Here is a 461,373-nt window from a genome sequence, read left to right on the forward strand (position 1 = left end):
CGCTTCTCTTATATCAGTAAATAATTGTTTATAAAAAGACTTCCCTTCTACATATAATTGAAAGTCACTATAATGAGGCGCATACTCTGTCGGCATGTTTTTCCCAGCTTCCATTTTCCTACCTAAGGTAACATCGATATGCATCCATATTAAAATAAAAACGAAAATAGCAATAACAATAGAAGTAACTCGCAATATTTTTTTAATCATTTTGATTTCCTTCCGATCATTTTCTTTCCACCTTTCTATTTTGTCATTCAAGTTTAGATTTCATGCTTCATACAAAAAAGGATGTGACTTAACGTCACATCCTTTTCACATTAAACAAAATTCCTCGCATCATTATTTCTTCCAAACTTATAAATCGCAATTAAGAAGAATGCAATCGCGAAAGCGAATAAAATTAAAATGTTTAAATACAACTCAGAGAATGGAATTCCTTGCTGTAGTTTCGATACTGTGTCTAACAACCAGCGCTGTGGAAGAAAATTAGCTACTTTTTGTACTGCACTTGGCATAATGTCATATGGGAAATAACAACCCGCTAGTAAGCATGTTGGTACAATGACCATGTTTTGCATCGCATTTGCCGATGATGAGTTTTTTGAAAAAGCAACAATTACTAACGACATTCCAATCGCTATTAAAGCAAATATCATCAGTACACCAACCATAACGATGAAGGGCATATTGATATTCGTATGAAAAACATTCGTTAAGAATAGGATTGTAATCATAATTTGTACTGTTAATATAATCATATTTACCCCGACGTTAGATAATATAAATTTCTTTCCATCTATCGGCGTGGATAATAATCTAAAGTACGTTCTATTCTCTTTTTCTTTTAAAATATAGCCTGATAAGTTCACTGCTGAAAATAACATAAACATAATAAGATAACCCATCGTTTGGTTCGTCATATCTTTATTTTTCGAAGTATCTTCTAACGTCTCAGTCTTCACTTTAAATGAACTTTTTTGATATCCTGCGTACATCGTATCAAATGCACTTTGATCTGTTCCTGCTACTTTACTTATCGCTGCTACATTATTAATATAATTGTACAAATATGACTTAATAAACGCTGTTACTTGATCACCTTTAATCGATGAAATTTCAATATTGCTTGGTTTTCCTTCTCGGACACTTTCTGAAAAACCAGACTGTAACGTAATCACTCCATCAAGTTTTTTTGAAGTGAGTTTATCTTCTACTTCAGATTCTTTCACTTTACTTACTTTTACATGATTGATTTCTTCTAAAAATTTCACCGTATCCTTTGCTATCGACTCATTTTCTTTATTTATAACTCCGATATTTAACGTCCCTTGCCCCGCATTTCCATATATTGAAAAGGAGATTAACGTTCCTATTATCGGCAAGCTAATAATAATGAGTAACCCTTTTTTATTTTTCAAAAGGACTGATAATGTTTTTTGCATAAGCCATAAAATATCTTTCATACTATAGCCCCTCCCGTCTGCGTAATGCGATAATCGATATGAATAAAAAGAGTGCTGAGATTCCGATATTTAAAGAGATGACTGGTAGTGCCGCCCCTACATCATTTGCATAAATAATTTTCATAACGGCAGTGTTTGCCCACGTTAATGGTGATAAATTCGTAACGAAATTTTCTTCTACTACGAAGTATGCCCCGCCAAAAATAGAAGCTAGTTGTACGATAACTAAAATAATTGCTCTAGATGCTTCACCTGTTTTTGTAATATATCCGATGCCGAGGCCGAAGCTAGTTGCTAAAAGGACTTCTGTTAGTAAAATAAGTAAGACAACTCCAAGATGATCGCCCCAGTTAGCTTGAAAAACAAATTTACTAAATAAAACGACAAGTAGTATGCACAGTGCATTCGCCACCATATTACCCAATATTTTCCCGATAAAAATTTCCGCTTTCGTTATAGGTGCAGCAATGAGACGATCTCCTGTTTTACGTATTCGTTCGCCTCTAATTAAATTACTTGCTCCCATCGCACCATACAAAGCAACCATCGTTGTCATTACAATTGCATAGTAATCCATAGAACCTGGTTTTTTAGCCGCTTGTAATGCCGTTTCTTTAATATACTCATTACGTTCTCCATTCGGAATTATTGTGCTAATTTTACTAGGGTCTACTTTCTCAATCTCAACTACTACATTGTACTTATCAACAAATGTAGTCATCATTCCTTCAACTATGCTACTTTCAATACTACTTCTATCACTTCCGTAAAACTTTACCCCGTCCTTATTCAATTCTACATACGCAGCGTATTTGTTTTGTTTTACTTTTTCTTTTCCATCTATCTCTTCAGAAACTTTCTTAAAGTGAATACCAGATTTACTTACTTCTTTTGCAAATGCTTCAAATGATTGAGAAAACGTACCATTTGCTTCATCTTTGTATATCACTTGTATATCTTTAATAGTATGACTATCGCTATTAAATGCATTACTTAACGCTGTTCCTAACACAAGCATAAGTACAATCGGAAATGCTAACATAAAAACTAAAGTTCTTACGTCTCTAAATTCTCTTTTAATGTGCATAATTGCAATATTGAAGATGTTCAATTGATGAACCTCCCTTTACCTTTTCTTCATTTACCTTTTATTTATCTCGTAAGTTTCTTCCGGTTAAGGTAAGAAATACTGTTTCTAAGTTGGGAGCCTGCTCCTCTAATGAACGAATTTCAATATCATGATTGATACAGTGTTGAATGATTTTATTTAAATTATTTAATCCCGCATCAGAATTCACTTTAATTACGTTTTCTTCAATTTGAACTGCTTTCACACCGTTTATCTCTTTTAATTTTTCTACATCTAAATTCTCTACCGATTTCACTTCAATCCAAATATCTTTCGTGTCAGTAATAATTGCTTTTAACTGTTCTTTCGTACCTTCTGCAATTACTTTACCGTGATCTACTATCGCTATTTTCGTACAAATCTCTTCTACCTCTTCCATGTAGTGACTCGTATAAATAATTGTACTTCCCATTTCATTTAATTTACGTACTGACTGCAAAATGTAGTTTCTTGACTGTGGATCAATTCCAACTGTCGGCTCATCCATAATAATTAACTTCGGTCTATGAGCAATTGCACAAGCGATATTCAGTCTTCGCTTCATCCCACCAGAAAAGTTCTTCGGATAGCTTTTCTGTTTATCACTAAGTCCTACAAATTTAAGAGCTTCCTCTACCCTAGCTTTTAATTCGGCTCCTCGTAACCCGTACAATCCAGCAAAGAATTTCACATTTTCATAGGCAGTTAACTCTTCATAAATCGCAATATCTTGCGGAACAATACCGATATTCATTTTCGCAAATCGATTATGTTTCTTTATATTTTTTCCTAGTATGCTAATCTCACCTTCATTACTTCTTAACAAACCAGCAATCATATTTATCGTTGTACTCTTACCAGCACCATTTGATCCTAAAAAGCCAAATATTTCTCCTTCTTTAATAGATAAAGACATATTATCAACTGCGATGAAATCACCAAATTTTTTCGTTAAATTTTTAATTTCTAATGTATTCATCATTTTCACCCCTATTTCGGTTTCTCTGCTTTTAGTATAAACAAAAAGAATGAACCTGCTCAGTGCAGAAGTTCATTCTTTTCACATGAGAATATTCACTTTTTTCATATGAGATGGTTCATCCTCGTACCATTCTCTTTATATTGGCAACAACATCGTTACTGAAAAACCACTTGTCCCATCTACAATAATTTTTCCGTTTACAGACGCCGTTCGCTCCTCCATCCCCATAATACCGAGACCTTTTTTAACAAGAGCTACCCCTTTTCCGTTATCCTTCACTTGCACCTTAACCATCTTGTTAAGTACATGAATATCTATAGAAATAACTGTCGCATCAGCATATTTCATTGCATTTGTTAGTGCTTCTGTAACATTCTCACCGATAATTTTCCACTGAATGGGAGAAATCATATCTAAGTTCCCTTTGTATACAAAAGGAATATTCACATCATTCTTACCGGCAAATTCCTCTATGAATAATTTGATACGATGAATGCCAATTTGCTCAGTTGGAGGCTTCATATTTTTTAATGTAATGCGAATACTTTCAATTCCATCTTTTGAAATGTGAATTGCATTTTGTAATAACTCCGCAGATTTTTCTTTATCTATTTCCATTAACCTTTTTGCTGCTTCCATTTGAATAAGTGCACCCGTCATCGAGTGACCAATTTTATCATGAATTTCTTGCGATAACCGATTTCTCTCTTCTAGCTTAAATGTGTATTCAGATTGTCTTATGTACTCTTTATTTTCATGTAAGCTTTTCGTAAGTCGTTGCATATCTTTTCGCATCTTATCATTTTGCGATTCAAGCTTTACTACACGCGATATATATCGATCTGCTATAGTTAAAACGAGAAAAGAAAATGCAACAATTAATCCATAAGTCATTCGAATACTTTCATCTGCAATCGTAATTGGGAGCATCATAACAACAAAGCGTGGCCAATTCTTTTCTATGTAATGGAATGTAATTTCGTATAAGTTCAAAGGTAAAAACAAAATAAAAAATGGATGAACCCTCCATGTAAATAACATAATTATGCCAATTGACATACAGATTAATAATTTTTATACGTATCTTTTTAAATATAGAAATCATTACGTTTACAGAGAGGTAAATAAGTAAAGTAAATATAACCCAAGGTAAATTTACTACATTTGCGTAAATATAACTAAACACAATATATAAAAAGACAATTAATTTACTTACAGTTAGCCAAAATTCCATATCACTAATCTACTTTCCCTGTTAAGTAATAAATCGCAATTTGTGTGCGATGTTCAAGTCCAGTTTTCCCTAAAACTGACGTAATATAATTTGCAATTGTTCCTTCAGATATAAAAAGCTGTTTCGAAATTTCTTTATTCGAGAAACCTTTTGCAATTAATGCGATAATACTAAGCTCCCTTTCTGTGAAAAGGCTCTTATCAATTTTACATTCTTCCTCTTTACTTTCCATTAAATTAGACTTAATTTTATCGAGGACAACATCTTGCATAACAGTTTGACCGTTATATACTCCTTTTATCGCATCACGAATACGCTCCGGATCGTTATTTTTTAACAAATAACCTTTCGCTCCGTTTTTTACTGCATCCAAAATATATTCATCATCATCAAACGTCGTTAAAATAAGCGGTTTTGTTTTCGTCTCTTCACAAATGAACTTCGTCGCCTCTACCCCGTTCATATTTGGCATGCGAACATCTAAAAGAGCAATATCAACTTCATGCTTTTTACAATATGCTACAGCTTCTTCCCCATCATTTACAGTATCTACTACTTCGAACTCTTCGTATGTATTTAAAATAATTTTCATGCCCTCTCTAATAAAAGAGTTATCATCCGCTATTAATATTTTAATTTTCATGTTTGTTAGTATGGCCCTTCCCCTACTAACATTCACATCCTTTCTCCGTGTAACATTTCCTACTTGCTCATTATATACTTCTCTTTACCATTTTTTCACACCTTTTTTCATCTAGCTCTCCTGCAAAAAATATATTATTCTTTTTTTACAATATGTGTAGGGTGACTTATCATTCTTTACGTCTATATAATAGAATGCGTCAAAAAGGAGGGAGAGACCCATTGAGGAAAAACAATTAATTGAAAAAGCACAGCAAGGAAGCGAGCATGCTTTTCGTATCCTTGTACAAACATATCGTCATTATATTTTTCAAGTTATCTTTTCTATTTTAAGACATGAAGAAGATGCGAAAGATGTTACACAAGAAGTATTCGTAAAAATTCACACCTCTCTCCCAAATTATCAATTTCGCGGATTAAAAACGTGGATGGCGCGTATTGCCACCAATCACGCTATTGATTATAAGAGGAAGAAAGCTAGAGAAAGTGAAGAACTCTCCTTATGTAAAGAAGCTGAGGAAAATATAAAGTCCTCTCATAATATTGAGGCTTTATTATTGACGAAAGAGCAGAAATTACTCATTGCTCAAAAACTGAGAGAACTTCCCGAAAATTACCGTGACGTCGTTCTCGCACATTACTTAGAAGAAAAAAGTTATCAAGAAATTGCTTTACAGGAAAACATCGAAGTAAAAACAGTCGAAATGAAACTGTATCGGGCACGAAAATGGATTAAAAAACATTGGAAGGAGGAAGAGTTTCTATGATGCATTATTCAAAAGAAGATTGGCGCAATTATACATTAGATTTTATAGAAAACAATAAACGTGAATCTATGGAAGAACATCTTTACGAATGTGATCATTGTTTAACACTTTATATGGAAAGTATTGATGAACAACATGAAAACCTTCCAATGATAAATGATGATTCATTTACGAACGAAGTTATGACGCAAATTAATTTTGAAACGCTACAACCTAATGAAAATATAAAAACAAACTCACTAAAGCGCACAATTATTCACTACATAATTGCGACTGCAGCTACAATTATTTTTATGGTAAGTGGTTTATTCCAATATATTTTTACAGCGACATCAAATTTCGAGAAATCTTCAAAACATAACGAGTCTTCTATCTCACAACAAATTGTAAACAAATCGGTAGACACACCAAAAAAGGACGGAGGTTCAAAGCATGAATAAAAACCCCTTTTTAGCACTTGTATTAGGGCTAATTCCTGGGCTTGGACATTTATACTTAAAAAAGCTAGGACGGTTTATTTTATATAGCGGAGGATCTTTATTTCTATTCTCCTTTGCAGTATTTTGTACCATAGTAGTAAGAGAACGTGATATTGCTTTTCTTTCTCTATTTTTACTAGCTGTTCTATGGGTAATTAACTTACTAGATTTAGTTATCACCATTATAAAACAAACGAAAAAACAAGAAGCTGGAGAATTGATAAATTCCTCTAAAGAGAGCGAACGATTTTATATCATTCTCCTATCCATCATCCCTGGACTTGGCCATTTCCAATTAGGACTTATGCAACGCGGTCTTACGTTTTTAGTCGCTTGCGCTGGCTTAGGCAGCATGATTATATTTGTAACATTATTAACATCTCAAGGAAGTTTCCTTATCTTTCTTATTACGTTACCTGTTTTATGGATTTATAATTTCTTTGACGTTGTTCAGCAACTACAGAAAAAAGAACGCGACGAGCAATTAATTGACCGTACTATTTTCGAAGATTTTGAAGAACATCGAGAGCAAGGAAAGAAAAGTAAAACATTTGCTTCTATTTTAGCGATGTTCCCTGGAGCAGGTCATATGTATTTAGGTTTACAACGCCGTGGTCTTCAGCTTATGGCAGCCTTTTTACTATCTATTTATTTACTCGACTTATTAAGACTTTCTGCGTTTTTATTTTTAGTACCAATCATTTGGTTCTATAGCTTTTTTGATGCGTTACAGCAAACAGCAAAATACGGAAAAGAACGAGTACAAGACGAACCCATTATCGATTATTTTATAAATCATCAAAGATGGATCGGTATCGGATTAATTACACTCGGTGGTTATTATTTATTAAATCAAACAGTCCTTCCTATTTTGAATGATTATTTTGTAACTATATTTAATATTCATCTTAGTGAACTATATTATCGCTATTTCCAGACATCTATCGTTGCGCTCCTTTTAATTGGCGGCGGCTTTAAATTGTTACTTGGAAATAAAGAAAACAAAGGTGGGACAAGCGAATGAGGACTTGGCGTGTTGGAACATTCTCAATGGGGCTTTCTATTATATCGTTAGGGTGCTTTTTACTATTTTCAGTCGTAAAAGGAATTCAAGTATTAGATACACTAACTGCATGGTGGCCAGTTTTACTTATCATACTTGGAGCTGAAGTTTTACTATACCTTCTATTTTCTAAGAAGGAACAATCATTTATTAAATATGATATTTTTAGTATTTTCTTTATCGGTGTTTTAGGAAGCGTCGGAATTGCTTTTTACTGTTTATTATCAACTGGATTACTAGAAGAAGTTCGTCACTCTATTAACACAACGAGGCAAACGAGTAATATTCCAGACGGACAATTTGATATACCTGAATCTATTAAAAAAATCGTAGTAGATGCGGGACATCAACCTCTAACGATAGAGGGAAATAATACAAATCAAATTCATCTTTTGGGAACTTATGAAATGACAACGAAAGCAAATGAAAAACTCAATTTAAAACAAGATGATTTCCTTTCAGTTCAAACGGCTGGAGAAACGATGTATATCACTTTAAAATCATTACCTGTTCAGCATACGTTATTTAATTCAGCACCACAGGTGAAACCAACGCTTGTTCTTCCGCAAAATAAAAATGTGGAAATCCGTGCTTCAAATAACGAACTATCTCTTTATCCAGGTCAATTACAAAATAATTGGTTTGTACAGGAAAGCTCAAGAGTATCTGTCCATCTTGCAAAAGAGAGTGATGTATCTTTAACAGCAGTAACAAATCAAAAAGAAACACACGGAAGCACACCTTGGGAACAAGTAGAAGATTTAACGAAAAACGAAAATACTTCTTCAGAAGAACATCCAGAATTAAACAACCAAGAACATTGGTATAAAAATTCGATTAAAACTGGAAATGGCACGTACAAGTTAAATATTGAGAAAGCTTATAATTTGAATATGAGTGTTCTCGAAAAATAAAAAACCTTCCGCAATTGCGGAAGGTTTTTCTCATATAATCGCTTTAATTCCTTCTAACACTAATCCAATCATAAATCCGCAAACCGCCCCGTTCACTCGGATCCACTGCAAATCTTTACCGACATTATTTTCAATCATTTCGATTAACGTTTTATCATCTAACTTATCAAGATTTTCTTGTACAAGCTTACCGATTTTCGAATGGTTTTTTTCCACAAGTGTAACAACTTGCTTTTGTAACCACTCCTCTATTTTTTGAACAGTTTGTTCATCTTCTTTTATTTTGTTCATTTGTTTTTGTAAAAATGGAATAACATATTTATCAGCAAATTCTTCATTATTTACAAAAGCAACTGCTCTTTGTTGTACTTGCTCTAGCATCTCTTTTATTTTGTCAGTAGCATTCCAACTGGCAATCCATTTTTCTTTCCAATTTTCTAATTCTTGTAGTAACGCTTCATTTTCTTTTACATTTATAATTTCTTGACGAATTTTCGCTAATATAAGTTGTCTCGTGCTATTATCTGCATCTTGTAAGCTGTTAATATTGCTAATAATAAACTTCTGCAAAATGCCGCCAATTTTATCTTCATCTACAATATTCATAAACGATTTCAATGTAAACTGTAAGAATCCATCTACTTTTATATTTTCCATCGCCTTCATACCTAAACTTCCAAGCTGGTAGCGTGCTTCATCTTGCGCTGTCCAATCTTTCACTTTTACTAAAATGTAATCAAGTGTCTTCTCATCATATTCTTGCACAACTAATTGATCAACAAGCACTTGTAAAATGTTACTTGTATTAATTGTATGCAAATATGTTTTTAATTCTTTTTCAATAATAACAGCTAACTTTTCTGTATCTATTGTAACAATTGCTTTCTCTGCAATCGTTACAATCCCCTTTTTCACAGCATCAGACTGCATTTCTCTCTCAGCAATTTGCAGTACCATTTGTGCTAACTGCATCTCTTTTACTTTATTCGTAATACTTTCTTTCGTCAGCCATTCATTTTCTAACGTATTGATGAGCCCTTTCGTTACTCGTTTACGATTTTTAGGTAACAAAGCTGTATGCGGAATTGGTATTCCCATCGGGTGACGGAATAATGCTGTAACTGCGAACCAATCTGCAAGCCCGCCAACTAACCCAGCTTCAAATCCCCCTTGTATAATCTCTCCAGCTATCGTTCCTTGAAAAGGGATAGAAGCCGCAAAGCCGACACCCATAACCCCAAGTGAAATACCCGCTATATATTTAGTCTGTAATGACATCGTATACACATCCTCTTATTATGTAAAATAAAGCTTTTTGTTGTATTTATTCAATATTAGTTATCCTTTATATATACTATAAAGAACTATTGTGAAAATAACAAAGATTTTTATGTACATGAAAAAATGAGGCTACAACTAGCCTCATTTTTCTTATATCGTTAATTCCAAACCTTTCCTATAATATTCATCCATTGTATCGTTTGGAACCATACTTCCACCCGTTCCCCACACAATATGAGTACCTTTTTTCACCTTCTCTGTTAACTGTAGCTTTTGTAAATACTCATCTTCTTTACATACTTTCACTGGCCCTATCATACCTGCTAGTGCAGAAGGCTCTAAATAAATATTCTCCGTATCAGCTAGCTCTTTTAACAATCTATATAACTCTTCATCGCTTACTGTGTAATTCCCACTCAAAAATGGTTCCATCGTTTTACCGACAAATCCAGATGGCCTTCCTACCGCAAGTCCATCCGCATCTGTTACATTATCAATTCCGATATCTTGAACGGAAATTTTGTCATGAAGGCCTGTCATTAAGCCGAGTAACATACAAGGAGAATGTGTTGGCTCTGCAAAGTAACAATGAACATTATCTTTATACAATAACTTTAAACCGAATGCTACTCCGCCAGGTCCTCCTCCTACTCCGCACGGAAGGTAAACAAATAAAGGATGGTCTTTATCTACTACAACCTCTAACTCTTCTAATTGCTTTTGTAATCGTGATGCTGCTACTGCGTATCCTAAAAATAAATCATGTGAGTTTTCATCGTCTACAAAATAACAGCTAGGATCCGCATCCGCTTGTCTTCTTCCTTCTTCTACTGCTTTACTATAATCATCTTCATATTCAATAACGTTTACACCTTTACTTCTTAATAAATCTTTCTTCCATTCTTTTGCGTCTGCTGACATATGAACAGTTACATTAAAACCTAGATTCGCACTCATAATCCCTATGCTAAGTCCTAAATTCCCTGTAGAACCTACTGCAATTGAATATTTGGCAAAAAACTCTCTACATGTATCACTATCTAAAATGGAATAATCATCTTCTTCTGTTAACATACCGTGCTGCAATGCTAGTTGCTCAGCATGTTTCAACACTTCATAAATGCCACCCCTAGCTTTAATTGATCCTGATATTGGAAGATGACTATCACATTTTAATAATAATTCTCCTAAAATAGGTTGCTCATATTTTCTCTCTAAAGCTTCTTTCATAGAAGGTATTTTCACTAAAGGTGATTCGATTATGCCGTTCGCCCCTTTCGTTTCAGGAAAAACTTTCGCAATATATGGTGCAAAACGCTTTAATCTCTCTTCCGCATCTTTTACATTCTCTTCATTAAGTGGTGAATCTTTTATTGCCGTTTCATACTTTTCTATGTTTGGGTTTATCCAAAATACTTCTTCTGTTGCAATAAGTTTATTCACTAATGGGTATTCTGCTTGTAATGCCCCTATTTCTTTCATTTTGTTTCCTCCTTATATCCTTGTAGCTCACCATATAATAAATTATAATTAAATTAATTTAAATATAGTTTAACACAAATTGTTCACTTTAATTAATTTTAATTTAATTTATTTAAATATAATTTAATAATTATTAAGGAGATTTTCATTATGGAAAATATAGATATTGGTAAAAAAATTGAAAAACAAAGAAAAGAAAAAGGTTTAACTAGTAAAGAACTAGCAAAGATGGCCGATATTACACCATCAATGTTAAGTCAAATTGAGCGCGGGTCCGCTAACCCTTCTATCCAAACATTAAAAGTGCTTGCTAAAGCTCTTGATGTGCCAACATTTAGCTTTTTACTTGAAGATACAAATACAGACGATTTAATTGTACGTTCCCATAAACGAAAGAAAATGATTATTGATAATTTATCATATGAAATGCTTTCACCTGATTTCACTGGAAATTTAGCAACAGCAATTATGACCGTCCCGCCTAATACAGCTTCATCAGAAAATGTGCTAGAACATAAAGGAGAAGAATTAGCATTTGTCTTAGAAGGGAAAATCACATTATATTTAAATGAGGAAGAATACGTATTAGAAACTGGTGACAGTGTAAAGATACCTGCTTATTTAAAGCATAAATGGGTGAATCATTTTGAAAAAAACGCGATAGTCTTATTTTCTGTTACTCCGCCGATTTTTTAATATATCAATAAAAACAGGATGATTCTTATAAAGTGAGGATTATCTTGTTTTTATTAAATAAGAAAGTGAAATTTTTGTTAAAAACTTAACAGTTGAACCCAATCCGAACAATCCTCCTAAAAACATATTTACAAGTAAAACTATCCCTCCCATTGATGCTAACGTATCATGAGTCAGATTCATCCCACCACTACCAGAGGCACTTGTAATATTCACATAAAAATAAGAAATATGTAAAAATTAATTAATTTTTCAGAATTTTGTTGAAAAATATGGTAAAATCACTCTTATACTTCTTCTATTTTGCTATTATAGAAATAATTAAATTAGGATACTTTTATCGAATGGGGAATATATAATGAGTGTATTATTAAAAGGGCATGAACAGATTGTCAACGAATTAAACATTTTATATCAAGTAATGGTAGCGGAGCAATTAATTGAAGCGAAACAATTAAAAGAAAAAATAGAGAAACAGATTAATAAAATTGAAGCTGATCAAACTCTATCGCTTTACTACTCCCTACTAAACTTTAAATATAAGGTCCTAACCGATTGGACAAACATTAAGTATGATACTTTTAGTCAAATTGTTCGTTTAGACAATCCAATAACTGAAGACTTTATTACTTATTATTATCACTTTTTTAAAGCTGAACATGCTACCATTATTGGAAATTATGATGAAGCAAAAAAAGAATACGAAAAAGCTGAATCCCTTTTAAAACATGTACCAGGCGAACTAGAAGAAGCTGAATATAAATATAAATTTGCTATATTTAATCACCATACAAACAAACCACTTACAGCAATCAATTATGCAAATCAAGCTAAAGAGATTTTCTCAAAATATCCACGTTATGAAATTAAAATAGCTCTATGCGAAAACATTTTAGGCTCATGTTCTGTTTATTTAAAACAATTCGAACAAGCCGAAGAGAACTATAATTCAGCAATCAATATTTTACAAAAGCTGAAAGACGATACACTAATCTTAAAAGTTCGAAATAACTTAGGTTGGCTCTACTCTTCTCAAAATCTATCAACCCTTGCTATTAGACATCTTACAATAGTTACAAACAAATTACCTAAACACCTAAAAGCCAATTTTCTACAAGCCAAAGAACATTTTAGTTTAAATGAAAAAGAACTTGCAAACGATTGGGTTCAAAAAGGCTTAGAAATTTGTAATGAATTAAATAATCAAGAATATAAACACCATTTCACTATCTTAAAAACACAACACACTGGTATTCTAGACGACTTAGAAAACGCAATCATTGCAGGCACTACATATTTTAACAGTAAAGAATTATACGATTATGTACAAGAATATTACGAATTATTAGCAGTAGAATTTCATAAAGTGAATAAAATAGAGAAATCTCAAAAATATTTTTCAAAACTTACGAAGCAAAACAAAAATTATTAACTAAGGAGGCACTAAGATAATGAAAAAGATTAGTTTAGCTATTTTAACCTTTACATGCATACTTGCTTTTGGATTTAATAATTTTACTGAAAATCAACAAGCAAAACAACTTCCAAAATGGGATACAGATAAACAAGAAACACATGCAGACCTATAGAAACCTAAAAACCCCTAATAAAGGGGTTTTTAGATTTCTACAATATAATGATTTAGCATATGATGAAGAAATATGCTTATAAAAGATAGCCATACAGATACTCTCTGTACATGGCTATCTTTTATTTTTTCGGCACCAACAAAATCCCTAAACTAATAATACAAAAGCTCATTATTTGCTCTGCTGATAGACCAAACAGAACCGAATTTTGTTCACTAACAAGCGAAATAATAATATGAGCAAACCCCTCAATAATTAGAAAAACACTTATATTCTTTCCATTTCCGAGCCTTTCATTTTTCATCCATAACAAGCCCATTATACAAAGAGCAAGGATGATCTCATATACGAAAATAGGATGATATAAAAATTTAGATTCATATATATTCATTCCCCATGGTAGTGTCGTTTGTACACCTACTTCATGATGGAATAGAAAATAAAAGATAATGCACACACACAATCCAAAAGGGAGTACATCAAGTAAAATACGAAGCAAAAATTGTTCCTTTTTACTTTTCCAAAAAATGTATACACTCGCAATTACGCATCCTACTACAATATGTTGCATACTTCCAATAGCTAATATTGCTTGCACCGGCGCCCCAAAAGCCCATACAGGATTTAAAATTGCTGGTGCAAACTTCCATACAAATACGATGATAAGAAAAGCATTTGTTACGGCATCCATCATTTTTTCATATGATACATTTTGATACTTCATCTTTCGTTTCATCAACATAAAACCAAATAGACTTCCAATTATAAGAGATATGGGTTGTAACCTCACAATCCACTCCATCGTCACCAAATCTCCTTTTAATTCTCAATCAATTTCTTAAATTTCTTTTCTAATTGATCTGGTGGTAATACACCTCGTACATGATCTACTATAATTCCATCTTTATTAACAAAAAATGTCGTCGGTAAAGAGAATACTTTATAATCTAGTCCAGCTACTCCGTCCATATCTAGTAGAACAGGAAACTCAAAACCATAACGATTAGCAAATGCGCTTGCTTCTTGTACTGGGTCACTAACAGTTGCATTCACCGCAAAAATTTCAACATCCTTTTTATATTTATCATACATATGAACTAAGTCAGGTGCCTCCATTTCACACGGCCCACACCATGATGCCCAAAAATTAATAATATACGGTTTTCCCTTTGCATCATTTAACGACTGTAACTTTCCGTCTAATCCTTTTAATGTGATGCTAGGTGCTTTAAAACCGACTTGTGGTAATACTTCTTTCTCCTGTAACTCTGCTTGCTTTGCTTTTCTTTCCTTTTCTTCTTTCTTTGAATTATAAAAGTTAACCCCCGCCCAAGCGAGAGCACCTACTAGTATAATAGCAATTAGTTTCTTCACTTTTCTTCCTCCTCATTTTTAAAAACCTGTAAATCCACCGAATAGACGAATAAAGAATGCTGTAATTTTCGTCATTTGATTTGTATACAATAAAATACCTGTTACAATCATCATTCCACCGCCAATTTTCATCATGACATTGGCATATGTAACAATCCATTTTACCTTCCCAATAAAGAATGCCATCACGAAAAATGGAACCGCAAACCCAAGAGTATACGCTGTAATATAAAGAAGCGCCCCTTCAGGATTCGTCGCGCCAAGCATGAGTACAGCTGAAAATATCGGTCCAACACATGGCGTCCAACCTGCTGCATATGTCATACCGACTAAAATCGAGCGAATATATCCAGTCGATTTACTTCTATACTGCACCTTTTTCTCTGCCATAAGCCACTTAGGCTGAAACAAGCCCGTCATAAATAGCCCCATTAAAACAATAAAAATCCCACCAATTTGTTGAATCAATTTTTGGTTAGATGAAAATGTTATTCCAATCCAGCTTACCGATAAACCTAACGCGTAAAATATAACCGAAAATCCGATCATAAAAAATACTGTATGTATAATCGCTGATTTTTGCATAATTCCACGATTTTCTTTTAAATCTTGGATAGACACACCGGTAATATAAGATAAATAAGATGGATATAGCGGTAAAGAGCACGGTGATATAAATGACAATACTCCCGCCCCAGCCACAAGCCAAATTGTTAAATCTGCTGCATTCATTTTATTCCCCCTTAAACACTACAATGAGTAGTGTTTGTTCTTAAAAAAAGAGGCTATATGCACTCTCCGACAATAAGTACAACCGACATACAGAATAAACCTACTGTTACATATACCGAATTCGTATGTAACGGAATAGTAAGCTTAACAACCTTTTCATTTAACACTTGCTCGATTCGTAAATTTATTGCTGTTTTTGCAAATGAAGCTGTAACACATCGATTTTCCATTGTCTTTATTTTAATTAATTTTAATAACGCGCTACCTAACTCAAATGAAGATTCCATTTTTTGCATCGCATATTTATCAGCAGCTAGCTCCTGATACGTATGATATCGCTGTAACAACCCTTTTAATATCGGTATGTACATCATTCCTTCTGCTAATAGCGTAAAACAAAATAATTTTAGCGGATCCCAATTCTTTTGATGATATTCTTCATGGAAAATAATTGCATCTATTTCTTCATCTGAAAATGTTTGAAGCATCCCTTCTGACATGACAACTTTCGGACGAAATAGCCCAATTGTATATGCCGCAACTTCCGTAGTCGGCAATATATATATTTGTTTTCCTTTTCGGACGAAAGGGATAAGTACTTTTTGTAATTTTTTACTATAGAAAAATTGTCGCCAAATTCTTTTGCACACGATTAATACAGTAAGTAGTAATAATCCAGCGATTATAATACGAATCAGCGATAATTCTTTCATATGTTTTTCTAACTGGAACAAGCAAAAATTTGAAAGAAGGAACATCTTATTTTGAAACAGAAATGGATATGTAACGTAATACACTAACATACTGAAAAAGAGGATACTAACAATTACTGCTAACAATACGATTTTACGCATTTGCCATTTCATTTCATTAATCCTCTCTTTTTAACTGACTCAATTTGTCTTCTAACTTTTTTATTAAAGTCGGATCAGCCTGCTCTAACTCATCTAACATATGATTTACAACTAAATCTCCAAATTCCCCCATCAATTCCTGTGTCATTTTCTTCGTTTGATTGGATAAGAATTCTTCTTTTGTTTGTACAGCACGATATATACCACTTCTTTTCACAGTCTGTTTTTCTAAGTGTAATTTCTCTACTAACCTGTTCATAACTGTCATAACAGTGTTAAAATTCACAGGTGATTCTTCACTTAATTTCTGCTGCACTTCTTTAATAGTAATACCATCGCTAGACCAAACAATCTCCATAATTTTCGCTTCAAGCGGTCCAAAGAAATGATTTAACCCATGCTCATTTAACTTATAGTTTTGAGTAAACATTGTACAACTCCTTTCACACTACGAATTGTAGTATAAATTAAATGAAAGGTCAAACGTAAATGATATATATGAAAATTAACTACCCATAAATACATAGGCTATTCCATTCATTTTAAACCTAATTTTTCTCCAAATGTATCAAAAAGATACTGCTCTAATATTTGTACACTAAACTTCTCATTACGTCCAAGTGCAAATAATTCCCGATCTTTCGCTACGATAGTATCTAACGGAATAGCTACATTATCCACTATTTTTGTAATTTCAATTATATTACTTTTTACATTTACTTCTGTTTTAAATTCAACGTTTTCTAACACTATATGTGAACGTCTTCCTGATGCAAAAAAAGTAAAATTAGGATTTTTAACAACGCCAATTTCAGTCTCTAACGCATATAAATAGTGAAAAATTACATCTCTGTGTCCATCTTTTATTATTTTTTCATCCTTCTCATCGTCTAAGTATTCTTTCAGCTTCGTTGTAAATTCAAATCGAAAATCCACTTTTTTCACGCTCCTTCTTTGTATTTCATATTAAATAAATATATTGAAATAATTTTAACATATTGTAATACAACTTCCTATTAAAAGTAAAAACTGTTTTAAAAATCGCTATTATTTCCGATACCCTTTTAAAATATAAGTATAAATTCAATATGAATCAATGCGTCATTATATCTATTTAAACATATTTTTTCCATATTTTGAAACATTAGTATGAAATATTATATATCAATGTATGGTTTCTAATGCATTGGTATATATAGTCAGCAGTTTCTTTACTATTCCGATATACTTAAGCTACATTTTCTAATTATTGATTACATTACGGAAGGAATGTAACTCTCTTCTATCGAATTTTTATATAACAAAAATAATTAGGTGGTGCTTTACTATGAAATTAGCTGTCATTGGTGGCGGTGATTTACAAGATTCAAATCACTTGCCTATTAATGAACGCCTTATAGAATTAACAAATAAACAGTACCCAAAAATATTGTTTATTCCAACGGCTAGTCATGATGATGAAAGCTATATAAAATTATTTTTAGACACTTTTGAAAAACAATTACATTGTGAAGTACAAATTTTACGTACTACAACAGATTCACCTTCAAAGTATGAAATAGACGAGATGATTCATTCAGCCGATTTAATTTATTTAGGTGGCGGGAACTATATTCACATGCTTACGCAATGGAAAGAACATAGACTCGATGAAAAATTATTATTGGCTCTGCAGCAAGGAACACTTATTGCTGGTTATAGCGCTGGTGCTATGTGTTGGTTCACGTCTAGTATCCGATCAGATTATGAAGGTTCTGGTTATATAGAGAGTAACGGATGGGGTATTGTTAATAAAAGATTTTGTCCACATTATAATCAATTAAACAGAATGAACGCCTTCCATTCCTTTTTACAAAATCATCAAGGGAATATAGAAGGAATTGCACTGGCGGATAATTGCGCTTTATATATTACAGAGGAATCCTTTGAGATTATCGGTGAACCGGAAAAAGCGTGGGAGTTTTATATGAGTGATAAAACACTCATTAGACAACATTTTGATATAACTTTAAAAAGCTATTTATAAACCTGAACTTACGAAAAAATGTCCCTAAGTCTAATAACTTAGGGACATTTTTCTATTTAACTAACTAATCGTGTAATTCGTTTCTTTTGCCATGAAAGCTTATAATATGCATACTGTAATATTAAGCTGACAATAAATGCTGCTGGATACCCGATCCAAATGCCTTCTATTCCAAGACTTGTATGGTAAGAAAGATAATATGCTACGGGTACTTCTACAAGCCAAATTGAAACAACTCCAATAACAGTTGGCCAAAGTACTGTACCGCTCGCTCGCATTGTCGCACTAATAATTTGTGCATGACCGAAAATTAAATAACTCCATAATGTAATCATAACTAAGCTATGAGCAATTTCAATTGTAGTTTGACTCGTTAAAAATAGTGATAAAATGTCTCTTGAGAATACGTAAATAAGAGATATTAACACACCACCGATGACGTAGTTCATAATAATTCCGGCCTTCACAACTTTCTGTAATCGATCAAATTGATTCGCACCAATCGATTGTGCCGCAAAAATGGAAACTGTAATACCAAGGCTAACTGCTGGCATTTGTACATAACTTGCAACTTGATTCACAACGCCGTAAGCAGCTGTTGCATCCGAACCGTAACGATTTACAAATGCGATTACGGCAATTTCAGATAATGAAACTAATATCATATTAATACTCGCTGGAATACCGAGCCTTAGTAATAGCTTTAATAACTCCCCATCCATTCGAAGGTATTTTCTAACCGTTCCATCTAGTTGTAATGGGTGATTTTTCTTCTTTAAATACACAAGCATGACAATAAACGTAATAACTGTAGATATAACAGATGCATAGGCCGCTCCATACACATCTAATTTCGGAGCTCCTAACCATCCAAAAATAAGAATCGGTAATAAGATCATATTTAGCGCTGTACTTACAATTAAAAAGTAAAATGGCGTTTTAGAATCTCCTGTACCTCTCATAAATGTTGTATATGCGAAATATAAAAATAATACTGGCATCGATATAAATAAAATCCGTGCATAATGTACACTTATTTCAATAATATTTTCTGGCGTTCCCATTAGACGCATAATATCCATCGCAAAAATACTGCCTATTATCGCCAACACAACTCCAATAATAAAGGTAAACGTCAACGTCGTACCAACGATAGCTTTTAAACGATCTTCGTTTTTAGCACCAAACGCCTGACCAATTAAAATAGAGCTTCCTGAACCGATACCAATTACAAATGAAACGAGCAAGAAAAATAATGGGAAGAATGCTGATATAGCCGCTAAATCATTAACTCCAAGCCATCTTCCTACTACTACCATACCAAATAATTGTCCAACTGATTGTAGTACATTACTTAATAATAACGGTACTAAAAACATCGACATCGATTTCCAAATCGGTTTACTCTCACTTTCCAACTTATGTGACTCCGCACCTTCTTTATTGTTATCTGCAGGTGGTTTCAAATTTCATTTCTCCTTTTATTAAACATCTATTTTCAATCTCTATCTCTTTGTATAGTTGTTATAATACTGTGCTTCTATTCATTTTCTTTTCGTATGATTATAACTTCACCCAATATTGACTTCCATCGGCTGTTCGATCTAAAAATCCATATTCGATTAAATATCTTCTTAAAGTTACAAAATCAGGGTATACATTTTCTATCACTGTATTTACTTCTTTTTCAGTATACTTTTTATTACTATCAAACTTCTTCACTAAATGGCGCAATATAATTAATTTACGCTTTTGTTTCTTCGGAAATTTAGAGAGAGGTCCATCTAATCCTTCTGTAAAATGAGCTTTTAATACTTCATCATTTTCTTCTTCCGTAATATTGTATCGATCATCCACCATCGTTGCTGTTCTATGAATTGGCACAAATTTCGTTTGTACTTTTGATTTTTCTTCTGATAATTCCATTAGCGCTAAAAATACTTTTGCTTGCTTCATTTTCTCTCGCAGTGTAAATCGATGATTACGAATTGTTGATGTACTTCCGCCATCCATCTCTTTTACAATTTCTTTATCATTCAGTCCCATATGGAAAAACTGAACCATTTTCTTTTGTAAATCCGTTAAACCAGTAAATTTCTTATCCATATTTAACAAATAATCAAACATAGACGTATGCTCATTTTGAATATGCAATTGGACGAATTTCTCTGCTTCATACAAAATTTGGTTATCTTGATAAATAACACCTTTAATAAATGTTTCACCACAAGCTAAGCAAATGTACTCCTCTTTTTCTTCATCAAACACATACCCTTTCTTTAATTCCTCTATTGACGCATCCCAAAACTTCTCTGAAATATCGCTCATACTAAACACTCCTTCAAAATGTTTATTTAAAACCAAACAAATCAATATATCGTTTATTATCACTTCATCATCTTATCACAACGCAAACAAACATTTCAACGTTTCGTTTGCCCATTTTATAAACTTTTATAAAAACATCTAACAAAAGGGTTTAATACAACGAAAAGCGAATATGTTTATACAAATTCATTTTATAGGATGTGAAATAGAACATAAATATTCTTTAAGACCCTTAGTTTACCGTTAAACAAATTGCACAGAATACATATGCGATTAGTGAATATGGAACTGGTATTCACTCATTCCAAAACTTCAGTATTCAATTTTAACTACAAAAAGATGTTTTCGTATAAGAAAACATCCTTTACTTTATATATTCTATTTACAGTCTCTACTAAAACCTTACTTGCTTGTACAAATGTATGCTTTCGATTTCTATCTTCAACAAATTTATTAGCACAACTACTCATAATGATCATACAACTAATTATGACTAACGCTATCTTTCTATTCTTATAAGTCACTTTATGCCACTCCACTATTACAAAACTTCTTTTGAATTTATCCCATCAAGAAATTTTACATGAATAATAAAACGCGCGAATATGCAATTCTGCATATTCACACGTTTTATCACAATGTTATGATTTAATTTAGTTAAAGAACAAGTATACCGAGGTGACTAACTTGAAATTTAAAGCGAAAAAAAATCCATTCCACGTCATTTTCATTACATTATTTATAATTATTTTTTCGTTTCGTTATTCTTCCAAAATGAAAATTCTATTTTTTCACTCTCATGATGCTATTAAATATCGTGAATCTTTCTTCATTCTATTTCTCTCACTACAACATAACAGAATCATCTCTTGTTGTAAAACACGGTTTCATTTTTCATACTGAAATTCCATTTGAAGATATTCGTCACGTTAAATACTCTGGTAAAAAACTTCATTCAAAAAAATGGACTAGACAACAATTAGAAATCCATTACAATTTATTTGACTCAGTGACCACTTTCGTACCACTAGAAGAAGAAAAATTCATTTCACTCTTAAAAGAGAACTGCCCACAGATGAAAGTAATGAATACGCCTGCTAACAAATAATATATTTTGAAGCTTGTAGTATTGCAAGTAGATGAAACATAAAAATGAACATCAAAAAAGCCAAGATTCTATACTAAGAACCTTGGCTTTCTCTATTACTCTATTGGAGCAATCATTTTCTTTGGATCTACAATTTCATCAAATTGCTCTTCTGTTAGTAGCCCAGATTGCAATGCTGCTTCTTTTAAAGTTAACCCTTCTTTATGAGCATGCTTCGCAATTTTCGCTGCATTTTCATATCCTATATGTGGGTTTAGCGCTGTTACAAGCATTAGTGAACGATTCACATTTTCATTAATTACTTCTTCATCTGCTTCAATACCAACTGCACAATTGTCATTAAACGAAATAATTGCATCCGCTAATAAGTGAGCTGATTGTAAGAAGTTATAAGCAATAACAGGTTTAAATACATTTAACTCAAAGTTACCTTGGCTCGCAGCAAATCCGATTGTTGCATCATTCCCCATCACTTGCGCTACAACCATCGTTAATGCTTCACTTTGCGTTGGATTTACTTTCCCTGGCATAATAGAGCTTCCCGGTTCATTTGCTGGAATAATAATTTCTCCAAGACCACTACGTGGACCACTTGCAAGCCAACGTACATCGTTAGCGATTTTCATTAAATCCGCAGCTAATGCTTTTAATGCACCGTGAGTATATACAACTTCATCATGGCTCGTTAATGCATGGAACTTATTTGGTGCAGAAACAAATTGTTTACCTGTAAATTGACTAATTTCCTCTGATACCATCTCACCAAATTTAGGATGAGCATTGATACCTGTTCCAACCGCAGTTCCACCAATTGCTAACTCTTTCATATATGTATTGCTCTCTGCAATCATACGCTCTGTTTTTTCAAGCATACGGTGCCATCCGCTAATTTCTTGCCCTAAAGTTAACGGCGTTGCATCTTGTAAATGTGTACGACCAATTTTTATAATATGTTCAAATGCAGTTACTTTTTCTGCTAAAGTTTCTTTTAATTTCGTAATTGCTGGTAATACGTGATTTTCTACTGCGATTACACAAGCTACATGAAGCGCCGTTGGAAATGTATCATTTGAACTTTGTGACATGTTCACATCATCATTCGGATGAATATGTACGTCAGATCCCTTCTCTTTCAAAATTTGATTCCCACGATTTGCAATTACTTCATTCACATTCATGTTTGACTGTGTACCACTACCTGTTTGCCATACGACAAGCGGAAAATGTTCATTCCATTTCCCTGCAATCACTTCATCCGCAGCTTCTACAATTGCTTCTGCTTTTTCTTCTGATAGCTTTCCTAATTTTTGATTGCTAAGCGCTGCACTCTTCTTTAAAATTGCAAATGCTTTTACAATTTCAAGTGGCATTTGCTCTGTTCCAATTGGAAAGTTTTCTTTACTACGTTGTGTTTGTGCTGCCCATAATTTATCAGCTGGAACTTTTATTTCTCCTAATGTATCTCTTTCAATTCTGTACTCCATGTTTTCATCCCCTTGAAAATATAATACCTACATCTCTTATAATAACAGACTTTCTCTTAAATGATAAGAATTCTCACTCTTATATATAGATATTCTATATTTATTTTAAAAAATTCCTCTTGACCTAAACTTAAGTTTAGGCTGTATCCTTTCCATTGTAACCTACTATAACACTACTGGAGGAATTCAATATGAAAAAATATGCTTTTATAACAGGTGCAAATAAAGGAATTGGATATGAACTTGTTCGTCAATTAGCAGAAAAAGATTATCACGTATTTTTAGGTGCTCGTAATGAACAACTTGGACAACAAGCCGTAGAATCTTTAAATGTTTCAAACGTTTCCTATATTCAAGTAGATATTTCAAATTCACAATCCATTCAAGAAGCAATAAAGAAAATTTACGAAATGACTGACCACTTACATTTATTAATTAATAACGCAGGCATAGCGCTAGACTTCAATACACTACCTAGTGAATTAAATATTGAAACTTTACGCCAAGGATTTGAAGTTAATTTTTTTGGAACTTTCCAAATGATGCAAGCCTTTTTACCATTATTAAAGAATTCAAGCAACAGTAAAATCATAAATGTAACAACTGACATGGCCTCACTAACAATGTTTGCTAATGGTGAAACACATCCAATTAATACACTAGGATATAATTCTTCCAAAACAGCTATTAATGCTTTAACATTAGCTTTTAGTAAAGAATTTGCCACTAACGGTCCAGAAGTATTTGGGGTAACTCCTGGTTTTACAACTACGGATCTTAATGGAAATTCCCCTGGTGGCCATACAACCACTGAAAGTGCTAAAATTATTATTAAATATGCATTAAGTGAAACAAACTATAATGGTAAAATACTTAACAAAGATGGCATTATACCTTGGTAATAAAAGGATGAATGATATGTATTATACAATTGGGCAAGTCGCCAAAATGCAACATTTAACTATTTCTCAAATACGTTATTACGATAAACAAGGACTGTTTCCTTTTCTGCAAAGAAACGAAAAAGGAGATCGAGTTTTTGATGAAGAAGCACTGAAATATTTAGAAATGATTTTGTGTTTAAAAAACACCAGTATGCCAATTCAAAAAATAAAACAATTTATCGACTGGTCTATGGAAGGAGAATCTACCATCCTTCAAAGGTTAGCATTAATGAAACAACAGGAGACCAATGTCTTACAGCTCATGCAAGACACTGAAAAAAACTTAAAAAAGATACAACAAAAAATTGCTAAATATGAGAATGAAATAACTTCAGCAAATGCTATTAAAAAATAAAAAAATCACCTTCTACATATTGTAGAAGGTGATTTTTATTTTATGATGCTTGCTTTCCTTTATCTGCATCATCTACATACCAGATGAATTTGCCTGTATATCCGTAAATAACTGCTAAAATTAACGATACGAAGCTTAACCACATAAACGGAACGTATGAGAACGTTGCTACACCTAAAATACCCGCCATAAAAATACCATTATCAGACCATGGAACCATACCTGAAGTTAACGTTCCACCTACTTCTGAGTTACGCGCTAATACACGACGGTCTATTTTTAATTTATCATAGCTATCTTCCATAATTTTTGGTGTTAAAATTAGTGATACATACATCGCACAACCAAATATATTAGCTAAGAATGCCACGATTAATGTAGACAATGTTACATTACCTGCAGAATTTAATTTCTTCTCAAATTTTGATACGATTACTTTTAAAACACCTAGTTTTTCAAGTAATCCACCAAATCCTAAACCGAAAATAATAACGGCTACTGAGCCAAGCATGCCGTTAATTCCACCACGGTTTAATAACTTGTCAACAAACTCAACACCAGATTGAATTGAGAATCCGTTATAAGCTGTTCCAATCGCCTCTCCAAAGTTCATCCCTTGGAAAAGAGTTGCCCAAATTGCACCAATTAAAGCTCCCATTGCAATTGTTGGCATAGACGGTTTCTTCATCGCTAATAGAACGATAACAATGACCGCCGGAACAAGCATCCATATTTTAATATCAAATTGCTTTAATAAAGCTTCTTTTAAAAATTCTACTCGATTCAAATCTACATTATCGCCGCCATACATCCAACCAGCTACAGTAAACATAATACTAGTAATAATATAAGCCGGAACATCTAATACGAGCATAGCTCGAACGTGAGCAATAACATCTACTTTCGCCATAGAAGCTGCAAGAACTGTGCTATCAGAAAGTGGTGATAATTTGTCGCCGAAATAAGCTCCTGAAAGAACTGCACCAGCAACAAGCGGAAGTGGTAAACCAAGTCCTTCACCAATCGCCATCATAGCAATACCTGCTGTTCCCACTGTTCCCCAAGACGTTCCTGTTGCGATAGAAGTTATAGAACAAATAATTAATGTTGCTAATAGGAATATGCTAGGGTGAATAAATTCTAATCCATAATAGATTAATGTTGGTACTACCCCACCAGCAATCCACGTTCCAATTAAAGCACCTACTGCAACTAAAATCAGTATTGCTTCTAATCCGTTAGAAATCCCTTTCGTAATTGCATCTTGCAATTCTTGATAACGAAATCCTAATCTTAATCCAAGCGCAATTACTAAAAACCATGAAATAAATAGCGCTAATTGAATTGGGAGATCAAAAATCGTTTGGAAGGAAAAGACAACAGCAAGAAATAGTAATAAAAGAACTATGATTTCTAGCATCGATGGTAATCTTACACTTTTCATTTTTTTCTCTCCTTACAAGTCGATAACATGACGTATGTCGTCTTACATGTATGTAATATACAATTAGCGAAGACAAAACAAAATTTTCATATTATTTCGATTTATTTTTCCAGTATAATATATTCACAACCCTTTCTATTGTAAAAGTAGATTACGTTTTTCGCAATGAAAAATATAAAAAATGTTGTATTTTTATTTATCCCGATATTTTCGGCCAATAAGACCTCCGCCTTAAAATTCAGTAAGTGCAAAGCACTTAGGTAAGAAATTAACTACTGTAAAATTCCGAATCGATATGAACATATTAAAGCTTCACTTTATTTACAAGGAACAATCCCATACTAACTTTTTTAATATTTGCTGCAACAAAACTTTTTACAACTATCTTAACTTTTTAATTCACACCATTATTTTCTACGCAAAAAATAGGGCACACATCCTTAAAATGATGTATGCCCTATCTTTATTTATACATATTTTGTATTTCTTCTTTATTTTTAAGTATTTCCTCAAACTTATCACTACAACCCTTCGGAAATAACACTCCCAGTCCATATGAATGCGCAAATTGAAAATGAGGGCACTTCGCTTTTACCTCATCCCAAAACTTATACACGCCGAAATCACCACTTCTAACTTCAATATCATGAAATAATACAATACCGTTTTTCGCGACTTTCGGTAGCCATGTATTATAATCGTGAGAAACAGCTTCATACGTATGATAGCCATCAATATGCAAAAGATTTATCGTTTCATCTTGAAACCGGTCTACAGCATCATCAAAAGTAGATCGAATTAAATTTCCTATATTAAGGTAGTTATCGCTCACTACTTTTTCTACTATTTGAAAAACCCCTTCTCCATATGGACCTGTATGCCCATCTCCAGCCCAAGTATCTACTGCAAAGCATTTAGTCGATAACCCTCCATCTTTTACTCCTTGACAAAAACTGAAGAAAGAAGCACCTAGATGTGTACCTAACTCAACTAAAGTTTCCGGTTTTTCAAATCGTACTAAGTCATATGCAAAATCTAAATGTCCACTCCACGCAGATTGTGACCGAATAATAGGACTAAATGTTTCAAATTCAAATGATGGTTTATGAGTAACCCAGTTCATCGCATAACTCCTTCTGCACATATTTTTAACAAACCAAATTACTCTTATCTTTATTTTTTTATTGCCATGATTATGATTCTATTTCATGAAAATATGAAGAATTTATTCTTTTCTATTGAGGTAAAGCATCATATACATATGGGTCAGTTGGCTTATTAATTTTCTCGATTTTGTTTACTTTTACAAGTGGAAAGACTGTTCCTTTATATGTCGTTTCATCTAATAATCCTGTTATTTTCACCCATGTTTCTTCTGGAATTTTTTCAATATTTTTCCCGGTAACAATCATCCCCCAGACTGATGCATCCGCAATACAACAAGTTATACCATATCGAGCCACTACTGCTTTATTACCCGTCACATCTTTATCCTTATATATAAACCCTAAGAATGTAATTTCTTTCCCTTTAAACCAATTGACATTTTGACCAATTACATTCATTGTTTGAACATAATCCTTATCCTTTACTTGTAGTTTACGCTGTCCTAACATACTTTTTACTACTTGCTCTTCCGTTTTATAAGTCGTTGCTAAATTTGATGTTTCTTCTGGATCAACTGATACTTCTCGCCCATCAAACTTAACCTGTTTCCCCTCTTTTTCGTTCCTTTCTAGACTTCTCGACTGTACACTTTGATTCATACCCCTTTTTCCTGCTAAACTTCCATCAATTGTTACACTTCCAAAGAGAAAAGCACTAACTATCGGAACGACAAATAAAACATATACAAAGAAACTTTTTATCCCTGATTTTGATGTTGTATGATGTTTACAACAATTACAATCATGCTGTTTTTCTCTTCCATCTCTCCAAACTTGTACAATACCAAAAATTAAAATTACTACAAAAGCTATATACGTAAATTTGATCATTTTTGGAGCGATAAAATTATAAATATTCCCTGTTACAAGTAGTTTAAATAAGAGCATTGCTAAACCAATTAAAATAATGCCACGAATATAGCAATGATATGCCTTCTGCTCCTCTTTCCCCATTCTTTCTCACCTCCTATAACATTATGATTTGCAGGATGGTATACACAGATATAATGACAATTCCTATCAAAAAGAATACAAATCTCTTTTGAAAATATGCAAATAGCATTAACGTATTTTTCATATCAAGCATAGGCCCAAACACAAGAAATGCGAGAAGTGCCTTTACCGAGAAAACATGTCCAAAAGATGCCGCTATAAAAGCATCGGCTGCAGAGCAAATTGATAAAACATAACCAAATCCCATCATAATAAAGGGGGCAATTACTTCGTTATGTGCTACTGCATCCAGTACATTCCGATCAAAAAACGTTTGAAATACACTTGCTAAAAAAGCACCAATCAATAAATACTTACCAGTATCAAAAAACTCATCTACAATGTGATTCATAACATCTTTCCAACTCTTTTTATTGCTTGTTTGAACTGAAACCTCTACATCTTTTAAAACATTTCTTTCGCGATAGCAATAATACACAATTAGACCTATGAATAGAGCAACTAAAATTGTTATCCCAAAGCGTGCATATACAACGTAATCATTTTTTGGAAACGCATATACAGTAGATAAAAGAACAACTGGATTCATAATGGGTGCACTCAGTAAAATAACAATGCCTACATGAAGTGGTAACCCCTTTTGAATGAGCCTTCTTACAATTGGTATAATGACACATTCACACATTGGAAAAAGAACTCCCACAAATACTGCCGGAATCATTGCAACAATCGGAGATTTCGGCAGTACTTTTTGAATCATATCTTCCGTCACAAACACTTGAATACATGAAGAAACAATTACCCCTAATAAAATAAAGGGTATTGCTTCAAAAATGATACTTAAAAATACTGTATTCACATTCAACCATTCCTGTGGCATATTTTTGTGCAAATTTGCTAGACTTGTAAAATCTACAAAAAATAATAAAAAGAGAAACATAGCGATAAGAGCTATGCCTACTAATTCTTTTGAAACTCTATTAAAGACCAAGCTTCTCGCCTCCATTTTATTTATATGTAAACATGTGCTTGTCCAAATGCTCCATACTACAGCACAAATTTTATAGTCTATTTCTATTCTTAAATCGTAATCATTATGATTTATTCTTGCTTTTTCTTTTCCTATCGTTTAACATAAAACGTAATCATTACGATTTAAAGGAGAGATCATTTCATGAAAAAAGTACCTATCACTGTATTAAGTGGTTTTTTAGGATCTGGAAAAACTACCTTACTACATCACATTTTGACTAATAAGAATAACTTAAAAGTAGCTGTTATCGTTAATGATATGAGCGAAGTAAACATTGATGCATCTCTTATAAAAAAGGGTGGTTTTTCACGTACGGAGGAAAAACTAGTAGAAATTCAAAATGGCTGTATTTGTTGTACACTACGAGAAGATTTAATGATAGAAGTGAATCGTCTTGTGGAAAATGGTGATATTGACTATATTATTATTGAATCTTCTGGTATAAGTGAGCCTATTCCAGTTGCTCAAACGTTTACTTATACAGACGAAGTTCTTAACATTGATTTAACGAAAAATTGTCGCCTCGATACGATGGTTACAGTTGTAGATGCAAACAGATTTTGGGATGATTTTGCAGATGGAGAAAGTTTATTAGACCGAAAACAAGCAATCGATGAGAATGATACCCGGGAAGTTATTGATTTATTAATAGATCAAATTGAGTTTGCAAACGTAATTATTCTTAATAAGATAGATTTGCTAGAAAAAGAAGATGTGATAGAGCTTCATCATTTACTAAAAAAATTAAATCCTAATGCAAAAGTTCTTGAATCTTCGTTTAGCAAAGTACCATTACAAGAAATTTTAAACACAAATCTATTTAATTATGAAGAAGCCAGTCAATCGGCCGGCTGGATACAAGAATTAAATAGTGACTATCATACACCGGAAACGGAAGAATACGGTATCAATTCCTTTGTTTACCGCCGCAAATATCCTTTCCATCCCGAGCGCCTTATGAATTGGCTAGAAAAATGGCCTTTAGATGTTGTAAGAGCGAAAGGATTCTTCTGGCTGGCATCTCGTAATAATATGATAGGGCTTCTATCTCAAGCAGGTTCCTCTATTACAATTCAAGGAGCCGGTGAATGGATAGCCGCATTACCTGAAACTGAAAGAAATCAAATGATTGCAGAAGAACCAGAAGTATTAAAAAACTGGGACGAGCGATATGGAGATCGAATAACTGAGCTCGTATTTATCGGTATTGATATGAATCGTTCTGTGATTGAACAATCATTAGATGATTGTCTATTAACAGAAAAGGAAATGGGACAAAAGTGGAATACATTTATTGATCCTATTCCGGCTTTTACTTATACTTCATAATAATTAATAAAAGGCTTCAGTAGAATGAAGCCTTTTTACTTTATAGCACTCTTATTTAATAGGTTTGCTTTAATTATAAATACAATTGTACCTAAAACAATTAATATAACATATACGATACCAACTACATCCCCTATTTTTTCTAAGCCAAGCGGTAATATTATAGTAGCAACTCCAACTATATAAGAAAATGCTCCTGAAAGCTTCGCTAATTTATTTTTATCTCCAACAAACGTTTCTTCTTGATATCCTGCTAACAAAAACAACCTCTTTTTCACATGTATTTGATACCCTAAAAAAATGATAAGTAACCCAACAAATAAACAAACTAAAAATCCAGCTAACATATACTCCCCCTCCTCTACAATATTTTACTATACACAAAAAATAAAATTAGAAATTTCAGTTTATTAACGAGTTATTCTGTGATATATTGCATATTGTATTCAATTTATATTTTTAGAAAGGAGAATTTTAAATCATATGGATTCAAATCGATTAAAAGGAATTATAATGGTCATAATCGGTGCTTGTTTATGGGGCTTGTCTGGTACAGCTGCACAACAGCTTTTTCAATATGACAATGTTTCAACCGAATGGTTAGTTACGATCCGTTTACTTATATCTGGAATTATTTTGCTCATTATTTCCTCATTCGGAACGAGAAAAAAAGAGATATTTGGCATTTGGAAACAAAAATCTGATGCTATTAAAATGATTTTGTTTGGTCTATTCGGTATGCTTGCTGTACAGTATACGTATTTCGCTTCAATTAAAGAGGGAAATGCTGCCGTGGCAACATTATTACAATATTTAGCTCCTATATTCATCACTGTATACTTACTTTTCAAATGGAACGTTCGTCCATCAAAAATTGATTTCATTTCAATTACCCTTTCATTAGCAGGCACTTTTCTCTTACTAACAAACGGGTCTGTTCATAACTTGGCTGTTTCTACACCAGCTATTATTTGGGGTATTTTATCTGGATTATCTCTCGCTTTTTATAGTTTATATTCAAAGGAATTGTTAGAAAAATGGTCTTCCTCCGTTATCGTTGGATGGGGCATGATTATTGGGGGTATTGGTGTAACGATTGTACACTTTATTTCTACAAACGAATTCATTTTATTATCAACTATGAAATATGTAAAACTAAGTACCCTACCGCTCATCACATTTGTCGTCATTTTCGGGACACTTATTGCCTTTTATTTATACTTAGACAGCATACGATACCTGACTCCGAAAGAAACAACATTATTTGGTTGCACAGAACCACTCGCAGCTATTATTTCTTCTGTACTTATATTGCACGTGCCATTTCAATCTTTTCAGTTATTAGGCGCTTTTTGTGTCATTGTAATGGTGCTCATCTTAAGCCAAAAGCCAGATGAAGGGAAACAAAAATTAAAGCTTGTTCATGCAAAAAAGGAAAATATACAATGAAAGGATTGAATTCACTATGCCTGTCCCTCAAAATTATAAAAAACCAGGAAGAATTTCAGCAAAATCACTCGTTTTAAATCAACTACAAAATTGGATTATTGAAGGTGTACTGAAGCCCAATGAAAAAATTAATGATGGGGAATTGGCTGAGGCACTAGGAGTAAGCAGAACACCTGTAAGAGAAGCACTTCAAATATTAGAGCTTTCTGGATTAGTGGAAATGGTACCAGGGCAAAAAACAAAAATTGCTCCTATTAAGTTAGACGACGTATCTATCATTTATGAAACGATGGCTGGTCTTCACTCTATTATAGGAAAGCAAGCTCTTCAAAACATTACAGACGCTGATATTCAACTACTTTCTGAAATAAATGATCATTTTCAGCACTCTATAGAGAAAAAAAACGCAAAACAAGCTTTAAAATTAGATATACAATTCCACAATACAATTTCTTCTATTGCTAAAAACCAATATATTGAACCCTTTCTAGAAAATATGCACCTTCACGTTTTACGTCTTGAATATTTGTTTTTCCAAAACTTTGTTCCAGCAAGTCAATCTATTGAAGAACATCACTCTATCATTCAAGCATTACAGAAGCAGGACGAAAAACAAATGGAACAAATAATGACCCAAAACTGGCTCCGTCCCATGAAAGAAATACAAAAAATAATTTCTACGAAATAAAAGGAGAGCTGGTTACACAAAATCGTAACCAGCTCTCCTTTGACTAATCTATATAGCTATGCCTGAACATTTGCATAATCTTCCATATCTTCGTACTCTTTTTCCAATTCCTCTAAAGACAGCTCGTATAATTGTCGGTCGCGAATCTTAAACACACCTGCTCCAATTAACTCATCAATTAAATGCCTCTTACGATTTTCAACAGCAAAACGGAGTTGACTACTCATCTTTTAAAAAACTCCTTTCTACGATCATTGAAAATGATAATCTTTATCAATTACCACTTTTGATTATAAAAGATGACTCTTTATAAGTAAAGTAATTTCATGAAATATTTACCTTGCAAAGTATTTGTGGCCACATTATATATATGTATGCCGTGCGGAAAATGTTATGACACTTTTTCTTATCCTTTTTCTTTCATACTTTGCAAGTTGTCTCATCGTGATGAAATTCACCATCTATTTCTACTTGAATGGTGACATGTTCTACATGAAATTTCTCCTTTAATACATACGTAGCCTCTTTTAATACACTTTGCGTTTCATTCCCTTTAATAATAAGATGACATGTTAATACTTGAAAATCTGATGTGACAGACCATATGTGCAAATCATGAACTTCTTTGACAATCGGAATATTTAATAACGTACTTTTTACCTCTTCGACATTTATGTGCTGTGGTGCACCTTCCATTAATATATGAACCGTATCACGTGTTACACGCCATCCACTAATAATGACTAAAATAGACACAAGAATACTAGCAATCGCATCTGCAGCAGTCCATCCGAAAAATTTAATAAGTAACGCAGCAATGATCGCTCCGACGGAACCCAATAGATCGCCTAGTACGTGCAGGAAAGCACTTCTTAAATTCAAATTACCTTTCACATCTCCGCCTCTCATTAATATCCAAGCTGATAAAATATTAATAAGCAGACCAAGGACTGCAATAATGAGCATCCCATTACTAGCAATCTCAACTGGTTCTTTAAAACGACGGATTGCTTCAATAAAAATGTATACCGAAATGACAATAAGAACGACACCGTTACATAATGCTGCTAACATTTCGACTCGCTTATACCCGTATGTTTTCGCAGTTGTTGCTGTTTTTTCTCCGAGCTTAAACGCAAGTAAACTTAAAGCTAAAGATACTGCATCACTTAGCATATGCCCCGCGTCAGATAGTAGTGCTAAGCTATTTGTTACAAATCCACCAACAACTTCTGCAATCATAAAACTTGTTGTTAGTAGGAAGGCAATTAGTAATGCCTTTTTATTTTTTGAATGACCATGATCATGCGAATGTCCCATACTTATACTCCTTTAAGTACAATATCTGTATGTTAGTATGAAACAAACTCCCCATCTTTATCCCGAATCAACTGATTGTAAACGCCCGCTTCCTCTGTATACACACTTCGCTACTTTTTAGACAATCCCTTTTTCTCAAATAAAAACAAGACTACTTCTTTTTTATTTTCATATTGTTTACTAATGAAAGACTTTTTAAGGAGGTTACTAAAATGAAACGTTTATTTCTCTGTATGGAACGTGAACTTGTTGTAGTGAAAGAACAATATGATAACTATGAAACGACTTACCACTTACAAAATATGCAACCTACCTGTATCGCTGTTGATCCGTTCCGCCCAAACCGTGTATATTGCGGAACATTCGGACGAGGTCTATGGTTAAGCGACGATAGCGGGGATTCATGGAGACCAATTGGAGATTCTTATCGTTACTTTGATTTCCCTAAAGAAGATGGTATTTTACACTCCTCTATCACTTCCATAACAATAAGCTCAAATGAACAAGTGAACGGATATGGGGGCGTTTATGTCGGCACAGAACCGAGCGCTTTATTTCGCTCTGAAAATGGTGGTGAAACGTGGACTGAACTTAAAAATATGAAATCATTATTATCTTCTTATACGTGGGCTTTCCCGCCTAGACCTTTTACCCATCACGTACGCTGGATTACAGTTGATCCAAACAACCCTAATACAATACACGTTTCAATCGAAGCTGGTGCTGTTATTCAAAGTAATGATAAAGGGCATACATGGATTGATAAAAAATTCGGTGCTCCTATCGATGCTCATCAATTACTTATGCACCCTGAAGCACCAAATCGTCTTTATGCATCATGTGGTGACGGATTTATGGGCGGACCTGATCGTGCTTATCTTGAAAGTTATAACAATGGAAACAGCTGGATCTCATGCAGTGAAGGACTTGAACATCATTATTTATACAGCCTGGCAATTGATCCAGCTGATTGCAATACGATTCTCGTTTCAGCTGCACCGAGTGCTGATCTGGCTCATCACCGTATCCCTTATGAATCTTATATTTATCGAAAAACGAAAGATACTCCGTTCCAGCAAGTACAACAAGGACTACCATCTGCAATCGGTACAGTCATTTCGATGTTTGCGACAAACAAGGCTGAACCACATACGTTTTACACGTTAAATAACAATGGCGCCTTTCAATCCAATGATAGCGGCGAATCGTGGGAACAACTAAACATTCCGTGGAAAGATGAATATAAAACGCAGCATCCGCATGCACTACTCGTCACTAGTTCTTAGCGAAAAAAGACTGCCTAAATGATTTTAGGCAGTCTCTCTTTTATTTCTTTAAATCAATGACAATATCATCTAATACAATACCCTTATTGCCTCCCAATCTTCGAGGTACAAAACGCTCCTTTACTTGTCCTTCAACTATTGTTACCGATCCATAATTTTCAGGAGTGTGGATTCTTAAATTAACGTGAGGTGTTATTATTAACTTAGTAGCGTTCTCATTAAGTTGTTGGAATGTTTTACTCCAATTAAAATTATAAGAATCTTCACCTGAACCTCCATTTCCTTCTCCATAATACTGATTACCTAAATCATCTCTCACTTCTAAATCGACATCCACTCCATCCCATACACCCCTTATCTTTTGAGATACTTCTTGGTTGTAATATAGAATAAACGAAATTGGTGTTATTTCCATTCTCTCCATATTTACTTTGACACCATCTTTTTCTGTACTACCTCCAATCAATGTCTCTTTATTTTCTATTCCTTTTAGATTAATATTAAAATTCCAATCCCCTTTTATCTCTTCTTCAGTTTCTAAAATGGCTATACTTTGTACATTCCATTCAACATTCACTATAGTTTCTTTACTACCAACTAGATCGCTACTTGTTTTTATTAAACCTGTATATTTTCTATCTGCGACTTTAGTAATTTTATTGCTACCTGATTGGGTACCTGCTCCTTTAATAGTTAAAAAATCCAACGTACTTGGATTTTCGCCTAGATCTCTGTTACTTTCTATAGAATAGTTTATTGATACTGTCTTCCCATCAAAAATGGCATCATTAATCGTTATCTTTATTCCCTTGCTTTCTTTTGTCATATTTAGTACTGTAGTGTATTGTTTATAATTATAATGAGGCTCCATTATCTTCCCTGCGTCAGTTTTAGAGTTTTCATATAACCCTGTTCTACCATTATCTAAAAATCGGAATATGTCCCCTACAATTGGCAATCCCCCGGCATATGTAGGAAAACCGATACCAAGAGTTGCAACTGATAATCCTACTAAAATAGATGCAGCAGCGACACCTTTTTTCCAACTTTTCATCTTTTTCTTCGTACGTATCGATTGTTTTACATTTCGTTTTACTTTTTCCTTTTCAATTTCAGAAGCCTCAATTTCTTCTAGTTCTTTTTCGTCTATATCAATATCATTTAATAGTTCATAAATGTCTTTCATATTGCACTACCTCCAAAACTAATATTCGTAGCATTTTGTTGTAGTTTCTTTTTCCCACGGTACACTCGATTATCAATTGCTGCCCGAGTTAATCCTAACTTGTCACCTATTTCCTCTGTCTTCATACCAAGTAAATATTTCATAATGAACACCTTTTGATCTAGCGGTTCTAATTGATTAATGAGCTTCAATAATTCTTCCCTATCTTCCATAACGATTAATTCGTCTTCTGCTGATTTTTCTGTACTGATATGAAACTCATCTGAAATGATTTCTACCGTTTTAGTCGATTTCCGGTAATAATCAATTGCTTTAAACTTTGCAATCGCTGCAATCCACTTTTTAAAATCACTCGGCTCTCCATGAAATTTATTTGCGTTATTCCAAATGGAAAGAAATATATCGTTTATACATTCCTCTATGAGTCCATCATTTTGAATGGGAAGTAGAACTTTATGCGTGATCCCCTTTATGAGTGGTAAGTATGTATCGACAACAAATTCTAACGCATCTTCTTTTTGCCGCTGTAATCTTTTTATAAAATTTTTCTCATTTGATTTCATGTAGCGATTCCCCTTATTGTTTTGTAAAAGCTCTTACACCCTATATAACGTCTGAGAAAATTTTTTCTCTCATCTTTTTATTTTTTGTATGTAATGGAATACTTTCCCTTAGCCATTGTCTCACATAACTATGCGTTCAAAGAAAATTTTCTCAAGTCTGTAATTTAATTCATGTAGTACACTATTTATATAGTCACTTTTTAACTTAGTGTACATTTTATTTCGTTAATCTACTATTTTAATTTAGGAGATGAGATGTGTATGTGTGGAATTACAGGTTGGGTAGATTGGAAGGAAGACCTTTCAAATCAACATGTTATTTTAAAAAAGATGGCAAATAGTATTGAGCATCGTGGTCCAGATGCTGAAGGATTTTGGTTTTCACCTCATGCGGCCTTTGCACACCGGCGTTTAATTGTAATTGATCCAGAAGGCGGGACACAGCCGAAGACATTCCGTGCTGGTGATTATACGTATGCTCTTACCTATAATGGAGAAATTTATAATTTCCGTGAACTTAAAGAGCAGCTTCAAAAATGTGGGCATGCATTTGAAACCCATTCAGATACAGAAGTATTACTACATGCTTATTTAGAATGGAAAGAAGACTGCGTGCGATATTTAAACGGAATTTTCGCTTTTGCCTTATGGGATGATCAGAAGCAACAATTGTTTTTAGCACGAGATCATTTAGGTGTAAAACCACTCTTTTACACAGAAAGAAATCACAGTATTATTTTCGGCTCTGAAATTAAAGCATTATTAGCGCATCCATCTGTCCCTGCTGAACTTGATGCGGGTGGAATAAATGAAATATTTGGATTAGGCTTATTTCGCACTCCAGGATGTGGCGTCTTTAAACATATTAAAGAAGTACGTGCTGGACATTCTATAACATTTACACGTCATAAAAAAGTAGTTACGAAGTATTGGAATTTAGAAAGTAAGTTCCATACAGACTCTATAGAAGATACATCTTCGCATATTTTATCTATTTTACAAGATACAGTAAAAAGACAATTAATTGCCGATGTTCCTCTCGTTTGTATGTTATCAGGCGGATTAGACTCTAGCGGTATTACTGCACTTGCGGGTAAAGAATTTGCTGCGGAAAATAAAACACTTCATACGTATTCCGTTGACTTTGTAAATAGTGCAAAAGATTTCGAGCTGACATTTGCTCGCACTGGTTTAGACGCTCCTTGGGTAAAACGCGTTTCTGAACATGTAGGGACAGCGCATCATGATATTATTGTGAATGCTGAAGAATTAGCAAATCACTTATTCGTTCCCCTTCATGCGAAAGATTTACCGAGTGCTGGTGAAATGGAAACTTCACTATATTTACTATTTTGCGAAATGAAAAAAGATGCGACCGTAGCTTTATCCGGTGAATCGGCTGATGAAGTATTCGGTGGATACCCTTGGTTTCATCAAGAAGAATTACTATATGTAGATAAGTTTCCTTGGCTAACAAATTGGAAAAATACATCTCCTCTTCTACTAAATGAAGTAAGTAACCAATGTAATCTAGAAAACTATATTGATACACGATTCCAAGAAGCGATACTTGAAGTACCTACTCTTGAAGGGGAAAGTAAAAAATCCGCGAAACAACGCCAAATGTTTTATTTATTTTTAACACGATTCCTTCCTTTCTTACTTGACCGTAAAGATCGTATGAGTATGGCTGTTGGATTTGAAGTTCGTGTACCGTTTTGCGATTATAGATTAGTTGAATATTTATGGAATGTTCCTTTCAACATAAAAAGTATTGATAATATTGAAAAAGGCATTTTACGTAGAGCACTACAACCAGCTTTACCTGACGATGTACGTAATAGAAGAAAAAGCGCTTATCCAACTTCACAAGATCCACACTACTTACAAACAATCCGTAATTTAACACTTGATATGTGTAGCAATAAAAACAATCCTATTTTCTCACTTATTAACCATTCCATCTTACTTTCAATTGCTGATCAAAGTAATAAAGAGATTAACAATTTTGAAGCAAGAAGTGCCATGGAGTATATGCTACAAGTAAATGAATGGTTAAAAACATATCACATCCATATTGCTTAACAAAAAGGAGTTCAAGGATAAAAACCTTGAACTCCTTTTATATTAATTAGCACATTGTTTATTATCAGTATCAATAGACCATCCAATAATCGTGGCACAGTCTCTACCTTTCCACTGCAGTACATTTGTTAATACGGGCTCAATCTGCAAGCTATTTCCGTCGTGTAATATTTCTACTAAAGATTGATCATCATCAAACCTTCGTTTGTCACACTCTAAAATACCGTCCGTTGCCATTACAATGTGATTCATTCCTTTTTCTAATCCTCTTACACCTGACGTAAAGCAAGGTGTATTTGCTGCAAAAATATTTTTCCTGCCAATATATTCGTAATTCTTCCGTTTATTTAATCGTCCTTTTCCATTTTTCGTTTTCTCAGAATGGAATAAATACGCGAAACAATCACCAACTGATAACCAATATAAAAATTCGCCTTTTCGTAAACAAATTAAGCAAGCGAGTTCCTCATCATCTTGATCACACTTTTTAATAAATAACTCATCTGTAAATAACGCTAATAAGTACATATGTGTATGATGGAAAGCTAAATGTATTGGATATGAGAATAACTCTTTTAGTTTTTCTTTTCTTTCCGAAATCGCTTCTATTATATAATCTATATTTTTTGTTTTGTGATGTGTATCAAAAATCATAACAAATTCAAATTGTAATTCAGGATCCCACCAAGCCAGCACCGCATCTCCTCGTTCATATGCATCACTCTCTTGATTTCCCCCATATACGCCGACTGAAAGAGGACCACATTTTTCAACATGTATTTCATCTACATACATCTGTTCATGACTAATCCATTTGAATGTATTCACAGCTATCATCCTCTCTCTTGCTAAATGTATACCTTTACACATAGATTACCTTATATTTCAATAAAAATAAACTTTTTCAACATTTTTTATCCAAATAAAAGGGTTTTATTTCTGAAATCACGAATATATCTTACTATACGATATAAAAAGGAGATTTATTATTATGTACAACATTAATCAACATTGGGAGAGCATTTATTATCACTTACGATACGAATACGAGGACAACCTTTCCCACCAAGCAATTCGTATTTTACAAATCGTTTCTCGTGAGAAAGATATAACAATTGGAAAAGTCGCTACTGAGCTTAGTCTTTCTCATAACACAGCATCTGAACATATAAAACGCCTTATTCAAAAGGGTTTCATCGTTAAAGAGAGAAATAAAAAAGATGAAAGAGTGGTAAACCTTACATTAACAATTGAAGGAATTGAAGTATTAGAAAAACATATTTTACTAGATAAAGAAAAGATAAAAATATTAGAATCACAGTTATCAACAGAAGAACAACAATTAATTGAAAAAGCATTTTCCTTATTAGCGAAGGAGGCAAAATATGCATTTCCTCGTTAAAATAATCGTTTCGGCACTTATTATCGGCGTTATCACTGAAGTCGCTAAACATTACAGTACGATAGGTGGCTTTATTGCTGCCCTTCCTCTCGTGAGTTTACTTAGTTTATTTTGGATTTCATTCGAAGGCGGAAATAAACAAGAATTGAGTCAATTTGCTTTAGGGGTATTATATGGATTCCCCGCATCAGCACTACTATTATTTATTGTCTATATTGGTTTAAAAAATTCATTTACACTTAGTACATCTGTCCTACTTGGTATAGGTGTTTGGTGTATCGTTTTTGCTTGTCAAAAATTATTTCAAGCTTAGGAGGAATTAACATTCATAAATTTGTAGAAATAATGGGGCAAAATATAGAAGTACATATAAAAGGAGATGGTAAACAAACTGTAGTCATTCAAACCGGAATGACTTGCTCATTTTATGATTGGTTTCCTATTATAGAAAAGCTTTCAGAGCACTTTACAGTTGTTTCATACCATCGCCCAGGTTACGGAAAAAGTGATTTAGGCAATCAGCCGCGTACAATAAGGCAAGTTACAAAAGAGCTACATATGTTACTAAACAAACTAGCTATTCAAGAACCATTTATTCTAATCGGTCATTCCTATGGAGGATTATGTGCACAACATTTTGCGATGTTACATGAAGATAAGCTGCAAGCACTTATTTTAGTTGATTCTACTTCGATGAACTTACACCGTTTAGATGAACTTCATTTACCAATTTCTGATCAAACTGATTCTGATGATGTTTGGTTTCAAAAATATAATATGTATTCAAAAATGGATGTAGACATACTTTATAACGAACTAAAACCTATTCTCACCGATCAATCAAAACAGCAAATTGAATTCTCTACCTCGCCTTCATTATATAAAGCGACAGCTTCTGAACTATCGGAGTGAAAAAACTGTGCTCTCTCACTAAAAGAGCTATGTAAAACATTAGAAATACCATTAATCGTTATCGGTAGAGATCCTCAATATTCTATTACTCAATTGACTAATGGTGGCATGCCAAAAGAGGAAGCAACACAACTTGAAGCAATGTGGCAAGAACTAATTCACGAACAATTACACCTCTCAACTAACAGCCAATATATTCTTGCCGAACATGCTAGTCACGGTATAGAAAATGATCGACCAGATATTATTATTGAGGCGATTCATTTCTTACAAATAAAAAAAGGAAGCAACTAAAGCTGCTTCCTTACTTATCTATTCATAATCTTCTTCATCATCGATTTCTTCGTAATATGAACTTCCATTACTTACATATATAGGGCCATTCGCAACATCAATACGTAGTACCCACGCCCATGGCACAGCTAAACGTTTATGTATCGCTCGCCAAAAGCTCATTGATTTTCTTTCGTACTCCTGGAACTCCTGAAGTAACTCTTTGTAGGAGGAACCGTCTAACTGAATATTTGCTTCTAACAAACGAGAATGGGCATAGTACTGTAACTCTAGTTCAGCAGCAATTTCCATTTCTTCTTCCGTTGCCATACCAATGATTGTTCCATCTTCTGGTGCAATTTCATATACGTTTTGAACTTCAATAAGCCCTTCTTTCTCTTTCTCAAACATGTAAACAGCCTCCTTTAACATATATTTTTTATGTTACAAAGTCATACTTCTACAATAACTTCTCTCTTTCCTCTTTTTTTGATAAACTTTTACAAAATATTTAACCGATGACCTGTTTTCTCTATTCTTTCAGCAGAAATGAAACGATTTTTATCAAAATTTAATTTATACACATCAGGCATATGAAGTGTTTTCCAAAACTCAAAATCATATTTCGAATTAAAATAATTCATGAGTAATACCATAATATTTCCATGCGTACCTATTACAATATTCTTATCTTCATATTGTTTTAATATATTTTGCATACATATTACAGCGCGCCTTTGTGCGATATCATTCGATTCTCCGCCTTCGTATGCAAAACTCCAATCTTCCCACACATTCTGCATAGCATCATTAAAATTTGGTACTGGCTCTGTGCTCAATAATCTTTCACGCAAATCTTCTTCTGTTTGTATTGATAATTTATATGTATTCGCAATTCCTTGTACAGTTTGGATTGCTCTTTTGTACGGACTAGAAATAACAACATCAATATGTTTATCTTTTAATAAATGTGTTACATTCTCTGCATCACAGTGCCCTTTTTCAGATAAAGGTCGTTCCCGTTCTTCTTTTGTATATGTAGAATGGGCATGGCGAACGAAATATATTGTTGTCATTTTTCAACCTCCTTTCTTATTTTCAATTTATATTCAATAATAAGATTGGAAAATCCTGTATTACAAAAAAGCACTTTTCATAAGTGCCCCTTTGTTTACATAATAAAATTATTTCATTATAATTTATTTCTGAATTCCTCACTTATGACAATATCTCGAATAAAGTAATCCATATTACTTAGAAGCTTTTCAAATGCTTTTTCACTCAAATTGTTCATCATAAAGACAATCTCAATCTTATTCCCTTTTTTATCAGTACCATAGAAACTATTTGTTAATACAAATGCAGTAGAACCACCTTTCTGTCCAGCAAATTCGAACATACCCTCTCCTACGGTTCCTTTAAATATATTCTCAATCTCACCTTGCATTTGTGGTGTAAAATAATTTCTGCTATTTATCTTTTCCAGTAAACTCATGTAATCCTTCGCATTTGCACCTATAAACCGATCTGACCAAATACGCTGAAAGTCCATATCGGCTTTTAAAGATATCTCGCGTTTTGTCCATTCTTTCTCGTCTTTCATCCATTCATGTATTTGCCATACATGCTTAACATATTCATCATTAGACATATTACGTAGCTTGTCCAATGCTTTATTTTGAGGAATATGCAGTTCTTTTTCAACATAGCCCCTCATATATAATGCCCCTGTATACGTTGGATAAAATTCATCGTGACTATTTAAGCCTAACTCTTTCAAACTTTCATTTATCCGCGCTGCTCCAAGCTTGTCTAATAAATATGATGCATTCGCATTCGAACTATAATGGATCATTCCTTTCACTACTTCTTCTAAAGAAGTTTGACCACCCTTCACTAACTCTTTAACTTTTACATCATCTAGCCATGCAGGGTGTGCACCACCATCAGTATTTTTCACATAGTATTTTTCTAATTCTTTCAATGAAATTTGCTCGTCTTTTCTTATTTTCCCTTCATCTACTTGCTTAGCATATTCAATTGCTATAATGATTTTCGACATACTTGCTAGCGGTAGTTTTTCTTTTTCATTTATTGATGTCAATGTTTCACCATTTCTTTTAACAATTAAAGAAGTTGTTTTATCATCCTTATGTTCTTTTATGTAATTTAGCACATAATTAGAGTCTTCTTTGGAATTGACATATTCCTTCACTGAAAAGAAAGCTATACAGCCTACTATAGTAATTCCAGCTATAATTCCAACAACTTTTAATCCCCTCATGATACTCCCCCTAAAATAAATATATTATATATTATACTAAATAAATTTCCTTTTAAGTAATAATTAGATTATTTATACAAAAACACTTCTTTTCTTAAACAACAAAAAACACGCCTTCATTAGGAAAGCATGCTTTGTGATATCCTTCACATTTTTTAGTTAAAAAATAAATGTTTACTTACCATGATGTAACATTAAATCACTAAGTTCTTCTTCAATGTGATTTAATTTCGCAACGCCTTCTTTCCATTTATGAATATAACGTGAAACCCCAACAAAAACAAAACAATAATTGTGGAAAGAATAATACCATATACGATTGCTACAGTACTCATAGTTACACTTCCTTATAATTAGTAATGTGGTTATTAGTTATATTTTTATTATAAACCTTTTTCTTTTAAAATACTTCGATTTCAACTTTTTGTAACAAAATTGATTTTTCTAACATTTCGTTCGTGAAAATGGCATATTTTTCACAAATTATACAAAACTTCACCATATGTACTATTACCATATGAGTTATATTATTAAATAGAATAAAGGGGATGATATACTATGACGACTTGGTTTATTGTAATGTTAGTTGTATTTGGAGCATTTAAAATTATCGTTTCTAGCCTTCCTAATTCTGTTATTGAATCCATTATTAGTCGCTTTGAAACACATCCACAACTCGAAGAAGAGAATGTGACTGTTACAATGAACGGAAATAACTTAGTAGGCGAACAGAAATCAAAAATTATTCATGATTTTAACGAAGGTTTATTTTTAGATCGCTATTATGCACCACCCTATAATGAAGGCACTCCTTTAATTATCAATGCAAAACGTGGTAAAAAAGATTTTACATTTTATATTTATAGTCATGAAGAGCATGTTGATGTTGTAAAACAATATAAAAAGAAGGTAGTTGCTTATAGTTTACGCTCTAAAAACCTTCAAAATAGTGATATGTTTGTGTCAGCTGATTTAGCTTAATACTCATATATAAAAAGGAATCCATGGCATATGGATTCCTTTTTACTATTTACTGAAAAATAAGCTCTGTCTTCAAACTATCTTTCGGTAACAACCAGCCTTTTTTCTCTAAACTCGCCATTAATAATTCCCTTTGTTTTGTCGCAATACTTTCTTCATTTGTTTTAAATGACACTTCTATTACGAAGTCATCTTCTAATTTCCCTGTATTACTTAATGGCCAAATTTCAATATTTGCTTTTATGTTTTCAAACTCTCCTGTATATCGTTTCATTAATACAGGACCGTAAATACGGGAATTCTTTAACATCTCTTCTCCCCAATTTGTATACAACCATTTGTTCATTTTCCCTGGTAATTTTTCTATTAACATGTTTTGAGCAGCTTGTTTATTTGGTAAATCAAGTATTCCATATCCTTTAGCACTGTAACTTTTCTTATTTGAAATGCTTAATGTTTTCTTCTCAAATCCCCAATCTATTTCCGCCTCATAACTATCCGTATTACTATCGAATCCTTCTTTTTTAGCTACTTCTAGTGCATCTTGAATTACACCATTTGGAATAGGATATCTTTTTTTATATGTTAGTTCAAAATCTTTACTAAATTCTTTCTTTCGAATTCTAGCAAACCAACCTTCCTCGCTTAAACTTTTATTCGCAGTATCTAAAAATTGCACTTGTATTCTTTCATATTTTGTACCAGCCTGGAAATGTTCTAACACCTCTTGCTTCATCTCTTTGTTATCACCTAATACTTGTTCTGGCTTCAATAATAACTTTACTTCAAAGCTAGGTTTCATTGGACTAGCAGCAAACCCTTCCTTAACGTTATAAAGGAAACAACAAAAGAAAATGCTTACGAATACAAATACTTTTTTCATATACCTATCCCCTTTGCATTTTAAATGACTTCTATACGTTCCATTGCAAGTGAATATACATTTTCATATCCTGCTGAACTTAGCTTTTGTTGTAATCGATCCGTATCCTCTTTCAAAGCGTGCACTAGCACCGTATGTTCTGGTAATAATGTATTTAACATCTCTTTAACGTCTCTTATACTTTGGTGAACTTTATATGGAACTCGCTTCACCCTACATTCTTTACCTACATGCTCTTTCATAACTTTTTCTGCAAAACTCCCTTTCGCAATATGCCCAGTAAAAATAACGGCATTTCGCTTTTCATTCCGAAGTTGTTCATAATATAACTGCGCTCGTTTCGTTTGCATATTCGCATCACTCATTACAACTATTCCGTAACTATTTTGCATACTAATGTCATTATCCATCACTATTATGTTTCTTTTTAAACTCTCCATAATCCATTTAAATTCTTCATTATTTTTTATCCAATCTTTATATACGAACATCTCTTCAAATCCAGCCAAAATTTCTTTATCCACTATAAGCGGAAATTCTTTATATCGTTCATATAAATACAATACTATATCTTGCGCCCTACCAAGTTGTGGAAGCGGTAATAATGCTATTCCTTTATTTTGCATAACTCGTTCAATTTCTGCACATAGTTCGTTTACACGTTCATTTTGCGAAACATCATCTGTGTGATAAGCGGCATCCACAATTGCGATTTTTATATTGTAGCCCAATTTCTCAGGTAAATTAGCTCGTAGTATATTAGAATCTGCTGAATAGTCGCCTGAATAAAATACGTATGTATTACACATATCAACTAAAAACCAAACAGCTCCTAATACATGCCCACTATATCCCCATTGAAACCGCAATGTAGGAGTAATTTGTATCCATTTATTTGGATTACTAATCTCATCAATACATACATAATTTAAATCTTTTATATGTTGGTCGCTATAAGGTAAATTCCACCCTTGCATCGCATTATAGTTTCTCCATTTTTCATAATATAACGGCAGTTGCTCCTTTGTATAACGAGTCGTCCAAATTTTTTTCTTATAGCCATACTTCGCTAATAAAGGTAAACCCATCGTATGATCTTCATGAATATGTGATAAAAATACCGCATCTAAAAATGGAACAGCTTCTCTCTCTATTTTTGGATAACTATCCTCATAAGATCGATTAATACCACAATCAAATAATATTTTCGTCTCTTTATTTTTTACAAAATAGCAGGAGCGACCGTATTCTCCTGCTCCTCCCCATACTTCCACTCTCATCATACTACCCCTTTTCGTTTTTGCTCCATATGTTGTAGCAGTAATAAGCATATTGTTGTAAGTCCAACAGAAACAACAGCCATCGCCATGCCTATAGATACTTCACCCTGTTCAAATTGGGCAAAAATAAACGTTGCTGACGTTTCTACTGATGGAGGTAATACGAGAAGCGATGCTACTAACTCTCTTATCGAAATTGTAAATGTCATCGCCCATCCAGCAAGAATACCTGGGATAATAAGAGGCAATATTATTTTTCTAAAAATATAAATATAATTTCCAGAAAAAACACTTCCTGCCTGCATGAGAGAATCATCAATTTGTCCGAGTGATGATTTTACATATTGCACCGTGTAAGGTAAAAACAGAACAACATACGTTATGATAACCATGATTGGTGTATTATAAATTGACATAGGCATATATGGTGAATTCCAAAATAGAATAAGACCTACAACCATAACAATTCCTGGTACCATATTCGGTAACATACCGCACATATCAAGCCATTTTTCAGAGGTTTTTTTCCCCTTTCGAATCATAAGTGCCAAAAAGACTCCAATCATTACCGCAATAATCGCTGTTACGAGTGAAAAAAGAAAACTATTCCATAAAGCCTCTAATCCTGGAGATCCCATTGTAAACAATGCCTCATAATGGCTTGTTGTAAAGTTATTTACATGTAAACCGCCGCCTCTTAATTTTGACAAAGAAGCAATAAGTATAGAAAAGTATGGAATTCCAATTGATACGATTAATAAACCAATTACATACATCCATGCTACAACGCGCGTAAATATAGACAAAGTATATCTTTTAGATTTCACACCTTTTCCACTAACCATTGCATATGAATACTTTCGATTCAATACATTTTGCATATACCAAATGAGCATACAAGCACTAAGTAATAAAGAAGATAATGCTGTTGCACTACTAAAATCAATAGGCCAACTCGAAATAAATTTATGAATTTCTGATGTTAACACGTGGAATCCTATTCTACGTCCGAATGTAGCCGGTGTTCCAAATTCAGCAATCGTCTTTACGAAAATGAGTAAAGCCCCCATTACATAGCTTGATACTAATAACGGCAATATTATTTTTCTTAAACGATAGAAAAAACTTCCGCCATGAACTGCTGCAGCTTCTTCTTTACTACTCCCAATCTGAAGTAACGTATTTTTCAGCATGAAATAAAGAAATGGGAATAAATGCAGACTCATAATTAAGACCATACCTCCTAAACTAAAAAACGATGATGAAACTGTCTTTAGCATAGGAAAAAATTGTTCAAAATAGCCGTTAGGTTGCATGAACAAAATCCAGCCCATCGATCCAATATACGGCGGTGTCATAAATGGAATCATAAAAACAATATCTAACTTACTATACTTTCCTACATCTGTTTTGCTCATAATAAACGCCAATGGAAATGCAAATATTGTAGCTCCTATTACAACGAGTACACCTAGAAGCATCGAATTTAGAAAAATTCCCGCTAATCCACCACTCTGCATCACTTCAAAAGGCTTTAAAAAATTCCAACTGCTATTTTCATATACACTAGAAAATAAAATAAGAAAAAGTGGAATGACGATTAACATCGCCACAAGTAATAACGCTACCGTCATTCCAACTTGTCTTACTGATACGAATCGATTTACCATGGAATCACCATCTTATTGAAATACTTTCTTAAATTGTTTTCCTATTTCATCTTGCTCTTTCTCAACTGTTTTCCAATCAATATTTAATACTGGAATCTCTTCTACATTTGGTCTATTTTCAGCTTTTATATCTGTTCTACCAGGCAATAAATACGCTTTAGAAACTTGTTTTTGTACATCATCGGATAATAAATAATCAATAAACTCTTTTGCACCTTCAACATTTTTACTATCCTTCATAATCCCAGCTGCACGTGGGCTAATAACTGTTCCGCTTTTTGGATATACAATATCAACAGGTTCACCCTTTGCTTTTGCGCTATACGTCATATAATCAACACCCGCAATGACCATATCTTTCGCACCTGTTACAACTGGGTCTAACGCTTCCTGATTTGCTCCTGCTACTGTAACTTCATTTTTCTTAAGCTGCTCAAATAAATTCCATCCATCTTGTCCATTCTTTTTCACGTATCCTGTTACAAAGTCTAAAGCTGAACCTGAAAGTGCTGGATCTGGAAGATTCACTTTCCCTTTCCATTCTCCTTTCGTTATATCGCTCCAATCTTCAGGCGCTGTCTTCACATTTTTTGTATTGTACACAATCCCTAATGCTGAAGCACTATACCCGAAATAATGTCCTTTATCATCTGACCATTCAGAACGCAGCTTATCAGCTTGTTTCGCTTCTTTATAAGCTAACGTTTGACCCTCTTTCTTTAATCCTTCCATCGCTGGTAATGATGCAAGTACGACTACATCAACGACTGGATTTTTCTTTTCAGCTTCCATTCTCGCTAAAATTTTACCAGTTGTCCCTTGAAACATTTCCACCTTTATACCAGTTTTCTTTTCAAAGTCTTTTTGAATTTTTTCTGCTAACCCTTTTGGTCCTGCACTATATACAACAATTTTCTTTTCATTCGTATTTTTACTTTTTGCATCTGCATTACCTGTCTTTGAACTACACCCTGTTACTACAGCCGAAAATAATAAAGTACATACAAATAAAGACTTAAGCGAACTGAATTTCTTCATACGATTCTCCCCCTATATGATGAATACATTTTTTTGGCACATATAACGATACTGGTTTACCGATGCTTAGCTTACTATTGTGATAGGCTGTCCAGATGCCTAAAGTCCCCATATTTACTTTCACTTCATAACGTTCTCCTACATATGTAACGTGCTGAATTTCACCTGTATACATTTCGCACACATCATTTTTTGTCCAACTCACATGCTCTGGACGAATCATTTTTTCACCCTCTACAAGCCAATTCGCCTTACCAACAAATTTGGCAACAAATTCATGAGACGGTTTCACATAAATATCTTCCGGTGTTCCTTTTTGTAATACTTCTCCTTGTTTCATGACAATAATTTGGTCTGACATTGACATTGCTTCTATTTGATCGTGAGTGACATACAGTGCAGTTAAACCAATGGAATGAACGATATCCATAAGCTCTATTCTCATTTCTTCTCGCAAAATTGCATCGAGTGCACTTAGCGGTTCATCAAACAAAATAAAGTGAGGTTTTGTTACAATTGCTCTAGCGAATGCGACACGTTGTTGCTGTCCACCAGAAAGTTCGTGTGGATACCGTTTCTCCATACCTTGCAGGCGAACTCGCTTTATCGCATCTTCTACTTTTTCTCGTAAATGATTCGTTTGCTTTGTAGCCCTTAAACCAAATGCAACATTTTCAAAAACAGTCATGTGCGGCCATAAAGCAAAATCTTGAAATACCATACCGATATTCCGTTCATGAGGAGATGTCTTTATCTTTTTTGTAGCAGAATACATGCACTGGTCTCCAAAATATATTTCTCCTTTATCCGGTTCTTCAAGTCCTGCTATCATTCTAAGCAAAGTCGTTTTCCCACACCCCGAAGGTCCTAAAAGTGTAGTGAATTCCCCTTGTTTCATTACAATCTGCAACGGCTTTAACGCCTGTATTTTTCCAAATGTCTTTTCTAATCCACTAATTGTAATATCCATTGCTTCACCTCTCTCCCCTCATTCTTAACCTGCTTTCATTCTATATGGAAGATTTATACTCAATGTTAATGTACTGTAAAGATTAAATTAAAAAACTTCTAATAAACTATTTATTTCTATAGATTTTTTCTATAGTTAAAATAAAAAAGGCGGCAATTCATAATGAATCTCTTAAAATTAGAAATTGTAGTACTTATTAAGAAATACAAAAAGCTTACAATCGTTGCAGAAAAACTTGGCGTTAAACAACCAACTATTACATTTCATATAAAAAGCTTAGAAGAAGAACTCGGTGTGTCTTTATTTGAATTACGTTCTGGAAGGTATTTCTTAACAGAGGCTGGTGAGGCTTTGCACCATTATGCTTGTAAAATAGATGCGCTTATGAAAGAAGCTAGACGTGTCACGCAAGAGTTTAAAGATTTTCATAAAGGTGCTATAACAATCGGCGCTAGTTATGTACCAGCGACTTATCTTTTGCCAGAAGTCGTTCATCAATTTCAATGCGAATTTCCCAATATAAAAATAACGCTACTAGTGAAAACAGCCCCTGAAATTCGAATGATGCTACAAAATCACGAAATCGATCTTGGGATAATTTCCGCTGCTCCATTTGATGAACCACTTTTAAAACAAACGAATATAATGCCCGATACACTTGTTCTTGCCTTTTCCAAAGAACATCATTTTTCAAAGAAAGACAATGTATCGTTACAAAATATCGAAAAGGAACGCATACTATTGCATCGTAATCCATCTACAACGAGAGATTTACTTACACAATGGACGTTGGCGCACAACATTACATTCCAATCTGAAATTGAATTAGACTCATTAGAAACGATGAAACAAATTTTAAAATATGGTAATGGAATTGCCTTTATTTCTAAACTTGCTATCGAGCAAGAAATACAACGAAATGAGCTATGCTATATACCAATCCCTGAATTTGAATTTCAGCGTAATATTTATACGATTCATCATGAGGACAGATGGAATTCTAAAATCATTTCTTTTTTACTACAAAGCATCACTTCATTTACAACAAAAAATTAAAAGGCTGTCGTTATGCACGACAGCCTTTTAAACTATAAATCTATTTATTTTTCTTTGCCTCAATTTTTGCTTGCGCCTCTTCAGCCTTATCTAATGCTTCTGATACTTTCTTCTCTTTTTCTTTCACTTCATCTATACTATCGACAGCTTTAATAAGTTTATCGATTCCTTCTTCTTCTACCTTTCTACGCTTTGCCACTCTTTCATTTACTTTCTCTTCCACATCTTTTGCTTTTTGAAGCATATTCTCTGCATTTGATGTTACAGCTTTTTCAAGTTCATCATCTTTTTTCTTTTGTAACACTTCATTTGCAATGTCTTTCGCTTCTAAATACTTACCGTCTTTTAATGCTGTTGCTCCGTGATCCATTCTCTCAGCAACTTCTTTATATGATTTCGCTTCATTTCCTGATTTCTCTTTTTCTGCTTTTTCGAACCACATTGTTGCATCACTATACTTTTCATCTTTCAATGATTGCATACCTGTTTCAATATATGTGTCATAATTGCTACATCCAGCCATTACGACTAATAGAAAAAGCATAACAAAACTTAATTTTTTCATGCTGTTGTCTCCTTTTCTTTGCAAGCTCACTTTACTTTAACATACATGAAAAAGAGTTTCAAAAACTAAAATACTAATTTAGTCATTTTTATTTTATTAAGTCACATTTCCTTTTAGACAGACACATCCACTTGCTTTTTCATTACATGCTTCTTTACTCCAACTAATACAACTAACAATAAACCTACGCCTAATGTCATCATAACAATGCTAGTTGGCAACATATCTAATAATAATCCATACACAATCATACCGAGCGGTGCGATTGCAGTAGAAATTGTTTCAAGTAAACCGAAAACGCGTCCTAAATAACTTGGATCTGTCGTCTTTTGCAAATGTACTTGCATCGGGATATTTACAACCATCATTGATATACCAGTTAACATCATAAAAGCGATATAGTAAATAAAACTTGCTACTTTCGGGATGGTGACTACTAATGGAAACACTGTACATAAACTCAAGCCCGCAAATAAAAGCAACCCAATATAAACAGAACGAAAGGGATTATTCACTTCTTTACGTACTGATAACGCAATTGCACCAATTAACATCCCAACTGCTAACATTCCCTCTACAACACCGAGTTGCTTCGAAGATAGATGCAAATTTTGAACAATAATATATGGAAGTGAAACGAAAAGTGCACTCGCAAAAAAGTTTACCCCTACTGCAATTTTCATTAAACCATATATTTCATGCTGTCTTTTTACATATGAAAACCCTTCTTTTATACTCGTCAAGAAATGCTCTTTACTTTCAGCCATTTCTTTTTTGTATAAATCAAATACGATAAATAATTGCACAACAACCGCTAAAAAGAATGTAATGCTATTCAATAGGAAAAACGATTTAATTGAAAAGAAACCAAATACAACCCCGCCAATAATCGGTGCTAAAATATTTGATAAAGATGCTGCCGTCTGGTTCAAAGCACTCGCTTTTTGAATACGTCCTTCATCTACTAAACTTGGAATAGATGAAGTTAATGAAACAGAGTAAAAACTCGCACAAATTGATAATAATGCTGCTGAAACATAAATAAACAGAAGTGATGGCCCAAAAGTAGTTGCAAGGATAAACATAATAAACATTGTTAAACTACTTAACAAATCGGTACCGATGACAAGCCATTTTCGATTGACGCGGTCAGCTACAGCACCAGCAATTGGTCCACAGATTAGCCTTGGAATCGATCCACAAATAAGCGTAGTTGCAAACCCCATTCCTGAACCCGTTGTCTTTAATACGTATAATCCCATTGCAAACGTATAAATACCGGCTCCTAGCAAAGACGTCATTTTCCCAATCATCATTAAAATAATATTTCTCGTTGCAATCTTCATTCTTGAATCATGTTGTCCTATACTTATATCCCCCATTTTTGACACTCTCCCCTTAAAAGTTAAATTGTGTTAAACTTATTATATAATTAACTTTCCAATTTTTACAACAAAAAGTTTAATGACATTTAACTTTCTAACTATAAAGGAGCAATTATATGGCTACTCTCGGTGAAAAAATTAAAACGTTACGAAAAGAAAAAAAGCTTACTCAAACTGATCTAGCAGGTTCAGAACTCACAAAAAGTATGCTAAGTCAAATTGAAAATGGAAAAGCTACACCTTCTATGAAAACACTACAATATATCGCTGACAAACTTGAATGTGAAACAAGTTTTTTATTAGAAGATGATGATGTAGAAATTGTAGAACTCATTCAACAAACGGAGAAACTAATAAAAGCAAACAAGTACGATGAAGTATATGAGGTTTTACTACCGATCGTTCAAAAAGAGCTACCTCCCACTTTGAATACTGCTCGTTTATATAAACAGTTTGTAACAGCTGCGGCTAAAATGAAAGATTACAATATTGAATATTACGTTGAAAAGGCTACTTCTATTTTTGAGAAATATACGTTATACCGGGATAGTACGGAAACAAAATTAAAATTATCCTTTACGATATTCACACGTAAAAAATATGCTGAATGTTTACAACTTATAGCTAGTATCCGAAATGACTATGAAGAGAAACATTTAGAAATGGATCTCATTATACATATCGAATTATATTTATATGAAGCAATTATTTTTCTTGCATGTGGTGATTACGAACAATGTGAAAGTGTCATTTTAGATGCACTTGCATTTTCAAAAAAGCATCAAGTGTATTATAAAACAGATGAATTTTATCGTATTTTATCTTATCAAAAAGTAATCACGGCTGATAAAGAACAATATTTACATTACATAAAAAAATCAGAGCAATTCGCCATTTTTACAGAAGATAATTTCTCTGCGGCGGTTATTGATCTTTTAAAAGCTTTCTACTACAACACAATTGCTAATGAATATACAGTTGCATTAGAACATTTAGAACAATTTCGAGAAAAATTAAAAGATGAGCCAATTTTTCAAGATGATGGATCATATTATCTTGAAAAAGGAAAAGCTTTGTATGGTTTAAAACAATACGAAGAAGCTTTAAAAACATTGCAACGCGCTATCATACCAGATTATATAAACCATCCACTTGATCACGCACGACTTACAACAGCTGGGGCATATCGCGCTCTTTGTTATGTGAAACTTAATGATAAAAAAAGAGCTCTTGAAGAAGTAACAGAAGCATATGAAATCGTACAGTCCTATCCTGATTCCATCTTCACTTCATTTATTAAAGAAACATTACAAATAATACAAAAACTTTAAGAATGTCTCTAAATGGTATATTATTCCTCTTTTTTAGCAAAGATAATAATGATGGGAGGAATATAAATGAATATACAACGTGCAATAGAGCTTTCTGTGTCAGCAGAGCAAGCCAATGTCAGTTTTCAAGGCATGCCTGTTATGATTCAACACGTCGATGAAAGCAATGAAACCGCCCGCATATATGAAGTAAAAAACCCAGAACGCGAATTAACTGTTCCAGTTAATAGCTTAGAGGAAATATAAGAAATGCCACTTCTCTTTTGAAGTGGCATTTTTCTTCTTTCAGATTACTTACTATAAATTTCTTCAACCCTTTATTTTACATGAGCTGAAAAAATAAGAATTTTCTACTTCTTTTCTTTTTGTGACCTGCTAAAATACAAACTATGGATTAATTATTCGTACTATACATTAAGGAGGAAAAATAATGGCATCTACTTTAGAAAAAAACAAGCCTTATTATGCAGTTATATTCACTTCTAATTTATCAAATGATACAACAGACTATAATACCGTTGCCGAAGAAATGGAGAAACTTGCAAAGCAACAACCTGGATTTTTAGGTGTAGAAAGTGCACGAGGTAATTCTGGACTCGGAATAACAATTTCTTATTGGGAATCACTTGATGCGATTGAAAATTGGAAGAAGAACACCTTACATAAAGAAGCGAAAAAAAGAGGTCGTGAGCAATGGTATGAAAACTTCCACCTGCGTATTTGTCTTGTTGAGAAAGAATTTAAGTTTCATAGAGGTACTTTATAACTATGAAGGAAAAATTAGCTCTCGTTATTGTTCATGAAATATATGGTGTGAACGACCATATGCATCACGTTACCCAGCACTTTACTTCATCTCATATAGATGTATTCTGTCCTAATCTTCTACACTTACAACATGCATTTCATTACAGTGATGAAGAAAAAGCATATGAACATTTTGTAAATCATATTGGATTTGATGATGGAAAAAAGCAAATTGAAGAATTCATTTCTCATCTTTCTAGTAGTTATACACATATTGGACTTATCGGCTTTAGTGTTGGAGCTACCATCTCATGGCTATGTAGTAACAATCCGAAAATAGATTTTATTATCGGATGTTACGGTTCTCGTATACGCGACTATGTTCACATAAAGCCTACATGCGCTACATTACTTATATTCCCTGAAAAAGAATCTAGTTTTTCAGTATCCTCTTTCATTCACACATTGCAGCAACAAAAGAATCCTTTATTAGAAATCAAACAACTACACGGTGAACATGGATTTCTAAATCCGTACACTGAAAAATATAACGAGCACTCTACAAAACAAGCATACAATTTAATAGATTCATTTCTTGTAAAGTGAAACTTTAATCAGTGGGGGGGTATCCCCCACCTAATCTCTTTTCTTACGTTGAGTTTTAAGGTGTGGGTCTTACTGACCATGCGTGATAAAAACAATCTTATAAAGGAGACTCAAAATGACGCTGACATTACTCTTACTTGTTTTCATACTCATTGCCTTTATCTCAGCGCTAACTATCATTTTTAAAACCGTAAAAAAGGGATATTTTTCAACCGCCCCTACTTACAATCTATTATCATTTGCATTTTATTTTTTACAAATTGGATTTTATATGTAACAACTTTTTATTCGTTACTCCCCGAGAAAGTTAGCGAGTTCATATTCCTGCCCATTTGGTTTTTCCTTTGTATTTTAGGATTTATCGCTTTTTGGCACGAATGGAGAAATAATCGTGTGTTCTCGATATGTATTGTTTTTCTTTCCTTTATTAGTTTTCTATTTGGGCTGTTGTTGTTAGTTCTTTCGGGGATGTAATAGAAGAAGGAAGAAAAGCCAACTTTCAACTTTTCTTCCTTCTATGTTTACCTTTAGTTTTCACTGTCACTGATTCACAAGGTGTATAATATATTTGAGGTGTCGCCTTATCAACAAACATCATAAACGTAACGAAACCGATAATAAAGAAAATAAACAACGTTAACAAAATTGCTCCTATCGTTAAAAGTATCATAACACCACCCCTATATTTTTCATGTTATTACACTTTTCGCTATTATATGAGCGTAATCCTTTTTAGAAAAAGAAACGTAACAAAATAATCACAACCACTCCCGTTAATACTGTACCTAATAAACTACGAGTATATATCGCTACAAGAAATGTTGGAATTGCTGCGATAAGGTAATCCCACTGCATCGTCTCATGCATAAATAAAACTTGTGCTAAAAGCGCTGCTAATATCGCAATTGGTATGTAATTTAACCATTTTAAACCCCATTCAGGAATTTGTAGTTTGCTAAATACGAGTAGAGGTAAAATACGTGGCACGAGTGTAACAGCTCCTGCTGCTAGTAAAAGTAATAATACATCTAATCTCATTTCCATTTTTCAATCACCACTCCAATCGTCGCAGCTAGTAATGTTGCGATAATAACCGCTATACTATCTGGCATAAATAGGTGTGAAACGTATGCGATAATAATCGATACAATTGCAACACTTAAATGAATTACTAGTTTTGGTTTACTACTTATGAGCTGAAGAACAAATAATCCGATAAACATCGCTGGTAATGCATAATCCATCCCGTATGTATGTGGATCTGGTATCCACTCACCAAATAGCCCGCCAATGATAGTAGCAAGAATCCAGTTTAAATAAGCCGTTACATTTAGCCCAATCATCCATCTTTCGCCTAAATATCCTTTTTGCGCTGCATGCTGCACTGCGACGCCGAACGTTTCATCTGTAATTTGCGAACCAATAATGACGTTTTTTAATAGAGGTAGTTTCGTAAAGTACGGTGCGAGGGCAGCACTCATTAATAAATGGCGTAAATTAACAAAAAATACAGTAAAAATAATTGCGGAAGCAGGAGCACCGGCTGCATACATACCAGCTAATATAAATTGGGCAGAACCTGCATAAATTAAAGTGGACATAAATGCAATTTCAATGATAGAAAAACCTGCTGTTTTTGCAATTACACCAGCTGCTATACCGATGCTCAAATAACCAAATACAGTTGGTAAACAATCTTTTACTCCTTGCTGAAATGTATCATCGCTCTGCAAAGCTACATGTGCCTGAGCTTTACTCATCTCTATCATCCTCCATTCCTTCTAAAGTTCGTTTTCCTGTTACGACATGAACTAAATCTATATTTTCACGCCATAACGTATCTAACTTATCAGCTCCAAATTCCTTTGTGATTTCTTCAACCATAATATCGTGCCGCACATACTCTGTCGCAACGAGAACTAGCGCTGGGTCATACGTTGTAACGGCCCATGAAGTGCTATCATTTGAGAAGTTCGCAATTAATACTTCCTCTCCATCACGAGCAATAACAGTTAAATGACCACCCATTCTCTTTTCAACGACGTGGGGCGTCATATAATTATGATGAAACGTCGCTCCTATTTTTGTTTCTGGAGCTCCAAATAAGATTGAAAATATATGTACGCCTTCCTCTTCCTTTTGATGAATGTATGGCTCAATTTCATGCACTTGATCTTCCCATACAGAAATCCATAATTCTTCCTTAGCTCTACTAATTATATTGCATATTTCTTTTAAAACACGATCATTTGAGCGAATATGCGAAATTACATCTATTTGTCGCTCTTGTTCTAAACAATTTAGTTTCTCATCTAAAAATTCAAAGGACTTTTCAAAGTCTTTTCGCATTCGATTCATTAATTCGGTAGCTGGTACTGGTACATATTTCACTGGTTCAGAAGGTACAATATGCACCGCTCCTTTATCCATTAACTTACCGAGTACCTCGTAAATCATAGAACGAGGTACTCCTGTTTGTTTACTCACTTCATAGCCTGTTACTGGGGAATGTTTTAGTAGTCCAATATACGCTTTACATTCATACTGGGAAAATCCTAACTTTTGTAACTCCTTTATAATTTCATCCATCGGTAACCCCTCACAATCTAAATCGCCCTTACTTCAAAACGACGATTTTGCTTCCCTTTACTTTTTACTTTATCAATAACAAGTGTTCCTATTTCACTCGTATTTTTCACATGTGTGCCTCCACAAGCTTGTTCGTCTAAATTTTCAATTGTAACAATGCGGATTTCTTGGATAGTAGTTGGCAGGAGATTTATTGCTGTTTTAATCATTCCTACAGCATTTTCTGCTTCTTCGCGGCTCATATAACGAGTGGAAATTTCTTTATTTTGCTTAATAAGTTTATTCACTTCCTCAACAATTTCTTCTACTTCCATGCTCGATAACTCTTGTAACTCATTAAAATCGATACGTGCTTTATCAGGATAAATTTGATTTCCAGTGCATAGAGCTCCATATTTTTCATAAACAACAGCTCCGATAAGATGCAGTAAAGAGTGATGACGCATTAAATTATGACGTCTTTCCCAATTCATCTCTAATTTAACTGGACCTAATTTTACTTGAGCTTCATCTTTTATATAGTGAACTATTTCTCCCTGCTCCTTCTTTACTTTTTCAACCTCAAATACAGACCCATCTTGTACAATGACACCCGTATCACATTCCTGCCCTCCACCAGCTGGATAAAAAACTGTTTCTTTTACAAATACTTTATTCCCTTCTACTTTTATCACTTCTGTTTCACAACTCGTTTTGTATGCATCTTCTAAATATAATGCCGTTGCCATACTCTCACCTCTTTAGTAGTTATAGTTATACCTACTAATATAAAAAAGAAGCTCCGTAAAGTCAATTGATAATTCTGAAATTTAAAATTAATAAAAGACTCCTTTATTAGGAGTCCACTATCTCAATATTTCATTCGCTTCTTTTTCATAAATTTTATCAAATGACGTCATAACACGCTGTGATGCTTGAATCATCTTTTGATCTGTCATAAGATCTGCCATCTCTTTCGTCATATCTACATTTGAATTTTCTAGCATATGATTTTTTACTATTCCTGTTCCGTTCGGTAAATTAGCAATGTTTCCTTCTGCTAGTGTAAAGCTTTTGTTTTCACGTTGCACGAGACGTGCATTCGTTTCTGCATCTACTGTTTTTGTTTGCAAACGACCAATATTATTTTGTGTTACTTCATCATATAATGTACCGTCTGCTTGTACAGCAACCTTTGCTCCTTCTGGAATACGAATACGCTCATTATTCTCTCCCATTACGAAAGCACCAGATGACGTTTGTAAATAACGATCACTATTTAATGTGAAACTACCATCTCTCGTTAAAAACGTTTCATCATTTTTAGAAGTAACAAAAAATGATGTTGTGCCGGCCGCGCCGTCATCTAAAAAGAAATCTGTAGCGCTATTTGTCATTTGTATATTTCCTTGTACTAAATTCACATGCGTTGCAGCTGGTACTACAGCGTAATCGACCGAACCGATATTTGTTACCGCCCCATCTCCGCGGCGATATGTGTCTTGTACATCAAATACTTTAGACGTCATATTTTCTGCTTTAAATCCTGTCGTTTGAGCATTTGCAACGTTATTCGAATGAACATTAATGCGCTGCATGTAATTCATCATGCCCATAGAACCTATATAAAGACCGTTCATATTCGTTTGAATAAGGCAAGCGCCTTATTCTTCACCTCTTTTCTACGATGTTTGTAACATTTGTTTTGCTAAATGTTCAGCTGTAGCGATATGTATATTTTTCTTTATGTCTTGGCCATCTGTCATTAATACAATAGGAGCTGATGATACCGCTGGAATTTTCAACAATTCGCCACTACTTGCTGTTTCATCAAATTTCGTAAACACAATACCATCTATATGAATATCTTTAAAGTTTGTAATGATTTCAATCATATCTTTACTTTTCATAGAAGCTGATAACGTTAAACAAATATAATCTGGTTCTACTTGTCCCATCGTTTCAATCATTTCTTCCACTGTTTCTGACGTACGATAATTTTTCCCTGCTGTATCAATTAAAATATAATCGACGCGTGCTTCTTCTTTAAAATACGTAAGCGCTCTTGTCATTGCAGCTTCATCACGTACAGCAATTACTTCCGATCCAATTGTCTTTACGTTATCTTGCAATTGCTGCACTGTCCCTATGCGCGAATGATCTGTCGTTATAAAACCAACTGTTTTGTTCTTACCGTGAAATTGCCATGCCATTTTCGCCAGTGTCGTCGTTTTACCAACGCCAGTTGGACCGATTAATGCAATTGTTTGTACTTCTTTTTCAAAGACGTTTTCCGTATTGAAATGAGATTTCATATCTTCCAATATGTACCTGATAACTTCTTCTTCCGTAATCATCGTTGCATTTTCAAACTTTATTTTTAACTTTTCAGCATATGCATGAATGAAATATTGTTCCACATCGTTTTGTTCTAGCATCCGAATTACTTTTTGAATAATAAACGGTACAGATTCTTGGTTTTCTTTCTTTGTAACCACTTCTTCTTTCTTTAGTGGAACGACTTGTTTCACAACTTTTTTCTTTTTCGTTACTTCCGTTTCTTTCGTCTGTTTCACCACGACAATTCCTTTTTCAAACAGCTTTAATAGTTTCTCTTTTTTTCTTGCCCATTCTTCACTATTTCCTGTTTGCATCGCCGCGTATGACATAGGAGTCGTTACATTTTCTAAATTGTGCAGTACTGATTGAATTCCATTCGCCTTCACAATTTGTTCTGAAGGATCATTCACAACATCCATTAACTGTTCATGAAATTGAGCTGTACCTTCATTCACTTCTTCCTGTTTTTCTTCTGGAAAAGCAACTAACATTTCATAATCCTTTTTCCAAAAAAACGGTATATTTCGTTTTACACTTTCATCGACAACGTAATAATAATCTGTACCATATTGGTCAAATAACTTTCGATACAATTCATTTTTCGAAGCTGCTTTTATTCGCATTAACGCTTCTTTCTTTTCTGTACTTTCCATTACTTCACCCCCTACTATTCAATATAGGCAATTTGATCCACAACAATTTCTGGTGCTAATTCGCTAATACAAAGTACTTGTGCTTCCACTTGATAACGTTCTAGCAGTCTTACAATCGCAAATCTAAAATCTTTTCTACGTGTTAATAACACTGGTTCTCTTCCCATTAAACGTGCTTGTTTAAAGACGCGCTGCACTTGCTCAACGACACGTGTTTCTAAATCTAAATCCCAGTTTAATAAGTAACCTTGATATGAATTATTCACAACATCCGCATCTAACTCGATTGAATCAGAGAAGAGCGCTGCATATATTTTTCCGTCTGGATTTTTCGCATTTTCACAAATAACTTTTGAAATACATTCACGAACAAATGATGTCACACCGTCAACGTGGTTTTGATAAATTTCTTTGCCGTCAATAATACCTTCAATAATTGTTGGTAAATCACGAATAGAAATACCTTCTTTTAGAAGTTGTTTAATAACATTTTGAACGAGTGATAAATCAATTTCTTTCTTCTTAATCTCTTCTAATAGAACGCCATTATCATTTTCAAGCGAATTAATTAAATCTTTTACATGTTGGCGCTGAATTAATTCGTGAAGATTGCGTCTAACGACAACATCTAAATGTGTAATTAATATGCTAAGTGGCTCTAACACTTGATAGCCTTTCATTTGTGCATCTTGCACCATATGCTCTAAAATCCAATATCCATCTTCACCGAAAATTGGATCTTTCGCTGGCTCTGCATCTAAATCAGCCATTACGTTTGGCGTTTTCAATGCTAATAAATAACCTGATTTTAAAACACCCTCAGCCGCCTTCGCACCTTTAATTCGAATAATGTAACGTCCGCGTGGTCTAAAACTCGTATTATCTTTAAAGTTAATTCCAGGAACGTTAATACCAAGGTCAGTAATAATTGACTTCCTCATAAGAACAACTTTATCACGCGCTGTTTCCCCGTTAATTTTCTGCTTTACAAGTGCTGCTAAATCTAAACCGAGTTCTACTATAATTGGATATTTATCCGTAAATACTCCAAATGAATCTTCCACTTGTTGCAGTTGCTCATCTTCGCCTTGAATCATTTCTATTTCTTTTTGAAGCTCGTCTTCTTTTTCTTTCTTTATTCGATTTTTATTACGAATGCCTAAGAAGATAATCGTTCCGCCAACGAGTGCGAATGGTAGAAACGGTAGCGGAGTAAAAATACCCATTGCGATAAACAAACCACCGAGCGCATATACAACAACTTCATGTGCTAATAACTCTTTAAAGATTCCTTCCGTTACCGTATCCGGTGAACCATCAAATACACGCGTTACGATAATACCAGTTGAAATCGCAAGCATAAGCGATCCAATTTGGTTTACGATTCCGTCACCGACAGTTAACTGTGTATAATGAAGAGCCGCATCTGCAAAGCTCATTCCTTGCTGCATCATTCCGACAATTAAACCGAAAATAATGTTTACGAATAAAATGACAATCCCGAAAATAACGTCCCCTTTAATGAACTTCCCGGCACCATCCATCGCTCCGTAAAACTCTGTTTCCATATTTAATTTTTTTCGTTTTGCTTGTGCATCTTTTTCTGAAATAATACGCTGGTTTAAATCAGCATCGATAGACATTTGTTTCCCTGGTAAAGAATCAAGTGTAAAACGAGCTGCTACTTCAGCTGTACGCGATGCACCGTTTGCAACGATAAACTGGAATATGATTAATACGGTAAAAATAACGATACCAATTAATAAGTTTCCGCCAATTACGAACTGGCCGAACTCTTCAATAACATGACCGGCATTTCCGTCTGTCAAAATCGCTCGCGTCGTCGAAACGTTAATCGATACGCGGAAAATCCCGATTAATAACAACATCGTCGGAAATGACTTTAATTCATCCCACTCGTTAATACTTGTCGCTCGCATATAAATAAGTACTGACATACTTAGTAGAAAAACGATAATGATATCAAGTATAAATGGTGGAAGTGGAATTAAGAGCGCCACTACGAATGACGCTGCTAAAAAGATAGAAAAATAGGTTCTTGCAGAATCTATCTTAAACAAAGAGATCTCCTCCAAACGCGCTATTATACTTCAAGTTCGTTCGTCTGAATTAAATAGCGCATAACTTCAATTACAGCTACGTATAAATCTTCTGGAATCGCCATATCTTCCTCGACTTGATAATATAAAGAACGAGCAAGTGGACGGTTTTCCACCATTGGTATTTCTTGTTCACGGGCAAGCGTTCGTATATATAATGCGAGCTCATCTTCCCCTTTTGCAACGACAATTGGTGCTGCATCAACGTGTTTATTGTAACGAAGTACGACCGAAATATGAGTCGGGTTGTTTACAATAAACGTTGCGCCATCCATCTTCTTCGCAATTGTTCCTTGCAAGATTGCATGCATAAAGTTTTTTCGTTTCCCTTTAACTTGCGGGTCCCCTTCATTATCTTTATGCTCTTGTTTCACTTCTTCTTTTTTCATCTTAATATCTTGCTCGTACTCCCATTTTTGATAAATGAAATCAATAATAGAAAGAACGATTAAAATAATTAAAATTGCTAAGAAAATAAATTTAATTTCCCTAATAATTTCAGTAAGTGATGCAGTCCAGTTAAATCCAATCATACTGACAATTTTCTCTAAATTCTTTTTAAAGAGAACGTAAGCGACGTAACCGATTAATCCCATATAAAACAGTGATTTCAAAATATCTACTAAACTTTTACGACTAAACAGTCTCGTAAAATAGTTTTTCGGATTAATACGTGACGCTTTCGGTTTAATGACTTTAGAAGAAAATAGGAAGCCTACTTGAATCATATAATTGAATAAATGAAAAGCGTATACGAGTATTAATATCGGAGCTGATACTTTCAGTAATAAAATCCCCATTAAATAAAAATACTCGGTTGAATCTGTATTTTTTCCAATTTGATCAAACAGCACCGCTACGGAATTTGCAATCTCATACCCTAGCCAATCTCCGAAGAAATAAACGACAACTGCTAATACGAGAATGGAAAATAAATTATTTAAATCTTTACTCCGGGCAATATTCCCTTCTTCACGCGATTTTTTACGCTTCTGCGGGGTGGCCTTTTCTGTTTTATTATCCTTTGCCATGCGCGTCCCCCTACTTCGTTAAGAAAAAGTTAAATAGTTTCGTATATTCTTCAAGTAATACATCCGTCATATTTTTAAACACATAACCGAGCATCGGTACACTCATCGCAATAAACAAAATACCACATGTAATTTTAATTACGTATGCATTCATAAAAACGTTTAATTGCGGAGCGTTTTTTGCAATTAAAATTAGAACAAAGTTAATGATGAATAAACTTCCCATAAGCGGAAGAGCAATTTCAACCGCTGATGTGATCGCAAATAATAGCGTTGCGAGTAGACTATCTAAGAAACTAGTCGTCAGCAATTTTGAAATCGCCTCTGTATATTGAAACGACTTTAAAATCGTGGCAACGAAATAATTAATGCCGCCAAGTGAAATAAAAATAATGAGAAAAAATATATCAAAAATGGTTGATAGTAAAGTAGACTGTGAGCCCGCATTTACATCAAACAAACTTGCTTGTGATAAACCGATATCAAAGTCTAAAATATGCCCGGCCATTTTCGGAATGTTCCACAGCATTTCTACAATTTTTGAAAGTGATAATCCAATTACAATTTGCGTTCCTGCATAAGCTGCAACGTCCCAAACTGTCTTGATGTGAGAGACATCCACTTGATCAGCCACTGTAATTGAAAGAGCAAGTCCAACAGTAACCTTCGCCATTGCTGGAATGGATCGGCCTGAGAAAAACGGTAAAAAATATAAAAATGAAGTAATGCGACAAAACGCAAAAAACGTTGCCGCCCATAATTCCATATTCATTTCAGTTCACCTATCTTAGTATGAACGCAATAGCGATGGGATTTTATCAAATAAATCTAAAATAAGCATCGTTAACTCTTGGAACATCCACGGACCTAAAATGATAATAACGAGCACAATACTCGCCATTTTCGGTAAAAACGTCAGCGTTTGTTCTTGAATTTGCATCATTGCCATAATAACCGCGATAATAATAACGACAATCAGACTTACAACGGCAATCGGCATTAAAATCATAACCCCTTTATAAAAAAAGGTTTGGAAAATATCTATAATTGGTGACGTATTCATTTATATGACTCCTATCACATAGCATCAAACGCTTCAGGCGACCGTCTTAAACATAATATCGACAATTTTTGTATATCCACCTAAATATACGAAAACGAGTATTTTAAACGGTAAACTTAAAATCATCGGCGGTACCATCATCATCCCGAGGTACATTAAAAGTGTACTAATAATCAAATCTATAAATACAAACGCTAAATAAATGAACATCCCTGTTAGTAAACCTTTTTGAATTTGCGTTAACGTAAAGGATGGTACAAGTGTAAATAAGGAAAGATCTTTCAAATCTTTCGGCAACTCTTCTCCGCGTACTTTCAGCATCATTTTCAAATCATGCTTATACGTATGCTTTGACATATATTCTTTCATAATAGGAGCTGTCGTTTCCGCAGCTTGGCTTACTGTTATTTTCTCTTTCGTCATCGGATCCCACACATCGCTCTTCAGTTGCCCGAGTACAGGCTGCATCGTAAAGAGTGATAAAAATAATGCAAGTCCAACAAGCACTTGGTTTGGTGGTAAATTCATTACCCCAAGTCCTTGACGTGTAATCCCAAGAACGATCATAAAATAAGTAAAATGTGTAAATAATAGAACGATAGAAGAAGATAATGATAAAAGGGTAACGAGCGCAAATAGTTGTACACTTGAATTACTCGTAAACTCTTTTCCATTTTCGAAATTAATAAAACCGTTCGGGGCCGCATACGCTGGATTTACAAAAATAATTGAAAAAACGATAGAAAATACGAAAATAACGGCTAATAATGATAACTGTTTCTTTATTCTCATGATGGATCCTCTACTTTTTTCGTTTCAGTCTTCACCGCGTCTTCTAGTGCTTGTTGAAACTGATTTCCTGTTCCGGTTAATTGCACAGACTGCACACCGTTATTACTAATAACAGTGAACACTTGCTTTCCGTCCACTTCAAATAAAAAGGCACTCGTTTGATGATTTAAATACACGCCGTCTTTTACTTGAATATGGCCATTTTCACCCTGCTTAAAAAACTGCTGTTTGCGCGTCTTTTTCGTCATATAATATGCACCGTAACCGAGCGCACCAAACAGTAAAACGACTTGAAATAAGGTCGTCATATACGACATATGACTCCTCCTCTACTCTTTATCTTGCATTTGACTTTGCGCTTTCATAAGCGCCGCTTGTTTCTTATCAGCTTCAATTTCAGAAATGATAATACCGAATTTCTCGTCCATTACGATTGCTTCACCGATGCCGACTTTCATATTACTTAAATACACATCTACTTTATGTCCTAAGTTTTTCTCTACTTCAAGAACATCGCCAACTTTTAACTGCTTTACATCACCAAGCGTAATAGATGACTTTCCAAGCTTTACACCAAGTTCAATCGAAATATCTGAAACAGTATCGATATGTGCTTTGCCTGCTTCATTTCGCTTTCCTGCAAAATCTTCTAATCCCATTAATGACACGGGAGATACTTCATGCTTCATATGGATCCTCCTACTCTACAAAACTTTTAAATAGGAGCGCCTTACGCGTTCCATCTTTTCCAATAAAACAATTAAATTTATGCTTTCCATCTACATAACCAAGTAATTCATCCGAAACTTTCGTATGAAGCGGAATAATATCGCCTTCTTCAATTTGTTCAATCTCACTCATTGTCATTTTCTGCTCACCAATTGCAACGTGAACAGGTTTGTACACTTGATTTACTTTCATTTCCACTTCAGACGTATACTTTTTACGCTTGTCTGAAGAATGTTCGACAATATTTTCAGACGTTAACTTATCCATAATTTCTTCAACAGATAAGAATGGAATTCCGATACGCACCGTCGTATTCCAAAACTCTGTTTTCATATTTACGTTAAGTAATGAAATGATATCGCTCGCTGTCGTAATCTTTAATGCATTTGGATCTGTTTCTGTCGTTACAAATTTCGGTTCAATCGCAACAACACTTTCAAATGATTGCTCTAAATTTTTACAAAGAAGCAAGAATATATTATCAAGCGTTAAAAACTCAAATGCTGTTAACGGTCTGCGCATCGTAAAGTTACGCTTACTATCTCCGCCAAGCCAACATTCATGAATATAAATAACGAATGCTAAATCAATCTCAATAACAATTTCTCCAAGCTCTGGCAAACCGAGATCAATCACGCAATATAAATAATAATCTTTCGGCATTTTCTCCACATACTCACTCGTAAATGGAACTTGCTCAACTGTTGAAGGCTCTAGTTCAATTGGAATACGCATACGCGCTGATAACGTCTGTGACGTCTGTTTTCCAAACGTAGAAGCAATCGCTTGCAAACTACGTAAATGCTCAACACCGAACTTCTCTGGTCTATTAAAATCATACTCTTGAAATTTCTCTTGCTTTCCTGCTTCTTGTGCGAAAGCTGGCATTTCCTCGCCTTCATTTACCGCCTTCAGCAGGGCATCAATTTGCTCTTGGCTTAATTTTTCGCCACTCATGACAATCCCCTTCCCTACCTTTTCAATTCAACGATTTCAACGTACATCTTCCCATTCTTCGTCAAAATCTTTCCGGTTCCAATCTCTTCATTCTCAAGCATAAGACGCACCGTATTTTTCGTTGAATTTTCAAGACGATACAATGTACCTTTCGTAATATGAAGCAGATCTTCAATTTTCTTTTTCGTATTTCCGATTTCAAAATAAATTGTTAACGGAATATCATCTTGTAATTTCAAATCTAGCCAACTCCCATATCATGTTCACGAAAATTTCATGTTCTCTCTATATATGAAACTTCTTATTTTGAAACGTCGATATTTAATATTTTTTTAATATATCCTTGCGTTTCTTTAAATGGCGGTACGCCTCCGTACTTCCTCACATTCCCAGGACCAGCATTATAAGAAGCAAGCGCCAATACTAAGTCGCCGTTATTTTTCTTTAAATAACCGCTTAACTCTTTTACGCCACCTTCAATACTTTCAGCTGGTGAAAATGGATTCTTCACACCCATCTCCTTCACATTCGCTGGCATAAGCTGCATAAGACCCATCGCACCTGCATGTGACACCGTTTTCGGATTAAAATTAGACTCTACTTCAATCATTTTTTGAATTAACGTTTTCGGAATTCCGTATGTACGACTTACACGATCAATAATATCCTCATACTTCCCTTCATTGGAAGAACGTATTTTTTGAATATTATACTTCTTCGTTAATTCCCACGTATCAACAGCCTCATTTTTCGTTTCTGGGAAACGTCGTTCAAACTCTTTTTGCGCAACTTGCACTTCATCTGCTTTCTTCGTTTCAGCCTTTTCTTCAGACTTACTCGCTTCCTCTACTTTATTAATAGTTTCTACCGGCTTATTAACAACCGCTTCTATTTTCGTAGATTGTACCGGCTGACTCATATCTTCTACTTTTGCCGGCTGCGTAGTTTCTTTCGTCTCCTTCGCAGGCTCACTCTGCAACTTCTCTTGAAAACGACTACTAACGAATGCTTGTGGACTACTTAGCTTTTGCTGAATTTGTCCTTTTTTATATGCAAGCACTTCTTTTACTATATTTCCAACTATCATAATATCACCTTTTCGGTAAACAAAGATAATCTAATATTAGAGTTTTTTTTTAAAGTTTGCAATAATCCTTTTGATAATATTGTAATAAAAAAATGAACAAATAGGAAATTATCATTTTTTTATATTCAATAATTACAATTATTCGTTGACACGATATATACCAAGGATTACAATTAATCTCGAAATTGATTTTTTTGCATATTTACGTTTAACAATTAACAGAAAAATCAATATAAAAAAATGGGGGTTTCTTAACATGAGAATTAATACAAACATTAACAGCATGCGTACGCAAGAGTACATGCGACAAAACCAAGACAAAATGAACACTTCTATGAACCGTTTATCTAGCGGTAAATCAATCAACAGTGCGGCTGACGATGCGGCTGGTTTAGCTATCGCTACTCGTATGCGTGCAAAAGAGGGCGGATTAAATGTTGGGGCTCGTAACACACAAGACGCTATGTCTGCTTTACGTACAACTGATTCTGCTTTGAATTCTATTTCTAACATCTTACTTCGTATGCGTGACCTTGCTACGCAATCTGCGAACGGTACGAATGGTACAGAAGACCAAAAATCTTTAAACTTAGAATTTGCAGCATTAAAAACAGAAATTGATCACATTGCTGGTGAAACTAATTTTAACGGTAAAAAATTACTAGCTGGAGCAGGAACTGATATTGACGTTCAACTTTCTGATGTATCTGGTGATAAACTTACAATTTCAAGTGTTAGTGCCAAAGCAGCGGACCTTAAAATTACAAAAGATATTACTACTGCGACAGACGCTAGTGCTGCTATTACTGAGCTTGATACAGCTATTCAAACAGTTGCTGATAATAGAGCTACTTTCGGTTCTCAATTAAATCGCTTAGATCATAACTTAAACAATGTCAACAGCCAATCTACTAATATGGCGGCTTCTGCTTCGCAAATCGAAGACGCTGACATGGCAAAAGAAATGTCTAACATGACAAAATTCAAAATCTTAAACGAGGCTGGAATTAGCATGCTTTCTCAAGCTAACCAAACTCCTCAAATGGTTTCTAAATTATTACAATAATTCACTTGATCGTTTAAAGTAAAATTTACTATCTGTACTACGGATAGTAAATTTTATATTTTATCGACTACTGGAGGTTCTTAACATGAGAATTAATACAAATATTAACAGCATGCGTACGCAAGAATACATGCGACAAAACCAAGACAAAATGAACACTGCGATGAACCGTTTATCTAGCGGTAAATCAATCAACAGTGCGGCTGACGATGCGGCTGGCTTAGCTATCGCTACTCGTATGCGTGCAAAAGAAGGCGGATTAAATGTTGGGGCTCGTAATACACAAGACGCTATGTCTGCTTTACGTACAACTGATTCTGCTTTAAATTCTATTTCTAACATCTTACTTCGTATGCGTGACCTTGCTACGCAATCTGCGAACGGGACAAATGGTGGTAAAGATCAAGATTCTTTACAATTGGAATTTAAGGAATTAAAAGAAGAAATTGATCATATCGCTGGTAAGACTAACTTTAATGGAAAGAATTTATTAGCTAAGGCTGATCCAACTAAGGATATTAATATTCAGCTTTCTGATGTATCTGGCGATAATCTTACAATTAAAACTGTTGATGCAACAACAGGTGCTACAGGATTTAACCTTACAAAAACTATTGGCGATGCGGCAGGCACCGGTGATGCTGCGGAATCAATTAAAGAACTTGACGCTGCTATCCAAAAAGTTGCTGACATGCGTGCAACATTCGGTTCTCAATTAAATCGTTTAGACCATAACTTAAACAATGTGAACAGCCAAGCTACTAATATGTCAGCGGCCGCTTCTCAAATTGAAGACGCTGACATGGCAAAAGAAATGTCTAACATGACGAAATTTAAAATCTTGAACGAAGCTGGTATTAGCATGCTTTCTCAAGCTAACCAAACTCCTCAAATGGTTTCTAAATTATTACAATAATTCATTTGATGGTTTCTTACTCTCTGTATTACAGAGAGTAATTATATATATATCTAAAAGCTATTGGAGGCTCTTATCATGAGAATTAATACAAATATTAACAGCATGCGTACGCAAGAATACATGCGACAAAACCAAGACAAAATGAACACTGCGATGAATCGTTTATCTAGCGGTAAATCAATCAACAGTGCGGCTGACGATGCGGCTGGCTTAGCTATCGCTACTCGTATGCGTGCAAAAGAAGGCGGATTAAATGTTGGGGCTCGTAACACACAAGACGCTATGTCTGCTTTACGTACAACTGACTCTGCTTTGAATTCTATTTCTAACATCTTACTTCGTATGCGTGATATTGCTACTCAATCCGCGAACGGGACAAATGGTGGTAAAGATCAAGATTCTTTAGACTTAGAATTCCAAGAATTGCACAAGGAAATTGACCATATCGCTGAAAAAACTAACTTTAATGGCAAGAATTTATTAGCTGCAACTGGAGCAAATATTGATATCCAACTCTCTGATGTATCTGGCGATAAACTTACAATTACATCAATTGATGCAAAAGCTGATAACCTACTTACAGCTGCTGGGACAAATGTTAAGACTTCAGCTGCTGCAAGTACTGCTATTACTAATCTGGATAAAGCTATTCAAACAGTTGCTGATAATAGAGCAACTTTCGGTTCTCAATTAAACCGTTTAGATCATAACTTAAACAACGTAACAAGCCAAGCTACTAATATGGCGGCGGCCGCTTCTCAAATTGAAGATGCAGATATGGCAAAAGAAATGTCTAACATGACAAAATTCAAAATCTTAAACGAGGCTGGAATTAGCATGCTTTCTCAAGCTAACCAAACTCCTCAAATGGTTTCTAAATTATTACAATAATTCACTTGATCGTTTAAAGTAAAATTTACTATCTGTACTACGGATAGTAAATTTTATATTTTATCGACTACTGGAGGTTCTTAACATGAGAATTAATACAAATATTAACAGCATGCGTACGCAAGAATACATGCGACAAAACCAAGACAAAATGAACACTGCGATGAACCGTTTATCTAGCGGTAAATCAATCAACAGTGCGGCTGACGATGCGGCTGGCTTAGCTATCGCTACTCGTATGCGTGCAAAAGAAGGCGGATTAAATGTTGGGGCTCGTAATACACAAGACGCTATGTCTGCTTTACGTACAACTGATTCTGCTTTAAATTCTATTTCTAACATCTTACTTCGTATGCGTGACCTTGCTACTCAATCCGCAAACGGGACAAATGGTGGCAACGATAAAGATTCCCTAAACTTAGAATTTAAGGCATTACAAGAGGAAATTGATCACATTGCAGGAAAAACTAACTTTAACGGAAAAAGTTTATTAGCTGAGGCTGGAACAGATAAGAATATTAGTATTCAGCTTTCTGATGTATCTGGCGATAACCTTACACTTACAGCAGTTGATGCAACAGCTACTACAGGACTTGGCCTTACAAAAACTATCGGAGCACCTGCAGCACCTGTAACGCCTCCTGCACCGCCTGCACCACCTGCTGCAGATAATGATGCTGCAGGTGCCATTGTACAACTAGATAAAGCTATCCAAACAGTTGCTGACATGCGTGCAACATTCGGTTCTCAATTAAACCGTTTAGACCATAACTTAAACAACGTAAACAGCCAAGCTACTAACATGGCTTCAGCTGCTTCTCAAATCGAAGACGCTGATATGGCGAAAGAAATGTCTGAAATGACTAAGTTCAAAATCTTGAACGAAGCTGGAATCAGCATGCTTTCTCAAGCTAACCAAACTCCTCAAATGGTTTCTAAATTATTACAATAAGCCATTTGAGTTAGTTTCCTGAATAAACCTCTCTGCTTGTGGAGAGGTTTATTTTTTCTATATAGATAGATTATTTATAAAACCTTCTTTTTTATGTGGAAGAGAGCATCTGCGGTGCATAGAAGCGGTTAGTGCTTATCTTGATCCCCTCTTATGTTAAAACACAAATAGCAAATAAGCATAAGCCTTTTTATCTTTTCATAACCGTTTATTAACTTTAGAACACTGACTATATCAATCTATAAGGAGTGTCTATTATGCGTATTGGTACGAATGTTTTAAGTATGAATGCTAGGCAGTCGTTGTATGAGAATGAGAAACGTATAAATGTGTCAATGGAGCATTTGGCGACTGGTAAGAAGTTAAACCATGCTTCTGATAATCCCGCTAATATTGCAATTGTGACTCGAATGCATGCGAGAGCAAGTGGTATGCGCGTGGCGATTCGTAATAATGAGGATGCGATATCAATGCTTCGCACGGCAGAAGCTGCCCTTCAAACTGTGACGAATATTTTGCAGCGTATGCGTGATTTAGCCGTTCAATCTACGAACGGTACGAATTCAAATAAAAACCGTGATTCACTGAATACAGAGTTTCAATCTTTAACAGAACAAATTGGCTATATTAGCGAGACAACTGAATTTAATGATTTATCCGTATTTGACGGTCAAAACCGCCCTATTACATTAGACGATATCAGTCATACGGTACATATGACGAAACATATTCCCCCTTCCCCTACACAACATGACATCAAGATTTCAACAGAACAAGAAGCAAGCGCGGCGATTCTTAAAATTGAAGAGGCTTTACAAAATGTATCACTTCACCGTGCCGACCTTGGCTCTATGATAAATCGTTTACAGTTCAATATTGAAAATTTAAATAGCCAAAGTATGGCGTTAACAGATGCTGTATCTCAAGTTGAAGATGCGGATATGACGCAGGAGATAAGTGATTTTTTAAAGTTCAGATTGTTGACTGAAGTTGCGCTTAGTATGGTTTCACAAGCAAATCAAATTCCGCAAATGGTTTCTAAACTACTACACTCGTAAAAATTCATCTTCCTTCTTTGGAACGATTCCATACAAAATAAAAGGGAAATACATATAAACTATGTATCTCCCTTTTATTTTGTACCCAAATTTTATTACTGTGTTACGGTCATAACTTGTCCGCTACGATCAACCATAATTTTCATTTTACCGTCCTGTGCATTATATAGCCCTAGTTTATGTAATTCCATTTTACAATCTTGTACGAAAGTTGGTAATTTACGTATTTGATCAATATCAGAACTTGTAATGAAATGAATTAAAAGCTGCGTCATACCTTTAATATCTTGTACAAGATCTTCTTTCTCTCGTTTTAGCCTTTCATTTTCTAGTTGTAACGACTGCAATTCATCTTCTAAGCTACGTGTATTCTTTGCTTCTCTAGAACGCCCTGCCGCCATGCTAGAAAGCTTATAAATACCTTCCATAAACTGATGTAGTTCGTCTTCTTTCCTTTCACTACACTGATTAATTGTTTCAAAGTTATCAACGATACCAGATATAACTGTTACAAGATTTTTTTCATCCTCTTTATGCTGGATTTCTTCTTTTAATTCGTACTCGTTTTCTTGTTTTCTTGCAACGATTGTCTCTTTTACTGGTATATATTTTCGCTTTCGTCCCGGTTTTTGTTTTTCAATATTTTCAAACGGTATTTCACGTTTTTTCAATTTATAATACGTATTTTGCAATTGACTTTCCGTTTTAGGAAAAAGATTTAGTTCATTTTTACTTACGTATTTTGAAATATTTAAAATGTTTAAACCGTGACGCTGACAAAATTGATACACTTCATACAGTAGCTCTAGTTCAGACTTCAGCCATGTAATTGTTGATTTTTCATATGCTCGCATCCCGCCATTTTTTTCTATATCTATTTGGAATAATACCATTCTATTATGTAAATCAACTAATTCTTCATACTTTACTTGGAATTCTTTTTCTATTTTTTTAAATTCCACCTCTAGTTGCATATCGTTCATTTTATTATTTGACATGTTTTGTAAAAGACCTAATACATTAATTGCTGTGTGGTGATACATAATCTGTGCCACTCCCCCTCATCCTTTCACAATTCTCATCTGACTCCCATGTCTTTTAAGAAAATAGCAATTTTTACATATCCATATTATAACAGTTCGAAATTATCTGTCAAATAATAAACATACAAAAATGTATAGAAAGTATAAAAATTTGGAAAATATTTTTTGATTAATATGTAAAATTGCATATTAATTACATTTAATTATATTATATGGTATTTTAAATGTTTTTTCACCGAAAAAATTTGCGTTACCACGAAATATTACTAAAATAACAATCGAAAATACGTTTGCTTATATTTTTAAATCAAAAATCTCTAAATAAAGATTATTCACACATACAGCGACAAACACCCAAGAAACCTTTCATTTTTCTACCAGCTTAAAGTATAGAATACTAAAAAGGAATTAGCCATATGTAGCATTGGCTAATTCCTTCCTCTCTCTAACAGAATAGAGTTATAAACCCAGTCTTCAAATCCTCAATCGAAGTCTCACTTCTTCTTACCTAAAACTACTTCATACCTCTGAACTCACATCGCATGAGACTCTATTAAGCACTGAAAACTTCCTTACATAAGTAGTTCCTCTATTCCTACTAAATAGAAAAATGTTATACACCAGCTCTTCTAGTTACCTATATCTCAACATCGCATAGGGCTCTATTAAGCACTGACCGCTCAACACTTGGCTAGAGCTTCTATTCCGGCTAAATAGAAGCTTTTAAAGCACTAACTTATCAACTAAACCAATTAGCTCTTGAATATCTGGCTTACTTACTTGAGCATTTGCTCCTACAGCTTCACCTTTATGGAATAATTCATTTGTAATTAATGAAGAGAAAATAATGACTGGTAAACGATTCATTACTTCACTATCCTTAACCACTTTCGTTAAATGATGTCCATCCATTTTTGGCATTTCAATATCCGTAATTAGCAAGTGAATATGTTCAAACATTTTTTCGCCTTGCTCTTTCGCTAATTTTTCAATTTGTGCTAACGCTTCTGCACCATTGCTGAAGAAGTTCATTTTCGTATATCCAGCTGATGATAATGTTTCTTCTAATATTTGGCGAAGCATCGCTGAATCTTCTGCAATGTAAATTACTTTTTCAGCTCGATCTGTTTTTTGTTCTAATCCTGCAATTGATTTATTGTCATAACCAGTGCCGCTAATTTCACATACAATTTTTTCATAATCTAATAGTAAGATGATTTTTCCATCTAGTTTTACAATACCAGATGTCGTTTCTTCTAGTCCCATAGATAATGAAGCTGGTTCATCAATTTGTTCCCACGAAATACGTTGAATACGATGCACTTCATCAACGCGGAAAATAACTTTCATTTGGTTTAATTCTGAGATGATAAATTTCGTTTGATCAAGTGGCTTTGTTGACTTTAAATTAAGAGCCATCGCTAAGTTAATAACAGGTAAAATTTCACCACGTACTTGAACAACACCTTCAACTGCATGATGAGATTCTGGCACAGTTGTAACAGGGAATGGATTAATGATTTCACGTACTTTCATTACATTAATACTAAATAGGTTTTCACCAACAGTGTACGTAACAATCTCTAATTCATTTGTTCCGCTTTCTAATAAAATACTTTGTGCTTGTGACATAAAGGTGTCGCTCCCCTTCCATTAATTCCGTATATCTAATTATTAAGCTTTATAAAAGAGAAAAAGTCAACTACCTATATAAAAAATATAGATAGTCGAACGATTCATTTTATTAAAAAACAATTAATCTTGTATAAACGAAGCAAGTGCCTCTAATAAAACTTCTTGTGCACCTACAATTTCCGTCGGCATTGCTTCCCATTTTTTCGAAAGCTCTGTCTCTACTCTTATTCTCAGTTCAGAATTCATTTCTGCTAGCACATATTCTTTCGTTGCTATATCAACATCAAGTAGCGCGAGTGCATATAGTTCCGGGTCATTTATTTTTTTAAATAATCGTTTTAATACCACTGGTGCTATATGTTTTAATTTTTCAATATGAATTTCCTTATCCGAAAATAGTAACTCATATTGAATAAACGTAACATTTTCTTTAATCACTTTAAAATAGCAATTATTTTTTTTATCGTTTACAAAATAACCGTTTGGATCTGCAATAATACTTTCTACTTTACGAATTAAATCTGGCAAACTATTCGCCGCCATTACAGTCCGCTGCTCAACCTCACTCGGCGAAATGAATGTAACGCGATACTTATTTTGCGCCATCCTCTTCACCTCTCCTTTTATAAAAATCTATCGTCACAAACATATGAAATGAAACTAGCATACTCTCATTTCATTGCCCTATTGTCACAACTCACAGACTATAAAAAGTACTGACTTGCTATAAAGAGATTATTGTTCAACCATTCCAGTACATTTCTATAGTTCTCTTCTTACAGCTCCGAGCCACCTAAGACTAAAAACACTTTTAAGCGCCTTTAAGCAACTCGATATTGTTGAACCAAAACGCAATTTGCTGATCCGTAATGCCTGATAATGTAACAAAAAACTCACGGCACTTCATCTCGTCCTTAAACAGTTGATACTTCCATGCGCCATCACTGCCAATACTGACGAAATAAAACTCATGAATACGACCAATAATCGCTTCCTTTTCAGCAAATGAATACGGGGGCACTTGCTTAATTTCAAATTGATCTGGTAAATATACATGCTCTTCTCGTTCCATTTTTAGCACTTGCTCAGCAAGTTCACGTTTATTCTCGAAAAATGGCAATTGTAAAATTCGTTCTTGTCTTGTCATACGAATAAAAACCCTTTCTACTACATTACGATCTTTCTTTATAATACATTATCGAATTAAGTTTACAACTTCATTTAATACTTCATCTGACACTTTAATTACTTTCGCATTTCCTTGGAATCCACGTTGATATAACATTAAGTCAACGAATTCTACAGATAAATCTACGTTTGAACTTTCTTTTGCTGAACCTCTTACATTACCTGCACCATTCTCACCAGCAACACCTATCCCTGGAATCCCTGCTGATGGTGTGGCAATGTAATTGCCATTCCCAGTTTTCATTAATCCACCTGAATTAGGGAATGTAGCTACAGCTAGTTGTCCTACAACCTTCATACTACCATCCGAATATCTCATCATAACGAAACCACCGTCAGAAATTGAATAGTCATTTGCAATTGCAGCTGGACGCCCCGTTACTTCTGTTGTAGAAATAGTTTTCCCTGTTGGATAATTTGTTAAACCACTTAAGTCCAGTGTCAGTCCCTTACCAAAAGGAATTTTAACCGTTCCACCTTTAGTAATTTCACCAGTTACTGGATTTTTTTGTACAGCTTCATCTGTCTCCTTTAGATTTCCTAATGTATCAAATTTAAGATTTTTTTCGCCCGTCATGCCTTCAACCGGCTTAAACTCTTTTTCGTTTTTAGAATCATTTCTTACAGAAACCGTATACGTATATTCACCTGGCACAGGCTTTTCAACTTCTTTACCATCTACAGTCTCTTTTGTAGTCTTTTGTTTAATATTTACACGTAACGTTAACGAGTTCCCTTCCTCATCAAAAACTGTGAATTCGTGAGATAATGCATTTTGATTTCTAGGAAGGTTTCCACCTATTGTTGCTTTATCTGTTTGAATCCCACCAACAGCTGATCCCATTGGAATATGAATTGGACTTGGTCGTGAAGAAAAATCTATTTCTTGAGTTCCTGTTTTCACACCATACCCTAGCACATACTGACCACTTGTATTTGTAACATAGTTATCTTTCGATACACCGAAAGACCCTTTTCTCGTATACTCTACATTTCCGCTATTACGATCGCCAACTAAAAATAAACCATTTCCCTCTATTGCTGTCTCCATCTTATCACTAGTTAAAGTAATAGAACCATCACTAAAATCTGTAGATGTCCCACTAAACTTTACACCGTTACCGATACTCTTTGGATTCGTACCAGCATAAGCACCATCCCCACGTGAACCAACCGTATTATTATATAGCAGATCATCAAAAATAGCTTTTTGCTTTTTATATCCAACTGTTTGTGCATTTGCAATATTATTTGAAGTAACACTTAATGCATTTTGTGCCGCATTCATCCCTGTAATACTCGTATATAACGCTTTAATCATAACCTATATACACTCCTTTTATTAATTTTGCTTAACCTCTTCATTTTTCTCTATATCATCTTTCTTCTCATCTTCTGGATTTGTTTCTGCTATCGGTTTATCTGAAACCCTTTCTACAAAACGAAGTGAGACAACTTGATTATCAACAATAAGTTGTACATCGTTATTTTCGGCAAGTCGAACTGTTTCCACTTGACCAGTCACTTGCTCCCCCTTATTGTTTATACCTCTAACATACTTTCCTAAAAATTTCATCCCACCATCAAGAGCTGTCGTATACATCGTTGATTGTAGTTTATCTACTGCTTTCGTCATATTTTGTACTTGCTCCATAAGCGATAGTTGAGCCGTTTGATTCATCATTTGGTTCATATCCATCGCATTAAACGGGTCTTGATGTTGAAAGCTCGCTAAAAAAAGTTTCAGGAAATCATCTTTATCCATAATACCGGGTGTTTTTTGATTACTTGCTGATACTCCGTTTGTTTGTTGAACTGGCGATTGCACACCATTTACAGATGCGTTTTTTGTTTGCGCTCCTGCTTGTAACGGAATATGATTTGTACTCGTTGTATTTAATCCAACTGTTGGCACGCGTTATTCCTCCAATAATCCCGCAAATTCTGTTGATTGTTGTTTTTCATGATTTGTATTTGCTAATTTCTGTTTTTGCCTTTGCTCTTGTTCTCGCTGTTCTTTACGATTTTCATCTTTATCTGAATAGCTAATTTGAATATTGATTTCTTTTTCTTTTAACTTTAATCTCAATTCATCAAAAATGATTTCAACACGTTTTTTCGCATCGTGTTTTTCCATTTCTACGTGAACGTCAATTTGATCTCCGTGTTTTTTCATAAACACTGTTAATGTACCAAGTTTTTCTGGATTTAACTGGAATAAAACACGTTCTTGTTTCACTACAAATTTTTGCAGCGCTTCTACTTGCGCTTCCATTTTCTTTCCTAAGTCAGGTAATGAAACTTTCTCAGCACCACTATTTGATTTCCCTACTTGTTCGGTACTCGTCGTTTTATTTAATAATTCTGCACCTGCAGAGCTCGAATCGTTTAATGCATCAACTTCTGGCAACTCTACCTTTGCATCATCGCTCTCAAGTTTCGGAAGATCTACCTCTTTAGACTCTTCTTGTTCCTTTGCAATATTACAAGTTTCTGTTTCTACAACCTTCAATGCTTGCATCGTTTGCTCTGGCATCTTCATTTTGTCTAATACCATTTGCATTGTATCTTCTAAACATATAGCATTTTTGATATTCATATTTGAAAGAAGTTCTTGTAATTGTTGTAATTCAGCTGCAGGTAATTCATTAAGTTTAATATTGCCATATTCTTTATATAGCTCTTGTATTTTTTGTATGTATTGATATAACAATTCCGGTTGCACATGTAATTGCTCAATTGCAACCATTTGCTCAGATACAGCTAATAACAACTGTTCTGTCTCTTTTTTTTCTTCTTTCTTTACAATTGGTTCTTCTTTCGTTACCGATGGTTTAGAAAGGTTATATTCTTTTTTCTCTTCTTTTGGTGCTTCTTCTCGTTTCGTTTTCTCCGTTTTCGGCTGCTTTTTATTTTCGATTCTCATCGTACGATCGAATGAAGAATCTTCATTTTTCGATTGTACTTCTAGCCCTTTTTCTTTTTGCGGAGGTAAACTTTGTTGCACCGGTAATACAGACTGTATCACTACATTCACCTCATCCATTCATACACATTTTCAAATCCAGAAGCATTTTTTCTTCCAGCTTTTCTTGTGCTTTCGCAAGCTTTCTGCAATCTTCTTGATACATCTCATCAATGACACGTTCTTTTTCTTTTACTTGCTCTAAAAGGCTTTCATTTTTTTGAATAAAACCTTCTGTTTTTTTAATTTTTCGATTCCATTCTTCTATTCTTTCAGGTGAAAACGTATGTGAAGAAAGCATGCCAGCCATAATACGTTGCCCAGTTTGTACGACTTTACTACGCGATTTCACAACATATAAATCATATTCTTTTTTTTGTTCTATTTTTCTTTTTTCAGCTGTTAATTCATACACTTCTTTTAAAATATGCTCTTTTTCTTGATTTATTTGCAATTTTATTGTGTCGTACTGCTGTTTATCCACCTGTTTTCATAGCCCCTTCCTATTATAACGTTCTCTTTTTCTATTATATAGTTTTTTTCCAAAAAAATCTGTGAAATATTAAAAAACAAAAAAATAAGACCTCTTGGGCAGAGGCCTTATACTATATGGTGTATCGCTTCAACGATATCATCAAATGGGAAACTATCCGATCGGCCTTGCTTTAAAAATGTATTTATGCCTTCTACTTTATTTTTACATTCAAAAATATAAGCATTTTCTTCATTTTCTTGAATCGTTCCTAACTTAAAATACAATTCATTTTCTTTATAAATTGATAAAATCTTTCTCATTTCATTTGCAAGTTGCCAATGATGTGGTGAAACGATTTCTTCCATAATCCTACTTACTGAATCTAATACTGAAATTGCAGGATAATGACTAAGCGTTGCAAGCTCACGCTTTAATACGATATGTCCATCTAAAATACCACGTGCTAAATCTGGTACAGGACCATTTAAATCATCCCCATCAACAAGTACCGTATAAATACCTGTTATAGATCCCTTTTGTGTTTTCCCAGACCGCTCTAACAACTTCTTCATATAACTTTCCATTAACAGTGTTTTACCACCAATCGGTAACTCTTTAACAGCAATATCAACACTTCTTCGTGCATCGGCAAAACGAGTAACAGAGTCCATCATAAGTAATACGTTATTGCCCTGATCACGGAAGTATTCAGCAATAGACGTTGCGAGTTTCGCTGCACGAAGTTGCATAAGATGACTTTCATCTGACGTCGCTACAACAACGACGCTTTTTCGCATCCCTTCCTCGCCTAACTCTTTTCGAATAAAGTCTTTTACTTCCCGGCCACGTTCTCCTACTAAACTAATAACGTTTATATCAGCTTTTGCATTTTTTGCTATCATTCCAAGTAAAGTTGATTTACCAACACCTGACCCAGCAAAAATACCAATCTTTTGACCGATACCAATTGTTAACATAGAATCAATTGATTTTATTCCTGTTTCAAATACATCGGTAATCTCTTCACGTTCAAATGCATGTATAGGCGGTGCATCTAGTTTTATTTTCTGTAATGGAATGTTTTCAGCTTCCTCATTTAACACTTCACCATTTGCACTTAACACTTTTCCGAGCAAGTGATTACCACGTGGTACAACAACATCTTCTGAAACTAGTGTCACTGAATCTCCATAACATACTTTTTCTGTCTGTTCAAATGGAAGTAGCATATTATTTTCTTTTTCAATGGCAATCACTTCACATAAGACGTTATGTTCTCCAACGAAGCAAACATCTCCGATCTTCGCTTTCGGCCCTTTTGCTACGAAAAACTGTTCTTGTACACTATGAACTTTGCCTACTTTCGTATACAGCGGTGTTTCAATGAACTTATTCCATTTTTCGTTCTCATTCATTAACAGGCGGCTCATACATTTTGCTCCTCAAATAACTTCTCTTCTTCCCATTTCTGACGAAGTTTCGCAAATATAGGTGCAAATTTAAATTCAAAGAACTCTTTCTCTTCTTCCAGAACAAATTCACCAAACTGCAGGGAGAAATCATATTTCCATTCTACTAATTGTAGTAACCAATATTCTTTCGTATTCTCCTTCTCATCTTGAATACGTTCAAACGTTTCTGGATGTACTGTAATGATTAATTTTTCAAACGAAGTTGGCAATGTTTGCACGATGCCAGTTAAAATAGGTAGCACATCAAGCAATCGTGAATCTACCGCTTGATTCACGATTTTTTCTGCTAAATGAAATGATTGATCCCATAATAACTCTGTCCATTCATATGCTATTTCTTGTTGTTCTTTTTGAAACTGCACACGCGCTGCTTCCATCTGTTCCATTTGTTCATGAATATGCATTTGAAATTGTTCTTTATCTTGTAATAACTGCTGACGCTCTCGTTCTAGCATTTGCTGCTCTTGCCTTAGCTGATTCATTTCCATATGTAATGATTCTTGCTGGGCGCGAAGCTCTGCATGATCTGCTTGTAATTCTTCCTCTTCTATTTGGACTGAAGCTGGTTTTGGAAATTGTAATTCATACGTTTCTTCAGAAAAAGAAACAGAATTCTTCGGAATTCTGTTTTTAAATAAGGACATCCTCTTCACCTCTTTGAACGATAATTCTTCCTTCTTTCTCTAGCTTTTTCACTGTACCAGTGATCGTTTGCTGCGCTTTTTCAGCATCCGTCATCTTAAGCGGTCCTAAGCCATCTAATTCTTCTAGAATCATCTCTTTACGGTTTGAAGACATACATGTAAATAATTTCTCTTTAATTTCTTCTTTTGCAATTTTAAGTGCTTTCGCAAGAACACCGTTATCTGTAATTTCTTCTAATACACGGCGAAGCGCAAGATCTTCAAGACCAAGTAAGTCTTCAAAGACAAACATATTTTCTTTAATTTTCTCAGATAACTCATAATCGACTTCATCCAGTTTTTGAAAGACTGTTTTTTCAACACCTCGTGAAACATTATTTAAAATGTTTACGATTGTTTTCAAGCCATCAGTTTTATTAATTGCACTAAATGCCATATTATTTAATTTCGTTTTTAACAACTCACCAATTTGATTAATTAATTCACCATCAACTTGTTCTAGTTTCGCAATACCCATTACCGTTTCTACTCGCTTATGATCTGGCAATCTCTCAATTAATTGAGACGCAAGTTGCGGTTTAATATAAGAAGCGATAATTGCAATTGTTTGTGGTGACTCATCATTAAGCACTGTAAGAAGTGGTTCTAAATCTGTAAGTGAATTTAAGAATTCAAATGGATTATCTTTGTTATACCAAAGGTCTTCCAATAATTTTTCCAGTTCGTCTTCTGGCATGTTTTTAAATATACGACGAATATACTCTTTATCTGGAGTGACTAAGTTCAATTCTTTTACATTTAGTTCATATAAGAACTCTCCTAGTACATTCTCTAACGTTTCTGGTTTATATACACGAAACTTCGCAATTTCACGAAGTAATACTTCTTTTTCCTCAGCTGTCATATATTCAATGACTTTTGCTGCCACCCCTTCGTCTAATGTACGAATGAGGATGGCAGCTTTTTCTTTGGAGGAGATTTCATCTAACATCGTTGTTCCTCCCTTACTGTCCGTTTAACCATTTTTTAATTACTTTTGCAGTACCTTCTACATGTTCTTTCGTAGCATCCTGCACTTGTTCATCTAACGTTGGTTCTTTCGGTTCTTCTGGTTCAGGTTTTGGCTCTGGCACTATTTTTTCTTCAGGAATTTCCAAGATACTTTCATTACTTGCAGCAATTTCATCTTCTGCTAAGTATTCTTCATATTCCTCTTCTTCTTTCTTTCTCTTACGTCTTGCTAATAAGAACCATACTAGACCACCGATTGCTAATAAGCCAGCTGTAATTCCACCGAATAACCACCAGTTCATACCACTTTTTTCTGGCTCTTTCTCTTTTTCGGCTTTCGGCTGATCGAACTGAACAGTTACAACGTTAACTTGACCATTTATAAAGTTACCATTCGGATCAGCTTGAAGTCCTGCCGCTGTTCCGATTGCTTCTTTAAAAGTTGTCATATCAATTCTACGTTTTACTAACGTATCATTATCTACCCATACAACAACATTCGTTTTCGTTAATTCTGGGTGTTTCTTAATTGTTTCAACTGTTTTATCTATTTCATAATTTTCAATTTTGTTACCATTTTTATTATCATAGACAACTTTACCATTTTGATTATTGTTCGTACCGTAGTTTGGCACTTCACCGTTCGCTGTAATACCAGCACCTTGCTTCGTATCTGCCCCTTCTTGCGCAGTAGAGCTTTCCTCTTGCTCTTGTTTACTACGAAGTACACCTTTATCACCATACTTCTCTGACTGACGTGTAACTTCATCGTAGTTTACAGATACTTTCGTATTCACTTTATATTCATTCGGTTTAAACATCGTCATTAACGTTGCATCAATATCTTGCTTTAATTTACCTTCAAGTTGGTGCTGCATCTCTACTTCTTTCTCATAAGAAGAGGAACTACTAGAATGTGCTTCATCTGCTCCTTTTGAGATAACACCTTTTTTACTATCAATAACACTTACTTCTTCTGCTTTCACACCAGGAACCGCTGCACTAATCATTTGCTGTATACCCGCAACTTGATCAGCTGTTAACAATTGTCCACGCTTCACTCCAACCGTAATCGCCGCTGTTCCTTTCGCTTTTTCTTCATCAAAAATTGTCTCTTTTTCAGGCAATGTAATTTGAACATTTGCCGTTTCAACTGTCGCAAAGTTTCTTACAATATCTTGCTCCAATTGCTTCTTCGTACCGACAATTTGCTTCATTTTTTTATCTTGTTCACTTGAACCGAGAGAGCTTTCTAATAAAATTTCTTCACCGCTTTTCGAATTAAACGGTAAGCCCATCCCATTCATTTCTTTTCGAACCCATGGAGCATCATTCTTTTGCACACGAATTGAACCATCGGCCGCTAATTGGTAATCGACACCTAACTTCGATAATTCTGCTGTAATCTCTTGTTTATCTGCATCATTTAAATTTTGATATACAACAACATATTTATCTGGCAAGGTGAAGTATAAAAGTGCTCCTGTTACAATCGCTAAAAGCGCAGCACCGATTATTAACTTATGCCACGTTTTTAACGATTGGATAACATTTTTCATCTTTTCCATTTAAACACACCCGTCCACTTTCCTAAATTTGCATATTAATTAGTGACTTATAATTTTCAATAAGATTATCACGTACGAGAGCAGCTGTTTTCATTTGAGACTCAGCTTTCTTTTGCTGAATTAAAACGTCATGTGTTTCTCCTACCCCTTTAGTTAGTAAATCATATACTGCTGTTTGTGCATTGTTTTGCGTTTGATTCATATCTTCCAATAAATCAATAAACTTTTTCTCCGGAGCTACCGATGTTTGAGAAGTTTTCGGTGCACCAATTGACTGAATTGCTCCAAATGGTTGTGTATGTAACATTGGTTGAATTTTCATATTACTATCTTCCCCCTTATCCTCGGCCGATTTCTAAATCTTTATCAAGCATTTTTTTATTCGCATTTAATACACTCGTATTCGCTTCATACATTTTTTGAGCAACCATTACATTCGTCATTTCAGCAGTTACATCAACATTTGGATAACGTACATATCCTTCTTCATTTGCGTGCGGATGCGTCGGATCATACACTAAATTTTCCGTTTTGTCTGCTTCAATACTTTTTATTTTTACTCCGTTAGTAGGAGCCCCATCTAGCATACTTGCAAAACTATTGTTTGATTCTAGCACCACACTACGACGCTCATATAAATCTGCCCCCGGAGCCGCCGTCGTATTTGCATTTACAATATTGTTAGAAGTAACTTCCATCCACTTTCTCGCTGTCGTTAGCCCTGAGCCACTTGCATTAATTGCCTGAAACATCCGTTGTCTCTCCTTCTACTTTTAACGTCCGCGTGCCGCTTGGTTAATTGCATATTGTGTATTAATTGCGTTAATTGAAATACCGTATAACTGATTTGCTTTCATTAAATCTAGCATTTCTGTCGTTACATCCACACTATTTCCGTCTTTATTCGTTTGCATTGATTTTGTTTGAATCTTTGCATATGTATTTTTCGTATTTACTGTCGGCAAGTGCATTTCATTCGTTTGATATAAATCTGGATTGCTCTTTAAATCAGCCGCATTGTTTTTATATAATGCACTACTTTTATTCATCTGCTCAGCAAATGTTACATCTTGTGCTTTATAGCCAGGTGTATTCGCATTTGCAATATTACTGGAAACAGTATTTCGTTTCGTTACTAAATAATTCATATAATGGCTTACATCACTCACTAAATCTGGCATATTCCACACCCTTCCTTTTCTAACGTAATGATCCACTGATAGAAGTTTCACTTCATTATTTATTTTCTTATATGCGTTTATTAAAATATTTACTATTATGTACCCTTACATATTTTATTCCATTTTTTCATTGTTGTCTTTAGAAAAATACAAAAATATAAAAAGAATGCAAAACTGTATACACATAGTAATCTATAGAACATTTCAATATATAAACTATAAACTAAAGTCCATTTTTCTATTATTTAGATTACTATTATTTTTTCATCACAGTCATAAAATGAAACCTCAATCAGCGGAGTTCTTTATGTAAACGAAGGAATAGACCCCCTTTTAAAAGGGGAATCTGTTTCCAGACGTTATTATTAATATTTACCGTAAAATGAATTAGCCTTCATTCGCCCATCATTTGCCATTATCATTTCTTCCAAAATCTTTTGCTTATCTCGAATGTGCTGTGCTGCCTTAATAATGAATGGGCTTACTTCTGCTGCAACTTGTGCACGTCTTTCTTCATCTAGTGTCATCATCCAGCGATTTAACATCTCACTCTTCTCAGCAAACTCTTCATCTGACACTTGTAATTCACCGATTTCATTAAAACAACTGACAAACGTTCGATAAATATCATTGTTCATTTTCAAGCGCTCCACGGTATCCATCTATTAAATCTTGTAACACTTGCACAATGGTATCAATGTCTTTTACTTCACGCGTGACTTTCATCGTTTGAATTTGAATGCTAATCCAATCATATAAACCAAATAAACTATCGTATAAATCTTTCGTAATATCAGGATTTAACTGGAGCTTCAACTCTTCAAATATACGTTCTAACTTTTCAAGAAGTTCATCACCATCTTGAAGTTTGAATGTATTTAAAAGTTCTTCCAATTTACGAAACTCAATGATGCATCTTTCATAAATAAATATTGTATTTTTAATTGGATTACTCGTCATAATATCATTTTGCATATAACGTTGCCATGCTTGCATACAATCACTTCCTCAGCTTTCATTAGTCATCACTTTTTGTTTTTGTCATTGCTTGAATTGTCTTCAACTGACTATCAAGCAATGCTAACTGACTTTCTAATTTTGCATATTTATCAATAATTGTTTTTTGTTTTTCCTTATTAACTGTATCAATATCTTGAATTTTTCTCTCTAAATCAGTTACTTGCTTTTCAATACTTTTAGAACGTTTCCCAATAATTCCTTCATCTCCAAATATCCCATCTAACTTTTTCTCTGTATCATGACCTAAACCATTTAAACCAAAGAAAAATTGTTTCGTAGATTCCGGATTCTCTTTAAAAGCTGTTTTTAATTTTTCTTCATCAAGAGTCATATTGCCTTTTTTATCAATTTGAATTCCAAAAGAAAATAAATACTTATCATCTTGGGAAAATTTAAAAATACCTGTCATTGCATTATTGATAGCAAATGACACATTACTCCCTTGCATTACTCCATTTTCTCCAGCAAATAAATCCAAACTTTTAACAGCCTTATTATACTCGTCTTTCATTTTTTTTATTAAATCTATTGAATTTTTTATATCAGAATCTTCAATAGTTAATTTTATTGGCTCTGTAGTTTCTTTTTCTAAATTAATGGTTAATCCTGGAATTGTATCAATCTTATTTGTTTTACTAGTTCCTTTTATTCCGTTTATTGTATACTCAGCATTTATTGCTCCTGTCACTTGATGTGCAACAACATTCGTTCCATCCGGATTTTTCGCAGAAGTAACTAACCCTATATTTTGTAAAAAACCATTGGCGCCATCCGTTAATTTCAGCTCTCCAGCTTCTCCTGCAGTAGTCGATGTGAAAAATAGTTGATCCCCTAATGTGTATACTGATGCACCATAATTCCCATTATTTATCTTATTGACAAGATCTTTATACGTCATATCTTTTGAGATTTTAACTTCTTTTCCATTTATCTGAAATACATCATCTACTCCAAGTTTTAAATCTAAACTAAACTTTTGCTCCATACCTTCAGGAGTTTTTGAAGGAGTAAGTGGAGCTGTAGTTATTTGATGTCTTTCAGCTACCCGTTCTACTGTAATCGTGTATGTTCCAGGAATTGCAGCAGCGTCTGCTTGTGCTTTCATAAAACCATCTTTGGATAAAGTTGTTTTCTTTTCATCACCTTTAAATGCGTATAAATCTTTGAACACTTGTACAAGATTTCCAAATTCTTTTTTCATGCTTGCATACACGTTTTTTTCATTTGTTAATGTTTGTTTTTGTGTAGTATAAGGTGATTTTTTCATTTCCAATGCTTGTAACTCTAAATCTACTAACTTCTTTGTATCTATTATGTTATTTCCTAAATTCCATATTTGTTGTCTGCCACCATAATCAGATATTGTTCCTGCCATATTTTTCACTCCTTATCATTTACATGTAATCTAAAATACTCGTTTTACTCATCGTACTAACAGCTTTTAATGTCGCTTCGTACGTTGCGTTTATATAAGCTAAATCAGAAATTGCGACCGCTAAATCAACATCCTCAATTTCTTTACGGTTTTCTTGAAGTGCTACATTTTGCTCACTTAAAATTGTTTTAAACGTCTCCATTGTGTTCATTGTTGAACCAACTTCAGTTGTACGGTTAATGATGCCATCTAAGTTTTGCTTATTTTCTTCTAATAACGGTTTTAATGCTTTTTGGTCACCGTTTTGCATCGCTTCACTCATCTGTTTTAACGTTTTTATAACAGGGGATAATAATGCTTCACCGTTACGGAACGCTTTGAATTCATAACCGTCATTTAGTTTCCAGTTCACATCATTTTTTCCACCCTGGTACGTACCATCTTCTGTAAATGGCAGATTTTCTGCACTATCACCACCGAAAATATAACGACCTTGTTCTTTTGTATTCGCTAAATAGACGACCTGTTTTAAAATTTGATCAATCTCTACACCAATAGCCTGCAATTCTTTTTCACTATTTGTACCATTTAACGCTTGTACTGTTAATTGGTCTGCTCTTGTTAAAGATTTCAAAACACCTTGTAAAGTATTTTCAGTTTGTGTTAATACATTTTTCGAATCCGCTATATCTTTCTGCATTTGCTCCATATTTGCCAATGAATGTTGAATCGCAAATGATTTACTTGCTGCAAGTGGATCTTCACTCATAAGAAGGTTTTTCTTCCCTGAGGTTACTTGATTTCGGTGGTATTGCTGTTGCACATTTAAATCCATCAACTGATTCTTTGCCCAGTTTGCATTTTGAAATGTAGATACTCTCATTTCTATCTCCTCCTTAAATATTTCCAATTACCAACTATACATGACTACTCCTTATCTAATAATCGAAAACAAACTATCAAACACTTCATTCATAGTAGTTATAGCTTTAGAATTCGCCACGAAGTATTTTTGGAAGGCCATTAAATTAACCATTTCTTCTTCCATATTTACGCCCTCGATGCTCATCTTTTCTTGCTGGATACCTTCTAATAAATCCTTATGAATATTTTGATATGCATTTACTGAACTTTTATCAGAGGCTACACCAACTAAAAATTGATCTAAGGCTTGCTTATATGTAAGTCCATCCTTATAGCCTTTATCTGTAATAGCCGCAAGGTTGTTGGCAGTTTCAGCCGAAATTTTCATTTTTGAAATATCTTTTATAAAATCAGGATTCAATTCAAGCTTCTTCGCATCTTCTCCTACAAAAAGCTCTTTCTTCATAGTATTATTCACTTGTTTTTTTAACGAATTTACAAACTCATTCAGATTATCTTTATAATTTGTAATCTTTGCTTTCGTATCAATTGCCGATAAAATTGTTCCACCACTTAATGGGATATCTGTTCCAGATATTTGTACAGACATTGGCTTTTTATCCTTCTGTAATTGAAGTGGGTATGTATCTTGACCATTTACAGTTAAAACACCATTCATCCTAACACTTGCAATATTAGGATTTGTAGCTTCATACGATACTTCTATATCTGCATACTTAGACATTTCTGTCATAATACGATCACGTTCATCTAATAGTTGATTTGGTACTTGTGTACCAGCTTGTCCAATTTTCTTGTTCGCTTCTGCTAAACTAGCAGCAAGTCGATTAAATTCATTAACATGCGCTTCAATATCTTCTGTCGTCTGTGCTTCCACTGTATCCAAGTTTTTCGCAAGACGACTTACTTGACTTGTGAACTTCCCCGTTTCAGCAATTAATGTATCGTAGTAATTTGATTGCTCCGGATTTTTTGCAACTTCACGAAAAGCATTGAAAAACCCATCCATTAAACTAGATAATGAATTTTTACCTGTCGTTCCTACCATAGACTCTACTCGCGACAAAGTAGAATTCATATATGCATAGTAAGAGAACTGTGACATTTGATCATTATATTGCTTTGTCTTCACTTCATCTGTAATACGATCAACACCTAACGTTTGTACACCATACCCTATTCTTTGTTCTGGTGCATACCCTTTACTCCCTCCAGCAGATTCGTAATTCACCATTTGACGAACATAACCTGGTGTATGAATATTAGACAAGTTTTGTTTCGTTGTTTGTAACCCCATTTGAGCCGCCAACATACCCGATAGCGGTGTATTATAATCAGATAATCTCATAAAGCTTCACTTCTCCTTTACAATAGTTCGTTCATAAAGATTTGCGAATTATTGTTTCGCTCTAAGTTATATTCAGAAACAGAATCCACAATACTTTCTGTAGTTTTTAATAGTACGTTTAAGTAATATTGATTTTTCAAAAGAATCATTTTTACATTCTCTTCTAATTCAGTTACGTTTTTTTGTAATTCACCCATTTTTTCAATTTCTTGTTGAGAAAAATACGAAAATAACGCACTTACACGAAACGATTCAACTCCTTGTTCTTTACAGAACTGAACAACCATTTCTTCAAATGAGCTTGATAACCCTTTTAAACCATCAATGTACTGCAATTGCTCTACTTGCAACTTTTGAACTGCATTTACATTTTTATTTTTTAAATTCTCATATATTTGCTCTCCAAGCGCTTGAATATTTTCATACGCTTTTTGAATAATAACGAGTTTTTCATATAATTGTATGTACATATAGCTTCCTTCCTTTTACAAGACTAAATTCACAATTAAACCATGAATTTCTCCAATTTGATTTAACATTTCTAAATGTCCTGTTTTCGTGTTAATTAAATTCATCACATCTTCTAATTCATTCAATCCCATTTCTGCCTGTTTCACAATCGTCATTTTCTGTGAATATCCGTAACGTGGGTGACGAGACATGACATCTTTATACTGCAATACATTATCAACGTAGAAATTCAAAAATGATTTTACTGTATTTTTGTATTCCATTACATTATCAAGCGTTAATTCCATTTCAATTTTCTCTTTAATTTCTCCAATATTATCCACAAACGCTTCCATTTGTTCTAGTAATTTATCTTTTTTCGGATCTGCATGCAAATTATCCGAAAATGCAAGTCCTGTCCTGACATTTGCTTCTTTCGGCATTTGAGTAGCAGGCGGTATATGCGATAAAATTGGATTATGCGAGATAGAACGTAGCATATATATCACCTATTTATTTTTTTATTTCTTCCTAAACTTAATCGTAAAATCCAGTTATTTATAATTATACTCTGAACAGTAATATTTTGCAGTTATTTTTTATAAAAGATATGTTACAATTTAGCATGAGGTGGCACAATTCTATGAATATTTTCCTTTGTGGTTCAAATCAATTAACAGCATTAGATCAAGAAGAAATTAAAAAATTTTTAAATGACTATGCTCACAAACATAAAATTTACATATTATGTTATAAATCTATTGAAAATGAGGTTCTTCGTTTTTTCGTTGAGAATGAAAGACTCGCTCAAAATTTATGCCTTTACACGCTGCAACCATTGCAAGCAATTACAGATGAATTTCAAGAAGTCGTTGATTACTTAAAAAAACACGGAGCCGAATATGTTGCTTTTGATCATCCTTCTGACTCCATTTACCGATCAGATTATATGTTTTTTGTTAAACAAATTATTGAAGACACTGATTTAGTTCTCTGTTTTTATAATGGGGACAAACATACATCTGTCATCCCTGTCGATGTTGCAAAAGAAGCAGGTATTGATGCTGTCATTTATGATTTACCAGGATTACATGAAAAGCAAATGAAAAAAAGCTTTGAACAAAAAATTCGTATGATGTAAAGGGGGAGGCACAATATCATTATTGTGCCCATTGTAAATATGATAATTGAACAAGATTATGATCATTTTATCGCGAGTTTTAAACAACAATTCAATATGGACATCGCTTCATATAAACAAGATAGAATGCGCCGTAGAATCGATGCTTTCATTTCGAGAAAAGGCTTCGAAAACTACACTAATTTTTTAAGCAAATTACGCGCTGATCAAAATTTATTTTTAAATTTTATTGACTATATTACAATTAACGTTTCAGAGTTTTTTAGAAATAAAGAACGATGGCAAACTTTAGAGTCGAAAGCACTACCAAAATTACTCGAACAAAATAGCGGAAAATTAAAGGTATGGAGTGCCGCTTGCGCTGCTGGTGAAGAACCGTATACACTCTCTTTAATTTTATCGAAGCATCTTGCTCCATTTCGTTTTGAAATTCAAGCAACAGATCTTGATTTTCATATTTTAGAAACCGCAAAACGCGGTCAATATACAGAACGTTCTTTAAAGGAATTACCTACTGATTTGAAAGAACGTCATTTCACAAAAGAGAATGATCTATATTCATTGCACCAAAACATTAAACAAAATGTCTCGTTTAAACAACATGACCTTTTAATGCAGTCATTCGATACAAATTATGATTTGATTATTTGTCGCAATGTAATGATATATTTCACAGAAGAAGCAAGAGTAAAACTTTACGAAAAATTTAGTCGTTCTTTACGAAAAGGCGGTGTACTATTTGTTGGTAGTACGGAACAAATTTTAACACCCGAACGTTACAATCTTCAGCGATTTGATACATTCTTCTACGAAAAAATATAAAAGAGGTCGTCACAATGGAGTGACGACCTTTTTACATAACTCGAATTAAAATAATACCAACAATCCATATAAAGAGAAAAAGAAGCGTCATAGACCATTTATGTTCTTGCATCGTTTGTTTCAATGCCTGTGATAATTGTGTCATGTTCATTTCCGCAAGCGCCCTCCATACACTTACATCCCGATCTTTAGCAATGCGGTCTGTAACACTAATTAAAATTGTTTCGTTAGACAATTTCGTTATATAAGCAGTAATAACCGTTACCATCAAATTTATATTTCCTTCTGAAGAATCACTTTCCACTCTAGAGATAAGTGCACTCACATCTAGTAACGGAATATGTACTTTTCTACCAAATGATAGTTGTACTTCAGCGAAATCATATGTTCCATCTAACAAAGGAAGTTCTTTTATATGAGCCTGCTTAACAAGCCCTTGTAGGCTTCTAATTACTTGTTCAAATATTTTTTCTGTTTGCTTTCCTTCTCCAGATAACGTGTGTAACTTTTTAAAAAGTTGTAACACTGTATCCATCTCTTTAGAAAGCATTTCCTTCATAATCTTTCCATCACTTAAACTTGCAAGTAAAATACCTATTTCATTATTTTTCGAAATAATTTTAGAATGTCCAGTAAACACTAAATTGCTACGCTTTCGTTCTTTCTGGATCTCATGCTCCGAAATAGCTGCAGGCTGTTTTAATGGTTGTAACGCCTTATCTTCAATTGTCGTACGTCTAATCTCCATTTAAGCGCCTCCACTACTATGAAATAATTAGCCCCATTCTTTATTACTCTTTAAAACTAAAAACAGTACGAATAAACCTGACATGATAGTAAACACATCAGAAGCTTGCACTCCCTGTTCACCTTTTTCTTCTTTCTTGTCTTTCGGTTCTTCTTTTTGTTCTTTCTTTTTAGAGGCAACTTGTTTGTTATTTTTCTCTTTTTGGTCCTTCGCCTTATGTACTTCCTTGTTGTCTTCAAACGGCTCTTTTATAACGTAAGTAAATTCCTCTTTCTCTTCCAACGGTTCTTTTATAAACTTATTTACTTTCTCATCTCGCTTCGGAATTTGAACAACTGGCAAATTTTCTTCTGGAACCGGGTTTTTGACTTTGGAATCTTCTTGCTTCTCATTTTCTTTCTTATCTTCTAATTCATTTTCTAGTTTATTATCTAATTTATCTTCTTTCTCTTCTATCTTTTTATCATCTTCATTTTTTGGCACCAAAACAGAAATGGTATATTCACTTTCCTCAACAAGTTTATTACCTGCTGCATCTATTATCTCTACAAGTAATTCGTATGGCCCAGCCGGCAATGCTTCTGTTATTTCAAATACTTTTTGCCAATCCATATCATGCTTGTTGTAGTCTAATAAAAACGAAAGCTCTTTATTTTCTTTCCCTTTTAATGTAACGCGCACTTCGTTTACAACCGATTCTATATCTGACGCTTTTACTCGTATATGTATAGAATCTCCCTGTTTTCGTTCAACTAAGTTCTCTTTTACTTCATCAATAGTAACTTCCTGTAACTTTGGCAATTCTTTATCTATAGTTGGCGTTTCATTTTTAATACGAATGAGCGGGACTTTCACTTCATTTTTTATGAGCTCTTCTTTCTCATTCTCTTTGTAACTTTGAACGAGCTGAAGATTCCAATCACCTTGCAAATCAAAATCCCCTGCTTTATAGTTAGCAACCCAGCTCTTCGTTTCTTCATCATACTCAAAAAATAACATTCTTTCTTGCGCATATTGCTCCCCATTTTTTTGTAACTGCAATATACCTTTCATACTTTGAATGTTTTTCCCATTTGGTTCTACAGCAATTCGCACTTCTTCGCCAACTTTAAGCTCCGGCTTATTTACTGTAATAATTCCTTGTTCTGTTTCTATCTTTCTTTCATTCAATTGTTTATTTACTACTTCTTGTTGCTCTGCTTCTTTTTGTTTCTCTTCATCTTGCTTCGTTTCCACTTGTTCTGACGATTCTTGAGATTCCTTATTTTCTTCTTGTACATTCACTTCATTTATTTTTTGATCTGACTCAATTTGTTCCTCAGCCTGACTTTGCAAGGGGAAGAACAAGCACACATGTATGCATAGCCAACTCATTAGAAAAAACTTTACGTTTTTCATCTACTAGTTCAAACTCCTATTTCAATGCCTTATAGTGATTTCGTCACTTTTACTCCAAAAAATCCATCTACATTTACAAGTTCACCATACGCCACTAATACATCATTTACATAAATACGAATCGGTTCATCAATATCCTCATCTAGTACAACTGCTTCATTTTCTTGTAAACTTAATATATCTTGAATCGTTTTCACTGTACTTCCAAATACAAATTTCACGTTCATTTCTACATTTTGTAGAATGGACGTGTCCATATATACTGGTTCCATTTGTTTTACTTCTTTAAATTCAATAGGTTGCACAACTGGTTCTACAATTTTTTCTTCTTCAATTTCTTCTGTGGCAATCTCTTCTTCTTCCACCATCGGATACAGAAGTCGCCTTACCATTTCTTTCGCTTCGGAAATTGGCAAAATTTGATACATCTTCGATTGAAGCAAATCGCCAATTTCAAGATTGAACGTAATTTGAACGAGTTCGTCCACTTCCATTGACTCTCCCAAATATTCCATTTCTTCTTTTAACGTTACAAATTTAACATTTGGCGGCGTCATGTCCATTTTTTCTTGAAACATTTCTGACATCGCCGTAGCAGCATGACCCATCATTTGGTTCATAATTTCTTTAATACCGCTCAGTTCTAATTCAGTAAGCTCTTTTTCTGGGTCAACTTCCCCTGTTCCCATCATCATTAAATCTACCATTGTTAAGGCAACATCTTTCGTAAATACAAATACATTCTCATTCTTTAGCCCTTCAACAAAGTCGACATTTAAAATAACAAATGGTACTGGTACTCCATCATAATGACGAACATTGATTGCTTCCACATTTGGTGTACTAATTGTAACTGGCTGATTTAAAAGCGTTGACAATACTGTTGAAGCGGAGCCAATTGAAATATTTGCAATTTCACCAAGCACATCTTTCTCTTCTTGTGTTAAATGCTCTTTTTCAACTTCTTCTACAATCTCAGTTTCCACTACTTCTGCTGGTTCGTCTGTTTCTTCTACTCCACCAGATAATTGCATTAATTTATTTACCATTTGTTTCGCATGCTCAACTGAAACAATTTGTACAAGTTTAGAGTTTACAAGATTATCTATCTTTAAATCAAACGATACTTTAACAATCGTATGATTCCCATCGATTTCAGAGATTTTCTCCATTTCTTCTGATAACTTTACAACTTTAATCGTCGGCGGAGACATATCTACTGTATCTTGGAAGAATTCCGACATAGATGTAGCTGCGAATCCCATCATTTGATTCATCGCTTCTTGTACAGCACTTAGCTCTAATTCACCAAGTTCTTTTCCGTCCTCCACTTCACCTGTTCCCATCATCATTAAATCAGCAATGGATAATGCAACATCTTGCTTAAGGACAAGAAGATTTTCCATATCCAATCCTTTTGTAAAATGAATGTTTAATACAACATGTGGAACTTCGACATCTCTTGAATCATATAAATCTACCAACTCTATGCGAGGAGCAGTAATGCTTACTTGCCTATTTAAAATTGTTGATAATACAGTCGAAGCTGAACCAAATGATATATTTGCAATTTCGCCAAGAATATCGCATTCTTGAGGCGTTAAATGCTCATTTTCTTTTTCTAGCACAATCGTGCTCGTATCCCCTTTTGTGTGTTGCTCAGGCATTTTCCCTGCCTCCTCATTTCTGTTTTTCTATCAAATAATATAAACTCTTATTTTATTTTAGCAAACTCATTAGTATAAAACGTTACTATGTATCCCATTATTAGATTCGTAGCAATTAGCCAAAAAGCTCCCCAATTGTATACAAGTGGGGAGCTTTCCTTCATTCCTATTATAAACCTTCTGGGTTTAAAATGAGGACCACTCGTCCATCACCGAGAATCGTCGCACCAGAGAAATAGTTAGAACTCTCTGCAAAGAAGTCACCTAATGACTTTAAGACTATTTCTCTTTGACCGATAATTGTGTTTACAATAAGTCCATAGCTGCGATGTGTATTACGAACAATTAACACAGGAACCATTTGACCATCATATGACGCAAACGCCTCATCTACTGTTTTTTCACCAAATACAGTACTTAAATGTTTCACTTCAATAATTTGATTACGATAATTTAACACATCTTTTCCTTGTAAGGATTGGATGTCTTCTCTCTTAATTCGAATTGCTTCAACGATATTTCCAAGAGGTAAAGCATAACGCTTATCATTCGTTTGAACAAGCATAGATTGAATAATAGATAACGTTAATGGAAGTTCAATTCTAAATGTACTTCCCTTTCCTTCCTCAGAATCAATAATTAAATGCCCACCTAAACTATGAATCGTATGTTTTACAACATCTAATCCGACACCGCGTCCAGAAAGATCTGATACAACTTCAGCTGTACTAAATCCTGGTTGGAAAATAAGATCAAACACTTCACGATCTGTTAATCTATTCGCATCTGCTTCAGTTACAACGCCATTTTTAATCGCTTTTTCTAATACTTTCCCTTTATTAATACCGTTTCCATCATCCGTAATTTGAATAACGACATGATTTCCACTATGAAAGGCTTCTAATTTAATCGTACCTGTCTCATTTTTACCTGCATCACGTCGTTTTTCAACAGTTTCAACACCGTGATCGATTGCATTTCGAATTAAATGAACGAGCGGATCACCGATTTCATCAATAACAATTTTATCTACTTCAGTATCTTCACCTGTAATTTGTAAATCGATTTTTTTCCCTAAATCTTTCGCTAACATACGTACCATACGCGGGAAACGATTGAACACAGTTTCAATCGGCACCATACGCATATTTAATAGTACATTTTGAATATCTTTTGAAATATCGCCTAATCGATTTAAATGTTCAATTAGCTCCTTGTTTTGAATCGTTTGAGCCAATTCATCAATGCGCCCACGTTCAATTACACTTTCTTCAAACATATTCATTAATCTTTCGATTTTCTCTAATTGAACACGAATTGAACGATTCTCCACTTTAGCATTTTTCGTTTTTGTAGTACTTTTAGCTGGCATAGTACTTGAAGGTTGATTCGTTGCCTCTATCGGTGATTCTACCTGAGTAGCCACAGCTGGTTGTAGCTTTTCTTCTACTTGCACAACTTCTTGTGTAACAACTTTTTTAGAAGCTACTTCCTTCGATATAGGTTCTCCTTGCTTTACTTCCACTTTCTCAATTTCAGAAACATGAAGTACTACTTGTTTCAATTCTTCTATACTACAATCCGTATCCATAAATACTGTAAATTCAAATCCGAAAGCATCTGCTTCAATTTCTTCAATACTCGGAGCTGTTTTTTGTATATTCCCTACATTTTGCAATGCTTCAATACACATAATGGCACGTACTGCTTTTAAAATCGCTTGCTGTTCAACTGTTATATGCACTTCATGCGAAACTGCATCATCGTTGTCTATATGATTTTGCTCTATATGTTCCGTAGGAGTTTCTACATTGCCGTTCAATAACGCTTCTAATTTCTGTTTAGTTGAGGCTACATCAATATTGCCCATTCCACCTTGTTGCACATCTGCAACCATCTTCTCCAAATTATCAATGCACTCAAAAATCACATCAATAATATCCGCATTTACAACTATATTTCCATGACGAATTTCATCTAACACATTTTCCATCTTATGCGTTAAATCAGCCATCTCCGTAAATTCCATACTCGCAGACATACCTTTGAATGTATGAGCGGAGCGGAATATTTCTCCCACAACATCCATATCAGCAGGATTTTGCTCTAACACTAGCACATTTTCATTTAGCGACTGTAAATGTTCTTCTGACTCTTCGAAAAATATATTTAATAGATCTGTTTGCATTTTTATCCCCTACCTGTCTAACAAACATTTCATTTATGTATAACAATTTAGTGTTTTACAATGAGAAAAAAGGGGGCCACACGTCGATCCGCTATCACTGTTTTGATTCCTTGTGGCACCCCTTCTATATTAACTATTTGCTACTTTTGTTAAAGCTTCAATTACACGATCGGCTTGGAATGGCTTTACAATAAAGTCTTTTGCCCCGCCCTTAATTGCATCTAATACCATACCTTGTTGTCCCATTGCAGAACAAATAACAACCTTTGCACTTGAATCAATTTTAATAATTTCTTTTAATGCTTCAAGCCCGTCCATTTCTGGCATAGTAATATCTAATGTTACAATATCAGGTTGAAGTTCTTTATACTTTTGAATCGCTTCTACCCCATTCTCTGCTTCGCCGATAACTTCAAAGTCAGCATTACTTTTTAATAAGTTTTTAATCATCGTTCGCATAAACATCGCATCGTCTACTACTAAAATTTTATGTGCCATTCTTTTTAATTCTCTCCTTCTATGTATAAATATATCTTAATATTTCACCTTATCATTCTCACTCATTATACAAAATAAAATGATAAAATTTAATATTTTTTTAAAAGAATTTTCGTATTTTTATTATTTTATTATTAAAATAATAATATACTACTCTTTTATATAAATAACAACGCGACGGTTTTTTTCCCAGTTTTGCGGTGAATCATTTGGTACAATTGGCTTTGTGTCTGCATATCCTACCGCAGCTAGCCTTTTATCATCCACATTATACACTTCAATTAAATGGTGAATCATATTTGCCGCTCGTGCTGAAGATAACTCCCAATTAGAAGGGAATTTCTCGTTATGAATAGGTCTACTATCTGTATGTCCCTCTACAACAATTGGGTTAGGTACGGATTGAAAAAATCCAACTAATTGACTTATTATCCCTTTCGCTTCGGGCTTAACGTTTGCATCGCCTGTATCAAATATTAAATTATCTACTATAACGACGCTTACCCCTGTATCCTCCCGATATACATTCACTTGACTAATACCGTTATTATCTACATACGCTTTTAACTTCTTATATAATTCATCCATTCTCTTTTTTGAGATCATTTTTTCATCATTTTTTTCATGTGAAATATCTGGTATTGTATTTTCCATTACTTTTGCATCTACTTGCCCCGTATCACTAAACTTTTCAAGCATCTTTGACAATTTTACTGCATCTTGCTTTGATGTAGCAACTAGTAATACAAAGAAAGTTAATAATAACATCGTTAAATCTGTAAAAGTCGTCATCCAACGAGGCGATCCCTTTTGCGGTCCTTTACTCATCATACCACTCCTTGAAATATTAGGCTGCTCCTTTTACCTTTTTTACCTTTGTTTCGTATACGTATGTATCCAGTTTCAACTTTAATTTAGAAGGGATTTGTCCACGATACAATTCTGAAATTGCTTCTATTACAAACTTCTTCTCTGTATATAAATCTTCAATACCACGATATACTTTTTCCGCAAGAGGGATTGCAATCATATTCGCAAGTACAGACCCATATAATGTCGTTAACATCGCAACTGCCATCCCTGTACCAATTTGCGATGTATCTTGTAAGTTTTGGAGCATAATGATAAGACCAATTAAAGTCCCTATCATGCCCCAAGCTGGAGCAAAATCACCAATTTTATCTAATAATGCTGCTCCTTTTCTTAACTCATACACTTCCGTTTCAATATCTTTCAATAACACTTCTTTTAATTCATCTTCATCGTAACCGCTTAACATTAATCGAATTCCTTTTTGAATAAAAGGATTATCCACTTGCTCTCCATCTACCTCTAAAGAAAGCAAGCCGTGCTTTTTAGACTTTTTCGAAAAATCGACAAACAAATCCGTTAACTGTTCTAAATCTTCTTCTCTTCTATGTAAAACAGTAAAAATGCTTTTCGTATATTTTTTTATTTCTCCAAATCGATATGCCACAACAATTGTCGCTGTTGTTCCCCCTATGACAATTAAAATAGATGAAACATCTAAAAAGTTTTTGAAAGCTTTTATTCCACCGCCGCCAAGCATAATTGCCGCTATCACTATAATAAAACCTACTATAATGCCCACTGGGCTAGAAATATCAAACTTCCTTTTTCTTCTTTGTGGTCTAGCTAATACTTGATTTTTCTCTCCCATATTTCTGCCCTTTCCTTTCCATTTTTATATAACATTTTTTTATTTTAATAATACGTTTTCACATATAACATGTATTATACGCTTATCATCTGTTTATCGCAATATACTCATGAAATTGACACATTTCATTTCTATATTAGAATTATGGTATGAATAAATGAGGAGGATCACGATGGAACACAACATTTTACAAGTCATTGCATTAGCAGAAAAACTAAAATATGAAATGCGACATAGCTGGCTTTCCAACGGACGTCAAGAAAGTGTTGCCGAACATACATGGCGTATGTCTCTAATGGCCATTTTAGTTGAACCTTATTTGGATCAAAAAGTAAATATTGAGAAATTACTTAAAATGGTTATTATTCACGATCTAGTCGAAGCCGAAGCTGGTGATATCCCTGCATTTGATACAATGAATAGTCATGACTTACAGCTACAAAAACAAAAAAATGAACTAGAAGCTATTTTAAATATTAAACAAACATTAACAGGTTCTCTCGGTGAGGAATTATATGACTTATGGATGGAGTTTGAAGCGAAAGAAACGTACGAAGCAAAAGTTGCTAATGCACTCGATAAACTTGAGGTGAAAATCCAGCATAACGAAGCTGATATTGATACGTGGCTACCAATTGAACATAAAATGACATTCCAAGTAGCAAAGCATACAAACTTTGATTCTTTCCTATCTAAATTACAAAAAATCATTGAACAAGATGGAGAAAAGAAGTTAATTGCTGCCGGCATTGATGTTGAGGCATGCAAGCAATAATGAAATAAGACACTCAACAAGAGTGTCTTATTTCATTATTGTTGATATAGCCTGCTTATAAATAAGCTGTTGTTTTCCATCCACTAAGATTAAAACTGTAAATTTATCTACTCCAACAACTTCTCCTACTATTCTAACGCCACTCTTTAAGAAAATTGTAACTGTACCTTTTTCTTCTTTTATTTGTTTATACAATTCTTCCTGTAAATGTTCCAATTACTGTCCTCTCCTTTCTGTGAAACATCTTAATATAAAAAACTATAAATTTTTATTTATGCACTTTGTCTTTTATATTCATAAACTTATTAATTAGTATATCTAAATCACGACTAAATAACAAAACTTTATCATGATCCAATCCGTGTCTCGCAACAAGTTGAATTAACTCTTTCTTTTGTTTTCTATTTTATTTTGTAATTGTCCCATCTCCATCTCTATACTAAAACTCCTTTTCCCATAATATTACTTGTAAAATTATAGTACATATTCTCTCATAAAAAATAAAAATGGTTTTTTTACAATTTTTTATTTTTCTATGCCTAAATTACGAATCACGTAAAGATTTATTTACAAATCACTAACATACAATCCTAATGAATCTACAGGCATTTGTCTAATTATAAATGAGACTGGCTCGTTTTCTATACAAAAAACATACTGTATATAGTAGTCCATGAACCATATAGATTAACTTATTAAAAAGGAGGAAAACATATGAGTTATGGTGGAAGTTGCGCTGGTTTCGGCGGTGGATTTGCTTTGCTTATCGTACTATTCATCCTTCTAATCATCATCGGATGTAGCTGTTGGGGTGGCGGCGGATACGGATATTAATATATCCTACCCTTGACAAATGAACGAAAAACTATAGAAAAACAGCTCATATTTGAGCTGTTTTTTTCATACTTTCGTATGAATTTATATCCCTCTTATTTGCGATTTCAACTAACAACATATTGTTTACTATGGAATAAGAAACATTTTTACTAAGGGGGGATTACAATGATTAGAGGTCTTTACGAAGCACATTTACCTGTCCGCAACTTAAAAGTATCAATACCTTTTTATGAATCACTAGGGCTAAAATTATATAAAAGAGGCGATAATATTGCTTTCTTTTGGATTAAAGAAAATGAGAGTTGGCTCGGCCTTTGGGAAGGCACAGAATACAAAGTGAATTATCACCCCTCTTTACGACATATCGCCTTTCAAGTAAGTTTACATGATTTAGAAAATGCGATTCATTGGCTAAATCAAAAAGGAATTTCAGCACGAAAAGACTTTGGAATGGAACCAATTGAACCGATTGTTTTTCCGGAATTAGCACATGCAGCCGTATACTTTAACGACCCTGATGGAAATAGTTTAGAATTGATTGCACAATTACCTGTTGGACTTCCTACAGCGGAAAAAGTGTATTTAAGTGAGTGGAAAGAACAAATTCAAACATCGTCATTACATAAGGAATAATCTATTTATGTCAGTTTCTTATTCCACACTTCTTAAAACAAATAAAAACTTCAATAAACTATTTTATGGGCAAACATTAAGTGTACTTGGGGATTGGTTCCATACGGTAGCTTTATTAACATTTGTCTACAGCATAACGGAATCGCCGTTTATGATCGCACTTACTTTTATAAGTAAAAGTTTACCACAGCTTCTTCTTAGTCCATTCATAGGCGGAATTGTAGATCGTTTCTCTAAAAAGAATATTATGATTTTCACCGATATTACACGGGGAATTCTAGTCCTTACATACTTACTCGCAGGCTATAAAATTGAGATTATTTTCATTGCTAATATATGTTTATCTGTACTTGCTTGTTTATTTGAACCAGCTAAACAAGCAACCTTAAAAAATATCGTACACCAAAATCATTTCGTAACTGCTAACTCTCTTTCTAGTACAATTAATGGTTTTATGTCTATTATGGGGGCTTCTTTGGGCGGAGTAATTGCACAATCTTTACATATTGAGTTCGCTTTTTTAGTAAATAGCCTATCATACTTTATTTCAGCCTATTTTATTTATAACATGAGTATTCCTGCTCATGATACTTGTAACAAGAACAAAGCATTTTTCACTGATATAAAAGGTGGTTATACATACATATTACAAACAAAAATCATTTTAACATTAATTCTTGTCGGCATTTCATGGGGCATTATTGGAGGCGCTTATCAACTACTTCTAACGATCTATGCCGAAAAAATTTTCCATACGAACATTGGGATTTTATATACGGTTCAAGGGGCTGGGCTTATGATAGGAAGCCTTCTCGTTAATCTTTATATATCCCATAATAAAGAAAAAATGAAAAAAGTATTCGGTTGGGCCTACTTATTACAAGGAATTTTCTTTCTCGGATTCATTCTATCCGATCAACTTATTATCGGTATCATTACTTTATTCTGTATGCGTATAGCAGGAGGAATCATCGTTCCACTTGATACGACATTACTTCAAACTTACACACACGAAAATATGATAGGTAAAGTTTTTTCATTCCATTATTCTATTTACGGATCTCTTATTCAGTTATCGATGTTTTTTACAGGAGGGCTGTTAGAAATTCTTTCTCCTCAAATGATTGGCAGTTTATTAGCTACATGCTGTATTTTTGTAAGTTTTATATGGCTGTTCTTGTTTTATCGCGGGGATCTCAGTGAATAAATTAATGATAATCAATACATTTTGATCCCATTCATTATTTGTTTCCCCATAATAAAATTGTTTCAAAATGTAAGTCGGATTTTTTAGTTAAAGAGCCTTATATGGCAACACTATTTGAGAAAAAACTAGATATTTATGTTAAAATACAAATGAGTTTGTGAAATATTGCACTTAAATAATAGACTTTAACTAGTTAAACTTGATTAAATAGGAGGGCTGTTTTGGGTATCACATTCATTTTCGTATGTATTATATTAGTGGCTTCTATTCTGCAAGCAAGTACAGGTTTTGGCTTTTCCATAATGGCAACCCCTTTCTTACTTATGTTATTTCTACCACAAGAAGCTATACAAATAAACATTATTTTGTCTTTAATTATTTCCATTTCACTCATTTGGAAAATAAGAATGGACGTTGATTTTGTTCTACTGAAAAGGTTTATTTTTGGAAGTATAGTTGGTGTTCCTTTTGGCATTTTAATTTTCATTTCCGTTAACATAAACACTTTTAAATTAGCAGTTAGCATCCTACTCTTACTATTAACATTATTGCTAATATGCAACGTTAAGGTTAGATCAACACAATCTAGAGATTTCATAGTTGGTGGATTATCTGGTCTTTTAACGACAAGTATCGGTATGCCCGGTCCACCCCTGTTACTTTATTTTACAGGAACTGATACTGAAAAAGAGAAGTTAAGAGCAACTACATTAGCTTTTTATTTGTTTATATATTTCATTAGCCTAGTAACTCAAATACTCTTTACTGGCACAAACAAAACCATTTGGGAATCAAGTTTTTATGCCATTCCAATTGTATTTTTAGGTTTGTTTATAGGTCAAATTATTTTTAAATGGCTTAATCAACGGATTTTTAAAATATTTACGTACATTCTTTTAAGTTGTACAGGGGGTTATCTTCTTATTGAAAGTTTGAACTTGTTATAGAAGATGCTTTAGATTGTGCCATAACAGATATGTTCAAACAAAATTATTGCTGTATTTTCCGGCAGGGTATTCCATATCAAAACTTAAATAACTTTATTGACAGTTTACAATTAGCAATAATCTTTCTTTCATAAGATAAACATTTCAAATCAAATACTAAATAAAACGATAAAAAGCGGCTATTATGCCGCTTTTACTTACTATTGGCATTTCATTCTCATTTTCTATCACTTTTGTAAAAAATTATTAATTTTTATTTCTATGTATATGATAAAAAGCAAAATACCTAAGTTCAGAAAGAATAAACAACTTTCTGGCCTTAGGTATTTCTCCTTCCCAAAAAGACAAACCTACATCACAGGTTTGCCTCTTTACTCACTTCTTATTTAATCCTTTTTCACTTAAGAACTCTTTCATATGCATTCTTTTTTCTTTAGACATAAACGAACTCATTGATTCCGTCCATGTTACGTTTTTCTTGTTTGATGATCTTTCTTTATAATACGCGTTCATCGTTTCATCATATTCGTTTAGTAATTCATCATATTTTTGTTCATCATATCCATTTTCATGAAGAACTGCTGCTACCGGTAAACGTGGTTTCACTCCATGATCTTCATCTGGTACGCCGACTGTCATTCCGAATACAGGATATACTTTATCAGGTAAATGAAGCAGTTCACTCACTTCTCTCGGATTATTACGAATACCACCAATATAACAAATACCGTATCCTAACGATTCTGCTGCTAGCGCTAAGTTTTGCGCAAAAAGTGAAGCATCTACTGTCGCAACGATAAAATCTTCTACTCCTTCATGCTTTATCTCGGTACCATGTTTTTCACATGCCATTTCAAGTCGTTTTAAATCTGCACAACAAACAAAAAATGCTGCACAGTCCTTCACATGACGATTTCCGGATAGCTCTGCTAGTTTAATCTTTAGGTCTTGATCTGTTACATATATAACAGAATAAGCCTGTACAAAATGCGAGGACGCAGCATGCTGCGCAGCTTGCACCATTCTTTCTACTACATCTTTCGGAATAGGTTCTTCTTTATATTTACGAACTGAAACGTGTTGCTCCATTTTATGTATCATCTCATTCATGAAAATCACTCCTTTTTCTCTTCCTAATGAAAAATTAACATATCTTTTTCAATATTCACAACTTATAAGCACAAAAAGAGCAATTCTTTTTGAATTGCTCTTTTTAAAACGTTTATTAATACGGTAAATGAAATTATACCGACAGATTTACATCATATTATTTCTTATCTTATTACGCCGTTTTCAAAACTTTAATACCTTTTACGATATTCCAAATGAAGTAGTAAATTCCTACAAGAATGAACACTGCATATGTGATCATCATTCCAATTCCAGCACCGTCAGATTGATTGAATCCTAAACCGAATATTCCTGATATCGCTAATCCTCCGAATAAAATTGCGTACGGGAAAATATGTGACCAAAATGCTTTTTTCGCGTGGTATTTCACTTCATCTTCCGCAACGAAGTACACGATAATTGGTAGTAAAAATGGTGCAAAAAAGATACTAAAGTAACATAGTGAAGATAGTATATTATTTCCTTTCATCCGACTCACCTCTAAATAGTTTTTGTTATCTTCATTATGTCAGGAATCCATTCTAGAAACTATCGCTTTACCTTTCACGAACGTGACATATTTGTAAGATTTTCCTCAAACTAAATCCCGCCTGAAGTTTCAGCCGGGATCACTTTCACTATATTCGATTCATAAACCAGTACTGTGTGATTGCTAAATATTCTCGTACATTCGATGGAATGATGATTGGTTTCGGTGTTTTTGCCGGAAGACCTTCTAATTGTAAACCTTGTTTTGCCGCTATTTTTTTCGCTCTAAACATGTGAAAATCGTTTGTTACAATCATACCTTTTTTCATATCGGCTGGAATTAACGGTTTTGAGAATGTAATATTCTCATCTGTACTCGTAGATTTGTCCTCCATTATAATGCGGTCTTCTGCGATATTTTGTTTTATTAGTCCTTGTTTCATTGCTAATGCTTCTGAAATATCTTCGCCTTTTCCTTGTCCTCCAGATACGATAGCGATTGTTTTCTCATGTGATTTTAAATATTCAGCTGCTTTATCAATACGATATTGCAATGAATAAGATGGTTTCGTCCCATTTACTTTCGATCCTAGTACAATTATGTAATCAGCATCGTAGGTTGCATTCATATGCCCATGCTTATAAATGTGATATTGTAAAAACCCCGCATACACGGCGCAAATCATTATAACAACTAAAATGCCCTTCATTATTTTCTTCTTTCTCATATTCATATACTCCTATTTTCTTTTACTTCCTTCATGATAATATCCGTTTATTTGTTTGTATACAGACAGATTCCAATAAACCCTAATTTATCCTCTGAAAGGTAATATTTATATTACTTTCGGGAATAGTAAGTACAACTTTACACGAAGGAGTGTCTCTATTGCTTCTCTTTTTATGTAACGTGTCGTTCTTTTTTATCTTATTTTTACTATCGCTTAAGTTACTCGGTAAATCCGCGTTAGCACAACTAACTCCTCATGATTTTGGGGCTATAATCTTTTTATCTTATTTAGCTTTCCAGGCCATACCCGTCTCTGGTGCTTTACAAGCATTTCTCGGTATGGTTGTTATCACATGTTTACATTTACTTCTTACAAAATTAAGCCTATTCAACAAACTAAATCGTTTTATTCTTGGACACCCTATCATTTTAATTAAACATGGTGATATTATTTTTGAGAACTTACAAAAAAGTAGATACCCCATTGCAGAACTACTTTCTAATCTTCGCGTTGCAGGATATCCAAGTGTTCATGAAATTGAATACGCTATTTTAGAAGCGAACGGCGCTATTAGTATTTTACCAAAAAGAGAACTTGTACCATTAACTCCAAAAGATTTAAACATAGAAGTTAAGTATGCTGGATTACCAATTGCACTTATCGTCGATTCACAAATTCAATATGATAACTTAAAGTTAATACATAAAGATGAAAAATGGTTATATAAAGAATTAAAGGAAAAAGGAATTACAAATATTAAAAACGTTGCCTTTGCTTCTGTTCAAGAAACGGATGGATCTTTTGCGATTAGTTTAAAGGAATAAAAAAATCCCCTTAATTGCTTAAGGGGATTTTCTTCATCATATCGCTTCTTTCTCTCCTGCCATATTTAATGGAACAGGATGTTTCATACGATTCATCGTAAATACGATAATCGCTGTCATTACTTCTGCAACTGGCATAACGAGCCAAATTCCGTTTATCCCAAATAATTTCGGCATAATCCATAACAATGGAATAATAAATAGTAATCCTCGGCTCATTATAATAAGTACTGATTTCTTCGTTTGTCGCACTGATTGGAAATACTCTCCATACACAATGTTATAACCTAAAAATACGTATTGGATAAAGAATAAGCTAATACCTGTTAAGGTTAACTCCAATAATTCTGGAGATTGAACATCAAATAAACCAATGATATATTTCCCGAAGAATAATCCGACAATTATCGCAATGCCTCCGAGGACAACTGCAATTTTCACAGCAAACTTCAATCCTTCACGAAGTCTCTCTGATAAATTTGCCCCATAATGGAAACTAGCAATTGGCTGTAATGCTGCTCCAACACCAAAGAATAATAGTAATGTCATTGCATGAATACTATTCACCATCGCATAGGAAGCTACTCCTACTTCTCCTGCATATTGGACGAATGCGATATTAAAACCAATCGTTACGATTGCAACCGTACTTTCTGCTGTAAAACTTGGGAAACCAATCACCATAATTTGTTTGACAGTATCCCATTCAAAATGGAATTTCGTCCACTTTAAAATACTACTTTTTCTAAAGAAATGAGTTAATAATACAAGGAAACCAATCGCTGCCGAAAGAATAGTCGCTGAAGCAGCACCTGTTACGCCCCATCCAAAGATAAAAATAAAGATATAGTCAAACACTATATTTAATACAGCTGTTACAACAAGACCAGCCATTGCTAAATTAGGATTTCCATCATTCCGTATGAATGTACTTAAAATATTTTCTAAAACGTATATCATTCCAAATGTTAATAATACGTGTAAATAGTCTAACGCATATGGTAGAATCACTTCATTTGCACCAAATAAGTATGCTAAATCTTCTATTCTCCATAAGCAAATCGCTGCTAAAATCCCTACGATAACAACTGCTACCGTCATGGATTGAGTAAAAATAGACCTTGCTCTTTCTCGTTTATTTTCGCCTAATGCAATGGAGTATAACGTTGCCCCGCCCATTCCGATCCATAATGAAATAGAGAAGAAAATCGAAAATGCTGGAATAGCCACGTTCACTCCTGCTAAACCGTTCGCCCCAACTCCTCTACTAATCATGACCGCGTCAATTACAATATTCACTGACATTAATACCATTCCAAGAACGGCTGGTATTAAATAAGAAATAAATAAGCTTTTTATCGGTTTTTCTCTTAATTTTTCTGTTGCTTCCATACTCTAATATGCTCCTTTTTTCAACTCTCTTTTCTTAGTTTAAACCTTCAAGTAACTTGAAGGTCAAGAGAGAATTAAAAAAACAGGTAACTGACTTATACTAATGAATGTAAATTTGTAATCCATTCAAAGGTTTTCATCTTATTTTTTTACTACAGGAATTTGAATTTCTGTTACTTGCTCCTCTGGATTTTCTGTTACAGACCAATCAATCAATCCAATCTCAATCGAATCTCCATGTACTTCGTAACCTGCTTTATCAATGTATGTAAGTAACTCCTTGTACGTTGCATCTGTTTCTTCATACGGTCCATGATGATAAGAGCAAGCATATAAACCTTCTTTAATTTCATCTGAAGTATGCACTTCATACGGCATATAATCCAAAAGAATAAATACACTGCTATATGCTTGAAACTCATTTTGCATTAATCCTTTTTTCGCAACAGTTACACCAATATCTCCAGAAAATAAACTATCATCCATTTGCCTCATATTTTTTTGTAACGAATGAATGTAGTACTCAAACATATCATCCGTCGTATTTGGAGCAACCGCAATTGCTGTAATTTTTCGCTGCGGAATCTCTTTAATTACCATTTGTTCAGCTTTTGCTTTTGTTGCTTTCTTAATTAAATGAATTCTATGCTCCATTTTCGCCAAAGCATACTCAATTTCTCTTTGTTTCTTCAGCATCATCTCTTGTTGTTTTTCCAGTAAATTGAGTGCGTATGCTGGATTTCTTTCATCAATATATTTCTTAATTTCCTTTAACGGAATATTTAACTGGCGTAAAAATTTAATCGTATCTAACAGTGAAAATTGATCGATTGTATAATAACGATAATTCGTTTGAGGATCCACAATGGACGGATGAAAAATTCCTTTTTCATCATAATACCTTAATGTAGATTCTGCGATATTATGCATTTTCGCCATTTCTCCAATTGTAAAACGTTTATTTAATAACATCTTTTATTTCCTTCCATTTCTATTTATTTCATTATATGTTCATTTTCTCTTCAAAACAAAAAGAATTCCCATACGAGAATTCTTTTTACTATTAAACCTCTATTATTATAGGAAGAATCATCGGCTTTCGTTTTGTATTTGTATATATATACTTCCCTAATGCTTCTCTTACCTCCCTTTTCAAAATACCCCAGCTATTCACATTCTCTTTCTTTAAATTATTAATCGTAATAACAGCTAATTTATTTAATTCTCTTAGAAATTCTTCTGAATCACGGACATAGACAAATCCACGAGAAATAATATCTGGACCTGAAATTATTTCTCCATCCACTTTATTAAAAGTAATAACTATAACGAGCATTCCATCTTCTGAAAGTTGTTTACGATCACGTAATAATGCATTTCCAACATCTCCAATTCCTAATCCATCTACATATATATTTCCTGCCTGTATTCTTCTAGATTGAATTGCCACTTCATTACTTATATCTACAACATCTCCATTACGTACAATAAAGATATTTTCCTTTTCAATACCAATTGATTCTGCTAACAAACTATGGTGGTGTAGCATTCTAAACTCTCCATGAATTGGAATAAAATATTTTGGCTTCATTAATGTAAGCATTAACTTCAACTCTTCTTGATATGCATGACCGGATACATGCACTCCAGTAGAACTACCTGATCCGTAAATCACCTTTACTCCTAATGCAAATAAATTATCGATAATTCGAGAAACGTTACGTTCATTTCCTGGGATAGGGGTCGCGGCTATAATAACCGTATCTTCTGGTAAAATATCCACTTGTCTATAGTTTCCACTAGCTAAACGCGCTAAAGCTGCCATTGGTTCTCCTTGACTTCCTGTACAAAGTATTGCAACCTGCTTTGGATCTAAACGATTTACCTCATTTGCTTCAATTAACATACCTTCTGGAATATGTAAATAACCTTTCTCTAGAGCAACCTCTACTACATTTACCATACTTCTCCCTAGCAAAGCTAGTTTTCGATTTGTTTTTATACATGCTTCAACTATTTGCTGAACACGATTCACATTAGAAGCAAACGTAGAAATAATTACTTTTCTATTTGCTTTCATAAATATTTCCTCTATCCGTTCTCCTACTGACCTTTCTGATGGAGTAAAACCTGGACGTTCTGCATTTGTGCTTTCAGATAATAAAGCTAGTACACCTTCACTTCCTATTTTAGCCATTTTATGAATATCAGGATGTTGATTATTTACTGGTGTTAAATCAAATTTAAAATCACCTGTATGTACTACAGTACCTTCTGGTGTATGAAAAACAATACCGAGACAATCCGGAATACTGTGGTTCGTTTTAAAAAAAGTTGCCTTAATAGAACCACAATCAATTTCTGATTCTGAATGAATAACGATTAATTCCGTATCATTTTGAAGATTGTGTTCCTTTAATTTAATTTCAATTAAACCTAACGTTAACTTTGTTGCATAGATTGGTACATTTAGTTGTTTTAAAAAATATGGTATTCCGCCAATATGGTCCTCATGCCCGTGCGTTACTATTAAACCGCGAATTTTTTCTTTATTTTCTTGCAAATATGTGACGTCTGGAATTATTAAATCAATCCCTAATAAACTTTCATCTGGAAATTTAGATCCACAATCAATGACGACAATATCATTTTCATATTGGATAGCATACATATTTTTTCCTATTTCATTTACTCCACCTAAAGCAACAATAGACAAGTTATTTTTTAATGCCTTCAAATTATAAATCCTCCCTTTCACAGTTATAGTTCGTGAAATAGTATGTAGAATTTATTATTTGTAATGGAAAAGGACTTCATACTATTTTATACATATAAAATTCACACACTACTCTTACACCTATATCCCAATAAGACAGCTTCTTCCTCAAAAAGCTCCCATTTTTTCATTGATTTTTTATAAAATCTATTATATATTAATTACAGGTTCAAATTACGAGTTCAAAAGAACTTGTAATCAGACCCTTTTGTTTAATGGGTTTTACATATTTTCATTAGGCAAATTCCGAGAAATCGTATGATAAAATTAAAAATGACGAGGAGAGGATCAGATGGAATTCGAATTTTTCTTTCAAATTGCACTTATTTTATTAAGTACAAAGCTTGCTGGTGATCTTAGTGTTAGATTAGGTCAACCTTCTGTACTAGGTAAATTAATTGTCGGTATCGTTATCGGTCCAGCTGTATTAGGTTGGATTGAAAATTCAGAGCTTCTAACTCAATTAAGTAATGTCGGAGTTATTCTTTTAATGTTTATGGCTGGACTTGAAACAGACTTAGAAGAATTAAACGCAAATCGTAATTCTTCTTTAGCAGTTGCACTCGGAGGTATCATTCTTCCATTCGTAGGTGGTTACGTTTCCGGTCTTGTGATGGGAATGGAACAAGGAAACGCTGTATTCTTAGGATTACTTCTATGTGCGACAAGTGTTAGTATTTCCGTACAAACACTTCGTGATTTAGGTAAAATGAAAACACGTGAAAGTACGACGATGCTTGGAGCCGCTGTATTTGATGACATTCTTGTTGTTATTTTATTAGCATTTGCAATGAGCTTCTTAGGTACTGATGATGTTAACTTAACAATGGTTATCTTGAAGAAAGTAGTATTCTTCGCTTCTATTATTTTAATCGGATGGAAAGGTGTTCCTGCGATTATGCGCTGGTTATCACCACTGCGCGTATCTGAGTCTATCGTGAGCGCGGCTCTTATCATCTGTTTCTCATTCGCATATTTCGGCGAATTATTAGGAATTGCTGGTATTATCGGTGCTTTCGCTGCTGGTATTGCAATTTCTCAAACAAACTACAAACATGAAGTAGAAAAGAAAGTAGAACCAATTGCTTACGCTATGTTCGTTCCAGTATTCTTCGTTAGTATCGGTATGAATATTACATTTGACGGTATCGGCAATCAAATTTGGTTCATCTTAGCATTAACTGTTATCGCTGTATTAACGAAATTAATCGGCTGTGGATTCGGTGCTCGAATGACTGGATTTGACGCTAAGTCTTCTGCAATTATCGGTGCTGGAATGGTTTCTCGTGGTGAAGTTGCACTTATCATCGCAGGAACAGGACTTTCTTCAGGTCTATTGGCACAAGATTACTTTACAGCAATCGTTATTGTCGTTATTTTAACTACAATGATTACACCACCAATGTTAAAATACACTTTTGGTGCAAAAGATAAAGCAATGAAAGCAAGTAAATAAATTTACTATAATAAAAGGAGATTGCTATTTTATAAGATAGCAATCTCCTTTTTGTTTTATCTTTAAACAATCCCGTTCTTTTTTAACCATTTTTCAAAAATAATTCGTGCTTCATCATCATCAATATCATTCCCAAATGAATACACCATAATGCCATAATCATCTATATATTTACCTAGCTTCATTCCCTCCACTTTCTTATAAAAATCGTCTGCCTCATAGTGCGGAATATAAGCATCCCAAACTGGTTCATTTATTCTTTTGTACGCCGTCACTTCTAAATCATATCCGTCTTCATAATATCCGATGTGATAATGTTTGTTAGGATCATATTTCTCCATTAAAAGTCCCCTCCTACTAAACAAGAGCGAGCCTTATATTACAGCTCGCTCCTCTCTCTATTTATTAAATACGCTCCATCGCTGTCTTCAACGTTCCAACAACGAAAGCAATCTCTTCACTTGAAATAACAAGAGGCGGCGCTAATGTTAAAACGTTATTATATCCTGCTGTTGTCATACCGTTTCGTCCTATAATTAAGCCCTTTTCTTTACAAGCATTTACAACACTTGCAATTTTGTCGTTATCAATTGGCTCTTTCGTCTCTTTATCATTTACTAATTCAATTCCAACTAATAGACCTTTTCCTCTAATATTCCCAACAAGCGGATGTTCCCCAATTTCATCTTTTAGTTGCTCTAATAAAAGGGAACCCATTTGCGCAGATCGCTCGATTAAATTTTCATTTTCCATAATCTCTAAGTTTTTAAGTGCTAATGCACAAGCTGCTGGATTTCCACCAAATGTATTAATATGGCGGAAGAATTCATATTCTCCTTTACCTTTAAAAGCCTCATATATTTCTTTTTTCACAGCTGTTGCAGATAATGGTAAATATGCGCTCGTAATGCCCTTTGCCATTGTAATAATATCTGGCTTCACATCATAATTCATAAACCCAAATGCTTTTCCTGTACGACCGAAACCGCAAATTACTTCATCACTAATAAGCAAGGCACCGTGTTTTTGACACGTCTCATGAACAGCTTTCATATAGTCTTGTGGTGGCATTAATATGCCCCCGCCTGTAATAATTGGTTCCATAATAAAAGCGGCAATTGTTTCACTTAATTCCCACGTCATAACACGATCGACTTCTTTCACACATTCTACATCATAAATATGCTGCCCTTCAATTTCAGGCATACGGTAACAATCCGGTGGTGTTACGTGTAAAAAACCTGAAGCAAACGGCTCATACTGATATCTACGCTGCGCTTGTCCCGTCGCTGCCATTGTCGCCATTGTATTCCCGTGATACCCACGGTAACGTGACATAAATTTATAACGATGTGGTTCACCTTTTTGAGCATAGTATTGTCTTGCTATTTTAAAAGCTGTTTCGTTCGCTTCTGAACCACTATTTGAGAAGAAAATAACATACTCTCCCCCAAGCCACTCATTTAACTTTTCAGCAAGCTTTATAGCTGGCTCATGGGATTGTGACATTGGAAAGTATGATAATGTTTGTAATTGCTTATAAGCCGCTTCTGCGAGCTCTTTTCTTCCATATCCACTATTCACACACCAAAGGCCACTCATACCATCTAAATATCTTTTTCCTTGTATATCTTCAACCCAGCACCCTTCAGCTTTTGCCCCTACCATTGTACTATTTGGACTAAAGGGACGCATTCCGTGCCAAACATATTGCTCATCTTTTGCTAATAATTCATCAGTTTGCTTCGTTTTCATCATTACTTCCACCTTCCATAACAACTTATTTTTCACAAAAGCTGCGCTGGTGCCATGATGACTTAAATTTCTCCCTGCTATTTTCATTCCACAAAATTAAGACAAATCCTACTTACAAATCAGTAATATTTACAAGAAAATGACAAAAGAAAAAAGAGCTTTTCTTATCTATCGAAAAGCTCCTCTTTTATTTAATGTGAAGACGCATCGCTAATGCCATGACCAGTATTAGATTTCACTAGAATTTCATCAAATTTCGCTTCATCTTCTTTCTTACTAGATAAAACCGTTCCTAAATATGCTGCAAGAAATCCGAGTGGAATTGAAATAATTCCTGGTGTCGTATATGGGAATAACGCTTCCCCAACAAAAATAGCTTTTCCAGCTACAGGGTTCCAAACATTCGGACTCAACGCTACGAGAACAATTGCTGATACGAGACCTACAATCATACCCGAAATAGCACCCGTTGTATTAAAACGCTTCCAATATATTGTAAATAAAATTACTGGTAGATTTGCACTCGCTGCAACTGCAAATGCTAATGATACTAAAAATGCAACGTTTAATGTTTGGGCAAATAATGCAAGTATGATAGATAGTATCGCTACTCCAATAGATGCATAACGAGCCATGGATACTTGCTCTTTTTCCGTTGATTTTCCTTTACGAATGATTTCATTATAAAAATCATGAGCGAATGCTGATGCTGCTGTTAATACAAGACCTGCCACTACAGCCAAAATCGTTGCAAAAGCAATTGCTGATACGAAAGCAAATAAGAAGTCTCCACCTAACGCTTTGGCTAATAAAGGTGCCGCCATATTACCAGCTGGGTTTGCTTTAATAATCGCTTCATTTCCTACAAACGCTGCCGCACCAAATCCTAAGAAAATCGTCATAATATAAAATGCACCAATTAACCACGTCGCATATACGACAGATTGACGTGCAGTTTTTGCATCACGTACTGTAAAAAAGCGGACAAGTATATGTGGTAATCCAGCTGTACCAAGTACTAGTCCTAAATTTAAAGAAAGTGTATCAAGACCATCCTTATACTTTACACCTGGATTTAAAAATGAATCTTTTAAAGGTGTAGCTGTTTTCATTTGAGCGAACATTTCAGTCACGCTGAAGTTGAATTTTGCGAAAACGATAACAGAAATAATAAACGTACCAGCCATAAGTAATACAGCCTTTACGATTTGTACCCAGCTCGTTGCTGTCATACCTCCAAAAATAACATACACCGTCATAAGTGTTCCAACGATTAATACAGATGTCGTATATTCAATCCCTAATAATAATTTAATAAGTGCACCCGCGCCAACTAATTGTGCAATCATATAAAAGATAGAAATCGTCATCGTATTAAGAGCTGCAACTCCGCGAACTTTTTTCGCATCAAAGCGTGCTGCAATCATATCCGCCAAAGTGTACTTTCCTAAATTTCTAAGCGGTTCTGCAACAAGATATAGTACAACTAGATAAGCAACTAAAAAACCGATACTATAAAAGAATCCATCAAACCCAGTTAATGCGATTGCTCCAGCTATACCGAGAAATGAAGCAGCAGACATGTAATCTCCAGCAATGGCCAGACCATTTTGCCAACCAGTTAATCCCCCTCCAGCCGTATAAAATTCACTCGCATTTTTCGTTTTTTTCGATGCAAAATAGGTTATGACGAGCGTACCAAGAACAATAATTAAAAATAGTGCAAATGCAGTAGTATTCAAGTTCAGCCCCTCCCTTTTTGCATATCTTGCAGAATTTTTCGGGAGATTTCATCAAATGATTCTGCTTTTTTGCTATAAATCATACATAGTGCCCATGTCATGATAAATTGGGAAAAAGCAAATACCCACGCCCATGTAACGTCTCCAAATGCAGGTGTATTAAGCACCTTTGAATACGATGTTAGAATAGGTAATGCGATAAAAAAACTAAAAAAGAAAATACTCATTGGAATGATAAACTTCTTTTTCGTATTTAATAACAATTGAAATTCTTCCGACTGAACGACCTCTGTATAATTCACCTCATTTTGCAACTTACGTGCTGACGTATCGTCTCGTTTCATTAACCGATCCCCTCTCTTACTTGAAATACACTTCCCCCTTGCATACCTAAAGACTAAATTTTATAAATATTCAGAAACTTATATTCATTTTAGACAATCCATGCATTCATGCAAAGATTTTTTGATAGACATTTTTCGGCAATTTCCCCTAAATTTTTAATATACTTTTTCAAAATAAAGTGACACTTTACTTATTTATCCTCATTAAGACAAAAGCAGTGCTTAACGCACTACTTTTGTCTTTTTTTCCTTTTCTAAATTACGAGCCGTTTCGCTTAGCTCAACATCTTTTCCGTCTTTAAGTGTTCCAAATATAAAATCGAATACTGGATTTGAAACACCAAACCAAAACTTTTCATTTTTATAATGGTGTAATATATGTTGTTTTTTTAGCCATCTTCCAAACTTAGTGACGGGACGAATCGGTCTATGAGCAATATAATGTTTCCATTCGTAAACAAGCAGCATAATAATCATTCCGATTCCAAATGAAAGTGTAATAGTAACACTTTTTGTAATACCATATGCTATAAGTAAATATATAGTAAAACTAGGTATACTAAACCATACAGGTAAAAACAAAAGTTTTAAATCATCTGGATATACGTGGTGATCATAATGCAACCTTCTTAACATTTTTAATAGAAATGTGTTTTTAGGTGGCTTTATATGGAATAAAAAACGATGTGTCATATATTCATTAAGTGTATAGAAAACAATCCCAAACATACATGCTAACATGCCAAACCACGTAAAAAATTGCATTTTTAAAATAATAATGAAAACAAATAGAATGCTATACATAATAACGATATCATGTTGCAAAAAGAACTCTTTCCCCACTTTCTTCATCTTGTTTCCCCCTTTTCCAAAAAAACAGCCGCAACATATCGTTACGACTATTTCTTTTCTATTCTTATTCTATTCACTTTACAAATTTGCCTGCTGTTCTATTGTCGAGAAAAAATTGTTTGGTCCAAATATATTTTGCTTCGGAATAATATGTTCCACTGCAAACACTGTTACTTCTCCTCTTTGCACTTCTCCAATAATGAGCCCAAATATTTCATGATTTACTGCAAACGTCGGTTGCTTTGTTTGTAACAATCTTGCAGCATTATGAAATACCGCTTCATATAGTGGATTTCTATCAGTAATTTCTTTTCGGATTTTTGGCGCTAACGTAATTATAATTTCTTTTCCGTCAATAGTGGTTCGATACATAAAAATCTCCCCTTCAATCTTATGTGAACAACTGTAAAGCTTTGTATGCAAAATGTATAGAGTAACCTACTAAAATAATACCTGCTCCGGCTGTTATGTAGCCAAGCGCTTTTGGTTTTAATAAAGTTCTTCCAAAATGTACAGAAAAAGCAATATTTAAATTCCATAAAATAATACCAACAATAATGCAAAGACTGTACAAAAAAGCTTCTTGTTTCGTTACCTTCGTAAGTAATGAGCTAAGTGTACTTCCGTATATACCAAACCAAAAAACAAGATTTAATGGATTGGATATCGCAATTAAAAATCCTGCCATAAACGATTGCTTAAGGCCACCTACCTCTTCTTTTTTATATTCCATATTCGAGTCGAAAATTCCTTGTTTTACACTTTGAAATCCTAAATAAAATAACAAGAAAAAACCCGTGCAATACATGAAGGCTTGTACATATGTATACATAAACACAGAAGATAAACCGAAATAAATGAGAAGCATAAATAAAACATCTGCAGTCATTCCACCAATTCCAACAACCCAAGCGTGCCAAAACCCACGTTCAATTCCTCGTTTTAACATTTCAATATTAATCGGCCCTACTGGCGCAGCTAATGATATACCTAATACGATTTGCTGTATAATTGCTCCAAACATCGCTCTATCCTTTCTACTCTCTTTACTACTAGTTAATGATGTAATTTGAAAAAATAGACTAGCTTTCATAATAAAATACCCTTTTTTATCCAAAATATACAAAAGAGCCATCTAGGTGATGGCTCTTACTTTTCTATCCTATGAAGAAAAGGACATTTCCCTTTTATTGGCTCTACATCGTCTCCTATGAAATATTGTTTCCATTCACGATGCTCTGGGTCACCATAATGACTAATGTTAGGATGTTTCGGCAATTGATCCCACTTTTCAACTCGCTCACGAACCATTTGTCTTGAATATGCTCCTTTAGGACGATCTCCCTCTAATCCATCAAAAATAGTGCGTGGCTGAAACCCAATAACGAGAGAATTCCCTAAATGTCTAGTTTTTCGTTGTTTATAAGCTGGCGCATTTCCAAATGCGAATATTGGCTCACCACCAAATGAAAATTCCCATAAATAATGGTCTGGATCTTCAGGAATTTGCTTTGGCCATGCTTGATTATCGTTTTCATGTAAATACTGTAACACTTTCCAAAAGGAATCACGGTAATATTCGAGTGGCTGTTCTTCACATTCCGGTTCTACAAAAAGGAAAAAGCCCCTTCTTACAATCGGCCTCTCTTTCATTAACTCTAAAAAAGATAACATTGTATGTGGTAAATGACTCCAATCATTATGAGAAAGAAATGAATAACGAAGTTCATTCTTTTTCAAAGCTGTTAAACCGAAATAACATGGAAAAGTTGGTTCTAACACAACATTTGAAAAAATCTCAAATTCTTTTGCAACCCAATCCGGTATGTCGGTTCTCGTTCTCATTCCTTCATTATCTAATAAGTAAGACTTATTCATTCTTTCACCTCATTATGTATAGCATTCAATTAAGAATATTATATACTCAGCCTGTCCTATACCTATTTAAAAATTTGACCGAAAAATTATTTAAAAATACAAAAAAATAAAATCGCTTACTTGACTAAATTCTCCCAATTCGTGTATATTTAAATTAATCATTTAGCAGAATATTCAAGAATATAGCATTTTTAGTTTATATTATTTTTTTAAAATGAATTTCACTAAATGAAAATAGTAAACGCTTTTAGGAGGAATTGTAACATGCAAGGAAAAGTAAAATGGTTTAACAACGAAAAAGGTTTTGGATTTATCGAAATGGAAGGCGCTGACGATGTATTCGTACATTTCTCTGCTATTCAAGGCGACGGCTACAAAGCTTTAGAAGAAGGTCAAGAAGTATCTTTCGACATTACTGAAGGTAACCGCGGACCTCAAGCTGCTAACGTAGTAAAACTTTAATCCAACATATAACAGGAGGTTACCTTACTTGGTAACCTCCTTTGTTATTCCTTTGTATATTTCCGTTTTACAGAGCAAAAACTATGTGAAATGCGCACTATACAAAGGAGGAATTATTAATGGGATCAGAAGTAAATGATTTTGAAGAAGTGAAATTCCGTGTAGAAACAGCACAAAAAATGGTAGGATCAGCAACAATTTCAATGGATCCAGATACATTAGAACATGCTACTACTGCTGTAGAAGCAGCTCGCTCTCAGCTTGAAATTATGAAATCTGTTGCAACTGATTTAGATGAGCCATTTTTAATGAATGAGGAAAAAAAATTAAATAAATGTGAGCATCAACTAAACGAAGCAAGACACTAAAAAACATCCAGAGAATTTTCTCTGGATGTTTTTTCATGACAACTGTTCCCCATACTTTTTCAATGTTTCTCCCACTGTACATTGCCTTATACAAAATGAATGAGCGTAATACTTACTATTTGTCTTTCGATTATGTTCTCGCAAAAAACATCCTTCACAATACGTTTCTAATAAGTCATTTACCTCTGTAATGAGTTGCTTTTTATCCACCTTTGCACCTCTCTATTCGGTTATTTCTTTATGACTATCAATACTTGTTCCTTCTAATGCTTGCGTAGCTAATTGATGTGCTTCTTTATTTTGTTTTCTAGATATCGGCTCACATATAAGTTTTAATTTCATTTGCTTCGCCTTTTGCTCAATTTGGTCTAAATAATGATTTAAATGTTCATCATAACAAGGCCATTCTCCGGCTAATTGCTGCAGTACCACTTGTGAGTCTCCGCGAAGTGTAACTGCTTCATACCTAATCCCTAGTTCCTCGAGTATATTCATACCGTATAATAATGATGCATATTCCGCTTCATTATTATCATATATACCTTCTATATATGCATTGCGGCGAATGCGGTAGTTTGTATTTCCTTTTTTATAATACACACATATACCAACGCCAGCTTCTTTCGTTTGCACATCATACCCCCCATCAAAATAAACGAGTATTTCTTGGGGCTCTTCCTCTACTTGCTTACTTAACTTTTTCATCTCTTTTAATGACCATTCTGCGTCCATTTCATCGTAAAATAAAAGTTCCTTAGCTCTTCCTGTTTTCTCAAAATCCTCTGCAAATTGAAGTACTTCTTCTATGTTCATATACTCTGTTGTTAATTCCGTCTGCAATCCACGCTTCGTTTTATACAACCAATGAATTTTATATTTCATACTACATTCCCCTTATGTAAGACTTCTTATATATATCCGGCTAATTGAAGCCTCACTTTATTTTATTATATTTTATCTAGAGTCACAGCATTATATTCAATATGATTACATACAAAAAGAGCTATCCCTATAGGAATAGCTCTTTCATCTATTACATAAATCTTTCAAATTGTACTCGCTTATTAATCCAGTACATTACAGGCATACCGATCGCCATGACAACAAATTCACCAATTGCACAAGTTAACCAAGACAACATAAATGGTAAACCCAATGCAAGATGAAGTTCAATTGCAATCATAAACATTGTAATTGTAAAGATAACTGTATTAAAAATCATACGAGCCCAAACACCTTTAATAAATCGCATAGAAATAATCGTTGCAACTAACGCAAGAATAGATTGCCCTACTCCAAACACTAAATCGTAAGCGATCATAGGTGAGAAAAAGAGATTCGTTAAAAATACACCTAATACAATTCCGTAAATTGCTTTCTTGTTAAATACAACGAGATGATTAAACATCTCTGAAATACGAAATTGTACATTCGTAAAGCCAAATGGCTGAATAAGCATAGAAACAGCAATATATAATGCCGCTAAAATACCATTACCGACTAAAGTTCTAATATTCATGACAAAATCTCCTTAGTTTTTTTACGTGGGATGGTTTCGAACCACGTTATTCGTTTTTTAAGCAACAAGATTATATTTTACGTGGTAGCCCCTCTTTCGTCAATAGATTCCTATCATAAACTACCTTTTTCCTTTTAGACAACGTATAATGAAACATATGAAAGATTTAGGAGGTTTCACTTCATGACAGCAACAATTCAAAATGAAAAAGTGATCGTTTCCATTTCTGACAAAGGTGCAGAATTACAGAGCGTTCGCTTAAAAGAAGACAACACAGAATATTTATGGCAAGGTGATTCTACTTATTGGGGACGCCGTGCACCAATTTTGTTCCCAATTGTCGGCCGATTAGTAGATAATACATACTACGTAGACGGTAAACCATATTCATTAACACAACACGGTTTCGCTCGTGATCTTACTTTCTCTGTGAAAGAACAAAGCGAAACAAAAATCACTTATATCGTTACTAGTAATGAAGAAACATTAAAAAAATACCCATACGAATTCGAATTACTCGTTTCTTATGAGCTAAATGGACAAAGCGTTCATATAACATATGAAGTAAACAATCCTACTTCAAAAGAGATGTTCTTCTCAATCGGAGCACATCCTGGATTCAACTTCCCTTTATTGGACGGTGAATCATTTACAGATTATCACTTATCGTTTAATGGTTCGGAACGCTTAGAAACAAGCGTATTAGAAGGACCTTATCTTTCAAACAAAAAGCAATTAATCGCTGAAAATACGACTGAATTGCCACTTACATATGATTTATTCAAAAATGATGCACTTATTTTTGAACATATGAATACGAATGAAATTTCGATTCGTTCTCATAAACATAATAAATTTGTAAAAGTAGAATTTGATGGATTCCCATTTGTTGGCGTATGGACACCAGGGGATAACGCACCTTTCTTATGTATTGAACCTTGGTATGGCATCGCTGATGAAGTAAATCCAGCAAAAGATTTCAAGAACAAAAAGGGAATTCAATCTTTACAAGCGAATGAAACATTTACATGTCGTTACAGCATCACAATCGGATAACTACTCTATCCCCTACTTCAAAAAAATATTTAAGTAGGGGATCATCTTATAATTTGGAGGTTTCTCATTTTGATTGAAGTATATATTGATGGTGCATCAAAAGGAAATCCTGGTCCTTCTGGTGCAGGAGTGTTTATTAAAGGCGTTCAGCCACCTGTACAATTATCAGTACCACTTGGAACAATGTCCAATCATGAAGCAGAATACCGCGCTTTACTTTTAGCATTAAAATATTGCATCGAGCATAATTATAGCACTGTCTCTTTTCGTACAGATTCGCAGCTTGTTGAGCGGGCTGTTGAAAAGGAATACGCAAAAAATAAAATATTTGCACCTCTTTTAGATGAAGCACTGCAGTACATAAAAAACTTCGATCTCTTTTTTATTAAGTGGATTCCAAGTAGTCAAAATAAAGTAGCTGATGAATTAGCTAGAAAAGCTATCTTACAAAATTAACGGGGGTATGAGTGTGAAAAAAGAGTGGATTGCTCCTCTTGCTTTATTATTTGTCTCTTTTATTTGGGGAGCTACGTTTGTTGTCGTTCAAAACGCTATGTCTTTCGTTGGTCCATTTACGTTTAATGGTATTCGCTTTTTATTCGCTGGAATTATTTTATTATTCGTTCAAATTATTTCCTCACAGAAAACTTCAAAACAAGAATTAAAACATAGTAGTTTAGCTGGATTAATGGTTGGGTTCTTCTTATTTGTCGGCTATTTATTACAAACATTTGGCTTACTTTATACAACTTCTTCAAAAGCAGGTTTCTTAACTGGGCTAAGCATTGTTATGGTCCCAATCTTATCATTTATCTTCTTAAAACAAAAAGCCACCATTTTCATCGTACTTGGTATTGCTGTAGCTACAACAGGTTTGTACTTATTAACAGCTGCTAATTCTTTCCAATTAAATATAGGAGATATACTTGTTCTTGGTTGTGCAGTCGCTTTCGCTGCCCATATTCTTATTAACGGCTTCTTTTCTAAAAAAATATCACCTTTATTATTAAGCACATCTCAAGTATTAGCTGTTGGTATATTTTCTTCTATTTGCGCTTTCTTGTTTGAAGATTGGGAAAAGTTATTTTCAGTATCACTATGGACGAATCAATCCTTTTTATTCGCACTCTTTCTAACTGCCCTGTTTGCAACATCTATTGCTTTTTTCATTCAAACATCGGCACAAAAACACACTTCTCCAACGAGAGTAGCAATTATTTTCGCAATGGAGCCCGTTTTTGCTGCATTAACAAGCGTTCTCGTTGCAAATGAACAACTTTCTATTTCTGCTATTATCGGATGTCTATGTATTTTTCTAGGCATGATTTTTGTTGAATTACCTTCCAAAACAAAAAAAGAAGCGCAGGCTGCGTGAAGTTACGCTTGTAACTTCCGCATAAAAGCCTTAGCGCTTTTTTTATCTGTAATTTCTTCCTCTTTCAATCGTTCTAATAACGCAACGAAATAACTACCATCAAACTGCAATTGATGTTTAATTGTGGCTTCTATTGCTGCGTTCACAATCCCATCAGACGCACCAGTATATCCTTGTCCAAACATAATAAACCCTTGTGCTTCCTCTGATAATTTAAATCCTTTCGTATGTAAGAATGAAAGATAATCTTCTACTGTTTGCATGTTATTCCCACCTACTCAAAAATTCTCCATCTCCTATCATACATGTTTTTACACGCTATGAGAATGAAATTTCTTTGACAACTTTGTAAATCAATCTTCTACTTCTCTTACAATGGAGGATTTTCTAACAATCTGAAGGAATATGTACAGTGGAACTTATTTCATATTAAAGGGGAGACACGATGAAACAAGCACTATTAATTATTGACGCTCAGCAAGAATTAATTGATGGAAATGAGCAAGAAAATGAAGTTTTTCGTAAAACCGAGCTATTATCTACACTAAATATAGCCCTGCAGAAAGCAATAGATTCAAATGCTCTTATTGTTTTCGTAAGAGATATCGATGTTGCTTCTGGTAGTGGCGAAGGATTTGAAGTACATAATCAAATTCAAGTACCCCAGTCTGCAATCTTTATTAATAAAGCAGCAACCAATTCATTCTACGGCACTTCTTTACTTGAACTTTTAAAAGAAGAAAACATTAATCATATTGTTATAGGCGGATGTAAAACAGAACATTGCATTGACACTGCCGTTAGGACAGCAACTGTACAAGGATTTGACGTTACATTAATTAAAAACGGGCATTCAACAACTGATTCTAACGTATTGTCTGCAGAGCAAATTATTGGTCATCACAATAAAACTTTACACGGTCATTATAACGTTGATCATTTTTCTATGGTGAGAGATATCGAGGAAGACCTCTTTCAGCCGACTCATGATCAATATCGTGATTAGCGAAAAAGAATCCTTCATTCAGAAGGATTCTTTTTCACCCAAAAATTTGTGCTGCAATGCTATATAACTCATTATTCCTTTTTAATAATTGACCGCTATTTTTCATCATAATTGGTGGTGTATTCACCTTTTTAAAACCAGCAATCTCTACTACTTTCATGAAATCTTTCTTTCCTTCTAGTACATCAATTCTTAATTTACCATTATGCCCTTTTGCTAAATCATGTACAATTCTCATTGCCATCTCATCATTTTTAGCAACAACCGGCCCTATTATCTTATTTTCTGGTGTTTGTATGCTTAAACCGTAACCTAATACATTTTGTTCCTTGTCCTTTACAACGATACACTGTTCACTTTGCATAATTCTTTTCTTTAAAAACTCTTTTCTATTTGTTCCAAACGCATATTCATCTATTTTTATTATTTTTTCTAAATCACCCTCTTCATAATTCATCACATAATCTTCATTTCTTACACAATAATGTTTCGCATTGTATGAGTTACATATGTATTTAGAAACATAACTTACTGCCCTAAATCCTAACTTTTCATATAAAGGTTTCCCTTCATCCGTAGCAATAAGCATAATTGGAGTATGAGCTGATACGCTTTTAACGCACGCTTCCGTTATTATCTTTCCAATCCCTCTCCCCTTATAATCTGGATGTACAATCACCATTCCGATAGATGCTAATTTCTCCCCATATAATATTATTGCTGCGCTAGCAATTAGTTCCTCTTTCTCATTCCAAACACCGTATACAATCCCTGCGTTAAAAATAGTCTCAATTTCTTCTCTGTTATAATCCCAACCAATATAAGAAGATAGCGCTACAATGTCGCTTATTTGTTCTTTCCGAAGACGCTCCACCCTAATTTCCAATTCAATCATACTCCATCCCCTTATCTAGACATTTAAATCATTATTACTAAATCAACTTGTACATGTTTCCATTCATTTGTCACATACATATGTTATTTTGACCAAGACTATATTGTAAATGAGGTGACAACATGCCCATTACGAATCGATTTTCTACCACCACTAACGGCGCACTCGCTATTACTGGAAATACTTTAGGCTTAAGTAAAATTAGTAATCAAAACCGTGCTGGTACAATCGGGGCAATTGGTGCATTCGCAACTACGAATACTGCTTTACAAGTAACTACTTTTCCTGCTGGTACAACATTAAACTATACACAAAATAGTTCTACCGCTATTTTAAATATCCCTGCTGGTAGTACTATTCTTTACGCAGAACTCGTTTGGGGTGGAAACTATTTATCTCGTGATCAAAACATTACGAGTGTATTAGGAAATCCAGTTTCTTTTACAACACCTATTTCAACATACTCGATTACTCCTTCAGCTGTTACGGCTTCAAATCAAACATTTGTTTCAAACTCTATTACATTTGGCTTTTACACTCGTTCAGCAGACGTAACAACCCTTATTCAAGCGGGAGGTGCTGGTTCCTATACTACAGGCGCGGTTCCTGGACTTGTAGATCCTATAGATGCTTCTAATGGAACAATTAATTCGGCTGGATGGACGCTTATCGTCGCTTATCAAAACGGGACATTGCCAGCAAGAAACTTAACCATTTATGTAGCGGGTAACCGTGTTTCTGCTGATACCGGTAGTGCAGATGTAGCCGTTTCTGGATTTTTAACACCTTCAGGAGGACCTGTAAGCGGGAGATTATTTTTAAGTTCTATTGAAGGAGATGCAGATTTAATAGGGGATCAAGCATTATTTGGACCAAATTTCAGTTCATTAAATGCTTTATCTGGGCCAAATAATGCTGTAAATAATTTCTTCGGTTCTCAAGTTAATAATGCTGCAGGAAACTTAGATACAACTGGGACATTTGGAACGCGAAATCAAAGTGCTTCTACAGGTACAAACATCTCCGCTGGAAGACAGGGCTGGGATATTACTTCTATTGATATTTCTCCTTATTTAACAAACTCACAAGTATCCGCCGCAATCCGTTTAACTACTAACGGAGATGCATATATGTTAAATACAGTCGGCTTACAAATTAATATAAACTCCCCAAATATACAAGCAACGAAAAGCGTAAATAAAAGTGTTGCTGCAATTGGAGATATTCTCACTTATACAGTTACTATCCCTAACACCGGGCTTCTTCCTGCCAATAACGCTATTTTTATAGATAGCCTCCCTAACGGTACTTCTTTTATACCCGGCACTGTAACAGTAGATAACGTACCACAAACAAATGCAAATCCCGCGGCTGGTATATCTCTTGGAACAATTAATAATGGTACTTCTCGCACAGTAACTTTCCAAGCTACTGTCGTTTCTCTTCCAAGTCAAAATCCTATCTCTAACACTGCGAATATTACATTTCAATATACACCTATCGCTGGAGGAACAACCTTTAACGGTCTTGCAACAAGCAACTCTGCTGGAACACAAATTAACCTGGCAGATATTAATGGAACAAAATCAGTTAACAAACTTTTCACAGATATTGGTGAAACATTAACTTACAGTATTGCCTTAGCTAATATAGGAAATATTGCTGCAACAAATGTTATATATACGGATCCGATTCCTAGCGGGACTACTTTCATTCCAGGAAGTGTAACTGTGAACGGAGTTACTCAAGCTGGCGCAAATCCCGCTAATGGTATATCAATTGGATCAATTGCTGCAAATTCTACTACTACTATTTCATTTCAAGTATTTGTTCCTTCTATCCCCCAAACAAATCCAATATTAAATAGTGGTACAACAACATATCAATACATTCCTGTACCAAATCAACCTGCAGTAAGTGGGACTGATACGACCAATATCGTATCTACTCAAGTGAATAACGCTACTGTAACAATGGCAAAAGCAGTAGATAAAAATTTTGCAGATATTGGTGATACACTAACGTACACCGTTTCCTTTACAGGTACAGGTAATACAAATGCGAACAATGTTATTTTTACGGATGTCATTCCTACTGGAACAGCTTTCGTTCTAAACAGTTTAACAATAGATGGCACGACACAAGTGGGCGCAAATCCCGCTAGCGGTGTGAACATTGGATCCATCCCAAGCGGCACAATAAAAACTGTTGCATTTCAAGTAGTAGTAAACACAATACCCGCGTCAAATGTCGTATCTAACGGATCAAGCGCTTCTTATCAATATACCGTCAACCCTAGCCAATCTCCCGTTACAAAAAACATTTCTTCTAATCTCGTTTCCACTCAAATTAACAATGCGAATTTAACATTAACAAAATCAACTAACAAACAATTTGCCACAATTGGCGAAACGATAAGTTATACAATCCTTATTACAAACAGTGGAAATGCAGCCGCTAATAACGTTCAACTAACAGATCCACTTCCAAACGGAACGATATTGACTCTTGGTACTGTAACACTAAACGGAGTTTTGCAGAATGTAGATTCTCTCGTTGCTTTACCTATCGGCACAATTCCTGGTGGAGCTACTTTTACCTTATCCTTTCAAGTAACAGTCATTAACATTACTGCCCAAAACCCTATTATTAATAATGCTTTCGCCTCTTATATTTACACTGTAAATCCAAGTTTGCCACCGACTTCAAAAACAGCAAATTCTAATTCTGTTACATCAACAATTAGACTAGCAAATCTCCACGTTAATAAATCTGTAGATAAAACGTTTGCGGAAGTTGGCGATGTATTAACTTACACCTTTGCTCTTACTAACGATGGAAATGTTGCAGCGAACAATGTATTACTATCTGATTCAATTGCGAATGGAACCGCCTTTGTCCCAAACAGCGTTATAGTTAACAGTGTTACTCAGCCAGGCGTTACACCAGCTAGCATCAATATTGGTAGCATCAATGCTAATACTACAATTACAGCTTCATTCCAAGTAGTAATAACTAGCATTCCAAATCCAAACCCTATTTCAAATAGCGCTTCCATCTCCTATAACTTTATCGTTGATCCAAACACTTCACCTGTAAGTAAGAACACTACTTCAACCACTACATTTACTCAAGTAAACGATGCAAATGTCATTTCAGCCAAAACAGTGGATCGAGAGTTCGCTACCGTAGGGGATATATTAACTTATACTGTTACTTTGACGAATGCAGGAAGTGTTTCTGCTGATAGCCCTACTTTCGTAGATACGAATCCAGACGGTACTACCTTTATTCCAAACACTTTTCTTATTAATGGTGTACTTCAAAATAACGCAGATCCAAATATAGGTGTTCCGCTACCTTCCATTGCTGCTAACGGTTCACTTACCGTCTCTTATCAAGTAACCGTCACCTCTTTACCAACACAAAATCCAACATTAAATTCATCTAGTACACAGTATAGCTTTATTTTAAATCCGGGCGATCCACCAACTATAGAAACATCTGTAAGTAACACTGTAAGTACACAAATTAATTTAGCAAATGTCGTTATTGTCAAAGAAGTAGATTTAACTATCGCCGACGTCGGGCAACCAATCACATATACAATTTCTTTAGCTAATCTTGGCAATACTACAGCGAATAATGTTATTGTTACCGATATAATCCCTAATGGCACCACTATCGTTCCAAATAGTATTTTTATAGATGGTGCTTTACAACTAGGTGCAGACCCTAGTGCCGGTCTTCAAGTGGGCTCCATTCCTTCGGGTGGTTTTACAACGATTGTGTTTCAAATAAGTGCAAATGGGCTACCTTCACCAAACCCAATTCAAAACAGCGCTTCACTTCAATATAGCTTTATCGCTGATCCAAACTTACCTGCTCTTGTTAGAAACACTGCTAGCAATATAGTAACTACACAAATTAATACTGCTAATATCGTTGCTACAAAACTAACGAGTACGAACTTCGCTGATGTCGGTGATGTCATACTATATGCGACTATTTTAACGAATAACGGGAATATTCCTGCTGCTAATGTAACATTTACAGATATCATTCCAGCGGGTACCCTCTTCATTCCTAATACTGTAACGATTAATAATGTCCCTATAGCTAATGCAAATCCTGCTAACGGCATTTCGATTGGTACGATAGGAGCGAATTCATCACGCACTGTTGCATTCCAAGTTTTTGTACCAACTATCCCTGCTGTAAACCCAATTACAAATCAATCAGGCACAACATTCCAATATACGTATGATCCATCCAAACCAGCTGTAATGCAGATGGTTGCTTCTAACACTGTACAGACAACTATTAATAACGCCTCAATTGCCGCTACTAAATCGGCAGATAAACAGTTTGCTAACGTAAATGATATTATTACGTACACAACTACTTTAACGAATAACGGGAACACACTTGCATCAAATGTAATATTTACAGATGTAATTCCAAACGGGACATCGTTCATTCCTAATAGTGTTACTGTAAACGGGAATACACTGCCTAATGTCAATCCAGCAAGCGGAATTGCAATCGACCCAATAAATTCGAATGCAAATACAATCATCTCATTCCAAGTACAAGTAAATTCTATCCCGAACCCAAATCCAATCCCGAACCAAAGCAATACAACGTACCAGTATGTCGTAGATCCTAACTTACCTCCAGCATCCGCCAATACGTTAAGTAACGTAATAACAACTCAAATTAATAACGCTAATATTGTCGCTACTAAGTCTGTGAATACACCGACAGCTGCAATTGGTGATATTGTTACCTATACGATTGCAGTAACAAATACAGGTAATATCCCTGCTAGTGCAACTGTTTTAACAGATGGGCTTGGCGCAGGAGCTTCATTTATCCAAAACTCCGTAACTATCAATAATGTTCCACAACCAGGATTAGATCCATCACTTGGTGTTCACTTGGCAGATATTTCGCCAGGAGATACTGTATTCATTACTTTTCAAGCACAAATTTTAGCGATACCACCTAGTGGCACATTAACAAATAATGCTCTTGTAAATTATGAATATACCGTGAACCCAAACCAATCTCCTGCTGTTGGTAGCACCGTAACAAATACAACAGTTACACCAATTATTGACGCTACTTTAGTAATAAATAAAAGCGCTAGTACAACTTTCGCTACAATTGGTGATACAATTACACTCACTTCAGCTGTTACAAACAACGGAAATACTACTGCGAACAACATTATTTTTACTGATACAATTCCAAACGGTACTACCTTTATCCCAAATAGCTTTAAGATAAATGGTGTAACCGTTCCGAATGCAAATCCACAAAACGGTATCAATATTGGTAACTTGAATTCAAATGCATCTGCTACACTCAGTTTTCAAGTAAACATTACAACACTTCCAAACCCTAATCCAATCCCGAATAAATCATCGCTTCAATATAGCTTTATTGTAGATATAAATGAACCGCCAGTTTCACGAACAGTTCAATCTAATAAAACCTTTACACAAGTAAATACTGCTTCTGTTATCTCAACAAAAACTGCAAGCAGTGCTTTTGCTGCTGTTGGAGATACAATTACGTATACAACTACCCTCACCAATAGCGGAAATACTACCGCAAACACACCTGTTTTTATCGATATATTACCACCTGAACTTTCATTCGTTCCTGATAGCGTACAAATTAATACCATCCCACAACTTGGATTTAGACCAGATAGCGGGATTTCTTTAGACTCAATTCCAGTTGGAGGAACGACAACAATTAGCTTTCAAGCTATCGTTGGCTCAATACCAGTTACAAATCCAACTTTGAACCAGTCTAGCACGACATACTCGATCATTGTTGATCCTACCCAGCCGCCGGTGACAGAAACAGCTACAAGTAATCCAACTTTAGTTCAAATTAACGAAGCGATTATTCAAGCAACGAAAAGTGTGGATCGACTATTTTCTGACGTAGCACCTGGAAATTCATTTTTAACGTATACTGTTTTATTGGAGAATATAGGAAACACAACTGCTACGAATATCATTTTTACAGATCCAATTCCAAATAATACAGTGTTTATAGAGGATAGCGTTCGAGTAGGCGGGGTTTTATTACCTGGGGTAAATCCCGCGAATGGGATACCAATTGGGGATATTATTGCAGGAGATTTTACAAACGTTACCTTCCGTGTGCAAGTAGTTAGCATTCCAAATCCAATTTTCACAATTGGACCTGGGGGGCCAAACTCACCAGTTGTAAACGGAGCTTCCATTGATTATCAATTTATGACAGGACCTAATTTACCACTCGTTTCAAGAAATACGACATCTAATCCCGTTTCGACACAAATAAATTCTGGGGAAATTGTGGCAATCAAATCTGTAGATAAAACTTTCGCAACAATTGGCGATACAATTTCTTATACGATTACATTAAATAACCCTGGAAATGTCACTTCACAAAATATAATTTTCACAGATATTTTACCTGACGGAACGACATTCATATCTGGCACTCTTACAAACGATTCTGGTACACAGCAAATCGGAAATCCAGCTAACGGGATTCAGATTGGAAATATAAACCCAAATGGAACGGCCGTTATTACCCTCAACGTACTTGTTACAAACATTCCAAGTATAAATCCAATTTCTAATTCTAGTTCTGTACAATTTTCACATGTGGTCGACCCTAGCCAACCTGCCGTATCACAAACGAATGTATCTAATACGGTTTCGACAACTATTAACAGTGCGATATTAACAACCCAAAAAAGTGTGGATAAATCTATTATTTCCGTCGGGGATACACTTACGTATACAACAACTATTACAAATACAGGAAATACACCAGCTACAAATATAACTTTTACAAGTGCAATTCCTCCTAGTACTACTTTTATACCAGATTCCGTCACAATAAATGGCATCCAACAGCTTGGTGCACAGCCAGCACTCGGAGTAAATATACCAAATATCGCGTCTGGTGAAACAGTAACTGTTACCTTCCAAGTAAATGTTATTTCTGTTCCTCCTTCAAGTTCAATTATGGGTAACGATACAATTTTATATTCTTATACTGTTGATCCAAACGGAACTCCTGCTACTACTTCTACTTCAACGAATATTGTCACAAACCCAGTATTAGATGCTATGATAACGATGATAAAATCGGTCGATCAAACACTTGTAACACTAGGCGATACTATTACCTATACGACAATTTTAACGAATAACGGCAATACAAATGCAACGAATATTACTTTCACTGATCTTATACCAGATGGCACAACATTTATTACTGACAGCGTTACAATAAATGGAATCACACAAATTGGATTGAATCCTAATACAGGCATAACGATTGGATCAATTGCCCCTAACAGCTCAATATCTATAGCATTTCAAGTGACCGCTACTTCTACCCCTGTTCAAAATCCTATTGCCAATTCCGCTACTGCTTCTTACACATTTATCGCTGATCCAAATGCACCGATTGTTTCAAGAAATGTTACTTCAAACACAACGTTTACTACAATTAATACTGCTACCATTCTTTCATCGAAACAAGTTGATAAAGCTTTTAGCCACATCGGAGATACACTCACTTATACTGTCACTTTAACAAACAATGGAAATTCCTCCGCACAAAATGTTATTTTCACAGATGCTATGTCGAGCGGAACGACATTTATTACAAATTCATTTTCTATTAATGGAATTCCTCAAAGTGGTGCAGATCCAACAAACGGTGTAAATATTGGGCCGATAACAGCTGGGGCTACAGTAACTGTTTCATTCCAAGTAAATGTGACGTCATTACCAACCCAAAACCCAATTGTAAATTTCTCATCAACATCGTACCAATTAGTCTCACCACCTGATGCAGAAACTTCAATTAGTAATCCTGTTTCAACACAAATTAAAGAAGCAATATTATCTATGACGAAAAATGAAAGTGTATCCTTTGCTGATATCGGGCAAACTGCTTTTTATACTACTTCTATTACCAATATAGGCAATACCGATGCAACTAATATAGTATTCACAGATGCATTACCAAGTGGACTCACATTTGTTCCTAACACATTAACGGTCGATGGCGTTTTACAACCGAATGCGAATCCAAATACAGGCGTATTACTTGCAACACTTCCACCAAATGAAATATATAGTATCGTCTTTCAAGTTACGGTGAACAGCATCCCACCTATTAATCCTGCACCAAATACAGCAGCAACGACGTATGAGTTTACTGTTGATCCTGTTAATCCTCCCATTTCAAGTGCAGCTACTTCCAACACTACACTTCTTCAAATAAACAACGCAACTATTATTAGCACAAAAACAGCAGATCTTACTTTCGCGGATATTGGTAATACAATAACATTTACACTTAACCTCCCTAATACCGGGAATACGGCTGCAACTGATGTAACTATTATCGATATTCTTGATAGTAATTTAAGTTTCGTTCCAAATAGTTTCACAGTTAATGGGCAAACCATTCCAAACGCTGATTTATCTACTGGTGTAAATATTGGTTCCATTAACGGCGGTAATGCAGCAATCGTCACATTCCAAGCAACTGTTACCACACTTCCTACACTTAATCCTATTTCTAATTCTGCTTCTATCACATATCATTATGTCGTTGATCCTAGCCAACCATCTATTACAACGTCCAATCAATCTAATACAACGACCACACAAATTAATAGTGCTATTCTTACTGCACAAAAAAATTCAAATGTATCTACGGTAGATATCGGGCAGGATATTACCTACACCGTTACAATTACAAATAGCGGCAATGTTAGTGCAACAAATGTTATTTTTACCGACCTTATTCCAGACGGAACTTCATTTGAACCGAATAGTTTTACACTGAACGGAACTAGCATCCCAAATGCAAATATCATTACAGGCGTTCCAATTGGTGATATTGCGCCAAACCAGTCTGTAATCGTAGCATTTCACATTAATGCCAATGAAATTCCACCTATAAATCCAATTACTAATCAAGCTAGCGTTAGCTTCCAGCATATCGTTAATCCAGCTAATCCTCCAGTTTCAAAAAACATTGCTTCTAATAGCGTTTCAACACAAATTGAAAGTGCAATTTTAAACACTACTAAAATAGGAGATAAAACATTTGCAACGATCGGTGATACGATTACGTATACAACAACGATTACGAACACAGGAAATATTCCAGCTAACAATGTTGTATTCTCAGACCCTATACCATCGTGGACACAATTTGTTGTAGGATCAGTTGTTGTTGATGGAACTCCATTACCATCCGCTTCTATCATTGACGGCGTTGGCATAAATACAATAACTCCAAATCAAATCGTAACAATCGTATTCCAAGTTCAAATTGTAAGCAATCCAACAACGCTCACACCTGAACTCCAAAACTTAGGATTTGTTAACTTCCAATATAACGTAGGCAATGCATTACAGGCTCAACCTGGCAATGTGGAAACGAACGTCTTCGTTACCTCTATTAATTCAGCAATACTTTCAGCTGTAAAAACTGCTAATACAGCCTTTGCAAATATTGGAGATACGATCACTTATACAGTTTTGATTCAAAATAGCGGCAATACAAATGCAACGAATGTAAATTTCTCAGACATGGTTCCAGCAGGTACGACCTTTGTTGAAAATAGTTTTGCTGTAAATGGAAGTACCATTCCAGGCGCAAATCCAAATAATGGAGTTAATGTCGGAACAGTTAGCGTAGGTAGTTCCTTAACCGTTACTTTCCAAGTCATAGTTACATCAACTCCACCTTCAAATCCGATTACAAACGTAGCATCTATTCAATACGCATTCATCGTTGATCCGGCCTCTCCTCCTGTTACAGGCACGATAAATTCTAATAGCGCTTCAACACAAATTAATAACGCAACTGTTACAACTGTTTTACAAGCAAATCGAACAATCGTATCTATTGGAGATGTAATTACGTATACAGCGACATTAACAAATACTGGAAACTTTCCTGCAAACTCTGTATTACTCATTAACGGAGTTCCTGAAGGAGCATTATTTGTTCCAAATAGTGTTACGCTCAACGGAATTTCACTTCCAGATGCAAGTCCAACTCTCGGTATTCCAGTTGGTATTATCGCACCAGGTGATTCTGCTACTATTACGTTCCAATTTCTTGCAAGTTCTATCTCGCCGCAAGGAGCGATTATAAATCAAGCACTTACAAGTTACACGTATATTGTCGATCCAAGTCAACCTCCAGTTACAGCAACATCCTCATCTAATACAGTTAATACAGCTGTTGTTGATGCATCATTATCCGCAATTAAAAGTACAGATTCTCTCGTACAATCTACTGACGGTACAATCACTTACACAGTAGTCGTTCAAAATAACGGAAATACTACTGCAAATACAGTTACTTTAACAGATTTGGTCCCAGAAGGAACTGCATTTATTCCGAATAGCGTAACTATTAATAGCGTTTCCGTTCCAGATGCTGATCCTAACGTAGGAATACCATTAAACTCCATCACACCGTCAGAAATCGTCACTGTAACATTCCAGGTTATCGTTCAATCTATTCCAAGCGTGAACCCAATTTCTAATACAGCCCGTATTGACTACACTTTTATCGCCGATCCAACTGCTCCTATCATCTCTCGAACAATTACGTCTAATCCCGCTTTCACACAAATTTCAGATGCGACTATCCTTTCTTTAAAAGGAGTCAATGCACAACAAGCAACAACAGGTGATATTTTGACTTATACGATAACACTAGAAAATACCGGAAATATTCCAGCTACTAATCTCATATTTTCAGATACTATTCCCCAAAATACTACATTCGTAGAAAATAGTTTTACACTTAATGGAACAACTATACTTGGTGCCAATCCAAATGTAGGTGTTACTTTGCCTACCCTAGTAGCAAACGCTACTCATCTTATTTCGTTCCAAATTCTTATTAACGATTCATTCTCGCAAGAATCGATTACAAATCAATCCAATACAACATATACAATCCAACCAGACCCAGGGCAACCGCCTATTAGTGAAACATCTACTAGTAATATCGTCATTACAAATTTCGTGCAAGCTCAATTGACAATTACAAAAACATCCAATCCAACAACTGTAGATATCGGTGGAACTATACTTTATATTTCTGAAGTGAAAAATATCGGTAATGTTGACGCAATAAATATTAATTTCACAGATTCTATTCCAACTGGGACTACATTCGTTCCCGATAGTGTCACAATTAACGGTGTCCTTCAGCCAGGTGTAAATCCTGAAAACGGAATACCAATTGGAACAATTCCAGCAAACAGTTCCAAAACGATACTATTTCAAGTGCAAACAAATAATCCACCGAATGAAACTGAAATTGTAAATCAATCTTCAGCAACTTACCAATATGTAAGTATTCCTACAGCCCCACCAGTAAATCGCTCTGCAAATTCTAACATTGTTACAACATCACTTCAAAATGCAAATATTATTTCTGTTAAAAGTGCGGATGTAAATTTCGTATCAATCGGGCAAATGATTACCTACACAAATACACTTCAAAATATAGGAACCGTTCCGGCTAACAATATCGTGTTCATTGATAACATTCCAGAAGGTACTATATTCATTGAAGATAGCTTAGCAATAAATAATGTAATTCAGCCTGGCGTGAATCCTGAAAACGGAGTAACTCTCGGCACGATACAACCAAATGAAACAGTCACTATTTCATTCCAAGTACAACTTACAAATATACCAGAGGGCAATACAGTCATTAATATTTCAGACACTTCGTACGAATACCAAATTGACCCTAGTTCTCCAATTATTCAGCGTAGATCGTTATCAAATGCAGTAAATACTGAAGTGCGAACGGCAAATGTTAGTGCAATTAAATCCGCTAACAGATCCATTACACGTATCGGTCAAATCATCACATATACAGTCGCAGTTACAAACGCCGGTACCATACCTATTACAAATACTCTCCTACTTGACGCAATTGCTTCTGGCACCACATTCGTTCCAAATAGCATTCTTGTAGATGGCGTACCAAGACCTAACGAAAATCCAATTACCGGTATCAATCTTGATATAATTCTTCCAAATAATACGATTATCGTTACGTTCCAAGTAAGCGTAGTTTCTATACCGCCACAAAATAACATTAATAATATCGCCGTCATTCACTATGAGTATCGACCAGACCCAAGCACACCACCAATTTCAGAAACGACCTCTTCCAATGCTACAAACATACAATTTATTGATGCTATTCTTATTGCTACAAAATCTGCTAATACTGTATTAGCTACTATTGATGAAACCATTGAATATACAGTATTCATTCAAAATAATGGATCGGCTACAACTAACTCCATCTTTTTTACAGATACTATAGCAGATGGAACAGTATTTATTCCAGGAAGTGTAATAGTTAATAATACTGTACTTCCTGCAGCAGATCCGAATATCGGCTTTTCCATCCCTAATGTCGCAGCAGGTCAAATGGCTACAATAACATTCCAAGTTTCCGTTACGAATTTACCTACTGTAAATCCAACACCTAATACTGCAAACATCGCCTACGACTTTATTTTCAATCCTGACTTTGCACCAATTCAAAAATCTACTACTTCCAATACTACTTTCGTTCAAATTAATGATGCTGATATCGTTTCACTTAAAACTGTTGATTTGACCTCTGTAACAATTGGTGACATTTTAACTTATACAACAACTTTAACGAATACAGGGAATACGGATGCCACTGCTGTTGTATTTACAGACAATATACCTGATGGAACAACTTTTATTGACGGTAGCGTTTTAGTAAATAACATTCCTCAGCTTAACGCCAATCCAGGTGCAGGTATACTTGTAGGAACGATTGCTCCTAATATTTCTATCCCAGTCACATTTTCTGTTACCGTCGTAGCTCTCCCAACTAGCGGTCATATTCAAAATCAATCAACTTCTCGTTATACAATAAACGTGGAAGAACAAATATCGACTAGCAATATTACCTCCACTGAAGTTATTTCTGCTAATGTAATTGCGACAAAAACAACGCCTATCCAATATGCTGACTTACAAACTATCATCCCTTATACAATTTCCATCATAAATAACGGAAATATACAAGTCGAAAACATTATTGTTACAGATATCATCCCAGCAAATACGAGCTTTATAGAGAATAGTGTTATCGTGAACGGCAATGCTCGGCCAAATGACAACCCTCTTAACGGTATACAAATTGATAACATTCCGCCTAATACGACAGCAACTATTCTATTCCAAGTACGGGTTACTTCGATTCCACAAACAAATCCAATCTCTAACACGAGTACAGTTGAATACCAATACACGGTACCAGATCGACCACCTATTACCGAAACTATTATTTCATCAGCTGCTTTAACAGAAATTAATCACGCGAATTTGAATAGTAATAAAGCTGTTGATCTTGCATTTGCAACGGTTGGTGATACGTTAACGTATACGATTACACTAAATCAAACCGGTAATGTTGCAGTAAATGATGTAATCATTCAAGATATTATTCCTCAAGGTACTACGTTTATAGAAAATAGCGTCATTGTAAACGGAGAAACTCTTCCAGGAGCGAATCCAGTAAGCGGCATACCAATTGGTACTATAACTATTGGTGGAGATGCTATCGTTTCATTCCAAGTAACTGTGACTTCTATTCCAACACCAAATGAACTAAACAACAACGCAATTACTACTTTTAACTATATAGTCAACCCAAATAACGTACCCGTTACAAATACGACTACAACAAATACCGTCACAACTACTGTCCAAAATGATAATGTCATTGCCATAAAATCTGTTGATGTAACGAATGCCTTACCTGCTCAAACTTTAACGTATACAATTACGATTATGAATAGCGGTAATGTAACGATTGAAGACCTTCTTGCTATAGACACCGTACCAATAGATACGACTTTTGTTGCTGGTAGTGTTACGATTAACGGAATCAATCAGCCTAATGAGAATCCTGAAAATGGTATTACGTTAGGAAATCTTGCTCCTAATGACTCTGTTATTATTACGTTCCAAGTGACAATATCTTCTTCTACTCTTCAACCTACAATTAATAACGATGCTTCTGTTTCCTATACCGTTATCATTGATCCAACAAAACCACCTATTAAAATTACAAAGCAAACAAATACCGTTACAACGACAGTCATTGATCCGATGGTTCGTATTGAAAAAACAACTGACAAATCTATTGTCGTTATAGGAGATATCATTACATTCACATTAGCGGTATTTAATCACTCCCCAATTCCGACAATCAGTACTTCTGTTATAGACACAATTCCAGTTGGTACAACATTTATAGAAAACAGCGTAACAATTAACGGTACTCCCGTTCCAAATGTTCGTCCAGACACTGGTATTAATATCGGCTCTTTACCTGCAGATTCAGTAGCAACTATAACATTCCAAGTTCTCGTAACTTCTATTCCTTCAAATAGTACAATTATAAATTCTGCAACAGTTACCGCTGCCTTTCAATTGACACCACAGGATCCAATTATTACTTTCATTGTTAATTCAAATATCGTTCGTATACCAGTTCAATTTATAACTACAACAGTCACGAAAAATGCTTCCGTCAGCTCAGCTTATTTAAATCAATATTTTGATTACACGGTGCGTATTACAAATACTTCCGAAATTTCACTCTCAAATATTTCTTTACAAGATACCATTCCAGCAGGTTTACAATTTATAAACGGCACTGTCTTTATTAACGGTGAACGCTCTCCACTAGCGAATCCGAATATCGGTTTCCTAGTTGCCACTAATTTAGAGCCAAACGAAACAATTATCGTGTTATTCACAGTACAAGTAATAAGTCCACCTGTTAATAATCAATTTAAAAATACGGCCAATATTTCGTTACAACTTCAAGTCTCGCCTACCGATCCACCAATTACAGTAACCGTTACAAGTAACGAAAATATCGTCACCTTTGTTCCAGAAAATCCAGATGAAACACTTCCAAATTTAAATTGCTTCTTTGACGGTGAACGCTTCATTCGCATTACTCCTCGAAATGTACGAAATTACCTTTGGACTTGGATTTGGTGGAAGTAATTGAAACAAAAAAGAGATTGTAGTTTGGTTGAAACCAAATTACAATCTCTTTTTCATTACCTATATCCCACTACGTTGTAACTCGTCCAAGGATATACAATTAAACAACATCTCAAGTTATCTTAGTCGTAATAAGTTGGCCAGCTTCATTAATAGTAACTTTCCATTTCACTCCACTAGCAGTCTTCATGATTATACCTTTACTTGCCTCTATTTCAATATCTCCAAACATTCTTCCACCAGTTGTCGCTAACCAAGCGTTCCCGTTTTCCATAGAAGACCTTGCAAAAATACGATTAATTCGAAAACGCTTATGATCTTGAGAATAACCACTTAATGTAATTCTAACTTTATATAACTGACTCGCCTTCATATTCGATATAATTGTATCGCCAACATTTAATGGAACATCCAACGCGATAACCCAACTTCCAGTTGCGCTTAATGCATATTCAATTTTAATTTTCTTTGGGCTCTCTCCCCACCCAAAATACATTCCAAAACAATTTAACATTTGTATTGGTTTTTTCGTAAAATCCAGTTCAATTACAACTGGATTACTATCTGGAACGTCAATATAGTTTACACTTTGTTCATCTATTAAATTAAAGCAATTTGCGAGATTCCCCCCGTAAGGCACTTTCCCACTTACTTGCTTAATCGTATACTTCTGCTGAGCATTTACTAAAATATCATCTTGATTCCCTATTAAATGTGGTTTATTTAACGTAATCGGTAACTGAATTCGAAGAGATTCTTCATAGGTAGACTTACAAACATTGTACTGTCCTTTATCTACAATAGTTGTAGAAAGTAAATTTGAAAAAAGGTAGTTACGATGCGAATTAGAAGAAAATTCAATGACAATCTGTTCACTACTCATCCGGTACGTATCCCAAATCATACAATCAAATGTATTATACGCACCTGAGCAACGAATTGCTTTTTTCGTTTGTTGTCTACATTGCACTTGAATATCATGAAACGTATTTCCTGAACTTTCATTTGGCAAATCACTATTTCCATCTACTTCAATCCCATACACACATCCATCAATAAATATTGATTGAAATACATTGGCGTTAATCCAGCAAGGTGTATTGATATCATCTATATACTCTGTTTTCAAATATATTGCAGTTTGAAAGTTTTTAATTTGAATAAATTTAACTTGAAAGAAACTAATATAATCCCATGCCTTTTGACAATAAAAATGTATAGCTTTTCCTTTATACGATGGAGTTGTATTTATTATATTTATATTTGATATAACAGATTGATTAGGTACTTCGATTTGTTGTGAACCAGAAACATAAATGACAGCAGATTGAAACAATGAATTTATAACTTGAATAGTACCACCAACAATCGAAGCGTTACTTTGTAGCTCAAACGCATTAAAATCCCCATCAATTTGCAGCGTTACGGTAGGATCTAACTCTAATCTTACGTTTGATTTAATAACAATCGGCTTTACAATTTTGTACGTATTTACCCCTGTAATTCTAACCGTCGAAATTCGATTCGCTACACAATAATCAATAGCTTGCTGAATTGCTAATGAGCTATCATTTCCCGAGTTTGGAACTGCGCCAAAACAATCGATGTGAACGCTACCTTCTGGCGCACAATCTTCTTGGGAAGAAATATATTCTGACAAGATAAATTCACTCCTCATATTACCTTTTTCATATAATATGTGAGTTCTCTCTTAAAAGTTTCTATAATAAAAAAAACAAACGACCTACCCGGTCATTTGTTTAATTCATATATATTTTTCGTTTCTTCTATCATTTTAGTTAACGAGAAATACCTCACTGCTTTCTCTCGTGCTTTCAATCTAATATCATTTACCTTTTCTTCATTACCTTGTAGTTCCTCAAGCGCACTTGCAAATTTAGATTCGCAATATTCAGATATCAAAACACCTGATTCTCCATCTATTACCGCTTCATGTATTCCACCAACATCTATTGAAACAATTGGTGTCCCTGTAGCCATCGCTTCAATTACTACCATTGGAAACACTTCACGAAAAGATAATAAAAGTAAGGCATCCATATTCCCTATAAACTCATGTGGTTTTGAAATATTCCCTAACATCTTTACACTCTGTTGCAACCCATATTTTTCTATTTCTTTCATAATCGATTCTTTCTCTGGTCCATCACCAGCAATATAAAACAAAAAGTCATCTCTTTTTTTCAACACATTTGCAATCTTTATAAATAGTTGATGATTTTTCTCTTTAGATAATCTAGCTAATATCCCTATTTTATATGTAGATTCTTTCTTTTCTGCTGGAATAAAAACTTTTCGATATCGACACCATTATAAATTGTATTTATTTTTCTTCTGCTACATGAATTGAAATTAAATTATTCTTCTCAAACTCACTTACTGTAATAATATTGTTCACATATTTATTCATGAAATAACGAAAAAGCGTTGGCATTTTCTTTTCTAATATCGTTACATTATGTTTCGTATAAACAATTTTCATCTTTTTTTAATAAACTTTTGAATTAGAAAAGCATATAATACCATTCGCAAACTATTTGCATGAATAAGCTCTATCTTTCGTTTACAAATTTCGTTTCGTAAATAATAAATATTTCTCAAATGATTCCATCGACTAAGTAATATAAAATTTTCTTTTCTAGTAAGAGATTCATATAGTTCTCCATCACCTGCAGCTGTATAAATCTTAAAATCATCATAACGCAAATTACTTTCCAATTTACAAAAATAGCTCTCGGCTCCGCCAGTTATCAATTTATCTGTCATCAACAGTATATTCATAATTGCGTCTTCCCAACTACATTGATTTTATTTTTTTTATAAGCATGATAAGCATACTTACTAAAATAGTAAAAAATTTGCACCGAATTCAGTCGTTCTTGTTCCCTTAACAATTTCCAATACCGGAAAGCTGCTCTAATTTTATTTCTAGAAACAGAATTTGTAACAATTCTATATTTTGCTAACACTTGCTGTATCCCTTTTGCTTCATACCCTTCATGTAATAAGTTCAGCCATAACGCTGTATCTTCCGGCTGTATACTAGGCATTTCGACATATGGAATTTTTTCACGATCAATCATCACTGTTAAACAACCGATAATTGTATTTCCTACTAAATAATGATAGTCAACAGATTTTGGTGCACTCACTTCACGATTTAATTCATTACCGTTTTCATCAATTAAACTATACGACGCATATGAAAAAGCAATATTCATTTCTTCCATAAATAACAATTGTGTCTTCAATTTATGCGGCAACCATATATCATCGCTATCTAAAAAGGCAATGTACCTTCCTCTCGCCTCTTGGATCGCTAAATTCCGAGCTTTAGCAGCACCAACATTTTGTTTTAATGATAATAACCTAATACGTGAGTCTCCTTCTATTATATCTTTAATTTTTGTGGCAGATTGGTCGGTTGAACCGTCATCAACGATAAGCATTTCCCAGTTTTCATACGATTGATTCTGTACAGATAAAATTGTCTCACCTATAAATCGTATACTATTATAAGAAGGTGTTATTACAGAAACATAAGGCGGCTCGTTATGTGCTGATAGACATTTTACCATCTATCTTTCCCCTTCCTTCATATATTGAAATATACTTCACAACAACTGCTAAAAATAAAAAGAAGGCTTCGTTAATAATGAGTGACAATGACATCATCTGAAATATAAATGCAATCATAGTCAATAGAAGATATGGTTTTTCACGAAACAAAGTATGCTGCGCTAGCTTGAACATTAATATGAATAAAAACGCGCTATATAGAAGAAAACCAATTGTACCCGATTCAGACAAGATTTCTAAAAATGTATTGTGTACATATAATTTTTCATTAAATTGATACTCATAATAATTCGAAAAGTTAAAAGCACCGATTCCGATATATGGATTGGATAAATAATATTTAAAAGCAGCTTCCCATAATGTAAATCTACCACTTCCATTATCATGGGAAAAATCAGAAATTCGTTTATTTAATATGTCATCTAATTGCCCCCATTACACTATTCGATAAACTAAAAATAACTACACTAAACAATACTAAACTTATAATTATTTTTATTTTTTAGCGAAACTAGACATACATATATATACAAAACGACAAGCACAAGCGCTAGTATACCACCCTTGAAAAAGTTAATAAACTCGTCGTAACACATAAAATTAACCCTAGAATGTTAGTGATATTTTGTAAATTCGTCATATAGTACATAAAAATATTGTATTATAGAAAATAAAGATGTTAGGATCATCTAGCAATCCAATTAACCGTGGATATCCTCTATCCACTAATAAACCAGCAAAAATTTCTCTCTCTTCTCCACCGTATAAACTAAAGTATTGTAAACCGATTATATAGAGTATTAGACTTACAACATTAAATACTACTCCTACATAAGCAATAGATGATTCAAGTACCACTATTTCAGTATTCCCCAATAAATTCCTCATTATAAAATAGCATCCTAAAACGAGTAGCACGCCAAAAATCATACGAATACTAGCATTTAAATACATAGAAAGAATTCCACTTAAACAATAAATGAAATAAAACAGTAAAAATATAACTTCATGAAAATATAATTTTTGAATATGAAAGTCTTTAATTGTTAAACAAAAATATATGACTAAAAAATCATATATATCTTCAATGAAAATCCAATATATAAATTGTATTTACTTAACATAACAAATAATATTAGAAGAATAATCCATCCCATCGATACTTTCATATTATTTTCCATAGGCTATATCCCTGTTTCGTAATATAATCCTTTTGCGTATTTTTCTTATAAAAGAAAGAAGAAGTTTTTAGCTCATAATCATATAGGAATATGGCAGCTAGTACAATTAATATATTAAGAACAAGCGCAATTAAATGATATGTATGCAATATATATTGCACTCCAATAAAGGTTACACCAAAATAAATTGTATACGGTATTACAATTTGGAATACAATTTTTTTCTTCACTACACTCACTGCTATATATCCCACTAAAGCGACTATTTCAAATAAAACCATAGCGTATGCCGCTCCTATCACTCCACCAAGACTACTAAAGCTATACAGCATAACCCCACCTATCACCAATGCTACACACTGCACAACAGTTCTCTTATTTTGACATCCACTCGTCGTTAAACCATCAGCAATGGCAATATTTAAACTTTGTAGCACAATAAGAAATGATAATATTTGGAGTGGCTCTACTGCATTGCTCCATTCTTCATGAAAAAATATAGAAATAAAGTATGGTGCTAAATGATATAAACCGATCGTCATACATATTCCTACAATCGCCATTGATTTAATTTGAAGTAAATTTAATTTCGTATGCTCTTCTATATTATTCTGGTTATAATGCTTAAAGAGCACTGGAAAAAATGCACCTGCAATTACCCCTGGTACTTGATATAAAGCTGCCGGCATCCGGTACGCCACTGCAAAAACACCTACCATACTTAATGGCAATGTATAGTTAAGCAAGATAGGTGCTAATTGTGGCGTACTCATTATTAAAAAACCGCTAATAATAAAGGGAGTTAATTGCCAAAATAACGCTTTATGAATTACGACTTTCATATTCATTTTCGTCTTTTTTCTCATGATATATATACTGAATAAACCACCGATCATATACCCAAAAGCATATAAGCGAGCTGTTACATACACCGGTAACTCTCCGAAAATACAAAAACATGTAATTATAATGACAACTGATGCTGATACAACTTTTATGAGCGCTATATACTTCATACGTTCCGTCAGTTGAAAATAGGCAATCCCTATGTTTTGCCAAGTTAATCCTATTAACATGAAAAACATTACGTTTATCATCATATAAATTAAATTTTTATCCGCATACATATAATGAATAGCAATATAACCGATGATAGAAATAAAAATAAGTAGAATCATCCTTATTTTTATATACGATGATAAAATCTGCTCTAAATCTGCTCCATCCTTTGCCCCTTCTCGAAGAAACGTATTACTAAGTCCTAAGTCTGTAAAGAATAACATAACAAACGTCACTGCTATGGCAACACTAAACATCCCATAATGTTGTGCGTTAAAAAAGTTTGCTAAAACAATTAAACTGACGGCCTGAAGAAGGTTAGCTAAAATTGTACTATAAAATAGATGGATAATATTGTTTAGAATAGATCTATCCATACAAGTTCTCCTTTGCAAGTAACCTACTTACATATTTATCTTGCACCATTACCGTTCAATACAATTAAAACGGTTTTACATAAAATACGGATGTCCATCCGAAATGTTTTCATTTCAATATACTCCATGTCAAGCCTCAACTTTTCCTTTGGATCAAGATTATACCCTCCATTTATTTGTGCCCATCCTGTTAATCCTGGTTTTACTATTAAACGTTCCTTAAATTCTGGAATATACGCATCAAATTCATTATAAAAAAACTCTCTCTCTGGTCTAGGACCTACAAAAGACATATCTCCTCTTAAAATATTTAAAAGTTGTGGTAATTCATCAATTCTCGTTTTTCTTATAAACAATCCAACTTTTGTAATTCTTGAATCATGTTCTTTTGCCCATTGTGGGCCATTTATTTCAGCATCCTTTACCATTGATCTTAATTTAAATACATTAAACTTCTTCCCGTTTATACCTAAACGTTCTTGAAAGTAAATTGGAGCCCCTGATGTTTCTAAAGTAATCATAATACAAAAGAACAACATAATTGGTATCGTTAATAGTAACAATATGAGTGAAAATATAATATCAAACAAGCGTTTTACACTTCGATTCAATATGCTAGGCTTTTCTTGAGCCGGAATCGTATACAACTTGGCTTGATTTGTTTCACGAATCATGGATCGTTACCCCCACATTCAAGAATATAAAATTATACCTATTAATTCACATTCTTTCCTATTTATATCCACTATTACTTTTTGCACTGTACGTAGTGAATCTTGTCGCTTTTTAACTGCTAAGACCACTCCATCGCATTTCTCTGCAATAATGTGCGTAGCAGGAAGATCAAATACTTCAGAAGAATAAAAGAAAATGTAATCAAAATCTTCTTTCCACTTAGCAATCGCATTATCAAATTCATCCATAGCAACTAAGGGCGTCCCTGTGTATACTGTTTTTTTTGCAGGAATACAATATAAGTATTTAGACAAATTACTAGAAAAAGATTCATAATTGTAGGGGGAAGAGCTTATTATATCGTTTACTGTTATCATGTGATCACTTTGTAATAATACATTTAATTTAGGGTCAGAAAAATTCACATCAATAAGTAACACCTTTTTCTTCATTTCCGCAAACACTAGACCCATATTTACTATAAGCGAGGCAACAACCCCTCTGTCCTTCGTTGAACTAACTGTGAACAGTTGTTTTCCAGTTTTTTTCAGATCGTGATACACCGTATAAAACTGCTCTTTCATCAGATCATCATGCAGATCGAATGGCAGCTGTTTCTTTGTCCTAAACATCGACATGTTCACCTCGATATATAGATGATTGTTTATCAACCTCTGTAGGTTTCTTTTTTCTATTCGATTTCATATTTATGTGACCAATAACAGAGACTGTTGTTATTTTCTCTAAATCTTGTTCCGTGTATATACGTTCATCAAAATAATCTCGAAATACAGCTAAACCTATCCCAACAAAAAAACTAACAATTAAGGAAATAGGAATGATCAGTTGAAATTTTGGAAACAATTTTTCAGCCTGTTCCTGTAACTCAGGATCCGTCAACACTTTCACACCTTGTACATTTGTGTACTGTTGAAAACTTTGTTGTGATTGCTCTGCCAATGTCTTTACAATGTCTTTCACGACTTTCGGATTGGAATCTTTTACTGTAACAGTTACAATTTGTGAGTTGTCTGTATTCACCACCGAGATTTTTTGTGCTAATTCATAACTTGATTGCTCTAATTTCAAAGTTTTTTTGACTGTTGATATAATTAATGGGCTTTTTAAAATATCAACATACGATGTTACTAGTTGCTTATTTTCTTGTGTTTTATTTGTTGAATTTTCCTTATTAAACTCATCTAAATTCCCAACAAGAATTTGCGTTGAATATTGATATGACGGCTTTAAAACATACATAGAGATAAGAACTAAAGAAGCGGTTAAACAACACATCGTTAAAATAATCGTTACGAATCTTCTTTTCAATAATTGTTGAAAATCTTTTATACTCATTTCTTGCTTCAATTATTTCACCGCCCTTTTCTGAATAACATCCTGCAAGTCACTCTTTACAGATACCCCTCTCTTCTTTCTATCCACTTGTTTTGTTACATACTTTCCGACTCTGAATGCAAATTTTTCTACATATATATACGAAAGTATTGCAAGTATAAACGAAAAAACAAGTGAAAAAATTAAAATAATAGGCAACGGTAATATTTCATGGAGCATGTATATAAGGGAAAACAACGATATAATATGGTATAAATAAAGACTGTAAGAAATCTTCCCCAAATATAACAAGTATTTATTGCGTAGCAAGGACGACAAAGTTGATATTGACAAGCTTAATATGACAAATAGACTTGCACTTATCGCCACTACGTAGTCTCGAAATATGAAATTATTGAGCACTTTCATTTCTCCAATAAGTCCTTCGTACATAAAAAGTAAAATCGCAAATAAAAACCATGCAATTTTCGTGTTTTTAGTACAATTACTATAAAAAACTATTAATTTATTTTTATACTTCGCAATTAGTGCCCCTAGTAAAAACAGCACCGTATAATGCAACGTTAATGCATAGCTTGTTAATGTTAAGCCCGAGCGAAACAAAAATAATATTACGACAGAACATATACTAAGACTAAACAATAATAGTAATGAACACCTCAACGTTTTTCGTAAGCAAATCATCAAAATTAGCGGAAAAATTATTGATATTCGCATTTCATGGACAAGTGACCAAATCACACCGTTATATGCATCTGTATTATATTTCCCAACCAATAAAATATGTTGCGCTATTAAACTTGAAGAACTTTCAATCGTCCACGAGCGATTAAACCATTCACTTAAATAAGAAATACCATATCCACTAATTGTAGTCTGGCATATAATAGCTATAATTAGTGCTACAATATAGGGAATGTATATTCTGCATATACGTTTTAAAAGGTATGATCCATAACTACTATAGGTTTTTTGAATAGATTCATACAAAACAAATCCGCTCAAAACAAAAAAGATAATAACAGATTCATTACCACTACTAAAAATTAGACGAGCAGGCGTTTCTTTTAATAGATACACAACAAATGGTTTATTATCTTCATAACTGTAATTTTGAAATGCTGAAAAATCATTAAATGATGACCGATCATTACTATTAATGAAGAAATCCTCTTATAGAATCCAATTCCTCGTATCTCTTCATCTTTTTACATCAACTCCTAATGAAATGATAATAATCATTTCAAAGCGACATCTTTATTCATATTCCTCTCCTTTCTTTTCATTCCAATTTTTCATATTAAAATGATTTTATAGTATAAATTTGAGTGTATTGTAACATTTTTGTAATATTATGAATAGCGAATCTCAAAATTGGTATATACCAATTTCAACCTCGAAAATGAGTAATATTGATAGAAAAACGCTATAAAAATATCTTGCAAATTTACATAAATTAAAGAGATGAATAGCGTTTTTCAATATAAAAAAAAAGATAGCCTGCATAGGCTATCTTTTTATTTTATTTAATTACTAGCACCACTATATGCTACATGTCGTTTCTCAATTCTCTCTTCAATTTCTTTCATATTTTCTTTATTATTTAATAGTGATTGTTTATTTTCAATTAATAATTGTTTAAAAGATTTTCTCACTTTTTCTCATTTTCATTGTCCTCCTTGGGGATGGTTTATATAAAAGATAAAGAATTATCTGTGTGTCCTTATAATAATTGATTGTTGTGAATTCTATTTGAACTTCATATGAAAATTCCGTTTATTTTCTGACAACTTTGTGAACACGAAAAAGACTCTCTAAAACTATGTTGAAATTAATTCACTTCATTATAAAATTACTATTTTCATCAACTTTTATCATTATATCTTGTCGAAACATTTATATATTTAAAATTGAGTTCGACATAATTTTATTTACTATCATACTGTTTACAAAAACAAAAAGAAGGTGTCACCAAGTCAAAGTTCGACTTATGCAACATCCCTCTTTCCAAACTATTTATAGCATATTTATTAATATTTCAGGTCTTCCCCAATTCATTTCTTCACAAACAAATCTAAGTTTTTCTTCATCCATTGTGTGTAATCCCTCTTCTAGTAAACATGAAATTGGAACTTCACAGTGAATTTGTGCTAATTGCAACGAAATATTTAAGTTCTCTAAATCACTTTCAATCTTCGTACGCTGCGCTTTTGTTAATGATTCTACATTTTCTAGTACAGCGGATACTGTTCCGTGCTCTTGAATAAGCTTATACGCTGTTTTTTCACCGATACCTTTTACACCTGGATAATTATCACTTGTATCTCCCATGAAAGCTTTTGCATGGACGATTTGCCACGGCTCTACACCTTTTTCTTCCATGATTCTCTCCGGTGTGTAATATTCGTAATTTCCAATTCCTTTACGCAGAAGCATAACTGTAACGTTCTTATCAACAAGTTGAAGTAAATCTGTATCACCAGTTAAAATATAAACTTCAGCTTCATTGCAGTATTGTTTTGCAAGCGTACCGATACAATCGTCCGCTTCGTAGCCTTTCATACCGATAACTGGAATGGATAATTTCGCAGTCATTTCTTGCACTAAATCAAATTGAGGAATTAATTCTTCTGGTGGCGCTGCACGATTTGCTTTATAATTCGAGAACGATTCTGTTCTAAATGTCGTACTTCCCATATCCCAGCATGTAACGATATGTGTTGGTTCGATCGCTTGCGTAGCTGTTAACAAGTGTTTCATATAACCATGAATCCCGTTCGTAGGGGTTCCATCTTGTCGTTTCATAAATTGTCCGTAGACACTTGTTGCGTAAAAAGCACGAAATAATAGTGCCATACCATCAACTAATAATACTTTTTTCATAATTCCTCTCCTATTAAAAAAATAATAACCTCACGTTATCACGTAAGGTTATATAAATAGATTACCATTCTACGTTTTTGCTCAACTTTGTCTATTATACATTGTTTTTGTATATTTAGCACCATTAACACATTAAGACGTTCTACTACAACAAGTATGCAATATGCCTGAATACGTATTTTTTCCAGTAGAAACAACGATAGCTTTTGCATTTCCACTAACGATATGCGAACCTTTAAAACATACATTTTCAAGCTCAAGTGGATTATAATCTTTCATCCGTTTTAATGGAATAAATCGTTTACGTTCAAGGTGATAGCAGCTCTCAAACTTCTCTATATTCGCTTCGTTTCCCGTTAACACAGACTCATTCACTAATAAATCATCTGCATAAATAATACGTACATCAGCTGGCACAGCATCTCCAGCCGAAAGAAAAATCATATCTCCAGGTACAAGTTCTTGCACTGGTATCTCCATCATTTTCAGTTCACTATTTAACCCTGTACTACTAGAACATTCTACTCTAGATACAGTAATCGTTTCACGTTGTAATTCATCACACACACGTTGTTTTGAAAAACCTGGAATCATGCCACCAAGCTTCATCATTACTTCTGCGAGAAGTGCTCTTTTTGAAGTTAGTTCATTTCGGCCATATACTTGAATACGTTTTTGCGCCTCTTTCATTGATAGTCCGTCTCTTGTTGTTTTAAAATATGCAAATACAGATTTTACATCTCTTGTTGCAATTTCAATTAATAAATCTTTATTTTTTTGGAGCATTGTTTGTTCTTTTATTGATTTTTTACTTAGTTTATATGACGTGTTACCCACAGTTTTGTTTGCATATAACATATTATCGTCTCCTCCTTTACAACATAGGAAGAAACGCTTTGTTTCTCAATTTATCCACTTTACTGTGAAAGTGTCTCGCGTTTTATAAACGCTACATTATGATAAATATAGAGGGAGGAACAAATCGTTTCCTGCCTACATCATATATTTTTGATTTGAAGTATATGGGTAACGGAACCGAGTCAGAATTTGACATGCTCCTCACCTCCTCGTTTAATTTTATAGTTTATACTATGAAATTACTCATAGCTTGGTAACAAAAAAGACCCCTACCCTTAAGAGAGTAGCGGCCATTACATACACAAATAAACGATTTCTAATATAATTAGAAATCTACGGACCTCTCCCTCACCGAGTTTTAGCACTGTATAGCATAGGTACATTACCAGCTACGTTAAGAAAAACCTTAATTCGATCATTCCTGTTGACCCATTGGCGTCTCTCGACATTTTTGGGCAGTAGCATTTCTCTATACAGGAGCCTCACCTAACAGAGACTTATTTTCATTACATTGAAAATGTTACTCTTATTTAAAATAGATGTCAACCGTAGCCTACAATTTTTTCAAAAGGTATGGCAAACTAACGTATATAAAGTGTAACTTTAATCAGTGGGGGTTTTGTTCATCCCCCACTGATTATTAGCCCTCACCAATCGGGCTTTTACGGAATAAAATAAAAAACTTTACGTTTAAACGTAAAGTTTTTAATAAGTTATACAACCAGCAATTACAATCCCAATTGAAATTGATAAAAACATAAGAAAAAGACCGACTGCTTGATTATCTTCTTCGAGACTTTTGTTTATATTAAAGCGTGGTGTAAGCCACTCAGCTAAATAAAAGACGATAATTTGAGCCAAAATCCCAACTGCTCCCCACGAAATCATATCAAGAAGTGAAATTGAATTAGCTGCTGTCGAATATAAAACAACAGCTAACCCAAGTAATCGTCCTCCAAGCACATAGCTTACCGCCTTATTTCCTTGAGCCATTAACTTAAATTCCTTTACTTTCGTTGTCACTTCCATCAAGAACAGACCTATACATAAAAGGCCGAGTGTTACTACTAAATATAATAAAAAATTAATCATTTTTCCCCCTCCTTTTTATACCTACCGGTAAATAGTACGATTCATTTCCTGTAATCTTTTCTCCCGCACGAATACCGATACTACTCGCTTTTCCAGCAATTAAAAACGAACCAAACACATATGACAGTTTCTCGATCCCTTTTTCTGTTTCCAAGGATACGACTGGCAGTTCGATATACTTTTGAAATATCGGCAGTGACGCTTTATATGTTTGGTGTGCATTTTGAAGCATAATATTTTCGTCTTTATCGCGAATCGTAATTGTATCTCCTTCTCTCCCAAATGAAGGTTTTTGAACGAAAGAACCTTTTCCTAAAAATAAATCTGGTTCTAAATATGTAGGTAACATATATTCTTTAATCCACTGTTGTTCCTCATTTGTATAAAAGGCCTCTTCTTCTGCTAACCCCCAAATAAGACACTGAATTGATTTTGGCTGAAGTAAAAATGCTGACAAAGGATTTATTATAAAAAGCTTTCCGGCTTTTACAAGTTGTAACAGTTCCACACCTACCAAATCTCCTGTTTCAGGATCTTGATCCTCAATTAAATCTTCTATCGGATATGTTTGGCGATATAAAACATCAATCTTCGCCCCATCTTTATCGACTAGAGCATCCTTTGTAATTCTAAGTTCTGACATTGGCACTACTTTATTTTCAACATGGCATAGCTGACTTAAATACATAGTGGTATTCCAATCCTCGATATGTTCATGATGTGCTGTAAAAACAACATTTGGATTATCTAATCCCTTTGTCGCTTCCATTACTGCTTTCGTTACACCAGAAGATAGCAATCGTTCTTGATCCGAGTTTGGATCATCATAGCCTAGATTTCCACATACTTTCCCATTCATTTGAAAACATTCCACAATAAAAGTTGGTGTATCACTATTAAACTCAAGCATTTTGATTTTGTTATCCTCTGTTACAGCAAAATCAAATCGCGAAATTACAGATTCAGGATAGAGCCCTTTCATTCTAATGAAAGATAAACTCGCGGATGGAAAGCCAAGATCTAGAAGCTGTTCGTCACTTAAATTACGCAGCAGTCTAGCAGTCTTAAAAAATATTTTCCCCATTCGTTCAGTCGCTAAGTGTAATTGGTCCAAAGTCTGATTTGTTATAGAAAAAACATGAAACAAACTATACTCACATTCATATAAATCCGACCAAAAATACGGATATTTTAAATAAAATTCTTTTCGATCCCTTATGTATTGCGACATATTTTAGCCCCCAAATCCTCCCTTTGAACCGCTTCCAATTCCACCTTTAAATTCAGCAGACGATTGATACGATTTAAACGCCGATGAATTTTTAAAAGTGGATTTATTTTGATAGTATCGCCCACCATAGAAATAATGCCCACGATAACCTGAACTACTATCATCACACTGCCATACCCCAAGTTCATCATCCCAATCCCAATCAGAACAACTATTATCATTTGGTTTTGGGGGAAGATCTTGTGCGCAACCAAATAAAGTGCCAGTCATTAAAGACGTTACGACACCACCTACTAGCCATTTCGTTTTTGTCACCTTCGCACTCCCCTTTTTAAATTCTATTCCTATTATATAGGATGGCATGATAAAGTAGAAGAAAAAGGAAGAAGAGGGATTAAATGCGCTTAGAATATCGACTTAATGATGAAACGAAAGGGTATCCTGCTTTATGGAACTACGCCAATATTTCTAATTCTGAAATTATCGCACGCATGACTTGTGAATATTTTATTAAAGAGAAAAATACTTATGTTGTTACTGCAACTTCGGTTGATCCAGACGGAACAGCAGTTATTTATATTCAAAAAGAAGTTTTCGCAAATGACCCTTCAGACCCTACATACTCCTACATCGGTTTTGAAATTAGAGAACTAAGTGAAACGAGTTCAAACATAGTAGATAGTCAAGATGTATGGAACTATGAAGAAATTTTACCATCTCTTCATTCAGATATTATATATATTCAGCGAGACGGCATGTCTATGGAGTTCTCCTTAGATTCAAGAGAGATTGATGAAGACAGAAAGTGCTACATTTATTACGGAAACTTCACAGGTGAATCAAGATAATATTGATATATCTATGCAACAAAAAAACCTTACGTATAAAACGTAAGGTTTTTATATAGCCCCACATATGCCGTTCTCTCTAGATGTCCATAAACCTGCTCTCACAGGTGGATGCTCTCACAAATGTTTGTAACTTCCTTCTTAAAAAGATGGCATGTTAGCTACATTTAAATATTGAACTTCCATATTAAACTTATTGGTTTAAGACATGCATAAGCTACGTACACCGTAGGAATTTTATATAAGGTTAGTTGAAATAAGACCCCCGCACGTGCCGCTCCTCGTAAATGTCCAAAAACCCGCTACTCGCAGGTGGATGCCCTCACAGTTACCGTACATCTTCCTCCACAAGGAAGGCTTGATGATGGTCGCTAAATATTGAGCTTCCGTATAACTAACATCGGTTTTAGACATAAATAAGTTACGCACACCGCAGGATGTATTATTTACTTGTCGTTATATTATCACATTGTTTCTAATGTGTAAAATACAAAGTTTTTCGAGCAATCTCTTGCTTGTGACCTTATTTTAATACAAATTATTTTTGCATGCAAGTGATTAATCTTCTTCTTTTGCAATTTGATTTTCTGGATAAGAAATCCAATCACTCCAGCTACCTGCATACAATTTTACATTTTGGAATCCAGCCAATTTTAATGCAACGATATTTGGACATGCCGTAACACCAGAACCACAATATACAATTGTTTCCTTATCTTTCGACAGATTTTGGAATCGTTCTTGTTGCCCAGCTTCATTCTTAAATTGTCCTGATTGCAACATTCCATCCTTCCAGAAATGGTTTACCGCTGTTGGAATATGTCCTGCTTTATGATCGACAAGTTCCTCTACACCAGCATAACGTTTCGGCTCTCTTGAATCAATTAATGTAACATCCGCACCTGCACGGATATTCTCTCTGACCGTTTCCATCGTTACAAGCATATGATCTTGTATATTAGCTTTGAATGTTTTTCGTATAGCAACAGGAATTTCCGCTGTTGTCGGTAGTCCATTCTCTTTCCAAGCGGGGAAACCACCATCTAATATATATACTTTCTCATGTCCTACATAGTTACATAACCACCATAAACGAGCAGCATTTGCACCGGCTTGACTGTCATACGCAATTACTGTCGTATGCTCATCAATACCAGCCTCCGAAAGCTTGTCTGCAAACTCCTCAATATTTGGTAAAGGATGGCGGCCACCATGTTCTGCTATAGGACTTGATAAATCTAAATTCAAATCAAAATATAACGCATGAGGAATATGTCCTTCTTCATACTTTTCTCTACCCCAATTAGGATTCGCTAAATCAAAACGACAATCGATTATACGGACATTCTCATCTTCTATATGCTCACGTAACCATTCGACTGTAACTATCATCTTTAACGACCTTCTTTCTCTTTCAAACGACTTACATACTCCATAACCATTTCTTCTGTAACATATTTACGCTGCAAGGTAACACCATTTTTTGCAAGATCATTAATTTGCTTCGTTACAACATTAATGACATCAACCGAAAATTCTTTCCCATTTGACGCAAGAGATACGGCAGCTTCAATAGCCGCTTCACGCTGTGCATCTAATTGTAAACATGCTTTTACACTTTCATTTTGTTTACGAGAATGTGCTGTAATTGCTTTATGTACTTCCATCTTCTCTTCCCCCTAAATAGTTATACGTTTTTATTCAATTCCATTGCAAGCCGGATCATATCACGACATACAATCCCATTTTCAATAATCTCTTCTTCATAATGCTTCGAAAAGTAATCAAAATCAATAGAAAAAATACGAAATCCACATTTTTGATATAAAGCAAGTTGTGAAACACTAGAATTGCCTGTACCAACTTCAAGTTTTGACATACCATATCCTTTAGCAGTTTCTACAGCATGCCTTAATAGCTTCTTCCCAATCCCTTTTCCTTGTAAATGCTCTGCAACCGCAATATTCATGATTTCCATCGTCTTTGGCCTTGTTTCCAAAAGAACATATACACCGATAACGCTCCCCCCCTGCTTAGCTACGTATGTTAATCCTCTTTGTACATATGTAGCTATTTGCCGTTCACTTGGATCAGCAAGTAGCAATAAAGACTTCGGTATAGCCTCTTTTGGAATACGTTCTATTACAACAGACATAAAAAATTCCCCCTTCTCTATTGTTCTAAACCCTCCTTGTCTACCATAAGTAATAGAAAGGAGGGATTCACCATGGACAACAATGAGAAAAAATGCAACGTCATCTCTATTGATGGAAAGAAGAAGAAAAGCGACACGTATTCCTATCCAAAATTAGTAGTTGAAAACAAAACATATGAATTTTCTTCATTCGTCTTATGCGGTGAAACACCAGATGGCAGACGACTCGTTCTTACTCATATGATTTCTACCGATGAATTTGCTGGATTTGTAAAATCTTTAGATACTGTACTGCAAAAGAAAATTGAACGAATCTTTTTCTCATAACGACTATATAACATAAATTTCTTTTTCAATCTCTACTAACTGCTTTTGCAATTGTTCTTTACTTTGTTCATATAGAGATACATCGATCGTTTCAGCCAATGCAAACAATATACTTTCATAATAGTTCATCACATCTTGCTGCATCACTTTTTGGAATAAGTTCCACTTCATATCCCACTCTTGCTTATAATGATGAACAAATAAATCTTTTTCATCAGCTACATAGTTTGATACGAACGGTTCTAATACAGATTTAGCGTCTTCTTGCATAAAAGCTTTGTCATTCTTTTCAAAAAAGCTTTTCTCATTTTTAAAATGTGCCAGTGCTTTTTTGAAATCTTTTATTTCAACTGAAGGGAACGGTTCTTTATGTGTAATATCTTTATATTCATACTCCACTGTTCCATTCATAGAAATTGATTCATTTTCTACTTTACAGTTCACTACAATTTCGTCCTTTGCACGCTTCATCGCTTCGTCTATCCATTTTTCAAGGCGTAATGATGTCGCACGCATTTCTTGCAATAAATCATGCTGAATAAATGCTACTAATTCCATAACACACTGTTGCAATTGTGTTTTCACATTTCCATCCGTTCGAAGTGACGCCGGATTAATAAATTCAGTAAACACATCGTTATAGCGTAGGAATAGACGCTGTTGCACGTAATAAAGCAACTCTTTCACTTCATTTTGCATCGCCTGTTCTTCAGCAAGTACACTATATGATGAAATGATATGAAGTAGTTGATCACGCTCTGCTTCATATTTTTTCGTTTGCTTCTCTTTCTCTTCATTCCCCTGTTTTGCACCCTTTATCATGTTTACTAAAAGCTGATCTGCCCCTTGCAAAGCACCATATAGAGCATGCACAGAAACAAGCATTAAATCTCTCATCATAAAGGACGTAAATGATTCCTCAAACTTCGTAATCCCAGAGTTTTGTAAAATACCATACTTCTCTTTTTCAACATTCTTTCCTTGTTTCTCTTCAAGCGCACATAAACTTGAAATTGCAAATAAACGCGGATTTCTAATACCGTATTGCAGCAGCTGATCTGCGATATAACCTTTTACCATTTCAAGTTCTTCTTCAGACTCTGCTAAATCCGCCGCATTAATTAAGAAGAACATTTTATCAAGGGCAAAAGTATCCTTTACACGACCAAGCTGAATTAAAAATTCACGGTCAGCACGAGAGAATACATGATTATAATATGTTACAAATAAAATAGCATCTGCGTTTTTAATATACTGGAATGCAACATCCGTATGGCGAGCATTAATAGAATCCGCTCCAGGTGTGTCTACAAGCGCTACTCCCTGCCTTGTTAAAGCACAATCATAATAAAGTTCCATATACTCAACGAAGCATGATTTCTCTTCATTCGCTACATAATCAGAGAACTCTTCTAATGTAACTTGTACTTGTTCTCCTAAATAAGTAGAAACTGCATCATATCCTTTTTGTACCGCTCGTAAAAAGCTAAATGTTGTTTTTTGCTTCCCAGTTGGTGAAGGATATTTCATAACTTTATCAATTTGTGCTAACGCTTCATCTAACGTAGCAATCTCATAATGAAACAGCTTATAAACAGCTTTCATATCTTCTAATAACGCTTGCTTTGATTTAAACTGAACAATTACTGTTCCGTGTGGTTTTTCCTCTGTAACCGGCAAAATTTGATTAATCGTTGCCGTCGTCGGGTTTGGTGATACAGGAAGTACTTTCTCACCGAGTAAGGCATTGGCAAATGATGATTTTCCAGCACTAAATGCCCCGAATAACGCTACTGTAAATTGTTTTGTTTCCACACGTCTTCTTTTCTCTATTACCTCTTGCTGTACATGTTTCAGCGCTGGCAATGGCTCTAATATCGTTTCAGCTTTTTTCACTTTCTCTAATATCCGCTGAATATTTAAAGCCGCCGTTCCTTTCAGCTCTTCTTCATGAACCGCTACGTTATCGCTTACGATTTCCTGCTCTTGTAGTGTAAATTTCTCACTAACAATTTGCTTTTCCCTTTGCAATATCTCATCTATTTGCAGCCCTTCAGGCGTAGCAACATGATCGTGCCAAACATTTCGTAAATAGTCTTCATATGCCTCCAAATTGTTACTGTATTGTAATTGTGTTTCTTTCGCCGTTTGCAGCATCGTATATGTTTCAATCTCTTCTTCAATACGAGCAACTGCTTCTCTCACCTTTTGCTTTAAAACGACCGCACTTTTATCAAAAATTTGCTGCGCTTTTATAAAATAACGTTTCTTCAGTTCATTCGCTACATCCGCTGTATAAAGAAGTAAGTAATCACCTGTGAAACCTGCGCCTTGTTTAATTACTTCAGCCAACATTTCTGGTCCGAAAGCAATTTCTAACCCATATATGTCTTTCCCAATTTCCTCCGTGAACAATCCTTCTTCTTTTAAGAAGGCTACAATAAATTCCTTCACATGAAAATCAAGCTGCGTTTCAACAGTCTTTTGAAGGGCAGAATAAAACGCCTCTACACGTCTTTGTTTTTCTTGCTCCGTCTTTCCTTTCGCAAATAGCAAACCGACCTTAAATTTTGTTAATTTCGTTTCTAAATATGCATTTGCCAATTCTCTCATTTCAAACGGCATTAAATATGCGTTATCTAATATAGCTTGTAAACCTTTTATAAATTCATTTCTCACATAAGATTCTTTACTTGCCTCACGATTTTTCGCTTCCGTTAACTCTTCCTTCTTTTCAACTACCTCTGAAATAGAAAGTGGTGATGCTAACTCTTCCTCATATTTCAAGAGAGCTTTTTCATTTTCAGAAACAATAAACGAGAAATGTTCTCCCATTAAATATTCTGTTTCTCGCTCCATTCCAGTCCTTACATACTGCTCTTTTTCTTTCATAATAGAAGTAATTAACGCTTCTAAGCTTCTAATTTCATTATGTGGATGGTTCATCATTCGTAATGACGTATAATAAACACCATCTACTTCAATATCCCAGTTAGAGAATGATTGTTTTACACTATCTTTATAATTCTCAAACGATAATTCATTTTCTTTATGTTTATCTATTTGATTTACAACGAGATAAACCGTTTTATTACGTTGTTTCAATTCTTTAACAAATTGTAAATTCACTTCCGATTGGACGTGATTATAATCCATCATATAAAAAATGACATCTGCCAGATGAAGTGTCGACTCTGTCGCTAATTGATGGGCATCATCTGTTGAATCAATCCCTGGTGTATCAACTAACATAACCCCTTCAGGAATCGGCGCGTCGTTTCGATAAATATGAACACCAATTACTTCATCGCCGTCTTTACAAATTTGTTTTAATTCTTCTGCTGAATATGCACCGTCATATTCGTACTGCTCTCCAGATTTAACCGTTACAACAACACGATCCATTCCTTTTTCAATTTTGACAACGTTAGCGCTTGTCGGAATTGGACTTGTCGGTAACAACTGCGCTTTATATAGATGATTCATCATCGTTGATTTCCCTGCAGAGAAGTGACCGCAGAACGCTATCATAAGCTGTTCTTGTTTATATTTTTGAATTACCTCAAACAACTTTAAACTATTCTCTGCATCGCCGTGTTTTTGCCACTCTTCATAAAAACAAACAAGTTTTTTCATACCGTTTGTCTGTACTATGTTTGTCATCCCCTTGTTCCCCTTTATCCAAGATGTATATACTTTTCCCCGCTATTTGCGAGCTCATAACCAGTGAGAGTTACACCTACCCATTGATTACAGTTTCACTTTACTATCATACTAAATTTTCAGCATATTCTCATTAAAAATAAAAAATCCCTTTCATTCTTTTTACAAATGAAAGGGATTTTATGTCATATCACTCATTTTGCTGTTCCTACTCCATTTAAAACATACTTCGCAATAACTGCATATACAGCGACTGTACCTGCTACTAATGCATATACCATACTTACGCACCAACCTTTTTTGATAATGATTATCACTTTTGAATACAGTTTATCATTAAAGAGAATCATTATCAACACTTTTCATAAAGAAAGCTCCTTATAAGAAGGAGCTTTACTGCCTGTTTTGAAAAAGGTTAAAACTTGTTGTGCACTCTTATTATATCTCATCCTACATAACTTAACAGTTTAAAAAAATGGAAATATCCCCTATCCCCTCCACCTTACATTTCGTATAATAAAAGGGAATTACTTAACAAGGAGGAAAAAAATGACACAAAATCTCACACAAGGCGAGAGGATACACTCCATTGATATTATTAGAGGAATAGCTGTACTAGGTATTTTTCTTGTGAATTGGCCTGTTATCGCCGGGGTTGACTCACGTGATCTTTCAGGAATTTACGAAGGGATAGACAGCTACATTCGCCTATTTTACGATATGTTTATTCAAACGAAATTTTATACAATTTTTTCGTTTTTATTCGGATTAGGTTTTTATATTTTTATGAGTCGTGCTGAAGCGAAAACAGATCATCCAAAAATTTTATTTGTTCGCCGCTTACTTATTTTATTATTATTCGGTTTCTTACATTACGTTCTTTTATGGGACGGAGACATTTTACATACTTATGCGATTGCTGGATTTTTCTTATTTTTATTTTATAAGAGAGAACCTCGTACTATTTTAATATGGGCTATCGTTTTATTGAGTATTTTTCAATTCATTATGCTAATGGCTGGTATTACGGTTGCATTGGTACCAAAGGAAGAGCTAGGTTTTTCCTTACCTATCATGCCATTAGAAGACTGGCTGTCACAAATACAAAATCGTTTCCATGCATTTTACGCTGATGGAATTGGATTAAATTTACTTATGCTCCCAGAAACAGTTGGGCTGTTTTTACTTGGTTTATACGCCGGCAAAAAGGATATTTTCCGCCGCGCGAAAGAGTTAGATCCAAAGCTTAAAAAATGGCAAATTATTATGTTCCTTTTTACATTACCAATGTGGTTCTTCATGGTTCGTTACTTCTTATCAAAACCATTTTATGAACCAATTTATATGCAGGTCTTTACAATGTTTAGCGGAAAAACGTTATTCATATTCTACATTTTCACACTAATGCGTTTATTACAAAAAGAAAAATGGCAAACGTTATTACGTCCATTCCAATACGTTGGACGAATGGCATTAACAAATTACATCTCGCATACAATTGTTACATTACTTGTATTCGGGCTATTGTTTAAAAATGATTATCTGGCTCCACTATGGGTTGGACCACTATTCTGCATTAGTTTCTACACGTTACAAATCTTTATTAGCCGCTGGTGGCTTTCACATTACCAATACGGACCACTTGAGTACATTTGGCGTCTTGGTACTTACGGGAAAATGATGCCACTTAAAAAGAAAAGCAAGGTCTCATAACGAGACCTTGCTTTTTTACGCTTCTCTTACTGCACTTTGCATAGATACTGGCTCTTCTTCTACTTTCACTTTGCGCTGCGGCACCATATTAAATACGATATTTAAAATTACTGCTGACGCACTTCCAAGTACAATTCCGTTATCTGTTAAAATACGAATGCTTTCTGGGAGTTGTGAAAATAATGTAGGAACGACTGTTACGCCAAGCCCAATTCCGACAGAACATGCAACGATTAATAAGTTTTCTTGTCTTCCGAAGTCAACGCTACTTAACATTTTAATACCATATGCCATAACCATACCGAACATCGCTAACATCGCACCGCCCAGTACTGATTTCGGAATAATTGTTGTAATAGCTGCGATTTTTGGAATGAAACCAAGTGCGATTAACATACCACCGCAAGTATAAATAATAACGCGATTTCTTACTCCAGTTAATTGAACAAGTCCTACGTTTTGAGAGTATGTTGTATATGGGAACGCGTTGAAAATGCCACCTAACACCATCGCTAATCCTTCTGCGCGATAGCCTTTTGTTAATTCTTTTTCACCGATTTTTTTATTGCAAATATCAGATAATGCAAAGTATACACCCGTTGCTTCTACAATCCCTACACAAGCAACGAGAATCATCGTAATAATTGGTGTTAATTCAAATGTTGGTGTACCAAAGTAAAATGGTTGAATACCGTGGAACCAATCCGCCTCTCCAACCGCTTGCAAACTTACTTTCCCCATAAACGCTGCAACGATAGTACCGAACAATAGACCTAGTAAAATAGAGATTGAACGAATAAATCCATCAAAGAAACGATACATAATGATGATAAATAATAACACACCAAATGCTAATGCTAAATTTTCAAGACTACCGAAATCCTTACTTCCTACTCCTCCAGCCATGTCATTAATTGCTGCTGGAACAAGTGTAACTCCAATTACAGTAACAACAGATCCTGTTACAACAGGTGGAAACAGTTTTACAAGTTTTCCAAATAATTTCGCAAAAATAACAACGAATAACCCAGCAGCAATAATTGCTCCATAAATTGAAGACACACCGTATTGTTTTCCAATCGCAATCATCGGTCCAACGGCTGTAAATGTACAACCAAGTACAACGGGAAGTCCTATACCGAAAAAGCGATTTGATAATGCTTGTAAAATTGTCGCAACGCCGCACATTAATAAATCAATTGAGACTAAATATGTTAACTCTTTTTGATTTAAACCAAGTCCACCGCCCACAATAAGCGGAACGATAATTGCTCCAGCATACATTGCAAGCATATGCTGCATACCAAGCGATGCAATTTTAAATGGATGCTGCTTCATCGTTTATTTCACCTCCGCAGTTTCTTGCTGTACAAATGTAACTGTGCCGTTATCAAGTGATGCAATTTCTGCTAGTGATTCAACACGAACGCCTTGTTCACGAAGCTTCTTTCCTCCATCTTGAAATGCTTTTTCAATAACAATTCCAATCCCTGCAATACTCGCTCCAGCTTGCTCTACTAAACTCATTAAACCTAAAGCAGCCTGACCGTTTGCTAAAAAGTCATCGATGATTAGCACGCGATCATTTTCATCGATATGATTTCGAGATAATGAAATTTCATTTGTTTCTTGTTTTGTAAATGAATATACGTTTGCAACGTACATATTATCTTGTAACGTTAACGATTTACGTTTTCGTGCAAAAATTACTTTTACACCAAGCTCTAATGCAGCCATAACTGCTGGTGCAATGCCTGAAGATTCAATCGTCACGATTTTTGTAATGTTCTCTTCTTTAAAACGTTTAGCAAATTCTTTTCCGATTTCTTGCATAAGTACTGGATCAATTTGATGATTTAAAAAAGCATCTACCTTTAATACGTCACCAGATAAAACCTTTCCTTCGTTCAAAATCTTTTCTTGTAATACTTTCATGTTTGTTCCCCCTCTTATGCAATAAAAAAACTCCAAAAGCCACCACCACTCGTTACAAGTGAGAGACGCGCTTTTGGAGTTTCGCAAAAAAAGAATGCTAAACAAGCAATTATATTCGTCCTCACTCATAGTCAAAGTATTTACGGTACTTCGGTAGAAACTTGCAGGCCATATCCCCGCGATTATATGAGTGTAGCTAACTATTTATTTTATAGAAGGATTATAACGTACTTTTTATGCTTTGAAAAGCATTTATCGAAAAAACACGTACAAATTTTTAAAAACTACTATTTTTGTTCGAGTTTTGCAAACTCTTTCATTTCCAATTACAACTTCGTTAAAATGATTGGCCCATCTTTTGTAATCGCAATTGTATGCTCATATTGAGCTGATAATTTCCCGTCCATCGTTCGTGCAGTCCACCCATTTAAATCTACTTTAGAATATCGCATACCTATATTTACAATCGGTTCAATTGTAATTACCATTCCTTCTTGTAACTGAGGTCCTTGTCCTTGTTTCCCAAAATGAAAAATTGCTGGTTCTTCATGAATCTCTTTACCGATTCCATGTCCCGTAAAGTCTCTTGCAACAGAAAAACCTTCATTTGTTACATAACTTTCAATTGCATAGCCAATATCTCCTACATGATTACCAATTACCGCCTGGTCAATTCCTTTATACAAAGCATTCTCAGCTACTAACAACAACTTTTCTGCTTCATCAGAAACTTTTCCAACTCTATACGTCCAAGCAGAATCTGAAAGACCCCCATTTAAGTTTACTACCGTGTCAATTGTTACAATATCACCCTCAGTTAAAGGAACATCGGCCGGAAACGCATGACACATTTCATCGTTTACAGATGCACATATCGCATATGGATATCCGTTGTACCCTTTCTGCTCAGACGTTGCACCATGCTGTTCTAAATATGCTTCAACAAACGTATTAATTTCTTTTGTAGTAATACCTGGTTTCATCATCTTCGCAATTTCTCTATGACATGAAGCAAGTAATTTTCCCGATTCATGCATTAACTCTATTTCATTTTTCGTTTTAATTATACTCATGCTGTCTCTCCTTACTAAACTTGCTATTTACTATTAAACTTCAATCATACACATCCTCTTCCAAAATTTCAAAACTTCCAATTACAAAAAGTATGATTTATTTCTGCATAAAAAAACAGAAGGAGATTCTTCTGTTTTTTAATCATTTTTACATATATAATTCATTTTCAAAAACTCAAAACAACTACCATTTGTTTTCTGTATAAACGTTCCAACTACTTCAAATCCTGCCCTTTTATACACTTTAATCGCTCTCTCATTAAATATAGCTACTGATAGTGTTATATACTTGCATCCATATTTTTCTTTACTAAAAGCTAGTATAGCGTTTAAGAACTGTAAACCAAATCCGTTCCCAGTTATATTAGGTCTCATTCCAAGACCAATATCAACCGTTCCGTCATTTATTTTACAAACAGTAAAATAACCAATGAGAGTGCCATTTTCCTTCACAGAAAATGTATGATTCCCTCTACTTTCATCATGTAAAAATTCAGCTAAATCTTCTTCATCTGCCTCTATATCGTAAAAGGAATATTTCCCTTCATAATGCCAGTTGCATGCAATTTCTTCTGCTTCTTCTTGCGTCATTACTGTATATGTATAGTCCATTCTCCCATCCCCCTTTAAAAAAGAGCTGCAATTAAGCAGCTCTTTTTTTTACAACTCATAAATCTCTTTATATTTCGCTTCTAAATAATCGGCTAAGTAGTTTGCATTTAAGCCTTCACCTGTTACATCTTCTAAAATTTCAAGCGGCTTTTTCGTTTTACCATATTGGTGAATATGTTCTGTTAACCATTCACGAATCGGTGTTACGTTTCCTTCTTCTAATAATGCATCAAAGTTCGGAATGTCTTTTAACATTCTTTGCTTAAATTGCGCTGCATACATGTAACCAAGCGCATAAGATGGGAAGTATCCAAATGAGCCACCAGCCCAGTGAACATCTTGCAATACACCTTGTGCATCATTTTCCGGACGAATTCCTAAATATGCTTCCATCTTATCATTCCAAGCTGCTGGTAAGTCCTTCACTTGTAATGTACCATCAAATAATTCTTTCTCTAATTCATAACGCACCATAACATGAAGCGGGTATGTAAGCTCATCTGCTTCTATACGAATGAATGACGGCTTCGATTCGTTAATTGCATCATAAAATTCATCGACTGACATATCATCAAATTGACCATTGCTATACTCTTTTAATAAATCATAATTTTTCTTCCAGAATGATTTATTACGGCCGATAAAGTTCTCAAAGAATAATGATTGTGATTCGTGAATACCCATAGATGTACCACTGCAAAGTGGTGTACCTTCAAATTGTTCTGCAATATTTTGTTCATATACTGCATGACCACATTCATGAATCGTTCCAAAAACAGCCATACGAAAATCTTTTTCATCATAGCGTGTCGTAATACGAACATCCCCTCTATTTAATGTAATTTCGAAAGGATGCACTGTTTCATCAAGACGACCTGCTTCAAAGTCATAATTCAATTGCTTTAATAGTTCTAATGTAAAGTTCTTTTGTTTTTCTTTTGAAAATTGTTCCGATAAAGCACTTGTTTTTAATCCTTTTTTAGACTCAGAGATTTCTTTTACAAGCGGCACGATGCGCTCACGAAGTTGACCAAATACGTGATCTAAAACTTCTACTGTAATACCTGGCTCATACATGTCTAATAATGTATTATATTTATATGTTTCATAACCCCAATATGTAATAAATTTCTTTTTAAATTCAACAATTTTTTCTAAGTATGGGCGGAACATTTCGAAATCAGATTTTTCACGAGCTTCTTCCCACACACTCTCTGCTTTCGCTTCTAATTTCACATAAGCCTCATATTCAGCTTGTGGAATTTTTTTATTTCTATCATATTCTTTCCGACACTCTTCAACCATTTTCTTCGTTGTTTCAGAAAGTTTATCTTCACGTATTAAAGCTTCAAGCTCTGTTAAATAGTTTCCCATCTCATCTGAAGTCGACATAGCAAACACTTCTGACGAAAGCATACCAATTACTTCTGAACGCTGATCTACACCTTTTTTGGGTGCACCTGTTCTTAAATCCCAAAACATTAAACTTAATGCTTCTCCGTAATTTTGTATCTTCTTCACGTATGTTAAAAATTGTTTTTCTACTTCATATGTAGCAACTGTCATCGTATAAAAGCCTCCTTTTTCTACCTCAAATTTAATTCGACACAGAAACATAAATTCCTTTTATAATAGAAAAAAAGCTTGGCAAGCGCCAAGCTTTCTCCTTATAATTCTTTACCTTCTACTGGCAGTACATTTTTCACAGCTGCAACTACTTTCTCATCTTCTGAATCAGATAAGAAAATTGATATAGCACCTTTATCTTCACTTGTACGAATTAAACGCCCAATTCCTTGACGAAGTCGTAAAATCATATATGGTACATCTACATCCCAGAATGGATCATTTACGTGCTTACGTTTCGCTTCAAACACAGGATCGTTTGGAGGGAATGGTAAAGACCAAATAATAACGTGCGATAATGATGAACCAGGAATATCTAAACCTTCCCATAAATGAACCGCACAAAGTACAGTCTCTTCTTCATTTTGGAAACGAGAAACGAGCTGGCTAATTTCCTGATCTCCTTCATATAAGAACGGAACCGACATTTGCTCTTTACTTACATACTCTTTGAACGCTGCAAGCTCTTGCGTTGTACGGAATAATACAAGCGTACGTCCATTTGTTTTTTGTATATTTTCAAGTGTATATTGACACTTTCTTTCCCATTCATTTTCTTTCGTATGTGATAGTAAGTTTACTGTCATTTGCTCTTCGTAATCAAACGGTGAAGCAACTGAGAATGACAAGTAATCTTTTACCCCTAGGCTATTAGCTGTGAAAGCGAATGAATCGTTGTTCGATAATGTCGCAGAAGAGAAAATATACGGTATTTTCTTCGAGAATACTTTCTCTTGTAACACTTCTTCAACTGCACGCGGCATAATAACTAACGTGAAGGCACCATCACCTTCTTCACCCCAAGTAATTACATTTTTCTCGTGCATGAACAGACGAAGTGAATGTTCTAATACATCTAAATGCTCATCAACAATATTTAAATCATACGTGTTTACTGTATGCATTTCACTTTCGAATACTAATGCATCTCCAACTTCACCGATTTTTGCATAAAGTCGTTTCGCTTCAGCTGTTACTTTTTCTGTCACAGTAATTTCTAGACGATCAGAACCGGCAATTTCCTTTTTATTCTCTTGTAACACATCAAAGAATCGTTCAGTTTGCCAAATTGTTTCTTCTACTAAATGTGCAAACTCCTCACGAATATCGTTTTGTAGCAATCTCGTTAATAGTTGCTCCATCATCGTTTGCTTTAAACGGTATGTTAAAGCTTTTTGAGCTGCATATTCTACAAGATGTCCTTCATCGAATACAACGCAGCTACTTTCTGGTAATAATGGAATTTGCCCTTCACGCTTACGAGCATCGTACGTCCAAATATGATCCATATAGAAATCTTGAGAACAAATAATTAAATCTGCTGCTTTACGATAATGTTCACGAGAAAGAGTTTGTCCACAACGATGACGAGAATCACAAGTAAAGCAATCTTGGAAGTAATCCCAATTTACTTTTGACCATTCTTCGTCATTTAAAAGTGGAAATTCTTTTCTGTCACCATAGTGAGTAAAGTTTTGCATCGTACCATGATCGAATACAAACTGTGGTAACTCGTAATATACGTCTTCAATTACTTCTGGAGCTCGTCCACTCATAACATCTTCAAGTTTACGTAAGCATAAATAATTATCCATTGATTTTGCAAGCCTTACATCAACAGATAGCCCTAATGCTTCAGATAACTTAGCGATGTCCCCTTCTTCTTTCACAAGCTGCTCAATTAACGTTTCATCTGCACAAGCAATAATAGCTGGTTTCCCAGTATAACGCGCGTAACAAATTGCATATAGAAGATATACAATTGTTTTCCCTGTTCCTACACCAGCTTCTGCGAACATAACTTTCTTTTCTTGGAAAGCGCGTTCTAACTGAAACGCCATAAAAATTTGTTCATCACGCTCTTCAAAGCCTTTTTCCGGAAGGATGTCGTAAAACACATCTCCAATCCACTCATTCAACTTATCATAAAAATTATCTTGTTTTCCTACTTCAAATGGTAATCTCTTCTCAGTAAACATCCTTAGCCTCCAACCAAAAAGTTTTTCTATAAAAAGATAATAGCAACTGCTACGCATATGTGTGCAGCCACTTTCCCCTGTTGCAATACATAGAAATTCACGAAAAAAAATTTTCCTTTCGAAAAAGGAAAATTTTCTTCTATATTAATGACTTTAAATACCGTTTATCAATCGCTGTTTCATGTGAAAGAGCTGACAAATATTCTTCTTGTGCTTTTTGTATTTCATCTACAATCGCACCTTGACTATCCACTTCTTTTCCGAGCTCATCATACGTACGGTGAATAGCTTTTTGAATCATTGATAATTGAAAATTATCCATATGACTTCCTCCTTTACGCATTACATAATAGCCAGTATATGCGCGCTAGAGGAGTTTTATACTATGAATTACGCGGTGGACGTTTTCCGAAGTATTGGTAGTAATCTGTACGGATAAATCCGTTAAACAGCTTACGCTTCTTCGACGCATCTTTTCCGTAACACTTCTCAAATGCTTCGTAGCTTGTTAATACATACGCTGACCATGTATCTAATGGGCGGAATACTTGTCCCATTTCTTTATACAGTTGTTCAACAAGTGCTTTTTCACTTAAACGTTCTCCGTATGGAGGATTCGTTACAACGTAGCCATAATCCTCTTTTGTTGTGAAATCTTTTACTTGCATTTGTTTAAATGTAATTAAATCGCCTAAGCCTACTTCTTCTGCGTTATCTTGAGCAACTCGAATCATACGATGATCAATATCTGATCCAATGATTTGTAATCGTTGATCATAGTTCGCTAAATCTTCAGCTTCTTGACGAGCTTCACGCCAGTTTTGTTTCCCTACCCAGCCCCACTCGTCAGATGCGAAACCACGGTTAAATCCTGGTGCAATGTTTTGTCCAATTAATGCTGCTTCAATCGGAATTGTACCTGATCCACAGAATGGATCAACAAATGGACGATCTGGCTTCCAGTTTGTTAATTTAATTAAAGACGCAGCTAATGTTTCTTTTAACGGAGCTTCCCCTTGATCCATACGGTATCCACGTTTATGAAGCCCAACACCGCTCGCATCAATTGTTAATGTTGCAATATCCTTGAGCATTGCAATCTCGATACGGAATAACGGACCATCTTCTTCAAACCAAGTTGTACGTTTATATGTTGTTTTTAATTTTTCAACGACAGCTTTTTTAACGATACGTTGGCAATCCGAAACACTGAATAATTCAGATTTTAAAGATTTACCGATAACAGGGAATTCACCATTCTCTGGAATATAATCTCCCCAGTTTAATGCTTTTGTTTTTTCAAATAGCTCATCAAATGTCGTTGCTTTAAATTCGCCAACTTTAATTTTTACACGGTCCGCAGTACGTAACCATAAGTTCGTACGACAAATCGCCTTTTCATCTGCTTCAAATGTTACTTTGCTGTTTTCTACTTGACATTCATAACCAAGATCGCGAACTTCTCGGGCAACTAACGCTTCAATACCCATTGCCGCTGTTGCAATTAAAGTAACTTTTCCCATTTGCATTCACCTCTTATGTATATTCAAACAATAATTAATAGCAATTGGTCCTATTAATTATTACATTTTACGAAAAATTTTCTCATTAACCATTTTAACTCATACTTTATAACTTCATACAAATAAAAAGCCCTCCTCTAACAAAGGAGAGCTGAGTTATTTCATAGTTGGTTCATAACGTTCTGTAAGCCATGTTCTGTTCCTTTGTACTACAAACGGCCCACGCCTCGTACTCCGGTGGCAATCATCTATCTACAGGTTATAAAACCTGTCCTTTCCCGTCGTTCATTTCCTTGGAAAAGATTCCCCTACCATTATTTGGGTTTCTCGCTCGTGGGGTTTACCTCGTTCCACTCCTATCATTTCTTCAAGGACTTCGTCACTGTGGCACTTTAAAGGTAGTCAAACCATATCCGAAAGGACTTAGGTTTTTTCCCTGCCGTTAAACCAGCCTTACAGCCAGAATACCCTAGCTTATGAATTGGCTAGGCACGAACACTACAGCCATCTCAGGCCGTGCGAGCATGGACTTTCCTCTACAACGTTGGCGTTGCAGCGATTACCCAAACGTTATGACATCCATTAGTATAGTGGAAACAAAAAGATTTTGCAACGTTTTTTTCTATGTAAAATGCTTAAACCTTTTCCCACCTTACATCATTCGTATAACTTACTTCCAAATACAGCTTTTTCTAAGTTAGATAAGCGTTTTAAAATATCCGTATTCGTGTTGTTATAAACCGGTTGTGCAACTGGTGTTTGTACAGGTTGTTGTGGAACTTGCGTTACTGCTAGTTTTTGTTCCTCTAATTCACGCTTTAAACGAGCATTTTGTTGCTTTAATTGCTCAAACTCTTTGTGGAAAGCTTCATAGTCTTTAATGATCATATCAAGAAACTTGTCTACTTCTTCTTGCTGATAACCTCTCATACCTGTTTTAAATTCTTTTTCTAAAATATCTTTCGCTGTTAATTTAATTTTATCCGAAATCATTTTCTTCACCTCAAATTTTTACCAAAACTTTCATTAACTAAATTTTTTCAGAAACAATGCTTTTTGTCAATCATATATACGAGTACTATATTACATATTACTCTGCATTATTCCACTGTTCCTCTTCTATTATATCTTGTAAATCAGAAAAAAGAATGAAATAACTGTGATAATTTTCTATTTCTCCTTTTTTCTTTGCTGATTCTACAATATATTTGGGACTTCCTGGTTTTTCTTCATCGTATACCGCTAAAAGCGCATCACTTTTTTCAATAAAAAATTGATTTTTTAATTTAAATTGCTCTGGGCTTTCATACTTCCGTTTCGTGATACTATCAACATGGTCTGCTTGAGAAAGAATAAATTCGTAATATTCACGATTATCTTCTTTCCAATTTTCTTCTTGTTCTAAAAACGGAGTGAATACCGCTAATTTTAAATCAGGATATTCTACTTGCATTTCAAAAACAACTTCAGCAGCCCATAATTCTACACCTAATTGGCCGCTTATTATAACCCATTCTAAACCATCTTCTACAAAAGTGATTAATTTACGGTGTAATGCTTTCTTTATACACTCCACTCCTGGATGATCATTTTTAAATATTCCAAGTTCAAATGGCTTATATCCTGTTACTGCAATAACTTTCATATCAACACTCCAATTACAAAAAAAGAACTAGCATTTCGCTAGTTCTAACATATCATTTACTTTTTAAATATTCCACCAACGTTTGGTCCGATATTTGGACCTACTGGTGATACATTGTTTGGTAAAAACGGTGATACATTTGGTCCTGGTCCAAACGGTGATACATTCGGTCCTGGCCCAAATGGAGATATTTGATGACCGTGGTGATGATGATGATGATGACCATGGCCACACGGTCCACATCCGCCACCGAATCCTGGGTCGATTGGGTCCACAACATTTACATTTGAATTTGTTTGCGGGAAGAAGTTTTGGTTTTTAATTTGTTGATGATGTACATGTGTTGTATGTGTTGGGAAAATGTGTGGCACCACCGTTGTTGAAAAAGAGTGTGTTACGCATTGTTTCGTCGGATGAATGACAGGAGCAGTCGTACAAATAGGTCCTGTAGGCTTATGCCCTCCAAAGCAAGGATGACAATGATGCATAGTTTTTTCTCTCCTCTCTCGTTAAAAAAATCTGATTACACTTTACAGTATGAGAAAAGAGAGAAAGCCGTTTGTTATATATACCCATTTATTACAAGGAAATTTGTCTAGTCCTTTATTTCATTTACATTGTTTTTATAGACAATCCTTCAACATCACTTACCAAAAAAGCCTCCAACTTGCTTTACAATACCTGTCACTTGATTCATCGCATTCATCATTTGTCCAGCTGTATTCATCATTTTATTTACATCATAGTTACCATCTGATGTTTTAAATTGAGAAACAAAACTAGAAAACTGACTTGGCTGTTGTTGCTTTTGCTTACCCTGCGTCGGGTACGGTTGTTTTGGTGGATAAAACATCGCTTGTTGATTAGCATACGGAGATGGTGGTGGCATATAATATTGCGAATTCATATAAGGCTGCTGCTGTGGTTGATTCATGTATGGTTGCTGAGCTTGTGATTGTTGAGCTTGATTCACATAAGGTTGCTGCTGTTGTGGTTGTTGAGCTTGATTCACATAAGGTTGCTGCTGTTGTGGTTGTTGAGCTTGATTCATAAAGGACACTTCAAACGGTTGATAATAATTTTGATTTCCATAATAAGGCTCGAAAGGATACATATTATACCGTAAATATGTATCCGTATTATATTGGTACATATTTTGCTGTGCATATGGATTCGTTTGCTGATATAAGTTAGGTTGTTGAAACATGCATTCTCTCCTCCTTCACATAAGTTTCTACATATATAATATGTACCTATAAAATAATATGTGTGATGGAGTATCTGTCTATTTTTGTCGGAAGTTTAAATTTTTAAAAAATTAAAAAAGAAAACCCTTCCATGCTATGATAATGAAGAAGAAGATTCTCATGGGGGAGGAATCAACATGGTATTAGGGGATTTAAAACAAGCGTTTTCTCAAAAAAAGGGGTATTGCACAGAGAATGCAAATGAATTATTAGACTTTGCGAGACATTGGTATCTCGAAGGAAAAATATGCATATCAGATTATCGAACATTAATAAAAGAATTAGAAATAAACGGCGCAACAAAACCTACAACAATGACAGAAGCATAAAAATAACAAGAGGGCTCTCCCTCTTGTTATTTACATTGCTCAACTATATTTTGCAAAGTATACGAAATGGCTTGGTGTGTTTCAAAGAATCGTTTACCTTTACCTTTATTTACAAAGCATTGCAACACATTCGTTTGTAAATTATCATATACTTGATCAATTTGCTGTACATGTATATATTTTGGCTTTTCTTCTTTAATCCACTTATAAGCTAATTCTTTCCACTTCTTTAATTCCTCATCTACCATATCTACAAACGGTTTCATATCCTTATAAAAGTCGTATTCGGTTAGTTCTCTCTTTTTTACATTCGCTTCATTATTATACTGCATGAGTTTTTCTGAAGACTGTATTAATGCTTCATTCTTCATTTCTTTCCCACCTTATTATGCACTCACTACGACGTTTTGAAATGTCTTTACCCAATTCCCTTTCTCTTCGTGATGCACTAATTTATTTTCCATATGTTCAATATGCATTTCTGTTATTTCTATCTTATTGCATATTTTTTCACTCGCATCCTTTAATGCATGATTCATTCTAATCCCTATATTCATTTCCAGCAAATCGAGAGAACTTAACATTTGATCCATTTTTTTCATTACATCTTCCTTCTGAACCATCGCCATATACAAAACGCCTCCTTCTTTGCTTTTCCTTTGTCATGTAATTTCGCCGAATGATTCACCACTCCTGCCCACATGACAAAACTAGTTGTTATTCGTCAAAGAAATCATTTCGTATGTCATTTATAGAAATGGTAACAATACAAAAAGGAGGTGTATTACAATGGCAAAGAACAAAAATGAAAAAAAGAAAAACCAAAACAAACAACAAAATAAACCCGAGACTGGCAATCCAAAGCTAGATGGTCCAAACTTCCCTGCTACATAAAGCGAGACTTTATTACGAACAGTTAAATTTCAAGTCACCCTTAATCTCCTACTAGCATTACGTTTTGAGATTAAAGTTGTAGCACACATAGCAGGATTGTTTCAAATTAAGAAGTCCCGTCTTCAAAATGGAAGACGGGACTTCTTTTTTATTATATCATGAACTCATCCATCCTTTTAGCAAAACGATTTGCGATAGATAGCCTATAGATTTGTTCTCTCTTTCTTCTATACCATTCTGTTATATTAACTTCCCCTTTAGGTTCTTCAGGTACAAATAGCACATTCATTTTCATATTTGCACAAAACCAATCTCTCATTTTTATTTCTTCATGTAAAATAACAGGATAAATTTCTCTAAGTGTTGGCGTATAAGACTTTCGAGTTTCCTTTGCGTAAACTTCATAATCTTCTCTAGACCCAGTATGTGTAGTTTGCAATGCAAACTTATAAAACGAACCATTATAAATTGGATGAAACAATAACCATGCTAATTTTTTTCCTAGTTCTATGCGCTGTTGTAACGTTTCAAATTGATAAACCGAAAATCCATACATTCTCCCTTCAATTGTTGGGAAGATAACTGCACTAATATGAAGTCTTTCTTGTACTTTAAAAAGTGCAGTATGGAATACATGTTTTTTAAAATATGTGTTCTCAATGACTGGTTTTTGAATTTTATTTTGTTCATTTATAATAAGCGCTGTCATAAGCCTATTCATATCTCTTCTTTCCCAGAAAAGTAACCATTCTTTTTCCATAAAAATTGATACGTTGAAATATTGCAACAAATGAAAGAGAGGTGCACGTCTCTTCTTACTTTCCTCATACAATAATAGCTGAGGAAATGCATCTAAAAAAATAATCCAATTAGCCTGTTCGTACAGAATAAATAAATGTTTTTTTACCGTTCTAGGTAAAACAGTAGCATAATATCTCCCTTCTAAATCAGTCATATTCCAGCCCGCATTTCTCGAAACCATACTCGCTAAAAAGGCCCACCTGATTTCACTATTTCTTAAATAATATTCTTGATAAGATTGTGTCCGAGAAATATTGTCCACATTAGCTATTTCTGTTTTCTTTTTAATATTGTGAATGATTGCTTTTTCTTCCTCTGTACAAAAATTTTTTTCTCGATTTTGTTTCATTTTCATATAATCATTCCATGTAAACATAAATAAGTCATCATACCTTTCATCAAAAAGGTCACATCTTTTTTCATTTTTTGATATAATCACCTTTGTAAGTAATTCTTAGCAAGTTGGGGGTGGACACACTATGACCATTCGTTACCCAAATGGAAAAAGGTATAATCAAGCTTCACAACCTCAAAAAACACCTATAAAAACACATACTTATAGTAATAGAGGTATGTCCCTTGAAGAGGAATTGAATGAAACAAATCAATATTACTTAACCCATAATATTGCATGTGTACATAAAAAGCCTACACCTCTTCAAATTGTAAAAGTAGATTACCCCGCTCGAAGTGCTGCAGTGGTAAAAGAAGCGTATTTTAAACAACCTTCTACAACAGATTACAACGGTGTATACAAAGGGAAATACATCGATTTTGAAGCAAAGGAAACAAAAAATAAAACTAGTTTCCCACTTCAAAACTTCCACCTTCATCAAATTGAACATATGAAGCAAGTGGTTGCTCATAATGGAATTGCATTTGTTATTATTAAATTTACACTTTTTGATGAATTTTATTTACTAGATGCAAAACATATTATTGCATTTTGGAATCGTCAAAATACTGGTGGACGCAAGTCAATTACGAAAGAAGAAATAGAAGAGCATGGATCCTTATTATCATGCGGTTATCACCCTCGGATTGACTATATCCGTGTACTAGACATGGTTTATTTTTCGTGATAGAGTCATCACTAAGGCTCTTTTTTCGACTTTTGGGGGAGAGAATGAAAGGTAGGAGAAAGTATAATGTCAGATAATTATCGTTCTCGTACAGAACGAAATCATGTGAAAAATCAAGAGAAAAAAACACATAAAGAAGAAAAACCAAAGAAAAAAGGCTCCTTTTTCAAGAAATTTCTTATAGGTTGTCTACTTCTTGGTATCGTTGGTCTTGTAGCCGGCGTTTCCGCTTTCTTTGTTATGGTAAAGGATGCTCCAAAATTAGACAAAGCCAAACTTGTTAATCCTTTATCAACAAAGTTTCTTGATAAAAACGGGAATTTCTTCTATGAATACGGTGCTGAAAAACGAACACACGTTACTTATGATCAAATTCCAAAAGTAGTTGAAAATGCATTCCTTGCAACTGAGGATTCGCGTTTCTATGATCATAATGGAATTGATTTTAAACGAACTACAAAAGCAGTTATGGAAAATGTCACCGGTGGTTTCGGTTCCCAAGGTGGTAGTACGATTACACAGCAAGTCGTTAAAAACTACTTTCTAACGATGGACAAAACTGCTAAAAGAAAAGTACAAGAATGGTACTTATCTTACAAATTAGAGCAACAATACTCTAAACATGAGATTTTAGAAATGTACTTAAATAAGATTAATTTAGGTAACCGTTCATACGGTATTGCGACAGCAGCGCAAAAATATTATGGTAAAGATTTAAAAGACTTGCAATTACATGAAGCTGCTATGCTCGCTGGTTTACCCCAAGGTCCAAACATTTATGATCCAACAAAAAAGGAAAATGTTGAACGAGCAACAAATCGTCGTAATGTCGTATTATCATTAATGAATCGACATGGTTATATAACAAAAGAAGAAATGAATAACGCCGTTAAGATCCCAGTAACTGAGGGCCTTCAACCGTCTTCAGAAGTAACTGAGATGAAGTATCAAGCATTTTTAGATGCGGTTGTAAAAGAAGTTGAAAAAGAATATCCTGATGTAAATATCGGTTCAGATGGTTTAACGATTCATACAACACTTGATCAAGATGCTCAAGATTACGCTGAAAAAATTATGGATGGTAATCTTATTAAGTATCCAAACGATCAATTCCAAGGATCATTCGTATTTATGGATACACAATCTGGAGAAGTTCGAGCAATTGGTGCTGGACGTAAAGAAAATAAGTCCACTTTCAAAGGTCATAATATGGCAACTGATTTAAAACGCCAAGTTGGTTCAACAATGAAACCAATTTTCGACTACGGTCCAGCGATTGAAAATCTTCAATGGTCTACTTACCATCAATTAAATGACTCTGAATATACTTATTCGGATGGCACAAAGATTAAAAATGCTACAGGGAGTTTTAAAGGTGACGTTTCACTTCGTGAAGCATTGAAGAAGTCATTAAACATCCCGGCTTTAAAGACAGCTCAAACAGTTGGACTTAATAAATCAAAAGAGTTTGCTGAAGGTTTAGGCATGACATTTGAAAATGGAGTACATGAATCTACTGCAATTGGTAGTAACGATAGTTCTCCATTAGCAGTAGCAGGTGCATATGCAACCTTCGGTAATAGTGGTAACTATAATAAACCACACTTCGTAAAAGAAGTAACCTTCCCGGACGGGAAAAAGAAAAGCTTTAAACCGAAAGAACAACGCGCTATGCAAGACTATACAGCTTACATGGTAACTGACGTTCTTCGTGACGTAGTAAAACCTGGTTCTGGTGGTACAGGACCAACAGCATATGTTTCAGGTGTTGACGTAGCGGGTAAAACTGGAACGCAAAACTTTGATGCAAAAGATTTAAAGAAATACGGCATTCCAGCTGATGCAAACAGGGATAGCTGGTTCGCTGGATATACACCACAATATACGATGGCTGTATGGACTGGTTACGTAAAGAATGGTCCAGAAAACTACATTAGTGATCGTTATACTAAAATTGCACAGCAAATGTTCCAAGTAATGATGAGCAAATTCGCTACAGATAAATCTCGCTTTGAACGTCCTTCTTCTGTACAAGAAATAAACGGAGAATTATACGTAAAAGGTGCGAAAAAAGATGCAATTAAACAAATTAAAGTGGATGCCCCTAGTGGTCTGAATGTCACTTTTGATGGCGCTAGCACAGTTACACTAAACTGGTCTGGACCAGCAGAAGTCGATGCATATGCAGCCAGCTATAAAGCAACTGATGGTTCAAGTGGTAGCCTATCAATAAGTGGTACGACAGCTACTCTTGGTGGTATTAAACCAGGTGTTACTTACAGCTTCTCTGTAGTAGCGAAAAAAGGCACTGGAACAAGCCCAGCAGTTGGTGCATCCTTCACTGCGCCTGGCGGAACTCCAGATGCGAAAAAAGCTGAAGAAGAGGCTAAGAAAAAGGCCGATGAAGAAGCTAAGAAAAAAGCTGATGAAGAAGCCCAGAAAAAGGCTAATGAAGATAAAGTAAAACAAGACGAAGCTAAGAAAAAGGCTGAAGAAGAGGCTAAGAAACAACAAGAACAACAGCAAGAACAACAACGTAAACAGCAAGAAGAAGCTCAAAAGAAAGCTGATGAGGAAGCTAGAAGAAAAGCTGAAGAAGAAGCTAAGAAAAAAGCTGAAGAAGAAGCTAAGAAGAAAGCTGAAGAAGAGGCCAAGAAAAAAGCTGAAGAAGAGGCTAAGAAACAACAAGAACAGCAACACCAAAATACCGGAGGAGATACACCTCACGCAGACGGTGCTGTTGTTACAACAGAGTCCTAATATACAAAAAAAGAAGTCCGTTTCTCTTAACGAGAAGCGGACTTCTTTTTTGTTATCATTTTCTTTACATATAGCTTTTCTATTTCGATATACAACTGCGCTAATTGAATATAAGAATGATAATTACTCGGTTTCTTTATAATGAATGAATATCTTTCCATAAAATTAACAGGTTGCACTTTTAATTTATTCGTATTTATTTGCATTTCATTCAAACTATGAACAGGTTGTTCATTTAGCCAATAGACAACCGATAACAAGTGAGCTGCAAAAAGAATCATTGGTCCCTCAGCCTCTTGCTTATTTCTATTTCGAAACAGTATAGCAATGTCTTCATGCTTATTTTTCCATACATTCAACATCGCTGGAATGCTGTTTTCAATTTCCTTCCACGGCTCATACTGTCTTTCAATATCAAATATAAAGTAAGTATTTTGTATTATCTCTTCAAAAGAATTGTCTGTATGATACTTAATTAAATTTACACTTTCTTTAAAAAATGGTAAACAGTGAAATTCTTTCGGTATTTCTATAACTCGCTCCATCCTTTATTTCACCTTCATTCGCTTCTTTCCTTCACGACATACTTCTAACAGTCTGCACTCCTCACATTGCGGTCGTTGTGCTTTACAGTGATAACGTCCAAAGAAAATCATACGATGATGTGTAACTCCCCACTCATCCATCGGTACTTTCTTCATTAATGTTTTTTCTACTTCTAACACCGAATCTTTCCATCTACAAATCGCTAACCGTTTACTCACTCTTTCTACATGCGTATCAACAGCAATTGCCGGGATGCCATACGCTACCGAAACAACTACATTTGCTGTTTTTCTCCCTACTCCTGGTAATTTCGTCAACTCGTCACGGTCTTCTGGAACTTTTCCATTGTAATCATCCAGCAACATCTGACACAATTTTTGAATGTTTTTTGCTTTATTTCTATACAACCCAATAGAACGTATATCTTGTTGTAACTCTTCCAAAGATACACTTAAATAATCTTCTGGTGTTTTATATTTTTGAAATAAATTTTTCGTCACTTTATTTACAAGTGCATCTGTACATTGTGCAGATAGTGCCACCGCGATTACTAATTCAAAAGGATTCTCATGAATTAATTCACAATGTGCTTCTGGATACATATCCGCCATTGTGTCTAAACAATAGCGAATTTGCGTTTTATTTAACATATACTTCCTCCTATATTACTGCTCCAACCAATTATAAAAAGGCACTTTTCCAGTAAATTTCGTCTCTTGTTTTGTCATTTGTTGTGCTCTTTGTTGATTCGCTCTAAATTTTTGACCTTGATTTTGAGCCTGATCTACCGTTTTAATTCCATTCTTTTTCCACTCAAATAAAATACGATCAATATATCGGAAATTTAGTTTTCCACTCATTACAGCTTCTCTAAGAGCCGCTTGAATTAAATTTGGATGATGTTGATCTTGGTCCTCCCACATTCCTAACGTTTCACATTCGAACGGCGAAAGTGGTCTTCCAAATTCTTTTTCAAATACTGTATATAAATTTACTTGCAGCTGTTTTTTTTCTTTTTGCTCTTCCTCTATTGATTCATCCATTAAGAAATGTAATATTTTTTCCCATAACGGTTGTAAAGAATAACTTTCGCACATCATCGCTTCTGATCTTTGTCCACCTTCTAGTGATAAAAACCCTTTTTGAATCAATGCTTGAATTACTTCCATACATTTCATTTCCGTTATCGTCATCCGTTCAGAAATCTCTGATGGAGTCGGAAACGAATTACCTGATTCTAAAAATGTGTGTACATGAAGTACGACCATAAATTCCGTCTCATTTAAACCTAATTTTTTATAATGCATCATAAGTAATTTTGGAATTGCAATGCTTCCCTGCTCAAACCACTGTAACATCATTTTCTTTTTCATCACCAAACACCTCGCTCTCTAGTATAACACACCTTTAGCTATTTCTTTTTGCCACAATTCGTCAAAAAAACCTCCCTATTAATGGGGAGGTTTTTTATATTACATGAATGAAATATAAAATTAAGCTTGCACTTTACTTTTCATAAATGTATGGATACGCTCTAATGCTTTCTCTACTTGTTCAAGAGATGTCGCATATGATAAGCGAACATTATTTGGAGCACCAAATCCTGTACCTGGTACAAGAGCCACTTTTTCCTCTTCTAATAGAGCTTTTGCCCAATCATCAACTGTTGCATATCCTGATAAAGCTACAGCTTCTTTTACGTTAGGGAATAAGTAAAATGCCCCTTGCGGTTTAATGCAAGTAAAGCCAGGGATTTGAATTAATTTATCATAAATGATGTTTAATCTCTCTTCAAAGGCTTGACGCATTGTTTCCACAGGTTCTTGTGAGCCTGCATATGCCGCAATTGCGCCGTATTGAGCGATTGAAGTAGGGTTTGACGTACTATGACTCGCTAAATTCGTCATTGCTTTAATAAGCTGCTTATTTCCTGCAGCATATCCAATACGCCATCCTGTCATAGAATGAGATTTAGATACACCATTAATAATAAGTGTTTGTTCTTTTAATGCATTAGAAAGCTGGGCAATTGAAGTATATTCTACGCCACCATAAATTAATTTTTCATAAATTTCATCAGAAACGATTAAAATATCATGTTCTAAACATACTTCTCCAAGCTGTTGTAATTCTTCTTTGCTATAAATCATTCCTGTTGGATTGCTCGGTGAATTAATAATAACTGCTTTCGTTTTCTCTGTAATTGCCTCACGCAGCTGCTTTGCTGTAATTTTGTACTCATTGTCTTCTAAACCTTCTACATAAACCGGCTTACCGCCAGCAAGCTTTACTTGCTCTGGATAGCTTACCCAGTAAGGAGTTGGGATGATAACTTCATCTCCCTCATCAAGTAATACTTGGAATAATGTATATAATGCATGCTTTGCACCATTACATACAATAATTTCAGATGGATCATACGCAATACCTTGATCGCGAGTAAATTTCTTCACAATTTCTTGTTTTAACGATTGTAATCCACCTGTTGGTGTATACTTCGTATGCCCTTCTAACATCGCTTTATGTGCAGCATCCATAATATGCTCTGGTGTATTAAAGTCAGGTTCCCCTGCCCCTAATCCAATTACATCATGACCCTCTGCTTTTAATGCTTGTGCCTTTGCTGTAATTTCTAAAGTTGAAGACGGTGTTAAAGCAGCTACTCGCTTTGCTAATTTCATTTGTAGTTCCCCCTACATCTATTTTTCAATGCTATATCGTCTTAAAAATTTTCCATCTTTAAATTCAAGATAGTAATAACTATAACGATTGTCATCATCAATATATGTAACTTCCCATAGTGGTACATCATTTTCAAAGCCTAATTTCACTTTCATAATCTCTTTCGGCTTACTTTTTGATTCCTTACTTTCATTGCCGACTTGCTCTATTGTTCTTTGTATAGCCTCTTTTTCAGAAATACCTTCGCTCTTTTTCCTTACTACAGTATCCCCTTTTTTCTCAGGCACCCAAACGATAAGTTGTTCTCCCTTTTCATCTGTACCTTGCACGACTATATATGCAGATTTTCCGTTGTAATAATCAACAGATTTCACCTTTGTAAGCTTTGCTTTTTCTTTAGCAATTTCTACAAATTTCGACTCTTTTGGAATTTTCTTTCCCATCGCTTTATTATAAACATACGCCCCATATATTCCGCTAGCAACGATAACAATAATGATTGCAAAGATCCACTTTTTCATTGTATCACTACGTTCTGTAAATCGTAAATACAGCTGTTTCTTTATCTTTTTCGTCTAATGCTAGTCCGAACATGAGGTCCTGCTCTTTTAACGTACGATTTAAACTATCAACAATTTTATACAAATCCGACGAATATTTAATACGCGTCGTTGATAGTACTTCGATTTTCTTATCCATGAAAAAACTCCTCCGTTACACAAAAATTTCTAATTATAGAAGAACGCAATGCGGTTACAATAAGAGTACATTCTTTACAACCCCTGCTTCATCACCCATCTATTATAGCAGGACATGTACAGCAAAAAAAGGTTTCAAGTCGAAAACCAACACATTTTGTATACAAGAAGTAAGAAAAATAAAATTCCTCCTACCCACATTTTTTACGCCTGAAGTTTATAAGTACTTCAGGCGTATTTTTCTTCCATTTTTATTCATTTGGTGGTTCTTCTAATTGTACTAACAATTCTTCTAATGGCCCTTCATAAAGAGGTACGTTAGGAATCGATTGTAGAAATCGTTTTCCATAGGAAGAACTCGTCAAACGACGATCTAACACTACTACCGTTCCTGTATCTGTATTCGTTCGAATTAAGCGGCCGAATCCTTGTTTGAAACGTAATATTGCTTGTGGAAGCGCTAATTTAGCAAATACATCTTCACCTTGATTTTTTAGCCACTCACCTTTCGCTTCCATCATCGGCTGATGAGGAGGTGTAAATGGTAGACGGACTATAACAAGACAACTTAAGGCATCTCCTGGAATATCTATTCCTTCCCAGAAACTGCTCGTCCCTAATAAAATTGATTTGTCGAATTCTTGAAACTTTCGAATTAAGCGGCTTCGACTTCTATTATTCACACTTTGGGTCAGTAATAAATACCCCTCTAATTCATCATTATTTTTTAAATTCGCATACGCTTCTTTTAACATTTCATACGAAGTGAATAAAACGAGCATTCTGCCTTTTGTGGCTTTCGCTATCTTTGCAATATGTTCCGATATAGATTCAATATATCGCTCATTACTTACTTGCTTAATAAAAGGTACATCCGTTGACACCATTAATTTCATCTGTTCATCATAACGAAATGGCGACGGAACCTTTAAAGTATTTGGAGCGAAATCATGTAAACCAAGTTCCTCTTTTATATAATCAAACGTATCGTTAACTGTTAGTGTTGCGGATGTAAAAATAACACTCTTTTTTTCTGTTAAAAATTCATCAGCAAATCTTTCACCAATATGAACAGGCTGTGCATATAGAACTGTTGAATGAATCGTCCCTTTCGTTTCAGTCTCCATCCAAGTTACATACGAATTCTTTTCTAATACGAGTAACTGTAATGATTCTGCCATCTTTCTCAGCAACTCAATTAAATGCATAAATTCACCTGTTACAACATGCATCTCCCATTCTAACTTACTTTGCAATATATCCACTTGCTTCTCAAGAGCAGTTACTACCCTTCTTAATTCATATATAAAACGATTTGTTAATTCGACGATACTATCCCACAACTTACCTTTTTCTAGTTCTGCGTTATACCTATAGATGAGCGGCATATTATTCGTTCCTTGCTCTTGCTTTGTTTGTTTAAATATAAAAGTACGTAACATTTGGAAGAGTTCATCCGCATCAAACTTAAGTTCCTTCAAACTATAACTTATCATACGGAAAGTTGAACGAGATGCTTGCTCTGATTTTTTCATCATTTTATATACTTTGGAGAGTACATCTTCTGTTTCTAGTGTCCCAAGACGAGATATAACCAATTGAAAATACATACAAGAGAACTGTTCACCCAATGTTCTACTCGCGGCTTCTTCAATATGGTGAGCTTCATCAAAAATAATATGTTCGCATGAAGCAAACAACGGTTCTTCACTTGAAAAATCTTGAAATAATAACGCATGATTTGTAATAACGATATCTGCAAATAAAGCTTTATTCTTCGCTCGCTGGTAAAAACAACGACTAAACCAATTACTTTGCATACCGCCTGGACTATACGCATCGCTACAAATACGATTCCAAAGTAACTTTCCGCCCTCAGGAATATTTAATTCGTCTCGATCACCTGTTTCAGTTTGCAATAGCCAAACTAAAATCTTCGCCTTTGTAAGTGCCATATCATAATTTTTTTCTTCCTCTTGCAAAGCATACTCAAATTTATGTAAGCATAAATAATGCTTTCTTCCTTTTAGAAGAGCTGCCTCAAATGAAAATGGCATTATTTTTTGTAATAACGGAATTTCTTTTTCTAATATTTGTTGTTGGAGTTGTACCGTTTGTGTACTTATAATGACAGGTTCTTCTTTTCTCTTTGCAAAATAAAGACTAGGAAGCAAATAAGCGAGAGTCTTTCCTGTTCCTGTACCGGCTTCAATTAGTGAAAAACGAGAATCTCTTAACGCCGTATATATCTCTTTCATCATCAGTTGTTGACTTTCTCTTCTTTCAAACTTTGGCATATGTGATTCCAATTTATCCATCGTTTTATTCAAGAAAGCATCAAACTTTGATGAACACGTTTCTCCAAGGTTTAAGGAATAGTTCCGCTTTTTCAGCGCAATATTTCGATGTATTTCATACTCCGCTATATCTTCTTTACCGTGCATTACTTTCTTTAAAATATTTTCAGAAAGCACATCAGCTATATCGCTTTGGAACACATCACTTAATTCATAAAGCGATTGCAACGTGACAAGTGGTAACTTTTCAATTTCATTTAAAAATTGTAAAAATAATTCCGCTGTTGCAAGAGCATCACTATCCGCACGATGTGGTTGATCGTGCTCTAGTTCATGCTTTTTAGCTAAATCACGTAATTTATAACTATCGGCTGTCGGCAAAAGAATTTGAGCCAATTCAACCGTGTCGATTTTCGGACAATGTATTTCTGTATATCCAGCTTGCCTTAATTCTTCATTTAAAAAATTCCAATCAAAGTGAACATTATGCGCAACGAAAGCCGCACCTTGTAATAGCTCAACAATCATCGGGGCTACATCTTGAAATAACGGGGCTTGTTTTACAAGACTTTCATCAATCCCTGTTAATTCTGTAATAAATGGTGGGATCTCTCTCTTTGGATTAACAAAAGACGAAAAAATCTCCAATATCTCTCCATCTTCTACTACAACAGCTGCAATTTGGGTAATTTTATCCTTCCCATCTTTCCAGGAGTTCCCTGTCGTCTCTAAATCAACAACGACATAACGCTTACTCATATATGTAACACCTCAATTTCTTACCTTTCAAACAACAATAATTTATATAATGTTACTATACCACGTTTTATCTCATCTTAATGAAAAGATGCACAAAAAAGCTATCTCCGCAATGGAGATAGCCTTTCTACTTATAATATCGTACCCGCTTTTTCAGCACCTAACATTTCAATAATTTGATTATTATCGTCTAGTACTGCAATTTTTGGTTCTTGTGTATGAATCTCTTCTTCCGTAACTAGCCCATAACAAATAATAATTACTTTGTCCCCTGGTTGTACAAGTCTTGCCGCCGCACCGTTTAAACAAACAACACCACTACCGCGTTCCCCTTTAATAACGTATGTCTCTAAGCGAGCACCATTATTATTATTTACAATTTGGACTTTTTCGTTTTCTACAATATTTACTGCATCCATTAAGTCTTCATCAATTGTAATACTACCTACATAATTTAAATTTGCCTCCGTTACAGTTGCACGATGTAACTTTGCTCTCATCATTGTGCGAAACATAGATGCTCCCCCTTATTTAACCGTTAATGTTATATTGTCAATTAATCTTACATTTTCAAACTTAACTGCAATAGCTAAAATGATTCTTCCTTCGACTTTCTCTACCATTGTTAATGACGGATATGCATATAAATCCGCATAATCTACAGTGCCTTTCGTATGCGTCTCAATATAATCTTTCACAAGATTTGTAATGATTTCCGGATTACGTTCACCTGCCTCAATTCTTTCTTTCGCTATACATAGGCTGCGGTATAAATGAAGAGCTTCTTCACGTTCATCTTGTGATAGGTACACGTTACGAGAACTTTTCGCTAAACCATCTTCTTCCCTTACAATATCAACTGGTACGATTGTAACTGGAATATTGAAATCAGTTACAAATCCTTCAATTACTGCAACTTGTTGAGCATCTTTCATACCGAAATAAGCACGCGTTGGCACCGTAATATTAAATAGTTTCATCAGTACAGTTGCAACACCAGCGAAATGACCAGGTCTTTGTTGACCGCATAATACGTCCGTGCGCTTCACAACTTCTACTGTTGTTGTTTGTTCTGCTGGATACATTTCTTCTACACTCGGATAAAATAAATAATCTACACCGTTTTCTTTTGCTACATTTTCATCTCTATCAATATCACGAGGATATCGATCTAAATCTTCATTTGGGCCGAATTGTAGCGGGTTTACAAATACACTTAAAACTACAATTTCATTTTCTTCTCTTGCCTTACGTAATAAAGTAGCATGGCCTTCATGTAAATAACCCATTGTTGGAACAAAACCAATACTCTTTCCACTTGCACGAAGTTCGCTTGTAATTTGCTGCATCTCTTGCACTGTAGTTACGATTTTCATTATTGTTTTCCTCCGTATAACGCTAAGCATTCTTCCTCTTTCATTGTGAACGAATGTTTTTCTTCAGGAAATTGCCTTGTCTTTACTTCAGTAACATATTGTGAAATCCCACGCACAATCTCCTCTTGAACAGACGTATATTGCTTCACAAATTTCGGAACACGATTTACGCCGTATGAGATAAGATCATGATAAACAAGCACTTGCCCATCTACTTTTTGTCCTGCACCAATCCCAATTGTTGGTATTGTTAGTTGCTCTGAAATAAGTTCTGCTAACTGCATTGGTACACATTCTAACACAAGCGCTATTGCACCAGCTTCTTCACATTTCTTTGCATCTTCTATTAATTTTTTTGCACTCTCCGCATCTTTTCCTTGCACTTTATATCCACCCAACACTCCTACAGATTGAGGGGTTAAACCTAAATGCGCTACAACAGGAATTCCTGCGTTCGTCAAATATTGAATCGTCGATATAACTTCTCCAGCACCTTCTACCTTCAGTGCGTGTGCCCCGCTCTCTTGAACGATGCGACGTGCATTCACCATCGTTTCTTGTAATGATACGTGATACGACATAAATGGCATATCAGTTACAATAAACGTCTCTTTCGCTCCACGGCGTACAGCTTTCGTATGATGAATCATATCCTCTACTGTTACAGGTACTGTTGAATCGTATCCGAGTACAACCATTCCAAGAGAATCTCCAACTAGAATCATATCAACTTCAGCTTCTTCTGCTAATTTAGCAGATGGATAATCATACGCCGTTAGCATTGTAATCGGCTCACCTTGCTCTTTCATCTTCAAAAAATCTGTTTTTGTTTTCAAAAACTACTCCTCCTTTATGCAGGAGAGAGGAGATGGCCGAAATCATATAAAAAACCCCTCTGACCATAAAAGGGCAGAAGGGTTGTGTGTTAGTCGGCATTATTCATCCCTCTGTCCCAGTCCGTTATTGGATCAAGGCAGAATCCAAGTTATTATTTTTCGTATGACTTCGAATCATGGTGCAGTTCGCTCTGATACTGCCCACATTCGAACTAATTATAGCAAACTACAAAAAGGAATTACTACATTTTTTTGAAAAAATAATTTTTTATTCTTATTACGGTATATGAAATTTAACACGAGAGTATATATGCTATACAGTTTTTATGGAGAATTCAACCCTGAAAAGATACATGTTTTTTCAACGCATGCTAAAAAAGTCCAAGTTAATTTTTTCTGTAATCCATTTAACTGTATAGTATAACTCTTAAACTAATGATGCAGGTTAATTGAGGAAAGTACTTAACAAAGGAGAATTGCAGATGTCTATGAACAGGTGGTTATTTCGATTCAGCAGTTTGCTTGTAATGATTGTATGGTGGATGTCTTTAGGATCCTCCCATGTATTTGCCTCAGTTACTGTCGTAACACCCCCCACCGATTTAACGAAAGTGATTGAGGTTGAACTAAATGATGATTACTTTAATCCAAATGTTATCACGATTCCGCTTGAAGGATCAACAACATTACTATTGAAAAATAAAGGTAAAAACGAGCACACCTTTACAGTGAAAAAACTCGGCATTGACGTCGTAATCGAGTCAGGAAAAGAAAAGAATATTACCGTGAAACCTAAAAATACTGGTACATATGAATTAATATGTCGATACCATCTTCTTAAAGGAATGGCAGGCAAAGTAATCGTCAAATAACATGCCCTGCCAACTAGGCGGAAGATATTTTGAAATGAACTTTAAATATGAAAAAAATTTATTATCATGTTACAAATTCAACTCAAAACTATTGAAATAAAAAGAAGTTCCAAAAGAGGAACTTCTTTTACTTAATTTCAATATCTGCAGAATGAATATGATGTACTTTCCCCTCATGATCCTCCAGAAGTAATACACCATCCTCTGTGATTCCTTTTGCTAACCCCGTAATTGTCTCTCTCATCGTTCGAGCGGTAATTTCTTTCCCGATGCTCACAGCGTAACTTTCCCAAAGAATTTTAATGACAGAGAAACCATTTTGTAAATACTCTTCATATAATTTTTCTAGTTGTAAATAGATTTGTTGCATAAGTTCTGCACGAACAATCGGCTTACCTGATTCAATCGCTAATGAAGTAGCAATGTGCTGAATTTCTTCATCAAAATGTTCTTGCTTTTGATTCGCATTAATACCGATGCCCATAATGACAGCATTAATTTTATCAGGATCCGCTTGCATTTCTGTTAATATACCTACAGCCTTTTTACCTTGAATTAAAATATCATTTGGCCATTTTATTCCTACGTTTACACCCGTGCATTTTTCAATTGCCTGTGCAACACTAACGGCCGCTAACAAAGTAAGTTGCGGTGCATGATGAACTGGGATTGATGGGCGTAAAATAATACTCATCCAAATCCCTGTTCCTTTTGGTGAATGCCATTTTCTGCTTAAACGACCTCTTCCCGCTGTTTGTTCTTCTGCTACAACGACTGTTCCTTCTTCTGCACCTTCATAAGCAAGTTTTGCTGCAATGTGCTGCGTTGATTCAACAGTTTCTTCAAAATACACTGTTCTACCAATCCGCTTCGTTTGTAGCCCTAACTGAATTTCATTAGCGGTCACTTTGTCTGGCTTACTTGCAATTCGGTAACCTAATCGACGCACAGCTTCAAGTTCATATCCCTCACTCCGCAGATCCTCCATATGTTTCCACACAGCAGTTCTTGAACAACCAAGTTTATCACTAATTGTTTGGCCGGATACAAACTCGCCATCCGCTTCAGAAAAAACTTGCAATAACTGCTTTCTTATAGTAGATTGCATCCTTGTAGCCACTCCCTTATACGCTCTTTCTCATTAACTACGTTTCCTTGTACGATTGCTTCTTCGATTTTCTGAAGCATCTCAGCAACCCACGGACCAGGCTTTTTGTTTGCCCAGTTTAATAAATCATTACCAGTCACATTCATTTCTTGACGCTCCTGGATTGGCAATGCATGAAACATTGATTGTACTCGTTCAACAGATGTAGGGTCATAGCGTTCAATCATCGCTTCATATACTCTCTCTGCCATTTCAGCGATATGAATTCCCGTTTTATAAAGAAGGACTGTATCCCAATCCTTCTCCTTTCTAGTACGGATTGTCAATAAAACTGCAACAATATCTTTTATTTTTTTATTCGAAAACTTCCATTGACGTAAAAAGACAGATGGATGTTCTTCTCCGATACAATATAAGAAAAATGCCCACGCCTCAATATCCGTTTCGAAAGAATCCCATTTATACTGCGTAGCTTTTAACAGTCTCTCTTCTGACATTTGTAAATATGGCAAATGAGAAAATAGCTTCGTCTCTACTAATTCTTTGAGACCTTTCACACAATATGTACCAGTTAACAGTTTCTCAAACTCTACTGTAATACGCTCAATTGCTATATGTTCTAGCAAATGCCCATACGTTTCAATCGCTTGCTTCGTTTTCATTTCTAATGAAAAACCTAACGTGCTTACAAACCGAATACCACGCATCATTCGCAGGGCATCTTCTTGAAAACGATCCGCAGCATTTCCAACTGTCACAATTTCTCTCTGTTGAATGGCTTCCTGTCCAGCAAATAAATCGACCATTTTGCCTTCTTCTGTCATAGCAATTGCATTCATCGTGAAATCACGACGTTTTAAATCCTCTTCTAATGAACGAACAAATTGAACACTACTAGGTCTTCGAAAATCTTCATATTCGCTTTCTGTTCGAAAAGTAGTTACCTCATAGGGCTCACCATTTTCTACAACAATTACAGTTCCATGCTCAAGACCAACAGGAACATTTCTTGGGAATATAGCCATCACTTCTTCTGGTAGAGCAGATGTCGCAATATCAATATCTCCAATCGGCCTATCGATAATAAGATCTCGTACGCTCCCACCAACAAAGTAAGCCTCATGTCCTTGTTGCTTTAATGTCTCAATAATAGAACTAGCTTTTTTAAATCTTTCCATTTTTGTCATCCCTTAGTACGTCATAGTAAATCGTTTCATATTGTGAAACAATTTTTTCTGAGCGAAATTGCTCATAAACACTTTCTCTTGCTCGTTCTCCCATATTACGGTGAAGTTCCTCGTCCTTTAATAGCTGAATAGCTTGATTTGCCACTCCTGTTGTATCGCCAACTTCACATAAATATCCTGTTTCCCCGTGTTGAATAACCTCTGGAATACCTCCAACCCGTGTTCCGATACAAGGTACACCACACGCCATTGCTTCTAATAAAACAAGACCAAAACTTTCCTTCTCTGATAGAAGCAACATTAAATCACTCATCGCAAGTAGTTCTGCAACATTATCTTGCTTCCCTAGGAATAAAACGCGATCTTCAATATGTAAATTCTTCACTATCTGTAAAATCGTACAGAATTCTGGTCCGTCTCCAACAAGAAGCAACTTCGCATCTACTTCTTTAACAATTTTAGCAAATGCCTGAACAACATCCTGCACACGTTTCACTTTACGGAAATTCGAAATATGAATAAGTACTTTTTCACTCTCACTTATACCATATTCTTTCTTTAATTGAGACATATTACGCTTGAAATATACACGTTCGTCTATAAAGTTATATACCGTTTGAATTTCTTTACTTGGTTTTACAAGCTCATGTGTTTCGTTAATTAATGAATGCGAGACAGCAGTAACAACATCCGATTGCTCAATACCAAAACGAATTAAATTATTTAACGAAGGGTCGGAACCTAACACAGTAATATCTGTTCCATGTAAGGTTGTAACAATTTTAATACGCTCTCCGATCATTTGTTTTGCTAAATATGCACAAATTGCATGTGGTATTGCGTAATGCACATGTAAAATGTCTAAGTTTTCTCTTTGTGCAACCTCGGCCATTTTACTTGCTAACGCTAAATCGTATGGTGGATATTGAAATACAGAGTATTGATTTACCGTCACTTCATGAAAATAAATGTTTGGATATACTTTATTTAACCGGAATGGTAAACCCGATGTAATAAAGTGAATTTCATGCCCACGTTCCGCCAATTGCTTTCCTAATTCTGTTCCAACAACTCCAGAACCACCTACAGAAGGATAACATGTAATACCTATTTTTAATTTCATTTACATCCCCCTAATAAATCAGCATGTAATAAAACCGGTTTCTTACTCATAAATCCTTCGGCATACAAGACTCCAACTTCTTTTCCAAACATCTTCTCACGAGCAATCACAGTTTCAACGTAACCTTCTGTTAACGGTGTCTTAACACCATCACTCCCTGTTGAAAACTGACTTTCATACGCTTCTAATGCTTCCACCTTTATAGAGAGGTACTCACTTATATCTATACAAAAATTCGGTTTATGAAAACCATTAATCATATAATTATAAAAAGACTCCACACGATGTGGTGAAAGTTCCGGCATATATTTACGGATTCCTGCTGAAAAAATAGCCTCTTCCACAAGCTTTGCACAATTTGCATGATCTGGATGGCGATCTTCATAGTACGGCGCAAAAACTAGTTTTGGTTTATATGTACGGATCACCTTGACAATTTCACGTATATACTCTTCTTTCATATACAAACCACGGTCTGGCATCGCTAAATTCAGCCTCGTTTTTACTCCCATTATACGAGCTGCGACCTTCGCTTCTTCTTTTCTCAACTCTATCGTTCCATTTGAAGAAAGATCAGCTTCTGTTAAATCACAAATACCTACTTCATACCCTTGCTTTGTATATTTAGCGATGGTACCAGCCATGCCGATTTCAACATCATCGGCATGAGCACCAAACGCTAATATATGTAATCCACTCATAATTGTTCCCCTCATTTTCTTAACTTACGATAATCTAAATCTCCTCGCTCTAATGCGTGCATTAACATTTCAGCACTTGCCATATTCGTTGCAAGTGGAATCGCATATACATCACATAAACGAAGTAATGCATTCACATCCGGTTCATGCGGCTGTGCTGTTAATGGATCGCGGAAGAAAATCACCATATCTAAATCGTTCTTTGCAATCATTGCACCAATTTCTTGATCTCCACCAAGAGGGCCAGATTGATATCTTGTTACAACTAATCCAGTCGCTTCCATAATGCGAAGCCCTGTCGTTCCTGTTGCAAATAATTCATGTTGTTCAAAAATTGGTTTATATGCGTATGCAAACGAAACCATATCATTTTTCTTTTTGTCATGTGCGATTAAGGCAATTTTCATCCGTTGTCTCCCCTTTAGTCGATAATATTTTCTAAACCGTACACAAGATGATCAAGGTTCATTACTGTCTCAATTGATAGTTTTACACCTGACATAAATGATGCACGATTGAATGAATCATGACGAACTGTTAACATTTGTCCATCTCCACCAAACATTACTTCTTGGTGTGCAATAAGCCCTGGCAAACGTACACTATGAATGTGAATACCGTCTACATTTGCACCTCGTGCACCTGCTAGTTGCTCTACTTCATTTGGATGACCTTGCTGCTTTGATTCACGATTTTGGCGAATTAACTCTACCGTTTTTACAGCTGTACCAGATGGTGCGTCTAATTTTTGATCATGATGTAATTCAATTACCTCAACATCTTGGAAATATTTCGCTGCCATTTGTGAGAATTTCATCATAAGAACTGCACCAATTGCAAAGTTTGGAGCAATAATTGTTCCTACTGCTTTTTCTTTTGCATTCTCTGTTAAACGTGTCAATTCTTCTTCTGTAAATCCAGTTGTACCAATAACCGAACGAAGTCCACGCTCAACTGCAAGTGTAACGTGTTGTTTCCCCACTTCTGGTGTTGTTAAATCTAACAACACATCTGCTTCTACTTCATCTAAACAAGTATGTAAATCAGCGTAAATCGGCGCATGTAATGCTGGCATGCCAGGTAAATCAGAAATCTTCTCACCACCATGCTTATAATCCACTGCTGCTACTAAATTAAAATGTTCCGTTCTTTCCATAAGAAGGACTGCTTCATGTCCCATACGTCCTCTTGGTCCGGCGATAATTACTTTAATTTCTTTCATTATTCTTTCTCTCCCTCATCAATACGTGTCCAGCGATCTTTATCACGTGTATTAAATTTATTCATTACAATGTTATGTGCTGTCTCTAAATCAATATTTAAACTATTTGCCATACAAATCATAACAAATAATACATCTCCAAGCTCTTCTTCAATACTTCTTTCTTTTTCAGTTGTTTTCTTCGGTTTCTCACCATAATAATGATTTACCTCTCTTGCAAGCTCTCCCATTTCTTCCGTTAAACGAGCCATCATTGCAAGCGGACTGAAATAACCTTCTTTAAACTGACCAATATATGCATCTACTTCTTTCTGCATATCTTTCATCGTTTTTGCTTCCATACTATTCACCTCTAATCCTTCCTCTTTCATGTTAGCCAATTCATCGCGATTTGACAAATATTATTCCCCGCCAAACACCTATTTGCGACCCATTTTTGGATAGACTATAATAAAGTGAAACTTCTTTTGTGATTTTTTTGCAAAAGATTAGTTGAACTAATCGGGTTCCTACGGCTGGTTTGCCTTTCTTCAGAGGTTTATCTCCTACCAGCCGTTGGTACGGGGTAAAGTGAAACTTCTTTTGCGATTTTTGCAAAAGATCAGCCCACACCAATCGGGTTTCTACGGCTGGTTTGCCCCTCTTCTTTGCTTCATCTCCTATCAGCCTTTAGAGCGGGATAAAGTGAAACTTTCTTTTGCACTTTTCACAAAAAATCAGCCCACATCAATCAGGTTCTTACTATTTTCACTAGCAACTAGAAATTACTTATTATTATGTTTTACCGTTTCAGCGGAGCAATGCAATCATTACATAATTAGGGGGATTTCTATATGACATCAAAATTGAAGATGCGAAATATTATTTTTATTTTAATTGGTTCCGCTATATTTTCTTTCGGTATTGTCAATATCAATATTGAAAACCACCTTGCAGAGGGTGGGTTTACTGGTATTACACTATTATTGTATTTTTTATTTAAGTTTGATCCTTCCTACTCAAACTTAATTTTAAATATCCCTATATTTTTTATTGGCTGGAGGTTACTTGGCAGAACGACATTTTTATATACATTAATTGGAACCTTTAGCGTATCTTTATTTCTATGGATTTTCCAGCGTTACGAAGTACTCAACTTACATTTAAACTTGCAAAATGATATGACACTCGCAGCTTTATTCGCCGGGGCATTTATCGGTATCGGCCTTGGAATAATATTTAAATATGGCGGGACTACTGGCGGTGTAGATATTATCGCACGACTAGCGCACAAATATGTTGGCTGGAGTATGGGGAAAACAATGTTTATGTTTGATGCTGTCGTTATCGTCGTCTCTATTCTTACCTATTTATCATACCGTGAGGGCATGTATACGCTAGTTGCTGTTTTTATCGGTGCTAAAGTCATTGATTTTATGCAAGAAGGAGCTTATGCTGCCAAAGGAGCGACTATTATCTCAGAAAAAAACGATGAAATTGCTGCCAAAATTTTATCTGAAATGGAGCGCGGAGCAACCTTTTTAAAAGCTGTTGGATCGTATACAAAAGTGGAACGTAATGTATTGTATTGCGTTGTTGCTAAAAATGAAATCGTGAAATTAAAGAATATCATTACTTCTGTAGATCCTCATGCTTTTGTCGCTGTAAGTGATGTACATGATGTAGTTGGTGAAGGGTTTACGTTAGATGAAAATAAAAACCCTTTACATAATTAAATATAACTAGAAAAGCGCCTTAGCTTTTCTAGTTTTTTATTACAAGTCTTTTAAGCTTCTCAAAATCCTCATGAATAAGCTCCAATAAACTCCGATTATAAAAAATGGAAGCTGGATGAAAAGTCGGAAAAACATGATATTCTTTCTCTGACCATGTAAACTCTGCACTTTGCATATCCTTTAATTTTTGAATGGGCTGTTTTAATAATTGCCCGTGTACATCTGTGATTTTTTTATTTTTTCCTGTTAAACGTTGAAGACCGATATTTCCAAGCGTGACGATAAGCTTCGGATGTATTTTCTCTAATTCATAATCTAACAAAGGCGCATGGGCAACTATTTCTCCCTGATTTGGCGTTCTATTATACTTTTTTTGTATGATTTCACCATTTCGTTCTTTTTTCTCTCGCCATTTATAAGGTCTACTCCGAACAGCGCTCGTAATATATACTTCTTCCCTTGTAACGTGGATACGCTCTAAAAAAACCATTAATTGTTTTCCCGCCCTCCCGCTAAACGGAATCCCATTATGAATTTCTGTTTCACCAGGTGCTTCTCCTAACAACATAAATTTGGGATTTTCAGGACCTTGTCCACTTAAAAAACCTTCTAGTTGATAAGGAGCACTACGCTCTTGTACTTGTTTTACTAAATGGTCTGGATATTTCATTTCCCCCACCACCTTTCCGCATTACTTCTATTATTTCTATTTGCAATACATTATATAATTCAATCCACACAACAAAAAAAGACTATCAAAATTGATAGTCTTTAGTCGTCGCTACGCTGCATACCAGTATACATTAATACGAGACGTAATAATTCAAATACCGCTACAGCTGCAGCTGCTACATATGTTAATGCTGCCGCATTTAATACTTTACGAGCTTGCCCATATTCATCTGTTGATACAATACCTAACGCTTCAATTTGTTGCATTGCGCGCTTTGACGCATCAAACTCAACTGGCAATGTAACGAGCTGGAACACAACACCTGCTGCCATTAAAATGATACCTAATAACAATAGTTTTGACATTGTCGCAAATATACCAATCATAATAAATACCCATGATATATTCGATCCAAAATTAGCCACAGGAACTAACGAATGACGAATACGCATAAAGTTATAATCTTGTGCATCTTGAATTGCGTGTCCTACTTCGTGTGCTGCAACTGCTGTACCAGCAACTGAATGTCCATAATAGTTATCTGTTGATAATCGAACCGTCTTAGCGGTTGGATCATAATGGTCTGATAAATGACCTGGTGTTTCTTCTACAGCTACGTTGTATAATCCATTTTCATCTAAAATTTTTCGAGCCACTTCCGCTCCTGTCATACCTGATGTTGAATAAACTTGTGAATACTTGCTATAGGCACTACGTACTCTTGACTGTGCATACAACGGTATGATCATTATGATCGCGAAGTAAATTAAATAAAACATCATGAACCTCCATTGAAGTTTTAATTATAGTACTTCTCATTCTATTTTCTTCTGCCACTATTGTCAATGAATAAACCTTACAATCCATATCTTTATTTATTGCATTATCTATTTTTAGAATGTACATTACTTTTTCTTTTTTCTCTCTCTCCTTTATACTTTCTCCATCCAACATAAGTTAATGTGAATAAAATAAGTCCCCCAGTAATTGTCATAAACCAAATGAGAGAGGGTGCAATTTCATCTTTTTTTACTGTGTGAAATATCTTTTGCAAATCCCCTTTAATAATCCCTAATTGCATTTGGCCGCCTTTCGTTTTTAACATAACGTTACGAAATTCATCTAAATAAGATAAATGAACATTTACACGCTGGACCTCGTTTTCTGGCAAAGCAATCATTAAGCTTGGATAAATAATATTGAATTCATTTAAAAACGTATTTAACGTTTGTTGAAACTGCCCAGCATCTTCTTTTTCCATCGCTTTTTCCATTTGAGAAAAGGCATCCATTACTTTCCTTTCTCTTTCCATCCAAAGTGGTTGATATTTCGATACTTGTGCATCAACAGCAAGTTGTAATGCCAGCACATTATCAATTTTAGCTTGCTTACCTAAACCTTCTTCAGAGAGCGATTGTTGCGCCTTATCGTAAGCTAAAGAAATAACTCTAACTTGATCTGGTGTTACTTCCTGCTTCTTTTCATTCCCCTTTATTAAAAACTGCTCCGAGAAATGTTGTAATACTTGTACCGCTTTTTCATCTTCATTACGCTTCACTAACTGTAACGAGTCGTCTAACAACCCTGTTAGCTCATTCCACTCTTCAGCATATATACGTAACGGAAACATTATAATTAGAAATGCTATCAATCCAATTAATGTTCTCTTCATCCCGGTCCCCCCTTAACTACTAGTACAAAATATGTTAATTTGGACAAGAATAGAACAGAACTAGACCGAAAAATATATTATCGTTTTACAAAGAAAAAAATTCTCTTTAAGCAGAGAATTTTTTCTGTGACATCCTTTTCTTTTTTACGAGATATCTATATAAGCTGTAACAAAGTATACTCCCACCTAAAATGAATAATAAAATAGCACACGCAGCATGCATAAAGAACTCTTCTGGTAACATTAATATAATTGGATCCTTTTCAGGATCAAAAACCCAATAATCATTACTAAATAAAAGTTTATGGAATAATACAAAACTCTTTTCAAAATTAATAGCAATTGGTAACATAAGCGCTATCGGAAAAATGATTGTTAAAATCGATCCGTGCAGTAAAAACTTTTCATTTTTCTTTTTTAATAAATAAATTCCGCCTATCACTGCAATCATAATTGTCGCATACATCACATATTGAATCTTTACTAAAATATTTTTAACATCTACAAAATGAATACGGCCATTTGTGGACATATCTAATGTGGGCAAATGTAATGCTCCGTCATAAAACGGGGATAAATATGTAATAAGCACATCGTAATTTCTTTTAATTTCATCCTTCGTCATATCCGCTAAATCAGGAATATTTAAAAAATCAATTTCAAAATAATACAACCATTTTCCATATACAACTGCCGTTGTTGCGAGTGCAAAAATAGAAAATGCTATGCTATATGAAACAACTAAAGTAATCAATCGATCCAATATTTTTGTACCACTCTTATTTTTCTCCATGTTCTCCCCCTAAATGTTCTAACCATCATAAAGAAAATTGTTTTCTTTGCTCACGTAAGCAACAATAATATGTAATACATAGTACAGCAATACTTAACCAAAACGTAAAATAACCAATTTCCTCTACAAACAAATGCATAATTCCATATCGCGGCATTTGCCAAAATAAATAATCAATTGCATCGTTATGCAACGTCCACACAGCTGCTACTATAAAATGCCATTTTTTTATACGATAGAATGGAGCATATAAAAATCCTTGTATTGCCATCGCGAAGTGCGAAAGCATTAACATGTAGCCCATAAGGCCTATAGGCCCTTTTACGTAAATCATAATCGCGTTTACAACAACAGCCCAAATACCATATTTTATTAAAGTTACAATCGCTAACGCTTCTATTAATCCCCAGTTTCTCTTTGCCAAAAAAGCAATTAAAACAAAGACAAAAAAGAGAGTCGCCATAGGACTATCTGGTACAAACGGCCAAAATATAGGTGACGTTTCTTTCAATTGATTTCCGTACCATATAAATCCATAAATTGTACCTAATAAGTTAACAATTAATAAAAATAATAATACCGAGCGTTGTCTTAACATTGCATACAAGTACACCAATCCGTATGTCCAACACCTTTCAAGCAAAGTAATTCATTCACTAAATCCTACTCTATTATAACAAACTTCATCCAACTAAATAGAAAAGCTGACTACAAATTTTGTAGTCAGCTTTTTTATTATTTTTTATTATACTTTGCAACGAATTCCGAAAGCTTCTTCAGTTCCTCATCCGTACCTTTAAATACACCTTTAGGCATTGAACCTTTTCCCTCTTTCGCAATTTTAGCAATTTCTTCTGGCTTTAAAGTTAAGTTTTGCAGTGCCGGTGCTGCTGCCCCGCCTTGTAAATTGTCACCATGACATGTTAAACAAGTATTTTTTTGCATTAATTTATAGCCATCATCATTTTTATCAACTGGCGCTGTTTTTACAATTGCTCCTTGTTTTTTTGCAGCTTCCCAGTCGTGGTGTGCTACAGATTCCCAAGTTAAAAAGATAATCGATGCAATTGCTAAAAGCATAAATCCAGTTGCCACAGGACGCTTCAATGGACGTCTTTCTGGACCTCGATCAAGAAATGGAGCTAACAGTAATGCTCCAAACGCAATCCCTGGCATAATAAATGCTCCAATTACAGTAAATGAACCGGAAGCATACGAATACTTTAATAACTGATACAAGAATAAGAAATACCAATCTGGAAGTGGTATATATCCAGCATCTGTTGGGTCCGCCATTCTCTCAAGCGGCGACGGATGCGCCACTGTTAAACATAAATAACCGATTAAAAAAACTGCACCAACCATCCATTCTTTTAACAAGAAGTTCGGCCAAAATGCTTCTGTTTTCCCTGGGTATTCAGAATAGTCTTTTGGAATATTTGGTTTCCGAGCTACTGGTACCCGAGAATCTCCTACAAACTTCATCCCTTTGCCGCGATGCATAATCTCCCTCCTTTAGTTCTTTCCCCTTTAATTTAGCAATCTCTTATAGTGGACCGGAAATACCTTGTTTGCGAATCATGATGAAGTGGAAGGCCATTAAACCTAGAAGTGCTGCTGGTAAGAAGAAGACGTGAATAGCAAAGAAGCGAGTTAATGTTTGAGCGCCAACAATTTCGGAATGACCAGCGAGTAATGTTTTAATATAAGGACCAATGAGCGGTGTTTGCTCTGCAATTTGAATCCCTACTTTTGTAGCAAATAAAGCTTTCATATCCCACGGTAATAAATATCCGGTAAAACCAAGACCTAACATAACAAAGAAAATAAGAACACCAACAATCCAGTTTAACTCACGGGGCTTTTTATACGCACCTTGGAAGAAAACTCTGAGTGTATGTAAAAACATCATTACAATTACGAGACTAGCACCCCAGTGGTGCATACCACGAACAATTTGCCCATAAGCAACTTCATTTTGTAAATAGTAAACTGATTCCCAAGCATTTTTAATATCAGGCACATAATACATCGTCAAAAACATTCCAGATAAAATTTGAATTACAGTAACGAAAAAGGTAAGTCCTCCAAAGCAATAGACGAATGCAGAAAAGTGATGTGCCGGGTTTACATGTTCAGGTACTTCATGATCAGCGATATCACGCCATATTGGTGTAATATCTAATCTTTCATCCACCCAATCATAAATTTTATTTAACATCTACTTTGCACCCCCTCTTGGCTTCGCTTTTCCTAGATACAGCGTTCCATCTTTCACTTTAGACTCGTACACATCAAGCGGAGCAAGGGGTGGCGTACCTTTAATGTTAATCCCATCTTTTGTATAACGACCCCCGTGACATGGGCAAAAGAATTGATTCGGATGTGCTTTGTCCGAATTCCAGTTAACTGTACATCCTAAATGTTTACATACTGGAGAGAACGCAACAATGTCTCCGCTTTCATCTTTATGAACCCAAGCTGATTTTGGTTCTTCAGACTTGTACCAACCATCAACCTGCTTCACTTTAAAATCGAAACGCTTCGGCTCTGTTGTAATATCCTTTACTTGCGCAACAGCAACCATATCCGTTCCCGCTTCTTTTCTTAACACCGGATCAAGCGCAAATCGCGTCATCGGCATTAAAATACCGGCAGCCATAAAGCCTCCTACCCCTGTGAGTGTGTAATTTAAAAATTGTCTTCTTGACACGCGATGTTCTTTCTCGCTCACGAAAATTTCCCCCCTCTATCAGAAATTGTCCCCTCGTGATAAATTATATAAAAAATAAAAACTAGGACACTATCATGATATAATACGCTCATGCACAGGTCAATATCATACTACTCATAATAATAAGAACTTTCTGTTTATTATGAGTTTCCCCATTTCTCTTCCAACATCACCATTATATTTTTTATATGTGCATGAATAACTTCTCTTTTTGCTTGATCACTAAATTGTTCTAATGCTAATGAAGGAAACCAAAACAAATCTCCCTGTAACTCTTGCATATCCTCTTTCCATGAAAAATCACTTGTAACATAAGCAATATGCTTAAAACCTTCACTTCGTAAATGATTTGTCCATTCTTGCAAACGACCTTTTTCATTCTTTTGACTTTCTACCAAATACGTAAACGCAGGCAGTAAAAGCACTCTTCCCTTATACTCTCTTTCCAATTCCGTGCTCAACAATTCGATAAATTCACCTTGTTCTACAACCATTTTCATTTCTTTTGCTGCCGAAATTGATAACAGCGGTATTACTCCTGTATCAACATACTCTCTTGCTTGCTCAAACTGTTCCACATCTTTTACAATCCACTTCAAATTCCTTCCCTCCTTCACTTACAAATGACAGAACTTTCACTTTATATATATTAAACCATACTAAAAGAGGTAAAAAAAGAAAAACTACCCAATATAGGTAGTTTTTCTTGATGAAAGTCTGAAATTTGTAAAAATTTATTAATCCAAATAAATTCTATAAAGTTTTTAACTCTGCCGTTAATCTATGAAACGCTTCCTTATCTTGCTTATCTAACGCTTCATCAATTTGTTTCAAAAGGCGTTCTCTCCTAAACGAAAATACACTTTCTTCCAAAAACCTTTCTGCAAGTAAACGATCTTTTTCATTTACTTCAATATGCTTTGGTAGATATGGGTTTTCTTCTAATACAGCTACATAATTCGCATTTTGAAACGATGATTTAAAGTTGAGTTGAATATAAATATCCTCATCTCGATTTAAACGAATATCATGAAACGATTTTTCAGCATCTGTTGTCATAACATTTTGTTTAAAAAAGTGAAACGGTGTGTCTTTCACACAATTCGCTGACATCACTAAGCCACGCGGACAATATTTTGCATGCTCTACGAAGTGGACTTTATGCATCAATTGGTCGTGACTCATTAAATAATTCAGAATCCATACACATTCACGCTGTTTCAGTTGGTAATTATTCAAAAACCATTTTACAAAATCCTTCTTCTCGTTTACAGAAACAGGGGTATTCATAGCAATTAAGTCCCTCCTCTGTCTTTCTCTTTTCTTTTTAGATTCAAGAAGCGGCATTCAGTTTCCTTCCAACTTATGAAAAATCCTCTAAATTATATAACAACTCTTCAATATGAATTTGTGTCGGGTCTAGTTGTAATAACTGGGTAAATACTTCTTTCGCCTCTTTTCGTTTTCCTTCTTCCAATAAGAAATAACCGTACTCTTCTAAGAAGTCTGGATGATTCTTAAAAGAAGTATATGCACTTTCATAGTGTTTTAATGCATCCGAATACATTTCTAATTGTTTTTTTGCATACGCAAGATCCCAAAGTAGTTGTGTATCTGGTTCTCCACTATCAATAGCACGCTCTACAATTGCAATTAACTCTTCGTACTTTTCTTGTTCTTTTAAGATATATGCATATTTTAATGTTGCACCTAAATGCCCTGGATCTAACTCAAGCGCTTTTTGAAGAACTTCCTCTGCTTCTACTATTTTTCCTAATTTCGCCGCAATGTTCGCTAACTCTACATAAAATGGAACTGAAAGCTCATCTACTTTAATTCCTTCATGAAGCGTTTCATAGCTTTCTTGAAGCATTCCTTCTTTTTCATAGCTTTTCGCTAAATACATGTACAGTGATGCGTACTCAGGGTCTAATTCTTTTAATTCCTGCCAAGCACCAATTGCTCTCTGATATTCTTCACCTTGGTATAATGTGAAGGCATATCCAAATAATGAGTGAATATCTTTTTGTTCCTCTAGGCCTGCTTCATAATAAGAAATCGCTTCTTCCCAGTTTCCGATCGCGCTTAACGTTTCTGCGAGGCGAAGTGCGATCACGACACCACCCATTACTTTATGTTCCGCTAATAGCGATTCATAATAAGTAATTGCCTTTTGTTCTTCACCTTTACTACTATATAATTCTGCTAACCCAAACGTAATAACAGGTTCATCAGGCATCATTTCTTTCGCCTTTAATAGTTTTTGCTCTGCTACATCATCAAAACCTTGCATTTGGAATAAATCTGCAACAAGTAATAACGATTGAACATATAAATCGTCATTTTCTGGAATATCATGAAGCACTTCAATCGCTTCATCTTCTTTATCTAGATCAATATATAATTCTGCTAAAAATACAGTGAATTCACTTTCTTCTGGATACAGTAAACGTAAGTCTTCAGTAATTGCTAATGCCTCATCTGTAAATCCAAGTGTATGATAGTAACGAGCGATATCATACTTCTCTTCATCATTCGCAATTTTTAATTGTTCTTTTAATAATTGTAATCCTTTTTCTGCTTCACCATTTTCAATATATGAAACAGCTTGTTCAAACTTTTGCATAAACGTCTCCTTTAATTCTAAAAAATATTCTTTTCTGTTCATTTATCATAAGCAACTCACTGTTAGAACGCAACCTTTAGAATGAGCATGCTTCTTCTTATACTTCTTCCTACAGAGTAGTTAATTGTTCAAAAGGTTCGGATATGACACCGATACCTTATCATCATCTTCTATTGTACCGCTTTCTTTTATGACCGTGCAAATAACTTCTCTCACTAATTATCAAGCCATACAAACCGTGGTTTACAGAATAACTTAATTAGCAGTCTTCAACCTTTATTTTGAATGCGATAAAAAAGGCTCCTATAATAGGAGCCTTCACAATCTCTTAAGAATATGTTTCTTCTTTCTGTACTTGCTCATTTACAAGCTCTTTCAGTAACTCTATAATTTCATCATTTTCTTCCTTCAAACCGACAGTAATACGAATACCATCATCGATACCAAATGCAGCACCAGAACGAACGATATATCCTTTTTTCATTAATCGTTCGAAAGCTTCATTACCTGGTATACCGAGTTTTAAGAAAATGAAATTTGTTTGAGATGGATAATAGAATACGTTATATTCTTTACAAAATGCATAATACTGATTTAAACCTTCAGCATTCTTTTGCACACAATCTTGTAAAAAAGCTTGATCTTCTAATGCAGCGAGTGCTACAGATTGGGCTACAGTTGATGTATTGAATGGTAACCTAGCTACTTCTAGCTGTCCGATTAACTTCGCATCCCCAATCGCATATCCGATACGAAAAGCAGCTAAACCATATGCTTTTGAAAACGTGCGTAAAACCATAAGATTTTCATACTTTTCAAGAAGTGGTAATGTTTGCGGATAGTCTTCTGCTTCCGCGTATTCATAATATGCTTCGTCCATAATAACGAGAGCCGACTTAGGAACTGATTCTAAAAATGAAAGTAATTTTTGTTTCTCAACATATGTACCTGTTGGATTATTCGGATTACAAATCCATACAATTTTCGTTTTCTCATCTACTTGCTCTAGCATTGCATCTAAATCGTGAATACCATCTTTAAGTGATACTTCACGAACTTCTGCTCCTTCAATAACAGCATGGTGATGATATTGTGAAAACGTAGGATTCGCCATTACAACGTTTGTTCCTTCATGTAGTAACGCTCGGCTAATCATTTGAATGACTTCATCTAATCCACTACCAAATAGTAGTTGTTCTGCTTTTACACCTAAATGTTCCGCTATTTTTGTCCGAAGTTCAAAGGCATATCCATCTGGATAAAGGGCATATTGGCTCGCTAAAGAAGTTAATGCTTCTGTCACACGTGCTGAGCAACCGAATGGATTTTCGTTGGATGCTAATTTCACAATTTTTGATAAACCATATTCTCGTTTTACTTCTTCAATGTTTTTCCCAGGCACATACGCTCTCAAAGTTAACAATTGCTCTTTCACTCTCATTTTTCTTCCCCCAGTCATTTCATTCAATTTGATTACAATACGGTTATAGCCCCTTACTGTAATCTTTTGTCATAACCGTCACTATTACGAGAATACCTCTAAATGAGCACTTCACAGCACTTCGCTATCATTTTAAACCATATCTTTTTGAAATGCCTCTAACGCAATATGAACAGTCTCATCTGAAATAGATACGACATTCACTACCCCATATTCCTGCATAAGCACCATATGAATTGCTCCTGCATTTGCTTTCTTATCTTGTTTCATCAATTGAACGAGGCGCTCTACATTCAAATCTCCTGGCATTTTTGGATAGCCGTATTTCAAGAACCACTGCTTCATATCTTCATAAGCAAGATCAACCTTGTACACTTGCTCACTTAAAAATATGGCGAATAACATTCCAACCGCTACACCGTCACCGTGAGTAATATTTCCATACCCTAGCTCTTTTTCAAGAGCATGTCCTAACGTATGTCCAAAATTCAAATGAGCACGTACACCCTTCTCTGTTTCATCTTGTGACACAACATTTGCCTTTACAGGAATCGCCTTCGTTAATATATGGATTAACTTCTCATCATGAAGATCCGCTAATGTTTGCACTTCTTCTTTTAACCAATGGTATAGCTCCACATCACCGATAAGAGCATGCTTTATCACCTCTGCATAACCTGAACGCCACTCTTTTTCAGGAAGAGACTGTAAAAACGGTGTATGATATACAACTGCTTCTGGCTGATGGAATGCACCAATCATATTTTTACCTAACGGATGGTTAATCGCTACTTTCCCACCCACTGCGCTATCGTGCGCTAATAAAGTTGTCGGAACCTGCACAAAGCGAATACCACGCATAAACGATGCAGCAACAAAACCAGCTAAATCTCCAATCATTCCGCCTCCAAGTGCAAGAATTAAAGAATTTCTATCTAATTTATTTTCAAGAGCTGACGTATGAGCCGCATAGAAATTTTCGAAAGACTTCTCTTTTTCGCCACTTGGTACAACAAACGAAAACACGTGCTGCTCTACTTGTAATGCATCGATAACTGTCTGTAAATGTAGTGATGCAACAGCTTCATCTGAAATAATCATTACGTTAGATACCGCTGGCTGCATATTCTGAACGATCGTTGTTAAGTTTGACAACACTTCTTTACCAACATGTACATCATATTCTTTTGATTTCGTTTGAATATGTATGTTTCCCATTAAAATCCCCTCGCATATTCATTATGTTTCTCAATATTTTCACGAATTAGTTCCATACGATCTAATCCGAATTGTTCTATTAAAGCTGTCGCTAATTCCCAAGCCACAACCGCTTCTGCAACGACACTAGCTGCTGGCACTGCACAACTATCTGAACGTTCAATGCTCGCTGTAAAAGGCTCTTTCGTATCAATATCTACACTTTGAAGAGGTTTATAAAGTGTAGGTATCGGTTTCATCACACCGCGCACAACAATTGGCATTCCAGTCGTCATACCGCCTTCTAATCCACCTGCATTATTTGTTCTTCGTGTATATCCATGCTCCTCATTCCACAGAATTTCATCATGAACTTCACTTCCTGGTCTATGCGCTGCTTCAAAACCAATTCCAATCTCGACACCTTTAAAAGCATTAATACTCATAATTGCAGCTGCTAATTTCGCATCCAGTTTTCGATCATAATGCACGTAGCTACCTACTCCAATTGGCATCCCTTCCACAATTACTTCAACGATTCCACCAATTGAATCACCATTTGCTTTCGCATCATCAATCGCTTTCATCATTTGGTTACCAGCTTCGTCATCTAAGCAACGTACAGGAGATGCTTCGGTAATACTCTTTAATTCTTCAATTGAACTATACGTAATCTCCTTAGCTTGTACACCGCCAATTTCAATTACATGGCCCGCTACTTTAATACCAAGTTCTGCTAACACCTTTTTAGCAACCGCACCAGCAGCAACACGCACCGTCGTTTCGCGCGCTGACGAACGTTCCAGTACATTCCTCATATCTCTATGACCATATTTAATCGCACCATTTAAATCAGCATGCCCAGGCCTTGGTTTTGTCACTTTCCTTTTCATCTCTTTTTCTTCTTGCTCAGTTAAAGGCTCCGCCCCCATAATTTTTGTCCAGTGTGCAAAATCACGATTTTCAACAACAAGTGCAATAGGGGAACCTAATGTTTCTCCATGTCTAACACCACTTAAAATTTGCACTTGATCCGTTTCAATTTGCATGCGTCTACCGCGCCCATATCCCTTTTGCCTTCTAGCTAACTCTTCGTTTATATCATCTGCTACTAAAGACAATCCTGCCGGAACACCTTCTATAATCGTTGTAAGTTGTGGACCATGAGATTCACCAGCTGTAATATATCGCATACGTTATTCCTCTTTTCGTATATGTATTTATCTCACTATATTAACTTTTATCATTCTAAAAATATTAAAGAAATTATATCATAAATCGACCATTTTCTTATTCTATATTTCCGATAGTCCTAATTTAAATATCAACATATCATAACAGTTCAAACTTCGTAACTAACTGAAAATAAAAAAAGTGCAAGAAGAATACCCCTATTCTCCTTGCACTTTTTACTATTATCACAGTGATTAAAGCGTTTACAAATTATTTCAAAATAATTAGTAAATCCATTCATTCATTAATTTTGAGTAGTCAACTAATTCTTCTTCTTTAAAGAAAATAGCAATCTCGCGCTCTGCGCTTTCTAAAGAATCAGAACCATGGATAATGTTTTTCGCAACAGTTACACCGAAATCTCCACGAATTGTTCCAGGAGCTGCTTCATGTGGTCTTGTTTTCCCCATCATGTTACGAGCTGTATCTACTACACCTTCACCTTGCCATACCATTGCGAATACAGGTCCAGATGTAATAAAGTCTACTAACTCACCAAAGAAAGGTTTTTCCTTATGCTCAGCGTAGTGTTGTCCAGCAATTTCTGGAGTGACTTGCATTAATTTTGCACCAACTAATTGAAAGCCTTTTTTCTCAAAACGAGCTACAATTTCCCCAATGAAGGCACGTTGTACACCGTCTGGTTTTACCATTAGAAATGTTTTTTCCATAAAAAATCTCTCCACTTCTGAATTATGTATGTAATTGTATATCCCCACACACATATTATCACCCTTATCACAATTGTGCAATAGTTTTGAAATAGAGAGATTATTTTATTTTTTAGAATAAACCTTAAAATTTTCGTTTTCCAATATACTTTGCAACATTTTGTAATGCGTACTTTGCTTTTCCACGTGGGAGTGGTTTTATTATTTCTAAAGCTTTATGTAAATAACGTTCACTAAACGCAAATGCTTGATCAATTGCTGTACTATTTTTTACAGCATCAATAATTTCTTGCATTTCACTTGCTGTTGAATTTTCATGTACAGATGTGATTTTCTGACGAAGTACGGGATCTTCCATCGCATATAAAGCAGGAAGTGTAATATTCCCTTGTAGTAAATCCCCACCAGCAGGTTTTCCAAGTTTCTCTTCTGTAGAAACGAAGTCTAAAATGTCATCAATAATTTGATAAGACATTCCTACAAAATACCCATACCAAAATAGACGATTTACCGTATCACGATTAGCACCAGCAGCAATCGCTCCCAATTGACAACTCGCGGCAATTAATAATGCTGTTTTTCGCTTTATTCTTCTTAAATACGTTCTTAAATTTTGGTCATAATTGTATTTATCTTTAATTTGTTCAATTTCACCTTTACAGACTTCTAAAATAGTATGTGATAACGCTTGATGTGCCTCTGGAATTTCGATATTGGTTATACATTCAAGAGACTTAGCGAACAGATAGTCCCCTGTATACATCGCAATACGATCTCCCCATTTCGCATTCACAGTCGCACTGCCGCGTCGTAAAAATGCAGCATCAATAACATCATCGTGAACAAGAGAAGCCATATGAATAAGTTCTAACGCAACAGCAACATGCTTAATCGCATCTAACTTATAATCTCCAAATTTCCCTGCAAGCAACACAAATACAGGACGAATTCGTTTCCCACCAGCTTCAATAAGCTGTAATGCTGCCTCTTCTACTAATGGCTGTTCAGAAGCGACTGTCTTTTTTAATTCTTTTTCTATCACATTAATATCCGATCGTAAAAAAGAGTACATAAGTTGTAACTTCATATTGTTCACCTTAACCTAAAACTTCTTTTTTCTATTTTGATTCTGGTTTAATTCCTAAATGCATTGCTGCTACCCCAAAAGTAAATGGTTTCACTTGCACACGTTCAAGTCCAGCTTGCTCAAACATTTGAGCCAATTCTTTCATCCCTGGGAACGTACTAGCAGATTCTTGAAGCCATGAATATTCTTTATAACTTTTCGCAAACATCTTTCCAAATAACGGCATGATATATTTAAAGTATAAAATATACCCTTGTCGAAAACCAATCATTGTTGGTTGAGATGTTTCTAAACAGATTACTTTTCCACCTGGTTTTACTACACGCGTCATTTCTTTTAATACGTGCATATAATCCGGTACGTTACGTAAACCAAACCCAATCGTCACATAATCAAACGTATTATCTTCAAACGGAAGTTCCATTGCATTCCCATGTAGAAGTTCTACTTGTTTTAATTGTAACGCCTCTACCTTTTGCTTACCAACAGATAACATATTTTCACTGAAGTCTAAGCCAACAACCTTTCCTTGCTCACCTACGGCTCCAGCTAGCGCAATTGTCCAATCTGCGGTTCCACAGCATACATCAAGCGCTTGACTGCCTGGTTGTACATCCATAATTCGCATCGTTTCTTTCCGCCACGCTTTATGTCTTTGAAAACTAATTACAGAATTCATCACATCGTATTTATCAGAAATCTTTTCAAATACGTCATGTACTCTTTCTTCTTTTGATTGTTGCATGCTCGTACCTTCTTCCAATGTAAAATTGCTTATGTCTTCTATTTATTCCTTAACACAGAATTTATTTCATTTATGTCTGTGTGATTTTCTAAAAATTGTTTTTCTTTCTTTCTCAATTCCTTCATCCAACCATTAATCACTACTTCTGCTTTATCCCCTAAAGCATCTTGCATAGCTTGAAAAACAGGTGAATGTTGCTTATCAGCATACAATTGAATTTCTTTTTGAAGGCGATTTCCACCTAATACGTATGTGATAAATGGCTTCCAATGTGATAACTGAAAATGATCACATGTTTTTTGAAGGAGCGCAGACTCAATCGTTACTATGCTTTTCATTATGTCATCCGTCGTTTCATGCGCTTTTTGGTATAACATAATTTTGTGTTCATTTATCTCTTTAATTCCTTCAGCAAGTGCACGAATTAAAACAATATCACGATTCATAGACAATAAATAATAATATAGTCCACTATAGTAATCGCCTGCAAGTACTGTTAATTGACGACATTTATGGAATTCAATCTCTTCCTCGCCTGCTTTATTTGATACCCTTTCATGCGTATCAAGCGCAATTTGTACAAGCATAATTGTTACTACGTAATGCTCAATTTGTTCTATATGTAAGTTTGCACTCTTTAAAGCACCATATAACAATGCTATCTTTTCTTCATCAATAAATGGTTCTTCAATATAGTTTATAAAATAAGGATGGCGTAATTTCTCCATCAATTTTTCTTTTATACCCGCATACCCTCCGTAGATGTCACACACAAAAAATCACCCTTGTTTTCTAATTCATAAAACTTATTATAACACATACACTCTATTTTCTATAACCAAAACTTGGCTACACCTACCATTCATGTAAGCAATCTTTCTAATCTCACTCTGTCTAGTTAAAACTATATCATTTATTTACTAAAAAAAAAAAGAAAAGCAGTTTCCCGCTTTTCTTTACTTCGTTTTAATAAACGATAAAATTTCACTGCGCGCTGCAGCATCATTTTCAAGCACACCACGCACTGCTGTCGTTACTGTTTTCGCACCTGGTTTTTTCACACCACGCATCGTCATACACATATGTTCTGCTTCTACTACTACCATTACACCATGAGGCTCTAGTACTTCCATAATAGAGTTCGCTACTGTTGATGTAATACGTTCTTGCAGTTGTGGGCGACGTGCAATTGTATCTACGGTACGAGCTAATTTACTTAACCCTGTTACCTTTCCACCTTGCGGAATATATGCAACGTGAGCAACTCCATAGAATGGTACTAAATGATGCTCACACATCGAATAAAATGGTATATCTTTTACTAGTACAAGCTCTTCGTGATCTTCTCCGAATACTTTATGCAAATGCTCTTTCGGATCTTCATGCATACCTGAGAACACTTCTGCGTACATTTTTGCAACACGCTTTGGTGTATCAAGTACTCCCTCACGATTTGGGTCATCCCCAATCGCCTCTAAAATAAGGCGTACTGCATGTTCAATTTGTTCTAAATTAACTTTTGCCATCCGCTAGCCCTCCCGAAAACCTAAAAGTGATACGAACACATTCTAGCATATTTATGTTTTTAAAAGCAAAAAGAAGAGTTCCCAAAAAGGAAACTCTTCTTCCCTGTTAATATGTAAGGATTATTTAACCGCATCTTTTAACGCTTTACCAGGTTTGAATGCAGGTACTTTACTTGCAGCGATTTCAATCTCCTCACCTGTTTGTGGGTTACGACCTTTACGAGCCGCACGCTCACGAACTTCGAAGTTACCGAATCCGATCAGTTGTACTTTATCACCTTGTTTTAAAGCTTCTAAGATAGAATCAAAAACAGCGTCTACTGCTTTTGTTGCGTCCTTTTTAGAAAGGGAACTTGCTTCTGCAACAGCATTGATTAAATCTGTCTTGTTCATGCCATTCACCTCCTCCCAAAGATAAGACTGTATAATGATCATAAAATGAGTCTTACTTTCATTTGTAGGCAATTTTTGCAAATTCTATACTACAAAGATGTAGATAAATCATTATCAACGCCTATATTATACGATTCTCCTTTATAATTCAATATTTTTAAGGAAATTGTTACTCTTAAAATGTGAAAATCTGATGAAACTTGACAATTTACAACAATGTATTAGATAATGACTGTTTATTTTTCTATTTTATAATCAAAAAAAACAAAAAATCCCTCTACAATGAGAGGGATTTTTTCTTATAGTATAATCGCAATTAATCCGCCAGATCCTTCATTAATAATTCTTTCTAGCGTTTCTTTTAATTTATATCTAGCATTTTCTGGCATTAAAGATAATTTCGCCTGAATTCCTTCTCGAACAATCGAGCTAAGTGAACGTCCAAATATATCAGAATTCCAAATTGATAACGGGTCATCTTCAAAATCTTGCATTAAATAACGAACTAATTCTTCACTTTGCTTTTCAGTACCAATAATCGGCTCAAACGTTGACTCTACATCTACTTTAATCATATGAATAGATGGCGCTACCGCTTTTAACTTCACACCAAACCTTGAACCGTGACGAATAATTTCTGGCTCATCTAAGCTCATATCCGCTAATGCAGGTGCTGCTACACCATATCCTGTTTGCTTAACCATACGCAGTGCATCCGCCACTTGATCGTACTCTATTTTCGCATGAGATAAATCGAGCATAAGCTTTAACAAATGATCTTTCCCTCGAATTTCTACTCCTACTACTTCTTTTAAAATCTGATCATATAATTCATCTGGCGCATATAAATCAATCTCCGCCACACCTTGCCCCATATCAATGCCAGCTAGGCTCGCTCGATCAATAAATTCATATTGACTAAACTGCCAAACAACGCGATCCACATCACGAAGACGTTTTATATCCTTCACAGTTTCTTGAACTGCTTCTTGATAACTTTGACGCAACCAATGCCCTTCATTTAGCACCATTACCCAACTCGGAAGGTTCACATTCACTTCTAATACAGGGAATTCAAATAGCGCTTCACGAAGTACATTATATACATCTGTTTCTCTTAAACTCTCCACACTCATTGCAATAACCGGGATATCATATTCTTCTGATAAACTTTGGCGTAATTGCTCTGTATCTGGATGATACGGCTGTACCGTATTAATTATCATAATGAAAGGTTTTCCTACTTCTTTCAACTCATTTACAACGCGTTCTTCTGCCTCTATATAATCTCTTCTTGGAATTTCACCAATTGTTCCATCTGTTGTAATTACAACACCAATTGTTGAATGTTCTTGAATTACTTTACGCGTGCCGATTTCTGCAGCTTCATGGAATGGAATAGGTTCTTCATACCAAGGGGTATTAATCATACGCGGGCCATTCTCATCTTCATAGCCCTTCGCTCCAGGAACCGTATATCCAACACAATCTACTAATCGAATATTCACTTCAAGTCCTTCATCTACTTCGATAGAAACCGCTTGGTTTGGAACAAACTTCGGTTCCGTCGTCATAATTGTACGACCAGCAGCACTTTGAGGCAATTCATCCTGCGCTCTTTGACGGTCAGACTCATTCTCAATATTTGGAATAACTACAAGTTCCATAAATTTTTTAATGAATGTTGATTTCCCTGTTCGAACAGCTCCTACAACTCCAAAATAAATATCACCGCCTGTTCGTTCTGCAATATCTTTAAAAATATCTACCTTTTCCAAGTGATTCCCTCCCTCAAAATTTTTGGGAATAATTCCGCGTTTATAGTCAACTAATACCTTCTCTAACGTTGCCTATAATATCTGATATAATATAATGGTATTCTAGAAGTTCGGACAATATATCATATAATTTTGTCCAATTTCATATGACTATTAAAAAATATCTTTTGTTTGCATCGTAAGTTGTATAACATAAAAAACCTTTCTTCTAGAACTTATTCACTAAAAGAAAGGTTCATGACTTATCATTTTAAAAAAATTGGTTCTCCGTCCTTTACTGTGTACGGTAAAGAATAAGCTGGTACAAACGGGGAACCTTTCGAAAGTATATTTCGAATATCTTCTCCCTCTGTAAACTGCCCTTCATTTTTTTTCAAAGCGTCATATAGGTCGATTCTATAATCAACAAAAACTTCTCCTTTTTCATTAATTACAAAAGGAAGTCCTTTACCAGAATATGGACTTGTCACTTGTGGCACATCTTTATATCCTAGTTTTTTGAAATCCAATTCATATACACCATCTGAAATTACTTTTTTAAAAGGTGGATATTGATGTTCATCACGATACATCCTAAGCTTTAAAGATAGTTCCTGAATTTGTTCAGCCATCCTAACATCAATTAACTTTACTGTCGGATTTGTTTCAACGTCTATTAATACGTATTGATATACTCCTCCACTTTCATACGCATTCCCTGGCGCTTCTTGTATGTAACGCGGGGCAATCTGTTGAAAATCGATTGGATACTTTTGATAAATAGGTGTACTCATATCCCTCGTCTTAATTGGCAATATCCCATCATTTTGCTCCTTAAATGTCACAACAGCTTTTTGAACAACCTGTAGCTGATCTTCATAAGGAACCGCATTTTGCTTCATATTTTCTTTCGGATACAGACACCCCGTTAAAAGGCTCATACAACAAAATATTAAAATAACATGGAATTTTTTCACTAGCATCACCTTTTCATACTAATCTAATTTGCTCCGTATGTAGTATTTTCGAGACCATTCCATTTACTGCTGTACAGGTCCACTAAATACAACAAGAAAAATAACAATTCCTGACACAATCATAAGGGTGTACGCTACTAACGCTGTAATCCCTTTCAAAAATTTATTCTTTATTCTATGTCTACTTAATAAAATAAAACTTACTGCAAAAAACATAAATCCAATTGCCCCTAAAGCCAGCCACATTTTCATAAGCCCTTCTGACATATACACACCCCTTTTTATTAATCTATTTTTATACTATTTTAACAAATTAAAATCTTTAAACAAATACAAAAAGAACATTTTACTACAAATCGCGAGTATGTAACTTTAATCAATAGGTTTTCCAGCATTTCTCACCAATCTAGGCAAAAATAAAACCGAAGCGATTGTATCTCTCGCTTCGGTTGACCAAATATGCCCAAAAACAGCTCTATTCCCATTCTTTCATGGCTATCATATGCAATCTCCAAACTCTTTGTTTCTCATAATTTATTTTTTAAACATTTTGCTTAACGAACCAAAATCTGTTGGCATATTATTATTAATAATCGCTTTTACAATTTGATCCTCTTGCTCTTTCGGCACTTCACGTCCCGCCATAAGAGCCACTTGATGAATTAATTGACGAAGTACAGTTTCATCACGTAAATTCGCATTTTGCACGGATGATGCTAATTTAAAAATATCCTCTTTATTTACTTTCGCTTCCTTCTCAATATTATTAAAAATATTATTATCCATTCTTTTCACCCTCTCCTCAAGTTACTCTTCATCCTATGCAAAAATGAAAAAATGGTGAAAAGACCCAAAAAATAAAAAAGCGACAGAAGTACAAATGTACTTCTGTCGCTTTTCTTTACAGTAAATCAGGTATAGCTTCCACTTCATGTTTTCGAACACGTCCCATCAATGAGCCTACTGCATCTTTTACGTTATTCCCATTGAACAGCACGTCATATAAAGCAGCTGTAATCGGCATTTCAACTTCCATTTTCTCTGCCAATTCATGAGCAGCTTTCGTTGTTCTTACACCTTCCACAACCATACCCATGCTTTCTAACACTTCTTCTAAAGAGTGTCCTTTTCCAAGCATATTTCCAGCGCGCCAATTTCGGCTATGAACACTTGTACAAGTTACAATTAAGTCTCCCATACCAGTTAGACCAGCAAACGTTAACGGATTCCCGCCCATTTTTCTTCCTAAACGAGCAATCTCTGTTAAACCACGTGTCATCAATGCCGCCTTTGCATTATCACCTAATCCAAGACCATCAGTTATACCAGCAGCTAATGCGATAATATTTTTTAACGCACCACCAAGTTCAACTCCAACGATATCTGGATTTGTGTATACACGAAAATAACTATTCATAAATAAATCTTGTACTTCCTCAGCCGCTTCCATACGCTTTGCTGCAGACGTAACTGTTGTCGCTTGTCGTAAACCGACTTCTTCAGCATGACTCGGTCCAGACAGTACAACAACATCTTTAATTAAGTGCTCTGGAATTTCTTCCTCAATCACTTCCGAAATACGTTTTGACGTACCAGGTTCAATTCCTTTGCTCGCATGAATCCAAGTAATTGGTTCAGTAACAATTTCTTTCATCTCTTGTAATACATCTCTGTACGCTTTCGTTGGTACTACTAGCAGTACTGTATTTACATCTACTAATGCTTCTTCTAAAGAAGAGTAGGCTACGATTGTGCTTGGCAATGTAATGCCTGGGAGATATCGACTATTCTCATGTTTCGTATTAATTTCATCCATAAGTTCTGGGCGATTTCCCCAAATACGTACATCATGTCCATTGTCAGCTAATACCATCGCTAACGCTGTTCCCCAGCTACCTGCTCCTACTACTGTGATTTTTGTCATAAAATCACATCCTCTCCATTAGTCTCTTGCTCTAGCGATAATGTGAATCGGCGTTCCTACGAAGCCAAATGATTCACGTAAGCGATTCTTTAAGAAACGCTCATATGAGAAGTGCAATAATTCTGGATCGTTTACAAACACAACAAATGTCGGTGGTTTTACCGCAACTTGTGTTGCATAGAAAATTTTCAGACGGCTACCATTATGAGTTGGCGTCGGATTCATCGCTACCGCATCCATAATTACATCGTTTAATACGTTCGTTTGAATACGGATACTATGACTTTCATTTACCTCATCGATAACCGGTATTAATGTTTGTGTACGTTTTCTCGTTTTTGCAGATAAGAAAACAATTGGTGCGTATTCTAAGAATTGGAAATGAGCACGGATATTTTCTTCAAATGCTTTCATTGTTTTTTCGTCTTTTTTCACTGCATCCCATTTATTTACAACGATAACAACAGCTCGCCCTGAATCATGAGCATATCCAGCGATTTTTTTATCTTGCTCAATAATTCCTTCTTCACCATCTAAAACGACTAAAACAACGTCAGAACGTTCAATCGCTCTTAGCGCACGAAGTACACTATATTTTTCTGTACTTTCATACACTTTTCCTTTTTTACGCATACCAGCTGTATCAATAATTACATAATCTTTTCCATCTTTACTATATGGTGTATCGACAGCATCACGAGTTGTTCCTGCTACATTACTAACAATTACACGCTCTTGACCAAGAAGAGCATTTACAAGTGATGATTTCCCTACGTTTGGACGTCCAATTAAAGAGAAACGAATTGTGTCTTCATCATATCCGTCTTCTTCAATCTTTGGAAAATGTTGTGCAGCTTCGTCTAGTAAGTCACCTAACCCTAATCCGTGTGTACCTGAAATTGGGAATGGTTCGCCAAATCCTAATGCATAAAAGTCATAAATGTCACTGCGCATTTCCGGATTGTCTACTTTATTTACTGCAAGTACAACCGGTTTATTTGAACGATATAAAATTTTTGCAACTTCTTCATCAGCTGCTGTTACACCGTCACGACCGTTTGTCATAAAAATGATAACATCCGCTTCATCAATTGCTACTTCAGCTTGTTGACGAATTTGTGTCAAAAACGGCTCGTCTCCAATATCAATTCCGCCCGTATCAATAATGTTAAATTCATGATTTAACCATTCTCCAGCGCTATAAATACGATCGCGCGTTACACCTGGAATATCTTCTACGATTGAAACTCTTTCTCCAACAATTCTATTGAAAATAGTAGATTTCCCTACGTTCGGGCGACCTACTATCGCTATTACTGGTTTCGGCATATACTTTCATCCTTTCAACTTGCTTCTGTTTATTATGTAAAAAACCCTTCTTTGTGCAAGAAGGGATTTGCATTCCAGAATATTTCTCAACGTATCAAAACACCTCACATTATAACACACGTTGCTAATGTTTCACAATAATATATACATTCTCTTGTAAGCGATGTGCAATACCATCTAAAATTGCTTCTAAATTATTTGCAACAAATTCTAGTTCCTCCGTCGATTCGCAAACGAATAAAGGAGCACCACCTGCAAATTTTTCTGGAGTCGTTGTTATAACTGCCAGAATAACACTTTCTAACATCATCTCTTATCTCCCCTTCCTTTTGGGGCTTCCGATGACATATGGACAGCACTTTCTAACGTTGGTACATTTCCTATGACACCTATCGCTTTCTCTGCATCTTGATCTTGCGGCAGGACAAAAATCCCAACCCTGCCATCCTCTAAATCACGCTTTGCTAACGGTACAAGCGCTGGTGTACCAGAATCTCTATAAATCCCTAACGCTACTGAAACATCGTGTAAAATAGCTTGTCGTTGCCCTAAATTTGAGATTGTAACCATCGCATCAATTGATTTCGGCTTTAAAATAAAACCCATACCATATTTCATAATTTCTTCTTGTCTTGCTGGCAATCCAATATTCATAATGTAAATATTGTCAATATAAAGCCCTGCTCCTTCAAAACGAAGCGGAACGTGCTCAATTTCAACAAGATCATGTAGCCTTTTACCAGACATTAATTTTTTCGCGATAAAAAATGCGATTATAGCCATAATTACTCCTGCAATCCATGAACGGAATCCTATATACGCAAACGTCGTTGCAAACGACGTTAACATTGCCAAATAGTTGCGACTTTCAAAAACCAATGCAATTCCTTCAATGTATGTATTTCCACGCGGTACGAGCTCATACCCATCTAATTGTTGAAGCGTATTTCTTTCCATATTACGTACATCACGAAATTGTGTCGCTGCTAATGTAAGAAATGTAATGGCAGAAAAATCTTTTTTCAAAATAGACGGGATTGCAATCGCTCCTAAAGCAGCTGCAATTAACCCCATTGCAATATGAATAATTTTCCCATGTAGCCTCGTCGGATATTGCCGCGTATCCGTCCGAAGCATTAGCACCCTTGTAACTGTCCCTGCTATTACGCCGCATAAAATGGCTGGTGTATATTCAGTCATGTATTACCCTCGCCTTTCTTTTACGTGTTTTTCTCTTAAACCGTTCCATGTATACTGATGCTTTTGCAATCCAAAACAATATTGCCATGAATAATGTAGAAATGGCGACGATATCAAAAAATGCTAAACTACCGTAATCATATGGAAAATTCAATTTCCTAAAAATAAATGTCACTAGCAGCTCTCCTTGTAACATCCCTACATATAGAGAACATAATCGTAATATGCGATCCCCATGCAATAACACCGATGCATACACAAGAGCACTACTTAGCAGAAACACTCTATCCACCACAATCCAAATCGGATCATATATTTCTAACAGATGAAAACTCGTATATAACATTGCAATAATAAGTGCCGAAAGTAAGCTATACAATTTTTTCCAGACGGAATATAGCGTGATCCCTATAAAAGAAATAATACAAAGTAAAAGAGCATTTACTGATACCACGAATGAGGCAATCGTTACATGTAACGGAGAGCAAATTATAAAAAACAGTATACAAGCGCCTAACTTCCACCGGATAGGGTCCTTTTTCATAAAAAAGGTTACAATGATCCACCCTATCCAAGCTACAAAATAAAAAGTACTTCCATCCATCAACTTCACCTCCTATGTTTTCCATTATGGGAACTTTTTATGAAAGTTAATCCACTTTATTTACGCATAGTTTTTTCTTATAACAGCAACACTTTTAACAAGGAGGTGTTATTCATTATGGGTAAAGATCGCCAAGAACGAAAACTACGAGAATCACGCCGCGTTGAATCCGATCGTGATCAATCACTACAATATCCAGGTGCAACTGGACTTGATACACCAGAACAGGCTCGAAAACAAAACCAGCACTAATTAATACAAAAAGACGGTTTCTATATTGTACGAAACCGTCTTTTACATAATCAGTTTAATGATTTCTATTTATATCGAAATAATATTTCGCATACTATATCTTCCCATTACTTCTTTTTACCTTCACCTATTCCCATTAAAAATTAAGTTCTCTCCAGTAATTCGACAACACACCATCTACATTTTTCAACCCTTTTTCAATTACAATTTTTACGAAATGATATTTTTATATAATACTAATTCCATTCTCCACTTTATATTACGAAAAAGAATAGAACAAAAAAAAATCAACCGAATGGTTGATTTTTTATCTCCTACTATAATGCGCAGTATCAATACCACGCTGCATTAACCAATGATATGTTTCACCCTTTACAACAAGAGGTACAGATTGCAACTCTTCTATCGTCTTCGCACCAAGAGCTGTCATTATAAATTTCAAATCTGTATGTAGAAGCTCAATTTCATCTACTAACTTCTCGATACCATCTTGCATTAAAATACGTAAAAAATAACCAGCAAACGCAGTTGTATTCGCCCCTAATGCGATTGCTTTCGCTACGTCAAGCGCTGTTTGTATACCCCCAGATGCAATAAAAGAGAGGTTATTATTTGTAGAGGTTGCTTCAATAATCGAGGTTGCTGTTTGTATGCCCCAGTTATTAAAATAAGAAAGCATTCGCTGTCTTCTTTCGTTTTCAACAGCAGCAAAATTCGTACCACCTTGCCCACCAATATCAATTGCTGTTACACCTACGTTCACTAACTGTTGCATTGTTTCCTTACTCATCCCAAATCCAACTTCTTTTACAATGATAGGAACTTTACTATTTAAAACAATTTTCTCAATGCGCTGAAGTACTCCAGTAAAATCACGGTCTCCTTCTGGCATCGTTAACTCTTGTATGACATTTAAATGAATTTGTAATGCATTCGCTTCAATCATATCAACGGCGCGCTCTGCCTGCTCGATAGTTGCCTCACTACCTAAATTAGCAAAGAAAATACCATTTGGGTTTACCTTTCTAATCACCTTATAAGAAGCAGCTTCACTTTCATCTTTTAACGCCGCCATTTGCGAACCTACAGCCATAGCAAGGTTATGATGTTTCGCTACATATGCTAATTGCTCATTAATATGTAACGTTTTCTCTCCTCCACCACCAGTCATCGCATTGATAAAAATCGGCGAACTTAGTGAAAGTTCGCCGATTTTTGTTTCACATGTTATTGTGTCATAATTTGAATTTGGCAAGCTTTGATGCACAAAATCAATATCATGAAAGCCATGCGTACGAGACTGACCAGTAGAAAGAGCGTATTCAATATGATCTAATTTACGTTTTGCCCTTACCACTTGTACCCCTCATTATTTCTTTAATTTTTTCAGTTGTTCACCAATAATATCACTTAATTGGAAAGTAGCAGAATCAGCATTTGGCTCATACTGACTATAATCTTCAGTTACATTATTTTCCTCAAGCGCTTCTTTTATACTTAAAGAAATACGTTTCTCTGCTACGTGAACTTCAAGTACTTTCACTTTTACTTCTTGTCCCATTTCCAATACTTCATTCGGATTTTTCACGTGACGATTTGCAATTTGAGATACGTGTACAAGCCCTTCAACGCCCGGTAAAATCTCAACGAATGCACCAAATGTAACAAGGCGTTTTACTACTCCCTCACGAATATCTCCAGCTTTTATTTCGCCAGCAACGTTTTCCCAAGGTCCTGGTTGAGCTGCTTTAATTGATAAAGAAATACGTTGTGTATCAGCATCAACAGATAACACCTTTACCTTAACCTTTTGACCTTGCTCTAACACTTCAGAAGGTTGCTCTACACGTTCGTGTGAAATTTGTGAAATGTGAACTAAACCGTCCACTCCACCAACGTTAACGAATGCGCCAAAGTCAGTTAATCGTTGTACTGTTCCTTCAACAACGTCCCCTTCTTTTAATGAAGAAATTGCTTCTTTTTTCTTAGAATCTAGTTCTAATTCTACTACCGCTTTATGCGAAAGGATTACACGATTTTTTTCACGGTCTAATTCAACAATTTTCACCGCTAATGTTTTACCTTTATAGTCAGTAAAGTCTTCTACATAATGTACTTCTACAAGTGAAGCTGGAATAAAACCGCGAACACCAAGGTCCACAACTAATCCGCCATTCACAATATCTTTTACAGTAACATCAAATACATGACCAGAAGTAAATTTCTCTTGTAGTTCTACCCATGCTTTTTCTGCATCAACAGCACGTTTAGATAAGACAAGATCATCTTCTTCTAATTTAATAATTTTCAACTCTAGTGTTTGATCTAATTCTACAACATCGCTTGCTTTTTCAATATGAACGTTAGCTAATTCACTAATTGGAATTACGCCATCTGTTTTGTATCCAACATTTACAAGCACTTGTTTCTCTTCAACCTTCGTTACAGAACCTGTAACAACGTCACCAACTTGTAATTCTTTTGAATCCATAACTTCTTCATTCATTTTCTCTACCATGGAAATACCTCCCTACAGAATTGACAAAGCATTTTTTATGTATATACGAAATGAAAACAAAGTTTTCATTTGCATGTTTAAGAATTTCTCATCACATACTCTTTTTCAATAACATTCACAAGAAAATATATTAAACCTATATAAATAGTATACAGCAAAACCAGCTTGAAAAAAGTATGTTTTGAAATATAATAGCGAATATATTCTGACAGTTTTATTCCTCTTTAACTAACTTCTTACAAATCAGCTCATTTGTCAAGGAAAGAGACTCACAATTCACGTATCCTTTACATTTCTATTTAAACAAAAAAAGAAAGAGGACTATCCCCTTTCTTTATTTCGCAAACACTCCAGAAACAATGCTCATAATTTTTTGGACAACTTCTTCAATTGATAAAGAAGTCGTATCTAATTCCAATGCATCATCAGCCTTTTTTAGTGGAGAAACTTCGCGTTCTGAATCTAATTTATCACGCTGAGCAATTTCTTCTTTTAGCTGCTCTAAATTAGAATCGAAACCTTTATTTAAATTTTCTAAATGTCTTCTTTCCGCTCTTTCTTCAACAGAAGCAAGCATAAAGATTTTCACTTCAGCATCCGGTAATACATGTGTACCAATATCACGGCCGTCCATTACAACGCCGCCTTTTTTCGCTAACTCTTGCTGACGACGTACCATTTCTTCACGAACAAGGCGATGTTTCGCTACAATAGATACTCGATTCGTCACATCAGGTGTACGAATTACTTCAGAAACATCTTGTCCATTTAAAAATACAAGCTGTGTATTTTCTCCTTGCTGAAACTCAATATTTACATTCTTTACAACTTCCATTAACTGCTCTTCATTTTCAATGTCTACTTTTTGTTCAAGGGCTGCATATGTAAGCGTACGGTACATTGCGCCTGTATCAATATAAACGTAAGAAAGTTCCTTCGCAACAACTTTTGCCACTGTACTTTTCCCAGCAGCTGCTGGACCATCTATAGCAATTGAAATTCGTTTATCCATTGTAACACCTCATTTTTTCACTTATAAAACAAAACGAAAAGCAGGTGTTCACCCTGCTTCTTCTCATTTGCTTCACGTCATTAAATCCTCAATTATTGTAGCATAATCCTTCATAGAAGAAAATGAAAACTACCTATTCACCTGCAAGATTTCCACTTTGTTTTTTACCATGACACCCTCATAATAAACAATTTTAGATAAATATTTCACTGATGACTTATGTATAAATAACAATTGCACAACAGAAAGACAAATGAATTGTATTATTAATATACGAATAAAAATTCTCTCCATCTTTTTCACCGGAATTCTTCCCTCCTATACTATATTTGCACATTTCGTTTCATGATTTTATACATCGTACATATAGCAGTTAATTTTATTGTCATTTTCGAGGCATACTTTTATACATTTCCATTGTCGAATTTACTCAAAACATGTTATGTTCTAAATGTATTTTTTACTTGAAAGGGGTATAAGCATTGAAAAGAATCCTAGTTTTACACACAGGTGGAACAATTGCAATGGAGGAAGATAAAGAAACTGGGGTCGTACAACCAGGTGAAAAAAATCCTCTTTTAAAATTCATTCCTGATTTAGAAGGCGATGTTGATTTAATCGTTGAAGATGTGTTCCACCTACCATCTCCTCATATGACACCGAGCGAAATGTTACAATTACAAGTCATCATTGATGAAAGAGTAAAACAAGACAACATTCATGGCGTAGTCATTACGCATGGCACGGATACATTAGAAGAAACAGCTTATTTCTTAGATTTAACAGTACAAGCAACTATTCCGATCGTAGTGACAGGTGCAATGCGCTCTAGCAATGAGTTAGGTGCTGATGGTCTATATAACTTCTTATCAGCTGTAAAAGTTGCTAGTTGTGATGAAGCTGCAGAAAAAGGTGTTTTAGTCGTATTAAACGACGAAATTCATTGCGCTACAAATGTAACGAAAACACATACAAGTAATGTTGCAACATTCCAAAGCCCACAATACGGACCAATTGGAATGGTAACAAAACGCGGCGTTGTCTTCCATCACGCTTTAGTACATCACGAAACATATACGATAAACAAAGTGTCTAAAAATGTAGTTGTTCTAAAAGCATATGCTGGCATGGATGATACATTATTAGCAGCAATCGAAAATCTTCCTGTAGACGGCATTGTTATCGAAGCTCTTGGACAAGGTAATCTCCCTCCAAGAACACTACCTAGTCTAGAAAGATTATTAAATAGAGGTATTCCTGTCGTATTAGTTTCTCGCTGTTTCAACGGTATCGTTCAAGACGTATATTCGTATGAAGGTGGCGGTAAACACTTAAAAGATATGGGCATTGTATTCACATACGGCTTAAATGCACAAAAAGCACGCATTAAATTACTTGTTGCATTAGAGAATACAAATTCTCATGAATCCATTCAAAATATGTTTATGCACGAATAAAAAGGAGCTGTCGAGGTTTTCCCGACAGCTCCTTTTTATTTTTCTCTTGATGCAACGGTTTGCGCAATCGCATCTCCATGAAATCTTCCGTTCTCGATAAATATTTCATTTGCATTATTTCCAGCAGCAATGACACCTGCAATGAAAATATTTTCAGCATTCGTTTCCATTCTATCCTCTGTATAAATTGGACGTCCTGTTTCTTCATCAATCTGAACACCCATCTTCGTTAAGAAGCTATGATCAGGATGATAACCAGTCATCGCAAATACAAAATCGTTTTTGATTGTAAGAGCTTCACCATCAACTGTAAACGTTAATGTATGCTCAGTAATTTCTTTCACATGAGCCCCAAAATGCATTTGAATTGTACCATTTCGTACTAACGCCTCAAATTCCGGCAAAATCCAAGGCTTTATGCTTGGTGAATACTCACTTCCACGATACAGTACCGTTACACGTGCACCAGATTTAACAAGTTCTAACGCGGCATCTACACTCGAGTTTTTCCCACCTATAACTACTACATCTCGATCAAAATAAGGATGCCCCTCTTTAAAATAGTGAGCTACTTTCTTCAATTCCTCACCTGGAACATTCATATAATTTGGATTATCATAATATCCAGTTGCTACAACAATATATTTCGCTATATATATTTCCTTACTTCCGTCACGCTTTGTCGTCTCAACCTGAAAAGCTTCTCCATCTTTTTGAACTTTCTCCACTCGCTCAAAAGCATTTACACGTACAGATTTACGTCTTACTACTTCACGATAATACGCAAGCGCTTGATTTCGAACTGGCTTACGATTTTCTGTAATAAAAGCTACATCACCAATTTCTAATTTTTCACTAGAAGAGAAAAATGTTTGATGAGTTGGATAATTATAAATGGCATTTACAATGTTTCCTTTTTCAATTACTAACGGATTTATCCCTACCTTTTGCAACGAAATTGCAGCCGCTAATCCGCACGGACCGCCTCCGATTATAATAACTGTTTCTTTCTGCATACTCGTCCACTCCTAGTCTTCTACCAATACACTATTTATAAAAACAAGAAAAAACCTACTTACAGCAGTAGGCACCTATCTTTATTGTATTCATTTTTCATATATTTGTCATCTAAACGAAACGTACATCCGATAGACATCTGCTAAAAACTGCTGAAATTTAATACCTTGTTTCCCTAATACATTCTCAGGATCAATCTTTCTAGCTGGATCAAGCGTTTTATGTGACACGATATCTTTTTTCGGATTTAAGCCAAAGTTTTGGCATAAATACGCATGATACCATGTAAAACGATTATATGCTTCCCAAAAGTTAACATCACCACCATAACAAAGTTCCACTCCAATGGCCGCCTTATTCGCGTCATAGCCATATAAGTCATTATCCGTCGGCACACCATATCGAACATGATACGCAACTTCATTTATAGGAATAATCTCCAATATTGTTTTATCATCTATAAATGTATGCGCCGAAGCTTTCGGTTGTAATTCATTAAAGTAATCTCGATTCCCTATCGCATTGCTTCCAGGATTCCCCGTATCATGGCTTACAATAAATCTCACTTTAGTCAGAGGAATCCCCGGTCGTGAACTTCCATATCCAATATAGTTGCGCTCTATAGGAAACATCGCCATTGCTACCAACTCCCGCTCTAGAAGATTACCTTACTTCCTTATATATGTATTCGGTAGCAATGTCCTTATCGCATATTTCTTACGCGAAGAGAAAATCGAAAATATTTGAAGTGAACACCATAAACAACAAGATACTTACAGCCACTCCATAAAAACCGTAAAACCAAACACAATCTTCTTTCGTATCTAAACCGAAAAATTTATTTACCGATTGTAATAATGTGCCACGCTTGCTTTGTTTGTTTCGTAATACTTCCACTCGCTCTACAACATCTGCTGGCATCATAAATCTTTGGTCTACTGTCATTTTCATCATTTATCTCTCCTTAAAATCATTTCCGTTTTGTTTATCTAAGGAGAGTATAGCACGTTTGTTCGTATAGAACAAGCGTTCTTTTTATTTTTATTTTATTTTTCAGCAAGCCAAGTAAAAATCGAGATTACAACGGCAATAATCGGCCCTACTACAACCACACCAAATACCAAAAACAGTAACCCTTCCCCGAACATCCGAACGGTACTTATTTTTCGAGCTTTCATCGTTCTTGCAAGTTCTCCCTCTAACCTCTTAACCTTCTCTTCTAATTGTTCTACTCGTTCCAGCATTTCATTCTCCATATACAACACCTCATTTAATACTTCAACAAAAAAACGCGATTCCCTCGAAAGGAAATCACGTTTTCTCAAGATATAATATTTTATACCCAACCTCTGAAGCGGCTTGCTTCAGCCATTTTACGAACACCAACCATGTACGCCGCTAAGCGCATGTTCACTTTACGAACTTGTGCTGTTTCATAAATAGAATCAAATGATCTTACCATTACTTTTTCTAAACGTTGTTCTACTTCTTCTTCAGTCCAGTAGTAACCTTGGTTGTTTTGTACCCACTCAAAGTAAGATACTGTTACACCACCAGCACTTGCTAACACGTCTGGAACAAGCAAAATTCCGCGATCTGTTAAAATTTTAGTCGCTTCTAATGTTGTTGGACCATTTGCAGCTTCAACAACGATTTTCGCTTTAATATCATTAGCATTTTCTTCTGTAATTTGGTTCTCAATTGCAGCTGGTACTAAAATATCGCAATCAAGTTCTAACAATTCTTTGTTTGAAATTGTATTGTTAAATAGCTTTGTTACTGTACCGAAGCTATCACGACGGTCTAATAAATAATCAATATCTAATCCGTTTGGATCATGTAACGCGCCGTAAGCATCTGAGATTGCAATAACTTTCGCACCTGCATCATGCATAAATTTAGCTAAGAAGCTACCAGCATTACCGAATCCTTGAACAACAACGCGTGCACCCTTAATATCAATGCCACGTTTTTTAGCAGCTTCGCGAATACAAATTGTTACACCTTTCGCTGTTGCTGTTTCACGTCCATGTGATCCACCTAATACAAGCGGTTTACCTGTAATAAATCCTGGTGAATTAAATTCATCAATACGGCTATACTCATCCATCATCCACGCCATAATTTGAGAGTTTGTGAATACATCTGGAGCTGGAATATCTTTCGTCGGACCTACGATTTGGCTAATTGCTCGTACATAACCGCGGCTTAATCTTTCTAACTCACGGAATGACATTTCACGTGGATCACAGATAATTCCACCCTTACCTCCACCATATGGTAAATCAACAATACCACATTTTAAACTCATCCAGATTGAAAGTGCTTTCACTTCATTTTCTGTTACATTCGGATGGAAGCGAATTCCACCTTTCGTTGGACCAACAGCATCATTATGTTGCGCACGATATCCTGTAAATATTTTAACAGTCCCGTCATCCATACGAACTGGTATTTTCACTGTCATCATACGAATTGGTTCTTTTAATAATTCATATACTTCGTTTGGATAACCCAATTTTTCTAACGCTTCACTAATAACAATTTGTGTTGAATTCAATAGTTCAAAATGTTGTTCCCTTTGTTGTTGTGTTTTTGTTTGAGTTCCCTTTTCGGCTACCATAGTAAGTAAACCCCCTGTAATTTCACTTGTTTAGTAAACCTTCATTGCCTAGTATACACCCTTAAATTTGGAATGCAATAGAAAACGCTAACAAATATATACAAACTATTTTCTGTTGCAAGCGTTTTCACTATTATTATAGTCCTTTTATTACTTTTAGAAAAGTAAAATACTTAAATATTTAAATATTTTTTATTTTCATCAACCACCCTCCCATAAAACTGCATATTTTATTTTCAAAAAGTATGTTCGAGTATTTACAATCATCCCTTCCCTTCTCCAAATAAAAACAAAACCTCAGCTATGTTGTATTAGCTGAGGTTTTGTTTTTTCACAAAGTAATTGTGTATTTGTTCTATCGCGTTAACATCCATTAATTCTTTACCGTACTCCATGATGCGATAAATGGTTGCTGTAGACGGATTACCGTATTCCGCTAAAATAGCTATAAAATCCGCCTTTAACAATTGAATTTGTTCCTCTTCTTCCACCCAAAGATAGAAGCGCTCATCCCACGTATATAGCTTTCCGCCAGTTACACCAAGGTTATATAAGCGATTCGACAGGTTAATTACGTCATCTAGCGTAGCAAACTCATATAATATATGCTCACTTTCATCTAGAGTCACTTGCATTTCAATAAACTCGTCACGGAACTCATCATCTGTATCCATTTCTTGATTTTCTTTCGTTACAATTACAACCATCCCTTGTGCTTGTAGAGAAAACACTTCAACTGCAATCGGACCATCTGCTTCAAACCCTAATTCCTTATTTGCTTCTTGCATCATATCACGAAATAATTGCTGTACTTTCGGTGCATTTCTCCATAAATCTTCTTTCGTTAATCCTCGTTCAGATAAATCATCAAATGTTAGAAAAATTTTTATCTTATTGTAATTTAATCGTTCCAGCCTCATCTCATACCCTCCCTACGTAACCAATGCATCTAATTTTTATTATATGAAATAGAAAATAGATGGTTCTTTTCGAACAACTATTCCGACATTTTTAACCATCCATCCCATTCTTCTTTCGTATCACCAATTAAGATTGTTTCAATGTCCAACTGGTTTAGAACGCCTAGATTTCCGATAAATCCAACAGAAAGAGATTCCCTTTTTTCTTGTAATAAATTTATAAAGTTCATCGTCTTTTTCATTTCTTGTTCGTCAGCAAAAGATATAAATACATATTTCGGCTGTATTTCCTCTACCGCTGATAACATACCATCTTCAGCTAAGCTTGTCCTAATATATATCGCCTCATATCCTTTTAAGCGTAAATAAGTTGAAAAAATAAATCCTTTCAATGCATCCTTTTCTAACACAATAACTTTGTGTAAAGAGGAAAACATTGAGGCATTGTGATACACCATCCCTAGACGCGTTTGTAAAAATGATAGTGCATATTGAAATTGCACCATTGAAATCTCATTATTATTTTTTGACGTTAATAATTTGTCTGTCACTCGAAGAACGATACTGGCAACAACCTTTTCTGTTGAATATATACTAAAAGCTTCGTTTAATAATGCAGCAATTGTAATTTCATCAAATTTTAACAAAGCTTGTAGCAAATCGTCCACTAAAACAACTTCTTTATCGAAATGTATCTCTTTTTGAACTGTACTCTGCAAACGATTCTCTTCTAATAACTGAACTGCTTGTCCAATCATCATACCGGAAGAAACTTTTTCCATTAACCATTTTAAAATTTGAATATGCTCTTCTGTATATAAGCGATGCCCAGCTTGATTCCGCTTTGGGGCAATAATTTGATATCGTCTTTCCCATGCACGAAGCGTACTCGGCTGAACTCCAATTATATTCGAAACGGCTTTTATATTATATTTCCCACTAAGAGTTGGCATCATTTCCCTCCGCACAATGTAATGATATGTGTTTGAGCAGGTGCTCGGAAACGAAGTGGTATCAATGTTGTTCCATACCCATTACTAACAAAGAGAATCGTATTCAAATGGTTATATACGCCACCTTTTAAATATTTTTTAGATGGGAATAATCGGATTTGTCCTCCATGCGTATGTCCACTTAACACAAGTGAAATCTGTTCATTTCCAGACATTTTTTTTATTATATCAGGGTTGTGACTAACTAGGATACGAAAACCATCTTCTTTACAATCCGCCAATGCCAAATCTAGACGATCACGGTGCAATCCAACATCATCTATACCGAGCAAACAAATTTTCTCTCCTAATTCAGACTCAAATACCACTCTTGTATTATCTAAAACTTTTACGTTATTTTCTAATAATAACGCATCTAATTCATGATATTCTATCTCATAATCATTGTTTCCCCACACAAAATATACAGGACCTATCTCTCTTAACTTTTGAATATTCGCAGAGATTTTTGATAAAGAGACACCTTTCTCTGCTAAATCTCCTCCGATAATTACGAGATCTACTTTTCCTTTTACTTGTTCAATTAACAAATTCGAAATGACCCTTCTATGAATATCAGAAATAAAAAACACATTTACTTTTTGAAAACTTTTCGGAAATTCTTTAAATACTAAAGTATGTTCCAACACCGTATTACGCATCGCTTCTTTATACATCACAAAAAGTAATAAAATCCCCATGCCTATGAGAGTACTGAATAATATAATCCATATCATATTTTTGACTCCCTCCTCATAAAGATAATCCTAGGCTTTTATAACAAACTGTGATCGCTTAACTCGCTAGCTTTCTTGCTTTGTGGACTTATCTTTTATCGGAATTTTTAATTCTTGACCTGCACTCACTTCATCTTCCTGCAAGTTATTATACTTTTTAATTACTTCAATTCCATTTCCATCTGAAAAATATTGCTTCGCTATACTTTCTAAAGTTTCTCCCTCTTTCACAGTATGCGTTATTACTTTTTCAGAATGTTTCTGCGACTCAGATTTAGCTGAATCAAAGAAGATTACTTCAAACGCACTTTTTCCAGCATTATTACTATCACCCTTCACCTGAATATATTTATCCGTGTACCACAAAATACTAATCGGCAGAAGAATGAATAGAAATGTTAAAACCCGGACGAAAATGTGATTTATTTTAAACTTTTGTTTTTTCTCTTTATTTCTATGAATTTCACTACGCGGCGGTAAACTTTCTTTTTCTTCCACTCGCTCAACTTCTAATTCCTCTTCAAAATCAGGAATTCGTTTCCTCATGTTGTTCACCACCACCTTCCATTTATTTTCTTAATTGGAGTCCCATTATAAAATCAACAAGAAAGTGTGCAAAGATTGTTATAAACAAATTTCCTGTCCATTCAAATACATAACCAAAGACAAAACTAATAAAACAGACGAAACAAAATAAAAATGGCTTTGTTATATAACGAATATGTAACACTGCAAATACGAAGCTCGCAATTACAATTCCAAAATGAGTCTGTACTACACCTCTAAATAAAAATTCTTCTGCAAAACCAATCAAGAACGTAATAACGAGTAAGTGTAGAACGGACATTCCTCGAAACATCTTATCGTTAATACCACCATCATCAAACCATGACTCCGGAAACACTCGCATTGCAACATAATCTAATAACACAATACCAATCGCTAACAAACCACCTATAATAAGTATAGATACTGGTTCCCATTTCCATAAATTAAAGACTTCTTTTACATCTTGAAATAATATATATGCCAGTAAACAGCCAATACCGATAATAATTAACTGTGTTATATATAGATTCAGCCTTATTTCCTGCGGACTCATATCTTCAACATTATGCCTTTGAATGTTCATCATTCCTCCATCTTTTCTAGGCCGAAAAGCTTTTGTAACTCTGTTTCCCAATTATAGTCGAAATCCGATTGTTGCGCTCGTCTTTTTTTATAATCTTCTTTGGTAATACCGCAATAATCGCAGCAATTAATTAACTCTTGCTCTTTCCTATAACCGAACTGTTGCAGCACATATTCACGTCTACACCCTTTAACTTGTATCCATGACTTCATATTTTCTAGCTCACTATATTTATTACGCAACCTTATTTCTACTTCAGCTATTAATCGGTTCATGATTTCATCTGACAAACCTTCTAATAATAATCTTCGTTGTTGTATAATTCCAACCTGTTCGAGATGATAACGAACGAAACGCCAATATTGCTCATTAAATCTTGCTGCATTATAACAAATTTCTTCTACATCTTCTATTGGTAATTCCTTCGTTTGAAATATTCTTTCTTGTAGTAAAGAAAATAAAAATTTTATTTGTGACTTACTTGGCAATTCATCCTCAATGATTGAAATTGGTAAATCATGATCCAACGGACTACATAATAAAATAGCTATACTCGGTTCGCCATCTCTTCCAGCTCTTCCGATTTCTTGTAAGTAAGAGGCTATATTAGTTGGATAATGAAAATGAATAATATATCGCGTATTCGCCTTATTTACCCCCATACCAAATGCACTTGTGCATATTACAAGTTGCAATTGATCGTTCATAAACTGCTGTTGAATTAACATACGCTCTTCATGTTCCATACCACCATGATAAAAAGCTACACCAGTAACACCTTTCCCTCTCAAGTATTCCGTTAACCTTTCTGTCCACGCTCTACTTGAGCAATATACAATCCCCGGCCCTTGTAAATACATCACCTGCTCTAAAAGCGCCTCTTTCTTTTCTTCTATCGTCTCTACAAATTGCACATCCATTGCAATATTAGGACGATCAATAGAGTATACATGTTCCGCGGCACCCTTTAAATTTAAACTATCTGCGATATCCTGCAGTACCCCTTTTGTCGCTGTGGCTGTCAATGCTAATACTGTAGGAGAACCAATATTTTCAATAACTACATTTAGTTTTTTATAGTCCGGTCTAAAATCATAACCCCATTGAGAAATACAATGAGCCTCATCAACAACAAATAATGAAATATGAATTTTCTTCAATTCCCTAATTAATAACTCCGACTGCAACATCTCTGGTGAAACAAAAATAAATTTATATGAAGATAATTTTTTCATCGCTTCTCTTTTTTCATTTAATGTCCGAAAACTATTAAATGCTATCACTCGGTTTTTCACAACATACTTTAATTGTGTCACTTGATCTTCCATTAAAGATAATAACGGTGATACAACAAGCACTGTTCCTTCTCGCATAAGCCCCGGAAACTGATAGCACATAGATTTCCCTCTTCCAGTCGGAAGCATTGCTATCACATCTTTTCCTTCTAATAAATCTGTAATTACTCCTTTTTGACCTGGACGAAATTCAGAATATCCAAACCACTTATATAAATATTCTTCAAGTTTCATTTACACCCTCCATCCGCGCTAATACAAGACGAACTTCAAAATAAGAGATATCTTCTCCAACCGCTTGTTTCAAAACACGTAACTTCCGCGTTTGCAATGCTTCAATTACTTTTATTACTTTGTCTATCTTTTCTTTTTCCATAAACATTTCAATAGAAAAATCTTTTTCTCGCAAAGCAATTTCAACAAAATGATCTTCTATCGTTGCAACCTTTAAATTCCGAATCGTCGCTATTTCTTCTAAAGAACGTCCTTGTCTCCAAAAATTATATGTTTTTTTCGTGGATAAACTAAATAATTCAGCTCTCTCATTTGGATAAGATATAATTTCAGCTAATAGTGGAAATTCATTTTCTTTATCACGAACTTCTTGTATAAAGAAATGTATTGTACCCCAAAATAAAAAATACACCCTGAATATATCTTGTTTCGTAATTTCTGCTAATTGTTGCAATGTACAACCAATGCGTTCATAACCCGTTAATCGATATGTTACAATCGTCGCTTCTATCGCATTACTCTTTTCTAAAAGATTATGTACTTCCGTCCATAGTTTTCTCGCCAACTCACTTCTCTTATATGGCCTTCCTGTTAGAAAACGTTTCACCCACATCATTATTTCTGTATCTTGCTGAATTGGAATAAATCTCGTATTATTCTGTTGTAAATTTGATATGGTTTGAATAATTAATGATAATCTTTTCCAAAATGTTTCACCTAATTCACCATAATGTAAACCATGCAAATGCGCCGGAAAAGCATAAACTTCCTCCCATTTATGTAACTGCATTTTACCCGTAGGTGTTAACACATATGTATTTTCATGTATTTCTTGAATAAAATCCGCTTGCAACAACTTTGCAACTTCACCATCATAGTCATTTCTATTTAATGATTTATATATTCCGAACAAAAAAGAAATTCGGAACATATTTCCATCTTGTAAAGTTTGCGAAGAACGTTTGCCCTTTAGTAAATAATAAATAGAAGAAACGGTTCTTTCACCATTCAATTGTTTTAAACAATGCAACAAAGTATATTGTATTTGCATGACCGCTTCCACCTTCCAATCTTAACTTCATTCTTTTCAGTACAATTACACTATCTACTGTCGCTCATTAAACTTATCATATAAGAACTATATACTTGTATATATTCTATTGTATCAAACGAAATCATATTTACGTATTTTGAAAATCTTATGACATAATTCAAAAATAAGTTGACACTCTAATTGATAAGCATTATCATTATAATTTTATGTTGAAAAGTTTTACAAACCGTTTTACAATAAGGTTATAATTTTTATGGCGAGCTTTTCACATACATATTATCAGGAGGGAAAAAAGATGGCAAAATATACAATCGTTGATAAAGATACTTGTATTGCATGTGGTGCTTGTGGCGCTGCTGCACCAGACATTTATGACTATGATGATGAAGGTATTGCATTTGTAACATTAGATGATAACCAAGGTATCGTTGAAATTCCAGATGTATTAATTGAAGATATGATGGATGCATTCGAAGGCTGTCCAACTGACTCAATTAAAGTTGCTGACGAATCATTCGACGGAGACGCTTTAAAATTCGAATAGTCTTTTATTAACTTCAAAAAACGCCCCTCCTATTGATGAGGGGCGTTTTTTGTATCTAAATTTTATTTTCCTTAATAAAAAACCATTAGTAGTTTCACACTACTAATGGTTTTAGTATATATTATGCATTTTTCATTTTTGCAAACACCCATACTTTCAGGCGTGAGAATAATGCTACAAATACAATTGTTACAACAATCCCTTTAATTAAATTAAATGGTAAGATTGCCGTTACAACCGTTGTTTTTATAGCTTCGCTAGACATAGCTGGTGAATTTAAAAACCAAGTGTACGCCGGGAATATGATGATGTAGTTTAATACACTCATAATAAGTGCCATTGTAATTGTCCCTAGCATTAATCCTGTAGTTAAACTCTTCACAGTACGATACTTTCTAAATAAGAAAGCTGCTGGCCCAATAAATAAACATCCTGCAATAAAGTTTGCAATTTCTCCAACTGGTACTCCCGTTAAACTTCCTTGAATCCCGTAATGTAAAATGTTCTTTATCGCCTCTACAATCACTCCTGCTACTGGTCCAAAGATAATTGCCGCAATTAGAGCTGGTACATCACTAAAATCAATTTTCAAAAATGGCGGAAGCCCTGGGAACGGGAAATCCAACATCATTAGTAAATATGCAATACTACTTAGCATCGCTACACTCACCATCTGCACTACACTGTTTTTTTGTTTCATCTTTCTCTCTCCTTTTCCATCGATCATCTCATGGAAAGTGGAAAGGTTCTGCTATGCCTATTTTTTCATAGAACGAAAAAACCCTTTGTGTTTTACACAAAGGGAGAATTTAAGGCACATCAAACAGACGTTCAAATCCATATCTTTTTTGAACGCTTGAACCTCCATCTTCTCCCATCCAGACTATACTGTCGGCTTTGGAATCACACCAAATCCTGCCTTAACGGCTCGCGGGCTTAGAACAAAATCATAAATAGTTCATCACCGCCGGTCGGGATTTTCACCCTGCCCCGAAGATAGACCGATATTCTATTTTCCCCTTCATTATACAACAACCTCATAACATTGTGAACTAAAAAATTGTAACTTATTTAAAATTAGTTATTTATTTTTCGTAACAACAAATAAATTGCGAGATATTTTACAATACAATCCATATTTTTTATTATTCGGCATTTCTCTTTTGAATTACCTAGTCATATATAATTAAAAGTGATAAGATATTGAATTGTTAAGATAAGAACATTTTCTGAGTTATGGAGGAAATGTCATGAAAAAAGACAAGAGACATTCTATTCGAGAAGCAATGAAAAAAAACTTAAGAAAAGAATACTTTTACTTAAAAAAAGAATTACTTTTCTACTGCCCAATTGATTTAGGCACATTCTCAAACGAGACATACTATGCTACTTTCGATGAAGATGGCATCAGTATTTATCAGTATGATAAAAAAACAGAAAGTAAATTAAAATTGTGTGAGCGTCATCCGTGGAAGAGTTGGAATAAAGTGAAGATTGATCACTATTTGACAACTTCTCAATTTATTTTTCAGGGTGAGCGAAATTGGATCTTATCTCTTTTTCAAAAAGGAAAAGAAGCTCAAAAAATTATTGAAGAGCATACATCTTTACAAACAGAAGTTGTTTCCCGCTCTTTCTTAAAAAAACTTCCTGGTTTTCGTTCTAATACACCACTGAATAAATACATCGGTAGTATTTGTTACACTGCACTTATTGCATTTTTATTAAAATGGATGATTCCATTTCAAGCACCACAAATCGCCCTGTATTCTATCTCGATTGGTTGTATGCTTCTTGGCCTACTTTGTTTGACAATCGGTTTAATTGAACCGACTATCGTACTGTTTCGAACAAAAGAGAAAACAAGAACAAAAGTTTTTTACTTATATAGCTATTTAGCTATTTCTGGATTTATATGTGTCTTTATTTTTTGGTAAAAGAAGCCGTCCCAAAATAAATTTTGGGACGGTTTTCTTTTAGATATAGATGCTCTGATTCACTCAATAGTTCTAGCAAAAGCGCCCATATAATTTCATTTACATTGAATCTTATTTAAGAAGAACATAAATTTGTTCAAAGTTTAATTTTTGAAGCGTTTCCTTTACTTAACATATAATTGTTGATTAGGATAAATTAGCTCTTGCTGCAATCCATTTTTTTCTTTAATTTCCTTAAGTGTCATACTAAATTTCCGTGCAATACTAACTAAAGTATCCCCTTTTTGTACGACATATAATGACGAAGAAACAACTTCATTTCTTTGTTCACTTAAAACAAGCAATGGGTTCATCGCATTCTTTTTCGCCATCGTCCATCTTCCTTGATGAAGTTCTAGATGTAAGTGCGCACCTCGCGATTCTCCCGTGTTCCCTACTTCTCCAATTTTTTCTCCTTTGGAAATATAATCTCCTTGATCCACATATCTCTTATTTAAATGTGCATATACAGCCTCATATTCTCCGTGTTTAATAAATACAACATTTCCATAACTACTTGAATAATAAGACCTCGTTACCTTACCATCTTGGATAGCTGCCACAGGCGTTCCAATCGGCGCAGCTACATCAATACCATAGTGTTTTCCATGCCTTGTCCCAAAATAATCACTTATCTGACCTTCAACAGGCCATGTCCATCGATTTTCTTCTGCATAAACATGTAATTGAGATACAAACAGTATACTCAATAACATGACACCGCATTTTAAAACTTTCATATACATCCTCCGTTTTCTAATTACCACCATACCTTCTCTATTTTGGTATATTACAGAAAAAAGTATACAAAAAAAGAAAGTGAATTACTCCACTTCCTTCTCTTTCTTATCACGAAAAACTACTGCACTACGGTTATACTCCACATCTTTCACTTGTAATCGGGCATTTATTACTCGAGCTATCGCAAACAAATAATCAGATAATCTATTTACATACTTTAATACAACTTCATTTATTTTCACTTCTTTTTGCAATGATACTATAGAGCGTTCTGCTCTCCTTACAACAGTACGTGCAATATGAATAGTAGCCGCTGCCTCGCTACCACCTGGCAAAATAAAGCGTTCTAGTGGCGGGGCTTCTTCTATATATAAATCAATCTTTCTTTCTAAACTTTCAACCATCACAATTGTCACTTTATAAGGAATTTTTTGTTCCACTATTGCCAAGTCTCCTCCGCAATCAAATAGTTCATGTTGAATATTTTCGAGCTCATTGTAAATATCTATAAAAGCCCCGCCTTGAAGCTTAGTCATTGCATATCCAATATGAGAATTTGCCTCGTCTATTGTTCCATACGCTTCCACACGGATATCATCTTTATCAACCCTGCCACCTATTACACTTGTCGTTCCTTTATCTCCTGTTTTTGTATATAATTTCATTTCTTCACAGCACCTCTCTTGTTATTCTTTATTCGAGCAACATAGAAAAAAGTTCTACCATTCTTTATTTAATTGAGTTTACAAAAAAATAAAAAACAGCAGAACTTTATTCATTATCAACTTTAAAAACGCATATCTAAATTATACGATTCGGTAAATATACAGAGAATGTAGTTCCTTCTCCAACAACACTTGATACAGAAATTTTACCATCATGGCCTTGAACAATATTTTTCGCAATCGCAAGCCCGAGTCCTGTTCCACCCTTTTTCCCACGTGTTCTTGCTTTATCAGCTTTATAGAAACGATCAAATAAAAATGGAATATCTTCTTCTGGAATGCCTGCACCCGAATCTTGTACTTCAAAAATAAGACCGTTATTTTTCGTATCAATTACAAGCGTTACATGTCCGCCTGCATTCGTATGACGTATTGCGTTATCAATTAAATTCGTCAATACTTGTTCCATACGATCTGCATCAAACGGGTATTGTTCAATTGGACCTTTGAAATCAACCGTTAACGCGACCTCTTTATCCTTTGCAATCCCTTGGAATTTACGACCAATTTTTTCAACAAACGGATGTATATCCACTTCACCAATATGTAACTCTACATGACCGCTTTCCATACGAGCTAAATCTAACAATTCATTTACAAGTTTACCTAAACGAACAGATTCATCATAAATAATTTGAACAAACTCATCTATTTCCTCTTTCGTTTGCACAATATCATCTAAAATCGCTTCACTATACCCTTGCAGCATGACCATTGGTGTACGAAGTTCATGTGATACATTCGCAATAAAATCTTGACGCATCTTTTCAAGACGACGCTCTTCCGTCATATCTCGCAGCACTGCTACAGCTCCACGAATTTTCGTTTGATTGTAAAGCGGCGTCATAAGAACTACATAGTTTCCTTTTTGTAAATTAATTTCAACAACTTGTTGTTGTTCGCTTTCTACAACGAGATGGAATAATTCCACAAGTTCAGAAGGTAGTTTTTTACTGAGCTCTATCTCTTTTTCTTCTTGCCAAACTTGTAAGAAATGTTCGGCCGGCGGATTGATTACAACGACTTCACCTTCTTGATTTAACGTAATAACCCCATCTGCCATACTACTCAAAATACTTGCTAACTGCTCTTTTTCTTGTTGCAAGGCGTTCATATTAAACTTCAACTGTTTTCCCATTTGATTTAAGGCCGTTGCAAGCTCACCAATCTCATCCTGAGATACCATAGGAGCCTTTGCATCAAACTTCCCACGTGACACTTCAAAAGCAACCTCACGCATTTTACGAAGCGGTGCTGTAATCCGAGTAGATAAGAAGAACGCAAAGAAAGTTGTTAATATAATCGCAATTCCAGCCGATAAGAAAATAAAATCAGTTGTTCTTTCCATACCTTGTATCGGTACTTGTAAAGATTCATATACGAACACTGCACTTTGATTTTTTGATTGCACTGGTTTTCCGACGATCATAATATCATTTTCGGTGTTTTTATTCTTCCTACTATTAGACGCTTTTCTAATATTATTCTTAATTTCTTTTTTGTCTGTAAACACAGCCGCTAATTCTTTATCTTCTTTTAAGTCATCCATTGTAAGAGTGACTAACCCTTCTTGTTTCGGTGAAGAAGAGATTTCTTTACCATCTTCTACAATAATAATCCTTGAAAGTGGGTCAGAGAATTTGTAAGCGATATTCTCAATCGTTTTTACATCGGCACCTTCTTCAATTAACTCTGAAACACTTGTTGCAACTTTTTGAAGCCTAGCTTCACTCATATCAACATAATACGTTCTAAAAAACTGTGAAAGTAAAATCGCAACAAATCCAAGAACAAACGAAACGAGAAGTAATATGGTCATCCATAACTTCCCTACTACACTTCTCCAAAGCATCAGTCGTTCACAACCTCAAATTTGTAACCTACACCCCAAACAGTAACGATCATTTTCGCTGCATCTGGTGATTTTTTGCTTAACTTCTCACGTAAACGCTTTACATGTGTATCAACTGTACGTAAATCTCCGAAGAATTCATATTGCCATACTTCTTTTAACAGTTGCTCACGATCGAATACTTTATCAGGAGCTTTCGCTAAAAATAATAGTAACTCATATTCTTTCGGCGTTAAGTTTACTTCATTACCATCTGCAGTAACACGGTGTGCATCGTTATCAATTGTTAAGTGCGGGAATACAGTAACATCTTTTGTCGTTGTATCTTGTGTAAAGAATGTTGTTGGTACAGCACGACGTAATACCGCTTTCACACGTAGTACGACCTCACGTGGACTAAATGGCTTTACAATATAATCATCTGTTCCAACTTCAAATCCTTGTACTCTATTTACTTCTTCACCTTTTGCTGTCAGCATAATAATTGGTGTCGCTTTCTTCTCACGAACCCCTTTACATACTTCAATGCCATCTTTACCAGGCATCATAAGATCTAATAAGATTAAATCGTAATCATTTTGCAACGCCATTTCTAAAGCTGTATCACCATTATCTGCTTCTTCAATCGTATATTGTTCTCTTTCTAAGTACATTTTCAATAAACGACGAATACGATCCTCATCATCTACAATTAAAATTCTTGATTCATTTTCCATCTCTACCCGCTGCGCACTCTCACCTCAGCGGTTCACACCTACCCTTCTTTAACTATTATGTTGCGCTATTCTCGTTTATTTAAGCAATCTTCTAAATGTTTCACTTCCCATATTATGCTTCACAAGAATAATAAATTTTGTTCAATTTTTTTCCAAAACTATGTATTTTTTTTGAACAGCATATAATGTCCTCGACATCATTTTACAAAATCAACCGCTACTTTGTCATGTTTTTCTCAAAAAAGAAGAAAAGTTGACAAAAATAAAATAGGAAAGTGACATGCACTCCCCTATTTTATTTCTCTATGCATATGAATGTAAACCGGCAATAATTAAGTTTACTACAATAAAGTTAAACATAATGATTGCAAAACCAATTACTGCAAGCCAAGCTGACTTCTCTCCATGCCATCCTTTTGATAGGCGTAAATGTAATACTGCCGCATAAAAGAGCCAAGTGATAAGTGCCCAAACCTCTTTTGGATCCCAGCCCCAAAAACGTGTCCACGCTATTTGTGCCCAAATCATCGCAAAAATTAATGCACCTAATGTGAACACTGGGAATCCAATTGCAATAGATCGATATCCGATTTCATCTAGTAAATCACTATTCGTATTCTTTACTAACGGCTGAAGTGCCGCCGATACTCGCTTCCGTAAAACAAGTCTTAATACAATATACAGTAATGTTCCAACTAACACTGACCAAATAACAGTATTTAATTTTTTCGCATTTACAATCGCTGGAACTTCAACTGCCGGTTCTAATTTATTTTCTGTCAGTAACTTCCCTTCGTGCGGTCCAACTAAAGCCGGAAGATTGTATTTCATTTCCACTTGTTGTTCAGTTTTATCAATCCATTGAAACTTCGCTTCATATTTCATACTAGAAAATACCGTTGTTACTCCAATAAATCCAACTGTACAAACAAGTGTAAATACTACCGTCTCTAGCCAAAATGTACGTTTACTTCTCGTCGATTGATCTACATTTTTCAATAAATACATAACACCTGTAATAAAACTAATCGCTAAAATGGCTTGTCCTGCTGCTGCCGTCGTCACGTGAATATGTAACCAATTACTTTTTAAAGATGGAATAAGCGGAGATATTTCCCTCGGAAACATACTTGCATAGGCAATTAATAAAAGCGCAACTGGTAATGCAAATAGTCCGATTATGCTTACACGGTACATAAAATACATGACAATAAATGCTCCTACAAGCATCATGCCGAAAAATGTACCGAATTCAAAAAAGTTACTAACTGGCGCATGTCCTGATGCAATCCACCTTGTAACAAAATATACTGTTTGTGCAATAAACCCTAAAATTGTAATCGTTATTCCTACATTTGCCCATTTATGACCCTTTTCTTTAATTGCTCCCCCGAAAAATAGAGTGGCAATTAAATATAAAATAAATGCGGTAAAGAGAAAGTTACTACTTATTTGCACCATATCGTTTCCCCACCTTAACTAATTTTTTTATCAATTACTTTATCATTTGGCTGTGGAATTGCTGTACCTTCTAGTACTCTTTCAATATCTTTCTTTAAACCGAACCAATTTTTATTTGTATGCCCTGCAATCCACCATTCATCATTAACACGTTGTATCCAAATACGGCGATGATTCCAATACATACCTTGAATGACACCAACCATAAATATAAATCCTCCAATGCCGAGAATCCAAAGCGTTAAATCTTTTCTTACAGTAAGTGCTGTTGCATTTTGCATTTCAACACCTGCAAACGACATTTTATATTTGTTGTTTCCATCTGGTTCTATATTTTGCTGAATACCAACAAAACTCACTTCACCATCTGGTGTCTCAGGTGTAAACATTTTAAATACAAATGCAGGATTGTTTGGTAATTTCGTTTTTGTATTTGGTTTTCCATTCTCATCAAAATAAAAATCAGGAAAATAGCTTAATAGTTCTAGAGAATAACCATTTCCTAAATCATATTTTTCCTTAGGATTCGTTAAATCTACTTTAATTGGTCCCCACTTTTGATTATTTTCTTTATTTTGCAAGTTAAAGGACATACTTTTAAATTCACTTTCTTTATAAGAAACTTGATACACTGCAAATTGATCAAATTTCAGTGGTTCATTCACTCGAATTTCCGCTTCTTTTACTTTTTCTAATTTCGGTTTTTGTCCTGCTATATTTTCTCCTACTGCTTTATATAATACGGCATTCGTTTGGAAGTTTTTCGCAATCATTTTATCGCCTACACGATCAATCGCTTCATCAAAAACTTCCTTGTCCTTACTTTTATCATAAACTTCTTTTATAAATTTCTCGTTTTTTAAGTAGTATTGTCCATCCGTCCCTGGTATTTCTTTCGTTTCACCGTCACGTAACCAAAGTGCTTCGTCTACGTACATACTCGGTAAAAAACGAAGCATCGCACCGAATAAAAAGATAATAAGACCGATATGATTTACATATGGACCCCAACGCGAGAAGCGTCCCTTTTCTGCTAAAACGTTTCCGTCTTCCACTTTCACGTTATAGTTTCTTTTCTTTAAATTCTCTTGCACTCTTTCCAGGTCACCTTCTTGCGGTGTACCAGTCCCATATAATCTCTGTCTCTTTAAAAAACTAGGATGTCTTTTTACGCCTTGCTTTTTTAAAGCTTTATAAAGTGGAATAACGCGGTCTAAACTACATATCACAAGTGAAATACCGATAGAAGCAATCAAAATCATATACCACCATGAACCGTATAAATTATTAAACCCTAATTGATAGTATAATTGTCCTAAAAATCCATATTCTTGTTTATAATATTCAGCTGGTGCAATACCTGGAGTTATGTACATTTCTTGCGGAAATATAGTTCCTATCGCTGATGCAGCTAAAGTTATTACGATTAGCCATACACCTACTTTTACAGAAGAGAAAAAGCTCCAAATTTTATCGACTATCGTTTTTGTCTGCGTGAGAGATCTCCGTGCACTCCCCTCATAGCGCATATCCAATAGTTTTGCATTTTCATTGCTTTCAAATGGTTTCCCGCAAGCTTCACAAAAAACGGTTCCTATCGGATTAACATGTCCACATTCACATTTAATTTCTTTCAACACTCTCACCGCCCCTGTATCTATATGTACTATTGTATATTCTAACCTCAAGTTACCGCAATACTCAGAATTTTTAAACCAGAGGCACTATAAACACGCACCCCTTATGTAAAGGCTTTCTTTATTACGGAGTAATTTTCTTTAAATACCCTTCTAACTGTTCTTTCGTTTGTTCCCCTATAATTTGCTCCACTACTTTTCCATCTTTATCAATCAAAAAGCTTGTCGGTAAAGGACCTACTCCATATGTTCCTATAATCTTTTGTCCTTTATCAATGGCAACTGGGAATTTCAAACCATATTGGTTCACAAAGTTCTTTACTGCAATATCCGTTTCATCTGCATCTAACGCTATGATTTCAACGCCTTTTTCTTTATACTTTGGATATAATTCATTCATATAAGGCATTTCTTTTTCACAAGGTTTACACCACGTGCCCCAAAAGTTTAAAAATACACCTTTTCCCTTTAAATCTTTTAGTTCAATTTTCTTTCCTTCTAAATCCGTCACAATAAAGTTAGGTGCTTCTTTTCCGATTTGCATTTTCTCTTTATTAGCAAAGAATCCTTGATAAAGGGTAAATCCTAAAGCACCACATAAAATGAGTAGAATAATAACGCGAAATAATAAGCGATTTTTCTTCATATTACCTCTCCTCTCCTCTCCTCGGTAAATGTTATGTATTATCTTCTGTAAATGTTGTATTGAATAAATCACCAGCAGAGCACTCCACTGGTGAATTTTTAACTCTATAGCTTATCTTGGCTTTGTAGAAGCAAGCGCGCGTAATTGTTTCACCTCATGTGGTGTCAATTCTCTCGCATCACCAGGTCGCAGGCTTCCTACTTCTAAGAAAGCATAACGTTCACGTTTTAATTTCACTACTTTACAGTCTAACGCTTCAAACATACGACGTACTTGACGATTACGTCCTTCATGAATTGTTAATTGTACAATAGCCATCTCTTTACGCTTGTCCCAAGAAATAATTTTCACACGTGCTGGTGCTGTTTTACCGTCTTCTAACGTAACACCGCGTTCTAACATGCGAATTTTCTCACCTGTTAATGGCCCTTTTATTTTTGCAACATATGTTTTTTCAACTTTATATCTAGGATGCATTAATACGTTTGCGAAGTCCCCATCGTTTGTCATTAATAATACGCCAGACGTATCATAATCTAAGCGTCCGATTGGGAATAAACGTTGTGTAATTTCCGGGAAAAAGTCCGTTACAACACTTCTTCCTTTATCGTCTGATACACTTGAAATTACGCCAGTTGGTTTATATAGTAAAAAATAAACAGGTTCTTCTTTTTCAAGAGGGATATTATTTACTTCTACTTTATCTTGAGGAGTTACTTTTGTCCCTAACTCTTTCACTATTTTTCCATTAACTTTCACTTTTCCTTGCTGAATTAATTCCTCAGCCTTTCTTCTCGATGCAATACCTGCTTGCGCAATCACTTTTTGTAATCGTTCCATTTCTTTTTTTCACCTCGAATTTATCTTACCTTACATTAGAAAGACTTGGCAACCGCATACGCTTTACGGCTATTCGCTTCATCTTACTTAAACAACATAGCGATGATAATAAACATATAAAGGTCAAATCATGTTTTTACCCTTTATTATTGTCCATATTTTTCATATTTCTCACAATAAAAGTTCATCATTTTGTCAAAAATACCACATAAAAAAACCACTATTAAGCTACACCTTAATAGTGGTCGTATACGTATTATAAGCGAAATAGCGTAAAAAATGAATAGTATTACTGAAACAATAAAGAAACGAACACAATTGAGCATATAATCCCGATTAAATCTGCAAAAAGTCCTACTTTTAGTGCATCCCCCATTTTTCTAATCCCAACCGCTCCAAAATATACAGTTAAAATATAGAAAGTCGTATCTGTGCTCCCTTGCATCGTAGAAGCCAATCTCCCAATAAACGAATCTGGCCCATATGTTGCAATTAAATCGGTCGTAATACTTAAACCAGCAGAGCCTGAAATAGGGCGTATAAGTGCTAAGGGTACAATTTCTGCTGGAACATGGATTAAATCTAACATTGGCTTCATTACCGATATCATTGCATCTAACGCACCTGAAGACCGGAATATAGAAATAGACACAAGCATTCCAACCATAAACGGTAAGATGGAAATTGCAATTTGAATCCCTTCTTTTCCTCCCTCAACGAACGATTCATACGTCGGCACTTTCTTTATTGTGCCATATAAAAGGATAAAACCAATTACACAAGGGATTACCCATAAGGAAATTGTATTTACAATGCTCATTTTTTCCGCCCCTTTCTACTCCTTCTTCGGTAAAAATAGCGGTCAATCCAAATTGCTCCAATCATAGAAAGTACTTGTGCAATAAATGTTACCCCAACAATTTCAGTAGGATTCGCTGATTCATACGTCATTCGAATGGAAATGACTGTCGTAGGAATTAATGTAATAGCTGATGTATTTAATGCTAGAAACGTCACCATAGAACGGCTCGCCGAATCCTTTCCTCCATTTAACTCTTTCAGTTGTTCCATCGCTTTAATACCAAGAGGGGTCGCTGCATTACCTAGACCAAAAAAGTTTGCCATCATATTTGATAGAATAAATCCCATAGACGGATGATCCTTTGGTATTTCTGGAAACAACCTTTTTACTATCGGCATAAAAAGTGTAACTAATTTTTTTAACAATCCGGCTTCCTCTGCAATTTTCATTAAACCGAGCCAAAATACTAAAACACTAATAAGTCCTATACAAATCGTTACCGCATCTTTTGCTCCGTCAAATACAGCTTTATTCACTTCTTCCATCGTTCCATTTATCATGGCGTATACAATCCCAATGACAGCCATCGCTACCCATACGAGATTAACCATCGTTCCCAACACCTATCATGTAAGAAAAAATTTCTTTCACATTATTCCAGTAAAGTCCCGTTGTAGCTACTAACTTTCGTTTACTATAAAATAAATTCCGTTCTCCAACTTTTTCATTACCAACATAAATGTCTGTCTTCCCAACCTTTACTCCATCCGTAAGTTTTGTACTTTTATCGAGTTCAACTTTTAATACTACGTTCTTTTTTTCTTCTTCAGTTAACGGTACCGAAAAACTATTTTTCGTATAAACATGGTTGGCATACTTCTTTTCATTTATTTCAGCAATTGCTCCTTGTCCTAAAACTTTCGTTTGTTTGAAACGGTCAAAACCTTTATCAAACAAATTCATATGATCATCCCAATCACTAGAGGCACTCAAAGTTACGACAATTAAATCTAGTCCACCTTTTGATGCCGTTGTAACAAGCGTTCGCCCAGCTTTCTTCGTAAAGCCTGTTTTTCCCCCTGTTGCAAATTCATAATAAGACGTTACCAGCTTATGTTTATTTTTCCACGGGTAATCCCAAGAATCTGATTTATATGTTTTGGTTCCAAAGATTTTCTTAAATGTCTCGTTTCCCATTGCATATTTCGTTAATAATGCCATATCGTAAGCCGACGAATAATGTGATCCATCTCCATCTAAGCCATGAGGGTTTGAGAAGTGCGTATCTTTCATTCCAATTTCTTTCGCTTTTTGATTCATTAAATATACGAATCCATCTATACTCCCACCCACACTTTCAGCAATTACTTGCGCTGCGTCATTACCAGATCTAAGCATGAGTCCGTATACTAAATCTTCTAACTTCACTTTTTGTCCAGGCTTTAAATAGATTGCCGATCCTTCCACCCTCACCGCTTCATTACTAACTGATACCATTTCTTTCATCTTCCCTGATTCAGCAGCTAATAAGGCGGTCATAATTTTTGTTATACTAGCAATTTTTTGAGGCTCATGTTCTGCCTTTCCGTATAATACACGACCAGACTGTTGCTCCATTAATACAGCATTTCGAGCACTAACATTGCTGTTTATCTTTGCATATGTAGGAATCGGCATAACGCTTGCATACATCATAAGAAGCGTAATGATTACACAAATTCGTCTCATATTTCCCCCCACGTCCTTTTGGCACTTTTTGTACAAGTGTATGCTTGGCCTTTTAAAATATGAACGAAATCTTCCTTCTACTTCCATTAAAAAAGACGCAGAGAATTTGCGTCTAATATGGTGTCCATTCAATTTGTTTCGCAGTTTCAAACCTTTTTTCTACATCAGGCCAATTTACAACATTCCACCAGTTTTTAATATATTCATCTTTTCGATTTTGGTATTGTAAATAATACGCATGTTCCCAGACATCTAGTACAAGGAGCGGTATCGTATCCCATTGTGTAAATAATTGATGAAGTGTACTTTGCAAAATTTCTAACCTTCCAGACCGGGGTACCCAAACGAGAATTGCCCAGCCTGAACCTTCTACTTTAGAGGCTGCTTCTGTAAAATGTTTTTGGAAACGTAAAAAGCTCCCAAAATCTTGTTCAATTTGTTGTGAAAAAGTTCCTCTTGGACTTCCACCACCGTCTTTTTTCATGTTATTCCAAAATATCGTGTGTAAGTAATGACCTGACCCATGAAAAGCCGCTTCCCTTTCCCAATGCTTAATTAAATCAAATTTATTTGTTTTTCTCGCTTCTTCCATCATCTTCTCTGCTTTATTTAATCCTTCCACGTAACTCCGATGATGTTTATCATGATGTAACATCATAATTTCTTTAGAAATATACGGTTCTAACGCATTATATGGATAAGGTAATGGCGGGAGTGTATGTCCTCCAATTGGGACAGCTCGTTCACTATCCCCTCTTTCATATAATTCATATTCCTCTTCTTCTTGCATAAATACTTCCTGCAAGTGATGCTGAATATGTTCTACATCATCGCTTATTTCATACATAAACTCTGCATCTGTTTCATACTCATGCTCTTTCATACGCTCTAATAACGTCTGAATTTTATAAGCAAGCATATGGACATCATACACTTCCATTGCGCGACTATCTAATACGTGAAGAACACTTTCACACCAATTTTCTACTTCATGAAAGTAATCTGTAAATACACCTTGCTGATTCATGTTGCACCTCCCTAATGCTATCCACTTAACTATATTCAATGAAAATCCCTTATATAACTGTACAAAAGGAAAAGAAGCTAAGTCACCTTAGCTTCTTTTCCTCAATCAATATTTGTGTAACATCTTTGTCTGATAATCCGTCTCATAATATTCTAGTTCTTCACGCATCAATTGAAATTTACCTTCTAAACTCTTCATCACTTGCTCTAAAGATGCAGGTGGTGTTTGTTGAAAAACGATAGAATTTTTCCCTGTATATGCAGACCGACTATTTTCATACCAATGATCACTCTTCGGTGAAAAAAACTCTGCAATTACTTGATGGTAAATCTTATATAAAATTTTTTCAGCTGCTGTTTTTCGAAATGGCTGGCTATTCAACAAAACAAAACATGCATCCTGTCCTTCTTCGCAAAAAACGAGAAGTCGTCTCATTGATGCTAATAACCCTTTATAATATCGCTCATTCCCTGCTGGTGTTTCCTCTAATAAAGAAGGTAACGTATGATAATTTACATAATTGGTTATTAAATTAATAGCATCTTCTAAAAATATAGAAACTTGTTCTGTTTGATTTTCAACCATAAAATTAGACATTTTTTCTCTCTCCTTTGCCATTTCACGCTATTTCTACTCTTTTATTTTTATGTAATTCAGCCAATATTTCTTGTACTTTCGACACCGTTCCCTCATCAAAATATTGTTGAAATTCTTCCATATTATTTAAATACAAACGTTTTTGCGCACGAAGCTCCTTATCTTTCATTAAACAACATATCGCTACAATATCGCGCAAATATATGTTTTGTTCTTCTACTTTATACACTGGATTTCCTTCAAAAGGAGTAATTTCTTGTAAAACTTCTTCAAAATATCGAACGTATAAAACCGAAAAAGTTTTCTCTTTACCATTTAATATATATGTCACTTCAGATCTGTTAAAAAAATCTTCTGATGTATTAGGTTTCTTTTTCTAACTCATATCCTACGTAACCTTTTATAATCATATACTCCCCTCAACCTTCTTTCACCTTATTCTAACTTAATTTTCTGATAAACAAAATATTCTTTTAAATATACCTATATAAAAATAGCTCCCTATACAGGAAATTACCTTTTATTTTTCTTGAAGTTTGTCATAATAATATTATTGTCTCAGTTTTCTTATACAAGGAGAGTTGTATTTATGTCGTTTTCATGGAAACGTTTCTTACAAATCGGGAAAATTATCTTCCCATTTGTTGTATTAACAATTGTATTCTTTCAAGCAAAAAAAGAATTAGCGGGCATTTCTTTTTTAGAAGCGATTGATACAATTAAAAACATTCCAACTGGAGGAGTCTTTTTAGCAATTACACTTGGTGCATTCGCTGTATCAACAATGTTCTTTTATGACTATGTTATGCTTCGTTACTTAAAAGCTGACATTCCTGTCCAAAAGATTTTCCGTATCTCGTGGATTGCTAATACTTTAAATGGATTTATCGGGTTTGGTGGTCTTGTTGGAGCCGGCGTACGCACAATGCTTTATCGTCCATATATAAAAGAAAATGGAAAACTTATTAAAAGTATCGCTTGGATGACAACTGCCTTTATTAATGGATTAGCCATTCTTTCATTTCTTGGTCTTATCGGAATATTAGACACGAGATTTATTTTGCATGAAAAACCATGGCTATGGCCTGTTCTTATCTTCTTCGCTCTTTTCGTCCCTATATATATCGGATTTTCTAAATTAAAAAATAGAAAAGCGACGCAAACAGAGGAACAAGAAGAAGAGGAGAAAAACCCAACTGTTTTATACTCATTAGTTTCATTAGTCGAATGGGTATCTGCTGGTATTGTTATGTACGTCATATTACTATTATTTGGCATTGAAATCGAATTCCAAAAGTTTTTAGGCGTATATGTTATTGCTGCTTTAGCTGGTGTCGTTAGTCTTGTTCCTGGTGGCCTTGGATCATTTGATCTTGTCTTCTTAACTGGGCTTGGGCAATACGGCATCGATACAGGTGTTTTACTCCCTGCTATGTTATTATATCGTCTCGTCTATTACATCTTGCCCTTCTGCCTTGGTCTCATTTTTGCAGCTTTTGAAATGACAGGAGTAGCCATTAAAAAGTTTGAAGATAAACCTTTTATTGCGCCTGCATTAGAGACAACTGGTGTTATATGGACTTTGCAGCGTGACTTTCTAGGAAAGTTAGGTTCTTGGGCATCTGCTGCTTTAACAGTATTTGCTGGCTTAATGGTTATTTTATCAACCATTCTACCGACAAGTATAAATCGGGCACACGCCTTACATATTCTAGCTCCAAAACATCTTATTCAATTTTCTTTTAGCTTATCGCTAACATTCGGTATTCTCCTCCTCATTCTTTCGCGGGGGATATATTACGGAACAAAACGTTCTTATTATATGACGATTGTATCTTTAATTGGAGCGGCTATTTTTAACACACTAAAAGGAATTGATGTTGAAGAAACTTTTATTTTATTAATCGTACTCGCTGTATTGTATATGCTTCGTAAAAGGTTTGTACGTGAGAAAATGGAAGTCTCACTTTCCGATATCGTAAAAGTTTTTATATTCCTACTTGTAACGTTATATTTATATAAAAACTTAGGTATTTTATTTGCAGGTGCAAAAGAAGCTTTCAAACCTGATTTTGTCGTTCGTAATATTACACAAGTAAAACGAAGTGCATTAGCAGCTGCCTTTTTTGTTCCTACTTTTTTACTAATTGGTTCACTCATTGCAAATCGTTATCGAAATGAATTTCCCGGGCAACCAGCTAATGATAAACGATTACAAAACTTCTTAGATGAACATGGTGGAAATGTACTTAGTCATTTAGGTTTTTTAGGAGATAAACAGTTCTTTTTCAGTAGTGATGGAAAAGCACTCATTCTCTTCTCAATAACTGGAAAACGACTTATTGTACTGGGTGATCCAATTGGGGACCCTTCCTCCTATCGTACTGTATTGCAAGAGTTTTTAGCTGAGGCTGATCGATTTGGATACATTTGTGTATTCTATCAAATTGAAAGTAAATGGATGAGTTTATACCACGATTTTGGTTATAACTTCTTTAAGCTTGGTGAAGAAGCTGTTGTTGATTTAAATACCTTTACAATAACAGGAAAGAAACGCGCTGGCATGCGAGCTACTTTCAACCGTTTTGAAAGAGAAGGCTATACATTCTCTATTCATGAGCCACCTTTCTCCGACGAATTATATGAAGAGTTAAGAAAAGTTTCAGATGCATGGCTTGGTGGAAAAAAAGAGAAAGGTTTTTCACTCGGATACTTCGATCGTGAATATATTAGTCGCGCTCCTATCGCAACATTATCTGATGCGGATGGAAAAATTATTGCATTCACAACATTCATGCCTGTATATCAAAACGGATCATTATCTGTCGATTTAATGCGATATTATCCAGATGCGCCTAGCGGCATTATGGACGCAATTTTCATCCACTTATTCCAGTGGGCAAAAGAAAATGAATACCACTCCTTTAATATCGGTATGGCACCACTTTCAAATGTTGGTTTATCCACACAGTCTTTCTGGTCTGAACGAGTGGCTGCTGCAATCTTTAATAACGTTCGTTATACGTATAGTTTCAGCGGATTACGACATTTTAAAGAAAAATATAAACCAGCATGGAGCGGTAAATATTTAGCATTTAGGAAGAATCATTCTTTACCAATTACAATGCTCTCTGTAACAAAATTAATAGGAAAAAGAAAAAACAGCTAAATTCTTAGCTGCTTTTTCTTTTTTGAACTTGTACAATAAATTCTTTTTCATACTTCTTACCATTTATATAGAAATTCCCCCACATTTTATACGTGCCCTCGGCAGGAAATGTAATTCGGTATTGTAATTGCTCATCCGTATCTACAGGCATAGCGTATAAAAAATTCTCCTTCGTTTCATCCACTATATAGAGTGACTCTACTTCTCCTCTCTCTGAATGCAATTTCAATTTTTCACCCTTTTTCGCTTGAAACTGAAATGTTAACGTAACTGGTTCATTCGGATGTAATGCGCCAAATAAAAGAGAAACTTCATACTCTCCTATTTTTTTTGTAAGTACACTGTCGATTGGAAATTTCACTTTTTTCTTATTGTTCTCCTCTTTCGTTCTACCAAAATTCTTCCTAGCGAATGACTCTACGGACTTATTTTTGTCTTCGTATAAAAATATTGTATATTCTTCGTCTTTTGCTATTTTGGAAGATAACTTATATGACCCGTTCCCTGCAAATGTGGGTTTAATTTGTTGTATGTTTTTTAACTGTCCATCTACAATCACTGCCCGCATTTGATCATTTACACCACGAATTTCATTATTCTTGTTGTTTAACAACTGAAATACAATATCTACTTTCTCATTTCCCTTTCCATTTGAAACATCCCACTTTACTTCCTGAACATCTCCTACAGTCTCTTCGTTTTCTTGATATTTTTTTATGTAAAATCCTCCTGCCACAATAAGTACTAACGCAATAAGCCCAATGACAAGATTTTTCAAAACATCACCTACCATTTTTATTGTCTCTATTCATACAAAACTTCTTAAGATATATATTCTAGATTATGATTTATGAAATCCTCCTATTTTGCACATATTACAAATAATAAAAAGATTTTAATTGAAAGGATTCGTAGTGTATAATGCAAATGATATTGATTTCTATCAATACATTATAAGGAGGACTTTTTTATGAGTGTACATATCGAAGCAAAACAAGGCGAAATCGCTGAATCTATTCTATTACCTGGTGATCCATTACGTGCAAAATATATCGCTGAAACATTTCTAGAGGACGTTACTTGCTATAATAATGTGCGTGGTATGTTAGGTTTCACTGGAACTTATAAAGGAAAACGTGTATCTGTTCAAGGTACAGGTATGGGTGTTCCTTCTATTTCTATTTATGTAAACGAATTAATCCAAAGCTACGGAGTTAAAAATTTAATTCGCGTTGGAACTTGCGGTGCAATTCAAAAAGATGTAAAAGTTCGTGATGTTATTATCGCAATGACGGCTTGTACTGATTCTAATATGAACCGTTTAACATTCCCAGGATTTGATTTTGCACCAGCTGCAAATTTTGACCTTTTAAAGAAAGCTTATGATGCTGGAACTGAAAAAGGATTACACGTTCGTGTCGGTAACGTTTTAACAGCAGATGTGTTTTATCGTGAAAGCATGGACATAGTTAAAAAACTTGGAGATTACGGTGTATTAGCAGTAGAAATGGAAACAACTGCTCTTTACACATTAGCAGCGAAATACGGTGTAAATGCATTATCTGTATTAACAGTTAGCGATCACATCTTCACTGGCGAAGAAACAACATCTGAAGAGCGTCAAACTACATTTAACGAAATGATTGAAATCGCTTTAGATGCAGCAATTCAACAATAATACACTAAAGAACTTGTCATACGTCTGGCGAGTTCTTTTTATGTGACTTTTTATAAATAACTACTTTATAAAGAGACAGATTTCTCCCCTCTACTTTCTTGTAACGTTTGTTATAATGAAGTGAAACTTTAATCAGTGGAGGTTTTTTCCATCCCCCACTGATTATTAGTTGAACCAATCGGATTTAACGGGAGAAAGAAATCATTTACAGTATTTCTCATAAGAGGTGACGCAGTGAAAAACAGAAGTATTGTCTTTAAACTATTTTTATTAACATCCACTTTATTTACAATCATATTCCTACTTTTTTTCCTAGGACAATCTCTATTTTTAGAGAAATTTTATATTAATAAGAAAGTAAAAACAGTCCAAACTGCTTTTGAAAAATTCGTAGATAATTATGATAAAAGTGATAAAAGTTATGAGCAGGTTAGAAAACTAAAACAAGAATTTCATGATAAAACAAATGCCGATATGCAGTTTTGGATTCTAACGGTATTATTAAAAGTGATAACAATTACTATATCGATGTATTTAATCCCAATAATAATAAACAGTATTCCATTCCACTCAACAATCTTTTAACACCAGAAGAATATAATAAATTCGAAAATTTAGGTTTAAAAAAAGATGTAATAATCAATGTTGATGGAGTCGTACAAGAGAATAATATAATCACACCACAAAAATTAGGAACGAATTATAATCAATGGCAGAACGAACATTTCTATTCGGATTTTCAGTCAATTAATGGTAACCCTTCTAAGAACAGACTTGCAAGCCGATACAAATCTACAACTCGAATCGTCTTTACAGGTGTTATAACTAAGTTACAGCTCCCATCCAAAGCGGAGGTTCGTCTTGCAAATGATATTGAAACATTACAAGCCGTTCAATATTTTGCAGATATGATTAGAGAGGGAACTTCTAACTCGAACCAATTAAGTACTTTCATATTAGATGGCGGAGAAAATATAAAAAATAGTATCTTTGTAAAACCGATTATAGAAAATGGAAGGATTACAGAATACGCTTTTGCGATAGCATCTTTGCAGCCTGTTAATGAAGCGATGCTCGTTTTAAAAGATTATTATGTCTATGCCTTAATCATCGTGTTTCTCGTAATTATTTTGTTATCCTTCTACTACTCAAAAATCATTGTTAAGCCATTAATTAAAATAAATCGTGTTACAAAAAAAATGGCTAATTTTGATTTCAGCGAGAAATTACCTGTTACAGCTGACGATGAAATTGGCGGGCTTTCTGGCAGTATCAATACATTATCTGTAAATTTAAAAGATCGAATCGATCGATTAAATGTTGCTAATACAAAGTTACAACAAGATATTGAACGTGAACGTCAATTAGAAAAAACAAGAAAAGAATTCATTTCTGGCGTATCACACGAATTAAAAACACCGCTAAGTGTAATTAGAAGTTTTGCAGAAGGAATTAAAGATGGTGTTAGTAAGGATACTTCGTATTATACTGATGTTATTTTAGAAGAAACAGAAAATATGAACAGGCTGATTGTTGAAATGTTAGAATTAGCAAAGTTGGAATCTGGTACTTACAAACTAGATATGACGACGTTCTCAATCGGTGAATTAACGCAACAAGTCTACACAAAATTATTATTTAGCATGGAAGAAAAACATTTACAAGTGAACATCGATGCAGACCCTTCTATACTTGTTAAAGCAAATCGCAGTCGCATTGAGCAAGTAGTTGTGAACTTACTAAGTAATGCAATCCGTTATACGCCAGAGGGAGAAAAAATACAAGTCTCCATTATAGAAGCAGAAGATAACGTAAAAGTCGAAATCGAGAATACAGGAAACCCTATCCCTGAAGAAAGTCTTGAAAAAATTTGGGATCGCTTCTATCGTCTAGATGCATCACGTAGCCGTCACACTGGAGGTACCGGTCTCGGATTATCTATTGTAAAAAACATTTTAGACCTCCATCATGCCGAATACGGTGTGTATAATACGACTAACAGTGTTGTATTCTATTTCAATTTACAAAAAGTAAAAGAAGTCAAATAATTTGTCTTAATTTCACTAGGAGTTCACATGAAATTCACACTCTCCCTTTATAGTAAGAAACAAGTTAATCCTTTCCTTTACACATATAAAAGAGGAGAGTGCGTGAAATGAAACAAGCAGGACAACCTATTCAAAATGAAAAACAATTAGAAACTATCAAAAATATACTTTTACAATCTTCGAAACGTGATGGCTTATTATTCGTATTAGCTGTAAATTCTGGCTTAAAAGTAAGTGAAATCTTACAATTAAAAGTTAGTGATGTAATCGATGAAAATGAAAATGTTCGCCATTCCATTTTATTTTACAATGAAAAAGTGAAGAAACATAAATGGTTTGCTGTAAATGAAGACTTACAGCACGCAATCGAAGACTACATGAAAGAACGTAAAACTTGGAAACGTAATGAACCATTGTTAAAATCTCAAAAAGGAACAAAATCTATTACGAGACAACATGCATGGTACATTTTAAACAAAGCTGCAAAAGAAGTTGGATTAGAAGGGATTAGCTCACATACACTTCGAAAAACTTGGGGTTATTGTGCATACAAATCAGGTGTTGATATTGCATTTTTACAACACTTCTTTGATCACAGTACTCCATCAAAAACTTTAAAGTATATCGGTATTGCTTAATAACTCTTATACATAAAAAAGGTTACCATTTGAAAATTTGGTAACCTTTTTTATATTTCATATTCTCTTTTCTTGTCTCTCCTATACTGTAGTGGTACTCTAATAATAAGGGGGAGAAATTATGAACACACTTACAATTGAATTACCAAAAGAAACGGCTGAAAAACTTGATTTATTAAAACAAGCTTATGAAAAGAAAACAGGTGCTTCTATCTCTGAGAGCACTCTCGTTCAAACACTTATCTCAAAAGAATTTATCCAGGCGATAACTCCTTTTGATTTGCAACAATTCGTCAACGGAAAAGAACAGCATTAATGCTGTTCTTTTTTTATCTCTATTTAAAATATACAAAGTTTTTTATATATTTTTAGAAAAACCATTGACAATGATAATGATAACCATTATCATTTATTATGAAGCCAACAATTGATGAATCAACCAAACGCTCAGTAACATTGTTACCCCTCTTTTTCATATAGAAAGGCACTGTACATTCCCCCTGTTTGTACAGTGCCTTTCTTGTTTATTATCATTCAAAAAAATTTAATTGCTCCGGCTTCGGCTCACCATATGTAATGTTCATCATTTTCATAAGCTGTTTCGCATTATCTGCTGCATCCCCACCTGAATTGTTGTTAAACAGTACGTATATATCCTTTGTTTTCTTTTTTAATTGCTCTAATCGTTCAACCCATTCTTCCAGTTCTTTATTGTTGTAGCGATATAAACAGCGAACTGCTCTCCAGTTTTCCCCTTTATCAAGCCAACCATGAACATTTCGACCGTGAAAACGTATTAATGCCATGTCTGAATTCGTAACCTCTAACACGAGTGGCACAGAACCTATCCCAGCCTGTGGTTCATCACAAATTGTATGAATCCATTTCTCTTGTTCTAGAAACTGTAACGTCCTATCTCTCATTTCTGGATAAAACCATGTTTGATTTCGAAATTCTATTGCACATGGTAAACCTTCCATTTTTTCTTTCGTATATCGAAGAAAATCTACATTTTTCTTTTTACAATCAAACCATGGTGGATATTGAAATAAAATCGTTTTTAATTTACCAGCTTCAATTAAAGGAAGAATAGATTGTTTATATACATCAAACATCTCATCGAACGTAGAAAAAGGAATTTCACCTTTCATATGTCCTGTCATTCCTTGATATGCTTTTACGATAAAAGAAAAATCTTTCGGTGTTTCCATTGCCCATTTTGTATAGTTTCGTGCAGGTTGCATCGCATAAAATGAGCTATCCACTTCTACTATAGGAAAATACTCGCTGTATGTTCGTAATTTATTTCTATTTTCATAGGGATTTATGTATAAAGAATCATGATCTCCCCATCCTGTCACTCCAATAAACAGCACATATACCCCTCCCTTTTTAACTTCATCTTCTATTCACTTTCCAAACACTTTGCATCATGTAGCCTTTTCTTTAAGAGTATCCTTATAAAAATATGATATACTATATGGAAGAATTTTTAAAATGAGGGGTTATTTATTTATGCTTCCAAACGATGCTACTGTATCTCATGAAAAACGAATTGAAGAACTAGAAAATAAAGTACGTTTTTATGAAGAACTTGTGAATCAATTACCACATCATTTCACATACAAAAATCCACATATTGGTTTACGAATAAAGAAAACTAGAACAACCCATTCCATTCAAGAAATACCAAAAGAGAATAAAGAGGCTCATTTTCAACTTACTTGTGATTCATTATTTTTATTTGAACAACTCGAAAAACACTTTGTACATATTTTTGATGCCTTTTCACATCATGTAACTTTTGTCGATAATAAAGGGAATATTACTTTATGTAATCAAGTTGCTGCAGATGATTTCGGTGTAATACGAAATGATATTATCGGAAAACCGATTCAACAATTACTAAACTTGCCGGAAGAAAAAATTAAAGCGATTGAAACATTAAAAACGGGAACAGAAATATATAATGAAGAAGTTTTAGACAAAAACTATGGCATTATAAATAACCGAATTATTCGTGATTATAACGGGGAGATTTTTAGAGTTATTAGTGTCTTTCATTATTTAAATACAGAACGTGATGCAGAGAAGTTTTCGTTAGCAGGGCGAATCGCAGCTGGAATTGCACACGAAGTACGAAATCCTCTTACAACAGTACGAGGATACTTACAATTTTTACAAGAAAGTGTTTCTCCATCTAATAAAGAACTATTTAAAAATTTACTTATTCCTGAATTAGATCGAGCAAATAGTATCATTACAAAATTTTTATCTCTTTCAAAAACACGTGAATTTAAAAGAGAACCCTTTCCTATTAATACATTTTTACGTGAGTATATTCAACAGTTACTAGCTAGCGAAGTCTTTTTACATAACATTTCAATTGATTATAATTTTTCTACCGAATTAGATGATATATTAGTTCATATTGATCGTCATGAACTTGTGCAAGTTTTTTTAAACTTATTCCAGAACGCTGTCGATGCTCAAGGAGAAAAAAAACTTTCTATCCAAATCACTAGTTACCGCCTAGATAATTTTGTTCGTATTACTTTCACTGATAATGGGACTGGTATTCCACCAGCGATTCAAGACTATATCTTTGATCCATTCTTCTCAACAAAAGATTCCGGCACAGGTTTGGGCTTGTCAGTAACGAAAAAAATTATTCAAAATCATAACGGTACATTAAAAATGACTAGTAATGAAGATGGTACTACTTTTACTATTTCAATTCCAATCTTACCTAAAACAGCCCTTGAAAGATTAAATCAATACAAATAAAATCCAATCCACGAACTGCATGTCAATTGTTACATCCTTCAACAATTGACATGCAGTTTTTATGTTGAACTTTTCTTCTTTACATTATATAAAACCTTCTCTATATTTTACTTATTTTTTGCTAGCTGGGCCGATTTCTTATTTTTTTAGAAATGGTAGTTTGTCCAGCACGGATTTAGTAGAAATTTCATTTTAATATATAGTAATGACTATTGATTCTATGAAAGAAAGGAATGAAAAGATGAACAATAAAAATAAAGGAAAAGTATTTTATGGTAATGATTGTTGTGAAGTCAGAACTTGCAGTCACATTAACATCTCTAAGTCCGAACTTACAGAATTCGTTAGACTTCTTCAAGCTCTTGGCCAAGCTATTCAAGCTGTCTTTCAAAACCCTTCTCAAAATAATATCAATAACTTGATCGCTGCCCTAAATAACTTACAAAAATTCCTCAATTGCTTAGATTTATCTCCAGCACAAAAACAAATTGGAAATTCTATTATTGCTAATCTATTAACTATTTTAAGAACAACACCTTTCTCGTGCGGAGCATTGTACGTTGAGCTACAAAGCTTGCTTAATTATTTATTGTATATCGCTAAGTTATTCAAAGTAGATTGTTGTACGATCGACAAACTAGTTAGACTCATAACAGAGATCCAAACTATCCTAGTTCAATACGGATCAGGTTGTCTTGGAGGTGGAGGAGCAACAGGCGCTACTGGCGCTACTGGTGCTACTGGTGCTACTGGTGCTACTGGGCCTCAAGGACCGGCGGGTGCTACTGGTGCTACCGGGCCTCAAGGACCGGCGGGTGCGCAAGGTGCTACTGGACCTCAAGGACCTCAAGGTGCTCAAGGACCAGCAGGTGTTCAAGGTGCTACTGGACCTCAAGGGCCTCAAGGTATTCAAGGACCAGCGGGTGCTACTGGCGCTACTGGACCTCAAGGACCTCAAGGACCAGCAGGTGCTACTGGTGCTACTGGTGCTACTGGACCTCAAGGACCTCAAGGTATTCAAGGACCAGCGGGTGCTACTGGCGCTACTGGCGCTACTGGTGCGCAAGGTGCTCAAGGACCAGCAGGTGCTACTGGCGCTACTGGACCTCAAGGTATCCAAGGACCAGCAGGTGCTACTGGTGCTACTGGTGCTACTGGGCCTCAAGGACCGGCGGGTGCTACTGGCGCTACTGGGCCTCAAGGACCTCAAGGACCAGCAGGTGCTACTGGTGCTACTGGACCTCAAGGACCTCAAGGTATTCAAGGACCAGCGGGTGCTACTGGCGCTACTGGACCTCAAGGGCCTCAAGGTATTCAAGGACCAGCGGGTGCTACTGGCGCTACTGGTGCGCAAGGTGCTCAAGGACCAGCAGGTGCTACTGGCGCTACTGGACCTCAAGGTATCCAAGGACCAGCAGGTGCTACTGGTGCTACTGGGCCTCAAGGACCGGCGGGTGCTACTGGCGCTACTGGGCCTCAAGGTATTCAAGGACCAGCAGGTGCTACTGGGCCTCAAGGTATCCAAGGACCAGCGGGTGCTACTGGCGCTACTGGACCTCAAGGTATCCAAGGACCAGCAGGTGCTACTGGCGCTACTGGACCTCAAGGTATCCAAGGACCAGCAGGTGCTACTGGCGCTACTGGGCCTCAAGGTATTCAAGGACCAGCGGGTGCTACTGGCGCTACTGGTGCGCAAGGTGCTCAAGGACCAGCGGGTGCTACTGGCGCTACTGGTGCGCAAGGTGCTCAAGGACCAGCGGGTGCTACTGGCGCTACTGGACCTCAAGGACCTCAAGGTATCCAAGGACCAGCGGGTGCTACTGGCGCTACTGGACCTCAAGGTATCCAAGGACCAGCAGGTGCTACTGGCGCTACTGGTGCGCAAGGTGCTCAAGGACCAGCGGGTGCTACTGGCGCTACTGGACCAGCGGGTACGCCAATTCCTGTAACGATCGCGGCAATCGGAAACTCCAATGCTCAAACAATATCCCCTGGAACAAACATCCAATTTAATCAAGTTTTCGAAATAAATAACATTAATTTTAATGACACTGCAGATACTTTAACAATTTTAGAAACAGGCGTATATGATATTAGTTTCTCAGCGTCTACAACTTTCCCAGGCTCTTCACCGTTTGGATTCGGTATTTCATTCAACGGCCAACCACCTACTCGTAATTTCTCAACTAACGTTATCGGTAGTGCTGTATCGTTCTCTACAATCGTTACTTTACAAGCTGGTACAACAATTTCTGTACAACCTACAGCAAACACTATTTCTATTCCAAACACGGGCGATACAACTGCAACACTATCTGTATTCCGAATTTACTAATTTTCACTTGAAAAATATATTTATAATAATATGTATCGTTTAACCGTGCATTAAATCTCTCTTTATATAGAAAGGAGCACTTATTTGGGAGGATAAGTGCTCCTTCTTTACGTTTCTTTACCTCAAATTTACTCTATCTTAATCCTCTTTTTGTATGATAAATAATGAAGTCAAAGATATGAAAGAGGGATGAAAATGAGAGTTATGTCACTAATACGCATTTGGTTTGCTCTTATGGTATGCATTATTTTATGTGTAGGATTTTTTTTAACTCTAAAATATTCCACTATATCAAAAGCAGAGAGAAAAACTGTTCCATACAAACTTTTGTATACAAAACAAAGCAACATCCCTTATTCCAATGCAACAAATAATGAAAAAAAAGTTATAAAAGGAATGCTTATTACGAAAGCTTCTAGTTCCGAGGCGTTACTCCAAATTGCTGAAACGATTAAAGATCAGTATACGAATAAAAAAATCGATGAAATTACACTTTCTATCCACAATGAAAATAATGGTAATTACGAAGAAGAATTGCCTTACGAACCTATTAGTAAAGGCAAAATAATCGTCACATACGATTCCGAATCCTTTGGCAGTACGAATATTGTACTTAATGAGTAATATCATGTATCTCAACGGATATGGATTAATAGCTAATTAAGATAGACAAAAATCTCTACCGATTAAAATTTTATTTTGTTTTCATACAAAAAAAGAGGCGAATTTTTTTATTCGCCTCTTTCTTTTACCAAAATGAAGGAATCCATTCTTTCACTTTATCAAGCCACTCTTGTTGCTCTTGTTTTCGTTGTTGTTCCTCTTCTTTCCTTCTCTTCTCTTCTTCTTTTCTTCGTTTTTCCTCTTCTATTGTAGTCAATTGTTTTTTATAATCAGCCTCAGATATGAGCGATAACTGGAATGCTTTTTGAGCTGGATTTGCGTTTGCTTTTTTCATAATATCCCGGAACATTGTCGTCGTAATTTGACTACCACCCGGAACATAATGATCGCTATCTGTTTTATCATATCCTACCCAAATCGCACCTACCAAATCTGGCGTGTATCCAACAAACCATGAATCCTTTGCACCGGTGCTCGGGCCATTTACAATTTGAGTAGTTCCTGTCTTACCTGCCGTATCAACATTATTAACTTTCGCCTTTTCGCCCGTTCCCTTTTCGACAACACCTTTTAATAAATATGTCATCTTTTGAGAAATTTTCTCGCTCGTCACTCGTGTCTCTTTCTTATACCACTTTCCAAGCGTTTCACCTTCAGCATTTTGTACCTCCCTAATTGCATGAGCTTCCACTTGGACTCCATCATTTGCAAATGTACTGTATGCTTGAGCCATTACAAATGGAGATGTCCCCACATGCATACCGCCTAAAGCAATCGGATACGTACGATCTTCTGGCACTAATGGGATACCAAATCGCTCTAAAGATTTCAATCCTTTATCTAATCCAATTTGTTCTAATAGCCACACAGCTGAAACATTGTACGACTTTGCCACAGCTTCATACATTGTCACATCACCGTGAAAAGTATGATCGCTATTTTGTGGTTTATATTCTTTAATGTTAAATGGTTCATCTTTTAATATATCGTATACTTCATATCCTTGTTCTAACGCTGGTACATATACAGCCAAAGGCTTTAACGTTGAGCCAGGTTGTCTTTTTAATTGGGTTGCATGGTTAAACTGTAAAAACTGATACGGCCCTCTGCCTCCAACTAGAGCTGGTACACCACCTGTTTTGGGGTTCATAAGAACTACACCCGTTTGCATAAGTTGGTCTGAGCCACTATCTTTGAAATAACTATCATTATTCACAACGTCTTCTACAGCCTGTTGTTTTTTCGGGTCAAGCTCTGTATAAATACGATAACCACCCGCTAAAATTTCATTTTGTGTTAATTCGTACTTTTCCATCGCCTCTCTAACAATATAGTCTACATATTGAGAGTATTTTCCCTTGTATTTATCATCAACGCCACGTTTTAACACAAGTCCGCTCTCTTTTTCTTTATTATACTGCTCGTCAGAAATATACCCTTGCTCTTTCATTAAACTTAATACGACATTACGTCTTTCAATTGACTTGTTAAAGTTTTTATAAGGTGAATACGCAGATGGTGCTTTAATCAAGCCCGCAATCGTTGCAGCTTCTGAAATTGTTAAATCTTTTACATCTTTATCAAAATAAGATTTAGCTGCCCTTTTTATACCCCAAGCACCTTCACCAAAATAAATTTGGTTCATATACATTTCAATGATTTCATCTTTCGTATACGTGCGCTCTATTTTTTTCGTTAAAAAATATTCCTTTATTTTTCGGGAGTATGTGCGGTCTTGTGTCAGAAATACATTTTTCGCAAGTTGTTGTGTTATTGTACTTCCCCCTGCTACAACTTCTCCTGCTGTAATATTTTTAAAAACCGCACTTATAATTCCACTATAATAAATACCATGATGGTTAAAAAATTCCTTATCTTCTACTGCAACAATTGCCTGAACCATAATATCAGGAATATCTTTTCTTTTAACACCTTCTGTTTTCGAAGAAGCTAATTTAGTTGCGACCTCATTATTTGCATCATAAATTAAAGTCGGTTGTGGAACAGCTTGTTTTAATTCAGATATGTCTTGAATGGAAATTATTATATTTACAGCAATAAATAGAGTAACGAATACACTTCCCAATACAATTAATGAATTACGAAGTTTCTTCCTCTTATTGAACCACTCAAGCATTTTTTTAAAATGAGTGTTCTTCAATTTCATTCATTCACTTCCTTCATTTATTTACACTCTTCTTTTTAAAAGGAAGAATATACCGCCTTTTAAATTTATTATAATAACGTAGTCATTCCTATAGTGTAAAGCTTTTCTTTTGCATTCATACTTTTTGCAAGAAAAGGACATTCTACAAGTAAGATATTCACTATTGGATATTAATATTATTAATAGAACAACGAGAGTTATGTTAAGTTTTGTAAACTTTTCGATAAAATGTTTTAAAAACGACAGTTTTTTGTTAGAATTGATTAGCCAATATATTTTACATATATTACTTTTGTGGGGGTAACAATAATGGTCTTTAAATCAAAAAAAGATAAATTTTCTGAAATGTTAATGAATGTTTCCGAAAATTTAAAAGAAGGCGCGCAGTTTTTCGTGGAGTATAAAATTAAAAATGCTAGCGATTTAAAAGAGTTTTCTATGCGCATGAAAGAGTATGAGTCAAAAGGTGACTCATTTATTCACGAAATCATTATGGAGTTAAACAAAGCGTTTATCACTCCGATTGAGCGTGAGGACATCCTACAACTTGCAATGAGTATGGATGATGTATTAGACGGATTAGATCACAGTGCTGGTCTGTTCGAAATGTATTCTATTACAGAAGCTGATGAATACATGATTAAATTCGTAGAAGCAATTAATCAATGTGCGATTGAGATTGCAAACTCTGTTGAATTAATGTCTAACAAAAAATTAGTCGACATTCGTACAAATGCGATTAAAATTAAGGATTATGAATCACAGTGTGATGATATTCGCCGTCATGCGATTAAGAACTTATTCTCTCGTGAAAAAGATCCGATTAAGATTATTCAATTTAAAGAGATTTACGAAGAGCTTGAAGAAGTAGCTGATAGCTGTCAAAGCGTTGCAAACGTATTAGAAACAATTATTATGAAGAACGCGTAAGGAGTTTGATCATGGATACACTCTTGATACTGACCGTTTTAGTAGTCATTTGCGCTTTAGCTTTTGACTTTATCAATGGATTTCACGATACAGCAAACGCTATTGCAACGGCTGTTTCAACGAAAGCTCTAAAGCCTAGACATGCCATTATTATGGCGGCTATTATGAACTTTTTAGGCGCAATGACATTTACAGGTGTAGCAAAAACGATTACAAAAGATATCGTTGATCCATTCGCCTTACAAAATGGTTCTCTTGTAATTTTAGCTGCTTTGCTTGCGGCGATAGCTTGGAACTTAATTACTTGGTACTACGGTATTCCAAGTAGTTCTTCGCATGCAATTATCGGCTCAATCGCAGGTGCAGCAATTGCGGCCGCTGGGATTAGCTCGCTAAATCTTAAAGGATTTATTAAAATTATTGAAGCTTTAATCATTTCACCGATTATCGCTTTCGTTATTGGTTATATCGTATACAGTATTTTTAAAGTAGTATTTAAAAACTTTAACTTAACAAAAACGAATAAGAACTTCCGTATATTCCAGATTTTCACTGCAGCATTACAAGCCTACACACACGGTACGAATGATGCACAAAAAGCAATGGGAATCATTACGATGGCTCTTATGGCTAATAACTATCATACTTCTAGCGATATCCCGTTCTGGGTACAATTATCTTGTGCTATCGCAATGGGGCTTGGTACTTCTGTCGGTGGATGGAAAATTATTAAAACTGTCGGTGGACAAATTATGAAAATTCGTCCTGTAAATGGTGTAGCTGCCGATTTATCATCATCACTTGTTATTTTCGGTGCAACATTCATTCACTTACCGGTTAGTACGACGCACGTTATCTCTTCTTCTATTTTAGGGGTTGGTGCTTCTCACCGTGTGAAAGGGGTAAAATGGGGAACTGCAAAACGTATGTTAATTACATGGGTTATTACACTTCCTATTTCAGCTTCTTTAGCTGCTCTGTTTTACTACCTATTACATTTTGTTTTCTAATCAAAAGTCGTCTTCCTTATTTTTCTAGGAAGACGACTTTTTTGTGAACAAGCCTATTTCTCATTAAAAAGCGTGTATAATAATTGATGGATAAGTTATTTAGAGGAGTTGGCAATTTTGGAATACATCATGTTACTTTTCATCGGACTAATCGCCGGAACAGTCGGCAGCCTAGTTGGGCTTGGAGGCGGAATTATTATTGTTCCGTTATTAATTGGATTACACAGTTTATCACCACAACTTGCAGTAGGGACTTCTATGGTAACAGTCGTTTTCACAGGACTATCTTCCACCCTTACTTACATGAAGCATAAGCGAGTAGATTATAAAAGTGGACTTATTTTATTTATCGGAAGCGGCCCTGGTGGTATTATCGGATCATGGGCAAATAAATTTTTAAACCAAGACACATTTTCTTTATACTTTGGGATTTTCCTTATATTCGTCTCAATTCTACTTATGCTTCGAGACAAATTAAAACCTCTTTCCCTCTCAAATACGTCTGTAATTAAGCGTTCTTTTACAGATAATGATGGAAATACTGTACACTACCAATTCCCACCGTTTCTTGCTATCTTTATCGCTTTTATAGTTGGGTTTATATCTGGATTATTTGGAATTGGTGGCGGTGCCTTACTTGTTCCAGCAATGATGCTTCTTTTTGCATTCCCAGCACATATTGCAGTAGCAACTTCAATGTTCATCGTATTTCTATCAGCAATTGTAAGTTCTGCAACTCACATCTCACTTGGAAATGTCAGCTGGATTTATGCATTAATCCTGATTCCGGGTGCATGGATTGGCGGAAAAATCGGGGCTTACATTAATACAAAACTAAGTGGTAACGCCGTAATTAATTTATTGCGTATTACGTTAATTATTCTTGGAACTAGATTAATCATTATTTCCCTTTTATAACGTATTCTTTTTAGAATGCGTTTTTCTTATACACATGAATATAAAAATCCTCCGAGGAGAACAAATAAAATTAAACAAACACATAATAACATATAATTTGAAATATGTACTTTCTTCAAGTTGACCACTCCTATAACTGCGACTGTTATCTTTATGATAGCGAAAAAATAGTTCACTTGCAGTTACAGAGTGCTAACAATGCAAAATCAATTATTACAAATTTTATCCTTATATTTCATTTCTTTGTATATTCTATCGATTTAATAAAAAAAGATGTCATATTGACATCTTTTTTAGTGAAGAAGTGACCATCCCATGAAGTCTTCATGTACTTGGCACGCCCTCTTATCCTTTCGATCATATAATTCAGCATAACTATCTGTTTCTTCATCATAAGCCATCGTATAAATAATTTGGCCGTCTACTTCAACGGATAAAACGACTCCACCTTTCATCTCTTCTACATGAATGATAGCATTCGCCGGAATTCTCATATCCGTCATTCTCATCGCATCTAACAATATACTAAACCCCCTACAGCGTATTCATTGCTAGTACTATTACACACTAAATAGTATACTACTGTAATAGCATACATTTCGTCAATGAAATTGCTGTTGAAATAGCATATTGTCTATATACATATACGCTAAAATAGAAGAAATAGAAACATATTAATGGGGGGCTAACATTGATTCTACACAAAGGAGATGTACTATTCCGTCAAGGCGAGGACGGTCCTTTATACTTTATAAAAACAGGCTTATTAAAAGTAGTTCGGCTAGAAGAAAACGGAACACCATTTTTATTCAACATTATCGTTCCAGGTGAAACGATACCTCATCATTCTTTAATTTCACCGAAAGAATATCATGGTACAGCTATCGCTTTAATAAAAACAGAAGTGGAACCGATCACTAGTAGTGAATGGTATGAGAGACTTCAAGCAAATCCCGAATCGTATGCTAACATTGCTATGCAATTGCAATCTAAATTAAGAATGATGCAACAACGAATTGATCAATTGACAACCGTCTCCCCGAAAGAACGTCTTCATCGTTTACAAGAATGGTTCACCCTATATTTAGGTGACATTCCTATATATGAAATATTAACACAAACCGAAATTGGCCAACTGATAGGTATACGCCGTGAAACAGTAAACCGTTTATTACGAGAACAAATAAAAAACGAGGTAAAATAAATACCTCGTTTTTTTGCTTATTGTAAGCTTGTTGCTGGGCCGAAAAATTCATAATGAATATGCTCTTGTTTCACACTTAAATCAGTTAGTGCAGCATTTATATGCTTCATAAATGCTACTGGACCACAGAAATAGAACTCTGCTTCAGTTGTCGGAATAATAGTTTTTAACCATTCACTTTCAATGAAACCTTCTTTATCAAAGTTCTTCATTTCTAAATCTTTTTCAGTCGGTGCAGAATAACAAGTATATGCTTTAACTTGTTCATATTCATTTTCTACTGCCTTAACGTGTTCTTTCATTGCATGTGTATTACTATTTATTGCTGCATGAACAAAATATACATTACGTTTTGAATCTTGTTCAATTAACGTATTTAACATACTCATCATCGGTGTAATCCCCACTCCACCACTAATTAGTACAACTGGTAATGTTGAATCCATATTTAACACGAAATCTCCCGCTGGTGCACTTACTGGTAAAACATCTCCTTCTTTTACATGTCCATGTAAGTAATTAGACACTTTACCGTCTGGTGTATCTACACCTTTTTCTTTTTTTACACTAATACGATAATATTCTTTCCCAGGAGCATCGGATAAACTGTATTGACGATTATGTGTATATGTCTCACCTTCAATATTGATTTGAATCGTTACATATTGACCTGGGATGAATGAAGAAACTTTCCCTCCATCTTCAGGTTTCAAATAAAATGACGTAATAACATCGCTTTCCTTCACTTTTTTTACAATCACAAAGTTGCGGAAGTCTTTCCATCCACCTTCTTTATGTGCAGCTTCTTCATACATCTCTGCTTCAATGCTAATGAATGCATCAGCAATTACACCATATGCTTCTCCCCATGCATTTAAAACTTCATCAGGTGCACCTGCGACCTCTTTAATGGCACGTAGTAAACATGTACCTACAATCGGATAATGCTCAGCTTTAATCCCTAAACTTCTATGCTTATGACCAATTTGTTTTACAACTGGAATAATTGCTTCTAAATTATCAATGTACGTTGCAGCTGCATAAACAGCATTCGCTAACGCTTGTTGTTGTCTTCCCTTTTTCTGATTCGTATGGTTGAAAATATTCAACAATTCCGGATGTTCCGAAAATAAAATTTGATAGAATCTCGTTGTAATTTCAACACCTTTTTCTTGTAATAATGGTACTGTTGACTTTACGATTTCAATTGTTTTTGCACTTAACATTGTATCCCACTCCTCTATTTCCTTAACTGTTTTTAGTTTAACTGAATCTTATAATGCAGATTGTGATTTTAATCACTATTAACACGGTGTTTTTGTGAATAATATATGAACATTGCATTTACAAAAGAAAATAAGCTAACTAGAATTCTAGCTAGCTTATTATTTTGTTTGTATAGCTTGTTCGATTACTTTTATATCTTTCCCATCGCCAAACTCCGTATACCCCCAGATATTCGTTTCACCTCTATATTTATTTACGATAATATCCAAGTCATGATATACACGGTGGGCATACACTACATACTCAATATTTTGAAGTTCCACACCTTTTTTTACAATTTCATAGCTTCTATTTACATCGCGTTTTATTTTTTCATTCTTTATTTCCGTATGTATATTTTTTAAAGATTGTTCTTGTTGTTGAAACCATTGCTTAAATTGATTCCAATCCCCGTCTGTATAATTCTCTGCTTTACCATAATTTAAGAAATTATTATAGCTTTCATGTGTCATTCGAATAAAATCTAGCACTTTTGTCTCTTCTTGCACATCTTCTATTTGAGCTATTGTATTTACCTCAGCAGGCTTATTCGCATAATGTAACAGCACTTTCATAAGACTATAACTCGCAATGATCATCACGATAATAATACCTAATACATTTAACAATTTCTTCATACACAGAACTCCTTCTCTACTAAAAATATTGCAACGTATGACTATACTTGTAACATTCTCTCGTAGAAATATAATTCCTGTATTAATTCTTCCTATCATTTCGACAATATTTTTCTATACATTTCTCGTTGGCAAATGTTCTTGTAAAACAATATATCCTTCATAAGCTGTGTAACCGAGTATAACCATTAATCCGATATAACAAGCAAATACTGTCCATTTCGTTTTCGCATCCACTTTATAATAGTTTTCTTGTTGTTCCTTTTCTGTTTTCCATTCATTTAATTTTCTTTCTGACGCTTCAAATGCTTCCCTTATGTGAATTGTATACTCATCTTTTTCATCTTCATATGGAACATAATCTAACGGTTCGAACTTCGGTAAAAGATACTCTAACACTTCCATTTTTTGAAGTTCACCTATTTGTAACTCTTTTTCCCGTTCTCTTTGTCTTAATGCATTCATCTCATGATGCATCACGTATATAGTCCGATGTACAGCACCCGTTTCTTTTAATTCCTCTTCAAGCCTAGTAACATATTCTTTCATCCCATCAATTTTATGCCCTAATTCCTTAATCGGCTCATCTCTCTTTATTACTCTATATAACTCCATACAACCGATAATAACAATAAATCCTCCCAAAATACTTTTAAAGTAAATTGAATAGCCAAGTAATAAAATAAGGCCTGCTCCCCAAATTTTAGTACTGACAACTGAAATAATTCTCCCACCATCTAGCGGCGAAACGGGAATTAAATTAAAGAAATTAATCATACTTCCAAGCAAAATAACAAGCGCCCAAAATGGCTCTTTCGTCATTATATAAAGCGGTATCGCCGGTAAAAATGACAGAAGTCCGAAAAGCGGCCCCATATAGGCAATGTAAGCTTCATCTTTCGCATTTTTCGGCATCTCTTTCATTCCAATAAGGGCCCCCATAAATGGAATAAAGATTGCTGGCGATGTCGGGATCCCCTTTCTTTTCGCAGCCCATAAATGGCCCATTTCATGAACAAACAACAAATAAATGAGCGCTACTCCAAATTTCCAACCATATAGAACTGCGTATGCGCCAAGCGATAGAAACATACTAAATACCGTTGAAAACTTTGCTAATTTAAAAATTGCAAATACCCACTTTAACTTAGACAGTAAAAATAGACCTACCGCAACAATAATTCCCCATAATCCTTTTTTATTATTTTTCATATTCCTCTCCTTTATCTCTCATTAATGAATCATATTCATTCATCAAAGCTTGTTCTTTTCTCTATTATGACATATTTTTTTCTATTGTTAGAAATAATGTTTATATAATCCATTTTCAGCCAAAAATATAAATAAAAGGAGGTGTACACAAATGAATTTACAATCTCTTATAATAGGTGCTCTATCGTTTTTAGCTTCAACTCTTATTTTTTATACCGTTAGTTACGTATTATTATTAGATTTGTTGCCCAATCACGTATTTATTGCCCTTGTCATCCTTTCCGCTCTTATGATTTCTTTTCTTATTACACGAAAATCAATGAATGAGCCATCTGCAAAAGCAAAGTAATAGAGAGGGGTGCTTTCCCCTCTCTATTATCATTTCCTAGGAAAGGCCATATAGATTTGACGAGTTTACATTCATTCCAATCCGTAAGGGCTAATTAAAGGCTCACTTTATCTTTGAAAATTCATTTTTTCACCATAATCTTTAACAATCTGAATTATATTTTGAAACACACCTATTTTTTCTTTTTCACTGTTTAATATTTTCAAATCATAATTTTCGTAATATGTTTCTAATGATTTTAATTGTGATTGTGAAGCGCTTTTTATCAGAACAGTAGCATGCAATTCATATTGCTTATACCCTTCCTTTACTTTTTCACCTAAAATTATTTCACTCTCTTTTGCTCCAATTAATTTTTGAACTTTTTCTGGAAAATTGAGTTGCAAATAATATTCTTGCTCCTTCACTAACTTATTGTATAGTGATTGTGAAATCGTATACCGTACCGTATAATTCACGTTTTGATCGCCTGTTTTAATATGAAATGCAGTAATCTGTAAATCTTTTTTTGTTACTTCTGTTAAAGGGCTTACCTGCATCTCATCTTCTTTTTGTTCTGAGACATTTGGAAATATATCCAAAAGCTTTTCCGTATCTTTTTCATTCAACATATACATAGCTTTCTTATATTGCACCCATCCTCGTCTATCTTCTCCTCTTAACCATGCATAATAAGTTTCTTTTTTCCCATCTCTACTAATTTGTATTTCATATTCAGGTTCACCGAAGCTTCCTGTTATTTCTTGTTTCTCAGCTTTATTCAAAATGTCTATTACTAACTTCGCTTCTGATTCCTGCAACTTTTTCTCTTTATGTTTTTTTTGTATAACGGTTACCCCTATTGTTTCTTTCACTTCATTCACCGTCTCTTCTACTTTTTTTGTTTCTTTTTTCGGCTCAACTTGACCACAAGCTGCTAGTAACATAACAAACAACAACACCAATACATATTTCCCTTTCAAATTAATCCTCCTCTTACGATAAGAAATCCTTATAATCTTCATACATAAAACAAAAACGTGACATCCTATTAAATACGCTATACTAATCATTGAAAGGAGGTCTTTATCATGTCCATTAATTTTCATGATGAAAATAATAAGTACACATATGCAACAAGAAACGCTCATATTTCTTGGGCTGAAATGGTAAAAAACATTACAGAAATACAAAACAAGCAAATAATTGATATCGGCTGTGGTGGTGGGATTTATACGAAAGAACTCGCTCTTATGGGAGCCAAAAATGTTGTGGGACTTGATTTTTCAAAAGAAATATTACAAGCTGCAAAAGAAAATTGTAACAACTTTTCAAACATTTCATTCATCCACGGTGATGCACATAATATCCCATACCCTAATGAAACATTCGACATAGTTATTTCGCGTGCAGTTATTCATCATTTACAAGACATTCCTACATTTTTACGTGAAGCTTCTCGTATATTAAATAAAAACGGTGTACTTATTTTACAAGATCGAACAATTGAAGATTGTACAATTCCAGGAAGTCCCGAACACATTCGCGGATATTTTTTCTCTCTATTTCCAAAACTTATTGAAATAGAGTCAAAAAGACGTCCAAAAACCAACACTATACAGACAGAATTACAAAAACATTCTCTTCATGTACTTCCCGCACAAACACAATGGGAAATACGAAAAATACATGATTCTGTAGAAGCATTATTGCAAGATTTATCTCCTCGAACAGGTCGATCCATTCTATATGAGTTAACAGATGATGAACTTTCTCAACTTCTACAACATATACAGACCACATTACAAAACGTCTCTCCTATTATTGAAAGAGATCGATGGACAATTTGGAGCGCCATGAAGTTGTAAGGAAGGAAGCCTCACAAAATAATGTGAGGCTTCCTTTCTTTCATAATCTAATTTTGCAACACTCTTGATATCCTCCACTTCTGGCCTGTGCACTTCCACACTTCGGACATACTAAATATCTAGACTGATTTGTCAATAAACTACCTTTTTGAAAGAGTAAAACTTCTGCTTGTTTAAACGAACGCGAATAATATAACCACATAAAACCAATTATAGCAATAATGCCAAATAATACTCCCATCGCAAGCATTTCAGTCACCTCTTTTGGTTTGTTCTTTCCAGCAAGTGGATTGTTGTATTATTCTCTGTAAATTCAAACAATCCCTTCTTTACTCCTATAAATATCAACTTTCTCTATAAATTTTACAATTCTCCGCAAATTTTTACTCCTATTTTACAATTCATTATTCCTTTTGCAACAACGAATATCACTTTCGATATTTCCATATATAAATATATCTTCCAAAAAACATATTGACTTTCTAAAAAAAACATGCAACAATACTGTCAGAATACTTGAATAAAAATTCATTGACGAGAACGAGTACGTTATAGAACTGTTCCCCAGAGAGTTGGCGATTTGCTGAAAGCCAACGTTCAGTGCGTAACCGAAAATCATCTCCGAGAAGTAGAACCGAATGTTACAGTAAGTTCTTACCGGCCGTCCCCCGTTACAAGGAACACGTATCATGTTGTACGTTGCAAAGCCGTATACATATAGATTTATTTCTACATGTGTAAATTAGGGTGGTATCGCGGGTAAATATAACTCGTCCCTTTCTTTAGGGACGAGTTTTTTGTGTTCTTACAAATGAATGAAAAAGGAGGAAAAACAATGAACACTGTATCAAAAAAACATATTTTTTTCACGGGTCTTATGCTATTTTCTTTATTTTTTGGGGCAGGTAATTTAATTTTCCCTCCCATGCTTGGGCAAAACGCAGGTGAAAACTTTTGGCCAGCAATGATTGGATTTTTACTAACAGGAGTTGGCTTACCACTACTTACTGTTATCGCAATTTCTCTATCAGGAAATGGAATGCAGCAACTTGCAAGTCATGCCCATCCATTATTCGGAATTTTCTTTACAGTAGTTGTATACATTGCCATCGGTCCATCCATGGGCATCCCACGTGTTGCAAATGTCGCTTATGAAATGGGGGTTAGTTCTTTCTTGCCAGAAACAATCCGCTCTAGCAGCCTAGTGCTATTTGTATATACAATCATCTTCTTTACTATCGTATTTTGGCTGAGTTTGAATCCATCTAAACTTGTTGATCGTATTGGGAATGTATTAACACCTATTTTATTACTCTCTATTTTCTTATTATTTGTTAAAAGTGTATTTACACCACTTGGGCAATCAGGACCAGCGATGCAAGAGTATCAAACTTCTCCAATCTTCAAAGGCTTTATGGAAGGCTACTTAACAATGGACACTATTTCAGCACTTGCATTCGGAATTATCGTTGTAAATGCAATTCGCTCTAAAGGTGTGAATGATCGTAAGTCCATTGCCATCGCCACAGCAAAAGCAGGGCTTATTGCCGCTACAGGGCTCGTACTTGTATACGGTGCACTCGGCTGGCTTGGGGCAACTAGCGTCTCGCTCGGATATGCAAAAAATGGCGGACAGCTACTTACTGTTATCGTACAACAATTATTCGGTCCATACGGTTTGCTCCTATTATCTCTTATCGTTACACTCGCTTGTTTAACGACATGCGTTGGACTCGTATCTGCGTGCAGCCAATATTTTTCAACATTATTGACTACATTTTCATACAAAACGTTCGCGAGTATCATTTGCGCATTAGGATTACTAGTTGCCAACTTAGGTTTAACGAAAATTATCGCAATCTCTGTTCCAATTCTACTTGTTGTGTATCCAATTGCGATTGTACTCGTACTACTATCATTACTTCATAAATACTTCGGTGGATATCGCTCTGTTTATGTAGGTGCTTTAATTGGAGCAGCTGTAGTGAGCGTATTTGATGGATTAAAACAAGGTGGTATTTCAGTTTCATTTATCACACCATATTTTGAATTTATCCCTTTATATAATGAAGGAATCGGCTGGCTAATACCAGCATTAGTAGGAGGTCTTATTGGTCTTGCAACGGCTAGGTTAAGCGGTACGAAAAAAGTTCCATTAGTAACCGAATCTCACGAAGTAAAAGCCTCCTAAAAAAACTCCCAAAAGGGAGTTTTTTTACATTTGATACGCAGCATGATTAAAACTGCTTATTTTATAAGCCTTCGTATAATATTCAATATTTGTATCAACTGTTTCTACCTTGACAACATCATAGCGCTCTTCTTGCTTTACTAAAAATAAATAGTATTCCTCTGTTGCCTCAATAATCGCAATTTTATCTGTTTCAACATTATATTGTTCACAAAGCGCTTGTAATGCGTTCACATAATCCCCTAATTTTTTAGACTTATCCATTCCGAATATAGTTTGAACTAACATATACATTCTCCCCTTTATATGTACTGTTAACACCTCAATGATAACGCTTACATTATTTATCGTCAATAAAAACATTCAATTGTTTTAATGCCAAATCTATATTGTATCGAGCCAATAATCAGCGAGGAATTCCCCTCCAATTAAAGCTTCGCATTAACTGCCCGTAAAAGCCCGATTGGTGAGGGCTGATAATCAGTGGGAGAGGAACAACCTCCCCACTGATTAAAGTTTCACTTTATCACTTCGTTAATTGATGCCTAAATGCATAAATAACCGCCTGAGTACGGTCACTTACATTCAATTTATTTAATATATTACTCACATGTGTCTTTACCGTTTTCAGTGCAATAAATAACTCGTCCGCAATCTCTTGATTACTTTTTCCCTCTGCAATTAATAACAAAATCTCAAACTCTCTTTCCGTTAAATCATCATGCAAAGGTTGCTCTTTCTTTTGACGCATACGGGACATCATTTTCCCGGTAACTTTCGGCTCTAATACTGTTTCTCCATCATAAGTAGCTCGTACAGCATCAGCAATATCACTTGCTCTTGATGTTTTTAATAAGTAACTGGTCGCCCCAGCCTCAATAACAGGATACAATTTTTCGTCATCTAAAAAGCTTGTTACAACTACAATTTTTGCTTCTGGCCATTCTTGAATAATAGCACGTGTTGCTTCGACACCATCCATCTCATCCATAACAAGGTCCATTAAAATAATATCCGGTCTTAATTGCAATGCTAATTCTGATCCTTTTCGTCCATTCTCAGCTTCCCCTACTACTTCAATATCTGGCTGTGTAGATAAATATGCCGATACACCCATACGAACCATTTCATGATCATCGACAAGCAATACTTTTATCATACTTCTCCCCCTCTCTCAATCATAATCGGTACTTTTACTTCTATTTGTGTACCTTTGGCCGGGAAACTAAGCACCTTGAGTGTCCCACCAATTTCATGAACACGCTCTTGCATCGATCTTAGGCCATATGAACCTGCCTTATTAACGCCTACTTCAAACCCAACGCCGTCATCAATAATTTTTAAAATCGCATATTGATCAATTTTTCGAAGGCGCACTTCTGTTTTCTTTGCCTTCGCGTGTCGCAACGTGTTTGATAACGCTTCTTGCACAATACGGAATAAATGATCTTCTACACCTTTTTTTAATTCTATTGGCTCAATAAGCCATTCAATTTTCATATGTTGTTTTCGCGATAATTCCGTTAATAATTCCTCTATACCTTCTGTCAGTTTCTTACCTTCCAATTGTACAGGACGTAAATGAAGGAGCAATGCTCTCATTTCTGATTGAGCATTTACAACCATATTTTCAACAAGTTGCAATTGTTTTTTTGTCACCTCTGGAAATTCAGTTATTTGTTCATTAATCGCTGACATCATCATCGACATTGCGAAAAGCTGCTGACTTACTGAATCATGCAACTCCCTTGCTAAACGATGCCTTTCTTGAGAAATCGCTTCTTGTCTCATCTCTTCATTCCAATGAGCTCGTTCATTCGTTACTTTTTGAAAGAGTCCAGCTTGCTCCTCTAATCGACGAGCCAGAACGATTACTTTTCGTTCCACTTCATGAAATTCATCATCTGCAGTAAACGAAACATCGCTCGGAAAATTCCCTCGCTCTACTTCAAATAGAAAAGTATTTAATCCTTGTATACGCTGCTCTATATAATAACCGATTGCATATCCTACAATTCCCCCGATAAGTAAACTTGTAGTCATAATAAACAAGCCAATTGGAACAGAAGCGATGGATTCCTTCCATAATAAATCATACACTTGTTGCTCGCTTTTCCATACATATACAATTGTACAAATGAGTGCGATACTAACTGAGGACAACATAGAATAACGAATATACATCCACGAAATATTTTTTTGTTTCTTCATTATACTTTCCTCACTTCCGTGTCGCCTACGACAAGCGAAGAAATAATTTTAATACGACGAGGAGCCTCTTTATACTGCTCTGTTCTAAATGTAACATTGCGGTTAAACCCTGTCTCTTCATGACCTGGCAAGAGCACACGTCCGACAATAACAGAATGATTTAAAGAAAGTTCAATATCATATGGCACATATAAACGAATATTACCAACGACACCCCGAATAACAATTACCGTTTCCCCTTCTGGAATCATAGCAGTTGTTAAATCTATTTCCACATCACAAGCACCATATTGAACATTAATATCCTCAAGTTCATAAATATGATCCATCATTCGTACATTGCCTACAAACATATTTTTCAAATATGTTTCTGTACGATATATTTGCTTCTCTTCGTCTATAATCCCTTTTTCTTTAATTTCAACCTTCATTGCTTTTTGCTGATGTCCTTGTTGAATCAATTGATAACCAATTAAAGCTAAACAAGCAAATACGACAAGAACAAATGCTGCTGATGAAAATAAGAAAAATAAAAATACGATACCACCAACAAATAAAAATACATTTCCCCGTACATAACGATTCTTTTTACGATAATGCCTTCCAAACATAAGCATAATAAATGCAAAAATGAGACCACCTGGTTCAAAATGTCCAAGTATCATATCAAGAAAAAGACCGAATCCAAATATGATGAGGAGCATCCCCATTAATTGTGTCTTTGAAAAATGTTTCTTCATTTCAGCTCCCCCCTTCTTGTCACATATACATAGAAGAAAAGGCATTGCTTTCCAACACCTTTTCTCCTATCACTATATCATAAGCCTGTTTTATAATATACTACTATTATTTTGTTAACTCTTTCGTTAACGATACATCATTCTTTTCTTTCATTTCACGCTCAAGTTTTGCAATTTTCATATCAAACGTGTCACGCTCATGCTCTTCATTCATACGAGTTTCTAAGTCACGAATATGATCTTCAATCTCTTCAAATCGTAAGAACGGATTATTTTCATCCATTTTATGCATCGCAGTATTCATACGACGATTTGCATGTGCCATATTTTCACGTGCCATTAGTTCCATGCGCTTTGCGTGCATTTCTTTTAATTTATTTTTCATTTCAGAAAGACGACGCTCTAACTCATCAATTTGCTCTACAACACCTGCATACATTTCTTCTAATCGAGTTACTTGCCCTTCATAATAAGCTACCTCTTCTAACGCACGTTCGTGCAATTGTAATTCGTCTGCTTCTTGAGCAATGATAGCTTGCTTTGATCTTTTATTAACGAAATAACGTGCTTGCTCAAGCTCACGAGCAAAATTAGATTTTAATGTTTTATGACGCTCAATTAACTTCTCAATTTTTGTTATTTCACGCTCACTATCACGTAAATATTGGTTTAACATCGCAATTGGATTTTTTCTTTCCTTCTCATCTAACACGTTATGAAAATCAGCTAAAATTGCATCGCGTACACGTCCGAATAAAGATTGTTTCATTATAAATCTTCCTCTCTTCTACTTTATTTATAATTTGATTTATTGTTTTAGTTTTTCATTAATTTGTTCCACTCATCTTCAAAGTTACTATATGGTTTAGAACTTTCTGGAGCAGATTCAACAACTACATCTTTTTCTTTTTTCCACTCACGGTATCCGTAGTATAAAACCACTAAAGCAGCGATACCGATTAATGCTGGCGAATGAGAAAGTGCAATGGATAAACCGATTAAACCAACAATACCCCAAGCTAACTTTCCAAAAAATGATTTAGCTCGCACAAATGATTTATAGCTCCAATATACAACTCCTGCTCCGATTGCGAATCCTACAATACCAGCAAGACTACCAAGAGCAATTAAAGCCAAAATACCGGCTGCGATAAACGCTAGAAATTGTTTCATCTTGTGCTTGCCTCCCTTCGATTTGATACTCTTATCTTAACTATTTTTTCATCTTTCCATAACGAGCTTAAGAACCGTTTTTAACTCAGACTTAAGACCGAGTCATATTCAGCCCTTTACGCAAAAAAACGTGCAGAGTCTATTCTCTGCACGTTTTTTAATTACTAACATTCATATTAAATTAAGCTGTTTTATGATACTCTTTTTTCTCAGCTACTTTCGAAAACCTTGGAAACCCAATTAAAATAGAAACAATCCCACATACTCCAACTAAGATTGGATAAAATGCATATGGCAACAATTCAACCGGAGATAACGCTGCAAATCCTGCTGCCGTTAACATTTGGGCACCGTACGGAATTAATCCTTGCACACAACATGAGAAAAGATCTAATACACTCGCTGATTTACGAGGATCTATTTCATATTGATCTGCAATATTTTTTGCAAGCGGGCCTGTAAAGATAATTGAAATCGTATTATTCGCTGTACACATATTCGTCATACTCACTAAACCAGCAATACCAAATTCCGCTCCTTTTTTCGAACGAATATTACGTGTTAATACATTCATTAAATATTGAATACCACCATTATATTGGATTAATTCAACCATACCGCCAATTAATATAGCAAGTAATACTAACTCCATCATACCGCCCATTCCAGTCGTTACACTTTTAAAGAAACTTTCTAACGTGTAACTTCCATCTATAAGGCCGATAACACCAGATAGTACAGTTCCACCAGTTAATACAATAAGTACATTCCAGCCAAGTAGCGCTGTAATAAGTACTCCTGCGTACGGTAAAATCTTTATCCAATCAAAGCTATGTGCTTTAATCTGCGTGTCACTTCCTGAAGTAACTATTACTAATAGTACAATTGTAATAATAGCCGCTGGTAACACAATTAAAAAGTTCGTTTTAAACTTATCTTTCATTTCTGTTCCTTGTGAACGAACAGCTGCGATTGTTGTATCTGAAATAAATGATAAATTATCACCAAACATCGCTCCGCCAACAACAGTAGCCATTGCAAGCGCAATTGAGATATCAGTTTGACCACTAATACCTACAGCAATCGGCGCTAATGCTGCAATTGTTCCCATTGAAGTTCCCATCGCTAATGAAATAAATGCACCAATAACAAAGATTCCAGCTACGATAAATCCTGGCGGTAAAATAGTTAACGCTAAATTAACAGTTGAGTCTACTCCGCCCATTCCTTTAGCAGTTTCAGAAAACGCACCTGCAAGCACAAAAATTAATACCATAATCATAATATCCGGATTTCCTGCACCTTTAGCGAACCGCTCTACTTTCACATTAAAACTTTCTTTACGATTCATCACTAAAGCGACTCCTACAGCAATTGAAATCGCTACAAGTATCGGCAATTTATAGAAATCACCTGTAATAATTCCAGAACCAATAAATAGCGCCAAAAATATTCCAAGTGGTAATAAAGCTAAACCATTTCCTCTCGTTTCTTTCAAAGTACCATCTCTCCCTAGTTTCAACCTTTTTCTAATGAATAACAAAAGACCTCTTCCGATGAGAAGAGGTCTTATACATCTATAAGAAACACTCTTCTCATCTTTCAAGCACACGCTTGCTGGATTTGGCACAGCACTCTGAAATCGAGTCCGCTGCCGAGGCATCGTAGGGCCAGTCCCTCCGCCTCTCTTTATAAGAAGGTTTCATATTTATTTTTTAATAATAATTTCTTCCCTAACTTTACTCGCTTACAAAACAAAAGTCAATTATTTTTTGTATAGATTTTTTTGGTAATTATACAAAAATTTGAATACAACAATCATTTTAACTTTTCGATTTCTTCTTCCAATATTGAAATCCAATAAAATTCACTATTTTTTATTGTTGCTAATATCCATTTCGTAGTGTGCCATGCTAGCTCATACTCTTCCTTCGTGACATCACCACTTTTATAAGCATCCTCTAGCTCCTCTTCATCTAATACATACACCTTACCGCTAGATAATAATACTACATCTAAATATAAATCATCAAAATACGGTAAACCACGATCGTCTATTTTATATTCTTTCGCCACATCGATATAATATTGCACTAATTTTTTCTGATCATCTAACATAGCGGTAATCGCAAAGTTTTTCCCGTCTATGAAATATTGAATCCACGTATACTGATCTGCTGCAATACAAAGTTCTTCACCATCATATTCTTTACAACTAGGCTCTCTCACCTTTTTTATATCCAGTATTCCGAGCATTCCCTCTTCCACTTGCTTAACCGTATAACTCTTTTCTATTAGTCTCTTCCACGAAGAACCGTCACCATATTTTCGTTTCATTATGTCTGCTCCTCTTCTATATACAGAAAAGCTCCCACATATTATGTGAGAGCTTGTTCATATTATAATTAAGCCGCTTGACCCTTTTCAGAAATCTCTTTTAAATAAGCTTGTCCTTTTTCAGCGTCATATTGACCTTCCCACTTAGACATAACTACAGCTGCTAAAGAGTTTCCTACAACGTTAACTGCTGTACGAGCCATATCTAAAATACGGTCAATACCAGCAATGAACGCTAAGCCTTCAGGTGGAATACCTACTGTACCAAGTGTCGCTAATAATACAACGAATGATACGCCCGGTACACCTGCGATACCTTTTGATGTAACCATTAATACAAGTAATAATGTAATTTGTTGTGTAATAGATAAATCAATACCGTACATTTGCGCCAAGAAAATAGCCGCAATTGCTTGATATAAAGTTGATCCATCTAAGTTAAATGAATAACCAGTCGGAATAACGAAAGATGTAATTGCTTTCGGACAACCGAATTTCTCCATTTTCTCCATGATTTTTGGTAAAACTGTTTCTGAGCTTGCTGTAGAATACGCTAAGATCAGCTCGTCTTTTAAAATCTTAAAGAATTGGAAAATGTTAATTCCAAATATTTTCGCTGTAAGTCCTAAGACAACTACGACGAAGAAGATCATTGCCCCATATACAACAATTAGCAATTTCCCTAATGGAATTAATGAAGCAAGACCAAATGTAGAAACTGTAACACCAATTAGTGCAAACACACCAAATGGTGCAAATTTCATAACTTGGTTTGTTACATAAAACATTGCGTCAGCTACACCTTGGAAAAATTGAAGAACTGGTCTTCCTCTTTCACCAATTGCTGCTACACCTAAACCAAATAGTACAGAGAAGAAGATAATAGCAAGCATATCTCCGTCAGCCAATGACTTCATAATGTTCGTTGGAACAATATTTACAAACGTATCTGCAAATGAATGACTTTGTACTTGCTCTGTCGTATGTGTATATTTCGAAATATCTGTCTTTGTTAACTGCTCCATATTTACGCCTTTTCCTGGTTGGAAAATATTCGCTATTAATAGACCAACAATAATTGCAATTGTTGTAATAATTTCAAAGTAAATAATTGTTTTTCCGCCTAGTCGACCTAGTTTTTTAACATCGCCAACACCAGCAACCCCAACAACAATACTTGCTACAACAATCGGTACAACGATCATTTTAATTAATCGGATGAAAATATCACCAATTGGTTGTAAGTACTTCACAACAGCTGGATTATCAAAGAAAATCGCCCCAACCGCAATACCAAGCGCAAGCCCTATTAATATTTGCCATGCAAGTCCTATTCTTTTCATATTTGTTGTAACCCCCTCTTCGATGTGTCACTCTATCTCTCATTCTATCTCTATAAAACTAAGAAATTAAGAGTATTACATATTATTCGACAATTCACTACATTTTGTCCCTGTTAAAAATCATAAATCAAAATTTAAAATCTGACAACAAAATAACTTTCCCCGAATGCAAATAATTTTCTTGACAAAAAATAAACCCATGTTAGAAAACCTCACATGAGAACGATTCCTCACTAGTGTTTTATTAGCTTTCCAAGTAATATTTCACCTCATAAAAACGATTACTTTCCTCCTTCATTTTACAGGAAAATTCCAAAATATACCTTTGTTACACATATGAATAAAATGTAAGCACTATGACAATTACAGTTGAAAAATGATAAATTCCGACAAAACTTAGCAATTTTATAAAATTTTCTTTACATTATGATTACAACGATAGACACCCTTCTTCTTATGATATATAACATTCATAGGGAAAGGAGTCAGACAACAATGAAAAAGAAATTTGCAGCGTTTAGTGTTTTAGCAGCAGGAACGATTTTTGCTTCCCCGTTACTTTCACCCGTATACGCTGAAACGAATCAAGATAAATTATCTAACATTCAATCTGAATTAGAAGGCAAACAAAGTGACTTACAAAATAAATCAGTCGAGAAAGAACAAATAGAAAAAGAAATTCAAGAATTACAGAAGAAAATCGATGAATTAACTACTTCCATTAATAAAAATGAGACTGAATTAAACGATACAAAAAAAGAAATTAGCAAAACACAACAAGTAATTACTGACAAAAAGAAACATATAGAACAATTACAAACAAACATAGATACACGTCAGGAAGTTATTAAACAACGATTACAATCTATGCAAGAAAAACCGCGTACAAATATCATTACAGAAGTATTAACAAACTCTACAAACATTGCTGATCTTGTTGATAATATGTACTCCGTAAGTTTAATATTAAACAACGATACAGATATTGTAAAAAAACAAACATCTGATCAAAATGCTGTAACGACAGAAAAAGAGGCTGTTGAGAAAAAAGAACAACAACTGAAAGACTCTGAACAAAAACTAGAACAAAAACAACAAGAATTACAAAATAACCAACAGCAGCAACAAACTCTTATTAACGATCTACATACGAAAGTAGCAAAAGTAGATTTAGAGATTGAAGGATTAGAAGAATCCAAGGGCATTTTAGAAAATCAACGTCAAGCTGTTCAAAAAGCAATTGAAGAAGAAAAACGGGCGGAAGAAGCTCGTAAAGCGGAAGAAGCCCGCCAGGCAGAAGAGGCTCGCAAACAACAAGCTACTAAATCTGCTCAAGCGGCCCCAACACCACATGATACAAATATCGGTGGTTTTATCAAACCAGCAGCTGGATCAAAAACTTCCGGATTTGGTGTACGTTCTTTAGATAACCATAAAGGAATTGACATCGCTGCTTCGGGAACGGTTCCAATTATCGCTGCTGCAGATGGCGTTGTTATTCGCTCAGAATTATCATCTAGTTACGGAAACGTAGTGTATTTATCTCACCGTATAAACGGAAAAACATATACGACAGTATATGCTCATATGAATAGTCGTTCTGTATCGAATGGACAAACTGTAAAACAAGGCGATCAGCTTGGATTTATGGGGAATACGGGCCAATCATACGGACAACATTTACACTTCGAACTTCATCTTGGAGAATGGAATGTCGGCAAGACAAACGCAGTTGACCCATCTCCTTATATCGGATTATGAAAAACCTCGGTGCCTACCGAGGTTTTTCATTTACACTTCACACACTATAGGCATTCTACATAGACTATAACTAAATGCCTATAGTTTACGAGGTGATCCATATGAATACGCAATTACAACAAAAAATAGAAGAAGCTAGAGAAACGTATATTGGCCGGATATTTACATTTGGCGGCTCAGTTTTATTTTTAATCGGTTCATTCCTCGCAGTCACCACAGCCTATAAAGCGTATAATCGTCTATTACATTCATCAACATAAAAAAAGACGGGAGATCCCCGCCTATTTTTATGCAAACATTTTAAATACACCTATCGCATTTAAAAATACAATTATTACAGTTACCGGAATAACATAACAAAGTAAGAAGAACCAAATGTTAAATAACGTTTTCCCTTTCGTTTCCGTCACTTCTAATTCTTTCATCAACAACTCTTTACTCATTTTATTTGGTACAAATAATGAAATAGCTAGTACTCCTAACGGCAGCAATACGTTACTTACCGAAAAGTCGACTAAATCAAAGAATGTTTTCCCAAATATTTTCACGTCACTCATAATCCCAAATGATAACGCTGATGGAATACCGACTGCAAAAATAAGAATACCAATTAATAATGATGCTGACGGACGCTTCTTCTCATTACCTTTCGCAACAGATGCTACTACAATTTCAAGCATTGAAATTGCTGATGTTAAAGTCGCAAAGAAGAATAAAATTAAAAACATAATAAAGAAAAATTGACCAAATGGTATTTTTGCAAATACTGCTGGAAGGACGATAAACAGTAATCCCGGTCCTTCAGTCGGTTTAACTCCTAATGCGAAAATCGCTGGGAAAATTGCTAATCCTGCAAGTACTGTAACAAAAACAGTTAAACTTACAATAGATGTTGCCGATTTCGCTAAATGTTCCTCTTTCTTTAAATACGAACTATACGTTACCATTACCGAGGCACCTACAGTTAGCGAGAAGAAAGATTGTCCCATCGCATATAAAATTGTATCTGCTGTAAGCTTTGAAAAATCTGGTTTTAAGAAGAACTCTACTCCAGCAAAAGCACCATCGAGTGTTAACGCACGAACAATAATCGCAATAAATAAAATAAATAATAGCGGCATCATGTACTTACTTGCCTTTTCTATACCTTTCTCTACACCTTTACTTACAACAAAAATCGTACAAAGCATAAAGATAAATTGTGCTCCAATCGCACTTAATGGATTTGAAATCGTTTCACCGAACAATTGTCCATAATCAGCTGCACCATTCCAGAAACTTCCTGTCACACTATAATATAAATAAAGTAAAATCCATCCACCTACAACACTATAAAAAGATAGTACACTAAAACAAGTAACAACTCCCATACGACCAATCCAAGGATATAATTTGCTATTTGGCACTAGTACTTTATAAGCTGTAACCGCCTCTTTTTGCGTGCTACGTCCAATAACAAACTCCGCTATTAGAAGAGGCATACCTATAAATAAAGTTAATAGTAAAAATACAAGGAAGAATGCGCCTCCCCCGCCATTACCTGCAACATATGGAAATTTCCATATCGCACCAAGACCTACTGCGGCTCCGGCTGCTGCGAGTACAAAGCCTATTTTCGACGTCCATTGCTGTGTTTCTTTCATCATAATTTCTCCTTTTCTGAATATTTAAACTTTTGTTAATTATACACTTTCATTTCATACTCGCACACCTCCTTTAGAAAATAAAAAAGTCCCCTACACGCAAATATGCATGTAGAGGACGATATATGTAATGTAAATACCGTGGTACCACCTCAATTGGATTGATAAATCCCACTTGTTCAAGTACAGGAATAATTCCGATACTCTATCCTTTTAACGGCGGAACCCGGGTTGCCTACTACAATGTTCAACATACCTCTCGCAAGCCCATTCTGTATATTTTATCGTACCGGGCTCCCACCTAACCCCAGCTCTCTGAACGCATCAAATATACGTACTCTTCTTGCTCATCGATTTCATCTATTGAAGTTACTTGTGATTATAAATTATATTTTTATATTTGTAAAGCGCACTTTATCTTTTATTATTTTAAAACCTTTTCCTCTAACTCACGTAAAAAACTTTCTCTTTTCCCCTCATTTTGCACATATACTGATTTCAACACTTCTTGGAGCAATATATTTCGTTCCCTCTTTTCTAACTGTAAATCTTTTAACTTCAACCTTACTTCATATAAAAAATCTAAATACGATTCATATGTCTCATCATATTTATTTGCAATATCATCTCGAATTTTTTTTGCGAGCTTCGGGCTCGCTCCCCCAGTAGAAACTGCTATATTAAGTAAACCACGATGAATCGCTGCCGGAAAATGAACATTACCACTTTCCGGATTTGTAATAACATTTACTAATTGATTCTCAGCGGCATCTTCAGCAACTTGTTCATTTAATATTGAATCACTACTCGCTGCAACAACTAAAAAAGCACTTTTAATATCACTTTTTTCATATTCTCTTTGATACCAACGAATTTTCTTTTCTTCCACAAGTTTTACTAAATTCGCATCTAATTCTGGACTTATCACAACTATATCCGCACCCTGTTTGAGTAAAGGAATAATTTTAAATCCTGCAACTTTTCCCCCGCCAATAACAACAACGCGTTTCTCATTAACTCGCACTGTAAGTGGATACATACTGATCTCCTTTCAATAACTCCGTCGTTTTCTGAATTAACATATCTTGAAACGCTTCATTCTTCCCTAAATATGGACTAATTTTTATCTCTTCCACTTCATATTGGCACACTTCTTTCTCAATATGTTTCATAAGTAAACCTGTAAATAACAAGTAAGGCAGTACAACGATGTTCTTTTCTTTTCGTTCTACAACTTCCTTTAACTTCTCCTCAAATTTTGGCTCTGCAGCCGCTAAATAACAAACTTCTACTTTTTTAACCTTCTCTTTTGTTTGAAATAAAGAAGCAATCCAGTTTATATCTCTTAATACTTCAGGATCACTGCTCCCTCTTGCAACAAGAAGTAACGTCACTTCATTTTTATCTTCCTGTTCGATGCCACTTCCGCTATACACCGATTTAACAAGTGTTTCTGATACACCAAACGGATTACCATAGGTCACTTTAACATCCGAAAATTGATTAGTTAACTTTTCCAATTCAAAAGGGATATCTTTTTTTACATGACCTGCCGCTAATAAAAAAACAGGGATAGCAATAATCTCAGTGGCCCCACGCTTCACACATGTACGAAAACCATCTTCAATAGAAGGATTCGCTAACTCTAAAAAACAAACTTCTTGAATAGTCGCTTCTATACGGCTCATGCACGATGTAATAAATTGAATCGCCTCTTCTTTCGCTGTCTTCAAACGACTTCCATGACATATATATAAGACGGCTTTCATTTTACAACACTCCACTTACTTGATAAGCATTTTCTGTCTGCTTCTCAAACCAATGAATTTTTTCTCTAAAACGGACAACCTCTCCAATTACAATCATACTCGGATTTTGAATTTGCTCTTTTTTCGCAACATCTACAATTGTCCCTAACGTTCCAACAACTGTGCGTTGCATAGACGTCGTCCCCTGCTCAATAATAGCAGCTGGCGTACTTTTATCTTTTCCATGCTTCATAAGTTGCTCACATATGTAGGGCAAATTACTAACCCCCATATATACCGCTAAAGTCTCTACACCTTTCGCTAAACTTTCCCATTTCACTTCTTCTTCAGCACCTTCTTTCCTATGCCCAGTCACAATAGCAAAACTTGCACTTGCATCACGGTGCGTCACTGGAATGCCCGCATAAGCAGGAGCAGCTATTCCAGCTGAAATACCAGGAATGATTTCAAATGGTACACCTTGCTTTGCTAATGCTTCAGCTTCTTCTCCCCCTCTACCAAACACAAATGGATCGCCACCCTTAAGCCTCGTTACAACTTTTCCTTTTTTCGCATACTTAATAAGAAACGTGTTAATTGTCTCTTGCTTCATCGTGTGATAATTCGGGAGTTTTCCACAATAAATTAAATCCGCGTCAGGCTTTGCGTATGAAAGCAGCTCTTTATTCACAAGTCGGTCGTATAAAATAACATCTGCCTTCTCAATACATTTCAACCCTTTAACAGTAATTAAATCTGGATCGCCAGGACCCGCTCCAACAATATAAACCTTCCCCATCATCTCTCCTCATTTCTTCTATTAAAATGAAACTTCCATTCGTATATAAGAATGGAAGTTTTTATTTTTTCGTATTACTGATCTCTACTCATGGATAACAAATGCCCCACCTTTTCGAATCTTCTTTTTTTCAAACAAAGAAATCTCTTTTACCTCTGGCAACGGTAAAAAATGCTTTTCAAGCTCAATCTCCGCAAGCTTAAATGCCTGTTCTTCACTTTGAGCAACAACAACAATCGGAACAATACTATTTACTAACACAGCTTCAAATCGATATAAATCCATATCGTCCCTCCTAAGACGCTATTACTTCTTCTAGCACGTTATTTAACGCTATTTGTAATGTATCTACACCAACACGACCTACAAAATCATAAAATGTTTCGGCTGGTAATTTATTCTCTTTGAAATAACTTATAAATGATGCGAGTACATCAGGTAGATCCTCGCCATCTATTTTTCCTTTTAACTTTTGATTGTAGGCACCGCCATCTAACAATGTTCCACCTACGTATATTTCAAACGCTTCAACAATACCTTTTTCCTTCGTTTTCATTTTCACCCCTTGTAGCCCAATGTCAGCAATTTGACGTTGACCACATGAATTCGGGCAGCCTACCATATGAATTCGAACTGGAACATCGAGTGCAATTTGTGTATCTAAGTATTCTGCAATTTTTCGTAATCTTTCTTTCGTTTCTACTAGTGCAAGATTACAATATTCAATACCGGTACATGAAACCGCATGACCAATAAATGATTTCGGGCTAGCAGATATCGCTTCAAACAGCGGTTCACTAAGTAATCCTTTTACATTTTCCGGAGGAACGTTCGGAATAATGAAGTTTTGCGAGTTACATGTACGAATTTGTCCATTTCCATATTGCTTTGCGATTCTTGCAATCTCAAACATTTCTTCTGCATGTAAACGACCTACCGGTACATTAAAACCTACATATTTTAATCCCTTTTGTTTTTGGTCTTGAACACCATAAAAATAGCCTGCATTCCATCCTTTGAGTGCACTTTCCCCTTTACTTTGTAAAGGCCCTGTATACTCTATTAGTTTCTCTTTAAATTTCTCTGCTCCCCAGTCCGCAACAAGAAATTTCAACCGAGCTAAATGACGTTTTTCACGATATCCAAAATCACGGAATATAGTAGCAATCGCAATCGCCACCGCCTTCACTTCTTCTGGTAAAACGAATACATCTAATTCATCAGCTAAATACGGTCGAGCTGATAATCCTCCACCTACTTTTATATGAAAACCAACTTTTTTCTCACCATCTATTTCTTTCGTTGCAGGCGTAAATGCAACACAGTTAATTTCTGCGTTTGCTGAATTATAAATATTAGAACTAATAGACATTTTAAATTTACGTGGCAAGTTAGAAAACTCTTCATTATGTTGGAAGTAATCATATACTTCTTTTACAATATGCGTTGTATCGAATAGTTCATTTGCATCAATGCCAGCAAGCGGATTACCTGTAATATTCCGCGTTATATCACCACAAGCCCCCGCTGAAGATAACCCAACTCTTGCTAATCTTTTAAAAATATCTGGAATTTGCTGAATTTCTAACCAGTGAAACTGAATCGCCTGTCTCGTCGTAATATCTATTACATTACGTCCATAATCTTCAGCGATAGAAGCAAGTACTTCTGCCTGTGCATTTGTAATAATCCCTGACGGAATATTTACCCGCATCATAAAATAACCAGCTTCTTTCGGTCTTTGTAAATACAAGCCTGCCCATTTAAAGGCATCCCACTCTTCTTTCGGAATAGATTCGAAACCATTTTCCGCATAGTAAGGAATATCATTAAAAATTTCTAAGCCATCTTTTTCTAATTTATTTTTCTCGGTCTGATTTAATTTTTCATTGTTAGCCCATACTTTTTCATAACTCATTGTTTATCCCCCTATATAAAACTACGCTCTTGTAAGTACTTCACGATTTGTTCTGCACATTCTTCAATAGAATATTTGTGCGTTTCTACAATTAATTCCGCTTGCTCTGGCTCTTCATAAGGCGAATCAATACCTGTGAAATCCTTAATATCACCTTTTCTTGCCTTTTTATAAAGTCCTTTCGGATCACGTTTCTCACACTCTTCAATCGGACACTTCACAAAAATTTCAATAAATTCATCTGCCGCTAATAAATCTCTTACTTGTTTGCGGTCTACTCGAAATGGTGAAATAAATGCTGTAAGGACAACTACTCCTTGGTCTACAAATAACTTTGCCACTTCGCCAATACGTCTTATATTTTCCATGCGATCACTTTCAGAAAATCCTAAGTCTTTATTTAAACCGTGGCGAATGTTATCCCCATCCAGCACATAATTTCCAATATTCTTTTCAAACAGTTTACGAGCGACCGCATTCGCTACTGTAGATTTACCCGAAGCTGATAAACCAGTAAACCAAATTACAAAACTATGATGTCCATTCTTCACTCTTCTCTCATCTTTTGAAACCGAAGCTGTATGCCAAGTAATATTCGTATCCATCTCGTTCTCTCCCTATTCTATTACTACTTCTTTTTTCAAGCCTTTAATTAGCACTTCCACTACTTCTTTACGACTAAATGTACTTGGCGGAATCTCACCGTTTCTTAATAATTCCCTTACTTTTGTACCCGATAAAATAACATGATCTTCTTTTCCGTGCGGACATGTTTTCGTTGAAGCCATCGCTTCACATTTCGTGCAGTAAAAACTATGCTCAAAGAATAGTGGTGTAATTCCTAACTCTTCTATCGTAAAATTTGTGAAGATTTCTTGCGCTTCATACGTTCCGTAATAATCTCCTACTCCAGCATGATCACGCCCTACTATAAAGTGGGTACATCCAAAATTCTTTCTTACTAACGCATGAAATATCGCTTCCCTTGGTCCTGCGTAACGCATGGCAGCAGGAAATACACTTAAAAAGACACGATTTTTCGGATAATAGTTTTGAAGAAGTACTTCATAGCTTTCCATTCTTACATCAGCAGGAATATCATCCGATTTCGTTTCTCCAACGAGCGGATTTAAAAAGAGACCATCTACAATTTCAAGAGCAGATTTTTGAATATACTCATGGGCACGATGTACCGGGTTTCTCGTTTGAAATCCGACCACTGTTTTCCACCCACGTTTTTTAAATGCTTCCCTCGTTTCAATTGGGTCTAAATGATAAGAAGGAAATTGATTATTTTCAAAGCGTTTTGTTAGAATAATAGTTCCTCCAACGTAAACGTTTGGTCGTTCATATAATTTTTTCACTCCTGGATGAGCCTCATCCGTTGTTTTATATACAAGTAACGCTTCTTTTTCTTTATCTGGTACAAAAATATCTTCTATTTGAATGACACCGTATATATTTCCATTGTTGACAAGCTTTACTTCCTCTCCAGCCTTCAGGCTTTCTGCGACTTTTTCTGTTACCGGTAATGTAATTGGTATACTCCACACACTACCATTTGCTAAACGAAGCGTTTCTACAACAGAATCATAATCTTCCTTCCCTAAAAAACCAGTAAGGGGGCTATATCCACCTGTCGCCAATAGTTCTAAATCACTTAACGCAATATTGTCTAATTTAATTTCTTTTTCAATTTGTGATACGTCATATGTCTCATCTATACGGTTTACTAATTCGTTTACTATGCTCATTTTTCTATATCCTCTCTTAGCTTTATTTCAAGATTCATCTTATTGGTAATGAAGACCACATTCAGTTTTCACTTTTCCAGCCCATCTACCATCTCTTGAATCGCCACCATCCCCTACAGGTAACGTACATTTCTCACACCCAATACTTGGATAGCCAACATCATGCAACGGGTTATACGGCAAGCTATGTTTGTATACATATCGCCAAACTTCTTTCCACGTCCAATGAATGAGTGGACAAACTTTAATAGATTGAAAACGATGATCTTGATTTATAAACTTTGTATGCTTACGTGTTTCTGATTGTTCCCTTCTTAAGCCCGATATCCATGCTTTTTCCACGACTAATGATTTTTCTAAAGGTAAAATTTTTCTAATCTTACAACAAAGATTCGGATTGCTCTCCCACAGTTTTTCACCATGCAACTTCGCCTGTTCATCAAGTGTAAGTTCTGGCTGTTTTTCTATAATATTCAATGAAGGAAATCGTTCCCGCACTTTTCGAATTAATTCATACGTTTCTTGAAAATGAACATTTGTATCCAAAAATACAACTTTAGCAGATGGATTTACTTGGTTTATAATGTGCAGCAATACCATACCTTCCACCCCAAAGCTACATGCGTAGACAACCTCATCTTTATATTCTTTATAAGCCCAATTTAATACTGATAACGCACCTTTTGTTTCATCTTCTTCCGAAAACGAAACAACATTTTCTTCCCACGTTTCATACGTCAACATGTTTTTTCCCCCTGTAAAAGCAAAAAGACGGTTTTAACCTAATGAAAATAGGTTAAAACCGCCTCTAGTTTTTCTAGTCAGCGCTTTTCACTTTAAACGTACTTTTTCACTTTTCTCTAACTGAATTACTTTTCCATCTTGCACAACAATTGTAATTGAACCATATTTCATATCAGCAAGCATCGCTTCAATCTTCTCGGATACTTCATCAAAATGTTCCCGTACACTCACGCGAACAGCCCCCCTTTTTTATTCATAAAAAAAATCTTTCCCATTTCGAAAAGACTGTTCGGTAATATATTTTACCTTATCTTTCAAAATGGATCCCATTTTGCTGGATTTAGCACCTTGCTTTCTATAAGCAGGTTGCCGAGCTTCTTCGGGCCAGTTCCCTCCGCTTCTCTTGATAAGCTTTGTATTTGTATTTTATCACAATTCTGATTTTTTTCAATCCTAGTTTTCCGATATATTTTAATTATTTTATTTTATAAAAAAGGAATTGCCCATTCGAACAACTCCTTTTCCTATTTAGACAAGCTCTTTAATACGTATGCGATCGTTCCCAATAATATTTTCATATGTTTCGCGTTCTACAACTACTTGCGATGTTCCGCCTTTTGCAAAGACAACGGCTGGTCTTCGAATCCGATTGTAATTATTCGCCATCGAGTACCCGTATGCTCCTGTACAGGAAACTGCTAGTAAATCAGAAGCAGCGACTTTCGGTAAATGAATATCCCAAATCAACATGTCTCCACTCTCACAGCATTTCCCGGCAATCGAAACGAGTTCCTCATTCTCATCATTCGCTCGATTCGCTAACATCGCTTCATAACGCGCATTATATAAAGCAGGTCTTAAATTATCTGTCATTCCACCATCGACTGATACATATTTCCGAATACCAGGAATATCTTTCACAGATCCAACTGTATAAATTGTTGTCCCAGCATCACCTACAATGCTACGGCCTGGCTCAATCCATATTTCTGGCAATGGATATTCACATACAGTAAATTGTTCTCTCACTGCACTTGTTACAGCTCGCACATATGTCTCAAGAGTTAATGGTGTATCTGACTCTGTGTAACGTATTCCAAATCCCCCGCCTACATTTAACACTTTTACTACATAGTTTGTTTGCTCTCTCACTTCTTCTAAAAATTGGCGAAGAACTTCAATTGCTCGAACAAAACCAGCTGTTTCAAATATTTGCGACCCAATATGTGAATGGATCCCTAGCACATTATAATTGGATTTTTGTAAAGCCAATCCAATTGCCTGCATTGCTTGACCATTTGAAACACCAAATCCAAATTTCGAATCATCTTGACCTGTTGTAATATATTCATGTGTGTGCGCCTCTACTCCAGGCGTTACACGAATTAATATGTTCACAAATTTCCCATGTTGCATCGCTAAATCGTGTAAAACTTCTAATTCAAAGAAATTATCTACGACAAAACAACCGATATTCGCCTGAAGAGCCATCACTACTTCTTCTTCTGTTTTATTATTTCCATGAAAATGAATACGTGATGCCGGAAATCCTGCTTGGAGCGCAGTATATAATTCTCCCCCAGAAACAACGTCTAATGACATATTCTCTTCACGAGCTACTCGGCACATCTCCATGCACAAGAACGCCTTGCTTGCATATGCTACTTGATAAAAGAAACCACTTTCTTTAAAAGCACGATGAAATGCTCGGCATTTTCCTCGAATAGACTCTTCATCGTATACATAAAGTGGTGTTCCGTATTGCTTTGCTAGCTGCGTCGTATCGCACCCTCCAATTTCTAAGTGTCCTTGCCCATTAATTCGGCTTGTGCCGTGTAAATACATTTAAATTCCTCCCTTATTTCCTCTAAAACTCATAACCCCAATCTTCTATTCATTGCAGCACGCTTTTAGATAGACAAAAAACGCGCGGAACAATGTTCACACGCGTTTCTTATTAGGAAAAATATATATTGAAAAAATAAACGAGTTGTTATCTCCTCAAAATAAGAAACCGCATCAACATCTCCAAATAGCTCTCCATAAAATAAATCTTATGACAGTACTACATTTATTCAATGCAGTCCCAATATATGAATAAGATGGTTATTCTTATATTTCGGCAATAGTCCCTTTCAACCTATGATCACAGATTCCATTAAATCTCCCATAGCTTACTCTTTCCTATCGCGGCCTCTACCTTTGAGAGTAGATGAGGTAAGTCTATTTAATTTTCAAACATCTAATTGTTGCTATTAACAATACCAAAGGACCATTTTATTTGTCAAACAATTTTTTATATTGTTTTTTTACAGTTTAGTTTCGTATCATTTGGTAAGCGCTTTACTGAAATCTTTGTCACTTCCCATTCGCCTTCTTCGTTATTAAATGTAATCGTTACCTTCTCAAATGGTGGAGCAATTTTCCCAGCAACACGTTCATACTTTGTCACTTCAATACTTGCTTGAAATAAATATGTACCGCTATACACTTTTTTTAAACTAATAATTTTAGGACATTGATAAGGTTTCAAACTTCCATATTGTTTTTCAATTGCTTTATTTATTTTTGGAAATAAAACAGAATAAAGTGCATCTTCCATAAGAGGTGCATCATATTGGGCTACCGACACACTCGGTGAAGTAAAAAGTATAACACTACTGCATGCTATAAAATATAATAATTTTCGCATTATAACCTCCGTATTATCACGCGATTCTTTCTGCGTACGATAATTATCATACATAGAAATTCTGTTTTATTGTCTCCCACCACTCTTTTTCTACTCGATTATTATAAAAAAGCCCACAACCTTCTTTTATTTTCGTATAATGATACTCATAGTATAATAATCATAATAACAAAGGACTGTTCGTATATATAAAATGAGTCGTTAAGCAAACTGACTCACAAGAACTGTCATGCTTTTTAGGAGAGGAGTATATTATGCTACAACATCTGTTTCCAAAACTGCGATTTGCACTCGTTGCAGTCGTTTTACTATGGATTAAAACATATATTGTGTACAAGCTAGCATTTGATATTAAAATTGATAATTTCTTTGAAGAATTCATGCTTTTTATCAATCCACTAGCTGCGTTACTTTTATTTTTCGGCTTAGCTTTACTTGCATCTAAGCACCGAAACCGAATTATAATTGGAATCAGTTTTATACTGTCATTTATTTTATTTGGAAACGCAATGTTTTATGGGTTCTATAACGATTTCGTTACTTTCCCGATTTTATTCCAAACAAACAATATGGCTGATTTAGGGACAAGTATAAAAGAACTCTTTACGTACAAAACATTACTTTTATTTGCAGATGCAATTATTTTAATGTTTATTTCACGTAAATTCCCATCATTTGGCGACAAAACACCACTTTCCCGCTCAGAGAAGCGAACTTTCTTTAGCGGTGTAACAGCTTTATTAGCACTACAAATTGTTGTATCAGTTATTTATAAACCACAAATGTTCTCGCGCTCATTTGACCGTCAAACTGTCGTGAAGAATTTAGGTTTATACACATACCATCTATTTGACATTACGCTTCAATCCAAGTCTTCAGCTGAGCGTGTATTTGCAAGTGGGGATGGGTTTTCTGAAATTAAAAACTATACAGACTCAAAAGACAAACAAGTTGATAAGAACTTATTTGGAGCTGCAAAAGGTAAAAATGTAATTTTAATTTCAATGGAATCTACACAAAACTTTGTTATTAATAAAAAAATAAATGGAAAAGAAATTACACCATTTTTAAATGAATTTATTAAGGATAGTTTCTATTTCGATAACTTCTATCATCAAACTGGACAAGGCAAAACTTCTGATGCTGAATTTATCGTTGAAAACTCACTTTATCCACTAGATCGTGGTTCTGTATTCTTTACTCATGCAACAAATGAATACACAGCGACACCAGAACAATTAAAGAAATACGGATATTCTTCTGCCGTCTTCCATTCAAACGATAAAACGTTTTGGAATCGGGATGTAATGTATCCTGCGCTTGGATATGATCGTTATTTTAATTTAAATGATTACGCAGGAACGGAGCAAATGTCTGTCGGTTGGGGATTAAAAGATAAAGAGTTCTTTGAACAATCTATTCCAAAGTTAAAATCTTTACCGCAACCGTTCTATACAAAATTTATTACATTAACAAATCATTTTCCGTTTCTTCTAAATCCGGAAGATCAATATGTTGATGAATTCAACTCGGAAAGTGGTGTTGTAAACCGCTACTTCCCAACTGTTCGTTACACAGATGAAGCTCTTAAATTATTTATTCAACAATTAAAAGAAGAAGGATTATATGATAATTCCGTTATTGTCATTTATGGTGATCATTACGGTATTTCCGAAAACCATAACGCAGCTATGGCACAGTTCCTAGGAAAAGATACTATTACACCATTCGATTCTATGCAATTACAACGAGTCCCTCTTATTATTCATGTGCCTGGCCAAGAAGGAAAAGTTGTTTCTAAAGTATCCGGTCAAATTGATATTAAGCCAACGCTCCTTCATTTACTTGGTATTAAAACAAATAAATCCGTTGAATTTGGAACTGACTTATTTATTAAAGAGAAAGACCCGCTTATGGTAATGCGTGATGGTAGCTTTGTTTCTGAAGAGTATGTTTATACAAAAAATATGTGCTACAAAAGAAGTACGGGTGAAGAAGCTGACATGACGTTATGTCAGCCGTATATTGAAAAAGCAAAAACAGAATTAAAACTCTCCGATAAATTAATTTATGGAGATTTATTACGCTTCGATCCTAATAATCGATATAAAACCGGAACGATGACAACGAAATTTGAATAGTAAAGGAAGCAACTTTATACAAGTTGCTTCCTCTTTTTATTTTCACTTAATTTTCGAACCATCCTTCTATGAAATCTTTCACAAATTGGTAATTTCTTTCGTATGAGGAATAAATTTATGGTATGATAAAATAAGTAAACTTTCATACACTAATTAAGAATTTATTACAGAAAGCAAGGGATCAGATTTTGTATAGAGCAGCTATTCCAAACTTATTTACGCTCGGAAATTTATATAGCGGATTTTTATCAATCGGCTATGCATCTTTAGGATATTATAAATCAGCTGCTATTTTAGTACTTATCGGGATGATGTTAGATAGTCTTGATGGTCGTGTTGCTCGTTTATTACGTGTTGATTCACAAATGGGAAAAGAGCTCGACTCGCTTGCAGATGTCGTAACATTTGGTGCAGCACCAGCTGTTTTAATGTATTACACATCTTTCTCAAACTACGGAATCATCGGATTATACATAGCGGGATTATTCCCTCTTTTCGGAGCATATCGTTTAGCACGATTTAATGTAACACCATCTTCTACTTCAATGAAATATTTCACTGGAGTACCGATTACAGCAGCGGGAGGGCTTGTTGCTTTCTTAACATTATTTTCACATACCATTCCAAAAATCGTTCTTATTACCGTATTTGTAACGTTCGCATTTTTAATGGTGAGCCGCATTCGTATCCCAAGTTTAAAAGATGTACCAATTCCACGATATAGCATCATTATTACACTATTTTTAGTTGGAATCATTATTACAATGTATCAAACAGGATTTGGAAATTTTTCTGTTTTCTTATTCATTGCCATTCCACTATATATTTTGTACATGTTATCTCAATTCATTAGACAAAGACCGTCTAAAAAAGCGAATAAAGAAAAATAAGAAAACCTTCCGAGTCCGGAAGGTTTCTTTTTATTTTGTAACTAATACCTTTTGATTTACAGGTGTTACTGGCTCTTCGCCGTTTAATACAGCTAAAATATTTCTGACAGCCATTTCAGCCATCGCATCACGAGTTTCAAATGTTGCATTCCCTACGTGTGGAGCAAGTACTACATTCTTTAATTCTTTTAGCTCTTCTGTAATTTTCGGTTCAAATTCAAACACGTCAAGAGCTGCTCCTTCAATTTCATTCGTTTTTAATGCATGAGCAAGTGCTGCTTCATTCATAATTGGTCCACGTGAAGCATTTACAATATACGCTGTTTTCTTCATCATTTTAAACTGCTCTTCATCAATCATATGATGTAATTTCGGATTATAAGCACAGTTAATTGTAATAAAGTCTGCTGTTTGTAATAATTCTTCCAACGTCACATACGTTGCTCCCAGTTCACTTTCAGCTTCAAGCTTACGATTTGGCCCTGTATATAAAACATCCATTCCAAATGCTTTCGCACGTTTTGCAACAGCCTTCCCGATTTCTCCAAGACCTATAATTCCGATTGTCTTACCATGGACTTCTCGTCCTAAGAAAAATAACGGTGCCCATCCGTTAAATCCAGTCGTACGACATAACGTATCCCCTTCAGGAATTCTACGCGCCGCTGCTAAAAGAAGTGCAAATGTTAATTCTGCAGTCGCTTCCGTTGATACTTTCGGTGTATTCGTAACTGCAATTCCTTTTTCGCCCGCATACGTGTAATCAATATTGTCGTAACCAGCCCCATAGTTTGCAACAATCTTTAAATGAGGCGCTGCATCAATAACTTCTTTTGGCACCTTTGTCGAAAGTAAACTTAACAATGCATCTTTATCTTTTACACGCTCTGTTAATTCATCTATAGAAATTAACTCCTCTTTATTGTACATTTCTACATTATGATCTTTTAATAGTTCTAATCCAATTTCCGGAATTTTTCCCGCTACTAATATTTTTGCCACTACTAACACCTCTTCTATAGAAAATAAGACATCTCTTATATTTCATTGTAAGAAATCCACATATAAAAACCAAGGAATTTGATTATAGTTTTGAAAATCGACACTTTTCCATGAAAAAAGAGGAGATGCAACTCTCCCCTCTTCTTACGCTTTTTCCTGCGATTCTTTTCCGAGCTTCACATCAATAGTTCCTTCTGCAACCGTATCGCTAATTTGCTCCTCAATAACCGATTGAGATGCAGCATTCGTTTCAGAAGTATAAGCTTGTTGCTGTGCACCTTGTACATTTTGTTTGTTTTGTTGTTTCGCCATTTCTTACCCTCCTTTTCATTCTTTCTTATTTTGAACAAAAAGGACAGTTTTCATCAAAAAATTGCGTTTCATTTTGAATTTGTTACTTCTTCTTCAAGCGACCTCATTACTCTTGCTCGCTTCGTAAATGTTGCAACCTGAGTAACACCGTGAGCTCGTAATGTTTGTATATTTTCTTGTACATAATTCCCTAAATCATTTGGGTAATGGGCATCCGAAGAAATCGTAATTGGAACACCATACTTAGCTAATACTTGTAAATATAGTGGACTTGGGCACATTTCACGAACAGGATAACGATAGTATAATCCTGCATTTATTTCTGTTGCCGTATTCGTTTCTACTAATGCACAGGCAATTTCCTCATAATAAGAAAGCTGTTCATTCTCATCCAATCGATAATTAAATACCTTTATATTATCAAGATGAGCGATAATATCAAATAACTCGGTACGAATCGCACTCTCAACTGTTTTAAAAAACATATCATATAATGCGCGTAGGTCATGCACCTCAAAATATTCCTTCGTATCTGGATTATCAAACCCCCAGCCATTTAGAAAATGAACGGAACCAATTACATAATCAAAGTCTCCTAGCGCTAATAATTCTTTTAACTCTCCTTCACAACCAATAAAATAATCCGCTTCAATTCCAAGTTTAAGTGTGACACCTCTTTTCCCCCATCGTTCTTTCGCCTCTTCAATTGCCTTTGTAAAATCATACAGTGAAACTACCCTTACTTGATCTAACCATTCTTTCTGTATACGACCGAGCTTAGAATCACTAATATCTACATATTTTTCATAATATCCTTTTGCTTCATGAAAACGATATAGATGATCAACAATTCCCACTTCTTTTATTCCTTTTCGCACAGCTTCTTCTAAATATAGATCTATCCATTCTGTTGTAAATGGCCCTTCCTTCACACGCTTTTGCAAACGCTCTTGTGTTTTCATAAGCCAATCAATAGAATGTCTTTCTTGAAGCGGTTCATAACATTCCAACGCTTCATTTATTTTAGCAAGCCATCCTATTGAATACGGTCCTTCTTCTAAGTGAAGATGATAATCTACTTTCATATACATTCCCCCTTATAATGTATCTATTTCCCTTCTATCCCCAACTCTCGAAAGCTTTCCATTTCGTTCTTTCACCTCTCGCATCACATCTTCCAATGCAATATTTTTTTCAGCTAATAAAACGAAACAGTGATAAAATACATCAACCATTTCTTTCACTACTTCTTCTTTATCATTATTTTTACATGCGATAATTACTTCAGCACACTCTTCACCAATCTTCTTTAAAATTTTATCTTCTCCTTTTGAAAATAAATAATTTGTATACGATTCAGGAAGTGGGCTTCCCTTTCGTTCTTCAATTGTTTTATACAGCAACTTAAAGGCATTTTCCATATGTATCCCCCTATATAATTTGATAGTGAAAACATGTCTTCTCTCCCGTATGACAAGCAGGTCCTACTTGTTTCACATTCACAACAATTGAATCTTGATCACAATCTAAATATAAAGATTGCACATATTGAACATTCCCTGATGTTTCCCCCTTATTCCATAACGACTGCCTCGAACGAGAATAAAACCATGTTCTTTTCGTCTCTAACGTTTTTTTATATGCTTCTTCATTCATATAAGCTAGCATTAAAACGTCTTTCGTACCTTCTTCGATGACAATTGCCGGTATTAATCCTTTTGAAAAATTAGGTTTCATAACCGCACCTCAATATTTGCATCTCTTAATTTTCGCTTTACACTCTGCACTGTCGCCTCACCATAATGAAAGATGGATGCCGCTAACGCTGCATCAACCGTTGTCTTTTGAAAAACTTCTATAATATGATTCGTATGACCACAGCCTCCTGATGCGATGACTGGAATAGAAACACTTTTTGAAATTTCTTCTGTTAAACGAAGGTCATATCCGCTTTTCGTTCCATCTGCATCCATACTCGTTAACAAAATTTCACCTGCCCCAAGTTTAACAACACGCTTCGCCCATTCTATGGCATCCATTCCTGTGTCAACTCTTCCGCCGTTGACATATACGTTCCATTTACCTTCTGCTACTTTTCTAGCATCAATTGCCACGACAATACATTGTGACCCAAAGTGTTCTGCCCCTTCTTCTATTAACTTCGAGTTTCGCACTGCCGCTGAGTTTATTGAAACTTTGTCTGCCCCAGCTCTTAGTAAATTGTACATATCTTTCACACTTGATATCCCCCCGCCAACCGTAAGAGGAATAAATACTTTTGCTGCTGTTTTTTCTACAACATCTATAATCGTTTTTCTTCCTTCATGAGTCGCCGTAATATCTAAAAATACGATTTCATCTGCCCCTGCCTCGTTATATGCTTCAGCTATTTCAACCGGATCACCGACATCTTGTAATCCTATAAAATTTACACCCTTTACGACTCGCCCTTCTTTCACATCTAGACATGGAATAATTCGTTTCGCTAACATAACTTCGTTACCTGTAATACTTCTTCTAAATCAATCGTTTTCTCGTAAAGCGCCTTTCCAATTATGACACCATATATATTCATATCATTTAACTTTTTCACATCTTGAATAGATGCCACTCCTCCAGAAGCGATGAGACGAATGCCTACACTTTTTTGAAGTATCGCTAATTGTTCAAAATTTGGACCTGCAAGCGTCCCGTCTTTCGAAATGTCTGTAAACACAATCGTTTGAACACCTAAACTTTCCATTTGTTTCGCTAAACTAACGTAAGAAATTTCAGATAGATCAAGCCAACCTCTCGTTGCTACGAAACCATTTTTCGCATCAATTCCAACAATGATTTTCTCTTTATATAGACGAACTGCTTCCTCTAAAAATGACTTATCATAAAGAGCTGCTGTTCCTAAAATCACTTTTTCTACACCTGCTGACAATAACTTCTCCACCGTTACAAGTGAACGAATTCCTCCTCCCACTTGCACAGGAATACGTACCGCCTTGCAGATTTTTTCAATGACGGGCAAATTTAAAGACTCGCCAGCAATTGCACCGTCTAAATCAACAATGTGTAGTATTTCCGCTCCAAGCTTTTCAAATATGATCGCCTGCGCTACTGGATCTTCATTCATCACCGTTTCTTTACTAAACTCTCCTTGATAAAGTCTAACGCATCGTCCTTCTTTTAAATCGATAGCTGGGAAGATTTCCATGCTTCTACCACCCCTTGAAAATTTTTTAATATTTGCATGCCAATTTCGCCACTTTTTTCTGGATGAAACTGTGCACCAAATACATTTCCTTTCGCGACAAACCCTGGTACTTGCATTCCATAATCACTTACTCCGCATACAATTTCATCTGGACAATCCGCGTAATATGAGTGAACATAATACACGAAAGAACCATCCACTAATCCATTCCAAAGCGGAAATTCTCTTTCCTTCCTTAATTCATTCCATCCCATATGAGGAATTTTATACGAAACTTTTAACTTACGAATTTCCCCTGGTAGTAAACCTAACCCGCTACAATCTTTTAGTTCCTCACTTCGTTCAAATAAAAGCTGCATGCCCAAACATATACCGAGGAGTGGTTTTCCTATATCACAAACCTCTTTTAGTACACACACTAAATCTCTTTCTTCTAATACGTCCATCGCTTTCGGAAATGCACCTACTCCCGGTAAAATCACGCCATCGCTTCTCAATATCTCTTTTTTATCACTCGTTACAATGTACTCTGCGCCAATATATTTTAATGCTTGCTCTACACTGCGAATATTCCCCATTCCATAATCTATAATGGCAATCAATTACAACATTCCTTTCGTTGAATTTACACCAGTAATGTTGGCATTTTTTTCGACCGCTTCTCTAAGCGCTCTACCAAAAGCTTTAAATAATGCTTCAATTTTGTGATGTGTATTACTTCCGTATAGAACGCGCGCATGTAATGTAATATTGGCAGCATGTGCAACTGCTCTAAAAAATTCTTCCGTCAATTCTGTATCAAAATCCCCGAGCTTCGGATTTGTTAATTCCCCTTGAAATACACAATATGAGCGTCCACTTATATCAATTGCGACAAATCCTAAAGATTCATCCATCGGTACATACGCAGAACCGTAACGATTAATTCCCTCTTTGTTTTGCAATGCTTCTTTCAAGCAATTTCCGAGTACAATTCCAACATCTTCAACGGTGTGATGTGCATCGACAAATACATCACCTTCTGCTTCAACCTGCAATCCAAATCTTCCATGTCTAGCAAATAAAGTAAGCATATGATCGAAAAAACCAACTCCTGTTTGAATAGATACATTTGTACTTTCATCAAGCTGCAAATTTAATTTAATTTTTGTTTCTGTCGTCTCACGTGCTTGACTGGACTGACGCATTATTTTTCCTCCTCAAACCTTATTTGGATTGCTCTCGCATGTGCATGTAACCCTTCTTTATTTGCAAGCTCTACAATATGATGCTGTACATTTTTTAATGCTTCCTCCGTATAAGAAATAAAACTTGATTTTTTCACGAAATCATCGACTGATAACGGAGAAAAAAATCTTGCCGTTCCGCTCGTTGGTAATACATGATTCGGTCCCGCTAAATAATCCCCGAGCGGTTCAGGTGAATATGGCCCAAGGAAAATAGAGCCTGCATGTTTCACATAATCTAGAGCATTCATTGGTTCTTTTATATGTAACTCTAAATGTTCTGGAGCAATTTCATTTGATAACTTTAGCGCCTCCTCTAAAGAAGGAACGATAAAGATGGCTCCATTTCTATTTATTGATTCACGTGCAATTTCACTTCTTGGTAACGTTTCTAACTGTCTTTCTACCTCTTTTTCTACTTCTTTAGCTAGTTCCATATTCGTTGTAATACAAATCGCCGTTGCTCTCTCATCATGCTCTGCTTGCGATAATAAATCCGCTGCGATATATTTTGCATTACCTGTTTCATCCGCGACAACTACAATTTCTGATGGACCAGCAATCATATCGATATTTACTATTCCGTATACTTCTCGTTTCGCTAGAGCGACGTACAAATTTCCCGGTCCAACTATTTTATCCACTTTCGGAATCGATTCCGTCCCGTATGCTAAAGCAGCAATTGCTTGTGCGCCACCTATCGTATAAATTTCATCTACTCCCGCAAGATCTGCAGCAGCTAATATATGTGGATCAATTCCTCCTTTCCTCGGCGGTGTTACCATTACAATCTTTTTCACACCTGCGAGTTTCGCCGGCAATACATTCATTAATACTGAAGAAGGATATGAGGCTGTCCCACCCGGTACATATACACCTACATTTTCTAACGGCCGAATGAGTTGCCCTCTAATTATCCCTTTACTTTCACAATCGAATATTGAGTGCTTCTTTTGCTTTTCGTGATACGAAACAACGTTTTTCTTCGCCTCTTTTAAAGCTTCTAAAAATGAATTCTCTACAAACATACTCGCTTGCTGTATTTCTTCTTCACTTACACGAAAATTTTTCATCTCTACACCATCAAACTTTTTTGTATAGAAAGATAAAGCCTCATCTTTCCCTTCCCTTACATGTCTAATGATTTCTCTTACACTTCTTTGAACAGTTTCTTCTATTATATTAGCGTTTTCTCTTAGCACTTTTATTTTAGATAATGCCTCCTTAAATTCTTCATAAATGATTTCCATTTTAAATCCTCCTATTTCCCTGATAAGATTTCTTGCTCCATCATATTTATAATGCTGAATATTTCGTCTTTTTTAGTTTTTAAGGCTGCCTTATTTACAATCATCCGAGCCGATATAAAGTACATTTCCTCAAATACAATGAGTCCATTCTCTTGTAATGTTTTTCCTGTTTCAACAATATCTACAATCGCATCTGCCAATCCAAGAAGAGGAGCGATTTCTACAGAACCTTCTATCTTAATAATTTCTACATCCTCTCCCTTATCATGAAAATAAGTAGAAGTAATATGGGGGTATTTCGTAGCGATTCTTTTCTTCCGGTAACTCTTCGGATTATACGTAGGAATAGAAGCAACACAAAACTTACAAATTCCCACTCCTAAATCCAGCATTTCATAAATATCTTTCTCGTTTTCCATTAAAATATCTTTTCCAACGATGCCAATATCAGCTACCCCATGTTCTACATAAGTAGCAACATCAACCGCTTTTACTAAAATAAATGAAACATTTGTATTTTTACTTTGAAATACAAGCTTCCGACCTTTATTTTTGAGCTCGGAACAATCAATTCCAATCTGCTCAAAAAGTGGAATGACATGTTTTTCTAATCTTCCTTTCGTTAACGCAATTTGAATGTTACGCATGAAGCCTCTCCTTCTTTCTGGACTACCCATTTCTCATTCCATACATATTCCACTAAGTATTCATTCTTTGCCTCAACGACCGTTCCTATTTTATTTTTTCTTGCAAATTGAAAGGTATCGCTTAAATTAGAGAATAGAGATAACCAAGCATTTTTCCCATCCTTTCGAAGTAAATTTCGTAACCTTTCTGCTTCCGCTAATCTATTTAACTCATAATGAATCACAATATCAATTTGATTTCGTTCATATGGTTCTTGCTGCTCTTGCAGCGCCTTCACAATTTGATTTACTTGTACCGCGAGTCCAACAGCTGGCAGCATTTCTCCAAAATTCCCAATTAGCTCATCGTATCTTCCGCCACTAACGATTTCTTCTCCAATTTCATATATATATCCTTTGAAAATAACACCCGTATAGTAATCTAAGTGTTGAATCATGCCCAAATCAATTGATATGTAAGAACCATATCCTAACGTTTCAATTGTTTCATACATTTCTTTTACTCTTGCAATTGCCATTTTCATTTCATTACTTGAAGCAAGCTTTTCTGCCTCCTCAATAACTTCTAAATTTCCAAATAGCCTTGGTAATTTCTCAAGTAATCTTACTGTCTCATCGCATCGATCTAATTTCTTTTCTCCGATAAAATTTGAGAGGGCAGCATAATTTTTACTTTCTATATACGTTCTAAGTACTCTTTCTTCTTCATCATGGATGGAGAGCTTTTTTACAATACATTTATATAACTGTACTTGCCCAATCTCAATTGTAAAAGATTGCACATTCAACTTTTGAAGTGCTTGAATGACACTTATTACACATTCAATTTCAGCTCTTACATTATCAATCCCGATAACTTCAATACCACTTTGTACGATTTCATTATATTTTCCAGAATGGGATTCATTCGCTCGAAATACATTCCCGCTATACGTCACTTTAAGTGGCGTATCCCATCTCTGTGTTCCAATCACTCTTGCTAAAGGAATTGTCATATCTGGACGTAAAACGATAATCCTTCCCTTTTCATCAAAAAATTTATACATCTTCTCTTCATCTATCGGTCTATTTTGAAATGCAAAAACATCATAAAATTCAATTGTAGGTGTTCTTATTTCCTCATAACCTCTCTCTAAAAAAGTAAGCCTTAATTTTTGCTCCACTTCTTCAATTAACGTACATTCTTCGAATAAATAATCTCTCGTTCCATTCGGGTTTGCTCGTTTCCATTTTGTCATCTAAATTTTCACACCTTTCCCCTTCTAATGTATGCCTATTTCATTCCCCTAAGCCGAAAATAAAAAGAGCCTTGTAGACAAAATACCTACAAGGCTCTTCAGTAGAGTGTAGGTACAACGGGAATAACCCTTGTACCTACACGTTTTCACGCTAGGTTCAAGGGTTTCATGTATGATGATGTAGTTGTGTAAGCATTGTAATAGATTTTATTGTATTCATAATACTTACTCCCTTTCTCCTCTGATTTTCACATAGTATATAACAGTTAATTTTGAATGTAAATACATTTTTAATATTCCGTCACTTTTTTAATGTAAAGCCACTTTTCTTTCATACTCTTTTATTTCTTGTTCATATTGCATTGTAATACTAATTTCATCTAAACCATTCAATAACTTCTCTTTCCACATTTTCTCGATTGTAAAATGGAATCTATGCATATTCGTTATAATTATTTCATTTTCTAAATCAACTGTAATTTGTTCCCTCGCATCTGTTTTTGCAAGTTGTTCACGCATATCTTTATCCATTACAATCGGTAACATGCCATTCTTCATACAATTCATATAAAAGATATCGGCAAATCCTCCAGCGATAATAACGCGGAAACCATAATCAGCAAGTGCCCATGGAGCATGTTCTCTAGACGAGCCACATCCAAAATTATCACCTGTGATTAATATGCTGGCTCCTTTTCTTTCTTGTGCATTAAGCGGGAAATTAGGGTTTTCTTGGCGATTATTATCATATCGCCACTCATCAAATAAAAACTTCCCAAACCCAGTTCTTTCAATTCTCTTTAAATATTGCTTCGGAATAATTTGATCCGTATCAATGTTATCATTCATCAGTACTGCGGCAGTACCTTTATGAATACGAAATGGCTCCATCATAACTCTCCTTTCTAATATCAACAAAATGACCATATAACGCAGCTGCTGCCGCCATTGCCGGGCTAACTAAATGCGTTCGTGCTCCCTTTCCTTGTCTTCCTTCAAAATTGCGATTGGACGTAGAGGCACAATGTTCTCCTTCAGGCACTTGATCTGGATTCATACCTAGACACATTGAGCATCCGGGCTCTCTCCATTCAAATCCAGCTTCTTCAAATATGCGATGTAATCCTTTATGCATCGCTGCTTCTCTTACCCTTTGAGATCCAGGTACAACAAGTGCTCGCACACCTTCTTTTACTTTTTTACCTTTCACGACAGATGCAGCAATTTCTAAGTCAGAAAGCCTGGAATTTGTACAAGATCCAATGAAAACATGTTGAACTGGAATGTCATACGTACTTTGTCCGGGACTCAATCCCATATAAGAAAACGCTCTTTCATCATTTGCATCATGCTTTTCTGGCAATTTCTCATCGATCCGAACACCCATACTAGGATTTGTTCCCCACGTAACGTACGGCGCTAAATTCGTAACATCTACTAGAATATGTAAATCATAAACTGCATCTAAATCTGTATAAAGTTCTGACCATTTTTCCTTAATAGATTCATAGTCTTTCGGTGCATATTTACGCCCTTTTACGTAAGCAAACGTTTTTTCATCTGGTGCAATAATGCCAGCCTTTGCTCCCCCTTCAATTGCCATATTGCAAAGCGTCATCCTCTCTTCCATATCCATAGCATGAATGGCCTCTCCGTAAAATTCCATTACGTAACCTGTTCCAACTGCTACTCCGTACTTTGAAAGAAGGTGTAAAATAATATCTTTCGCATAGACACCTTGCGGTAACTTTCCTTTTAACTCAATGCCCATCGCTTTCGGCTTTCGTTGCCATAACGTTTGCGTTGCCAATACATGTTCCACTTCACTCGTACCAATACCAAACGCTAGTGCGCCAAAAGCACCGTGTGTTGCTGTATGACTATCACCACAAACAATCGTTTTTCCTGGCTGTGTGAGTCCAAGTTCTGGTCCTATTACATGAACGATCCCTTGCTCTTCATCTCCGATATCCGCTAATGGCACCTGAAATTGTTTACAGTTTTGCCGAAGTGTATCTAGTTGCTGCTTCGCAATGCGGTCGGTAATATTCCAAACATCTTTCGTTGGAATATTATGATCCATCGTTGCAAATGTTAAATCTGGTCTGCGGACTGTTCGATTTGTAAGCCGCAAGCCTTCAAAGGCTTGCGGTGACGTTACTTCATGAACAAGATGTAGATCGATATATAATAAATCCAATCCATTTTCATTAGTCGCAACTACATGTCTTTCCCAAAGCTTATCTAGTAACCTTTTTCCCATTATCTTCCTCTCCCTACTAACGCTTGCTCTTCCATTTCTTGAATAACTGCCTTTGTAAATGAAGTTGTCGTTTCAGTCCCCCCGATATCTGCTGTACATTTCCCTGATTTAAGGACTGCAGAAACTGCTTCTTCAATTGCATCTCCTTCTCTCGTTAATCCGAACGATTGCCCAAGCATCATTGCAACAGAACGCATCATCGCAATTGGATTCGCCTTATTTTTCCCCGCAATATCCGGTGCTGATCCGTGAATAGGCTCATATAATGAAGGTCCCTTTTCAGCGTGACTTGCTGATGGAAGCATTCCTAATGATCCAGCTAATACTGAAGCCTCATCACTTAAAATATCACCAAATAAATTTTCCGTTACAATAACGTCAAATCTTCCTGGATTCCGAATTAATTCCATAGCTGCTGCATCTACTAAAATGTGTTCTACTTCCACATTTGGGTAGCGAAGTGCTACTTCTTCTGTCACAGTTCTCCATAATTTACTAGACTCTAAAACATTCGCTTTATCAATAGATGTTACTTTTTTCTTCCGCTTATTTGCTAATTGAAAAGCATACGAAACGATACGTTCAATTTCATGGCGATGATACGTAAGTGTATCTGTCGCCACTTCTTCCGTTCGCTCTTTCGGATAAGAAAAATAAATTCCGCCTGTTAATTCACGAACGACAACGAAATCAATTTCATCAGCGTTTTTTAATGGTGATAAATGTGCAGTTGCACTTTCTACCGTTACAGGGCGAACATTCGCAAATACACCGAGTCCTTTTCTTAATGCTAATAATCCTTTCTCAGGCCTTTCTTTCGCACTATCCCACCTTGGTCCACCTACTGCGCCAAGTAAAACCGCATCACTCGCTAAACAGGCGGCAAGTGTTCGCTGTGGTAATGGTTGCCCAGTTAAATCGATAGCAATACCACCAAAGTACTCATCTTGCAAATGAAAATGATGTCCATATAGCCTTTCTACCATATGCAATACTTCCTTCGCACTCTCCATTACTTCTGGACCGACACCATCACCAGCTAAACAAACGATACGTTTTTCCATTTTTAACACTCCTTTTAACTGAATTTTCAGAACTTTAATTTGATAGGTGAGGAAAGCTTCTCTCACCTATCAATTATTTATTTCACAAGCGCTATAAGAGATTTTAATTTCCCTGCTGCATGGACATAAGCCCTCGCCGACGCTTCCAATACGTCTTGCGCAACTCCGAAACCTGATATTTGGTGACTACCTTCTTTTAATTCAACATGAACGTGAGCAAGTGCATCTTGACCTTGTGTAATAGATTGTATGCGATAATCTGCCAATTCACATTCTAATCCTAAAATTCTTTGAATCGCATTGTATATCGCTTCAATACTACCAGAACCAGTGGCTGCATCTTCATATACATTTCCTTCCTCATCCTTCAGCACAACTGTTGCGCATTGTGTACTATTTGATACGAAATGCACTTGTAATTGCGTAATGTTATATTGCTGGGCTGCAAATGCTGCTTCACCAAGCATAATTGCGCGTAAATCTTCCTCAGTAATTTCCTTTTTACGATCCGCCAGTTTTTTAAATGCTTCGAATGCCGCATCTCGCTCTTCATTTGTAAATTCATAACCAAGCTCTTTCATTTTTTCCGTAAACGCATGACGGCCAGAATGTTTCCCAAGTACAAAGAGATTTTGAGATTCTCCTATAAGCGCTGGTTCGATAATTTCATAAGTTGTTACTTCTTTTAAAACCCCATCTTGGTGGATGCCTGATTCATGAGCAAATGCATTCGCTCCAACGATTGCTTTATTTTTCGGTACAACCATACCCGTTAACCTGCTTACTAATGTACTCGTCGCCTTAATTTCTTTTAAAGTCATCGAAGGTTCTGCTTTATAAAAATCTTTTCTAATATGAAGAGCTACTGCAACTTCTTCTAACGCTGCATTCCCTGCTCTTTCTCCAATGCCATTAATCGTTCCTTCTACTTGCACTGCTCCCCCTTCAACCGCAGCTAACGAATTTGCTACCGCCATACCAAGATCATCGTGACAATGACAAGAAAAAATCGCTTTTTCATATGATGGAACGGATTCTTGTAAGTATTTAAAAAGAGAATAATACTCTTCCGGATTTGTATATCCAACTGTATCCGGAATATTAATTACATTCGCTCCTGCTCGAATCGCAATTTCTACTGCTTCAGCTAAAAATGCTCTCGATGTTCTTGTCGCATCTTCTGCAGAAAATTGTACTGTCGGAAATAATGATTTTCCGAGCGTAACCGAGCGATGAATACTATTTAACACATCTTCTTTTGACATACAAAGTTTATATTTCATATGAATATCACTCGTAGCTAGAAATACGTGTAGACGAGGAGATACAGCGCCTCTCACAGCTTCATATGCTCTTCGAATGTCACTTTCTTTCGCTCTAGCTAAACTCATAACCGTAGCGTTTTGAATTGTATTCGCGATGCGTTTTACCGATTGGAAGTCACCTTCGGAAGCTGCCGCGAATCCAGCTTCCATTACATGAATACCAAGCCTCTCTAATTGCCTAGCAATTTGTAACTTCTCTTGTTCATTTAAATTTACTCCTGGTGATTGTTCGCCATCACGAAGCGTTGTATCCATGAACAAAATCTGCTTCATATTATTTAATCCCTACCTTTACTCGCGGCTGTACGAAAGGCATCATTTCACGTAATTTACGTCCTACTACTTCGATTTCATGTTCATTCTCTTTCTCATTTGTCGCGTGGAAATTTGGTCTTCCTGCTTTATGCTCTGCAATCCAGCCTCTTGCAAATGTACCATCTTGAATTTCTGCTAATACTGCCCCCATCGCTTTCTTCGTATCTTCAGTCACAACGCGTGGTCCTGATACGAAGTCTCCCCACTGCGCTGTATCTGAAACTGAATATCTCATATTTTCAAGTCCACCTTCATACATAAGGTCAACGATTAGCTTCAGTTCATGTAAACATTCAAAATATGCAAGTTCAGGCTGGTATCCCGCATCAACTAACGTTTCAAATCCTGCTTTTACAAGTGCAGTTACTCCGCCGCAGAGTACAGCTTGCTCTCCAAATAAATCTGTTTCTGTTTCTTCTTTAAACGTCGTTTCTAATACACCAGCTCTCGTTGCTCCAATTCCGTCAGCATAAGAAAGTGCTTTTTCAGTCGCAACTCCTGTTGCATCTTGATATACTGCAAATAATGCAGGAACAGCCCCTCCCTCGGCGAACGTACGGCGTACGAGATGCCCCGGTCCTTTTGGCGCTACTAGAAATACATCTACATTCGCTGGTGGTTTTACTTGATCAAAGTGAACATTAAATCCATGTGCGAACACGAGAGAGTTTCCAGCCTGTAAATTTGGTGCAATTTCAGCTTCATATACTTCTGGTTGTAATTCATCAGGTAATAGAATCATTACTACATCAGCTTTTTCCGCTGCTTCTGCTACTGTATATACAGAAAACCCATCTTCATTCGCTTTATCCCAAGACTTACCTTTTCTTAAACCTACTACTACATCAAATCCGTTATCACGTAAATTTTGCGCATGCGCATGACCTTGCGAGCCATATCCGATGATTGCTACTTTCTTTTCCTTTAATACATTTACTGTTACATCTTTCTCATAATAAACTTTTGCCATTTTCATTTCCCCCTATATTTAAATGATTATTGAATTAACATAACTTGCTTATCTTGTTTTTTCATACTACGTGTAAATGCTGTTACACCTGTTCTAGCAATTTCTTTTAAACCGTATGGACGAAGTAATTCAATTAACGCTTCTACTTTATCTTGCGTACCTGTTACTTGCACAACTATGGAATCCTTCCCAACATCTATTACAGCGGCTCGAAATGGTTCAATTAAACTATATAATTCTGCCCTCGCTACAGAAGTTGCTACTTTAATAAGAGCAAGCTCTCTAGCAATCATTGCTTCTTCTGTAATATCTGATACTTTCAGAACATCGATTTGCTTATGAAGTTGTTTAATTAACTGCTCAACTTGCTGTTCACTTTCAACGTGTACAACAATCGTCATTCGCGATATATCTGATGATTCTGTATGACCTACTGAAATACTTTCAATATTAAAATGTCTTCGTGTCATAACCCCTGTAATTCGGTTTAACACACCACTTTGATTTCGAACTGTCGCTGTAACAATTCTCTTCACCCTTTTTCCACTCCCTCCATTTGGTGAACACCTTTTCCTGGTGCAACCATCGGCATAACCTTCTCTGATTGAAGTACACGACAATCGATTACGACTGGCTCTTGTAATTCGATCGCATGCTGGATTTGCTTCTTTGCAAGAAGTGGATCGTCAATACGAACACCTTTTATACCATACGCATTCGCAAGAGCGACGAAATCTGGTTGGCATGGCAATAAAGAATGTGAATATCTTTGATTGTAAAATTCATCTTGCCATTGTCTTACCATTCCTAAAGCTTCATTATTTAAAATAAATACTTTAACGGGTAAAGCGTGTTCTTTTAATATACTTAATTCTTGCAGAGTCATTTGAAACCCAGCATCACCAACAATTGCAATAACTAGTTCATCTCTCTTTGCAATTTGCGCACCGATTGCTGCTGGAAATCCGAACCCCATCGTTCCTAATCCGCCAGAAGTTACCCATTTATCTGGATTTTTCAACGGATAGTATTGTGCTGCCCACATTTGATGTTGCCCAACGTCTGTTGTTACAATCGCTTCTCCTTTCGTGATTTCATATAGCATATCAATCGCGTATTGAGGTTTAATACTTTCAGAATTTCGTTTATAAGAGAATGGATACTTTTCTTTTCTACTCTTTAATAAAGAGAGCCATTCATGATGATTTTCTTTCTTTCCTTCTGATTGAAGCAATACTTCTAACGCCCGCTTAGCACTTGCAACAATAGGAATCTCTGTTGGCACATTTTTCCCAATTTCTGCTGGATCAATATCGATATGTGCAACAGTCGCCCCTTTAGCAAAAAAAGCTAAATTCCCAGTAAGACGATCGTCAAATCTCGCACCTATATTAATGAGTAAGTCGCATTCATATAACGCCATATTGGCTGTGTAAGAACCGTGCATTCCCCCCATCCCTAGAAATAGCCCATCATCTGGCGGAAAACCACCAAGTCCAAGTAACGTATGCACAACAGGGATTTCATATTTACGGGCAAAACTTGTCAATTCTTTCGAAGCTTTCGCATGCAGTATACCTGCTCCAGCTAAAATTAACGGTTTTTTTGCGGTTTCAATTGCTTGTAGTAATTTGTTTATTTGAAGTAGATTCGGTTCATAATTAGGGTTATATCCTGGTAAATCCATTTGTACATTGCTACATCGCTCACCTTTCTCGACTACCATATCTTTCGGAAGGTCAATAACGACTGGTCCTGGTCTTCCTGTTTTAGCAATATGAAATGCTTCTTTAATAATTCGAGGTAAATCTGAGGCCTTTCGCACTTGATAGTTATGTTTTGTCACTGGCATCGTAAGTCCCATAATATCCGCCTCTTGAAAAGCATCGCTCCCAATTAACGTTGTTGCTACTTGGCCTGTAAATACAACAAGTGGCAATGAATCAATCATCGCATCCGCTAGACCCGTAATTACATTTGTAGCACCTGGTCCACTCGTTGCAATTACAACCCCTGGGTTCCCTGTAATTCTGGCATACCCTTCAGCAGCGTGAATTGCCCCTTGCTCATGCCTTGTTAAAATATGCGGAATTTCACAATCATACAGTGCATCATAGAGAGGTAAAACGGCACCACCCGGATAACCGAAAATCACTTTTACGCCTTCCTTTTCTAGCGCTTCTAACAATAGCTGTGCACCAGTTGCCAGTTTCTCTTCCGTTTTTGAAGACATTGTTCTTATAAGCCCCCTTTTTCAAACTTTTATACAATAAAAAAATCCTACGTCCACACTCCAGCTATGTGCTGAAGGGACGAAAGATTTCGCGGTACCACCCTTCTTTGCAAGAATACTCTTGCCTCAGTGATCCATAAATGGATCTAGCTAATAACGGAGCTACCGTCTAAGCCTAGACAAATGCTTTAGCTTAGCACTCAAGGGCGATGTTCGTCGACGTGAACCATCGGTTTTCAGCAACCACCGACTCTCTGTGAGGCTTCACAATCAACTACTCCTCCCTATCAACGCTTTCTTATGTTAAAAAAGTTTTTATCCAACTTTATTTTCTTCGTAAATTTTCTCTCCATCTTCTACAACTAACTTACGAAACTCTTCTAATAAACGGTTCGTATGTGGACCTGTTTGCCCTAAGCCAATCGTTCTACCATCTACTGTCGTAACAGCAATAACTTCAGCAGCTGTTCCTGTTAAAAACACTTCATCAGCTACATATACATCATGTCTTGTAAATAACTCTTCTCTTACGTCATATCCAAGTTTTTCGCCGATTTCTAAAATGGCGTTTCGTGTAATACCTTCTAACGCTCCAGCAGAACTTGGTGGTGTAATTAATTTATTTCCTTTAACAATAAACACGTTATCTCCTGAGCCTTCAGCTACATATCCTTGATCATTTAACATAAGTGCTTCTTGTACTCCAGCTAATTTCGCTTCAATACGAACTAAAATATTGTTTAAGTAATTTAAAGATTTTACTTGAGGGGATAAAACATCGGGACGATTTCGGCGCGTTGCAACTGTTACAACTGGAATCCCTTTCTCATAATATTCTTGTGGGAATAAAGATAATTGTTCTGCAATTACTACTACATTCGGCTTCTTACATGAATCGGGATCCAATCCAAGATTTCCTGCTCCTCTTGATACAACAAGGCGAATGTATCCATTAGATAATTTATTTTGTCGAATCGTCTCAACAACAATATTTGTTACTTCATCTAATGAATATGGAATTTCTAAAAGGATTGATTTTGCTGATTCATACAACCGGACAAGGTGCTCTCTCAAACGGAAAACATTACCGCTATAAACTCTAATTCCTTCAAACACTCCATCGCCATATAAATAGCCATGATCATATACTGAAACTTTTGCCTCATCTTTTGGAACAAATTCTCCATTTAAGAAAATCCATTGCTCATTCACTAGAAGCGCCTCCTATGTTCTATGAATTTTTTATTGTTTCCTAGTTTACTCTCCTTTCTAAATAAATCAAGTGAATTTTTAGAAAATTTATAATTTTTAATCGTACGTACTTCTTTACTTATATTGATTTAACAACATTGTTAACGTTTACAAAAAGTCAAAAAATTTTTTTCGCCAATTTCCACTAAAAAAATATTTGTTTAAAAGAAGGATTTTCATCGATTGATGCGAATCTATTGTATTCAATAAACGGACGTCCGATTTTATAAATCCGGGAATATATAACGACTTTTGCTGAAAAAGGGGGAAAATAACAAAAATAGCGCTGTCTAAAAATAACATTCATATTTTTCATTTCGTAATCATAATCCTATTTTTAAAAAACAATTTGTCAAAATGAAGGAGGAAATAAATATGGCGTGTGTACAAATTAAAGGAACTAGACAAGAGGTAGTAGAAATGCTGCAATTATTTGATCTAATGGATACGAAAGGTTTTTGTAAATTCGATAATTACGTAGAGGTAGAACCAAATACGCAAGAACATAATCATTTTATTGCTTCAATCGACATCCATTCAAATACTTCTTCTGCCCAAGATACATTAAACGATCAATTCGTTAGTCAAATGCTTACTGGCGTATATAACGACTAAACAAAGATTTACTTCCTACCGTCTTTTCATAAATGCAGTGAACTTGAGCATACTAGCAATTAGATGGTAGGAGGTGAGAATTATGGCTAGAATTGGCGTTGAAAACTCATTAACAGACGTTCAACAAGCTCTTCAGCAACAAGGTCATGAAGTTGTTACACTTAACTCAGAACAGGATGCACAAGGTTGTGATTGTTGCGTTGTAACTGGGCAAGATTCTAATGTGATGGGCATTGCAGATACATCAATTAAAGGATCAGTCATTACAGCTCACGGTTTAACAACAGATGAAATTTGTCAACAAGTTGAAAGTCGCACTTAAAAAATGAAAGAGGACTCCTTTTAAAAGGAGTCCTCTTTTTTATATTCACCTAACGGGAAAGTAACATATACTGGATGAAAGCCCTACCTCTCTCTCATCATTACGGTTCCACTGACCGCTCCTTGATTCACTAGTATACATATATAGCTTACAAATACAATTTATAGGGTTTGTTCACAAAAGTTGTTGATAAAATTACCCGATCTTTCGCAAACTTTTCGTATTGCATTCATAAGAGATATTTACTTTACACTAGCTGTAACCGAGACACGAATTAAAATTCTAACACCAATACAATAACTTGTCAATATTTTTCCACAAATTAAAAACAGACATTAACGGTTTGTCTGTTTTAGAATGGAGCTTTTTCTTTTATTACATATACAACAAAGCCGCTTACTAACATAAATAAGCCAACTACTAAGTTTTTGATATTAATCATAAATTCCTCTCCCTTATTCCACACATCATATATATTTACATTTCAATTATTCCGATCATCCTAAAGCGCACTTTTTCTAATATATCATAATTCCTAAAAAATGCAAGTTCACTTTTGACGACCATTCACAAATTTATCTACAGTGCTTGGTACAGTATTTAAAGCCTTTTCAATTAAATGTGTACTGCTGTTGAGATGTAATACTTGCACCCCATTAGAACCAACTACTAAAAAAGCTACTGGACTAATGGAAACCCCAGCCCCGCTTCCTCCTCCAAATGGATGCCCTTGTTTGTTCTCTTTATGCTGATTTTGCCCACCGTTATGTTTTTCAGTAATGAAATCCCCTTTAAAATCACTTCCACCAGCTCCAAAACCAAAAGCCACTTGAGATACTGTTAATACTACATTTCCGTCAGCTGTTGAAACCGGGCTCCCAACAATTGTATTTACATCTACCATTTCTTTTAAATTTGTCATTGCCGTTTTCATTAAATTTTCAATTGGATGTTCCATTATGTATTGCACCCTTTCCTCATTATTCCTTTTTATATTTTCCAAAATAGAGGAAGTCATACTAACTTTTCCTATTTCAAGAAAACATTTTCCTCCTTTTAAAAGATACTACTCCCTGTACATGCTCCGGTATAGCGAAACTTTAATCAGTGGGATGTGTACGTAGCTCGACTCTCACAAATAGCGGGATAAAAAAGAAAAAGAGATACATACTACTATTGAACCTTGTTATGAAAGGAGTCATGACTTTGACTGAGAAATTTGATGATTATAAAAGAAAAGATAGAATAGATAGTGATTATAGTGACTATAAAGAAGAGTACGCCGCTGAGGTTGCACCACAACGCATTGATTATGATTACAATGATAACGACGATAAAGATGTTGTAAAATCGTCCGCAGCTGGATCAACTGCTGGTTTTATCGCTCTTGCGCTATCTATCTTATCGCTATTTACATTTCCAACACTATTTGGTCTTGTTTCTGTTTTACTCGGTATTTACGCTTATAATCGCGGAGCTACTGTAACTGGTGGTATCGCTGCAGTTGTCGGTGGAATTGCTGCACTTATCGCAATTTTATTCCGAGTAGCACTTATTGGTCTATTGTTCTCCCTGTTCTAAAAAAGAAAAAGGTATCTCGCTTAACGCGGGATACCTTATCCTGTAAACACATCTTCCGATGGATATTTTATTTTTTGTTTTGCTGGTCGCGCTAAAGAGAACACAAGTGTTAATGGTCCAATTAATCCGCAGAACATAACAAACATAATAATACATTTTCCGAATGCCGATAGCTTTGCAGTAATTCCCATCGTTAATCCGACTGTGCCAAACGCTGATATTGTCTCAAATAATAATTGAATAAAGCTGAAGTTTTCTGTAAGCATTAATATGAATACCGCTGCTAAAATAAGTATTTGACTGGCAACAGCAATCGCTAAGGCCCTCGTTACTGTTGACATTTTAATTGTACGCTGAAATAAAACAATTTCCTCCTTTTTTCTAAAGAAAGAAAGGACAGATGTAATTAAGATAACAAACGTCGTTAATTTAATTCCTCCACCTGTCGATACACTTCCTGCACCAATAAACATCAAAATCATCGTAAATAATATAGATGATTCTTCCATACCTCCATAGTCAACCGTATTAAATCCAGCTGTCCGCGGAGTAATACCTTGAAAGAAGGAAGCCCATAGTTTTTCATTTAAAGATAAATTCCCTAACGTCTTCACATTATTATATTCCAATACAAAAATCACAATCATTGCTATAATATTTAGTACTACTGTTCCAATAATCATTATTTTTGAGTGAAGTGATAATTTTCGAAAACTGCGGCTATACCATATATCAATTAATACGGTAAAACCAAGTCCCCCAATTACAATTAAAGAGCAAATCCCAATATTAATAATGGGATCCCCTACATATCTTGTTAAATTATCTGGCCATAAAGCAAATCCTGCATTATTATAAGATGCAATTACATGAAAAATACTATAGTATAAACCTTTTCCAAAACCAAACTCTGGAATAAAGCGAAACGATAAAAAGATGACCCCAATAAGTTCAATACAAATCGAAAATATAAAGACACGCTTTACTAATTTTACAAGACCACCTATATTTGTTTGATTAAATGCTTCTCCAATTAATAAACGATGGCGTAATCCGATTTTTTTACCTAGTACCCAAACAATTAAAATGGCAATTGTCATAAGGCCTAGACCACCTGTTTGAATTAAAAACATAATAACAATTTCGCCAAACATCGTAAATGTACTTGCTGTATCCACTACTCCCAAACCAGTTACGGTCGCTGCTGACGTTGCTGTAAAGAAAGCATCTACCCAACTAATATGTACTTTCGTTGCGAATGGTAATTTTAATAACAAACCGCCAACCACAATTAAGCAGAAAAAGCCTAATGCTAATATTTGTGGTGGGTTTAATCGTATAAGACGATTATACAGCCCTTGTTTTTTTGTTACGTCCATATCACTAACTCCCTTATTAAAGTGAAGCTTTCCCCTCATACAATAAAAAGCTTTTTAAAAGCCCTTAAATAATTGGGACAAACCTTATATTCTCATAATATAGTTGAGCATAATCCTTTTTTTCATAGATTACAACTTTTATTTATATTCAGATTCCTTTTCGTTTTATGCCGGAAAACTCTATATCCTAACTCAATATTGCTAGCAATAACAATTTCATATGTACTATTTTTCAAATCCCCATATCTTTCACTCTATGTTCACATAGAGGTCACATCCACCTTTTATAGTATATGTATCGAAGCTGTTCCTCCCTAATTTATAAGACATTCCCCAGTGTCTTTGAATAGCTTCCATCCCTAATTAAATTGACATAAATTGTCCCCTTCCTTGACCATCTTATATATGATGGTCTTATTTTTTTGTCTTTCTATCTTTTATTTAAAACTCCCTCTCTCTTTCACTCTATATTCACACAGAGGTCACATCCACCTTTTATAGTATATGTATCGAAGTTGTTCCTCCCTAATTTATAAGACATTCCCCAGTGTCTTAAAGCAGCTTCCATCCCTAATTAAATTGACATAAATTGTCCCCTTCCTTGACCATCTTATATATGATGGTCTTATTTTTTTTGTCTTTCTATCTTTTATTTAAAACTCCCCCTCTCTTTCACTCTATGTTCACACAGAGGTCACATCTACCTTTTATAGTATATGTATCGAAGTTGTTCCTCCCTAATTTATAAGACATTCCCCAGTGTCTTTGAACAGCTTCCATCCCTAATTAAATTGACATAAATTGTCCCCTTCCTTGACCATCTTATATATGATGGTCTTATTTTTTTGTCTTTCTATCTTTTATTTAAAACTCCCCCTCTCTTTCACCCTATGTTCACATGAGAGTCACACCTATCTTTTATAGTATATGTATCGAAGTTGTTCCTCCCTAATTTATAAGACATTCCCCAGTGTCTTAAAGCAACTTCCATCCCTAATTAAATTGACATAAATTGTCCCCTTCCCTTGACCATCCTATGTGATGGTCTATTTTATTTTCCAAACACAAAATCGGTCTATCTACACTTAAACAAAAATGAAAAATTCAGAAAATATTGTCAAATTAGGTATTTTTTCGGTATAATTACTTTAGAAAGAAATTTCGCAAAAACAAAAGGGGGGATTTTATTGAAACAAACAAAAGCAATCTTAATCGCATTATTTCTAGGTCTAGTTGTTGGACTCACTCTAAATTTAGCTGCTCCATCTATCTTTGAGCCACTAAATCAATATGTGTTCAACCCAATTGGTCAATTGTTTATTCGATTTATTAAAATGCTAGTTGTTCCTGTTGTGTTCATTTCTATCGTACTTGGTGCTGCCGGCCTTGGAGATCCGAAACAACTTGGAAGAATCGGTTTAAAATCAATTTCATTCTTTCTCGTAACAACTGCGGTTGCCATCTCTATAGCGGTTACATTTGCACTTATTATAAAACCAGGAGCTGGCGGTAATTTTAAAACAGAAGGTCTTAAGTATGAAGGTGCAAAAACTGAAACATCTTTCGTCGACACATTGCTAAATATCGTACCAGATAACCCAGCAAAAGCGATGGCTGACGGAAACATGTTACAAATCATTGCCTTTGCCGTATTGATTGGACTCGGTATAGCTATTTTAGGAAAACGAGTTCAAGGTATCCATTCATTACTTGAACAGGGCAACGAATTAATGATGTATCTTGTTAATCTCGTTATGAAATTAGCCCCAATTGGAACATTCGGTTTGCTCGCTTCATCCGTTGGTAAAATGGGGCTTGCAGGCGTCGCTGCGATGTTCAAGTATATGATTGTCGTTATGTTAGTACTCATTATTCACGGGGTCTTTGTATATGGCGGCTTATTAAAGGTATTAGCAAAAGAAAGTATTGTTCGTTTCTTTAAACATTTCGGACCAGTAATGGCAATTGGATTTAGTACATCTAGCTCTAATGCATCGCTTCCATTTGCAATGAAAACAGCACAAGATAAGCTTGGCGTTCCAAAAGCGATAAGCTCATTTGTACAACCACTAGGGGCAACTATTAATATGGATGGTACTGCCATTATGCAAGGAGTAGCCACTGTATTTATCGCTCAAGTATACGGAGTTGAACTTACATTACCGCAATTAGCTATGGTCGTATTAACTGCTGTACTAGCTAGTATCGGTACTGCTGGTGTACCTGGTGTTGGACTTGTAATGCTTACAATGGTTTTAAATCAAGTAAATCTACCAGTAGAAGGTATCGCTTTAATTATCGGTATTGACCGTATTCTAGATATGTCTAGAACAGCTGTAAACATTTCTGGTGATGCAATTTGCGCAATGATTGTCGCAAAATCAGAAGAAAAATATAATACGGATCAATCGGCAGCATCGTAAATCAAAAAAGGAGTGAATTATTTCACTCCTTTTTTGATTTACTCCCTTTTTTAGAACGATATTCTTTCCCTTTATTATCATTACCAGTTTCAAATTCAGTGCTAAATTCCTGATTAAACTGGCCGGACTTTGGTGATCCTTGATTACCGCTCCCTTTACTACCGTTACGATTCGTCATATTTCTCCCTCCTTCCTTGTATTAGTAGTATGGCGCTCTATCTTTTTTCATACACATTTTATTTATTAACATCTATTACACACGAAAGAAGATCTCCCATCTATAAGGAAGACCTTCTATTTTATCACGTAAGCGTTTTCTTGTTTATAATCACTTAAATAAGTTTTTTGGAAATTGAAATCATTACATTCATTTCATCTTCTGAAAGTGCAGAGAATCTTTCTTGTAAATATTGTTTTTTCGCATCTTCCATTTTCGCAACTAAATCTTTCCCTTGTTCTGTAATCTCTAAATACACAACTCGGCGATCTGATGTAGAACGTGAACGAGTTACAAAACCTTTATTAATTAATTTTTCTGTAACAGCTGTAATATGACTATTCGACACATTTAATTCATTTGCTACACGCGATACCATTTCTTTATTCGTACGATTTAATATTCTTAGGACGATGAATTCATTCCACGGTATGTAACCACCAAATATTTTTCCGATATCATTACGCAACGTGCGAAACATAGCAAACACATTTGTCGATAGTTCTTCCATTAATTGCTCTCGATTTTGAGACAACATTGACAGCTCCTTTTATTTCATTTAGTTAAATAAAAACCTTATTAATAATTTTACATGAAATCTTACTTTTTGTCACCTTATTTTCCCATAATTCGTAGTTTTTTAATATGTATTTCATGATAAAATGAAGTCAACTTCCAGAAAAAGGGGTATTTTAATGCATGAGGAGGATAGGTTCTCAAATCTCAGCCTAAAAGATAAAACAATTATCATTAGTATTATTGCTCTTTTTCTCATTATAGTTTTTACATTTATATTTTTTGTATATGTAGGAATCTTTCAAATTACAGGTATAGCGTATAGTTCACGTACTGCTTTACTTCTCTTTTTTTTATTAATCACTTTCTTAGATGGTATTACATTATTTATTTTCAGTTTCTTCAAAGCGCTGCTATACCCATTGACTCAAAACATGTCAAATTGGATTTCTCTCACTCTTTTCTCATTCATTGAAATTACACTAGATTGGTTCGTCATTCATACTGCTGATGATTGGATAGAAAGCGTACAAATGTCCAACTTAACTGAATTATGTGTCGTACTATTCTTTTTTCTATTAAATAAATTATTAAGTGACAAGAAAGAGTAAGAATACAAGCTTTTCTATATAAAAATTGGTACAATGAAAGCAAATCTTACTAAAGAGGTGTTAATTATGAACTTACAACAATGGGCTGATAAAGGTATGTCCTTTGATACATATGTGAATGAAATGCAAGTAAACCAATACGAGCTACTACACATTTACAATAATTTTTTAATTCCAAATGAATTACTTCCTGTATTAGAAGAACGTCAAAATGATGGCTGGCGTGTTATCGTATTAACTGCTGATTGGTGTGGCGATGCTCTTTTATGCGTACCTGTTATGAAACGAATTTCTGAAGTTGCAAATATTGATATGAGTTTATTAATTCGCGATGAAAACTTAGAATTAATGGATCAATATTTAACAAATGGAACAGCACGTGCGATTCCAATCTTTATTTTCATTGATAAAGATGGAAATGAACAAGCTGTTTGGGGACCACGCGCTCCAAAAGTACAAGAATTAGTAACTTCAATGCGCGCTACATTACCTGAAAAAGAAGATCCAACTTTCGAAGAAAAACAAAAAGAAATGTATGCTAATTTCCGTGCTACATTAGCTGATGATACTTCTCTTTGGGAACATGTAATGGAAAACATGATGGAAAAAGTAGTAAAATAAAAACCTGCCGAGCTCGGCAGGTTTTTTTATTACATAATGAAGAAATAGAATACCGCAGCTAAAATGAAACGATAATAAGCGAACGGTGTTAGTTTTACACGAGATAATAATTTCAAGAATGAAACAATTGCAAGCATCGCAACAACGAATGCAGTTACAAATCCTGTTACAAATAGCGTTATATCTGCTGAGCTTAATACATCCCAGCTTTTAATTAAATCTAAGCCACTTGCAGCTACCATCATCGGTACCGCTAAAATGAACGTATATTCAGCTGCCGCTGTATGCGACACGCGAGCTAATAAACCACCACTTATTGTAGAACCAGAACGAGAAAATCCTGGCCAAAGAGCTAAACATTGGAACATTCCAATTGTAAATGCCTGTTTATATGTGATTTCATCTAACGTTCTTGCTGTACTTGGTTTCGAAAACTTCTCAGCAACAATCATTAAAATACCACCGGCTACTAAGCTAATAACAACTGGTCCTGGACCAAATAAAACCTCTTTAATAGTGCTATGGAATAATACGCCAAGTACCCCGGCAGGAATCATCCCGATAATAATATGTAATAAATTTAACGATGGTCCGTCTGTTACTTTACCTATTCCAACTAACGACCATAGACGCTTCCAAAATATAACAACAACTGCTAAAATCGATCCCAATTGGATAACAACTTCAAAAACTTTCGCTCTCTCATCGTCAAATCCAATTAAATGTCCTGTTAAAATCATATGTCCTGTTGATGATACTGGTAGAAACTCTGTTAACCCTTCAACAGCACCCATGATTAAACCAATTAACCAATCAGCCACAAGTAGTGCCTCCTTAATAACAAATAATATGTAATTTTTTCACACCTTATCATAATACCTTATCCCTTTTCAAAGTGCATCCTTTTTTTATTGGCTTCATATGTTATAGGCGCGTATTTCTTTTCTAATCTTTGATTAAATTGTATGATAGTAAGAGTTTGTTTTTTTATACGGAAAGGGGATTTTATGAAAGAAACTACTTCATTCTCACAAAAGTTAAAGCAATTTGTATTACTATTTTTTCCGATTTTCGTAACGCAAATGTCATTATTTGCGATGAGTTTTTTTGATACAACGATGTCAGGACATGCAAGTCCAACTGATTTAGCAGGTGTGGCAATTGGAACAAGTATATGGATTCCAGTTAGTACGGGGTTAACAGGAATTTTAATGGCTACTACTCCCATTGTTGCACAGCTCGTTGGATCCAAGAAAAAAGAGGACGTTCCCCACGTTGTCATACAAGCAGTTTATTTAGCAATTTGTGCTAGCTTCGTTGTTATCCTCATCGGTTTTTTCGTCGTTTCACCTATTTTAAATGGCATGCGCTTAGAAGAACCTGTGGAACGTATTGCAGCTCAATTTTTAAGTATTATCGCAATAGGAATTATACCTTTATTCACTTACACTGTTTTACGTGGATTTATTGATGCATTAGGAAAAACTCGAACAACGATGATTATTACATTATTATCATTACCAATTAATGTAATATTAAATTACCTATTAATTTTTGGTAACTTCGGTTTCCCAAAGCTCGGTGGTGTCGGAGCAGCAATTGCTTCCACTGCAACATATTGGTGCATTTTAATTATTACAGTCATTATTATTCAGACGAAAGAGCCTTTTGCCTCTTTCAACATTTTCAAACAATTATACCGACCTTCTCTTTCGAGTTGGATAGCATTCTTAAAACTTGGCGTCCCTATCGGATTTGCTATCTTTTTTGAAACGAGTATTTTCGCTGCGGTAACGCTCATGATGAGTAATTTTAGTACGACAACTATTGCAGCTCACCAAGCAGCTATGAACTTTGCTTCCTTGTTATATATGACTCCGCTAAGTTTAGCAATGGCAATGACTATTGCGGTTGGATTCGAAGTTGGAGCAAAACGTTACGATAATGCAAAACAATACGGACTGATTGGAATTGGATTAGCCCTTGCCTTTGCTTTATTATATTCGATTCTTCTCTACTTCTTTGATGATCAAATTGCTTCTATTTATACGACAGATGCAAAAGTTCATCATTTAGCAAAAGAATTTCTTATCTTTGCAATTTTATTTCAAATTTCAGATGCAATTGCAACCCCTGTACAAGGAGCTTTGCGTGGTTATAAAGATGTAAATGTTGCTCTAATTATGACTTTAATTGCTTATTGGATAATAGGTCTACCACTAGGTTACATATTAGCGACGTATACAGAATGGGCCGCGAAAGGCTATTGGATCGGTCTTATTATCGGTCTAGCATTTGGCGCTGCCTTCCTACTTATCCGTCTCTTTCAAGTACAACGAAAATATACAACACAAAACAGCCGCTAATAATAAAGCGGCTGTTTTCTTTATGCATATTTTTTCTTGTAACGTATAATATAATGAAAAAGAAAGGTGGGTACATATGGACGACAAAGAAAAAAAGCAATCATTCGATGAAGAATTTGCCCCTGAAATTTCACCTGGATATCGGCAAGATGTACATAAGCCACCTAAATATAAAAACACTTCGTTTTTAATGGGCATTACCATTTTCGCTGCTGTATTACTCATACTTATCATTTTCGTTTATTTTTGATGAAAGGTGGCCTATTATATGAAGAAACAAGATTCCAATCGTTCAAAAAGAACTGTTAAAACACAAAAAGGATATGCAGGAGATTCTGTTCATACTCTTAAACAAGTCGAGCAAGGGAATTTATATATTGCTCAAAAAGAACTTGGTCAACAAAATGAAAATCTTTAAAGGCCCTTTATTCCTTAAGGGTCTTTTTATTCCGCATTAAGTAATACACCCTCAAATGTTCTATTGAGCAATGAATTTCCTTTATTGTACGCGCTGCTTTTGTTCTAGCACCATAAATATATTATTAACCTTTACAATTTTCACTTCATAATTCAATTTCATTTCGCTTCTCTTACTCTTACCATTTTCAGTACCCGCAACGTACGCTACAGCTTGATAAAGAAAACTCTCATTGGTCTCTTCACGTATCTCCTCGTTTGTAAATTTATACTCTAAATCTTGAAAACGATTTGGATAATAATTTCCCATTAATTGTTCATACCCTCTATTTAAAAATAGTTCTTCACCTTTTCGTTTCACATCTTCTTTATTAGTAGACCCAAACACTGATAGTTGCTCGGTCACAAAATGCTCTCCTACCTTTTTCATTTCATTATGAGTTAAGTTTTCTATACTTTTGTTCTTTAACTCCTTATTTAACTCGTACTGATCAATCGGTTTAAAGGTAGCAAAAACCTCCTCTTTATATGACCAAAACAATACAAAAGCGATACATAGAGAAATGATTAACAGTCTTTTTTTCGTAATACTCCCGCCCTTCTTCATAATAATAGATATATTTTAACATATAGAAAGAAAATTCTGATATCATAAAATAGAATAACTTAACTCAGAAACGAGGAACAATTATGGACTCTTACAAACATTATATAAAAGAAGCTTTGCCTAATCTTTCTATACATTCATATAAACAAAATGAAGAAGGATGGGATAATGTAGCAGTTATAGTAAATGATGAGCTACTGTTTCGTTTCCCGCGAAAACAGGAATATGCGATGCGAATTCCGTTAGAAAAAGAACTATGCGCAATTCTCACTCAATCACTACAAGAAATCGAAGTTCCACAATATCACCTAATTTATAAAAATGAATCTGATGAGGTTCCTCTTTGTAGTTACTATACTCTCATTCATGGTGAACCATTAAAAACAGAAACAGTTGCCACGCTGGAGGATCCAAAGCTGAAAGCAATTATTACACAATTAGCTACTTTCCTTGCTGCTCTACATAGTATTCCTCTAAAAAGTGTTACAGCGTTAGGATTCCCTATTGAAAAAACACTTACCTACTGGAAAGAGCTACAAACTAAATTAAATCAGTATGTTACTAACAATCTTACTTCGTTCCAGAAATCAGCCTTAAATCGTTTATTCGAGAATTTCTTTGCCTGTCTAGCTACATCTAAATTTCAAAATACAATCATTCACGCTGATTTTACACATCATCACATTTTATTTAACAAGCAGAACAAACGCATTTCAGGTGTTATCGATTTTGGTGATGCGCAAATTGGCGATCCTGCTTTTGATTTTGCAGGACTATATTATGATTTCGGAGATGAGTTTACTACATCTGTATATGAACAGTACAGTACACTTATTTCTCATCATGATCCATTACTCATTCATCGTATTACTACCTTTTATCAATACAGTCCTTTACTACATAATATTATTTATAACTTTGAGTCAGAGAATGAACTCGAATTCATTACAGGCACAGAACAGCTAAAAACGATATTACAGGGATGAGATTACATTCTCTCCCTATATACTCTCTCCTCATACATCATTAACTTTTTATCCATTTCAACAATAACTTTATATAATTGAAACGCCTGTAAAATTTGCAGTTGAATTTCAAAAGGAGCATTTTGTTCTTTTAACCATTGAAATACTTTTGTTTCATCTTTCATTGATTATTCCTCCCTTTATTCTGCTATTTGTGGGTAGCCCGATTAATGAGGGCTGATAATCAGTGGGTGATTGACAAAACCCCCACTGATTAAAGTTTCACTTTATTAAAATCTGCTACAAATATACCGTAAATGATGAAAAGCTTTTCATGTCAATAACAAAAAAGGATGCAAAGTTGCATCCTTTAATGAACTATATTTTTCTTCTGTTTCGCTTCTGTCTTTACTTCTTCCCCTTGGCATTCACTACGAAACGCACAACTTATACACTCAGAACGAAAATGACGCTCTGTATAATGCTCAGGTTGCTCTAACATTTCTTTCATTCTAGATAAATCAGCCATTCCAGTTATAATATCTTCCTGTTTCGGAATGTACTCATACTTAGTTCCTTCTATTAAATTAACAACTTCAATTTTTCCTGGAAGAACTCCGAAAGCTTTATAACTGAATACTGTCATTAGCTTCTGACAAAGAGCAAGCATTTCCTCATCTGCATCGACAACATACTTTTTAATTACAAACGACTCAGCACTCCACTCACCAACTTCAAATGTCAATGACATGTGGACACCTAACTCTTCCATATATGTTTGAAACTTCTCGTATAAAAACAATGGTGGTGTCTGACTATCATCCTTTTCAACGAACTGTAATAAGTGATCCGTTAGCTTCGCTAATACAATATAGTACTCCGTCTTCGAAGCAAACATATCAATCCTTACTTTTTTCCAATACTTTTCTATTAATATTAAAAGTACAATTTTCGTTTGTTGACCCGCAGGTAGCGTGTAATACTCGTTAATAATTTGATTGACAATCATTTGTGCTATTTGTTGCCATTCAAATGAAGAAGGTTCTCTTCTTTTTATGTGACGAAAATAAAATTTATGCGGACAACGCATAAAATCATACAAATGATAATCTGTCATCGTTTTGATTGAGATTTTCTCATGCACTTGCTCTTCATCTCCCTTCTGCCATTAAGAAAGGTGTTTTACAAATTCAGCTCCAAACTGTAAACATTTTTCTACATCTTCATCTTCTGGCGTTAATTCTACTTTTAGTCCTTCTAACACAACTGCTGCCCCGCGCTCTTGTAGCTTTTCTATTAAAATGTCAACTGCCACTCCGTATTTCGGATAAGCCGAATCACATGATCCGAATACTGCCGCTTTTTTCCCAGTTAAATCAATAGAATCCATTGCATCATAAAAATCTAAGAAATCATCAGGAAGATCGCCATCTCCCCAAGTGTATGCACCTAAAATAATTCCATCATACTGTTCTAATATAGAAGCTTCTGGTGAATCCATAATATCAATAACTTCAATTTCATTTTCTGTTTCACGAATTACGCCGGCAATATGGTCAGCCATTTCCTCTGTATTTCCACTCATACTTGCAAAAATCATTACTAACTTACTCAACTGAACCTCTCCCTTTACTTTGTATCTCTTTTTCTGTTTGAATGCTCTTCTTCTCATCTACATATTCAGACCGAATTACATTTCTTTGCCATTTCATATGCTGATCAACATCTTTATTTTTATCTTTTAATCCCCTCCGCAGAAGGTGAAAATTCTTTCTCATTAACATGTCGCATCCATTCTATTGATAATAATTATCAATTCCAACTATATTTAGATTAATTGACATTGATTATCAATGTCAATAACTATTTTTAAAAAAATGATTAAAATGTACAAGCTTGTCCGTTAGCTATTCATATACTATGAATGAGCATAGTTCTTTCTCAGCCCTCTCTGACGGAAAGAAATAAAAGCAACTGCAATAGAGTGCAGTTGCCTTTTTTTGTTTTTCTATGATTTTAGTAATCTTATAGTCGTCTCTAAAAATAGCTCCACTCCACAAATTAATGCTGATTCATCCAAGTCAAATTTCGGATGATGATGTGGATAACAAGTATATATATTTTCATTACCTGTTCCTAATTTAATGAAACAACCAGGTGCTTTTCTTAAATATGCTGAAAAATCTTCTCCACCCATAGAAGGTTCAAGCTTCACAACACGCTCATTCCCAAACAAATGTAGTGCACTTTCTTCTACTATTTTCGTAATATATTCATCATTAATAACCGGATCATATCCATATCGATACGTATATGTATACGATCCTCCATGTGCTTCTGTAATTCCTTTCACAATTTTCTCGATTTTCCCTTCTGCTTCCACCCTCAATGCTTGATTAAATGAACGAACAGTTCCCATTAAAGTTGCTGTACTAGGAATAATATTGTCAGCCGTTCCCCCATGAAATTGTGTAACTGAAACAACCCTTTGCATAAAAGCACTTGTATTTCTTGATACGATATGTTGTAGATTTGTAATAATCTGTGCTCCGATAGCAATAGGATCTATCGTTTCTTCTGGTCGCGCCGCATGTCCTCCTTTGCCTTGAATCTCAACTGTAAATACGTCTGGAGCTGCCATCATCGGTCCATATGCAATTCCTATCTTTCCACTCTCAAGTCCTGACATAACATGTAAACCTATTATATAATCAACACCGTCCATTACACCTGCCTCAACCATTTCTTGTCCCCCGCCTGGATACACCTCTTCTGCGTGCTGAAAGAATAGACGAATCTCACCTGCAAAATCTTCCTTTATATTTGATAACACCTCTGCTGTGCTTAATAAAATAGCTGCGTGAGCATCGTGCCCACATGCATGCATCATTCCTTTATTCACAGATGTATAAGATTTACTTGTCTCCTCTTGAATTGGCAAAGCGTCTATATCAGCTCGAATCGCAATTACTTTCCCTTGCTTCACACCTCTTTTAATTGCTAGTACACTATATTTCGTCGGTCTCGTTACTTCAAAAGAAGAAAATGAGCATAATGTATCATATATAAATTGCGAAGTTTCTTTTTCATGAAATGATAATTCCGGATACTTATGGAAATGCCTTCTCCATTTCACGATATTTTCTTCCGAAATTAGATTCTTCCACACTCTATTCATGATAATTTCCTCCTTTTCAAAAGAACTAGAAATTTAAAAGTTTACTCCGTCTTAAATGATTAATAAAAACAAACACTGTATTTTTACGTATTCTTATAGTCCACTTTTATGTATTCACACAATCCACTTTCTATTTACATGTCAAACCCATTACAAATTCATACTGAATGTAATATAATTGCTAAGTTAGGGATTTTCTTTTTTAGTATTTAGTGCTAATATCAGAAAAGAGCCTTTTGACTTATTTTTACCTAAAATGTGGGATTTTGTTTTTTTCACAATAATGTAGGACATGATACCTACAAAGAGCTATTATTTCATTAAGAGAGGGAAAGACATGGAAAGATTAAAAGAGATATGGTCTCGACCACTCACACAATGGGTTGCAAAGACGGTTTATTATCTTGCAATTTTATTTGCATTGCTTTGGTTGTATGGATTCCATGATACAAACACAAGTACATTTATTTACAATGAATTCTAGGGTGGGAACGTTATGAAGTTATTAGAACAAATTGAAAAGTGGGCTGCAGAAACGCCTGATCAAACCGCTTTTGTTTGGCGAGATGCGAAAATTACGTACAAACAATTAAAGGAAGATTCTGATGCGTTAGCACATTGGATTTCTTCTGAGTATCCAGACGATCGTTCACCAATTATGGTGTATGGCCATATGCAACCTGAAATGATTATTAACTTTTTAGGATGTGTAAAAGCTGGACATGCTTACATTCCTGTAGATTTATCTATCCCAGCTGATCGTGTACAACGTATTGCTGAAAATTCTGGTGCGAAATTACTTTTATCGGCAACAGCAGTAACTGTAACTGATTTACCAGTTCGCATCGTAAGTGAAGACAACTTAAAAGATATTTTCTTTACTCATAAAGGGAACACTCCAAATCCTGAACATGCGGTAAAAGGTGATGAGAATTTCTACATTATTTACACATCAGGAAGCACAGGTAATCCGAAGGGGGTTCAGATTACTTATAACTGCCTTGTTAGCTTTACAAAATGGGCTGTAGAAGATTTCAACTTACAAACAGGGCAAGTATTCTTAAACCAAGCACCTTTCTCATTCGATTTATCTGTAATGGATATTTACCCATCATTAGTAACAGGTGGTACACTTTGGGCAATCGATAAAGATATGATTGCGCGTCCAAAAGACTTGTTTGCTTCTTTAGAGCAATCGGATATTCAAGTATGGACTTCCACACCTTCTTTCGCTGAAATGTGTTTAATGGAAGCATCTTTCTCTGAGAGTATGCTACCGAACATGAAAACATTCTTATTCTGCGGCGAAGTGTTACCAAATGAAGTGGCTAGAAAATTAATTGAACGTTTCCCTAAAGCAACAATTATGAATACGTATGGTCCAACAGAAGCTACTGTCGCTGTAACAGGTATTCACGTTACAGAAGAAGTGCTTGATCAATACAAATCACTTCCAGTTGGCTATTGTAAATCAGACTGTCGCCTTCTTATTATGAAAGAAGATGGCACGATCGCACCTGATGGTGAAAAAGGTGAAATCGTAATTGTCGGTCCAAGCGTAAGCGTTGGATATTTAGGAAGCCCTGAATTAACAGAAAAAGCATTTACTATGATTGACGGTGAGCGCGCCTATAAAACAGGCGATGCTGGCTATGTTGAAAATGGTCTTCTATTCTATAATGGTCGTCTTGATTTCCAAATTAAGCTGCATGGTTATCGAATGGAATTAGAAGAAATTGAGCATCACCTTCGTGCGTGTTCTTACGTAGAAGGAGCAGTTATCGTTCCAATTAAAAAAGGTGAGAAATACGATTATTTATTAGCGGTTGTTGTTCCTGGAGAACATTCATTTGAAAAAGAATTCAAATTAACATCTGCAATCAAAAAAGAACTCAATGAGCGATTACCAAACTACATGATTCCACGTAAATTCATGTATCAATCTTCTATTCCAATGACACCAAATGGAAAGGTAGATCGCAAAAAATTATTGAGTGAGGTTACAGCATGACCGCATATGGATCATTTTATTTTTTCGCTATAGTGGGCATTTTATTAATACCTACTATCATAGCTGGATTAAAAGGTAAAATGTTGCGCAAATATAATGCCGTTTTAACATTAGTCATGATTGCTATTATCTTCTCAGATAAACCAAAGCAAGCAATGATGCTAGCTGCATTTATTATTTGGCAATATGTCCTTATTAAAGGCTACTTAATTTTAAGAAAACAAAATAATAGTACATTCACATTTTGCATAGCTGTTATTTTATCGATTTTGCCTCTTATTTTGGCAAAAATCGCGCCGTTTGCATCGTTTTTACCTGAGTTAAAACTTGTTGTTTTCCTAGGTATATCTTACGTAACATTCAGAGCAGTTCAAATGGTATTTGAAGTTCGTGATGGTTTAATTAAAGAGCTTTCTTTCTTTAACTTCTGGGAATTCGTTTTATTCTTCCCTGCGATTTCAACAGGACCTATCGATCGTTACCGAAGATTCCAAAAAGATATTCAAAAGCCACCTAGCGCTGAAGAATATCAAAATTTACTATATACAGGACTAAATCGTATTTTCCAAGGTTTCTTGTATAAATTTATTATTGCTTACTTAATAAAGCAATATTGTATGGATCCAGCATTCGCTCAACACGATACAATATTTTCAAATATGATTTACATGTATAGCTATAGCTTATATCTATTCTTTGATTTTGCTGGTTATAGCTCTTTTGTAATTGGTGTAAGTTATATGATGGGAATTAAAACGCCAGAAAACTTCAATAAGCCATTCCTTAGTCGTAATATTAAAGACTTCTGGAACCGCTGGCACATGAGTTTATCATTCTGGTTCCGTGATTTTATTTACATGCGTTTCGTCTTTTTTGCAACGAAGAAAAAGTTAATTAAGAACCGTTACACTATTTCGTATATCGGGGCATTTTTAAACTTCTTCATTATGGGAATTTGGCACATCCAAGGAAGCGCTGTTGCGCAGTATGTTATTTATGGTCTATACCATGCCGCACTGTTTATTTTATTCGATATTTTTGAACGAAAAAACAAGAAGCATAAGTTTTGGCCAAACAATAAATTTACACACATCCTTGCGATTGTAATTACGTTCCACGTTGTATGTTTCGGTTTCCTAATCTTCTCTGGACACCTTAACAGATACTTTTAATGCACCCTTCTTATTCCATTAAGAAGTTGCACATATAATATATTTCGGATATAAAGGAGATTTTAAAAATGGCAGAATTCAAAGAGCAAGTATTAGATATTTTAGAAGAAGTATGTGAAAACGATATTGTGAAAGAAAACTTAGATGTTCAATTATTTGAAGAAGGTATCCTTGATTCTTTCGCTGTAGTATCTTTATTAGTTGAATTCCAAGAGCGTTTAGATATTGAAGTTTCTATTTCTGATTTTGACCGTGACGAGTGGGCTACACCAAACATGGTTATTAAAAAGTTGGAAGAAATCCGATGAACAAAGCAAAATTTGGTCCGATGCTTTTAGCATTGGCCCTTTTTGCTGTATTCTTACTTATTCCAACGCGCTTCCTACTTCCACTTTTAAGTGATGAAAAAGTAGAACAAGCTGCTACTTCTTTAAAAGAAGAAAAAATTCAAAGTATGATTTTACAGCAAAAGATGTTAGCAGATCCAAAATATCTTCCGATGTACGGTTCATCGGAATTCGCACGTATGGATGCTTTCCATCCATCTAATTATTTTAAAGTAAAGCCTGAAGGATTTACGCCATTCCTTCTTGGACGCGGCGGAACACAAGACCTTGTACATGTATTAAACTTCGCATCTACAATGGATCAATTGAAAGATAAGAAAATGGTATTCGTTCTTTCTCCGCAATGGTTTGTACCACAAGGTATTGACGAAACGCACTTTGCACCTAACTTTTCAAAACAACAAGGTTACCACTTCATTTTCAACAATGATTTAAAACCTGAAATGAAAAAACAAATTGCAAAGCGTTTATTAAACTTTGAGATTGTAAAAAAAGAAACTTTATTAAAAATTTCGCTTGAAGGTATCGCTTATGATGATACGAAGTATAAAGTAAAAGCACTTGCTGCTAAACCTTTCGCTTATATTTATCGTAACATTTTAGATCGTAAAGATTTATTTACAGCTATGTTTAATATTAAACCGCACAAAGAGAAGCTCGATCCTTCATTAAAACAAATGAACTGGGAAGAGGCTCGTAAACATGCGGATCAAACAGGTGCAGCAGAATCTGGATCTAATGAATATGGTATCGAAGATGGTTACTTCAATAGCAAAATTAAGAAAAAATTAAAGCAACGTGAAGGTTACTTAAAAAATGATGCTTATGACCAATCGCCAGAATATGAAGATTTACAAATTGTACTTGATTTATTAAAACAATCTGGTGCAAAACCACTCTTCATTTCTGTTCCTGTCAAAGGTCCTTGGTACGACTACGCTGGCTTCCCGAAAGAACGCCGCGAAGCATACTATAAGAAAGTTCATGAGCAAATTGAAAAAGCTGGTTATCCAATTGCCGACTTCTCAAATCATGAATACGATAAATACTTCTTAAAAGATCATATGCACTTAGGTTGGAAAGGCTGGGTTTACATCGACGAAGCCATCCAACAATTTTATAAAGCAAACTAACGAAAAGACCGCTTGAATTACTCAAGTGGTCTTTTTGTATATATTTTGTAATTGCTCGATTGCATTCGCCGCTTCTTTCATAACTCGCTCCACTACATGCTGAGCTGATTCGATTCGTGCCAATGATGCTGCCTGTCCTGCCCAAAGTGACATATATTCTTCCTTATTTTGCTTCGCTGCCTCTTGGCGTATTTTAGAAGTTAATACGTTTTGCACTGGATATACCGGAAGCCCTTCTTCTTTTCCTTCATGTCTTTCTATAAATTCATTCCGAATACCGCGTGCATATTTCCCGGAAAACGCACGAGTTACAGTTGTGCTCGTATCTGTACTATGTAAAACCGCTTCTTTATACACATCGTGCGTAATACTCTCTTCACTTGTTAAAAAGGCTGATCCCATTTGAACACCTTCTGCTCCTAGTGCCAATGCCGCAACAAGCCCTTGTCCGTTCATTACACCACCTGCTGCGACAATTGGGATATGCGGAATAACCCCTACTAACTGAGGTATTAACGCAAAAGTACCAATCATAGCATCTCGTTCTTTCCCAATAAACGTTCCTCTATGCCCTCCTGCTTCGCTACCTTGCCCAATAATAATATCTACTCCTAGTTCAGCAAGTACTTTCGCTTCCTTCACATGGGTAGCTGTTCCGATAACTTTTATTCCACTTCTTTTTAAATCATTTATTTCTTCTTTTTCTAACGTTTGAAATGCAAAGCTAACGACCGGTACTTTTTCATCTAATAGCACTTGTAATTGTTCCTTATAGCTTTTTGGAAGCTTTAACGTTCCTTCTACTTCTATACCTAATTCTCTATTCACTCCGCTTAGTAATACTTTCGCCTCATTTACCTTCTCTTCTTCTATTTCTATCTCTTTCGTTACAAGTAAATTAACACCGAAAGGCTTATCTGTTAGTTCTCTTATTCTATAAATCGCTTCACGAATTTGTTCTGGGCTCATATAGCCGGCTCCAAGCGTCCCTAATCCTCCACTATTACTTACTGCTGCAACAAGTTCTGGCGTCGTAATCGCGCCTGCCATACCGGCTTGAACAACGGGATACTCAATTTTTAATATGTCTGTTACTCGACTTGTAAACATCATTTCCCCTCCTATTTCCTTTATATCTTCTTTATTTGATAAGCTTTCCCCTGCTTTTGCAAGGGTTGAACTTCATATGAAGCGAATATATTGAAAGAGAAGGAGGCTGAGCTTAATGATTTATCCAAATGCATTAAAACAAGGTGATACAGTAATGATTATTGCACCATCTGGTCCACCTACAATCGAAAGTGTATTAAAAGGTGTGAATGTATTACAAGAGATGGGGTTATCCGTAATAATCGGGAAGAGTGTTTACGAGAAATATGGATTTTTAGCCGGAAGTGATCAAGTTCGGCTTGACGATATACATGAAGCATTTACAAATAATGAAGTGAAGGCAATTTTTTGTGCACGAGGTGGTTATGGAAGTGCTCGTCTTCTTCCTCACATTCAATATGAAGTTATTAGGCAAAATCCAAAAATCTTTTGGGGATATAGCGATATTACAGCTTTACATACTGCTGTTTCACGTTATGCAAAGCTTATAACATTTCATGGTCCGATGATTGAAGAACTAGGAAAAGGTATTGATTCCCTATCTTTATCCTCTTTTAATCAGCTATTCCATCCGTATTCAACCATTTTATCTGCATCAGAATGTATCGTACCTAGCTCTCACAGTACAGTTACAAGTACGTTAGTTGGAGGAAATTTAGCTGTGTTAACAAGTATAATTGGCTCGCCCTACGAGATAATTACGAACAATACACTTTTATTACTTGAAGACATTGGTGAAGAACCGTACCGCATTGACCGTATGTTAAATCAGCTACTTTTATCTGGAAAGTTTAATGAATGCAGGGGCGTTATTTTCACAAGTTGTCACGACTGCACTCCTTCAAAGCCCTCTCAATCATTGCAAACAATATTATATGAATATTTCGCGCCATATCATATACCTGTCCTATTCGATTTACCAATTGGACATATAAGTCCAAACATCGGTATTCCACTTGGAGCTACAGCGACAATAAACACGAATAATAAAACAGTCTCTATTTCTTCTGGTATAGCCACTTCATATTCAAATTAAAAAGTAAAAGGAAAAGCGATTACGCTTTTCCTTTTACTTATAATAATTAAAAATTCGTCCAGATGCGATATCTGCAATTTCTTCTGGAATAAATGTTTTACTTATATCAGTGCCAACATTTAATACAGCTGTAGCATCTTTCTCAATGCTACCAAATAACTCTTTCCCACGTATCGTAATAAGGGGCGTTCCTTCTGGCAACACATCTTTTACAAATTCCATTTGTGTAAAGAACGGAACGATCCATCTACCTTCTCCTTGGAAATGACGCAAACGAAGTATTCCTTCTGTTGCCCCGTCCTCTGCTTCTAGTGAACCAGCAACATAAAACTCAGTAGATAAGAGCAATTCATAAAATTCCTTTTGCTTCTGTTTATCATCCCCTGCTACAACAAGTACCTCTTCTAATTTCTTTACTGAAATTTGCTCCATATGATGCCACCCCTATTTTCAAAATGATTGTACTTAGATTATACGAAATATTCTTATTTTTTTCTACATAATTCGCAATTATTTTCTTAAAATAATTTTAACACTTCTTTTGTCGTCACAATCGTAGCAAACTCTTCATGTAAATTTACAAGTGTCATATTGTGAATATCCTCTGCACTATACTCCTTACCATCTAAACCTTTACGGTTAAAAGTAGCCGTTGCATCACTCACTAAATATGTTGTAAATCCTAAATTCCCTGCCATTCGTGTCGTAGTTTCCACGCAATGATTTGTCGTTAATCCTACAACCACTACTGCATTACATTTGTTCTTTCTTAATTGCTCTTCTAAATTTGTCCCAATGAACGCGCTGTTAACGAATTTCTGAATAACCACTTCATCAAGTAGTGGTTGCACTTCTTCTTTAAAGTTTACCGTTTCCGCTCTCTCATAAAACATTGACTGAGCATTTTCTTTATTTACATGTTGAATATGAAAAACTGGTCGTTCCCTTTTTCTCCATTCTTCTAACAAAATTCTCATGTTTTCTTCAGCAAAAATATTATTTCTCTCGCCCCAATCTGGTAATTGAAATGCCTTTTGTACATCGATTATGATAAGTGCTATTTGATTTGTCATCATTTCCCCCTTAATTTGGCTGTAATTGAAATAGAAAACCAAGTTGTTGTGACGCAGTAATAAAGCAAACATAGGCGCAAAGCTCTACAATTTCTTTTTCTGTCCAATATTGTTTTAAAGCGTGAAACATAGTATCATCTATTGCTTTTCGGTCATGAACAAATGTATGCGCAAAAGTAACAGCTACACCAATCTCCTCTGCCTTTTGCACATCATCAGGTCTTCCCTTTGCCATACAGTACGGACATTCATTCCCATACGCTAATGTTCTTCTCACTTGCTCCTTCAACTCTGCTGAAAGAGTTCCTTTATTGTACAGTGTATCTTCTAACGTACTCCACGAGTGTAATATATCCGAATTATGCCCTAATAACTTTTGAAACTTTGTATCTCCTACATTTGATAATGAAATTCTCTCCATCATTTCCCCTCCTATTTCCTTCTGTTTTATTGTAAAATAAATAACGTTCACTTTACATTTCATATGAATCTTAATTTATATTTTCCCTTTACAAAAATCATTATTTTACTGGAGGTATATTTACAAATGCAACTAGACCGTGTTGATCGAAAAATTTTAAATGAATTATATAATGATAGTCGCCTTTCTATGCGTGAATTGGCGAAACGAGTAAACTTATCTGCTCCGTCTACTGCAGAACGTGTTCGTAAACTTGAAAGTGAAGGCGTTATTCAAAAATATACAATCGATATCGACTATAAAAAAGCAGGACTAGTTTTAGATTGTATTTTAGAAATCACTTTAAAAAATGGTGATACAACACGTATGCAACAGTTTATTCAGTCTTATCCATCTGCAAGTTTTTGTTACCGAGTAACAGGAAGCTTATGCTACATTGTAAAAATTTCTGTTCCTTCACTCGTTGAACTTGAAGAATTTATCAATGATGTTTCTTCATATGCAACGACAGTTTCTCATATCGTATTATCAGAAGTATCTCTTACTCCTGATATTGAACATATCTTCCCAGAAGATTAATTTATTTTTATTCATAAATTATAAAAAAACCCCTTACAATAAGAATAAAAATAATATATTATGTATTAAAATACATAATATTCGAGAAAGGGGCTTTACATTGAAAATCTGGTTTTATGAAAAAACGGCACAATTAGATGGCTTGCTTGGTATTTGGGACAATGTTCCGACCATCCCGCGAATTGGTGAAAAAGTGGAGATTTTAAAGACAGTCCGCACTGTTACAGATATTAAATATGTAAAGAACGGTAATAATTTTCGTGTAGAAATTATTACAAATTAAAAAGTAGCTCCTAAGAGCTACTTTTTAATTATCTATTATGTGCTTTCTTTATAACGATTTTATCTTCTTCTACAGCTACTGTTACATAATCATTTTCTTCTAACCGAAGCTTATTTACAGCCTCATCTGGTAACTCTATGGCCATCAATCTATCGGTTACGATCACTTGACTATACACTTCATTTTCTTGTGATGAATTCACTACTTTTTGCTCATTTATAAAACGTACTGGTGGCACGCCAACTTCTTTTACTGTACGCCATTGTTTCCAAACATACGGAATTAACCATAGTAATCCAACAACTGTAAGACCGATACCAATCCATAAATTACTTTGCGCTTGTAATTCAGTAATTGAGATTGTACCACTTTCTTCTCCACCGAAAAATTGCATACTTGTTGCAATCAAATTATTTAGAGCGTGCACAGCTATATTCGTCCATATATTTTTTGTCTTTATGTATAAAAGACACATAACGACACCAAACATGAACGCACCAATAACATCAAAATGTCCTAGGCCAAAAATAATTGAAGATATAATTACAGCTTTTTTAATTCCCCATTTATGAGCCATTCGCTGTAAGAAAAATCCCCTAAAAATAACCTCTTCCATAATAGGTGCTAACACACATGCTGAAATGAAAGTAAATATCGTCATATATACGTTACTCGTATTAATAACATTTCCGTCTTCTAGCATAGTAACTAAGAAATTCGGTAACGTATGTGCTAATATGTAAAATTGAATCTGAGATATGCCAACTGAAAAAATCATCCCCATTATCGTTGCTAATACAATTAATCCCCAAGATAAACGTCCTGGCTTATCAAAAAAACTGTTAAATACAATATTATTTTTATTTGTTTTTACGTATAGCCAAAGTAACGGAAATACAAAAAATACAGTTATTTGTGAAATAACCTCCATCGTATTCTCAGAAACATTTGCTAGACCTAATGGTATCATTATAAGGAACACCCCTATAATCATCCATCCAAAAAAGCTACGTAGCCTTATACGTGAAAATGCATAGTGCATATAGAACACCTCCAAAGATAGTAAAAGTAAATGGTCGGATAACTACATTATAATATGAATATAGTTGAAACTCTTCCTATTTTTCTCAATTACTTTCAAACAACATAGCTCTTAAAATACCATATCGCTGTTCTTCAAGTTGCAATCCAAGTGAAATTTATGTAATAAAAATCCCCGTTTTTACAAGCGGGGATTTCTTTTATTATAATACGTCACGTTTTTGGAATAATGCACTTGATGCTACAAGTAACACAACAAAGTATGCAGCTACAAGTAATAATGAAGTTGTAAACGTAAATTCTGTAAATGTTGGTTCCATTCCACCATTGATTAATTTATTACTATCGTAAGCTCTTAAATCCAAATGGTTGAATACTACAAACTTCGCTACACCTTTTGCAAACATTATTAATACCATATTAATTGCACCTTGTAAGAAGAATAGGAACATCGTAATAATTAATGGTAATACAGATTTTCTAAAGACATTTGCTAGGAAAAATGCAAGTGTTGCAAAAAAGAACGGTGAAAGTAGTTGATATAAAGTGGACTTCATAACGATTCCTAATGTTAATTCTGTTTTACTACCATCCATTACAATACCGCCAATAATCATTGCAATTAGCATACCAGCTAATACGATAAATAACATTGCTAATAACACTGTAATATATTTAGAAAATAAAACTGCAAGTCTTTTTCTTGGACGGATTAACAATTGTTTAATTGTACCTTTTTGGAACTCATCAGTAAGAGTACGGGCAGCAAGTGTAATCCCAAAAATCGTTGTAAATAAAACAATTAAGCCAATCTCTGAGTTTGCATAATCTAAATATGATCCCTTAAACTCATCACCTTTTCCCCACTTCAACATTGCTAAAGTACCTAAAATTTCGAGTGCCGCAATGACACCCATTAAAATATACATACCTTTTTTCGCATGCAACTTTAAAAATTCATTTTGAATTAATTTAAACATTACGCTTTCACTCCCCCAGTAATCGCTAAGAACTCATCCTCTAACGTTTTATTTTGAACAGTAACTCCGTATACAAGCACATCAGCATGAACAAGTTTTTTTACAAGTTGCGGAATGTTGTCTTTTGTTACAGATGCTACAATTACATTCCCTTTTGCTTTACCTTTAATGATTTCATTTGCTTTCTGAACTTCATCTACTTCAAACGCTACAACGACTGCCTCATCATGTTTCACTTTTTCATGTAAGTTGTACTCTTGTACAAACTCACCTTGTTTAATAATAACGACGCGATCACACATTAATTCAATTTCACTCAATAAGTGACTTGATACGATTACAGCAATATTCTCTTCTTTCGCTAAACGTTGTAAATAATCACGAATTTGGCGAATACCAGCTGGATCTAATCCATTTGTCGGTTCATCTAAAATTAAGATTTTCGGCTGATGCAGTAATGCCTGTGCAATTCCTAAACGTTGTTTCATACCAAGTGAATATGTTTTCACCTTTTTATGAATCGCATGCTCTAACTCAACAAGCTTTACAATCTCAGCAATGCGCTCTTTACTAATTGGTGTAATGGCCATGTTCGCAAAATGCTTTAAGTTTTGCATTCCTGTCATATAATCATATAGTTCAGGATTTTCTACAATCGCTCCAATTTGCTCTAGTGCCTTTTCACGCTCCGAGCGAATACTATGTCCACAAATTGTAATATCGCCCTCTGTCATTGAAATAAGACCTGTCATCATACGGATCGTCGTCGTCTTACCGCTACCGTTCGGTCCAAGGAATCCGTATACTTCTCCTTCACGAACCTCAAATGATAAACCACGAATAATTTCCGTTCCACCAATCTTTTTTCGAACATTCTCTAACTTTACTACTACGTTTCCCAATGCTGATTCCTCCTTTAGACTTCTAGTTTTTTATCGACTATGTGACCTGTAACTACTAGTAATATAATTGTTAATAAACAATTAAAAAATAGATTTAAAATTGTAACCTCTGTACCAGAATAAAATGATGTATTTAAAAAACCATTTTGATCTATAAATCCAATATTATTTATAGCAAACACATACTTTTCTATTTGCTGAAAAATATACGTTATTCCTCCATTAAATGCGGTAAAAATGACGAATAAAACTAAACAAGCAACTTTATTCATAGATGATTTCACATTTAATAGTTTTACAATTACTATAATGAAATAAATAGAAACTAGCATATTAAGAAAATCTAGTCCCCATAAGAAAATAGATAACATATGATGTAATATTCCATAATTATATAAACTGTGTATTGCTTGCTGAATACCTAAATTAGTTTTTCCATTGTAAATATTTAAAGAAAAATAGTATAGAAAAATGATTCCTATTCCTAGCAAAATCATAAAGAGTAGTACACAGAATAAACTATTTGCACATATATACTTTTTGCTGAAATAGAAGTATAACGTAGCATAGAGTTTTTAACATTTTCCGAAAAGACGATATACCTGTTAAAAGAATTGCAAATCCATTTATACCTAGTACGATAAAGAATATAATAATAATTATATCTTGCCTACCTGAAATTCTAACTCCTGAAACTCCTTTCATATTAAATAAAAGAATTAATGAAACTGTAATAAAACCAAAGTAAATAATGGCTATCTTTCTCTTATTACAATTATATAGATAAAGAAAAAGCTGACTCATTTCTCATAGGCCTCCTTAAACAGCTCATGTACTGCTTTACCCTTTTGAAATCGTAGTTCTTCCACATTTTCATGCAATATTATTTCTCCATCTTTCAAAAAGATTACTTCATCGAATATATTTTCGATTTCTCTTATTAAATGAGTCGATATAAGTAGCGTACAATCTTCACGATAAAATTTAAGTATTAACTCAAGTACATGTTCTCTAGAAACAAGATCAATCCCGCCCAATGGCTCATCCAGTACATATAGCTTCGCTTTTCGAGAAAACGTTAAAATAATCTGCAGCTTCTCAACCATACCTTTTGACAATGCTGTAATTTTTTCTTCTAACGGTATTTTAAATTCTGCAATCGTATCTACCGCTTTTTGAATATCGAAGTCTTTATAAAAATCTCGGTAGAAAAATAAAGCGTCTTTTACAGTCATCCAATCATCAAAGATTGGCTTATCGGACATAAATGAAACAATTTCTTTCGTCTGTAACCCTACCTTTTTACCGTCTATTGTAATACTACCTTCAGAAGGGTGTTGCAAGCCTGCAATCATTTTCAATAACGTCGTTTTCCCGCTCCCGTTATCTCCAACAAGCCCAACGATTTTCCCTTCCGTAATCTCTATGTTTAATTCACGGATCACTGCTTTTAATCCGTATCTCTTCCATAAGTTTTCTATTTTCAATAGCTCTGTCATTGGCTCTCCTCCCTCTTATCATGTAATGAAGAACGAAGAATTGTAAGAATTTCTTCTTCTGAAAAACCTAAATTGTCCATTCCATCTATAAAAGAATGAAGTAATTCTTTCGCCATCTCTTTTCGCAGCTCCATAATTTTCTCCCCTTCATTCGTTACATACCGTCCCATTCCTCTACGTGTGACAACAACTCCATCCCGTTCTAGCTCTTGAAATGTACGCTGAATCGTATTTGGATTCACTTGTAATTCACTCGCTAATTCACGGACAGAGGGAATTTTATCACCAGGTAATAAATGTCCTGTTACGATCTCTTTTTTTATGTATTCCATTACCTGAATGTAAATTGGTGTATTTGGAGAAAACTCTATTTTCATTTCTTCCCTCCTTTTGTATCAGTGTACTAGTTAAATAATACACCGATACAAAAAGTTTGTAAATACCCATTTAATTACAAAAAGTTCTATCCGTTAAACGAATAGAACTTCCCAAATATAAATCGCTATACAAAAATAATAGTGTTATGTAAACAAAATTATAAAGAAAAACTGTCTTATCAATGAATAAGACAGTTTTTCTTTATAATCCTATATTAAAAGTTAAACACGAAGTCATCGTCAGCTAACTTTTCAACGTTCGTTGCTTTTACGTAACCATTTCCTTTTACAGAGAAGAAATCATGGTTTTTCGTATCTGTACGTAAACCATTTAAAACGATTGGGTTAATTTCTTCTTCTTCAAACTTCGGCTCAAGTCCTAAGTTCATAAGCCCTTTATTCGCATTGTAACGAACGAAACGATTTACATCTTCTACAAGACCGATAGAAGTGTAAATTTCTTCTGTATAGGCCATTTCAATTTCATATAGTTCCATTAATAACTCTTGTGTTTCTTTTTGCACTTCTTGTTGCTCTTCTGCAGAAAGTTCTGCGAAGATTTGTTGTGCTAAAATACCGACGAATACGCCGTGAATTGACTCATCACGAATTATCAAGTTGATAATCTCACCACTTGCTGTTAGTTTTCCTTGACCAGCTAAGTAAAGTGGATAGAAGAATCCGCTATAGAATAAGTAACTTTCTAAGAACACACTTGCTACCATTGCCATGTATAACTCTTTTTTTGTTACTTCAGGCTTTAATAAACGACGATAGTAACTAGTAATAATACCAGCTTTTTTCTCAAGTAACGGATGATTGTCTACCCAGTCAAAAATATCATCAATCTCTTCTTCTGTAGCTAATGTTGTGAAAATGTGACTATAACTTTTCGCATGTACTTCTTCCATAGCTCCCATGAAAGCTAATACACTTTTCGCTTGTAAATTTTCAAGATGAACCAGTACAAGTGGCATTCCTTCGCCACCTTGTTTCGTATCTAAAAGTGTTAAACCACCTAATACACGCTTATAAGCAATTTGCTCTTCTTTCGATAATTGCACCCAAGTATTTTTGTCAGACGAAACCGCAATTTCTTCTTCTGTCCAAAACTGAGCGATGTTTTGCTTCCAAAACATTAAACTAAAATCATCTTCTTTTTTGTTCCAGTTTACCGCACGCATTAAATCGCCCCTTCTCTAAATATGATAACTAAGCATGAGCAGGGTTCAGAAAACCCTGCTCATCATGTCTCACTTTTTATATTAAACGGTACAAGCCACACACTCTTCCACGCTTAATTTACGTGTTCTCGTATAATACAGACTCTTTAAGCCTTTTTTATGTGCATAGATGTAGTAACGTGCTAATTCACGTGTTGAAATATCACTATTAACGTAAAGAATTGTACTAATTCCTTGGTCAATATGTTCTTGAATTTCTGCGATTAAATCAATTAATTTAAACTGATTCATATCGTAAGAAGATTTATAGTACCAGAACGTATCTTTTGATAAATACGGCATTGGATAATATGTTGTCGCATTCGCATATGTTCTTGATTCGATTTGACTTACGATCGGCATTACGCTTGAAGTTGCATTTTGAACGTAACTGATTGATTGTGTTGGAGCAATGGCAAGACGATATGAGTTGTATAAACCATTCTTCTGCACTTGCTCTTTTAAACTTGTCCAATCTTCTTTTGTTGGAATATGAATTCCTTCAAATAGTTGCTGAACTTTTTCAGTTACTGGGCTGTAATCTGTCGTTTCATACTTTTCGAAGTATGTGCCATTCGCATAATCAGATTTATCGAAGTCCTTAAATGTCTCGCCTTTTTCTGTAGCGATTTCCATACTTTTCTCAATAGAGTAGTAATTTAACATCATAAAGAATGTACGAGCGAATTCTTTCGCTTCTGCACTTTCATAAGCGATTTTATTTTTTGCTAAATATCCGTGTAAGTTCATTGCTCCAAGTCCAACTGAATGAAGCTCGTCATTTGCTTTTTTCACAGTTGGTGCATTCGGAATAATCGTCATATCAGAAACAGCTGTTAAAGCTTCCATTCCCGCATGAACTGCTTCACGAATTTCTTTATTTTCCATTACGTTTACGATATTTAACGATCCTAAGTTACAGTTAATATCACGACGGATAATGTCATCTGTACCGTAATCATTTATTTCTGAAGTTTCTTGAAGCTGGAAGATTTCTGTACATAAGTTCGACATCTTCACAGTTCCAATATCCTTCAATGGATGTTGATTATTTGCATTTGATTTAAACATTAAGTATGGGTAACCAGACTCAAGCTGAATCATAGCGATTTTAATAAGCATATCACGTGCACTAATATCTAGTGGCTTCTTCTTCACTTTCGGATTGCTCATTAATTCATCGTACATTTCATCGATATCAATGTCATCTAAATGCTTTCCGTATTCTTTATACACCGTGTAAGGCGCGAAAACATGGAAAGGTTCGTTTTTCTCAGCAAGCTCAAAGAACTTACTTGGAACGATAATTCCGATTGATAGAGACTGAATACGGCTCTTCTCATCGGCATTTATTTTTTTTGTATCAAGGAATTCAATAATATCCCAATGGAAAATGTTTAAATATACTGCACCGGCACCTTTTCGTTGGCCAAGCTGATTCGCATATGAAAACGAATCTTCAAGCAATTTCATAACAGGTACTACGCCACTTGCAGCGTTGTCGATACCTTTAATTTGCTCACCGCGTGCGCGTAGCTTAGATAAGTTTAAAGCTACTCCCCCGCCGATTTTCGATAATTGCATCGCAGTATTAATGTTAAAGCCGATCGAATTTAAGCTATCGTCCATCTCTAACAAGAAACAAGACACCATTTCTCCTCTTCTGCTTCTTCCCGCATTTAAAAAGGTTGGTGTCGCTGGTTGGTAGTTTTGTTTTACAATCATGCTTGCGAATTGTCTTGCCTTCGAAACATCACCGCGTCCTAAGTATAATGAAACAATTGCTACACGATCTTCATAGCTTTCTAAGTATTGTTTTTGATCATTCGTTTTTAACGCATAATCTTTGTAGAACTTAGATGCTGCCATATAAGATTGGAACTCGAAGTTTTCACCATAAGCGATGTTATATACTTCCTCTACTTCCTCCAAGCTATACTCGTCCAGAACGTTGTAATAGTAATCATGTTCTTTCATATACTCCATTCGCTCTGCCACGCTATTAAAAGGAACGGTATTCTCTCTAGCTTCTTCCATAAAGACTTCTAATGCCTCTTTATCTTTATGAAGCTGATAAAAACCGTCCTGCATTTGCGTGATTTCATTATTCAGTTCAATGTGTCGCAATCTCCCGCACCCTTTCCTTAAAATATTCTACATCGTTATTTGTTCCAGATAACTCAAATTTTGATACAATAGGCACTTCATATTTAGTAGAAATCTTGTCAGCACTTGCACCGAACATGTCTCCCCAGTTACGATTGCCGCTTGCAGATACGCCTTTTAATTTTTCATTATTGCGCTCTAAAAAGTCTAAAACACGTTCTGGTACATTGCCAAAACCTGTTGTATACGTAATAAGAATAAAGTCTTCATCTATTACTAGATCTTCATCAATTTGAACGGCCGGCATATTTAATTTGTGAATGAAACGCTTCACGTTTCCTGTCATAGAATCATATGCAACTAACATTTCCGACCCTCCCTCTCAAATCTATATTCTCTATATGTTGTTCTTGATTTCTCTATATATTGTATTACGTTTCAAAATAAGACACAAGATATATGTATAAATTCTTTCTTTTTTTAACTTTTACTTTTCGACATGATAGCCGTTTTTTTTCAATACAATGACTATGAAACAACATTCTAAAACTCATGTCAATAAAGTGCTTTTCAAAAAAGTTGTCAACGAATTTAACCTTATTTTTAAAAAGTTAACAATATATTTTGTCATAAAACGTTAGATGCTGAAGAAATATATTTCTCCAGCATCACGCAAAAGAACAGATATGAAACTATAATCTGCTCTAAAAACGATTACATTTATCAAATTTACCTTATTAAATATATTATACATATACTTTCGTTTCTCGTTACATACTAAAAGATAACTATTATAGAAAAAGATTATTATTATGGAACTTCAATTTATTTATGAAAAGTTTATTCAGAGTGCTCAATGCGCAAAATATCTTTTACAAATATATGATGCGGATTTTCATCTTTATCAATCATTGTACATACCGGAGCCTCTTCATCAAAGTATACAATCATTCCTTCTACGTACTGATATGTATGTCGAACTTGTACAGTTACTTTAATTTCTACTGCTTCTTCATATGCTCTTTTTATTTTCTGAAGCATTTTTGCTGAACATTTTCGTTTCTCTGGATACATAACCATTCCCATAAATCGATTGCCGGCTCTATCTTTCCACATATAATCCCAATGTGGTAAAATGCCTTGTTTAAAATCGCCCATAATTCCCCTCTCCTTTATCTTTTATTTATCCCGCATTAAACGTCCGATTGGTGAAAGGCTACTAATCAGTGAGAGATGCCCTGCTGATCAAAATTCCTCTTTATGAACGTGGCGTTTCTGAATATGTATAAATCACTTGCCCGCCTCGCTGTGCGTTACCAATGAAATGCTTAAAGTCTTCTCTATTTACAACAACTTCTCTGAACGTATAAAATACATCTTTCGTAACAACATACTCCTTTATTTCACCATTTTTTAGCTGATCTAAAATTGTATTTGCTAATTCTTTATCCATGTATTTCACCTCTCTGCAATATTTTATTTTATCGTATATTCTATAGGTCAACAACTGTAAATTTATCCCGCTATTTGCAGGTAGTGCGATTGGTGTTGACTACTAATCAGTCGTGGAATGAACAAAAAATCTTACTGATTAACGTTTCACTTTATCTCGTTGTTATGTCATGATTTTATTTTCGTTATTTCGCAAACAATATCGTTTTACTATATGTCCACTAAATATCATATACTAACATAGCTACTTCTCTATATCAAACATTTCGGCATTCAATTATGCAAAGTTCCATACCACTATGCTACAATATACAAATAGAACTAGGAGGGATACTATGATTCGGAAAGCAAAAAAGACAGATGCAATGGCAATAGCTCCTTTATTGTATAATGCTCTGCATGAAATTGCTGAAAAAATCACAGGTAGCACAGATGAAGCAGAAGTATTACTAGGACTTGAGACATGGTTCTCAAAAGAAAATAACCGTCTGAGCTACGAAAACTGTTTTGTCTATGAACAAGACGAGAGTGCAGTTGGAGTTATTGTCGCTTATCACGGTAGTGAAGCAACACAGCTTGACGCACCAATTGTACATCACTTAAGAAAATTACATAAAGATGAATCAATTACGTTAGAAAAAGAAGCTGAGCTTGATGAGTATTACATTGATACACTATCAGTTTCAAGTGCACACGGCGGAAAAGGTATCGGTTCTAAATTAATTGAAGCTGCCGAAATCTATGCAACTGAAAAAGGGCATGAAAAAATCGCTTTACTTGTTAATTTAGAAAACACACGCGCCTATTCACTATACGAAAAGTTAGGTTATAAAAAAGATGAAATTGTTATGCTAGTAGGCGAACCTTATGCTCATCTCGTAAAACCATTAAACGTCAAAATTTCTGTATCTTAAAAAGAAAGCACACGATTTATATAAATCGTGTGCTTTTATGTTAAATTCGTATTTAATATATTTCCATCCATCGCCTCGTGAAACGTATATGTTGTACATCCCCATGGCTTTCTATGCAAAATAGGCGAACCAGACCATCCCATTGCCCTCAGCTCCGTTCCAATCATCGAATTAAAATAATTATGACCTACAAGAGCAATACTTCCATGTACGAGAGCATAACGATGTAATACGTAAGCTGCTTGCCTTGCCCTCTCTCTTACTTCCTTATAAGATTCAACATTTTTATGGTAACCAAGTATCCATAATGCTCGTCCAATACACATCCATACGTTAAGTTTACACTTCAACCATTTTGGCGCATAAAAGCTCGCCGGAACTGCCGCTTCCCTAAAAAGAGAATTTTGTATAAAACATAAAGAATCCATTAATTCAGCTGCTGACTGTACAGCACACTTTTGATCACTCGTTACAATCAATTTCGCTACTTCAACCGCTTCTCTTGTTTCCAATGGTATAGGTTGTTTTTCTGTTATAGTATGTAAGTCATATCCTTTTATCCATTCATGAAAGGATGTAACCGTCATTGGTTCTATAGTACAATCTAAGCGACCATGACGAATAAAAGAAATCTTCATTCTTTTCACTCTCCATTCATCACTTATGAACTCTATTATGCACTAGTTCTAAACATCATACCACGCAAGAAAATAAAGTTATATACCTTTACATCTCCCCACCACTATCATGTGTTATCGAAGCATGGATACCATCCATCCCATCAAAATATGTACTCGTATCATATTGACGAATCTTTTTTAAATGCATATAAGAAAATAAAAATAAAATTAAAGCTATAACACTCCCCACAAATTCAAACATCATTTTACCGCCTCTAATTTCTCCCACTTCAGCAGGTTATTCTACTTTTTCATTATACCTCGATATAAAGATTCTCGCATTTTTGCTATTTTTTTCAAAAAACATGGATTTTCTACATATTTTCTTACAAAAAGTGAATATTTTTCGAATTTTTACTTTGGAAACATTTACAAAGTAGGAAATATGGTTCAAAATAGGAGGAAATAAAAAAACCCAAATTTATTCTTTTTTTGGGAAAACTGTAACAAGGAGAGTTGCTTATGCAGATCGCAGAAACTGGAGATATCATCGAATTTAAAGGTGGAATGCAAGGCCGTGTTCAAAAAGTAAATCAAAACTCTGTTATTGTTGATATAACAATTATGAAGAATTTTAGAGAACTAGATATGGAACCTCTTACAGTTGTAAGTCATAAAAACTATACTGTCATTAATCAAAATGCATAATATAATAGAAAGAAAGGGCCTGTATAGTATACAGGCCCTTTCTTTCTATTAACGATTATCAATTGTTTCCGGATATAGATCGTGGTTCATCATGCGGTAATCAGCCATTTGTTCATACTTCGTCCCTGGGCGCCCGTAGTTGCAGTATGGATCAATTGAAATGCCACCACGTGGTGTGAATTTCCCCCATACCTCAATATAACGTGGATCCATTAATTTAATTAAATCGTTCATAATAACGTTCATGCAATCTTCATGGAAATCACCATGATTGCGGAAACTAAATAAATACAACTTTAAAGATTTACTCTCTACCATTTTTTGCTCTGGAATATAGCTAATATAAATTGTTGCAAAATCTGGTTGTCCTGTTTTCGGGCATAAACTTGTAAATTCAGGACAATTGAATTTTACAAAATAATCACGGTTTGGATGATTATTATCAAATACCTCTAATATTTCTGGGCTATATTCAAATAAATATTTTGTATTTTGATTCCCTAGTAATGTTACATCTTTTAAATCTTCATCTAATCTTCCTGTCATTTTAAACATCCCTTCTCGTTATACGCCGCGCTTATTTCCCCATACTAACGCATGAAGCTGAGGCAATACTTTTGCATCATTCATCTCTTTACAATTTACAGCTTTATCAATCAGCCATTCATACTTATCTAATAATTTTTTTATAAGCATCGCATCATCCACTGTTTTTGTATCATCGTTTCCTACTTGTAAGAAAAATGGTACCTTTGGATAACGTTCGTGCATCTTAACTGCATATTCAAAATCATGATCATCGAATACTACTACTTTTAAACTAATATCTTTTCCTGCTAGTTTCTGAATAATAGCATCTAACCTCTGAAAATCTGTTTTCATCGTTGAACTTGGTGGTTTTGGAGAAATTGTTATCTCATCAATTTGAAGTAACCAATCTTGCCATTTACTCCCTTGCGTTTCAATTGCCGTTCGCATTCCATTTTCTTTTAATATAGAAAGAAGAAACTCAATATTTTTCAATAATGCCGGATTTCCACCTGAAATCGTAACATGAGAAAAATTTTCTCCTCCAATTGCAACAAGCTCATCCCAAATATCTTCTGGTGTCATCTGTCTAATTTGATCTTTAGCTGATCCATCCCACGTAAAAGCAGAATCACACCAAGCACAGCTATAATCACAACCAGCTGTACGAATAAACATTGTCTTTTGCCCTACAACCATTCCTTCACCTTGAATAGTCGGACCGAATATTTCTAAGACAGGGATTTTACTCATCAAGCATCCACTCCCGTCTTACTTCCGCATAACTAGTCGGCGTCTCAAATAAACGAACAAATTCAACGCGAGCTCCTTTATATTCGTTCACTCGATTCTCTTTTGTTAGTGCTTCTGCCATCTTTTCATAAATCCAAACGACCATATTTTCAGCAGTCGTATTCATTGCAGGTAACGTTTCGTTTAAATAACGATGATCTAGATAAATTTCTATTTCATTCTTCCAAATTTCTTTTATATCTCCAAAGTCAATTGCAAGACCTATTTCATTTACATATCCACTAATTCCAAATACAACTTTATATGTGTGACCATGTAAGTTTTTACATTTCCCTTCATAACAGTGTAAATGGTGTGCTGCATCAAATGTAAATTCCTTGCTGACCATTACTCTTTTATTATGGTATTTGAGTTGTTTACGCTGAATATCCTTGTCCATTTTTTGCAAATTCTCTACGATGCGAAATCCAAAAAAGTTATCCATTAGTTGTTCGCTCCTTCGCGTTCTTGTAGGTACGTATCTAATCCTGCTTTACGAAGTTGACATGCTGGACATTCACCGCAACCATCACCAATGATTCCGTTATAACATGTTAATGTTTTTTCTCGAACAAACTCAAATGCTCCAAGTTCATCTGATAATTTCCATGTTTCAGCCTTATCAATCCACATAAGTGGCGTGTGAATGACAAACGGGTAATCCATAGATAAATTTAAAGTAACATTTAACGATTTCACAAACACGTCACGGCAGTCTGGATAACCACTGAAATCAGTTTCACATACACCCGTTACAATATGACGTGCTCCAACTTGTTTTGCTAATACAGCAGCAAATGATAAGAAGAGTAAATTTCGTCCATCTACAAATGTCGATGGCAATTCACCTTCTTCATGTGTAATCTCCATATCCGTTCTCGTTAACGCATTTGGAGCAAGTTGATTTAATAGACTCATATCTAGTACCGTATGCTTTATTCCTAGTTCTTTTGCAATTTCCGCTGCACAATCAATTTCTAGCTTATGACGTTGATTGTAATTAAACGTTACAGCTTCTACCTCTGCAAACTGCTCTATTGCCCAAAATAAACATGTCGTACTATCTTGTCCTCCACTAAAAACAACAACTGCTTTTTCTTTTTTCATTTCACTCATTCTCCTTCTCTACTATAAATAAGAAGAAAGAACGTTCTTGAACTGTCACAATAAAAAAACAAAACAATACCTAAGGATATTGTTGTTTCCATAGTTTTTTATAGAGGGAGTTCGCGAACCTCTCCCGCGCGGTGCACGGAATTTCTTCTTTCATTGACATAGCTTATTGTAACATATTGTATACTAGCGTGAAAATTTCTGATTTTTCCGCTATTTATTATTTCATTTCTTTCATTTTATAGTATGATTAATTTAATATAAGAAGAGAGGAGGCATCCCACTGAAATCCTTTATTATTTATCTCTTTTTAAATATATTATTCATCCTGATTACAATGCTCGTATATCATTTATTTTGGAATCAAAAAGGGAAACGCTCTCCTAAATTAAATTCAGCTATATTCATTGTACTCTGTTGCCTCGCTACCGTACTCTGTATTACATTTGCAGCAAAAACAAATAATGGTTTTCAATTTGATATGCGCCATATTGTATTAATTGTCGGTACATTAACGGGAGGGCCTATTGCTGGTGGTTCTATCTTAGTTGTATTAAACATATATCGCTTATTATTAGGTGGGGTAGGTGTTTTCCCATCTCTTATCGGTTCTGTTCTTCTATTTATTGTTCTATTATTAACATATAAATTTTTCAATCGAACTTCTAATCGTATAAAAATAACACTTGCTATTATCTACAGTCTCACATACGGATTTAGTTGGATACCCTTCTTCCTTTCAAAGGTTACAAATAAGACTGATTATATACCGCATATTATTGTGTATGAATTATGTTCAATGCTTGGTACGATTCTAATTTTATATTTACTACACATATTACAAACTCAAGTTCGTCTCCAAAATGAACTTATAAATGCTGAAAAGTTTCATTTAATTGGTGAAATGGCAGCGTCTATCTCTCATGAAATTCGCAATCCATTAACTTCAACGAAAGGTTTTTTACAACTGTTACAATCAGATACATGCACTGAGCAGGAACGAAAATTATATATCGACATTGCCATTAATGGCATCGAACAAGCAAATCATGTTCTTACAGATTATTTAACCTTTGCTAAACCAAGCATTGAAAAAGAACAAATATTACAGTTAGAAGAAGAATTACTACATGCATTGTCGCTAATTACACCGCTTGCTAATTTAACAAATGTACGTACTCATTATATAAAGCAAAGCACTTCTTTTTTTATCGCTGGAGAAAAGCAAAAACTAAATCAATGTTTATTAAATATTTTAAAAAATTGCATTGAGGCTATGCCAAAAGGCGGTGATCTTTATTTCACATTAGTTCCTGATCATAAGCATATTCAGTTATATATAAAAGATACAGGAGTCGGTATGGATTCAGAACAAGTAAAACGTCTTGGTTCGCCCTTTTATTCAACGAAAGAAAAAGGTACTGGACTTGGAATGATGGTCGTATTCAGTGTTGTTCAAGCTATGAATGGAAAAATTGATATTATAAGTGAAAAAGGAATCGGTACAACTTTTTTATTAACTTTTCCACTCATACAAAAAACGTGATGAAATACTCATCACGTTTTTTCTGTTCCTTCAACTAATTCAGCAAAAGCTTTCACTTTTCCGTGCGGTTGTTGATTTTCTTTACGTGCTTTCCAGGCGCGCTCTTCTTCTCGCTTCTTCTTAGACATGTTTTTTCAACTCCTTCTTTTCTTTCTTATTTCTCCATGTAGTATTCCAAAATAAGAAAGAAAACTATGCACGTATCAAAAAAGAAGTGGTTTCCCACTTCTTCCACTTTAGCGTTGCAAAATTGCATGTTTCGCCTCTTTTAACTGCGTAAGATGTCTTTGTTCATGCAAATCAAGAAATTGAACCCATTGATACAAATTCAGATCATTAAAAACAGGATGCTTTAATCCATTTTCAAATAGATCTTTTTCATCTATAACACTATGAAGCGCGTGTAATAGTTCTTGGCGTGAATGTTCTAGCAATTGAATTCCTTGCTGTTTTTTCATTAAAGTTTCTGTTGGTTGCATTTGCTGAGGAGCTTCTCGTTTATGTGTGCGATCAAGCGTAAGTTGGAGGTCTTTAAATGGAGTCATGTTTCTTTCATTTTTTTGTAAAGCATATACAAGGGCAGACGTGACAGATTGTTCAACTAAATGCAAGTGGTGTAAAATTTGAATAATACTCCATTTATCACGGCGTGGCTTTACATTCACTTCTGTGTCATTTAACATTTCAATTTCTGATAATAGCGTGCTTCGAGTAGCCTGTAATGAGTTTACTAAACTTTCTAAACTTACATCCATATTAGATTGAAGCATACTTGTTCCCCCCTTTTGTTGGTGAAAAGAGGTGCTCCTTATTAGAAACACCCCTTTAGTATTCTGAATTTTCTTTTATTATCTCATCATTTTCCCATTATGTCGATGTTAAACATGTGAAAAAAAGCGCATGTTTTTTACAATTTTGTGTCGTCAATCGCATGTAACCATGCTTCAATTTCTGTAATAACACTTTTCACACAGCCTTCAGCAAATGGTGATGTTAAATTTGCAACCTCTACTAATTCTAAGAACGATTTACTTCCACCTTGTTGGCACAGATTCACATAATCTTCCCACGCCTCTTGTCTATTATCTCTTGCACGTTTCCAAAATTGTAGCGCACAAATTTGAGCAAGCGTGTAATCAATATAATAGAACGGTGAGCTATAAATATGCCCTTGACGTTGCCAAAAACCACCGCGCTCTAAATAATCATTCTCCTCATAATCACGATGTGGTAAATATTTCTTCTCTATGTTACGCCATGCTGTCTTACGCTCTTCAGGTGATGCTTCAGGATTTTCATATACATAATGTTGATATTCATCAACAGATACACCATAAGGTAAAAACAGAAGTGCTGAACTTAAGTGAGAGAAGTAATATTTATCTGCATCTTCTTCAAAGAATAGCTTCATCCATGGCCATGTAAAGAATTCCATACTCATAGAGTGGATTTCACACGCCTCATATGTTGGCCAATTATATTCTGGAATTTCAAATTTACGACTTTCATATACTTGGAAAGCATGACCTGCTTCATGTGTTAATACATCAATGTCACCAGATGTTCCATTGAAGTTTGAGAAAATAAATGGCGCTTTATAATTCTCAATATATGTACAATATCCGCCACCAGCTTTTCCTTTTTTCGCAACTAAATCTAATAAATCATTATCTAGCATGAAATTGAAAAATTCATCTGTTTCAGCCGATAACTCTTTATACATTGTCTTTCCATGATCAACAATCCAATCCGCATCTCCTTTTGGAGTTGGGTTACCTGTAGCAAACTCAAAGTTTTCGTCGTAATAAGCTAACTTCTCTACACCGATACGTGCTTGTTGTCGCTTTCTTAATTCCGTTGTAACGGGAACGATATAATCTAGCACTTGCTGACGGTAATTAGCCACCATCTCCGCATTATAATCTGTACGGTACATTCTTGCATATCCAAGTTCAACAAAGTTTTTGAAACCTAAAGATTTTGCGATTTTCGTTCTCACTTTAACAAGCTCATCATAAATACGATCTAGTTCTTCCTCATTTCCAGCTAAAAATCCGTAGTATGCTTCACTTGCTGCTTTACGTTCGCTTCTTTCTTTTCCTTGCATAAACGGAATCAGTTGCGATAACGTTCTTTCTTCTCCAGCAAAGTCAATTTTTGCAGATGCTAATAACTGTGTATATTGCGATGATAATTTATTTTCTAATTGTAAATCTTTCACGACTTCATCTGAATATGTTTTTAAATCACATTCTGCTAGAGCAAATAATTGTTTTCCATAATACGCCTCTAATTCTTCACGAAATGGAGAATTAATGAGTGCCTTATAATATTTTGTACCATATCCTTGTACAACTGGAGAGAATTCATCAAAGAAATCCTGCTCCTCCTTATAAAAAGTATCCGTCGTATCAACAGAATGGCGAATGTAACAAAGGTTTCCCATTGTACCAAAATCGTTGCGAATCTCATTAATTGAATGAATGACTTGTTTTTGTTCTTCTACAGTTTTTGCGTTATCAAACTTCTCTAAAGCAACAGTAAATTTCTCTTTTAACTCTTCAATATTTGGGCGTTTATATTCATAGTCTTTAAATGACATGAACGAGCCTCCTCTCCATTACATACCTTTATTATAATTCAATACGTATTCTTGAATTCCCTCTTAATTTTCAACAAATTTCGGCAGTGATTGCCCTGAGCTCATTACAAATAAAAAAGCCTTGGATTTATTTATCCAAAGCTCCTTTGGAACATATTATTTTTCATACTTCCCAATTTTTTTTAATAAATCAAGTAATTCATCTTTTTCATCTTTCGTTAACATTTCAAAAGACTGATGTATAACTTTCTCATGCCCCGGAAAAATAGAAGCAATAAAGTTCTCGCCAGACTCAGTTAATTGCGCGTAAATAACACGTCTGTCATTCGGACATGGAATTCTCTTTACTAATCCCTTTTTCTCCAGCTTATCTACAACATATGTAATGCTGCCACTAGCTATTAAAATACGCTCACCAATTTGCTGAAGTGGTTGACCGCCTTTATGATATAGCAGTTCTAATACAGCAAATTCAGTTGGATTTAACCCGTTACTTTGTATAGATTTATTTGTAGTATCCATAACAGAACGATGTACACGAGATAATGCAATAAATACTTTTAAAGATTGAGAAATATCTTCTCGTTCATTATTTGATGTCATACAACTTTCAACCCTTCACTTAAATTCTCAGCAATAAAAAGAAAATGCCAGTTCATACTTCCTGTGAATTCCGAATGAGCATTCACTCATCCATTTCCTCTCCCCTAATATATTAAGAATCATTCTTGAATAAAAACATGACAATTTTAACATAGTTTATATATAATGATAATAAAAAAAGAAGGAGTACCACATTTGAAAGTCAAATTCCAAAGCATAATTGTATATATATTGCTTGTTATCCTACCGACAATAGGGATTGGTGCTACATTTTATTCGTATCATACATATAAAATGAAACAGGAAAACAAATTATCTGCTCATACAGTTCTCTTTTTATATAGAGATTATTTGGATCATCATCTTGGTGAAGCAATTTCTGCTTTAGACATGCTTGCAAAAGTTGTAGGCACCGAGACTGGTAATATAAATGGTATTAAACAAATTGTACATGATACAGATGGAAACGATGCACGCTTTTCTGGTCTATATTACGCTACACCAGAAGGAGTCATTACAATCGCATCTGAAGATGAATCAAAGCCTATAGATGTTTCAGACCGTAAATATATTCAAGACGCGCTCCAAACTAAAAAAACCACTGTATCATCAGTCATTACTGATCGCGTTCTTGGACATAAAGCTATTATGATTGCTGCCCCCATATTTAATAAACAGAAGGAGCTCTCAGGATTATTATTAGCTAGTTTACGCTTTGATTACATTTCATCTTCTTTAAATGCCATTAAACCACAATACCATTTTGAGGTAACTGATAAACATGATGTAGTTTTTCTAACCGATGATAATAACGACACAAGTGATACGCATTCTAATATGCTTACTACCCCACTCCAAAGATTAAATTGGAAGGTCTCTGTTTCTCCATTACCTATTCATCAAAAAACCTTATACCAGTGGGTTGCAATAGAGTGTATAGCTACTTTATTTTTAATGTCTATTTTATTTTTACTTGCTCAATATATGTTGTTAAAACGTCAAACAAAAATTGAAAGGCAACAAAATGAACTACAAAAAATTGAATTAGTTGGAACTTTTGCAGCGAGTACAGCACACGAAATCCGTAATCCTCTTACTGGAATTAAAGGACTCGTCGCTCTATTAAAAGAGAAATATAAAGATGAGCAAGATCAGTTCTACTTTTCCGTAATTGAACAAGAAATAGAGCGAATCAATGAAATTGTAAGTGAATTTCTTATTCTCGGAAAGCCAACCGCCATCATCGAACAAACGTATGATGTAAGAAAAATTCTAAATGAGGTAGCATTAATTATTCAATCTGAGGCGAATTTACATAACATTGTATTCCATTTACATCTGCCAGACCATCCTGTTCATATCCGTTGTTCGAAAGACCATATGAAACAAGTGGTTTTAAACATTACAAAAAATGCAATTGAGGCCATGACTTCTAGTGATACACTAACCATTGTAGTAAAAAACAATGAAACACACGCACAATTGCAGATTATAGATACTGGAAAAGGGATTCCGCAACATATTCAAAAACACCTCTTTCATCCGTTCTTTACTAATAAAGATACTGGAACAGGTCTTGGACTTGTCATATGTAAACGAATTGTAGAGATGTATAATGGGCATATTTTTATTGACAGTACAGAAAACGAAGGAACAACAGTTCATATCGAAATTCCGTTACACATAGTATAATTATCCTTATCCTATAAGGGTAATTATACTTATTTCATAAAACCAGCCACAAGCATTCGCCAAAAATTATTTGATTTTCCTTCATACCCGATTTGGAAAATAGGTATTTTTATAATTGAAAACCATTTCGGTGTTTGTTTTTCTTTATAACATTGATATTGTAAAATAAGCTTGTCCAATTCTTGACTAACTTGAATTGTCTCCCTACTATTTAGCCCACTTGTTAATCCTAGTTGAATCATTTCTTCACGTTTCATATGAATATCACGTGAAAGCTTTTCTAATGTGTACTTCCTTTTTACAGTAAACATCCATATCCCCCTTATTATACTTCCATGCTCTTAACTTCACTTCTCCATTGACTTTTTTAACTACTTAATCATATGCAAATTTGAAGAATCAGAAATTTTAACATTTTCTCCCTGTAATTTACAAATCTTTACCCTCACTTTGAGAATTATTACAAATTATTCTATCTTTGTAAATACATTCGCAATAATAGACATTTTTTTCATCTTGTTTTTTTATAAATGCTACGTAAACCGTGGATTCTTAATTTTCCACCTACTTTTCTTCGACATTTTTTGTTTAATTTATATAAAAAAGCAAAACATAATGATGATTGATAAAGTGAAACTTTAATCAGTGTTTTTTGTTCAGCCCCCACTGATTATTAGCATTCACCAATCGGGTAGGCAGTGAATCTCCCACCTATCCAGCCCAATGTTGAGGTGGGAGTCTTACTCCCCACAAATAGCGGGATAACAATAGAAAGGAAATATTTATATGCGAAAATATACGATTGCATTATTCATCATTGTTTTGTTTTTACCGTCCTTCTTATTTCCTATTCAAGCAAATGCTCATACGAATAAAGTTGCTATTGTCATTGATGATTTCGGAAATAATATGAAGGGGACTAATCAAATGTTATCACTTCCCATTCCACTCACTGTTGCTGTTATGCCTTTTCTTCCTTCCACAAAAGAAGATGCAATAGCTGCCCATAAGAAAGGCCATGAAGTTATTATACATATGCCAATGGAACCTATAAAAGGTAAAAAAGAATGGCTTGGGCCGAAAGCAATTACAACTGATTTAAGCGATGAAGAAATAAACAACCGACTTGAACAAGCGATTCAAGAAGTACCGCATGCAATTGGAATGAACAATCATATGGGGTCAAAAGTAACAGCGGATGAAAGAATTGTTCGCCTTATACTTGCTGCTTGTAAAAAACACGGTTTATTTTACTTAGATAGTAAAACGAATCCTAATAGTGTCGTCCCAAAAATCGGAAAAGAATTAGGAGTTCCTATTATTGAAAACCAACTATTTTTTGATGATGTGTATACAGCAGGACATATTTCAAAACAAGCCCAATTACTCATCAAAAAAATTCAAGAAAAACCTATTATGGTAGCTATCGGGCATGTGGGCCCTCCAGGTGAAATTACATCACGCGTTATTGAAACTTCTATCCCTAAAATTCGTGAGCATGCAGACTTTATTTTCTTATCTGATCTAGCATTATCCCCGCCCCCTGTTTCAAAATAAAGTTCATTACTCACATAAAGTGAAACTTTAATCAGCCCTCACCAATTGGACTTTTATGGGCAATCCGTCCCCCCACTTAACTTCTTTACTTGCGCTGAATTTTGAGGCTCGGATTTTACTGCCCACAAATGGCGGGACAAAAAAGTACCTATCTATATATAACAGATAGGTACTTTTTTTAACTTAAATATAATCTACATGACTCACTCTGAATCCTTTTTTCTCTATTTTTCCGATTAATTGCTTTAATCTTGTTTCATCTAACTCATCTGATATATTTACAATAACGCGGCGGATATATTGATCACCGTTATCTAACGTAAATAGGCCACCGATATTATATGCTTTTAACAATGTCCCAAGCTCTTTAATCGTTCCCTTACAATCTTGTGTTGCAATTGTTAATATATAACCACCTGTTCGCATACCAAATGAATCTTCAATAACATCAAATATATTCGAATGCGTTAACATACCGACAAATTCATTATAATCATTTAGCACGGCTAAAAACGGAAGCCGACGAATTACATAAAAAGCTCTGAAGAATGAATCCTTTTCAAAAATAAATGCATTGGAATCATCAAGCATATCCCCTGCACTTACATGCTCTAATCCGCTATTGCATTTTTTTTCTAATAAATCTACTTTATAAATAATCCCCGTGAATTTCTTCTCATCTTCTGCTAATACCGGGATGGCTCGAAATCCCGTTTCGTTCATCATTTGCAGTGCCTCTTCACCAGAATCATTTATCTTGCAAAATGTTACTTGCTGCTTTGGCAGAAAATGATATTTAACTCGCAAAATATGTTCCTCCTTACATGTCAACATGTAATCTATATATAATAAGGAGACCTATATTTTATGAGTGAAATTATTTTTAAAACGCTTTCATTTGTTTATTAACTTGTAGCCATATCACATCCATTTTTATATAACAGAGCTCCTTGCACCCTTAATCATTAATAACTTTACATGATAGTTCATTAAATATTCTATACCCTCTAGCCATTTTTTCGCTTCTTCTGGCGTTTTTCCCCACACAATCATGCCGTAATTATGAACAAGAACTACTCCTCCACCTTCAATGAAATTCGGAACATTGCTTTCTAATAAATCAGCGAATTTTTTTTCATCTTCTACAATTGGAATTGTCATTTCTGTTATACCTTCTTTTCCGAAAACACGCTCCACACTGCGTTTATCGAACGTTACTTCTCCTTCTTCCCCATATAACTCTGATATTAAATGACTATCTACAGTCTGCACTTGTAAAATACATCCTGCACTACTTTTTTTATAAATATCCGCATGCATAAATGACTCTGCAGCTGGTTTTTCTTCATTTTCAAATACTGACTCGCACATGCAATTTACGACAATAAAATCTTCTTCCGAAAATAGCCCTTTATCTCTTCCCTCAACATTTACTAAAAATGTTAACGGCTCTTTTGACGTACATAGCGATAAGCTAATTTTGGTACCATAAAACCAATCACGAAGTGCCAATTCAGATTTCACATCTTTTAATTCATTCCATTTCTTCAGAAAAAATAACATTTCGTCACCCCCGGCATAATATTCATATAAGGTTCGAATCCTTTCTATGTAAAAGGAATATTTTTTGATTATTCTAAAAATTTAATTGAATTATCACATGCGAACGCTTTTTTGTCAATATAGTTTCGTGGTTCTTCTTTAAAATAGGCTATTCATATGTCTATACTCCTATCTATTTCATTTTGCACATAAAAAATACGCTATTCTTTAATTAAAGAATAGCGTATTTTCCTCATTTTTTATTCCGCATTAACGGGCAGCCCGATTGGTGAGGGCTACTAATCAGTGGGGAATGAACAAAACCCCCACTGAATAAAGTTTCACCTTATTTCTTTATTGCATTATACAAAAACTGCGCGTATTGTTCACGTGTTACGAAATTATCTCCTAAAAAATTCCCTTCCCCGTCGCCTTTTGATATTTTATTATCCACTAAAGCTTTCACATATCCTTTCGCCCAATGGCCATTTGGTACATCTTTAAAATTCTCTGCACTATTTTCATTTTCTTTTAACTGAAATACTCTTTGTAGTACTACTGACATTTCATATCGAGTTAATACTCCATCCGGACGGAACATACCATTTCCATAGCCTGTCATAATTCCAGCTTGAACCACTGCATCAATAGCCGTTTCATACATATTTCCTTTCGTATCTATAAATGCCGTTTTTTGTTCTAGATTATTTTCTAATTTTAAATACCTTTGTATTAGAAGTGCTACTTGTCCACGAGTAATGTTATCACCAAATCCAAATTCACCATTTCCATAGCCTATAAATAATTTTTCTTTCGCTAAGTAATTAATTGCTTCTTCTGACCAATGTCCCTTTGGTACATCTTTAAATTCTACCACTTCTGTTTTCTCATCTTCTTTAGATGTATTACCGTCTTTACTTTCTACTACATTTTGAATAACAGATCCTGTAAAGAAGATTCCTGTATCCGCGAATGGATCTTTCACACCAAATTCATATACTTTCTCACCTGGTGTACTCCATTTCACTACACCATTACTATACGTACCATTATCGCTCTTCAGACGGATTTTCGTAGAAATCTCACCATCTTTTTCATATATAGGTACTTTTACTTCTTTATTTACTTCTGTTTCCTCTAAAAATACTTTTTGATTTTGGACATTAATATAAGCCGTCTTACTTAGTTCTATAACTGGTCGGACATCACGGATTTCATTTGCAACAAAACTTAGAAATACTAATTTTTTTAAATTACTAACTGGTGATAAGTCTGAAATATAATTCGCTTCTAAATCAAGCTTTTGTAAGTTTACTAAACTTGATAATGGAGTAATATCCTTTAACTCATTGTTAGGTAAGTGTAATTGTTTTAACTGTGTCATCTTACTTAGAGGAGTAACATCTTTTATTTCATTTTTCCCGATCCACAATTCTTCTAATTGCTTCATTTGCTCAATGCCAGATAAATCTTTAACTTTATTACGTGTTAATACTAAGTCTGTTAAAGGTAATGAATATAACGCTTTAATATCTTCAATTTGATTACCTGCTAAAGTTAAGTATGTTACATTTTTTAAAGCGCTTAATGGAGCAACGTTCTTAATTTTATTATTTGCTAAATTCAAGTAATCTAGTTGTTCCATTTTCGCTAATGCTGTTACATCTTCTATTTGGTTGCCTGATAGATATAAACTTTTTACATTTTTCATTTCAGTTAGTGGTGCAACGTTTGTAATTTTATTATTACTTAAATCAAGAGATTCTAAATTATCCATCTTAACAAGTGGCGTTACATCTGCAAATTCATTACCACGCAAAGCTAAATGATTTAATTGCTTTAAGTTCGCAAAGAACGACGGGTCTTTTATCTTCGCATTCGCAACTGTTAAAGATTTTAAATTTGGCATATATTTTAATGCACTATAATCAAGTATCTCATTTGTATTTAAAAACAAATCCTTTACTTGTAATAAATCTTCTTTCGTAATTGGTGTATTTAAATCTTTTCTATTAAATACTTTTTTATTAACAAGCTCTCTTAATTTGTTATCTGTTATCATATTTTGATTATCAACTGGATTATCCGTTTCCGTATTTCCTGAATTAGAGTTATCATCTGGTTTCTCTGTTTCTTTGTTACCTACAGTTGGATCTTTAATTTCAAATTGAACTTGATATTTGTGATCATATCCAATAGCTGGAATAAGTATATGCATTTGCATATTGTGCTTCTTCTCAAACTCGCCAATTTCAAATTGAACTACTTTCGTTCCATTCTTCCTCTTATCTTCTGACAAAACCTTCACATCATGAAATACACCAGGCTGGTTTTTATCTTCTATTCTAAGATATTGAAAATAATCGCTATCTTGCATTGTTACAGTGACAATTTTTTTGCCAGCTGCAATCGTTACTTTAGGATCTTTTATATATTGAGAAACCATAGATGGCTCGTCTTTTTGGTCCTTATATATTTTAATTTCAGTATCATACGTGCGATCACTCGCTGCTGCTACCGATTGATTTGCTTCAACTTTTAATGCCGCTAATGCTGGAGTAGAATACGTAGCAAATGGAATTGCTAATGTTGTCGCTACTACTAGCGCCTTCATATAATTTTTTTTCAAAATAATATCCCCTATCATATACAATTTTTATAATTGATAACCCTTATCAATTACCCACAAATAAATGATAATGAATATCATTATCATTGTCAATGAGAATATTACATTAAATTTATATTTTTAAAGATAAAAAATAAAAAGCCCTTTATTCAAAGGGCTTTTTTACCTATCGTATGAAGAATTTCACTTTTTTCCTTCTCATTGATGACACCAATTTTTTGCAAAATATTCGCGTACAATACAAGTTTATTATATATTCGTTCTGACATGTTCTCCCTTCTTTCCTTCGACCAACTTTTTTTGTATTGGTAAATTATATGAAAGAGATGAGAAAATGTGTCCACTTTTTGCATAAATGCAAATCTTTTATTTTACGATTTGCAGACAATAAAACTCCCTTCTAAAAATTAGGCGGGAGTTTAGGCACTTTCACTTTATTTAACAAACTGTCCACTGAATATTATGCTTCATAAGTTCTTCTTCAAAACTATATGGCATTTTTTTATCACAAATTACATGTTGAATACGTGAAAATGCTGCTATACGATAATTCCCTTTCACGCCTACCTTCGTATGATCACATAAAATATATGTCTTCTCAGCTAATTTCATCATCGCCTCTGACAATTTCGCTTTCTCTAATTCAAAGCTGGAAACTCCAAAACTAGGTAATAACCCATCAATCGAAACGAACGCTTTATGAAAATGGAATTGCTGTATTACTTGCTGAGAAATAGACCCTGATACACGCGAATGCTTTGGAGATACTTTTCCACCTATAAATAAAACTTCACCGTGAAACATCTTTTTATTAATAGAAGAAATTAATTGTGTTGCGACTGGAAATGAACTTGTTACAATCGTTAAGTTTTTACGATGAACAAGGTATGGAACCATTTGAAGCGGTGTACTTCCATCATCAATTGCAATGACATCACCATCTTCTACAAATGTCGCTGCTTTATAACCAATTCTTTTCTTCTCTTCTATATGTAGCATTTCTCTTTCTAACATTGGCGCCTCTACCCCAGCGCCTGGAAGTTGAACAGCTCCACCATACACTTTTTTCAGCTTCTTTTCACGATCTAATTCTTCTAAATATCGACGAATCGTTTCTGTTGATACAGCAAATTCTCTCGCTAATTCTGAAACCTTTACTTTTCCTTTAAATTCTACCTTTTCAAGAATGGTTCGCTTTCTTTCTTCTCCTACTACAGACATAGATTCACCTCATTTATATCTCCCTCATAAGCTTCCTTGCTTATACAAAGTTATAATTTTCTTTATAAGTAGAAACTTCTTCATGAATATGAATACCGCGCTTTGCTAGTTCATCAAAAATTAATTGTGGATTTTCAAAAGCTTCTTCAGGCGTAACAACACCCACCCTACTTACATTTCCAGTTGCAATTAACTCTGCAGCAATCCCAAATGGAATACCGACGTTTCTCGTATACGCCCTTAATTTTTCCCATCCTACAACAGAACCATCAGATAACGGATGTGTATGATATAACACATGTCTTTGCTTCTCATTATTTTTCATACCTATTACTTCTACATGAAGTGCATAACCATAAAGCTCTGTTTCTTGTCCTTCTTTCGATTGCAATAAATACTGCGAAATACAATCCATAATGCCTATTTCTTTCCCGTTTATTTCAATCTGATCATTACGCAATATGCCGTAATCATATAAAGCACGTACAAGTTGCATATTTTGCTTCGGCCAAGTTCCTCTCGTCTCTATCAGTTTGACACCTTTATTTTCTAGTGCCTTTGCTAACGTAATCGTTTCAGAATGCGGAATGATATACTGCGTTTCCTTACCATAAGGCGCTGGCAATTCTATTTCTCTCGGACGCGCAAACGGAAGTACTTGTTTAAATTCACCATCTTCATACACTGTACGCGATGGTAAATGTGGATCATATTCATATGTCGTTGTCTCTGTAATTGAAGCAGAAAAAGCAATCGGACGATACGAACCGTGACTTACGCGGACAGACTCTACAGTATCCAGTTGATTTGCTGCATGCATTGCCATCATTTGCGTTACACCTGGCGTCATGCCAAACCCAGGCAAACATGTTTTTTCATTTTGAACAAATATAGCATGCGATTCATTTTCTTCACCAAATCCATTTAAGTTCACACCGTGGCAGCCTGCTTCTGCAATACAGCGAGTCGACAATCCGTTTAGCTTTATCGTCGTACCATCCAATACAATGTCATAACCTTTCATTTTTGCAACCGTATCCTCGTGATTCGTTACATCTACTTTTACAAAATCAACACGAGGATCGTTGAGCCATTCTACTACTTTACGGCCTTCTTCCTCGTTAAAATCGGCTACAGTAATCGTCTCAAAAGATGAAAATTGAATTAAATCCAAAATAGCTTCACGACAAATTTTACCTGCTCCACCTAAACAAAATACTTTCACCCAATAACAGCTCCTTTAGCAATACTATCAACTAAGCGATTAATATCTTCTTCATGTACATCACCTATATTTCCAATCCGGAACGTATCTACTTTCGAAATTTTCCCAGGGTAAATAACAAATCCATAGCATTTTAATTCGTTATATAACTGTTGAAACTCGAACTCCCCTTTTGGATAAATGAAAGATGTAATAATAGGAGATTGATATTTCTCATCTACTAGTGGCTTAAATCCGATTTCTCCCATTCTATTCACTAGTAGTTTTTGATTGTTGTAATATCGATTGTAACGTGCTCTTACTCCACCCTCTTTTTCTAACTCAAGTAGCGCTTGATAAAAAGCATGTACAACATGTGTAGGTGAAGTAAAACGCCATTTCCCATTTTGTTTTTCCATCGTTTCCCACTGATCATATAAATCAAGAGATAAAGAGCGTCCTTGCCCTTTACACTTCAATAATTCATCACGTTTTGCGATTACAAATCCGAATCCAGGAACCCCTTGAATACACTTATTCGCACTACTAATTAAAAAATCAATTTGTAAATCAGCAATGTCTATTTCAATCCCGCCGAAACTACTCATCGCATCAACAATTGTAACCTTTCCATACTGCTTTCCTAATTTACATACATCTACAATTGGATTTATAATGCCTGTCGTTGTTTCACAATGAACAACTGCAATATGCGTAATCTCTTTATCTTCTTCCAATAACTTTTCTACTTCTACAATATTAGTAGGTTCCCACTCTTCTGTTTGGCTGACCACTACATCAATCTGTAACATCTCTGCCATTTGTACAATGCGCTTACCGTACGCACCATTTGTACAAACGAGAAGCTTCCCATTTCCCTGAATAACAGAGCCAATTACTGCTTCAACTGAAAACGTACCGCTTCCTTGCATTAACACTGTTGTATATTTCTCTTCTTCCTTCGTCGCTAACGATACAAGTTTAGCTCTTACTTCTTGCACCATCGTATTATATTCAACATCCCACGTACACCAATCGTATAGCATAACTTCTTTTACTGATTTTGTTGTCGTTAATGGTCCTGGTGTTAATAATAAGTAGTGATTTTCATTCATGATCCCGTACCCCTTTTATGAAATAATAAGTTCTTGTTTCTCGATATGTTCCATTACGTTTTCGAGCTCCTGCATCGTTTCAATCGTAAAATGAGCCCCATTTTCAACAAACCGATTACGAACTATTTCTATTTTTTCACGAAGCTCTACCGAATCCATACTCTCCACTTCCTCTTCCGTTAAACCGAGCTCACTACTTCCAAGAATTACACCAACTGTCCACATTCCAGCATTTCTACCTTCTTTCATATCTGATACTGTGTCCCCTACCTTTATCATATGGTTCATCGGATACACACCAAGTTCCATTGCATTTTTATAGCACATCCATGGGTATGGGCGGCCTGCTGGAACATCATCTGGCGTAACAAGAAAATCAGGTTTATATCCTTGTAACGCTGCTTCCTTTGCTACAATTTCCATCATTTCTCTCGTATAGCCCGTTGTTGAACCGATTTTAATGCCTCTCTCACGTAAAGAAGCGATTACTTCTTTTACCTCATCAATCGGCGTAGCATAACTTGGTAAAATAGAAAAGAGAATTTCTTCAAACTCTTCATACATCTCATGGATGTCTGCTTCTGTTGGTAATTGACCGAAGACACGCTTCCACTCATCCGCAATACGAGGCATTTCTGTTAGTGCCCTTACATGATCTATTTTTAATAATCCCATTGGCTTACGTGCTTCTGCTGCTGTAATTTCAACGCCACGTTTTTGAAAAATCTTCATGAATACTTCTAGCGGTGCAAAACATCCGTAATCAACCGTCGTACCTGCCCAATCAAAAATAACTGCTTCAATTTTCATTCTGTCCATCACCCTTCTTACTTATCTTTTTTGCCATTGTGAAGTTCGGTTACGAAGTGCTTTCGTTCCCCATTCATATACAACTCTCACTACAATATTTGTAACAACAATAAGTACACTCATTGCAGCTGCTGGTGCTACATTTCCTGCATCATCCATATTTACGATTGATACGGCAGCTAGTTTAAAATCAGCTGCATATAGGAATACAACTGCCGATACAGTTACCATTGAATTTACGAAGTAGTACATTACCATTTCTAAAATTGCTGGTAAACACATTGGTACTGTTACTCGGAAGAATGTTTTATAAAACGGAATACCCATCGACTGCGAAACAAGCTCAAACTCTCGGTCTAATTTCTTTAAAGCAGTCGTTGCCGTGACAAATGTTACAGAATAAAAATGAATGATATTTACTAGTACTAATACAGCGATTGTTCCGTATAAAGAATGAAACGGATTCGTTACTGATAGTCCAAGAATTTGAATCGTTGGTTGACTAAAGAAAAAGACATATCCTAATCCGAGTACTAAACCTGGTATCGCTAACGGCACTATAGAGAAAAAGTAACCTGTTTTTCTGAAAAATTGTAGCTGGTCTATTTTCTCAATTGCATATGCGAATACAAATGTTAAAATCGCCCCAATAACTGCTGTAACTGCTGAAACAATTACGCTATTTTTAAATGCTTCAAGTCCATCTCCTGTTAAACTTGAAAAATTAAAATGCTCAAATGTAAAACTCATATTATATGGCCATACTTTCACACTTGCAGCAATACCAACTGCAACAAATAATAGAATGATCATAAGTGTAATCACACTACAATATATGAATGAGATTACATCTCTTTTCTTATTAGCTATTATTCTGTATGGTACTGCTTTTGAAGATAAGAAATTCGCCTGCTTTCTTTGCGTAATACGATCAACTACAAATGCGAATATAGCTGGGATTAATAAAATCATTCCGACAGTTGCACCCATCGGCATATTTTGCTGTCCAATTACTTGTTTGTATACGTCAGTAGCAAGCACATTATATTGACCACCAACAATTTTTGGTGCCCCAAAATCAGTAAAACTAAGTGTAAACACAACAAACATTGCACTAATTAATCCGTACTTTACACTAGGTAAAGTAACCGTGAAAAATTGCTTTGTTTTACTCGCCCCTAACATATTAGAAGCTTCATATAAACGATAATCAGATCCTTGGAAGGCAATTAGCAATATAAGAAAGGCTTGTGGAAATGTATACATAACTTCAGCTATTACAATTCCTATTGGTCCATATAAAGGGATTTGTATACCTTCAAATAAACCAAACATTCCTTTCGTTACTAGCCCTTGATTACCAAATAAATATGTAAGTGCTATACCGTGCATCATCGTTGGTGCGAACAATGGTAATAACGCTACATACTGAAATACACGCTTTCCAAAAACATTCGTACGGGCAATTGCATATGCGTAAACGAATGCGATTGCAACTGAAATAATTGTTGTTGCGCCCGAAATCCATACTGTATTTTGTAAAGACTGAACTAAAGTTGGTGTTGTGAAATATTTACTGAAATTCGCTAAACCAACGAAAACTCCATCTTTATTATAAAAAGCCTGTGTAAATAGTTGTAATAGCGGTAATACAAGTATGATAAGGAAAGAAAAAATCATACCGATAATTACGAGCCGTTGGATCCATTCCTCTTTCCCTATACTTCTCTTAATCTTTTTTTTCGTACTTTCTACCTTATAGTTTTCTAACATCTCCATCTATACAATGACCTTCTTTCCATATGACAACATATGATTTTCTGAGAAAGAGATTTGAATCGGCTTTCCTTTTCTAATAGCCGTTGCTTCTACTTCTGATGCTAATATATCCACTACAATTTTCTCATTATAAAGGTGTGTGTTTTCTTCTAAGACTCGCACTTCCGTCCGATATACAGATCCGCGAAATTCCATACTTTCCACAACTGTTTTAATACCGTCCTTTTGTACAATTGTTACATGTTCAGGACGAATTGCATGTTCTTCGTTATTTTTCGAAAAGAAATTAATAGAACCAATAAAATCTGCCACAAACGGATTGGCTGGTCTTTGATAAATCTCCTCTGGTGTTCCAATCTGCATAATTTCCGCATGATTCATTACAACAATTTTATCAGCCATCGTTAATGCCTCTTCTTGATCATGCGTTACCATAATCGTCGTTACTCCTATTTTCTCTTGCAAATCACGCATTTCCCTACGTAATTTTTCACGCACTTTTGCATCTAAAGCTGATAACGGCTCATCGAGTAACAAAATATCTGGAGACAGAGCGAGCGCACGTGCAAGTGCTACTCGCTGCTGTTGTCCACCAGACATTTGAGCAGGATATTTATCTTTTACATTCAGCAAATCTACAAGTTTTAACGCATCTAGCGCTTTCTCTTTCACTTCTGCTTTCCCATATTTTTTTGTCTTTAAGCCGTATTCAATATTTTCAAGTGCTGTTAAATTCGGAAATAAAGCATACGATTGGAAAACCATTCCGAAGTTTCTCTTTCCAGGAGGCAATGCTGTAATATCTTTTCCATTCACAGCTATACTGCCAGTCGTTGGTTCCTCTAGTCCCGCTAAAATGCGAAGCAACGTCGTTTTCCCACAGCCACTCGGGCCTAATAAACAAACAAACTCATTTTTGTTCACAGTAAAAGAAATATCTTTTAACGCTGTAAATGCATCAAACTGTTTTTGAATGTGTTGAATTGATAAATATTCGCTCATTTTTCTCTCTCCCACTCACTTACTTTTTCGGTTCTGCTTTTTGGCCAAACTCTTTTTCCCATTTTTCTAAAATTTTGTCACGATTTTCTGCTGCCCATTTAAAGTCATTCTTTTTATATAATTTTTCAGTAACATCTTTCGGGAATCCCTCTGGAAGTTTATAATCATTTTTAATTGTCGCAAATCCATTTTTCTCAAAGTATAACTTCATTACATCATCAGTAATTGCCCAATCTAAAAATGCTTGTGCTAATTTATCATTTTTCGCATTATCTTTCTTAATAAGTGCGTTCGCTTCTACTTCCCACCCTAATCCTTCTTTCGGCAGTACAACTTCAACTGGTGCACCTTTTTGTTTCTCTTTTAAAGCACTATAAACCATTGATACACCGACTGGATATTCACCTGCTCCTGCTAATTTCGCTGGTTTTGATCCTGAATGCGTATAACTTGCCATATTATCATGAAGTTTCTTCATGTAATCCCAGCCTTTATCTTCACCCATGATTTGTAGCCATGCAGAAACTGTTAAAAATCCTGTTCCAGATGATGCTGGATGTGGCATAACAAGTGTTCCTTTATACTCTGGTTTCGTTAAATCTTCATATGATTCTGGCATCGGTAAATTTTTCTTCTTTAACTCTTCTTTATTTACAGCAATCCCCGTCATAAATGCAGTATTTCCTACCCATTTTTCAGGTTGCTTATCATCTTTAAATTGTGGAAGAACACGATCTGCTCCTTTTGGAGAGTATCCTTTTAACATATCTTTTTTATCTAAAGCTAATAGACTTGATGCCGCAGTTCCCCATACAACATCTGCTTGTGTATTTTTCCCTTCAGCTAGCAATTTCGCAGTAATAACTCCTGTTGAATCACGTACAATGTTCAATTTCACATCAGGATATTTCTTTTTAAAGGAATCAAGATAAATTGGTACAAGCTCTTCTTCAATTGCTGTGTAAACAGTTAATGATCCAGATAATTTGTCATCTTTCACTTTCGCTCCAGCACTTTCTTCCTTCTTTGCACCACACCCCATTAATAACGAAAATACCATTCCAGTCGCTACAGCTTTAAAGATTGTTTTTTTCACTGTTTCTCTCTCCTTTTACAAATCTTATGTACAACTCAAATATAAACAACTAGTGTAAAAGCAGTATTAAACCAACATTAATCTTTTGTTTGTTGTTTGTTTTTGTGTAATACGTTGCTACTTCTATGTTTTTTCGCATTTTTCTGCTAATAGAAAACACTAAATTTACAAATAATTAAAAAAACCTTTATAATCCCACAAAAAAATGAGGCGTTTGTAAAAAACGCCTCATTTTTGTTTCCCTTTTTTTGAATTACGATTAGCATACTTTGCGCTATTTTCTCCTTCATACTCTAATGCAAATTCTGCATCTGGTAAGCTTTCTTTCGGAGTTTTATTATTATTGATTGCCGCATTTTGTTTCACTTTTCTTTTTACCAATACATTCACCTGCTCTCAAGAAATCACTTTCTACTCTAGTTTGAAACAACTTAAAATAATTATTACTGGCAAGTGTTAACAAGTACATAAGAGGCGTTAGATGGAAATACTACGTATGAAGAAATCATTATAAAAAGGAGCGATAATTTTGAAGAAAAAAGAAAAGATTCAATCACCAATTTTAGACGAAACGCTCCCGCATCAAATGAATTTTCCATCTTTTAAAGGAACAGGAAAAACGATGCAACAACCTTTTGTGAATCAATATGATGTTGTAATTGGAGACAGTAAATATAATTCCGAGAACAGTCCACTTAACAATTGGAGTGATAAAATAGATCCTGCCATTATGGCTGGCGATGAGTGGATCCATCCTACAAATGATATTGGGTGGATTTCAGAAGAAAATCAAGAGTTGCTAAAAAACGAAGCGGATAATAAAAATGAAGCTTTTATGCATCCACAATTTGGAATTAACGACTAAAAAACCATTCTACCTAACGTAGGTAGAATGGTTTCATACTATCCAATAATAATCCGCTCTTTCGGGTATTTATAGCGAGGTGGTTGTTCCCTTCCACCACTAGCTAAAATAAATGTTAAAATACCAACGCGTCCGATAAACATAAGCACAATAAGTACAAGTTTCCCAACAGTTGTTAAATCAGGCGTAACACCTGTTGATAGTCCCGTCGTTCCGAAAGCAGAACAAACTTCAACAATTAAGCTCATAAGCGGTACATTTTCCGTAATAGATAAAATGAATAGCGCAGTAGCACATAACAAAATCCCCATCGTCATAACGACAGATGCTTTCAGTACATCCTCTTCATGTAGCTGACGTTTGAAGACTCTAACTGTTCTACCACCCCTTGCAAAGGTATATAGTGACAATATACTAACAGCAAATGTTGTTGTACGTATTCCGCCCCCAACCGAACTTGGAGATGCCCCTATAAACATTAATATACTCATAAATAAAAGCGTCGGTTGTGACAATTCACGTATATCCATCGTAGCAAGTCCACCACTTCGCGTCGTCACAGATTGGAATAATGTATAAAATACAGTTTCATGCCATGACTTTCCTACTAAAAAATGATTTCTCTCCAGTAAAAAAATCATAATTGTACCAACAACAACGAGTGCAAAAAATGTTGTTGTCGTCAATTTTGTAAATAATGAAAAACGGAATAATTGTTGTCTCCTTTTACTAAGGAATTGTTTCACTTCCATTAGCACAGGGAAACCAATCGCTCCTAAAATAATTAGTAACATATGAATCATTTGAACAATATAATCTTTTTTATAAGGAATTAATGATTGTCCTGTTAAATCAAATCCGCCGTTCGTAGTCGCACTAACAGCTGCAAAGAAACCGTGAAAATAAGCTTCTTTCCAAGTCGGAAAGTAAAGTAAAAATCTTGTACCTAATAGGATTGCTCCAATAAGTTCTATTGAAATAATTACAATCAAAATAGAACGCATCAATTCTACAAGACCCGATAAATTCCCTTGATTATGGTCTGCCATAATTAATCTTCTTCTTTGCAAACCAATCTTTTTCCCCGTAATGATCCAAACAAATGTACCAAGCGCCATAATTCCTAAGCCGCCTAATTGTAGAATAAGGGCTAAAACAATAATTCCTGCTGTAGTAAACGTATCTGAAATCGTAATAACAGACAGTCCCGTAACGCTTACCGCACTAACCGATGTAAAAAGCGCATCTATAAATGTCCATTTCACACCAGGCTTCGTAACAAACGGTAAACTAAGCAATATCACCGATACAACTACTGCTAACAAATAAAACAAAACGATGAGTTGTACAGGACGTAATTTTTGTAAAAACTTTTTTATATCTCTCATTCCATCACTTCGCTACCTTTTTTCTATCGATTAAATAAAGAAAAATCTTTACTTTCTTTATTTGTAAATAACTGCTCAAATAATTTGGCAAAGACCATTCCATATACAGTTCCATTACCTCCATACGGCAATGCGTAAAACAAATTATGTATCTTTTCGTCTTCTTTTAAAATGGGGAGACCATCATGAGTACCACCAAACGCGGCTGCCCAATAGTAGTCTGCCTGTATATTTTTATACTGCGGGAACATCTCTTTTACAATATTAATAAGGATATCACGCTTATGCAATAATTTCGTATCACCAATTGTTTGAATTTGCAGCGCTTCATCTAATCCGCCTACAATAATGCGGTTTCGATACGTTCGAAAATATAAGTAGGGCCGTGCCGTTTCCCAAATTAACGATCGCTCATGCCAGCCTTCAAACTGATCTATTTCATTTGTTACAATTGCATAAGAGGTGTCTACTGTTGTATTTTTTCTTTCTTTCTTTCCAAAAAGCGCTTCATAACCTGTCGCCATAATAATATTCTTTGCTACAATTTGATTTCCTGTTTTCGTGTAACAAATTAAATCATTTTTACGTTTTTTTATATGTATTGCCTCTGTATGTTCATATATATTAGCTCCCATTTGATTTGCTTTATGCAAAAGACTGTGCGCTAATAAATACGGATTCACCTCGGCATCACCGTGTGTATATAATGCCGCTTGTTTTATGAAAGGATAACGTTTCTTAATATCAGATTCTGTAAAATACTCAACAGGAAATCCATAATTCTGTAACGTATTGTACTCCTCTTGTAAAAATGAGACATCCTCACTTTTACTTGCATAATATAAACTACTTCTCGGAATAAAATAGGGATCAATATCGAGAGTAGGTACCACTTTCTCCATTGTCCGTAACGCTTCGTAACACAGTTTATATGCTCGTACCCCTTTTTCTTCACCAAATGTATGGATAAGTGAGGTTAACGATTTATCATGAAGAAACTGTAATACACCTACATTTGCAAATGTACTACCACATGCAATTTCTCTTTTTTCAATAAGCATTACACTCATACCTATTTTCGCTAAAGAATACGCTATATGGGCACCTGCTTCGCCACTTCCGACTACAAGCACATCACATATCATATCATTTCCTAACGGTGGATAACAAGGTACTGAAACTCCTGTATTCCAAAACAACTTACCTGTCATAAGTTTCATAATTATACTCCTAAAATATAAATTTCTCCTTTCTATGTTTTGTTATTTTTCGTAAAAAAATCCAACTAACATAGGCTAGTTGGATTTTTTATTTTTAATTAGAACGCTCTTCAAGCCAATTTCCAATCGTCGGATATGTTTGTTTTACAGCTGTTCCACCGTAAACGATAGACATATGCCCTGTTGGTAAACATACATATTGTTTATCTGTGCTAGAAATATGGTCTAGTAATGCTTCTACTTGACATGGCAAAGCGATATGATCACGTTTCCCGGAAATATTTAAGACATTCGCCTTAATATTTGCAAGATCTACCTTTTGTCCGCGAATAACGAGTTCACCCTTAACCAATTTATTATTTTGATAAAAATCACGAATCCACTGTCTGTATGATTCACCTGGGAACGGAATACCATCACCAACCCACTTTTGAACCAATCTCCAGCTTTCGACGAAGCGTTCATTCTCTGAACGATCTACTAGAGCAACATATGGACCAACAAAGTTCGTAATTGGCTTTAACATTTTGTTTCCGAAATCAATCATTTCTGGCGGAATATTTCCAAATGTATCAACCGCTTTATCTAAATTGAAGTATTTCTCATCTAACAAAGGACCATACAATCCTGTTTCAGAGAAATCAAAAGGACTTGTCATGAAAATTAAATTACGAATTGGCATGTGCGGATGAAGCGCTGCATAAATAGAAGTTAGCGTTCCACCCATGCAATAACCAAGTAAAGAAATCTCGTCCGATTTTGCAGTTCGCATTACTTTTTTTACTGCTTTTGCAATATAATCAAACACGAAATCATCAAATTTCAAATGACTATCTTCTAAACCAAATGTGCCCCAATCAAGCATATATACATCAAAACCACGATCCACTAGATATTCCACTAAACTATTTCCAGGAGTTAAATCCATAATATATGGTTTATTAATAAGAGCATATATTAACAGAATTGGAACTCTTTGTGTTTTTTCTTGTTTTGGAATGTAGCGATAAAGCTTCGTCTTATTCTTCGTCCAAATAACCTCTTTCGGCGTTAATCCGACTTGCGGCTCTGGTTCACGTAATAAAATTTCACTCGCCCTTTTCACTCGGCGGTATGCTTTTCGGTACTCTTCTGGGTATAGCTCTAATTGCTTTTCCCATTCTGTTGCGAATGTAGTCATTTTTCTATCTCCTTTTTGGTCGATTTCCTTCTTAAAAAAAAGAAGTGCATTCCTGCTATGGATATGCACTTTTTTCTTACTTCATTACATATATAATCCGCCGTTAATGTTTAATTGTTGACCTGTGATATACGCACCGTCACGGCATAGGTATACTACACCTTTTGCAATTTCATCAGCTTGACCAAAACGTTTTTTCGGGATTTTTGCAACGATTTTTTGACGTACTTCTTCTGGTACTTCTGCTACCATTTCAGTATCAATAAATCCTGGGCAAATAGCATTTACAGTGACATTTGTTTTTGCAAGTTCTAACGCTAATGATTTTGTAAATCCTAACATACCCGCTTTTGCTGCTGAGTAGTTTGTTTGGCCAAATCCACCTGCTTGACCAATAATAGAAGAAATGCTAATAATTCTTCCTTCTTCTGCTTCCGTTATGTATGGAAGAACCGCACTTGTCGTATTAAATACGCTGCTTAAATTCACGTCAATTACGCGCTCCCAATCTTCACGATTTAACTTTTTGAATGTACGGTCTCTTGTAATACCAGCATTATTAACAAGAATATCAACTTTACCAAAATGATTCACAGTTTCTTCTACAAGTCGGTTTGCATCTTCTACTTTAGAAACATCCGCTTGCACTGCATAAACGTCATGTCCGTCTTTTCCTAATTCATTTACTAAATTTTCAGCTGCTTCTTTACTGCTATTATAGTTAATAACTACTTTCGCTCCCTCTTGTGCTAATGCTACTGTAATTGCTTTTCCAATTCCTTTTGCTCCACCTGTTACGATTGCTACTTTTCCATTTAATTGAACCATTTCTTTTCCCCCTTAAATGAATTTGTGAACGATTGTTATGAATCATTTTGGTACTCATACTATAGAGTCCATATATAATTATGTTTCGCTGTTTATACGTGAAAAGAGATTCTCCCTCTCTCTTTTATCTGTTATAAACAAGCGCTTTTATCATTTTTTATTTTCTGGTTTATTCGCAGGCTTTACCTCTTCTTTTACAGGTACTTGTAGTTTAGCTAGTACTGCATTTTGCTTTTCTAGCAATTCTAAAATTTGATCTACTTTTGTTTCAAGCGTACGAATATCTTGTTTTACTTTCGTTACATCACGCTTTAATGTAGGAGCTTGCCCTAAAGAATCTACTTTCTCCTCTAGAAACTCCTCAATGTTATCTACTTTATTTTCTAAGTTAATAACAAGCGTAGCCACTCTTGCGATATCCTCTTTCGTCGGCACATTTACTTGTTCTAAATAGTTTTTTGTCGTATCATTTAATGCTTTTTGATAAAACAAATTCAAATCTAGAACGCTGCCCATCCAAGCAGAATATTCTTCTGTTTTAATTGTTTCATTGAGCGCTTTTCCCCAAAATGTTTCGGTTTGTTCATAAGCATTTTTCCATGCTTGTAGTGGATCGAATTTTTGATCAATCACTTTACCTACACTCCCTTTTTCGTTTTTGAAACAATTCAACCTATTCACTATTTTCTAATATTCTGAATAAAACTTCAAGTCTATATTTTATTTTTTTCTATTTTCTAACAAATGTGTTGACTTTAAAAACAGATAGGTGTAAATTGCACTTATAAGCAAAAAATTCCATCTAACTGATTCATGAGGTGATGCACAATCATGCTACAAAATGAACCAGAACAACGCGAAAGTTTGGAGAGCAACCAAGCGAAACAACCAAACTCCATGCCAAAAAACTTCTTAGTTCCCTTCTTACTTCTCTGTCTAAAAGACTGGAGTCTTCATGGTTACAAACTTATTCAAATGCTAATGGATATCGGCTTTTCTTCTGTTGACCAAGGTAATGTTTATAGAACACTACGCAAATTAGAAAAAGAAAACCTTATTTCTTCTACTTGGGATACAAGCGATGGAGGGCCGGCAAAAAGAATTTATTCTTTAACTGAATATGGAGAGCAATATTTAACAACATGTGCGACTTCTTTTGAACATTATCAAAATATGTTGCGAACGTTTTTCACGTTATACACCAATGCATTCTTTCCATTTTCTACTTCTCCAGAAAAGGATGAAAAGGATTCTTCATCTTCACCTGGTGGTACAGCAGAGTAATCTGCGTTCACAATATGCAAAAAAACATTTGGGGGTCAAACAATGGAAACTAAACCATACGAATTAGTCGATGCATTTTGGAAAAACTGGTCTCAATCACTTTCCCTTTTCTCTTCAGCTGGGAAGCAATTAGAGCAACTTACTTTAGAAACATTAAAACAACAACAAGACGCTTTGCATAAATTAACATCAGGAGTAGATGAACTAGAAAAAGAACTACAACAACTCACTGCTCAGTTCAATAACCAATATACAGATTACGTGAAACAATTAACTGGAAACTCCTTAAATGATCAAATTAACGAGTGGCAGGACAAATGGAAGGAACTTTCTGCTCATATGCATCAGCTTACTGTTTCTCCTACAAAAACATCATTGTCAATTCTTACCCAAACAAGCGGCCAATTTGAAGAAACAACAAAACAATTTATTGAGCAACAACAATTACAACGTGAAGAGGCTCAAAAACAGTTAGAGGGTTTTTTGGAAGAGTTCAAGTCAAAACAGTTGGAACTCGCAAAAAAGTTCGAGGAAAACTCAAAAAATCTATTTACTTCCATCAAGTAAGAAAAATGTGGGAGCTAACCGCAGCACAAACAAAACTCTTTCTTCCTCCTACTACATCAAGATGGCTAACATTTTTCGATATGGAAAAGAAGGAGGACAAAATGAATCCATTTCAAGAAGCACAAACTGTTCCGGAGCTTCGCTATGATGAGATTCAAGTCGGTGATCAAGCATCCCTTACAAAAACAATTACAGATGAAGATGTTATCAATTTTGCAAAATTGACTGGGGATGTGAATCCTATTCACATTTTAGATTCTTTTGCAAAAACGACAATGTTTAAAGAACGTATTGCTCACGGTATGCTCGTTTCGAGTTTTATTTCTACCATCCTTGGAACGAAACTCCCAGGCAAAAATACGATTTATTTATCCCAAAATGTTTCATTCCGTGCCCCTGTCAAAATCGGTGATACACTTCGCGTTGTGGCAGAGGTTATTAAGAAGCGTGATGATAAAAAAATCATTACGCTGCAAACAAACATATATAATCAATCAGATGATATTGTCGTGGAAGGAACAGCGACAATACTAAAAAAAGAGTAGCAAATTTGCTACTCTTTTTTCTATCCAAGAACTTCTAATCGCACCGATTACTTCCGCGTATGAGTACGTCGTTTCCACATAAAATAACGTTACCAGTTTAGATAAGAACTTAGCTGAACTGGACTACTCATAAGGATGTGTATCAACATGGTAAAAACAAACAAATTATTAGTTCCAGGTGCAGAACAAGCACTTGAACAATTTAAATATGAAATTGCACAAGAATTTGGTGTAAGCTTAGGATCTAATACAGCATCTCGTTCTAACGGTTCAGTTGGCGGTGAAGTAACAAAACGTCTTGTTGCTTTAGCTCAACAACAATTACGTGGATAATAATATAACATATGGCTTAGAGGCAGATATTCTCTGCCTCTTTCTATTTTCAACATACATAATGGTGCTTTTTCACATACTAATCAAAACGAAAGGAGCGATCTGTAAAATGAAACGGATTAATATTAGCATGAGCCCTCCCCGCGTTCTTACTTTGTCTTTTCTTGTATTATCAGTTGTCGGCACATGTTTATTAAAACTACCCATTGCTACGACAACGTCCATTTCATGGCTCGATGCCTTATTTACAACCGTTTCCGCTTGTACTGTTACTGGGCTTGGTGTTGTAGATACTGGAAAAGTATTTACTTTGTTTGGACAATGTGTCATTTTAACGCTTATACAAGTTGGCGGGCTTGGCATTATGAGCTTTGCTGTCTTAATTGCGATTATGCTCGGAAGAAAAATCGGTCTTCAAAATCGAATTTTACTGCAACAAGCATTAAATCAAACGAATATCGGCGGCATCATCCGTCTTGCCAAAGCATTATTTTTATTCTCTTTTACAGTCGAATGTATCGCTACTATAATTCTTTCTTTTGAATGGGTACCAAAATATGGGGTTATGAAAGGGATCTATTATAGTTTTTTCCATTCAATCTCAGCCTTTAACAATGCTGGCTTTTCTGTGTGGAGCGATAATTTAATGTCCCATTCTCATAGCATTCTTGTCAATCTCGTCATTTCCTCTCTCATCATTTTAGGTGGAATTGGTTTTACAGTAATCGTAGACATAAAAAGAAAGAAAAACTTTAAAAACCTTACACTACATTCAAAACTTATGCTCTCTTCTACTCTAATCGTCAACATTATTGCTACCCTTTTTATTTTTATATTCGAGTTCCATAACTCCCTTTCTATGAGAGGTTTTACCCCATTTGAAGAAGGATTGGCATCTTATTTTCAAGCAATTTCAACGCGAACTGCCGGGTTTAATACAGTTGATATTTCTACATTGTCAAAACCTTCTCTCCTATTAATGATGCTCCTTATGTTTATTGGTGCTGGTAGCGCTTCAACTGGTGGTGGGATTAAGTTAACAACATTTTTAATCATATTTTTTGGCGTATTTAAATTTTTACAACAACAAGAGGATATTGTCGTATTTAAAAAATCCATTAAAGATACTCTCATTGTCAAATCATTAACCATTACTATTATTTCAATTTCATTTATCTTTTTTGCTATTTTAATTTTGAGTATTACTGAGCGAGTTCCTCTATTGATGAGTGCTTTCGAAGTATTTTCAGCATTTGGGACTGTTGGCCTCAGTATGAATTTAACACCCCACTTAACTATAATCGGAAAAGCTATTATTATCTTTATGATGTTTTTCGGGAAAATGGGTCCTTTAACATTGGCTTTTTCATTTGCTCGTAAAAAGAACCTGAAAATAAAATATCCGAATGAAGATATTTTAACAGGTTGACAACCGTATAAATTATCCATATAATGAGAATACAATAACATATCTCCAAAGGGGAGTAGCGTCCAAGAATATTTCTTGGAAACAAAGTCGTCATTACGTAGAACTTAGTTCTTCCGGCTTTGTTGGCATTTTTTATTACATATGTCTAGCAAGACCTTTGCCTATTAACGGCAGAGGTCTTTTTTGCATTCACTTCCAGATTTTTCCAAAGTTAATAGGCAGGAGTATGGGGAAACTAAATAGTGGGGAAATTCTTCACTTATTTAGAACTTATAGAAATGAGAGGAGAATGTACATGGATGTATCATTATTATTGGAGTATGGTTGGGTATTACTCATCCTAATTGCACTTGAAGGGATTTTAGCGGCTGATAACGCTCTTGTTCTTGCAATTATGGTAAAACATTTACCAGAAGAAAAACGAAAGAAAGCACTATTTTATGGATTAGCGGGGGCATTTGTTTTCCGATTTGGATCGTTATTTATGATTTCGTTCTTAGTCGATGTATGGCAAGTGCAAGCAATTGGTGCCATCTACCTTATGTTTATCGCTGGTAATCACTTATTTAAAACATATGTTAAAAAGAATACAGATGAAGAAACAGAAGAAAAAGAAGCAAAGAAAAAACAAGAGAACTTTTGGTGGACTGTATTTAAAGTTGAGGTTGCTGATATCGCCTTCGCAGTTGATTCAATTTTAGCTGCTGTTGCACTAGCAATGACTTTACCAAAAACAGGATTAGGTACAATTGGTAGTCTTGATACTGGGCAATTCGCTGTTATCTTTGTAGGTGGACTTATCGGATTAATCATTATGCGATTTGCAGCAACTGCTTTCGTACAAATCTTAAAACGTAAACCAGGACTTGAAACCGCAGCATTCTTAATTGTAGGTTGGGTTGGTGTGAAGCTAGCAGTTTATACATTAGCACACCCTGCATTAAATGTAATTCCACATTCATTCCCAGAATCCACTCCGTGGAAGCTTACATTCTGGATTGTATTAGTCGGAATCGCAGTTGGTGGTTGGTTCTTCTCAAAAGAAGTAGAAGTAAAAGTAGAAAAGAATTTAGACGAAAAAGCGCTGTAATTACAGCGCTTTTTCTTTTTTCTTTCTTCCTCTCAATGTCCAGAAAAAATTCCATTATACTACCTTTTGTAAACGTTTTCTTAATGTATGTATGTCCTTTTTGTGAAACATTGCACAAACTTATTGAAAGTGAGAACAATTCCATGTACTTTATTCATATAAGGAGTATTTATAGAAGATTTACTAAAGGAGCGTATTACTCATGCTAGAACAAGAACTAGATTATGTTGTCAAACTGGCTAAAAGCAAAAAGAAAATACTAGATACAAACCCAATGCAATATTTCATTCGTGCTGCACTTGCGGGTATTTATATCGGTTTTATTATTGTACTATGTTTTAAATTAGGTAACTTTTTTCACATTGCAGATTCACCAGCAACTTATTTAGCTGCTTCTATGTTTTTCGGGATTGCTCTCGTACTTATTATATATGGCGGTGCTGAATTGTTTACTGGGAACACAATGTACTTTACTGTAGCAACTTTAAGAAAAGAAACAACGATTTCTGATACACTACGTAACTGGGTTGCTTGTTATGCAGGTAACTTAGCCGGCGCGTTATTCTTTGCCTTACTATTTTACGCAACTGGAATTTTTGAAGCAATTGATCACGGTCACTTAATGAATAAAGTCGTTGAAGGAAAGATGAACACACCTACAATGCAGTTATTCTTTAAAGCCATTTTATGTAACTGGCTCGTATGTCTTGCTTGTTTCTTACCTTCTCAGGTTAAAGGTGACACAGCAAAAATAATAGTCATGATGCTACTTGTTTTCACATTCTTCTTATCTGGTTACGAACATAGTATTGCAAACTTATCACTCTTTGCTTTATCTTTAGTTTCACCGCATCCTGAGACAATTTCTTTTTCAGGTGCTATTCATAACTTAATTCCTGTTACAATCGGTAACATTATTGGCGGATCAGTATTTGTCGGTATGGTATACCACTACTTAACAAAGAAAACACCTGAAGTTCAACAGGAAGAAACTGAAATCGCAGTAGCTCAACAAGAAGAGATTATTCCTTTACAAGCACATATGAAACACTAAAAACTCCAAAGTTTTACTTTGGAGTTTTTAGCTTCCCACGTATTTAACAACAAGGTGAGGATTAATTTCTCCTTCTTCCTTTCCCTTATCCATTCTCTGTTTCATCTTGTGCATACCGATGACATCATTCGTATGAAGGTGAATTTCATTTACATATAATCCCTCTGTACAAAAAGCTTCTACAAAATCTAGTCCATTTTTTGCTCCCCAGCCCATATTATAATCAAGGGAAAGAATATTCACATCATAATTCCGAACCATTTGCAAGGCACATTCTACTGTAGTTGCGGACACATACCCGAACGGGCAACTTCTTTGATCATCCATATATACGTTCATTTTCGATTCCCTCTCTAATTTGAATAAACAGCTAATACATAGCACATTGCCCCAAAACTAATAAAAGGACCAAATGGAATTGGCTTTCGTACTTCTATACGTTTTAATCCGATACCAATCCCGAAAAAACAAAGACTAAAACAAGATGCTAAAAATAAAACGATAAAAACTCCCTTCACTCCTACTATAAAACCAAGTAACGAAAGTAGTTTTATATCTCCTCCGCCAAGCCCTTCTGGATATATCTTTTGCATGCAATATAACAAAAGGAATATAACACCACTACCAACTATACTATCTGTCCAAGTAACTAATTGTACAAAAACACTTTCGAGAATGAGTAAAACCGCAAACGAAATTAAAATACAATCAGGAATTAACATATATAAGTAATCTGTAACTGAAATAATAAGAAGTAGCGAAAAAAGGGATAAAATGATAATAAGTTCTCGTTCTATTCCAATCATATACACGGTAAGAAGAAATATACTTCCTGTTATACATTCAAATGCTACATATATAATTGGAATTTTCCTCTTACAATTCGTACAACAGCCTCTTTGTATATAAAATGAAATGATGGGGATTAGTTCTTTTGGCCTTAGCACATATTTGCAATAATAACAATGTGAACGCGGGGTAATAATAGACGCACCTAATGGAACCCTCACCGCAACTAACATAAAAAAAGAACCAAACACCATCCCTGCTAACAGTGCATATAAATAAGTGAACATCCCTTCCTCTCCTTTCCCAAAAAACATAGCAAAAAAAGGAGAGAACTTCTACTTCATATTATCCTTTATTCTACTAAAAAAGCAGGCCATTTTCCGGCCTGCTTTCCCCTCTTTTATACGATGAAATATACTGCTTTTAATGGTCCATGTACTCCGACAACAAGATTCATCTCAATGTCAGCCGAGTTACTTGGCCCTGTAATAAAGTTAATACAAGATGCCGCTGTCTCCCCATTTTCTACGCGTGAGTTCATATCCTGAACTGCTTGTGTAATACGAGGCACAAGTGTTTCACGTGGAATAATAGCAAAATATACAGTCGGTAAAAAGTGTAAAGAACGTCCCTGCCCTTTATGACTTTGTACAACAATTGTACCAGATTCGGCTAATGTATAATCACTAAATGCAATACCAATATTCGCTTTTTCAGCTAAACGCATATTTTCGTCTTTTCTCTCTGGATCCCATACGTTTACTTCAACGTCTCGCTTTGGAAGTTCTTCTTTAAATAAAGATGTTAAACCATATGCATCAAAACGATCATCTGCTGATAATAAAATAGGTCCCCCGCCGTTTTCCATGATTACTTTTTGAAGGTCTTCACCTAAACGGTCATTTGTCGTTTCTACTACAGTTGTATGAATGTTTGTACATTGCTTTTTAAACACTTCTAGTAATTCTTCTTGTGAATAATCTTTTAACGTTTCTATATTCACATTACTTTTCCATACTGGACGCTCTACACCTTCTGTTTTACGTGCGCGCCCAAGTTCTTTTGCAATGTTATCTAGAAAGGCATCACGGTTTTGAATTAATCCTGTCATTATTTATCCCCGCCTTTCTTATGATCTTTATACCAATCACGGAATCGTTCTTTACTTGGAGCTGGGAATTCACGAATATCCGTCCAGTTTTTAAGTGGTCCAACACCTTTTGATACACGATTACCAGATGTAAATGGACTCATTGCCGCTGGTGCCATTTTTGAACCCATTTTATATAAAGCAGCTGAAGAAGCACCCATACTAAACATTTTCATCGCTAGTTTTTCTGCAAGTGGTGCACGACCTTCTTGCTCAACGATGACTTGACGATGTTTTAATAATAAATCATGCAACGGAATTTTTACTGGACAAGCTTCTGTACATGCTCCGCATAAACTAGATGCATAAGGAAGCTCTTTGTAATCATCATATCCACCTAGAAGCGGTGTTAATACCGCACCGATTGGTCCTGAGTAAATCGATCCATATGAATGTCCACCAACGTGACGATATACAGGACATACGTTAACACAAGCAGCGCAACGAATACATTGTAATACGGAACGGAATTCAGATCCAAGAATTTGAGAGCGACCATTATCAACAACCACTAAATGGAATTCTTCAGGTCCATCAACTTCCTCTTCTTGAATTGGTCCTGCTACTGTTACATAACTTGTTAATTTTTGACCTACTGCACTACGACATAGTAAACCAACTAAAACATCTAATTCTTCCATTGTCGGAACCATACGTTCCATACCCATTACCGCAATTTGTGTTTTAGGAATTGACATAACAAGATCTGCATTACCTTCATTCGTTACTAAACAAAGAGATCCAGTATTGGCAACAGCAAAGTTACAACCAGTTACACCAATTTCTGCATCCATAAATTTCTCACGAAGTTGTTTACGAACAAACTTTGTCATTTCATATGGGTCATCAGAATTTTCATAGCCTAGCTTTTCTTTAAATACATCGCGAATTTGCGTTCTATTTTTATGAAGTGCAGGTGCAATAATATGTGAAGGTGGATCATTATCTACTTGCAAGATATACTCTCCTAAGTCACTCTCTAATACGTCACAGCCAATCTCTTCAAGCGCATGATTCATACTAATTTCTTCTGTTACCATCGACTTTGATTTTACTACTTTTTTCGCTTGTTTCTTTTTGGCAACGTCTTGAATATACTTTGCAGCTTCCTCTTTCGTCTTCGCAAAGTACACGTGTCCGCCTCTTTTTGATACATTTTCACTTAACTGCATTAAGTAATAATCCAGATTTTCTAACGTATGTTGACGAATTTGTTCACCTAGTTCACGCCACTCTTCCCAGTTTCCTAATTCATCTGCAGCTTTTAAGCGATTCGTATATAAACGCGTTTGTGCAGAAGATACTGCTCCGCGCATAAACGAATCTTGAATTCCATCACCAACGCGATCATTAAATTTTTTCTCACTGATTTTCATAGACATAGCTTATGTTCCCCCTTCATGAGCGACTATTCAGTACCTCAGCAATATGCATTACTTTTACTTCTTTTCCTAAACGCTCAATACGTCCGCCAATGTTTAACAAACACCCACAATCTGCACCGATTAAATAATCTGCACCTGTTTCCATGACACTATCTACTTTTTCGTCTACCATTTGCTCAGAAATTGGAGTCATCTTAACTGAAAACGTTCCCCCAAACCCGCAACAATTTTGCACGTTTGGCAAATCTCTCACAGTTAATCCTTTTACATTTGATAATAAAATTCCTGGTGCTTCTTTTACTCCAAGCATACGCGTCATATGACATGATTTATGAATAGTAGCTATCCCTGGTAAACTTGCACCAACATCTGTAACTTTTAAAACATCTACAATAAACTGTGTAAATTCATAAGTTTTATCAGCAACTTTTTGTGCACGTTTAGCCCACTTTGGATCATCTTTGAAAACATGCGGATACTCATGAAACATTGTCGCACAAGAACCAGATGGCGTAACAATATATTCTGCATCTTCAAAAGTTTCAATCATATGTTTCATCGCTTCTTTTGCTGCTTCTACATGGCCGCTATTATAAGCAGGCTGCCCACAACAAACTTGTGCTTCTGGAAATTCAATTTCACAACCTAAACGCTCCAACACTTCAACTGTTGCTTTGCCGACATTTGTTTCAAACATATCGACTAAACAAGTAACAAATAAAGTAACTTTCATAACTATTACTCCCCCTTTTTACAACTTCACCAACAAACATATGGTCATCAGATGACTTAGCAGAGAAGAAATAGGCTCAACCATGGCCTATCCTCTCCCTCTTCTAAAGAAAACGCTTACTTAATCTTTCTCTATTTTATCAGAAAATTAAATTTTTAAAAGATTAAATTACGAATTTATATCGTTTTTACCTGTGACAATATGTTCTACATTTGTTAAATGATCTAGCATTGCTTGCTGCGCTAATTCTACATCTTGTTTTAACACCGCATCATATATAACTTGATGCTCTTCTATAAGTCGTTCTGATGTCGTTTGTTCACCATATAAAATAATGCGTCTTGATTCACCAATTGTTTCAGCAATCATCTCTGAAACATGATTCATGAGTTCAAGCAAAATGTTATTATGCGAAGACTCTGCAATTCCCATGTGAAATTGAAAATCGGCTTTTTCGCCAGCCTTTTCATCTCCAATGCTCTTTGCCATTTCATCTAACCAATGTTTCATATTTTGTAAGTTATCTTCCGTACGTTTTGCCGCCGCTACTCGAACTGCCCCCACTTCAAGCACCTTTCGTACTTCTAATAAATTCAAAATATCTTCTTTCTTCATTAATAATCTATTGTTTAATGATTTCGTTAATGAAGAAGAATCGAAGTTCTTCACATATGTACCTTCTCCTTGTTTCATCTCAATTAAGCCCATCGCTCTTAGCGCACTTAGCGCTTCACGAACAGCAGATCTGCCAACTTGAAACTGCTCAGCTAATTGATGCACAGGGAGTAGTTTGTCACCAGGTTTTAACGTACCATTTTTAATCATTGTTAAAATAGCTTCAGATACTTCTTCGTAAATTTTTTTCGGTTTAATAGATTTGTACTCCAGTTAAATCACCTCAGTATCTTCCAAACAACAATTGAAACGATTTATAAGAACTTTGCATCATAACTATTTTAGACCGAATTGATAAGAAGTACAAATGTTTTGTTCATAAAATAGTCAAATTTTCGATATTTATTACATATTAATTTATATTTTTACGTATAAAGTGAAACTTTAATCAGTGGAGGTTTTGTTCATCGCCCACTGATTATTAGCTCTCACCAATCGGGCTTTTACGGGCAGCAGGGCCTCCACCTAACTTCTTTGCTTCCGTTGAATTTTGAGGTGAGTGTCTTACTGCCCGGCGAATAGCGGGATAAATATTTTCTTCAATAAAAAGAACATGTCCTAAAAATTAGAACATGCTCCCCTCATCCTGTACATTCAGTTTAATAATAACCGTTGTTCCCTTATCTTTTTCACTTTCAATTTTCCACTGTCCACCATGTATATGAACAATTTGTTTCACAATAGCAAGGCCTAAACCTGTTCCACCGTGTTGACGACTTCTCGCTTTATCAACTCGGTAAAAGCGTTCTCCAAGATTCTCCAAATGTTCTATATCAATACCAATTCCTGTATCTTTTATTTTTAATTCACAGTAATCATCGATTTGCTCTAAAGTTATAACGATATTTCCTTTTTGATTTGTATACCGTATCGCATTATCTAACACATTATGAAGCACTTGTTGCATACGATCCTCATCAATCATGACAATGACCTCTGGATTTAAATTGGTTGAAATATGAATTTCCTTTTCTATAAACTTAATCTCATAGGTATCTAATACGTCTTCAATCAGCTGTGAAAAAACGATAGGTTGCTTCTTTAACGGAAAGTGCTCACCTTCTAATTGTGCTAAGTCTAACAAGTCATGAACGAGACGCTGCATACGACCTGCTTCTTTATGAATTAGCTGCGTTACTTTTTCCTGCTGCGGTCCCTTTGCAACACCATCTAAAATAGCCTCGCTATACCCTTTTATATAACTAAGTGGTGTTCTAAGTTCATGCGAAACATTTGCTAAAAATTCCTTACGCTTTACATCTTCTGTTTCTAATGAATTTGCCATTTTATTAAATGCTTTTCCTAATCGTCCAATTTCATCCTCTGAAGAAACTGTAATCCGCTCCGAAAAATCTCCCGTAGCCAAATGATTTGCAACCCGCTCCATTTGCGAAAGTGGCTTCGTAATTGCAATTATAATTTTCCTTCCAACCCATATCGTAATTAAAATCATAGCAATTGCTAACGGTGCTAAAATAAGACCCATATCATAGATTAAATCTTTTATACTTTTTAAAGGAATATACGAATAGACAATTCCGACTAATTTTTTATTTTCCAATACAGGGATGACAACCCCCATAATATTACGGTCAAAATGTTCTTCATATCCTATTTTTGTCACAGTTTTCCCGTCTAATAGCGTTTGCCTATCTCCTTCACTTATAAGAGAATGATGATGCACATCAAAAGGCAAACATGCGCTTAAATCACGCGGATTAGACACGAAAATAACGTCTGAACTAGATATTTGATCAAACGATCTTACTTTCTCTTCAAAAGTTGATATTCCTTCACGCTTATCATATTGAGCAGCAAGACTTTTTCCTTCCATTACTAACGAAGCTTTTAAATTATCAACGTATAATTTTTCATACGAGTATAAAGATACGAAATAAAGAAAGGACACTGTTACACATACTGCACATACTACTGTAAGCCAAAGTTTTTGTACCATCGTAAACATACGTTACACCTCAAATTTATAGCCTACACCCCAAACAGTTTGAATGTAGTTTCCACTTTCTCCAAGCTTCAAGCGCATCGTTTTCACATGCGTATCTACCGTTCTTGTACTTCCGGCATAATCATATCCCCATACCTTTTCAAGTAATTGCTCCCGGCTAAATACTTGTCCTGTATGTTGGCAAAGAAAATATAATAAATCAAACTCCTTTACAGTAAGAGAAATCGGCTCACCACCCGCCTCTATTCGTCTACTTTTTTCATTGATAAGAATTGGTCCAAATTGAATCTCTTCTTGCTGTTCTTGCTTTGTATATCTTCTTAGCACAGCTTCCATACGGGCAACCAATTCACCAGGACTAAACGGTTTTACAATATAGTCATCTGCTCCCATACGTAAGCCGTTCACCCTATTCCACTCTTCACCTTTTGCCGTTAAAAATATAATCGGCACATCTGACGTTTTTCTAATTTCTTTACAAACTGAAAGTCCATCCATTTCTGGCATCATTATATCTAATACAACGAAATCATAATGATCCGTTTCTAGTTTTTTAAGAGCCTCTTTTCCATTCTCAGCTTCTCCCCACTCATATCCAAAGTTATCCAAATACATTCCAACAAGCTGTCTCATATCACTTTCATCATCTACAACTAGCACTCTATATTTATTCATTGTCCTTCCCTTCCCTCTCTATGAGTTGAAACGGTCCTTTTCCGACTTTAATTGTTTGTTTTATTTTCAAATTCTTCATATCTATAACGCACACTTCATCACTATCATAACTGGCTACATACCCTTCTGCTCCGCTCTCAAAAAATGCAAATGGATTCGACCCTACTTCTACAGAAGCTATTTCTTTATATGTGCTAATATCAAACTTTCTAAGTGTATTCGACCCATGACTGAGTGCATATACGTACTTACTATCCTTCGTTATATTCACAGGCATAAATGGAGCGTGTAAAGAACGCACCATTTCTCCACTCTGTAAAGAATACACTAACACTTTCTCATTTACTTGATTTCCATCACCATGTCCGCCAATCCATATTTCTTTCCCATCAGGACTAATCGTCGCTCCTGTTGATGCTGGCGGAATCATAAAGGATTGAATAACTTCTTTTTTCTTCGTATCAATTGTCGTTAGTTTCGTATCATAAAAGTTTAGTACAGATAACCGATTCTGATACTCTACCATCGTTATAGGCCCTTTTCCTGTTGAAACACTTCCTGTCTCTTTCCCATTTATCGTAAAGAACCTTACCTTTTGAACATTTTGATCAGCAGCAAATAATTGTTTTTTATCTGCTGATACGACCACATTTACAATGCCCTTTCCAGTTTTATATTTTCCCACTTGCCTTCCTTCCGCTAGTGAATATACATACATATATTCTAATTGCTTACCGTATACAAGTATTTCATCGCCATTTGGAAGCAGTGTGATTCCGGCCATTGGCTCATTTAGTTCCCATGTCGTAATTAACTTTTTATCTTTTTTATCAATAAAACTAATGCTGCCTTCTTTTATATTCGTAGTTATAATAACATTTTTATCTTTAGCAATTGGTGTATATGAACTTCCTTGACACCCTACTAGTAGAAATAAAAAACAGAGAAGAAAAACATACTTTCTCAAAAGATTCCCTCCATCTTCGGATGATTTCGTTATAATTGTAAAATAACAAATAAATGTGTGGAAAGTGTGAAATTTCCCTTTCTTACTCAATTTACATATATAATGTACAACAAATAGAATTTGAGGTGTGTCAATTATGCTATTTCCTGATTTAGCGAATAAAATTGTACGAGAAGTACGCAGACTAATTACAGAAAATATTATTATCATTAATATAGAAGGCGTTATTATCGCAAGTACAGATACAGAAAGAATTGGTCAATTTCATGAAGGTGCACTCCGCTGCGCCAAACAAAAGAAAACCGTCATCATTACAAAAGAAGATGAAAGGCGATTGCAAGGTGTAAAGGCGGGGATGAATCTTCCTTTATTATTTCATGATGAAGTAATTGGTGTCATTGGGATTACAGGAGAACCTGAAAATATCTCACGCTACGGAGAAATATTGCGTAAGATGACCGAATTATTAATTCATGAAAACTACTTTTTAGAGCAACTAGAACTTGAGCACCGTTCTTATGAAGCTTTTGTCTTTGATTGGCTTCAAAATACAGAGTGGTCCCCGAGTTTTCTTGATCGCGCCAAAACACTTGGCATTGATTTATATAAGAAAAAACAACTTATTTTGTTTTCTATTGGCAAAAATGACACGATGCTCCAGCGTAAAATATGGCAACACATACGTAATATTTTAACAAAAGAGCATCTATTTGTTCGTTGGGGAAATGATCGTTTTATTTTATTTACAGCAACGAGCTCAAAAGAGCAAACTTATCAATTTTTAAAACGGTTAAAACAAGACTGCGAAACTTTATTTTCTATTTCTTTATATATCGGGATTGGACGAACAGTTACCTCAAACAATATGAACATATGTTACGAACAAGCATTACGCGCTCTTTCTGTATCATTGGAAACGAAAAAAATTGTATTTAATGAAGATTTACGTTTAGAAATGTGTTTACAAGATATTTCTGCCGAAACGCGTGAACAATTTCTAGAGCGTACCATCGAAAACTTATTATCATTTCCTGAGCTTATACATACTTTGCGCTTATTTATCGATTATAACCAATCTTATAAACAGACGGCTAAACAATTACATATACACATTAACACATTACATTACAGGCTAAAAAAGATTGAAGAACATACAGGACTTGATCCAAAACAATTCAAAGACTTAAACGTTTTATACTTCGCACTCCTCCTATTAGATGATCATACAAAAAAGAACGATAAAACAGATTAATCTTTAGATGATTATACATAGAAAGAATCCCTCGACTTTTTTATCATTATAATGAAAGCACTGTTACCACGTTGTTTATTATAACTAAACACGTTAACAGTTTGAGGGGGATTTCCAATGTTAGAAAAACAAATTATTCATTCATTCGTATCTATTGTTGGCGAAGATAATGTAGATACATCCAATATGGGGCGTTTAACTTATAGTTATGATGCCACCCCAAACTTCCAAGCAATGCCTGATGCAGTCATTGCTCCTCGTAATACAAATGAAGTAGCTGAAGTGTTAAAAGTATGTAACACTCACAAAATTCCTGTGTATGTGCGCGGGTCTGGAACAAATCTTTGCGCAGGAACATGTCCACTTGAAGGCGGTATCGTCCTTATTTTCCGCCATATGAACAATATTTTAGAAATTGATGAAGAAAACTTAACAATTACTGTACAAGCAGGTGTCATTACACTTGATATTATTAAAGCGGTAGAAGAAAAAGGTTTATTTTATCCACCAGATCCAAGCTCGATGAAAATTTCTACAATCGGCGGTAATATTAATGAAAACTCAGGTGGATTACGCGGTTTGAAATACGGCGTAACACGTGATTATGTAATGGGGCTTGAACTTGTCTTACCAAATGGCGATATTATTCGCACTGGTGGTAAATTAGCAAAAGATGTAGCTGGTTACGATTTAACTCGTTTATTTATCGGTTCTGAAGGAACACTTGGCGTGGTAACAGAAGCTATATTAAAACTTGTTCCTATGCCTGAAACAAAGAAAACAATGCTTGCACTATATGAAGATATTAATGAAGCTGCACGTGCTGTTTCTTCTATTATTGCAAATAAAATCATTCCAGCAACACTGGAGTTCTTAGACCAACCGACAATTGAAGTAGTAGAAGAGTTTGCGCAAATCGGTTTACCTACAGATGTAAAAGCAATTTTATTAATTGAACAAGACGGCCCTCCCGAAGTAGTCAATCGAGACATTGAAAACATGGCTAATGTTTGCCGCTCTATGAATGCAGTTGATGTTCGTATTGCAAAAGACGAAACAGAAGCAGATGCGCTTCGTACCGCTCGCCGTAGTGCTCTATCAGCGCTCGCACGATTAAAACCTACTACAATATTAGAAGATGCGACTGTACCACGTTCACAAATCGCTCCGATGGTTGAAGCTATTAATGCCATTGCAAAAAAATATAATATTCCTATTTGTACGTTTGGACACGCTGGTGATGGTAATTTACATCCAACTTGTATGACAGACGCTCGTAATGCAGAAGAAATGCACCGAGCTGAACAAGCTTTTGCTGAAATATTTGCGAAAGCAATTGAACTTGGTGGCACAATTACTGGTGAACATGGTGTTGGTGCAATGAAAGCTCCATATTTAGAAATGAAATTAGGTAAAGAAGGTATTGCAGCTATGCAAGGAATAAAGCAAGCTTTCGATCCAAATAACATTATGAATCCTGGAAAAATGTTCGCGAAAGACACTCGAAAAAGAGTGGTGGTTGAGCAATGACCACATTAAATAAAGAAAATATTCAAAAAGAATTTAAAGAACGATTAAGTGAAGATGAATTACTAAACTGTATGCGATGCGGTTTTTGTTTACCTACTTGTCCTACCTACATTCAATCCGGATATAAAGAGTCACATTCACCACGCGGACGTATCGCATTGATGAAAGCAGTCGTTGATGGTTTAATCGAACCAGATGAAGATGTTGAACATACATTAAACGTTTGTCTTGGTTGCCGTGCTTGTGAACCTGTTTGTCCATCTGGTGTAAATTATGGACATTTATTAGAAGAAGCTCGTGATATTATTAATCAAAATAAAAAATTCTCAGTGCCAGTGAAAGCTGTTCGAAAAGTCGTTTTTGAAGGACTATTCCCCCATCAAAATCGAATGAGAACATTAACTGGACTAATCGGATTTTATCAACGTTCTGGTTTACAAACGCTAACACATAAAACAGGGATTATGAAGTTATTCCCTGAAACACTTGCAACGATGGATCTCGTTTTACCAAAAGTCCCTAAAATGAAAGCCATGAAAGATCGTCCTTCATTTTTACCTGCAGAAAGTACAAAGAAAAAACAAGTTGCATTCTTCACAGGCTGCTTAATGGATACGATGTTTTTAGAAACAAATAACGCAACGATGAAACTTCTTCAATTAGCTGGTTGTGATATCGTTATTCCAAAAACACAAAGTTGCTGCGGTGCATTGCATGGACATGCTGGTGAAAAGAGTGGAGCAAAAGAATTAGCAAAGCGAAATATAAAAGCATTCGAAGATTTAAACATCGACTATATTATTACGAATGCAGGTGGTTGCGGGGCTTATCTCGTAGACTATGATTATCTTTTAAAAGATGATCCGGATTGGGCTGAACGTGCTAAGCAGTTTGTTTCTAAAATTAAAGATATTACTGCTATACTAGTAGAACTAGACTTCCATAAGCGAACTGACTTACGACTCACGCCGCAAGTTATTACGTATCAAGACTCTTGTCATTTACGCAATGTTATGCGCACATCTTCTGAACCTCGTATGTTACTAGAGGCTATCCAAGGTGCAACATATCGAGAAATGAAAGATGCCGACCGCTGCTGTGGCTCTGCTGGTATTTACAATATTGTTCATTCAGAGTTATCAATGGAATTTCTAGATTACAAAATGGACCGTGTGCATGAAACAGAAGCAGCAACCATTGTTACTGCAAATCCAGGTTGTTTATTACAAATGAAATTGGGTATTGAGCGAGAAGGGCTTTCTCATAAAATGAGAGGAATTCACATTGTGGATTTATTATTAGAAGCAATTGAAACTAACTCGTAACATACGTAATAATAGGAAAACGGCTATCTCCTTCGTCTATGTAAAGAGATAGCCGCTTTTTTGTCTGCTACAACATTAAAAATATGTTACTTTATTATAAAAAAGAACAACAGAAACATTACAGTTTTGTAAAAATCAATCCATTATATTCCTCAAAAAAACGTTCAAACCATTGATACAATAGGATTCTTCATTTTCTATTTAGGTAACTTTATCCAAAAACCCCCTCTTAAAACCAAGTATAAAAACACTATAAATTCCTTTTATACTCTATATTTCTCTTATTTTTGCTCCCTTCTTCTCTTAGGATAAATTAGGTAATTTTAAAGTCTATGAATTTTTTTCCATCTTTTTTCTCGCAAATTGTATGCTACGATGAATTTGTCAGTCAGACAGGCTGTCAAAAACAAATCGTGTGAAAACAAATTAAAACTTTATATAGGGGGACACACATCATGAAAAAGCGTGTTTTATTATCTGTAGCTGCTGCAACAGCTCTTACTTTAGGAGTATCTTCTCTAGATGCACAAGCTGCAACAGTACAACCATCTAACGTAAAGGTTCAAAATATTCAGCATTCAAAAGTAATGATGAAACAAATGAGCCAACAAGAATTACAAGCATTCTTACAATCTATGGGAGTTGAATCATTAGCACAATGGCAACAAGGAAACTTCCAACCAAACTGCTTCATTCCTGGTCAACAACCTACTGAAAATGTTGTAACTGAGCAACCAACAGCTAAGCCAGAAACTCAAAAGCCAGTTGAGCAAAAACCTGCCGAGCAAAAGCCTGCTGAAGAAGTTCAAAAACCAGAAACTCAAAAGCCTGCTGAAAACAGCAATACTCAAAAACCTGCTGAACAAAAACCAGCTGAGCAAAAGCCTGCTGAAGAAGCAAAATCTTTAAGCGAGTTTGAACAACGTGTTGTTGAATTAACAAACGCTGAGCGTGCAAAACAAGGCTTACCAGCACTAAAAATCGATACTGAATTAAGCAAAGTAGCACGTATTAAGTCTGAAGATATGCAAAAAAACAACTACTTTGATCATAACAGCCCTACATACGGGTCTCCGTTTGACATGATGAAGAAATTTGGTATTTCTTATACATCTGCAGGTGAAAACATCGCTCAAGGTCAACGTACACCTGAAGAAGTAGTACAAGCTTGGATGAACAGCGCTGGACACCGTGCAAACATCTTAAATAACGGCTTCACTCACATCGGTGTTGGTTATGTAGAAAGCGGCAACTACTGGACACAACAATTTATTACGAAGTAAATAGATTAAAAGAGTCTTCTCATAATGAGAAGACTCTTTTTTAAGTTTCATAGCTTTCTATTATGTATGAATAGAAAATATATAACATAAACAACATAGATCCACAGCTTATTACACTAAGCAATACATAAAATCCCCACTCTAAGTTCAAAAACAATGAAAACAATATGCCACATGCCATCACTTGAAAAATCCGTCTACTCACTAAACAAATTTTTTGTAATTTAATTGGATCTTTTTCTTTTTCTTTGCCTTTTATTTTCTTAAATTCTTTACTCAGCATAAAAAGAAACATACTAATCCCAATCGTTAATCCTGTTTGAAAGGATATCAAATCCCCAAAATTAATAAAGAGGATAAGCGTATGAATAAACAACATAAACAACGTAATTTTCTTTATAAATCCGCCTATAATACCATGCTCTCTTTCATTAAACTTAAATATATTATGTGAAATAATATACAAAAATCCATATGAAAAAATAATAAAACAGGGAATAAATGCTACAACGACTTGTTTACTCATAAACTCGTTTGGCTGACCATTTACATTCCAATGTACTGCGATACGATTTGGTAAATAGGGATAGAGAAATAGAGTAAGTAAAAGACAAGCGAAAAATATTCCCAGTACATACTTATATTTAATCAAGTGATTCTCACCTCTCTTTTCTCTTAACGGCTTCGCTTCTTTTAGAGAAATCCCTGCAAAAAACTACTTTTTTCAAGTTAAAACTTATACTTTACGCATTTTCTTTTTGAAATTCTTTTATTTTATTATTTAACTTTGTAGGAAACGGCACATCAACTTCAATCGCTTCTTTCGTAATTGGATGCAAAAAATGTATCTTCATCGCATGCAATGCTTGACTGGACATATATTTTGTTTGTCCACCATATAATACATCCCCAACTAATGGATTACCATTATGACTCATATGAACACGAATTTGATGTGTTCTACCCGTTTCTAATTGTAACGTTACGAGAGTCGTGTTTTGCTTCTTAAAATACTTTTCTACTTTATAATATGTGATAGCTTGGTCACCTTTTGGAGAAATACGACGCCTTGTAGCATGATGGCGATCCCTTCCGATAGCAGCATCAATCTTTCCTTGTTTCTTCTTTACTTTCCCTTCAACGAGCGCTGCGTACGTTCTTTTAATTTTTCTTTCCATTAATAAGCGATCCATAATTGAACCAGCAATTCTATGCTTAGCAAACACGACACCACCTGTCGTATCTTTATCTAAACGATGAATATGACGCACCTTCGTCTCTAAACCTTGCATTTGAAAATGAAAAGCAACAAGATTTGCAAGCGTCCCGGTTCCACCTTTTTCAGCAGGGTGTGTGTCCATTTGCTCTGGTTTATTTACGATAAGTACGTGATCATCTTCGTATACTACATGTAATTCACCATATTCTGGATCTACACCGTACTCTTCCTCCGCAAACATATGGACTTGTAACTTATCGTTCTCTTTTAAAAGCTCATTCCATCTTCTTTGTTCCCCGTTAACCGTAACACCTTTTTCCATACGAAGCTGATGTAATAGCTTTTTCGGTATTTCCCATTCTACTTTTAATACCGATTCAATACTTATACCATTCCATTTAGCTGGAACGGTAATTTCACACCATTCACCCTTTTTCTTTGTTTCCATACTGTTTATCACCTTATTTCTATTGATTCTCTCATTGTAACGGAAAACACACTTTGATGCACCGTCAAAAATAGAGGACAGTCTTATAATAGACTGCCCCTCAAGCTCTAAGTCTTTTCATTTCTAACAATACTTCTTCAGCTTTTTGTTCATACGATAAATCCTTAAAGAAATCCGCCAACCTTTTATAATCATTGTAAGCATCTAATAAATCGTCCATCTTTTCTATTTTCATCACTTGTTGTTTTTGTTTCATTTTTACTGGATAGCGATAACCTGATACTTCTTGTATTTTGTAATACTCATCCTCTACTTGAACGACCTTTACAAGTTCTTCCTCTTCTGCATCCATCGTATACCCGTCAAATTCTCTAAGTAGTTCATAAATGATATGAGTCCATTCATCTTTTGGATAAAATCCTTTTTCTAACCGATAACCGACAATGCGATACATATGCCCATCGTTCTCGGCAAACTGTACTGTATCATTTAACTTAAACTTAAAATAACGAAACATTGCCTTCACCTACTTATTATGTAATGTTCTTATCACATACTATTTGCAAAATGTAGGCTTTGCTATTCATAAAAAATGCTCATCATATTGATGAGCATTTTTTACGATGATTTTTCTCGTTTTTTTCGAAATGGTAACCACCAGTTCCAGTCTCCAAATAACTTCATTAAGCTTGGTACGAGCATAAGACGAATAATTGTTGCATCAAGAAATATTGCTAATGCAACGCCAAGACCCATCTGCTTTACTGGTAAAATATCAGTAAATGCGAATGCACCAGTTACAACAATCATTATTAAAGCAGCTGATGTAATGATTCTACTTGTTGAAACGAGCCCTTCTAATGTTGCTTGATCGTTATCTCCTGTTTCTTCATAGAGCTCATGAATACGTGAAATAAGAAATACTTCATAATCCATACTAAGCCCAAATACGAGGCCAAAAATGAAGATTGGTAAGACAAACAGAACCGGACTTGCTTCTAAACCGAAATGACCACCTTCAAATAACCAAACAACAATTCCAATGGTTGCACTTAAACTAAGTATATTCATAACAATTGCCTTAATTGGAATGAGTATAGATCGGAATGCAAATAATAATATAACAAAGGTCGATCCAAATATAACAGACATACCAATTACAACTTTATCTTTAATTTCATCTTCTAATTCTTGTTGAAACGTCGTCATTCCGCCTAGATAATACGTAACATCCGTTTCTTTATAGTTCTTTTTAAAGTCACGTACCCACTGTTTTGCAGTCTCTGTACGTGATTTTGTTTTCAAAAATATTTCTATCGTCGTCTTATTCCCTTGCGTGTATGCTTCAAATACAGGAGTTAGTTTCGCTGATTCTGGCGACTGCAACATTCCAACAACTTGATCTGCTTTCATTCCAGTTAACCCGTCGTATAAACTTCTTACTTCATGTACTTTCTTATCACCTTTTAACTTTTGAACGACTTCTTCTATCTTTTGTAGACTTTCTTTTTCTTTCATATCTTTTTTCGTCTCTACAACTAACGTAACATCAGCGTGTGTTTTGACAGTTTCATTAAATGCTTCTTCATACTTTTCATATGCAATCCTTGTATCACTCTTTTCAGGTAAAGCTTCAACACCAGGGAACTGCAAATTAGCTGTACGTAACGGTAATAAGCAAATAACAATAAATGTTGTAACAACAATAATCATTGCAATTGGATGTTTCATCACAAATTTTGCAAATTTACGCCATGCTTTTGCCGGCGTATGTGCTACTTGATTCTTTTTTAATATTCTTTTACCGATTAACGATAATAGTGCTGGAAGAAGTGTGAGTGAGAATAAAATACTCATAATGACAACAATCATTCCGCTAATCGCGACAGATTGAATATAATCTATCTTAAAGAAAAACAAACCGGATAACCCAACAAATACGCATAATCCTGAAAATACAATCGCACGTCCTGCCGTTTGATATGTAATTGCTATCGCTTCTTTTACCGTTCGTTTAGCAACTTCCTCTCGAAAACGGTTCACAAATAATAGCGCAAAATCAATAGATAATGCAAGTCCAATCATCGGTGCAACGTTTAACACGAAAATAGATAGTTCTTTATCAACACCGATGAAATACAATATACCCATCGTACTAATAACACTAAGCGCCCCATTCAAAATCGGTAAAATTGATGCCAAAAGGCTACCAAACGAAAATAGTAATACAAGAAACGCAATTGGTAATCCAATCATCTCTGCTACTTTTAAATCATTTTGCGTTCTTTCATTAATCTCTTTATTAATTTTCGGAAACCCTGTAGGTGTTACTTTTAATGCTATATTACTTTCTTTCTCAATCTCATCAGCAAATTGTAATGTCTTTTCCATTCGTTCCTTATTTGTTTTCCCGGAAAATAAAATTGTCGCATAGCCGATGTCATCTTGTAGCATTTCTTTATTTTGGATTGGGTGATGGAAAGATTCATAGTTCTCTTTCTCTTGAACATTCTTTACAATTTCATTTATTCGCTTTTTAAATTCCTCATGCGAAGCATCTTTATTTTTCTCAAAAACAAGCAGCAGCGTATCTTGAGACTTCTTAAAATCTTTATCTAAAATTTCTTTCGTTTTTTGATAGTCGCCTTCCGTTTGGAAACCGTCACCACCTAATACTCCCGGTAGCTTTGGAGCAAAAATCCCAAGTGCGATTGCGAGCAACAGTAACGCTACAATTACTGTATAACGAAACTGATACAAAAAGGCTCCTAACTTCCCCCACTTATCAACTTTATGTACATTTGTCTTCACACATTTTCACCTACTTTACATAATTCAATTGTCACTTATACTGTATCACATCTTGATATAAACAAAAAACGTCTGGAAAAACTATAATAATAGTTTTTCCAGACGTTTTTCTATCTCTCTTTATTAAGCCCTAATCTCTCAGTAAGTAAACGATGGTAGTAAATCGCGATAATTAACAAAATACCACCTACGCAGTAACCAGCTAAAATATCAGTTGGGTAATGTACATTTAAAATGACTCTACTTAATCCAATCGATAGAATTACTATACCCATCAAAATCGTTGTGACACATTTCCCAGCTACGCTTTTCAAATTAGCAGCAATGATATAAGTAAGAAATCCAAATGTCATAATTGATAGCATTGCATGTCCACTAGGAAAACTATATCCAAGTGCATCTAGCGCTTCATTTAATGACGGACGTTCTCTCTTTACAATCTCTTTTATCCCTTTATTCACAAGATGTGTTATTAAAATTCCCATTGGATATACAATCATCGCAGCATAATAACGCTTCTTCCAAAAAACAAGCAAACTTATAACGAGCGTAGCGACTATCCCAATTGCTGATCCCAATTTTGTAAAGTACGAGAAAAATGTAAGAGAACTTTCCGTTTGTAGCCCTCTTACTAATCCACGGACATATGTATCCATCACTGTAACGCCACCTGCATGTACGCGCCAAGCAACAATACCAAATACAGCAAATAACAAACCGATACACATTACCTCATACTGATGTAACTTCTTCTTCAAACGATTTCCTCCTACTATGAAAAAATGCGATTTCTACTTTAGAAACCGCATTTCCTTGCTTATTTACCTTTTGTTTTTAGCTCTGTCCAGTAACGATCATAGTCTTTTAACTTATCGTCTACATCAACAAGCCATTCTGTACGATCTAACTCTTCTTTCGTTAAGAAAATCATGTGATTATCACGGTATTCTTTACTATGAAGAGGATGAGCTTTTTCATTTGGATTACTGTAACCAATTGACTCGTAGTTTTTCACACTTACTTTTTCATCTAGTAAGTAGTTCATAAATTTCTCAGCAAGCTCTTTATGTTTTGCACCTTTTGGAATTGCTAACGTATCAGCCCAAATTGTGCCGCCTTCTTTTGGTACAACATATTCTACATCTTTATTATCTTTTGCGATAAATGCTGCATCTCCAGACCAAACTGTTCCGATCCAAGCATCTTCTGTAATGAATTTTTGTTTAATGTTATCTGTATCAAACGCTAATAAGTTTGGAAGCAGCTTCTTTAAATCATCTGCTGCTGTCTTTAATTGTGCATCGTCTTTCGTACTGTTTGAGAACCCGTGCTTCTTAAGACCCATTCCTAATACTTCACGAGAATCGTTTAGTAACGTTACATGTCCTTTATATTTCTCATTCCATAAGTCAGCCCAGCTTGTAGGTGCTTCTTTCACATACTTTTTATTGTATGCAATCCCTGTTACACCCCAAGTGTACACTAAAGAATATTTATTCTCTGGATCAAACGCAGGTGTTTTAAAATTAGAAACCATGTTTTCGATATTCGGGATATTCTTTTTATCTAACGGTGCTAATAAGTCCATTTTCGCCATTGTTTTAACCATGTAATCAGACGGCTGGATTAAGTCATACTTTGCGCCACCAGCTTGTAATTTCGCAAGCATTTCTTCATTACTTGCGTACTTGTCATAGTTAATTTTCACATTATACTTCTTTTCAAAATCTTTTAGCACTTGCTCATCAAAATTGTCAGCCCAACTATAAATATTTAATTCTTCTTTCTTTTCACCACAACCAGCAAGCACACCAGCAACAAGGCTAAAGCTAATTGCTGCGCCAGCTATTCTTTTCATTAATTTCATCGGTTTATTACCCCCTTGTACTTTCTATATCGTTCGTATTATAAAGGAAGGTGTCCTCCAGAGTTTTCTTCACCATCTGCACCTTTGTTTCGGAAGATTTCAGATAGAACCATTAATCCTACGATAGCAACAATTAAAATTGTAGAAAGAGCATTAATTTCTGGTGATACTCCGCGCTTAACCATACTGTAAATGTATAGTGGCAATGTTGTTGATCCTGGTCCTGATACGAAGAAACTAATTACAAAATCATCAATTGATAATGTGAATGTTAATAATGCTGCCGAAATAACTCCCGGTGCAATTGCTGGGAACGTTACATAACGAAACGTTTGCCAAGGCGTTGCTCCTAGATCATTTGCAGCTTCTTCTAAGTCACGTCCCATACTTGAAAGACGCGCAGCTAAAATAACAACAACAAACGAAATGCTAAATGTAATATGTGCAATAATAATCGTTGTTTGTCCAAGTTCCATTCCTAACTGACTGAAAAGAATTAGTAAAGATAATCCCATTAAAATATCAGGAATTAAAATTGGTAAATATACAAGGCCATTAATAGCCCCTTCGAAACGATATTTATAACGATGTAAAGCAATTGCAAAGAATACACCAAGTACCGTTGTCACAATCGTTGTTATAACTGCAATCGTAATACTATTTACAAATGCATCAATAACATCTTGTTTTTGAAATAAATCTGTATACCAATGGAATGTAAAACCTTCCCACTCCGCATTAATGCGAGAGTCGTTGAAAGAATAGACCATTAAAACCATCATTGGAAAATACAAGAATAACAAAATTAACCAAGAATAAGAAACTAAAAACTTCTTCATCTTTGCCTATTCCCCTCCGTTCTCATTATATTTATATACTTTCGTTGCACGATAATATAAGTAAATTAACAGAACAGAGAATAGAACAACGATAATCGATAACGCAGATCCAAACGGCCAGTCACGTGCACCTAAGAATTGATTTTGAATAACGTTTCCGATTAATGCTACTTTCGATCCGCCCATCACGTCTGATACAACAAACATTCCGATAGAAGAAACGAATACTAAAATAGAACCAGTCGCAATTCCTGACATCGTCATCGGCACTGTTATATTCCAAAATGCCTTTATTGGTGTTGCTCCTAAATCATAAGCCGCTTCTAGCTTACGCTTATCCAGCTGCTCAATTGCTGCATACACTGGTAAAATCATAAATGGTAATAAAGAATAGACCATTCCGAGTATTACAGAAGGAGTATTATATAATAAATTTAACGGTTCACTAATAATGCCAAGCTTTAATAACAACGTATTCACAAGACCTTGTGAACGTAAAATAACAATCCATGCGTATGAACGAACAAGAAAGTTAATCCAAAACGGGATCGTTGCCAATAATAAAAGAATAGAGCGGTATTTGCGGTCAACAATTGTAATTGTATACGCAAACGGATAACCAATTAATAAACATATTACTGTTGTAATAACTGCGATCTTAACAGTTTCCCATAACGTTCCTAAGTACAATGGATCAAATACACGGGATATATTCTCCAGCGTAAATTGCATTTCTACTGTCCCGTAAGCTCCGCGCTGCATGAAGGCGAATCCTAATACGAATACGAGCGGGATTAGGAAGAAAATTAGCAGCCACGCGACTGTAGGTAGTGCGAGTAATTTCCCTTTTTTCAATTTAAGGTCACCTCGTCCTCTTGCTCCCAGCCTACATATACATTATCTCCAATGCTCCACTGCGCTGCCTCTTCAGCAGTTTGATATGCCATTAGTAATTCTGATGTTTTCTCATCACGTACATAAAGCTTCTCCATATTTCCGACAAACTCAATATCTTCAATATGTCCAAGATGGTATTCTTTTAAAATTGGTTCTTCAACCGAACGTACTTTTACATTTTCAGGGCGAATTGCTACATAGCCTTCCCCGTTCTTCACAATATTATTTTCACCGATGAATGTCGCAACGAACAATGTTTTCGGCTTATTATAAATTTCTTTCGGCGTTCCGATTTGTTCGATATGTCCTTTATTCATAACGACAATACGATCGCTCATGCTCATTGCTTCTTCTTGATCGTGCGTTACGTATATGAACGTAATTCCTAAATTACGTTGTAAGTTTTTCAATTCACGTTGCAAGTCTTTTCGTAACTTAAAGTCAAGCGCTCCAAGTGGCTCATCTAATAGTAATACACGCGGATTATTTACAATCGCTCTTGCAATTGCAACACGCTGCTGTTGTCCACCAGAAAGCTTCGCAGGTTTACGATTACGGAACTCAAGTAACTGCGTTAAACGCATTGCCTCTTCAGCACGCTCTTTCTGCTCTGCTGCTGATACTTTCTGCATTTTCATACCAAAACAAATATTCTTCTCTACTGTCATATGTGGGAATAGTGCGTAATGTTGGAACACTAGGTTCATATGACGCTTATATGGCGGCAAATCGTTAATTCTTTCATCATCTAATAAAAGATTCCCTTTAGTTGGAGTTTCAAATCCTGCGATCATACGAAGTAAAGTCGTTTTCCCGCAGCCACTCGGCCCTAAAATTGTTAAAAACTCTCCCTCTTTAATATCTAAAGAAAGAGGTGGGATAATCACTTGATTTCCAAAATGTTTTTCAACTGCTTCAACTTTAATAATCTTTTTCATTTTCCCGTCCTATCTACCTTAAATTTTAAATTTTTATATTCATGAATAAATATTTATGTTCTATAGACTATTTTTTGTTTCGATCCAAACAAAAATGGTTATTTAACAAGCGTTCGTTTCTATTCTTTATGTAGTATGTTTGATTCATTTTCGCATGATACATAACGTCGAACAGAAAAACCCCTTCCATTGCGAAGGGGCTATTATCATACGGCTACGCCTACTGATAAACACCATCATCATTTTAACAACTTTCGTATGAATTTTAAAGCACTTTTTGTAGAAGAGTAACGAATTTTCATGTCGAATGCTGTAGATTGGGCTAAAATGCTTTTATAATGTGAAAAAGTCCGAAAACTTTCTTTCCCATGATAACCCCCTAATCCACTACTTCCAACACCCCCAAAAGGTAAATATGGCGTGGCAAGATGATAGACAACATCATTAATACAGCCTCCACCATATGAAATATTACTCGTCACTTTCTTTTGTACTTCTTTATCTTCAGAAAATACATATAACGCTAACGGCTTCGGATATTGCTGGATTGTGCCAATTACATCTTCTATGTTGTCGTACTCTATGATTGGTAAAATCGGACCAAAAATTTCGTCTTCCATAACAGTATCTTTCCATGTAATATCCGCTAGTACTGTCGGTTCAATATGTAATGTATCTTTCTTATAGTTTCCACCAATTACGACTTGACCATCTTGTAAAAATCCACATAATCTTTCGAAATGACGCTCACTTACAATACGCACATAATTTTCATTTTGCAAAGGTTCTTTACTATACTGCTCTATAATTTCATGTCGCAGTGCCTCAATTAGCTTTTCTTTCACGGAAGAATGCACATACATATAATCAGGCGCTACACACGTCTGCCCTGCATTTAAAAACTTACCCCAAACAATTCTTCTTGCTGTCATCTCTATCTTTGCATCTTTATGTACAATACAAGGACTTTTCCCGCCAAGTTCTAAAGTGAGCGGCGTCAACTGTTTCGCTGCTGCTTCCATTACAACTTTTCCAACGCCAACACTACCAGTAAAGAAAATATAATCAAATGGTTCCCTCAGCAAAGATGTACTCTCTTCAACGCCACCTTCTACTACCGCTACAAGCTCTTCTGGGAATAATTCATCTAACATTCTCTTAAGCACTTTTGAAACGCTTGGTGTTAACTCTGACGGCTTTAAAACGATTGTATTTCCAGCTGCCAGTGCTCCTACAAGTGGTGCAATTGCTAATTGAAAAGGATAGTTCCACGGTGCAATAATAAGTGTCACACCATACGGTTCTGGCACTACTTTTCCTTTTGATCCAAAATGAGTAAGTGCTGTTCGAACTCGTTTCGGTTTACTCCACGATGACATATGTTTCAATTGAAAGGAAATTTCTTTTAATACATATCCAACTTCCGTTGTAAACGACTCGTGAACTGACTTATTTAAATCTAATTTCAATGCCTGAAATATTTCTTCTTCAAAATGCTGAATGCCTTCATAAAGCTTCTTCAAATTATTCTTTCGCATTTCGATGCTTCTCGTATGCCCTTTTAAAAAATATTCCTTTTGCCTACTTACAATAGAGGAAATACTCATTCACTCACCTTCTCCCACTATTTTTATCCAATTCTTTCATTATTTATATAGACTTCATATATAACAAATTTCTATTCTTAAGGTTACATTATATATGACTTTTTCAGCTATATAAAATTCATTGCTCACAAAAAAACTACCGAAAGAAAATCTCTCGGTAGTTTTACAGTATTAACGATATAAACGAACAGCACCTGCAGAATTATCATCAGCTTGTCCTACTACTTCAAACTTCAGACCAAGCTTCGGTAAAATACGTCCTGCATCTGGAATCTGTTGATTAATATACGTTTTAGAATCATCAAACTTCGGTACACCTGCTAAACCATCATACGTATACGTTCCACGCGTTGGAGATACAACTTTCCAAGCTGGCGTTTTATCGAATGAGAACGCCGCATCTGCGATTTGGAATCGCGTACTACTTTCCACTGTCGGTTTACCATTTAAAGTTCCTACAATTGCTTCTGGATGAGAATCAACTACACCTAGGAAACCGTGTCCTGGATGTACACCTACCCAGTTATCTGTGTAAGCTGAATCTGCATACCATACAACCATACCAGCGTTATATACTGGACCACGTGCAAATTTTAACGCGTTATCTGAACCAGCATAGTTTCTCCACTCAACATAGTAGTTATGGCTTTTCTTCTCTGTTCCGTTAGAAACAGCAAAACCATCTAATTTGAATTGTGGCGTACCTTCTGCGTCATCAGAGAATACTACTTTATCATCTACTGTTAATGAAGCATTATCAAGTAAGAAACCATTTAATGCTAAACCACCATCAGTAATGTAATCAAATGTTAATTTTACTTTCTTACCTTTGAACTGGCTTAAATCATATGATTTGTCAATCCATTTTCCATTTGTCGAATCTGCATTTCCACTATTTGCTTTCTCACCAAGTCTTTCAATTAACGTTTGTTGACCATCTTCCGTTACAGCGTGTACTTCAAGGAAATCATACTCTGCTTCAATTTCATATAATGATTTGAAGTCAAATTTTGCAGTCGTTGCATTTGTTAAATCGAACAGTGGTGTTTCCATCTTCGTATGAAGATCATCACCTTTTGTGCTGTAGTAATACTGTTTTCCGAATGCCGGCTCAATTGTTTTTATATCTTTGTCTGGTAAGTTAACACGAATCATACCTGGACGGTTAGATTTCGTAACACTTTGGTCTAAATATGTTGCTAGGCCGATACCTTTATTTAATTTCTCGTAATCTACTTCTACGATATTTGCCCAGTTACCACCGATTGTTTTTTGGAAAAACTCTTTATTTTGTGGTGATAAGCTCGTTGGTGTTGTACCTGCAATTTTACCAGCCCAGCTTCCGCCACTCATGATAGACCAAGCTTGAATTGGCTCACCAGCACCGCTATATTGTGTATCATACTCATCTGGTAAACCTAAATCATGACCATATTCATGCGCGAATACACCAACTGCTCCATCTTCTGGTTCAATTGTGTAGTCGAACGCTGCCATCTTTCCACCCCAATATGGAACTTTCGCTTGTGTACCTTCAATTGCGAATGGTTTTGGTCCAACTGTCCAGCGATGTGACCAAATTGCATCATCACCTAATTTACCACCACCTGCTTCTTGTCCAACACCTGCATGAATAATCATTAAGTGATCAATTAAACCATCCGGTTGATTTTTATTTCCATCACCATTTACATCATATTGATCAAATTGATCAAACTCTGATAGATCAAGACCGCTATCTACAGCTGCTTTTAATGCATCTTTTACTAAATCACGTGGGCCTTTTGGTCCTTTATTATCATGACCGCCGCTAGCAGCATCTGCACCGTAATCAGCAGCTTTACCAGGAACTGTTAACCATTTTGTAACTGTTCCGTCCACTGTGTAACTACCACCAGATTGCTCTTCGTAATATTGTTTAAACGTTTCAATTTTACTTCCATCATCTAATGTAAACGGCTCGTTGCCGAATAACATTTTTTCATAATGTTCTTTATTAAAATCGTTAGAATACATATATCCAGGCTCTTTGTCGATATTATTATGTTTAAAGTCAGCGTACTCTACAAGTAAAACGAGTACTTTATCTTTACGTACATCACCGTTATAGTCTTTTTGTTTCGCTGGAGAAGTTGGTACTTTACCATTTAGACCGCCTTTAACTGGGCCTGTCGCTGCAGGTGTTCCTGTTGCAGGGTTATCTAATTTTTCTTTCGTGTCTGCTTTCGCATCTTTCACTTTCTTTAAAAAATCAGATGCTTCTTTCGTAAGTTGATCCCCATTTGGTACTTCTTTCCCAGGATTTTCACCCTTTTTGTTCTCTACATACTTTTCGACAGCTTTCTTTGTTTCTTTCTCTGAAGCTGACGAATCAATTACCCCACGTTTTTTTAGCGCATCTGCTAAACGTTCTTCCGGAATTAAGTGATCATCAACTGGGCTCGTAGCTGTTTTATTCGCAGGCGTTTCAGCATATGCAGATTGAGTACCAGCTCCGAATGAAAGGCCTAATACAGCTGTTAAAGCGATTGATGACAAAACTTTGAACGGTTTCTTGTTCATCCCTTATTTCCTCCCCTAATAAATAATATGTATTACAAATTGAATTTTATTAAAAATTCAATATTTTTTCAATATTTAGTCATATTATGTAATATTTTTAATATATTTGTAAAAATTTCATAGTTAGCATACGAATATATCACAATTCAACAATGTTTTCTGAAAATATTGAAAGTTTTTATCGAACAATTTATAATTTCCATAGAGGGAGTTTAATGGGGATTTTATCTTTGTTTCATCTACACAATATTTGATAATTCACTATATAAAACACAAAATCCGATTGCATTATCATGTATTCTGTAGCAGCAATTATGACCGATAATTAGGGAGGAATTACATTTGTACAAAGATAAGACAGACGCACTGGATCAAGAATGGATTGATTTAATACTTGAAGCTCTAGATGCTGGTATCGCCATGCAAGACATCGAGCAATTTTTCCAACGTATGAAGCCATCCAGTCAGGCTCAATAGGTTTGTTCTTTTTAACGAAGTTTATGTTATAATAATGACATCATAAGACAACTACATATTGATAGAAAGGTGCGCAAATATGATTGGAGAACGTATAAAACGCCTTCGTTTACAAAAAGGGATTTCATTAACTGAACTTGCCGAAAAAGCTGGCGTTGCTAAATCTTACATTAGTTCTATAGAACGAAATTTACAAAAAAACCCTTCCATTCAGTTTCTTGAAAAGATCGCAGCAGTTCTACAAATTCCAGTTGATACTTTACTTCATGATGAAACAACAAAGGAAACTAACCTAGACTCCGAATGGACACAACTCGTTAAAGATGCAATGAACTCTGGTGTCTCCAAAGAACAATTTCGTGAATTTCTTGAATTTACAAAGTGGAAGCAAAATCAAAAATAATAATAGAAAGAAGTGCTTACAACCAGCACTTCTTTTTCTTTATAAAAAAAAGCGGGAATACCCGCTTTTTTATTATTTTTCTTCCCCAGCTTCTTGGTTGGCATTGAATGTCCATTCTAAATTCAATGTATCACCTTGGAAGATATTTTGGTCTTTTCCATCATCTACGAATTCAAATTGTACCCATAGATAATCCTCTGTACCAGCTGCTAATCCACCCTTTTCTCCCCACTCAGGAGCAAAGATATCTTTAGCTAAAAGATCTGGATCAACTTTTTGTAAGTCTGCTAAAGTTGTTTCATATACAGGCTCACTTTGTTTATCCCAGTTCCAAAGGAATTTTACTTTAACGTGCTTACCAAAGTCTTCACCAGCATTATCACCTTTTGCATCTTTAACAGTATACTTTGTTGCTAATTTAACGTCTTTAATAGTTAACGAACCGCTGTTTTGTAATAAGAACTCTTTCTTAACAGAATCCCCTGGTTTTAAATCTTTAATATCTACAAGCGTCTTAGGGTTTAATGTAAGGTCTAACGTCCCAGCTGCAAATGTATTGTTTGATACTTCTTTATCGCTAAAGAATGCAAATGTTCCTCCACCAATTAAAGCTAACCCCAATGCTGCTGATGCAACTCCCATACCTAATTTCTTTTTCAGACTCACAATCAATTCCCCCTAGCTTTTTTTTATATTTTTATCACTTATTTTTCAATAAGAGATGTAAAGAAAACTATATTAGCTTAGCTAATATGCGTTCTTTTTTAAAAACCTTATGTTCATTATAACGAACAACTCTATATAAACACAACACATATTTATTAATATTTTCAGTTATTTTTATTTCTCAATATTTTTTAGACTTTTCAGAAAAATAATGATAATTTATAACTTTTTTCACACTCAAATCATTTAATACTATAAGAAAAAAGAAAAACAAAGAGGTGAGGGCTAACGTTCCCTCACACTCGTATAAATATTACTAGTCTTGCTTATTCGTTCACACTCTCTTACACCACATTCTTGTTTTCTGACTGTTTCACTAAAGCAGTTACTCCGCTTTCTTCTGCTCTTCTAGCTTTTTCTGTTCTTCCACTTTCTTTTGCTCTTCTACTTTTTTCTGTTCTTCTACTTTCTTCTGTTCTTCTACTTTCTTTTGTTCTTCGGCTTTCTTTTGTTCCTCTGCTTTCTTTTGTTCTTCTACTTTCTTCTGTTCCTCTACTTTCTTTTGTTCTTCTACTTTCTTCTGTTCCTCTGCTTTCTTTTGTTCTTCTACTTTCTTCTGTTCCTCTGCTTTCTTTTGTTCTTCTACTTTCTTCTGTTCCTCTGCTTTCTTTTGTTCTTCTACTTTCTTTTGTCCTTCCGCTTCAATTGCAACGTTTAATTGTTGCTGAAGAGCCTGAATTTGCTCATCAATAGCTTTCAAGCTAATTTCTTTCTCAATATAGTCACGCTTCTCTTTGATACTGCGAAAGCCTTCATTTACATATACGGACACTTGCTGCATCGACTCATCTTTATTTACCTTTAATTCTTCTTGTATTTGATTGTAAGGAGCTTCTATTTCAGTATATACATTTTGCAGAGCTTCCTTCTCAGCAACAATTTTCTCACGCCCTTGTTGCCATACAGAAATCGCCTGTTTTATTTCTTCAATAGAAGTTGCTTTCAATTTCCCCTTCATCGTTCCATACTCACGCTCAATAAACTGTTTATGTTTCTCAGATTGCTCTTTTAACGTATTAACTGTTTTCGGAAATATAATTGCTGTAGAAAGCGTCGCTTCTACTTTCGTTTCATGAATGAACGCCGCTTCTGTATGCGTCATAATTTGAGATCCTAAATAAAACGTAATAGAACACATACACGGCAATATAAGCATCTTTTTAAAATTACGCGGTCTTTTCAGCATCTTAATCTCTCCCATCGAACATTACGTTCTTTATACAGAACATTATCTATATTATAGTAAAGAACTATTAAAATTGATAGACAAATACTAGAAAAATAGAAAAAGGGCTATCCATGTGATAGCCCTTTTTATTATTATCTTTCTTCACCTGCTGTTTGTTGTGCATCAAACGTCCAATTTAATTGTAACTTATCGCCTTGGAATTGATTTTGATCTTTTCCATTATCAACGAACTCAAATTTCACTTTGAATTTATCAGATTTACCTGCTGAAATACCTTTTTCATCCCAGAACCAAGCCGATAAATCATTATCTACAGCTGTAAGTGTGTCACCTTTTAATTTATCTAAAGTAGTTTGTTTCACAATTGTCTCATGCTTATCTACATTTTTTAAGAATGTTACTTTAATATGTTTACCAAAATCATCTTTATTATCTTTCTTTACATCTTCTACATTATAATCTGTTTTCAGTAGAACCTTTTTAATATCTAAAGAACCTTTATTTTCTAGTTTAAATTCTTTTTCAATTGTATCCCCAGGTTTTAAATTCGATACGTTAACAACTGTTGATGGATTTAATGCTAAATCCAGTGTTCCAGCCGCAAATGTATTGTTTGACACTTCTTTATCACTGAAAAATGCAAATGTTCCTCCACCAACTAAAGCTGCTCCTAATACTGCTGATGTAATACCCATTCCTAATTTTTTCTTTAAAGTCATGTCCATATCCCCTTAATATATATTTGTTAACTTCCTAAACGGAAAGTATAACCAAACGAACTAGACGGATTGTTCTACTTTTTTATCTTTCTTTTCTCCGTCAATGCTACGAATAGCACCAAAAATAGAAATAGCGGAATAACCAAGCAAAAAGACTCCTGGAATAATAAGAAGTAATGCTGCTCCTGCTTTCGAATTCGCATAATTCAGTAAATAACCAACATATGGAACTGTAATATCTGCATACTTTCCAACTACATTTTCTGCAAGTACTGGCTCTAAATCTGGTCCGTTGTTGTTATCCCCTTTTGTTTCATACATTACTTTTCCATTTGTATCTTTCACACCGATAATACGGTGAGTGATAATTTTTTGATCTTTCTCTTTAAAGGTAATAACATCACCTTTTTGATATTTAGAACCATCTTTGTTTGGTTCTATTGCAATGATTGATCCTGTTAAAAACGTCGGCTCCATTGATCCTGAAAGAACGCTCTTAAATTGATATCCCATCACTGTCGGATCACCACCGCTTGCTTTTGAAGAAATAACTACAAAAGCTAAAAAAACCATCAATGCAAATAAAACAAATGAGATCGCGTTGCTAATTATCTTCCATATTAATTTCATCGTCTCTCTCCCTCTCCGTTGTTTTATATTATTTGAAGTATGCAACATCCACTTTGTTCTTTAACAAGAACACAAGTAAATGATATAACGAACTTTAAGTTATTGCAATAAGAAAATTTACAATTATTAGTTATTTAAAATATAGAAAAAAGACTGTGCCAAAATTTTACACAGTCTTTTTATTAGTAATTTATTTATCTTCTGATTTCATTCCTTTTGTATTTCGGCGCAACACTACATATAAAATTGCTCCAAATAATATAATCGCACCTATCCCAACACTTATTACTTTCACATTTGAGTCTTTTACTTCAGGCATAGTTGTATCTTTTTTAGGCATCGTAAAAGTGACATCTTCTGTTGAAAGAACATTTACCGTCGCAATTGTTTGATTATTTTTCGTAATATCAACTGCACCAACTACCTCACCACGATGTATTCCTTTATGATATAAAGATTCTTTATCTAATGAAGCCGCCCGGAAAATAGTTTTCACATTTTTCCCTTCATCTTTCTTAAGCATAAGCTCCGCACTTTGTTCCAACTCAGAATTAACATCTTTATTTAAATATGTTGTTTTTTGATGCCAATTATGTTTATCAAGCACCATTTGCTTCGTAAATTGACCGAAAGAATATTCCGCCATCTGCTTCAAATCTTCATAAATTTCAGGTCTTTGAGAAGCCATTACTACGCTTATAATACGATTTCCATCTTTCTCATTTAATAAAACAAGTGTATTACGTGCTTCATTCGTAAACCCTGTCTTACCGCCAATGCTATATGGATTTTCAAAAAAATTAGATTTATTAAAAATAGACACCGTCTGCCTAGACGTCGTAACTGTCGTTCTTTTCGTATTCATCGCTTGTAAAATTTCAGGATACTTTTGCACACCCTTCGTAATCATAGCCATATCATACGGCGTCGTATAATGGTTCGGATCATGCAATCCATTCGGTGTTACAAAGTGGCTATCTTTCGCTCCTAATTGCTTCGCTTTCTCATTCATCATATTAGCGAAATTCTCAACACTCCCGCCAATCCGCTCCGCAATCGCATACGACACATCATTCGCACTCAGCACCATTAAAATCATAAGCGCAGTATTTCTATTAATTGTCTCTCCAGGTTGAAACTCAATTTGATAATTACTCTTCTCTTGATCTAATGCTAATTGTGAAAATGTAAATTGATCCTCTGGCTTTGTATGCTCCATGAGTAAAATCGCTGTTAACACCTTCGTCGTACTAGCAGGATATGCTCGGTGATATGCGTTTTTATCATACAAAACATCTCCTGTTTTCGCATCAATTGTCGTTGCAAACTGACTAAAAACATTCGGTCCTTCCGCAGGTGGTGGTGCAACTTGTTCTGGATTTACTCCAATATTCGTCTCAGCACGCAATGTTATGGGCGTCAAAAAAAACGAACAAATAACTGTAATAAAAACCAAAATTTTCTTAAAATTTACCATATGACTCTCCCTTTTCCATTTACTCCTTAACAAAATAATAAATCTACCAATCATATGTAATTTGTATTATATTGGAAGAAATTTCACTATTTTTTACTATATCATACTTTTACGATAAAGAACATAAATATACAATAAAAATAAGAAGGAATTACTCTTTCTTATCCTTCTCATCAATCAACGAATCTATTAACTTTTGACTAGCTTCCTCGGGCGTAATCTCATCTGTTATTCCCATAAACGACCAACCTTTAGAATCAACCCACTCAACAAACTCTTGTAAAAATTCATCATGTGTAACATCCACATCAAGAATCGATCCATTAATCGAAATCGTTCTATTTTTAGACACGCGCATCTTGAACGTTTTTCTTACCATTACAACTTTTCTCCCTCTACTTCTGAATATTTATAAAGTGAAACTTTCATCAACCCTCACGAATCGGACTTTTACGGGCATTCCGACCCGAACCTAACTTCTTTACTTTTGCTGAATTTCGAGGTAAGGGATCTTACTGCCCGCAAATAGCGAGATAAAATAATCATGTATCTCTGTTATACATGATTTTCAGTAAATTGTAAAAAGGATATATTGGCCAATTTAAATAGCAAAAATAAAAATCTCTTACCTACGTAAACGTAATACGACATACAATCGCTCATAAATTATTAAATAAATCCATAAAAATATACACTTTAAAACATAATTGAGTAAGCCATTCTAGTCTTTTGGAAGATATTATCTAAAATAGTATACTAAACGGATAAAGGATATTTGAATAAAGAAACTGAGGCCCTCTATTTAGCTGGATTCTTAAGTTGTAGACTTAAAGACTGATGCCTGAATTCATATTTAATTTCTATTTCTGTACATCATATCGTAAGAAAGAAGGTAGTACTGTGAAAACAACAGAAAATTTTACTGACAGGGCCGATATATATGCAAAATATCGCCCTAGTTATCCTAATGAATATATTGATTACTTGCTTTCAGCTAACCAACTGAAAGGGAATCAGATTGTGGCTGATATTGGTTCAGGTACGGGGATATTTAGCCACCAGCTGCTTGAAAGTGGTTTACATGTTATTGGAGTTGAGCCAAATGATGATATGAGAAAGATGGCTGAGCAATCATTAAAACTATATTCTCGTTTTCAATCCATAAAAGCAACTGCTGAAAATACCACTTTAAAAGAAAATAGTGTAGATTTAGTAACTGTTGCCCAAGCATTTCATTGGTTTGATAAAGAGGCTTTCAAAATCGAATGCCAACGAATTTTAAAACAAAAAGCAAATGTTGCACTTGTTTGGAATAGTAGAGATTTAACTAGTCCACTTATTAAAGAGAATGCAGAAATTTGCCAGAAAACCTGTCCAAACTTTAAAGGCTTTAGCGGTGGAATAGATGAAACTCCAGAAGTATTTAACAACTTTTTTAAAGATGGAAAGTATGATTTTAAAGAATATCAAAATGATTTACTTTTTGATTATGAAGGGTTTTTGGGAAGGAATTTATCAGCATCTTATGCTCCGAAAGAAAATGACGAACAGTATAAAAACTTTATTTTTCTCCTATCAGAGCTATTCGAAAAATACAGTAAAGATGGAAAAATTATTCTCCCGAATTTAACACGAAGCTATCTAGGCAATGTATAAACAGCCTGATACAAAGAGACATTGAACGGAATTAAAACAAGCCTAGCCCCTCCCTGAATGTAGAACGAGGTTAGGCTTGTTTTGCATTTTACCACATCAAATTCAAATGACTTTCGTACAATAAAGTAGAATATATTAGAAAACACCTTAAACTGAGGAGGAACTCAATGGCGCGTTGTACGTATTGTAAAACGAAGTGGAAAGTAAAAGATGTATGGTCGCTTCTCATAACATTTGAAAAAGATTGTCCGTATTGTTTTGGGAGGCAATATATGTCTAATGATACTTTTCATCAAGCTAACGCCGCTTTACCACTGTTATTTTTATGCCCTTTAATTGTTGATTTAAGCGATGAAAATCCTTTAGATAAATACCGGAAATAATATAACAGCTACATTCAAAAACTACTTTTCACTGAATTTTCTTCTTATCATTATCCCTTCATACATTACTAGCATAATCGGCTTATACTTTCCCTTTTGAAGATCCCGTAGCTCAGCAAGAAGAGCGTCCCCTGGACAAGGTTTATCAATTATGACTAAAAAAAGTGATATATGTATACTGTTAAGTATAAAAAATTAGCATTAGGTTCCAATCAAATATTAATTGAAACCCAACACTGCTTGTATTCTATAATTCAGAATACAAGCAGTGTTTTATATTATGCATTTTTGCATACAGTATTATTTTCTCTTGTAAATAGATAATAATGGTATATAATAAAATCAACGTTTTACCAATAAAAGGTAATGAAGAGTAGTGGGATAAGCAAATAACCAAAACGTATTAACAGATTTGTTCTATGTAAATCATGATACATATACGGAATCAAAACTATGAAATTTTATGTAGAGGTTAGATTACTACAAGATGAAAGATTCATAGCGAATACACTTAAGGAAAAAACGTTCCATTAGATTAATGTGATATCTATCGAATGAATTGAGAATATACTTAGGGGGAATTTCAAGTGAAAACATTTGGTAAAGTATTATTAACTGGCGCATTAGCTTTAGGCGGTTTAACGGTTATGAACATTGAAACACCAAAAGCACATGCTGACGAATGGGATGGTTGTCATTACATTTGTGGTCCTGGTGAAACGGTGAACGGTGTTACAGTTCAGGTACACTCTACACAAGTTACTTTTGGTAACAGCGTAATTGCAAGAATTACAAATGACCGAGCTGAAGAAATTCATTACAATGTCAGCCTTGAAAAGAAATATGGCGATAGATGGGGAGAATTTGAAACCAACTTCCGTTGGCAAAATCAATGGGTCCCAGCTGGAAGCAATGATGAAATTGCAACTTTCACAGGATATGGCGATGATATTTATGAGGATGGAACATATCGTTATAAAGTCGAAATAAAAGGCGCTGACGGTTCTATTGATACAATTTACACAGCAGGAATGACAGTTACAGGACGATAGCTTATGAACAAGCTCCATTATTTATGATTGTATTTTTGAAAATATCATTGATAATTGCGTTGATATTATTATTAAAATAAGCTCTTCGGGGCTTATTTTTTTATACAAAAATTAGAATATAAATATTCGGAAAATTACATCTTTACACCATTAAAGTTCGTTGCTATTATAGGAATACATCAAATGTTACAATACTCAACAAATTGTACAAATCCTCCGATTACACGAATGAAATGAAAATACATTGCTGATGGTAACATTTATAGTTGGGATCCCGTAGCTCAGCAGGGAGAGCGCCACCTTGACAGGGTGGAGGTCGTGAGTTCGAGCCTCTCCGGGGTCATACTGATAGAAACCGTGTCAAATTAACGTTTGATGCGGTTTTTGTTTGTTTACTTTCATACTCTATAACGCTAGTGGTCACAGAATTGGTCACATTCCCTACAAAATCTCTTCTATTTTGTTAACTGCATCTTCTTGCATCGTTGGTAATACATGTGAATAGGTGTCTAGTGTGATTTTGATGTTACTGTGTCCTAAACGTTCAGAAATCACCTTCACGTTCACACCTTTAGCCAATAACAGAGTTGCATGTGTATGACGTAAATCATGAAAGCGAATCTTTGGTACAGCTGCTTTCTTAATCAAAGCGTTTAGACTTCTTCTCACATTAGCAGGGTTAATTGGTGTTCCAGAAGGAGTACACATCACCAGGTCATTGTCTTGGTATTCCTCACCTTGACTCAGCTTCTCTTTCAATACGACTGCTCTATGCTTCTTTAGCTTTGCTACTGTTGATGCAGGTAATAGTATCTTTCTTAAACTTGATTTCGTCTTTCCTCCAAGCAAGAACGTCTTCCCATCATGACTTAATGTTTGGCTAATGGTTAAATGTCCTTTTTCTAAATCAACATCTTTCCACCGTAACCCTAGCAATTCACCTTGTCGCATTCCAGTTACAAGAGCCATATGAAAGACAATATAATGCCTGCTATCCTGCGCAGCTTTCAAGAATAATTGTACTTCCTGCTCATTCCACACGGTTAACTCTTCCTTATCACCTTTAGGCAACTTCGTTTTAGCTGCAACATTTTTAGTAATTAACTCCAAATCTATTGCATGTTCAAGAGAGTTCCTAATGACTTTGATTATCTTCTCAATTGTTCCTCTCTTTAAACCTTCGTCTCGTAGTGAATTAACGTAGTTTTGCATATGCAATGATGTTAACTTGGCTAGCTTGAGGTTACCTAGAGAAGGGATAATACGACTGTTTAAATAACCTTTCAGTACCTTCGCTGTTTGGATACCAACACTGTGCTTCTTTGTATTAAACCAATCTTGTAGATATTCACCATAAGAGAGTTTGCTAGGTTCTACATATGTTCCAGTATGAACTTCTGAAAGCAGTTTTGTTAAAGCATTTTCTGCTTCTTTTTTGCTAACAAATCCTCTTTTCTTCTTTTGCTTCCTCTTACCTGTTATAAGGTCGACACCAATATCTACAATATAAAAATACTTTCCTGTTTTCTTATCTTTTTTGACGCTTCCTTGCATCGTTAAGAGCCTCCTTGGAGTCCTTAACTGTTCTGTATATGGTAATTTTATTATAACGGGTAATTATTAATATTGTTCAGTAAGTTTCTAATACTATTAATAGAACAGAATGAATAGTTATTTATACATCAGGTGAATAACATAATATACAAATAACCATATTATTCTATTACATTTTTATGTCTTTCAAATCAAATGACTCACTTTATGTCATCATTCGCTTATACAAATGAAATTCATACTTCCGCTCCTTTCTATACCTTTATATTTTAGTTTTATGTAAATAAAAAGTATTATTTTTATAATAAACATTATATACAGTAAATATATCGATAACAAAAAGACTAGGCTTATTTACCTAATCCTTTTCATTTTTACCTTCCAAAATACTTTTGTTCGTGTTTTCTTTAATAAAGGTTTAAAATCAACTGTATTCTCTTTTACTATCTGATACAGATTTATTCTACTTCTTTAAATCTTTGGACTAATTCACCATCAACCTCAATTATTTCAAAGAACATATTATACGGTCTTGCAAATATTTGTCCTTCTTTATTTTTATAAATGACCAGTCTCTCTTCAGTCTCTGAGTGTATTGCAACAAACAGAAATTCATATATATTTCCTTTATAATGCTTATAGTACTTCATAATAAATACCCTCCGTACCTCTTATTCCTTTTCATAAATAAACGGTAAATATTGATTCATAATAGTTAATAGTCCAATACCTACAACATAAACCCATTCTTTCTCATTGATAGCATAAGCCCCTAAACTGGCTAGAGCCACATTACCTACAATATATACCCATTTTAACTTTTTACCTTTACGGCTGACAGGAGTATTATTTTGATAATTAATTACATGGTCATGCAATAAAACATCTACATCCCTCTCGATTTGGTCACCAACAACTCTTAGGAAATGTTGCTTCTGTTCATCTGTCGCTTGGTCATAATCATTTCCTAGAAGGAGCCTTAAAGTCTTCTCTTTTTGCAATTCTAACAAGGTATCACGAAGTCGGCTCATTAAATCCACCTATTTCCTTGCGAATAATCTCTACATATTTTTGTGCATTTTTATCTAATTGTTCTAATAGGTGCTTTCCAAGTTGCCTTGCATCAAATTCAGAGATATCTCCTTGTCCCTTCTCTTTTATGTACTTCTGAATTTCTTCATCTAAATGTAACTTTGAAATGTGTACATCTCTACTTCCCATGTACCTTCTATCTTGCTTCTCATATGGCTTATCTGCTTCAGAAGACAATTCAGCTATTGCTAATTGGGAAAATTTCACTCCCGCTACTAATTGAATTGGCGCTGAAGAATGATTAGTCAATAGAAAACTTAATCTACCTTCATACCCTGGATTCATGTAACTAGCTGGACTAACAACTAACCCCAACAGCTTTATACTATATCTTTCCAAAATTAAAGCCGCCATATTCGTTGGAATTTTAAAATACTCATACGCTTGAACCAGTACAGATTCATTTGGTTTTAAGTAAAAATCCTTTTCACTTATATCAATGGTTTCATAATGAGTATCTGGTATCTTATTCACCATAATTAGCTTTTCATTAGAAACATGTTTTTTAATTTGTGAGTCTAGAGTTAAATTAATAGTCGCTCCCTCACAGTTTTCTTCATTAAATGGTTTAACCAGTTCATGTTCTTTCGCAAGAATTTTGAGGTGTTTATCACTTAATAGCATAATGTTTTCCCCTTTTACATAAATCATATTATCATTCAAATGGTTTAAAAACAATATTTCTTTAAATTTTTAACAAATTCTTCGTTTTTATTGTTAATACCTATACTCATTAAAATTAATAATTATAGTATAGGTTATATGTTTAGTCACTATATTAGTATAAGAAAATTAAACAACCTATTTGAAACTAATATACCTATATTCTTTCTCCGATTCTTTTTCCTCTCTCTTTGCTTTCTATACCCACACTACTTCTTAGTAAAATTACAACTTTCTAACGATTGCATCAAAAAAAGATAGCATTGTAGTAGCTATCCCTTTCATCCAAATATCAATTATAATACCTTTTCAAATAAATCTAGAATCTTCTTTCCGTTCACATATAACACTTCCTTTACTAATAAAGTATAGAAATAAAAGAGACAGAGAATCGCACATTGTTCTCTGTCTCTTAGTGTGTACTCTATTTGACAAAAAGTCTTCACTTACTCGTTCAATTCATTATATAACCCTTTGTCTTTATATCCTTCTAGAACATACATCTTCTTCTGTAACGGCAATAACGAACTATTGTCATACACCAACCAAGAAATAATTATAATACAGTTCTCTTTGTAAAACACACACAGATATACATATATTCACAAATGAAGTTAACTGCTCATCTGCACACCTTTTAAAGAATCTTATTTAAATTTATTCAGAAGGTTGCTATATTCCTCTCTTCGTTGAGTATTTGAGAAATTTGTGAAATTAACTTCTTTTGCCCAAGTAATTAACTCTTTTTTTTCTTCATCAGTAAATTCATTAACATCATTATAGACAAACACTCCAATCAAATATGTTATTACATCCATTCGTTTAATGTTATCTTTGATGCTTGAAATAAAATCGAGTGTCGTTTCTAATGATGCTAATGTAATATTAAAAATACTTCTAATTTCTTCTGGGTCACACTTGCCAAGTAATACAGACTTCTCATCTGAAGGGATAGGACTAAAATTACTACTCCTCTCTTTATTCTTAACTACTTCATATGCAGCATTCAATGCAGCTAATGGGATAGACACTTCTGTTGTTTTTCTACTAAATAAATGACCTAATCCAACTTTATCTAACTTTTCCCCAAAAGGAATAGCATATTCAACATAGAAGTCTACCCCTTTTTCTAACATATTAGTAAGATGAACCATAACCCCTGTTACTCGACTACCTGCCAAGTTTAATACATCAAACCAGCTCATTTGTTCCTCTTTATTTAAGTCTTGAGCATAATTTAGAATATAATAATACTTTTGGAATTTTTGTCTAACTAAAAGCAAAGTATTCTTTACCTCTCTAGATGCTAAGAACTTATTATCATCTACATAATTGAAGAAAACATCATCATCCTCATTATAAAGAATACCTACTGGAATTTGATGCTTGTTAATCTTATTTGTAATTATGAACGCTCCATCTACCACATCTAATACAATATCACTAAACTCTGGGTCGTTTTTATAAGCACGATAATTAGTTGAAATTCTTTGCTGACCGTCCGCAACCGATTCTTTCCCATTTATATCGTCGTCAGAAATTATCACTCTATCAATGAAAGTAATCTGCTTAACAACATTACTCGGATTTTTTATAAGATTAACTGAAATTGGAGCAACTGGTGCTTTTCCCATTAGTTGATAATTAAATAAATCAACAGCTTTTTGTTTCGTCCATCGTAAATACGTTTGGAAGATAGGTAAAACTAAACTACCTTCATCTATTTTTTCACACAATTCCGTTATTGATAACTGTTTAGTTACCTTAGTAGGGTCATAAGATGCATACGTCTTCAAATTTGGGTTAAGAGCCATTTTTACCAATCTAACAACCTCCTATTATTACAGCATTTATCATATTAAATCGTTCGCTGCTATCTGTAAAATACCAAAAAATAATACATTTACAATTATTTTCTAACAGCTGCTACTTATTTGTTAATATAATCTTTGTTTTCCGAAAAGTAAACAATTATTTTGCTACTTTAATAAATAACATAAATGAATCATGAAATTAGCAAAACCAATGTAGCTGCTAACTCATTTATTAATAAAATCAAAACTTTATTAATAAGTGCATTTTTAGCAAAAACAGCATAGTAACTTTATACTAAATAAAAAACAGTGAGCTTACACTTATCACTGTTTTTTATTTATATCATTTTGCGTTTTTGATTTCACATAAAACATCTCACACAACAATTCATACATACTCTTCCTTAATCTAATAATCTACCGATTAATTCCAGATGATGCATGATAGATAATTTCTTTAAAGTTGGTAGACCAGGGTATGTTCCTTCTCTATGGTGCTGTATAAAACACTGCATAGCCAAAGTATTCATTCTTTCATCTGGCGTAGATGATTGATGCCACTGTATTAATTTCTCCACAGCTTCCGAAAACTTCCCTGCAGGGTCACTTGTATCCTCGTTGGAATCTGAAACAAAGTGCATTATTTCCAAAGCACCTTCTGTATTTGGATAAACAATATGAATTGCAACTGCATAGGGAGCGAAACCGTTTTCATTATATTCTTCCCCAACTACAGAGAAATCTGAAAAGCCAATATCCCCTTCATCTCGGAAGAAAAGATGTTCCTCTGAAAAAAATTCATTCTCTTGTTCTAGATAGTCTACATTCCGAGGAAGTTTATTAAACTTGTCATCTAATCCCACTAATTCCTGACCACTTAATTGTCTTCTAAATGAATTATCAGATGGAATCACATTAAAACGAGCTGTTTCATCATTAAAAATCTCTCTGTAAGAACGTACGAGATTTCTTTCAGAATGTATAATCGCTAAATCCTCTAGCTCCACATTAAACTCTTGCTGTAAGTCTGCTATCTCACTCATAGAATCTCGATTCAGATGGTGTCCGATAATAACAGAATCAGATGACATCATTTCTCTAAACTGTTGATAAACACTAGGTAAAGCTAGTTCACCTGTAAATGAGCCGACTTTCGGATTTGATATTATTATTAAATCTCGATTATTGTCTTCAAATGCTCTGACCGTAGACAATAAAGTAGAACTTAACTTGATAGGCTCAATAATTGGTACAATTCTGTCACTTAATAGTCCTCTAGTTTGTAATTCCCTAAGCGCTAGTAAATCATATTGTCTCCCTCTAATAATCGGAAAATACATTTCTTCTCCCCCTAGCCTTATTTCAATTTGTCATATATCTCAAGCAACTCTTTTTGCTGGAAGTTTCCTGTGTAAATTATCCATCTTATTGGCAAAGGTATCTCTTTTAATATTTCATAATCTTCTATAAATATCCTTTTTCTTAACTGATTCAATGTCAATCCCTGTGCTTCCTTGATGTTTAAGGTTTTGAACCAATTAAGAGATGTTTTAAAATACTGCACAGGTTTTACATCGGGTAAACATCCAAATTTTAAAAATAAGATTTCTTCATATTCTTTTTTTCGCAATAATTTAAATAAAACTTCATGATTCAAAGTGTTATCATTCTCAATAGCTTTTTTTCTAACACTTAGATGTACTCTATCTGTCAAAACAATGATACCTACTGATGGATTTGACTCTTTCACAACTTTATAAACTGGGTAGTAATTCTTTTCAGAAGTTACAACGTATATTTCACTAAAAGCTTTAGAGTAATCTTCTAATTGATGCACTAACCTTTCAAGATTATCAAGGTCGGTCTTAATCTCATAAACTTTCCCCTTATTATGATTTATTAGAACAAAATCCGCCTTTGATTTTCCAACTACAACTTCACTAAAAGCAGAAGTCGTATTTAGACTATACTTTCCCAATACTAGCTTATTAAACAAAGTATTTTTAAAGAAAAACTCATTCCTATATCTTTTGTCAAAACATCATAATTTCTTTCAAGTTCTTCATTAAATACTTTTTATTAAATTCTTCCATAAACAACGTATCTACTAAATTTTTTTGCTAAAAACCTATTCAAATACATATAATTCATACTAATCACACTTTCTAAACTAATATATTCATTCAGTTTAACATGTTCAGCGATTAGTGCAAAAGTTATTATGTCAGAACTCAATTACATGTTTACTTGATATATCCTCCAAAAAATAATCGATACTCGTCCATGCTTATTTCACCCATAAGCCTTTCAATGAAAATTTGTAAAATTCAAGAACTACTTCTAGCTTCCCCTTGAGATTTAATGACAGGTAAATTATACCATACTAATTTTAAAAAGAGGCACTCTCTTTATACACTACTCTACTACCATAAAAACTTTTGATTTGATTCTGCATCTGCTCAACATTATAAAAGACGGGTTTTATTAGTTATTGTGAATCGTTGTGATGAATGCAGTCTCCCTGCTCAATCACCCACTTCAGTGTACAAAAAAGGGATAACTCAAAACTGAGTCATCCCTATTCTAAACTTTTCATAGCAATCATCCTAATAATAATAGACTCATATCTACATCATTCTAATCTTTCTCTTATTCTCTTTACGTTTTAAATGTGCAGTATAATCCCGTACTGGTGTAATGGGTTCATTCATAAATCGTTCCCGTCTCTCTTTCTCATTTTGCAATTGACGTTTCGCACTCTCTAGGTTTTCCTTATTCAATCTGCTTAGAATAAATCCTGTAGTTCCTTGAGATAGAGTATTGATGTTTACACCATTCATTACGTTATGAACAGCCTTAACAACTGTTTCAACTCCGTATGTTTCACTTAATTCATTTAGCTTCTTAGCAGAATTATTATTATGTTCACCTTGATAATGAGTAAACCATTTCTCAACATCAACATTAGTAATAAACACCGTTTGTTTTGACTGTTTAGATGTTTTCTTTATATCTGCCTTCGGTTTCACTATTGGTTTAGCTTTAGATGTCTCTTTTGCATCAATAGTAAAATAAACATCTAACACGTCAGTATTAAGATAGTAACGATTTACGTTTTTCTCTTTACTACTTTCTTTGTACGACCTTTTAACAGTCATTAATCCTTTTTCTTCTAATACTTGAATGTGACTCTTTACACTCCTTTCTGATTGTCTTGTAATGTTTGCAATTCTTGAGATAGGCGGATAAGCGTATACTTGACCTTGTTCATCTGTTGTATTGGATTGAATACTCATATTTCTGAACGATACCAATGCACCATATACGAGCGTTTCTCCGACCTTTAACTCATAATCTCTCATTAAGCTTCCGTTGAACTTTATAAATCCTACTTTACTTTCTTTCATCATTATGTCTCCGTTTCTTTTTATTTATATAAAGTCATAATGAATTACCTTCCTTACCCCTGTTTTCATATAGAGAGATAGAAGAGAAAGAGCGTAAGCGACCCTATTTATTTTTCTCTTATTTAATCCTCTAATGTTTTCTCTTATATTGGGCAAATTTCGCACTACCTCTTTACATTTTTTACACTATCCCTAGTGCAATTTTTTTATTAAGGTAGTATAAATTTTGCACTCTCTCACTGTATCACACTCAATTCTTACTGTACCAACTACTCAGTAAAACGCTTACATGCTTATGTACCAAGGGTTAATTATGATTTGGTCAATTGTTACATTTTTGTTACAATTATATTTCACATTACCTCTTAAAACTGATTCTCATATCTATTTTCAATGATTATTGTCCATTCACTTTAAGATAGTAACCTTTATGATAGTTCATACTTCTACTATACAAAATTCAAAATTGCCGATTTGCCCAAAATCCTATAGAAAAAATTAGAGGAATCCCGTAAAAGTACCCACCAAGAATTTTTTATGTAACCAATGGATAACAACTTCCTTTGTAACTATACTTATCTCCCACAAGCATTTTGAACAACTAAAGATACAAATTAAATACATATATACGCTTCGAGATTAATATTATAAACGTTAAAAAATAGAGTGTTTATGTCGGTTGTAAAGTAGTAAAAATCCTTAACGAATCGGAATTCTGCGACTGCTTTTGGCGTAGATTGAGGTGCTGGTAGTAATGCTTTCGAAGGAACGAGCATAGAATCTAGAAAATACTCCCTCCTCTTTCCTGCTCCAAACAAAAAAGAGCAGCCATGCAACTGCCTAATAACACTTATTATATCGAAGTTTTTGTATAATCAATTAATGCCTGTAACTTAGAGTAATTAACAACACTCTCTTTTATACTGCTAATGATGAATTCTAATTGCTCAATCTTCTGAAGGACGTCTGCTGCACCATTCTGTATAGCCCTATATTGCTCATATACAGCTTGTTCATTTGCTGTTTCTAATAGCCATTGAACATAGTGTAGTTGTTGTTCTAGTTGCTGTTTTTGAAGAATGCCATTCCCTGCTAATGGTTCGTAATAATAAAGATATTCTTTTGGGGAAAGAGTTCCTTTTTTGGTATTACACTCTACACAAGCACAAACACAATTTCTAAGACTTGAAATGCCTCCGTTCGACTTGGGAATAACATGGTCTATAGTATCTCCGTATCTACCGCAATATGTACAAGTGTAGTTATCTCTATTCAGAATCATTTGACGAAATGTGCATTTATCATATAACTTATGAATGAGAGTTCTATGTACAATCCCCGCCATTCCTTCCTTTACCATTAATATCGCTTGTTTATATGGAACACTGTACTTAATCTTCTTCTTTGACGGTAGTTTAACACGAACCTCTATATCTGACTGCTCTAACAAAGCTGTGTCATAAGAGTATGGAATGGATGGTATCTTTATTTCATCCTTACGGCTCTTGCAGTTTCGACAATATGACCTTCTTCGTCCTTTTCCCATTGATGCAAATTCACGATACCACTTCGTCTGACCACAGATTTTACAAGTTTTATATATACTACAAGTAATACCTGTCATAGGAATTAACTCCTTTCGTTTCTATAAAGGATTTTCAACGCCAAATCACTTTTATGAATAAAATAAAGATTCTAGGCACAAATCAATTGTTTACACATACCTCAAGATTGATGTTGTTAACAACATCCCATCTTAGTATTTTCTATACCTTGTCTATTGTGCTTTAATGACCTTTTTTACTAGATATATCTGCTCCTGTATACTGTACATTGGAAACATAGACAATCTAGAGTTCCACTACAATCCACTTTTTTGGAAAATAAGCCCTCTGCATTTCCATACCGCTTATATTTTAAATTATCATCCCACTCTTTTTCTATAAGTACTGATTCAAATGATAATATAAATTTTTCAAGAGAATCTCTAATATAAAGATTATGTTTTTTTGCAATCCGTTTCACTTTCCATTCATTTTTCTCTCCACGAAAAAACCATAAAGAGTAATTCTTTCGTGGCTTAAAGTACCATATGAAGAGGTGTTCTAGTACATGGAGCGGATAAATAGATGGGTCTGCTATAACCACTCGAATATAATGTATTTCTAGACTAAGCTTTCCATGACTACCATATGCATGACTATTAATTCGATTTTTAAAATCACCATTACACATTCCAATATATAGAATTTCACCTTTAGAATTTTGAAAAAAGTACAATCCCGCTATCCCTTTTAAAGATGTAACATTAAAACCTTTAGCATGTGTATACTCTTTCATCCCCATAGTTATCAACCCCACGCTTCCGTTATAACTTTAATATCCAGCCCTTTTCTGCTATTAACACAAGAGCATAATGTTATGGGTAAATCCATCTTTATGTACCTGCGTACTCAACGGCAAATCATTCTAAAACCATTTTCCCATTTATACCCAAAAACCTCCTTTCATTCATTATATTATAAAACAAAAATTAATTATTTTCAAAATATTTAGTTTATAAATAATTTGAAATGAATCCGCTTTATTACTGTATAAGTCATACAGTAATACACTAACACATTAACTTCCCGCTGTTAAAAGCGCCCTTCAATAATTATGTTTAAATAACATTAATTTGTTTTTCACTTCAAATAGAACAATACAATATCATTTCAAAATCTCTAGTATAAATACCGTTCTATCTTTCCTTCTTCTAATGCTTAACCCACCTTGATTCACACCATATATATCGTGTGGTTTAGGGTACTATATCCGCCTTCTTTAGTAAGATGGCTGTAAAATATGGAAAATACCCCCACTACATACAAAAAGGAATGAGTTATCTCATTCCTTTACCATTATACAGACAGTTAAGAACATAATTTTGTGGTCACAAATTTGGTCACATTCTCTATAATAACTATTGCCGTTTCAGTAGAATTTCATTTATGCAAACCCATGAAAACGACTTTAAATCAACGTTTCTCCCGTAGCTCAGTAGGGAGAGCGCCACCTTGACAGGGTGGAGGTCGTGAGTTCGAGCCTCTCCGGGGTCATATGAAAAACCCCTTGATAGTCAAGGGGTTTTCTTTATGTAGCAAATAAATGATTATTATTAAAACTAAATTTTTCCCTACTTCTTTTCTCCATTTTGGAGAAAGACATAAATTATATTAATTATCGCTCTACGTTGTTCGCTAGAACTCGATTCTTTACTCTCTTTTGGGAGCTTTTTAAAATTCTCTTTGAAAAATAGCCTAATACAGCAATTTTTATATTTATTTATATAAATTTCTCAACAAAAAAGATCTACACAGTTTAACTATGCAGATCTTTGTAAATTTAAGTTTAGAAATGAATAGACGAATCCTATTTTTGCCCTAATTTGATTGCCTTTTTGATATTACTAAATGCACCTTTACCATATATTAATACGCCACCGCGGTAAACACGACTCGTTAAACCAATCATCATACATATTGTTGCAATTAGAATTGCTAATGCAAGCGCAATCTCCCATACTGGGATATTGAGGAATCCAATTCGTACAAGCATAACAATAGGAGTGAAGAAAGGTACATAACTAGTAACGGTAACAACCATGCTGCTTGGGTTTGACATTCCATAAATTGCTATATACAAAGCAGCAAGTAACATAAACATCAGCGGCATAACAGCTTGAGAAGATTCCTCTATACGCGTAATGATAGAGCCAAATAGACAAGATAATGAGCCATATAATAAGAATCCTAATGTGAAGAATAGAATCCCATAAAACACTAGAGTTGGAGCAACAGAATTTAAATCAATACTATTTAAAATATCATTTTTCGAATCATTAATTGCTGTTTTATATCCAACAGTTGCGACCAAGCCCCAAATTATGATTTGCGTAATACCAGCCAATAATGTTGAGAATAGCTTCGCATATAAATGTTTGGTAGGCGAAATACTCGAAACAACTAACTCCATAACACGAGAAGATTTCTCTGTTGCAACATCTGTTGCTAATTGTGCAGCATACATTAATATCATTAGATAATTTAGCATGATAAAGACATTAATTAAAATCCCTACACCCTCAGTATGTTCTCCATCTTTAACCTTATCTGAAACCGTTTTGGTATGAATTTCTACTGGCGTTGTTAACACCTTTAATTCATCTTGAGATAGATTCAATTGCTGGGCGAAATTAGAAGATTGTATTTGAGATAAAATCGTTTGAACCTTGCTAACATCTTGCTGATTTACATCCGTCTCAGTTATATACGTAGCCTTTAATTGTTTATTATTCAATTCCTCTACAACGATTGCATATGTATAATCACCATTTTTAACACCTGATTCTGCTTTTTGTTTATCCGTGCTACGTTTAACTTGTATCTTACTATCGACATTTTTAAACACTTGATGAATGGTTGAATATAATTCTTCTTTTTCTGTAACAACAACAACTTGATCCTCCTCGTTCCCTGCAAACAAGTTATAAATCTTGTCAAAATTCATCAATCCTATAATTAACATAGAAACTATTATTGTAATAGCAAAATATGATTTTGATTTCACTTTAGATTTATAGTTTTGTAAAAAAATTGTCCAGAAACTACTCATTTTGTGCACCTACTTTCGCAATAAAGATATCATTTAATGTAGGCTCTTCTACTGCAAACTTTTTAACATACCCTAATTTTGTTATCTCTTTAAATAAAACATGTGACACTTCTTCATATGAAATTTTAAGAGTAACTGCATTTTTACGTTTCTTCATACTTTCTACACCTTTTATTTCTTTCAAATGGTCAAAGTCATGATCGCCAACGATTACAACGTTCTTTTTACCAAAATCACTTTTAATTTTGGCAATGTCACCCTGAACAACAGGTACACCTTTGTGCATAATACAAATGTGTTGGCATAACTCTTCCACATGTTCCATACGATGTGAACTAAAAAGAATTGACGACCCTTGTTTTTGCATATCAAGAACAGCGTCTTTTAACATTTCAACATTTACTGGGTCTAAACCACTAAATGGTTCATCTAAAATTAAGAGTTCAGGCTTATGTATAATCGCTGTTATCAGCTGGATTTTTTGCTGATTCCCTTTAGAAAGTTCTCCTACCTTTTTGTTCAGATGCTCAGTAATATTAAAACGCTCCAGCCAATAGTGAAGTTCTTTTTCTGCATCTTTACTTTTCATGTTCTTTAGTTTTGCAAAAAAGTTAACTTGTTCTTTGACAGTCATTTTCGCATAAAGACCACGTTCTTCCGGTAAATACCCAATTTTATCTGTAACACCATAATTTATAGGTTTACCATTCCATGAAATGGTCCCACTTGATTTCGATAAAAGTCCAAGTATCATTCGAAATGTAGTCGTTTTACCTGCTCCATTCCCGCCCAAGAATCCAAATATTTCACCTTTTGGTATCTCGATATTCAAATTATTCACTGCAACATGCTCGTCAAATTTCTTTGTTAAATCTTTAATTAGTAAACTCATTATCCACACCCTTAATTCCCAAGATGATTTATTTATACAATTGTATATCCATAGTCAACCACAATATTTTGCCCTCTAATGGCATCGCTTTTATCAGACATTAAAAATAAAATGACATTTGTTACATCTGAAATTTCAACAAATTTTCTATATGGAATTTTTTTCAATAACTTATTTCCTTCAAAGGACTTCAAATAACTTTCGTTATTATCGTTGATAATATAGGACGGCGACACACAATTCACCTTAATATCTCTCTGTTGATCTTTCAAAAAATCAATGCTTAAATTTTTTGTTAAGTGAATCAGCGCTGCTTTTGAAGTACCATAAGCAATTCTATCCTCATGTGCCACTATACCATTTTGTGAAGCTACACTTACAATTGAAACGCGGTGTGAAAGTGAGCTATAGATGGACTTGAGTAAAAATACAAAACTCTTAATGTTTATATCAAATGTTTTATCCCACGCTTCATTTGTCACATTATAAAAATTAGATAAAGTATTAACCCCGATTAGGTTGATAACACCATCTATTGTTATATTGTTCTCTTCAAAGTAAGTGGATAAAAATCTAATATCTTCTTCTTGGCTAACATCTAAATTGAAATAGACTTTATTGGTTTCTTTCATTACTTTTTCTTTATACGTTTTATCGATACAGTATATATTTTTTGTATCATCTATTACCGTTTGTAAGTCTTTACCAATATATCCATCTGCGCCTAGTATCAGTATATTACCACTCACATTATTCCTCTCCTTACAACATCGAATACCCAATAAACACCACTTAAAATAACTGTGGCTATGAGAATACAATTTACTAGTCCGAGTAGTAACTCAGAAGATTTTATCTTTTGTCGTTTAAATATAAATTGTTTGAAACTATTCATATAATCTTCTGAATCTATCATTTGATTTATAATCCAATAACCATCTAACTTTAAAAATGGCATCATATTAGTAAAAATAATTATACAATTAGTAATATATATGTATAATATCACGTCAGAACTTGACAAAAGATACATGATTGCTAATAGACTTCCTAAAATCATTTGTCCCATAACACCTGACAACATTATTGCTATTTTTTCTCTTATCGAGCGTCCTCATATAGTTAACATTTGTAAAAATAATAATAAAAGAAATATCGAATTATTATTCCAAAACGCATTTTGTCAGATCTAATATATTTTCTGTAAGTATAATAATGCGAAAATTCATGGAACGAAACGATAAATAACTGTGCTACGTATATGTATATCAAATGATATACATTAAAGTTCATTGCACCACTATTGAAGATCGTATAACCCTTTTCACTACTACAGGAAAAGTAATTGCAAAAAATAAAAGTAAACATACGAACAAGTACTTAAAAATCTTAATGTTTTCGATTTTATATAGCGTTTCAAATCCCTTTGTGCTTATACTTAATTTTAGCAACTTAAAATTTAATAGATTGTATTTTTTTGCCATGCAAAAATCTTTCTAAACCTTCTACTTTTTCGCTAGTTTCAGTATTATAGCTCTAAGATACTCTAGTGTATTCTGATCTGCTTGTATCATTCTCTCATTCTTAGGGTTATATATATAAACATAGTCGTCTATGTGGTATTCAAGATTTACATTGCAAACATTTAAGTTATTTACTTCTTTCAAACTAATACCCTCTTTGCAATTATTTTCATAGCTTTTGAAAATGCCTTCGTATCTATTAAAAGGGTAGGAAATAGTGTAATGCCATTACCTTCATCATTATCCATGTAATGATAGACTAAAATACCGAGTTCTTTTAATCCGTTAACTATTTCCATAGTTTTAATTGGATCATTCACAGGGATCGAATACATCCCCCCGATACCCGTGTAACCAATATTTTTCATCTTAAGCGTATTTGTTACTATATTTTCGATTTCTCGAACATTGCTAATAATACTTGTCTCATTTTCTAAAATATATTCTAATGTAATCTTTGCTGATAGTACCCCTAGCAGATTTCCGTTTTGAGTAGAGAAATGCTCGATATGCTTACCTTTGAGAGCGTCTTCAATTTCTTTTGAAATTACGACTGCTCCAAATGGGAGAATTCCATTGTTAATCGATTTGCTCAAAATTAAAATATCTGGAGTCACCCCTAATTCTTTAAAGAAAAAGCGATTGCCCGTTCTATAAAAACCTGTTGCCACCTCATCAAAAATTAGTAGTATGTTGAATTTTTTTAATGTGCTGTGTAGTTTTTTAATAAATTCTTTATTAAAAATATACACTCCGCCTGAACCAATAATAGGTTCAAATAAAAAAGCAGATATATTTTGATGATTTTCCTCTATAAAATTCAACACATGATCTTCATCATCACGATTTTGAGGAGTTTTTACACTTAAGAATCCATCTAGTTTTGGTTGATAATCTTCCGTAATCTTCTCATCTAATCCACTAGCTGATACCCCTGCAAAAAAGGTACCATGATAACTTTTATCATACGTAATAATTTTTTTATCTTTGTTGTTTAAATGTCTTACAACCTTTGTTGCTAACTCTGTTCCTTCCGAACCGCTATTTGTGAAAAAGACTTTAGTATACGCAGAATCTTTTTCATTAATAAACTGTAGCAAGGCATTACTATAATCATTATACAAAGGATGATTGTATGCATGGATATCTAAAAAAGTTAATGATTTTTGTAAATACTCATTAAATTGAGATGAAATTCTTTGGTATAACTCTTCCTTGTATCCCAATGAAACATTCCATAAACCGCTTCTAAGATCTAAATATTTTTTCCAGTTGTATCTAGTAAAAACTATCTTTAGCTTCTTCGATTATCATATTATAAAAGGGATTGCGTAATATCCCCATTGGAACAACATAGGTATTATTCTTCACAATTTTCCAACTCCAAGAAATATATATTTTCTCCGCTATATAATATATTTAATTTATAATGTAACTCTTCAGAGACTTTCTCAAAATATTCAATAGTGTGTAGATTTTTCACTGAATATCCCACTTTTTAACACCATTGCCTTCCATAAATATATTTAAAACATATTTATTTTCTATAATGGCATTACTTACAAAAACACACTATCATCTGTTTTAAAATTTAAAACTTTATCACAATTTTCTTTTATACACGAAGGTTTAAGGAAATCAAAAATGATGGAGCCATGAATATCCAATAAATCTTTTGTTTTAATTAAAAACTTTTAAATTGTTCTTCTGAAAATAAAGAAACAGTCGTGGCTGGTATAATAATTTTTGTGAATTTAATACCTTTAATCGTATCCAGGTCCTCTATACCAATATTGAAAATCTTATCCCTGTAACTAGTGTCGATATATTTAATCATTTCCAATTGTGGTTCAATCCCGTAAATATTGACACCTTCTCTAGATAGAACATTAAATACCCGACCATTACCTGATCCTATTTCTAGTACTACATCATCATTATTGATTTTCTCTCTATAGAAATCTAAATCATTTATTTCAAATTTTTCATTTATCGAGCGGTTATAAAAATCAGCAAAGTCGGTATCTGAATAAATATCATCCGAAATTTCCACGTTTCCTCTTTTAACTTTTCGTAAAAAGGGGCCAAATATATACTTACTATGCATGTTCCACCAACCCCTTATATTCATTCATAATTGCATCATATTGATCTTTGAAACGATCTTTTAGGTAGCTTTGGTTATTTTTAAGATCGGCTTCTAAAATTTCAAGGAAAGTTTCATCCGTTTCAAAAACTTTATTAGTGCGGATATTATAAACAAAACAACCTCTATTATTTTGAATTCCAATTAATTTGAATTCAACGATTGAATCTACTACTAGGTCCAGTTTGTTCTTTGTATAAGGCGTAGTAAAAGTAGTTGCCCCACCTTTAAATGATGCTGCCAAATTATACATCATCGGAATGATGTTCTTAATCATCGCCTCTACTTTATCTTGTTCTTCATTATTTTGATATTTTGAAACAATATCAAAGTAATTTAGCTTAATGTTTTTTGAAATTATATATTCTTTCAAGTAATCATTGAAAATCCCGTCAGAATAGACAAACAATCTATTATTTGTACTAGTCTTTGTCATAGTCGCATAATCAAAAATCGCTTTTTTACTTTCTTTGTTATCAATAACCCCTGAATTTTTAAACTTGCTTATTAATTCTTCTAACTCTTCTACATCTAATGACGTCAAATCTTCTTTTTGAAAACTCGGAACAGAATTATTTAATAATATAATGTTTGGTATGTCTTTCAAGTCATTGCTATTTAGTTCAATTTCTTCACTAGATTGATCAATAAAAATTGAACTGTTTACAGCCATGTTATAATACACATCTGGTTCGATATTCTGAATGACATTACAATTTTCTACATAGAGATGTTTTAGCGTTCTTTTATTAATAACAGCTGGATATACGCCTGAAAATAATGTCATTAACCCATTTCTTAAATATTGCATGTGAGACAACTTAGCCTTTTCTTTCTCTAGTTGGAACATATCTTTTAACGGCTGTAACATGTCTATCAATTCAAAATCCCCATGTTTTACTTCTAAATTATCATCGACTATACAAAAATCTGTTTCTTCTAACTCAGTTTCTAAAAATTGAACTAATTTATATATTCTTTGCAAGCTCCCACCAACGAAAAATATATACTTTTGGTATTCTTGAAAGTCTAGATAGTCAACAAAATCAATAAAAGTGTTATTTTCAAAATCAAATTTATCAAAGTGTATATCTTTGGCTTTAGCAGAAAATAGCTCTTTTGCGTTACCTTCATTGATATTTTTAAATAAACCGTTTTCTTCAATTATGCACGAAATTCCAATCATTAGTTCGTCCCCCTGGTTTTCTAGTTGATACCTCTGAAAATTATTATTTTATAAATCATCAATATTTAACTACAGAAATCAAGTTATTATTATTACTTGACCCGCAACAAGAACTGCTCCTGTAGCCCAGTAAATGATGTCAGTTTTTGAATTTAATTCTTCTAATTCAACTTCTTTAAAGTGTAGTTTGTTCATGTTTTAACCTCACGTTTTTCATTAAGAAAATTCTATTTTTACGGCTGAGATCATGTAAGTAAAATTACTCCACCACCAGAAATTAAAGCTCCAACAGCAGCGCCAGTCCAGAATGAATTTAACTCTGCTACTTCAACCTCTTTAAAGTGCAATTTCTTCATACTCTTCACCTCTCGTTTTGAATATAAAAATTCTTACAGGTGAGATCATGTGAATTTTGTTAAAGTAACGAAACAGGCACTTTAAACCAGCGATTATACAGTGAATATTTGGAACATTTTATGTTATAGTGTGTTACTATTTAATTTTTTCGTAATTGTAGTACTCTGCCCACTAAAATGCCAGAAGCTAGCGTTATTGTAGTTGCTAAAGCAATGTTCATATATAAATTACTACTATTAACAAGAACAATTAAACCAAATACTATTAAAGCTGGAATTATAATAAAAAGTAGATTTTTATTCATATCCATCACGTTAAAATCAGTACGCTAGCCACGCCTGCTCCAGCTGCAACTACGCCTGCTCCAATACCTGCTCCAACCCAAAAATCTGTACCATGTGAATTTAATTCCTCTAGCGAAATTTCTTTAAAGAATAATGTTTTCACTTTTTCCGCCTCCTGTTTTAAGCTTCCCAAAAATCTATTTGGATATATAATCAGGTTAGTATGTGCCTATCTCTTCAGCATTGATCGTTCACTACCCTATTAAGTTAAAATAAAACCAATTCCAACTGCTGCGCCTCCACCTACAACCGCGCCACCTGCCATACACCAGCCACAGTTTAATTCTTCACTTTCAATTTCTAAGAATTTTAAATTTAGCATTGTGTTTTCATCTCCTCCCATAAAGTCTTCAGAGGTATCAACTAGAAAATCATCATTATATATAGATATAAAAATACTAAATGAATGAAATTATAGATGGTTTTAATAACTTTTATATCATAGAAATACGGGGTACCATTAAATACCATATATAACTATTTGAGAATAACATGAAATAAAGAAAAACGAATATGCAATGTTGCATATTCGTTTAATAACTTAATATACAAAAAATAGCATGTAATCGTAGGTTACAATATCAAAAGTGATATTAAACACTCAACATTAATCATGTTACAATTAGTACACCAGCTACGGCAGCTCCAGCAGCAACAACACCTGCTCCAATACCTGCTCCAGTCCAGAAATCTGTACCATGTGAATTTAATTCTTCTAATTCAACTTCTTTAAAGAATAATGTTTTCATCTTTTTCGCCTCCTTCCTTAAATTTTTTAGTTTATTACCATCATTATTTTAGATCAAGTTAGTACAAGACCTACTCCAATACCAAATCCAATCGCAAATCCAGCAGCATCTGTATAAGAGTTTACTTCTTCTAACTCAACTTCTTTGAAGTATAATGTATTCATTTGTTTACCTCCTTTTTAAATTATTTACGTTAATATTATTTAAGATCAAGTTAATACTAGACCTACTCCAATACCAAATCCAATCGCAAATCCAGCAGCATCTGTATAAGAGTTTACTTCTTCTAATTCAACTTCTTTGAAGTATAATGTATTCACTTTTTTCACCTCTTTATTACATTTTCAAAATACAATTCTCCACAGCTAAAATCATGTAAGTACAAGGATTGCCCCGCCTGCTAATGCACCTGCGCCAAGACCGTAACCAATCATGTCCCATACGTTTAAATCTTCTAATTCAACCTCTTTAAAAGATAATGTTTTCATGTTTTTCACCTCCTTATTACATTTTCAAAAAACTAATTTTATTAGCTAAAATCATGTAAGTACAAGGATTGCTCCACCTGCTAGTGCACCTGCGCCAAGACCGTAACCAATCATGTCCCATACGTTTAAATCTTCTAATTCAACCTCTTTAAAAGATAATGTTTTCATGTTGTCACCTCCTTTTTTCATACAAATAGCTTATTTGTACAAAAATCAAGTAATAATAAGTACTGCTGCAACACCTGATGCTACACCGACGCCACCCGCTACCGCAATTTTCACATTCCACGGTACTGAGTTTAGTTCTTCTAACTGTACTTCTTTAAAAGTTAGTGTTTTCATGCTTTTCACCTTCTAAAACAATGATATTTTTTATATTATCAAGTTAAAATGACGTAAATTCCAACGCCGCCCATAGCTACCGATTGAGCCCAACTAGTTGCTGAGTTCAATTCTTCTAATTCAACTTCTGTATAGAATAACTGTTTCATATGACGAAACCCCTTTTATTAAGTTAAAAGAATACCAATTCCAACTGCTGCGCCGCCACCTACAACCGCGCCACCTGCCATACACCAACCACAGTTTAATTCTTCATTTTCGATTTCCATGAATTTTAAATTTAACATTATGTTTTCATCTCCTTTCATTATGTCTACTCAATTATTTTTAAAATCACTTATACATACTATATAAATAAACAGAATAAGTGATGTTAGATATGACTATTATTTACTACGTTTCAACTGGCATTGAGGAAAATAAAATATATACCATATCTAACAATTTCAGGATACCATAAGATTACGAAGTATAAATATGCAATACTGCATATTTCAAAAAATCAATTTTTCATAAATTGATTACACATATTGTACACTTCTATTCTACTTTCTCCCTATATATATGTAAGTCCATTTCCTTGGTTGCATTTATTGAAAAAACGGCTTAAGATATCGATATACGATATATCGGAGGTGGTAATAATGAAGACCGCAGTAGAACAATACATCCCATTAACAGAACCACAATACTATATTTTACTGTCATTACTAAAACCTATACATGGTTATGGAATTATGCAAGAGGTTGAAAACCTTACCCATGGAGAAGTCAAACTTGGACCAGGCACATTGTATGGGATTATTAAAAAGCTATTAACCGAAGAACTAATTGATGAGGTAGCATCGATAGATAGAAAGAAGTGTTACGTGCTTACCCCTTTAGGCAAAGAGGTATTAGAACTTGAACTTAAACGATTACAACGCTCTGTTCAAAATGGTTTGAGTTTATTTTATGGAGAGTAACAAAGGAGCTTTACAAAAAAATTAAAATTAATAATGATACGAGATACTCCGTATATACCCATGTAATTTAATATATGTGTCAAAATGAAGAACATCGTAAGTTCGAGCCTCTCCGGGTTCATAAATAGAGAAACCATATCAACCTTCTACGTGATATGGTTTCTCTTCTTTATACAAGTCAATCACTTCCAACCAAACAGCTTCTCCAAAGATGTCACAGTCGCACTCCTTGTCTTTATTTAAATTCAATTTCACAAGTTGCTATCTTATAGTTGCTTGATGACAACTGATATCATTGTTTGTCCATCCCCCCATCAATCCGTAACACAAATAAACCACACTTTACGCTCCCTACTATCTAACACCATCCAAGTAACATCCCACGCAACATCGTAAAACCAATCTGTCCAAGGGCGATAGCTTTCGAACACTTTAATATCTTCGTATCGATCTTGGAACATATATTGACATACATTGACTGCTAATTGTTTTGCGATAACTGGTCGTTCCTTAAACCCTTCATATGCTCCGCCCCACAAAATTTGCGCAGCAATGCTACCATCAAGCATAACTGCCAGCTGCTCTTTAAAACGAAACTTATATTTGTCTGATGTATGTATTTTTAACTCTTCTAAGTTATTGATTATATCTAAAGAGTTGAAGATTCTTCTAAAGAAGTGCTCATGTCCATCTTTCGAATGTGGTATTTCTTTAAAAAAATTTTCGTTATGCACTTTAAAACAGCTTATTATTGCTCCACCAATTAAGTTTTGTTCCTTAAACGTGTTTATAAGTTGCTCAACAGATGAGTTATTCGTGTCTATTTTTTCAAACGTTCCTTCTTTCCATCTCATAACGCCCACTACTCTCTATTAAAAATTTGTTTCTTCATTATAAATAGCAAAATAAAAACCAGCAACTTTAAGGTTGCTGGCTTAGCTCTTATTCATATTCGAAAAAACAATAACAACTGCTCCAAACAAATAATGCCCTACTACCATCCACATACTCCAATCAAAAATCATAAGCAATAACCAAAGTGATATATTCATAGCAGCAAATAATAAATATAAAATCTCTCTTTTGTAGCACTCCTCTATTCATCAAAATGTAAACAGCACCGATAGGAGGAAAAAGACAAATATTTTTCTTAACACCCACGGATACGAAATTACTGTCTGCATATGAATCTCCTTTTCATCATAATACTTGCTTCAAAATCGGCCTCACTACCCTATATTCATCACTATAAGCTTCCTTTATGATTAAAGGCGGATATTCACTTTTTTCTTCCTCAATCATTGTGAATACTTCTGTTTTCTCTTGTAATGTATTAGATTCTTTATTTTTAGTAGGTTTTTTACTTATTTTAATTTTCTTTGTTACTTCGCCAAGTTTTTGCCCAACTTCTTCTACTTTGGCAGGTTCATTCGTAACATAGTATTCTTGTTCGTCCCATACTAACATAGGTGGCACTTGTTCTCGTTTGTTACATATTATATAAGTAGTACTAGCTACAAGTAGTAGACAAGTTAATAAATAGAAGATAGTTTTTTTATTCATATACTACACTCCTTATCTATCATTTCATTGGATTATATAATACAAGTCATTTATAGTAAATGGATTTAGTGGTAATTTTTAGGTTGAATAATAAAGAAAAAACCTTACCGAAGTAAGGTTCCGTTTTTACATTCTATAGTGACCGACTTATTAAAACAATCATTACAATAATCGCTATAAACATAACAACTAAACAGCCGATCATTTTATAAAATCCTCGTTTCGTTAACGTCCCACCTTGAACGTCTTTACGAATAAATAAGAATACTGCTAAAAATAATACAAGCCCAATGCCAAAAGCATACATCATTTGCATATGTTAATCTTCCTTTCTCTCTTCCATCTTAATATCTTTTTGATAAAACAACAAATGAGATAAAAACTGTACTCATTGTAAGTGCCATAAGTATATTTAATAATTCAGTAGCAGATAGTGTAAGTATTTTTAAGTTTAAGCCGATAGAGAAAAGAAGATAATATGCCGTTAACGCAAAAAAGGTTACAAACATTCCTTTATAACGAATAAGTTTCATTCGCTCATCTTTTTCTTTAAATTGCGGGTGCAAGTAGCTTAGACAGAAACTCATAATCATCATCCCAAGCAATGGATACGTTATGGCTGGCGGTGCAGAATGCGTCATTATACCTGTTAATATCATAAATCCACTCATAAATAGAAAAATAATCCCCATAATTACAAAGTACTTTTGTGAATAATTCATCCCTATTCCCCCTCTTCTTTTCCTTTATAAATAAATACATGTTCTATTGTTGTCTGAAATGTTTTCGCTATTTCAAATGCTAGCGGAAGTGATGGATCGTATTTCCCTTTTTCAATTGAGATAATGGTTTGTCTGGAAACTCCAAGTTTCTCAGCCAACTTTTCTTGAGATAGTCCAAATTTTTTTCGGTATTCGACCATTTTATTTTCCAAGGAAATTTCTCCCTCCTTCCATATACCGAGTATATATGTAAAGGAAATTTTACGCCAAGTTCCCTTTACATATATTTTGATTATTATTCACGCTATTTATATAGAAGAAACTTTTTTTCAATTTCAGCACGTCTATTTTGAAGCGAAACACGGAACACTGTAAATAACTGTTACTATATCTCCTCACTTCTTTTTTTAAAATTTAATATCTCCATATTTGTTTTATCCTTTTAAAACATTTCATTTATTTCTTTATTTCACGAAATACGTTATTTGTTTTACGGTGTTTTTCGTCATATTTATAGAAACTAACTGTTTATGGAGCATTTTTATGTTTAGCAACTTTTTTGTAGAAATCCTTCACTTTCCTTTCAATATTTAACACTATCTAAATAAAGTTTACGATAAATTCATAATTTTTATTTTTATACTATATTCCGTTATATTGTTGTATAATATCTATGAAAGCGCTTATTATTTCAATATACATAATTCAAACTAATTTTATCGAAACATTCTAACTATTATACCTATATTTAAATGCAACAATTATAGCTATTAGTATAGGCATACCAAATATATCCACCCCATTTTTCTGTAAAATTACTTTATAACATGAAAGATTAACTTGGGTGATAAGTTATTGTGAATGTTTTTTTACAAAACAGATAAGTAATAGTGTTTGGTATTATGTAAATTATTGTAATAACATAAGAGTAAAGAAAACATTTACATTGATTATTGATTCATTACTTATTGAAAAAGAGCAAAATGCACCTTTGTATGGAAAAGGATTATATGCATTGGGAGGTTTAAACAAATGACGAGGAAGAATACAACGACAAACCCTTGGGCCAAGTTCCACGGTCCGAACCTTGGTTATGTTATTGAACAGTATGATCTTTACGTAACTGGAGCAGGTTCTGTTGATCCGGAATTACAAGAGCTTTTTGAAATTTTTGGAGCTCCTTCGTTCCAAGATGATGTCGTAACAGGGGACAACACAGCAACACATTTTTCTCCTCAAAACACAGGTAACATTGAAAAAATTCTTAAAGTCGTTCAACTTGTTGAGCAGATTCGTTCTTTCGGGCACACGTTGGCTCACATCAACCCGATGGAAGATGCTGCAAATGGACAATCTCTTCTTGAGAAAGCATTGAACGAACTGAGCGATGCTGACTTGAAAGCGATTCCAGCGAAAACAGTATGGCCAGATGCACCAGAAGGTATTCACACTGCACTTGATGTAATTCATAGATTAAAAGACGTTTATACAAAATCTTTAGCTTATGAATTTTCTCATATACAAGATAGTGAAGAACGCGCGTGGTTGCATCAAATGGTGGAATCAAATTCATTGCGTCAACCACTATCAAATAAAAAACGAACTGCTCTTTTAAAACGTTTAACAGCTGTTGAAGGTTTCGAGCAATTCTTGCATAAAACATTCGTTGGGCAAAAACGTTTCTCTATCGAGGGCGTTGATATGCTTGTACCTGTTTTAGATGAAATTGTTCTAGAAGGTGCTAAGAACGGCGTAGAGGATGTCATGATTGGTATGGCTCACCGCGGTCGCCTAAGCGTACTTGCTCACGTATTAGAAAAACCATATAGCCACATGTTTGCTGAGTTCAAACATGCAAAAATAGAAGGCGCAGTGGCTAATTCTGGCTGGACTGGCGATGTGAAATACCACCTAGGTAGAGAACAAGTCGTTAGTAACGAAGAAGTTAGCACTCGCGTGACATTAGCAAATAACCCGAGTCATCTTGAGTTCGTGAATCCTGTAGTAGAAGGTTTCGCACGTGCTGCTCAAGAGAATCGTAAAAAATCTGGTCTTCCAGATCAAGATACTTCAAAATCATTCGTAATTTTAGTTCATGGTGATGCTGCATTCCCTGGTCAAGGTATTGTATCTGAGACACTCAACTTAAGCAGATTGAACGCGTATCAAACAGGCGGAACGATTCATGTTATAGCAAACAATGCAGTTGGTTTTACAACTGATAGCTATGATTCTCGTTCTACGAAATATTCTAGTGACCTTGCAAAAGGTTTCGATATTCCGATTGTTCACGTGAACGCTGATGATCCGGAAGCTTGTCTTGCAGCTGCTAACCTTGCGATTCAATATCGCATGTTGTTCAAAAAAGATTTCTTAATCGATTTAATTGGTTACCGCCGCTACGGTCATAACGAAATGGATGATCCAGCAGTTACGCAACCACAAGTGTACAAAAAAATTAAAAACCATCCAACTGTAAGGGCAATTTATGCAGATCAATTACAAGCTGCTGGTGTTCTAAATGCAGATGAGGTTGAAACAATTACACAGTTTACACAAGAGCAATTAAAATCCGACTATGCACAAGTACCACCAGCTGATACGAGCGACGCAACAATTCACGTTAAAGTACCAGATGTTGTTGCAAAAGGTATTCAACCAATTGATACTGGTGTTGAGATTGACTCACTTCGTGCAATTAATGAAGGTCTACTATCTTGGCCAGAAGGATTTAACGTATATCCGAAAGTGAAGAAAATTCTTGAGCGCCGTAAAGATGCTCTTGAAGAGAACGGTAAAATTGAATGGGCACTTGCTGAATCGTTAGCATTCGCTTCTATTTTACAAGAAGGTACGCCAATTCGTTTAACTGGTCAAGATTCACAGCG

At 34.8% G+C, this 461,373-nt stretch carries 479 protein-coding genes, 1 tRNA gene, 3 other RNA genes, 16 pseudogenes, 8 riboswitches and 3 other annotated features (2 of these 510 cut by a window edge); of the genes and pseudogenes, 122 read left to right on the plus strand and 377 right to left on the minus strand.

What is annotated here, in order from left to right:
* From IQ781_RS06750 to IQ781_RS06775, 6 genes and pseudogenes are all read right to left on the minus strand, one after another.
* A protein-coding gene (locus tag IQ781_RS06750; RefSeq protein WP_000591939.1) for a phospholipase D-like domain-containing protein crosses the window boundary here: on the minus strand, positions 1-210 show its 5' end (the start). Its footprint begins 1,002 nt before the window's first position; 210 of the gene's 1,212 nt are visible here — the first part of the coding sequence; it begins with the start codon at positions 208-210; its stop codon lies beyond the left edge, outside the window.
* Positions 211-320: 110 nt separating this feature from the next.
* Entirely contained in the window at positions 321-1,466 is a 1,146-nt protein-coding gene (locus IQ781_RS06755; RefSeq protein ID WP_063220027.1) for an ABC transporter permease, read from the minus strand.
* A 1-nt stretch (position 1,467) separates the two neighbouring features.
* Positions 1,468-2,577, minus strand: coding sequence for an ABC transporter permease (locus IQ781_RS06760; protein WP_001020160.1), 1,110 nt, complete (start codon positions 2,575-2,577; stop codon positions 1,468-1,470).
* A gap of 37 nt (positions 2,578-2,614) precedes the next feature.
* Entirely contained in the window at positions 2,615-3,553 is a 939-nt protein-coding gene (locus tag IQ781_RS06765; protein WP_001093804.1) for an ABC transporter ATP-binding protein, read from the minus strand.
* A gap of 138 nt (positions 3,554-3,691) precedes the next feature.
* Positions 3,692-4,790, minus strand: a pseudogene (locus tag IQ781_RS06770) (sensor histidine kinase).
* Positions 4,791-4,794: 4 nt separating this feature from the next.
* Positions 4,795-5,433, minus strand: a complete 639-nt coding sequence (locus IQ781_RS06775) for a response regulator transcription factor (RefSeq protein WP_000694093.1) — start codon at positions 5,431-5,433, stop codon at positions 4,795-4,797.
* A 325-nt stretch (positions 5,434-5,758) separates the two neighbouring features.
* On the opposite strand from IQ781_RS06775, the gene IQ781_RS06780 reads away from it, so the two are divergent.
* The 4 genes from IQ781_RS06780 to exsE are packed head-to-tail and all read left to right on the plus strand — an operon-like array spanning position 5,759 to position 8,655.
* Positions 5,759-6,199, plus strand: a complete 441-nt coding sequence (locus IQ781_RS06780) for an RNA polymerase sigma factor (protein ID WP_229172584.1) — start codon at positions 5,759-5,761, stop codon at positions 6,197-6,199.
* Positions 6,196-6,639 (plus strand): hypothetical protein, encoded by a 444-nt coding sequence (locus tag IQ781_RS06785; protein WP_063220025.1) that lies wholly within the window; start codon positions 6,196-6,198, stop codon positions 6,637-6,639. The genes IQ781_RS06780 and IQ781_RS06785 overlap by 4 nt, the downstream gene beginning before the upstream one ends.
* Positions 6,632-7,702: a hypothetical protein gene (locus tag IQ781_RS06790; protein WP_001039115.1), complete on the plus strand. Its 1,071-nt coding sequence runs from the start codon at positions 6,632-6,634 to the stop codon at positions 7,700-7,702. Before IQ781_RS06785 ends, IQ781_RS06790 begins: the two co-directional genes overlap by 8 nt.
* Positions 7,699-8,655 carry an exosporium protein ExsE gene (exsE, locus tag IQ781_RS06795; RefSeq protein WP_001261422.1) on the plus strand — a complete coding sequence of 319 codons (957 nt, stop codon included), beginning with the start codon at positions 7,699-7,701 and terminating at the stop codon, positions 8,653-8,655. The genes IQ781_RS06790 and exsE overlap by 4 nt, the downstream gene beginning before the upstream one ends.
* A gap of 30 nt (positions 8,656-8,685) precedes the next feature.
* On the opposite strand, the gene IQ781_RS06800 is transcribed toward exsE, so the two are convergent.
* Complete coding sequence (locus IQ781_RS06800; RefSeq protein ID WP_063220024.1) at positions 8,686-9,933, minus strand: DUF445 domain-containing protein; 1,248 nt, start codon at positions 9,931-9,933, stop codon at positions 8,686-8,688.
* A gap of 153 nt (positions 9,934-10,086) precedes the next feature.
* Positions 10,087-11,418 (minus strand): D-serine ammonia-lyase, encoded by a 1,332-nt coding sequence (locus tag IQ781_RS06805; RefSeq protein ID WP_063220023.1) that lies wholly within the window; start codon positions 11,416-11,418, stop codon positions 10,087-10,089.
* A 150-nt stretch (positions 11,419-11,568) separates the two neighbouring features.
* Between IQ781_RS06805 and IQ781_RS06810 the strand changes: the two genes are divergently transcribed.
* From IQ781_RS06810 to IQ781_RS06820, 3 genes and pseudogenes are all read left to right on the plus strand, one after another.
* Positions 11,569-12,114, plus strand: a complete 546-nt coding sequence (locus tag IQ781_RS06810) for a helix-turn-helix domain-containing protein (protein ID WP_063220022.1) — start codon at positions 11,569-11,571, stop codon at positions 12,112-12,114.
* A gap of 358 nt (positions 12,115-12,472) precedes the next feature.
* Positions 12,473-13,566, plus strand: a pseudogene (locus IQ781_RS06815) (response regulator aspartate phosphatase).
* Complete coding sequence (locus tag IQ781_RS06820) at positions 13,566-13,703, plus strand: hypothetical protein (RefSeq protein ID WP_000724010.1); 138 nt, start codon at positions 13,566-13,568, stop codon at positions 13,701-13,703. Before IQ781_RS06815 ends, IQ781_RS06820 begins: the two are co-directional and overlap by 1 nt.
* A 121-nt stretch (positions 13,704-13,824) precedes the next feature.
* Here the strand turns inward: IQ781_RS06820 and IQ781_RS06825 are convergent, their stop codons facing one another.
* The 6 genes from IQ781_RS06825 to IQ781_RS06850 form a co-directional block, all read right to left on the minus strand.
* Positions 13,825-14,505, minus strand: a complete 681-nt coding sequence (locus tag IQ781_RS06825) for a prolipoprotein diacylglyceryl transferase family protein (RefSeq protein ID WP_000454847.1) — start codon at positions 14,503-14,505, stop codon at positions 13,825-13,827.
* Positions 14,506-14,522: 17 nt separating this feature from the next.
* Complete coding sequence (locus tag IQ781_RS06830) at positions 14,523-15,077, minus strand: TlpA family protein disulfide reductase (RefSeq protein WP_000733176.1); 555 nt, start codon at positions 15,075-15,077, stop codon at positions 14,523-14,525.
* Positions 15,078-15,095: 18 nt separating this feature from the next.
* Positions 15,096-15,809, minus strand: a complete 714-nt coding sequence (gene ccdA / locus IQ781_RS06835; RefSeq protein WP_000990443.1) for a cytochrome c-type biogenesis protein CcdA — start codon at positions 15,807-15,809, stop codon at positions 15,096-15,098.
* A 53-nt stretch (positions 15,810-15,862) separates the two neighbouring features.
* The gene (locus IQ781_RS06840; protein ID WP_000871937.1) at positions 15,863-16,675 is read right to left on the minus strand and encodes a M56 family metallopeptidase; all 813 of its coding nucleotides are present in this window, start codon (positions 16,673-16,675) and stop codon (positions 15,863-15,865) included.
* A gap of 4 nt (positions 16,676-16,679) precedes the next feature.
* Positions 16,680-17,093, minus strand: coding sequence for a BlaI/MecI/CopY family transcriptional regulator (locus IQ781_RS06845; RefSeq protein WP_000495053.1), 414 nt, complete (start codon positions 17,091-17,093; stop codon positions 16,680-16,682).
* A gap of 107 nt (positions 17,094-17,200) precedes the next feature.
* A complete protein-coding gene (locus IQ781_RS06850; protein ID WP_000347525.1) occupies positions 17,201-17,599 on the minus strand; it encodes a DUF3942 family protein in 399 nt (132 codons plus the stop codon).
* Between the two features lie 391 nt (positions 17,600-17,990).
* Here IQ781_RS06850 and IQ781_RS06855 point away from each other — a divergent pair, with 391 nt between their 5' ends.
* Positions 17,991-18,689 (plus strand): peptidase E, encoded by a 699-nt coding sequence (locus IQ781_RS06855; protein ID WP_139846998.1) that lies wholly within the window; start codon positions 17,991-17,993, stop codon positions 18,687-18,689.
* A gap of 56 nt (positions 18,690-18,745) precedes the next feature.
* Here IQ781_RS06855 and IQ781_RS06860 read toward each other — a convergent pair whose 3' ends face one another.
* The 3 genes from IQ781_RS06860 to IQ781_RS06870 all read right to left on the minus strand — a co-directional run bounded on the left by IQ781_RS06860 (position 18,746) and on the right by IQ781_RS06870 (position 21,541).
* Positions 18,746-20,155 carry an MATE family efflux transporter gene (locus tag IQ781_RS06860; RefSeq protein WP_000804124.1) on the minus strand — a complete coding sequence of 470 codons (1,410 nt, stop codon included), beginning with the start codon at positions 20,153-20,155 and terminating at the stop codon, positions 18,746-18,748.
* Positions 20,156-20,252: 97 nt separating this feature from the next.
* Positions 20,253-21,017, minus strand: coding sequence for a DUF2087 domain-containing protein (locus tag IQ781_RS06865; protein WP_001280271.1), 765 nt, complete (start codon positions 21,015-21,017; stop codon positions 20,253-20,255).
* A 329-nt stretch (positions 21,018-21,346) separates the two neighbouring features.
* Complete coding sequence (locus IQ781_RS06870; protein WP_242808275.1) at positions 21,347-21,541, minus strand: hypothetical protein; 195 nt, start codon at positions 21,539-21,541, stop codon at positions 21,347-21,349.
* 163 nt (positions 21,542-21,704) lie between these two features.
* Here IQ781_RS06870 and IQ781_RS06875 point away from each other — a divergent pair.
* Positions 21,705-22,125 (plus strand): annotated as a pseudogene (locus IQ781_RS06875) (PH domain-containing protein).
* A 95-nt stretch (positions 22,126-22,220) separates the two neighbouring features.
* Here the strand turns inward: IQ781_RS06875 and fumC are convergent.
* Positions 22,221-23,609, minus strand: a complete 1,389-nt coding sequence (gene fumC / locus IQ781_RS06880; RefSeq protein ID WP_139846999.1) for a class II fumarate hydratase — start codon at positions 23,607-23,609, stop codon at positions 22,221-22,223.
* Positions 23,610-23,800: 191 nt separating this feature from the next.
* On the opposite strand from fumC, the gene IQ781_RS06885 reads away from it, so the two are divergent.
* Complete coding sequence (locus IQ781_RS06885) at positions 23,801-24,511, plus strand: SDR family NAD(P)-dependent oxidoreductase (RefSeq protein WP_000759544.1); 711 nt, start codon at positions 23,801-23,803, stop codon at positions 24,509-24,511.
* A 16-nt stretch (positions 24,512-24,527) separates the two neighbouring features.
* Positions 24,528-24,908: a MerR family transcriptional regulator gene (locus IQ781_RS06890; RefSeq protein WP_000291863.1), complete on the plus strand. Its 381-nt coding sequence runs from the start codon at positions 24,528-24,530 to the stop codon at positions 24,906-24,908.
* Positions 24,909-24,948: 40 nt separating this feature from the next.
* Here the strand turns inward: IQ781_RS06890 and nhaC are convergent, their stop codons facing one another.
* The 4 genes from nhaC to IQ781_RS06910 all read right to left on the minus strand — a co-directional run bounded on the left by nhaC (position 24,949) and on the right by IQ781_RS06910 (position 29,478).
* Complete coding sequence (nhaC, locus tag IQ781_RS06895; protein ID WP_000843992.1) at positions 24,949-26,352, minus strand: Na+/H+ antiporter NhaC; 1,404 nt, start codon at positions 26,350-26,352, stop codon at positions 24,949-24,951.
* Between the two features lie 463 nt (positions 26,353-26,815).
* Positions 26,816-27,475: a class I SAM-dependent methyltransferase gene (locus IQ781_RS06900; protein WP_001104669.1), complete on the minus strand. Its 660-nt coding sequence runs from the start codon at positions 27,473-27,475 to the stop codon at positions 26,816-26,818.
* A 112-nt stretch (positions 27,476-27,587) separates the two neighbouring features.
* Complete coding sequence (locus IQ781_RS06905; RefSeq protein WP_000513979.1) at positions 27,588-28,472, minus strand: TIGR03943 family putative permease subunit; 885 nt, start codon at positions 28,470-28,472, stop codon at positions 27,588-27,590.
* 13 nt (positions 28,473-28,485) lie between these two features.
* Positions 28,486-29,478: a permease gene (locus tag IQ781_RS06910; protein ID WP_171287437.1), complete on the minus strand. Its 993-nt coding sequence runs from the start codon at positions 29,476-29,478 to the stop codon at positions 28,486-28,488.
* A 168-nt stretch (positions 29,479-29,646) separates the two neighbouring features.
* Here IQ781_RS06910 and IQ781_RS06915 point away from each other — a divergent pair, with 168 nt between their 5' ends.
* The gene (locus IQ781_RS06915; protein ID WP_000757677.1) at positions 29,647-30,834 is read left to right on the plus strand and encodes a GTP-binding protein; all 1,188 of its coding nucleotides are present in this window, start codon (positions 29,647-29,649) and stop codon (positions 30,832-30,834) included.
* Positions 30,835-30,869: 35 nt separating this feature from the next.
* On the opposite strand, the gene IQ781_RS06920 is transcribed toward IQ781_RS06915, so the two are convergent.
* The gene (locus tag IQ781_RS06920; protein WP_017673981.1) at positions 30,870-31,181 is read right to left on the minus strand and encodes a DUF3784 domain-containing protein; all 312 of its coding nucleotides are present in this window, start codon (positions 31,179-31,181) and stop codon (positions 30,870-30,872) included.
* A gap of 136 nt (positions 31,182-31,317) precedes the next feature.
* Here IQ781_RS06920 and IQ781_RS06925 point away from each other — a divergent pair, with 136 nt between their 5' ends.
* Entirely contained in the window at positions 31,318-32,283 is a 966-nt protein-coding gene (locus tag IQ781_RS06925; protein ID WP_033696015.1) for a DMT family transporter, read from the plus strand.
* Between the two features lie 16 nt (positions 32,284-32,299).
* Entirely contained in the window at positions 32,300-32,971 is a 672-nt protein-coding gene (locus IQ781_RS06930; protein ID WP_139847000.1) for a GntR family transcriptional regulator, read from the plus strand.
* Positions 32,972-33,027: 56 nt separating this feature from the next.
* Here IQ781_RS06930 and fbpA read toward each other — a convergent pair whose 3' ends face one another.
* Together fbpA and IQ781_RS06940 are read right to left on the minus strand one after the other, a co-directional pair.
* Entirely contained in the window at positions 33,028-33,198 is a 171-nt protein-coding gene (gene fbpA / locus IQ781_RS06935) for a Fur-regulated basic protein FbpA (RefSeq protein ID WP_000098303.1), read from the minus strand.
* Positions 33,199-33,391: 193 nt separating this feature from the next.
* Complete coding sequence (locus IQ781_RS06940; protein ID WP_000510034.1) at positions 33,392-34,291, minus strand: cation diffusion facilitator family transporter; 900 nt, start codon at positions 34,289-34,291, stop codon at positions 33,392-33,394.
* Between the two features lie 212 nt (positions 34,292-34,503).
* On the opposite strand from IQ781_RS06940, the gene IQ781_RS06945 reads away from it, so the two are divergent.
* Positions 34,504-35,577, plus strand: coding sequence for a beta propeller repeat protein (locus IQ781_RS06945; protein ID WP_139847001.1), 1,074 nt, complete (start codon positions 34,504-34,506; stop codon positions 35,575-35,577).
* Between the two features lie 40 nt (positions 35,578-35,617).
* Here IQ781_RS06945 and IQ781_RS06950 read toward each other — a convergent pair whose 3' ends face one another.
* Positions 35,618-36,763 carry a DUF4179 domain-containing protein gene (locus tag IQ781_RS06950; RefSeq protein WP_000653121.1) on the minus strand — a complete coding sequence of 382 codons (1,146 nt, stop codon included), beginning with the start codon at positions 36,761-36,763 and terminating at the stop codon, positions 35,618-35,620.
* A complete protein-coding gene (locus IQ781_RS06955) occupies positions 36,760-37,326 on the minus strand; it encodes a sigma-70 family RNA polymerase sigma factor (protein WP_000840007.1) in 567 nt (188 codons plus the stop codon). The genes IQ781_RS06950 and IQ781_RS06955 overlap by 4 nt, the downstream gene beginning before the upstream one ends.
* 261 nt (positions 37,327-37,587) lie before the next feature.
* Here IQ781_RS06955 and asnB point away from each other — a divergent pair, with 261 nt between their 5' ends.
* Entirely contained in the window at positions 37,588-39,411 is a 1,824-nt protein-coding gene (asnB, locus tag IQ781_RS06960) for an asparagine synthase (glutamine-hydrolyzing) (protein ID WP_139847003.1), read from the plus strand.
* Positions 39,412-39,453: 42 nt separating this feature from the next.
* Here asnB and IQ781_RS06965 read toward each other — a convergent pair whose 3' ends face one another.
* Complete coding sequence (locus IQ781_RS06965) at positions 39,454-40,281, minus strand: PP2C family serine/threonine-protein phosphatase (RefSeq protein WP_002040904.1); 828 nt, start codon at positions 40,279-40,281, stop codon at positions 39,454-39,456.
* 121 nt (positions 40,282-40,402) lie between these two features.
* Here IQ781_RS06965 and IQ781_RS06970 point away from each other — a divergent pair, with 121 nt between their 5' ends.
* The 3 genes and pseudogenes from IQ781_RS06970 (at position 40,403) to IQ781_RS06980 (ending at position 42,019) form a co-directional block, all read left to right on the plus strand.
* Entirely contained in the window at positions 40,403-40,813 is a 411-nt protein-coding gene (locus tag IQ781_RS06970; protein ID WP_000282375.1) for a MarR family winged helix-turn-helix transcriptional regulator, read from the plus strand.
* Positions 40,797-41,126 (plus strand): DUF3147 family protein, encoded by a 330-nt coding sequence (locus tag IQ781_RS06975; RefSeq protein WP_000545608.1) that lies wholly within the window; start codon positions 40,797-40,799, stop codon positions 41,124-41,126. The genes IQ781_RS06970 and IQ781_RS06975 overlap by 17 nt, the downstream gene beginning before the upstream one ends.
* Before the next feature lie 32 nt (positions 41,127-41,158).
* Positions 41,159-42,019 (plus strand): annotated as a pseudogene (locus IQ781_RS06980) (alpha/beta fold hydrolase).
* Positions 42,020-42,037: 18 nt separating this feature from the next.
* On the opposite strand, the gene IQ781_RS06985 reads toward IQ781_RS06980, so the two are convergent.
* From IQ781_RS06985 to IQ781_RS07005, 5 genes and pseudogenes are all read right to left on the minus strand, one after another.
* The gene (locus IQ781_RS06985; protein WP_000461779.1) at positions 42,038-42,409 is read right to left on the minus strand and encodes a hypothetical protein; all 372 of its coding nucleotides are present in this window, start codon (positions 42,407-42,409) and stop codon (positions 42,038-42,040) included.
* 89 nt (positions 42,410-42,498) lie between these two features.
* A complete protein-coding gene (locus IQ781_RS06990; RefSeq protein WP_139847004.1) occupies positions 42,499-43,074 on the minus strand; it encodes a histidine phosphatase family protein in 576 nt (191 codons plus the stop codon).
* A 116-nt stretch (positions 43,075-43,190) separates the two neighbouring features.
* Positions 43,191-44,282 (minus strand): serine hydrolase, encoded by a 1,092-nt coding sequence (locus tag IQ781_RS06995; RefSeq protein WP_001214667.1) that lies wholly within the window; start codon positions 44,280-44,282, stop codon positions 43,191-43,193.
* A 174-nt stretch (positions 44,283-44,456) separates the two neighbouring features.
* Positions 44,457-44,617: pseudogene (locus IQ781_RS07000) on the minus strand (peptidase).
* Positions 44,618-44,682: 65 nt separating this feature from the next.
* Entirely contained in the window at positions 44,683-44,799 is a 117-nt protein-coding gene (locus IQ781_RS07005; protein ID WP_001987133.1) for a hypothetical protein, read from the minus strand.
* 41 nt (positions 44,800-44,840) lie between these two features.
* Here IQ781_RS07005 and IQ781_RS07010 point away from each other — a divergent pair, with 41 nt between their 5' ends.
* The gene (locus IQ781_RS07010) at positions 44,841-45,263 is read left to right on the plus strand and encodes a YfmQ family protein (RefSeq protein ID WP_000214582.1); all 423 of its coding nucleotides are present in this window, start codon (positions 44,841-44,843) and stop codon (positions 45,261-45,263) included.
* A gap of 49 nt (positions 45,264-45,312) precedes the next feature.
* On the opposite strand, the gene IQ781_RS07015 is transcribed toward IQ781_RS07010, so the two are convergent.
* Genes IQ781_RS07015 through IQ781_RS07035 form a run of 5 tightly spaced genes read right to left on the minus strand, consistent with a single transcriptional unit; the run spans position 45,313 to position 51,104 of the window.
* A complete protein-coding gene (locus IQ781_RS07015; RefSeq protein ID WP_000755315.1) occupies positions 45,313-46,146 on the minus strand; it encodes a hypothetical protein in 834 nt (277 codons plus the stop codon).
* A gap of 20 nt (positions 46,147-46,166) precedes the next feature.
* On the minus strand, positions 46,167-47,429 hold the full coding sequence (locus IQ781_RS07020; protein ID WP_180358745.1) for an MBL fold metallo-hydrolase: 1,263 nt from the start codon (positions 47,427-47,429) through the stop codon (positions 46,167-46,169).
* Positions 47,426-49,096, minus strand: coding sequence for an ABC transporter permease (locus IQ781_RS07025; RefSeq protein ID WP_048538199.1), 1,671 nt, complete (start codon positions 49,094-49,096; stop codon positions 47,426-47,428). The genes IQ781_RS07020 and IQ781_RS07025 overlap by 4 nt, the downstream gene beginning before the upstream one ends.
* Positions 49,097-49,108: 12 nt before the next feature.
* Positions 49,109-50,134, minus strand: a complete 1,026-nt coding sequence (locus tag IQ781_RS07030; protein ID WP_000714684.1) for an ABC transporter substrate-binding protein — start codon at positions 50,132-50,134, stop codon at positions 49,109-49,111.
* On the minus strand, positions 50,112-51,104 hold the full coding sequence (locus tag IQ781_RS07035; RefSeq protein WP_000355540.1) for an ABC transporter ATP-binding protein: 993 nt from the start codon (positions 51,102-51,104) through the stop codon (positions 50,112-50,114). The genes IQ781_RS07030 and IQ781_RS07035 overlap by 23 nt, the downstream gene beginning before the upstream one ends.
* Positions 51,105-51,266: 162 nt before the next feature.
* On the opposite strand from IQ781_RS07035, the gene IQ781_RS07040 reads away from it, so the two are divergent.
* The gene (locus IQ781_RS07040; RefSeq protein ID WP_001050612.1) at positions 51,267-52,160 is read left to right on the plus strand and encodes a LysR family transcriptional regulator; all 894 of its coding nucleotides are present in this window, start codon (positions 51,267-51,269) and stop codon (positions 52,158-52,160) included.
* A 40-nt stretch (positions 52,161-52,200) separates the two neighbouring features.
* On the opposite strand, the gene IQ781_RS07045 is transcribed toward IQ781_RS07040, so the two are convergent.
* Positions 52,201-52,725 (minus strand): COG3014 family protein, encoded by a 525-nt coding sequence (locus IQ781_RS07045; RefSeq protein ID WP_000736443.1) that lies wholly within the window; start codon positions 52,723-52,725, stop codon positions 52,201-52,203.
* Positions 52,726-52,838: 113 nt separating this feature from the next.
* Positions 52,839-54,107, minus strand: a complete 1,269-nt coding sequence (locus IQ781_RS07050) for an MFS transporter (protein WP_063220006.1) — start codon at positions 54,105-54,107, stop codon at positions 52,839-52,841.
* Between the two features lie 119 nt (positions 54,108-54,226).
* Here IQ781_RS07050 and IQ781_RS07055 point away from each other — a divergent pair, with 119 nt between their 5' ends.
* The 5 genes and pseudogenes from IQ781_RS07055 to IQ781_RS07075 all read left to right on the plus strand — a co-directional run bounded on the left by IQ781_RS07055 (position 54,227) and on the right by IQ781_RS07075 (position 57,268).
* Positions 54,227-55,441: a transcriptional regulator gene (locus IQ781_RS07055; RefSeq protein WP_000212380.1), complete on the plus strand. Its 1,215-nt coding sequence runs from the start codon at positions 54,227-54,229 to the stop codon at positions 55,439-55,441.
* 66 nt (positions 55,442-55,507) lie between these two features.
* Positions 55,508-55,687 carry an H-type small acid-soluble spore protein gene (locus IQ781_RS07060; protein WP_001025733.1) on the plus strand — a complete coding sequence of 60 codons (180 nt, stop codon included), beginning with the start codon at positions 55,508-55,510 and terminating at the stop codon, positions 55,685-55,687.
* A gap of 184 nt (positions 55,688-55,871) precedes the next feature.
* Complete coding sequence (locus IQ781_RS07065; protein WP_000168851.1) at positions 55,872-56,207, plus strand: antibiotic biosynthesis monooxygenase family protein; 336 nt, start codon at positions 55,872-55,874, stop codon at positions 56,205-56,207.
* A 2-nt stretch (positions 56,208-56,209) separates the two neighbouring features.
* Entirely contained in the window at positions 56,210-56,794 is a 585-nt protein-coding gene (locus IQ781_RS07070) for a dienelactone hydrolase family protein (protein ID WP_139847006.1), read from the plus strand.
* A gap of 115 nt (positions 56,795-56,909) precedes the next feature.
* Positions 56,910-57,268 (plus strand): annotated as a pseudogene (locus IQ781_RS07075) (hypothetical protein).
* 25 nt (positions 57,269-57,293) lie between these two features.
* Here the strand turns inward: IQ781_RS07075 and IQ781_RS07080 are convergent.
* From IQ781_RS07080 to IQ781_RS07160, 17 genes and pseudogenes are all read right to left on the minus strand, one after another.
* Positions 57,294-57,464, minus strand: coding sequence for a DUF3951 domain-containing protein (locus IQ781_RS07080; RefSeq protein ID WP_000602244.1), 171 nt, complete (start codon positions 57,462-57,464; stop codon positions 57,294-57,296).
* A 62-nt stretch (positions 57,465-57,526) separates the two neighbouring features.
* Positions 57,527-57,838, minus strand: a complete 312-nt coding sequence (locus IQ781_RS07085; protein ID WP_000425954.1) for an AzlD domain-containing protein — start codon at positions 57,836-57,838, stop codon at positions 57,527-57,529.
* Positions 57,829-58,554: an AzlC family ABC transporter permease gene (locus tag IQ781_RS07090; protein WP_016124352.1), complete on the minus strand. Its 726-nt coding sequence runs from the start codon at positions 58,552-58,554 to the stop codon at positions 57,829-57,831. Before IQ781_RS07090 ends, IQ781_RS07085 begins: the two co-directional genes overlap by 10 nt.
* Complete coding sequence (locus tag IQ781_RS07095; RefSeq protein WP_000343360.1) at positions 58,547-59,383, minus strand: TrmB family transcriptional regulator; 837 nt, start codon at positions 59,381-59,383, stop codon at positions 58,547-58,549. Before IQ781_RS07095 ends, IQ781_RS07090 begins: the two co-directional genes overlap by 8 nt.
* 17 nt (positions 59,384-59,400) lie before the next feature.
* Positions 59,401-60,111 carry an alanyl-tRNA editing protein gene (locus tag IQ781_RS07100; RefSeq protein WP_000179556.1) on the minus strand — a complete coding sequence of 237 codons (711 nt, stop codon included), beginning with the start codon at positions 60,109-60,111 and terminating at the stop codon, positions 59,401-59,403.
* A 117-nt stretch (positions 60,112-60,228) separates the two neighbouring features.
* The gene (locus IQ781_RS07105; RefSeq protein WP_001013935.1) at positions 60,229-61,002 is read right to left on the minus strand and encodes a flagellar basal-body rod protein FlgG; all 774 of its coding nucleotides are present in this window, start codon (positions 61,000-61,002) and stop codon (positions 60,229-60,231) included.
* A gap of 42 nt (positions 61,003-61,044) precedes the next feature.
* Positions 61,045-62,355 carry a flagellar biosynthesis GTPase FlhF gene (gene flhF, locus IQ781_RS07110; protein WP_000446167.1) on the minus strand — a complete coding sequence of 437 codons (1,311 nt, stop codon included), beginning with the start codon at positions 62,353-62,355 and terminating at the stop codon, positions 61,045-61,047.
* A 14-nt stretch (positions 62,356-62,369) separates the two neighbouring features.
* Positions 62,370-64,436 (minus strand): flagellar biosynthesis protein FlhA, encoded by a 2,067-nt coding sequence (gene flhA / locus IQ781_RS07115; protein ID WP_000472534.1) that lies wholly within the window; start codon positions 64,434-64,436, stop codon positions 62,370-62,372.
* 23 nt (positions 64,437-64,459) lie between these two features.
* Entirely contained in the window at positions 64,460-65,506 is a 1,047-nt protein-coding gene (gene flhB, locus IQ781_RS07120; protein ID WP_001040112.1) for a flagellar type III secretion system protein FlhB, read from the minus strand.
* Between the two features lie 10 nt (positions 65,507-65,516).
* Entirely contained in the window at positions 65,517-66,278 is a 762-nt protein-coding gene (locus IQ781_RS07125; protein WP_001055718.1) for a flagellar biosynthetic protein FliR, read from the minus strand.
* A gap of 15 nt (positions 66,279-66,293) precedes the next feature.
* A complete protein-coding gene (locus tag IQ781_RS07130) occupies positions 66,294-66,569 on the minus strand; it encodes a flagellar biosynthetic protein FliQ (RefSeq protein ID WP_001098080.1) in 276 nt (91 codons plus the stop codon).
* Between the two features lie 33 nt (positions 66,570-66,602).
* Positions 66,603-67,361 (minus strand): flagellar type III secretion system pore protein FliP, encoded by a 759-nt coding sequence (locus IQ781_RS07135; RefSeq protein WP_001220582.1) that lies wholly within the window; start codon positions 67,359-67,361, stop codon positions 66,603-66,605.
* A complete protein-coding gene (locus IQ781_RS07140) occupies positions 67,358-67,678 on the minus strand; it encodes a hypothetical protein (RefSeq protein ID WP_000121178.1) in 321 nt (106 codons plus the stop codon). Before IQ781_RS07140 ends, IQ781_RS07135 begins: the two co-directional genes overlap by 4 nt.
* Positions 67,679-67,690: 12 nt before the next feature.
* Positions 67,691-68,050 (minus strand): flagellar motor switch protein FliN, encoded by a 360-nt coding sequence (gene fliN / locus IQ781_RS07145; protein ID WP_000680010.1) that lies wholly within the window; start codon positions 68,048-68,050, stop codon positions 67,691-67,693.
* Positions 68,051-68,060: 10 nt separating this feature from the next.
* The gene (gene fliM / locus IQ781_RS07150) at positions 68,061-69,047 is read right to left on the minus strand and encodes a flagellar motor switch protein FliM (protein WP_016117526.1); all 987 of its coding nucleotides are present in this window, start codon (positions 69,045-69,047) and stop codon (positions 68,061-68,063) included.
* A 14-nt stretch (positions 69,048-69,061) separates the two neighbouring features.
* The gene (locus tag IQ781_RS07155; protein ID WP_000775712.1) at positions 69,062-69,286 is read right to left on the minus strand and encodes a flagellar motor switch protein FliN; all 225 of its coding nucleotides are present in this window, start codon (positions 69,284-69,286) and stop codon (positions 69,062-69,064) included.
* Between the two features lie 83 nt (positions 69,287-69,369).
* Positions 69,370-70,134 (minus strand): annotated as a pseudogene (locus IQ781_RS07160) (lytic transglycosylase domain-containing protein); the annotation flags it as partial.
* Between the two features lie 256 nt (positions 70,135-70,390).
* Between IQ781_RS07160 and IQ781_RS07165 the strand changes: the two are divergent.
* The 5 genes from IQ781_RS07165 to IQ781_RS07185 all read left to right on the plus strand — a co-directional run bounded on the left by IQ781_RS07165 (position 70,391) and on the right by IQ781_RS07185 (position 75,020).
* Positions 70,391-71,200: a flagellin N-terminal helical domain-containing protein gene (locus IQ781_RS07165; RefSeq protein WP_142408549.1), complete on the plus strand. Its 810-nt coding sequence runs from the start codon at positions 70,391-70,393 to the stop codon at positions 71,198-71,200.
* Between the two features lie 85 nt (positions 71,201-71,285).
* Complete coding sequence (locus tag IQ781_RS07170; RefSeq protein ID WP_050292889.1) at positions 71,286-72,116, plus strand: flagellin N-terminal helical domain-containing protein; 831 nt, start codon at positions 71,286-71,288, stop codon at positions 72,114-72,116.
* Between the two features lie 78 nt (positions 72,117-72,194).
* On the plus strand, positions 72,195-73,010 hold the full coding sequence (locus IQ781_RS07175; protein WP_048657275.1) for a flagellin N-terminal helical domain-containing protein: 816 nt from the start codon (positions 72,195-72,197) through the stop codon (positions 73,008-73,010).
* Positions 73,011-73,095: 85 nt separating this feature from the next.
* The gene (locus IQ781_RS07180) at positions 73,096-73,962 is read left to right on the plus strand and encodes a flagellin N-terminal helical domain-containing protein (protein ID WP_050252173.1); all 867 of its coding nucleotides are present in this window, start codon (positions 73,096-73,098) and stop codon (positions 73,960-73,962) included.
* Between the two features lie 257 nt (positions 73,963-74,219).
* Complete coding sequence (locus IQ781_RS07185; RefSeq protein WP_048657003.1) at positions 74,220-75,020, plus strand: flagellin N-terminal helical domain-containing protein; 801 nt, start codon at positions 74,220-74,222, stop codon at positions 75,018-75,020.
* A 95-nt stretch (positions 75,021-75,115) separates the two neighbouring features.
* On the opposite strand, the gene IQ781_RS07190 is transcribed toward IQ781_RS07185, so the two are convergent.
* The 22 genes from IQ781_RS07190 to IQ781_RS07295 form a co-directional block, all read right to left on the minus strand.
* Positions 75,116-76,063: a DNA-binding domain-containing protein gene (locus IQ781_RS07190; protein ID WP_000274687.1), complete on the minus strand. Its 948-nt coding sequence runs from the start codon at positions 76,061-76,063 to the stop codon at positions 75,116-75,118.
* Positions 76,064-76,786: 723 nt separating this feature from the next.
* Complete coding sequence (locus IQ781_RS07195; protein ID WP_000075943.1) at positions 76,787-77,695, minus strand: chemotaxis protein; 909 nt, start codon at positions 77,693-77,695, stop codon at positions 76,787-76,789.
* A gap of 123 nt (positions 77,696-77,818) precedes the next feature.
* Positions 77,819-78,304, minus strand: coding sequence for a hypothetical protein (locus IQ781_RS07200; protein ID WP_000068304.1), 486 nt, complete (start codon positions 78,302-78,304; stop codon positions 77,819-77,821).
* Between the two features lie 205 nt (positions 78,305-78,509).
* Complete coding sequence (locus tag IQ781_RS07205) at positions 78,510-78,845, minus strand: DUF3964 family protein (protein WP_000198175.1); 336 nt, start codon at positions 78,843-78,845, stop codon at positions 78,510-78,512.
* Positions 78,846-78,893: 48 nt separating this feature from the next.
* Positions 78,894-80,207 (minus strand): flagellar hook protein FlgE, encoded by a 1,314-nt coding sequence (gene flgE / locus IQ781_RS07210; RefSeq protein WP_000588310.1) that lies wholly within the window; start codon positions 80,205-80,207, stop codon positions 78,894-78,896.
* 21 nt (positions 80,208-80,228) lie between these two features.
* On the minus strand, positions 80,229-80,801 hold the full coding sequence (locus IQ781_RS07215; protein WP_001143477.1) for a flagellar hook assembly protein FlgD: 573 nt from the start codon (positions 80,799-80,801) through the stop codon (positions 80,229-80,231).
* 3 nt (positions 80,802-80,804) lie between these two features.
* Positions 80,805-81,914 carry a flagellar hook-length control protein FliK gene (locus IQ781_RS07220; RefSeq protein WP_000616450.1) on the minus strand — a complete coding sequence of 370 codons (1,110 nt, stop codon included), beginning with the start codon at positions 81,912-81,914 and terminating at the stop codon, positions 80,805-80,807.
* Positions 81,915-81,924: 10 nt separating this feature from the next.
* Positions 81,925-82,335: a hypothetical protein gene (locus IQ781_RS07225; protein ID WP_000360859.1), complete on the minus strand. Its 411-nt coding sequence runs from the start codon at positions 82,333-82,335 to the stop codon at positions 81,925-81,927.
* Between the two features lie 116 nt (positions 82,336-82,451).
* Entirely contained in the window at positions 82,452-83,756 is a 1,305-nt protein-coding gene (locus tag IQ781_RS07230) for a flagellar protein export ATPase FliI (protein WP_000088690.1), read from the minus strand.
* On the minus strand, positions 83,753-84,442 hold the full coding sequence (locus IQ781_RS07235) for a FliH/SctL family protein (RefSeq protein ID WP_000051694.1): 690 nt from the start codon (positions 84,440-84,442) through the stop codon (positions 83,753-83,755). The genes IQ781_RS07230 and IQ781_RS07235 overlap by 4 nt, the downstream gene beginning before the upstream one ends.
* A complete protein-coding gene (gene fliG / locus IQ781_RS07240; protein ID WP_000883356.1) occupies positions 84,429-85,433 on the minus strand; it encodes a flagellar motor switch protein FliG in 1,005 nt (334 codons plus the stop codon). The genes IQ781_RS07235 and fliG overlap by 14 nt, the downstream gene beginning before the upstream one ends.
* Before the next feature lie 13 nt (positions 85,434-85,446).
* Positions 85,447-87,021: a flagellar M-ring protein FliF C-terminal domain-containing protein gene (locus tag IQ781_RS07245; RefSeq protein ID WP_139847116.1), complete on the minus strand. Its 1,575-nt coding sequence runs from the start codon at positions 87,019-87,021 to the stop codon at positions 85,447-85,449.
* Positions 87,022-87,043: 22 nt separating this feature from the next.
* Complete coding sequence (gene fliE / locus IQ781_RS07250) at positions 87,044-87,343, minus strand: flagellar hook-basal body complex protein FliE (RefSeq protein ID WP_000701670.1); 300 nt, start codon at positions 87,341-87,343, stop codon at positions 87,044-87,046.
* 16 nt (positions 87,344-87,359) lie between these two features.
* The gene (flgC, locus tag IQ781_RS07255; RefSeq protein ID WP_000484682.1) at positions 87,360-87,773 is read right to left on the minus strand and encodes a flagellar basal body rod protein FlgC; all 414 of its coding nucleotides are present in this window, start codon (positions 87,771-87,773) and stop codon (positions 87,360-87,362) included.
* Between the two features lie 21 nt (positions 87,774-87,794).
* Positions 87,795-88,253 (minus strand): flagellar basal body rod protein FlgB, encoded by a 459-nt coding sequence (flgB, locus tag IQ781_RS07260; RefSeq protein ID WP_370445031.1) that lies wholly within the window; start codon positions 88,251-88,253, stop codon positions 87,795-87,797.
* A gap of 314 nt (positions 88,254-88,567) precedes the next feature.
* Positions 88,568-88,840 carry a hypothetical protein gene (locus IQ781_RS07265; RefSeq protein WP_001058084.1) on the minus strand — a complete coding sequence of 91 codons (273 nt, stop codon included), beginning with the start codon at positions 88,838-88,840 and terminating at the stop codon, positions 88,568-88,570.
* Positions 88,830-89,198 carry a flagellar export chaperone FliS gene (locus tag IQ781_RS07270; protein WP_075677462.1) on the minus strand — a complete coding sequence of 123 codons (369 nt, stop codon included), beginning with the start codon at positions 89,196-89,198 and terminating at the stop codon, positions 88,830-88,832. The genes IQ781_RS07265 and IQ781_RS07270 overlap by 11 nt, the downstream gene beginning before the upstream one ends.
* 22 nt (positions 89,199-89,220) lie before the next feature.
* A complete protein-coding gene (locus tag IQ781_RS07275) occupies positions 89,221-90,597 on the minus strand; it encodes a flagellar hook-associated protein 2 (RefSeq protein ID WP_000929220.1) in 1,377 nt (458 codons plus the stop codon).
* Between the two features lie 19 nt (positions 90,598-90,616).
* On the minus strand, positions 90,617-91,480 hold the full coding sequence (locus IQ781_RS07280; RefSeq protein ID WP_001266408.1) for a flagellar hook-associated protein 3: 864 nt from the start codon (positions 91,478-91,480) through the stop codon (positions 90,617-90,619).
* Between the two features lie 51 nt (positions 91,481-91,531).
* Positions 91,532-92,830 carry a flagellar hook-associated protein FlgK gene (gene flgK, locus IQ781_RS07285; protein WP_001239697.1) on the minus strand — a complete coding sequence of 433 codons (1,299 nt, stop codon included), beginning with the start codon at positions 92,828-92,830 and terminating at the stop codon, positions 91,532-91,534.
* 17 nt (positions 92,831-92,847) lie between these two features.
* Complete coding sequence (locus IQ781_RS07290; RefSeq protein WP_000275880.1) at positions 92,848-93,300, minus strand: hypothetical protein; 453 nt, start codon at positions 93,298-93,300, stop codon at positions 92,848-92,850.
* 15 nt (positions 93,301-93,315) lie between these two features.
* The gene (locus tag IQ781_RS07295; protein WP_000946323.1) at positions 93,316-93,780 is read right to left on the minus strand and encodes a YaaR family protein; all 465 of its coding nucleotides are present in this window, start codon (positions 93,778-93,780) and stop codon (positions 93,316-93,318) included.
* 143 nt (positions 93,781-93,923) lie between these two features.
* On the opposite strand from IQ781_RS07295, the gene IQ781_RS07300 reads away from it, so the two are divergent.
* Both IQ781_RS07300 and cheR read left to right on the plus strand, forming a co-directional pair.
* Positions 93,924-94,421 carry a hypothetical protein gene (locus tag IQ781_RS07300; RefSeq protein ID WP_001020092.1) on the plus strand — a complete coding sequence of 166 codons (498 nt, stop codon included), beginning with the start codon at positions 93,924-93,926 and terminating at the stop codon, positions 94,419-94,421.
* Between the two features lie 39 nt (positions 94,422-94,460).
* Positions 94,461-95,243, plus strand: coding sequence for a protein-glutamate O-methyltransferase CheR (gene cheR / locus IQ781_RS07305; protein ID WP_000582882.1), 783 nt, complete (start codon positions 94,461-94,463; stop codon positions 95,241-95,243).
* Between the two features lie 31 nt (positions 95,244-95,274).
* Here the strand turns inward: cheR and IQ781_RS07310 are convergent, their stop codons facing one another.
* The 7 genes from IQ781_RS07310 to IQ781_RS07340 form a co-directional block, all read right to left on the minus strand.
* Complete coding sequence (locus tag IQ781_RS07310; RefSeq protein WP_139847117.1) at positions 95,275-95,991, minus strand: hypothetical protein; 717 nt, start codon at positions 95,989-95,991, stop codon at positions 95,275-95,277.
* Between the two features lie 27 nt (positions 95,992-96,018).
* Positions 96,019-97,389 (minus strand): transglycosylase, encoded by a 1,371-nt coding sequence (locus IQ781_RS07315; protein ID WP_075677466.1) that lies wholly within the window; start codon positions 97,387-97,389, stop codon positions 96,019-96,021.
* Positions 97,390-97,418: 29 nt separating this feature from the next.
* Complete coding sequence (locus IQ781_RS07320; RefSeq protein WP_001115014.1) at positions 97,419-99,056, minus strand: flagellar motor switch protein; 1,638 nt, start codon at positions 99,054-99,056, stop codon at positions 97,419-97,421.
* 169 nt (positions 99,057-99,225) lie between these two features.
* Entirely contained in the window at positions 99,226-101,244 is a 2,019-nt protein-coding gene (locus IQ781_RS07325) for a chemotaxis protein CheA (RefSeq protein ID WP_061456998.1), read from the minus strand.
* Between the two features lie 129 nt (positions 101,245-101,373).
* Positions 101,374-101,742, minus strand: a complete 369-nt coding sequence (locus tag IQ781_RS07330; RefSeq protein WP_000940565.1) for a response regulator — start codon at positions 101,740-101,742, stop codon at positions 101,374-101,376.
* Between the two features lie 150 nt (positions 101,743-101,892).
* Positions 101,893-102,570 (minus strand): OmpA family protein, encoded by a 678-nt coding sequence (locus tag IQ781_RS07335; RefSeq protein WP_000033627.1) that lies wholly within the window; start codon positions 102,568-102,570, stop codon positions 101,893-101,895.
* A 19-nt stretch (positions 102,571-102,589) separates the two neighbouring features.
* Positions 102,590-103,423, minus strand: a complete 834-nt coding sequence (locus IQ781_RS07340) for a flagellar motor protein MotP (RefSeq protein WP_000504191.1) — start codon at positions 103,421-103,423, stop codon at positions 102,590-102,592.
* 172 nt (positions 103,424-103,595) lie between these two features.
* On the opposite strand from IQ781_RS07340, the gene IQ781_RS07345 reads away from it, so the two are divergent.
* A complete protein-coding gene (locus tag IQ781_RS07345) occupies positions 103,596-104,198 on the plus strand; it encodes an HD domain-containing protein (protein ID WP_000400752.1) in 603 nt (200 codons plus the stop codon).
* 27 nt (positions 104,199-104,225) lie between these two features.
* On the opposite strand, the gene hfq is transcribed toward IQ781_RS07345, so the two are convergent.
* Together hfq and IQ781_RS07355 are read right to left on the minus strand one after the other, a co-directional pair.
* Entirely contained in the window at positions 104,226-104,414 is a 189-nt protein-coding gene (gene hfq / locus IQ781_RS07350; protein ID WP_000400665.1) for an RNA chaperone Hfq, read from the minus strand.
* A gap of 52 nt (positions 104,415-104,466) precedes the next feature.
* Positions 104,467-104,630: pseudogene (locus tag IQ781_RS07355) on the minus strand (Spo0E family sporulation regulatory protein-aspartic acid phosphatase).
* A gap of 282 nt (positions 104,631-104,912) precedes the next feature.
* Between IQ781_RS07355 and IQ781_RS07360 the strand changes: the two are divergent.
* The 4 genes from IQ781_RS07360 to IQ781_RS07375 all read left to right on the plus strand — a co-directional run bounded on the left by IQ781_RS07360 (position 104,913) and on the right by IQ781_RS07375 (position 107,822).
* Positions 104,913-105,032, plus strand: coding sequence for a YjcZ family sporulation protein (locus tag IQ781_RS07360; RefSeq protein WP_000120179.1), 120 nt, complete (start codon positions 104,913-104,915; stop codon positions 105,030-105,032).
* A 168-nt stretch (positions 105,033-105,200) separates the two neighbouring features.
* Entirely contained in the window at positions 105,201-105,668 is a 468-nt protein-coding gene (locus tag IQ781_RS07365) for a VOC family protein (RefSeq protein WP_033696135.1), read from the plus strand.
* Positions 105,669-105,675: 7 nt separating this feature from the next.
* Positions 105,676-106,875, plus strand: a complete 1,200-nt coding sequence (locus IQ781_RS07370) for an MFS transporter (protein WP_139847118.1) — start codon at positions 105,676-105,678, stop codon at positions 106,873-106,875.
* Between the two features lie 221 nt (positions 106,876-107,096).
* A complete protein-coding gene (locus IQ781_RS07375) occupies positions 107,097-107,822 on the plus strand; it encodes a sulfite exporter TauE/SafE family protein (RefSeq protein ID WP_046392533.1) in 726 nt (241 codons plus the stop codon).
* A gap of 375 nt (positions 107,823-108,197) precedes the next feature.
* On the opposite strand, the gene nfsA is transcribed toward IQ781_RS07375, so the two are convergent.
* The 3 genes from nfsA to IQ781_RS07390 form a co-directional block, all read right to left on the minus strand.
* Entirely contained in the window at positions 108,198-108,932 is a 735-nt protein-coding gene (gene nfsA, locus IQ781_RS07380; protein ID WP_001004524.1) for an oxygen-insensitive NADPH nitroreductase, read from the minus strand.
* A 172-nt stretch (positions 108,933-109,104) separates the two neighbouring features.
* On the minus strand, positions 109,105-109,422 hold the full coding sequence (locus tag IQ781_RS07385; RefSeq protein WP_000678038.1) for a magnetosome magnetite crystal formation protein family: 318 nt from the start codon (positions 109,420-109,422) through the stop codon (positions 109,105-109,107).
* Between the two features lie 148 nt (positions 109,423-109,570).
* A complete protein-coding gene (locus IQ781_RS07390; protein ID WP_001227676.1) occupies positions 109,571-110,149 on the minus strand; it encodes a YdcF family protein in 579 nt (192 codons plus the stop codon).
* Positions 110,150-110,310: 161 nt separating this feature from the next.
* On the opposite strand from IQ781_RS07390, the gene IQ781_RS07395 reads away from it, so the two are divergent.
* Entirely contained in the window at positions 110,311-110,976 is a 666-nt protein-coding gene (locus tag IQ781_RS07395; protein WP_000923924.1) for a DUF421 domain-containing protein, read from the plus strand.
* A 36-nt stretch (positions 110,977-111,012) separates the two neighbouring features.
* On the opposite strand, the gene IQ781_RS07400 is transcribed toward IQ781_RS07395, so the two are convergent.
* From IQ781_RS07400 to IQ781_RS07410, 3 genes are all read right to left on the minus strand, one after another.
* On the minus strand, positions 111,013-112,368 hold the full coding sequence (locus IQ781_RS07400; protein WP_000388389.1) for an MATE family efflux transporter: 1,356 nt from the start codon (positions 112,366-112,368) through the stop codon (positions 111,013-111,015).
* 141 nt (positions 112,369-112,509) lie between these two features.
* Entirely contained in the window at positions 112,510-113,340 is an 831-nt protein-coding gene (locus IQ781_RS07405) for a MerR family transcriptional regulator (RefSeq protein WP_000925934.1), read from the minus strand.
* A 91-nt stretch (positions 113,341-113,431) separates the two neighbouring features.
* The gene (locus IQ781_RS07410; RefSeq protein ID WP_139847119.1) at positions 113,432-115,105 is read right to left on the minus strand and encodes a ribonuclease J; all 1,674 of its coding nucleotides are present in this window, start codon (positions 115,103-115,105) and stop codon (positions 113,432-113,434) included.
* Positions 115,106-115,436: 331 nt separating this feature from the next.
* On the opposite strand from IQ781_RS07410, the gene IQ781_RS07415 reads away from it, so the two are divergent.
* Entirely contained in the window at positions 115,437-116,600 is a 1,164-nt protein-coding gene (locus IQ781_RS07415) for a cation:proton antiporter (RefSeq protein ID WP_000393901.1), read from the plus strand.
* 62 nt (positions 116,601-116,662) lie between these two features.
* Here the strand turns inward: IQ781_RS07415 and IQ781_RS07420 are convergent, their stop codons facing one another.
* The 8 genes from IQ781_RS07420 to IQ781_RS07455 form a co-directional block, all read right to left on the minus strand.
* On the minus strand, positions 116,663-116,941 hold the full coding sequence (locus tag IQ781_RS07420; RefSeq protein WP_000417068.1) for a DUF3986 family protein: 279 nt from the start codon (positions 116,939-116,941) through the stop codon (positions 116,663-116,665).
* 64 nt (positions 116,942-117,005) lie between these two features.
* Positions 117,006-118,355, minus strand: a complete 1,350-nt coding sequence (locus tag IQ781_RS07425) for an aspartate aminotransferase family protein (RefSeq protein WP_000850962.1) — start codon at positions 118,353-118,355, stop codon at positions 117,006-117,008.
* A 191-nt stretch (positions 118,356-118,546) separates the two neighbouring features.
* The gene (locus IQ781_RS07430; protein ID WP_001098240.1) at positions 118,547-120,097 is read right to left on the minus strand and encodes a solute symporter family protein; all 1,551 of its coding nucleotides are present in this window, start codon (positions 120,095-120,097) and stop codon (positions 118,547-118,549) included.
* A gap of 2 nt (positions 120,098-120,099) precedes the next feature.
* Positions 120,100-120,441, minus strand: coding sequence for a DUF485 domain-containing protein (locus IQ781_RS07435; protein WP_000817366.1), 342 nt, complete (start codon positions 120,439-120,441; stop codon positions 120,100-120,102).
* A 222-nt stretch (positions 120,442-120,663) separates the two neighbouring features.
* Positions 120,664-121,293, minus strand: coding sequence for a sterol desaturase family protein (locus IQ781_RS07440; protein ID WP_000755401.1), 630 nt, complete (start codon positions 121,291-121,293; stop codon positions 120,664-120,666).
* Positions 121,294-121,371: 78 nt separating this feature from the next.
* Positions 121,372-121,665 (minus strand): hypothetical protein, encoded by a 294-nt coding sequence (locus IQ781_RS07445; RefSeq protein ID WP_000286361.1) that lies wholly within the window; start codon positions 121,663-121,665, stop codon positions 121,372-121,374.
* 19 nt (positions 121,666-121,684) lie between these two features.
* On the minus strand, positions 121,685-122,428 hold the full coding sequence (locus IQ781_RS07450) for a LysE family transporter (RefSeq protein ID WP_001196841.1): 744 nt from the start codon (positions 122,426-122,428) through the stop codon (positions 121,685-121,687).
* Positions 122,429-122,442: 14 nt separating this feature from the next.
* Positions 122,443-123,171, minus strand: a complete 729-nt coding sequence (locus tag IQ781_RS07455) for a YqcI/YcgG family protein (protein WP_001043767.1) — start codon at positions 123,169-123,171, stop codon at positions 122,443-122,445.
* Between the two features lie 264 nt (positions 123,172-123,435).
* On the opposite strand from IQ781_RS07455, the gene cspB reads away from it, so the two are divergent.
* Positions 123,436-123,633, plus strand: coding sequence for a cold shock-like protein CspB (cspB, locus tag IQ781_RS07460; protein WP_001161731.1), 198 nt, complete (start codon positions 123,436-123,438; stop codon positions 123,631-123,633).
* Positions 123,634-123,752: 119 nt separating this feature from the next.
* Entirely contained in the window at positions 123,753-124,001 is a 249-nt protein-coding gene (locus IQ781_RS07465) for a DUF2564 family protein (protein ID WP_000534392.1), read from the plus strand.
* 33 nt (positions 124,002-124,034) lie between these two features.
* On the opposite strand, the gene IQ781_RS07470 is transcribed toward IQ781_RS07465, so the two are convergent.
* From IQ781_RS07470 to IQ781_RS07480, 3 genes are all read right to left on the minus strand, one after another.
* Positions 124,035-124,211, minus strand: coding sequence for a zinc-finger domain-containing protein (locus IQ781_RS07470; RefSeq protein WP_000358801.1), 177 nt, complete (start codon positions 124,209-124,211; stop codon positions 124,035-124,037).
* 12 nt (positions 124,212-124,223) lie between these two features.
* Positions 124,224-124,883 (minus strand): ribonuclease H family protein, encoded by a 660-nt coding sequence (locus IQ781_RS07475; protein WP_063219993.1) that lies wholly within the window; start codon positions 124,881-124,883, stop codon positions 124,224-124,226.
* A gap of 151 nt (positions 124,884-125,034) precedes the next feature.
* Positions 125,035-125,520, minus strand: a complete 486-nt coding sequence (locus IQ781_RS07480; protein ID WP_001026474.1) for a QueT transporter family protein — start codon at positions 125,518-125,520, stop codon at positions 125,035-125,037.
* A gap of 6 nt (positions 125,521-125,526) precedes the next feature.
* A riboswitch (PreQ1 riboswitch) is annotated at positions 125,527-125,571 on the minus strand.
* Between the two features lie 132 nt (positions 125,572-125,703).
* Between IQ781_RS07480 and IQ781_RS07485 the strand changes: the two genes are divergently transcribed.
* The 3 genes from IQ781_RS07485 (at position 125,704) to IQ781_RS07495 (ending at position 127,951) form a co-directional block, all read left to right on the plus strand.
* Positions 125,704-126,576, plus strand: a complete 873-nt coding sequence (locus IQ781_RS07485; RefSeq protein WP_000127417.1) for an aldose 1-epimerase family protein — start codon at positions 125,704-125,706, stop codon at positions 126,574-126,576.
* A 69-nt stretch (positions 126,577-126,645) separates the two neighbouring features.
* Positions 126,646-127,032 (plus strand): reverse transcriptase-like protein, encoded by a 387-nt coding sequence (locus IQ781_RS07490; RefSeq protein ID WP_000573880.1) that lies wholly within the window; start codon positions 126,646-126,648, stop codon positions 127,030-127,032.
* A gap of 13 nt (positions 127,033-127,045) precedes the next feature.
* On the plus strand, positions 127,046-127,951 hold the full coding sequence (locus tag IQ781_RS07495; protein WP_063219992.1) for a DMT family transporter: 906 nt from the start codon (positions 127,046-127,048) through the stop codon (positions 127,949-127,951).
* A gap of 2 nt (positions 127,952-127,953) precedes the next feature.
* Here the strand turns inward: IQ781_RS07495 and IQ781_RS07500 are convergent, their stop codons facing one another.
* A complete protein-coding gene (locus IQ781_RS07500) occupies positions 127,954-128,214 on the minus strand; it encodes a DUF6123 family protein (RefSeq protein ID WP_001195212.1) in 261 nt (86 codons plus the stop codon).
* Positions 128,215-128,396: 182 nt separating this feature from the next.
* On the opposite strand from IQ781_RS07500, the gene IQ781_RS07505 reads away from it, so the two are divergent.
* Positions 128,397-128,957, plus strand: a complete 561-nt coding sequence (locus tag IQ781_RS07505) for a cysteine hydrolase family protein (protein ID WP_000806320.1) — start codon at positions 128,397-128,399, stop codon at positions 128,955-128,957.
* A gap of 34 nt (positions 128,958-128,991) precedes the next feature.
* Here the strand turns inward: IQ781_RS07505 and IQ781_RS07510 are convergent, their stop codons facing one another.
* Positions 128,992-129,852 carry a GNAT family N-acetyltransferase gene (locus IQ781_RS07510; protein WP_100650685.1) on the minus strand — a complete coding sequence of 287 codons (861 nt, stop codon included), beginning with the start codon at positions 129,850-129,852 and terminating at the stop codon, positions 128,992-128,994.
* A gap of 122 nt (positions 129,853-129,974) precedes the next feature.
* Here IQ781_RS07510 and IQ781_RS07515 point away from each other — a divergent pair, with 122 nt between their 5' ends.
* The gene (locus IQ781_RS07515; protein WP_242808276.1) at positions 129,975-145,007 is read left to right on the plus strand and encodes a DUF11 domain-containing protein; all 15,033 of its coding nucleotides are present in this window, start codon (positions 129,975-129,977) and stop codon (positions 145,005-145,007) included.
* A gap of 112 nt (positions 145,008-145,119) precedes the next feature.
* Here IQ781_RS07515 and IQ781_RS07520 read toward each other — a convergent pair whose 3' ends face one another.
* From IQ781_RS07520 to IQ781_RS07590, 15 genes and pseudogenes are all read right to left on the minus strand, one after another.
* A complete protein-coding gene (locus IQ781_RS07520) occupies positions 145,120-146,667 on the minus strand; it encodes a glycoside hydrolase family protein (protein WP_046392531.1) in 1,548 nt (515 codons plus the stop codon).
* A gap of 92 nt (positions 146,668-146,759) precedes the next feature.
* A pseudogene (locus IQ781_RS07525) lies at positions 146,760-147,809 on the minus strand (glycosyltransferase family 4 protein).
* Positions 147,806-148,606: a glycosyltransferase family 2 protein gene (locus IQ781_RS07530; RefSeq protein ID WP_000237682.1), complete on the minus strand. Its 801-nt coding sequence runs from the start codon at positions 148,604-148,606 to the stop codon at positions 147,806-147,808. Before IQ781_RS07530 ends, IQ781_RS07525 begins: the two are co-directional and overlap by 4 nt.
* Positions 148,581-149,788: pseudogene (locus IQ781_RS07535) on the minus strand (O-antigen ligase family protein). The gene IQ781_RS07530 and the pseudogene IQ781_RS07535 overlap by 26 nt, the downstream one beginning before the upstream one ends.
* Positions 149,773-151,224: pseudogene (locus tag IQ781_RS07540) on the minus strand (oligosaccharide flippase family protein). Before IQ781_RS07540 ends, IQ781_RS07535 begins: the two co-directional pseudogenes overlap by 16 nt.
* Positions 151,225-151,259: 35 nt before the next feature.
* Entirely contained in the window at positions 151,260-151,898 is a 639-nt protein-coding gene (locus IQ781_RS07545; protein ID WP_000617653.1) for a sugar transferase, read from the minus strand.
* A gap of 18 nt (positions 151,899-151,916) precedes the next feature.
* Positions 151,917-152,537, minus strand: a complete 621-nt coding sequence (locus IQ781_RS07550; RefSeq protein WP_242808278.1) for a CpsD/CapB family tyrosine-protein kinase — start codon at positions 152,535-152,537, stop codon at positions 151,917-151,919.
* Complete coding sequence (locus IQ781_RS07555; protein WP_063220807.1) at positions 152,524-153,267, minus strand: YveK family protein; 744 nt, start codon at positions 153,265-153,267, stop codon at positions 152,524-152,526. Before IQ781_RS07555 ends, IQ781_RS07550 begins: the two co-directional genes overlap by 14 nt.
* Positions 153,268-154,459 (minus strand): annotated as a pseudogene (locus IQ781_RS07560) (acyltransferase family protein).
* Between the two features lie 322 nt (positions 154,460-154,781).
* Complete coding sequence (locus IQ781_RS07565; RefSeq protein ID WP_017657088.1) at positions 154,782-154,910, minus strand: FbpB family small basic protein; 129 nt, start codon at positions 154,908-154,910, stop codon at positions 154,782-154,784.
* Positions 154,911-155,271: 361 nt separating this feature from the next.
* A complete protein-coding gene (locus IQ781_RS07570) occupies positions 155,272-156,138 on the minus strand; it encodes a 5'-3' exonuclease (protein WP_000757073.1) in 867 nt (288 codons plus the stop codon).
* A gap of 132 nt (positions 156,139-156,270) precedes the next feature.
* Positions 156,271-156,996, minus strand: a complete 726-nt coding sequence (locus tag IQ781_RS07575) for a P-type ATPase actuator domain-containing protein (RefSeq protein ID WP_000964949.1) — start codon at positions 156,994-156,996, stop codon at positions 156,271-156,273.
* A gap of 335 nt (positions 156,997-157,331) precedes the next feature.
* Positions 157,332-157,497: riboswitch (M-box (ykoK) riboswitch) on the minus strand.
* A 204-nt stretch (positions 157,498-157,701) separates the two neighbouring features.
* A complete protein-coding gene (locus IQ781_RS07580) occupies positions 157,702-158,088 on the minus strand; it encodes a DUF350 domain-containing protein (RefSeq protein WP_000606868.1) in 387 nt (128 codons plus the stop codon).
* On the minus strand, positions 158,081-159,319 hold the full coding sequence (locus IQ781_RS07585) for a glutathionylspermidine synthase family protein (RefSeq protein WP_063220806.1): 1,239 nt from the start codon (positions 159,317-159,319) through the stop codon (positions 158,081-158,083). Before IQ781_RS07585 ends, IQ781_RS07580 begins: the two co-directional genes overlap by 8 nt.
* Positions 159,320-159,322: 3 nt before the next feature.
* The gene (locus IQ781_RS07590) at positions 159,323-159,634 is read right to left on the minus strand and encodes a hypothetical protein (RefSeq protein WP_000169030.1); all 312 of its coding nucleotides are present in this window, start codon (positions 159,632-159,634) and stop codon (positions 159,323-159,325) included.
* Positions 159,635-159,717: 83 nt separating this feature from the next.
* Between IQ781_RS07590 and IQ781_RS07595 the strand changes: the two genes are divergently transcribed.
* Positions 159,718-160,167, plus strand: coding sequence for a hypothetical protein (locus tag IQ781_RS07595; protein ID WP_001235523.1), 450 nt, complete (start codon positions 159,718-159,720; stop codon positions 160,165-160,167).
* A 54-nt stretch (positions 160,168-160,221) separates the two neighbouring features.
* On the opposite strand, the gene ssrS (IQ781_RS07600) is transcribed toward IQ781_RS07595, so the two are convergent.
* The 5 genes from ssrS (IQ781_RS07600) to IQ781_RS07620 form a co-directional block, all read right to left on the minus strand.
* Positions 160,222-160,405: non-coding RNA, 6S RNA (gene ssrS, locus IQ781_RS07600), on the minus strand.
* Between the two features lie 21 nt (positions 160,406-160,426).
* Positions 160,427-160,609, minus strand: a non-coding RNA gene (ssrS, locus tag IQ781_RS07605) — 6S RNA.
* A gap of 116 nt (positions 160,610-160,725) precedes the next feature.
* The gene (locus IQ781_RS07610; protein ID WP_000637556.1) at positions 160,726-161,559 is read right to left on the minus strand and encodes a sulfurtransferase; all 834 of its coding nucleotides are present in this window, start codon (positions 161,557-161,559) and stop codon (positions 160,726-160,728) included.
* 2 nt (positions 161,560-161,561) lie between these two features.
* A complete protein-coding gene (locus IQ781_RS07615) occupies positions 161,562-161,834 on the minus strand; it encodes a YpbS family protein (RefSeq protein ID WP_000451818.1) in 273 nt (90 codons plus the stop codon).
* A 20-nt stretch (positions 161,835-161,854) separates the two neighbouring features.
* A complete protein-coding gene (locus IQ781_RS07620) occupies positions 161,855-162,322 on the minus strand; it encodes a GNAT family N-acetyltransferase (RefSeq protein ID WP_000117689.1) in 468 nt (155 codons plus the stop codon).
* Between the two features lie 72 nt (positions 162,323-162,394).
* On the opposite strand from IQ781_RS07620, the gene IQ781_RS07625 reads away from it, so the two are divergent.
* On the plus strand, positions 162,395-162,649 hold the full coding sequence (locus tag IQ781_RS07625; protein WP_000369740.1) for a DUF3931 domain-containing protein: 255 nt from the start codon (positions 162,395-162,397) through the stop codon (positions 162,647-162,649).
* A gap of 3 nt (positions 162,650-162,652) precedes the next feature.
* Here IQ781_RS07625 and IQ781_RS07630 read toward each other — a convergent pair whose 3' ends face one another.
* Together IQ781_RS07630 and IQ781_RS07635 are read right to left on the minus strand one after the other, a co-directional pair.
* Complete coding sequence (locus IQ781_RS07630) at positions 162,653-166,312, minus strand: dynamin family protein (RefSeq protein ID WP_063220805.1); 3,660 nt, start codon at positions 166,310-166,312, stop codon at positions 162,653-162,655.
* Positions 166,313-166,506: 194 nt separating this feature from the next.
* Positions 166,507-166,671, minus strand: a complete 165-nt coding sequence (locus IQ781_RS07635; protein ID WP_002182615.1) for a hypothetical protein — start codon at positions 166,669-166,671, stop codon at positions 166,507-166,509.
* Positions 166,672-166,861: 190 nt separating this feature from the next.
* Here IQ781_RS07635 and IQ781_RS07640 point away from each other — a divergent pair, with 190 nt between their 5' ends.
* A complete protein-coding gene (locus tag IQ781_RS07640) occupies positions 166,862-168,025 on the plus strand; it encodes a DUF418 domain-containing protein (protein WP_000193191.1) in 1,164 nt (387 codons plus the stop codon).
* 15 nt (positions 168,026-168,040) lie between these two features.
* Here IQ781_RS07640 and pbuX read toward each other — a convergent pair whose 3' ends face one another.
* From pbuX to IQ781_RS07705, 13 genes are all read right to left on the minus strand, one after another.
* The gene (pbuX, locus tag IQ781_RS07645) at positions 168,041-169,363 is read right to left on the minus strand and encodes a xanthine permease PbuX (RefSeq protein ID WP_063220804.1); all 1,323 of its coding nucleotides are present in this window, start codon (positions 169,361-169,363) and stop codon (positions 168,041-168,043) included.
* A 3-nt stretch (positions 169,364-169,366) separates the two neighbouring features.
* Entirely contained in the window at positions 169,367-169,960 is a 594-nt protein-coding gene (locus IQ781_RS07650) for a xanthine phosphoribosyltransferase (protein ID WP_000866483.1), read from the minus strand.
* Positions 169,961-170,068: 108 nt separating this feature from the next.
* A riboswitch (purine riboswitch) is annotated at positions 170,069-170,170 on the minus strand.
* Positions 170,171-170,286: 116 nt separating this feature from the next.
* On the minus strand, positions 170,287-171,033 hold the full coding sequence (locus IQ781_RS07655; protein WP_000022487.1) for a type I methionyl aminopeptidase: 747 nt from the start codon (positions 171,031-171,033) through the stop codon (positions 170,287-170,289).
* A 138-nt stretch (positions 171,034-171,171) separates the two neighbouring features.
* Positions 171,172-171,645, minus strand: a complete 474-nt coding sequence (locus IQ781_RS07660; protein ID WP_242808279.1) for a GNAT family N-acetyltransferase — start codon at positions 171,643-171,645, stop codon at positions 171,172-171,174.
* Between the two features lie 48 nt (positions 171,646-171,693).
* Positions 171,694-173,211 carry a carboxypeptidase gene (ypwA, locus tag IQ781_RS07665; RefSeq protein ID WP_000215077.1) on the minus strand — a complete coding sequence of 506 codons (1,518 nt, stop codon included), beginning with the start codon at positions 173,209-173,211 and terminating at the stop codon, positions 171,694-171,696.
* 101 nt (positions 173,212-173,312) lie between these two features.
* Positions 173,313-175,250 carry an ATP-dependent DNA helicase gene (locus tag IQ781_RS07670; RefSeq protein ID WP_000493709.1) on the minus strand — a complete coding sequence of 646 codons (1,938 nt, stop codon included), beginning with the start codon at positions 175,248-175,250 and terminating at the stop codon, positions 173,313-173,315.
* Positions 175,251-175,389: 139 nt separating this feature from the next.
* Positions 175,390-175,572, minus strand: a complete 183-nt coding sequence (locus IQ781_RS07675) for a DUF3921 domain-containing protein (protein ID WP_000368570.1) — start codon at positions 175,570-175,572, stop codon at positions 175,390-175,392.
* Positions 175,573-175,633: 61 nt separating this feature from the next.
* Complete coding sequence (locus tag IQ781_RS07680; protein WP_000521224.1) at positions 175,634-176,773, minus strand: THUMP domain-containing class I SAM-dependent RNA methyltransferase; 1,140 nt, start codon at positions 176,771-176,773, stop codon at positions 175,634-175,636.
* Positions 176,774-176,953: 180 nt separating this feature from the next.
* Positions 176,954-177,344: RNase P RNA component class B (gene rnpB / locus IQ781_RS07685), an RNA gene on the minus strand.
* Between the two features lie 86 nt (positions 177,345-177,430).
* The gene (gpsB, locus tag IQ781_RS07690) at positions 177,431-177,766 is read right to left on the minus strand and encodes a cell division regulator GpsB (protein WP_000622431.1); all 336 of its coding nucleotides are present in this window, start codon (positions 177,764-177,766) and stop codon (positions 177,431-177,433) included.
* Between the two features lie 97 nt (positions 177,767-177,863).
* Positions 177,864-178,418 (minus strand): SLOG family protein, encoded by a 555-nt coding sequence (locus IQ781_RS07695; RefSeq protein ID WP_000862908.1) that lies wholly within the window; start codon positions 178,416-178,418, stop codon positions 177,864-177,866.
* A 56-nt stretch (positions 178,419-178,474) separates the two neighbouring features.
* A complete protein-coding gene (locus IQ781_RS07700) occupies positions 178,475-178,906 on the minus strand; it encodes a CotD family spore coat protein (RefSeq protein ID WP_000546272.1) in 432 nt (143 codons plus the stop codon).
* 155 nt (positions 178,907-179,061) lie between these two features.
* On the minus strand, positions 179,062-179,625 hold the full coding sequence (locus IQ781_RS07705; protein WP_016122190.1) for a YppG family protein: 564 nt from the start codon (positions 179,623-179,625) through the stop codon (positions 179,062-179,064).
* 177 nt (positions 179,626-179,802) lie between these two features.
* Here IQ781_RS07705 and IQ781_RS07710 point away from each other — a divergent pair, with 177 nt between their 5' ends.
* Positions 179,803-179,994 carry a YppF family protein gene (locus IQ781_RS07710; protein WP_000242652.1) on the plus strand — a complete coding sequence of 64 codons (192 nt, stop codon included), beginning with the start codon at positions 179,803-179,805 and terminating at the stop codon, positions 179,992-179,994.
* 26 nt (positions 179,995-180,020) lie between these two features.
* On the opposite strand, the gene IQ781_RS07715 is transcribed toward IQ781_RS07710, so the two are convergent.
* Together IQ781_RS07715 and IQ781_RS07720 are read right to left on the minus strand one after the other, a co-directional pair.
* The gene (locus tag IQ781_RS07715) at positions 180,021-180,365 is read right to left on the minus strand and encodes a YppE family protein (RefSeq protein WP_000786939.1); all 345 of its coding nucleotides are present in this window, start codon (positions 180,363-180,365) and stop codon (positions 180,021-180,023) included.
* Positions 180,366-180,380: 15 nt separating this feature from the next.
* Positions 180,381-180,623 carry a hypothetical protein gene (locus IQ781_RS07720; RefSeq protein ID WP_001252036.1) on the minus strand — a complete coding sequence of 81 codons (243 nt, stop codon included), beginning with the start codon at positions 180,621-180,623 and terminating at the stop codon, positions 180,381-180,383.
* Between the two features lie 85 nt (positions 180,624-180,708).
* Between IQ781_RS07720 and IQ781_RS28290 the strand changes: the two genes are divergently transcribed.
* Positions 180,709-180,888, plus strand: a complete 180-nt coding sequence (locus IQ781_RS28290; protein WP_001987054.1) for a hypothetical protein — start codon at positions 180,709-180,711, stop codon at positions 180,886-180,888.
* 151 nt (positions 180,889-181,039) lie between these two features.
* Here the strand turns inward: IQ781_RS28290 and IQ781_RS07725 are convergent, their stop codons facing one another.
* Positions 181,040-182,065, minus strand: a complete 1,026-nt coding sequence (locus tag IQ781_RS07725) for a DUF2515 domain-containing protein (protein ID WP_000495660.1) — start codon at positions 182,063-182,065, stop codon at positions 181,040-181,042.
* Between the two features lie 103 nt (positions 182,066-182,168).
* Here IQ781_RS07725 and recU point away from each other — a divergent pair, with 103 nt between their 5' ends.
* Entirely contained in the window at positions 182,169-182,771 is a 603-nt protein-coding gene (gene recU / locus IQ781_RS07730) for a Holliday junction resolvase RecU (protein ID WP_000155598.1), read from the plus strand.
* A 66-nt stretch (positions 182,772-182,837) separates the two neighbouring features.
* The gene (locus IQ781_RS07735) at positions 182,838-185,531 is read left to right on the plus strand and encodes a PBP1A family penicillin-binding protein (RefSeq protein WP_001283092.1); all 2,694 of its coding nucleotides are present in this window, start codon (positions 182,838-182,840) and stop codon (positions 185,529-185,531) included.
* Between the two features lie 26 nt (positions 185,532-185,557).
* Here IQ781_RS07735 and IQ781_RS07740 read toward each other — a convergent pair whose 3' ends face one another.
* The 10 genes from IQ781_RS07740 to panB form a co-directional block, all read right to left on the minus strand.
* Entirely contained in the window at positions 185,558-186,076 is a 519-nt protein-coding gene (locus IQ781_RS07740; protein ID WP_000442650.1) for a YpoC family protein, read from the minus strand.
* 3 nt (positions 186,077-186,079) lie between these two features.
* Positions 186,080-186,727: an endonuclease III gene (nth, locus tag IQ781_RS07745; RefSeq protein WP_000933030.1), complete on the minus strand. Its 648-nt coding sequence runs from the start codon at positions 186,725-186,727 to the stop codon at positions 186,080-186,082.
* 15 nt (positions 186,728-186,742) lie between these two features.
* Positions 186,743-187,450: a DNA replication protein DnaD gene (dnaD, locus tag IQ781_RS07750; protein WP_000728542.1), complete on the minus strand. Its 708-nt coding sequence runs from the start codon at positions 187,448-187,450 to the stop codon at positions 186,743-186,745.
* A 120-nt stretch (positions 187,451-187,570) separates the two neighbouring features.
* Positions 187,571-188,758 (minus strand): aspartate transaminase AspB, encoded by a 1,188-nt coding sequence (aspB, locus tag IQ781_RS07755; RefSeq protein ID WP_000761571.1) that lies wholly within the window; start codon positions 188,756-188,758, stop codon positions 187,571-187,573.
* A gap of 18 nt (positions 188,759-188,776) precedes the next feature.
* Positions 188,777-189,280, minus strand: a complete 504-nt coding sequence (locus tag IQ781_RS07760) for a cell wall elongation regulator TseB-like domain-containing protein (protein ID WP_000758739.1) — start codon at positions 189,278-189,280, stop codon at positions 188,777-188,779.
* A gap of 7 nt (positions 189,281-189,287) precedes the next feature.
* The gene (locus tag IQ781_RS07765; protein WP_000358352.1) at positions 189,288-189,458 is read right to left on the minus strand and encodes a YpmA family protein; all 171 of its coding nucleotides are present in this window, start codon (positions 189,456-189,458) and stop codon (positions 189,288-189,290) included.
* 250 nt (positions 189,459-189,708) lie between these two features.
* Positions 189,709-192,513, minus strand: a complete 2,805-nt coding sequence (dinG, locus tag IQ781_RS07770; RefSeq protein WP_065381958.1) for an ATP-dependent DNA helicase DinG — start codon at positions 192,511-192,513, stop codon at positions 189,709-189,711.
* Positions 192,514-192,644: 131 nt separating this feature from the next.
* Positions 192,645-193,028 carry an aspartate 1-decarboxylase gene (gene panD / locus IQ781_RS07775; RefSeq protein WP_000490184.1) on the minus strand — a complete coding sequence of 128 codons (384 nt, stop codon included), beginning with the start codon at positions 193,026-193,028 and terminating at the stop codon, positions 192,645-192,647.
* A 12-nt stretch (positions 193,029-193,040) separates the two neighbouring features.
* Complete coding sequence (gene panC / locus IQ781_RS07780) at positions 193,041-193,889, minus strand: pantoate--beta-alanine ligase (RefSeq protein ID WP_000707025.1); 849 nt, start codon at positions 193,887-193,889, stop codon at positions 193,041-193,043.
* Positions 193,889-194,725, minus strand: coding sequence for a 3-methyl-2-oxobutanoate hydroxymethyltransferase (gene panB / locus IQ781_RS07785; protein ID WP_000851108.1), 837 nt, complete (start codon positions 194,723-194,725; stop codon positions 193,889-193,891). The genes panC and panB overlap by 1 nt, the downstream gene beginning before the upstream one ends.
* 482 nt (positions 194,726-195,207) lie before the next feature.
* Here panB and IQ781_RS07790 point away from each other — a divergent pair, with 482 nt between their 5' ends.
* Complete coding sequence (locus IQ781_RS07790) at positions 195,208-195,597, plus strand: cupredoxin domain-containing protein (RefSeq protein WP_000062388.1); 390 nt, start codon at positions 195,208-195,210, stop codon at positions 195,595-195,597.
* A gap of 127 nt (positions 195,598-195,724) precedes the next feature.
* Here the strand turns inward: IQ781_RS07790 and IQ781_RS07795 are convergent, their stop codons facing one another.
* From IQ781_RS07795 to IQ781_RS07825, 7 genes are read right to left on the minus strand one after another with little or no spacing between them, the layout of a single operon-like run.
* Positions 195,725-196,705, minus strand: coding sequence for a biotin--[acetyl-CoA-carboxylase] ligase (locus IQ781_RS07795; protein ID WP_001192063.1), 981 nt, complete (start codon positions 196,703-196,705; stop codon positions 195,725-195,727).
* Positions 196,690-197,883, minus strand: coding sequence for a CCA tRNA nucleotidyltransferase (locus IQ781_RS07800; protein ID WP_000439321.1), 1,194 nt, complete (start codon positions 197,881-197,883; stop codon positions 196,690-196,692). Before IQ781_RS07800 ends, IQ781_RS07795 begins: the two co-directional genes overlap by 16 nt.
* A complete protein-coding gene (gene bshA, locus IQ781_RS07805) occupies positions 197,870-199,015 on the minus strand; it encodes an N-acetyl-alpha-D-glucosaminyl L-malate synthase BshA (protein WP_000768305.1) in 1,146 nt (381 codons plus the stop codon). Before bshA ends, IQ781_RS07800 begins: the two co-directional genes overlap by 14 nt.
* Positions 199,012-199,716, minus strand: coding sequence for a bacillithiol biosynthesis deacetylase BshB1 (gene bshB1 / locus IQ781_RS07810; protein WP_000015673.1), 705 nt, complete (start codon positions 199,714-199,716; stop codon positions 199,012-199,014). The genes bshA and bshB1 overlap by 4 nt, the downstream gene beginning before the upstream one ends.
* Before the next feature lie 11 nt (positions 199,717-199,727).
* The gene (gene mgsA, locus IQ781_RS07815; RefSeq protein ID WP_000684765.1) at positions 199,728-200,123 is read right to left on the minus strand and encodes a methylglyoxal synthase; all 396 of its coding nucleotides are present in this window, start codon (positions 200,121-200,123) and stop codon (positions 199,728-199,730) included.
* Positions 200,124-200,137: 14 nt separating this feature from the next.
* Positions 200,138-200,938: a dihydrodipicolinate reductase gene (dapB, locus tag IQ781_RS07820; RefSeq protein ID WP_000658813.1), complete on the minus strand. Its 801-nt coding sequence runs from the start codon at positions 200,936-200,938 to the stop codon at positions 200,138-200,140.
* Entirely contained in the window at positions 200,938-201,279 is a 342-nt protein-coding gene (locus IQ781_RS07825) for a nucleotide pyrophosphohydrolase (protein ID WP_002108639.1), read from the minus strand. The genes dapB and IQ781_RS07825 overlap by 1 nt, the downstream gene beginning before the upstream one ends.
* A 492-nt stretch (positions 201,280-201,771) precedes the next feature.
* Here IQ781_RS07825 and IQ781_RS07830 point away from each other — a divergent pair, with 492 nt between their 5' ends.
* Positions 201,772-202,653: a YitT family protein gene (locus tag IQ781_RS07830; protein WP_000202121.1), complete on the plus strand. Its 882-nt coding sequence runs from the start codon at positions 201,772-201,774 to the stop codon at positions 202,651-202,653.
* 28 nt (positions 202,654-202,681) lie between these two features.
* Here the strand turns inward: IQ781_RS07830 and IQ781_RS07835 are convergent, their stop codons facing one another.
* The 29 genes from IQ781_RS07835 to IQ781_RS07975 all read right to left on the minus strand — a co-directional run bounded on the left by IQ781_RS07835 (position 202,682) and on the right by IQ781_RS07975 (position 227,235).
* A complete protein-coding gene (locus IQ781_RS07835; RefSeq protein ID WP_000876873.1) occupies positions 202,682-203,323 on the minus strand; it encodes a uracil-DNA glycosylase in 642 nt (213 codons plus the stop codon).
* Between the two features lie 101 nt (positions 203,324-203,424).
* The gene (locus IQ781_RS07840) at positions 203,425-204,108 is read right to left on the minus strand and encodes a zinc metallopeptidase (RefSeq protein ID WP_011109966.1); all 684 of its coding nucleotides are present in this window, start codon (positions 204,106-204,108) and stop codon (positions 203,425-203,427) included.
* 101 nt (positions 204,109-204,209) lie between these two features.
* On the minus strand, positions 204,210-204,998 hold the full coding sequence (ypjB, locus tag IQ781_RS07845) for a sporulation protein YpjB (RefSeq protein ID WP_000831584.1): 789 nt from the start codon (positions 204,996-204,998) through the stop codon (positions 204,210-204,212).
* Between the two features lie 106 nt (positions 204,999-205,104).
* Complete coding sequence (gene lit / locus IQ781_RS07850; RefSeq protein ID WP_000414378.1) at positions 205,105-205,791, minus strand: lipoprotein intramolecular transacylase Lit; 687 nt, start codon at positions 205,789-205,791, stop codon at positions 205,105-205,107.
* Between the two features lie 25 nt (positions 205,792-205,816).
* Positions 205,817-206,407 carry a lipoprotein heptaprenylglyceryl N-acetyltransferase LhaT gene (gene lhaT / locus IQ781_RS07855; protein ID WP_025709269.1) on the minus strand — a complete coding sequence of 197 codons (591 nt, stop codon included), beginning with the start codon at positions 206,405-206,407 and terminating at the stop codon, positions 205,817-205,819.
* A 119-nt stretch (positions 206,408-206,526) separates the two neighbouring features.
* On the minus strand, positions 206,527-207,294 hold the full coding sequence (gene qcrC / locus IQ781_RS07860; RefSeq protein ID WP_000554603.1) for a menaquinol-cytochrome c reductase cytochrome b/c subunit: 768 nt from the start codon (positions 207,292-207,294) through the stop codon (positions 206,527-206,529).
* A 43-nt stretch (positions 207,295-207,337) separates the two neighbouring features.
* On the minus strand, positions 207,338-208,012 hold the full coding sequence (gene qcrB, locus IQ781_RS07865) for a menaquinol-cytochrome c reductase cytochrome b subunit (protein ID WP_000932700.1): 675 nt from the start codon (positions 208,010-208,012) through the stop codon (positions 207,338-207,340).
* A complete protein-coding gene (gene qcrA / locus IQ781_RS07870; protein ID WP_001290418.1) occupies positions 208,013-208,525 on the minus strand; it encodes a menaquinol-cytochrome c reductase iron-sulfur subunit in 513 nt (170 codons plus the stop codon).
* 140 nt (positions 208,526-208,665) lie between these two features.
* A complete protein-coding gene (locus IQ781_RS07875) occupies positions 208,666-209,124 on the minus strand; it encodes a YpiF family protein (RefSeq protein ID WP_000871313.1) in 459 nt (152 codons plus the stop codon).
* Positions 209,125-209,278: 154 nt separating this feature from the next.
* The gene (locus tag IQ781_RS07880; protein ID WP_001095925.1) at positions 209,279-209,815 is read right to left on the minus strand and encodes a ReoY family proteolytic degradation factor; all 537 of its coding nucleotides are present in this window, start codon (positions 209,813-209,815) and stop codon (positions 209,279-209,281) included.
* Positions 209,816-209,888: 73 nt separating this feature from the next.
* Positions 209,889-211,151, minus strand: a complete 1,263-nt coding sequence (locus tag IQ781_RS07885; RefSeq protein WP_001168671.1) for a tetratricopeptide repeat protein — start codon at positions 211,149-211,151, stop codon at positions 209,889-209,891.
* Between the two features lie 328 nt (positions 211,152-211,479).
* Positions 211,480-212,592 carry a histidinol-phosphate transaminase gene (hisC, locus tag IQ781_RS07890; RefSeq protein ID WP_001264019.1) on the minus strand — a complete coding sequence of 371 codons (1,113 nt, stop codon included), beginning with the start codon at positions 212,590-212,592 and terminating at the stop codon, positions 211,480-211,482.
* 132 nt (positions 212,593-212,724) lie between these two features.
* Positions 212,725-213,810 (minus strand): 3-dehydroquinate synthase, encoded by a 1,086-nt coding sequence (gene aroB / locus IQ781_RS07895; RefSeq protein ID WP_000526819.1) that lies wholly within the window; start codon positions 213,808-213,810, stop codon positions 212,725-212,727.
* Positions 213,810-214,982: a chorismate synthase gene (gene aroC, locus IQ781_RS07900; protein WP_001269384.1), complete on the minus strand. Its 1,173-nt coding sequence runs from the start codon at positions 214,980-214,982 to the stop codon at positions 213,810-213,812. The genes aroB and aroC overlap by 1 nt, the downstream gene beginning before the upstream one ends.
* Positions 214,983-215,246: 264 nt before the next feature.
* Complete coding sequence (gene ndk / locus IQ781_RS07905) at positions 215,247-215,693, minus strand: nucleoside-diphosphate kinase (protein ID WP_000415883.1); 447 nt, start codon at positions 215,691-215,693, stop codon at positions 215,247-215,249.
* 124 nt (positions 215,694-215,817) lie between these two features.
* Positions 215,818-216,780 carry a heptaprenyl diphosphate synthase component II gene (hepT, locus tag IQ781_RS07910; protein ID WP_000776077.1) on the minus strand — a complete coding sequence of 321 codons (963 nt, stop codon included), beginning with the start codon at positions 216,778-216,780 and terminating at the stop codon, positions 215,818-215,820.
* 31 nt (positions 216,781-216,811) lie between these two features.
* Positions 216,812-217,525 carry a 2-heptaprenyl-1,4-naphthoquinone methyltransferase gene (gene menG / locus IQ781_RS07915; protein WP_001187674.1) on the minus strand — a complete coding sequence of 238 codons (714 nt, stop codon included), beginning with the start codon at positions 217,523-217,525 and terminating at the stop codon, positions 216,812-216,814.
* Between the two features lie 38 nt (positions 217,526-217,563).
* Positions 217,564-218,298 (minus strand): heptaprenyl diphosphate synthase component 1, encoded by a 735-nt coding sequence (locus tag IQ781_RS07920; RefSeq protein ID WP_000332847.1) that lies wholly within the window; start codon positions 218,296-218,298, stop codon positions 217,564-217,566.
* Positions 218,299-218,481: 183 nt separating this feature from the next.
* Entirely contained in the window at positions 218,482-219,051 is a 570-nt protein-coding gene (gene folE / locus IQ781_RS07925; protein WP_001151482.1) for a GTP cyclohydrolase I FolE, read from the minus strand.
* 120 nt (positions 219,052-219,171) lie between these two features.
* Complete coding sequence (locus IQ781_RS07930; protein ID WP_001043860.1) at positions 219,172-219,444, minus strand: HU family DNA-binding protein; 273 nt, start codon at positions 219,442-219,444, stop codon at positions 219,172-219,174.
* 299 nt (positions 219,445-219,743) lie between these two features.
* On the minus strand, positions 219,744-221,222 hold the full coding sequence (gene spoIVA, locus IQ781_RS07935; protein WP_000416519.1) for a stage IV sporulation protein A: 1,479 nt from the start codon (positions 221,220-221,222) through the stop codon (positions 219,744-219,746).
* Positions 221,223-221,467: 245 nt separating this feature from the next.
* Positions 221,468-222,178: a hypothetical protein gene (locus IQ781_RS07940; protein ID WP_242808280.1), complete on the minus strand. Its 711-nt coding sequence runs from the start codon at positions 222,176-222,178 to the stop codon at positions 221,468-221,470.
* Positions 222,179-222,241: 63 nt separating this feature from the next.
* Positions 222,242-222,445, minus strand: coding sequence for a DUF2768 domain-containing protein (locus tag IQ781_RS07945; protein ID WP_001289008.1), 204 nt, complete (start codon positions 222,443-222,445; stop codon positions 222,242-222,244).
* A gap of 267 nt (positions 222,446-222,712) precedes the next feature.
* Positions 222,713-222,964: a stage VI sporulation protein F gene (locus tag IQ781_RS07950; RefSeq protein WP_000369754.1), complete on the minus strand. Its 252-nt coding sequence runs from the start codon at positions 222,962-222,964 to the stop codon at positions 222,713-222,715.
* Positions 222,965-223,079: 115 nt separating this feature from the next.
* Positions 223,080-224,102 (minus strand): NAD(P)H-dependent glycerol-3-phosphate dehydrogenase, encoded by a 1,023-nt coding sequence (locus IQ781_RS07955; protein WP_000161763.1) that lies wholly within the window; start codon positions 224,100-224,102, stop codon positions 223,080-223,082.
* A gap of 18 nt (positions 224,103-224,120) precedes the next feature.
* Positions 224,121-225,431, minus strand: coding sequence for a ribosome biogenesis GTPase Der (gene der, locus IQ781_RS07960; RefSeq protein WP_001125893.1), 1,311 nt, complete (start codon positions 225,429-225,431; stop codon positions 224,121-224,123).
* A 124-nt stretch (positions 225,432-225,555) separates the two neighbouring features.
* Complete coding sequence (locus IQ781_RS07965) at positions 225,556-225,741, minus strand: capping complex subunit for YIEGIA (RefSeq protein WP_000979059.1); 186 nt, start codon at positions 225,739-225,741, stop codon at positions 225,556-225,558.
* Positions 225,738-226,631 (minus strand): YIEGIA family protein, encoded by an 894-nt coding sequence (locus IQ781_RS07970; protein WP_000141596.1) that lies wholly within the window; start codon positions 226,629-226,631, stop codon positions 225,738-225,740. Before IQ781_RS07970 ends, IQ781_RS07965 begins: the two co-directional genes overlap by 4 nt.
* Positions 226,624-227,235: a YphA family membrane protein gene (locus tag IQ781_RS07975; protein WP_065382322.1), complete on the minus strand. Its 612-nt coding sequence runs from the start codon at positions 227,233-227,235 to the stop codon at positions 226,624-226,626. The genes IQ781_RS07970 and IQ781_RS07975 overlap by 8 nt, the downstream gene beginning before the upstream one ends.
* Before the next feature lie 117 nt (positions 227,236-227,352).
* On the opposite strand from IQ781_RS07975, the gene IQ781_RS07980 reads away from it, so the two are divergent.
* Positions 227,353-227,487, plus strand: coding sequence for a YpzI family protein (locus IQ781_RS07980; protein ID WP_000513900.1), 135 nt, complete (start codon positions 227,353-227,355; stop codon positions 227,485-227,487).
* 307 nt (positions 227,488-227,794) lie between these two features.
* On the opposite strand, the gene IQ781_RS07985 is transcribed toward IQ781_RS07980, so the two are convergent.
* The 4 genes from IQ781_RS07985 to IQ781_RS08000 all read right to left on the minus strand — a co-directional run bounded on the left by IQ781_RS07985 (position 227,795) and on the right by IQ781_RS08000 (position 231,320).
* Positions 227,795-228,844 (minus strand): type 2 isopentenyl-diphosphate Delta-isomerase, encoded by a 1,050-nt coding sequence (locus tag IQ781_RS07985; protein ID WP_000251036.1) that lies wholly within the window; start codon positions 228,842-228,844, stop codon positions 227,795-227,797.
* 12 nt (positions 228,845-228,856) lie between these two features.
* Positions 228,857-230,005 carry a 30S ribosomal protein S1 gene (rpsA, locus tag IQ781_RS07990; protein ID WP_000229559.1) on the minus strand — a complete coding sequence of 383 codons (1,149 nt, stop codon included), beginning with the start codon at positions 230,003-230,005 and terminating at the stop codon, positions 228,857-228,859.
* A 334-nt stretch (positions 230,006-230,339) separates the two neighbouring features.
* Complete coding sequence (gene cmk, locus IQ781_RS07995; protein ID WP_000361252.1) at positions 230,340-231,017, minus strand: (d)CMP kinase; 678 nt, start codon at positions 231,015-231,017, stop codon at positions 230,340-230,342.
* 129 nt (positions 231,018-231,146) lie between these two features.
* Complete coding sequence (locus tag IQ781_RS08000) at positions 231,147-231,320, minus strand: YpfB family protein (protein ID WP_000738057.1); 174 nt, start codon at positions 231,318-231,320, stop codon at positions 231,147-231,149.
* 179 nt (positions 231,321-231,499) lie between these two features.
* Here IQ781_RS08000 and ansA point away from each other — a divergent pair, with 179 nt between their 5' ends.
* Positions 231,500-232,474 (plus strand): asparaginase, encoded by a 975-nt coding sequence (gene ansA / locus IQ781_RS08005; RefSeq protein WP_000822010.1) that lies wholly within the window; start codon positions 231,500-231,502, stop codon positions 232,472-232,474.
* A gap of 35 nt (positions 232,475-232,509) precedes the next feature.
* Here the strand turns inward: ansA and IQ781_RS08010 are convergent, their stop codons facing one another.
* The 12 genes from IQ781_RS08010 to IQ781_RS08065 form a co-directional block, all read right to left on the minus strand.
* Entirely contained in the window at positions 232,510-233,490 is a 981-nt protein-coding gene (locus IQ781_RS08010) for a YpdA family putative bacillithiol disulfide reductase (protein WP_063220799.1), read from the minus strand.
* A 108-nt stretch (positions 233,491-233,598) separates the two neighbouring features.
* Positions 233,599-234,129, minus strand: coding sequence for a peptidoglycan recognition protein family protein (locus IQ781_RS08015; protein ID WP_001240655.1), 531 nt, complete (start codon positions 234,127-234,129; stop codon positions 233,599-233,601).
* A gap of 79 nt (positions 234,130-234,208) precedes the next feature.
* Positions 234,209-234,445, minus strand: coding sequence for a DUF3961 domain-containing protein (locus IQ781_RS08020; protein ID WP_001983018.1), 237 nt, complete (start codon positions 234,443-234,445; stop codon positions 234,209-234,211).
* 92 nt (positions 234,446-234,537) lie between these two features.
* Entirely contained in the window at positions 234,538-234,747 is a 210-nt protein-coding gene (locus tag IQ781_RS08025) for a hypothetical protein (protein ID WP_000426763.1), read from the minus strand.
* Between the two features lie 80 nt (positions 234,748-234,827).
* The gene (gene gudB / locus IQ781_RS08030) at positions 234,828-236,114 is read right to left on the minus strand and encodes an NAD-specific glutamate dehydrogenase (RefSeq protein ID WP_000225173.1); all 1,287 of its coding nucleotides are present in this window, start codon (positions 236,112-236,114) and stop codon (positions 234,828-234,830) included.
* 311 nt (positions 236,115-236,425) lie between these two features.
* A complete protein-coding gene (locus tag IQ781_RS08035; protein ID WP_001235402.1) occupies positions 236,426-237,034 on the minus strand; it encodes a genetic competence negative regulator in 609 nt (202 codons plus the stop codon).
* Positions 237,035-237,111: 77 nt separating this feature from the next.
* Entirely contained in the window at positions 237,112-237,987 is an 876-nt protein-coding gene (locus IQ781_RS08040; protein ID WP_001142719.1) for a MerR family transcriptional regulator, read from the minus strand.
* Entirely contained in the window at positions 237,987-238,763 is a 777-nt protein-coding gene (locus IQ781_RS08045) for a metallophosphoesterase (RefSeq protein WP_000637791.1), read from the minus strand. Before IQ781_RS08045 ends, IQ781_RS08040 begins: the two co-directional genes overlap by 1 nt.
* Before the next feature lie 66 nt (positions 238,764-238,829).
* A complete protein-coding gene (locus IQ781_RS08050; protein ID WP_001231553.1) occupies positions 238,830-239,309 on the minus strand; it encodes a LysM peptidoglycan-binding domain-containing protein in 480 nt (159 codons plus the stop codon).
* A 22-nt stretch (positions 239,310-239,331) separates the two neighbouring features.
* Entirely contained in the window at positions 239,332-239,895 is a 564-nt protein-coding gene (locus IQ781_RS08055) for a CPBP family intramembrane glutamic endopeptidase (protein WP_001025780.1), read from the minus strand.
* On the minus strand, positions 239,895-241,424 hold the full coding sequence (recQ, locus tag IQ781_RS08060; RefSeq protein WP_000762973.1) for an ATP-dependent DNA helicase RecQ: 1,530 nt from the start codon (positions 241,422-241,424) through the stop codon (positions 239,895-239,897). Before recQ ends, IQ781_RS08055 begins: the two co-directional genes overlap by 1 nt.
* On the minus strand, positions 241,414-242,475 hold the full coding sequence (locus IQ781_RS08065; RefSeq protein ID WP_001167004.1) for a YpbB family protein: 1,062 nt from the start codon (positions 242,473-242,475) through the stop codon (positions 241,414-241,416). Before IQ781_RS08065 ends, recQ begins: the two co-directional genes overlap by 11 nt.
* 298 nt (positions 242,476-242,773) lie before the next feature.
* Between IQ781_RS08065 and IQ781_RS08070 the strand changes: the two genes are divergently transcribed.
* A complete protein-coding gene (locus IQ781_RS08070) occupies positions 242,774-243,022 on the plus strand; it encodes a ferredoxin (RefSeq protein ID WP_001151993.1) in 249 nt (82 codons plus the stop codon).
* Between the two features lie 121 nt (positions 243,023-243,143).
* Here the strand turns inward: IQ781_RS08070 and IQ781_RS08075 are convergent, their stop codons facing one another.
* Complete coding sequence (locus tag IQ781_RS08075; protein ID WP_000810855.1) at positions 243,144-243,722, minus strand: ECF transporter S component; 579 nt, start codon at positions 243,720-243,722, stop codon at positions 243,144-243,146.
* Positions 243,723-243,884: 162 nt separating this feature from the next.
* Positions 243,885-244,024: riboswitch (FMN riboswitch) on the minus strand.
* Between the two features lie 248 nt (positions 244,025-244,272).
* Here IQ781_RS08075 and IQ781_RS08080 point away from each other — a divergent pair.
* Positions 244,273-244,959, plus strand: coding sequence for a hypothetical protein (locus tag IQ781_RS08080; RefSeq protein ID WP_000710837.1), 687 nt, complete (start codon positions 244,273-244,275; stop codon positions 244,957-244,959).
* A 164-nt stretch (positions 244,960-245,123) separates the two neighbouring features.
* Here IQ781_RS08080 and IQ781_RS08085 read toward each other — a convergent pair whose 3' ends face one another.
* The 14 genes and pseudogenes from IQ781_RS08085 to IQ781_RS08150 form a co-directional block, all read right to left on the minus strand.
* Entirely contained in the window at positions 245,124-245,738 is a 615-nt protein-coding gene (locus IQ781_RS08085) for a peptidoglycan DD-metalloendopeptidase family protein (protein WP_000866117.1), read from the minus strand.
* 84 nt (positions 245,739-245,822) lie between these two features.
* The gene (locus IQ781_RS08090) at positions 245,823-246,404 is read right to left on the minus strand and encodes a cob(I)yrinic acid a,c-diamide adenosyltransferase (protein ID WP_000781269.1); all 582 of its coding nucleotides are present in this window, start codon (positions 246,402-246,404) and stop codon (positions 245,823-245,825) included.
* Positions 246,405-246,540: 136 nt separating this feature from the next.
* Complete coding sequence (gene resE, locus IQ781_RS08095; RefSeq protein ID WP_000964677.1) at positions 246,541-248,316, minus strand: sensor histidine kinase ResE; 1,776 nt, start codon at positions 248,314-248,316, stop codon at positions 246,541-246,543.
* The gene (resD, locus tag IQ781_RS08100; RefSeq protein WP_000426861.1) at positions 248,316-249,032 is read right to left on the minus strand and encodes a DNA-binding response regulator ResD; all 717 of its coding nucleotides are present in this window, start codon (positions 249,030-249,032) and stop codon (positions 248,316-248,318) included. Before resD ends, resE begins: the two co-directional genes overlap by 1 nt.
* Before the next feature lie 303 nt (positions 249,033-249,335).
* Complete coding sequence (gene resC / locus IQ781_RS08105) at positions 249,336-250,493, minus strand: cytochrome c biogenesis protein ResC (RefSeq protein ID WP_000250086.1); 1,158 nt, start codon at positions 250,491-250,493, stop codon at positions 249,336-249,338.
* 14 nt (positions 250,494-250,507) lie between these two features.
* On the minus strand, positions 250,508-252,133 hold the full coding sequence (gene resB, locus IQ781_RS08110; protein WP_000910524.1) for a cytochrome c biogenesis protein ResB: 1,626 nt from the start codon (positions 252,131-252,133) through the stop codon (positions 250,508-250,510).
* A gap of 121 nt (positions 252,134-252,254) precedes the next feature.
* Positions 252,255-252,776 carry a thiol-disulfide oxidoreductase ResA gene (gene resA, locus IQ781_RS08115; protein WP_139847121.1) on the minus strand — a complete coding sequence of 174 codons (522 nt, stop codon included), beginning with the start codon at positions 252,774-252,776 and terminating at the stop codon, positions 252,255-252,257.
* Positions 252,777-252,887: 111 nt separating this feature from the next.
* The gene (rluB, locus tag IQ781_RS08120) at positions 252,888-253,616 is read right to left on the minus strand and encodes a 23S rRNA pseudouridine(2605) synthase RluB (RefSeq protein ID WP_000440556.1); all 729 of its coding nucleotides are present in this window, start codon (positions 253,614-253,616) and stop codon (positions 252,888-252,890) included.
* Between the two features lie 289 nt (positions 253,617-253,905).
* The gene (gene spmB, locus IQ781_RS08125) at positions 253,906-254,436 is read right to left on the minus strand and encodes a spore maturation protein SpmB (RefSeq protein WP_000029514.1); all 531 of its coding nucleotides are present in this window, start codon (positions 254,434-254,436) and stop codon (positions 253,906-253,908) included.
* On the minus strand, positions 254,433-255,029 hold the full coding sequence (gene spmA / locus IQ781_RS08130) for a spore maturation protein SpmA (protein ID WP_000247811.1): 597 nt from the start codon (positions 255,027-255,029) through the stop codon (positions 254,433-254,435). The genes spmB and spmA overlap by 4 nt, the downstream gene beginning before the upstream one ends.
* Positions 255,022-256,146, minus strand: a complete 1,125-nt coding sequence (locus IQ781_RS08135; protein ID WP_001252635.1) for a D-alanyl-D-alanine carboxypeptidase family protein — start codon at positions 256,144-256,146, stop codon at positions 255,022-255,024. The genes spmA and IQ781_RS08135 overlap by 8 nt, the downstream gene beginning before the upstream one ends.
* 112 nt (positions 256,147-256,258) lie before the next feature.
* Positions 256,259-257,173: a superoxide dismutase gene (locus IQ781_RS08140; protein ID WP_001075741.1), complete on the minus strand. Its 915-nt coding sequence runs from the start codon at positions 257,171-257,173 to the stop codon at positions 256,259-256,261.
* Between the two features lie 105 nt (positions 257,174-257,278).
* A complete protein-coding gene (locus IQ781_RS08145; RefSeq protein WP_000064519.1) occupies positions 257,279-257,770 on the minus strand; it encodes a YpuI family protein in 492 nt (163 codons plus the stop codon).
* A gap of 22 nt (positions 257,771-257,792) precedes the next feature.
* Positions 257,793-258,180 (minus strand): annotated as a pseudogene (locus IQ781_RS08150) (hypothetical protein).
* Between the two features lie 179 nt (positions 258,181-258,359).
* On the opposite strand from IQ781_RS08150, the gene mprF reads away from it, so the two are divergent.
* Positions 258,360-260,939 (plus strand): bifunctional lysylphosphatidylglycerol flippase/synthetase MprF, encoded by a 2,580-nt coding sequence (mprF, locus tag IQ781_RS08155; RefSeq protein WP_000010848.1) that lies wholly within the window; start codon positions 258,360-258,362, stop codon positions 260,937-260,939.
* A 4-nt stretch (positions 260,940-260,943) separates the two neighbouring features.
* On the opposite strand, the gene IQ781_RS08160 is transcribed toward mprF, so the two are convergent.
* The gene (locus tag IQ781_RS08160) at positions 260,944-261,732 is read right to left on the minus strand and encodes a hypothetical protein (RefSeq protein ID WP_065382300.1); all 789 of its coding nucleotides are present in this window, start codon (positions 261,730-261,732) and stop codon (positions 260,944-260,946) included.
* A 177-nt stretch (positions 261,733-261,909) separates the two neighbouring features.
* Here IQ781_RS08160 and deoD point away from each other — a divergent pair, with 177 nt between their 5' ends.
* The 4 genes and pseudogenes from deoD (at position 261,910) to IQ781_RS08180 (ending at position 265,619) form a co-directional block, all read left to right on the plus strand.
* Complete coding sequence (gene deoD, locus IQ781_RS08165; protein ID WP_000110703.1) at positions 261,910-262,617, plus strand: purine-nucleoside phosphorylase; 708 nt, start codon at positions 261,910-261,912, stop codon at positions 262,615-262,617.
* A gap of 234 nt (positions 262,618-262,851) precedes the next feature.
* A pseudogene (locus IQ781_RS08170) lies at positions 262,852-264,665 on the plus strand (sensor histidine kinase).
* Positions 264,666-264,772: 107 nt separating this feature from the next.
* A complete protein-coding gene (locus IQ781_RS08175) occupies positions 264,773-265,303 on the plus strand; it encodes a tyrosine-type recombinase/integrase (protein WP_000806236.1) in 531 nt (176 codons plus the stop codon).
* Positions 265,304-265,424: 121 nt separating this feature from the next.
* A complete protein-coding gene (locus tag IQ781_RS08180; RefSeq protein ID WP_001094860.1) occupies positions 265,425-265,619 on the plus strand; it encodes a DUF3924 domain-containing protein in 195 nt (64 codons plus the stop codon).
* 214 nt (positions 265,620-265,833) lie between these two features.
* Here the strand turns inward: IQ781_RS08180 and IQ781_RS08185 are convergent, their stop codons facing one another.
* A complete protein-coding gene (locus IQ781_RS08185; protein ID WP_000897361.1) occupies positions 265,834-266,679 on the minus strand; it encodes a DUF72 domain-containing protein in 846 nt (281 codons plus the stop codon).
* A gap of 139 nt (positions 266,680-266,818) precedes the next feature.
* Between IQ781_RS08185 and IQ781_RS08190 the strand changes: the two genes are divergently transcribed.
* From IQ781_RS08190 to IQ781_RS08200, 3 genes are all read left to right on the plus strand, one after another.
* Positions 266,819-268,090, plus strand: coding sequence for an ATP-binding protein (locus IQ781_RS08190; protein ID WP_000937244.1), 1,272 nt, complete (start codon positions 266,819-266,821; stop codon positions 268,088-268,090).
* A 241-nt stretch (positions 268,091-268,331) separates the two neighbouring features.
* Positions 268,332-270,425, plus strand: coding sequence for a Gly-Xaa-Xaa repeat protein (locus IQ781_RS08195; protein ID WP_242808281.1), 2,094 nt, complete (start codon positions 268,332-268,334; stop codon positions 270,423-270,425).
* Between the two features lie 195 nt (positions 270,426-270,620).
* Positions 270,621-271,049, plus strand: coding sequence for a hypothetical protein (locus IQ781_RS08200; RefSeq protein WP_001265569.1), 429 nt, complete (start codon positions 270,621-270,623; stop codon positions 271,047-271,049).
* Between the two features lie 124 nt (positions 271,050-271,173).
* Here the strand turns inward: IQ781_RS08200 and IQ781_RS08205 are convergent, their stop codons facing one another.
* On the minus strand, positions 271,174-273,216 hold the full coding sequence (locus IQ781_RS08205) for a transglycosylase domain-containing protein (RefSeq protein WP_000769242.1): 2,043 nt from the start codon (positions 273,214-273,216) through the stop codon (positions 271,174-271,176).
* A gap of 309 nt (positions 273,217-273,525) precedes the next feature.
* Between IQ781_RS08205 and IQ781_RS08210 the strand changes: the two genes are divergently transcribed.
* The 3 genes from IQ781_RS08210 (at position 273,526) to IQ781_RS08220 (ending at position 276,074) form a co-directional block, all read left to right on the plus strand.
* Positions 273,526-274,146 carry a DUF47 domain-containing protein gene (locus IQ781_RS08210; protein WP_000231449.1) on the plus strand — a complete coding sequence of 207 codons (621 nt, stop codon included), beginning with the start codon at positions 273,526-273,528 and terminating at the stop codon, positions 274,144-274,146.
* Between the two features lie 11 nt (positions 274,147-274,157).
* Positions 274,158-275,156: an inorganic phosphate transporter gene (locus IQ781_RS08215; protein ID WP_000380272.1), complete on the plus strand. Its 999-nt coding sequence runs from the start codon at positions 274,158-274,160 to the stop codon at positions 275,154-275,156.
* A 117-nt stretch (positions 275,157-275,273) separates the two neighbouring features.
* Positions 275,274-276,074, plus strand: coding sequence for a sulfite exporter TauE/SafE family protein (locus IQ781_RS08220; protein ID WP_000455762.1), 801 nt, complete (start codon positions 275,274-275,276; stop codon positions 276,072-276,074).
* Between the two features lie 293 nt (positions 276,075-276,367).
* Here IQ781_RS08220 and IQ781_RS08225 read toward each other — a convergent pair whose 3' ends face one another.
* Entirely contained in the window at positions 276,368-276,595 is a 228-nt protein-coding gene (locus IQ781_RS08225) for a hypothetical protein (protein WP_000883008.1), read from the minus strand.
* Positions 276,596-276,765: 170 nt separating this feature from the next.
* On the opposite strand from IQ781_RS08225, the gene IQ781_RS08230 reads away from it, so the two are divergent.
* Positions 276,766-277,278, plus strand: coding sequence for a Crp/Fnr family transcriptional regulator (locus IQ781_RS08230; protein ID WP_000600589.1), 513 nt, complete (start codon positions 276,766-276,768; stop codon positions 277,276-277,278).
* Between the two features lie 17 nt (positions 277,279-277,295).
* Here IQ781_RS08230 and hmpA read toward each other — a convergent pair whose 3' ends face one another.
* The 3 genes from hmpA to IQ781_RS08245 all read right to left on the minus strand — a co-directional run bounded on the left by hmpA (position 277,296) and on the right by IQ781_RS08245 (position 280,394).
* Positions 277,296-278,504 carry an NO-inducible flavohemoprotein gene (gene hmpA, locus IQ781_RS08235; RefSeq protein ID WP_000947336.1) on the minus strand — a complete coding sequence of 403 codons (1,209 nt, stop codon included), beginning with the start codon at positions 278,502-278,504 and terminating at the stop codon, positions 277,296-277,298.
* 159 nt (positions 278,505-278,663) lie between these two features.
* Positions 278,664-279,182, minus strand: a complete 519-nt coding sequence (locus IQ781_RS08240; protein WP_000735227.1) for a hypothetical protein — start codon at positions 279,180-279,182, stop codon at positions 278,664-278,666.
* A 114-nt stretch (positions 279,183-279,296) separates the two neighbouring features.
* Complete coding sequence (locus tag IQ781_RS08245; protein ID WP_000794503.1) at positions 279,297-280,394, minus strand: site-2 protease family protein; 1,098 nt, start codon at positions 280,392-280,394, stop codon at positions 279,297-279,299.
* Between the two features lie 151 nt (positions 280,395-280,545).
* Between IQ781_RS08245 and IQ781_RS08250 the strand changes: the two genes are divergently transcribed.
* Positions 280,546-280,743 (plus strand): hypothetical protein, encoded by a 198-nt coding sequence (locus IQ781_RS08250; RefSeq protein WP_001053356.1) that lies wholly within the window; start codon positions 280,546-280,548, stop codon positions 280,741-280,743.
* A 107-nt stretch (positions 280,744-280,850) separates the two neighbouring features.
* Here the strand turns inward: IQ781_RS08250 and IQ781_RS08255 are convergent, their stop codons facing one another.
* The gene (locus tag IQ781_RS08255) at positions 280,851-281,705 is read right to left on the minus strand and encodes a YhfM domain-containing protein (RefSeq protein ID WP_000677061.1); all 855 of its coding nucleotides are present in this window, start codon (positions 281,703-281,705) and stop codon (positions 280,851-280,853) included.
* Positions 281,706-281,813: 108 nt separating this feature from the next.
* Here IQ781_RS08255 and IQ781_RS08260 point away from each other — a divergent pair, with 108 nt between their 5' ends.
* Complete coding sequence (locus tag IQ781_RS08260) at positions 281,814-282,590, plus strand: class I SAM-dependent methyltransferase (RefSeq protein ID WP_139847252.1); 777 nt, start codon at positions 281,814-281,816, stop codon at positions 282,588-282,590.
* Between the two features lie 40 nt (positions 282,591-282,630).
* On the opposite strand, the gene IQ781_RS08265 is transcribed toward IQ781_RS08260, so the two are convergent.
* Positions 282,631-282,840, minus strand: a complete 210-nt coding sequence (locus IQ781_RS08265; RefSeq protein WP_000880630.1) for a hypothetical protein — start codon at positions 282,838-282,840, stop codon at positions 282,631-282,633.
* 272 nt (positions 282,841-283,112) lie between these two features.
* Positions 283,113-283,371, plus strand: a binding site (T-box leader).
* Positions 283,372-283,425: 54 nt separating this feature from the next.
* Here IQ781_RS08265 and brnQ3 point away from each other — a divergent pair.
* Positions 283,426-284,781: a branched-chain amino acid transport system II carrier protein BrnQ3 gene (gene brnQ3 / locus IQ781_RS08270; protein WP_001099135.1), complete on the plus strand. Its 1,356-nt coding sequence runs from the start codon at positions 283,426-283,428 to the stop codon at positions 284,779-284,781.
* 24 nt (positions 284,782-284,805) lie between these two features.
* Here brnQ3 and IQ781_RS08275 read toward each other — a convergent pair whose 3' ends face one another.
* The 9 genes from IQ781_RS08275 to gltP all read right to left on the minus strand — a co-directional run bounded on the left by IQ781_RS08275 (position 284,806) and on the right by gltP (position 292,585).
* Positions 284,806-285,144 carry a DUF3922 domain-containing protein gene (locus IQ781_RS08275; RefSeq protein ID WP_119683145.1) on the minus strand — a complete coding sequence of 113 codons (339 nt, stop codon included), beginning with the start codon at positions 285,142-285,144 and terminating at the stop codon, positions 284,806-284,808.
* 163 nt (positions 285,145-285,307) lie between these two features.
* Positions 285,308-285,940, minus strand: coding sequence for a response regulator (locus IQ781_RS08280; protein WP_000598707.1), 633 nt, complete (start codon positions 285,938-285,940; stop codon positions 285,308-285,310).
* Entirely contained in the window at positions 285,937-286,992 is a 1,056-nt protein-coding gene (locus tag IQ781_RS08285; RefSeq protein WP_000744329.1) for a sensor histidine kinase, read from the minus strand. The genes IQ781_RS08280 and IQ781_RS08285 overlap by 4 nt, the downstream gene beginning before the upstream one ends.
* Complete coding sequence (gene liaF / locus IQ781_RS08290; protein ID WP_000716095.1) at positions 286,992-287,732, minus strand: cell wall-active antibiotics response protein LiaF; 741 nt, start codon at positions 287,730-287,732, stop codon at positions 286,992-286,994. Before liaF ends, IQ781_RS08285 begins: the two co-directional genes overlap by 1 nt.
* A 106-nt stretch (positions 287,733-287,838) precedes the next feature.
* Complete coding sequence (locus tag IQ781_RS08295) at positions 287,839-288,501, minus strand: PspA/IM30 family protein (protein ID WP_000814124.1); 663 nt, start codon at positions 288,499-288,501, stop codon at positions 287,839-287,841.
* A gap of 47 nt (positions 288,502-288,548) precedes the next feature.
* Positions 288,549-288,905 carry a lmo0954 family membrane protein gene (locus IQ781_RS08300; protein WP_000808640.1) on the minus strand — a complete coding sequence of 119 codons (357 nt, stop codon included), beginning with the start codon at positions 288,903-288,905 and terminating at the stop codon, positions 288,549-288,551.
* Positions 288,906-289,086: 181 nt separating this feature from the next.
* Complete coding sequence (locus IQ781_RS08305) at positions 289,087-290,403, minus strand: Na+/H+ antiporter NhaC family protein (protein WP_000665496.1); 1,317 nt, start codon at positions 290,401-290,403, stop codon at positions 289,087-289,089.
* Positions 290,404-290,497: 94 nt separating this feature from the next.
* Positions 290,498-290,603: riboswitch (SAM riboswitch) on the minus strand.
* A gap of 120 nt (positions 290,604-290,723) precedes the next feature.
* Entirely contained in the window at positions 290,724-291,242 is a 519-nt protein-coding gene (locus tag IQ781_RS08310; protein WP_000824664.1) for a ribonuclease FAU-1 family protein, read from the minus strand.
* Between the two features lie 68 nt (positions 291,243-291,310).
* Entirely contained in the window at positions 291,311-292,585 is a 1,275-nt protein-coding gene (gene gltP / locus IQ781_RS08315; RefSeq protein WP_000821126.1) for a glutamate/aspartate:proton symporter GltP, read from the minus strand.
* Between the two features lie 495 nt (positions 292,586-293,080).
* Between gltP and IQ781_RS08320 the strand changes: the two genes are divergently transcribed.
* Both IQ781_RS08320 and IQ781_RS08325 read left to right on the plus strand, forming a co-directional pair.
* Complete coding sequence (locus IQ781_RS08320; protein ID WP_139847254.1) at positions 293,081-294,346, plus strand: murein hydrolase activator EnvC family protein; 1,266 nt, start codon at positions 293,081-293,083, stop codon at positions 294,344-294,346.
* Between the two features lie 101 nt (positions 294,347-294,447).
* Positions 294,448-294,606, plus strand: coding sequence for a hypothetical protein (locus tag IQ781_RS08325; protein WP_001096001.1), 159 nt, complete (start codon positions 294,448-294,450; stop codon positions 294,604-294,606).
* A 27-nt stretch (positions 294,607-294,633) separates the two neighbouring features.
* Here IQ781_RS08325 and IQ781_RS08330 read toward each other — a convergent pair whose 3' ends face one another.
* The 12 genes from IQ781_RS08330 to IQ781_RS08385 form a co-directional block, all read right to left on the minus strand.
* Positions 294,634-295,989, minus strand: a complete 1,356-nt coding sequence (locus tag IQ781_RS08330; RefSeq protein WP_242808282.1) for a sodium-dependent transporter — start codon at positions 295,987-295,989, stop codon at positions 294,634-294,636.
* A gap of 111 nt (positions 295,990-296,100) precedes the next feature.
* Positions 296,101-296,349 (minus strand) — a binding site (T-box leader).
* A gap of 64 nt (positions 296,350-296,413) precedes the next feature.
* Positions 296,414-297,028, minus strand: coding sequence for an NAD(P)-binding protein (locus tag IQ781_RS08335; protein ID WP_000283356.1), 615 nt, complete (start codon positions 297,026-297,028; stop codon positions 296,414-296,416).
* Positions 297,003-297,758: a sirohydrochlorin chelatase gene (locus IQ781_RS08340; protein WP_048538177.1), complete on the minus strand. Its 756-nt coding sequence runs from the start codon at positions 297,756-297,758 to the stop codon at positions 297,003-297,005. The genes IQ781_RS08335 and IQ781_RS08340 overlap by 26 nt, the downstream gene beginning before the upstream one ends.
* 1 nt (position 297,759) lies before the next feature.
* Entirely contained in the window at positions 297,760-298,536 is a 777-nt protein-coding gene (gene cobA / locus IQ781_RS08345) for a uroporphyrinogen-III C-methyltransferase (protein WP_000521262.1), read from the minus strand.
* 84 nt (positions 298,537-298,620) lie between these two features.
* Entirely contained in the window at positions 298,621-298,821 is a 201-nt protein-coding gene (locus IQ781_RS08350; RefSeq protein ID WP_000366914.1) for a DUF3906 family protein, read from the minus strand.
* A 10-nt stretch (positions 298,822-298,831) separates the two neighbouring features.
* The gene (locus tag IQ781_RS08355; RefSeq protein ID WP_000119621.1) at positions 298,832-300,454 is read right to left on the minus strand and encodes a nitrite/sulfite reductase; all 1,623 of its coding nucleotides are present in this window, start codon (positions 300,452-300,454) and stop codon (positions 298,832-298,834) included.
* An 11-nt stretch (positions 300,455-300,465) separates the two neighbouring features.
* Entirely contained in the window at positions 300,466-301,059 is a 594-nt protein-coding gene (gene cysC / locus IQ781_RS08360; protein WP_139847256.1) for an adenylyl-sulfate kinase, read from the minus strand.
* Positions 301,060-301,071: 12 nt separating this feature from the next.
* Positions 301,072-302,208: a sulfate adenylyltransferase gene (sat, locus tag IQ781_RS08365; protein ID WP_139847257.1), complete on the minus strand. Its 1,137-nt coding sequence runs from the start codon at positions 302,206-302,208 to the stop codon at positions 301,072-301,074.
* A 39-nt stretch (positions 302,209-302,247) separates the two neighbouring features.
* Positions 302,248-302,952 (minus strand): phosphoadenylyl-sulfate reductase, encoded by a 705-nt coding sequence (locus IQ781_RS08370; RefSeq protein WP_000959022.1) that lies wholly within the window; start codon positions 302,950-302,952, stop codon positions 302,248-302,250.
* A gap of 87 nt (positions 302,953-303,039) precedes the next feature.
* Positions 303,040-303,183, minus strand: a complete 144-nt coding sequence (locus IQ781_RS08375; protein WP_000116158.1) for a YezD family protein — start codon at positions 303,181-303,183, stop codon at positions 303,040-303,042.
* A gap of 73 nt (positions 303,184-303,256) precedes the next feature.
* A riboswitch (SAM riboswitch) is annotated at positions 303,257-303,365 on the minus strand.
* 115 nt (positions 303,366-303,480) lie between these two features.
* Positions 303,481-304,797 carry a diaminopimelate decarboxylase gene (gene lysA, locus IQ781_RS08380; RefSeq protein ID WP_139847258.1) on the minus strand — a complete coding sequence of 439 codons (1,317 nt, stop codon included), beginning with the start codon at positions 304,795-304,797 and terminating at the stop codon, positions 303,481-303,483.
* A 180-nt stretch (positions 304,798-304,977) separates the two neighbouring features.
* A riboswitch (Lysine riboswitch) is annotated at positions 304,978-305,159 on the minus strand.
* An 89-nt stretch (positions 305,160-305,248) separates the two neighbouring features.
* A complete protein-coding gene (locus IQ781_RS08385) occupies positions 305,249-305,644 on the minus strand; it encodes a DUF3888 domain-containing protein (RefSeq protein WP_001228823.1) in 396 nt (131 codons plus the stop codon).
* 254 nt (positions 305,645-305,898) lie between these two features.
* Here IQ781_RS08385 and IQ781_RS08390 point away from each other — a divergent pair, with 254 nt between their 5' ends.
* Positions 305,899-307,785 carry an LTA synthase family protein gene (locus IQ781_RS08390; protein WP_242808283.1) on the plus strand — a complete coding sequence of 629 codons (1,887 nt, stop codon included), beginning with the start codon at positions 305,899-305,901 and terminating at the stop codon, positions 307,783-307,785.
* Between the two features lie 188 nt (positions 307,786-307,973).
* On the plus strand, positions 307,974-308,675 hold the full coding sequence (gene pssA, locus IQ781_RS08395) for a CDP-diacylglycerol--serine O-phosphatidyltransferase (RefSeq protein WP_000285417.1): 702 nt from the start codon (positions 307,974-307,976) through the stop codon (positions 308,673-308,675).
* A gap of 30 nt (positions 308,676-308,705) precedes the next feature.
* On the opposite strand, the gene IQ781_RS08400 is transcribed toward pssA, so the two are convergent.
* The 20 genes from IQ781_RS08400 to ilvE form a co-directional block, all read right to left on the minus strand.
* Complete coding sequence (locus tag IQ781_RS08400) at positions 308,706-309,677, minus strand: NAD(P)-dependent oxidoreductase (protein ID WP_001062858.1); 972 nt, start codon at positions 309,675-309,677, stop codon at positions 308,706-308,708.
* Between the two features lie 144 nt (positions 309,678-309,821).
* Complete coding sequence (locus IQ781_RS08405) at positions 309,822-309,989, minus strand: YozQ family protein (RefSeq protein WP_001118878.1); 168 nt, start codon at positions 309,987-309,989, stop codon at positions 309,822-309,824.
* Positions 309,990-310,057: 68 nt separating this feature from the next.
* Entirely contained in the window at positions 310,058-311,074 is a 1,017-nt protein-coding gene (locus tag IQ781_RS08410; protein WP_000861836.1) for a histidinol phosphate phosphatase domain-containing protein, read from the minus strand.
* Between the two features lie 12 nt (positions 311,075-311,086).
* A complete protein-coding gene (gene hisE / locus IQ781_RS08415; RefSeq protein ID WP_000426358.1) occupies positions 311,087-311,410 on the minus strand; it encodes a phosphoribosyl-ATP diphosphatase in 324 nt (107 codons plus the stop codon).
* Between the two features lie 10 nt (positions 311,411-311,420).
* Positions 311,421-311,726 (minus strand): phosphoribosyl-AMP cyclohydrolase, encoded by a 306-nt coding sequence (gene hisI, locus IQ781_RS08420; RefSeq protein ID WP_000803956.1) that lies wholly within the window; start codon positions 311,724-311,726, stop codon positions 311,421-311,423.
* Positions 311,723-312,481, minus strand: a complete 759-nt coding sequence (gene hisF / locus IQ781_RS08425; RefSeq protein WP_000880111.1) for an imidazole glycerol phosphate synthase subunit HisF — start codon at positions 312,479-312,481, stop codon at positions 311,723-311,725. The genes hisI and hisF overlap by 4 nt, the downstream gene beginning before the upstream one ends.
* Positions 312,475-313,194: a 1-(5-phosphoribosyl)-5-[(5-phosphoribosylamino)methylideneamino]imidazole-4-carboxamide isomerase gene (gene hisA, locus IQ781_RS08430; RefSeq protein ID WP_000402298.1), complete on the minus strand. Its 720-nt coding sequence runs from the start codon at positions 313,192-313,194 to the stop codon at positions 312,475-312,477. Before hisA ends, hisF begins: the two co-directional genes overlap by 7 nt.
* Positions 313,167-313,796, minus strand: a complete 630-nt coding sequence (gene hisH, locus IQ781_RS08435; protein ID WP_000560360.1) for an imidazole glycerol phosphate synthase subunit HisH — start codon at positions 313,794-313,796, stop codon at positions 313,167-313,169. The genes hisA and hisH overlap by 28 nt, the downstream gene beginning before the upstream one ends.
* Positions 313,797-314,381 carry an imidazoleglycerol-phosphate dehydratase HisB gene (gene hisB, locus IQ781_RS08440; protein WP_001249949.1) on the minus strand — a complete coding sequence of 195 codons (585 nt, stop codon included), beginning with the start codon at positions 314,379-314,381 and terminating at the stop codon, positions 313,797-313,799.
* Positions 314,381-315,670 carry a histidinol dehydrogenase gene (gene hisD / locus IQ781_RS08445; RefSeq protein ID WP_000402933.1) on the minus strand — a complete coding sequence of 430 codons (1,290 nt, stop codon included), beginning with the start codon at positions 315,668-315,670 and terminating at the stop codon, positions 314,381-314,383. Before hisD ends, hisB begins: the two co-directional genes overlap by 1 nt.
* Positions 315,671-315,681: 11 nt before the next feature.
* Positions 315,682-316,317 carry an ATP phosphoribosyltransferase gene (gene hisG, locus IQ781_RS08450; protein WP_001244493.1) on the minus strand — a complete coding sequence of 212 codons (636 nt, stop codon included), beginning with the start codon at positions 316,315-316,317 and terminating at the stop codon, positions 315,682-315,684.
* The gene (locus tag IQ781_RS08455) at positions 316,293-317,555 is read right to left on the minus strand and encodes an ATP phosphoribosyltransferase regulatory subunit (protein WP_000170300.1); all 1,263 of its coding nucleotides are present in this window, start codon (positions 317,553-317,555) and stop codon (positions 316,293-316,295) included. The genes hisG and IQ781_RS08455 overlap by 25 nt, the downstream gene beginning before the upstream one ends.
* A gap of 309 nt (positions 317,556-317,864) precedes the next feature.
* Entirely contained in the window at positions 317,865-318,446 is a 582-nt protein-coding gene (gene leuD, locus IQ781_RS08460) for a 3-isopropylmalate dehydratase small subunit (protein WP_000433187.1), read from the minus strand.
* Positions 318,424-319,818 (minus strand): 3-isopropylmalate dehydratase large subunit, encoded by a 1,395-nt coding sequence (gene leuC, locus IQ781_RS08465; protein ID WP_063220220.1) that lies wholly within the window; start codon positions 319,816-319,818, stop codon positions 318,424-318,426. The genes leuD and leuC overlap by 23 nt, the downstream gene beginning before the upstream one ends.
* Positions 319,818-320,882, minus strand: a complete 1,065-nt coding sequence (gene leuB, locus IQ781_RS08470) for a 3-isopropylmalate dehydrogenase (RefSeq protein ID WP_000415363.1) — start codon at positions 320,880-320,882, stop codon at positions 319,818-319,820. Before leuB ends, leuC begins: the two co-directional genes overlap by 1 nt.
* A 77-nt stretch (positions 320,883-320,959) precedes the next feature.
* Entirely contained in the window at positions 320,960-322,480 is a 1,521-nt protein-coding gene (gene leuA, locus IQ781_RS08475) for a 2-isopropylmalate synthase (protein WP_000809600.1), read from the minus strand.
* Position 322,481: 1 nt separating this feature from the next.
* A complete protein-coding gene (gene ilvC, locus IQ781_RS08480; protein ID WP_001151740.1) occupies positions 322,482-323,492 on the minus strand; it encodes a ketol-acid reductoisomerase in 1,011 nt (336 codons plus the stop codon).
* 26 nt (positions 323,493-323,518) lie between these two features.
* Entirely contained in the window at positions 323,519-324,028 is a 510-nt protein-coding gene (ilvN, locus tag IQ781_RS08485; protein ID WP_000822952.1) for an acetolactate synthase small subunit, read from the minus strand.
* Positions 324,025-325,725 carry an acetolactate synthase large subunit gene (gene ilvB, locus IQ781_RS08490; RefSeq protein WP_242808284.1) on the minus strand — a complete coding sequence of 567 codons (1,701 nt, stop codon included), beginning with the start codon at positions 325,723-325,725 and terminating at the stop codon, positions 324,025-324,027. The genes ilvN and ilvB overlap by 4 nt, the downstream gene beginning before the upstream one ends.
* A gap of 72 nt (positions 325,726-325,797) precedes the next feature.
* Positions 325,798-326,025 (minus strand) — a binding site (T-box leader).
* Between the two features lie 15 nt (positions 326,026-326,040).
* On the minus strand, positions 326,041-326,937 hold the full coding sequence (ilvE, locus tag IQ781_RS08495; RefSeq protein ID WP_001005486.1) for a branched-chain-amino-acid transaminase: 897 nt from the start codon (positions 326,935-326,937) through the stop codon (positions 326,041-326,043).
* A gap of 414 nt (positions 326,938-327,351) precedes the next feature.
* Between ilvE and IQ781_RS08500 the strand changes: the two genes are divergently transcribed.
* Both IQ781_RS08500 and IQ781_RS08505 read left to right on the plus strand, forming a co-directional pair.
* Positions 327,352-327,591, plus strand: coding sequence for a DUF3911 family protein (locus tag IQ781_RS08500; protein ID WP_000752514.1), 240 nt, complete (start codon positions 327,352-327,354; stop codon positions 327,589-327,591).
* An 82-nt stretch (positions 327,592-327,673) separates the two neighbouring features.
* The gene (locus IQ781_RS08505) at positions 327,674-327,913 is read left to right on the plus strand and encodes a YkuS family protein (RefSeq protein ID WP_000101022.1); all 240 of its coding nucleotides are present in this window, start codon (positions 327,674-327,676) and stop codon (positions 327,911-327,913) included.
* Positions 327,914-328,265: 352 nt separating this feature from the next.
* Here IQ781_RS08505 and IQ781_RS08510 read toward each other — a convergent pair whose 3' ends face one another.
* Both IQ781_RS08510 and ytfJ read right to left on the minus strand, forming a co-directional pair.
* Complete coding sequence (locus tag IQ781_RS08510) at positions 328,266-328,355, minus strand: hypothetical protein (protein WP_000608227.1); 90 nt, start codon at positions 328,353-328,355, stop codon at positions 328,266-328,268.
* Between the two features lie 108 nt (positions 328,356-328,463).
* Positions 328,464-328,931: a GerW family sporulation protein gene (gene ytfJ / locus IQ781_RS08515; protein ID WP_000204234.1), complete on the minus strand. Its 468-nt coding sequence runs from the start codon at positions 328,929-328,931 to the stop codon at positions 328,464-328,466.
* A gap of 188 nt (positions 328,932-329,119) precedes the next feature.
* Between ytfJ and IQ781_RS08520 the strand changes: the two genes are divergently transcribed.
* Positions 329,120-329,494 carry a hypothetical protein gene (locus tag IQ781_RS08520; RefSeq protein WP_063220221.1) on the plus strand — a complete coding sequence of 125 codons (375 nt, stop codon included), beginning with the start codon at positions 329,120-329,122 and terminating at the stop codon, positions 329,492-329,494.
* A gap of 35 nt (positions 329,495-329,529) precedes the next feature.
* Here the strand turns inward: IQ781_RS08520 and IQ781_RS08525 are convergent, their stop codons facing one another.
* Positions 329,530-330,873: a TrkH family potassium uptake protein gene (locus tag IQ781_RS08525; RefSeq protein ID WP_000383524.1), complete on the minus strand. Its 1,344-nt coding sequence runs from the start codon at positions 330,871-330,873 to the stop codon at positions 329,530-329,532.
* Positions 330,874-332,060: 1,187 nt separating this feature from the next.
* Between IQ781_RS08525 and IQ781_RS08530 the strand changes: the two genes are divergently transcribed.
* The gene (locus IQ781_RS08530; RefSeq protein WP_086395948.1) at positions 332,061-333,296 is read left to right on the plus strand and encodes a dicarboxylate/amino acid:cation symporter; all 1,236 of its coding nucleotides are present in this window, start codon (positions 332,061-332,063) and stop codon (positions 333,294-333,296) included.
* A gap of 22 nt (positions 333,297-333,318) precedes the next feature.
* Here the strand turns inward: IQ781_RS08530 and IQ781_RS08535 are convergent, their stop codons facing one another.
* Together IQ781_RS08535 and IQ781_RS08540 are read right to left on the minus strand one after the other, a co-directional pair.
* A complete protein-coding gene (locus tag IQ781_RS08535) occupies positions 333,319-333,474 on the minus strand; it encodes a hypothetical protein (protein WP_000184928.1) in 156 nt (51 codons plus the stop codon).
* Between the two features lie 154 nt (positions 333,475-333,628).
* On the minus strand, positions 333,629-334,048 hold the full coding sequence (locus IQ781_RS08540) for a MarR family winged helix-turn-helix transcriptional regulator (RefSeq protein ID WP_000081432.1): 420 nt from the start codon (positions 334,046-334,048) through the stop codon (positions 333,629-333,631).
* 160 nt (positions 334,049-334,208) lie between these two features.
* Here IQ781_RS08540 and IQ781_RS08545 point away from each other — a divergent pair, with 160 nt between their 5' ends.
* On the plus strand, positions 334,209-334,640 hold the full coding sequence (locus tag IQ781_RS08545) for a regulatory YrvL family protein (RefSeq protein ID WP_000544069.1): 432 nt from the start codon (positions 334,209-334,211) through the stop codon (positions 334,638-334,640).
* 33 nt (positions 334,641-334,673) lie between these two features.
* The gene (locus tag IQ781_RS08550; protein WP_002023667.1) at positions 334,674-335,261 is read left to right on the plus strand and encodes a thioredoxin family protein; all 588 of its coding nucleotides are present in this window, start codon (positions 334,674-334,676) and stop codon (positions 335,259-335,261) included.
* Positions 335,262-335,290: 29 nt separating this feature from the next.
* Here the strand turns inward: IQ781_RS08550 and uppP are convergent, their stop codons facing one another.
* Positions 335,291-336,082: a bacitracin resistance undecaprenyl-diphosphatase gene (uppP, locus tag IQ781_RS08555; RefSeq protein ID WP_000796256.1), complete on the minus strand. Its 792-nt coding sequence runs from the start codon at positions 336,080-336,082 to the stop codon at positions 335,291-335,293.
* 186 nt (positions 336,083-336,268) lie between these two features.
* Here uppP and IQ781_RS08560 point away from each other — a divergent pair, with 186 nt between their 5' ends.
* The 3 genes from IQ781_RS08560 (at position 336,269) to IQ781_RS08570 (ending at position 338,045) form a co-directional block, all read left to right on the plus strand.
* Entirely contained in the window at positions 336,269-337,627 is a 1,359-nt protein-coding gene (locus IQ781_RS08560; protein WP_000665546.1) for an MATE family efflux transporter, read from the plus strand.
* A gap of 76 nt (positions 337,628-337,703) precedes the next feature.
* Entirely contained in the window at positions 337,704-337,877 is a 174-nt protein-coding gene (locus tag IQ781_RS08565) for a hypothetical protein (protein ID WP_000341062.1), read from the plus strand.
* 18 nt (positions 337,878-337,895) lie between these two features.
* Positions 337,896-338,045 (plus strand): hypothetical protein, encoded by a 150-nt coding sequence (locus IQ781_RS08570; RefSeq protein WP_000743742.1) that lies wholly within the window; start codon positions 337,896-337,898, stop codon positions 338,043-338,045.
* An 81-nt stretch (positions 338,046-338,126) separates the two neighbouring features.
* Here the strand turns inward: IQ781_RS08570 and IQ781_RS08575 are convergent, their stop codons facing one another.
* Positions 338,127-338,651: a hypothetical protein gene (locus IQ781_RS08575; RefSeq protein WP_000715254.1), complete on the minus strand. Its 525-nt coding sequence runs from the start codon at positions 338,649-338,651 to the stop codon at positions 338,127-338,129.
* An 83-nt stretch (positions 338,652-338,734) separates the two neighbouring features.
* Between IQ781_RS08575 and IQ781_RS08580 the strand changes: the two genes are divergently transcribed.
* Complete coding sequence (locus tag IQ781_RS08580) at positions 338,735-339,637, plus strand: aminoglycoside phosphotransferase family protein (protein WP_065382131.1); 903 nt, start codon at positions 338,735-338,737, stop codon at positions 339,635-339,637.
* Positions 339,638-339,639: 2 nt separating this feature from the next.
* Here IQ781_RS08580 and IQ781_RS08585 read toward each other — a convergent pair whose 3' ends face one another.
* The 5 genes from IQ781_RS08585 to amaA form a co-directional block, all read right to left on the minus strand.
* Positions 339,640-339,801, minus strand: a complete 162-nt coding sequence (locus IQ781_RS08585) for a hypothetical protein (protein WP_000651086.1) — start codon at positions 339,799-339,801, stop codon at positions 339,640-339,642.
* Positions 339,802-339,986: 185 nt separating this feature from the next.
* The gene (locus tag IQ781_RS08590; protein WP_063220225.1) at positions 339,987-340,760 is read right to left on the minus strand and encodes a hypothetical protein; all 774 of its coding nucleotides are present in this window, start codon (positions 340,758-340,760) and stop codon (positions 339,987-339,989) included.
* A gap of 24 nt (positions 340,761-340,784) precedes the next feature.
* A complete protein-coding gene (locus IQ781_RS08595) occupies positions 340,785-341,231 on the minus strand; it encodes a flavodoxin (protein ID WP_000041153.1) in 447 nt (148 codons plus the stop codon).
* Positions 341,224-341,394 (minus strand): hypothetical protein, encoded by a 171-nt coding sequence (locus IQ781_RS08600; RefSeq protein ID WP_162494647.1) that lies wholly within the window; start codon positions 341,392-341,394, stop codon positions 341,224-341,226. Before IQ781_RS08600 ends, IQ781_RS08595 begins: the two co-directional genes overlap by 8 nt.
* A 230-nt stretch (positions 341,395-341,624) precedes the next feature.
* Positions 341,625-342,794 carry an N-acyl-aliphatic-L-amino acid amidohydrolase gene (gene amaA / locus IQ781_RS08605; protein ID WP_242808285.1) on the minus strand — a complete coding sequence of 390 codons (1,170 nt, stop codon included), beginning with the start codon at positions 342,792-342,794 and terminating at the stop codon, positions 341,625-341,627.
* Positions 342,795-343,131: 337 nt separating this feature from the next.
* Between amaA and IQ781_RS08610 the strand changes: the two genes are divergently transcribed.
* The 5 genes from IQ781_RS08610 to dltD all read left to right on the plus strand — a co-directional run bounded on the left by IQ781_RS08610 (position 343,132) and on the right by dltD (position 347,457).
* Complete coding sequence (locus IQ781_RS08610; protein ID WP_000440293.1) at positions 343,132-343,278, plus strand: teichoic acid D-Ala incorporation-associated protein DltX; 147 nt, start codon at positions 343,132-343,134, stop codon at positions 343,276-343,278.
* A 12-nt stretch (positions 343,279-343,290) separates the two neighbouring features.
* A complete protein-coding gene (gene dltA, locus IQ781_RS08615; RefSeq protein WP_000770505.1) occupies positions 343,291-344,805 on the plus strand; it encodes a D-alanine--poly(phosphoribitol) ligase subunit DltA in 1,515 nt (504 codons plus the stop codon).
* The gene (dltB, locus tag IQ781_RS08620) at positions 344,802-345,977 is read left to right on the plus strand and encodes a D-alanyl-lipoteichoic acid biosynthesis protein DltB (RefSeq protein WP_000127933.1); all 1,176 of its coding nucleotides are present in this window, start codon (positions 344,802-344,804) and stop codon (positions 345,975-345,977) included. The genes dltA and dltB overlap by 4 nt, the downstream gene beginning before the upstream one ends.
* Before the next feature lie 68 nt (positions 345,978-346,045).
* Positions 346,046-346,285 (plus strand): D-alanine--poly(phosphoribitol) ligase subunit DltC, encoded by a 240-nt coding sequence (dltC, locus tag IQ781_RS08625; protein ID WP_000807310.1) that lies wholly within the window; start codon positions 346,046-346,048, stop codon positions 346,283-346,285.
* Positions 346,282-347,457: a D-alanyl-lipoteichoic acid biosynthesis protein DltD gene (gene dltD, locus IQ781_RS08630; protein WP_001030268.1), complete on the plus strand. Its 1,176-nt coding sequence runs from the start codon at positions 346,282-346,284 to the stop codon at positions 347,455-347,457. The genes dltC and dltD overlap by 4 nt, the downstream gene beginning before the upstream one ends.
* Positions 347,458-347,478: 21 nt before the next feature.
* Here dltD and IQ781_RS08635 read toward each other — a convergent pair whose 3' ends face one another.
* On the minus strand, positions 347,479-348,567 hold the full coding sequence (locus tag IQ781_RS08635) for an NAD(P)H-dependent flavin oxidoreductase (RefSeq protein WP_000495279.1): 1,089 nt from the start codon (positions 348,565-348,567) through the stop codon (positions 347,479-347,481).
* A 115-nt stretch (positions 348,568-348,682) separates the two neighbouring features.
* On the opposite strand from IQ781_RS08635, the gene IQ781_RS08640 reads away from it, so the two are divergent.
* Entirely contained in the window at positions 348,683-349,603 is a 921-nt protein-coding gene (locus IQ781_RS08640) for a S66 peptidase family protein (protein ID WP_000640079.1), read from the plus strand.
* Between the two features lie 33 nt (positions 349,604-349,636).
* On the opposite strand, the gene IQ781_RS08645 is transcribed toward IQ781_RS08640, so the two are convergent.
* From IQ781_RS08645 to IQ781_RS08655, 3 genes are all read right to left on the minus strand, one after another.
* Entirely contained in the window at positions 349,637-350,035 is a 399-nt protein-coding gene (locus tag IQ781_RS08645) for an SseB family protein (protein WP_000435265.1), read from the minus strand.
* Positions 350,036-350,121: 86 nt separating this feature from the next.
* Positions 350,122-350,676 carry a cysteine hydrolase family protein gene (locus tag IQ781_RS08650; protein WP_000184427.1) on the minus strand — a complete coding sequence of 185 codons (555 nt, stop codon included), beginning with the start codon at positions 350,674-350,676 and terminating at the stop codon, positions 350,122-350,124.
* A gap of 10 nt (positions 350,677-350,686) precedes the next feature.
* Positions 350,687-351,097, minus strand: coding sequence for a carboxymuconolactone decarboxylase family protein (locus IQ781_RS08655; RefSeq protein ID WP_000439756.1), 411 nt, complete (start codon positions 351,095-351,097; stop codon positions 350,687-350,689).
* 126 nt (positions 351,098-351,223) lie between these two features.
* On the opposite strand from IQ781_RS08655, the gene IQ781_RS08660 reads away from it, so the two are divergent.
* Both IQ781_RS08660 and IQ781_RS08665 read left to right on the plus strand, forming a co-directional pair.
* Positions 351,224-351,676 (plus strand): Lrp/AsnC family transcriptional regulator, encoded by a 453-nt coding sequence (locus IQ781_RS08660; RefSeq protein ID WP_001175498.1) that lies wholly within the window; start codon positions 351,224-351,226, stop codon positions 351,674-351,676.
* A 100-nt stretch (positions 351,677-351,776) separates the two neighbouring features.
* Positions 351,777-351,959: a DUF3913 family protein gene (locus IQ781_RS08665; RefSeq protein WP_000707111.1), complete on the plus strand. Its 183-nt coding sequence runs from the start codon at positions 351,777-351,779 to the stop codon at positions 351,957-351,959.
* Between the two features lie 28 nt (positions 351,960-351,987).
* Here the strand turns inward: IQ781_RS08665 and IQ781_RS08670 are convergent, their stop codons facing one another.
* From IQ781_RS08670 to IQ781_RS08720, 11 genes and pseudogenes are all read right to left on the minus strand, one after another.
* Positions 351,988-353,001: a CPBP family intramembrane glutamic endopeptidase gene (locus tag IQ781_RS08670; protein WP_000558808.1), complete on the minus strand. Its 1,014-nt coding sequence runs from the start codon at positions 352,999-353,001 to the stop codon at positions 351,988-351,990.
* Between the two features lie 202 nt (positions 353,002-353,203).
* Positions 353,204-353,980, minus strand: coding sequence for an ABC transporter permease (locus tag IQ781_RS08675; RefSeq protein ID WP_000475456.1), 777 nt, complete (start codon positions 353,978-353,980; stop codon positions 353,204-353,206).
* Positions 353,980-354,882 (minus strand): ABC transporter ATP-binding protein, encoded by a 903-nt coding sequence (locus IQ781_RS08680; RefSeq protein WP_000528788.1) that lies wholly within the window; start codon positions 354,880-354,882, stop codon positions 353,980-353,982. Before IQ781_RS08680 ends, IQ781_RS08675 begins: the two co-directional genes overlap by 1 nt.
* A gap of 14 nt (positions 354,883-354,896) precedes the next feature.
* A pseudogene (locus tag IQ781_RS08685) lies at positions 354,897-355,686 on the minus strand (ABC transporter permease).
* The gene (locus IQ781_RS08690) at positions 355,683-356,381 is read right to left on the minus strand and encodes an ABC transporter ATP-binding protein (protein ID WP_000137738.1); all 699 of its coding nucleotides are present in this window, start codon (positions 356,379-356,381) and stop codon (positions 355,683-355,685) included. Before IQ781_RS08690 ends, IQ781_RS08685 begins: the two are co-directional and overlap by 4 nt.
* A complete protein-coding gene (locus IQ781_RS08695; RefSeq protein WP_000687512.1) occupies positions 356,378-356,758 on the minus strand; it encodes a GntR family transcriptional regulator in 381 nt (126 codons plus the stop codon). Before IQ781_RS08695 ends, IQ781_RS08690 begins: the two co-directional genes overlap by 4 nt.
* 215 nt (positions 356,759-356,973) lie before the next feature.
* Complete coding sequence (gene nrdF / locus IQ781_RS08700; RefSeq protein ID WP_001203029.1) at positions 356,974-357,942, minus strand: class 1b ribonucleoside-diphosphate reductase subunit beta; 969 nt, start codon at positions 357,940-357,942, stop codon at positions 356,974-356,976.
* 81 nt (positions 357,943-358,023) lie between these two features.
* Complete coding sequence (gene nrdE, locus IQ781_RS08705) at positions 358,024-360,108, minus strand: class 1b ribonucleoside-diphosphate reductase subunit alpha (protein ID WP_001215839.1); 2,085 nt, start codon at positions 360,106-360,108, stop codon at positions 358,024-358,026.
* Complete coding sequence (gene nrdI / locus IQ781_RS08710) at positions 360,095-360,454, minus strand: class Ib ribonucleoside-diphosphate reductase assembly flavoprotein NrdI (protein ID WP_000959447.1); 360 nt, start codon at positions 360,452-360,454, stop codon at positions 360,095-360,097. The genes nrdE and nrdI overlap by 14 nt, the downstream gene beginning before the upstream one ends.
* 473 nt (positions 360,455-360,927) lie before the next feature.
* On the minus strand, positions 360,928-361,245 hold the full coding sequence (locus tag IQ781_RS08715; RefSeq protein ID WP_000502205.1) for a hypothetical protein: 318 nt from the start codon (positions 361,243-361,245) through the stop codon (positions 360,928-360,930).
* Positions 361,246-361,345: 100 nt separating this feature from the next.
* Positions 361,346-361,540: a hypothetical protein gene (locus IQ781_RS08720; protein WP_000356684.1), complete on the minus strand. Its 195-nt coding sequence runs from the start codon at positions 361,538-361,540 to the stop codon at positions 361,346-361,348.
* Between the two features lie 334 nt (positions 361,541-361,874).
* Between IQ781_RS08720 and IQ781_RS08725 the strand changes: the two genes are divergently transcribed.
* Complete coding sequence (locus IQ781_RS08725; protein WP_065212133.1) at positions 361,875-362,453, plus strand: GNAT family N-acetyltransferase; 579 nt, start codon at positions 361,875-361,877, stop codon at positions 362,451-362,453.
* A gap of 35 nt (positions 362,454-362,488) precedes the next feature.
* Here the strand turns inward: IQ781_RS08725 and IQ781_RS08730 are convergent, their stop codons facing one another.
* On the minus strand, positions 362,489-363,091 hold the full coding sequence (locus IQ781_RS08730) for a hypothetical protein (RefSeq protein WP_000703101.1): 603 nt from the start codon (positions 363,089-363,091) through the stop codon (positions 362,489-362,491).
* An 88-nt stretch (positions 363,092-363,179) separates the two neighbouring features.
* Positions 363,180-363,335 (minus strand): hypothetical protein, encoded by a 156-nt coding sequence (locus IQ781_RS08735; RefSeq protein ID WP_000461432.1) that lies wholly within the window; start codon positions 363,333-363,335, stop codon positions 363,180-363,182.
* A 260-nt stretch (positions 363,336-363,595) separates the two neighbouring features.
* On the opposite strand from IQ781_RS08735, the gene IQ781_RS08740 reads away from it, so the two are divergent.
* Positions 363,596-363,781 carry a YkvS family protein gene (locus tag IQ781_RS08740; protein WP_001165082.1) on the plus strand — a complete coding sequence of 62 codons (186 nt, stop codon included), beginning with the start codon at positions 363,596-363,598 and terminating at the stop codon, positions 363,779-363,781.
* Positions 363,782-363,829: 48 nt separating this feature from the next.
* On the opposite strand, the gene queF is transcribed toward IQ781_RS08740, so the two are convergent.
* From queF to queC, 4 genes are read right to left on the minus strand one after another with little or no spacing between them, the layout of a single operon-like run.
* Positions 363,830-364,327: a preQ(1) synthase gene (gene queF / locus IQ781_RS08745; protein WP_001986050.1), complete on the minus strand. Its 498-nt coding sequence runs from the start codon at positions 364,325-364,327 to the stop codon at positions 363,830-363,832.
* Between the two features lie 18 nt (positions 364,328-364,345).
* The gene (queE, locus tag IQ781_RS08750) at positions 364,346-365,062 is read right to left on the minus strand and encodes a 7-carboxy-7-deazaguanine synthase QueE (RefSeq protein WP_000036294.1); all 717 of its coding nucleotides are present in this window, start codon (positions 365,060-365,062) and stop codon (positions 364,346-364,348) included.
* On the minus strand, positions 365,055-365,546 hold the full coding sequence (queD, locus tag IQ781_RS08755; RefSeq protein WP_000368414.1) for a 6-carboxytetrahydropterin synthase QueD: 492 nt from the start codon (positions 365,544-365,546) through the stop codon (positions 365,055-365,057). The genes queE and queD overlap by 8 nt, the downstream gene beginning before the upstream one ends.
* The gene (queC, locus tag IQ781_RS08760; protein ID WP_000711595.1) at positions 365,546-366,208 is read right to left on the minus strand and encodes a 7-cyano-7-deazaguanine synthase QueC; all 663 of its coding nucleotides are present in this window, start codon (positions 366,206-366,208) and stop codon (positions 365,546-365,548) included. The genes queD and queC overlap by 1 nt, the downstream gene beginning before the upstream one ends.
* Before the next feature lie 93 nt (positions 366,209-366,301).
* Positions 366,302-366,345, minus strand: a riboswitch (PreQ1 riboswitch).
* Between the two features lie 206 nt (positions 366,346-366,551).
* On the opposite strand from queC, the gene kinB reads away from it, so the two are divergent.
* On the plus strand, positions 366,552-367,760 hold the full coding sequence (gene kinB / locus IQ781_RS08765; RefSeq protein WP_000964154.1) for a sporulation sensor histidine kinase KinB: 1,209 nt from the start codon (positions 366,552-366,554) through the stop codon (positions 367,758-367,760).
* 11 nt (positions 367,761-367,771) lie between these two features.
* On the opposite strand, the gene IQ781_RS08770 is transcribed toward kinB, so the two are convergent.
* The 4 genes from IQ781_RS08770 to IQ781_RS08785 all read right to left on the minus strand — a co-directional run bounded on the left by IQ781_RS08770 (position 367,772) and on the right by IQ781_RS08785 (position 370,965).
* The gene (locus tag IQ781_RS08770) at positions 367,772-367,888 is read right to left on the minus strand and encodes a DUF6254 family protein (RefSeq protein WP_000038355.1); all 117 of its coding nucleotides are present in this window, start codon (positions 367,886-367,888) and stop codon (positions 367,772-367,774) included.
* Positions 367,889-367,996: 108 nt separating this feature from the next.
* Entirely contained in the window at positions 367,997-368,530 is a 534-nt protein-coding gene (locus IQ781_RS08775; protein WP_000941961.1) for a DinB family protein, read from the minus strand.
* Between the two features lie 137 nt (positions 368,531-368,667).
* Positions 368,668-370,362 (minus strand): M3 family oligoendopeptidase, encoded by a 1,695-nt coding sequence (locus tag IQ781_RS08780; protein WP_000008577.1) that lies wholly within the window; start codon positions 370,360-370,362, stop codon positions 368,668-368,670.
* A gap of 156 nt (positions 370,363-370,518) precedes the next feature.
* Entirely contained in the window at positions 370,519-370,965 is a 447-nt protein-coding gene (locus IQ781_RS08785) for a MarR family winged helix-turn-helix transcriptional regulator (protein ID WP_000203336.1), read from the minus strand.
* 195 nt (positions 370,966-371,160) lie between these two features.
* Between IQ781_RS08785 and IQ781_RS08790 the strand changes: the two genes are divergently transcribed.
* On the plus strand, positions 371,161-372,657 hold the full coding sequence (locus IQ781_RS08790; protein WP_000865068.1) for a DUF3149 domain-containing protein: 1,497 nt from the start codon (positions 371,161-371,163) through the stop codon (positions 372,655-372,657).
* Between the two features lie 29 nt (positions 372,658-372,686).
* On the opposite strand, the gene IQ781_RS08795 is transcribed toward IQ781_RS08790, so the two are convergent.
* Positions 372,687-372,968 (minus strand): aspartyl-phosphate phosphatase Spo0E family protein, encoded by a 282-nt coding sequence (locus tag IQ781_RS08795; RefSeq protein WP_000495536.1) that lies wholly within the window; start codon positions 372,966-372,968, stop codon positions 372,687-372,689.
* Positions 372,969-373,443: 475 nt separating this feature from the next.
* Between IQ781_RS08795 and IQ781_RS08800 the strand changes: the two genes are divergently transcribed.
* Positions 373,444-374,214, plus strand: coding sequence for a divergent polysaccharide deacetylase family protein (locus tag IQ781_RS08800; RefSeq protein ID WP_001234107.1), 771 nt, complete (start codon positions 373,444-373,446; stop codon positions 374,212-374,214).
* Between the two features lie 183 nt (positions 374,215-374,397).
* Here IQ781_RS08800 and cbpA read toward each other — a convergent pair whose 3' ends face one another.
* The 11 genes from cbpA to IQ781_RS08855 all read right to left on the minus strand — a co-directional run bounded on the left by cbpA (position 374,398) and on the right by IQ781_RS08855 (position 386,993).
* The gene (gene cbpA, locus IQ781_RS08805) at positions 374,398-375,021 is read right to left on the minus strand and encodes a cyclic di-AMP binding protein CbpA (RefSeq protein WP_001264208.1); all 624 of its coding nucleotides are present in this window, start codon (positions 375,019-375,021) and stop codon (positions 374,398-374,400) included.
* A 126-nt stretch (positions 375,022-375,147) separates the two neighbouring features.
* Positions 375,148-375,777, minus strand: coding sequence for a class II aldolase/adducin family protein (locus IQ781_RS08810; RefSeq protein ID WP_000896006.1), 630 nt, complete (start codon positions 375,775-375,777; stop codon positions 375,148-375,150).
* 325 nt (positions 375,778-376,102) lie between these two features.
* Positions 376,103-378,403, minus strand: a complete 2,301-nt coding sequence (locus IQ781_RS08815; RefSeq protein WP_074047889.1) for an NEAT domain-containing leucine-rich repeat protein — start codon at positions 378,401-378,403, stop codon at positions 376,103-376,105.
* Between the two features lie 420 nt (positions 378,404-378,823).
* Positions 378,824-379,606, minus strand: coding sequence for a DeoR/GlpR family DNA-binding transcription regulator (locus IQ781_RS08820; RefSeq protein WP_000117666.1), 783 nt, complete (start codon positions 379,604-379,606; stop codon positions 378,824-378,826).
* Positions 379,607-379,646: 40 nt separating this feature from the next.
* Positions 379,647-380,831, minus strand: a complete 1,185-nt coding sequence (locus IQ781_RS08825) for a saccharopine dehydrogenase family protein (RefSeq protein ID WP_000862128.1) — start codon at positions 380,829-380,831, stop codon at positions 379,647-379,649.
* Complete coding sequence (phnW, locus tag IQ781_RS08830) at positions 380,828-381,925, minus strand: 2-aminoethylphosphonate--pyruvate transaminase (protein ID WP_065381900.1); 1,098 nt, start codon at positions 381,923-381,925, stop codon at positions 380,828-380,830. Before phnW ends, IQ781_RS08825 begins: the two co-directional genes overlap by 4 nt.
* 15 nt (positions 381,926-381,940) lie before the next feature.
* Entirely contained in the window at positions 381,941-382,735 is a 795-nt protein-coding gene (phnX, locus tag IQ781_RS08835; protein ID WP_000687397.1) for a phosphonoacetaldehyde hydrolase, read from the minus strand.
* Between the two features lie 21 nt (positions 382,736-382,756).
* On the minus strand, positions 382,757-384,514 hold the full coding sequence (locus IQ781_RS08840; protein ID WP_000425519.1) for a putative 2-aminoethylphosphonate ABC transporter permease subunit: 1,758 nt from the start codon (positions 384,512-384,514) through the stop codon (positions 382,757-382,759).
* Positions 384,515-385,516, minus strand: coding sequence for a putative 2-aminoethylphosphonate ABC transporter ATP-binding protein (locus tag IQ781_RS08845; protein WP_000006197.1), 1,002 nt, complete (start codon positions 385,514-385,516; stop codon positions 384,515-384,517).
* A gap of 19 nt (positions 385,517-385,535) precedes the next feature.
* Positions 385,536-386,612 (minus strand): putative 2-aminoethylphosphonate ABC transporter substrate-binding protein, encoded by a 1,077-nt coding sequence (locus IQ781_RS08850; protein WP_000750893.1) that lies wholly within the window; start codon positions 386,610-386,612, stop codon positions 385,536-385,538.
* Positions 386,613-386,840: 228 nt separating this feature from the next.
* Positions 386,841-386,993, minus strand: coding sequence for a hypothetical protein (locus tag IQ781_RS08855; RefSeq protein ID WP_000240799.1), 153 nt, complete (start codon positions 386,991-386,993; stop codon positions 386,841-386,843).
* 148 nt (positions 386,994-387,141) lie between these two features.
* On the opposite strand from IQ781_RS08855, the gene IQ781_RS08860 reads away from it, so the two are divergent.
* The gene (locus IQ781_RS08860) at positions 387,142-387,477 is read left to right on the plus strand and encodes a DUF3905 domain-containing protein (protein ID WP_000726025.1); all 336 of its coding nucleotides are present in this window, start codon (positions 387,142-387,144) and stop codon (positions 387,475-387,477) included.
* A gap of 38 nt (positions 387,478-387,515) precedes the next feature.
* Here the strand turns inward: IQ781_RS08860 and IQ781_RS08865 are convergent, their stop codons facing one another.
* From IQ781_RS08865 to phaR, 5 genes are all read right to left on the minus strand, one after another.
* Complete coding sequence (locus IQ781_RS08865) at positions 387,516-388,865, minus strand: TrkH family potassium uptake protein (RefSeq protein WP_001204705.1); 1,350 nt, start codon at positions 388,863-388,865, stop codon at positions 387,516-387,518.
* A 23-nt stretch (positions 388,866-388,888) separates the two neighbouring features.
* Positions 388,889-390,085 (minus strand): NAD(P)/FAD-dependent oxidoreductase, encoded by a 1,197-nt coding sequence (locus tag IQ781_RS08870; protein WP_000772575.1) that lies wholly within the window; start codon positions 390,083-390,085, stop codon positions 388,889-388,891.
* Positions 390,086-390,179: 94 nt separating this feature from the next.
* The gene (gene phaC / locus IQ781_RS08875) at positions 390,180-391,265 is read right to left on the minus strand and encodes a class III poly(R)-hydroxyalkanoic acid synthase subunit PhaC (protein ID WP_000206336.1); all 1,086 of its coding nucleotides are present in this window, start codon (positions 391,263-391,265) and stop codon (positions 390,180-390,182) included.
* Between the two features lie 84 nt (positions 391,266-391,349).
* Positions 391,350-392,093, minus strand: a complete 744-nt coding sequence (locus IQ781_RS08880) for an acetoacetyl-CoA reductase (RefSeq protein ID WP_000250409.1) — start codon at positions 392,091-392,093, stop codon at positions 391,350-391,352.
* A gap of 150 nt (positions 392,094-392,243) precedes the next feature.
* Positions 392,244-392,726: a polyhydroxyalkanoic acid synthase subunit PhaR gene (gene phaR / locus IQ781_RS08885; protein ID WP_000566942.1), complete on the minus strand. Its 483-nt coding sequence runs from the start codon at positions 392,724-392,726 to the stop codon at positions 392,244-392,246.
* A gap of 198 nt (positions 392,727-392,924) precedes the next feature.
* On the opposite strand from phaR, the gene phaQ reads away from it, so the two are divergent.
* The 7 genes from phaQ to IQ781_RS08920 all read left to right on the plus strand — a co-directional run bounded on the left by phaQ (position 392,925) and on the right by IQ781_RS08920 (position 398,395).
* On the plus strand, positions 392,925-393,377 hold the full coding sequence (phaQ, locus tag IQ781_RS08890) for a poly-beta-hydroxybutyrate-responsive repressor (RefSeq protein ID WP_000939955.1): 453 nt from the start codon (positions 392,925-392,927) through the stop codon (positions 393,375-393,377).
* 42 nt (positions 393,378-393,419) lie between these two features.
* Positions 393,420-393,944 carry a polyhydroxyalkanoic acid inclusion protein PhaP gene (gene phaP / locus IQ781_RS08895; RefSeq protein ID WP_000448594.1) on the plus strand — a complete coding sequence of 175 codons (525 nt, stop codon included), beginning with the start codon at positions 393,420-393,422 and terminating at the stop codon, positions 393,942-393,944.
* 101 nt (positions 393,945-394,045) lie between these two features.
* A complete protein-coding gene (locus tag IQ781_RS08900; RefSeq protein ID WP_001067916.1) occupies positions 394,046-394,489 on the plus strand; it encodes a MaoC family dehydratase in 444 nt (147 codons plus the stop codon).
* 147 nt (positions 394,490-394,636) lie between these two features.
* Complete coding sequence (locus tag IQ781_RS08905) at positions 394,637-394,822, plus strand: alpha/beta-type small acid-soluble spore protein (protein WP_000241212.1); 186 nt, start codon at positions 394,637-394,639, stop codon at positions 394,820-394,822.
* A gap of 109 nt (positions 394,823-394,931) precedes the next feature.
* Positions 394,932-396,251, plus strand: a complete 1,320-nt coding sequence (locus IQ781_RS08910) for a TrkH family potassium uptake protein (protein ID WP_000822361.1) — start codon at positions 394,932-394,934, stop codon at positions 396,249-396,251.
* Positions 396,252-396,546: 295 nt separating this feature from the next.
* Positions 396,547-397,341, plus strand: a complete 795-nt coding sequence (locus tag IQ781_RS08915; protein WP_000383314.1) for a TerC family protein — start codon at positions 396,547-396,549, stop codon at positions 397,339-397,341.
* 202 nt (positions 397,342-397,543) lie between these two features.
* Positions 397,544-398,395, plus strand: a complete 852-nt coding sequence (locus IQ781_RS08920) for a formate/nitrite transporter family protein (protein WP_242808286.1) — start codon at positions 397,544-397,546, stop codon at positions 398,393-398,395.
* 27 nt (positions 398,396-398,422) lie between these two features.
* Here the strand turns inward: IQ781_RS08920 and IQ781_RS08925 are convergent, their stop codons facing one another.
* From IQ781_RS08925 to IQ781_RS08965, 9 genes are all read right to left on the minus strand, one after another.
* Positions 398,423-398,734 carry a cyclic-phosphate processing receiver domain-containing protein gene (locus tag IQ781_RS08925; protein WP_074047894.1) on the minus strand — a complete coding sequence of 104 codons (312 nt, stop codon included), beginning with the start codon at positions 398,732-398,734 and terminating at the stop codon, positions 398,423-398,425.
* 14 nt (positions 398,735-398,748) lie between these two features.
* Positions 398,749-399,471 (minus strand): prepilin peptidase, encoded by a 723-nt coding sequence (locus IQ781_RS08930; RefSeq protein WP_016124301.1) that lies wholly within the window; start codon positions 399,469-399,471, stop codon positions 398,749-398,751.
* Positions 399,472-399,584: 113 nt separating this feature from the next.
* Complete coding sequence (locus IQ781_RS08935; RefSeq protein ID WP_000147187.1) at positions 399,585-400,295, minus strand: LutC/YkgG family protein; 711 nt, start codon at positions 400,293-400,295, stop codon at positions 399,585-399,587.
* The gene (locus IQ781_RS08940; protein WP_063220229.1) at positions 400,295-401,716 is read right to left on the minus strand and encodes a LutB/LldF family L-lactate oxidation iron-sulfur protein; all 1,422 of its coding nucleotides are present in this window, start codon (positions 401,714-401,716) and stop codon (positions 400,295-400,297) included. Before IQ781_RS08940 ends, IQ781_RS08935 begins: the two co-directional genes overlap by 1 nt.
* 16 nt (positions 401,717-401,732) lie before the next feature.
* Positions 401,733-402,452, minus strand: a complete 720-nt coding sequence (locus IQ781_RS08945; RefSeq protein ID WP_000869148.1) for a (Fe-S)-binding protein — start codon at positions 402,450-402,452, stop codon at positions 401,733-401,735.
* A gap of 168 nt (positions 402,453-402,620) precedes the next feature.
* Positions 402,621-403,277 carry a FadR/GntR family transcriptional regulator gene (locus IQ781_RS08950; protein ID WP_000594450.1) on the minus strand — a complete coding sequence of 219 codons (657 nt, stop codon included), beginning with the start codon at positions 403,275-403,277 and terminating at the stop codon, positions 402,621-402,623.
* A gap of 415 nt (positions 403,278-403,692) precedes the next feature.
* Positions 403,693-405,093, minus strand: a complete 1,401-nt coding sequence (locus tag IQ781_RS08955; RefSeq protein ID WP_000494796.1) for a sensor histidine kinase — start codon at positions 405,091-405,093, stop codon at positions 403,693-403,695.
* Positions 405,094-405,096: 3 nt separating this feature from the next.
* Entirely contained in the window at positions 405,097-405,768 is a 672-nt protein-coding gene (locus IQ781_RS08960) for a response regulator transcription factor (RefSeq protein ID WP_001046398.1), read from the minus strand.
* Entirely contained in the window at positions 405,761-406,735 is a 975-nt protein-coding gene (locus tag IQ781_RS08965) for a YncE family protein (protein ID WP_001234154.1), read from the minus strand. Before IQ781_RS08965 ends, IQ781_RS08960 begins: the two co-directional genes overlap by 8 nt.
* Positions 406,736-406,871: 136 nt before the next feature.
* Between IQ781_RS08965 and IQ781_RS08970 the strand changes: the two genes are divergently transcribed.
* The 4 genes from IQ781_RS08970 to IQ781_RS08985 all read left to right on the plus strand — a co-directional run bounded on the left by IQ781_RS08970 (position 406,872) and on the right by IQ781_RS08985 (position 412,125).
* Positions 406,872-407,987 carry a CdaR family transcriptional regulator gene (locus IQ781_RS08970; RefSeq protein WP_139847177.1) on the plus strand — a complete coding sequence of 372 codons (1,116 nt, stop codon included), beginning with the start codon at positions 406,872-406,874 and terminating at the stop codon, positions 407,985-407,987.
* Positions 407,988-408,104: 117 nt separating this feature from the next.
* Entirely contained in the window at positions 408,105-409,517 is a 1,413-nt protein-coding gene (gene glcD / locus IQ781_RS08975; protein ID WP_000890755.1) for a glycolate oxidase subunit GlcD, read from the plus strand.
* Positions 409,514-410,842: a (Fe-S)-binding protein gene (locus IQ781_RS08980; protein WP_000209620.1), complete on the plus strand. Its 1,329-nt coding sequence runs from the start codon at positions 409,514-409,516 to the stop codon at positions 410,840-410,842. The genes glcD and IQ781_RS08980 overlap by 4 nt, the downstream gene beginning before the upstream one ends.
* 455 nt (positions 410,843-411,297) lie before the next feature.
* Positions 411,298-412,125 (plus strand): CAP domain-containing protein, encoded by an 828-nt coding sequence (locus IQ781_RS08985; protein WP_065212139.1) that lies wholly within the window; start codon positions 411,298-411,300, stop codon positions 412,123-412,125.
* Positions 412,126-412,165: 40 nt separating this feature from the next.
* On the opposite strand, the gene IQ781_RS08990 is transcribed toward IQ781_RS08985, so the two are convergent.
* From IQ781_RS08990 to inhA1, 11 genes are all read right to left on the minus strand, one after another.
* Positions 412,166-412,777, minus strand: coding sequence for a DUF1648 domain-containing protein (locus tag IQ781_RS08990; RefSeq protein WP_065212140.1), 612 nt, complete (start codon positions 412,775-412,777; stop codon positions 412,166-412,168).
* A 91-nt stretch (positions 412,778-412,868) separates the two neighbouring features.
* Positions 412,869-413,792, minus strand: a complete 924-nt coding sequence (locus IQ781_RS08995; RefSeq protein WP_000448351.1) for an RluA family pseudouridine synthase — start codon at positions 413,790-413,792, stop codon at positions 412,869-412,871.
* A gap of 100 nt (positions 413,793-413,892) precedes the next feature.
* Positions 413,893-414,309 carry a hypothetical protein gene (locus IQ781_RS09000; protein ID WP_000490301.1) on the minus strand — a complete coding sequence of 139 codons (417 nt, stop codon included), beginning with the start codon at positions 414,307-414,309 and terminating at the stop codon, positions 413,893-413,895.
* 101 nt (positions 414,310-414,410) lie between these two features.
* Complete coding sequence (locus IQ781_RS09005) at positions 414,411-416,603, minus strand: MMPL family transporter (RefSeq protein ID WP_139847178.1); 2,193 nt, start codon at positions 416,601-416,603, stop codon at positions 414,411-414,413.
* Positions 416,604-416,713: 110 nt separating this feature from the next.
* Positions 416,714-417,361 (minus strand): phosphatase PAP2 family protein, encoded by a 648-nt coding sequence (locus tag IQ781_RS09010; RefSeq protein WP_000727792.1) that lies wholly within the window; start codon positions 417,359-417,361, stop codon positions 416,714-416,716.
* 59 nt (positions 417,362-417,420) lie between these two features.
* Positions 417,421-418,470: a spermidine/putrescine ABC transporter substrate-binding protein PotD gene (potD, locus tag IQ781_RS09015; protein ID WP_000772484.1), complete on the minus strand. Its 1,050-nt coding sequence runs from the start codon at positions 418,468-418,470 to the stop codon at positions 417,421-417,423.
* A 38-nt stretch (positions 418,471-418,508) separates the two neighbouring features.
* Positions 418,509-419,309 carry a spermidine/putrescine ABC transporter permease PotC gene (potC, locus tag IQ781_RS09020; RefSeq protein WP_000714192.1) on the minus strand — a complete coding sequence of 267 codons (801 nt, stop codon included), beginning with the start codon at positions 419,307-419,309 and terminating at the stop codon, positions 418,509-418,511.
* Between the two features lie 6 nt (positions 419,310-419,315).
* Complete coding sequence (gene potB / locus IQ781_RS09025; RefSeq protein WP_000715500.1) at positions 419,316-420,164, minus strand: spermidine/putrescine ABC transporter permease PotB; 849 nt, start codon at positions 420,162-420,164, stop codon at positions 419,316-419,318.
* A complete protein-coding gene (potA, locus tag IQ781_RS09030; protein WP_000720333.1) occupies positions 420,161-421,144 on the minus strand; it encodes a spermidine/putrescine ABC transporter ATP-binding protein PotA in 984 nt (327 codons plus the stop codon). The genes potB and potA overlap by 4 nt, the downstream gene beginning before the upstream one ends.
* 239 nt (positions 421,145-421,383) lie before the next feature.
* Positions 421,384-422,751: an aldehyde dehydrogenase gene (locus IQ781_RS09035; RefSeq protein ID WP_139847179.1), complete on the minus strand. Its 1,368-nt coding sequence runs from the start codon at positions 422,749-422,751 to the stop codon at positions 421,384-421,386.
* A gap of 171 nt (positions 422,752-422,922) precedes the next feature.
* On the minus strand, positions 422,923-425,313 hold the full coding sequence (inhA1, locus tag IQ781_RS09040; RefSeq protein WP_001035936.1) for a M6 family metalloprotease immune inhibitor InhA1: 2,391 nt from the start codon (positions 425,311-425,313) through the stop codon (positions 422,923-422,925).
* Positions 425,314-425,655: 342 nt separating this feature from the next.
* Here inhA1 and IQ781_RS09045 point away from each other — a divergent pair, with 342 nt between their 5' ends.
* Complete coding sequence (locus IQ781_RS09045) at positions 425,656-425,790, plus strand: anti-repressor SinI family protein (RefSeq protein ID WP_000276219.1); 135 nt, start codon at positions 425,656-425,658, stop codon at positions 425,788-425,790.
* A gap of 79 nt (positions 425,791-425,869) precedes the next feature.
* Positions 425,870-426,193, plus strand: a complete 324-nt coding sequence (locus IQ781_RS09050) for a helix-turn-helix domain-containing protein (RefSeq protein ID WP_000578885.1) — start codon at positions 425,870-425,872, stop codon at positions 426,191-426,193.
* Between the two features lie 72 nt (positions 426,194-426,265).
* On the opposite strand, the gene calY is transcribed toward IQ781_RS09050, so the two are convergent.
* From calY to IQ781_RS09080, 6 genes are all read right to left on the minus strand, one after another.
* Positions 426,266-426,859: a biofilm matrix protein CalY gene (gene calY / locus IQ781_RS09055; RefSeq protein WP_000053713.1), complete on the minus strand. Its 594-nt coding sequence runs from the start codon at positions 426,857-426,859 to the stop codon at positions 426,266-426,268.
* A 385-nt stretch (positions 426,860-427,244) separates the two neighbouring features.
* A complete protein-coding gene (locus tag IQ781_RS09060) occupies positions 427,245-428,105 on the minus strand; it encodes a DUF4047 domain-containing protein (RefSeq protein WP_242808287.1) in 861 nt (286 codons plus the stop codon).
* Between the two features lie 134 nt (positions 428,106-428,239).
* On the minus strand, positions 428,240-428,827 hold the full coding sequence (locus tag IQ781_RS09065; protein WP_000172852.1) for a CalY family protein: 588 nt from the start codon (positions 428,825-428,827) through the stop codon (positions 428,240-428,242).
* A 60-nt stretch (positions 428,828-428,887) separates the two neighbouring features.
* Positions 428,888-429,457 (minus strand): signal peptidase I SipW, encoded by a 570-nt coding sequence (gene sipW, locus IQ781_RS09070; RefSeq protein ID WP_000767792.1) that lies wholly within the window; start codon positions 429,455-429,457, stop codon positions 428,888-428,890.
* 190 nt (positions 429,458-429,647) lie between these two features.
* The gene (locus tag IQ781_RS09075) at positions 429,648-430,934 is read right to left on the minus strand and encodes a D-alanyl-D-alanine carboxypeptidase family protein (RefSeq protein WP_000247030.1); all 1,287 of its coding nucleotides are present in this window, start codon (positions 430,932-430,934) and stop codon (positions 429,648-429,650) included.
* A 151-nt stretch (positions 430,935-431,085) separates the two neighbouring features.
* Positions 431,086-431,313, minus strand: coding sequence for a hypothetical protein (locus tag IQ781_RS09080; RefSeq protein WP_000251856.1), 228 nt, complete (start codon positions 431,311-431,313; stop codon positions 431,086-431,088).
* A 521-nt stretch (positions 431,314-431,834) separates the two neighbouring features.
* On the opposite strand from IQ781_RS09080, the gene IQ781_RS09085 reads away from it, so the two are divergent.
* The 4 genes from IQ781_RS09085 (at position 431,835) to IQ781_RS09100 (ending at position 434,368) form a co-directional block, all read left to right on the plus strand.
* Complete coding sequence (locus IQ781_RS09085; RefSeq protein ID WP_000858654.1) at positions 431,835-432,590, plus strand: class I SAM-dependent methyltransferase; 756 nt, start codon at positions 431,835-431,837, stop codon at positions 432,588-432,590.
* Positions 432,591-432,757: 167 nt separating this feature from the next.
* The gene (locus IQ781_RS09090; protein ID WP_000090226.1) at positions 432,758-432,973 is read left to right on the plus strand and encodes a hypothetical protein; all 216 of its coding nucleotides are present in this window, start codon (positions 432,758-432,760) and stop codon (positions 432,971-432,973) included.
* A gap of 587 nt (positions 432,974-433,560) precedes the next feature.
* Positions 433,561-434,025, plus strand: a complete 465-nt coding sequence (locus IQ781_RS09095) for a hypothetical protein (RefSeq protein ID WP_000846655.1) — start codon at positions 433,561-433,563, stop codon at positions 434,023-434,025.
* Positions 434,026-434,295: 270 nt separating this feature from the next.
* Positions 434,296-434,368 (plus strand) — tRNA-Val (locus tag IQ781_RS09100).
* 98 nt (positions 434,369-434,466) lie between these two features.
* Here the strand turns inward: IQ781_RS09100 and IQ781_RS09105 are convergent.
* The 19 genes from IQ781_RS09105 to IQ781_RS28160 all read right to left on the minus strand — a co-directional run bounded on the left by IQ781_RS09105 (position 434,467) and on the right by IQ781_RS28160 (position 455,235).
* The gene (locus tag IQ781_RS09105) at positions 434,467-435,579 is read right to left on the minus strand and encodes a tyrosine-type recombinase/integrase (protein WP_050252187.1); all 1,113 of its coding nucleotides are present in this window, start codon (positions 435,577-435,579) and stop codon (positions 434,467-434,469) included.
* Positions 435,580-436,037: 458 nt separating this feature from the next.
* On the minus strand, positions 436,038-436,229 hold the full coding sequence (locus tag IQ781_RS09110; RefSeq protein ID WP_098858918.1) for a DUF1653 domain-containing protein: 192 nt from the start codon (positions 436,227-436,229) through the stop codon (positions 436,038-436,040).
* 21 nt (positions 436,230-436,250) lie between these two features.
* Positions 436,251-436,610 (minus strand): hypothetical protein, encoded by a 360-nt coding sequence (locus tag IQ781_RS09115; protein ID WP_098858919.1) that lies wholly within the window; start codon positions 436,608-436,610, stop codon positions 436,251-436,253.
* Positions 436,594-437,295, minus strand: coding sequence for a dCTP deaminase (gene dcd / locus IQ781_RS09120; RefSeq protein ID WP_098858920.1), 702 nt, complete (start codon positions 437,293-437,295; stop codon positions 436,594-436,596). Before dcd ends, IQ781_RS09115 begins: the two co-directional genes overlap by 17 nt.
* 686 nt (positions 437,296-437,981) lie before the next feature.
* A complete protein-coding gene (locus tag IQ781_RS09125) occupies positions 437,982-439,148 on the minus strand; it encodes a GmrSD restriction endonuclease domain-containing protein (RefSeq protein ID WP_242808309.1) in 1,167 nt (388 codons plus the stop codon).
* Between the two features lie 404 nt (positions 439,149-439,552).
* Complete coding sequence (locus IQ781_RS09130) at positions 439,553-440,488, minus strand: sce7725 family protein (protein WP_086396740.1); 936 nt, start codon at positions 440,486-440,488, stop codon at positions 439,553-439,555.
* A gap of 17 nt (positions 440,489-440,505) precedes the next feature.
* Entirely contained in the window at positions 440,506-441,126 is a 621-nt protein-coding gene (locus IQ781_RS09135; protein ID WP_242808288.1) for a sce7726 family protein, read from the minus strand.
* 649 nt (positions 441,127-441,775) lie between these two features.
* Positions 441,776-442,555, minus strand: a complete 780-nt coding sequence (locus IQ781_RS09140; RefSeq protein WP_098858922.1) for a helix-turn-helix domain-containing protein — start codon at positions 442,553-442,555, stop codon at positions 441,776-441,778.
* An 853-nt stretch (positions 442,556-443,408) separates the two neighbouring features.
* A complete protein-coding gene (locus IQ781_RS09145) occupies positions 443,409-444,179 on the minus strand; it encodes an HNH endonuclease (protein WP_242808289.1) in 771 nt (256 codons plus the stop codon).
* A 179-nt stretch (positions 444,180-444,358) separates the two neighbouring features.
* Positions 444,359-444,895, minus strand: coding sequence for a GIY-YIG nuclease family protein (locus IQ781_RS09150; protein ID WP_139847181.1), 537 nt, complete (start codon positions 444,893-444,895; stop codon positions 444,359-444,361).
* A gap of 1,071 nt (positions 444,896-445,966) precedes the next feature.
* Positions 445,967-447,208, minus strand: a complete 1,242-nt coding sequence (locus IQ781_RS09155) for an ABC transporter permease (protein WP_065382159.1) — start codon at positions 447,206-447,208, stop codon at positions 445,967-445,969.
* Positions 447,201-448,100 carry an ABC transporter ATP-binding protein gene (locus IQ781_RS09160; RefSeq protein WP_000054722.1) on the minus strand — a complete coding sequence of 300 codons (900 nt, stop codon included), beginning with the start codon at positions 448,098-448,100 and terminating at the stop codon, positions 447,201-447,203. Before IQ781_RS09160 ends, IQ781_RS09155 begins: the two co-directional genes overlap by 8 nt.
* 32 nt (positions 448,101-448,132) lie before the next feature.
* Entirely contained in the window at positions 448,133-448,849 is a 717-nt protein-coding gene (locus IQ781_RS09165; protein WP_048655962.1) for an SDR family oxidoreductase, read from the minus strand.
* 914 nt (positions 448,850-449,763) lie between these two features.
* A complete protein-coding gene (locus tag IQ781_RS09170) occupies positions 449,764-450,849 on the minus strand; it encodes an aminotransferase class III-fold pyridoxal phosphate-dependent enzyme (protein ID WP_242808290.1) in 1,086 nt (361 codons plus the stop codon).
* Between the two features lie 458 nt (positions 450,850-451,307).
* Positions 451,308-451,730: a class I SAM-dependent methyltransferase gene (locus IQ781_RS09175; RefSeq protein ID WP_242808291.1), complete on the minus strand. Its 423-nt coding sequence runs from the start codon at positions 451,728-451,730 to the stop codon at positions 451,308-451,310.
* Positions 451,723-452,955: a hypothetical protein gene (locus IQ781_RS09180; RefSeq protein WP_048655958.1), complete on the minus strand. Its 1,233-nt coding sequence runs from the start codon at positions 452,953-452,955 to the stop codon at positions 451,723-451,725. The genes IQ781_RS09175 and IQ781_RS09180 overlap by 8 nt, the downstream gene beginning before the upstream one ends.
* A gap of 666 nt (positions 452,956-453,621) precedes the next feature.
* Positions 453,622-453,759, minus strand: a complete 138-nt coding sequence (locus IQ781_RS09185) for a hypothetical protein (protein WP_162840212.1) — start codon at positions 453,757-453,759, stop codon at positions 453,622-453,624.
* Positions 453,760-454,267: 508 nt separating this feature from the next.
* Complete coding sequence (locus tag IQ781_RS09190; protein ID WP_165775606.1) at positions 454,268-454,405, minus strand: hypothetical protein; 138 nt, start codon at positions 454,403-454,405, stop codon at positions 454,268-454,270.
* A 701-nt stretch (positions 454,406-455,106) separates the two neighbouring features.
* A complete protein-coding gene (locus IQ781_RS28160) occupies positions 455,107-455,235 on the minus strand; it encodes a hypothetical protein (RefSeq protein ID WP_255309924.1) in 129 nt (42 codons plus the stop codon).
* Positions 455,236-455,879: 644 nt separating this feature from the next.
* On the opposite strand from IQ781_RS28160, the gene IQ781_RS09195 reads away from it, so the two are divergent.
* Positions 455,880-456,200 carry a PadR family transcriptional regulator gene (locus tag IQ781_RS09195; RefSeq protein ID WP_030024068.1) on the plus strand — a complete coding sequence of 107 codons (321 nt, stop codon included), beginning with the start codon at positions 455,880-455,882 and terminating at the stop codon, positions 456,198-456,200.
* A 314-nt stretch (positions 456,201-456,514) separates the two neighbouring features.
* Here IQ781_RS09195 and IQ781_RS09200 read toward each other — a convergent pair whose 3' ends face one another.
* The 6 genes and pseudogenes from IQ781_RS09200 to IQ781_RS09225 form a co-directional block, all read right to left on the minus strand.
* A complete protein-coding gene (locus IQ781_RS09200) occupies positions 456,515-457,054 on the minus strand; it encodes a hypothetical protein (protein ID WP_139256959.1) in 540 nt (179 codons plus the stop codon).
* Between the two features lie 81 nt (positions 457,055-457,135).
* Positions 457,136-457,384: pseudogene (locus tag IQ781_RS09205) on the minus strand (hypothetical protein).
* Positions 457,385-457,400: 16 nt separating this feature from the next.
* Positions 457,401-457,763: a hypothetical protein gene (locus tag IQ781_RS09210; protein ID WP_139847265.1), complete on the minus strand. Its 363-nt coding sequence runs from the start codon at positions 457,761-457,763 to the stop codon at positions 457,401-457,403.
* Positions 457,764-457,896: 133 nt separating this feature from the next.
* Positions 457,897-458,079: a DUF3976 domain-containing protein gene (locus IQ781_RS09215; protein ID WP_001178303.1), complete on the minus strand. Its 183-nt coding sequence runs from the start codon at positions 458,077-458,079 to the stop codon at positions 457,897-457,899.
* Between the two features lie 28 nt (positions 458,080-458,107).
* Positions 458,108-458,485, minus strand: a complete 378-nt coding sequence (locus tag IQ781_RS09220) for a hypothetical protein (RefSeq protein WP_001109902.1) — start codon at positions 458,483-458,485, stop codon at positions 458,108-458,110.
* A gap of 2 nt (positions 458,486-458,487) precedes the next feature.
* Complete coding sequence (locus IQ781_RS09225; RefSeq protein WP_000428513.1) at positions 458,488-458,697, minus strand: helix-turn-helix transcriptional regulator; 210 nt, start codon at positions 458,695-458,697, stop codon at positions 458,488-458,490.
* Positions 458,698-459,517: 820 nt separating this feature from the next.
* On the opposite strand from IQ781_RS09225, the gene odhA reads away from it, so the two are divergent.
* Positions 459,518-461,373: the 5' portion of a 2-oxoglutarate dehydrogenase E1 component gene (gene odhA, locus IQ781_RS09230; protein WP_000197120.1), read on the plus strand. 1,012 nt of this gene lie beyond the right edge of the window; only the first 1,856 of its 2,868 coding nucleotides appear in the window; the start codon lies at positions 459,518-459,520; the stop codon falls past the right edge of the window.

Origin of the sequence: Bacillus sp. N447-1 (genome assembly GCF_022701035.1) — a bacterium.
In the GTDB taxonomy this organism is placed as follows: Bacteria; Bacillota; Bacilli; order Bacillales; family Bacillaceae_G; genus Bacillus_A; species Bacillus_A cereus.

Bases quoted from the DNA above. Each gene is read 5' to 3' on its own strand.
- IQ781_RS06945 (WP_139847001.1), top strand. From the start codon at position 34,504: ATGAAACGTTTATTTCTCTGTATGGAACGTGAACTTGTTGTAGTGAAA.
- IQ781_RS08145 (WP_000064519.1), bottom strand. From the start codon at position 257,770: ATGTCTAATTTTATGGTTGAAAATCAAACAGAACAAGTTTCTATATTT.
- lysA (WP_139847258.1), bottom strand. From the start codon at position 304,797: ATGTATTTACACGGCACAAGCCGAATTAATGGGCAAGGACACTTAGAA.
- IQ781_RS08265 (WP_000880630.1), bottom strand. From the start codon at position 282,840: ATGCTTGCGATGGGAGTATTATTTGGCATTATTGCTATAATTGGTTTT.
- IQ781_RS08940 (WP_063220229.1), bottom strand. From the start codon at position 401,716: ATGTCTATGAAAATCAGTGAGAAAAAATTTAATGATCGCGTTGGTGAT.
- IQ781_RS09220 (WP_001109902.1), bottom strand. From the start codon at position 458,485: ATGAATTATTCACAAAAGTACTTTGTAATTATGGGGATTATTTTTCTA.
- IQ781_RS07030 (WP_000714684.1), bottom strand. From the start codon at position 50,134: ATGAAGAAATTCAGTTCGCTTAAGTCTTTATTTGTATGTACTTTATTA.
- ilvC (WP_001151740.1), bottom strand. From the start codon at position 323,492: ATGGCAAAAGTTTATTATGAGAAAGATGTAACAGTAAATGTATTAAAG.
- IQ781_RS07290 (WP_000275880.1), bottom strand. From the start codon at position 93,300: ATGTACATACAATTATATGAAAAACTCGTTATTATTCAAAAAGCGTAT.
- gltP (WP_000821126.1), bottom strand. From the start codon at position 292,585: ATGAAAAGAATAGGACTTGCATGGCAAATATTAATAGGGCTTGCGCTT.
- spmB (WP_000029514.1), bottom strand. From the start codon at position 254,436: ATGAGCATTGTAAATACAATTTCCTTATGGGTAATCCCTTGTGTAATT.
- IQ781_RS08780 (WP_000008577.1), bottom strand. From the start codon at position 370,362: ATGTCATTTAAAGACTATGAATATAAACGCCCAAATATTGAAGAGTTA.
- IQ781_RS07295 (WP_000946323.1), bottom strand. From the start codon at position 93,780: ATGCTACGTTCTATCTCGCATAATCCAATTTTATCGCATATACCGCCT.
- hisA (WP_000402298.1), bottom strand. From the start codon at position 313,194: ATGGAAATCTTCCCAGCTATCGATTTAAAAGAAGGACGATGCGTTAGA.
- panC (WP_000707025.1), bottom strand. From the start codon at position 193,889: ATGAAAATCGTAACTACAGTGCAAGAGATGCAGCAAATTACAAGCGAA.
- IQ781_RS09080 (WP_000251856.1), bottom strand. From the start codon at position 431,313: ATGGTAAGAAAAACGTTCAAGATGCGCGTGTCTAAAAATAGAACGATT.
- phnW (WP_065381900.1), bottom strand. From the start codon at position 381,925: ATGAATGAAAATCACTACTTATTATTAACACCAGGACCATTAACGACA.
- IQ781_RS07550 (WP_242808278.1), bottom strand. From the start codon at position 152,537: ATGTCGATGTTTAGGACAAAGAAACAGCTGCCATTCGATCTGCATGAT.
- IQ781_RS07190 (WP_000274687.1), bottom strand. From the start codon at position 76,063: ATGTATCACCACACAGCAATTAATGTATTAGGTCTTTTACAAAACATG.
- nrdF (WP_001203029.1), bottom strand. From the start codon at position 357,942: ATGCGTGCGGTAAACTGGAACAAAAAAGAAGATGATTTTAGTTTAATG.
- potC (WP_000714192.1), bottom strand. From the start codon at position 419,309: ATGAAGAAGTTTTTAGTTTCTTATTCTTGGTTAATTTTGTTATTCTTG.
- IQ781_RS07570 (WP_000757073.1), bottom strand. From the start codon at position 156,138: ATGAAAAAAGTATTATTAGTTGATGGTATGGCACTATTATTTCGTGCT.
- nfsA (WP_001004524.1), bottom strand. From the start codon at position 108,932: ATGAATGAGATGATACATAAAATGGAGCAACACGTTTCAGTTCGTAAA.
- IQ781_RS06820 (WP_000724010.1), top strand. From the start codon at position 13,566: ATGAAAAAGATTAGTTTAGCTATTTTAACCTTTACATGCATACTTGCT.
- IQ781_RS08720 (WP_000356684.1), bottom strand. From the start codon at position 361,540: ATGGATAAAGAATTAGCAAATACAATTTTAGATCAGCTAAAAAATGGT.
- IQ781_RS07595 (WP_001235523.1), top strand. From the start codon at position 159,718: ATGCGCTTAGAATATCGACTTAATGATGAAACGAAAGGGTATCCTGCT.
- IQ781_RS06915 (WP_000757677.1), top strand. From the start codon at position 29,647: ATGAAAAAAGTACCTATCACTGTATTAAGTGGTTTTTTAGGATCTGGA.
- IQ781_RS08410 (WP_000861836.1), bottom strand. From the start codon at position 311,074: ATGAAAGTAGATTATCATCTTCACTTAGAAGAAGGACCGTATTCAATA.
- IQ781_RS07455 (WP_001043767.1), bottom strand. From the start codon at position 123,171: ATGAATAAGTCTTACTTATTAGATAATGAAGGAATGAGAACGAGAACC.
- IQ781_RS08320 (WP_139847254.1), top strand. From the start codon at position 293,081: ATGAAAAAGAAATTTGCAGCGTTTAGTGTTTTAGCAGCAGGAACGATT.
- qcrC (WP_000554603.1), bottom strand. From the start codon at position 207,294: ATGCATCGCGGCAAAGGGATGAAGTTTGTAGGAGATTCTCGGGTACCA.
- IQ781_RS08245 (WP_000794503.1), bottom strand. From the start codon at position 280,394: ATGAAAAATAATAAAAAAGGATTATGGGGAATTATTGTTGCGGTAGGT.
- IQ781_RS08870 (WP_000772575.1), bottom strand. From the start codon at position 390,085: ATGAAACTTATGACAGGTAAGTTGTTTTGGAATACAGGAGTTTCAGTA.
- phaQ (WP_000939955.1), top strand. From the start codon at position 392,925: ATGCTACAAAATGAACCAGAACAACGCGAAAGTTTGGAGAGCAACCAA.
- IQ781_RS07325 (WP_061456998.1), bottom strand. From the start codon at position 101,244: ATGCAAACAGATCTATTAAATATATTTTTCGAAGAGTCAGAAGAACAT.
- IQ781_RS08640 (WP_000640079.1), top strand. From the start codon at position 348,683: ATGATTTATCCAAATGCATTAAAACAAGGTGATACAGTAATGATTATT.
- IQ781_RS28160 (WP_255309924.1), bottom strand. From the start codon at position 455,235: ATGAAAACACTAACTTTTAAAGAAGTACAGTTAGAAGAACTAAACTCA.
- IQ781_RS07345 (WP_000400752.1), top strand. From the start codon at position 103,596: ATGGAACACAACATTTTACAAGTCATTGCATTAGCAGAAAAACTAAAA.
- IQ781_RS08910 (WP_000822361.1), top strand. From the start codon at position 394,932: ATGAAACGGATTAATATTAGCATGAGCCCTCCCCGCGTTCTTACTTTG.
- IQ781_RS08930 (WP_016124301.1), bottom strand. From the start codon at position 399,471: ATGTTCACTTATTTATATGCACTGTTAGCAGGGATGGTGTTTGGTTCT.
- IQ781_RS07735 (WP_001283092.1), top strand. From the start codon at position 182,838: ATGTCAGATAATTATCGTTCTCGTACAGAACGAAATCATGTGAAAAAT.
- IQ781_RS08045 (WP_000637791.1), bottom strand. From the start codon at position 238,763: ATGATATGGATTATATTATTCAGTACTCTCATAGGCATGGGGATTTTA.
- IQ781_RS08140 (WP_001075741.1), bottom strand. From the start codon at position 257,173: ATGAATCAGCAAGGTGTATTTACAGATTACTTTCATGAAGTAGAAAAT.
- IQ781_RS07435 (WP_000817366.1), bottom strand. From the start codon at position 120,441: ATGAAACGAGACGATACGTCAGCACGTAAGTTGCAAAATGAGGTGAAT.
- ypjB (WP_000831584.1), bottom strand. From the start codon at position 204,998: ATGAAGAGAACATTAATTGGATTGATAGCATTTCTAATTATAATGTTT.
- IQ781_RS08695 (WP_000687512.1), bottom strand. From the start codon at position 356,758: ATGAAAATAGAGTTTTCTCCAAATACACCAATTTACATTCAGGTAATG.
- IQ781_RS07795 (WP_001192063.1), bottom strand. From the start codon at position 196,705: ATGCAATCTACTATAAGAAAGCAGTTATTGCAAGTTTTTTCTGAAGCG.
- phnX (WP_000687397.1), bottom strand. From the start codon at position 382,735: ATGAAAATTGAAGCAGTTATTTTTGATTGGGCAGGTACGACGGTTGAT.
- IQ781_RS08575 (WP_000715254.1), bottom strand. From the start codon at position 338,651: ATGAAGAAGGGCGGGAGTATTACGAAAAAAAGACTGTTAATCATTTCT.
- IQ781_RS06940 (WP_000510034.1), bottom strand. From the start codon at position 34,291: ATGGGACATTCGCATGATCATGGTCATTCAAAAAATAAAAAGGCATTA.
- IQ781_RS08725 (WP_065212133.1), top strand. From the start codon at position 361,875: ATGATTCGGAAAGCAAAAAAGACAGATGCAATGGCAATAGCTCCTTTA.
- IQ781_RS08690 (WP_000137738.1), bottom strand. From the start codon at position 356,381: ATGACAGAGCTATTGAAAATAGAAAACTTATGGAAGAGATACGGATTA.
- IQ781_RS07445 (WP_000286361.1), bottom strand. From the start codon at position 121,665: ATGTATCGAACCACTATTGACGGAAAAGAAATTATAATTACGTTAGCG.
- IQ781_RS08565 (WP_000341062.1), top strand. From the start codon at position 337,704: ATGGACGACAAAGAAAAAAAGCAATCATTCGATGAAGAATTTGCCCCT.
- IQ781_RS08075 (WP_000810855.1), bottom strand. From the start codon at position 243,722: ATGAAACAAAAAAACAGTGTAGTGCAGATGGTGAGTGTAGCGATGCTA.
- IQ781_RS08985 (WP_065212139.1), top strand. From the start codon at position 411,298: ATGAAAAAGCGTGTTTTATTATCTGTAGCTGCTGCAACAGCTCTTACT.
- brnQ3 (WP_001099135.1), top strand. From the start codon at position 283,426: ATGAACACTGTATCAAAAAAACATATTTTTTTCACGGGTCTTATGCTA.
- bshB1 (WP_000015673.1), bottom strand. From the start codon at position 199,716: ATGAGTGGATTACATATATTAGCGTTTGGTGCTCATGCCGATGATGTT.
- IQ781_RS07800 (WP_000439321.1), bottom strand. From the start codon at position 197,883: ATGGAAAGATTTAAAAAAGCTAGTTCTATTATTGAGACATTAAAGCAA.
- IQ781_RS06970 (WP_000282375.1), top strand. From the start codon at position 40,403: ATGTACAACATTAATCAACATTGGGAGAGCATTTATTATCACTTACGA.
- IQ781_RS07130 (WP_001098080.1), bottom strand. From the start codon at position 66,569: ATGAATACGTCACCAATTATAGATATTTTCCAAACCTTTTTTTATAAA.
- IQ781_RS06790 (WP_001039115.1), top strand. From the start codon at position 6,632: ATGAATAAAAACCCCTTTTTAGCACTTGTATTAGGGCTAATTCCTGGG.
- IQ781_RS07475 (WP_063219993.1), bottom strand. From the start codon at position 124,883: ATGAAATATAAAATTCATTGGTTGTATAAAACGAAGCGTGGATTGCAG.
- IQ781_RS08135 (WP_001252635.1), bottom strand. From the start codon at position 256,146: ATGAGACGAATTTGTGTAATCATTACGCTTCTTATGATGTATGCAAGC.
- IQ781_RS07440 (WP_000755401.1), bottom strand. From the start codon at position 121,293: ATGAAGAAAGTGGGGAAAGAGTTCTTTTTGCAACATGATATCGTTATT.
- IQ781_RS09200 (WP_139256959.1), bottom strand. From the start codon at position 457,054: ATGAGATGGAAAGAAGGAACGTTTGAAAAAATAGACACGAATAACTCA.
- dltA (WP_000770505.1), top strand. From the start codon at position 343,291: ATGAAGTTATTAGAACAAATTGAAAAGTGGGCTGCAGAAACGCCTGAT.
- IQ781_RS07630 (WP_063220805.1), bottom strand. From the start codon at position 166,312: ATGACAAACATAGTACAGACAAACGGTATGAAAAAACTTGTTTGTTTT.
- fliE (WP_000701670.1), bottom strand. From the start codon at position 87,343: ATGAAAATTCAACCAATGTTACATACACAACCATTTGGAGCAATTCAG.
- IQ781_RS07235 (WP_000051694.1), bottom strand. From the start codon at position 84,442: ATGTCCTTATTTAAAAACAGAATTCCGAAGAATTCTGTTTCTTTTTCT.
- IQ781_RS06925 (WP_033696015.1), top strand. From the start codon at position 31,318: ATGGATTCAAATCGATTAAAAGGAATTATAATGGTCATAATCGGTGCT.
- IQ781_RS08550 (WP_002023667.1), top strand. From the start codon at position 334,674: ATGAAAGCAAATCTTACTAAAGAGGTGTTAATTATGAACTTACAACAA.
- IQ781_RS07695 (WP_000862908.1), bottom strand. From the start codon at position 178,418: ATGAAAGTTATTGCAGTAACAGGATATAAGCCATTTGAACTTGGAATA.
- IQ781_RS08015 (WP_001240655.1), bottom strand. From the start codon at position 234,129: ATGGCGATGTTTCCTATAGAGCGCAACTATATTGGATATGGAAGTTCA.
- IQ781_RS08035 (WP_001235402.1), bottom strand. From the start codon at position 237,034: ATGAGGCTGGAACGATTAAATTACAATAAGATAAAAATTTTTCTAACA.
- mgsA (WP_000684765.1), bottom strand. From the start codon at position 200,123: ATGAAAATTGCCTTAATCGCACATGACAAAAAGAAAAATGATATGGTT.
- hisF (WP_000880111.1), bottom strand. From the start codon at position 312,481: ATGTTAGCGAAACGAATTATTCCATGTCTAGATGTGAAAGAAGGGCGA.
- IQ781_RS07315 (WP_075677466.1), bottom strand. From the start codon at position 97,389: ATGAAAAACGTAAAGTTTTTTCTAATGAGTTGGCTATGCATACATGTG.
- IQ781_RS08675 (WP_000475456.1), bottom strand. From the start codon at position 353,980: ATGTTTAAATTAATTCAAAATGAATTTTTAAAGTTGCATGCGAAAAAA.
- IQ781_RS07140 (WP_000121178.1), bottom strand. From the start codon at position 67,678: ATGTCGTATATGACGACCTTATTTCAAGTCGTTTTACTGTTTGGTGCG.
- IQ781_RS07760 (WP_000758739.1), bottom strand. From the start codon at position 189,280: ATGAAAAAGTGGATCTTTGCAATCATTATTGTTATCGTTGCTAGCGGA.
- IQ781_RS07270 (WP_075677462.1), bottom strand. From the start codon at position 89,198: ATGCAAGCATGGCAACGTTATATGCAAAATGATATTATGACGAGTAAT.
- IQ781_RS08055 (WP_001025780.1), bottom strand. From the start codon at position 239,895: ATGAACATTCAAAGGCATAATGTTGAAGATATGAGTCCGCAGGAAATA.
- IQ781_RS06920 (WP_017673981.1), bottom strand. From the start codon at position 31,181: ATGTTAGCTGGATTTTTAGTTTGTTTATTTGTTGGGTTACTTATCATT.
- resC (WP_000250086.1), bottom strand. From the start codon at position 250,493: ATGGTGCAAATAAGTAGTAACTTTCTCTTTACCGCATTTATTTTATAT.
- flgK (WP_001239697.1), bottom strand. From the start codon at position 92,830: ATGAGATTATCTGATTATAATACACCGCTATCGGGTATGTTGGCGGCT.
- IQ781_RS08635 (WP_000495279.1), bottom strand. From the start codon at position 348,567: ATGTTTACAAGTCGAGTAACAGACATATTAAAAATTGAGTATCCCGTT.
- IQ781_RS08325 (WP_001096001.1), top strand. From the start codon at position 294,448: ATGAATACGCAATTACAACAAAAAATAGAAGAAGCTAGAGAAACGTAT.
- IQ781_RS07965 (WP_000979059.1), bottom strand. From the start codon at position 225,741: ATGATGTTAGAAAGTGTTATTCTGGCAGTTATAACAACGACTCCAGAA.
- IQ781_RS07335 (WP_000033627.1), bottom strand. From the start codon at position 102,570: ATGAGTAAAGGACCGCAAAAGGGATCGCCTCGTTGGATGACGACTTTT.
- IQ781_RS07660 (WP_242808279.1), bottom strand. From the start codon at position 171,645: ATGGACTATACATATACAGTAATGACGCAAGAAGAAGCAGAAGAAATT.
- flhF (WP_000446167.1), bottom strand. From the start codon at position 62,355: ATGGAAAGTACAGAAAAGAAAGAAGCGTTAATGCGAATAAAAGCAGCT.
- IQ781_RS08240 (WP_000735227.1), bottom strand. From the start codon at position 279,182: ATGAAGAAATTGTTAAATGTATTAGGTATTATTATCGTGATGATCATT.
- IQ781_RS08880 (WP_000250409.1), bottom strand. From the start codon at position 392,093: ATGGTTCAATTAAATGGAAAAGTAGCAATCGTAACAGGTGGAGCAAAA.
- IQ781_RS08775 (WP_000941961.1), bottom strand. From the start codon at position 368,530: ATGCTTCAATCTAATATGGATGTAAGTTTAGAAAGTTTAGTAAACTCA.
- IQ781_RS07070 (WP_139847006.1), top strand. From the start codon at position 56,210: ATGAAGGAAAAATTAGCTCTCGTTATTGTTCATGAAATATATGGTGTG.
- IQ781_RS07080 (WP_000602244.1), bottom strand. From the start codon at position 57,464: ATGATACTTTTAACGATAGGAGCAATTTTGTTAACGTTGTTTATTTTC.
- IQ781_RS08820 (WP_000117666.1), bottom strand. From the start codon at position 379,606: ATGTCTGTAGTAGGAGAAGAAAGAAAGCGAACCATTCTTGAAAAGGTA.
- IQ781_RS07880 (WP_001095925.1), bottom strand. From the start codon at position 209,815: ATGAATACCCCTGTTTCTGTAAACGAGAAGAAGGATTTTGTAAAATGG.
- IQ781_RS08065 (WP_001167004.1), bottom strand. From the start codon at position 242,475: ATGCAAATACAATATACTTTGTTGCATTGTTTAAAACAATTGAATGGT.
- IQ781_RS08195 (WP_242808281.1), top strand. From the start codon at position 268,332: ATGAACAATAAAAATAAAGGAAAAGTATTTTATGGTAATGATTGTTGT.
- IQ781_RS08010 (WP_063220799.1), bottom strand. From the start codon at position 233,490: ATGCAGAAAGAAACAGTTATTATAATCGGAGGCGGTCCGTGCGGATTA.
- IQ781_RS06765 (WP_001093804.1), bottom strand. From the start codon at position 3,553: ATGAATACATTAGAAATTAAAAATTTAACGAAAAAATTTGGTGATTTC.
- queD (WP_000368414.1), bottom strand. From the start codon at position 365,546: ATGGATAACTTTTTTGGATTTCGCATCGTAGAGAATTTGCAAAAAATG.
- IQ781_RS07385 (WP_000678038.1), bottom strand. From the start codon at position 109,422: ATGAAAGGAAATAATATACTATCTTCACTATGTTACTTTAGTATCTTT.
- IQ781_RS08020 (WP_001983018.1), bottom strand. From the start codon at position 234,445: ATGATGAAAATGACAGTAGACCAAAGATTTATGATGCCAGCAGATGTT.
- IQ781_RS08295 (WP_000814124.1), bottom strand. From the start codon at position 288,501: ATGAAACAATCTTTATTCGGACGTGTACGCGATGCAATTTTAGCTGAT.
- leuC (WP_063220220.1), bottom strand. From the start codon at position 319,818: ATGGGAAAAAGGTTACTAGATAAGCTTTGGGAAAGACATGTAGTTGCG.
- fliM (WP_016117526.1), bottom strand. From the start codon at position 69,047: ATGAGTGGCGAAAAATTAAGCCAAGAGCAAATTGATGCCCTGCTGAAG.
- queE (WP_000036294.1), bottom strand. From the start codon at position 365,062: ATGAGTAAAATCCCTGTCTTAGAAATATTCGGTCCGACTATTCAAGGT.
- IQ781_RS08600 (WP_162494647.1), bottom strand. From the start codon at position 341,394: ATGAGAAAGAATTTTCACCTTCTGCGGAGGGGATTAAAAGATAAAAAT.
- IQ781_RS08405 (WP_001118878.1), bottom strand. From the start codon at position 309,989: ATGGCGAAACAACAAAACAAACAAAATGTACAAGGTGCACAGCAACAA.
- IQ781_RS08370 (WP_000959022.1), bottom strand. From the start codon at position 302,952: ATGTTGACGTATGAAACGTGGGAAGAAAATGTTGTTTCGTTTTCGGAA.
- fumC (WP_139846999.1), bottom strand. From the start codon at position 23,609: ATGGAGTACAGAATTGAAAGAGATACATTAGGAGAAATAAAAGTTCCA.
- liaF (WP_000716095.1), bottom strand. From the start codon at position 287,732: ATGAAGAAACATTTTTCAAAGACACAATTAATGGGGATGCTCCTCATC.
- flhB (WP_001040112.1), bottom strand. From the start codon at position 65,506: ATGGCAAAGGATAATAAAACAGAAAAGGCCACCCCGCAGAAGCGTAAA.
- IQ781_RS09195 (WP_030024068.1), top strand. From the start codon at position 455,880: ATGAAGACCGCAGTAGAACAATACATCCCATTAACAGAACCACAATAC.
- nrdI (WP_000959447.1), bottom strand. From the start codon at position 360,454: ATGTTAGTTGCATATGATTCTATGACAGGAAACGTGAAGCGTTTCATT.
- IQ781_RS07170 (WP_050292889.1), top strand. From the start codon at position 71,286: ATGAGAATTAATACAAATATTAACAGCATGCGTACGCAAGAATACATG.
- resE (WP_000964677.1), bottom strand. From the start codon at position 248,316: ATGCTTTGGAGAAGTGTAGTAGGGAAGTTATGGATGACCATATTACTT.
- cmk (WP_000361252.1), bottom strand. From the start codon at position 231,017: ATGGATAAACGAATTTCAATTGCTATAGATGGTCCAGCAGCTGCTGGG.
- pbuX (WP_063220804.1), bottom strand. From the start codon at position 169,363: ATGAAGCAGCATCCATTTAAAATTGCATCGCTTGGTATGCAGCATATG.
- sipW (WP_000767792.1), bottom strand. From the start codon at position 429,457: ATGAAATTAATATGGAAGATAATTAGCAACGCGATCTCATTTGTTTTA.
- resA (WP_139847121.1), bottom strand. From the start codon at position 252,776: ATGAAGAAAAATCGCTTATTATTTCGCGTTATTATTCTACTCATTTTA.
- IQ781_RS08455 (WP_000170300.1), bottom strand. From the start codon at position 317,555: ATGACAAAATGGAAACGAGCAAACCCGAATGGAACGAGAGATTATTTA.
- IQ781_RS07640 (WP_000193191.1), top strand. From the start codon at position 166,862: ATGACACAAAATCTCACACAAGGCGAGAGGATACACTCCATTGATATT.
- IQ781_RS08505 (WP_000101022.1), top strand. From the start codon at position 327,674: ATGGCTAGAATTGGCGTTGAAAACTCATTAACAGACGTTCAACAAGCT.
- IQ781_RS07340 (WP_000504191.1), bottom strand. From the start codon at position 103,423: ATGGGAGAGAAAAATCAAGTATTAGCTAGACCACAAAGAAGAAAAAGG.
- IQ781_RS09105 (WP_050252187.1), bottom strand. From the start codon at position 435,579: ATGCAAGGAAGCGTCAAAAAAGATAAGAAAACAGGAAAGTATTTTTAT.
- IQ781_RS08080 (WP_000710837.1), top strand. From the start codon at position 244,273: ATGAAAAAAGACAAGAGACATTCTATTCGAGAAGCAATGAAAAAAAAC.
- ypwA (WP_000215077.1), bottom strand. From the start codon at position 173,211: ATGACAGTTGCTACATATGAAGTAGAAAAACAATTTTTAACATACGTG.
- hisG (WP_001244493.1), bottom strand. From the start codon at position 316,317: ATGCGTAACATTCAAATTGCGTTAACGAAAGGAAGATTAGAAAAACAT.
- IQ781_RS07840 (WP_011109966.1), bottom strand. From the start codon at position 204,108: ATGATGTTTTATTTAATTTACTTCGCGATCATAATGATCATACCGTTG.
- IQ781_RS06775 (WP_000694093.1), bottom strand. From the start codon at position 5,433: ATGAAAATTAAAATATTAATAGCGGATGATAACTCTTTTATTAGAGAG.
- IQ781_RS07360 (WP_000120179.1), top strand. From the start codon at position 104,913: ATGAGTTATGGTGGAAGTTGCGCTGGTTTCGGCGGTGGATTTGCTTTG.
- IQ781_RS07580 (WP_000606868.1), bottom strand. From the start codon at position 158,088: ATGATTAATTTTTTATTATATTTAGTAGTAACACTCGGCCTTTTATGT.
- IQ781_RS07970 (WP_000141596.1), bottom strand. From the start codon at position 226,631: ATGACTGAATATACACCAGCCATTTTATGCGGCGTAATAGCAGGGACA.
- ccdA (WP_000990443.1), bottom strand. From the start codon at position 15,809: ATGAATGCAGCAGATTTAACAATTTGGCTTGTGGCTGGGGCGGGAGTA.
- spmA (WP_000247811.1), bottom strand. From the start codon at position 255,029: ATGGTTAATCTCGTATGGGTAGCGATGGCTGTCATTGGGATTGTATAC.
- ilvB (WP_242808284.1), bottom strand. From the start codon at position 325,725: ATGTCTTCAAAAACGGAAGAGAAACTGGCAACTGGTGCACAGCTATTG.
- phaC (WP_000206336.1), bottom strand. From the start codon at position 391,265: ATGACTACATTCGCAACAGAATGGGAAAAGCAATTAGAGCTATACCCA.
- IQ781_RS07620 (WP_000117689.1), bottom strand. From the start codon at position 162,322: ATGTCTGTTGTAATAGAACGTATTCCAAAAGAGGCTATACCGAAGTCT.
- IQ781_RS08905 (WP_000241212.1), top strand. From the start codon at position 394,637: ATGGTAAAAACAAACAAATTATTAGTTCCAGGTGCAGAACAAGCACTT.
- flgC (WP_000484682.1), bottom strand. From the start codon at position 87,773: ATGTTTCAGGCAATTAATGCAAGTGGCTCAGGGCTAACGACAGCGAGA.
- IQ781_RS08915 (WP_000383314.1), top strand. From the start codon at position 396,547: ATGGATGTATCATTATTATTGGAGTATGGTTGGGTATTACTCATCCTA.
- IQ781_RS08385 (WP_001228823.1), bottom strand. From the start codon at position 305,644: ATGCGAAAATTATTATATTTTATAGCATGCAGTAGTGTTATACTTTTT.
- nth (WP_000933030.1), bottom strand. From the start codon at position 186,727: ATGTTAAATAAAACGCAAATTCGCTATTGTTTAGACACAATGGCGGAT.
- mprF (WP_000010848.1), top strand. From the start codon at position 258,360: ATGTCGTTTTCATGGAAACGTTTCTTACAAATCGGGAAAATTATCTTC.
- IQ781_RS07980 (WP_000513900.1), top strand. From the start codon at position 227,353: ATGGGTAAAGATCGCCAAGAACGAAAACTACGAGAATCACGCCGCGTT.
- IQ781_RS08655 (WP_000439756.1), bottom strand. From the start codon at position 351,097: ATGGAGAGAATTTCATTATCAAATGTAGGAGATACAAAGTTTCAAAAG.
- IQ781_RS06825 (WP_000454847.1), bottom strand. From the start codon at position 14,505: ATGGAGTGGATTGTGAGGTTACAACCCATATCTCTTATAATTGGAAGT.
- IQ781_RS07310 (WP_139847117.1), bottom strand. From the start codon at position 95,991: ATGGAGATTAGACGTACGACAATTGAAGATAAGGCGTTACAACCATTA.
- IQ781_RS07175 (WP_048657275.1), top strand. From the start codon at position 72,195: ATGAGAATTAATACAAATATTAACAGCATGCGTACGCAAGAATACATG.
- IQ781_RS07505 (WP_000806320.1), top strand. From the start codon at position 128,397: ATGAAACAAGCACTATTAATTATTGACGCTCAGCAAGAATTAATTGAT.
- IQ781_RS09115 (WP_098858919.1), bottom strand. From the start codon at position 436,610: ATGAGCCGACTTCGTGATACCTTGTTAGAATTGCAAAAAGAGAAGACT.
- ndk (WP_000415883.1), bottom strand. From the start codon at position 215,693: ATGGAAAAAACATTTCTAATGGTAAAACCAGACGGTGTACAACGTGCC.
- IQ781_RS07575 (WP_000964949.1), bottom strand. From the start codon at position 156,996: ATGTTATATGCAAACAAAACTGTGGGTAACACGTCATATAAACTAAGT.
- IQ781_RS08840 (WP_000425519.1), bottom strand. From the start codon at position 384,514: ATGGAGATGTTAGAAAACTATAAGGTAGAAAGTACGAAAAAAAAGATT.
- IQ781_RS07700 (WP_000546272.1), bottom strand. From the start codon at position 178,906: ATGCATCATTGTCATCCTTGCTTTGGAGGGCATAAGCCTACAGGACCT.
- IQ781_RS09150 (WP_139847181.1), bottom strand. From the start codon at position 444,895: ATGAAAGAGTATACACATGCTAAAGGTTTTAATGTTACATCTTTAAAA.
- IQ781_RS07020 (WP_180358745.1), bottom strand. From the start codon at position 47,429: ATGATGAGAGTGGAAGTATGGGGAGGAGCAGGAGAATACGGTCGCTCC.
- IQ781_RS08275 (WP_119683145.1), bottom strand. From the start codon at position 285,144: ATGTTTTTATTGACGATAAATAATGTAAGCGTTATCATTGAGGTGTTA.
- bshA (WP_000768305.1), bottom strand. From the start codon at position 199,015: ATGAAATTAAAAATAGGTATTACATGTTATCCTTCTGTAGGTGGTTCT.
- recU (WP_000155598.1), top strand. From the start codon at position 182,169: ATGACCATTCGTTACCCAAATGGAAAAAGGTATAATCAAGCTTCACAA.
- IQ781_RS08960 (WP_001046398.1), bottom strand. From the start codon at position 405,768: ATGAATAAATATAGAGTGCTAGTTGTAGATGATGAAAGTGATATGAGA.
- glcD (WP_000890755.1), top strand. From the start codon at position 408,105: ATGTTAGAAAAACAAATTATTCATTCATTCGTATCTATTGTTGGCGAA.
- IQ781_RS09155 (WP_065382159.1), bottom strand. From the start codon at position 447,208: ATGAGTAGTTTCTGGACAATTTTTTTACAAAACTATAAATCTAAAGTG.
- IQ781_RS08800 (WP_001234107.1), top strand. From the start codon at position 373,444: ATGCGAAAATATACGATTGCATTATTCATCATTGTTTTGTTTTTACCG.
- IQ781_RS07830 (WP_000202121.1), top strand. From the start codon at position 201,772: ATGACATCAAAATTGAAGATGCGAAATATTATTTTTATTTTAATTGGT.
- hisD (WP_000402933.1), bottom strand. From the start codon at position 315,670: ATGGAAATCATTTATGAAGAATTTAAGGAGGCATTATCTAAAATAAAA.
- IQ781_RS07485 (WP_000127417.1), top strand. From the start codon at position 125,704: ATGACAGCAACAATTCAAAATGAAAAAGTGATCGTTTCCATTTCTGAC.
- IQ781_RS07300 (WP_001020092.1), top strand. From the start codon at position 93,924: ATGAATATTTTCCTTTGTGGTTCAAATCAATTAACAGCATTAGATCAA.
- IQ781_RS07010 (WP_000214582.1), top strand. From the start codon at position 44,841: ATGACGACTTGGTTTATTGTAATGTTAGTTGTATTTGGAGCATTTAAA.
- IQ781_RS09075 (WP_000247030.1), bottom strand. From the start codon at position 430,934: ATGGTAAATTTTAAGAAAATTTTGGTTTTTATTACAGTTATTTGTTCG.
- IQ781_RS07740 (WP_000442650.1), bottom strand. From the start codon at position 186,076: ATGGAGCGAGTTATAGAAATACCGAAAGAATTTCACTGTTTACCATTT.
- IQ781_RS08935 (WP_000147187.1), bottom strand. From the start codon at position 400,295: ATGACAGGATTAATTCAAAACCGTGATGCCTTTCTAGATAACATTGCA.
- IQ781_RS08945 (WP_000869148.1), bottom strand. From the start codon at position 402,452: ATGAAAGTTACTTTATTTGTTACTTGTTTAGTCGATATGTTTGAAACA.
- IQ781_RS08645 (WP_000435265.1), bottom strand. From the start codon at position 350,035: ATGGAGCAAATTTCAGTAAAGAAATTAGAAGAGGTACTTGTTGTAGCA.
- IQ781_RS09035 (WP_139847179.1), bottom strand. From the start codon at position 422,751: ATGAGTATTTCCTCTATTGTAAGTAGGCAAAAGGAATATTTTTTAAAA.
- IQ781_RS07950 (WP_000369754.1), bottom strand. From the start codon at position 222,964: ATGGATAATAATATTTTTAATAATATTGAGAAGGAAGCGAAAGTAAAT.
- IQ781_RS07095 (WP_000343360.1), bottom strand. From the start codon at position 59,383: ATGGATGAAATTATAAAGGAGTTACAAAAGTTAGGATTTTCCCAGTAT.
- IQ781_RS07205 (WP_000198175.1), bottom strand. From the start codon at position 78,845: ATGACAAGACAAGAACGAATTTTACAATTGCCATTTTTCGAGAATAAA.
- IQ781_RS08205 (WP_000769242.1), bottom strand. From the start codon at position 273,216: ATGAAATTGAAGAACACTCATTTTAAAAAAATGCTTGAGTGGTTCAAT.
- IQ781_RS08200 (WP_001265569.1), top strand. From the start codon at position 270,621: ATGAGAGTTATGTCACTAATACGCATTTGGTTTGCTCTTATGGTATGC.
- IQ781_RS08845 (WP_000006197.1), bottom strand. From the start codon at position 385,516: ATGAGCGAATATTTATCAATTCAACACATTCAAAAACAGTTTGATGCA.
- hisC (WP_001264019.1), bottom strand. From the start codon at position 212,592: ATGAGAGTGAAAGAGCAATTGTTAACTTTGAGAGCGTATGTGCCTGGG.
- IQ781_RS08355 (WP_000119621.1), bottom strand. From the start codon at position 300,454: ATGAGTTATGAAAAAGTATGGGCTAACAATGAAAAATTAAATCAGACC.
- aroB (WP_000526819.1), bottom strand. From the start codon at position 213,810: ATGGGAAACATACATATTCAAACGAAATCAAAAGAATATGATGTACAT.
- IQ781_RS07015 (WP_000755315.1), bottom strand. From the start codon at position 46,146: ATGAAAAAAGTATTTGTATTCGTAAGCATTTTCTTTTGTTGTTTCCTT.
- IQ781_RS07090 (WP_016124352.1), bottom strand. From the start codon at position 58,554: ATGAGTAAAGCTCAGGCACATGTAGCTTTGCAGAGCGATGATACATTT.
- IQ781_RS08715 (WP_000502205.1), bottom strand. From the start codon at position 361,245: ATGGGCGATTTTAAACAAGGCATTTTACCACATTGGGATTATATGTGG.
- IQ781_RS08040 (WP_001142719.1), bottom strand. From the start codon at position 237,987: ATGCCAACTCTTAGTGGGAAATATAATATAAAAGCCGTTTCGAATATA.
- IQ781_RS07480 (WP_001026474.1), bottom strand. From the start codon at position 125,520: ATGAATATTAGAACTTTAGTCGGTAATGGTATTTTAGCGGCATTATAT.
- dcd (WP_098858920.1), bottom strand. From the start codon at position 437,295: ATGCTATTAAGTGATAAACACCTCAAAATTCTTGCGAAAGAACATGAA.
- flgE (WP_000588310.1), bottom strand. From the start codon at position 80,207: ATGATTAAAGCGTTATATACGAGTATTACAGGGATGAATGCGGCACAA.
- IQ781_RS07165 (WP_142408549.1), top strand. From the start codon at position 70,391: ATGAGAATTAATACAAACATTAACAGCATGCGTACGCAAGAGTACATG.
- IQ781_RS08280 (WP_000598707.1), bottom strand. From the start codon at position 285,940: ATGATAAAAGTATTGCTTGTCGATGATCATGAAATGGTTCGTATGGGT.
- nhaC (WP_000843992.1), bottom strand. From the start codon at position 26,352: ATGAAAAGTGTAAGATTACCATCGATGCTAGAAATCATAGTTCTTTTA.
- IQ781_RS06805 (WP_063220023.1), bottom strand. From the start codon at position 11,418: ATGAAAGAAATAGGGGCATTACAAGCAGAATACCCATTAGTGAATAAA.
- IQ781_RS07135 (WP_001220582.1), bottom strand. From the start codon at position 67,361: ATGAGAATAAAGAAACAGTTATCATTATTAGCCGTTATTTTCGTATTT.
- queC (WP_000711595.1), bottom strand. From the start codon at position 366,208: ATGAAAAAAGAAAAAGCAGTTGTTGTTTTTAGTGGAGGACAAGATAGT.
- IQ781_RS06855 (WP_139846998.1), top strand. From the start codon at position 17,991: ATGAAATTAGCTGTCATTGGTGGCGGTGATTTACAAGATTCAAATCAC.
- gudB (WP_000225173.1), bottom strand. From the start codon at position 236,114: ATGGTAGCCGAAAAGGGAACTCAAACAAAAACACAACAACAAAGGGAA.
- IQ781_RS07835 (WP_000876873.1), bottom strand. From the start codon at position 203,323: ATGAAATATCCAGACCATTTAGTAAAACAAGTACAAGAGCGTAGTGCT.
- IQ781_RS08250 (WP_001053356.1), top strand. From the start codon at position 280,546: ATGAATTTACAATCTCTTATAATAGGTGCTCTATCGTTTTTAGCTTCA.
- IQ781_RS08335 (WP_000283356.1), bottom strand. From the start codon at position 297,028: ATGTATCCACTTACAGTGCGAGTTAATGAGAAACGCGTTGTTGTTATT.
- IQ781_RS08865 (WP_001204705.1), bottom strand. From the start codon at position 388,865: ATGAGAGATATAAAAAAGTTTTTACAAAAATTACGTCCTGTACAACTC.
- IQ781_RS08995 (WP_000448351.1), bottom strand. From the start codon at position 413,792: ATGGAAACAAAGAAAAAGGGTGAATGGTGTGAAATTACCGTTCCAGCT.
- IQ781_RS08730 (WP_000703101.1), bottom strand. From the start codon at position 363,091: ATGAAGATTTCTTTTATTCGTCATGGTCGCTTAGATTGTACTATAGAA.
- ytfJ (WP_000204234.1), bottom strand. From the start codon at position 328,931: ATGACTTCCTCTATTTTGGAAAATATAAAAAGGAATAATGAGGAAAGG.
- IQ781_RS07675 (WP_000368570.1), bottom strand. From the start codon at position 175,572: ATGGATAATTTTCAATTATCAATGATTCAAAAAGCTATTCACCGTACG.
- IQ781_RS06975 (WP_000545608.1), top strand. From the start codon at position 40,797: ATGCATTTCCTCGTTAAAATAATCGTTTCGGCACTTATTATCGGCGTT.
- IQ781_RS07065 (WP_000168851.1), top strand. From the start codon at position 55,872: ATGGCATCTACTTTAGAAAAAAACAAGCCTTATTATGCAGTTATATTC.
- IQ781_RS07050 (WP_063220006.1), bottom strand. From the start codon at position 54,107: ATGGGGGATATAAGTATAGGACAACATGATTCAAGAATGAAGATTGCA.
- IQ781_RS07650 (WP_000866483.1), bottom strand. From the start codon at position 169,960: ATGAAAGTATTACAAGAAAAGATTTTGAACGAAGGAAAGGTTTTATCT.
- IQ781_RS07885 (WP_001168671.1), bottom strand. From the start codon at position 211,151: ATGCAAAAGTTTGAACAAGCTGTTTCATATATTGAAAATGGTGAAGCA.
- IQ781_RS08085 (WP_000866117.1), bottom strand. From the start codon at position 245,738: ATGAAAGTTTTAAAATGCGGTGTCATGTTATTGAGTATACTGTTTGTA.
- amaA (WP_242808285.1), bottom strand. From the start codon at position 342,794: ATGAATAGAGTGTGGAAGAATCTAATTTCGGAAGAAAATATCGTGAAA.
- potD (WP_000772484.1), bottom strand. From the start codon at position 418,470: ATGAAATTAATGAAAAGAATAGCTGGCGCAGCAATTAGCTTTAGCCTT.
- dltD (WP_001030268.1), top strand. From the start codon at position 346,282: ATGAACAAAGCAAAATTTGGTCCGATGCTTTTAGCATTGGCCCTTTTT.
- IQ781_RS08260 (WP_139847252.1), top strand. From the start codon at position 281,814: ATGTCCATTAATTTTCATGATGAAAATAATAAGTACACATATGCAACA.
- IQ781_RS08815 (WP_074047889.1), bottom strand. From the start codon at position 378,403: ATGATAGGGGATATTATTTTGAAAAAAAATTATATGAAGGCGCTAGTA.
- rluB (WP_000440556.1), bottom strand. From the start codon at position 253,616: ATGGAACGATTACAAAAAGTGATTGCGCAAGCAGGTATTGCATCGAGA.
- IQ781_RS08810 (WP_000896006.1), bottom strand. From the start codon at position 375,777: ATGTTATTTTTTCTGAAGAAATGGAATGAATTAAAAGATGTGAAATCT.
- IQ781_RS07045 (WP_000736443.1), bottom strand. From the start codon at position 52,725: ATGAAAAAATTAAGTTTTGTTATGCTTTTTCTATTAGTCGTAATGGCT.
- leuB (WP_000415363.1), bottom strand. From the start codon at position 320,882: ATGGAAAAACGTATCGTTTGTTTAGCTGGTGATGGTGTCGGTCCAGAA.
- IQ781_RS08285 (WP_000744329.1), bottom strand. From the start codon at position 286,992: ATGAAGAAACAAAAAAATATTTCGTGGATGTATATTCGTTATTCTATG.
- IQ781_RS09110 (WP_098858918.1), bottom strand. From the start codon at position 436,229: ATGAAGTACTATAAGCATTATAAAGGAAATATATATGAATTTCTGTTT.
- IQ781_RS08650 (WP_000184427.1), bottom strand. From the start codon at position 350,676: ATGACAAATCAAATAGCACTTATCATAATCGATGTACAAAAGGCATTT.
- IQ781_RS07450 (WP_001196841.1), bottom strand. From the start codon at position 122,428: ATGGCTCTTTTGTATATTTTGGATAAAAAAGGGTATTTTATTATGAAA.
- IQ781_RS08980 (WP_000209620.1), top strand. From the start codon at position 409,514: ATGACCACATTAAATAAAGAAAATATTCAAAAAGAATTTAAAGAACGA.
- dltB (WP_000127933.1), top strand. From the start codon at position 344,802: ATGACCGCATATGGATCATTTTATTTTTTCGCTATAGTGGGCATTTTA.
- IQ781_RS09145 (WP_242808289.1), bottom strand. From the start codon at position 444,179: ATGACAGGTATTACTTGTAGTATATATAAAACTTGTAAAATCTGTGGT.
- IQ781_RS08175 (WP_000806236.1), top strand. From the start codon at position 264,773: ATGAAACAAGCAGGACAACCTATTCAAAATGAAAAACAATTAGAAACT.
- IQ781_RS08900 (WP_001067916.1), top strand. From the start codon at position 394,046: ATGAATCCATTTCAAGAAGCACAAACTGTTCCGGAGCTTCGCTATGAT.
- resD (WP_000426861.1), bottom strand. From the start codon at position 249,032: ATGGAAAATGAATCAAGAATTTTAATTGTAGATGATGAGGATCGTATT.
- IQ781_RS06845 (WP_000495053.1), bottom strand. From the start codon at position 17,093: ATGTTTACTCAAAACTATAAGTTAAATGAGCATGGGTTAAATCATTTC.
- cobA (WP_000521262.1), bottom strand. From the start codon at position 298,536: ATGGGGAAGGTTTATATTGTTGGAGCGGGTCCTGGCGATCCAGATTTA.
- IQ781_RS07500 (WP_001195212.1), bottom strand. From the start codon at position 128,214: ATGCAAACAGTAGAAGATTATCTTTCATTCTTACATACGAAAGGATTT.
- fliN (WP_000680010.1), bottom strand. From the start codon at position 68,050: ATGAAGCATGAAGTATCTCCCGTGTCATTAATGGGATTAGAAGATTTT.
- hisE (WP_000426358.1), bottom strand. From the start codon at position 311,410: ATGGAAAATGCCTTTAAGTTGCTGTATAAAACAATTGAAGAACGAAAG.
- IQ781_RS08955 (WP_000494796.1), bottom strand. From the start codon at position 405,093: ATGTTTACGATGGTACAAAAACTTTGGCTTACAGTAGTATGTGCAGTA.
- cheR (WP_000582882.1), top strand. From the start codon at position 94,461: ATGATAATTGAACAAGATTATGATCATTTTATCGCGAGTTTTAAACAA.
- IQ781_RS07265 (WP_001058084.1), bottom strand. From the start codon at position 88,840: ATGAACAATGATATTTATCGAACGTTTGTCAGTTGTTTTAATGAAATC.
- IQ781_RS08500 (WP_000752514.1), top strand. From the start codon at position 327,352: ATGGCGTGTGTACAAATTAAAGGAACTAGACAAGAGGTAGTAGAAATG.
- IQ781_RS07945 (WP_001289008.1), bottom strand. From the start codon at position 222,445: ATGTCAGAAGGGCTTATGAAAATGTGGCTGGCTTTAGGGGCAATTGGA.
- IQ781_RS07465 (WP_000534392.1), top strand. From the start codon at position 123,753: ATGGGATCAGAAGTAAATGATTTTGAAGAAGTGAAATTCCGTGTAGAA.
- IQ781_RS07365 (WP_033696135.1), top strand. From the start codon at position 105,201: ATGATTAGAGGTCTTTACGAAGCACATTTACCTGTCCGCAACTTAAAA.
- IQ781_RS08310 (WP_000824664.1), bottom strand. From the start codon at position 291,242: ATGAAACGAAAATATGGTGACGGTTCTTCGTGGAAGAGACTAATAGAA.
- hepT (WP_000776077.1), bottom strand. From the start codon at position 216,780: ATGAAGTTACAACTTATGTACTCTTTTTTACGATCGGATATTAATGTG.
- IQ781_RS09140 (WP_098858922.1), bottom strand. From the start codon at position 442,555: ATGAAAGAAAGTAAAGTAGGATTTATAAAGTTCAACGGAAGCTTAATG.
- IQ781_RS08560 (WP_000665546.1), top strand. From the start codon at position 336,269: ATGAAAGAAACTACTTCATTCTCACAAAAGTTAAAGCAATTTGTATTA.
- IQ781_RS07790 (WP_000062388.1), top strand. From the start codon at position 195,208: ATGTCTATGAACAGGTGGTTATTTCGATTCAGCAGTTTGCTTGTAATG.
- IQ781_RS06955 (WP_000840007.1), bottom strand. From the start codon at position 37,326: ATGAAATCAAATGAGAAAAATTTTATAAAAAGATTACAGCGGCAAAAA.
- aspB (WP_000761571.1), bottom strand. From the start codon at position 188,758: ATGAAATTAGCAAAGCGAGTAGCTGCTTTAACACCGTCTTCAACTTTA.
- IQ781_RS08670 (WP_000558808.1), bottom strand. From the start codon at position 353,001: ATGCACTATGCATTTTCACGTATAAGGCTACGTAGCTTTTTTGGATGG.
- fliG (WP_000883356.1), bottom strand. From the start codon at position 85,433: ATGTTAGATGAAATCTCCTCCAAAGAAAAAGCTGCCATCCTCATTCGT.
- kinB (WP_000964154.1), top strand. From the start codon at position 366,552: ATGCTCGTATATCATTTATTTTGGAATCAAAAAGGGAAACGCTCTCCT.
- IQ781_RS07060 (WP_001025733.1), top strand. From the start codon at position 55,508: ATGAATATACAACGTGCAATAGAGCTTTCTGTGTCAGCAGAGCAAGCC.
- IQ781_RS07280 (WP_001266408.1), bottom strand. From the start codon at position 91,480: ATGAGAGTATCTACATTTCAAAATGCAAACTGGGCAAAGAATCAGTTG.
- IQ781_RS06910 (WP_171287437.1), bottom strand. From the start codon at position 29,478: ATGGAGGCGAGAAGCTTGGTCTTTAATAGAGTTTCAAAAGAATTAGTA.
- IQ781_RS08180 (WP_001094860.1), top strand. From the start codon at position 265,425: ATGAACACACTTACAATTGAATTACCAAAAGAAACGGCTGAAAAACTT.
- IQ781_RS09060 (WP_242808287.1), bottom strand. From the start codon at position 428,105: ATGCTGAAAAGACCGCGTAATTTTAAAAAGATGCTTATATTGCCGTGT.
- IQ781_RS08300 (WP_000808640.1), bottom strand. From the start codon at position 288,905: ATGAAACAATTTCTAGCGTTTATCGCAGCCGGTATTTTGGCTTTAATT.
- IQ781_RS09130 (WP_086396740.1), bottom strand. From the start codon at position 440,488: ATGTATTTTCCGATTATTAGAGGGAGACAATATGATTTACTAGCGCTT.
- dnaD (WP_000728542.1), bottom strand. From the start codon at position 187,450: ATGAAAAAGAAAATGATGTTACAGTGGTTTGAGCAGGGAAGCATTGCA.
- IQ781_RS07125 (WP_001055718.1), bottom strand. From the start codon at position 66,278: ATGAATATGGAATTATGGGCGGCAACGTTTTTTGCGTTTTGTCGCATT.
- rpsA (WP_000229559.1), bottom strand. From the start codon at position 230,005: ATGGTAGAGAAAATGAATGAAGAAGTTATGGATTCAAAAGAATTACAA.
- IQ781_RS08330 (WP_242808282.1), bottom strand. From the start codon at position 295,989: ATGAAAGAAACACAGCAATGGACGTCGAAAATAGGCTTTGTACTCGCA.
- IQ781_RS08070 (WP_001151993.1), top strand. From the start codon at position 242,774: ATGGCAAAATATACAATCGTTGATAAAGATACTTGTATTGCATGTGGT.
- IQ781_RS07425 (WP_000850962.1), bottom strand. From the start codon at position 118,355: ATGAAAACGAAGCAAACTGATGAATTATTAGCAAAAGATGAGCAATAT.
- IQ781_RS08160 (WP_065382300.1), bottom strand. From the start codon at position 261,732: ATGGTAGGTGATGTTTTGAAAAATCTTGTCATTGGGCTTATTGCGTTA.
- dinG (WP_065381958.1), bottom strand. From the start codon at position 192,513: ATGAGTAAGCGTTATGTCGTTGTTGATTTAGAGACGACAGGGAACTCC.
- IQ781_RS07180 (WP_050252173.1), top strand. From the start codon at position 73,096: ATGAGAATTAATACAAATATTAACAGCATGCGTACGCAAGAATACATG.
- IQ781_RS07055 (WP_000212380.1), top strand. From the start codon at position 54,227: ATGGCTACTCTCGGTGAAAAAATTAAAACGTTACGAAAAGAAAAAAAG.
- IQ781_RS07725 (WP_000495660.1), bottom strand. From the start codon at position 182,065: ATGTTTACATGGAATGATTATATGAAAATGAAACAAAATCGAGAAAAA.
- deoD (WP_000110703.1), top strand. From the start codon at position 261,910: ATGAGTGTACATATCGAAGCAAAACAAGGCGAAATCGCTGAATCTATT.
- cysC (WP_139847256.1), bottom strand. From the start codon at position 301,059: ATGGATACGAATATTACTTGGCATACAGCTTCGGTTTCAAAAGATGAG.
- dapB (WP_000658813.1), bottom strand. From the start codon at position 200,938: ATGAAAGAAATTAAAGTAATTATCGCCGGACCAAGAGGACGTATGGGA.
- IQ781_RS08545 (WP_000544069.1), top strand. From the start codon at position 334,209: ATGCATGAGGAGGATAGGTTCTCAAATCTCAGCCTAAAAGATAAAACA.
- IQ781_RS09160 (WP_000054722.1), bottom strand. From the start codon at position 448,100: ATGAGTTTACTAATTAAAGATTTAACAAAGAAATTTGACGAGCATGTT.
- folE (WP_001151482.1), bottom strand. From the start codon at position 219,051: ATGGCAAAAGTTAATTTAGAACAAATTGAACATGCAGTACGCCTTATT.
- IQ781_RS07655 (WP_000022487.1), bottom strand. From the start codon at position 171,033: ATGAGTATAATTAAAACGAAAAATGAAATAGAGTTAATGCATGAATCG.
- IQ781_RS06840 (WP_000871937.1), bottom strand. From the start codon at position 16,675: ATGAAATGGCAAATGCGTAAAATCGTATTGTTAGCAGTAATTGTTAGT.
- IQ781_RS07420 (WP_000417068.1), bottom strand. From the start codon at position 116,941: ATGGAGAAATATGATCCTAACAAACATTATCACATCGGATATTATGAA.
- aroC (WP_001269384.1), bottom strand. From the start codon at position 214,982: ATGCGATATATTACAGCTGGTGAATCTCATGGTCCACAACTTACAACG.
- qcrB (WP_000932700.1), bottom strand. From the start codon at position 208,012: ATGTTAAATAAAATTTATGATTGGGTGGATGAAAGATTAGATATTACA.
- IQ781_RS06965 (WP_002040904.1), bottom strand. From the start codon at position 40,281: ATGTGTAAAGGTATACATTTAGCAAGAGAGAGGATGATAGCTGTGAAT.
- inhA1 (WP_001035936.1), bottom strand. From the start codon at position 425,313: ATGAACAAGAAACCGTTCAAAGTTTTGTCATCAATCGCTTTAACAGCT.
- IQ781_RS08340 (WP_048538177.1), bottom strand. From the start codon at position 297,758: ATGAAAGCCGTCTTATATATATGTCATGGAAGTCGTTTGAAGACAGCG.
- IQ781_RS07710 (WP_000242652.1), top strand. From the start codon at position 179,803: ATGGTATTAGGGGATTTAAAACAAGCGTTTTCTCAAAAAAAGGGGTAT.
- cspB (WP_001161731.1), top strand. From the start codon at position 123,436: ATGCAAGGAAAAGTAAAATGGTTTAACAACGAAAAAGGTTTTGGATTT.
- IQ781_RS07275 (WP_000929220.1), bottom strand. From the start codon at position 90,597: ATGGCAGGAACAATATCTGATTATGGTGGCAGACAACAAATATGGAAT.
- IQ781_RS07610 (WP_000637556.1), bottom strand. From the start codon at position 161,559: ATGATAGTTACAGTCGAATGGTTACGTGAGCATATAGAAGATGAGAAT.
- IQ781_RS06930 (WP_139847000.1), top strand. From the start codon at position 32,300: ATGCCTGTCCCTCAAAATTATAAAAAACCAGGAAGAATTTCAGCAAAA.
- IQ781_RS07005 (WP_001987133.1), bottom strand. From the start codon at position 44,799: ATGGTAATAGTACATATGGTGAAGTTTTGTATAATTTGTGAAAAATAT.
- IQ781_RS07705 (WP_016122190.1), bottom strand. From the start codon at position 179,625: ATGTTTCAACAACCTAACTTATATCAGCAAACGAATCCATATGCACAG.
- IQ781_RS09000 (WP_000490301.1), bottom strand. From the start codon at position 414,309: ATGTTTCGTTATTTTAAGTTTAAGTTAAATGATACAGTACAGTTTGCC.
- IQ781_RS06995 (WP_001214667.1), bottom strand. From the start codon at position 44,282: ATGAGGGGATTAAAAGTTGTTGGAATTATAGCTGGAATTACTATAGTA.
- IQ781_RS07105 (WP_001013935.1), bottom strand. From the start codon at position 61,002: ATGAACGGTCTTTATATAGGTTCTATGGGCATGATGAATTACATGCAG.
- IQ781_RS07330 (WP_000940565.1), bottom strand. From the start codon at position 101,742: ATGGCACATAAAATTTTAGTAGTAGACGATGCGATGTTTATGCGAACG.
- IQ781_RS07585 (WP_063220806.1), bottom strand. From the start codon at position 159,319: ATGTCGCAATACATAAGGGATCGAAAAGAATTTTATTTAAAATATCCG.
- IQ781_RS07545 (WP_000617653.1), bottom strand. From the start codon at position 151,898: ATGATTCGTGAAACAAATCAAGCCAAGTTGTATACGATTCCGGCTCAA.
- IQ781_RS08925 (WP_074047894.1), bottom strand. From the start codon at position 398,734: ATGAACGTATATATGGATGATCAAAGAAGTTGCCCGTTCGGGTATGTG.
- hmpA (WP_000947336.1), bottom strand. From the start codon at position 278,504: ATGTTAAGTGCAAAAACAATTGAAATCGTAAAGTCAACAGTACCATTA.
- menG (WP_001187674.1), bottom strand. From the start codon at position 217,525: ATGCAACAATCAAAAGAAGAAAGAGTACATGACGTATTTGAAAAGATT.
- IQ781_RS09180 (WP_048655958.1), bottom strand. From the start codon at position 452,955: ATGATTGGAATTTCGTGCATAATTGAAGAAAACGGTTTATTTAAAAAT.
- IQ781_RS07680 (WP_000521224.1), bottom strand. From the start codon at position 176,773: ATGGGAAAAGTTACTTTAATTGCAACAGCGGCAATGGGTATTGAAGCG.
- IQ781_RS08970 (WP_139847177.1), top strand. From the start codon at position 406,872: ATGCTATTTCCTGATTTAGCGAATAAAATTGTACGAGAAGTACGCAGA.
- fbpA (WP_000098303.1), bottom strand. From the start codon at position 33,198: ATGAGTAGTCAACTCCGTTTTGCTGTTGAAAATCGTAAGAGGCATTTA.
- IQ781_RS08795 (WP_000495536.1), bottom strand. From the start codon at position 372,968: ATGTTTACTGTAAAAAGGAAGTACACATTAGAAAAGCTTTCACGTGAT.
- IQ781_RS07195 (WP_000075943.1), bottom strand. From the start codon at position 77,695: ATGTCACAAGCACAAAGTATTTTATTAGAAAGCGGAACAAATGAATTA.
- leuD (WP_000433187.1), bottom strand. From the start codon at position 318,446: ATGGAGCCATTTCGTATTCATAAAGGTACTGCCGCAGTACTGATGAAT.
- dltC (WP_000807310.1), top strand. From the start codon at position 346,046: ATGGCAGAATTCAAAGAGCAAGTATTAGATATTTTAGAAGAAGTATGT.
- IQ781_RS07040 (WP_001050612.1), top strand. From the start codon at position 51,267: ATGAATCTCTTAAAATTAGAAATTGTAGTACTTATTAAGAAATACAAA.
- IQ781_RS08525 (WP_000383524.1), bottom strand. From the start codon at position 330,873: ATGGACGTAACAAAAAAACAAGGGCTGTATAATCGTCTTATACGATTA.
- IQ781_RS08585 (WP_000651086.1), bottom strand. From the start codon at position 339,801: ATGAAAGATGAAACAAAAGTATTTCAATGGTTAAAAGAACAAAATGCT.
- IQ781_RS08215 (WP_000380272.1), top strand. From the start codon at position 274,158: ATGGATACACTCTTGATACTGACCGTTTTAGTAGTCATTTGCGCTTTA.
- IQ781_RS07200 (WP_000068304.1), bottom strand. From the start codon at position 78,304: ATGGCGCAAAATAAGTATCGCGTTACATTCATTTCGCCGAGTGAGGTT.
- IQ781_RS08770 (WP_000038355.1), bottom strand. From the start codon at position 367,888: ATGTCTAAGAAGAAGCGAGAAGAAGAGCGCGCCTGGAAAGCACGTAAA.
- IQ781_RS06985 (WP_000461779.1), bottom strand. From the start codon at position 42,409: ATGTTTGAGAAAGAGAAAGAAGGGCTTATTGAAGTTCAAAACGTATAT.
- IQ781_RS08190 (WP_000937244.1), top strand. From the start codon at position 266,819: ATGCTTCCAAACGATGCTACTGTATCTCATGAAAAACGAATTGAAGAA.
- IQ781_RS09190 (WP_165775606.1), bottom strand. From the start codon at position 454,405: ATGAAAACATTATTCTTTAAAGAAGTTGAATTAGAAGAATTAAATTCA.
- lit (WP_000414378.1), bottom strand. From the start codon at position 205,791: ATGGAGAAAAATAAGAGTGGTACAAAAATATTGGATCGATTGATTACT.
- IQ781_RS08090 (WP_000781269.1), bottom strand. From the start codon at position 246,404: ATGAAATTATATACAAAAACAGGAGATAAAGGAACGACAAGTGTAATA.
- IQ781_RS08920 (WP_242808286.1), top strand. From the start codon at position 397,544: ATGCTAGAACAAGAACTAGATTATGTTGTCAAACTGGCTAAAAGCAAA.
- IQ781_RS07955 (WP_000161763.1), bottom strand. From the start codon at position 224,102: ATGACAAAAATCACAGTAGTAGGAGCAGGTAGCTGGGGAACAGCGTTA.
- IQ781_RS07405 (WP_000925934.1), bottom strand. From the start codon at position 113,340: ATGTTATTAAATAAACGTTTTACAATTGGAGAAATGGCGAAAATGCAT.
- IQ781_RS09065 (WP_000172852.1), bottom strand. From the start codon at position 428,827: ATGACTTTAAAGAAAAAATTAGGAATGGGTATTACATCAGCAGTATTA.
- IQ781_RS07245 (WP_139847116.1), bottom strand. From the start codon at position 87,021: ATGGAAAAGATGAAAAATGTTATCCAATCGTTAAAAACGTGGCATAAG.
- IQ781_RS06905 (WP_000513979.1), bottom strand. From the start codon at position 28,472: ATGGGGAAAGAGGAGCAGAAGGCATATCATTGCTATATTCGTGGCATT.
- IQ781_RS07085 (WP_000425954.1), bottom strand. From the start codon at position 57,838: ATGGAAATGAGATTAGATGTATTATTACTTTTACTAGCAGCAGGAGCT.
- IQ781_RS08570 (WP_000743742.1), top strand. From the start codon at position 337,896: ATGAAGAAACAAGATTCCAATCGTTCAAAAAGAACTGTTAAAACACAA.
- IQ781_RS07185 (WP_048657003.1), top strand. From the start codon at position 74,220: ATGCGTATTGGTACGAATGTTTTAAGTATGAATGCTAGGCAGTCGTTG.
- IQ781_RS08350 (WP_000366914.1), bottom strand. From the start codon at position 298,821: ATGGATTTATATCGATTTGAAGCTGTGTTAGTAAATAGTATTGTTCCG.
- IQ781_RS09125 (WP_242808309.1), bottom strand. From the start codon at position 439,148: ATGGCTCTTAACCCAAATTTGAAGACGTATGCATCTTATGACCCTACT.
- IQ781_RS07930 (WP_001043860.1), bottom strand. From the start codon at position 219,444: ATGAACAAGACAGATTTAATCAATGCTGTTGCAGAAGCAAGTTCCCTT.
- IQ781_RS06785 (WP_063220025.1), top strand. From the start codon at position 6,196: ATGATGCATTATTCAAAAGAAGATTGGCGCAATTATACATTAGATTTT.
- IQ781_RS07975 (WP_065382322.1), bottom strand. From the start codon at position 227,235: ATGGATGGAAGTACTTTTTATTTTGTAGCTTGGATAGGGTGGATCATT.
- IQ781_RS07625 (WP_000369740.1), top strand. From the start codon at position 162,395: ATGGACAACAATGAGAAAAAATGCAACGTCATCTCTATTGATGGAAAG.
- IQ781_RS06800 (WP_063220024.1), bottom strand. From the start codon at position 9,933: ATGTCATTACAGACTAAATATATAGCGGGTATTTCACTTGGGGTTATG.
- IQ781_RS07230 (WP_000088690.1), bottom strand. From the start codon at position 83,756: ATGAGCCGCCTGTTAATGAATGAGAACGAAAAATGGAATAAGTTCATT.
- IQ781_RS08610 (WP_000440293.1), top strand. From the start codon at position 343,132: ATGGAAAGATTAAAAGAGATATGGTCTCGACCACTCACACAATGGGTT.
- IQ781_RS06755 (WP_063220027.1), bottom strand. From the start codon at position 1,466: ATGAAAGATATTTTATGGCTTATGCAAAAAACATTATCAGTCCTTTTG.
- IQ781_RS06810 (WP_063220022.1), top strand. From the start codon at position 11,569: ATGGAAAATATAGATATTGGTAAAAAAATTGAAAAACAAAGAAAAGAA.
- IQ781_RS08740 (WP_001165082.1), top strand. From the start codon at position 363,596: ATGCAGATCGCAGAAACTGGAGATATCATCGAATTTAAAGGTGGAATG.
- IQ781_RS07320 (WP_001115014.1), bottom strand. From the start codon at position 99,056: ATGCCTGAGCAACACACAAAAGGGGATACGAGCACGATTGTGCTAGAA.
- IQ781_RS07025 (WP_048538199.1), bottom strand. From the start codon at position 49,096: ATGGTAAATCGATTCGTATCAGTAAGACAAGTTGGAATGACGGTAGCG.
- IQ781_RS06990 (WP_139847004.1), bottom strand. From the start codon at position 43,074: ATGACAACAATATATTTCGTTCGCCATGCCCATTCTACATATACAAAA.
- IQ781_RS08210 (WP_000231449.1), top strand. From the start codon at position 273,526: ATGGTCTTTAAATCAAAAAAAGATAAATTTTCTGAAATGTTAATGAAT.
- IQ781_RS09090 (WP_000090226.1), top strand. From the start codon at position 432,758: ATGGCGCGTTGTACGTATTGTAAAACGAAGTGGAAAGTAAAAGATGTA.
- der (WP_001125893.1), bottom strand. From the start codon at position 225,431: ATGCCGAAACCAGTAATAGCGATAGTAGGTCGCCCGAACGTAGGGAAA.
- IQ781_RS08390 (WP_242808283.1), top strand. From the start codon at position 305,899: ATGCTACAACATCTGTTTCCAAAACTGCGATTTGCACTCGTTGCAGTC.
- IQ781_RS07510 (WP_100650685.1), bottom strand. From the start codon at position 129,852: ATGATTGAATTGGAAATTAGGGTGGAGCGTCTTCGGAAAGAACAAATA.
- IQ781_RS07035 (WP_000355540.1), bottom strand. From the start codon at position 51,104: ATGGATATTACAATTAGTGGATTAGAAAAGACATTTGGAAAAATACAG.
- hisB (WP_001249949.1), bottom strand. From the start codon at position 314,381: ATGCGTCAGTCCAGTCAAGCACGTGAGACGACAGAAACAAAAATTAAA.
- IQ781_RS08510 (WP_000608227.1), bottom strand. From the start codon at position 328,355: ATGATTAATATCAAAAACTTAGTAGTTGGCTTATTTATGTTAGTAAGC.
- IQ781_RS08025 (WP_000426763.1), bottom strand. From the start codon at position 234,747: ATGGAGAATGAAATGCTGGAACGAGTAGAACAATTAGAAGAGAAGGTT.
- recQ (WP_000762973.1), bottom strand. From the start codon at position 241,424: ATGAAACTTGAAGAATATTTATATAAGTGGTTTGGATATTCTGAATTT.
- IQ781_RS09210 (WP_139847265.1), bottom strand. From the start codon at position 457,763: ATGAATAAAAAAACTATCTTCTATTTATTAACTTGTCTACTACTTGTA.
- IQ781_RS08535 (WP_000184928.1), bottom strand. From the start codon at position 333,474: ATGACGAATCGTAACGGTAGTAAAGGGAGCGGTAATCAAGGATCACCA.
- hisI (WP_000803956.1), bottom strand. From the start codon at position 311,726: ATGAAACCTAATTTTTCAAAAGGATTAATACCGGCAATTGTCATCGAA.
- sat (WP_139847257.1), bottom strand. From the start codon at position 302,208: ATGAGCATAGTAAACGAATTAGTAAACCGTATAGATGAGACATATGAC.
- IQ781_RS06900 (WP_001104669.1), bottom strand. From the start codon at position 27,475: ATGAACTGGGTTACTCATAAACCATCATTTGAATTTGAAACATTTAGT.
- leuA (WP_000809600.1), bottom strand. From the start codon at position 322,480: ATGAAGCAGATTTTGTTCATGGATACAACGCTTCGTGATGGCGAACAA.
- IQ781_RS07515 (WP_242808276.1), top strand. From the start codon at position 129,975: ATGCCCATTACGAATCGATTTTCTACCACCACTAACGGCGCACTCGCT.
- IQ781_RS06950 (WP_000653121.1), bottom strand. From the start codon at position 36,763: ATGAAAGACATTTATGAACTATTAAATGATATTGATATAGACGAAAAA.
- IQ781_RS06890 (WP_000291863.1), top strand. From the start codon at position 24,528: ATGTATTATACAATTGGGCAAGTCGCCAAAATGCAACATTTAACTATT.
- IQ781_RS07715 (WP_000786939.1), bottom strand. From the start codon at position 180,365: ATGAAGAATGAAGCATTAATACAGTCTTCAGAAAAACTCATGCAGTAT.
- IQ781_RS07100 (WP_000179556.1), bottom strand. From the start codon at position 60,111: ATGGCAACGGCATTATATTTAGAAGATGCATACAAAACGAGTTGTGAA.
- IQ781_RS07765 (WP_000358352.1), bottom strand. From the start codon at position 189,458: ATGGATAAGAAAATCGAAGTACTATCAACGACGCGTATTAAATATTCG.
- IQ781_RS07390 (WP_001227676.1), bottom strand. From the start codon at position 110,149: ATGAGAAAGAAGAAAATAATGAAGGGCATTTTAGTTGTTATAATGATT.
- potA (WP_000720333.1), bottom strand. From the start codon at position 421,144: ATGAAAAAGATTATTAAAGTTGAAGCAGTTGAAAAACATTTTGGAAAT.
- IQ781_RS07825 (WP_002108639.1), bottom strand. From the start codon at position 201,279: ATGGAAGCAAAAACGATGAAAGATATGCAGAAAGAAGTAGATGCATAT.
- IQ781_RS06885 (WP_000759544.1), top strand. From the start codon at position 23,801: ATGAAAAAATATGCTTTTATAACAGGTGCAAATAAAGGAATTGGATAT.
- IQ781_RS08050 (WP_001231553.1), bottom strand. From the start codon at position 239,309: ATGAGGAAACGAATTCCTGATTTTGAAGAGGAATTAGAAGTTGAGCGA.
- IQ781_RS09175 (WP_242808291.1), bottom strand. From the start codon at position 451,730: ATGCATAGTAAGTATATATTTGGCCCCTTTTTACGAAAAGTTAAAAGA.
- IQ781_RS09050 (WP_000578885.1), top strand. From the start codon at position 425,870: ATGATTGGAGAACGTATAAAACGCCTTCGTTTACAAAAAGGGATTTCA.
- IQ781_RS06865 (WP_001280271.1), bottom strand. From the start codon at position 21,017: ATGAGCGATATTTCAGAGAAGTTTTGGGATGCGTCAATAGAGGAATTA.
- panD (WP_000490184.1), bottom strand. From the start codon at position 193,028: ATGTTTCGCACAATGATGAGAGCAAAGTTACATCGTGCAACTGTAACG.
- IQ781_RS07370 (WP_139847118.1), top strand. From the start codon at position 105,676: ATGTCAGTTTCTTATTCCACACTTCTTAAAACAAATAAAAACTTCAAT.
- IQ781_RS08735 (WP_000461432.1), bottom strand. From the start codon at position 363,335: ATGTTTGAATTTGTGGGGAGTGTTATAGCTTTAATTTTATTTTTATTT.
- IQ781_RS07415 (WP_000393901.1), top strand. From the start codon at position 115,437: ATGGAATTCGAATTTTTCTTTCAAATTGCACTTATTTTATTAAGTACA.
- exsE (WP_001261422.1), top strand. From the start codon at position 7,699: ATGAGGACTTGGCGTGTTGGAACATTCTCAATGGGGCTTTCTATTATA.
- IQ781_RS08660 (WP_001175498.1), top strand. From the start codon at position 351,224: ATGCAACTAGACCGTGTTGATCGAAAAATTTTAAATGAATTATATAAT.
- IQ781_RS08785 (WP_000203336.1), bottom strand. From the start codon at position 370,965: ATGACATCAAATAATGAACGAGAAGATATTTCTCAATCTTTAAAAGTA.
- IQ781_RS07400 (WP_000388389.1), bottom strand. From the start codon at position 112,368: ATGGAAGCAACAGAAAAATTAAGAGAAAAACCGATAAAAAGCTTATTT.
- IQ781_RS09215 (WP_001178303.1), bottom strand. From the start codon at position 458,079: ATGCAAATGATGTATGCTTTTGGCATTGGGCTTGTATTATTTTTAGCA.
- IQ781_RS07720 (WP_001252036.1), bottom strand. From the start codon at position 180,623: ATGGCGATGGTTCAGAAGGAAGATGTAATGAAAAAAATGGATCAAATG.
- phaP (WP_000448594.1), top strand. From the start codon at position 393,420: ATGGAAACTAAACCATACGAATTAGTCGATGCATTTTGGAAAAACTGG.
- IQ781_RS08580 (WP_065382131.1), top strand. From the start codon at position 338,735: ATGGACTCTTACAAACATTATATAAAAGAAGCTTTGCCTAATCTTTCT.
- IQ781_RS07530 (WP_000237682.1), bottom strand. From the start codon at position 148,606: ATGGTAAAATGTCTATCAGCACATAACGAGCCGCCTTATGTTTCTGTA.
- IQ781_RS07615 (WP_000451818.1), bottom strand. From the start codon at position 161,834: ATGGAAGTACATAAAGCAATTACAGCACATTCTCGTAAACAAAATGAA.
- IQ781_RS08950 (WP_000594450.1), bottom strand. From the start codon at position 403,277: ATGATTAAAAATGGTACGTTAAAACCTGGTGACAAACTACTCCCTGTG.
- gpsB (WP_000622431.1), bottom strand. From the start codon at position 177,766: ATGATTTCGGATAAAATTAAATTAACAGCGAAAGATATTTTAGAAAAA.
- IQ781_RS07670 (WP_000493709.1), bottom strand. From the start codon at position 175,250: ATGTTTACTGAGAAGAGATTACCATTTGAAGTAGGAAAACAAGATAAT.
- asnB (WP_139847003.1), top strand. From the start codon at position 37,588: ATGTGTGGAATTACAGGTTGGGTAGATTGGAAGGAAGACCTTTCAAAT.
- queF (WP_001986050.1), bottom strand. From the start codon at position 364,327: ATGACAGGAAGATTAGATGAAGATTTAAAAGATGTAACATTACTAGGG.